Source organism: Ramlibacter sp. PS3R-8, assembly GCF_037572435.1.
In the GTDB taxonomy this organism is placed as follows: Bacteria; Pseudomonadota; Gammaproteobacteria; order Burkholderiales; family Burkholderiaceae_C; genus Ramlibacter.
This window is the reverse complement of record NZ_JBBHGT010000001.1, coordinates 1,303,136-1,666,126: the sequence shown is the minus strand read 5'-3', so window position 1 is coordinate 1,666,126 and position 362,991 is coordinate 1,303,136. Positions and strand designations below refer to the sequence as shown.

Annotated in this window: 368 protein-coding genes, 7 tRNA genes and 1 pseudogene (1 of these 376 running past the window's edge); 165 read left to right on the top strand and 211 right to left on the bottom strand. The window is 68.4% G+C overall.

Annotated features, from left to right (window positions below; genetic code table 11):
* Positions 1-70: 70 nt before the first annotated feature.
* Positions 71-1,639: an urea ABC transporter permease subunit UrtB gene (gene urtB / locus WG902_RS07945; RefSeq protein WP_340059404.1), complete on the bottom strand. Its 1,569-nt coding sequence runs from the start codon at positions 1,637-1,639 to the stop codon at positions 71-73.
* Positions 1,640-1,749: 110 nt separating this feature from the next.
* Positions 1,750-3,024, bottom strand: coding sequence for an urea ABC transporter substrate-binding protein (urtA, locus tag WG902_RS07940; RefSeq protein WP_340059403.1), 1,275 nt, complete (start codon positions 3,022-3,024; stop codon positions 1,750-1,752).
* A 192-nt stretch (positions 3,025-3,216) separates the two neighbouring features.
* Between urtA and WG902_RS07935 the strand changes: the two genes are divergently transcribed.
* Positions 3,217-3,825, top strand: coding sequence for a hemerythrin domain-containing protein (locus WG902_RS07935; protein WP_340059402.1), 609 nt, complete (start codon positions 3,217-3,219; stop codon positions 3,823-3,825).
* 244 nt (positions 3,826-4,069) lie between these two features.
* Here the strand turns inward: WG902_RS07935 and WG902_RS07930 are convergent, their stop codons facing one another.
* Both WG902_RS07930 and WG902_RS07925 read right to left on the bottom strand, forming a co-directional pair.
* The gene (locus tag WG902_RS07930; RefSeq protein WP_340059401.1) at positions 4,070-4,360 is read right to left on the bottom strand and encodes a hypothetical protein; all 291 of its coding nucleotides are present in this window, start codon (positions 4,358-4,360) and stop codon (positions 4,070-4,072) included.
* Positions 4,357-5,301 (bottom strand): LysR family transcriptional regulator, encoded by a 945-nt coding sequence (locus WG902_RS07925; protein ID WP_340059400.1) that lies wholly within the window; start codon positions 5,299-5,301, stop codon positions 4,357-4,359. Before WG902_RS07925 ends, WG902_RS07930 begins: the two co-directional genes overlap by 4 nt.
* Before the next feature lie 117 nt (positions 5,302-5,418).
* Here WG902_RS07925 and WG902_RS07920 point away from each other — a divergent pair, with 117 nt between their 5' ends.
* Together WG902_RS07920 and WG902_RS07915 are read left to right on the top strand one after the other, a co-directional pair.
* Positions 5,419-6,402, top strand: coding sequence for a Bug family tripartite tricarboxylate transporter substrate binding protein (locus tag WG902_RS07920; RefSeq protein WP_340059399.1), 984 nt, complete (start codon positions 5,419-5,421; stop codon positions 6,400-6,402).
* Positions 6,399-7,400, top strand: a complete 1,002-nt coding sequence (locus tag WG902_RS07915; protein WP_340059398.1) for a 4-hydroxythreonine-4-phosphate dehydrogenase PdxA — start codon at positions 6,399-6,401, stop codon at positions 7,398-7,400. The genes WG902_RS07920 and WG902_RS07915 overlap by 4 nt, the downstream gene beginning before the upstream one ends.
* Before the next feature lie 7 nt (positions 7,401-7,407).
* Here the strand turns inward: WG902_RS07915 and WG902_RS07910 are convergent, their stop codons facing one another.
* The 3 genes from WG902_RS07910 to WG902_RS07900 all read right to left on the bottom strand — a co-directional run bounded on the left by WG902_RS07910 (position 7,408) and on the right by WG902_RS07900 (position 13,202).
* On the bottom strand, positions 7,408-10,809 hold the full coding sequence (locus WG902_RS07910; RefSeq protein ID WP_340059397.1) for a DUF748 domain-containing protein: 3,402 nt from the start codon (positions 10,807-10,809) through the stop codon (positions 7,408-7,410).
* A gap of 22 nt (positions 10,810-10,831) precedes the next feature.
* Positions 10,832-11,734 carry a mechanosensitive ion channel family protein gene (locus WG902_RS07905; protein ID WP_340059396.1) on the bottom strand — a complete coding sequence of 301 codons (903 nt, stop codon included), beginning with the start codon at positions 11,732-11,734 and terminating at the stop codon, positions 10,832-10,834.
* 187 nt (positions 11,735-11,921) lie between these two features.
* Entirely contained in the window at positions 11,922-13,202 is a 1,281-nt protein-coding gene (locus WG902_RS07900; RefSeq protein ID WP_340059395.1) for a methyl-accepting chemotaxis protein, read from the bottom strand.
* A 156-nt stretch (positions 13,203-13,358) separates the two neighbouring features.
* Between WG902_RS07900 and WG902_RS07895 the strand changes: the two genes are divergently transcribed.
* From WG902_RS07895 to WG902_RS07860, 8 genes are all read left to right on the top strand, one after another.
* Positions 13,359-16,010 carry a LuxR C-terminal-related transcriptional regulator gene (locus tag WG902_RS07895; protein WP_340059394.1) on the top strand — a complete coding sequence of 884 codons (2,652 nt, stop codon included), beginning with the start codon at positions 13,359-13,361 and terminating at the stop codon, positions 16,008-16,010.
* Positions 16,011-16,161: 151 nt separating this feature from the next.
* Positions 16,162-17,010, top strand: a complete 849-nt coding sequence (locus WG902_RS07890) for a TauD/TfdA dioxygenase family protein (RefSeq protein WP_340059461.1) — start codon at positions 16,162-16,164, stop codon at positions 17,008-17,010.
* A 26-nt stretch (positions 17,011-17,036) separates the two neighbouring features.
* Positions 17,037-18,095 carry a 3-keto-5-aminohexanoate cleavage protein gene (locus tag WG902_RS07885; RefSeq protein WP_340059393.1) on the top strand — a complete coding sequence of 353 codons (1,059 nt, stop codon included), beginning with the start codon at positions 17,037-17,039 and terminating at the stop codon, positions 18,093-18,095.
* 1 nt (position 18,096) lies between these two features.
* On the top strand, positions 18,097-18,696 hold the full coding sequence (locus WG902_RS07880) for an RBBP9/YdeN family alpha/beta hydrolase (RefSeq protein WP_340059392.1): 600 nt from the start codon (positions 18,097-18,099) through the stop codon (positions 18,694-18,696).
* Between the two features lie 15 nt (positions 18,697-18,711).
* Positions 18,712-19,683 carry a quinone oxidoreductase family protein gene (locus WG902_RS07875; RefSeq protein WP_340059391.1) on the top strand — a complete coding sequence of 324 codons (972 nt, stop codon included), beginning with the start codon at positions 18,712-18,714 and terminating at the stop codon, positions 19,681-19,683.
* Entirely contained in the window at positions 19,680-20,996 is a 1,317-nt protein-coding gene (locus WG902_RS07870; protein ID WP_340059390.1) for an MFS transporter, read from the top strand. Before WG902_RS07875 ends, WG902_RS07870 begins: the two co-directional genes overlap by 4 nt.
* Before the next feature lie 16 nt (positions 20,997-21,012).
* Positions 21,013-22,641, top strand: coding sequence for a 3-(methylthio)propionyl-CoA ligase (locus WG902_RS07865; protein WP_340059389.1), 1,629 nt, complete (start codon positions 21,013-21,015; stop codon positions 22,639-22,641).
* A 97-nt stretch (positions 22,642-22,738) separates the two neighbouring features.
* A complete protein-coding gene (locus tag WG902_RS07860; RefSeq protein WP_340059388.1) occupies positions 22,739-23,719 on the top strand; it encodes a Bug family tripartite tricarboxylate transporter substrate binding protein in 981 nt (326 codons plus the stop codon).
* Positions 23,720-23,863: 144 nt separating this feature from the next.
* Here the strand turns inward: WG902_RS07860 and WG902_RS07855 are convergent, their stop codons facing one another.
* From WG902_RS07855 to WG902_RS07825, 7 genes are all read right to left on the bottom strand, one after another.
* A complete protein-coding gene (locus WG902_RS07855) occupies positions 23,864-26,251 on the bottom strand; it encodes an efflux RND transporter permease subunit (RefSeq protein ID WP_340059387.1) in 2,388 nt (795 codons plus the stop codon).
* Between the two features lie 24 nt (positions 26,252-26,275).
* A complete protein-coding gene (locus tag WG902_RS07850; RefSeq protein WP_340059386.1) occupies positions 26,276-27,241 on the bottom strand; it encodes a WD40/YVTN/BNR-like repeat-containing protein in 966 nt (321 codons plus the stop codon).
* A 23-nt stretch (positions 27,242-27,264) separates the two neighbouring features.
* Positions 27,265-28,614: a DUF1329 domain-containing protein gene (locus WG902_RS07845; RefSeq protein WP_340059385.1), complete on the bottom strand. Its 1,350-nt coding sequence runs from the start codon at positions 28,612-28,614 to the stop codon at positions 27,265-27,267.
* Positions 28,615-28,625: 11 nt separating this feature from the next.
* Positions 28,626-30,314, bottom strand: a complete 1,689-nt coding sequence (locus WG902_RS07840) for a DUF1302 domain-containing protein (RefSeq protein WP_340059384.1) — start codon at positions 30,312-30,314, stop codon at positions 28,626-28,628.
* Positions 30,315-30,709: 395 nt separating this feature from the next.
* Positions 30,710-30,898: a hypothetical protein gene (locus tag WG902_RS07835; RefSeq protein ID WP_340059383.1), complete on the bottom strand. Its 189-nt coding sequence runs from the start codon at positions 30,896-30,898 to the stop codon at positions 30,710-30,712.
* A gap of 101 nt (positions 30,899-30,999) precedes the next feature.
* Positions 31,000-31,947 carry a response regulator gene (locus tag WG902_RS07830; protein ID WP_340059382.1) on the bottom strand — a complete coding sequence of 316 codons (948 nt, stop codon included), beginning with the start codon at positions 31,945-31,947 and terminating at the stop codon, positions 31,000-31,002.
* Positions 31,944-35,402: a hybrid sensor histidine kinase/response regulator gene (locus WG902_RS07825; RefSeq protein ID WP_340059381.1), complete on the bottom strand. Its 3,459-nt coding sequence runs from the start codon at positions 35,400-35,402 to the stop codon at positions 31,944-31,946. The genes WG902_RS07830 and WG902_RS07825 overlap by 4 nt, the downstream gene beginning before the upstream one ends.
* A gap of 42 nt (positions 35,403-35,444) precedes the next feature.
* Between WG902_RS07825 and WG902_RS07820 the strand changes: the two genes are divergently transcribed.
* From WG902_RS07820 to WG902_RS07785, 8 genes and pseudogenes are all read left to right on the top strand, one after another.
* Complete coding sequence (locus tag WG902_RS07820; protein ID WP_332826838.1) at positions 35,445-35,747, top strand: urease subunit gamma; 303 nt, start codon at positions 35,445-35,447, stop codon at positions 35,745-35,747.
* Positions 35,748-35,764: 17 nt separating this feature from the next.
* Entirely contained in the window at positions 35,765-35,938 is a 174-nt protein-coding gene (locus WG902_RS07815; RefSeq protein WP_340059380.1) for a hypothetical protein, read from the top strand.
* 2 nt (positions 35,939-35,940) lie between these two features.
* A complete protein-coding gene (locus tag WG902_RS07810) occupies positions 35,941-36,249 on the top strand; it encodes an urease subunit beta (RefSeq protein WP_340059379.1) in 309 nt (102 codons plus the stop codon).
* Positions 36,249-37,967, top strand: coding sequence for an urease subunit alpha (gene ureC / locus WG902_RS07805; protein ID WP_340059378.1), 1,719 nt, complete (start codon positions 36,249-36,251; stop codon positions 37,965-37,967). The genes WG902_RS07810 and ureC overlap by 1 nt, the downstream gene beginning before the upstream one ends.
* A gap of 107 nt (positions 37,968-38,074) precedes the next feature.
* Positions 38,075-38,575, top strand: a pseudogene (ureE, locus tag WG902_RS07800) (urease accessory protein UreE); the annotation flags it as partial.
* The gene (locus tag WG902_RS07795) at positions 38,520-39,275 is read left to right on the top strand and encodes an urease accessory protein UreF (protein ID WP_340059376.1); all 756 of its coding nucleotides are present in this window, start codon (positions 38,520-38,522) and stop codon (positions 39,273-39,275) included. The pseudogene ureE and the gene WG902_RS07795, both read left to right, overlap by 56 nt.
* A gap of 64 nt (positions 39,276-39,339) precedes the next feature.
* Positions 39,340-39,984, top strand: coding sequence for an urease accessory protein UreG (gene ureG / locus WG902_RS07790; protein ID WP_340059460.1), 645 nt, complete (start codon positions 39,340-39,342; stop codon positions 39,982-39,984).
* Positions 39,985-40,071: 87 nt separating this feature from the next.
* On the top strand, positions 40,072-40,425 hold the full coding sequence (locus tag WG902_RS07785) for a hypothetical protein (protein WP_340059375.1): 354 nt from the start codon (positions 40,072-40,074) through the stop codon (positions 40,423-40,425).
* Between the two features lie 15 nt (positions 40,426-40,440).
* Here the strand turns inward: WG902_RS07785 and WG902_RS07780 are convergent, their stop codons facing one another.
* From WG902_RS07780 to WG902_RS07770, 3 genes are all read right to left on the bottom strand, one after another.
* Positions 40,441-41,580, bottom strand: coding sequence for a PAS domain-containing sensor histidine kinase (locus WG902_RS07780; RefSeq protein ID WP_340059374.1), 1,140 nt, complete (start codon positions 41,578-41,580; stop codon positions 40,441-40,443).
* Positions 41,581-41,582: 2 nt separating this feature from the next.
* Complete coding sequence (locus WG902_RS07775; RefSeq protein ID WP_340059373.1) at positions 41,583-42,377, bottom strand: alpha/beta fold hydrolase; 795 nt, start codon at positions 42,375-42,377, stop codon at positions 41,583-41,585.
* Positions 42,378-42,482: 105 nt separating this feature from the next.
* Positions 42,483-42,572, bottom strand: a tRNA-Ser gene (locus WG902_RS07770).
* A 97-nt stretch (positions 42,573-42,669) separates the two neighbouring features.
* On the opposite strand from WG902_RS07770, the gene WG902_RS07765 reads away from it, so the two are divergent.
* The gene (locus WG902_RS07765) at positions 42,670-43,659 is read left to right on the top strand and encodes a Bug family tripartite tricarboxylate transporter substrate binding protein (protein ID WP_340059372.1); all 990 of its coding nucleotides are present in this window, start codon (positions 42,670-42,672) and stop codon (positions 43,657-43,659) included.
* A 4-nt stretch (positions 43,660-43,663) separates the two neighbouring features.
* On the opposite strand, the gene WG902_RS07760 is transcribed toward WG902_RS07765, so the two are convergent.
* From WG902_RS07760 to WG902_RS07735, 6 genes are all read right to left on the bottom strand, one after another.
* Positions 43,664-44,578 (bottom strand): NAD(P)-dependent oxidoreductase, encoded by a 915-nt coding sequence (locus WG902_RS07760; RefSeq protein ID WP_340059371.1) that lies wholly within the window; start codon positions 44,576-44,578, stop codon positions 43,664-43,666.
* A gap of 202 nt (positions 44,579-44,780) precedes the next feature.
* Positions 44,781-46,043 carry a radical SAM family heme chaperone HemW gene (hemW, locus tag WG902_RS07755; protein ID WP_340059370.1) on the bottom strand — a complete coding sequence of 421 codons (1,263 nt, stop codon included), beginning with the start codon at positions 46,041-46,043 and terminating at the stop codon, positions 44,781-44,783.
* Entirely contained in the window at positions 46,040-46,642 is a 603-nt protein-coding gene (gene rdgB / locus WG902_RS07750) for an RdgB/HAM1 family non-canonical purine NTP pyrophosphatase (RefSeq protein WP_340059459.1), read from the bottom strand. The genes hemW and rdgB overlap by 4 nt, the downstream gene beginning before the upstream one ends.
* A complete protein-coding gene (gene rph / locus WG902_RS07745) occupies positions 46,642-47,364 on the bottom strand; it encodes a ribonuclease PH (protein WP_340059369.1) in 723 nt (240 codons plus the stop codon). Before rph ends, rdgB begins: the two co-directional genes overlap by 1 nt.
* A 70-nt stretch (positions 47,365-47,434) precedes the next feature.
* Complete coding sequence (locus WG902_RS07740; RefSeq protein ID WP_340059368.1) at positions 47,435-48,337, bottom strand: PP2C family protein-serine/threonine phosphatase; 903 nt, start codon at positions 48,335-48,337, stop codon at positions 47,435-47,437.
* A complete protein-coding gene (locus WG902_RS07735) occupies positions 48,334-49,341 on the bottom strand; it encodes a serine/threonine protein kinase (protein WP_332824511.1) in 1,008 nt (335 codons plus the stop codon). Before WG902_RS07735 ends, WG902_RS07740 begins: the two co-directional genes overlap by 4 nt.
* Before the next feature lie 80 nt (positions 49,342-49,421).
* Between WG902_RS07735 and WG902_RS07730 the strand changes: the two genes are divergently transcribed.
* From WG902_RS07730 to WG902_RS07715, 4 genes are all read left to right on the top strand, one after another.
* Complete coding sequence (locus WG902_RS07730) at positions 49,422-50,354, top strand: YicC/YloC family endoribonuclease (protein ID WP_340059367.1); 933 nt, start codon at positions 49,422-49,424, stop codon at positions 50,352-50,354.
* A gap of 16 nt (positions 50,355-50,370) precedes the next feature.
* The gene (gene gmk / locus WG902_RS07725; RefSeq protein WP_340059366.1) at positions 50,371-50,988 is read left to right on the top strand and encodes a guanylate kinase; all 618 of its coding nucleotides are present in this window, start codon (positions 50,371-50,373) and stop codon (positions 50,986-50,988) included.
* Positions 50,989-51,007: 19 nt separating this feature from the next.
* Positions 51,008-51,211, top strand: coding sequence for a DNA-directed RNA polymerase subunit omega (gene rpoZ / locus WG902_RS07720; protein ID WP_077592946.1), 204 nt, complete (start codon positions 51,008-51,010; stop codon positions 51,209-51,211).
* A gap of 121 nt (positions 51,212-51,332) precedes the next feature.
* Positions 51,333-53,597: a RelA/SpoT family protein gene (locus WG902_RS07715; RefSeq protein WP_340059365.1), complete on the top strand. Its 2,265-nt coding sequence runs from the start codon at positions 51,333-51,335 to the stop codon at positions 53,595-53,597.
* 16 nt (positions 53,598-53,613) lie between these two features.
* On the opposite strand, the gene WG902_RS07710 is transcribed toward WG902_RS07715, so the two are convergent.
* Both WG902_RS07710 and greB read right to left on the bottom strand, forming a co-directional pair.
* On the bottom strand, positions 53,614-55,716 hold the full coding sequence (locus WG902_RS07710; RefSeq protein WP_340059364.1) for a nidogen-like domain-containing protein: 2,103 nt from the start codon (positions 55,714-55,716) through the stop codon (positions 53,614-53,616).
* 191 nt (positions 55,717-55,907) lie between these two features.
* On the bottom strand, positions 55,908-56,477 hold the full coding sequence (gene greB / locus WG902_RS07705) for a transcription elongation factor GreB (RefSeq protein ID WP_340059363.1): 570 nt from the start codon (positions 56,475-56,477) through the stop codon (positions 55,908-55,910).
* Between the two features lie 120 nt (positions 56,478-56,597).
* Here greB and WG902_RS07700 point away from each other — a divergent pair, with 120 nt between their 5' ends.
* Positions 56,598-56,900 (top strand): hypothetical protein, encoded by a 303-nt coding sequence (locus WG902_RS07700; protein ID WP_340059362.1) that lies wholly within the window; start codon positions 56,598-56,600, stop codon positions 56,898-56,900.
* A 68-nt stretch (positions 56,901-56,968) separates the two neighbouring features.
* Here the strand turns inward: WG902_RS07700 and WG902_RS07695 are convergent, their stop codons facing one another.
* Together WG902_RS07695 and WG902_RS07690 are read right to left on the bottom strand one after the other, a co-directional pair.
* On the bottom strand, positions 56,969-58,681 hold the full coding sequence (locus tag WG902_RS07695; protein WP_340059361.1) for a hybrid sensor histidine kinase/response regulator: 1,713 nt from the start codon (positions 58,679-58,681) through the stop codon (positions 56,969-56,971).
* Positions 58,671-59,300, bottom strand: a complete 630-nt coding sequence (locus WG902_RS07690) for a response regulator transcription factor (RefSeq protein WP_340059360.1) — start codon at positions 59,298-59,300, stop codon at positions 58,671-58,673. Before WG902_RS07690 ends, WG902_RS07695 begins: the two co-directional genes overlap by 11 nt.
* Before the next feature lie 163 nt (positions 59,301-59,463).
* On the opposite strand from WG902_RS07690, the gene WG902_RS07685 reads away from it, so the two are divergent.
* From WG902_RS07685 to WG902_RS07675, 3 genes are all read left to right on the top strand, one after another.
* Positions 59,464-60,426 carry a CAP domain-containing protein gene (locus WG902_RS07685; RefSeq protein ID WP_340059359.1) on the top strand — a complete coding sequence of 321 codons (963 nt, stop codon included), beginning with the start codon at positions 59,464-59,466 and terminating at the stop codon, positions 60,424-60,426.
* Between the two features lie 2 nt (positions 60,427-60,428).
* Complete coding sequence (locus WG902_RS07680; protein ID WP_340059358.1) at positions 60,429-61,541, top strand: DNA topoisomerase IB; 1,113 nt, start codon at positions 60,429-60,431, stop codon at positions 61,539-61,541.
* A 111-nt stretch (positions 61,542-61,652) separates the two neighbouring features.
* A complete protein-coding gene (locus WG902_RS07675) occupies positions 61,653-61,976 on the top strand; it encodes a hypothetical protein (RefSeq protein WP_340059357.1) in 324 nt (107 codons plus the stop codon).
* 16 nt (positions 61,977-61,992) lie between these two features.
* Here WG902_RS07675 and WG902_RS07670 read toward each other — a convergent pair whose 3' ends face one another.
* Together WG902_RS07670 and WG902_RS07665 are read right to left on the bottom strand one after the other, a co-directional pair.
* A complete protein-coding gene (locus tag WG902_RS07670) occupies positions 61,993-62,985 on the bottom strand; it encodes a hypothetical protein (RefSeq protein WP_340059356.1) in 993 nt (330 codons plus the stop codon).
* 67 nt (positions 62,986-63,052) lie between these two features.
* Positions 63,053-63,250, bottom strand: a complete 198-nt coding sequence (locus tag WG902_RS07665; RefSeq protein WP_340059355.1) for a hypothetical protein — start codon at positions 63,248-63,250, stop codon at positions 63,053-63,055.
* A 209-nt stretch (positions 63,251-63,459) separates the two neighbouring features.
* Here WG902_RS07665 and WG902_RS07660 point away from each other — a divergent pair, with 209 nt between their 5' ends.
* Both WG902_RS07660 and WG902_RS07655 read left to right on the top strand, forming a co-directional pair.
* Positions 63,460-63,657 carry a ribbon-helix-helix protein, CopG family gene (locus WG902_RS07660; RefSeq protein ID WP_340059354.1) on the top strand — a complete coding sequence of 66 codons (198 nt, stop codon included), beginning with the start codon at positions 63,460-63,462 and terminating at the stop codon, positions 63,655-63,657.
* A 33-nt stretch (positions 63,658-63,690) separates the two neighbouring features.
* Complete coding sequence (locus WG902_RS07655) at positions 63,691-63,867, top strand: CopG family transcriptional regulator (protein WP_340059353.1); 177 nt, start codon at positions 63,691-63,693, stop codon at positions 63,865-63,867.
* Positions 63,868-63,928: 61 nt separating this feature from the next.
* On the opposite strand, the gene WG902_RS07650 is transcribed toward WG902_RS07655, so the two are convergent.
* A tRNA-Arg gene (locus tag WG902_RS07650) sits at positions 63,929-64,005 on the bottom strand.
* 171 nt (positions 64,006-64,176) lie between these two features.
* On the opposite strand from WG902_RS07650, the gene WG902_RS07645 reads away from it, so the two are divergent.
* From WG902_RS07645 to WG902_RS07635, 3 genes are all read left to right on the top strand, one after another.
* Positions 64,177-65,775, top strand: coding sequence for a M10 family metallopeptidase (locus WG902_RS07645; RefSeq protein WP_340059352.1), 1,599 nt, complete (start codon positions 64,177-64,179; stop codon positions 65,773-65,775).
* Positions 65,776-65,871: 96 nt separating this feature from the next.
* Positions 65,872-66,255: a response regulator gene (locus WG902_RS07640; RefSeq protein ID WP_340059351.1), complete on the top strand. Its 384-nt coding sequence runs from the start codon at positions 65,872-65,874 to the stop codon at positions 66,253-66,255.
* A 140-nt stretch (positions 66,256-66,395) separates the two neighbouring features.
* Complete coding sequence (locus WG902_RS07635) at positions 66,396-66,758, top strand: response regulator (protein WP_340059350.1); 363 nt, start codon at positions 66,396-66,398, stop codon at positions 66,756-66,758.
* Between the two features lie 36 nt (positions 66,759-66,794).
* Here the strand turns inward: WG902_RS07635 and WG902_RS07630 are convergent, their stop codons facing one another.
* The 4 genes from WG902_RS07630 to hrcA form a co-directional block, all read right to left on the bottom strand.
* On the bottom strand, positions 66,795-67,169 hold the full coding sequence (locus WG902_RS07630) for a response regulator (protein WP_340059349.1): 375 nt from the start codon (positions 67,167-67,169) through the stop codon (positions 66,795-66,797).
* A 428-nt stretch (positions 67,170-67,597) separates the two neighbouring features.
* Positions 67,598-67,674 (bottom strand) — tRNA-Ile (locus WG902_RS07625).
* A 95-nt stretch (positions 67,675-67,769) separates the two neighbouring features.
* Positions 67,770-68,774 (bottom strand): calcium-binding protein, encoded by a 1,005-nt coding sequence (locus WG902_RS07620; RefSeq protein ID WP_340059348.1) that lies wholly within the window; start codon positions 68,772-68,774, stop codon positions 67,770-67,772.
* Between the two features lie 255 nt (positions 68,775-69,029).
* Positions 69,030-70,034, bottom strand: coding sequence for a heat-inducible transcriptional repressor HrcA (hrcA, locus tag WG902_RS07615; protein WP_340059347.1), 1,005 nt, complete (start codon positions 70,032-70,034; stop codon positions 69,030-69,032).
* Positions 70,035-70,081: 47 nt separating this feature from the next.
* On the opposite strand from hrcA, the gene WG902_RS07610 reads away from it, so the two are divergent.
* From WG902_RS07610 to rapZ, 3 genes are read left to right on the top strand one after another with little or no spacing between them, the layout of a single operon-like run.
* Positions 70,082-70,978, top strand: a complete 897-nt coding sequence (locus tag WG902_RS07610; protein WP_340059346.1) for an NAD kinase — start codon at positions 70,082-70,084, stop codon at positions 70,976-70,978.
* Positions 70,975-72,639, top strand: coding sequence for a DNA repair protein RecN (gene recN, locus WG902_RS07605; RefSeq protein WP_340059345.1), 1,665 nt, complete (start codon positions 70,975-70,977; stop codon positions 72,637-72,639). The genes WG902_RS07610 and recN overlap by 4 nt, the downstream gene beginning before the upstream one ends.
* Positions 72,636-73,514, top strand: a complete 879-nt coding sequence (gene rapZ, locus WG902_RS07600) for an RNase adapter RapZ (protein WP_340059344.1) — start codon at positions 72,636-72,638, stop codon at positions 73,512-73,514. The genes recN and rapZ overlap by 4 nt, the downstream gene beginning before the upstream one ends.
* A gap of 226 nt (positions 73,515-73,740) precedes the next feature.
* On the opposite strand, the gene mutY is transcribed toward rapZ, so the two are convergent.
* The 3 genes from mutY to mutM are packed head-to-tail and all read right to left on the bottom strand — an operon-like array spanning position 73,741 to position 77,610.
* Positions 73,741-74,781: an A/G-specific adenine glycosylase gene (gene mutY / locus WG902_RS07595; protein ID WP_340059343.1), complete on the bottom strand. Its 1,041-nt coding sequence runs from the start codon at positions 74,779-74,781 to the stop codon at positions 73,741-73,743.
* Positions 74,778-76,745, bottom strand: coding sequence for a dynamin family protein (locus WG902_RS07590; protein WP_340059342.1), 1,968 nt, complete (start codon positions 76,743-76,745; stop codon positions 74,778-74,780). The genes mutY and WG902_RS07590 overlap by 4 nt, the downstream gene beginning before the upstream one ends.
* A 49-nt stretch (positions 76,746-76,794) precedes the next feature.
* Entirely contained in the window at positions 76,795-77,610 is an 816-nt protein-coding gene (gene mutM / locus WG902_RS07585; RefSeq protein ID WP_340059341.1) for a bifunctional DNA-formamidopyrimidine glycosylase/DNA-(apurinic or apyrimidinic site) lyase, read from the bottom strand.
* 31 nt (positions 77,611-77,641) lie between these two features.
* On the opposite strand from mutM, the gene WG902_RS07580 reads away from it, so the two are divergent.
* From WG902_RS07580 to WG902_RS07545, 8 genes are all read left to right on the top strand, one after another.
* Positions 77,642-79,408, top strand: coding sequence for a tetratricopeptide repeat protein (locus tag WG902_RS07580; protein WP_340059340.1), 1,767 nt, complete (start codon positions 77,642-77,644; stop codon positions 79,406-79,408).
* The gene (locus WG902_RS07575; protein WP_340059339.1) at positions 79,405-79,908 is read left to right on the top strand and encodes an outer membrane lipoprotein LolB; all 504 of its coding nucleotides are present in this window, start codon (positions 79,405-79,407) and stop codon (positions 79,906-79,908) included. The genes WG902_RS07580 and WG902_RS07575 overlap by 4 nt, the downstream gene beginning before the upstream one ends.
* Before the next feature lie 10 nt (positions 79,909-79,918).
* A complete protein-coding gene (gene ispE, locus WG902_RS07570) occupies positions 79,919-80,779 on the top strand; it encodes a 4-(cytidine 5'-diphospho)-2-C-methyl-D-erythritol kinase (protein WP_340059338.1) in 861 nt (286 codons plus the stop codon).
* 32 nt (positions 80,780-80,811) lie between these two features.
* Positions 80,812-80,888 (top strand) — tRNA-Gln (locus WG902_RS07565).
* Positions 80,889-80,973: 85 nt separating this feature from the next.
* Positions 80,974-81,951: a ribose-phosphate pyrophosphokinase gene (locus WG902_RS07560; RefSeq protein WP_340059337.1), complete on the top strand. Its 978-nt coding sequence runs from the start codon at positions 80,974-80,976 to the stop codon at positions 81,949-81,951.
* 80 nt (positions 81,952-82,031) lie between these two features.
* Positions 82,032-82,760 carry a 50S ribosomal protein L25/general stress protein Ctc gene (locus WG902_RS07555; protein ID WP_340059336.1) on the top strand — a complete coding sequence of 243 codons (729 nt, stop codon included), beginning with the start codon at positions 82,032-82,034 and terminating at the stop codon, positions 82,758-82,760.
* Between the two features lie 149 nt (positions 82,761-82,909).
* Positions 82,910-83,521 carry an aminoacyl-tRNA hydrolase gene (pth, locus tag WG902_RS07550; protein WP_340059335.1) on the top strand — a complete coding sequence of 204 codons (612 nt, stop codon included), beginning with the start codon at positions 82,910-82,912 and terminating at the stop codon, positions 83,519-83,521.
* 17 nt (positions 83,522-83,538) lie between these two features.
* The gene (locus WG902_RS07545; RefSeq protein ID WP_340059334.1) at positions 83,539-83,901 is read left to right on the top strand and encodes a hypothetical protein; all 363 of its coding nucleotides are present in this window, start codon (positions 83,539-83,541) and stop codon (positions 83,899-83,901) included.
* A 31-nt stretch (positions 83,902-83,932) separates the two neighbouring features.
* Here WG902_RS07545 and WG902_RS07540 read toward each other — a convergent pair whose 3' ends face one another.
* Positions 83,933-84,226 (bottom strand): YfhL family 4Fe-4S dicluster ferredoxin, encoded by a 294-nt coding sequence (locus WG902_RS07540; RefSeq protein WP_340059333.1) that lies wholly within the window; start codon positions 84,224-84,226, stop codon positions 83,933-83,935.
* Between the two features lie 45 nt (positions 84,227-84,271).
* Here WG902_RS07540 and WG902_RS07535 point away from each other — a divergent pair, with 45 nt between their 5' ends.
* The 7 genes from WG902_RS07535 to WG902_RS07505 are packed head-to-tail and all read left to right on the top strand — an operon-like array spanning position 84,272 to position 92,229.
* A complete protein-coding gene (locus tag WG902_RS07535; RefSeq protein WP_340059332.1) occupies positions 84,272-85,225 on the top strand; it encodes an ABC transporter permease in 954 nt (317 codons plus the stop codon).
* Entirely contained in the window at positions 85,222-86,097 is an 876-nt protein-coding gene (locus WG902_RS07530; protein WP_340059331.1) for an ABC transporter permease, read from the top strand. Before WG902_RS07535 ends, WG902_RS07530 begins: the two co-directional genes overlap by 4 nt.
* Positions 86,097-87,125: an ABC transporter ATP-binding protein gene (locus WG902_RS07525; RefSeq protein ID WP_340059330.1), complete on the top strand. Its 1,029-nt coding sequence runs from the start codon at positions 86,097-86,099 to the stop codon at positions 87,123-87,125. The genes WG902_RS07530 and WG902_RS07525 overlap by 1 nt, the downstream gene beginning before the upstream one ends.
* Complete coding sequence (locus tag WG902_RS07520) at positions 87,122-87,934, top strand: ABC transporter ATP-binding protein (RefSeq protein WP_340059329.1); 813 nt, start codon at positions 87,122-87,124, stop codon at positions 87,932-87,934. Before WG902_RS07525 ends, WG902_RS07520 begins: the two co-directional genes overlap by 4 nt.
* A gap of 54 nt (positions 87,935-87,988) precedes the next feature.
* Complete coding sequence (locus WG902_RS07515; RefSeq protein WP_340059328.1) at positions 87,989-89,485, top strand: ABC transporter substrate-binding protein; 1,497 nt, start codon at positions 87,989-87,991, stop codon at positions 89,483-89,485.
* Positions 89,486-89,489: 4 nt separating this feature from the next.
* The gene (locus WG902_RS07510; RefSeq protein ID WP_340059327.1) at positions 89,490-90,914 is read left to right on the top strand and encodes an amidase; all 1,425 of its coding nucleotides are present in this window, start codon (positions 89,490-89,492) and stop codon (positions 90,912-90,914) included.
* The gene (locus tag WG902_RS07505; RefSeq protein WP_340059326.1) at positions 90,904-92,229 is read left to right on the top strand and encodes a tetratricopeptide repeat protein; all 1,326 of its coding nucleotides are present in this window, start codon (positions 90,904-90,906) and stop codon (positions 92,227-92,229) included. Before WG902_RS07510 ends, WG902_RS07505 begins: the two co-directional genes overlap by 11 nt.
* Here the strand turns inward: WG902_RS07505 and WG902_RS07500 are convergent.
* The gene (locus tag WG902_RS07500) at positions 92,196-92,858 is read right to left on the bottom strand and encodes a histidine phosphatase family protein (RefSeq protein WP_340059325.1); all 663 of its coding nucleotides are present in this window, start codon (positions 92,856-92,858) and stop codon (positions 92,196-92,198) included. The two genes, WG902_RS07505 and WG902_RS07500, sit on opposite strands and share 34 nt — an antisense overlap.
* Before the next feature lie 86 nt (positions 92,859-92,944).
* Between WG902_RS07500 and WG902_RS07495 the strand changes: the two genes are divergently transcribed.
* Complete coding sequence (locus WG902_RS07495; protein WP_340059324.1) at positions 92,945-93,664, top strand: alpha/beta fold hydrolase; 720 nt, start codon at positions 92,945-92,947, stop codon at positions 93,662-93,664.
* A 117-nt stretch (positions 93,665-93,781) separates the two neighbouring features.
* On the opposite strand, the gene coaD is transcribed toward WG902_RS07495, so the two are convergent.
* The 4 genes from coaD to WG902_RS07475 form a co-directional block, all read right to left on the bottom strand.
* A complete protein-coding gene (coaD, locus tag WG902_RS07490; RefSeq protein WP_340059323.1) occupies positions 93,782-94,282 on the bottom strand; it encodes a pantetheine-phosphate adenylyltransferase in 501 nt (166 codons plus the stop codon).
* Positions 94,283-94,331: 49 nt separating this feature from the next.
* Positions 94,332-94,919, bottom strand: a complete 588-nt coding sequence (rsmD, locus tag WG902_RS07485) for a 16S rRNA (guanine(966)-N(2))-methyltransferase RsmD (protein WP_340059322.1) — start codon at positions 94,917-94,919, stop codon at positions 94,332-94,334.
* Between the two features lie 503 nt (positions 94,920-95,422).
* Positions 95,423-96,775: a M16 family metallopeptidase gene (locus WG902_RS07480; RefSeq protein WP_340059321.1), complete on the bottom strand. Its 1,353-nt coding sequence runs from the start codon at positions 96,773-96,775 to the stop codon at positions 95,423-95,425.
* Between the two features lie 11 nt (positions 96,776-96,786).
* Positions 96,787-98,205: a M16 family metallopeptidase gene (locus tag WG902_RS07475; RefSeq protein ID WP_340059320.1), complete on the bottom strand. Its 1,419-nt coding sequence runs from the start codon at positions 98,203-98,205 to the stop codon at positions 96,787-96,789.
* Positions 98,206-98,234: 29 nt separating this feature from the next.
* On the opposite strand from WG902_RS07475, the gene ftsY reads away from it, so the two are divergent.
* A complete protein-coding gene (gene ftsY / locus WG902_RS07470; RefSeq protein ID WP_340059319.1) occupies positions 98,235-99,368 on the top strand; it encodes a signal recognition particle-docking protein FtsY in 1,134 nt (377 codons plus the stop codon).
* A gap of 151 nt (positions 99,369-99,519) precedes the next feature.
* On the opposite strand, the gene cutA is transcribed toward ftsY, so the two are convergent.
* Positions 99,520-99,822 carry a divalent-cation tolerance protein CutA gene (gene cutA / locus WG902_RS07465; protein ID WP_340059318.1) on the bottom strand — a complete coding sequence of 101 codons (303 nt, stop codon included), beginning with the start codon at positions 99,820-99,822 and terminating at the stop codon, positions 99,520-99,522.
* Positions 99,823-99,903: 81 nt separating this feature from the next.
* Here cutA and WG902_RS07460 point away from each other — a divergent pair, with 81 nt between their 5' ends.
* The 3 genes from WG902_RS07460 to WG902_RS07450 all read left to right on the top strand — a co-directional run bounded on the left by WG902_RS07460 (position 99,904) and on the right by WG902_RS07450 (position 103,312).
* Positions 99,904-100,371 carry an Mpo1 family 2-hydroxy fatty acid dioxygenase gene (locus WG902_RS07460; RefSeq protein WP_340059317.1) on the top strand — a complete coding sequence of 156 codons (468 nt, stop codon included), beginning with the start codon at positions 99,904-99,906 and terminating at the stop codon, positions 100,369-100,371.
* A 139-nt stretch (positions 100,372-100,510) separates the two neighbouring features.
* The gene (gene rpoH, locus WG902_RS07455) at positions 100,511-101,446 is read left to right on the top strand and encodes an RNA polymerase sigma factor RpoH (protein WP_340059316.1); all 936 of its coding nucleotides are present in this window, start codon (positions 100,511-100,513) and stop codon (positions 101,444-101,446) included.
* Between the two features lie 141 nt (positions 101,447-101,587).
* Complete coding sequence (locus tag WG902_RS07450; RefSeq protein WP_340059315.1) at positions 101,588-103,312, top strand: sensor domain-containing diguanylate cyclase; 1,725 nt, start codon at positions 101,588-101,590, stop codon at positions 103,310-103,312.
* A gap of 349 nt (positions 103,313-103,661) precedes the next feature.
* Here WG902_RS07450 and WG902_RS07445 read toward each other — a convergent pair whose 3' ends face one another.
* The 5 genes from WG902_RS07445 to WG902_RS07425 are packed head-to-tail and all read right to left on the bottom strand — an operon-like array spanning position 103,662 to position 107,654.
* Positions 103,662-104,243 carry an SCO family protein gene (locus WG902_RS07445; RefSeq protein WP_340059314.1) on the bottom strand — a complete coding sequence of 194 codons (582 nt, stop codon included), beginning with the start codon at positions 104,241-104,243 and terminating at the stop codon, positions 103,662-103,664.
* Positions 104,244-104,250: 7 nt separating this feature from the next.
* Entirely contained in the window at positions 104,251-105,126 is an 876-nt protein-coding gene (cyoE, locus tag WG902_RS07440; protein ID WP_340059313.1) for a heme o synthase, read from the bottom strand.
* Positions 105,123-106,268 (bottom strand): COX15/CtaA family protein, encoded by a 1,146-nt coding sequence (locus WG902_RS07435; protein WP_340059312.1) that lies wholly within the window; start codon positions 106,266-106,268, stop codon positions 105,123-105,125. Before WG902_RS07435 ends, cyoE begins: the two co-directional genes overlap by 4 nt.
* Positions 106,268-106,987: a hypothetical protein gene (locus WG902_RS07430; protein ID WP_340059311.1), complete on the bottom strand. Its 720-nt coding sequence runs from the start codon at positions 106,985-106,987 to the stop codon at positions 106,268-106,270. Before WG902_RS07430 ends, WG902_RS07435 begins: the two co-directional genes overlap by 1 nt.
* Positions 106,938-107,654, bottom strand: a complete 717-nt coding sequence (locus tag WG902_RS07425; RefSeq protein WP_340059310.1) for an SURF1 family protein — start codon at positions 107,652-107,654, stop codon at positions 106,938-106,940. Before WG902_RS07425 ends, WG902_RS07430 begins: the two co-directional genes overlap by 50 nt.
* Positions 107,655-107,684: 30 nt before the next feature.
* Here WG902_RS07425 and WG902_RS07420 point away from each other — a divergent pair, with 30 nt between their 5' ends.
* Positions 107,685-107,903, top strand: a complete 219-nt coding sequence (locus WG902_RS07420) for a twin transmembrane helix small protein (RefSeq protein WP_340059309.1) — start codon at positions 107,685-107,687, stop codon at positions 107,901-107,903.
* Between the two features lie 154 nt (positions 107,904-108,057).
* On the opposite strand, the gene WG902_RS07415 is transcribed toward WG902_RS07420, so the two are convergent.
* The 8 genes from WG902_RS07415 to WG902_RS07380 all read right to left on the bottom strand — a co-directional run bounded on the left by WG902_RS07415 (position 108,058) and on the right by WG902_RS07380 (position 114,274).
* Entirely contained in the window at positions 108,058-108,939 is an 882-nt protein-coding gene (locus WG902_RS07415) for a cytochrome c oxidase subunit 3 (RefSeq protein ID WP_340059308.1), read from the bottom strand.
* Positions 108,940-108,980: 41 nt separating this feature from the next.
* A complete protein-coding gene (locus tag WG902_RS07410; protein ID WP_340059307.1) occupies positions 108,981-109,157 on the bottom strand; it encodes a DUF2970 domain-containing protein in 177 nt (58 codons plus the stop codon).
* Positions 109,154-109,741, bottom strand: a complete 588-nt coding sequence (locus tag WG902_RS07405; RefSeq protein WP_340059306.1) for a cytochrome c oxidase assembly protein — start codon at positions 109,739-109,741, stop codon at positions 109,154-109,156. Before WG902_RS07405 ends, WG902_RS07410 begins: the two co-directional genes overlap by 4 nt.
* Positions 109,742-109,743: 2 nt before the next feature.
* Positions 109,744-109,857, bottom strand: coding sequence for a cytochrome oxidase small assembly protein (locus WG902_RS07400; protein ID WP_340059305.1), 114 nt, complete (start codon positions 109,855-109,857; stop codon positions 109,744-109,746).
* A gap of 5 nt (positions 109,858-109,862) precedes the next feature.
* Positions 109,863-111,542: a cytochrome c oxidase subunit I gene (ctaD, locus tag WG902_RS07395; protein WP_340059304.1), complete on the bottom strand. Its 1,680-nt coding sequence runs from the start codon at positions 111,540-111,542 to the stop codon at positions 109,863-109,865.
* A gap of 29 nt (positions 111,543-111,571) precedes the next feature.
* Positions 111,572-112,735: a cytochrome c oxidase subunit II gene (gene coxB / locus WG902_RS07390; protein ID WP_340059303.1), complete on the bottom strand. Its 1,164-nt coding sequence runs from the start codon at positions 112,733-112,735 to the stop codon at positions 111,572-111,574.
* Between the two features lie 51 nt (positions 112,736-112,786).
* Positions 112,787-113,263 (bottom strand): DUF2244 domain-containing protein, encoded by a 477-nt coding sequence (locus WG902_RS07385; protein WP_340059302.1) that lies wholly within the window; start codon positions 113,261-113,263, stop codon positions 112,787-112,789.
* Positions 113,264-113,356: 93 nt separating this feature from the next.
* Positions 113,357-114,274, bottom strand: coding sequence for a biotin synthase (locus WG902_RS07380; protein WP_340059301.1), 918 nt, complete (start codon positions 114,272-114,274; stop codon positions 113,357-113,359).
* Positions 114,275-114,300: 26 nt separating this feature from the next.
* Between WG902_RS07380 and WG902_RS07375 the strand changes: the two genes are divergently transcribed.
* Both WG902_RS07375 and trmL read left to right on the top strand, forming a co-directional pair.
* A complete protein-coding gene (locus WG902_RS07375; protein WP_340059300.1) occupies positions 114,301-115,005 on the top strand; it encodes a ComF family protein in 705 nt (234 codons plus the stop codon).
* Between the two features lie 28 nt (positions 115,006-115,033).
* Entirely contained in the window at positions 115,034-115,504 is a 471-nt protein-coding gene (gene trmL, locus WG902_RS07370) for a tRNA (uridine(34)/cytosine(34)/5-carboxymethylaminomethyluridine(34)-2'-O)-methyltransferase TrmL (RefSeq protein WP_340059299.1), read from the top strand.
* A 188-nt stretch (positions 115,505-115,692) separates the two neighbouring features.
* Here the strand turns inward: trmL and WG902_RS07365 are convergent, their stop codons facing one another.
* Together WG902_RS07365 and WG902_RS07360 are read right to left on the bottom strand one after the other, a co-directional pair.
* The gene (locus tag WG902_RS07365) at positions 115,693-116,145 is read right to left on the bottom strand and encodes a MaoC family dehydratase (protein ID WP_340059298.1); all 453 of its coding nucleotides are present in this window, start codon (positions 116,143-116,145) and stop codon (positions 115,693-115,695) included.
* A 15-nt stretch (positions 116,146-116,160) separates the two neighbouring features.
* A complete protein-coding gene (locus WG902_RS07360; protein ID WP_340059297.1) occupies positions 116,161-116,778 on the bottom strand; it encodes a ParA family protein in 618 nt (205 codons plus the stop codon).
* Between the two features lie 58 nt (positions 116,779-116,836).
* Here WG902_RS07360 and kefF point away from each other — a divergent pair, with 58 nt between their 5' ends.
* From kefF to WG902_RS07345, 3 genes are all read left to right on the top strand, one after another.
* Entirely contained in the window at positions 116,837-117,472 is a 636-nt protein-coding gene (kefF, locus tag WG902_RS07355; RefSeq protein WP_340059296.1) for a glutathione-regulated potassium-efflux system oxidoreductase KefF, read from the top strand.
* Positions 117,472-119,307: a glutathione-regulated potassium-efflux system protein KefC gene (kefC, locus tag WG902_RS07350; protein WP_340059295.1), complete on the top strand. Its 1,836-nt coding sequence runs from the start codon at positions 117,472-117,474 to the stop codon at positions 119,305-119,307. The genes kefF and kefC overlap by 1 nt, the downstream gene beginning before the upstream one ends.
* A gap of 108 nt (positions 119,308-119,415) precedes the next feature.
* Positions 119,416-119,631 (top strand): hypothetical protein, encoded by a 216-nt coding sequence (locus WG902_RS07345; protein ID WP_340059294.1) that lies wholly within the window; start codon positions 119,416-119,418, stop codon positions 119,629-119,631.
* 16 nt (positions 119,632-119,647) lie between these two features.
* Here WG902_RS07345 and WG902_RS07340 read toward each other — a convergent pair whose 3' ends face one another.
* Positions 119,648-120,430, bottom strand: coding sequence for a metallophosphoesterase family protein (locus WG902_RS07340; RefSeq protein WP_340059293.1), 783 nt, complete (start codon positions 120,428-120,430; stop codon positions 119,648-119,650).
* A 149-nt stretch (positions 120,431-120,579) separates the two neighbouring features.
* Between WG902_RS07340 and WG902_RS07335 the strand changes: the two genes are divergently transcribed.
* Genes WG902_RS07335 through WG902_RS07325 form a run of 3 tightly spaced genes read left to right on the top strand, consistent with a single transcriptional unit; the run spans position 120,580 to position 122,360 of the window.
* Positions 120,580-121,449, top strand: coding sequence for a nucleotidyltransferase (locus WG902_RS07335; RefSeq protein WP_340059292.1), 870 nt, complete (start codon positions 120,580-120,582; stop codon positions 121,447-121,449).
* A 7-nt stretch (positions 121,450-121,456) separates the two neighbouring features.
* Positions 121,457-122,116 (top strand): NUDIX hydrolase, encoded by a 660-nt coding sequence (locus tag WG902_RS07330; protein ID WP_340059291.1) that lies wholly within the window; start codon positions 121,457-121,459, stop codon positions 122,114-122,116.
* Between the two features lie 52 nt (positions 122,117-122,168).
* A complete protein-coding gene (locus tag WG902_RS07325) occupies positions 122,169-122,360 on the top strand; it encodes a hypothetical protein (RefSeq protein ID WP_340059290.1) in 192 nt (63 codons plus the stop codon).
* A 1-nt stretch (position 122,361) separates the two neighbouring features.
* Here the strand turns inward: WG902_RS07325 and WG902_RS07320 are convergent, their stop codons facing one another.
* Genes WG902_RS07320 through WG902_RS07265 form a run of 12 tightly spaced genes read right to left on the bottom strand, consistent with a single transcriptional unit; the run spans position 122,362 to position 133,698 of the window.
* Positions 122,362-123,126 (bottom strand): sulfite exporter TauE/SafE family protein, encoded by a 765-nt coding sequence (locus tag WG902_RS07320; protein ID WP_340059289.1) that lies wholly within the window; start codon positions 123,124-123,126, stop codon positions 122,362-122,364.
* Between the two features lie 19 nt (positions 123,127-123,145).
* Positions 123,146-123,688, bottom strand: a complete 543-nt coding sequence (locus WG902_RS07315) for an NADPH-dependent FMN reductase (protein ID WP_340059288.1) — start codon at positions 123,686-123,688, stop codon at positions 123,146-123,148.
* Between the two features lie 29 nt (positions 123,689-123,717).
* Positions 123,718-124,683: a Bug family tripartite tricarboxylate transporter substrate binding protein gene (locus tag WG902_RS07310; protein WP_340059287.1), complete on the bottom strand. Its 966-nt coding sequence runs from the start codon at positions 124,681-124,683 to the stop codon at positions 123,718-123,720.
* 2 nt (positions 124,684-124,685) lie between these two features.
* On the bottom strand, positions 124,686-125,303 hold the full coding sequence (locus WG902_RS07305) for a nuclear transport factor 2 family protein (RefSeq protein WP_340059286.1): 618 nt from the start codon (positions 125,301-125,303) through the stop codon (positions 124,686-124,688).
* Positions 125,300-126,016, bottom strand: coding sequence for an ABC transporter ATP-binding protein (locus WG902_RS07300; protein ID WP_340059285.1), 717 nt, complete (start codon positions 126,014-126,016; stop codon positions 125,300-125,302). Before WG902_RS07300 ends, WG902_RS07305 begins: the two co-directional genes overlap by 4 nt.
* A complete protein-coding gene (locus WG902_RS07295) occupies positions 126,009-127,787 on the bottom strand; it encodes a branched-chain amino acid ABC transporter ATP-binding protein/permease (protein WP_340059284.1) in 1,779 nt (592 codons plus the stop codon). Before WG902_RS07295 ends, WG902_RS07300 begins: the two co-directional genes overlap by 8 nt.
* Positions 127,784-128,644, bottom strand: coding sequence for a branched-chain amino acid ABC transporter permease (locus WG902_RS07290; RefSeq protein ID WP_340059283.1), 861 nt, complete (start codon positions 128,642-128,644; stop codon positions 127,784-127,786). Before WG902_RS07290 ends, WG902_RS07295 begins: the two co-directional genes overlap by 4 nt.
* 13 nt (positions 128,645-128,657) lie before the next feature.
* The gene (locus tag WG902_RS07285; protein ID WP_340059282.1) at positions 128,658-129,863 is read right to left on the bottom strand and encodes an amino acid ABC transporter substrate-binding protein; all 1,206 of its coding nucleotides are present in this window, start codon (positions 129,861-129,863) and stop codon (positions 128,658-128,660) included.
* A 28-nt stretch (positions 129,864-129,891) separates the two neighbouring features.
* On the bottom strand, positions 129,892-130,863 hold the full coding sequence (locus tag WG902_RS07280; protein ID WP_340059281.1) for a Bug family tripartite tricarboxylate transporter substrate binding protein: 972 nt from the start codon (positions 130,861-130,863) through the stop codon (positions 129,892-129,894).
* Positions 130,860-132,023, bottom strand: coding sequence for a CaiB/BaiF CoA transferase family protein (locus WG902_RS07275; protein ID WP_340059280.1), 1,164 nt, complete (start codon positions 132,021-132,023; stop codon positions 130,860-130,862). Before WG902_RS07275 ends, WG902_RS07280 begins: the two co-directional genes overlap by 4 nt.
* Complete coding sequence (locus WG902_RS07270) at positions 132,020-132,820, bottom strand: citryl-CoA lyase (RefSeq protein ID WP_340059279.1); 801 nt, start codon at positions 132,818-132,820, stop codon at positions 132,020-132,022. The genes WG902_RS07275 and WG902_RS07270 overlap by 4 nt, the downstream gene beginning before the upstream one ends.
* The gene (locus WG902_RS07265; RefSeq protein ID WP_340059278.1) at positions 132,817-133,698 is read right to left on the bottom strand and encodes a dioxygenase family protein; all 882 of its coding nucleotides are present in this window, start codon (positions 133,696-133,698) and stop codon (positions 132,817-132,819) included. The genes WG902_RS07270 and WG902_RS07265 overlap by 4 nt, the downstream gene beginning before the upstream one ends.
* Positions 133,699-133,854: 156 nt before the next feature.
* On the opposite strand from WG902_RS07265, the gene WG902_RS07260 reads away from it, so the two are divergent.
* The 6 genes from WG902_RS07260 to WG902_RS07235 all read left to right on the top strand — a co-directional run bounded on the left by WG902_RS07260 (position 133,855) and on the right by WG902_RS07235 (position 139,671).
* The gene (locus WG902_RS07260) at positions 133,855-134,739 is read left to right on the top strand and encodes a LysR substrate-binding domain-containing protein (protein WP_340059277.1); all 885 of its coding nucleotides are present in this window, start codon (positions 133,855-133,857) and stop codon (positions 134,737-134,739) included.
* A 136-nt stretch (positions 134,740-134,875) separates the two neighbouring features.
* Positions 134,876-135,985 (top strand): sensor histidine kinase, encoded by a 1,110-nt coding sequence (locus tag WG902_RS07255; RefSeq protein WP_340059276.1) that lies wholly within the window; start codon positions 134,876-134,878, stop codon positions 135,983-135,985.
* 10 nt (positions 135,986-135,995) lie between these two features.
* Positions 135,996-137,075, top strand: a complete 1,080-nt coding sequence (locus WG902_RS07250) for a sensor histidine kinase (RefSeq protein WP_340059275.1) — start codon at positions 135,996-135,998, stop codon at positions 137,073-137,075.
* On the top strand, positions 137,062-137,835 hold the full coding sequence (locus tag WG902_RS07245; protein ID WP_340059274.1) for a LytR/AlgR family response regulator transcription factor: 774 nt from the start codon (positions 137,062-137,064) through the stop codon (positions 137,833-137,835). Before WG902_RS07250 ends, WG902_RS07245 begins: the two co-directional genes overlap by 14 nt.
* A 22-nt stretch (positions 137,836-137,857) precedes the next feature.
* Entirely contained in the window at positions 137,858-138,277 is a 420-nt protein-coding gene (locus WG902_RS07240) for a hypothetical protein (RefSeq protein ID WP_340059273.1), read from the top strand.
* A 146-nt stretch (positions 138,278-138,423) separates the two neighbouring features.
* A complete protein-coding gene (locus WG902_RS07235; RefSeq protein WP_340059272.1) occupies positions 138,424-139,671 on the top strand; it encodes a vanadium-dependent haloperoxidase in 1,248 nt (415 codons plus the stop codon).
* Between the two features lie 2 nt (positions 139,672-139,673).
* Here the strand turns inward: WG902_RS07235 and WG902_RS07230 are convergent, their stop codons facing one another.
* On the bottom strand, positions 139,674-140,789 hold the full coding sequence (locus WG902_RS07230) for an NADH:flavin oxidoreductase/NADH oxidase (protein WP_340059271.1): 1,116 nt from the start codon (positions 140,787-140,789) through the stop codon (positions 139,674-139,676).
* Positions 140,790-140,856: 67 nt separating this feature from the next.
* Positions 140,857-141,183 (bottom strand): hypothetical protein, encoded by a 327-nt coding sequence (locus WG902_RS07225; protein WP_340059270.1) that lies wholly within the window; start codon positions 141,181-141,183, stop codon positions 140,857-140,859.
* A 156-nt stretch (positions 141,184-141,339) separates the two neighbouring features.
* On the opposite strand from WG902_RS07225, the gene WG902_RS07220 reads away from it, so the two are divergent.
* The gene (locus WG902_RS07220) at positions 141,340-142,284 is read left to right on the top strand and encodes a hypothetical protein (protein ID WP_340059269.1); all 945 of its coding nucleotides are present in this window, start codon (positions 141,340-141,342) and stop codon (positions 142,282-142,284) included.
* A gap of 105 nt (positions 142,285-142,389) precedes the next feature.
* The gene (locus tag WG902_RS07215; protein ID WP_340059268.1) at positions 142,390-142,611 is read left to right on the top strand and encodes a hypothetical protein; all 222 of its coding nucleotides are present in this window, start codon (positions 142,390-142,392) and stop codon (positions 142,609-142,611) included.
* Positions 142,612-142,626: 15 nt separating this feature from the next.
* Here WG902_RS07215 and WG902_RS07210 read toward each other — a convergent pair whose 3' ends face one another.
* On the bottom strand, positions 142,627-143,325 hold the full coding sequence (locus tag WG902_RS07210) for a GntR family transcriptional regulator (RefSeq protein ID WP_340059267.1): 699 nt from the start codon (positions 143,323-143,325) through the stop codon (positions 142,627-142,629).
* 99 nt (positions 143,326-143,424) lie between these two features.
* Between WG902_RS07210 and WG902_RS07205 the strand changes: the two genes are divergently transcribed.
* The 4 genes from WG902_RS07205 to WG902_RS07190 are packed head-to-tail and all read left to right on the top strand — an operon-like array spanning position 143,425 to position 147,852.
* Positions 143,425-144,822 (top strand): NAD(P)H-dependent oxidoreductase, encoded by a 1,398-nt coding sequence (locus tag WG902_RS07205; protein WP_340059266.1) that lies wholly within the window; start codon positions 143,425-143,427, stop codon positions 144,820-144,822.
* Positions 144,823-144,845: 23 nt separating this feature from the next.
* On the top strand, positions 144,846-145,847 hold the full coding sequence (locus WG902_RS07200) for a tripartite tricarboxylate transporter substrate binding protein (RefSeq protein WP_340059265.1): 1,002 nt from the start codon (positions 144,846-144,848) through the stop codon (positions 145,845-145,847).
* Positions 145,848-145,851: 4 nt separating this feature from the next.
* Entirely contained in the window at positions 145,852-146,328 is a 477-nt protein-coding gene (locus WG902_RS07195) for a tripartite tricarboxylate transporter TctB family protein (RefSeq protein WP_340059264.1), read from the top strand.
* A gap of 18 nt (positions 146,329-146,346) precedes the next feature.
* The gene (locus WG902_RS07190) at positions 146,347-147,852 is read left to right on the top strand and encodes a tripartite tricarboxylate transporter permease (RefSeq protein ID WP_445263670.1); all 1,506 of its coding nucleotides are present in this window, start codon (positions 146,347-146,349) and stop codon (positions 147,850-147,852) included.
* Here WG902_RS07190 and WG902_RS07185 read toward each other — a convergent pair.
* Both WG902_RS07185 and WG902_RS07180 read right to left on the bottom strand, forming a co-directional pair.
* Positions 147,806-149,092 carry a DEAD/DEAH box helicase gene (locus tag WG902_RS07185; protein WP_340059262.1) on the bottom strand — a complete coding sequence of 429 codons (1,287 nt, stop codon included), beginning with the start codon at positions 149,090-149,092 and terminating at the stop codon, positions 147,806-147,808. The two genes, WG902_RS07190 and WG902_RS07185, sit on opposite strands and share 47 nt — an antisense overlap.
* Before the next feature lie 55 nt (positions 149,093-149,147).
* Positions 149,148-149,375 carry a hypothetical protein gene (locus WG902_RS07180; RefSeq protein ID WP_340059261.1) on the bottom strand — a complete coding sequence of 76 codons (228 nt, stop codon included), beginning with the start codon at positions 149,373-149,375 and terminating at the stop codon, positions 149,148-149,150.
* 57 nt (positions 149,376-149,432) lie between these two features.
* Between WG902_RS07180 and WG902_RS07175 the strand changes: the two genes are divergently transcribed.
* Together WG902_RS07175 and WG902_RS07170 are read left to right on the top strand one after the other, a co-directional pair.
* Positions 149,433-149,750 (top strand): hypothetical protein, encoded by a 318-nt coding sequence (locus tag WG902_RS07175; protein ID WP_340059260.1) that lies wholly within the window; start codon positions 149,433-149,435, stop codon positions 149,748-149,750.
* Positions 149,747-150,259 carry a nucleoside 2-deoxyribosyltransferase gene (locus WG902_RS07170; protein ID WP_340059259.1) on the top strand — a complete coding sequence of 171 codons (513 nt, stop codon included), beginning with the start codon at positions 149,747-149,749 and terminating at the stop codon, positions 150,257-150,259. Before WG902_RS07175 ends, WG902_RS07170 begins: the two co-directional genes overlap by 4 nt.
* Here the strand turns inward: WG902_RS07170 and WG902_RS07165 are convergent.
* The 7 genes from WG902_RS07165 to WG902_RS07135 all read right to left on the bottom strand — a co-directional run bounded on the left by WG902_RS07165 (position 150,256) and on the right by WG902_RS07135 (position 156,351).
* A complete protein-coding gene (locus WG902_RS07165) occupies positions 150,256-150,672 on the bottom strand; it encodes a hypothetical protein (RefSeq protein ID WP_340059258.1) in 417 nt (138 codons plus the stop codon). The genes WG902_RS07170 and WG902_RS07165 overlap by 4 nt on opposite strands.
* A gap of 80 nt (positions 150,673-150,752) precedes the next feature.
* Positions 150,753-151,991: a cyclopropane-fatty-acyl-phospholipid synthase family protein gene (locus WG902_RS07160; protein WP_340059257.1), complete on the bottom strand. Its 1,239-nt coding sequence runs from the start codon at positions 151,989-151,991 to the stop codon at positions 150,753-150,755.
* The gene (locus WG902_RS07155; RefSeq protein ID WP_340059256.1) at positions 151,988-152,794 is read right to left on the bottom strand and encodes a DUF1365 domain-containing protein; all 807 of its coding nucleotides are present in this window, start codon (positions 152,792-152,794) and stop codon (positions 151,988-151,990) included. Before WG902_RS07155 ends, WG902_RS07160 begins: the two co-directional genes overlap by 4 nt.
* A complete protein-coding gene (locus tag WG902_RS07150) occupies positions 152,791-154,164 on the bottom strand; it encodes an NAD(P)/FAD-dependent oxidoreductase (protein ID WP_340059255.1) in 1,374 nt (457 codons plus the stop codon). The genes WG902_RS07155 and WG902_RS07150 overlap by 4 nt, the downstream gene beginning before the upstream one ends.
* Before the next feature lie 24 nt (positions 154,165-154,188).
* A complete protein-coding gene (locus tag WG902_RS07145) occupies positions 154,189-154,602 on the bottom strand; it encodes a DUF2177 family protein (RefSeq protein ID WP_340059254.1) in 414 nt (137 codons plus the stop codon).
* Positions 154,599-155,384, bottom strand: coding sequence for a DUF1295 domain-containing protein (locus WG902_RS07140; RefSeq protein ID WP_340059253.1), 786 nt, complete (start codon positions 155,382-155,384; stop codon positions 154,599-154,601). The genes WG902_RS07145 and WG902_RS07140 overlap by 4 nt, the downstream gene beginning before the upstream one ends.
* Before the next feature lie 61 nt (positions 155,385-155,445).
* Positions 155,446-156,351, bottom strand: a complete 906-nt coding sequence (locus WG902_RS07135) for a LysR family transcriptional regulator (RefSeq protein WP_340059252.1) — start codon at positions 156,349-156,351, stop codon at positions 155,446-155,448.
* A gap of 91 nt (positions 156,352-156,442) precedes the next feature.
* On the opposite strand from WG902_RS07135, the gene WG902_RS07130 reads away from it, so the two are divergent.
* From WG902_RS07130 to WG902_RS07120, 3 genes are read left to right on the top strand one after another with little or no spacing between them, the layout of a single operon-like run.
* Positions 156,443-157,258, top strand: a complete 816-nt coding sequence (locus tag WG902_RS07130) for a DODA-type extradiol aromatic ring-opening family dioxygenase (protein ID WP_340059251.1) — start codon at positions 156,443-156,445, stop codon at positions 157,256-157,258.
* Positions 157,251-157,874 carry an esterase gene (ypfH, locus tag WG902_RS07125; protein ID WP_340059250.1) on the top strand — a complete coding sequence of 208 codons (624 nt, stop codon included), beginning with the start codon at positions 157,251-157,253 and terminating at the stop codon, positions 157,872-157,874. The genes WG902_RS07130 and ypfH overlap by 8 nt, the downstream gene beginning before the upstream one ends.
* 12 nt (positions 157,875-157,886) lie before the next feature.
* Complete coding sequence (locus WG902_RS07120; RefSeq protein ID WP_340059249.1) at positions 157,887-158,318, top strand: hypothetical protein; 432 nt, start codon at positions 157,887-157,889, stop codon at positions 158,316-158,318.
* 2 nt (positions 158,319-158,320) lie between these two features.
* Here WG902_RS07120 and WG902_RS07115 read toward each other — a convergent pair whose 3' ends face one another.
* Positions 158,321-158,737 (bottom strand): VOC family protein, encoded by a 417-nt coding sequence (locus tag WG902_RS07115; RefSeq protein ID WP_340059458.1) that lies wholly within the window; start codon positions 158,735-158,737, stop codon positions 158,321-158,323.
* Positions 158,738-158,873: 136 nt separating this feature from the next.
* Between WG902_RS07115 and WG902_RS07110 the strand changes: the two genes are divergently transcribed.
* The 3 genes from WG902_RS07110 to WG902_RS07100 are packed head-to-tail and all read left to right on the top strand — an operon-like array spanning position 158,874 to position 160,980.
* A complete protein-coding gene (locus WG902_RS07110) occupies positions 158,874-159,770 on the top strand; it encodes an SPFH domain-containing protein (protein ID WP_340059248.1) in 897 nt (298 codons plus the stop codon).
* Positions 159,771-159,796: 26 nt separating this feature from the next.
* The gene (locus tag WG902_RS07105; protein WP_340059247.1) at positions 159,797-159,988 is read left to right on the top strand and encodes a hypothetical protein; all 192 of its coding nucleotides are present in this window, start codon (positions 159,797-159,799) and stop codon (positions 159,986-159,988) included.
* Positions 159,985-160,980 (top strand): serine hydrolase domain-containing protein, encoded by a 996-nt coding sequence (locus WG902_RS07100; RefSeq protein WP_340059246.1) that lies wholly within the window; start codon positions 159,985-159,987, stop codon positions 160,978-160,980. The genes WG902_RS07105 and WG902_RS07100 overlap by 4 nt, the downstream gene beginning before the upstream one ends.
* A 94-nt stretch (positions 160,981-161,074) precedes the next feature.
* Here WG902_RS07100 and WG902_RS07095 read toward each other — a convergent pair whose 3' ends face one another.
* Complete coding sequence (locus tag WG902_RS07095) at positions 161,075-162,415, bottom strand: amidohydrolase family protein (RefSeq protein ID WP_340059245.1); 1,341 nt, start codon at positions 162,413-162,415, stop codon at positions 161,075-161,077.
* A 1-nt stretch (position 162,416) separates the two neighbouring features.
* A complete protein-coding gene (locus WG902_RS07090) occupies positions 162,417-162,725 on the bottom strand; it encodes a Dabb family protein (RefSeq protein WP_340059244.1) in 309 nt (102 codons plus the stop codon).
* A 262-nt stretch (positions 162,726-162,987) separates the two neighbouring features.
* On the opposite strand from WG902_RS07090, the gene WG902_RS07085 reads away from it, so the two are divergent.
* The 6 genes from WG902_RS07085 to WG902_RS07060 all read left to right on the top strand — a co-directional run bounded on the left by WG902_RS07085 (position 162,988) and on the right by WG902_RS07060 (position 169,006).
* Complete coding sequence (locus WG902_RS07085; RefSeq protein WP_340059243.1) at positions 162,988-163,914, top strand: LysR family transcriptional regulator; 927 nt, start codon at positions 162,988-162,990, stop codon at positions 163,912-163,914.
* Entirely contained in the window at positions 163,890-165,554 is a 1,665-nt protein-coding gene (locus tag WG902_RS07080; protein WP_340059242.1) for an FAD-dependent oxidoreductase, read from the top strand. The genes WG902_RS07085 and WG902_RS07080 overlap by 25 nt, the downstream gene beginning before the upstream one ends.
* 35 nt (positions 165,555-165,589) lie before the next feature.
* Positions 165,590-165,805, top strand: coding sequence for a hypothetical protein (locus WG902_RS07075; RefSeq protein WP_340059241.1), 216 nt, complete (start codon positions 165,590-165,592; stop codon positions 165,803-165,805).
* 3 nt (positions 165,806-165,808) lie between these two features.
* Positions 165,809-167,062 carry a TIGR03862 family flavoprotein gene (locus WG902_RS07070; RefSeq protein ID WP_340059240.1) on the top strand — a complete coding sequence of 418 codons (1,254 nt, stop codon included), beginning with the start codon at positions 165,809-165,811 and terminating at the stop codon, positions 167,060-167,062.
* A gap of 42 nt (positions 167,063-167,104) precedes the next feature.
* Positions 167,105-167,272, top strand: a complete 168-nt coding sequence (locus tag WG902_RS07065; RefSeq protein ID WP_340059239.1) for a hypothetical protein — start codon at positions 167,105-167,107, stop codon at positions 167,270-167,272.
* A 69-nt stretch (positions 167,273-167,341) separates the two neighbouring features.
* Entirely contained in the window at positions 167,342-169,006 is a 1,665-nt protein-coding gene (locus WG902_RS07060) for an NAD(P)/FAD-dependent oxidoreductase (protein ID WP_340059238.1), read from the top strand.
* A 107-nt stretch (positions 169,007-169,113) separates the two neighbouring features.
* Here the strand turns inward: WG902_RS07060 and WG902_RS07055 are convergent, their stop codons facing one another.
* The 13 genes from WG902_RS07055 to WG902_RS06995 all read right to left on the bottom strand — a co-directional run bounded on the left by WG902_RS07055 (position 169,114) and on the right by WG902_RS06995 (position 183,429).
* Entirely contained in the window at positions 169,114-170,268 is a 1,155-nt protein-coding gene (locus WG902_RS07055; RefSeq protein WP_340059237.1) for an SGNH/GDSL hydrolase family protein, read from the bottom strand.
* Positions 170,269-170,346: 78 nt separating this feature from the next.
* Positions 170,347-171,417, bottom strand: a complete 1,071-nt coding sequence (locus WG902_RS07050; RefSeq protein WP_340059236.1) for a maleylacetate reductase — start codon at positions 171,415-171,417, stop codon at positions 170,347-170,349.
* Between the two features lie 6 nt (positions 171,418-171,423).
* The gene (locus WG902_RS07045; protein WP_340059235.1) at positions 171,424-172,383 is read right to left on the bottom strand and encodes a Bug family tripartite tricarboxylate transporter substrate binding protein; all 960 of its coding nucleotides are present in this window, start codon (positions 172,381-172,383) and stop codon (positions 171,424-171,426) included.
* Between the two features lie 44 nt (positions 172,384-172,427).
* A complete protein-coding gene (locus WG902_RS07040) occupies positions 172,428-173,567 on the bottom strand; it encodes an NAD(P)-dependent oxidoreductase (protein ID WP_340059457.1) in 1,140 nt (379 codons plus the stop codon).
* Positions 173,453-174,454 carry a Bug family tripartite tricarboxylate transporter substrate binding protein gene (locus WG902_RS07035; RefSeq protein WP_340059234.1) on the bottom strand — a complete coding sequence of 334 codons (1,002 nt, stop codon included), beginning with the start codon at positions 174,452-174,454 and terminating at the stop codon, positions 173,453-173,455. Before WG902_RS07035 ends, WG902_RS07040 begins: the two co-directional genes overlap by 115 nt.
* Positions 174,455-174,494: 40 nt before the next feature.
* Positions 174,495-175,277, bottom strand: a complete 783-nt coding sequence (locus tag WG902_RS07030; RefSeq protein ID WP_340059233.1) for an enoyl-CoA hydratase/isomerase family protein — start codon at positions 175,275-175,277, stop codon at positions 174,495-174,497.
* Positions 175,270-176,199, bottom strand: a complete 930-nt coding sequence (locus WG902_RS07025) for a VOC family protein (RefSeq protein WP_340059232.1) — start codon at positions 176,197-176,199, stop codon at positions 175,270-175,272. The genes WG902_RS07030 and WG902_RS07025 overlap by 8 nt, the downstream gene beginning before the upstream one ends.
* 8 nt (positions 176,200-176,207) lie before the next feature.
* Positions 176,208-177,431 carry a CaiB/BaiF CoA transferase family protein gene (locus tag WG902_RS07020; protein WP_340059231.1) on the bottom strand — a complete coding sequence of 408 codons (1,224 nt, stop codon included), beginning with the start codon at positions 177,429-177,431 and terminating at the stop codon, positions 176,208-176,210.
* Between the two features lie 8 nt (positions 177,432-177,439).
* Positions 177,440-178,144: a GntR family transcriptional regulator gene (locus WG902_RS07015; protein WP_340059230.1), complete on the bottom strand. Its 705-nt coding sequence runs from the start codon at positions 178,142-178,144 to the stop codon at positions 177,440-177,442.
* 95 nt (positions 178,145-178,239) lie between these two features.
* Entirely contained in the window at positions 178,240-179,445 is a 1,206-nt protein-coding gene (gene pcaF, locus WG902_RS07010) for a 3-oxoadipyl-CoA thiolase (protein ID WP_340059229.1), read from the bottom strand.
* The gene (locus tag WG902_RS07005) at positions 179,442-180,392 is read right to left on the bottom strand and encodes a dihydrodipicolinate synthase family protein (protein ID WP_340059228.1); all 951 of its coding nucleotides are present in this window, start codon (positions 180,390-180,392) and stop codon (positions 179,442-179,444) included. The genes pcaF and WG902_RS07005 overlap by 4 nt, the downstream gene beginning before the upstream one ends.
* 37 nt (positions 180,393-180,429) lie before the next feature.
* Positions 180,430-182,463 carry a TRAP transporter permease gene (locus WG902_RS07000; protein WP_340059227.1) on the bottom strand — a complete coding sequence of 678 codons (2,034 nt, stop codon included), beginning with the start codon at positions 182,461-182,463 and terminating at the stop codon, positions 180,430-180,432.
* 6 nt (positions 182,464-182,469) lie between these two features.
* Positions 182,470-183,429 (bottom strand): TAXI family TRAP transporter solute-binding subunit, encoded by a 960-nt coding sequence (locus tag WG902_RS06995; RefSeq protein WP_340059226.1) that lies wholly within the window; start codon positions 183,427-183,429, stop codon positions 182,470-182,472.
* A gap of 138 nt (positions 183,430-183,567) precedes the next feature.
* Between WG902_RS06995 and WG902_RS06990 the strand changes: the two genes are divergently transcribed.
* The gene (locus WG902_RS06990) at positions 183,568-183,999 is read left to right on the top strand and encodes a DUF1841 family protein (RefSeq protein ID WP_340059225.1); all 432 of its coding nucleotides are present in this window, start codon (positions 183,568-183,570) and stop codon (positions 183,997-183,999) included.
* A 68-nt stretch (positions 184,000-184,067) separates the two neighbouring features.
* Here WG902_RS06990 and WG902_RS06985 read toward each other — a convergent pair whose 3' ends face one another.
* A complete protein-coding gene (locus WG902_RS06985) occupies positions 184,068-184,790 on the bottom strand; it encodes a c-type cytochrome (RefSeq protein WP_340059224.1) in 723 nt (240 codons plus the stop codon).
* 94 nt (positions 184,791-184,884) lie between these two features.
* Here WG902_RS06985 and WG902_RS06980 point away from each other — a divergent pair, with 94 nt between their 5' ends.
* Genes WG902_RS06980 through WG902_RS06965 form a run of 4 tightly spaced genes read left to right on the top strand, consistent with a single transcriptional unit; the run spans position 184,885 to position 188,475 of the window.
* Complete coding sequence (locus WG902_RS06980; RefSeq protein ID WP_340059223.1) at positions 184,885-185,727, top strand: AAA family ATPase; 843 nt, start codon at positions 184,885-184,887, stop codon at positions 185,725-185,727.
* A 4-nt stretch (positions 185,728-185,731) separates the two neighbouring features.
* A complete protein-coding gene (locus WG902_RS06975) occupies positions 185,732-186,673 on the top strand; it encodes a hypothetical protein (RefSeq protein ID WP_340059222.1) in 942 nt (313 codons plus the stop codon).
* A gap of 6 nt (positions 186,674-186,679) precedes the next feature.
* Positions 186,680-187,273 (top strand): GNAT family N-acetyltransferase, encoded by a 594-nt coding sequence (locus WG902_RS06970; protein WP_340059221.1) that lies wholly within the window; start codon positions 186,680-186,682, stop codon positions 187,271-187,273.
* 11 nt (positions 187,274-187,284) lie between these two features.
* On the top strand, positions 187,285-188,475 hold the full coding sequence (locus tag WG902_RS06965; protein WP_340059220.1) for a vWA domain-containing protein: 1,191 nt from the start codon (positions 187,285-187,287) through the stop codon (positions 188,473-188,475).
* Between the two features lie 54 nt (positions 188,476-188,529).
* On the opposite strand, the gene WG902_RS06960 is transcribed toward WG902_RS06965, so the two are convergent.
* Entirely contained in the window at positions 188,530-189,858 is a 1,329-nt protein-coding gene (locus tag WG902_RS06960) for a type II toxin-antitoxin system HipA family toxin (RefSeq protein WP_340059219.1), read from the bottom strand.
* Positions 189,855-190,328, bottom strand: a complete 474-nt coding sequence (locus WG902_RS06955; protein WP_340059218.1) for a helix-turn-helix domain-containing protein — start codon at positions 190,326-190,328, stop codon at positions 189,855-189,857. Before WG902_RS06955 ends, WG902_RS06960 begins: the two co-directional genes overlap by 4 nt.
* Positions 190,329-190,642: 314 nt before the next feature.
* Here WG902_RS06955 and WG902_RS06950 point away from each other — a divergent pair, with 314 nt between their 5' ends.
* From WG902_RS06950 to WG902_RS06940, 3 genes are all read left to right on the top strand, one after another.
* Complete coding sequence (locus WG902_RS06950) at positions 190,643-191,368, top strand: tetratricopeptide repeat protein (RefSeq protein WP_340059217.1); 726 nt, start codon at positions 190,643-190,645, stop codon at positions 191,366-191,368.
* A 102-nt stretch (positions 191,369-191,470) separates the two neighbouring features.
* Positions 191,471-193,537 carry a hypothetical protein gene (locus tag WG902_RS06945; protein WP_340059216.1) on the top strand — a complete coding sequence of 689 codons (2,067 nt, stop codon included), beginning with the start codon at positions 191,471-191,473 and terminating at the stop codon, positions 193,535-193,537.
* A 119-nt stretch (positions 193,538-193,656) separates the two neighbouring features.
* Positions 193,657-195,936 carry a calcium-binding protein gene (locus WG902_RS06940; protein WP_340059215.1) on the top strand — a complete coding sequence of 760 codons (2,280 nt, stop codon included), beginning with the start codon at positions 193,657-193,659 and terminating at the stop codon, positions 195,934-195,936.
* An 11-nt stretch (positions 195,937-195,947) separates the two neighbouring features.
* Here the strand turns inward: WG902_RS06940 and WG902_RS06935 are convergent.
* A tRNA-Arg gene (locus WG902_RS06935) sits at positions 195,948-196,022 on the bottom strand.
* Positions 196,023-196,129: 107 nt separating this feature from the next.
* Here WG902_RS06935 and WG902_RS06930 point away from each other — a divergent pair.
* The 6 genes from WG902_RS06930 to WG902_RS06905 are packed head-to-tail and all read left to right on the top strand — an operon-like array spanning position 196,130 to position 202,321.
* On the top strand, positions 196,130-196,846 hold the full coding sequence (locus tag WG902_RS06930; protein WP_340059214.1) for a DUF1028 domain-containing protein: 717 nt from the start codon (positions 196,130-196,132) through the stop codon (positions 196,844-196,846).
* Positions 196,846-197,856 (top strand): ABC transporter ATP-binding protein, encoded by a 1,011-nt coding sequence (locus WG902_RS06925; RefSeq protein ID WP_340059213.1) that lies wholly within the window; start codon positions 196,846-196,848, stop codon positions 197,854-197,856. Before WG902_RS06930 ends, WG902_RS06925 begins: the two co-directional genes overlap by 1 nt.
* Positions 197,853-198,935: an ABC transporter ATP-binding protein gene (locus WG902_RS06920; protein WP_340059212.1), complete on the top strand. Its 1,083-nt coding sequence runs from the start codon at positions 197,853-197,855 to the stop codon at positions 198,933-198,935. The genes WG902_RS06925 and WG902_RS06920 overlap by 4 nt, the downstream gene beginning before the upstream one ends.
* Positions 198,936-198,958: 23 nt before the next feature.
* The gene (locus WG902_RS06915) at positions 198,959-200,479 is read left to right on the top strand and encodes an ABC transporter substrate-binding protein (RefSeq protein WP_340059211.1); all 1,521 of its coding nucleotides are present in this window, start codon (positions 198,959-198,961) and stop codon (positions 200,477-200,479) included.
* 13 nt (positions 200,480-200,492) lie between these two features.
* Positions 200,493-201,434, top strand: coding sequence for an ABC transporter permease (locus WG902_RS06910; protein ID WP_340059210.1), 942 nt, complete (start codon positions 200,493-200,495; stop codon positions 201,432-201,434).
* The gene (locus WG902_RS06905) at positions 201,434-202,321 is read left to right on the top strand and encodes an ABC transporter permease (protein ID WP_445263660.1); all 888 of its coding nucleotides are present in this window, start codon (positions 201,434-201,436) and stop codon (positions 202,319-202,321) included. Before WG902_RS06910 ends, WG902_RS06905 begins: the two co-directional genes overlap by 1 nt.
* 135 nt (positions 202,322-202,456) lie before the next feature.
* Here the strand turns inward: WG902_RS06905 and WG902_RS06900 are convergent, their stop codons facing one another.
* Both WG902_RS06900 and WG902_RS06895 read right to left on the bottom strand, forming a co-directional pair.
* The gene (locus WG902_RS06900; protein ID WP_340059209.1) at positions 202,457-203,959 is read right to left on the bottom strand and encodes a tripartite tricarboxylate transporter permease; all 1,503 of its coding nucleotides are present in this window, start codon (positions 203,957-203,959) and stop codon (positions 202,457-202,459) included.
* 13 nt (positions 203,960-203,972) lie between these two features.
* On the bottom strand, positions 203,973-204,431 hold the full coding sequence (locus WG902_RS06895) for a tripartite tricarboxylate transporter TctB family protein (RefSeq protein WP_340059455.1): 459 nt from the start codon (positions 204,429-204,431) through the stop codon (positions 203,973-203,975).
* Between the two features lie 147 nt (positions 204,432-204,578).
* Here WG902_RS06895 and WG902_RS06890 point away from each other — a divergent pair, with 147 nt between their 5' ends.
* Complete coding sequence (locus WG902_RS06890; protein WP_340059208.1) at positions 204,579-204,998, top strand: MarR family winged helix-turn-helix transcriptional regulator; 420 nt, start codon at positions 204,579-204,581, stop codon at positions 204,996-204,998.
* 12 nt (positions 204,999-205,010) lie between these two features.
* On the opposite strand, the gene WG902_RS06885 is transcribed toward WG902_RS06890, so the two are convergent.
* Complete coding sequence (locus WG902_RS06885) at positions 205,011-205,319, bottom strand: NIPSNAP family protein (protein WP_340059207.1); 309 nt, start codon at positions 205,317-205,319, stop codon at positions 205,011-205,013.
* A 107-nt stretch (positions 205,320-205,426) separates the two neighbouring features.
* On the opposite strand from WG902_RS06885, the gene WG902_RS06880 reads away from it, so the two are divergent.
* Positions 205,427-206,167 (top strand): ArsR/SmtB family transcription factor, encoded by a 741-nt coding sequence (locus WG902_RS06880; RefSeq protein ID WP_340059206.1) that lies wholly within the window; start codon positions 205,427-205,429, stop codon positions 206,165-206,167.
* Positions 206,168-206,259: 92 nt separating this feature from the next.
* Here the strand turns inward: WG902_RS06880 and WG902_RS06875 are convergent, their stop codons facing one another.
* A complete protein-coding gene (locus WG902_RS06875; RefSeq protein WP_340059205.1) occupies positions 206,260-206,868 on the bottom strand; it encodes a c-type cytochrome in 609 nt (202 codons plus the stop codon).
* Positions 206,858-208,090 carry a PQQ-dependent sugar dehydrogenase gene (locus tag WG902_RS06870; RefSeq protein WP_340059204.1) on the bottom strand — a complete coding sequence of 411 codons (1,233 nt, stop codon included), beginning with the start codon at positions 208,088-208,090 and terminating at the stop codon, positions 206,858-206,860. Before WG902_RS06870 ends, WG902_RS06875 begins: the two co-directional genes overlap by 11 nt.
* A gap of 287 nt (positions 208,091-208,377) precedes the next feature.
* On the opposite strand from WG902_RS06870, the gene WG902_RS06865 reads away from it, so the two are divergent.
* Positions 208,378-208,605, top strand: coding sequence for a hypothetical protein (locus WG902_RS06865; protein WP_340059203.1), 228 nt, complete (start codon positions 208,378-208,380; stop codon positions 208,603-208,605).
* A 3-nt stretch (positions 208,606-208,608) separates the two neighbouring features.
* Here the strand turns inward: WG902_RS06865 and WG902_RS06860 are convergent, their stop codons facing one another.
* A complete protein-coding gene (locus tag WG902_RS06860; protein WP_340059202.1) occupies positions 208,609-210,225 on the bottom strand; it encodes an ABC transporter permease in 1,617 nt (538 codons plus the stop codon).
* A 67-nt stretch (positions 210,226-210,292) separates the two neighbouring features.
* Between WG902_RS06860 and WG902_RS06855 the strand changes: the two genes are divergently transcribed.
* Complete coding sequence (locus tag WG902_RS06855) at positions 210,293-211,399, top strand: ABC transporter ATP-binding protein (RefSeq protein ID WP_340059201.1); 1,107 nt, start codon at positions 210,293-210,295, stop codon at positions 211,397-211,399.
* A 6-nt stretch (positions 211,400-211,405) separates the two neighbouring features.
* Here WG902_RS06855 and WG902_RS06850 read toward each other — a convergent pair whose 3' ends face one another.
* From WG902_RS06850 to WG902_RS06820, 7 genes are all read right to left on the bottom strand, one after another.
* Positions 211,406-213,262 carry a calcium-binding protein gene (locus WG902_RS06850; protein WP_340059200.1) on the bottom strand — a complete coding sequence of 619 codons (1,857 nt, stop codon included), beginning with the start codon at positions 213,260-213,262 and terminating at the stop codon, positions 211,406-211,408.
* A gap of 47 nt (positions 213,263-213,309) precedes the next feature.
* Positions 213,310-214,065, bottom strand: a complete 756-nt coding sequence (locus tag WG902_RS06845) for a lysophospholipid acyltransferase family protein (protein ID WP_340059199.1) — start codon at positions 214,063-214,065, stop codon at positions 213,310-213,312.
* Positions 214,062-215,366: a dihydroorotase gene (locus tag WG902_RS06840; RefSeq protein WP_340059198.1), complete on the bottom strand. Its 1,305-nt coding sequence runs from the start codon at positions 215,364-215,366 to the stop codon at positions 214,062-214,064. Before WG902_RS06840 ends, WG902_RS06845 begins: the two co-directional genes overlap by 4 nt.
* Positions 215,363-216,334 (bottom strand): aspartate carbamoyltransferase catalytic subunit, encoded by a 972-nt coding sequence (locus WG902_RS06835; protein ID WP_340059197.1) that lies wholly within the window; start codon positions 216,332-216,334, stop codon positions 215,363-215,365. The genes WG902_RS06840 and WG902_RS06835 overlap by 4 nt, the downstream gene beginning before the upstream one ends.
* A gap of 8 nt (positions 216,335-216,342) precedes the next feature.
* Positions 216,343-216,867, bottom strand: a complete 525-nt coding sequence (pyrR, locus tag WG902_RS06830) for a bifunctional pyr operon transcriptional regulator/uracil phosphoribosyltransferase PyrR (RefSeq protein ID WP_340059196.1) — start codon at positions 216,865-216,867, stop codon at positions 216,343-216,345.
* Positions 216,868-217,017: 150 nt separating this feature from the next.
* Positions 217,018-217,437 (bottom strand): Holliday junction resolvase RuvX, encoded by a 420-nt coding sequence (gene ruvX / locus WG902_RS06825; RefSeq protein ID WP_340059195.1) that lies wholly within the window; start codon positions 217,435-217,437, stop codon positions 217,018-217,020.
* Positions 217,430-218,029: a YqgE/AlgH family protein gene (locus tag WG902_RS06820; RefSeq protein ID WP_340059194.1), complete on the bottom strand. Its 600-nt coding sequence runs from the start codon at positions 218,027-218,029 to the stop codon at positions 217,430-217,432. The genes ruvX and WG902_RS06820 overlap by 8 nt, the downstream gene beginning before the upstream one ends.
* 19 nt (positions 218,030-218,048) lie before the next feature.
* On the opposite strand from WG902_RS06820, the gene WG902_RS06815 reads away from it, so the two are divergent.
* Positions 218,049-219,503 (top strand): cryptochrome/photolyase family protein, encoded by a 1,455-nt coding sequence (locus WG902_RS06815; protein ID WP_340059193.1) that lies wholly within the window; start codon positions 218,049-218,051, stop codon positions 219,501-219,503.
* Positions 219,504-219,677: 174 nt separating this feature from the next.
* On the opposite strand, the gene WG902_RS06810 is transcribed toward WG902_RS06815, so the two are convergent.
* Genes WG902_RS06810 through WG902_RS06785 form a run of 6 tightly spaced genes read right to left on the bottom strand, consistent with a single transcriptional unit; the run spans position 219,678 to position 229,490 of the window.
* Complete coding sequence (locus tag WG902_RS06810; RefSeq protein WP_340059192.1) at positions 219,678-225,659, bottom strand: hybrid sensor histidine kinase/response regulator; 5,982 nt, start codon at positions 225,657-225,659, stop codon at positions 219,678-219,680.
* 15 nt (positions 225,660-225,674) lie between these two features.
* A complete protein-coding gene (locus tag WG902_RS06805; RefSeq protein WP_340059191.1) occupies positions 225,675-227,930 on the bottom strand; it encodes a methyl-accepting chemotaxis protein in 2,256 nt (751 codons plus the stop codon).
* Between the two features lie 20 nt (positions 227,931-227,950).
* Positions 227,951-228,481: a chemotaxis protein CheW gene (locus WG902_RS06800; RefSeq protein ID WP_340059190.1), complete on the bottom strand. Its 531-nt coding sequence runs from the start codon at positions 228,479-228,481 to the stop codon at positions 227,951-227,953.
* 26 nt (positions 228,482-228,507) lie between these two features.
* On the bottom strand, positions 228,508-228,873 hold the full coding sequence (locus WG902_RS06795; protein WP_332826578.1) for a response regulator transcription factor: 366 nt from the start codon (positions 228,871-228,873) through the stop codon (positions 228,508-228,510).
* A 15-nt stretch (positions 228,874-228,888) separates the two neighbouring features.
* The gene (locus WG902_RS06790) at positions 228,889-229,311 is read right to left on the bottom strand and encodes a response regulator (RefSeq protein WP_445263659.1); all 423 of its coding nucleotides are present in this window, start codon (positions 229,309-229,311) and stop codon (positions 228,889-228,891) included.
* 26 nt (positions 229,312-229,337) lie between these two features.
* Positions 229,338-229,490: a rubredoxin gene (locus WG902_RS06785; RefSeq protein ID WP_445263658.1), complete on the bottom strand. Its 153-nt coding sequence runs from the start codon at positions 229,488-229,490 to the stop codon at positions 229,338-229,340.
* A gap of 114 nt (positions 229,491-229,604) precedes the next feature.
* Here WG902_RS06785 and thiD point away from each other — a divergent pair, with 114 nt between their 5' ends.
* The gene (thiD, locus tag WG902_RS06780; protein ID WP_340059187.1) at positions 229,605-230,525 is read left to right on the top strand and encodes a bifunctional hydroxymethylpyrimidine kinase/phosphomethylpyrimidine kinase; all 921 of its coding nucleotides are present in this window, start codon (positions 229,605-229,607) and stop codon (positions 230,523-230,525) included.
* The gene (gene hemL / locus WG902_RS06775) at positions 230,509-231,813 is read left to right on the top strand and encodes a glutamate-1-semialdehyde 2,1-aminomutase (RefSeq protein ID WP_340059186.1); all 1,305 of its coding nucleotides are present in this window, start codon (positions 230,509-230,511) and stop codon (positions 231,811-231,813) included. The genes thiD and hemL overlap by 17 nt, the downstream gene beginning before the upstream one ends.
* Positions 231,814-231,964: 151 nt before the next feature.
* On the opposite strand, the gene purH is transcribed toward hemL, so the two are convergent.
* The 3 genes from purH to dusB are packed head-to-tail and all read right to left on the bottom strand — an operon-like array spanning position 231,965 to position 234,871.
* Entirely contained in the window at positions 231,965-233,536 is a 1,572-nt protein-coding gene (gene purH, locus WG902_RS06770; protein ID WP_340059185.1) for a bifunctional phosphoribosylaminoimidazolecarboxamide formyltransferase/IMP cyclohydrolase, read from the bottom strand.
* A 59-nt stretch (positions 233,537-233,595) separates the two neighbouring features.
* Positions 233,596-233,832 carry a Fis family transcriptional regulator gene (locus tag WG902_RS06765; RefSeq protein WP_171561248.1) on the bottom strand — a complete coding sequence of 79 codons (237 nt, stop codon included), beginning with the start codon at positions 233,830-233,832 and terminating at the stop codon, positions 233,596-233,598.
* Positions 233,825-234,871, bottom strand: coding sequence for a tRNA dihydrouridine synthase DusB (gene dusB / locus WG902_RS06760; RefSeq protein WP_340059184.1), 1,047 nt, complete (start codon positions 234,869-234,871; stop codon positions 233,825-233,827). The genes WG902_RS06765 and dusB overlap by 8 nt, the downstream gene beginning before the upstream one ends.
* Before the next feature lie 131 nt (positions 234,872-235,002).
* Between dusB and WG902_RS06755 the strand changes: the two genes are divergently transcribed.
* Complete coding sequence (locus WG902_RS06755) at positions 235,003-235,473, top strand: YqaA family protein (protein ID WP_340059183.1); 471 nt, start codon at positions 235,003-235,005, stop codon at positions 235,471-235,473.
* A 41-nt stretch (positions 235,474-235,514) separates the two neighbouring features.
* On the opposite strand, the gene ychF is transcribed toward WG902_RS06755, so the two are convergent.
* A complete protein-coding gene (gene ychF / locus WG902_RS06750; protein ID WP_340059182.1) occupies positions 235,515-236,606 on the bottom strand; it encodes a redox-regulated ATPase YchF in 1,092 nt (363 codons plus the stop codon).
* 31 nt (positions 236,607-236,637) lie between these two features.
* On the opposite strand from ychF, the gene WG902_RS06745 reads away from it, so the two are divergent.
* The gene (locus WG902_RS06745; RefSeq protein ID WP_340059181.1) at positions 236,638-238,470 is read left to right on the top strand and encodes a 7TM diverse intracellular signaling domain-containing protein; all 1,833 of its coding nucleotides are present in this window, start codon (positions 236,638-236,640) and stop codon (positions 238,468-238,470) included.
* An 86-nt stretch (positions 238,471-238,556) separates the two neighbouring features.
* Here WG902_RS06745 and WG902_RS06740 read toward each other — a convergent pair whose 3' ends face one another.
* Positions 238,557-239,420 (bottom strand): MOSC domain-containing protein, encoded by an 864-nt coding sequence (locus WG902_RS06740; RefSeq protein WP_340059180.1) that lies wholly within the window; start codon positions 239,418-239,420, stop codon positions 238,557-238,559.
* 65 nt (positions 239,421-239,485) lie between these two features.
* Here WG902_RS06740 and WG902_RS06735 point away from each other — a divergent pair, with 65 nt between their 5' ends.
* The 4 genes from WG902_RS06735 to WG902_RS06720 are packed head-to-tail and all read left to right on the top strand — an operon-like array spanning position 239,486 to position 244,210.
* Complete coding sequence (locus tag WG902_RS06735) at positions 239,486-240,613, top strand: FAD-dependent monooxygenase (RefSeq protein ID WP_340059179.1); 1,128 nt, start codon at positions 239,486-239,488, stop codon at positions 240,611-240,613.
* Positions 240,610-241,386, top strand: a complete 777-nt coding sequence (locus WG902_RS06730) for a DsbC family protein (RefSeq protein WP_340059178.1) — start codon at positions 240,610-240,612, stop codon at positions 241,384-241,386. The genes WG902_RS06735 and WG902_RS06730 overlap by 4 nt, the downstream gene beginning before the upstream one ends.
* A complete protein-coding gene (locus WG902_RS06725; RefSeq protein ID WP_340059177.1) occupies positions 241,383-243,137 on the top strand; it encodes a M61 family metallopeptidase in 1,755 nt (584 codons plus the stop codon). The genes WG902_RS06730 and WG902_RS06725 overlap by 4 nt, the downstream gene beginning before the upstream one ends.
* A complete protein-coding gene (locus tag WG902_RS06720; protein WP_340059176.1) occupies positions 243,116-244,210 on the top strand; it encodes a DUF3108 domain-containing protein in 1,095 nt (364 codons plus the stop codon). The genes WG902_RS06725 and WG902_RS06720 overlap by 22 nt, the downstream gene beginning before the upstream one ends.
* Before the next feature lie 58 nt (positions 244,211-244,268).
* On the opposite strand, the gene paaK is transcribed toward WG902_RS06720, so the two are convergent.
* From paaK to WG902_RS06705, 3 genes are read right to left on the bottom strand one after another with little or no spacing between them, the layout of a single operon-like run.
* Complete coding sequence (gene paaK, locus WG902_RS06715; RefSeq protein WP_340059175.1) at positions 244,269-245,564, bottom strand: phenylacetate--CoA ligase PaaK; 1,296 nt, start codon at positions 245,562-245,564, stop codon at positions 244,269-244,271.
* Positions 245,561-246,001 (bottom strand): hydroxyphenylacetyl-CoA thioesterase PaaI, encoded by a 441-nt coding sequence (paaI, locus tag WG902_RS06710; protein ID WP_445263657.1) that lies wholly within the window; start codon positions 245,999-246,001, stop codon positions 245,561-245,563. The genes paaK and paaI overlap by 4 nt, the downstream gene beginning before the upstream one ends.
* Positions 246,001-246,804 (bottom strand): enoyl-CoA hydratase-related protein, encoded by an 804-nt coding sequence (locus tag WG902_RS06705; protein ID WP_340059174.1) that lies wholly within the window; start codon positions 246,802-246,804, stop codon positions 246,001-246,003. The genes paaI and WG902_RS06705 overlap by 1 nt, the downstream gene beginning before the upstream one ends.
* A 93-nt stretch (positions 246,805-246,897) precedes the next feature.
* Between WG902_RS06705 and WG902_RS06700 the strand changes: the two genes are divergently transcribed.
* From WG902_RS06700 to WG902_RS06675, 6 genes are all read left to right on the top strand, one after another.
* The gene (locus WG902_RS06700; RefSeq protein WP_340059173.1) at positions 246,898-247,677 is read left to right on the top strand and encodes an enoyl-CoA hydratase; all 780 of its coding nucleotides are present in this window, start codon (positions 246,898-246,900) and stop codon (positions 247,675-247,677) included.
* A gap of 32 nt (positions 247,678-247,709) precedes the next feature.
* Positions 247,710-247,786, top strand: a tRNA-Met gene (locus WG902_RS06695).
* Positions 247,787-247,881: 95 nt separating this feature from the next.
* Positions 247,882-248,274 (top strand): fluoride efflux transporter CrcB, encoded by a 393-nt coding sequence (crcB, locus tag WG902_RS06690; protein WP_340059172.1) that lies wholly within the window; start codon positions 247,882-247,884, stop codon positions 248,272-248,274.
* A gap of 173 nt (positions 248,275-248,447) precedes the next feature.
* The gene (locus WG902_RS06685; protein WP_340059171.1) at positions 248,448-249,230 is read left to right on the top strand and encodes a class II aldolase/adducin family protein; all 783 of its coding nucleotides are present in this window, start codon (positions 248,448-248,450) and stop codon (positions 249,228-249,230) included.
* Positions 249,231-249,253: 23 nt separating this feature from the next.
* On the top strand, positions 249,254-250,228 hold the full coding sequence (locus WG902_RS06680; RefSeq protein WP_340059170.1) for a Bug family tripartite tricarboxylate transporter substrate binding protein: 975 nt from the start codon (positions 249,254-249,256) through the stop codon (positions 250,226-250,228).
* A 23-nt stretch (positions 250,229-250,251) separates the two neighbouring features.
* Positions 250,252-251,226: a D-2-hydroxyacid dehydrogenase gene (locus WG902_RS06675; RefSeq protein ID WP_445263669.1), complete on the top strand. Its 975-nt coding sequence runs from the start codon at positions 250,252-250,254 to the stop codon at positions 251,224-251,226.
* Between the two features lie 9 nt (positions 251,227-251,235).
* Here WG902_RS06675 and WG902_RS06670 read toward each other — a convergent pair whose 3' ends face one another.
* Entirely contained in the window at positions 251,236-252,072 is an 837-nt protein-coding gene (locus tag WG902_RS06670) for a transporter substrate-binding domain-containing protein (RefSeq protein ID WP_340059168.1), read from the bottom strand.
* A gap of 41 nt (positions 252,073-252,113) precedes the next feature.
* Between WG902_RS06670 and WG902_RS06665 the strand changes: the two genes are divergently transcribed.
* From WG902_RS06665 to miaB, 3 genes are all read left to right on the top strand, one after another.
* Entirely contained in the window at positions 252,114-253,007 is an 894-nt protein-coding gene (locus WG902_RS06665) for a dienelactone hydrolase family protein (protein ID WP_340059167.1), read from the top strand.
* Positions 253,008-253,109: 102 nt separating this feature from the next.
* Positions 253,110-253,559, top strand: coding sequence for a hypothetical protein (locus tag WG902_RS06660; RefSeq protein WP_340059166.1), 450 nt, complete (start codon positions 253,110-253,112; stop codon positions 253,557-253,559).
* 8 nt (positions 253,560-253,567) lie between these two features.
* Positions 253,568-254,905 carry a tRNA (N6-isopentenyl adenosine(37)-C2)-methylthiotransferase MiaB gene (gene miaB, locus WG902_RS06655; RefSeq protein ID WP_340059165.1) on the top strand — a complete coding sequence of 446 codons (1,338 nt, stop codon included), beginning with the start codon at positions 253,568-253,570 and terminating at the stop codon, positions 254,903-254,905.
* 134 nt (positions 254,906-255,039) lie between these two features.
* Here miaB and WG902_RS06650 read toward each other — a convergent pair whose 3' ends face one another.
* The 3 genes from WG902_RS06650 to ffh all read right to left on the bottom strand — a co-directional run bounded on the left by WG902_RS06650 (position 255,040) and on the right by ffh (position 258,756).
* Complete coding sequence (locus tag WG902_RS06650; protein ID WP_340059164.1) at positions 255,040-255,999, bottom strand: tripartite tricarboxylate transporter substrate-binding protein; 960 nt, start codon at positions 255,997-255,999, stop codon at positions 255,040-255,042.
* Positions 256,000-256,013: 14 nt separating this feature from the next.
* Positions 256,014-257,204 carry a M20 aminoacylase family protein gene (locus WG902_RS06645; RefSeq protein ID WP_340059163.1) on the bottom strand — a complete coding sequence of 397 codons (1,191 nt, stop codon included), beginning with the start codon at positions 257,202-257,204 and terminating at the stop codon, positions 256,014-256,016.
* A gap of 178 nt (positions 257,205-257,382) precedes the next feature.
* Positions 257,383-258,756 carry a signal recognition particle protein gene (ffh, locus tag WG902_RS06640; protein WP_340059162.1) on the bottom strand — a complete coding sequence of 458 codons (1,374 nt, stop codon included), beginning with the start codon at positions 258,754-258,756 and terminating at the stop codon, positions 257,383-257,385.
* Between the two features lie 81 nt (positions 258,757-258,837).
* Between ffh and WG902_RS06635 the strand changes: the two genes are divergently transcribed.
* From WG902_RS06635 to WG902_RS06595, 9 genes are all read left to right on the top strand, one after another.
* Positions 258,838-259,635 carry a cytochrome C assembly family protein gene (locus WG902_RS06635; RefSeq protein WP_340059161.1) on the top strand — a complete coding sequence of 266 codons (798 nt, stop codon included), beginning with the start codon at positions 258,838-258,840 and terminating at the stop codon, positions 259,633-259,635.
* Positions 259,632-259,865, top strand: a complete 234-nt coding sequence (locus tag WG902_RS06630) for a PP0621 family protein (protein ID WP_340059160.1) — start codon at positions 259,632-259,634, stop codon at positions 259,863-259,865. The genes WG902_RS06635 and WG902_RS06630 overlap by 4 nt, the downstream gene beginning before the upstream one ends.
* Positions 259,866-259,870: 5 nt before the next feature.
* Complete coding sequence (locus tag WG902_RS06625; RefSeq protein ID WP_340059159.1) at positions 259,871-261,580, top strand: sensor histidine kinase; 1,710 nt, start codon at positions 259,871-259,873, stop codon at positions 261,578-261,580.
* On the top strand, positions 261,580-263,055 hold the full coding sequence (locus WG902_RS06620; protein WP_340059158.1) for a sigma-54-dependent transcriptional regulator: 1,476 nt from the start codon (positions 261,580-261,582) through the stop codon (positions 263,053-263,055). Before WG902_RS06625 ends, WG902_RS06620 begins: the two co-directional genes overlap by 1 nt.
* Positions 263,033-263,632, top strand: coding sequence for a 1,6-anhydro-N-acetylmuramyl-L-alanine amidase AmpD (gene ampD / locus WG902_RS06615; RefSeq protein WP_340059157.1), 600 nt, complete (start codon positions 263,033-263,035; stop codon positions 263,630-263,632). The genes WG902_RS06620 and ampD overlap by 23 nt, the downstream gene beginning before the upstream one ends.
* A 287-nt stretch (positions 263,633-263,919) precedes the next feature.
* Positions 263,920-266,859, top strand: coding sequence for a ribonucleoside-diphosphate reductase subunit alpha (locus WG902_RS06610; RefSeq protein ID WP_340059156.1), 2,940 nt, complete (start codon positions 263,920-263,922; stop codon positions 266,857-266,859).
* Between the two features lie 148 nt (positions 266,860-267,007).
* Complete coding sequence (locus tag WG902_RS06605) at positions 267,008-268,222, top strand: ribonucleotide-diphosphate reductase subunit beta (RefSeq protein ID WP_340059155.1); 1,215 nt, start codon at positions 267,008-267,010, stop codon at positions 268,220-268,222.
* 186 nt (positions 268,223-268,408) lie between these two features.
* The gene (locus WG902_RS06600) at positions 268,409-268,909 is read left to right on the top strand and encodes a histone H1-like DNA-binding protein (RefSeq protein WP_340059154.1); all 501 of its coding nucleotides are present in this window, start codon (positions 268,409-268,411) and stop codon (positions 268,907-268,909) included.
* Between the two features lie 70 nt (positions 268,910-268,979).
* A complete protein-coding gene (locus WG902_RS06595) occupies positions 268,980-269,588 on the top strand; it encodes an alpha-ketoglutarate-dependent dioxygenase AlkB (RefSeq protein WP_340059153.1) in 609 nt (202 codons plus the stop codon).
* On the opposite strand, the gene WG902_RS06590 is transcribed toward WG902_RS06595, so the two are convergent.
* From WG902_RS06590 to WG902_RS06580, 3 genes are read right to left on the bottom strand one after another with little or no spacing between them, the layout of a single operon-like run.
* The gene (locus WG902_RS06590) at positions 269,533-270,267 is read right to left on the bottom strand and encodes a hypothetical protein (protein WP_340059152.1); all 735 of its coding nucleotides are present in this window, start codon (positions 270,265-270,267) and stop codon (positions 269,533-269,535) included. The two genes, WG902_RS06595 and WG902_RS06590, sit on opposite strands and share 56 nt — an antisense overlap.
* Positions 270,264-271,307, bottom strand: coding sequence for an MlaD family protein (locus tag WG902_RS06585; protein ID WP_340059151.1), 1,044 nt, complete (start codon positions 271,305-271,307; stop codon positions 270,264-270,266). The genes WG902_RS06590 and WG902_RS06585 overlap by 4 nt, the downstream gene beginning before the upstream one ends.
* Positions 271,308-271,309: 2 nt before the next feature.
* A complete protein-coding gene (locus WG902_RS06580; protein WP_340059150.1) occupies positions 271,310-272,110 on the bottom strand; it encodes an MlaE family ABC transporter permease in 801 nt (266 codons plus the stop codon).
* A gap of 89 nt (positions 272,111-272,199) precedes the next feature.
* Between WG902_RS06580 and gorA the strand changes: the two genes are divergently transcribed.
* Complete coding sequence (gorA, locus tag WG902_RS06575; RefSeq protein ID WP_340059149.1) at positions 272,200-273,579, top strand: glutathione-disulfide reductase; 1,380 nt, start codon at positions 272,200-272,202, stop codon at positions 273,577-273,579.
* Positions 273,580-273,673: 94 nt separating this feature from the next.
* On the top strand, positions 273,674-275,599 hold the full coding sequence (locus tag WG902_RS06570; protein WP_340059148.1) for a hypothetical protein: 1,926 nt from the start codon (positions 273,674-273,676) through the stop codon (positions 275,597-275,599).
* Positions 275,600-275,623: 24 nt separating this feature from the next.
* Here WG902_RS06570 and WG902_RS06565 read toward each other — a convergent pair whose 3' ends face one another.
* Positions 275,624-275,884, bottom strand: coding sequence for a hypothetical protein (locus WG902_RS06565; protein WP_340059147.1), 261 nt, complete (start codon positions 275,882-275,884; stop codon positions 275,624-275,626).
* Between the two features lie 170 nt (positions 275,885-276,054).
* Here WG902_RS06565 and WG902_RS06560 point away from each other — a divergent pair, with 170 nt between their 5' ends.
* Positions 276,055-277,548 carry an AMP nucleosidase gene (locus WG902_RS06560; RefSeq protein WP_340059146.1) on the top strand — a complete coding sequence of 498 codons (1,494 nt, stop codon included), beginning with the start codon at positions 276,055-276,057 and terminating at the stop codon, positions 277,546-277,548.
* Between the two features lie 11 nt (positions 277,549-277,559).
* Here WG902_RS06560 and WG902_RS06555 read toward each other — a convergent pair whose 3' ends face one another.
* Together WG902_RS06555 and asd are read right to left on the bottom strand one after the other, a co-directional pair.
* Positions 277,560-277,904, bottom strand: a complete 345-nt coding sequence (locus tag WG902_RS06555; RefSeq protein WP_340059145.1) for a hypothetical protein — start codon at positions 277,902-277,904, stop codon at positions 277,560-277,562.
* Between the two features lie 102 nt (positions 277,905-278,006).
* Positions 278,007-278,837 (bottom strand): archaetidylserine decarboxylase, encoded by an 831-nt coding sequence (gene asd, locus WG902_RS06550; protein ID WP_340059453.1) that lies wholly within the window; start codon positions 278,835-278,837, stop codon positions 278,007-278,009.
* A 122-nt stretch (positions 278,838-278,959) separates the two neighbouring features.
* Here asd and WG902_RS06545 point away from each other — a divergent pair, with 122 nt between their 5' ends.
* Genes WG902_RS06545 through WG902_RS06530 form a run of 4 tightly spaced genes read left to right on the top strand, consistent with a single transcriptional unit; the run spans position 278,960 to position 282,523 of the window.
* Positions 278,960-279,886: an ATP-binding cassette domain-containing protein gene (locus tag WG902_RS06545; RefSeq protein WP_340059144.1), complete on the top strand. Its 927-nt coding sequence runs from the start codon at positions 278,960-278,962 to the stop codon at positions 279,884-279,886.
* A 5-nt stretch (positions 279,887-279,891) separates the two neighbouring features.
* The gene (locus WG902_RS06540; RefSeq protein ID WP_340059143.1) at positions 279,892-280,689 is read left to right on the top strand and encodes an ABC transporter permease; all 798 of its coding nucleotides are present in this window, start codon (positions 279,892-279,894) and stop codon (positions 280,687-280,689) included.
* Positions 280,690-280,694: 5 nt separating this feature from the next.
* Positions 280,695-281,180: a hypothetical protein gene (locus WG902_RS06535; protein WP_340059142.1), complete on the top strand. Its 486-nt coding sequence runs from the start codon at positions 280,695-280,697 to the stop codon at positions 281,178-281,180.
* Positions 281,177-282,523, top strand: coding sequence for a GAF domain-containing protein (locus tag WG902_RS06530; protein ID WP_340059141.1), 1,347 nt, complete (start codon positions 281,177-281,179; stop codon positions 282,521-282,523). Before WG902_RS06535 ends, WG902_RS06530 begins: the two co-directional genes overlap by 4 nt.
* A gap of 543 nt (positions 282,524-283,066) precedes the next feature.
* Here WG902_RS06530 and WG902_RS06525 read toward each other — a convergent pair.
* Both WG902_RS06525 and WG902_RS06520 read right to left on the bottom strand, forming a co-directional pair.
* Entirely contained in the window at positions 283,067-283,801 is a 735-nt protein-coding gene (locus WG902_RS06525; RefSeq protein WP_340059140.1) for a hemerythrin domain-containing protein, read from the bottom strand.
* Between the two features lie 106 nt (positions 283,802-283,907).
* Positions 283,908-285,566, bottom strand: coding sequence for a GMC family oxidoreductase (locus tag WG902_RS06520; protein ID WP_340059139.1), 1,659 nt, complete (start codon positions 285,564-285,566; stop codon positions 283,908-283,910).
* Between the two features lie 74 nt (positions 285,567-285,640).
* On the opposite strand from WG902_RS06520, the gene WG902_RS06515 reads away from it, so the two are divergent.
* The 4 genes from WG902_RS06515 to WG902_RS06500 all read left to right on the top strand — a co-directional run bounded on the left by WG902_RS06515 (position 285,641) and on the right by WG902_RS06500 (position 288,519).
* Positions 285,641-286,450 (top strand): crotonase/enoyl-CoA hydratase family protein, encoded by an 810-nt coding sequence (locus WG902_RS06515; RefSeq protein WP_340059138.1) that lies wholly within the window; start codon positions 285,641-285,643, stop codon positions 286,448-286,450.
* A 127-nt stretch (positions 286,451-286,577) separates the two neighbouring features.
* On the top strand, positions 286,578-287,027 hold the full coding sequence (locus tag WG902_RS06510) for a MarR family winged helix-turn-helix transcriptional regulator (RefSeq protein WP_340059137.1): 450 nt from the start codon (positions 286,578-286,580) through the stop codon (positions 287,025-287,027).
* Positions 287,028-287,072: 45 nt separating this feature from the next.
* Positions 287,073-287,489 carry an organic hydroperoxide resistance protein gene (locus WG902_RS06505; RefSeq protein ID WP_340059136.1) on the top strand — a complete coding sequence of 139 codons (417 nt, stop codon included), beginning with the start codon at positions 287,073-287,075 and terminating at the stop codon, positions 287,487-287,489.
* 22 nt (positions 287,490-287,511) lie between these two features.
* A complete protein-coding gene (locus tag WG902_RS06500) occupies positions 287,512-288,519 on the top strand; it encodes a serine/threonine protein kinase (protein WP_340059135.1) in 1,008 nt (335 codons plus the stop codon).
* Here the strand turns inward: WG902_RS06500 and WG902_RS06495 are convergent.
* On the bottom strand, positions 288,516-289,391 hold the full coding sequence (locus WG902_RS06495; RefSeq protein ID WP_340059134.1) for a fumarylacetoacetate hydrolase family protein: 876 nt from the start codon (positions 289,389-289,391) through the stop codon (positions 288,516-288,518). The two genes, WG902_RS06500 and WG902_RS06495, sit on opposite strands and share 4 nt — an antisense overlap.
* Positions 289,392-289,465: 74 nt before the next feature.
* Between WG902_RS06495 and WG902_RS06490 the strand changes: the two genes are divergently transcribed.
* Genes WG902_RS06490 through WG902_RS06480 form a run of 3 tightly spaced genes read left to right on the top strand, consistent with a single transcriptional unit; the run spans position 289,466 to position 292,121 of the window.
* Positions 289,466-290,431: a tripartite tricarboxylate transporter substrate binding protein gene (locus tag WG902_RS06490; RefSeq protein WP_340059133.1), complete on the top strand. Its 966-nt coding sequence runs from the start codon at positions 289,466-289,468 to the stop codon at positions 290,429-290,431.
* Between the two features lie 14 nt (positions 290,432-290,445).
* On the top strand, positions 290,446-291,426 hold the full coding sequence (locus WG902_RS06485; RefSeq protein WP_340059132.1) for a Bug family tripartite tricarboxylate transporter substrate binding protein: 981 nt from the start codon (positions 290,446-290,448) through the stop codon (positions 291,424-291,426).
* Positions 291,426-292,121, top strand: coding sequence for a molybdate ABC transporter substrate-binding protein (locus tag WG902_RS06480; protein WP_340059131.1), 696 nt, complete (start codon positions 291,426-291,428; stop codon positions 292,119-292,121). Before WG902_RS06485 ends, WG902_RS06480 begins: the two co-directional genes overlap by 1 nt.
* A 98-nt stretch (positions 292,122-292,219) precedes the next feature.
* Here WG902_RS06480 and htpG read toward each other — a convergent pair whose 3' ends face one another.
* Positions 292,220-294,130 (bottom strand): molecular chaperone HtpG, encoded by a 1,911-nt coding sequence (gene htpG / locus WG902_RS06475; protein ID WP_340059130.1) that lies wholly within the window; start codon positions 294,128-294,130, stop codon positions 292,220-292,222.
* A gap of 160 nt (positions 294,131-294,290) precedes the next feature.
* On the opposite strand from htpG, the gene WG902_RS06470 reads away from it, so the two are divergent.
* On the top strand, positions 294,291-294,482 hold the full coding sequence (locus WG902_RS06470; RefSeq protein ID WP_340059129.1) for a hypothetical protein: 192 nt from the start codon (positions 294,291-294,293) through the stop codon (positions 294,480-294,482).
* A 70-nt stretch (positions 294,483-294,552) separates the two neighbouring features.
* On the opposite strand, the gene WG902_RS06465 is transcribed toward WG902_RS06470, so the two are convergent.
* The 3 genes from WG902_RS06465 to WG902_RS06455 form a co-directional block, all read right to left on the bottom strand.
* Positions 294,553-294,843 carry a DUF4148 domain-containing protein gene (locus WG902_RS06465; protein ID WP_340059128.1) on the bottom strand — a complete coding sequence of 97 codons (291 nt, stop codon included), beginning with the start codon at positions 294,841-294,843 and terminating at the stop codon, positions 294,553-294,555.
* A gap of 145 nt (positions 294,844-294,988) precedes the next feature.
* A complete protein-coding gene (locus WG902_RS06460; RefSeq protein WP_340059127.1) occupies positions 294,989-296,344 on the bottom strand; it encodes a sensor histidine kinase in 1,356 nt (451 codons plus the stop codon).
* Positions 296,341-297,024 (bottom strand): response regulator transcription factor, encoded by a 684-nt coding sequence (locus WG902_RS06455; RefSeq protein ID WP_340059452.1) that lies wholly within the window; start codon positions 297,022-297,024, stop codon positions 296,341-296,343. The genes WG902_RS06460 and WG902_RS06455 overlap by 4 nt, the downstream gene beginning before the upstream one ends.
* Positions 297,025-297,370: 346 nt before the next feature.
* On the opposite strand from WG902_RS06455, the gene WG902_RS06450 reads away from it, so the two are divergent.
* From WG902_RS06450 to WG902_RS06430, 5 genes are all read left to right on the top strand, one after another.
* Positions 297,371-297,844: a spore coat protein U domain-containing protein gene (locus WG902_RS06450; protein ID WP_340059126.1), complete on the top strand. Its 474-nt coding sequence runs from the start codon at positions 297,371-297,373 to the stop codon at positions 297,842-297,844.
* A gap of 70 nt (positions 297,845-297,914) precedes the next feature.
* Positions 297,915-298,424, top strand: coding sequence for a spore coat protein U domain-containing protein (locus tag WG902_RS06445; RefSeq protein WP_340059125.1), 510 nt, complete (start codon positions 297,915-297,917; stop codon positions 298,422-298,424).
* Positions 298,425-298,455: 31 nt separating this feature from the next.
* Positions 298,456-299,205, top strand: coding sequence for a fimbrial biogenesis chaperone (locus tag WG902_RS06440; protein ID WP_340059124.1), 750 nt, complete (start codon positions 298,456-298,458; stop codon positions 299,203-299,205).
* Positions 299,180-301,645 (top strand): fimbria/pilus outer membrane usher protein, encoded by a 2,466-nt coding sequence (locus tag WG902_RS06435; protein ID WP_340059123.1) that lies wholly within the window; start codon positions 299,180-299,182, stop codon positions 301,643-301,645. The genes WG902_RS06440 and WG902_RS06435 overlap by 26 nt, the downstream gene beginning before the upstream one ends.
* The gene (locus WG902_RS06430) at positions 301,638-302,117 is read left to right on the top strand and encodes a Csu type fimbrial protein (protein ID WP_340059122.1); all 480 of its coding nucleotides are present in this window, start codon (positions 301,638-301,640) and stop codon (positions 302,115-302,117) included. The genes WG902_RS06435 and WG902_RS06430 overlap by 8 nt, the downstream gene beginning before the upstream one ends.
* A gap of 33 nt (positions 302,118-302,150) precedes the next feature.
* Here WG902_RS06430 and WG902_RS06425 read toward each other — a convergent pair whose 3' ends face one another.
* The 55 genes from WG902_RS06425 to WG902_RS06155 form a co-directional block, all read right to left on the bottom strand.
* Positions 302,151-302,525, bottom strand: coding sequence for a DUF805 domain-containing protein (locus tag WG902_RS06425; protein WP_340059121.1), 375 nt, complete (start codon positions 302,523-302,525; stop codon positions 302,151-302,153).
* A 61-nt stretch (positions 302,526-302,586) separates the two neighbouring features.
* On the bottom strand, positions 302,587-303,735 hold the full coding sequence (locus WG902_RS06420) for a tetratricopeptide repeat protein (protein ID WP_340059120.1): 1,149 nt from the start codon (positions 303,733-303,735) through the stop codon (positions 302,587-302,589).
* A gap of 14 nt (positions 303,736-303,749) precedes the next feature.
* A complete protein-coding gene (locus tag WG902_RS06415; RefSeq protein WP_340059119.1) occupies positions 303,750-304,511 on the bottom strand; it encodes a sigma-70 family RNA polymerase sigma factor in 762 nt (253 codons plus the stop codon).
* Positions 304,512-304,518: 7 nt separating this feature from the next.
* Positions 304,519-305,238 carry a flagellar type III secretion system pore protein FliP gene (gene fliP / locus WG902_RS06410; protein WP_340059118.1) on the bottom strand — a complete coding sequence of 240 codons (720 nt, stop codon included), beginning with the start codon at positions 305,236-305,238 and terminating at the stop codon, positions 304,519-304,521.
* Entirely contained in the window at positions 305,235-305,450 is a 216-nt protein-coding gene (locus WG902_RS06405; RefSeq protein ID WP_340059117.1) for a flagellar biosynthetic protein FliO, read from the bottom strand. Before WG902_RS06405 ends, fliP begins: the two co-directional genes overlap by 4 nt.
* Positions 305,451-305,478: 28 nt before the next feature.
* Positions 305,479-305,835 carry a FliM/FliN family flagellar motor switch protein gene (locus WG902_RS06400; protein ID WP_340059116.1) on the bottom strand — a complete coding sequence of 119 codons (357 nt, stop codon included), beginning with the start codon at positions 305,833-305,835 and terminating at the stop codon, positions 305,479-305,481.
* Between the two features lie 20 nt (positions 305,836-305,855).
* Entirely contained in the window at positions 305,856-306,602 is a 747-nt protein-coding gene (locus WG902_RS06395) for a hypothetical protein (RefSeq protein WP_340059115.1), read from the bottom strand.
* On the bottom strand, positions 306,599-307,774 hold the full coding sequence (locus WG902_RS06390) for a flagellar hook protein FlgE (RefSeq protein ID WP_340059114.1): 1,176 nt from the start codon (positions 307,772-307,774) through the stop codon (positions 306,599-306,601). Before WG902_RS06390 ends, WG902_RS06395 begins: the two co-directional genes overlap by 4 nt.
* A 14-nt stretch (positions 307,775-307,788) precedes the next feature.
* A complete protein-coding gene (locus tag WG902_RS06385; RefSeq protein WP_340059113.1) occupies positions 307,789-308,190 on the bottom strand; it encodes a flagellar hook assembly protein FlgD in 402 nt (133 codons plus the stop codon).
* Entirely contained in the window at positions 308,187-308,897 is a 711-nt protein-coding gene (locus tag WG902_RS06380) for a hypothetical protein (RefSeq protein ID WP_340059112.1), read from the bottom strand. The genes WG902_RS06385 and WG902_RS06380 overlap by 4 nt, the downstream gene beginning before the upstream one ends.
* The gene (locus WG902_RS06375) at positions 308,894-309,373 is read right to left on the bottom strand and encodes a hypothetical protein (RefSeq protein ID WP_340059111.1); all 480 of its coding nucleotides are present in this window, start codon (positions 309,371-309,373) and stop codon (positions 308,894-308,896) included. The genes WG902_RS06380 and WG902_RS06375 overlap by 4 nt, the downstream gene beginning before the upstream one ends.
* Complete coding sequence (locus WG902_RS06370) at positions 309,370-310,692, bottom strand: FliI/YscN family ATPase (protein ID WP_340059451.1); 1,323 nt, start codon at positions 310,690-310,692, stop codon at positions 309,370-309,372. The genes WG902_RS06375 and WG902_RS06370 overlap by 4 nt, the downstream gene beginning before the upstream one ends.
* 5 nt (positions 310,693-310,697) lie before the next feature.
* Positions 310,698-311,423 (bottom strand): FliH/SctL family protein, encoded by a 726-nt coding sequence (locus tag WG902_RS06365; RefSeq protein WP_340059110.1) that lies wholly within the window; start codon positions 311,421-311,423, stop codon positions 310,698-310,700.
* Positions 311,423-311,959: a hypothetical protein gene (locus tag WG902_RS06360; RefSeq protein ID WP_340059109.1), complete on the bottom strand. Its 537-nt coding sequence runs from the start codon at positions 311,957-311,959 to the stop codon at positions 311,423-311,425. Before WG902_RS06360 ends, WG902_RS06365 begins: the two co-directional genes overlap by 1 nt.
* On the bottom strand, positions 311,956-313,389 hold the full coding sequence (gene fliF / locus WG902_RS06355) for a flagellar basal-body MS-ring/collar protein FliF (RefSeq protein WP_340059108.1): 1,434 nt from the start codon (positions 313,387-313,389) through the stop codon (positions 311,956-311,958). Before fliF ends, WG902_RS06360 begins: the two co-directional genes overlap by 4 nt.
* Before the next feature lie 9 nt (positions 313,390-313,398).
* Complete coding sequence (gene fliE / locus WG902_RS06350) at positions 313,399-313,710, bottom strand: flagellar hook-basal body complex protein FliE (protein WP_340059107.1); 312 nt, start codon at positions 313,708-313,710, stop codon at positions 313,399-313,401.
* Positions 313,707-314,132, bottom strand: coding sequence for a flagellar basal body rod protein FlgC (gene flgC, locus WG902_RS06345; RefSeq protein ID WP_340059106.1), 426 nt, complete (start codon positions 314,130-314,132; stop codon positions 313,707-313,709). Before flgC ends, fliE begins: the two co-directional genes overlap by 4 nt.
* Before the next feature lie 2 nt (positions 314,133-314,134).
* Positions 314,135-314,518, bottom strand: coding sequence for a flagellar basal body rod protein FlgB (locus WG902_RS06340; protein WP_340059105.1), 384 nt, complete (start codon positions 314,516-314,518; stop codon positions 314,135-314,137).
* Positions 314,519-314,532: 14 nt separating this feature from the next.
* Positions 314,533-315,573 carry a flagellar basal body P-ring protein FlgI gene (locus WG902_RS06335; RefSeq protein ID WP_340059104.1) on the bottom strand — a complete coding sequence of 347 codons (1,041 nt, stop codon included), beginning with the start codon at positions 315,571-315,573 and terminating at the stop codon, positions 314,533-314,535.
* A 79-nt stretch (positions 315,574-315,652) separates the two neighbouring features.
* Positions 315,653-316,225, bottom strand: coding sequence for a flagellar basal body L-ring protein FlgH (locus WG902_RS06330; protein WP_340059103.1), 573 nt, complete (start codon positions 316,223-316,225; stop codon positions 315,653-315,655).
* The gene (locus WG902_RS06325; protein ID WP_340059102.1) at positions 316,222-317,061 is read right to left on the bottom strand and encodes a hypothetical protein; all 840 of its coding nucleotides are present in this window, start codon (positions 317,059-317,061) and stop codon (positions 316,222-316,224) included. The genes WG902_RS06330 and WG902_RS06325 overlap by 4 nt, the downstream gene beginning before the upstream one ends.
* Positions 317,062-317,069: 8 nt before the next feature.
* Positions 317,070-317,855, bottom strand: a complete 786-nt coding sequence (gene flgG / locus WG902_RS06320) for a flagellar basal-body rod protein FlgG (RefSeq protein WP_340059101.1) — start codon at positions 317,853-317,855, stop codon at positions 317,070-317,072.
* 36 nt (positions 317,856-317,891) lie between these two features.
* Entirely contained in the window at positions 317,892-318,647 is a 756-nt protein-coding gene (locus tag WG902_RS06315; RefSeq protein WP_340059100.1) for a flagellar hook-basal body protein, read from the bottom strand.
* Complete coding sequence (locus WG902_RS06310; RefSeq protein ID WP_340059099.1) at positions 318,644-320,704, bottom strand: flagellar biosynthesis protein FlhA; 2,061 nt, start codon at positions 320,702-320,704, stop codon at positions 318,644-318,646. The genes WG902_RS06315 and WG902_RS06310 overlap by 4 nt, the downstream gene beginning before the upstream one ends.
* On the bottom strand, positions 320,701-321,783 hold the full coding sequence (locus WG902_RS06305; RefSeq protein ID WP_340059098.1) for an EscU/YscU/HrcU family type III secretion system export apparatus switch protein: 1,083 nt from the start codon (positions 321,781-321,783) through the stop codon (positions 320,701-320,703). The genes WG902_RS06310 and WG902_RS06305 overlap by 4 nt, the downstream gene beginning before the upstream one ends.
* A complete protein-coding gene (locus WG902_RS06300) occupies positions 321,783-322,574 on the bottom strand; it encodes a flagellar biosynthetic protein FliR (RefSeq protein WP_340059097.1) in 792 nt (263 codons plus the stop codon). Before WG902_RS06300 ends, WG902_RS06305 begins: the two co-directional genes overlap by 1 nt.
* 9 nt (positions 322,575-322,583) lie before the next feature.
* Positions 322,584-322,850, bottom strand: a complete 267-nt coding sequence (locus tag WG902_RS06295) for a flagellar biosynthetic protein FliQ (protein ID WP_340059096.1) — start codon at positions 322,848-322,850, stop codon at positions 322,584-322,586.
* Positions 322,851-323,055: 205 nt separating this feature from the next.
* A tRNA-Met gene (locus tag WG902_RS06290) sits at positions 323,056-323,132 on the bottom strand.
* 19 nt (positions 323,133-323,151) lie between these two features.
* Entirely contained in the window at positions 323,152-323,553 is a 402-nt protein-coding gene (rplQ, locus tag WG902_RS06285) for a 50S ribosomal protein L17 (protein WP_340059095.1), read from the bottom strand.
* Between the two features lie 69 nt (positions 323,554-323,622).
* Positions 323,623-324,612, bottom strand: a complete 990-nt coding sequence (locus WG902_RS06280; RefSeq protein WP_340059094.1) for a DNA-directed RNA polymerase subunit alpha — start codon at positions 324,610-324,612, stop codon at positions 323,623-323,625.
* Positions 324,613-324,740: 128 nt separating this feature from the next.
* The gene (rpsD, locus tag WG902_RS06275) at positions 324,741-325,364 is read right to left on the bottom strand and encodes a 30S ribosomal protein S4 (protein ID WP_340059093.1); all 624 of its coding nucleotides are present in this window, start codon (positions 325,362-325,364) and stop codon (positions 324,741-324,743) included.
* 88 nt (positions 325,365-325,452) lie between these two features.
* A complete protein-coding gene (gene rpsK, locus WG902_RS06270; RefSeq protein WP_330907323.1) occupies positions 325,453-325,857 on the bottom strand; it encodes a 30S ribosomal protein S11 in 405 nt (134 codons plus the stop codon).
* 21 nt (positions 325,858-325,878) lie between these two features.
* Positions 325,879-326,244, bottom strand: coding sequence for a 30S ribosomal protein S13 (gene rpsM / locus WG902_RS06265; RefSeq protein WP_340059092.1), 366 nt, complete (start codon positions 326,242-326,244; stop codon positions 325,879-325,881).
* 12 nt (positions 326,245-326,256) lie between these two features.
* Positions 326,257-326,370, bottom strand: coding sequence for a 50S ribosomal protein L36 (rpmJ, locus tag WG902_RS06260; RefSeq protein WP_027101758.1), 114 nt, complete (start codon positions 326,368-326,370; stop codon positions 326,257-326,259).
* A gap of 82 nt (positions 326,371-326,452) precedes the next feature.
* Positions 326,453-327,769, bottom strand: a complete 1,317-nt coding sequence (gene secY / locus WG902_RS06255; protein WP_340059091.1) for a preprotein translocase subunit SecY — start codon at positions 327,767-327,769, stop codon at positions 326,453-326,455.
* 17 nt (positions 327,770-327,786) lie between these two features.
* Positions 327,787-328,218: a 50S ribosomal protein L15 gene (gene rplO / locus WG902_RS06250; RefSeq protein WP_340059090.1), complete on the bottom strand. Its 432-nt coding sequence runs from the start codon at positions 328,216-328,218 to the stop codon at positions 327,787-327,789.
* Complete coding sequence (gene rpmD / locus WG902_RS06245; protein WP_340059089.1) at positions 328,219-328,407, bottom strand: 50S ribosomal protein L30; 189 nt, start codon at positions 328,405-328,407, stop codon at positions 328,219-328,221.
* A gap of 11 nt (positions 328,408-328,418) precedes the next feature.
* Positions 328,419-328,940: a 30S ribosomal protein S5 gene (gene rpsE / locus WG902_RS06240; protein WP_340059088.1), complete on the bottom strand. Its 522-nt coding sequence runs from the start codon at positions 328,938-328,940 to the stop codon at positions 328,419-328,421.
* A gap of 18 nt (positions 328,941-328,958) precedes the next feature.
* Positions 328,959-329,324, bottom strand: coding sequence for a 50S ribosomal protein L18 (gene rplR, locus WG902_RS06235; protein ID WP_340059087.1), 366 nt, complete (start codon positions 329,322-329,324; stop codon positions 328,959-328,961).
* Positions 329,325-329,335: 11 nt separating this feature from the next.
* On the bottom strand, positions 329,336-329,869 hold the full coding sequence (gene rplF, locus WG902_RS06230; protein WP_340059086.1) for a 50S ribosomal protein L6: 534 nt from the start codon (positions 329,867-329,869) through the stop codon (positions 329,336-329,338).
* A gap of 16 nt (positions 329,870-329,885) precedes the next feature.
* A complete protein-coding gene (gene rpsH, locus WG902_RS06225; RefSeq protein WP_340059085.1) occupies positions 329,886-330,281 on the bottom strand; it encodes a 30S ribosomal protein S8 in 396 nt (131 codons plus the stop codon).
* Positions 330,282-330,301: 20 nt separating this feature from the next.
* Entirely contained in the window at positions 330,302-330,607 is a 306-nt protein-coding gene (rpsN, locus tag WG902_RS06220) for a 30S ribosomal protein S14 (RefSeq protein WP_340059084.1), read from the bottom strand.
* 9 nt (positions 330,608-330,616) lie between these two features.
* A complete protein-coding gene (gene rplE / locus WG902_RS06215; protein WP_340059083.1) occupies positions 330,617-331,156 on the bottom strand; it encodes a 50S ribosomal protein L5 in 540 nt (179 codons plus the stop codon).
* A 1-nt stretch (position 331,157) separates the two neighbouring features.
* Complete coding sequence (gene rplX / locus WG902_RS06210; protein ID WP_340059082.1) at positions 331,158-331,475, bottom strand: 50S ribosomal protein L24; 318 nt, start codon at positions 331,473-331,475, stop codon at positions 331,158-331,160.
* 11 nt (positions 331,476-331,486) lie between these two features.
* Positions 331,487-331,855, bottom strand: a complete 369-nt coding sequence (rplN, locus tag WG902_RS06205) for a 50S ribosomal protein L14 (RefSeq protein WP_340059081.1) — start codon at positions 331,853-331,855, stop codon at positions 331,487-331,489.
* Between the two features lie 266 nt (positions 331,856-332,121).
* Entirely contained in the window at positions 332,122-333,723 is a 1,602-nt protein-coding gene (locus tag WG902_RS06200; protein WP_340059080.1) for a glycerol-3-phosphate dehydrogenase/oxidase, read from the bottom strand.
* Positions 333,720-335,234 carry a glycerol kinase GlpK gene (gene glpK / locus WG902_RS06195; protein WP_340059079.1) on the bottom strand — a complete coding sequence of 505 codons (1,515 nt, stop codon included), beginning with the start codon at positions 335,232-335,234 and terminating at the stop codon, positions 333,720-333,722. The genes WG902_RS06200 and glpK overlap by 4 nt, the downstream gene beginning before the upstream one ends.
* A gap of 52 nt (positions 335,235-335,286) precedes the next feature.
* Complete coding sequence (locus WG902_RS06190; RefSeq protein WP_340059078.1) at positions 335,287-336,282, bottom strand: Bug family tripartite tricarboxylate transporter substrate binding protein; 996 nt, start codon at positions 336,280-336,282, stop codon at positions 335,287-335,289.
* Positions 336,279-337,004 (bottom strand): phosphoglycolate phosphatase, encoded by a 726-nt coding sequence (gph, locus tag WG902_RS06185; RefSeq protein ID WP_340059077.1) that lies wholly within the window; start codon positions 337,002-337,004, stop codon positions 336,279-336,281. Before gph ends, WG902_RS06190 begins: the two co-directional genes overlap by 4 nt.
* A 5-nt stretch (positions 337,005-337,009) precedes the next feature.
* A complete protein-coding gene (locus WG902_RS06180) occupies positions 337,010-337,861 on the bottom strand; it encodes a formylglycine-generating enzyme family protein (protein WP_340059076.1) in 852 nt (283 codons plus the stop codon).
* Positions 337,862-337,986: 125 nt separating this feature from the next.
* The gene (locus WG902_RS06175) at positions 337,987-339,603 is read right to left on the bottom strand and encodes an arylsulfatase (protein WP_340059075.1); all 1,617 of its coding nucleotides are present in this window, start codon (positions 339,601-339,603) and stop codon (positions 337,987-337,989) included.
* Between the two features lie 22 nt (positions 339,604-339,625).
* Complete coding sequence (locus WG902_RS06170) at positions 339,626-340,684, bottom strand: ABC transporter ATP-binding protein (protein WP_340059074.1); 1,059 nt, start codon at positions 340,682-340,684, stop codon at positions 339,626-339,628.
* Positions 340,681-341,520: a carbohydrate ABC transporter permease gene (locus WG902_RS06165; RefSeq protein WP_340059073.1), complete on the bottom strand. Its 840-nt coding sequence runs from the start codon at positions 341,518-341,520 to the stop codon at positions 340,681-340,683. The genes WG902_RS06170 and WG902_RS06165 overlap by 4 nt, the downstream gene beginning before the upstream one ends.
* A complete protein-coding gene (locus WG902_RS06160) occupies positions 341,517-342,422 on the bottom strand; it encodes a carbohydrate ABC transporter permease (protein WP_340059072.1) in 906 nt (301 codons plus the stop codon). The genes WG902_RS06165 and WG902_RS06160 overlap by 4 nt, the downstream gene beginning before the upstream one ends.
* 7 nt (positions 342,423-342,429) lie before the next feature.
* The gene (locus WG902_RS06155; RefSeq protein WP_340059071.1) at positions 342,430-343,833 is read right to left on the bottom strand and encodes an extracellular solute-binding protein; all 1,404 of its coding nucleotides are present in this window, start codon (positions 343,831-343,833) and stop codon (positions 342,430-342,432) included.
* Positions 343,834-344,018: 185 nt separating this feature from the next.
* On the opposite strand from WG902_RS06155, the gene WG902_RS06150 reads away from it, so the two are divergent.
* From WG902_RS06150 to proC, 3 genes are read left to right on the top strand one after another with little or no spacing between them, the layout of a single operon-like run.
* A complete protein-coding gene (locus tag WG902_RS06150) occupies positions 344,019-345,035 on the top strand; it encodes a LacI family DNA-binding transcriptional regulator (RefSeq protein WP_340059070.1) in 1,017 nt (338 codons plus the stop codon).
* A gap of 51 nt (positions 345,036-345,086) precedes the next feature.
* The gene (locus WG902_RS06145) at positions 345,087-346,229 is read left to right on the top strand and encodes an esterase-like activity of phytase family protein (RefSeq protein WP_340059069.1); all 1,143 of its coding nucleotides are present in this window, start codon (positions 345,087-345,089) and stop codon (positions 346,227-346,229) included.
* On the top strand, positions 346,226-347,038 hold the full coding sequence (gene proC, locus WG902_RS06140; protein WP_340059068.1) for a pyrroline-5-carboxylate reductase: 813 nt from the start codon (positions 346,226-346,228) through the stop codon (positions 347,036-347,038). The genes WG902_RS06145 and proC overlap by 4 nt, the downstream gene beginning before the upstream one ends.
* 94 nt (positions 347,039-347,132) lie before the next feature.
* Here the strand turns inward: proC and ubiA are convergent, their stop codons facing one another.
* The 4 genes from ubiA to recG are packed head-to-tail and all read right to left on the bottom strand — an operon-like array spanning position 347,133 to position 351,985.
* Positions 347,133-347,987 (bottom strand): 4-hydroxybenzoate octaprenyltransferase, encoded by an 855-nt coding sequence (gene ubiA / locus WG902_RS06135; protein WP_340059067.1) that lies wholly within the window; start codon positions 347,985-347,987, stop codon positions 347,133-347,135.
* The gene (locus WG902_RS06130; RefSeq protein ID WP_340059066.1) at positions 347,984-348,925 is read right to left on the bottom strand and encodes a Dyp-type peroxidase; all 942 of its coding nucleotides are present in this window, start codon (positions 348,923-348,925) and stop codon (positions 347,984-347,986) included. The genes ubiA and WG902_RS06130 overlap by 4 nt, the downstream gene beginning before the upstream one ends.
* A complete protein-coding gene (locus tag WG902_RS06125; protein WP_340059065.1) occupies positions 348,922-349,875 on the bottom strand; it encodes a LysR substrate-binding domain-containing protein in 954 nt (317 codons plus the stop codon). The genes WG902_RS06130 and WG902_RS06125 overlap by 4 nt, the downstream gene beginning before the upstream one ends.
* Positions 349,876-349,921: 46 nt before the next feature.
* Entirely contained in the window at positions 349,922-351,985 is a 2,064-nt protein-coding gene (gene recG, locus WG902_RS06120; protein ID WP_340059064.1) for an ATP-dependent DNA helicase RecG, read from the bottom strand.
* Positions 351,986-352,035: 50 nt separating this feature from the next.
* On the opposite strand from recG, the gene queA reads away from it, so the two are divergent.
* Together queA and tgt are read left to right on the top strand one after the other, a co-directional pair.
* On the top strand, positions 352,036-353,064 hold the full coding sequence (queA, locus tag WG902_RS06115; protein WP_340059063.1) for a tRNA preQ1(34) S-adenosylmethionine ribosyltransferase-isomerase QueA: 1,029 nt from the start codon (positions 352,036-352,038) through the stop codon (positions 353,062-353,064).
* Positions 353,065-353,071: 7 nt separating this feature from the next.
* Complete coding sequence (gene tgt / locus WG902_RS06110) at positions 353,072-354,232, top strand: tRNA guanosine(34) transglycosylase Tgt (protein WP_340059062.1); 1,161 nt, start codon at positions 353,072-353,074, stop codon at positions 354,230-354,232.
* Positions 354,233-354,264: 32 nt separating this feature from the next.
* Here tgt and WG902_RS06105 read toward each other — a convergent pair whose 3' ends face one another.
* From WG902_RS06105 to WG902_RS06095, 3 genes are all read right to left on the bottom strand, one after another.
* Positions 354,265-355,512, bottom strand: a complete 1,248-nt coding sequence (locus tag WG902_RS06105) for an FIST signal transduction protein (RefSeq protein ID WP_340059061.1) — start codon at positions 355,510-355,512, stop codon at positions 354,265-354,267.
* A 15-nt stretch (positions 355,513-355,527) separates the two neighbouring features.
* A complete protein-coding gene (locus WG902_RS06100; RefSeq protein WP_340059060.1) occupies positions 355,528-356,199 on the bottom strand; it encodes a PhaM family polyhydroxyalkanoate granule multifunctional regulatory protein in 672 nt (223 codons plus the stop codon).
* A gap of 71 nt (positions 356,200-356,270) precedes the next feature.
* Positions 356,271-356,720, bottom strand: coding sequence for a copper chaperone PCu(A)C (locus tag WG902_RS06095; protein WP_340059059.1), 450 nt, complete (start codon positions 356,718-356,720; stop codon positions 356,271-356,273).
* A 124-nt stretch (positions 356,721-356,844) separates the two neighbouring features.
* On the opposite strand from WG902_RS06095, the gene otsB reads away from it, so the two are divergent.
* From otsB to WG902_RS06075, 4 genes are all read left to right on the top strand, one after another.
* Positions 356,845-357,606, top strand: a complete 762-nt coding sequence (gene otsB / locus WG902_RS06090; RefSeq protein WP_340059058.1) for a trehalose-phosphatase — start codon at positions 356,845-356,847, stop codon at positions 357,604-357,606.
* Complete coding sequence (locus WG902_RS06085; RefSeq protein ID WP_340059057.1) at positions 357,603-359,390, top strand: glycoside hydrolase family 15 protein; 1,788 nt, start codon at positions 357,603-357,605, stop codon at positions 359,388-359,390. The genes otsB and WG902_RS06085 overlap by 4 nt, the downstream gene beginning before the upstream one ends.
* Before the next feature lie 10 nt (positions 359,391-359,400).
* Positions 359,401-360,804 (top strand): alpha,alpha-trehalose-phosphate synthase (UDP-forming), encoded by a 1,404-nt coding sequence (gene otsA, locus WG902_RS06080; protein WP_340059056.1) that lies wholly within the window; start codon positions 359,401-359,403, stop codon positions 360,802-360,804.
* Between the two features lie 226 nt (positions 360,805-361,030).
* Positions 361,031-361,540, top strand: a complete 510-nt coding sequence (locus WG902_RS06075; protein ID WP_340059450.1) for a fasciclin domain-containing protein — start codon at positions 361,031-361,033, stop codon at positions 361,538-361,540.
* Between the two features lie 37 nt (positions 361,541-361,577).
* On the opposite strand, the gene WG902_RS06070 is transcribed toward WG902_RS06075, so the two are convergent.
* Positions 361,578-362,991, bottom strand: partial view of an OPT/YSL family transporter gene (locus WG902_RS06070; protein ID WP_340059055.1) — the 3' portion only. The gene runs 308 nt beyond the window's last position; the window shows 1,414 of its 1,722 coding nt (coding positions 309-1,722); its start codon lies beyond the right edge, outside the window — the gene reads right to left on this strand; it ends in the stop codon at positions 361,578-361,580.

Sequence of the window (362,991 nt, the reverse complement as noted above, 5' to 3'; positions counted from 1 at the left end):
CCGCTCGCCGAAGCGCCCCCACCCGGCCCTCCCCCAGGGGGGGAGGGTTCCAGAACATCGAGCACCGCACTCATGCCTCCGCACTCCGTCCCTTGACCGCGAACAACCCTTGCGGCCGTTTCTGGATGAAGATCACGATCAGCACCAGCACCGCGATCTTGGCCAGCACCGCGCCGGCCCAGCCCTCGATGAACTTGTTCAACACGCCCAGCCCCAGCGCTGCATACACCGTACCGGCCAGTTGCCCGACACCCCCGAGCACGACGACCATGAAGGCATCGACGATGTAGGCTTGGCCGAGATCGGGGCCGACGTTGCCGATCTGGCTCAAGGCGCAGCCGGCCAGGCCCGCGATCCCCGAGCCGAGGGCGAAGGCATAGGTGTCCACCCGCGCCGTGTTCACCCCCATGCAGGAAGCGATGGGCCGGTTCTGCGTCACGCCGCGCACGAACAGGCCGAGCCGCGTGCGCGAGATGAGGAAGGCCATGCCGAGCAGGACCGCGAAGGCGAAGCCGACGATCACGATGCGGTTCCAGGGCAGCTGCAGGTTGCCCGTGATGGCCAGGCCGCCGCTCATCCAGCTGGGGTTTTCCACGCCGACGTTCTGCGCGCCGAACACCGTGCGCACCAGCTGCATGAGCATCAGGCTGATGCCCCACGTGGCCAGCAGCGTTTCCAGCGGGCGGCCGTAGAGGAAGCGGATGACGCCGCGCTCCAGCACCGCGCCCATCAACGCCGATGCCCCGAAGGCCACCGGCACCGCCGCCACCAGGTACCAGTCGAAGGCGCCGGGCAGGTATTTCTGGAACAGGCCCTGCACCACGTAGGTGGCATAGGCGCCGATCATCATCAGCTCGCCGTGCGCCATGTTGATCACGCCCATCAGCCCGTAGGTGATGGCCAGGCCGAGGGCCACCAGCAACAGGATGGAGCCCAGGCTGATGCCGGAGAACACCGCTGCGGCGCGCTCGCCCCACACCAGCGAGGACTCCATGCTGCGGATCGACCCTTGCAGCGCCGCCTTCACATCGGCGTCGGCTTCGTCCTTCAGCCGCTGCAGCAGCAGGCTGCGCGTCGCCGGGCTGCGCGCGGTGGACAGCAGTTGCGCGGCCTCGAGCCTTCGGGACTTGTCGGAGCTGCTCAGGAGCGCCGCCGCGCGCACCAGCCCGAGTTGTTCCTTGATGGCCGCGTCCTGTTCGGAGGCGTAGGCCTTCTCGATCAGCGGCAGCTTGGATTCGTCGGGGTCTTTCTGCAACTCGGCGACCGCCGAGGCGCGCAGCTTGTCGTCCTTCGAGAACAGCTTCAGCGCGGACAAAGCCGAATCGAGCTCCCCGCGCATCCTGTTGTTGTTGACCACGTCCTCGGCGTCCGCCGGCACCGCCAGCTCCGCTCCGGTGACCGGGTCGCTGCCCTTGTCGTTGCGCACGACGAAGACCTTGCCGCCCGCCGTCTTGACGGCATCGTCGGCCAGCGCCTGGATGAAAGCCGCCGTCTTGTCGTCCGCGGCCGCAACGGCCTTGTTGAGCGCTTCGATGCGGGCGTCGGATTCGCCGACGGCCATGGCGGACGCTTCGGCGGCCGTCAGCGCGTGGGCGCTCGATGCGGCGAGCGAAAGAAGCAGGATGAGAATTCGGAGCATGAGGGTCCCAAGGCTCCCTCTCCCCGCCGGGGAGAGGGCTGGGGTGAGGGGCGCACCGCAGAGCGCCCCCACCCCGACCCTCCCCCGCAGGGGGAGGGAGGAAGACAGGATCAGAGCTTGGTCTTGCCGTCCGGCTCGTCCTTCTTCTTGTCGTTGCCGTCGATGTACGGTGACCAGGGCTTGGCCTTCACCGGCCCGGGGGTCTTCCACACCACGTTGAACTGGCCGTCGGCCTTGACCTCACCGATGAACACCGGCTTGTGCAGGTGGTGGTTCTTCATGTCCATCGTGGCGGTGAAGCCGGACGGCGCCTTGAAGGTCTGGCCGGCCATGGCGGCGATGACCTTGTCGGTGTCGGTGGACTTGGCCTTCTCCACGGCCTGGGCCCACATGTGCACGCCGATGTAGGTGGCTTCCATCGGGTCGTTGGTCAGCGGCTTGTCCTTGTGGCCGGCGATGTTCTTGGCCTTGGCGTAGGTGCCCCACTTCTTGGTGAACTCGGTGTTCGTCGGGTTCTTGACGGACATGAAGTAGTTCCAGGCGGCGAGGTGGCCCACCAGCGGCTTGGTATCGACGCCGCGCAGTTCCTCTTCACCCACCGAGAAGGCCACAACCGGCACGTCCTTGGCCTTCAGGCCGGCGTTGCCCAGCTCCTTGTAGAAAGGCACGTTGGAGTCACCGTTGATCGTGGAGATCACCGCGGTCTTCTTGCCTTCGCCGGAGAACTTCTTCACCTTGGCGATGATGGTCTGGTAGTCGCTGTGGCCGAAGGGGGTGTACTCCTCCATGATGTCGGCCTCGGCGACACCCTTGGACTTGAGGAAGGCGCGCAGGATCTTGTTGGTGGTGCGCGGGTACACATAGTCGGTGCCCAGCAGGACGAAGCGCTTGGCGCCGCCGCCTTCCTTGGACATCAGGTATTCGACGGCGGGGATGGCCTGCTGGTTGGGCGCGGCGCCGGTGTAGAACACGTTCTTGGACAGCTCTTCACCCTCGTACTGCACGGGGTAGAACAGCAGGCCGTTGAGTTCCTCGACGACCGGCAGCACCGACTTGCGGCTGACCGACGTCCAGCAGCCGAAGATCACGGAAACCTTGTCCTGCGTGAGCAGCTGCTTGGTCTTCTCGGCGAACAGCGGCCAGTTGGAGGCCGGGTCGACGACGACCGGCTCGAGCTTCTTGCCCAGCACACCGCCCTTGGCGTTGATCTCGTCGATGGCCATCAGGACCGTGTCCTTGAGGACCGTCTCCGAGATGGCCATGGTGCCGGACAGGCTGTGCAGCACGCCGACCTTGATGGTGTTGGACTGCGCGAAGGCAGGGAAGCCGGCGCCAGCCAGCGCGACGGCCGCGGTGAGGGCCTTGAGGGTGAATCGACGTTGCATGTGTGCTCCAGAAGTGCGCGAAGAGATGACGCAGGGCCATGCTAGGGATGAGCGGATGGCAGGTCTGTACGACACATGGCGTACGGCCGGGCGCTTCGCCCGACTACGGGGCCCGCAGGCGCCGTCCGACAGTCAACCTCCGCCCGGCCGGGCTCAATCTCCCCATTGCATTGCCAAGCAAGAGGCGCCCCCATGTCCCTGTTGTCGCAGCTGTCTCCCAGCATCACCAACCAGATCCGGCTGGACCATACGCACGTGCTGAGCGCCTTCCACCAGTACGAGGTGAGTTCGCCGCCGCGGCTGAAGAAAGGGCTGGCGGACCAGGTCTGCCTGGCGATCGAGATCCACACGCAGCTGGAAGACGAGATCTTCTATCCCGCCCTGCGCGTGGTGGCCGACACCGACATCCTGCGCAAGAGCACGCCCGAGCACGACGAGATGCGCGGGCTGATCTCGCGCCTGCGCAACATGCCCGTGGGCGACCCCGCCTTCGACGACACTTTCTTCTCGCTGATGCGGCATGTGATGCACCACGTGGCCGACGAAGAAACGCAACTGCTGCCGGCCGCCGAGCGCCTGCTGCCGAACAAACTGGCTGACCTGGGCGCGCAGATGACGCGCCGCCGGCTGGAACTGGCCGGCCCGCGCACGCCGGAACTGGCCAGCAGCATGGCCCGGTCGCTGAGCGCCGGCAGCATCGTCGCTGCCGGCAGCGCGCTGCTCGCCGGTGCGCAGCTGCTCACGCGCCACCGCTACGGCGACCGCCTGGCCGCCGCGCGCAGCCGCTTCTCGCGGCCCTGAAGATGGCCTGGGAAGGCGGGGTCGCTGCGCGAACCCGCCCTACGAAGAACGCTCAGGTAGGGCGGGTTCGCGCCACCGACCCCGCCATGATGCACGCTCAGGTAGGGCGGGTTCGCGCCACCGACCCCGCCATGATGCACGCTCCGGTAGGGCGGGTTCGCGCCACCGACCCCGCCATGATGCACGCTCCGGTAGGGCGGGTTCGCGCAGCGACCCCGCCATGATGCCCAGGTCTCCGCTCTCTTCAGTCCTTGGGCTGTTCGCCCGACGGCCGTCCGAGCGGAAGCGCCGGATCGATGCGCCTCTTGTAGTGCGCGTACCCCGCGGCCGGATCCGCCACCCCCGCATGCCCCACCGACTGCGGCAACTCCGACTGGATCGCCACATGGCTGATCCCCTCGCCTTGCCGTCGCCGCGCACGCAACTGCTCTGCGAACTGCAGCCCGGCCCCCAATGCGTCCTCCGCGAACTCCGCATGCCGCGCTTGCGCCGGCGCCTGCGCGCTCTCGCGTTCGAGCCAATACACCACGATCATGGCGTCGATGCTACCCCGCTGCGCAACGCCTGCGCGAAACCCTGCGCGGCGGGCGTGAGCTCGCGGTGGCGGCGGGTGATGAGGTGGATCGACGGCACCCGCAGCGGCAGCTCCAGCGGCACGACCTGCAGCACCCCGAGCCGCGCATAGTGCGCAGCCAGTGACGCCGGCATGATCGCGGCCATGTCGCTGGCTTCGAGCAGCACCGTCGTCGCTACGGTCGATGCGGTCTCGGTGATGTCCAGGCGCGAATGCAGCCCGGCCTCGCGCAACGCCGACTCGAAGCGGCTGCGCTGCGGGGAGCCCGGTGGCTGCAGCACCCACGGCCAGTGCGCCAGGTCTTCCAGGGTCACCCCGGCCTGGGACAGCAGCGGGTGGCCGGTGCGCACGACGGCCACCTGGGGTTCGGCAAGCAAGGGCTCGATGTCGAGCTCGTCATCGCTGTGGCGCTCGGTCGGGCGGCCAAGCACGAGGTCCACCTCGCCGCGCTCCAGCAGCGCGATCATGACGTCGCTGGTCTCCACCAGCAACGACACCGCCACGCGCGGGTGCTGCCGCTTGAATTCCGCCAGCGCCGGCGCCAGCAACTGCGGCAGCGCACCGGGCACGGTGCCCAGGCGAAGGCGGCCGCGCAACCCCGAGCGCAGCGCCGCAACCTGTTCGCGCGCGAAGCCGAAGTCGACCAGCGCCTGCCGCGCGTAGCGCACCAGCACCTCGCCGCTTGGCGTGGGCTCCATGCCGCGCGCCAGCCGCGTGAACAGGCGCGCACCCATCGCCTCCTCCACCTGCTGCAGCAGCTTGGTCGCCGCGGGCTGGCTCATGCCCAGGCCGGCAGCAGCGCGGCCGAGGTTGTTCTCCCGGCCCAATGCCTCCAGCAGAAGCAGCTGGCGGGTGCGCAGCCTCAGCAGCAATGCCGCATCGGAGATGGGGGTCTTGGCCATTGGAAGATATATTCGAATGAATATGGATTATTCCGGGAATTTCATTTGCCGGGAATGGCTGGAGCTCTTACCCTGCGAGCCAAGCGCCGGCGCCGATCGGCGCGCAGGAGACATCCCATGACGCACCCCACCCGCCGCGCCGCTGCCCTGGCAGCGCTCGCCCTCTGCCTTGCCGCCGGCACCCCGGCCTTCGCGCAAGCCTGGCCCGACAAGCCACTGCGCATCATGGTGGGCGCGTCGCCGGGCGGCGGCACCGACATCCTGGCGCGCATGCTGGCCGAGAAACTGGCCACCGACCTGAAGCAGTCCGTGGTCGTCGAAAACCGTCCCGGCGCCTCCAACACCATCGCCGCGGAAATCACGGCCAAGGCGACCCCGGACGGCACCACCTTGTTGCTGGCCACGAACACGGCCCAGGCGATCGCACCGCACCTGCTGAAGCTGAAGTTCGACCCGCTGAAGGACCTGCAGCCGATCGGCCTGGTCGCCGTGATGCCGAACGTGCTGGTGGTGTCCGCCGCGTCTCCCTACAAGACGGTGAAGGACCTCACCACCGCCATGGCGCAGAACCCGGGCGCGATGAAGTACGCATCGTCCGGCATCGGCAGCACGCAGCACATCGCCGGCGAGGCGTTCTCGCTGGCCACCGGGACGAAGTCCATCCACATCCCCTACAAGGGCAGCGCGCAGGCGCACGTGGACATCATCGGCGGCGACGTCACCATGATGTTCGACTCCACGTCGTCGGCCATGGGCCAGATCAAGGGCGGCAAGTTCCGCGCGCTCGCGGTGATGGCGGACCGCCGCTCCCCCGAGATCCCCGACGTGCCGACCATGTCGGAACTCGGGATCAGGGGCGTGGACGTCACCACCTGGTACGGCCTGTACGTCACCGCGGGCACGCCCAAGCCGGTGGTCGACACGCTCACCGCGGAAATCACCCGGATCCTGAAAATGCCGGACGTGCAGGCGCGCATCAAGGGCATGGGCGGTGACGTCGGTTCCCTGGTGTCCGTGCAGTTCGCCGAAATGAACCGGCTGGAGTTCGAGCGCTTCGGCAAGCTGGTGAAGGACGCCAACATCAAGGCGGAGGGTCAATGAGCACCCCGCAAAAACCCCGCCTCGCCGTGCTGCTCGGCGACCCCGCGGGTGTCGGCCCCGAGATGGGCGTCAAGCTGCTGGCGCGGGCGCCGAACCGTGAAGCCGCGGACATCCTGCTGGTGGCGCCGGCGTCGGTGCTGGCCGGCGGCGAGACCCTGGCCGGCAGCCGGCTGGACGTGTTGCGCATCCAGCCCGGCGAGCCGCTGCGCTTCGAGCCCGGCCGCATCACGCACCTGCTGCAGCCGGAGCCCGCCAGCGGCGCCGCGCGCATGGGCGAGTGCAGCGAAGCCGCGGGCCAGGCCGCGCTGCAGGCGCTGACCGCCGCCACGCTGCTGGCACGCGAGGGCAAGGTGCAGGGCATCGTCTTCGCGCCGCTGAACAAGCATTCGCTGCGCATGGCGGGCATGCAGGAGGAAGACGAGCTGCGCTACATGCAAGGCCTCTTCGACGTCAACACCTTCACCTGCGAATTCAACATCACCGACCAGCTGTGGACCTCGCGCGTCACGTCGCACGTGCCGTTGAAGGACGTGGCCGCGCTGATCACCGAGGCTGCCGTGGCCGATGCGGTGCACATCATCGACGCGGCCCTGCGCCGCTCCGGCATCGCGCGGCCGCGCATCGCGGTGTCGGGCCTGAACCCGCACGCGGGCGACGGCGGCTCCATCGGCAGCGAGGAGATCGAGATCATCGCCCCGGCCGTCGAGCGCCTGCGTCGCGACGGCCTCGATGCGAGCGGTCCGTGGTCGCCCGACACCGTGTTCATCGCGGCGCGCCGCGGCGACTTCGACGCGGTGGTCTCGATGTACCACGACCAGGGCCAGATCGCGATGAAGCTGATGGGGTTCGAGCGCGGCGTCACGCTGCACGGCGGCCTGCCGGTTCCCGTGGCGACATCGGCCAGCGGCAGCGCCTTCGACATCGCCGGCAAGGGCATCGCGCGCATCGAGGGACTGCAGCACGCCTTCGACCTGTGCGTGCGGATCGCGTCGACCTGAACCTGGGTCAGCGGACGTCGAGGGCCAGCTTCACCGGCACCTGCCCCTTCGGCTCCGTTTCGAGTTTCTCCGGGGCGCCCGCGGTGACACGCGTCGCCTCGACCCCGGCGTCCTTCAGCGCGCTGGCCACCCCTTCGGCCCGCCGGCTGGCCAGCGCGACGACGGCCTCGGCGGGCAGCGGCTGCGCCTCGTTGAGCCGCTGCAGCAAGTCCTGGTAGAAAGCCGCCGCGTCCGGCACCTGCGGTTCGCCCTGCAGCAACTGGCCCACCCGCCGCCACGCCGGCACCATCTGCTTGGCCGACTTGCCGGCAGCCGCGTCGGCGCCTGACGAGGTGGGCGCCGCACTCTCGGCCGCGCGCCTGCGCTCGTCCAGCGCGGGCTCGCCGAAGCGGGCGACATAGAGCTGGCGCAGCGCCTTGCGCACGTCGGCGTCGCTGAAATCCACCGGCGGCGGTTCCTCGCCGGGCGCCAGCGCAATGCCGGCGCCGCCCGCCACCTCCATGCGCACCGCGCGCACCTTGAGCGCCGCGGGATCGGCCGTCTCGCCATATGGCGCCGCAACCGACACCACCAGCTGCGGCTTCTTCGCCAGCAGCTGCGCCACCTGCTGGATCTTCTCGCGCTCGGGCGGCGCCAGCCGGTCGCTGCCCGGGTCGAAGTGGATCGCTTCCATCGTTTCGCCGTTGACGCCCAACAGCGCCCCCAGCGCGCGGAACGGCGCCGTGACGATCTTGGCCAGCAAGGCGCCGATCGCCTTCCACACCAGGGCGGCGTAGCTGAATTGCGGGTCGTCGAGGTCGCCGCTGACCGGCAGCGCGATGTCGATGCGGCCCTGATCGTCCTTCAGGATCGCGATCGCCAGCTGCAGCGGCAGCTTCAACGCGTCGGGGCCGTCGACGCGCTCGCCGAGCGTGAGGCGGTCGATGACGATCTGGTTCTCGCCCTGCAGCCGGCGGTCGCGCAGCTTGTACTGCAGGTCCAGCGAGATCTTGCCCTCGGCCACCTTGTAGCCCGCGAATTTCGTCGAGTAGGGCGAGGCCGGCACCATGTCCACGTTCTTGAAGACGACGTTGAGGTCGGTGTTCTGCGCCGGCGCGAACACGTTGAGGTCGCCGCGGGCGCGCATCGCGCCGAATTCGTCGACCCGCCCATCGAGTTCGACCTGCGTGCGCGCCGCCGCTTCGGTCGACAGCCCCGTGACCACGCCATTGAGCTCGTGGATGCGCGCGGCGAATTGCGGCAGCAGGCTGAGGTCGGCGAAATCCAGCCGGGCGTTCTGCACGTGCAGCCGCCGCACGCGCACCGGGAACGGCGTGCCGGCGTCCGCGGCCGCCTGCGCCGCCTGCGCCGGCTTCGGCGCGGCAACCAGCAGGCGCGCGGCGTGCAGGCTGCGGTCCGGCTCGATCACCATCCGGGCGTCGAGCCCGCTCACGTGCAGGTCGGGGATGTCGACGAGGTCCGGGCCGAGGCTCGCGGTGACCCGGTCCGCACCCAGCCTCTTCCACGAAGCGAACGTGGCGCCCTCATCGTCCTGCAGGAGCAATCCCGCCACTTCGAAGGAGCCGAGGTAGCGCAGCCGCGCCGGCTCCGGTCCTGCGGCGCCGGCGCTGATGCGGCCCTGCGCGGAAACACTGCCCTGCGCCAGCTTCAGCTTGACGTACTTGCGCAGCAGCGGCTGCAGCGGCGCCAGCGCCAGCTGCGCGACCCGCACCTCGGCCTGCACGGCCCCCGTGTCCGGCACCACGCTGCCGCGCGCGGCGAGCAAGCCGCTCTCGTCGACCCGGGCGCCAGCCTCGAAGCGCAGGGGACGCCGGGTGTCGCTGCTGGCGTCGGTGAGGGTGGCTGCAGCACCGTGCACGCGCAGCTTCATTCCGGTGGCTTCGTCCTCGACCTCGGCGGCCAGCTCGCTCAGCTCGACGCGCTGGATCGCCGCGCTCCACGGCGGCTCGACCGCGGCAGCCGCCTGCGGCGCGCCGGCCCCCGGCAGCAGGTCGGCGAGGTTGATCCGCCCTTGCGCGTCGCGCCGCACCCGCACGGCAGCGCCGCGCGCATGCAGCCGCGCGAAGCTGGCCTTGCGCGCACCGAGGTCGACGCTGCCGCCATCGACTCCCAGCTCGGCGAGCGTGAAGGGCGTCAGCTCGCCTTGCGACAGCGTCACGTCGGCCAGTGCCACGGAGGCGTCCTCCACCTGCATCTGCAGGTCGGACCCCGACAGCTGCGCCGCGAGCCGCAACTGCACCCGCAGCTTGCCGGCGGCGGCACGCAGCGGCGGCTGCACCGTCTCGTCCTGCACGCTGAGAGTCTGCTCATCGACCACCAGTCGCCGGAGCGCGAACGTCCAGGGCTGCGGCACCGCGTTCGCCGGCGGCGCAGCAGGCTGCGATGGCCCGCTCGCGGCCAGCAGCAGGCTGCCCAGGTCCAGTTGCCCTTGCGCATCGCGCAGCACGGCCATGCGGCCGCCGGTGCCGCGCAACTCGCCGACGCTCACCTCGCGCGCGGGCCAGGCGGCGTCGATGTCGGTCGCCTCCAGTTCCGTGAGCGTGGCGAAGGCGTCGGCCCCGCCTTCGCGGCCCAGCGCGACCTCCTTGAGCCCCAGCCGTGCGTCGATCAGCGCCGCTTCCCACTTTCCCCCGGCGTAGGCAAAGCGGTAGGGCAAGGTGGCCGAAAGCCGACCCGCCGCCATCCGGGCGCGCGTATAAGGCTTGAAGTAGCCGGCCATTTCCGGCAGCGACAGGCCGTCCAGCGTCAGCTTGCCGTGGCCGCGCAGCGGATTGAGCGAGGTCTGCCCCTGCCATTCCAGCGCGCCGCCGCGCTTGGTGCGCGCGCTGAAGCGCAAGTTGTCGGTTTCCCCCGGCAGGGTGCTGAGATGGTCCAGCGTGATGTCGATGGGGGCCAGCAGGTTGTCGTACCCGGCCTGCCGGTCCTGGAACAGCACCTGCCCGCGTTCCAGCGTCACGCGGGCGATCTGCAGGCGCGGCGGCGGGGCATCCGGCTCCGGCGGCCAGCGGCGGCTCACCGCCTCGAGCAGTTCGGCGACGTTGAAGCGGCCGTCCGGCGCGATGTCCAGCGTGGCGCGCGGCCCGGCCAGCCGCACTTCGCCGAAGGTCCAGGCGCGCTGCGCGATCGAGCGCCATTCCATCTGCACCGTGAGAGCGTCCACCGCGAACAGCGGCTGGCCACCGGCTTCGGCGAATCCCAGCTTGCCGGTCTCCAGGCGCAGGGTGAAAGGATTGAAGCGCACCTCCTGCACCGAGGCTTGGCGACCCAGTTCTTCGGCGACGAACCGCGGCAGCTGGCGCTCGATGGCGAACGGCAGGGCCCAGAAGCCGACCGCGGCGTAGGCCGCCAGCAAAAGCACCGCGACCGCGAGCCAGCGCGTGAAGGGCGAGCGACGGAGAACGTGGCGCAAGGCCGCTCCAGGGCCGCGCCGCTCAGGGCAGCGGCCTCGTCACCTTGATGGGCTCGAACGCCGCACCTGGGGCCGACGCGGGCATCGCCGTGACCGGCACCGTCGCCGATTCCTGGGTGTAGATGCGCAGCGGCCGCGTCGCAACCGGGAAGCCGGCGGCGCCCAGCGTGTCGGCAATCACCTTGTTGCTGTCGCAGAAGACCTGCCAGTAATGGGCGTTGTGGCATGACGGCCGCACCGCCAGTCTGGGCCCGAATTCGTTGAACTCCAGGATCGCGACGTCGACCGTGGGCGTCGTGCAGATGTTGTCCACCCGGGACACCGCGGCCTTGAGCAGGGCCATGGCCCTGTTCACGTCGGCGCCTGCCGCCACCTGCGCCACCAGGTCCACGCGCCGGTAAGGATTGGCGACGTAGTTGCGGATGTCGCTGCCTATCACCTTGGTGTTGCCGACCACGGTGCGCACGTTGTCGGGCGTGTTGATCGTGGTGCCGAACAACCCCAGCTCGACCACGGTGCCTTCGGTGCCGCCGATCGAGACGTAGTCGCCGACCTGGTAGGGCCGCAGCATCAGCAGGAACACGCCCGAGGCGAAATTGCCGAGCAGGCCGCTCCAGGCCGCGCCGATCGCCACGCCGACACCGGCCACCAGCGCCGCGAAGGAAGCGGTCTCGACACCGAAGTAGCCGAGGATGGCCACCACCAGGATGACGTTGAGGGCCACCGCCAGGAAGCTGGCGACATAGCGCTGCACGGTCGCATCGACCTGCTGCCGCCCCATGGCGGCGCCGATCAGGTGGGTGGCCCTGCCGATCAGCCAGCGTCCGGCGACGAACACCGCCACGGCGCCCAGCACCTTGAAGCCGAACGCCAGCAGGATGGGCTGCGCCTGGTCCCACCAGCCGACGACCTGGTTCGTGTCCATGGCCCACTCCTGCGCGCGAACGCCAAAAAAACCACCATAGGCAAACCGGACCGCTTGCGCAAGTTGGCCCGAAGTCCCATTGCGCGGGACCTCCGGGCGGCGCAGGGGCGCGCCAGTCGGGGCCCCCTGGGCGGCGGGCATGCGCCCGCGACTCCTCGCGGCGGGTGGACAAGGGGTTCATCCCGGCCTACGCAAGCTGCAGCCTGCCTGGTAGTACCGGCGCCGCTTCTTCCTGGCCCAGCCGAAACCGCCCCACCGCATCCCGCAGCCCCTGCGCCTGCTCGCGCATCGCCTCCATCGCCGCGGCGGCTTCTTCCACCAGTGCGGCGTTCTGCTGCACCACCTGGTCCATCTGCGCGACCGCCGTGTTCACCTGCGAGATGCCGACGCTCTGCTCCGTGCTTGCTGCGGCGATCTCCGCTACCAGCGCATGGACCTGGCGCACCGACTCCACGATCTCCCCCATGGCCGCGCCTGCGTCGGCCACCAGGCGCGCCCCGCCGTCCACCTGGGCCACTGAGCTCGCGATCAATTGCTTGATCTCGCCGGAGGCATGCGCGCTGCGTTCCGACAGCGTGCGCACTTCGGCCGCCACGACCGCGAAGCCGCGGCCATGCTCGCCCGCACGCGCCGCCTCGACGGCCGCATTGAGTGCCAGGATGTTGGTCTGGAAGGCGATGCCGTCGATCACGCCGGTGATCTCCGCGATGCGGACCGAGGATTCCGAGATGCGGCCCATCGTGCTCACCACCTCGGTGACGATGCTGCCGCCGCGACCGGCCAGCGTGGCCGCCTCGCCCGCGAGCTCGCTCGCGCGCAGCGCATTGTCGGCGTTCAACGCCACCGTGGATGTCAGTTCCTCCATCTGGCTGGCGGTTTCCTCCAGCGCCGCGGCCTGCTCCTCGGTGCGCTGCGACAGGTCCGCATGGCCCTGGGAGACCTGGCCGCTGCTGTGGGCGACGACATCGGCCCGCTCGGCGACCTCGCGCACCAGCGCGCGCAGATGCGCAGTCATCGCGGCGGTGGCCTGCATCAGGCGCGCGGTTTCGTTCTTGCCGAACACCCGCACGTCGCCGCTCAAGTCGCCGTCGGCAATGCGCATGGCGTGCTGGATCACCTCGCGCAGCGGCGCGCGCACGCTCGCCACCAGCAGCCTGGCGCACAGGGCGGAAGCGAGCAGCGCAAAGCCGAGCAGCCCAACTTGCAGCAGCGCCGCGCTGCGCAGTTCGGCGGCATCGACCGCCAGCAAGCGCGCTTCTCCCGCGCGCACCTGCCGCTGCAGGTCTTCGATCGAGCCGAAAGCCTCCTGGCGGTCGACCAGCTGCCGGATGGCCGCGAGGTGCTCCGCGCCACGCTGTTGTGCCGCGTGCAACTGCCACCCTCCGAGCGCAGCGACCGTACCCATCCAGGCGAGGAGGAGGGCGACGAGCAACCACAGGCGGGTGGCGATGCCGAGTTTGGAAATCATGAAGTCTCCGGACGCCGGTCACGGCGGGTCTCCAGGCCGCGACGCGGCCCGTTCAGTGCAGCAAGCGTAGGCGGTGGGCCTGCGCCCGCGCCTCCCCGCGGCGGGGGGGACGGGGACTGGTTGGAGCTACCATAGCTACTCATCCTGGGAGACCCCGTGTCCTCCTCCCGCGCCCCGGCCACCAGCGACCTGCTGCTGAAAGTCACGCCCCCCCGGGTGCCGCGCGATGCCATCGTCCGGGCCGTGCTGGTGGGCCCCGGGCGGGACGTGCGCGACCACCCGGTGGTGCTGGTGCAGGCACCGGCGGGCTTTGGCAAGACCTTGCTGCTGGCGCAATGGCGGCGCGAGCACCTCGCGCACGGCGCCGCGGTGGCGTGGCTGCTGGCGCAGCCCGAAGACGACCCCGCTCGCCTGGTGCAGGCACTGGCGCTGGCGGTCCGCGTGGGCGCCGGCCGGCCCACCTTCGGGCACGCGCTGCTCCAGGCGGGGGGCCCCGCCGGGCTCGAAGGAGCCACCGCGTGGCTGGCGGAAGTCGCGCAGAGCGCCTTGAACCTCGTGCTCATGGTGGACGAGGCCGACCGCCTGGCGCCGGCCGCGCGCGACGCGCTGGCCTACCTGCTGCGCAACGCGCCCCCCAACCTGCGCTGCATCGTGGCGGCGCGCACCGACGTCCACCTGGGCCTCGAGGACCTGGTGGCCTACAGCCAGTGCGTGGTGGTCGGCACGGCGCAGGTGCGCTTCACGCTGGAGGAAACGATCCAGCTGGCGCGCAACCGCTTCGGTGCGGAGGTCGACACCGAAGCGGCGCGCGTGCACGAGCTCACGGAGGGATGGCCGCTCGGCGTGCAACTGGCCCTGTCCGTCGCCCCCTCCGGCGTGCGCGCGCAGCTGCCGCGGCCGCGTCTGCAGGGCACGGCCCTGCGTTCGCAGCTGCTCGACTACCTGCTCGGCAACCTGGCGCCGGCGGACCTCGACTTCCTCACGCGCGTCTCGGTCGCCGACCCCTTGCACCCGGCGTTGTGCGCCGCGCTGGTGCCGCAGGAGGATGCCGCCCAGCGCCTGGCTCGCCTGCAAAGCGACACGCCCGTGTTCGTCGCCGCGGAACACTCCGACTGGGTGCGCCTGCATTCGCTGGCCGGCGAGGCCCTGCGCGAGCGGCTGCAGGCCTTCCCCGCCAAGGAGGTTCGCGAGCTGCACGCCCGGGCCACGGACTGGCTGGCGGCCCAGGGCCTGCTGGAAGCGGCCGCGCAACACGCGCTCGCCTCCGGCCAGGAGCAGCAGGCTTACGCGCTGGCCGAGCGCAGCCTCTACGAGCTGATGCTGGTCCAGGGCCGGCAGTCGACGGTGCTGGACTGGGTGCGGCGCCTGCCGCCGCAGGAGCTGGAAAACCGCCCGCGCCTGTTGCTCGCCGCGGCCTGGTGCCTGGCGGTCAGCGAGCGGCACGAGGAGGCCAGCCGCCTGGTCGCGCGGCTGCTCGAACAGCCCGGCGCCGATGCCGGCCTGCGCTGGGAATGCGCGCTGATCCTGGGCGGCGCCGCCATGTTCGCTGACGACCCCGACCACTTCGTGGCGCTGCACGAGCCGTGGCCGCAGGCGCCGGCGGACGCCGACCCGCGCCTGCGGCAGATCCACGCGAACCGCTCGGCCCTGCGCGCGCTGCTCCAGGGCGAGCCGGCGCTCTCGCGGCTGCTGTTGCAGCAGTACGGCGCGCGCGCCGAAGGCAACCCGTCGCATTTCCTCGACCGCTGGGGCGACCTGGCCACTTCCCTGAGCTACCTGTGGGAGGGGCAGGTCCGTCTCGCCGAGCAGCTGCTGCGGCCCGCGCTGGCCGGCGCCGACGGCGACCTGGGCCGGCGCAGCCCGCTGGCGGCGATGCTGGCGGCCCTGCTGGCTGCCGCGCTGTGGGAGAGCGATCAGCCTGCGGAGGTGCAGGCGCTGCTGGCGAACCGCATGGACGTGCTGGAGCGCAGCGCCATCGCCGACTGCCTGATGCTCGGCTACCGCGCCCTCGCGCGCATGGCATCGGCCAGCGGCAACGAGCCACGCGCGCTGGAACTGCTGGGCGCGCTCGACGCCGTCGGCATCGCGCGGCGGCTGCCCCGCCTGCGCGTGGCCAGCCTGTCCGAACAGGTGCGGCTGCACGCCCGCGAGTACCGCGCCGAAACGTGCCGCGAGCTGTGCCGTCAGATCGACGCGTTGCTGGCGGATCCCCACATCCCCAGCGGCCCCCTGTGGCAGCGCGGCGTGACCGGCATGCGCCTGCTGGCCCACGGCCATGCCGCGATCGCCGCGCAGGACTGGCGCGCCGCGGTCCAGCCACTCGCCGAAGCGGAGGCGATCGCGTTGCAGACCCGGCAGGCTCGCATTCGCATCGAGGCCCTGGGCCTGCGCGCCTGGGCGCTGGACCGGTGCGGCGAGCGCGCCCGCGGCCTCGTGCGCGAGGCCGTGAGCCTGGCGCAGGCTGGCGGTCTGCAACGGGTGTTCGCCGACGCCCACCCCGACCTGGGGGCCTGGTTGCGGGACATGGAGCCGTCCGCGCCGGCCAGGCCAGCGGCGCTGCCTGTGGCCGGCGGGCCGGCGATTCAGCCACGGGCCAGCCCGAGCATGGCCCTCACGCCCAAGGAGCGCGAGGTGCTGGAACTGCTCGCCCGCAACCTTTCGAACAAGGAGATCGGGCTGGCCATGCAGGTGGGCGAGGAAACCATCAAGTGGCACATGAAGAACCTGTTCGCCAAGCTCGACGCCGGCACCCGCAAGCAGGTGGTCTCGCGCTCCCGCATCCTCGGCCTGCTGGCTGACACCTCCTGACACCTCCTGACGCCCCCCTCTGCAAAGGGGGTACGCCACGCCCGTCCAGTGCTTAGCCTTCGGTCATTCCGAAGGAGAAGCCACGATGCTCACCGCCCAGGAGACCAGCCGCGCCGCGGCTCCCGCCCTCGTATCCCAGCTGACGCGCTCGATCCGCGTCGAGCCGCTGACCTGCGCCATCGGCGCGGAGCTCGGCAATGTCGACCTGGGGGCCGCGTCGCGCGACCCCGTGCTCGTTGCCGAGATCCGGGCGCTGCTGCTGCAGCACAAGGTCGTGTTCTTCCGCGACCAGGAGATCACCCGCGCCGAGCACGTGGCCTTTGCCCGGCACTTCGGCGAGCTGGAGGACCACCCGGTCGCCGGCAGCGACCCGGACCATCCGGGCCTGGTGCGCATCTACAAGTCGCCCGAGCAGCCCAACGACCGCTACGAGAACGCCTGGCACACCGACGCCACCTGGCGTGAGAAGCCGCCGTTCGGTTGCGTCCTGCGCTGCGTGGAATGCCCGCCGGTCGGCGGCGACACCATGTGGGCCAACATGGCGCTTGCCTACGAGCGGCTGCCGCAGCAGGTGAAGGACCTGATCGCGCCGCTGCGCGCGCGCCACAGCATCGAAGCCAGCTTCGGCGCCGCGATGGCCGCGGAGAAGCGGCTGGCGCTGCACGCACAGTTCCCCGATGCCGAACACCCGGTGGTGCGCACGCATCCGGAAACCGGCGAGAAGATCCTGTTCGTCAACGCGTTCACGACGCACTTCACGAATTACCACACGCCGGCCAACGTCCGTTACGGCCAGGACCACACGCACGGCAGCTCCGACCTGCTGCGCTACCTGGTCGACCAGGCGGCGATCCCCGAGTACCAGGTGCGGTTCCGCTGGAAGCGCAACAGCGTGGCCATGTGGGACAACCGCTCCACCCAGCACTACGCGGTGATGGATTACCCGCCCTGCCACCGAAAGATGGAACGCGCCGGGATCGTCGGCGACGCCACCTACTGACCACTTCCCATACCCAGGACCCCGACATGAACTTCCTCGACGGCTCGCTCTTCCCCGAGAACCAGGACAAGCTGGTCATCACCGCCGCGCCCTACGGACCCGAATGGATGCCCTCCGACTTTCCGGAGGACATCCCGGTCAGCATGGAAGCGCAGGTGCAGAAGGCAGTGGACTGCTACAACGCCGGCGCCTCGGTGCTCCACCTGCACGTGCGCGAACTGGACGGCACGGGCTCCAAGCGCCTGTCCAAGTTCAACGAGCTGATCGCCGGCGTGCGCAAGGCCGTGCCGCAGATGGTGATCCAGGTCGGCGGCTCGATCTCCTTCGCGCCGGAATCCGAGGGCGCGGCCGCGAAATGGCTGTCCGACGACACGCGCCACATGCTGGCCGACCTCGATCCGAAGCCGGACCAGGTGACGGTGACGGTGAACACCTCGCAGATGAACGTTATCGAGCAGATGGACGTCGAGGACATCGCGGGCACCACGCTGGCGGAGCCGGCCGGCTTCCGCGCCTACTCCAACATGGTCGTGCCCTCGACGCCGAGCTTCTTCGAGGAGCACATCCGGCGCCTGTCGAAGGCCGGCATCCAGAGCGCCTTCCAGTTCTACAACATCAACAGCTACGAGACCGTGGAGCGCCTGATCCGCCGCGGTATCTACAAGGGCCCGCTGGTGTGCAACTGGGTCGCCATCGGCGGCGGCATGGACCAGCCGACGATCTACAGCCTGGCCAACTTCCTGCGCGCCATCCCCGACGGCACCATGCTGACGGTGGAAAGCAGCATGCGCAACGTGCTGCCCATCAACATGATGGGCATCGCCATGGGCCTGCACGTGCGCTGCGGCATCGAGGACAACCTCTGGAACCAGTCGCGCACGGAGAAGGCCAGCACCGTCAAGCAGATCGAGCAGATGGTGCGCGTGTCGCGCGAGTTCGGCCGCGAGATCGCGGACGGCAAGGAGGCGCGCCGGATCTGCAAGATCGGCGTCTTCTACGAGACGGTGGAAGAGACGCTGGCGGCGAACGGCTTCGCGCCCAACGCCAAGGGGCGCCAGCAGGGTTATCTGCGCAAGGCAGCGTGAGATGGCGGCTGCCGCCGACCTGCCCACGGTGCTGGTCGTGCCGGGCCTGCGCGACCACGTCGCGCAGCACTGGCAGACCCTGCTGGCGCAGCAGCTGCCGCGCGTGCTGTCGGTGCCGCCCATGGGCCGCGAGCAGCTGGATTGCCGCGACCGCGTGGCGGCGATCGAGCGCGTCGCGCAGCAGGCGACCGACCCCGTGATCGTGGTCGCCCACAGTGGCGGCTGCATCATGGTGGCGCACTGGGCGCAACGCACGCGATGCAAGGTCCGCGGCGCGCTGCTGGCCACGCCGCCGGACTTCGAGAAGCCGATGCCCGAGGGCTACCCCACGATCGAGGCGTTGCGCGATGGCGGCTGGCTGCCGGTGCCGCGCCGCACCCTGCCCTTTCCCAGCATCGTCGCGGCGAGCCGCACCGACCCCCTGGGCAGTTTCCTGCGCATCAGCGCGCTGGCGCGCGACTGGGGCAGCGACCTGGCGGACCTCGGCGACGCCGGCCATCTGAACCCCGCGTCGGGCTTCGGCCCCTGGCCGCTCGCCCACACCTTCATCGAGCAACTCGCGCGGACCGATCCGGCCCGCTCCGGCAGCGCTCGCCACTGACAGAGAGACAGACCCATGACACACGCAATCCGTTTCCACGCAACCGGCGGCCCCGAGGTCATGCGCCTCGAACAGACCGAGGTCGGCGCACCCGGCCCGGGCCAGGCGCGCGTGCGCCACAGCTATGTCGCCGTCAACTTCATCGACGTCTATTTCCGCACCGGCCGCTACCCGCTGGCGCTTCCCAACGGCATCGGTTCCGACGCGGTCGGCGTGGTGGAAGCCGTCGGCGCCGGCGTGGTCGACGTCAAACCCGGCGACCGCGTGGGCTACCTGCTCGGCCCCCAGGGCGCGTATGCGGACGTGCGCCTCATGCCGGCCGAGTTCCTCATCCCGCTGCCGGACGGCGTGAGCGACAGCACCGCGGCCACGCTGATGATGAAGGGCATGACGGCGCAGTACCTGTTCCGCCAGGTGGTCCCGCTCCAGGGTGGCGAGACCATCCTGTACCACGCGGCCGCCGGCGGCGTGGGCCTGGTCGCATGCCAATGGGCCAAGGCGCTGGGCGTGCGCATGATCGGCACCGTCAGCACCGACGAGAAGGCCGCCATCGCCAAGGCCGCCGGCTGCGCCGAGGTGATCGTGACGTCGCGCGAGGACATCGCCAAGCGCGTGCGCGAACTCACCGACGGCAAGGGCGTGCCCGTGGTCTACGACTCGGTGGGCAAGGACACGCTGATGGCCTCGCTGGACAGCCTGCAGCCGCGCGGGCACCTGGTGAGCAACGGCACCAGCTCGGGCCCGGTGGTGATCGACACCACGCTGCTGGCGGTGAAGGGTTCCATCTGGGTGACCCGGCCCGCGATGATCCACTACGCCACGCCGCGCGCCCACATGCTGGACATGGCCAGGGAGCTGTTCGACCTGGTGCTGGCGGGCAAGATCAGGAGCGAGCCGAGCCAGAGCTACGCGCTCGCCGATGCGGCCGAGGCCCACCGGGCGCTCGAATCGCGCCGCACGACCGGCGCAACGGTGCTGGTGCCATGAGCTCCGCTGCTGCGACGCTCGAGGCGCGGCCGGTCGCGGACGACGCGTACCTGTTCGGCCGGCGGGCGGCCTGGTTCGCCTACGCCATGACGCTGGCGCTCATGGTGATGGACTATGTGGACCGCCAGGTCATCGTCTCGCTGTTCCCGTACATGAAGACGGCATGGGGCCTGAGCGACACGCAGCTCGGCGCGCTGGTTTCCGTCGTCTCCGTGACCGTGGCGCTTGGCGCGCTGCCGGTGGCCCTGTTCGCCGACCGCGCCAGCCGCGTGAAGAGCATCGTCACCATGGCGATGGTCTGGAGCGTCGCCTGCATCTCGTGCATGTTCACCCGCGGCTTCGGCCAGCTGCTGGCTGCGCGTGCAGCGGTGGGGCTGGGAGAAGCCGGCTACGGCTCGGTGGGGGCGGCGCTGATCGCCAGCCACTTCCCGGCACGCATGCGCGGCGCCCTGCTGGCCGGCTTCTTCGCCTGTGCGTCGGTCGGCTCGGTGCTCGGCGTGATGCTGGGCGGGCTGATCGCGGCGCGCTGGGGCTGGCAGGCCGCCTTCGGCTTGGTCGGCGTGCCGGGCCTGCTGCTGGCCCTGCTGTACCTGAAAGTGCGCGACTACCGCACCGTCGCCCTCACGCCCACGCTGGACACGGCGACGCGGTCGGTCGGCGGGGTGCTGCGCCACGTGGGCAAGGCCCTCAGCCGCTCGCCCACCATGCTGTTCGTCTGCATCGGCGGCGCGGCGCAGCTGATCGTCGTCTCGGCCGTGTGGTCCTGGCTGCCCAGCTTCCTCAACCGCGTGCATGGCGTGGAGCCGGACAGCGCCGGCCTGCGCGCAGCACTGATCGTGCTGTGCGGCGCCATCGGCAGCGTGGCCTGGGGCGCCCTGGTGGACCGCGCCGGCGCGCGCCGGCCGCGCAACAAGCTGCTGGTGCTGGCGGCGCTCTGCCTCGTGTCGATGGTGCTGCTGGCGCTGGCCTTCGGGTTGCCTGCCCTGGGCTGGGCGCTCTCGCACCCGGCGCAGTTCGGCCTGATCGCCGCCGGCGGCTTCGTCATGACCTGCTCCGTCGGCCCGGTGTCGGCGGTGGTGATCGACGTGATCCATCCCGGCGTGCGGGCCACCGGCGCCGCGGTGCTGGCCCTGTTCCAGAACCTGTTCGGCCTGGCCATCGGGCCGGTGATCGCAGGCGCGCTGTCGGACGCCTGGGGGTTGCCGCTGGCACTGGCGGCGATGCCGATCTTCTCCATCCTCGCCGCCGCTGCCTTCGTGCGTGCGGCCCGCACCTACGAAGCCGACGCCGCCCGCGCCTGCGCAGCACCCTGAACCCAAGGACCACGCCATGAACGGATCCATGATGCAGCAGCCGCTGCTGATCTCCTCCCTCCTCGTCCACGCCGAGCGGCATCACGGCGAGCAGGAAATCGTGTCGCGCCGCGTCGAGGGCGACATCCACCGCACCACCTACCGCGAGCTGGCCGCCCGTTCGCGCCGCATGGCCAACGCGCTGGCGCGGCTGGGCGTGCGCAGGGGCGACCGGGTGGCCACGCTGGCCTGGAACGGCTACCGCCACCTGGAGCTGTACTACGCGGTGTCGGGCTCGGGCGCGGTGCTGCACACGCTCAACCCGCGCCTGCACCCCGACCAGGTGGTATGGATCGCGGACCACGCCGAAGACCAGGTGCTGTTCTTCGACCTGAGCTTCCTGCCGCTGATCGAAGCGGTGGCCGATCGCGTGAAGACGATCAAGGCGTTCGTCGCGATGACGGATCGCACGCGCATGCCGGCGAGCACCGCCATCCCCAACCTCCTTTGCTACGAGGACCTGGTGGCGGGGCAGTCCGATGTGTTCGACTGGCCGACCTTCGACGAGAACACCGCCAGTTCGCTGTGCTACACGTCCGGCACCACCGGCAACCCCAAGGGCGCTCTGTACAGCCATCGCTCGACGATGCTGCACACCTTCGCCAGCGCACTGCCCGACGCGCTGAACATCTCGGCCAAGGAGACGATCCTGCCGGTGGTGCCGATGTTCCACGTCAACGCCTGGGGCCTGCCGTACGCCGCCTGCATGACCGGTGCCAAGCTGGTGTTCCCCGGGCCCTTCCTCGATGGCAAGAGCCTGCACGAGCTGTTCGAGTCCGAAGGCGTGACCGTCTCGGCGGGCGTGCCCACCGTGTGGCAGGGCCTGCTCGCCCACGTGGAGGCGAGCAACGCCAGCTTCAGCACCATGCGGCGCACGATCATCGGCGGCTCGGCCTGCCCGCCGGCGATGATGCGCGCCTTCCAGGAGCGCTACGACGTGCAGGTGCTGCACGCCTGGGGCATGACCGAGCTGAGCCCGCTGGGCACCGCCTGCGTGCTCAAGCCGCACCAGCAACGCCTGGCGTCCGGGCAGCGCCTGGCCATCCAGGCCAAGCAGGGCCGCGCCGTCTTCGGCGTCGACCTGAAGATCGTCGGCGACGACGGCCAGGAGCTGCCGCACGACGGCAAGGCCTCCGGCGAGCTGCTGGTGCGCGGCCCGTGGGTGATCCGCGAGTACTTCAAGGGCGAGGGCGGCGATCCGCTGGTCGATGGCTGGTTTCCCACCGGCGACGTCGCCACGATCGACGCCGACGGCTTCATGCAGATCACCGACCGCAGCAAGGACGTGATCAAGTCCGGCGGCGAGTGGATCGGCTCCATCGACCTGGAGAACATCGCCATGGCCCACCCGGGCGTGGCGATGGCCGCCTGCATCGCCGCGAAGCACCCGAAGTGGGACGAGCGGCCCTTGCTGGTGGTGGTCAGGAAGCCGAACGCCGAACTCAGCCGCGGCGACCTGCTCCAGTTCTACGAAGGCAAGATCGCGAAATGGTGGACGCCCGACGACGTGGTGTTCGTCGAAGGCATCCCGCTGGGCGCCACCGGCAAGATGCAGAAGAACAAGCTGCGCGAGCAGTTCCGCGACCATAGCCTGCCGGGCGCCTGAAGTGGAACTCGCCGATGCCGGGAGAGACCCTGTTCCTGGCAATGCTCACGCTGGCGCCCTTGCGCTGGCTTCCCTGAAAGCTCACTATTTCCAAGCCATGAAGCATCTTCCATTGTCGCGGCGGCAACTGCTCGCCGCAGGCCTCGCCTCCCTGGCCCCGGCATACGGTCTCGCGCAGGCGTGGCCGGCGCGCCCGGTGCGCCTGGTGGTCGCCGGCCCGGCCGGCGCCAATGCCGACATCGTCGCGCGCCTGGTGGCCGAGCCGCTGTCGCGCGAACTCGGTCAACCGGTCATCGTGGACAACAAGCCGGGCGCCGCCGGCGCCATCGCCATCGCCGACCTGCTGCAAGCGCCACGCGACGGCCACACCCTGCTCATCGGCGTCAATGCGCTCGTGAGCGAGATCCCTCACATCGTGAAGTTGCGCTGGGACATGGCCAAGGAGATCCGGCCCCTCGCCGAACTGGCGCGCGGCGGGCTAGTGCTGGTGGCGAACCCCGCTGTGCCCGCCAAGGACCTGAAGGAGCTGGTGGCGTATGCGAAGGCCAATCCGGGCAAGCTGAATTACGCGTCGTACAGTCCCGGCACCCTGTCGCACGTGCTGGGGCTGCTGTTGAACCGGGCCGCCGGGATCCAGCTCACGCACGTCGGCTACAAGGGATCCACGCCGGCACTCGCCGACGTCATGGGCAACCACGTGCCCTTGATGTTCGATGGCGTGGGAACCTCGCTGCCGCTGATCCGGTCGGGAAAGCTCAAGGCCTATGCCGTGAGCACGCCCAAGCGGCTGCCCCAGCTGCCCGATGTGCCGACTTTCAGTGAATTGGAGTACCCCCAGCTGGACGCACTGGCCTGGATGGGCCTGTGGTCCACGCCGGAGGTGCCCGCAGCCGTGCAGGCACGCGTGCGCGAGGCCACGCTCAAGGTGCTGGGGGATGCCGCGGTGCGGGCTCGCCTGCTGGACACCGGCTTCGAGCCGGGCCTGCCGCGCACCACCGACGACATGACGCGCGGCCTCAAGGCCGATTACGACCGCGTGGGCGGCGTGCTGCAGTCGATCGGCTTCAAGCCGGAGTGAGGGCGGCGCGAGGGCTGCTGCCCTCTTCCTCCCTCTCCCTCTGGGAGAGGGCCGGGGTGAGGGCACGCGCGCTGATGCGTCATCGTCAGTAGCCGCCAGCACCCCCACCCCAACCCTCCCCCAGGGGGGAGGGACTCTTGAACGTCAGCCCTTGCGCAACAACACGCTCGACAGCGCCGGAATCAACACCACGGCCCCCACCATGTTCCACAGGAACATGAACGCCAGCAGGATGCCCATGTCGGCCTGGAACTTGATGGGCGAGAAGGCCCAGGTCAACACGCCGGCCGCGAGCGTCACGCCGACCAGCACCACCACCCGCCCCGTGAAAGCCAGCGCCTGCTTGTAGGCCTCGGCCAGGGGAACACCCTGGCGCTGCAGCGCGAGCTGCAAGGTCAGGAGGTAGAGCGCGTAGTCGACGCCGATGCCCACGCCCAGCGCGACGACGGGCAGGGTCGCGACCTTGACGCCGATGCCGAGCGCCACCATCAGCGCCTCGCACAGCACCGAGGTGATCACCAGCGGCACCACCGCCACCACCACCGCGCGCCAGCTGCGGAAAGTGATGAAGCAAAGCAGGATCACTGCGGCATAGACCAGCAGCAGCATCTGCACCCACGCCTTGCGCACCACGATGTTGGTGGCGGCCTCGATGCCGGCGCTGCCGGCGGCGAGCAGGAACGCGCGGTCCTTGGCCGAGTGCTCGTTCGCGAAAGCTTCGGCGCTCGCCACCACGCGGTCCAGCGTCTCGGCGCGGTGGTCCGAGAGGTACGCGATCACCGGCATCACCGAACAGTCGGTGTTGAACAGGTCGGGGTTGTTCACGCTGGCCTGCTGCGCGCCGTAGTTCAGCACGTCCTGGTTGCGCGCGATCGTCAGCCACTTGGGGCTGCCCTCGTTGCTGCCCGCCGTGATCTGGCGCACGGCATTGGTCAGCGCCACGGTGGCCTGCACGCCCGGCACCTGCTGCAGGCTCCAGGCGAGGCGGTCCGCCTCCACCAGGGTCTGGTATTGCAGGCAGCCCTCCTTGGGCGTCTTCACGATGACGGCGAACGTATCGCTCGACAGGCTGTAGTGCGCGGTGGTGTACGTGCTGTCCTTGTTGTAGCGCGAGTCGGCGCGCAGCTCCGGCGCGCCCGCATCCAGGTCGCCGATCTTCAGCCGCGTGCTCGCCGCATAACCCAGCACCGTCAGCGCCGCCGCCACCAGGATCGCCGCCAGCGCCCAGCGCCGCTCGGTGAAACGTTCGATCACCTCGAAGCTGCGGTGCAGCACGCCACCGTCCTCGGTGGCGAGGCTGCGCTCGGCGGCTGCGCGGCCCACGCCCACGTACGACAGCAGCACCGGCAGCAGGATCAGGTTGGTGAAGATCAGGACGGCGACGCCCATGCTGGCGGCCAGCGCCAGTTCACGGATCACGGGGATGTCGATCACCATCAGCACGCCGAAGCCGACCGCGTCGGCCAGCAGCGCGGTAAGCCCCGCGAGGAACAGCCGGCGGAAGGTGAACCGCGCGGCCACCAGCTTGTCTGCTCCGCGGCCGATGTCCTGCATGATCCCGTTCATCTTCTGCGCGCCGTGGCTGACGCCGATGGCGAACACCAGGAAGGGCACGAGGATGGAGTACGGATCCAGCTCGAAGCCGAGCGCGGCCACGAGCCCCAGTTGCCAGACCACCGCCGCCAGCGAGCAGGCGATGACCAGGGCGGTGCTGCGCACGCAGCGCGTGTAGCCGAAGATGATCACGGCCGCGATCAGGGCCGCGAGCAGGAAATACAACGAGACCTGCACCAGGCCGTCGATCAGGTCCCCCACCAGCTTGGCGAAACCCGTGACGTGCAGGCGCACCGGCGCCTGTTCGCCCATCGCTTCATAGCGGGCGCGGATCCTCTCGATCGACTGCGACAGCGCGCGGTAGTCCAGGCGATTGGCGCCCGACGGATCCTGGTCCAGCAGCGGCAGCACGATCATGCTGGACTTGAAATCGTCGCCCACCAGGCTGCCCACCAGGTTGGCGCGCGCGATGTTGCCACGCAACTGGCCGGTGGCGGCCGGCGAGCCGTCGTAGTTGTCCGGCATCACCGGGCCGCCACGGAAGCCCTCTTCGGTCACTTCGGTCCAGCGCACGCCGGGCGCCCACAGCGACTTCACCCAGGCGCGGTCGACGCCGGGCGTGACGAACAGTTCGTCGTGGATCTTCTTCAACGCTTCCAGGTACTTCGCGTCGTAGACGGTCCCGTTCGGGTTCTCCACCACGATGCGCAGCGAGTTGCCCAGGCCCCGCAGCTCGCCCCGGTTGTCCAGGTAGTTCTGGATGTACGGATGCCCGCGCGGGATCATCTTGTCGAAGCTCGCGTTGAGCGTCAGGCGCGCCGCCGCGATGGCGCCGAGCACCAGCGTGAGCAGCAGGCAGACCACCAGCACCACGCGGCGGTTGTTGAAGACCAGCCGCTCGAGGCCCGAGCCGGACTGGGAGTCGAAGGCGGCGCCGGCGGGGAGCGCCGTGTCCGCGGTGAGGGCGGAGGCATGCATGGCAGGTCCGGGTGATGGGGGGGGTCAGGGCAGCGGCTGCGCCAGCACGCCGCGGGGTCCGGCAACGAGCACGCGGCCGGGTGCGGTGCCCAGCACCGCCGCTGCGGGGAAAGGCCGCTCGAGCGCGACGGCGGAGAATTTCGCCCCGTCGTCGGAGCTGACGAACAGGTGGCCGGCCTGGCTGGCCAGCAGGATGCGGCCGCCGTCCACGGCGCTGGCGGTGATGCCGACCTGGACGTTGGTGGCCACGGGCTGCCAGTTCGCGCCGCCGTCGCTGCTGCGCAGCACGTTGCCGCGCAGGCCGTGCACCAGCACTGCGCTCGCCGTGCCGGTCACGCCGAACAGCGTGCCCTGGTAGGGCAGCGCCACGGCGACGAAGCGGCCGCTGGCCCGGTCCATTTTCAGCAGCAGGCCTTGCTCACCGGCGATCCACAGGTCGTCGCCGACCGGGCGCACCGCATACAGGTGCAACTTCTTCGGGTTGTCGGCCAGCTGCGTCGCTCCCCAGCTGGCGCCGCCATCGCGGGTTTCCAGCAAGGTGCCGAAGGCGCCGACCGCGTAGCCGTGACGGTCGTCGCGGAACCAGACGTCCAGCAGCGGCACGTCGGCGGCATCGGGGCGGCCGTCGCGCTGCCGCGTCCAGCTCTTGCCGGCGTCGGCGGTGTGCAGCACCACGCCGTCGTGGCCCACGGCCCAGCCTTTGGCCGGCGTGGGAAAGTGCACCGCCACCAGGTCGGAACTGGCCGGCACGCTGGCCTGCTGCCAGTCCTGGCCGGCGTTGTCAGACCAGAGGATGTGGCCACGCTGGCCCACCGCGACGATGCGGCCGCCGGCGCGCGCCAGGCCGTTGAGGAGGCCGCGGGCCGCGAGCGGGCTGCGCACGGCGGGCGTGTCGAGCACGTCGGTCCAGCCCGGCGCCGCGCCGGAGTCCGCCACGGCCGCCAGCGCGATGCCGGCGGCCAAGGCCATCAGGAAGTGGCGCGCGTTCACCGCGGCACCCTGGCCTCGCGGCCTCAGCGGATGCCGGCGCCGGCGAGGGCGTCAGCGGTCCACTCGCGCTCGGACAGCGCCTTGGTGTGGCGCATGCCGCCGGTCTCCGCGGTGAAGCCCGTGACGGAGTACACGCGGGACACCAGGTCGTAGTGGCCGAACATGTCGGTGTAGGGCGCGGGCAGGTCGTAGCTCGGGGCCATGTAGGCGAAGCCGGTGCGCCACAGCTGGCCGCGCGCGTCGTACGCGTCGCTGGCGAGCGCCGCCCAGGAGTCCTCGTCCAGGTAGAAGGTGCGCTTGCTGTAGACGTGGCGCTTGCCTTCCTTCAACGTGGCCTCGACCACCCACACGCGGTGCAGTTCCCAGCGGACCAGGTCCGGATTCAGGTGGTTGGGCTTGAACAGGTCGTCCTGCCTGGCCTGGTACACCGCCTGGTAGGCGTTGTAGGGCACCAGCATCTCCTTCTTGCCGGCCAGCTTGAAGTCGAAGCGGTCCATGGAGCCGTTGAAGATGAAGGTGTCATCGAAGGTCGTGGCGCCCGCCGTGCCGGGGTTCGGCGTGTCATGCGAGAGGTCGGGAGCGACCTTGACACGGCGCTGGCCGGGCAGGTAGGCCCAGGCGCGCCGGTCCTTGGTGCCGATGTCCAGCGGATCCACCAGCAGCAGCGCCTCGCCGGCGCGGCGCGCCGGGCCCGTGTACGTGAGCTTCAGGCGCCAGTAGGTCTCGGCGCTGGTCTTGGCGTTGTCCCAGAACGGGTACTCCTGCACGCTGTTGCCCTCGGTCGCGAGGGTGGCGCGGCCGCTCGCGTCCACGTTGATGTTGCGGTACTTGGCCTCGTAGGCGGGGCCGTTGAAGCGCACCAGGTGGTTCCACATCGCCTCGTTGCCCGTCTTCGGGATGGGGAAGGGGAAGCCTGCGTGCGCGCCCTCGATGGAACGGCCTTCGTTGAGCGTCTTCGCCTTGACGGCGTTCTTCACCGTGTTGTCGGTGACGTATTTGGGGAACGCGACGCTGCGCTGCGTCGGGTACACGTCCATCCGGAAGGTGGGGTGTTTCTGCAGCAGCGCCTTGGCGCCCTCGGTCAGTTGGGCGGCGTGCTGCGCCATGTTCCTGGCGTCGACCGAGAACTTTGGCTTGTCGCTGGCGAAGGGGTTCGGGCGGATGCCGTCGCCGGACTTGTAGCCGGCGGGCAGCGTCGTCACGCCGCCGGTGTAAGCGGGGATGGTGCCGTCCTTGTTGCCGGCCTTCTCCGCGCCGACCGGCGTGAGGGTGGTGCCGAGGGCCTTGGCCTCGTCGGCGGAGACGGCGGCGTGGGCAGCGAAGGCGCCGGTGGCGGCGAGCAGCGCGGCGGCGATGCGATGGTGCAATTGCATGATCGGTCTCCTTAGAACGTCGTGCGGAAGGTGACGCTGATGAAGCCCCGGTCCTTCAGGTAGGTGGTGAGGCCGTTGGTGGACGTGACGGCGGTGCCGTTGTCCTTGTAGCGGCCGACGTAGTCGATGTACTTCAGGTCGAAGCGGTATTTCTGCTGCACATCGGCCGCCAGGCCGATGCTGTAGTTGCCCAGCCCCTCGTTGCCGCCGAAGACGGTCGCCGAGTTGCCGTACAGGCCCACGGCATAGGCCATGGGCGCGGAGAGGTCCACGCCGGGAACCACCTGGTACCAGGTGGGCGTGAACGCGAAACTGGCGCCAACGTAGTCCTTGGTCGCGCAGCCGTCCCACTTGTCCCTGCCGATGCAAGGGGCGAAGCCCTCGGCGTTGAACAGGTTGGCGCCGCTGCGCACCTTGCTCCAGTGCGACCACTGCGCTTCGGCGGCCCAGCTGGCCGAGTCGAACAGGACGGTCTTGGGCACGGTGCCGACCAGGTTGGTCAGCGCGTGCCAGGTGTCGCCGCGCGGCCCCTGGGTCTCGCCCTGTGCCGGGCGCCCCGGCGCGACGCCGAACACCTGCGCGCTCAGCGGCGTGTTGCGCCTGTAGGAGACCTCGGAGCCGAAGCTCAGGCCCGCGATGTTCTTGGCGAAGCTGATGCCGTACAGGTCGATCTTGTCGGCATAGACCATGTTGTATTCGCTGCTGGCGGGACCTACGGCGGTGAGCAGCACCTGCGGCAGCTTGTCGGCGAAGCGGCGGTAGTAGAAGCCCATCGAGCCGTCGAGGAACTTCGGGCTCCAGCGCGCGGACAGGCCGAACTCGCCGTGCTGGCTGGGCTCGGCGGCCGTGCCCCGACGGGCGAAGCCGAGGGTGGGGGAGATGAACTGGCGATCGGGTCCGTTGAAGGCGAAGTCCACCGGCCCCAGGTAGGTGCCGCCTTCGGGATAGCGCGCCGCTTCCCACTGCAGCAGGTACTGGCCCGCGACGGACAGCTCCTCGGTCAGCTGGGCCTGGGCGGAGAGCTGGTTCAGGGGACGGAACAGCTCCTTGGCCTCGGTGCCGGGCGTGGCGAAGCCCTTCTGCAGGTCCAGCGGGTTCTGCGCATAGGCGATCGAGTGCATGTGGGAGCCCAGGAACAGCGACTCGCCCCAGTACAACGTGTGGCGGCCGGCCCTGGCCTGCACCGGCACCTCGCCCGCGTTGAAGCCGGTGAAGGCGAAGGCGTCGAGGATCTCGCCCGAAGGACCGTGGTAGAAGCGCTTGGTGTAGCCGCTGTACTGGTTGTTCTCGTAGCTCGGGATCGCGTTGAACGGCGGGTTGGGATTGCCCCGGCTGGAGCTGCCGTAGGCGTCGTCGAACCAGCCCGCCCCGCTGAGGCGGAAGCCGTGCCGCTTCTTCCAGACCACGTCCAGCTCGGACAGCAGGTCGATGCGCTTGGCGACGGCGTCGCCCTTGTCGAAGCTGTACGTGCCTTCGTCGGCCAGCGCGGAGTTGCCGATGCGCGCGTCCCGTTCCTCCACCCGCTGGCCGTAATTCAGGCGCACCGTGTTGTCCCAGCGTACGCTGAGGTCGGGGTTGCCGGTGTCCACTTCGAAAGCGTCCGCGGCGCCGCAGGCGAGCAGCACGCCGGCGGCGATGGCGGTGAGGGAAAGGCTGCGCAGCGCCCCGTTGGCTTGCGGCACCTGGCTGGATCGGGTCACGTGGTCTCCTGAGGATGGGTGGGAAGCACCGGGCCGCGCATCGGCGCGGCATGGCTCAGGGGCCGCATTGTTCCGAGCAGGCAGGTCGGCATCCCCCCTCTTGTGCGGGGGGGGTGGGGGTGGGGTGCGGCGGAGACTAGGGTTTCACCTGACCCAGAGGGTGTGGCACGCATGCCCCTCACCCCATCCCTCTCCCCAGAGGGGAGAGGGAGGAAAGCGCTAACCCTCGAACTGCGGGTGCACCTGCCGGATGCGGTTCATGGCCATGCCGGCCGCGGCGGTGCCTGATCGGGCCTCACGTTTCGTAGGCGGCGGTGAGCCCGAAGGCGAACCCCGGCGAAGACTTGACTCTTCTGCGTCTTGCGTCACCCCGGTCTACGGAAGGTGACCGGGATTCACCCCGCCAGGTTGCGGAAGATGTGCCGCAGCAAGTCCACCCCGAAGCCCTTGCCCGAGCTTTCCCGCGTGAGCGCCTGCATGTCCTTGTAGCCCTTGTGCGCGATGACGGCGAGGATGCCCGCCAAGCACAGGATCGCGACGACCTGCGCGATGGACTTGAAGAGATCCCGGGGCGGCTTGGACATGCAATCCGCAGTTTCGCAGAACGCTGCTCCAGGCGGGTGAGGTGGTGCCGCGCACGCCCCTCACCCCAGCCCTCTCCCCAGAGGGGAGAGGGAGGAAAGCGCTAACCCTCGAACTGCGGATGCACCTGCCGGATGCGGTTCATGGCCATGCCGGCCGCGGCGGTGCGGGTCTCCACGCCCAGCTTGGCGAACACGCGCTCCAGGTGCTTCTTCACGGTCCCCGGGCTGGCGCCCAGGATGTCGGCGATGTCGCGGTTGATCTTGCCCTTGACCACCCAGTACAGCACCTCCGCCTCGCGCGCGGTCAGCTTGAAGGCCAGGCTCATGGACTCGATGATCGCGGCGTCCGACACCTCGCGCATCACGATCAGCCAGTCGTCGTCGCCGGTCTGCTGGTGCAGCCGGATCGACAAGCGCCGCGCGCCGATCTCCGCGCACAGCCGCGGGGGCTCGATCTGCCTTTCGGCCTCCGCGAGATGGCGCCGCAGCCAGGCCAGGATGGCCGCGGGCGTCTCCGGCGCGCTGGTGCCGTAGTAGGTTTCCAGCAGCTGGCGCGCCAGCGGTGTCTGCCACAGCAGGCGGCCGTCGCTGGCGCGCACCGCGATGCTGGCGTAACCGAAGGCATCGAGCGCATTGCGCGTCTGCCGCGCCTGCCGCGCGCTTTGCAGGTGCACGCCCATGCGGGCCAGCACTTCCTTGGGCTTGATCGGCTTGGTGACATAGTCCACGCCGCCGGCCTCCAGCGCCGCGACGAGGTGCTCGGTCTCGGTCAAGCCCGTCATGAAGATGATCGGGATGTTCGCCGTGGCGGCCTGGCTCTTGAGGCGCTTGGCCACCTCGAAGCCGTCCATGCCGGGCATCATCGCGTCCAGCAGCACGATGTCCGGCAGCGCCTGCGCCGCGCGCTGCAACGCCGCCTCGCCGCTGGTGGCCACCAGCACGGTGTAGCCGGATTCGTCGAGCGCATCGTGCAGCACCGACAGGTTGTCGGGGACGTCGTCCACCACCAGCACGACGTCGCTTTCGGAGCGGTCCAGCAGCGGCTTCATCGCGGGGCTCCTTCGAGATCGGGCAGGGCCCGCGCGAGCGCGCGGCCGATCGCCTCGAACTGGAACTGGCGCGCCAGCTCGCGCATGGCGGCCGTGAACGCCGCGCACTCCGGCTGCTCCGCGTCGATCGCATCGAGCTGGTTGAGGATGCCGCGGTAGTAACCGAGTTGCACCGCCTGCTGCAAGGGCGCCAGCCATTCCGCGCGCGGCCAGCACCAGGCGCCGGGCGCGACCGCCACGGGCGCCGGCTCCGCCGCTTCCTGCAGCCAGCGCAGCCCGAGCTGCCGCTCCAGCCAGTCCAGCAATTCGGTATGCCGTACCGGCTTGACGATGAAGTCCTCCGGGCGGATGCCGGCGTCGTTGTCCAGCGCCTTGTCGAATGCGTTGGCCGAGACCACCGCGAACCTGGCCTGCACGCCTTCCATGCGGCGCGCGCGGCGGATCGTTTCCCAGCCGTCGATGCCGGGCATCGCCAGGTCCACCAGCATCGCATCGGGCCGCAAGCCGGCAGCCAGCAGGTCCAGCGCGTCGTGGCCACTGGCCGCGGTGCGCAGCTCGAAGCCCAGCGGCTCCAGCACGGCGACCAGCAACTCGCGGTCCGCTTCCTCGTTGTCCACCACCAGCACCTTGCGGCGTGGACCGGCATAGCCGCGCCGCGCGGGCTGCGGCGCAGGCGCAGGCGCGACGGCCGTGTGCACCTCCGGCACGAACAGCCGCACGCGGAAGACGGAGCCCGCGCCCGGCGTGCTGGTGGCGCCGAGCTCGCCTCCCATCAGGTCGGTCAGCATCTTGGCGATGGTCAGGCCCAGCCCCGCGCCCGGCGCCGAGTGGCTGGCGCTGTTGCCGCGCGCGAACGGCTCGAAGATCTGCGCCAACTCCTCCTGGCGCAGGCCCGGCCCGGTGTCCTCGACTTCGACCACGGCCATCTCGCGCGCGTGCCGCACGCGAAACACCACCTGGCCCTGGCTGGTGAACTTGATCGCGTTGCCCAGCAGGTTGATCAGGATCTGGCGCACCCGCTTTTCGTCGGCTCGCACCACCTCCGGCAGCGTCCCCTGGGCCTCGAAGCGGAACGCCAGGCCCTTGGCCGCCGCCTGCAGCTCGAACAGGCTGGCGATCTCGTGCACGAAGTCGGCAAAGCGCATCGGCTTGGCCTGCAGCGTGAGCTTGCCGGATTCGATGCGGGCGATGTCCAGCGTGCCTTCGATCAGCTGCAGCAGGTGCTCGCCGCCGCGCTTGATGACGTGCACGGCGTGCTTGCGATGCGACGGGATCGCGGCGTCCTCGCCCATCAGCTGCGCATAGCCCAGGATGCTGTTCAGGGGCGTGCGCAGTTCATGGCTGATGGCGCTGATGTAGCGGCTCTTCGCGTGGTTGGCCTGCTCCGCGGAGTGGCGCGCCTGTTCGGCGGCCTGCTTGGCCTGCTGCAGCGCGTCGTCGGTCTGCCGGTGCGACTCGATCTCGCGCATCAGCAGGTGCGTCTGGCGATTCGATTCCTCCTGCGCCACCTGCCGGCTTTTGTGCGCGAGCACCAGCCACCACGCCACGATGCCCGCCACCAGCAGCAGCGCGAAGTAGGCCTTGACGAAGGTGGCGCGCAGCGCCTGCAGCGCCGCCGGCTCGGCCGCCACGGGCTCCTGGTGGTAAAGCAGACCGAGCAGCGCGGCAAGCAACGGCGCGACCACCAGCATCAACAGCAGGAAATGTCCGAGTCCCGTATCGAGGTAAGGCCAGATGCGCCGCGGCAGCAGCGCCCGCAACGCGCCCGACCATTGCGCCGACAGGCTCGCGTGCGGCTTGCACAGGTCGCCGCAGCGTGCATCCAGCGTGCAGCACAGCGAACAGATCGGGCCCTGGTAGGCCGGGCAGTGCGCCATGTCCGGGCCTTCGTAGTCGCGCTCGCAGATCACGCAGCGCTTTTCCCCCTGCCCGAGGTAGGCGCCCTGCGGCTCGCGTGCGATGTAGTAGCGGCCCCGGGTGGCCCAGGCGATCAGCGGCGCGGTCACGAACGCCACGCCCATCGCAATGACCGCCGAGAACGCCTGCGCCGTCGGGCCGAACACGCCGAGGTAGGCCGTGATGGACAGCGTGGACGCCAGGGCCATGGCGCCCACGCCCACCGGGTTGATGTCGTACAGGCAGGCGCGCTTGAACTCGATTCCCTTGGGCGACAGGCCCAGCGGCTTGTTCACCACCAGGTCCGCCACCACGGCCATCATCCACGCGATCGCGATGTTGGAGTACAGGCCCAGCACGTCGCCGAGCGCCTGGAACACGTCCATCTCCATCAGCATGAAGGCGATGAGCGTGTTGAACACCACCCAGACCACGCGGCCGGGGTGGCTGTGGGTGATGCGCGAAAAGAAGTTGGACCACGCCAGCGAGCCCGCATAGGCATTGGTGACGTTGATCTTCAACTGAGAGACCACCACGAAGAACGCCGTCGCCGCCACCGCCATGCCGTAGTGGGGGAACACGTACTCGTAGGCGGCCAGGTACATCTGGTTCGGGTCGACCGCGCGGTCCAGCGGCACCATGTGCTGGATCGCCAGGTAGGCGAGCAGCGCGCCGCCCAGCATCTTGAGCACGCCGAGGATCACCCAGCCCGGGCCGCCGGCCAGGACCGCGAACCACCAGGACCGCCGGTTGCCGGCGGTTTTCTCGGGCATGAAGCGCAGGTAGTCGGCCTGTTCGCCCATCTGGGTGATGAGGGCGATGCCGACGGTGAGCGCGGCCCCAAACAAGTGCAGGTTGAAGCCGGATCCGTTCGATTTCTCACCGGCGTAGTGCGTAATGCCGGAGAACGCACCAGGATCGCGCAGCAGCACGTAGACAAAAGGCACCACGAGCATCACCAGCCAGATCGGCTGCGTCCACACCTGCAGCCGGCTGATCGCGGAAATGCCGTGGGTGACGAGGGGGATCACGACCAGCGCGCAGACCAGGTAGCCCCAGGCGGGCGGGATGCCCAGGGCCAGGTCCAATGCGTACGCCATCACTGCCGCCTCGAGCGCGAAGAAGATGAAGGTGAAGGACGCGTAGATCAGCGAGGTGAGCGTGGAGCCGATGTAGCCGAAGCCGGCGCCGCGCGTCAGCAGGTCCATGTCCACGCCGTAGCGGGCGGCGTAGATGCTGATCGGCAGGCCGGCCAGGAAGATGATCAGCCCCGTGGCCAGGATGGCCCAAAACGCATTGAGGAAGCCGTACTGCACCAGCAGCGTGGCGCCCACTGCCTCCAGGATCAGGAACGACGCGGCGCCGAATGCGGTGTTGGCCACCCGCCAGGTGGACCACTTGCGAAAGCGCTGCGGGGTGTAGCGCAGCGCGTAGTCCTCCATCGTCTCGCTGGCGACCCAGGTGTTGTAGTCGCGGCGCACCTTCACCACACGCTGCGGCGCCTCGGGGAGGTCCGCGGGGAGGATCGGGATGGTGCGGCTCACGCGGCTACGGTGCATCTTTCGTGCCGGGCACGGGTGTTGCAATAAGATTCCCCGACCATGGAACTGACGCCGCGTGAAAAAGACAAGCTCCTGCTGTTCACGGCCGCCCTGCTGGCGGAGCGGCGCAAGGCGCGGGGGCTGAAGCTCAATTACCCCGAGGCGATGGCGCTGATCTCCGCCGCGGTGATGGAAGGTGCGCGCGACGGCAAGTCGGTGGCCCAGCTCATGAGCGAAGGCCGCGCGGTGCTCACCCGCGCCGACGTGATGGACGGCATCGCCGAAATGATCCCGGAAATCCAGGTCGAAGCCACCTTCCCCGACGGCACCAAGCTCGTGACCGTGCATCAACCGATCGTCTGAACCCGAGGAAGAACCCGATGTCCTTGCCGCGCTCCTTCACCGCCCTCCTGCTGCTGGCTTCGGGAGCGGTCCACGCGCACCCCGGCCATGGCATCCCGCAGGAATGGCATTGGCACGCGAGCGATACCCTCGGCTTCGTGGTCGTGGCGGCGCTGGCGGCGCTGGCGATCTGGCTGTCCCGCAGGGGATGAGCATGCCGATCCCCGGCGAGCTGATCACCGATGCGGGCGACCACGCGCTCAACCCCGGCCGCCGCACCGTCACGCTGGTCGTGCAGAACGGCGCCGACCGGCCGATCCAGGTGGGCTCGCACTATCACTTCGCCGAGACCAACGGCGCGCTGCAGTTCGACCGCGCCGCGGCGCGCGGCATGCGCCTGAACATCGCTTCGGGCACGGCGGTGCGTTTCGAGCCGGGACAGCAACGCACGGTGGAGCTGGTCGACTTCGCCGGTGACCGCAAGGTGTACGGTTTCCGCGGCCTCGTGCAGGGAAGACTCTGATGGCCACCATCCCGCGCCGCGCCTATGCGGAGATGTTCGGCCCCACCACCGGCGACCGCGTGCGGCTGGCCGACACCGAGCTGGTGATCGAAGTCGAGGACGACTACACGCTGCGTGCGGGCGGCTACGGCGAGGAAGTCAAGTTCGGCGGCGGCAAGACCATCCGTGACGGCATGGCGCAGTCGCAACGCACCAACGCGCAGGGCGCGATGGATACGGTGCTCACCAACGCGGTGATCATCGATCACTGGGGCATCGTCAAGGCCGACATCGGCTTGAAGGACGGCCGCATCGCGGCGATCGGCAAGGCCGGCAACCCGGACACCCAGCCGGGTGTGGACATCGTCATCGGGCCTGGCACCGAGATCATCAGCTGCGAAGGCTCGATCGTCACCGCCGGCGGCATCGACAGCCACATCCACTTCATCTGCCCGCAGCAGATCGAGGAGGCGCTCGCCTCCGGCGTCACCACCATGATGGGTGGCGGCACCGGTCCGGCCACCGGAACCTTTGCGACCACCTGCACGCCCGGCCCGTGGAACATCGAGCGGATGCTGCAGGCAGCGGACGCCTTCCCGATGAACCTGGGCTTCCTGGGCAAGGGCAACGCGAGCCTGCCGGAGGCGCTGCGCGAGCAGGTGGACGCCGGCGTCATCGGCCTGAAGCTGCACGAAGACTGGGGCACCACGCCGTCGGCCATCAGCAACTGCCTGGACGTGGCCGATGCGATGGAGGTCCAGGTGGCCATCCACTCGGACACGCTCAACGAATCCGGCTTCGTGGAGAACACGATCGCCGCGACCAAAGCCCGCGGCCTGTGCGCCTTCCACACGGAGGGCGCCGGCGGCGGCCATGCGCCCGACATCCTGCGCGTGGTGGGCGAGGCGAACTTCCTGCCGTCTTCCACCAACCCGACGATGCCGTACACGGTGAACACGCTCGACGAACACGTCGACATGCTGATGGTGTGCCATCACCTCGACGCCGGCATCCCCGAGGACCTGGCCTTTGCCGAAAGTCGCATCCGCAAGGAAACCATCGCGGCGGAGGACATCCTGCACGACCTGGGCGCCATCAGCATGATGTCCAGCGACTCGCAGGCCATGGGGCGCGTGGGCGAGGTGATCCTGCGCACCTGGCAGGCGGCGCACAAGATGAAGGTGCAGCGCGGCAAGCTGCCGGGCGACAGCGAGCGCCACGACAACTTCCGTGCCAGGCGCTACATCGCCAAGTACACGATCAATCCCGCCATCGCCCACGGCATCAGCCACGAGGTGGGCAGCATCGAGCCCGGCAAGTGGGCGGACCTGGTGGTATGGAAGCCGGCCTTCTTCGGCGTCAAGCCGGCGCTCATCCTGAAAGGCGGGTTCATCGCGATGGCCGCGATGGGGGACCCGAACGCGTCGATCCCCACGCCGCAGCCGGTGCATTACCGGCCGATGTTCGGCAGCTTCGGCGGCGCGGTGCACAAGGGCTCGATCACCTTCCTGTCGCAGTCGGGGCTGAAGGCGGGCGTGCATGAACGCTACGGCCTGCACAAGAACGTGAGTGCAGTGAAGGATGTGCGCCGCGTGCGCAAGCAGCACATGGTGCACAACGACTACCTTCCCAGCATGGAGATCGACGCGCAGACGTATGCGGTGCGAGCGGATGGGGTGTTGCTCACTTGCGAACCGGCCAAGGTGCTGCCGATGGCGCAGAGGTATTTCCTGTTCTAGATTGCGTGTCGGGGTCGCTGCGCGAACCCGACCTACGAGAAAGGGTGGATCGAATCGAACATGAACCCGTAGGTCGGGTTCGCAACGCGACCCCGACAACACTCACGATGCTCACCGCCACCAAACTCCTCCCCCAGGGCCACGGCCTCGCCGCTGTCCTGCTCCAACGCGCCGCCACCGTGGAACTCGACTGGGACGTACGGCAGAAAAGCCGCTTCGACGCCATCGATTCGCAAGGCCGCGCGCTCGGCGTGTTTCTGGCGCGCGGCACGGTGGTGCGGGGTGGCGACGTGCTGGTGGCGGAAGACGGCTCGATGGTGCGCGTGATCGCCTCCCCGCAGCCGGTGCTCGTGATCACCCCGTGCAGCGAACACGGCACCCCGTTCGACCTGGTGCGCGCCGCCTACCACCTGGGCAACCGCCACGTTCCGATCGAGCTGAAGCCGGACCACCTGAAGATCGAGCCGGACCACGTGCTGGCCGACATGCTGCGTGCCATGCACTTGATCGTCAAGCCGGCGGATGCGGCCTTCGAGCCGGAATCCGGCGCCTATGGATCGCACGGCGGGCATGCGCATGGACACGATGGACACGACCACCACAATCACTGATGCGACGCTGCTGCGGCTGATCTGGCTGGCCTCGCCCGCGCTGCCGGTCGGGGGCTTCTCGTATTCGGAGGGACTGGAAGCCGCGGTCGAAGCGGGGCTGGTGCACGACGAGACGAGTGCGGGCGACTGGCTGGTGGACCAGCTGCATGTCGCGCTGGCGCGGTCCGACCTTGCCGTGGTCGCGGCCGTGGCCGCGAATCCCGGCCGTGCAGATGCGCTGGACGCGTGGGTCCGACAGACGCGGGAGACGAGCGAGTTGCGATTGCAGACCGAGCAGATGGGAAGGTCACTGGGAGAGTGGGAGAAGTCGCTCAGGAATGCCGGGGTGCCTTCGGCAACCCGGCCTACCGGATGGCAATCCCCCGTAGGCCGGGTTGCCGAAGGCACCCCGGCGTTGCCGGCCTCCTACCCCGTTGCATTCGCGCTGGCAGCCGCAAGCAGCGGCGCCTCCCCGCGCCACATCGCCCTCACCTTCGCCTTCGGCTGGGCCGAGAACATGACGCAGTCCGCCATCAAGTCCGTGCCGCTCGGCCAGGGCTCGGGGCAGCGCATGCTGGCGCGGCTGGCAGCCGACATTCCCGCAGCCGTCGATGCAGCATGCGCGCTGCAGGACGATGAACGACAAGCGTTCGCCCCCATGCTGGCGATCCTCTCCGCGCAGCACGAAACCCAGTACTCCCGATTGTTCCGATCATGACCCGCCCCGCACGGCCGCCCGAAGGGGCACCAACCGCAGGGCTCCGCCCGGAGGTTGCCCTGTGATTCTGCTGCACCACATTCCCCACCGCACGAAGAAGCTGCCGCCGCTGCGCGTGGGCATCGGCGGGCCGGTCGGCTCCGGCAAGACGACGCTTCTCGAAATGCTGTGCAAGTCGATGCGCGACCGCTACGACCTGGTCGCCATCACCAACGACATCTACACCAAGGAAGACCAGCGCCTGCTGACGGTCAGCGGCGCGCTGGCGGCCGAGCGCATCATGGGCGTGGAAACCGGCGGCTGCCCGCACACGGCGATCCGCGAGGACGCCTCGATCAACCTCGAAGCCATCGACCGCATGCTCGGGGACTTCCCGGACGCCGACATCGTGTTCATCGAATCCGGCGGCGACAACCTCGCCGCCACCTTCAGCCCCGAGCTGTCGGACCTCACGATCTACGTGATCGACGTAGCGGCGGGCGAGAAGATCCCCCGCAAGGGCGGGCCCGGCATCACCAAGAGCGACTTGTTCGTGATCAACAAGACCGACCTGGCGCCCTACGTCGGCGCCGACCTGGGCGTGATGGAAGCGGACACCCGGCGGATGCGCAAGGACAAGCCCTTCGTCATGACCAACCTCAAGACGCTCGCGGGGCTGGGCGACGTGGTGCGGTTCATCGAGCGCAAGGGGATGCTCGCTCAAGCGTGAAGATCAGCTCGAGGTAGTCAGCAGATGTAACGTGAACGGGCGGTTGTCCTACACGGATGCGCTCCCGTCGCGCTTACTTTTCCTGCGATGGAAATCCTGCACGAACCGCCCCCGGGCTTCGACCGCATCGTCAAGGCCTATGCCATGGCCCGGCACCTGCCCTTTACCCACAAGCTGGACCTGCAGGTCGGCCTGTCCCGCGGTGGCACCCTGTTCGCCACGGGACGACTGGACGGCTACCGGCAGGTGGCGATGTTCTCGGAGCACCTGCGCGACCTGGGATGGCACGAGCACCTCCTGGGCAGCGAGGCCGACATGCATGGCTGCGACCTGCTGTTCTCGCACCCCGACGACCACGGGGACCGCCGCATCGAGGATCCGTCCTTCATCCGGCGCGCGCCGGTGCAGTTGTGGGGAGAGCAGCAGCCGTCGGCGGCCTGAGCGCGTCCCCTGCGATCAGTTCCGCGGCAATTCCAGGATGAAGGTGGTGCCCGCCTGCGCGGTGGACTCCGCGCGGACCGTTCCGCCGTGCGCGCGCAGGATGGCCGCCACGATGTAGAGCCCCAGGCCGACGCCCTGGCTGCCCGCATCCGCGCCCCGCACCATCGGCTCGAACAGGCGCGGCAGCACGTCAGGCGGGATCGGCGTTCCGTCGTTGTGCACCGAGATGCGAAAACCGCCTTGCGTCGACTCTGTCCGCACCGTGATCGGCCGTTCCGGGTCGCCGTGACTCACCGCGTTGGACACCAGGTTGCCCAAGGCCTGCGTGATGCGGTCGGCGTCGGCCACGCAGCTTTCGTGGCCCAGGCGCTCGTGCCGCAAGATGGCCGCCGGATAGGCGACCGCCAGTTCCGCCACGCTGTCGGCCACCGCCTGGTGCAAGTCGACGTCGCTGGCGCGCGTGCTGATGCCGCCTCCGAGCCGTGCTTGCGTGAAATCGAGCAGGTCGCCTATCAGGTGCCTCACACGCACCACCGCGCGGCCCACCCGGGCCAACGCGGCGCGCTGCTGCGCGTCCAGGTTGCCGCGCTCCAGCAGCACCGTGCTCATGTGGATCACGGACAGCGGGTTGCGGATGTCGTGGCTGACCACGCCGACCAGCTGCTCGGCGAACTGTGCACGGTCCTCGGCCTCCGCGCGGGTGGCCACCAGGTCGCGCTGGTCCTGCGCATGGCGATCGGCCAGCTCCTCCAGGCGCCGGCGCTGCAGCAGCAGCTCCTGCTCGTACTTGTGCCGATCCTCTGCGATGAAAAAGCTGATGTGCACCAACATGCGATCGTCGCCGGCGACCTCGGTCATGTTCACCATCGTCGGCAGCACGGTCCCCCGCCCATCCTTCATCTGCAGCTTTACCTCCGTCACGGAGTGCTGGATCCGCAGCAGGGGCTGCAGGTGGGTGTGGTGGAAGATGCGGCCGCCCATGGTGAGCAGGTCCTGGAAGCGCATGGAGCCCACGAGGGCCTCGCGTTCGTGGCGCAGCCACCGGCAGGCGGTCCCGTTGGCCGCGAGCAGCCGGCCGTCCGCATCCGCCACGAGCAGCCCGCAGGGAGCCGCGTCGTACAAGGCGGCCGCCCCGGGCAGCAGGGGCGTGTCCATCACTACAGGCCGGCCAGGAATTGCTCCATGGCCGCGGCGCTGGCGCTCGGGGCGCTCAGGTGCGGGCAGTGGCCCACGTTCTCGATCACCCGCAACGTGCAGTTGGGCAGCGTGCGCTTCATGTACTCGCCCACCGCCATGGGGGCGATGATGTCCTCGCTGCATTGCAGGACGAGCGTCGGCGCCTTCAGCCGCGGGAGGTCCGCGCGGTGGTCGGACAGGAAGGTCACGCGGGCGAACTGCTTGGCGATCTCGGGGTCGGTGCGGCAGAAGCTGTTGGTCAGTTCCACCCCCAGCTCCGGCGCGTCGGGGGCGCCCATGATGGCGGGGGCCATGGTGCTGGACCAGCCCAGGTAATTGCTCTCGAGCGTCTCGAGCAGCGACTCGATGTCGCCACGCTCGAATCCGCCGGTGTAATCGCCGTCGTTGATGTAGCAGGGGGATGGGCCCACCATGACCTGCGCGAGGAACTGGTCCGGGCACTTCAGGTTGGCCAGCATGCCGATCATCGCGCTGACCGAATGGCCCACGAAGACCACCGGAGCGGTGGTGACTTCGTCCAGCACCTCGCAGACGTCGTCGGCGTAGCCCTGCAGCGTCGAATATTTCTGCTTGTCGTAGGCGGACAGGTCCGAGTGGCCCGCGCCCACCAGGTCCAGCAGGATCACCTGGTGGCGCTCCGCGAAATAAGGTGCGAGCCGTCGCCACATGGACTGGTCACAGCCGAAGCCGTGCACGAAGACCATGGGCGGGCCTTCGCCCTGGACGTGGACATTGTTTCTCTGGAGTGCAGACATGTCGCGCGATTGTGTCTGGTCTACCCCGAATCGCCTGTAGGAGCAGGCTGACTTTGCAGAACAGACTGACGTCCGGCGAAAGCCGTGGGCAGCCAAGCAAGGGGTTGGCGGAAGCGGTGAGATTCGAACTCACGGATGTCTTGCGACATCGCCGGTTTTCAAGACCGGTGCATTCAACCGCTCTGCCACGCTTCCGGGTGCGGCGATTCTATGCTGCGCCTCAGGGAATCTTCTCTCTGCCGGTATGCCACCGCGCATCTACGATGCTCCGCACACTCGAGGAGACCCCCCAATGCAGTTCAAACCATTCCGTCGCATCACGGCCGCCGTGCTCGCGACGCTCGGCGTCATCGCCGCCGCCCCGGGGGCGCATGCGCAGGCCTACCCCTCCAAACCGATCCGGATGATCGTGCCCTTCCCGGCGGGCGGCACCACCGACATCGTCGCGCGACTCGTCGCGCAACGCATGTCCGAAAGCATGGGCCAGCCGGTGACCGTGGACAACCGTGCCGGTGCCGGCGGTGCGATCGGCGCGGACGCGCTCGCGAAGGCCGCACCGGACGGCTACACGATCATGATGCACAACCTGACCTTCCCTCTGTCGTCGGTGGCGCAGACGCTTGCCAAGCGCTCGCCCTTCGATGCGGACAAGGATTTCGCCGGTGTCTCCATCGCCGTGTATGTGCCCTTCGTGCTGACCGCGGCGCCCAGCGTTCCGGCCAAGGACCTGAAGGAGCTGGCCACCCTGCTGCGCGGCAATTCCAACCTGAAGTACAACTATGGTTCCACCGGTCCCGGTTCCACGGTGCACGTGCTCGGCGAGGCTTTCAAGCGAGAGGCCAAGGTGGACATGGAGCACATCGCCTTCAAGGGCGCGGCGCCGCTGAAGCAGGAGATGCTGGCCGGCCGCATCGAGGTGGGCGGCGACCAGCTGTCGTCCTCGCTGGCGGAGATCAAGGCCGGCAGCCTGAAGGCGCTGGCGACCACCGCTTCACGGCGCATGGCCGTGCTGCCCGACGTGCCGACGGTGCGCGAACTCGGCTTCCCCAACCTGGAGCTGGAAGGCTGGAACGGCATCTTCGCTCCCGCGAAAACGCCCAAGGACATCATCGACCGCCTGAACCGCGAAGTGATTGCAGCGGTGAAGCATCCCGAGGTCTCCAAGCGGCTGGTCGAACTGGGCGCCGAACCGGTCGGCTCGACGCCGGCCGAACAGGAAGCGATCCTGCGCCGGCAGATGGACCAGTTCCGCCCGGTGATCCGGGACATGAAGCTGGAGTGACCCGTCACTGCGACGGGCGAGGATCGGCCTGGTTCTTCCCGCCTGCCGCCAGCCACCACACGGGCAACTGCGAACAGTCCGCGCCGTCGAGGCCCTCCTTGGCGGCGCGGTCGAAGTTCTTCAGCGTCTCCACGGTCAGCGGCAGTTGCCGGCCGTGGCTGCGCGCCTCTTCGACCATCGCCCGCACGTCCTTGCGCATCGTGGCCAGGTCCACCGTCACGGCGGGCGGCTTCTCGCCGGACAGCGCCTGCGCGATCATTCCGCCGCGCACCTTGAGCATGTTGGGACCGCCCGACGAGTCGGACAGGATGTCGATCACGCGCTGCGGATCCAGCCCGAGCGGCTGCACCAGCGACAGCGCTTCGCCCAGTGTCTGCCAGTACACCATCAGCGGCAGGTTGACGGCGAGCTTCATGGTCTCGCCGGCCCCGTGCGGGCCGACGTGCTCGACGCGCTTGCAAAGCTGGTCCAGCAGCGGGCGCGCCCGCGCCACGTCATCGGCGGCGCCGCCGACGAAGGCGATCAGCTTGCCCTCCTTGGCCGGGCCGACGCTGCCGCCGACCGGCGACTCCAGGTAGGCCGCGCCCACCTCCGCAGCCCTGCGACCCATCTCCTGCTGCTTGGCAGGAGCGACCGTGCTCATCTCGAGAAACAATTTGCCGGTGACCGGTGCGGAGAACAGGCCGTCGGGGCCCGAGTACACCGCATCGAGCGCCTGCTCGTTGGTCAGCAGCGAGATGACGACTTCGGATCGCTGCGCCAGCGCGCGCGGCGATTCCGCCCACGCGATGCCGTCCTTCAGCAGCGGCTGCGCCTTGTCGGGCGAGCGATTCCAGACGGCCACCTCGTGTCCGAGGGAAGCGAGGCGGCGGGCGATGGTGGCGCCCATCTTGCCGGTGCCGGCGATGCCGATGCGCATGGAAAACTCCTGGTGGTTTGAAGCATGCTAACGCGGGTTCGGCGTGGCCGAATCAGGGGAACGCCGGGGTGCGCTTCGCGCAACCCGGCCTACGAGGGCCGCACTCCCGTAGGCCGGGTTGCGCGAAGCGCACCCCGGCATCAGGCGAGGAACAGCGACTGCAGCACTCCGTAGGCCGGGTTGCGCGAAGCGCACCCCGGCATCAGGTGAGGAACAGCGACTGCAAATCGGACAGGAAATCGAAGCCGCGCTCCGTCGGCTTCACGTGCAACAGGTCGCGCTCGATGAGCCCCTTGGCCTGCGCTTGCTGCAGCGCCGGCTCGATGGTGCTCAGGGGCAAGCCCGTGCGGGCGACGTAATCCTGCAGCAGGAAGCCATCCTTCAGCCGCAGCGCATTGAGCATGAACTCGAACGGCAACTCCGCGCGCGCCACTTCCTCGTCCTGCGCGATCGCCTGGCCGCGCAAGGCGTTCTCCATGTACAGCTTCGGTTCGCGATAGCGCACCTGGCGCACCACACGGTGCGGGAAGCTGATCTTGCCGTGCGCGCCCGCGCCGATGCCCAGGTAGTCGCCGAACTGCCAGTAGTTGAAGTTGTGCCAGCAGCGGTGCCCCGGCTTGGCGTATGCGGACACCTCGTAGCGCTCCATCCCGGTGGCGGCGGTCATCTCGGTGATGCGATCGAGCATGGCGTAAGCCATGTCGTCCGCCGGCGTGACGGGCGGGAACTTGGCGAAGTAGGTGTTGGGCTCGATCGTCAGGTGGTAGATCGACAGGTGCGGCGGCATCAGCGACATCGCCTGCGTCACGTCGGCCTCCAGCTGCTCCAGCGTCTGGCCGGGCAACGCGTACATCAGGTCGAGGTTGAACGTGTCGAAGGACGCCGCGGCCTCTTCCACCGCGGCGATCGCCTGCCGGCTGTCATGCACGCGCCCCAGCGCGCGCAGGTGCGCGTCGTTGAAGCTCTGCACGCCGACGGACAGCCGCGTGACGCCGGCGGAGCGGAAGGCCTTGAACCGGTCCTTCTCGAAGGTGCCGGGGTTCGCCTCCAGCGTGATCTCGCAATCCGGCACCAGCTGCAGGCGCGCGCGCACCGCCGACAGCAGGCGCTCGATCGCCTGCGGCGAGAACAGACTGGGCGTGCCGCCGCCGATGAAGATGCTGTGCACCTGGCGGCCCCACACCAGCGGCAGCGCGCCCTCCAGGTCGGCGACCAGCGCGTCGATGTAGCGCGCCTCCGGCATTGCGGACGGATTCCATTCGGCGCCGGGCCGCCCCAAGCCGAATGCGCCCCCTTGGGGGGCCGACGCCGCAGGCGTCTTGGGGGGAGCAATCTCATGCGAGTTGAAGTCGCAGTACGGGCACTTTTTCAGGCACCAGGGCAGGTGCACGTACAGCGACAGCGGCGGCAAGGCCGCCAGCTGCAGCGTGCCCGGCCGCATGTAGTGCTGGATGTCTGCCGTCATAGCCAGCGTTCGCGGATCAGCTCCACCATCTGGCGCGCGGCCTGGCCGCGATGGCTGTGCGCGTTCTTCACGTCCGCGGGCAGCTCGGCGAACGTCCTGTCGAAGCGCTCGATGTACATCACCGGGTCGAAGCCGAAACCGTTGTTGCCCCTCGGCTGCCGCGCGATCTCGCCGACCACGCGCCCCACCGCGATCAGCGGCTCCGGATCATCGGGCGTGCGCACGGCCACCAGGGTGCTGACCAGCGCGGCCCGGCGCTGGCTGATGCCGCGCATCTGCTCCAGCAGCGCCTTGACGTTGTTGTCGTCGCCCTTGGGATAGCCGAACTGCGTCGCATAGTGGGCGGTGTGCACTCCGGGACGGCCGCCGAACGCATCCACGCACAGCCCCGCGTCGTCGGCGATCGCCGGCAGGCCGGTGTGCTGCGCGGCATTGCGCGCCTTGACCAGCGCGTTCTCCACGAAGGTGCCGAACGGCTCCTCCGCCTCCGGCACGCCGAGCTCGCCCTGCCGCACCAGGCTCAGCCGCAGCGGCGCGAACATCGCCCGCAATTCCGCCAGCTTGCCGGCATTGTTGGAGGCGAGCACGAGGCGGTCCATCACGCAGCCAGCGCCTTGCGCTGCATCTCGACGAGCTCGCCGATGCCCTTCTCGGCCAGCCGCAGCAGTTCGTCCATTTCCGCGCGCGTGAAGGCGGCGCCCTCGGCGGTGCCCTGCACCTCCACGTAATGGCCGGCGCCGGTCATCACCACGTTCATGTCGGTGTCGCAGGCGACGTCTTCCACGTATTCCAGGTCCAGCAGCGGCGTGCCGTCGACGATGCCCACCGAGATGGCCGCCACCGGGCCGAGCACCGGCGTTGCGGTGATCTTGCCGGCGGCCAGGAGCTTATTCACCGCATCCTGCGCCGCGACGAAAGCGCCGGTGATGGCGGCCGTGCGCGTGCCGCCGTCGGCCTGCAGCACGTCGCAGTCGAGGGTGATGGTGCGCTCGCCCAGCTTCTTGAGGTCGAACACCGCGCGCAGCGACCGGCCGATGAGCCGCTGGATCTCCTGCGTGCGCCCGCTCTGCTTGCCGCGCGCTGCCTCGCGGTCGCCGCGGGTGTGCGTGGCGCGGGGCAGCATGCCGTATTCGGCGGTCACCCAGCCTTCGCCGCTGCCCCGCTTGTGCGGAGGAACCTTTTCCTCCACGGAGGCGGTGCACAGCACGCGGGTGGCGCCGAACTCGATCAGCACCGAACCTTCGGCATGGATGGTGAAGCCGCGGGTGATGCGCACGGGACGCAGCTGGTCGGCGGTACGGCCGGCACGTTGGAAGGGCATAGGGACTCGAAGGCTTGGGAAGGGCGTGATTTTGCACCCAGCGCCCAAGCCTCGGCCCCGACCCCCTGTGTTAGCCCTTCTTGGCCGCGGACCGCCGGATCGCCTCGTTGATCTCGGCGATGGAGCGCTCGATGGCGGCGTCGTCCAGGTCATCCACCAGCGTGTCCAGCACGCCGGCCTGGATGGTGGAGGCGAACACGCCGTCGCTGATGCTGTCGGTGGAAATGCCGCGGGTGGACTCGAAGGTGTCCGGCGTCTCCCACTCCAGGGCGATCACCGTCACGTTGTCCGATTGCTCGCCGCCGTTGCGCAGCGCGCCTTCGACGAGGTCGGGCACGGCCTCGGCCACCGGCTTGGTGCTGAGCTCGCGCACGATGTCGATGTCTTCCAGGCTGCCCCACAGGCCGTCGGAGCACAGCAGGATCTTGTCGCCCTGCTGCAGCTGCACCGGCCCGGTCACGTCGAACACGGGCTTGGTGGGCGAGCCGAGGCAGGTGAACAGGATGTTGCGGTTGATCCGGTCCATGCGGATCACGCCGGCGTTCTGCTGCTCCAGGTACGAGTGGTCACGCGTGCGCGTGAGCAGCTCGCTGCCGCGCACGACATACAGCCGCGAGTCGCCGCAATGCACCCAGGTGGCGTGCTGGCCTTGCACGATGGCCGCCACCAGCGTGGTGCGCGGCGTGTCGAGCATGCCCTTTTCACTGGCGTAGCGGATGATCTGGTGGTGCGCGGCCATCAGCGCCGCGGAGAGGAATTCGGTCACGTCCTGGACGACGGGCCTTGCTTCCTTCTGGTACAGGGCCGAGATGGTTTGCAGCGCCAGCTGCGCGGCGACTTCGCCTTCCGGATGGCCGCCCATGCCGTCGGCCAGCAGGAACAGGCCCGACTCGCGCGTGTAGCAATAGCCCATGCGGTCTTCGTTCTTCTCGCGGCCGCCTTTTCGGCTGACCTGGAAAACGGAGAACTTCACTTGGCTTTCGCCCCGAAACCGGTCGCCTTCTTCATGTTCTTCTTGGTGTCCGTGACCATGTTGTCGAACTGGAGCCGCATCTTCTCACCGACCGACAACTTGGTATAGCGCCGTTCGCCCTCCCGGCTCAGCTCCTTCTGCAGGGCAAACACCGATTGCGGGCGCGACAGGGGGTCGAGGGACATGCACCATTCGACCACCTCGATCAGGTTGTCCGAATACACCCCGCGCAGCCGTGACAGCGCCAGGGCGAGGCGGTCCTTTTCCAGCCGCTGCGGCGCGTCGTTGGGCGGGTAGCCCTGCATGCAGGCATAGATGCACGCGCCGATGGCGTAGATGTCGGTCCACGGGCCCATCGAGGAGTCGCGCCGGTACATCTCCGGGGCGGCGAAGCCGGGCGTGTACATCGGGCGGATGAAGTTGCCCTCCTTGGACAGCACTTCGCGGGCGGCGCCGAAATCGATCATCACGGCGCGGTTGTCGTCGGTGATGAAGATGTTGGCCGGCTTGATGTCCAGGTGCAGCATCTTGTGCTGGTGCACGATGCGCAAGCCCCGCAGGATCTCGTCGAACAGCGAGCGGATGGTGGATTCGCGAAAGACCTTCTGCTTCTTCAGCTCGCGCGCGGTGATGATGAAGTCCTGCAGGGTGGCGCCCTCCAGGTAGTTCATCACCATGTACACCGTCTCGTTCTCGCGGAAGAAGTTCAGCACGCTCACCACGGAGGAGTGCGAGATCTGCGCGAGGGAGCGGCCTTCTTCGAAGAAGCTCTTGAGGCCGAGGCGGTAGAGGGAAAGCTTTTCCGGCGCGACCTGCGGCAGCAGCTCCCCGGGTGGCCGCGTGGCCAGCGAGGAAGGCAGGTATTCCTTGATGGCGATCTGCTGGCCCTCGTTGTCCACCGCGAGGTAGACGACGCCGAAACCACCCGCTGAAAGCTTGCGCACGACCCGGTAACCACCGATCACGGTGTCCGGCGGCAAGGGGGCGGGTTTGACCTTTGACATAATTTGAAGAATGTTCGGGCCTGCCGAAGCCCCGTGCGTTCCTCGAAATCCCCCGCAACGAACTTCAAAGATCCCTCTGCATGGCAGTTTACAGCATGACCGGTTACGCCTCGGCGCAACTCAGCCCCGGAACGTCACCGGCCAGCAACGATGGCGGCAAGACTGCAACACATCCCGGCGCCGGGATGCGTCTCGGTCTGGAAATACGCTCGGTCAACAGCCGCTTCCTGGACCTTTCGTTCCGTCTGGGGGAGGAATTGCGCGCCCACGAGCCCGCCCTGCGCGAGCTGATCTCCTCGCGCGTCAAGCGCGGGAAGGTCGAAGTGCGCGCGGGTGTCGAAGGCGCCGGCGCGGAGGTGGTGCGCGAGCCCGGCATGCCCATGCTGCAGCGGCTGGCCGCGGTGCAGGACGTGGTGCGAACCTGGATGCCGGACGCCCCCGCCTTGTCCGTGGCGGAGATCCTGCGACTGTCCGCGGCGGAAAGCACCGGCGACGTCGACTGGGGCGAAGGCCTCATGAAGCTGGCCGGCCAGGCGCTCGGCGAACTGGTGGCGGCGCGCGAACGCGAAGGCGCCCGCCTGGTCAAGATGCTCCTGGGGCACCTGGAGCAACTGCGCACGCTGGCCGGACAGGCCCGCCCGCTGGTGCCGCAACTGGTGGAGCAGCAGCGCCAGCGTTTCCTGGAACGCTGGAAAGAGGCGATGGCCTTGTCCGAAGGCGCCGTGGCGCACGACGCCGCGCAGGACCGCGCCTTGACCGAGGCCACGTCCTTCGCGATCCGCATCGACGTGGCGGAGGAGCTCACGCGGCTGGCAGCGCACCTGGACGAGATCGAGCGCCTGATCAAGAAGGGCGGCGAGGTCGGCAAGCGGCTGGACTTCCTGATCCAGGAACTGCATCGCGAAGCGAACACCCTGGGCTCGAAATCGGCCCTGCTCGAACTCACGCGCATCTCGGTGGACATGAAAGTCCTGATCGAGCAGATGCGCGAACAGGTTCAAAACCTGGAATGAGTCTTTAGAATCCGCCATGGACTACCCAGGCAACCTGTTCGTCGTGGCGGCTCCCAGCGGGGCGGGCAAGTCCAGCCTCGTGAATGCCCTGCGCGAGCTGGACTCGCACGTGCAGCCCTCCGTTTCGCACACGACGCGGCCGCCGCGCGGCCAGGAAAAGCACGGGCGCGAATATTTCTTCGTGTCCGCCGGCGAGTTCGACCAGATGGTGCTGGGCGACGCCTTCGTGGAGTGGGCCAACGTCCATGGCCACCGCTACGGAACCTCGAAGAAGGCGATCGAGGACCGCATCGCGCACGGCGCCGACGTCATCCTGGAAATCGACTGGCAGGGCGCCCTGCAGATCAAGCGCATCTTCACCAACGCGGTGCTGATCTTCATCCTGCCTCCCAGCTGGGAGGAACTGCGGCTGCGGCTCGAGCGGCGCGGCGAGGACGCCCCCGAGGTGATCGAAACCCGGCTGCGAAACGCGGAGGCCGAACTGTCGCAGGCAAAGGAATTCGACTTCGTTATAATCAACGAGTTATTTGAGCGAGCGCTTTTTGACCTGAAAGCGATCGTCCACGCCCAGCGGCTCAAGTATGTGTCCCAGCGCCGCGCCCGAGCGGCCACCTTCCGAGCCCTCGGCATCTAGACACCCTCCCGGAGAATTCATGGCCCGCATCACCGTCGAAGACTGCCTCGAAAAAATCCCGAACCGCTTCCAGCTGGTTCTGGCCGCGACCTATCGCGCCCGCATGCTGAGCCAGGGCCACGCGCCCAAGATCGAGAGCAAGAACAAGCCCGGCGTCACCGCCTTGCGCGAGATTGCCGAAGGCAAGATCGGGCTCGAAATGCTGAAGAAGGTGCCCGGCTAAGCGAAGCGTGCCGGCATCCCCGCGCAGGCGGGGATCCAGAAGATCTCGGAAAGGCACCCCCTCGGGGTGCCTTTTTCACTTGTGGCGCCGCGCGGCCGGAGCAGCGCGCTACATTAAGGCCATGAGTGCGGTGCTCCCACCGGTTTCGGGCAGCGGCAAGCGGCCCAGCAGTCCGATCCGTCCCAGCCCTGCCGCGGCCAATGCCGCCGCGGCCAGCTTTGCCGCGCTGACCGCCCGCCTCGACTATCTCGACCCTGCGGAAGTCGAAGCCGTCCGCAAGGCCTACCGCTTCGCCGACGAGGCCCACCTGGGCCAGATGCGCGCCAGCGGCGAACCCTACATCACCCACCCCATCGCGGTGGCCGCGCAATGCGCCGAGTGGAAGCTCGACGCCCAGGCGCTGATGGCCGCGCTGCTGCACGACGCCATCGAGGACTGCGGCGTCACCAAGGCGCAGCTGATCGAGCGCTTCGGCGCGGCCGTTGCCGAACTCGTGGACGGGCTGACCAAGCTGGACAAGCTGCAGTTCAACACCCGCGAGGAGAACCAGGCCGAGTCCTTCCGCAAGATGCTGCTGGCCATGGCGCGCGACGTGCGCGTGATCCTGGTCAAGCTGGCCGACCGCACCCACAACATGCGCACGCTGGAAGACGTGCCGCGCGAGAAGTGGGCGCGCATCTCCTCGGAAACGCTGGACATCTATGCGCCCATCGCGCACCGGCTGGGCCTGAACACCACCTACCGGGAGCTGCAGGAGCTGGCCTTCAAGTACCTCAAGCCGTGGCGCTATGCGGTGCTGTCCCGGGCGGTCTCGAAGGCCCGCAGCCGCCGGCGCGACCTGATCCAGCGGGTGCATCGCGACGTCGAGGCCGGCTTCGAGGCGGCGGCCCTGAAGGTGCGCATCGCCGGCCGCGAGAAGACGCTGTTCTCCATCTACAAGAAGATGGACGAGAAGCACCTGAGCTTCGCCCAGGTCACCGACATCTACGGCTTTCGCATCGTCGTGCCGACGGTGACGGACTGCTACACGGCGATGGGCCTGCTGCACCAGCTGTACAAACCGGTGCCGGGCCGTTTCAAGGACCACATCGCCATCCCCAAGATCAACGGCTACCAGTCGCTGCACACCACGCTGGTGGGGCCCTCGGGCGTGAACGTGGAATTCCAGCTGCGCACCGAGGCGATGCATTTGGTGGCCGAGTCCGGCGTGGCGGCGCACTGGCTGTACAAGGCGAGCGCGCCGCAGGAAGAGAACACCGAGCGCCTGGGCACCAAGTGGCTGCAGTCGCTGCTGGACATCCAGAACGAGACGCGCGACGCCGCGGAGTTCTGGGACCACGTGAAGATCGACCTGTTCCCGGACGCCGTCTATGTCTTCACGCCCAAGAGCCAGATCCTGGCACTGCCGCGCGGGGCCACCGTCGTGGACTTCGCCTACGCGATCCACAGCGACGTGGGCGACCACACGGTGGCTGCGCGCATCAACGGCGCCCAGGTGCCGCTGCGCACCGAGCTGAAGAACGGCGACGTGGTGGAGGTCGTCACCGCGCCGGTGTCGACGCCGAACCCGGCGTGGCTGGGGTTCGTGCGCACCGGCCGCGCCCGCTCCAAGATCCGCCATCACCTGAAGACGCTGGCGCACGCGGAGTCACAGCAGCTCGGCGAGAAGCTGCTGGCGCAGGCGCTGCGGGCCGAGGGCATGGACAAGCTGCCGCCGGACGACGAGACCTACCATGGGCTGTGGGAAAAGCTGTTGCGGTTCACCGGCAACAAGAGCCAGGCGGAACTGCTCACCGACCTGGGCCTGGGCAAGCGCATCGCCAGCATCGTGGCCAAGCGGCTGATGACGCTGCTGGGCGAGATGGGGGAGAAGCCGGACGCGTTGCTCCTGAGCCGCGAGCGCTTCACGGCGCACGAAAGCGTTTCCCAGGGCGGCCTCACGCTCGATGGCAGCGAGAACGCCTCGGTGCAGTTCGCCAGTTGTTGCCGACCGGTCCCGGGGGATCCGATCCTCGGCTACCTTGGCCGCGGCGAGGGGCTGGTGGTGCATTCCGTCGACTGCACGGTCGCCAAGCGCCTGCAGCACAAGGATGCGGAGCGCTTCATCGGCGTCGAATGGTCGGACGAGCCGGTGCGCGCTTTCGAGACCGGCGTGCTGGTCACCGTGGAAAATGGCAAGGGCGCGCTGGCCCGCGTCGCCGCGGCGCTGGCCAACGCCGAAGCGGACATCACGCACGTGGACATGGACGACGAGCGCGCGCAGGACGCCACGGACCTGCGCTTCGTGGTGTCGGTGCGCGACCGAGCGCACCTGGAGTCGGTGCTGCGCAACCTGAAGCGCACGCAGTCGGTGATGAACGCGCGGCGCATCCGCCCGGGCACGTAGCCCGGGCTCCCCTTGTTTACAGCACCAGGTCGGCGGCCGACAGCGCGCCGATGCCGGTGAGCGCGATCGCGAACTCGGCGTCCGCATCCGCATCGGTGCTGCCGTACAGGACGCCGCCCTGCACCCGAAGCTGGCCGGACGCGTTGGTGGCGCTGAAGGCGGCGCCGGCGATGAAAGTGAAGGCCTGGTTGCCGGCCACGCTCGCCTTGGCGTCGATGAGCGAGAGGTCGACCAGGTCCTGCCCGCGCACGAAGTCGCTGATCACGTCGGCCGCCGCGCTGGTCGCGCCGGTGTCGCGCGACGCGGTGAAGCGGAAGACGTCGTCGCCTGCGCCGCCGGTGAGGGCGTCGCGGCCGATGCCGCCGACAAGCGTGTCGCTGCCCGCGCCACCGGACAGGATGTCCGCGCCCGAGCCCCCATCGAGCAGGTTGTCGCCGGTGCTGCCAGACAGCCGGTCGTTGCGCGCGGAGCCGATGAGGTTCTCGAACCCGCTGATCCGGTCCGTGCCGGAGCCGCCGGTGGCCTGCGCCGTGGTGACCGCGAGGCTGACCTTCACGCCGGCGGTGCCGGCGATGCCGAATTCATAGGACAGGGTGTCGATGCCGCCGCCGGCCGCGATGACGTTGTTGCCGATGCCGGCGTAGATCGTGTTGCCCAGCGAATTGCCGGTCATGCTGGCCGCGCCCGTGGCCAGGATCACCCCATTCTCGACGTTGGCGCCGAGCGTGTACGCTGCCAGCGAGCTGTACACCAGGTCGCGTCCACCGGCTGCGCCGGCGGTGCTTTCGGTGACGACGTCCGACGTGTTGTCGACGAAATAGGTGTCGCTGCCATTGCCGCCGATCATGGTGTCGGCGCCGAGGCCGCCGTTCAGGACGTTGGCGCCGGCGGTGCCCGTCAGGCGGTCGCCGTAGTTGGTACCGATCACGTTCTCGATGTGGAGCAGCGTGTCGTAGCCCTGCCCATAGATGTATTGCGCCGTCTCCAGGTTCAGGTCGACGGTGATGTTGGACTGTGCGAGCGAATAGTCGACCGTGTCGATGCCGCCCTTGCCGTCGAGCGTGTTGTTGGCGGAGTTGCCTGCCAGCACGTTGTCCAGGGTGTTGCCGGTGCCGTTGATGGCGGTCGTGCCGGTCAGCTGCAGGTTCTCGACGTTCGCGCCGAGCGTGTAGGTGCTGCTGGACAACACCGTGTCGTTGCCCTCGCGCGCGAGTTCCACCACCACGTCGATGCCATCGGTGGAGTAGGTGTCGTCCCCTGCGCCGCCCAGCAGGCGGTCGACCCCGGCGTTGCCGATCAGGTAGTCGTTGCCGGCCAGGCCGCTGATGGTGTCGTTGCCGCCGGCGCCCGCCAGCAGGTCGTCGGTTGCGGTGCCGCGCATGCGCTCGCCCGCGGCGGTGCCGCTGCGCACGCTGAACTTGTAGTAGCCGTCCACGCCGGTGTTGCCCGGCAGGTCTTCCAGCGACAGCATGCCGCCCTGGTCGCCCGACTGCGGCAGCTCGTACCAGGAGGCGCCGTCGCCCGTGGAGTAGCCGCCGCGCGCGATCGTGCCGCCGAGGCCGCCCGAACCGCCGCTCGCACCGCCGGTGGTCCAGTCGATGTTCTCGTAGCGGAAGATGATGTCGAAGTTGCCGCCGCCCTGGCCGACGATCTGCAGCTGGAACGCATTGAGCTTGTCGGTCTGGTAGGAGTAATAGCCGACGTCGTCCCAGGTCACCGTCAGCGTTCCGTTGCCGGCGGAATTGATGTCGTACCAGACGAGGTCGGAACCCCGCGACGTGCCGCCCGGCGTGGGGGTCACCTGGTTCGGCGCCGCGGAGCCGGTGCCCGAGAGGCGCGTGTCGACGTCGGCGAAGAAGGGGGCGATGATGGCGTAGCCGCCGTTGGCCAGCGCGAACGGCGTGAACGTGCCCAGGCCGCCGGAGTTGGTGTCGGACAGCGTGATGTTGCCGTTGTTGTTGACCGAGACGTAGCTGTAGTTCGTGCCGAAGAAGTTCAGCCCCGCGGAGCCGAAGATCGTGCGCAGGTCGATGCCGGTGGTGTAGTAGTCGTCGTTGCGGGGAACGAAGTTCTCGCCGAAGCCCGCGGCTCCGCCGAGGTTGTTGACCAGGTTTGCCATGCTTTGTCCGAAGTTGTCAGCCGCCCAACGCGCCTGAAGGGCGAAACGATGCCAAACGGGCATGGGACGGTCTATCCCCCGAAAGGGGGAACAAATGGTTGCAATTGGCGGCGGGGTGGCAGACGCGCAACACTTCCGCGAGGGAGCCCCTCACCCGGACTTGTGCATCCCCACATGCAGGGCCAGCTCCCTCACCGCGATTCCTCCTGCCTGGGGTAGGCCACCGCCAACACTTCCACGTCCTTGCCTCCGCCAGGCGTCACGAGTTTGACGACGTCCCCGACCCGCGCCTTCAGCAGCGCCCGCGCGATCGGCGCGATCCAGCTCACCTGGCCTTGCGCGCTGTCCGCCTCGTCGATGCCCAGGATGGTGACCGTGCGCTCGGCGCCGGTGTCCTCTTCCGCATAGGTGACGGTGGCGCCGAAGAACACCTGGTCGCGGCCGTGGTGCAGCGACGGGTCCGTCACCTCCGCGATCTCCAGCCGCTTGGTCAGGAAGCGGATGCGGCGGTCGATCTCGCGCAGCCGCTTCTTGCCATAGATGTAGTCACCGTTCTCGGAGCGGTCGCCGTTCCTCGCGGCCCAGTGCACCACCTCCACCACTTTCGGCCGCTCTTCGTCGATCAACTGCAGCAGCTCGGTGCGCAGCCGCGCATAGCCTTGCGGGGTGATGTAGTTCTTGCCGCCGGCGGGCACGGACGGCAGCTCGCCGACGTCATCGTCTTCGTCGGTGTCGGTCTCGCGCGTGAACGCCTTGCTCATGGGACCGAGCATAGCGAGTGGGCCGGCGGCCGGGGCGGCCGTCCTACAGGGGGACAGGCAGGCGTCCGTATGGCCGAGCCTGCGCGGCGACGCACGATGGCCGGGTCCGAGGAGACGCCCTTGACCGCCACACTGACTTTCCCTCCTGTCGTCAACCCGACCGCCGAAGAAGCGTACTGGCGGCATGCGTACCGGACCGAGCCGTACTACCGAACCGAGTTCACGTACGAGGATTACGGTCCGGCCTATCGCGTGGGCTACACCGGGCCCGTGCGCCGCAGCGGCGAATTCGAAAGCCTGGAAGGCGAATTGAAGAACGACTTCGACCAGGTGCGGGGCCGTTCGCGCCTGCGCTGGGAAGAAGCGCGCGAGGCCGCCCGCGCCGCGTGGCGGCGGGCCCAGCGCAACGAACATCCGCAGTGATCCACGGGCTTACTTGACTACCCTCCGCGCTACGCGCTGCGGGATTCGCCTTGGGGCGGCCCCGCGGCTCATGCATCCGCCGCCTTGAACAAGGCCAGCGTCCGCCGCAAGTCACGCGGGCTGACCGGCTTTTCCAGCACGGGCAGGCCGCTTTCGGCAAGCTGGTCCAGCACCTGCGGGTCCGACTCCCCCGTCACCATCACCACGCCCATGCCGGGATGCCGGTCGCGCACACCTTCCACCAGGTCCAGCCCGTTGCGGCCCCCATCCAAACGGTAGTCGACCACCGCGACGTCCAGCGGCCCAAGCCCGGCGACGACCTCGTCCAGCACGTCGCCGCGCCCGCAGGTCGCGACGCGGCAGCCCCACTGCACCAGCAAGGCGCGCGTGGCATGCAGCACCGTGGCGTCGTCATCGATCACCAGCACCGCCAGGCCCGACACGTCTTCTTCATCTGCGCTCCCATGGCCTGGCAGCGCGGGCGTGGCCTCCTCCAGCAGCGCCGAGCCTTGCGGGATGTGCACGGAGATAGCGGCGCCGGACTGCGTTTGCGCATCGGTGAAGTCGATCACGACGCGGCAGCCCAGGCGATCCACCAGGCGCCGCACGATCGACAGGCCCAGCCCCAGGCCGGGCGGCCCCGTCTCGTTGCCACGATAGAACTCGTCGAACACGCGGGAGCGGCTTTCCAGCGGGATGCCCGGGCCGTTGTCGCTGACGGTGATCACCACTTCGTCCCCGCGCCGCTCCACGGCCAAACGCACCATGCCGTCGCCGCCATGCTTCATGGCGTTGTCCAGCAGGTTGCGCAGCACGCGCTCCAGCAGGACGGGATCCGTCAAGGCGGTGGCCGCTTCCACCTGGCACTCCCAGCGCCGTCCGGAGGCGACGCACAGCGTGCGGTACTCGCTGTCCAGTTGCGCGACGAGCCCGTCCAGCTTGAACGAAACGGGGTGCATGCGCACCGCGCCGCTGTCGATGCGCGACAGGTCCAGGATCGCCGAGAACAGCTTGTTCAACCCCTCGACGGCGGCGGTGAGCGCTTCGTTCGCACTGCGCACGTCGGCCGGGTCACGGGCCCGCGCCAGCACGCCGCCCAGGTAGCTGATGGCGTGCAGCGGCTGTCGCAGGTCGTGGCTGGCGGCCATGATGAAGCGCGTCTTGGCCTCGTTGGCGGCGGACAACTGGCGCACCAGCGCGTCGTTCTCGGCGCGGATGGCCATCCCCTCCACGATCCGTCGGGTGAAGTTGTGGGAGAACGCCCGCAATACCACCATGTAGAGCACCATCGCGACTGCCGTGTAGCGGGCCCCGGGCATCTCCGTGCGGGCCCAGCCCACCGCGAGCCCGCCCAGCACGAGCAGCAGGTAGACGGTGAAGAGGCGGGGCGTCAGGCCCAGCGAGGCCATCGCCGCACAGCACCAGAGGCACAGGAACACCGTCACCACCATACGCAGCTCCAGGGTCATGCCGGGAAAGGCGATGGCAGGCAGCGAGCCGATGGTGAATGCCAGCACCACGGTGGAGAGCGTGAAGTCCTTGTTCGCCTGCGCAGGCCCGCCGGGCTCACCCAGACGCGTCACCGCCCGCCGCAGCACCCACCCGCGCAACACCAGGATGGACACCATCAGCACGGCCCAGGCGGCGGCCGCAACCGCCCCCGTTCCCAGGGCGGCGGCCAGTGCCAGCACCAGCGTCGCCGAGATGCCTATGTACGACGCGGAGATGCTCTGCTCGAGCGCGAACGAGAGGCGTTCCTGTTCGTGCTGCTCAGGCGCCAAAGGGGATTCCCCGGCGATGTGCCTCCAGCACGACCTGCGCGCGCGAGCTCACGTTGAGTGCGCGGAACACCGCGACCGTGTGGCTCTTGACGGTGCCGTCCGAAATGCCGAGCGCGCGCGCGATCTGCTTGGCCGACATGCCGCGCAGCAGGCACTGCAGCACTTCACGCTGGCGGGCAGAAAGCGCAAGGTCTTCCAGGCCCTTGCGGCCGTTCCACTCGCGGACATAAGGGGCAGGCAACGCGGTGCGATGCGCCGCCGCCGCGCGCAAGGCCTCGGCCAGCACGGGCTCCGACGCCGTCTTGAACAGGTAGCTGGTGGCGCCGGCCTGCAGCGCCTCGGTCACGCGTTCCGGGTTTTCGTCGGCCGAGAAGACCATCACGGGCACGTTCGGCCTCAGCTGCTTGACCTCCGCCAGCACATCCAGGCCAGAGCGGCCGGGCAACTGCAGGTCGAGCGTGATGAAGTCGTAATGCTGGTCCTGCGACAGCAGCGCCAGCAGTTCCTCGGCGCTGGCGCACTCGGTGACGTCGCAGCCGCCGGGCATGCCTTCGCAGGCGAGCAGTCTCAGGGCGGTTCGAATCGCGGGGTGGTCGTCGCAGATCAAGAGTCGGAACATGACCTGTACAGCCCTGACATAAAACTTAGAACGCTATTGTGGTGACTGTGAAGGCCGGCACGGTCTACCCCATTTGGGGGACCCCGCGGCACCCGACGATCCGCCTGGAACCGCCGGCAACGTCCTACGCCATGTGTCGAGCCACTGCGCATACGCTCGGCCGGTGGATTTCAACCTGGTCGATTTGCTGCTCCTGCTCCTCGTGCTGGTCGGCGCCGCAACCGGCTGGGCGCGCGGCTTCCTGTTCTCCGCGCTGGACCTGCTGACGCTGGCGGCCGGCCTCGCGGCCGCGTTCCTGGGTTACCGGGAGGCCAGCGGCTGGATCGCGAAGCTGGCGCCTTCGTTCGGCATCTGGATCGCGCCGCTGGCTTTCGTGGGTATCTTCGTGCTGGTCCACCAGGTCCTGGGGGTGGTCGTGCTGCAGCTGGCGGCGCGCCTGCCGCGCGGCGTGCACCGGCACCTGGTCAACCGCTTCTTCGGGCTGCTCCCGGGCAGCGTGAACGGAGCAGTCCACGCCGTGATCGCCGCGGTGCTGCTGCTGACGCTGCCGCTGGGTGCGCGCATCGGCACCTGGGCGCAAGACAGCGCGCTGGCCCCGCGCCTTGCGGCGCCGGCCGAATGGGTGGAGGTGCGGCTCGCGCCGGTCTTCCACCCGGTGGTGCAGCGCACGCTGCAGGCGTTGACCGTGCAGCCGGAAACGCGTGAGCGCCTGGCCCTGGACTTCCGCGTGACGACGGCGCCGGCGCGGCCGGAACTGGAAAGCCGGATGCTGGAACTCGTGAATGCGGAGCGCCGCGCCGCAGGCCTGAAGCCGGTGCGGGCGGACAGCGAGCTCGTCCAGGTGGCGCGCGCGCACAGCCAGGACATGCTGGCACGCAGCTACTTCGCCCATGTTTCGCCCGAAGGCAAGGATCTGGGCAATCGCCTGCAGCAGGCGCGCGTGACGTACCTGTCGGCCGGCGAGAACCTGGCGCTGGCGCCCACGCTGCACAGTGCGCACACCGGGCTGATGCGCTCGCCCGGCCACCGGGCCAACATCCTGCGGCCCCAGTTCGGCCGGCTGGGCATCGGCATCCTCGACGCGGGCAAGCACGGGCTGATGGTGACGCAGGCGTTTCGCAACTGACCATGAAAGACGCCGAAGCCCTGGCCGCGATCCCTGCCGACCCGCGTGAGGCCGCGGAGTCTGCCGGGCTCGTGTACGTGAGCGACGACGAGCGCGGCATCCGGCGCGAGCGCAAGGGCGACGGCTTTGCGTATTTCAAGGCGAACGGAGCCGCCGTCGAGGACGAGGCGACGCTCGAACGCATCCGCAAGCTGGCCATCCCGCCCGCCTACGAGGAGGTGTGGATCTGCGCCAAGGCCAACGGGCACCTGCAGGCGACCGGGCGCGACGCGCGCGGGCGCAAGCAGTACCGCTACCACCCGCAGTTCCGCGAAGTGCGCGAGAGCACGAAGTACGAGCACATGATGGCGTTCGCGCGGGCGCTGCCCGCCATCCGCGCGCGCCTGGCCGAACACATGGCCTTGCGCGGGCTGCCGCGCGAGAAGGTCCTGGCCACCGTGGTGCACTTGCTGGAGACCACCCTCATCCGCGTGGGCAACGACGACTACGCGCGCGAGAACAAGAGCTACGGCTTGACCACGCTGCGCAACCCGCACGTCAAGGTGGATGGCGCGGAGCTGCGCTTCCAGTTCAAGGGCAAGAGCGGCAAGACCTGGCGGCTGCAAGTGAAGGACCGCCGCATCGCGAAGATCGTGCGGGCCTGCCAGGAGCTGCCGGGCCAACGCCTGTTCCAGTACCTCGACGAGCAAGGGGAGCCGCGCGAGGTGACCTCCGCCGACGTGAATGCGTACCTGAAGGAGATCACCGGCGCCGACATCACGGCCAAGGACTTCCGTACCTGGGCCGGCACGGTGATGGCGGCCCTGGCCTTGCGCGAGTTCGAGGCTTTCGACACCAAGGCCGCCCAGAAGAAGAACCTGAAAGCGGCGATCGAACGCGTGTCGTCCCGCCTGGGCAACACGCCCACCATCTGCCGCAAGTGCTATGTCCACCCCGAGGTGCTCAACGCCTACGTGGAGGGCAACCTGCTGCTGGAGATCAAGGAGCGCGTGGAAGGGGAACTGCGGGAGGACCTCGCGCGCCTGAAGCCGGAGGAAGCCGCGGTGCTGGCCATGCTGGAGGCCAGGCTCGCACGCACGTTGGAGGGTTCGCTGCGGGATTCGCTGAAGGTGTAGGTACGCGTCCACACCGGCGACGGCAGTATTCCACGAAGGCGAGCCCATTTAGCGCCGGCTCGGTGACATGCCGGGGGTGTTGCCCTAAGGTCGTCGAAACATCGGGACACCATGGACGACCGCGCCCTCGACGAACTGGAGCAACAGCTGATCACCTCGCTGCGGGTGCTCGGCGTGCTGTTCGGCACGCGCAGTGCGGAGCATGCCGAGTGGGCCCGCAGCGCGATGCCGGCCGACGCCGTGGAACACTACCTCCAGGCCTGGAGGGAAGGCCGGCGGCGCAACTGGAAGGACCTGCAGCGCATGGGGCAACGCATTCGCAAGGTCTCCGGCGACGAAGGGCTGGCCTGGCAGTCACGCCTGGCGCAACTGGAGCTCCTGAGCGGCACGCAGGTGGCCGACATCATGCCGACCACGCGGTCCGGAGTGCTCTAGGCACGCTCCCCCGGGTTCAGGGCAGGTCCAGCGGGATGGGAAGCGTGCGCTTGCCACCGTCCGCGGCCGACGCGCCGGCTCCCGCGCTTTGCGGAAGCAGCATCTGGCGCAAATCGCCCGGCGCCACGCCTTCCGCCGCGCGACCCGTGCCCCTGCTGGCGCGCGCGGGGTCGGTGGTGATGCTGCCGGCGTGATACAGCACCGACAGCGCGGTGGCAAGCACCTCCTTGCGCAGGCCGATAGCTTGTTGCAGCCGCTTGAAATTCTGCGGCTCCGAGGCCAGCTCCGACAGGATCTGGTAATGCGTATTGGTCAGGTGCCGCGGCGACACGCGCGGAATGGCGCGGAAGTACAGCTTGGCGCTGCGGTAGCGGCGCGGCAGGAGGTCGGTCTCGACCCGGCTGACGTACACCCACAGCACCTCGGCATAGGTGGTCGTGAAGAAGCTGGAAGGGACGTCGCCGGCCGCGGCCGGCAGCCCCTTCCACGTCGATTCCTGCACGTGCTGCGGCGTCAGCGTGAGGTCGATGCCGATCGGGCCGCCCACGTTGACGACCGCCACCAGCTTGCCGCCGCGCACCACGTGGTACGTCTCCGATGTCATTTCGTGAAGGCGTTCGGCGATCTGCGCCGCCAGCGCCAATTGCATCACCAGGGGCTGCAGCACCGTTTCGGCGCGGCGCAGGACCTTGTCGACGCTTGCCGGCGAACTGCTGTCGAAGGTGACCGGCGGCCGGATGCGCTCGTCGGCGATGGGCGTGGTGAAGGCGGTGGGGCGCACCAGGTGCTTCAGGTCCAGCAATACTTCCGGCTGCGACCCGTGGCCGGCCACCCGCACGAGGTCGTGGCTCACCATCCCGACACTCTCGCCGTTGACCCACAGGGCATCGGCCTCCTCGATGCCGGACACCTCCCACTTGAGCAGCGCCGATCGATTGCGAAGCAGCGCCGCCAGGGAATCCTCCACCGAGAAGCCCATCAATCCCATGCGCAGCCGGGGAGTCGTCATTGCCGGTGATTCTGGGGCGTTTGCCACCAGCCCGACACTGGTATCCCCCAAATACCACGCTCCATGTCTACTTGGAGGACTGGACGCCGCCCGGCCCCGCGCGCCTGAGCTCGTCCTCGAGGCGCACACGGGTGGCTGTGGTCAGTTCGATCATCTGCAGCGCCGCTGCAAGGTCGCCGGCGGAGGCCTCGCGCCTGCGCGCCTCGGCGGCCAGCGCCCAGGCGTCGTCCTCGGCCGCCCGCGCCTGTTGGACCAGTTCCCGCAACAACTCAGCCGATCTCGCTCGCCCTGCGCCATCCATGGGCCGCGATGATAATCAGATGTGTGCTCATCCACTGGGTAACTTTTCACGCGCGGCGCACCTGATTATGTCGGACGGCTCCCGAACATTGTCATATTATGATCATGTTCCATTGCCGGATGAGGCTGCAAGACACCCGACGTGGAACCCATCCAATCGCCCCACCGTCCGCCATGCCCAAAGATCACGCTCGCCTGACGGTGCTCCTGGCGGCCGATCGGAAGGCTGCGTTCGAAGAACTGTGCAAGACCTTGGGAACCAATCCGTCCGAGGTTGTACGCACGCTCATCTCGCAGTACCTGGCGGGTGACAAACCCGAGCCTCCGATGATTATTTCCAGGACAGCAGAGCCATCCAAGCGCAGGAAGTGATTACACTCCGGTTAACATCGGAAGCAGCTAATGATGGAGCTCAAAACCGCCAGGCTCACGGTCTTGATCGACCCGACCAGCAAGAAAGCCTTCGAGGCGGCATGCAACGAGGCGGACATGACCCCGTCGCAAGTGGTGCGCCGCCTGATCCGGGAATTCATGGAGGCCAGGACGCCCACCGGCCGGCCGCGCGCGTTGCGCAAGAAGTAGCGTCGCACAAGGAAAAAGGGCCTGGAGATTGCTCTCCAGGCCCTTGGTCCAACTGACGTTTTGGTGCGGCTGGCAGGATTCGAACCCACGACCCCTTGGTTCGTAGCCAAGTACTCTATCCAACTGAGCTACAGCCGCGAAGCCTCGAATTATAGCAGCACCGAAAGAGCCGCCTTTCCGCGGCGCTGTGCTACCTCCGGTCACGAAACCAGAGGTGTCGCCCGTGGATCATTCCTCGAAGCAGCGGTTCGACTGGTCCTACGCGCTTGTCAGACAGGGCCGTGACAACCACAATCGCCGGCTGATCGAATGCTCGCCGAGCCGGAGTCCATGCCTACCGTTACCACTGACGCCCTCAACGGCCTTCTTTATATCAACAACGGTCTCGACGTGGCGCGGTGGAACTACATCGACGCAGTTGGTACGCCTATATCCAATCCGGGCGGCATCGGCAACGGTGTGTCCCTCACATACAGCTTTCTGGCCACCGCGCCTGCCTACGCGCCTGACGTTGAAGCTAATACTTTCGGCATCATGGATGCGGCAATGAAGTCCGGTGCGCGCGCGGCACTTGCGCACATCGCGGAACTCGCCGATATCAACTTCACCCCGGAGTCTGCCCAGCGGGGCCAGCTCACCTTTGCCACGTGTTACCAGGAATATTCCAGCGCCTGGGCCTACACGCCGTTCTACGACGTTGCGGTGTCCGCGGGCCAGATCACTGCAGTCACGGAAGACCCGCTCGCCGGCAGCGTGTGGGTGAACAACGATATTCCCTGGTTGGCCAGCGACTGGCGGCCTGGCGCTTTCGGTTACTCCACGCTGCTGCATGAAATCGGACATGCACTGGGGCTGAAGCACCCGTTCCAAGAATTCGATGAACTCGGCAATCCGATTCCTGTTGACTATGTGCTACGGGACGACATCGACAACGAGGCCCATACTGTCATGTCATACACCGAGGCTCCGCGCACGTTGCTGATCGTGGACGTGACCGCCAAGGCAACGGGGGGCTATAGGTGGTCCTACGACGGTCTGTCGCCCAGCACGATGATGATGCTAGACATCGAGGCGCTTCAGCACCTGTACGGCGCCAACACGACCACCCGCGACGGCAGGGACGTGTACGAGTGGGACACCAACGAGGTCATGCTGGAAACCATCTGGGATGGCGGCGGCGTTGATACGCTCGACTGCAGCAACCAGACCCTGGTTTGCAGGATCAACCTGGGCGACGGTGAGTTCAGCTCCATCGGCCTGCGCAGGACCGATGCCGAAATCAAGCTGGGGATGGGCCTGCCCGCGGACTTCAACCTGGAAAGGGTGAGCTCCCTTGACCGGGCCGCCCTTTACAACGGTGAGGACAACTTGGGCATCGCCAAGGGCGCGACCATCGAGAACGCGACGGGCGGCTCCCTCAGCGACATCATCATCGGCAACGAGGTGGCCAACCGGCTCCTCGGCGGCCTTGGCAACGACAAGCTGTCCGGAGCATTGGGCAACGACAGGTTGGATGGTGGCAATGGCGCTGACGAGCTCTATGGCCAGGGCGGCAATGACGTGCTGGTGGGCAGCGCGGGCGCCGACGACATGGACGGTGGAACCGGCAGAGACGTCTTCGTCTACAACCGGTTGACCGACACGGGCAGCAGGCTTGCCACCGCGGACGTGATCACGGGCTTCGTTTCGGGCGCGGACCGCATCGACCTGCGGACGCTGGACGCAGACGCGACGCTGGCCGGCAACCAGGCCTTCACTTTCATCGGTGTGGACGCATTCGATGGCGCCGGCCAGGTGCGCTTCGAAGGCGGCGTGCTGTATGCCAGCACAAACACGGACAGCACCGCGGAGCTCGTCATCGAGCTGGCCGGCGTATCGACGTTCACCGCGGCGGACTTGATGCTGTAAGCACCGCAGTAAGAGGTGTTCTGAGCTGAAAAACGCCGAGCCTGCCGCGCGACAAATCGCGGCAGACTTCTGCGACGTACGAGAAAGACGAGGGCGATGGCCTGGCGCGTGTTCCTGGTCGAGGATCTCCGGAGCATGCATGTGCTGCTGGCCGACCTGTTCGCCACCATCGGCAGCATCGAGATCGTGGACGCTTGCACGACCGAAGCCGAAGCGAGACTCTGGCTCGACGAGCACCCCGGAGCGTGGGACCTGGCGATCATCGACCTGGTGCTTGCCCAGGGCTCTGGCATGGGCCTGGTCGCCCACGCGCGGCGCACGGGCGGGCCCGGCGCCAAGGTGGTGGTGTTCAGCGGCTACGCATCGCCAGGCATTCGTGCGCACTGCCTTGCACTCGGCGCCGACGCGGTGTTCGAGAAGACCGAGACCAGGCAATTCATCAGTTGGCTGAGCCTGGAGGCCCGCGGCGCTGGCCACTGATACACCCTCGACCGCGAACCCTGCTGCAGCGCTGCGGAGTGGTTTGGAACAAATGCGCCAGCCACGAGGCCCAAGGTCGAGCATGGCGCACATATGATGTGCGTCCACGAGGCTGCGCTTCACTTCGCGCAGGAAGCGCTTTGGCAAACGTATTCGTCGTTGAAGACTCCCAGCCGATGATCGAGCTGCTTCAAGAGCTGCTTGCGAACGTTGGAGGTTTCGATGTCGTAGGGTCCTGCAGCACGGAGGCTGAAGCAAAGCTCTGGCTGGAAGAAAACCCCGGGGCGTGGGACATCGCAGTGCTCGACCTCGTGCTGGCGCAAGGATCAGGAATCGGGCTATCCGCCCACGCGAAGCGAACACACCCGGCGGGCAAGCCCGTCGTGTTCAGCAGCTACGCCTCTCCAGGAATCCGGGCGCATTGCCTGAAGCTGGGCGCTGACGCCGTGTTCGACAAGAACGAGTCCCCGGCATTCCTCGACTGGCTCGCGGCCAACCGATGACGGCCACGCCATCGCCAAGGAACCGCGATCGAGCGCCTACGGCTTGGAGGCAAGAGCCTTCATGAACTCGATGAACTCCGGCAGCTGCGATTTCTGGAAGGCCCCCAGGGCGCCGAATTTCATGCATCTTTCGGCCACGGACTGACTCACGAAGTCGCTCAGGACGACAACCTTCCCGGCGTGGTACTTCTGGCAGTGAACCAGCACTTCGATGCCCGAGCCAGGCTTCAACATGAGATCGACGACTGCCACGTCCCAGTGGTTTGCGTCGTCGAACAGCCAGGCGAGGGCGGCTTTCTGGGACTGCGCGACGCCGACCACTTCAAAGCGGCCGGTATCTTCCAACAGGATGGTGAGCGACCGAGTGATTGCCTCGGAGTCATCCACCAGGAAGACTTTTTTTCTTTTCATTGGCCTTCAAAGTCGGAGAGAGCAAGCAGCCCGCTCCGATGTTTCTTTCAGTCAGCGGCCTTCTGGATTTGCGCCAGTCCGTCCACTCTGGACGCTGGGTCGGTCAGGATCTGTCTTGACAGGTGTTCTTGCTGCTGAGTCATCCTGGCGAACGCGCTGGACGCACCCTGCCCCCAGCCGCCTGCCGGCTGTTGCTGCGGCTGTTCCGTCTCTTCCGGACGGGCGGGTGGACCAGTTATGTCGGGCTGCATCGGCACTTCTTCCACGGGGTTTGCCCGCTCGCGCACATCGTATGTGCGCGGCCTGAAATTGGTTGTAGGTGCAGGCCGGCGGCGGCGTGGGCTTCGTCCTACGCGCAGGCCGTGGATGCGAGCGCGCGCAGCTGGACGCTTGCGCCTGGAAACTGAGCGGAGAGAGCAGTGTCGCGTTGGTAGGCCGTGCTGGGCTCGAACCAGCGACCAAGGGATTATGAGTCCCCTGCTCTGACCAACTGAGCTAACGGCCCGCCGGTCGCGATTCTAGGACGTCGCAGCGTCGGTGACGGGCGGGCATGAAAAAGGGCGGCCCCGGCAGGAACCGCCCTTGCACCCTACGGGCGGATCAAAGCACCAGGTCGGTCGCGGAGAGTTCGGTCACGCCGACCACCTGGATGACGAACTCGGCGTCCGCATCCGCGTCGGTGCTCCCGGACAGGTAGCCGATGCCGGCGGCGGCGTCGAACGTGTAGCGCAGCTCGGCGGCCGCGTCGGTACCGCTGAAGTCGGCGGCACCGATGAAGGTGAAGCCGTCGTCCTCGAGCGTATCCGCCATGGCGTCGATGCCGGAGAGGTCGATGAGATCCTCGCCCACCACGAAATCGCCGATCACGTCGGTGGCTGCAGGGTCGGTGGACATGTCCGTCGCGGCGTCGAAGTCGAACGTGTCGTTGCCGGCGCCACCTTCCAGCATGTCGTTGCCGGCCCCGCCCTCCAGACTGTCATTGCCGTCGGCGCCGAGCAGGGTGTCGTTGCCGCCGAGGCCGTCCAGCATGTTGTTGCCGCTGTCGCCACCCAGCCAGTCGTCGTTCGCGGACCCGACCAGGTTCTCGAAGTTGTGGACCTTGTCGCGGCCGGAACCGCCGGTGTCGCGCACCGCGGGCGACGCCAGATTGACCCGCACGCCAGCATCGCCGCTGACCCCGAACTCGAACGAGACCGTGTCGGTGCCAGCGCCGCCATTCATGACGTTGTTGCCCACGCCGGCATAGATCACGTTGTCCAGCGCGTTGCCGTTCATGTGCGCCCTTTCCGTGGACATGATCCGGCCGATCTCCACGTTGGCATCGAGCTTGAACGAGCGGGCGTAGCTCAGGACGGTGTCGATGCCCGCATCCGCCTCCTCCAGGATGCGGTCGCCGGTCTGGTGCGCGACGTAGGTGTCGTCGCCGGCGCCGCCGCGCATCACGTCGACGTGCGCGCCGCCATCGAGGTAGTCGTTGCCGTCGCCGCCGAACAGGCTGTCGCGGCCGCTGCCGCCGACCAGGGTGTCGTCGCCGGTGCCGCCGTTGATCCAGTTGTCGTGGCGGTCGCCGAAGATGGACTGACCGCGTTTGGTGCGTAAAGCCATGTGCTCCCTTTCGTTGTCAAAGACTTGGACGGAGTGAAATTTAGAAGGATCTGCGGCATTGCAGGCGTGGAATCCCACGGCCGCGCAGGTAGCCCCTTTGTCGGTGCGTAACGGGCGGCGATGCCGCACCTGCGCGCGGGGGGCGGCCACCGCGAGTTGCCCTCTGCGGACGCAGCGCGGCGGCTTGTTTACCTGTTGTGACCATCCGGCACCGGCGCCTTCGCGCGGATGACGGACCCTCCGCCGGGATGACCGCTATTTGTGGCTTAGCGCATTGCTCACCAGCTTCGACGTGATGTCGACGATCTGGATCATCCGGTCATAGGCCATCCGCGTGGGACCGATCACACCGAGCGTTCCTACCACTTGTCCGTCCACCACGTAGGGCGCGCTCACGACGGACAGCTCCTCGAAGGGCACGATGTGGCTTTCGCCGCCGATGAAGATGCGCACGCCCTCGGCCTGGCTGGACACGTCCAGCAGCCGCATCAGTTGCGTCTTCTGCTCGAACAGCTCGAACGCATGGCGCAGGTGCGTCATGTCGCCGGCGAAGTCGCTCACGGACAGCAGGTTGCGCTCACCGGAGATGACCACCTCGTCCTGGTCCTGCTTCATGGCCTCGGAGCTCACGTCCACGGCCGTCTGCATCAGCACCACGATCTCGGCCTGCAGCTGCTCCACCTCGCCCTTCAGGCGCTCGCGCACCTCCTCCATGGCCATGCCGGCGTAGTGCGCGTTCAGGTAGTTGGCGGCTTCGGCCAGCTGCGACTGCGTGTAGTCGGCGGCCGTGTGCACCACGCGGTTCTGCACATCGCCGTCCGGTGAAACGATGATGACCAGGATGCGTCGCTCGGACAGCCGGAGGAATTCGATGTGGCGGAACACGGAGCTGCGTCGCGGCGCCACCACGACGCCGACGAATTGCGACAGGGTGGACAGCATGTGCGCCGCATTGGCTATCACCTTCTGCGGCTGGTCCGCCGGCAGCGAAGGCGTGGCGAAATCGCCCTGCTTGGCCGTGAGCATGGTGTCCACGAACAGGCGGTAGCCGCGCGCGGTAGGGATGCGGCCGGCGGAGGTGTGCGGGCTGGCCACCAGCCCCAGCTCCTCCAGGTCGGACATCACGTTGCGGATCGTGGCGGGCGAAAGCTCCAGCCCGGAGGCCCGCGACAGGGTGCGCGAGCCTATGGGTTGCCCCTCGGCGATGTAGCGCTCGATCAGGGCTTTGAGCAACAGCTTGGCGCGGTCGTCGAGCTTCATGGAACGGGGCGGGGACTGCGCGTCAATTTTAATGATGTAATTTGCCGATGAATCCCATCTTCCGGCAGGTCGCCCTGATCGGCAAGTACCACGCCGCGCTTGCACCGCCGCTGGCGGCCTCCATGCGCGCCGGATTGGAAGACATCGCGCAGTTCCTGGGCTCCCAAGGCTGCGAGGTGGTGGTGGAGCGCGAAACCGCCAGTGTCGCCGGTTTGAACAGCCATCCGACCGCGGACGTCGCCACCATCGGAAAAGAATGCGACCTGGGACTGGTGGTCGGCGGCGACGGCACGATGCTGGGCATCGGCCGGCAGCTCGCCCGCTACGGCGTGCCCCTGATCGGCATCAACCAGGGGCGGCTGGGCTTCATCACCGACATCCCGCTGGACAAGTACCGCACGGTGCTGCCGCCCATGCTGGCCGGGCAGTTCGAGGAAGACCATCGCACCCTGATCCACGCACAGGTGATGCGCGATGGCGCGGCCGTCTTCGAAGCCCTGGCAATGAACGACGTGGTGGTGAACCGCGGCGCGACCTCCGGCATGGTGGAACTGAGGGTGGAGGTGGACGGCCATTTCGTGGCCAACCAGCGCGCCGACGGCCTGATCGTGGCCACGCCCACCGGCTCCACCGCCTATTCGCTGTCGGCGGGCGGGCCGCTGCTGCACCCGTCCACGCCGGGCTGGGTGCTGGTGCCGATCGCGCCGCATACGCTGTCCAACCGGCCGATCGTGCTGCCGGACGGCGTGGAAATCACCATCGAGCTGGTCTCCGGCCGCGGCGCCAGCGCCAATTTCGACATGCAGTCACTTGCGTCACTGTTGCACGGTGACAGGATCACCGTGCGCCGCTCGGAGTACACGGTACGATTCCTCCATCCCAAGGGGTGGACCTATTTCGACACCCTGCGCAAGAAACTGCACTGGAACGAAGCCGGTTCATGAGCCTCAAGCGCATCGCCCTGCGTGATTTCGTGATCGTCCGCGAGCTGGAGCTCGACCTGGCCGACGGCTTTTCCGTGCTCACGGGGGAAACCGGCGCCGGCAAGTCGATCCTGGTCGACGCGCTGCAGCTCGCCCTGGGGGCGCGCGCCGAATCCACCGTCGTTCGCGAGGGCGCCGCCCGCACCGAGATCAGCGCCGAATTCGACCTGCCGCCTGCGCTGCTGCCATGGCTGCAGGAAGCCGGCTTCGACAGCACCGACAGCCTGCTGCTGCGCCGGACGATCGACAGCCAGGGCAAGAGCCGCGCCTGGATCAACGGCGGCACCGCCACCGCCGCGCAATTGCGCGAACTGGGCGAGCAGCTGGTCGACATCCACGGCCAGCACGCCTGGCAGAGCCTCACCCGGCCGGCCTCCGTGCGCACCTTGCTGGACGGCTATGCGGGCGTGGACACCGGCAAGCTGCAGCAATTGTGGCAGCGCTGGCGTGCCGCGCAGAAGATGCTGGCCGATGCCCGCTCGGCGCAGGACTCCCTGCAGCGCGAGCGCGAGCGGCTCGCCTGGCAGATCGGGGAAGTCGAGAAGCTGGCGCCCGGCGCCGACGAGTGGGACGACCTGAACGCCAGCCACACGCGACTTTCGCATGCGCAGGCCTTGATTGATGCGGCGCAGGCGGCGCAGGAATTGCTGGATGGGGACGACGGCGGCGCACGCCGTGGCCTGTCGCAAGCGCTGGACCAGTTGCGCGGGCAGGAACACCTGGAGCCCCAGTTCCGCGACGTGGCGGAGGTGCTGGCCTCCAGTCTCGCGCAGGCGGAGGACGCGGCGCATTCGCTGCAGGCCTACCTGCGCAAGACCGACCTCGACCCGCAGCGCCTGGCGCAACTGGACGAGCGCATGGGCAGCTGGATGTCGCTGGCCCGCCGCTACAAGCGCACGCCGGCCGAACTGCCTGGCCTGCTGGCTGCGTGGAAGGAAGAACTCGCCCGGCTCGATGCCGCCGCCGACCTGGCGGCGCTGGAGGCCACCGAGAAGAAGGATGCCGAAGCCTTCCAGGCCGAAGCGCGTTTGCTGTCGAAGGCACGCGCCAAGGCGGCGCCGCAGTTGTCCAGGGCCGTGACCACGGCGATGCAGGGCCTGGGCATGCAGGGCGGCCGCTTCGAAGTGGCGCTGGAGACATCGGAAGCGCCCAGCGCCTTCGGGCTCGAAGACGTCGCCTTCCTGGTGGCAGGGCACGCAGGCAGCACGCCGCGCCCGGTGGGCAAGGTGGCGTCCGGTGGCGAGCTGTCGCGCATCGCCCTGGCCATCGCGGTCACCACCAGCCGCCTCGGCGAAGCGCAGACGCTGATCTTCGACGAAGTCGATTCGGGCGTCGGCGGCGCGGTGGCGGAAACGGTGGGCCGCCTGATGAAGCAGCTCGGGCGCGATCGGCAGGTGCTGGCCGTCACCCACTTGCCGCAGGTGGCCGCGTGCGCCGACCACCACCTGGTGGTGGCCAAGCAAAGCGCGGGAAAGGGCGTGGCCAGCACCGTGGCCGCCGTCGACGGCGAGAAGCGGGTGGCGGAGATCGCCCGGATGCTCGGGGGCGAGCGCCTGTCCGGCACCACCCTCGCCCACGCCAAGGAAATGCTGGGCGACGCCGCCGCGGCACCCGGACCATGAACGCGCCGCTGGAACTCATCCTGATCACCGGCATGTCGGGCTCCGGCAAGTCGGTGGCGCTGCGCGCGCTGGAAGACGCAGGCTACTTCTGCGTCGACAACCTGCCGCCCGAGCTGCTGATGTCTTTCGTGGACCTGGAGCAGGGACGCGGGCAGCGGCGCGTTGCCATCGCGATGGACGTGCGCAGCGCGACCTCGCTGCCGCAGGTGCCCGCGCATTTGCGCGAACTGGCGCAGCGCGGCGTGGCCGTACGGCCGCTGTTCCTGGACGCCACCACGGATACGCTGGTACGCCGGTTTTCCGAGACGCGGCGGCGCCACCCCTTGTCCAGGTCACTGTCCGAGGCGGGCGCCGACCAGCATCGCGCGGTGGTCGAGGCGATCGAGCTGGAGCGCGAGCTGCTGGCCGACCTGCGCGAGCACGCCCACGTCATCGACAGCAGCGTGCTGCGCGCCTCGCAGTTGCAGGACTACGTGAAGTCGCTGCTGTCGACGCCGCACGCGCACCTGACGCTGGTGTTCGAGTCCTTCGCGTTCAAGCGCGGCATCCCGGTGGATGCGGACTACATCTTCGACGTCCGCATGCTGCCGAACCCGCATTACGAGCCGGAGCTGCGCGACCTGACCGGCCTCGATGCGCCGGTGGCGGCCTTCCTGCAGGCCAATGCGGAGGTCGACGAGATGTACGCGGACATCGCGGCTTTCCTGGAGCACTGGTTGGAGCCGCTGGCGCGCAACCATCGCAGTTACGTGACGGTGGGCATCGGCTGCACGGGTGGGCAGCACCGGTCGGTGTATCTCGTCGAGAAGCTGGCCGAGGAGTTCGGGTTGCGGTGGACGACGTTGAAGCGGCACCGGGAGTTGAGCGGGCGGTAATGGCGGGGTGCGCTCCGCGCAACCCGCCCTACGCGAACGACGTGTCGTGCCGTGCCGTGCCGTGCCGTGCCGTGCCGTGCCGTGCCGCGTCGTGCCGTGTCGTGCCGCGTCGTGCCGTGCCGTGCCGTGTCGTGCCGTGTCGTGCCGTGCCGTGTCGTGCCGTGTCGTGCCGTGTCGTGCCGTGTCGTGCCGTAGGTCGAGTTGCGGCGCAGCCGCACCCCGACATTCAAACGCGCTCCAACAATCTTCGCACCGGCGCCGGCAACCCCAACCGCGCCCAATCCCCCGCCCCGAACCACGCACCCTCGCCCGCGTTCCACCCCGTCGGCAACACCGCCCGCACCGGATGCAAATGCAAATCCTTGTGCGTGAGCACATGCACGAAGGGCTCCACGTCGCGTAGTTCCCCCCGCGACGACCCCGGCAGCGCCTCCTCCAGCGCGTCCCGGCTGCCGAACACCGGCAGGCAATACAGCCCCGCCCACACACCCGGCGTCGGGCGCTTTTGCAGCCACACCGAGCCGTCGCCGTCCTGCGCATGCAGCAGCCAGAGCGACTCCGCGCTGCGTTTGAGTTTGCGCGTCTTGACCGGATACGCCTCGGGCCGGCCTTCGGCCGCGGCAGCGCACTGCGGCTGCACCGGGCAGATCAGGCAGGACGGATTGCGCGGCAGGCACACCGTGGCGCCGATGTCCATCAGGCCCTGCGTGTAGCGCGGCATGTTCTCCTGCAACTCACGCGCGGGCAGCAGCGCGCGCGCGTGGTCCCACAGCACCCGCTCGTTCGCTCCCGACGACAGGTCATCGCCAAAAGCCAGCACCCGCGTGAGCACCCGCTTGACGTTGCCGTCGAGGATGGCCGCGCGCTCGCCGAAGCAGAAGGAGGAAATCGCCGCGGCGGTGGATCGCCCGATGCCGGGCAGCGTCTGCAGCACCGCGGCCGTGCGCGGAAAGCTGCCGCCGTGCACCTGCACGACTTGCTGCGCGCAGGCGTGCAGGTTGCGCGCGCGGCTGTAATAGCCCAGGCCGCTCCAGAGCGCCAGCACGTCGTCGAGCGACGCAGCCGCCAGCGCCTGCACGTCGGGACAGCGGGCGAGGAAACGATCGTAGTAGCCCAGCACCGCCGCCACCTGCGTCTGCTGCAGCATGATTTCCGACAGCCACACGCGATAGGGGTCGCGCGTGTTCTGCCAGGGGAGGGAGTTGCGGCCGTGCGTCCGCTGCCAGCGAACCACCCGGCCGGCAAAGCCAGCCGGCAAGCCTTTCATGCCGTCTTCAGCACCTGCTGTTCCACCGGCTCGGCGTCAGGCATCGAAGGGATGCTGGTGAGGTGCGCCGTCAGTTCGGCCAGCTTCGCATCGAGCGTGTCGAGCGCGGCTTCCTGCGAGTCGATTTCGGCGATGCGGTCGTCCAGGCCGCTCGCGGCCTGCTGGATGCGCTCGATGGCTTCCAGCCGGCGCCCGAAGTTGCGGCGGCGCTCCCGCAGTTGCGCGTCCAATTGCGCGGCGGCGGACTTGTTCCACAGCTCCACCTCGCCCAGCGCCGACTCGTAGATCACGCGCAGTCGCGTGGCCAGCGCGCGCACCAGGCGGTCGGCGAATTCCGGTTGCGCCAGCTTCAGGGCGTTGCTCACGCCCAGGTACTGGTTGTGGCTGCGCTCCACCAGGTCGAGGTCGCGCTCGTAACGCGCCAGGTCGGGCTCGCGCGGGGCCTGCAGCGCGAAGCCGTATTCCGCATTGAGCTGCCGGAAGGTGCCGGTCAGCATCGTCTGGATTTCCTGGCTGACCTTTTCGGCGCGGCGCAGGCCTTCGCGCAGGCGGTCGAAGGTGCGGGCGTAGGCCTTGCGCACGCCCAGCTTCAGGCCCGGCTGGCGCAGCGCCGTGGTCAGCTCCGTCATCTCCACCTTCATGGTGGCGGTGCCGAGCAGGTCGAACACTTCGCGCAGCAGCTTCAGGTGCACCGAGCGCACCGCATGGATCTTGGCGCCGCTGGCGTCGAAGTCGGCTTGTTCCTGCTCGATGCGCGCGCGCATGTGCTTGATGACGGAGGTGTTCTTGCCTCGCAGGCCCTTGAGCTCCACCATCTGCTCGGCCAGGTCGCGGCGGCGGATGCCGATCACGCGACCGGACTCCACTTTCAGCTCGTGGATGTTGGTGGCGACGGACGAGCGCAGGATCTTCTGCCGCTGGCCGAGCACCCCATGCGCCAGCGCCTGCTCCAGCGCCGGCAGCCGGCTGGCCTGCAGCAGGTCGGCGTTGTTGTTGACCTTGGCGACCAGGCCCTTCTGGCCGGACACCGGGATCACCTGGTCCTGCCGCAGCCCGAGGATTTCCGCCGTGATTGCGCGCTGCCGCTCGATCTGCGCGTGCACCTGGGCCGGCGTGGACAGCGCGTCCCACATCGTGTCGATCTTGTTCAGGACGACCAGGCGCGAATCGGAGTCCTTGTCCTCGGTGATCAGGTGCTCGCGCCAGATCGCGAGGTCCGACTTGGTCACGCCGGTGTCGGCGGCCAGGATGAAGACCACCGCATGCGCCTGCGGGATCAGGTTGACCGTCAGCTCGGGCTCGGCGCCGATGGCGTTCAGGCCCGGCGTGTCCAGGATCACCAGCCCCTGCTTGAGCAGCGGGTGGGCGATGTTGATCAGGGCGTGGCGCCACTTGGGCACTTCCACCAGGCCGTCCGGGCCAACCATCGGGTTGTCTTCGGGCGTGTCCTCGTGCCAGAAGCCCAGGGCCTTGGCCTGGTCGACGGTGACCCGGATCACCTCGGAGACCTTCTCGAAAGCCTGCGCCAGCTGCGCCGGGTCGTTCACGTCCAGGTCCACGCGCAGCCACTTCTCCGGCACCATGCGCCATTCCATCAGAGGCTGCGGATGCAGGCGGCTTTCGATGGGGAGCAGGCGCAGGCAGGGCGGCACTTCGGCGTCGTAGCCCAGCTCCGTGGGGCACATCGTGGTGCGCCCCGCGCTGGCCGGCATGATGCGGCGCTTGTAGCCGGCGAAGAAGATCGCGTTGATCAGCTCGGACTTGCCGCGCGAGAACTCGGCGACGAAGGCCACCATGACCTTGTCCGAGCGCATCTGGCCTTCCAGCCGGCGCAGCCGCTCTTCGACGGCGCTATCCAGCAGGTCGTGGTCCTTCAGCCATTCGGACAACAGCTTCAGGCGCAGGGCGAACTCCCGCCGCCAGGCGCCGTGCTGGTCAAACTGCTCGTTGAAGGATGTGGCCACTGCGTCCCCGTGCTCTGTTTTTGACTATAGCATCGGAGGCGTTTTTAGCTCAGCGCTTCTGGCACACCGTGCAGTAATACGTTGCACGTTGGCCCTGCCGGATCATCCGGATGGGTGATCCGCACACCCGGCAAGGCTCGCCCTTGCGGTCGTAGACCATCGCTTCCAGCTGGAAGTAGCCGGATTCGCCCTGGGCGTTGGAGAAATCCCGCAAGGTGCTGCCCCCCTTGGCCACGGCCCGCGCCAGCACTTCGCGGATGGCCGCATGCAGGCGCAGCGACCGGGGCTTGCTGATGCGCGCAGCCGACAGCGTGGGCCGGATGCCGGCCAGGAACAGCGCCTCCGATGCATAGATGTTGCCGACCCCCACCACCACGTCGCCGGCCAGCAGCACCTGCTTGATCGGGGCCTTGCGCTTTTTCAGCGCCGCGTGGAAAGCGTCCGCGTCAAACTCGCCGCCGAGGGGCTCGACGCCCAGGCCGCCGAGCAACTTGAGCGCTTGCGGCGCCGATTCGCTGTCGCAATACACCACCGCGCCAAAGCGGCGCGGGTCGTTCAGCCGCAGCACGCCCTGGCTGGTGACAAGGTCGAAGTGATCGTGCAGGGCCGCCTCGGGCATCGCCGCGTCGAAGCGCAGGCTGCCGGACATGCCCAGGTGCAGCAAGAGCACCCCTTGGTCCAGGTCCAGCAGCAGGTACTTGCCGCGGCGGCGTACGCCCTGCACCGTGCGACCGGCCAGCGCCTGCGGGTCCAGCCCCAGCGGCCAGCGCAATGCCTTGCCCATGCGCGCAGACTGGATGCGCGCGCCGGCTATCCGGTCGGCGAAACTCAGGCGCGTAACCTCGACTTCCGGCAGTTCAGGCATAGGGCGAAAAGCTTCGGATTATGATGGTTCGATGATGCGTTTTCCCCTGTCGCCGCTGGGCGCTGCTGCCTTGTCCTGCGCCCTGCTCACGACCGCCTGCGCGCAGCCGTCCCGTGCCCCGGCCCCCGCTCCTCGTGCCCCTGCCGCCTCCCCTGCAGCGCCCACGGACAGCGGACTCGACGCCGCGCTGTTCTACCAACTGCTGCTCGGCGAGCTGAACGCTCGCGGTGAAGAGCCGTCCACCGGTTTTGCGCTGGTGCTCGATGCAGCGCGCAAGGCCAACGACCCCGCCCTTTACCAGCGCGCGGTGGAGCTCGCGTTCCAGGCGCGCAACGGCGACGCCGGCTTGCAGGCCGCGCGCGCCTGGAAGCAGGCCTTCCCGCAGTCGCGCGACGCCAATCGCTTCGTCCTGCAGATCCTGGTGGCGTTGAACCGCATCGCGGAGACGGCCGAGCCGCTGAAGACTGAACTCGCGCTCGCCGGCGCGGGCGACCGCGCCTCGGTCATTGCCGGCCTGCCACGCAACTTCGCGCGCGCGACGGACAAGAAGCTCGCCGCCACCGTCGTCGAACAAGCCCTGGCTCCCTACCTGAACGATCCGAACACCGGCGCTGCCGCCTGGAGCGCCATCGGCCGGATGCGCCTGGCCGCCGGCAACACCGCCGGCGCCCTGGATGCAGCGCGCCGCGGCCATGCCATGAACGCGCGTGCCGAGGGGCCCGCCTTGCTGGCGCTGGAGCTGATGGACCCCAAGCAGCCGGAAGCGGAAGTCCTGGTGCGCAAGTACCTGGACGGCCAGCCGCTGCCCGAAATCCGCATGGGATACGCCCGCGCGCTGCTCGACGTCCAGCGGCACGCGGAAACCCTGGCGCAGCTCCAGATCATCACGCGGGAGCGGCCCGAATTCGCCGAGGCCTGGCTGGTGCAGGGCAGCCTGCTGGTGCAGGACAACCACCTGCCGGCGGCCGAAGCGGCATTGCAGACTTACCTGAAGCTGATGCAGGACGCGCCGCAATCCGAGGAGCGCAGCCGCGGCACGGCGCAAGCCTTCCTGTCGCTGTCGCAGATTGCGGAGCGGCGGCGCGACTTCGTGCAGGCCAACGCGTGGCTCGATCGCATCGACAACTCGCAGGACCTGCTGTCGGCGCAGAACCGCCGCGCCTCCATCCTGGCACGCCAGGGCAAGCTGGACGAGGGGCGCAAGCTGCTGCGTTCGCTGCCGGAGCGCACGCCCGCCGACGCCCGCATGAAGGTCATGGCGGAGGTGCAGCTGTTGCGCGACAACAAGCAGTACCAGCCTGCCTACGACTTGCTCGCGCAGGCCATCGCCAAGGACCCGGCGGACACCGACCTGCTGTACGACCAGGCGATGCTGGCCGAAAAGATGGGCCGGTTCGACGACATGGAAAAGCTGTTGCGCCAGCTGATGGCCAGCAAGCCCGACTACCACCACGCGTACAACGCGCTCGGGTTCTCGCTGGCCGAGCGCAGCGTGCGCCTGCCCGAGGCGCGCCAGCTGATCCAGAAGGCGCTGGAGTTCGCCCCCGGCGACCCCTTCATCCGCGACAGCCTGGCCTGGGTGGAATTCCGCATGGGCAACAACGCCGAGGCGCTGCGCATCCTGCGTGCGGCCTATAAGGAGCGGCCCGATCCCGAGATCGCCGCCCACCTGGGCGAGGTGCTGTGGACGCTGGGCCAGCGCGACCAGGCGCAGGCGATCTGGCGCGAAGGGATGATGCTCAACGCCGAGAACGAAACGCTGGTGGAGACGCTGCAGCGGCTGAAAGTCCAGCCGTGACGCAGCAGGCGCGTTCGCGCATGGCGCGCTGGCTGCTGGCGGCGTTCGCCGCTTTGCTGCTCGCGGCGTGCGCAGCGCCTCCGCGCGCCCCCGCGTCGCCCGGTGTGCAGGTCTGGACCGGGCGGCTGGCGCTCACCGTCGAAGGGCAGGCGAGCCAATCGTTTTCTGCCGGCTTCGAACTCAAGGGTGCGCCCGACAACGGCGACCTCACCTTGTACAACCCCATCGGAGGAACCCTGGCGGTGCTCGCATGGTCCCCGGGAACGGCGACCCTGCGCGCCGGCGGAACCCAACGGCAGTTTGCATCGCTGGAGGCGCTGGCGCGGGAAGCCACGGGTGCACCGCTGCCGGTGGCGGCGCTGTTCGACTGGCTGGCCGGCAAGCCGACACCCGTCGAAGGCTGGGAGGCGGACGTGGCGCAGGTAGCGGAAGGCCGCTTGCGCGCCCGCCGCACCGCGCCGCCGCCGGCGGCCGACCTGCGCGTGGTGTTCGAGCGCTGAGTTCGCCGCGATGCGCTCGCTGCACGACGTGGCCGCACCGGCCAAACTGAACCTGTTCCTGCAGGTCACCGGCCGCCGCGCCGACGGCTACCACCTCCTGCAGTCGGCGTTCGTCCTGGTCGACTGGCACGACACCCTGCATTTCGAGCGCCGCGCCGGCGGCAAGCTCAGCCGCGAAGACCTGGGCGCCGCGTTGCCCGCGGAAGACCTGGTGTTGCGGGCCGCGCGCGCCTTGCAGCAGCAGGCCGGCTGCCCGGAAGGCGCGCACATCGCCATCGAAAAGCGGCTGCCGTCCGAAGCCGGCCTGGGCGGCGGATCGTCCGACGCCGCGAGCTGCCTGCTGGCCCTGAACCGGCTGTGGTCGCTCGGACTGCCCCTGGCGGCGCTGGAGCAGATCGGGCTGCAGCTGGGCGCCGACGTCCCCTTCTTCCTGCGCGGCCGCAACGCCTGGGTGGAAGGCGTGGGCGAGCGCATCACGCCCGTCGACCTGCCCGCCGCGAGGTTCGCGGTGGTGAAGCCGCCGCGCGGGCTGGCCACCAGGGACATCTTCGGGAGCCCGGCCCTGAAACGCGACAGCGACAGTGCTACAATCTCGGGCTTTGCTGCAAACCCCTGGGGCTTCGGTCACAACGACCTGGAGCCTGTGGCCCGGCAGCTTTGTCCTGAGGTGGGCGAAGCGATCGAATGGCTGGGTTCGCAGGGCTTGAAGGCCCGCATGACGGGCTCCGGCAGCGCGGTTTTTGCGTGGTTGCCGCCAGGCACCGTTTTGGCGCAGGCGCCAGGCCACTGGGTCCGATCGGGCTGGGTGGTGCGGGAATGCAGCAAGATGGATGTTCACCCCCTGGTGGGATGGGCGTCCAGCGACGATTAGGTTTGACGCTGTTCGCAGCGGCAGACCCGTGTAGGGGAGTCGCCAAGTTGGTTAAGGCACTGGATTTTGATTCCAGCATGCGAGGGTTCGAGTCCTTCCTCCCCTGCCAAACAGCCGTTTGATGTTGCCGGACAGTTCACGCCGAGCGTGCGCTGTCCTCAACGGATTGAAGGTCACAACCGTCCCGTTTCGTCATGCAGGCTGCTCCTACATCCGACTTCATGGTGTTCACCGGCAATGCCAATCCGGCATTGGCGGAAGAGATCGCCGGCCACCTGGGCATTGCGCTCGGCGCGGCCTCGGTCAGCCGTTTTTCGGACGGCGAAGTCACGGTGGAGATCAACACCAACGTGCGGGCGCGGGACGTCTTCGTGGTGCAGTCCACCTGCGCGCCGACCAACGAAAACCTGATGGAACTGCTGATCATGGTCGACGCGCTCAAGCGCGCCTCGGCCGAGCGGATCACGGCGGTGATCCCCTACTTCGGCTACGCCCGCCAGGACCGCCGCCCGCGCTCCACGCGCGTGCCGATCTCGGCCAAGGTCGTGGCCAACCTGCTGGAAACGGTGGGCGTGCAGCGCGTGCTCACGATGGACCTGCACGCCGACCAGATCCAGGGCTTCTTCGACATCCCGGTGGACAACATCTACGCGTCCCCGGTGCTGCTGGGCGACCTGCGGCAAAAGAACTACGACGACCTGATCGTCGTGTCGCCGGACGTCGGCGGCGTGGTGCGCGCGCGCGCGCTGGCCAAGCAGCTGAACACCGACCTCGCCATCATCGACAAGCGCCGGCCCAAGGCCAATGTGTCGGAAGTGATGCACGTCATCGGCGAGATCGACGGCCGCAACTGCGTGATCATGGACGACATGATCGACACCGCCGGCACGCTGGTGAAGGCGGCCGAGGTGCTGAAGGAACGGGGCGCCAAGAAGGTGTACGCGTATTGCACGCACCCGATCTTCTCGGGCCCGGCCATCGACCGGCTGTCCAAGGGCGGCGCCCTGGACGAAGTGGTCGTGACCAACACCATCCCGCTGTCGGCTGCGGCGCATTCCTGCGCCAACATCCGCCAGCTTTCCGTCGGCCCCCTGATCGCTGAGACCATCCAGCGCATCGCCAAGGGCGAGTCGGTGATGAGCCTCTTCTCGGACCAGGTCAACCTGTTCTGAGGAAACCGTGGGTCCCCTGACCGGGACCTTTTTTGCAATGGGATCGCACTGGTCGCGGTCGGTCCCCGATAGGAGTGAACATGAAATTCGTCGCTTTCGAGCGCAAGTCGGAAGGTACGGGTGCGAGCCGCCGTCTCCGCAACGTCGGCAAGACCCCGGGCATCGTCTATGGCGGCACGGGCCAGCCGCAGCTGATCGAACTCGATCACAACGCCCTGTGGCACGCCCTGAAGAAGGAAGCGTTCCACTCGTCCATCCTCGAGATGGACCTGGGCGGCGCCACCAACAAGGTGCTGCTGCGTGACGTGCAATACCACCCGTTCCGCCAGCAGGTGCAGCACGTGGACTTCCAGCGCGTGGACGCCAACACTCGCCTGCACATGAAGGTGCCGCTGCACTTCAAGGGCTCCGAGGAGTCGGAGGCCGTGAAGGTCGACCACTGCCTGGTCAACCCGGTCGTCAACGACCTGGACATCTCCTGCCTGCCCGCCGACCTGCCCGAGTTCATCGAGGTCGACCTGTCCGGCCTGAAGAAGGGCACGTCCCTGCACCTGGCCGACATCACCCTGCCCAAGGGCGTGAAGGCCGTCACCCACGGCAAGCCGAACCCGGTGCTGGTGTCCGTGGTGACGTCCGCTGCCGAAGAGTCTGCCGCGGATGCGGCGCCCGATGCGGCTGCCGCTGCTCCGGCGGCCGACGCCAAGGCGGCTCCGGCTGCCAAGGGTGGCAAGGACGCCAAGGATGCGAAGGCGGCCCCCGCTGCCAAGGCGGCGCCGGCTGCCAAGGCCCCTGCTGCCAAGAAGAAGTAACGTGCGTGGCCGCGGCGTGCCGCGGCCAGCCACGTCATCCCCGCGCAGGCGGGGACCCGGAGAAGCCCGCGCAAGCGGGCTTTTTTCATTCCTCCTGGTGACAATAGTCCCCTTCGGCGCAGCGCCGCCATCCACTACCGTCCGAAATCATGATCAAGCTGTTCGTCGGCCTGGGCAACCCGGGCCCCGAGTACGAGGCGACCCGCCACAACGCCGGCTTCTGGTGGGTGGACGAACTCGCCCGCGACCTGAAGGTGACCCTGGCGCACGACCGCGGCTACCACGGCCTGGTGGCCCGCGCCAATGTGCACGGGCAGGTGGTGTGGCTGCTGCAGCCGCTGACCTTCATGAACGTCTCCGGCAAGGCGGTCGCCGCGCTGGCGCGCTTCTACAAGATCCAGCCCGAAGAGATCCTGGTCGCCCACGACGAACTCGACATCGTTCCCGGCCAGGCCAAGCTCAAGTTCGGTGGCAGCCATGCCGGCCACAACGGGCTGCGCGACATCCACGCGCAGCTGGGCACGGGCGACTACTGGCGGCTGCGCATCGGCATCGGCCATCCCGGCGTGAAGTCGGAAGTGACCAACTGGGTGCTGAAAAAGCCGCTGGCCGAGCAGCGCACCGCCATCGACGAATGCATCGATCGCACGCTGAAGGCCGTGCCCGCCATGCTGGCCGGCGAAATGGAAAAGGCGACGCTGATCGCCCACACGCACAAGCCACCGCGGCCGAAGCCGCCGCGCCCCGACGACACGCCCTGAGCGGGCAAGGAGGAGCCATGCGCCACCGGGACTGGATCGTTGCCGCCGCGTTCAGCGTTGCGACAACAGCGATAGCGGCGCCGGCGATCCATCGCTGCGGGAACACCTACAGTCCGCAGCCCTGCGAAGGCGGCGGCACGGTCGGCGCGCCGCACCTGCCCACCAGGGAAGAAGCCGCCCGGGCCGCGCAGGCCGCCAAGGTGGATGCGCAGCGGGCCGACGCACTGGAGAAGGCGCGCCTCGCGCGGGAGAAGAACGCACCGAAGGCGATCGTGATGGGGCCGAAGCAGTCTGCGTCGGCGGCGAAGGCGAAGCCGACGCCGCCGTTGCGGAAGCCGGAGACTTTCACGGCGAAGGGGCCGGCCGCAGCCAAGCGTTGACGTTGGCGGGGTGCGCTTCGCGCAACCCGCCCTACGGCGACCCGTAGGGCGGGTTCGCGTCAGCGACCCCGCCACCCTCGGCCTGCACCAGCCGCCGGTACTTCTGCCACAGCGTCTCGCGGCTTTCCACGCGCTCGGGGTCGACCGGAATGCAGGCCACGGGGCAGACCTGCACGCACTGCGGCTCCTCGAAGTGGCCGACACACTCGGTGCACTTGTCGGGGTGGATCTGGTAGATCTCCGGGCCCAGGAAGATCGCCTCGTTCGGGCATTCCGGCTCGCAGACATCGCAGTTGATGCACTCGTCGGTAATCATCAATGCCATGTGGGGACGGGCTCCTGGTACGGTTCTGGCATTATCCCCGGCTGCATGAGTTTGTTCCTCTTCAAGCGGCTTATCACCCTCATCGCGACGCTGGTTGGCACCTCCGTGGTGGTGTTCCTGGTGCTGGAGATCCTGCCCGGAAACGCCGCCCAGATCCTGATGGGGCCCGATGCCTCGCCGGAGGCCGTCGCGACCCTGGCGCAGAAGCTCGGCCTGGACCGGCCGGCCGCCGGCCGCTACTGGGAATGGGTCACCGGCATGCTGCACGGCGACCTGGGGCTGAGCTACGCGTACAGCAGCCCCGTGAGCGAACTGGTCCTGGAGCGGATGACGCTGACGGTGCCACTGGCCTTGATGGCCATGACGCTGACCACCGTGCTCGCCTTGGCCGCCGGAATCTACGCCGCGGCGCGCCACAACAAGGCGGGCGACGTCGGCATCATGGGGCTGACCCAGGTCGGCATCGCCATCCCCAATTTCTGGTTCGCCATCCTGCTGATCCTGCTGTTCTCGGTGCAGCTGAAATGGTTGTCGGCCGGAGGCTTCCCGGGCTGGGAGGACGAAGGCATCCTGGGCGGATTGCGGGCCCTGTTGCTGCCCGCGCTGTCGCTGGCGGTGGTCCAGGCGGCCATCCTGGCGCGCATCACGCGGTCCGCGGTGCTGGAGGTGCTGCGCGAGGACTTCGTGCGGACCGCGCGCGCCAAAGGCGTGTCGCAGCGAGCCACGCTGTGGGGACACGTGTTGCGCAACGCGATGATCCCCGTGATCACGGTCATGGGCTTGCAGTTCGCCGAATTGCTGGCCGGCACGATCGTGGTGGAAACGGTCTTCTCCCTCCCCGGGGTGGGGCGCCTGATCTTCCAATCCATCCTCAATCGCGACGTGATCGTGGTGCGCAACTGCGTGATGCTGCTGGCCACGATGGTGGTGCTGGTGAATTTCGTGGTGGACGTGCTGTATGCGGCCATCGATCCGCGCGTGAAGGCGAGCGACATATGAGTGCGGTGCTGAACACACCCATCGTGCCGCTGCGCGGCCCCGGGTTCTGGCAACGGGCGCGCCGCAACCCCAGCTTCATGATCGGCCTGGTCCTGAGCGTGTTGCTGCTGCTCGCTGCCGGCCTGTCTTTCGTCTGGACCCCGCACGACCCCTACGACATCGACATGGGCCTGAAGCTGCGCGCACCGGACGCAAGGTACTGGCTGGGCACGGACCCCTTCGGGCGCGACATCGCCTCGCTGCTGCTGGTGGGCGCGCGCGCCTCCATCGCGGTGGGCGTGATCGCGGTCAGCATCGGCCTGCTGATCGGCACGGCGCTGGGGCTGCTGGCCTCGGCCAAGCGGGGTTGGGTCGAGGAAGTCGTCATGCGTGGCTCCGACTTCGGCTTCGCATTTCCCGCGATCCTCTCCGCCATCATGCTCACCGCCGTGTTCGGCCCTGGCATGGTCAACGCGATCATCGCGATCGGCATCTACAACATCCCCACCTTCGCCCGCATCACGCGTGCGTCCGCCAATTCGATCTGGGGCCGCGACTTCGTGCTGGCCGCGCGCGCCTGCGGCAAGGGCAGCTTCGCCATCACGGTCGAACACGTGCTGCCGAACATCCTGTCGGTGCTGATCGTGCAGGCCACCATCCGCTTCGCGATCGCCATCCTGGCCGAAGCGGCGCTGTCGTACCTGGGCCTGGGCACCCAGCCACCCCAGCCTTCGTGGGGCCGCATGCTGAGCGAAGCACAGACCCTGATGTTCCAGGCCCCCATGCTGTCCGTGTTCCCCGGCGTCGCGATCGTCCTCGCCGTGCTGGGACTCAATCTCGTGGGCGACGGCCTGCGCGACCTGTTCGACCCGCGCCTGGCGAGGAAACGCTGATGGCGCTGCTGGAAGTCGCCGACCTGTCGGTGGAACTGCAAACCCACCGCGGACCGGCCTACGCCGTGCGCGATGTCTCCTTCACCCTCGAACGCGGCGAATCGCTCGGGCTGATCGGCGAATCCGGCTCCGGCAAGTCGATCACCGCGATGGCGCTGATGGGGCTGCTGCCGGAGAACGCGCGCGTCACGGGCAGCATCCGCTTCGAAGGCCAGGAGCTGGTGGGCAAGCCGGAGCGCGACATGTGCGAGCTGCGCGGCGACCGCATCGGCATGATCTTCCAGGAGCCGATGACGGCGCTGAACCCGGTGCACGCAATCGGCGACCAGGTGGCGGAGCCGCTGCGGCTGCACCGCGGCGTCTCGCGCGCCGATGCGCGCAAGCAGGCCATCGCCCTGCTGGACCGCGTCGGCATCCCGGACGCGGCACGCCGCATCGACGCCTACCCGCACCAGTTCTCCGGCGGCCAGCGGCAGCGCATCACCATCGCGATGGCGCTGGCCTGCGGCCCCGACCTGCTGATCGCCGATGAACCCACGACCGCGCTGGACGTGACGATCCAGCAGCAGATCCTGGACCTGATCCGGGAACTCGTTGCCGAGCGCGGGATGGCGCTGATGCTGATCTCGCACGACCTGGGCGTGATCGCGCAGAACGTGCGGCGGATGATGGTGATGTACGGCGGCAGCGTGGTCGAGAGCGGCCATACCGCCGCGGTGTTCGCCAACCGCATGCATCCCTACACGCTGGGCCTGTTCGGTGCGCGGCCGGGGTTGCGGCATGTCAAGGGGCAGCGGCTGGTGACCATCCCCGGCACGGTGCCCGAACTGGTGGACCTGCCCAAGGGCTGCCCGTTCGCCGGCCGCTGCCGCTTCACGATCCCCGAATGCAATGCGGGGCTGCCGCCACCGATCGAGGTGGCGCCGGGGCATCGGGCGAGGTGCATCCGGCTGGATGTGGTGGCGGCGGAGCGCGCTGCCCTCACCCCGGCCCTCTCCCGGGGGGAGAGGGAGGAAGACAAGGCATGAGCCCGCCGCTGCTTCAAGTCGAAAACCTCGTGCGCCACTACACATTGCCGCGCGAGAAGCTGCTGCAGCCGGCCGGCAAGGTGCATGCGCTCAACGGCGTGAGCTTCACCATCGAGGCCGGCCGCAGCCTGGGCATCGTCGGCGAGTCGGGTTCCGGCAAGTCCACGCTGGCCCGGCTGGTCATGGCGCTGGACGCGCCCACCTCCGGCACCGTCCACATGCTGGGGCGGGACCTCCATACGCTGCCGCGCGAGGACCTGCGGCGCGCCCGTCGCGACTTCCAGATGGTGTTCCAGGACCCGTACGGATCGCTGGATCCGCGCCAGGCGGTGCGGCGCATCGTCGCCGAGCCGCTGTCGGCACAAGGCGACGTGAGCCGCGACGAGCAGCACGACCGGGCCCGCGAAGTGATCGAGGCGGTCGGCCTGCGGCCCAACGACCTGGACAAGTACCCGCACGAATTCTCCGGCGGCCAGCGCCAGCGCATCGCCATCGCCCGCGCCCTCATCACCCGGCCGCGCCTGATCGTCGCCGACGAACCGGTGAGCGCGCTCGACGTTTCCGTGCAGGCGCAGGTGCTCAACCTGATGCAGGACCTGCAGGCCCAGTTCGGCATCACGTACATGCTGATCAGCCACGACCTCGGCGTGGTGCACCACCTGTGCGACGACGTCGCGGTGCTCTGGCAAGGCCGCATCGTCGAACAGGGCCCGCCCGAGCGCCTGTTCGAATCCGCGCAGCACCCGTACACCCGCGCCCTGCTGGCCGCCGTGCCGCGGGCGGAGCCGCCCCCCGGTCTCCCCTCTTGATTCCCCGCACCCTAACCCCTAGCCTCTAGCCTCTATCTCCCGGAGTCCCACACCATGATCCAACGCCGCACCGTCCTCTCGCACACCGCCTCCCTCGCCGCGCTCGCCACCCTGCCCGCCGGCGTGCTGGCCCAGGGACGCAAGGACTCGATCGTGCTCGCGATGGCCCTGGAACCCACGCCGGGGCTGGACCCCACCGGCGGCGCGGCATCCTCCATCGCCGAAGTCACGCTGTACAACATCTACGAAACGCTGACCAAGATCAACCCGGACGGCAGCGTGACGCCGCTGCTGGCCGAGAGCTGGGAGGTCTCGCCCGACCTCACGACGTACACGTTCAAGCTGCGCAAGGGCATCAAGTTCCACAACGGCGAGCCGCTGACCGCGCAGACCGTGAAGTTCGCCTTCGACCGCGCGGGCGGCGAGAAGAGCACCAACAAGGACAAGCGCACCTTCGCCGCCCTCACCACGCAGGCCGTAGACGAGAGCACGGTCGTGATCCTCACCAAGGAAATCGATCCGGACTTCCCCTTCCTCATGGGACAGGCCACGGCCGTGATCGTGGAGCCCAAGAGCGCCGAGAGCAACATGACCAAGCCGGTGGGCACCGGCCCCTACACCCTGGAAAACTGGGTGAAGGGTTCGTCCATCACGCTGCGCAAGTGGCCGGGCTACCGCAATGCGGCCGCCATCAAGCTCAATCGCGCCACCTTCCGCTTCATCGCGGACCCGGCCGCGCAGGTCGCCGCACTCCTGGCCGGCGACGTGGACGCGTTCCCGCGCGTCACGCCGCGCAGCGTGGAGCAGTTCAAGGGCAACGGCCGCTTCCAGGTGGTGGCCTCCGGCTCGCGCGCCAAGACCATCCTGGCGATCAATAACAAGCGCAAGCCGTTCGACGACGTGCGCGTGCGGCGCGCGATCAACATGGCCATCGACCGCAAGGCGGTGATCCAGGGCGCCGGCGACGGTTACGGCGTGCCCATCGGCAGCTACTACCCGCCCAGCGCGCCCGGCTACGTGGACTTCAACACCGCCAATGCCTACAACGTGGACAGCGCCAAGGCCTTGCTGCGCGAAGCCGGCGTCACCGGCCCGCTGGAAGTGACGATCACGCTGCCGCCGCCGCCGTATGCGCGCCAGGGCGGCGAAGTCGTGGCCTCGATGCTGTCCAAGGTCGGCATCACCGCCAAGCTGCAGAACGTGGAATGGGCGCAGTGGCTGTCCAACACCTATGGCGGCGGGCACAACTACGACATGACGATCATTTCGCATGTCGAGCCGTTCGACCTGGGCAACTTCTCCCGGCCCGGCTATTACTGGGGCTACGAGTCGCCCAAGTTCAACGAGATGTACACGAAGTACAAGACCACTGCCAACGCCGCCGAACGCAAGAAGCTGCTGGCCGACATCCAGAAGCTGATCTCCGAAGACGCGCCCATGGCGTTCCTGTACCAGCCGCAGTGGGTGACGGTGGCCAACAAGAACGTGAAGGGCCTGTGGCGGGACATGCCGATCTTCGTGAACGACCTGTCGTCGCTGGGCTGGGCCTGACCCCATGGCGGAGGCACTGCACGAGCTCTCCGCCCCCGCGCTGGTCGAGCTGTACCGCCGGCGGGAGGTCTCGCCGGTGGAAGTCGCCCGCAGCGTGCTGGGGCACGTGGAGCGCTGGGAGTACTACCTGCAGGCGCTCTACCTGCTGCGCCCCGACCTGGTGATGGACCAGGCGCGCGCCAGCGAGGCGCGCTGGCGCAAGGGCAAGCCGCTCGGCCTGATCGACGGCGTGCCGGTCACCATCAAGGACAACATCGCCACGCAGGGTGATCCGACGCCGCTGGGAACCGCTGCGGTCGAACTGGTCCCTGCGAGCGCGGACGCGCCGCCCGCCGCGCGGGTGCGCGAGCACGGCGGCGTGGTGCTGGCCAAGACCACGATGCCCGACTACGGCATGCTGTCCTCCGGCCTCTCCAGCTTCCACAAGCTGGCGCGCAACCCGTGGGACCGCTCCAGGACGCCGGGTGGCTCGAGTGCCGGCGCCGGCGCGGCGGCCGCGGCAGGCTACGGGCCGCTGCACATCGGCACCGACATCGGCGGCTCGCTGCGCCTGCCCGCCGGCTGGTGCGGCATCTTCACGCTCAAGCCCAGCCTGGGCCGCGTGCCGATCGATCCGCCCTACATGGGACGCGCTGCCGGACCCATGACGCGCACGGTGGCCGATGCCGCGCTGTTCATGCAGGTGCTGTCGGGCGCCGACGAGCGCGACAGCATGAACCTGCCGCCGCAGGACATCGCGTGGGGCAGCTTCGACGCCGGCGTCGAGCGGCTGCGGGGCCTGCGCATCGGGTTGCTGCTGGACGCCGGTTGCGGCCTGCCCGTGGAGAGGGAAGTGCGCGCGGCCATCGAGCGCGCCGGCGCCCTGTTCGAGCGCGCGGGCGCGGTCGTCGCGCCGATGAAGCCGTTCATGACGCAAGGGATGCTGGACGGGCTGGACCACTTCTGGCGCATGCGCTCGCACGTGGACATGAAGATGCTGCCCGCCGCCACCAGGGCGCGCGTGCTGCCGTATATCCGCAAGTGGGCGGACAGCGCGGCCGGCATGTCCGGCGAGGAGGTGTTCCGCGCCTTCCACCAGTTCCACCTGACGCGCGTGACCACCATCAACGCGTGCCGCGCGTTCGACTACGTCATCTCGCCGGTGTCCCCGGTGCCCGCATTCGCGGCGGAACTGCCTTCGCCCACCAACGATCCGCTGCGGCCGCTGGAGCACATCGGCTTCACCGTTCCGTTCAACATGTCGGAGCAACCCGCTGCATCGATCAACTGCGGCTACACCGCCACGGGCCTGCCCATCGGCCTGCAGATCGCGGGCAAGCGCTTCGACGACCTCGGCGTACTGCAGGTGGCACGCGCCTTCGAGCTGATTCGCGAGGCGCAGCGGCCGTGGCCGCAACCGCCTTCCGAAGCCATCCACCATGTCGACTGATGCGCTCGGCAACACCGTCACGCTGCAGCACGCGGCAAGCCTCGGGTCGCTGAACGCGTTCGTCGAAGGCTTCATCGCCAGTGAGGCGCGGGCAGTGGACATCCTGCAGGCGCAGCAGGACCCGAGCCCCATCGTCCAGGCGTACTGCGCGGCCTTGCACATGTTCGCGGAAAGCCTCGATGCGGCGGCGAATGCACGGCCGTTCCTCGAGCGCGCGCAGGCCGGCTCGACCGGCGTCACGGAGCGTGAGCAGCGATTCATCGCCGCGGTGGCGGCATGGGTGGACGGCGACGTGCCGCGTTCCATCGCGTTGCTGGAAGAGCAGGCGCGCCTGTTCCCGCGCGACCTGGTGTCACTGAAGCTCGCGCAATACCACCTGTTCAATCGCGGCGACGCGACGGGCATGCTGCGCGTGGCCCTGCACGCCGCGTCCGCGGCCGCCGACGTGCCGTACCTGCATGGCATGCTGGCCTTTGCCTGGGAGCAGTGCCACTTCCTCGACCAGGCCGAAGAATGCGCGCGCCGCGCCATCGCGATGCGCCGCAAGGAGCCGTGGGCCCACCACGCGCTGGCGCACGTGATGCTGACGCAGGGCCGCCTTTCCGAAGGCCGCGCCTTCCTGCACGAGGTGAGCCCCACGTGGACCGGCCTGAACTCGTTCATGGTCACGCACAACTGGTGGCACCAGGCGCTGTTCGCGCTGGACCTGGACCACGGCGACGAAGTGCTGGCCATCTACGACCGCCACGTCTGGGCGGAGGTCAAGGAGTACAGCCAGGACCAGGTGAATGCGGTGTCGCTGCTGGCGCGCATGGAACTGGCGGGCATGGACGTCGGCGACCGCTGGAGCGACCTGGGCGACCACCTCTCCCGCCGGGCGCACGACCACGTGCTGCCGTTCCTCGACCTGCAGTATCTCTACGGGCTGGCACGAGCGGGTCGCGTGGAGGAAGCACGCGGGTGGCTGGCCAGCATCGAGCGGCACGCCATGACCGTGCCGCCGGACGACGCGGTGACCTGGCGTCGCGTTGGCGTGCCGGTCGCACGCGGATTGCTCGCGCATGCGACGGGCGACTTCAAGACGGCGGTCGAGGCACTGGGCCATGCCTTGCCGCGGATGGTGGAGATCGGCGGCAGCCACGCGCAACGCGACCTGTTCTCCCAGATCCACCTGGATGCGATGCTGAGGAGCGGCCACGCGAGCGGCGCGCAGAACATCCTGCAGCCCCTGGTCAACGCGCAACCGGAATCGAAACGCCTGCAGCGGCAGGCGCGCAAGCTCTATGCGTCGCTCGGCTTGAGCAACTTCTGCTGATCGTAGACAGGCTGCGGCGGCAGGTCCGCCAGGTGGCGCGTGTCCGCCCAATCCAGGATGTCGATGCCGTCGTCGCGCACGCGGATGCGGTTGAAGCCCGCGTTCGGGATGTCGCTCTGTCGCGGACCGTTCAGGCCGAGCGATCGCGCGGTGCGGTAGATCATGTCCAGAACGCCGCCGTGCGTGACCACCACCACGCGCTGCTTGCGATGCTTCACGACCACCCGTTGCACCGCCTCCATCACGCGCGCATGGAAGGCGCGGGTGGATTCGCCGTCGGGCATCGCAAAATCTTCCTCGAACCGCAACCAGCCCGCCCACGCCTCGGGGTGGTCGCGCTGGATGTCGTCCACGCGCATGCCGTCGACGCGACCGAAGCTCTGTTCCCGCAGGCCGCTCTCGGGCACGGGCTGCAGCGCCAGTTCCCCGGCGATCGGTTCGGCCGTCTGGCGCGCCCGCAGCAGGTCGCTGACGTACACCGCATCCGCCTTCTGGCCGGCCATGCGCGCGGCCAGGCGGCGGGCCTGCTCCAGGCCGATGGCGTTGAGGGCGACGTTCACGTGCCCCTGGAAGCGCAGTTCCCGGTTCATGTCGGTTTCGCCGTGGCGGATCAGCACCAGTTCGGTCATATCGCGTCCTGCATGCATCCATTATCCGGGGCGCCCTCCCGATGCAGAATGCACCGAATGGCCGAAGCGTCGCTTTTTGCACACCGATGACCCGATTGATCCTCCTTCCCGGGCTGGCCAGCAACGAAGCCCTGTGGCGCGCGCAGCGCGAGGCCCTGGCGCCGTGGTCGCCCCACGTCACGGACGTGCACACGCGCGAGGACAGCATCCCCGCGATGGCCGCAGCGCTGCTGCGCGAGCACGCCGGGCCGCTGGTGCTTTGCGGCGCCTCGATGGGCGGGATGATTGCCATGGAAGCTGCGCGGCAGGCGCCCGAACGCATCGCCGGCCTGGCCCTGCTGGGCACCGACGCGCGGCCCGACTCACCGATGATGATCGCGTTGCGGACCAACGCGATCACGACCTTTGCGCAGGGACGCGTGCGCGAGGTGATCGAGCCGAACATCGCCTTCGCGTTCCACCCGGACCATGCGCAGGCGCTGGCGGGCAGTTACCTGGACTTCGTGCTCGCAGCCGGCGCCGACCAGTTGATCCGTCAGAACCGCGCCGTGATCGCGCGGCCCGATGCGCGGGTGCACTTGCCGCAGGTGCGTCATCCCGTGCTGGTGATGTGCGGCGACACCGACCAGCTGACGCCGCCGGAGCGGTCGCAGGAGATTGCGGCCTTGATACCGCAGGCGCGGCTGGTGATGGTGCCGCGTTGCGGGCACATGCTGACGATGGAGCGGCCGGACGTGGTGAACGCGGTGCTGGTGGAGTGGCTCTCCACCGTCATTCCCGCAGTCCAGGACTCCCCGCCTCGTTGATGGCGGGGTCGCTTCGCGAACCCGCCCTACGGGGAGGCGGGAAACGACCCCATGCGCGGCCGGAAGGCGGGACTCCGTAGGGCGGGTTCGCGAAGCGACCCCGCCATGCGCGCCCGGCTACTCCCGCCCCAGGCTTTTCACCTTCTCGATCAGCCGCTGCTGCACGCTCGCCGAGACGAACTGGTGGACCTCGCCGCCCAGGACGGCGATTTCGCGCACGAAGGTGCTGCTGATGAACTGGTACTTGTCGCTCGGGGTCAGGAACACGGTTTCCACCTCCGGCATCAGGTGGCGGTTCATGCCGGCCAGCTGGAATTCGTAGTCGAAGTCGGTGACGGCCCGCACGCCGCGCACCATCGCCTTGCCGCCGCGCGCCACGACGAAGTCGCGCACCAGCCCCGAGAAACCCTCCACGGTCACCTGCGGATAGTCCTTCAAGGCATCGCGCGCCATCTCGATGCGCTCCTGCAGCGTGAACAGCGACTTCTTGTGGTGACCCGCGGCGACCGCCACGATCAGGCGGCCGAACAACTGGCTGGCCCGATGCACCACGTCCTCGTGGCCCAGCGTCATGGGATCGAAAGTGCCGGGGTAGACGGCGATCACGTCGCTGGCCATGGAAGTCTCCTCATCGCCCGGGGGCGGACGGGCCGGTTGTTGCGCCGCATTATGCAATGCGCCGTAACAGGTGCCCGTGGACCATGCCGGCCTTCATGTGGCGCACCACTTCCAGCCCGTGCCGCGCCAGCGCATCGCCTTGCCACGCGGCCGGCGCCTCGAGATAGATCACGCCTTCGGGCGCCAGTGGCCTGCAAGCTGCCGCCAACGCCTTGTCGAACAGGTCGGCATCGAAAGGCGGATCCAGGAACACCAGGTCCACGCTCGCTGGCGGCAAGCCGGCCAGCACGCTCAGCGCGTTGCCTCGCTGCACCCGCACGCCGCCGGCATCCAGCTTCTGGATCACGGCGCGCAGCTGGTCGACCAGCGCACCTTCGCTCTCCACCAGCAGCACGTCGGTCGCCCCGCGCGAAGCGGCTTCGAGCCCCAGCGCGCCGGTGCCCGCGAAAGCATCGACCACGCGCCAGCCCGCAAGGTCGTGCCCCAGCCAGTTGAACAAGGTTTCGCGCACCCGGTCAGGGGTCGGCCGCAGGCCGGGCCGGTCCGCCACGTCCAGCTTCGTTCGCTTCCAGATGCCGCCGATGATGCGGACCTGGTGGGGGAGGGAGCGGCGGGCGGGCGAGGTGGGGCGCGGCATCCGGCGAGCTTACCCGCGCCCGCTTTCCCCGCTGGCGAGGCTACTCGGTCGGCGGCTTGGGAGGAGCTTCCGACACCAGGACCGCCGCCTTCAGCGCTGCCAGCCAAACCGCCCATAGCGATGGGTTGTGCCCTGCCTGGCCCGGGATACGCCCTTCGAGCATCTCCCAGGCACTCGACTCGGCGAAATAGGCTTTGTCACGGGCGTTGAGGGGAGGTGGCGTAGGCATAGTCCTACAGTAACCATTTGTTCAAAGCTCGTCCGTGCGCTGCCGCACACAAGCGGCGGATCGTCAGTAAAGTCGAAAGGATCCGCCGGGCGGCAGGCACGCCGGGAAAAAAAGGGGCACGGCGTTGAAACCGTGCCCCCGACTCTCTACTCCCTGTGTTGAATGCCTGGCGTCAAGGCCAGCGTGACAGCACATGTCCATTGTTCAGGGCCGGCGCGCGGATTGCACGCCGCACCCTGTCAGGATTGACAGGGTGGCATCCGTTTGGGTGAGGTCACTGTCGGACGGGCGCCACGGCGCCGCCCACGACCACCGTCACCATCCGGTCCGGCTGCAGCTTGCGAGCCATGGCAGCCTTGACGTCCGCCGCCGTGACACGCTCGATCTGCTGCGTCCACGTGTCCAGGTAGTTCAGCGGCAGGTCGTGCCAGGCGATGTTGGACAGGTTGTCCAGCAGCTTGCGGTTGCTGTCGATGCGCAGGGCGAAGCCGCCGATGAGGAAGTCCTTGGCGGCCTTGAGCTCCTCCGCTGTCGGCCCCTCCGCGACGAAGCTGCGCACGACGTCGCGCGACACCTGCACCGCCTGCGCGGCTTGGTCGGGCCGCGTCTGCAGGCCCAGGGTGAAGGCGCCGGCGTGCAGGCCCGGGTTGAAGTAGCTGTAGACGCTGTAGCTCAGGCCCCGCTTTTGCCGCACCTCGTTGGACAGGCGCGAGACGAAGCCGCCGCCGCCCAGGATGTAGTTGCCCACCATCAGCGCGAAGAAGTCGGGGTCGCTGCGCTTGTACCCGGGCTGGCCGATCAGGACATGCGCCTGGGCCGAGGCAAACGGGATGTTGCGTTCCGCGGAGGCGGCGAGCGCGGCGATCTCCGGCACCGGGGGCAAGGGCTGGCACGTCGCCGCCGGCAGCCGGGACAGCAGCGTCGTGGCAAGCTGGTCCGCCTGCGCCCGGTTGACGGCGCCCACGATGCTCACCTTGGCGCGGCACGGCTGCACGACGCGATAGAAGTTGCGCATGTCCTGCACGGTGATGCGCGCCAAGGATTCCTCGGTGGTTTCGAACCCGTACGGATGGCCGCTGTACACGGCCTGGATGAAGGCGCGATTGGCGATCGTGCCGGGTCGCGTGTTCGCTTCGCGGATCGCGGCCGCAATGCGCTGGCGTTCACGCTGCCACACCGCGTCCGGAAACACGGGCTCACCCAGCTGGCGCGCGCCCAGCGCGGCCGCTTTCGCGAGCAGGTCCGGATAGGTCAGCGAACGGAACGTGAAACTCATGCGGTCGCTGCCGGCGCCGCCGCCGAAGGAAGCGCCGAGGTCGGCCCACGCCTCACTGAGCTGGTTCTCGTCCAGCGCCGGTTGGCCGTTGCGGGCTTCGATGCCCTTGGACGTCATGTCCGCGGTGATCGAAGCCAGCCCCGCCTTGTCGGCCGGATCGCGGCGGTCGCCGGCGTCGAAGTCGATCTGCACGTCCACCATCGGCAGGCTCGGGCTTTCGACCAGCCACACCTGCGCGCCCGAGGGCTGCTGCCATTTCTGGATCGGCAAGGCGGCGGCCGCAGGGCCGGCGACGGCCAGGGCGACGAGGGCGGGAAGGGCGCAGCGCGCCAGCAGGGAAATCATGCGCATGGCGGTGGTCCTTAGTGGCGGGTCTGCACGGCGGGCTGGCGCGGCTTGCGGTTCGGGTCCACCGGCAGTGGCCGCAGGATGCCCACGGACAACTGGTCGTCGCCGAAGTAGCGGGCGGCCACCGACTTCACCTGGTCGGCCGTCACTTCGCCCAGGCGCTGCATCAGCAGCTCACCCGCGTTCAGCGGCAGCCCGAGCAGCCAGGCGTTGCCCAGTTCACGCGCCTGGCTCATCACCGAATCCAGCTTGTAGATCTCGCCGGCGATCCAGCGCGTCTTCACGCGCTGCAGTTCGGCCTCGGTCACGCCATCACGCGCCACGCGCGCCACCTCCGCGCGCAGCGCCGCTTCCACCTGTTCCGGCGTCTTGCCCTTGGCCGGTACGCCCGCCAGCGTGAACAGTTGCGGGCCGCGGCCCCACAGGCCGTTGCTGGCATCCACGGCGTCGGCGACGCGGTCGGCGGCTTGCGTGAGCGCGCGGCCGAGGCGTGCGCCTTCGTAGCCATCGAGCACCGCGGACAGCACCGTCAGCGCAAGCGCATCGGTGTTCTCCGGCGTGCGCTCGAAGCTGCGCATCTGCGGCACCTTGAACGCGAGACCGATGTAGGCCTGGTCCGCCGGCGCCTTGAACTCCATGCGGCGGATGCCGGCCTGCTCGGTTTCCTCGCGCGGCTTGCGCGGCGGCACGGCGCGCGCCGGGATGCTGCCGTAGTATTTTTCGACCAGCTGCCGGACCTGCTGGGGATCGACATCGCCGGCCACGACGACCGCCGCATTGGCCGGCACGTACCACTTGCGGAAGAACTCGCGCGCATCGTCGGGCGTCAGCGACTCCAGGTCGCTCATCCAGCCCACCACGGGCCGGCGGTAGGGCGAGGTCTGGAACACGACGCCGCTCAGCTGCTCGTACATCTGCGCGCGCGGGTTGTCGTCGGTGCGCGAGCGGCGCTCCTCCTTGACCACTTCGAGCTCGCGCTTGAACTCGTCGTCGGCCCACTTGTTGTTGGCGAAGCGGTCGGCCTCCAGCCGGATCACCTCCTCCAGCCCGCCGGCCGGGATCTGCTGGAAGTAGCCGGTCTGGTCGCGCGTGGTGAAGGCGTTCTCGCGGCCGCCGAGCGCCGCCACCTTGCGGGAAAACTCGCCCGGCGTGGTGGTCGGCGTGCCCTTGAACATCATGTGTTCCAGGACGTGGGCGACGCCGGTGGTGCCATCCACTTCGTCCATCGCACCGACGCGCACGTACAGCATGTGCACCGCGGTCGGTGCGCGGCGATCCGGCTTGACGATCAGCGTCAGGCCGTTGGCCAGCTGGAACTGCTGCGGCTTTTCCTGGTTGGGCGCGGGGCCGGTGATCTGGGCCTGGGCGGGGGTGAAAAGGATCGCCAGGGATGAGGTGAGGGCAAGGAGGAAAGACCGGAAGTGCTGTTTCATAGAATCGTGTGATTCTAGAAACTCCCCTGATGTTCAGCTTCTTCCGGAAAAAACCTCCGGCACCCCCTCCTCCCGCCCCCGCCACCGCACCCGCGGCCGTGGTCGAACCCGCATCCAGCCCAGCCGTGCCGGCCGCAGCCGCGCCGGCCCCAGCCCCGGCCCCCGCGCCTGCCGCCAGCCCCGCTCCGCCAGCCCGGGGCGGGTTGATCGGCAGCGCACTGGTGGCGCCGCTGGAGATCCCCACCGCCCCGGCGATCCCGCCGGAGCGCCAGGGTTGGATGGACCGCCTTTCGGCCGGCCTGCGCAAGACCGGCTCCAGCATCTCGCAGGTGTTCACCGGCGCGCAGATCGACGACGCGCTGTACGACGAGCTGGAGACCGCGCTGCTGCTCGCCGACACCGGCGTGGGCGCGACCGAGTACCTGCTCGACGAGGTCAAGCGCAAGGTGGCGGCCTCGGGCGCCACGCGCCCGGTGCAGGCCAAGAACATCCTGGTCGATGCATTGACCACCTTGCTGCGGCCGCTGGAGCGGCAGCTCACGATCGGCGAGCACCAGCCCACCGTGATCATGGTCGCGGGCGTCAATGGCGCCGGCAAGACCACCTCGATCGGCAAGCTCACCAAGCACCTCGCCGACTCCGGCGAGACGGTGCTGCTGGCCGCCGCGGACACCTTCCGTGCCGCCGCGCGCGAGCAGCTTGCGGTCTGGGCCGACCGCAACAAGGTGGAGATCGTCAGCCAGGAAGGTGGCGACCCGGCGGCCGTGAGCTTCGACGCGGTGACTGCGGGCAAGGCACGCCGCAAGGGCGTGGTGATCGTCGACACGGCGGGGCGGCTGCCGACGCAACTGCACCTGATGGAGGAGCTGCGCAAGATCAAGCGGGTGGTCGCCAAGGCGGAGCCGAGCGCCCCGCACGAGGTGCTGCTGGTGATCGACGGCAACACCGGCCAGAACGCCTTGCAGCAGGTGAAGGCCTTCGACGGCGTGCTGCAGCTCACGGGCCTGATCGTCACCAAACTGGATGGCACCGCCAAGGGCGGGGTGCTGGCCGCCATCGCGCAGGAAAAGCCGGTGCCGGTGTATTTCATCGGCGTGGGCGAGAAGCTGGAGGACCTGGAGACGTTCAGCGCGCGGGAATTTGCGCTGGCGCTGCTGTCGTAGCAGGGACGCCGGGGTCGCCTCCGGCGAACCCGGCCTACGGCAGTTGCATTCGTTCGCAGGCCGGGTTGCGCTCGTTCGTACCGGGCTGCGCTCGTTCGTACACCGGGCTGCGCTCGTTCGTAGGCCGGGTTGCGCGAAGCGCACCCCGGCGTCACCGGACCTCCACCTCCCCCAGCACCCAGTCGAAGTACGCTGGACTCGCCCGCATCTTCACCACCAGGAACTGCGGCACTTCGTAAGGGTGCAGTTCGGTGAACAAGGCCTGCAGCGCGGCCTCGCACCGCGGCAGGGTCTTGATCACCAGCCGCGCCTCGGTGTCCTCGCAAAGCTGCCCCTCCCAGCGGTAGAAGGATTGCAGCCCCTCTTCCACCTGCACGCACGCCGCCAGCCGCCGCTCCACGATGACGCGGGCCAGCGTATCCGCGTCGCGGCGCGACCCGACCGTCGTGGTCACGCTCAGAATGTCCGCTTCTTTACAGTCTTCCATGGCCGCCGGCTCCCAGAATGGGCGCATTGTCCGTCGCAGGAGCCCCGCATGCCCCCCACCCTGGCCGAAGCCACCGGCCCCTCCCCGGCCACCCGCAAGGTGGACCAGCTGCTCGCCCACTACGGCGAGAGCCACCGCCATCCCACCAACGAGCGGATCCACTTCGTCGCCATCCCGCTGATCATGCTCAGCCTGCTCGGGCTGCTGTTCGCGGCGCATCCGTGGGCGGCCTATGCCTTCGCCGCGGCCAGCATGGTCTATTACGCGCGGCTGTCGATCGTGTTCCTGCTGGCGATGGCGGCGCTGTCCCTGCTGGGCCTGGCGCTCGTCCACGCCATGGGTGAGCACGTACTCATCATCTCCGCGGCGATCTTCGTCGGCGCCTGGATCGCCCAGTTCGTCGGCCACAAGCTCGAGGGCAAGAAGCCCAGCTTCTTCGAAGACTTGCAATACCTCTGGGTCGGCCCCATCTTCGTGCTGAGCAAGCTGTTCCTGAAGCTCGGGATCCGCTGGTAGACGGCGACCCGAGGGCGGCTCGCCCCCCGCTCAGCAGGCGTTACCGACTCCGGGTCGGCACCCACGCCTACGGAACCCTTTGCTTAGCAGTCCCTCTAACAGAGTGCTAATATTTACCGAGCAAAAGGAGTTCCGGTCTATGTCCTCACTTGTTGGAGCCTCTGGTACCACGGCTTTGGCGGTCGCCAACCCCTGGGCCGTCGTTCCGTCGCTGGGCAACCTGGACGCGTACATCTCGGCGGTCAACCGGCTGCCGATGCTGACCCTCCAGGAAGAGCAGGAGTTCGCCCGTAAGCTGAAGGACGACAACGACCTCGAAGCTGCGGGGAAGCTCGTCCTGTCGCACCTGCGCCTGGTGGTTTCCGTTTCCCGCAAGTACCTGGGCTACGGCCTGCCGCACGGCGACCTGATCCAGGAAGGCAACATCGGCCTGATGAAGGCGGTCAAGCGCTTCGACCCGGACCAGGGCGTTCGCCTGGTGAGCTACGCGCTGCACTGGATTCGCGCGGAGATCCACGAATACATCCTGAAGAACTGGCGCATGGTGAAGGTCGCGACGACCAAGTCCCAGCGCAAGCTGTTCTTCAACCTGCGTTCCATGAAGCAGGGGTTCAAGGACGACGCCGATGCCCAGACGCACCGCGACACGCTGAGCGACGCCCAGATCGAGACGATGGCGCGCGAGCTGAACGTCAAGCGCGAGGAAGTCACCGAGATGGAAACGCGCATGTCGGGCGGCGACGTGATGCTCGACCCGGGCCCGGCCGACGACGGCGAAGAGGGCTTCGGTCCCATCGCCTACCTGGCCGACGCCAGCCACGAGCCGACCGCCCAACTGGAAAGCCGCCAGCGCGACGCCATGGCCACCTCCGGCATCGCCTCCGCGCTGGAGCAGCTCGATGCGCGCAGCCGCCGCATCGTGGAGGAGCGCTGGCTGAAGGTCAACGACGACGGCTCCGGCGGCATGACGCTGCACGAGCTGGCGGCCGACTACGGCGTTTCCGCCGAGCGCATCCGCCAGATCGAGGTGGCCGCGATGAAGAAGATGAAGAAGGCGCTCGCCGCTTACGCGTAAGAGACCGCCTCCGATCGAAAGCCCGGTTCCGCCGGGCTTTTTTTTGTTGTATCGGCGCGCTAAGCGGGCTGCTGGGGCCGCTTGAAGGTGCCGCCTCCCCTGTCGCGCTGGGACAATGCATCCCATATGAGGAGGAGTGTCTTGCGCGCCGTTGGCGCGGTCTTGCTGTGGCTGGTGTCTTCCTGGGGTTGCGTGTACGCCGCCGGGAACGGGGAAGCCGTCGCGCCCGCCCAGCCCCCCACCATCGTGCTTGGCGGGGACGCCTCGGTCAGCCTGAACCGGCAGAGCGTCTACTGGGCGGATGCGCTGGGCCAGCGCCTGATCGACCAGGTGGAGGCGGGCGCCAACGCGGTGCCGTGGCGGTTGCGCACGCGAGACCAGCAAAGCTGGCCGGCCGGCGGCTCCCTGTGGGTGATGTTCGAGGCCACGGTGCCGCGCGGCGAGCGCTGGTACCTGGAGACTGGCGCCGCCATCCACGACAACCTGCAGTTCTTCCACCGCGACCGCTCCGGCGCCTGGGTGGTGCAGCAAGCCGGCACCGACATGCCGTCGGCGATCTGGTCCGTTCCCGGGCGGCTGCCCACCTTCCAGCTCGCCTCCGACGATCCCGCCCCGATCCGCTACTGGCTGCGCGTGGACGACGCGCAGACGGAATTCGTGTCGCCCTTGCGGCTGGTGCGGTCCGACAAGCTTCGCTCGCAGCGCGAGGCGGAGCAGTTCCTGTTCGGCGCGTACTTCGGACTGGCGCTGCTGGTGTTCTGCGCATCCTTCGCCCATGGCGTGACCTACCGCGACAAGGCGTTCCTCGCCTTCGCGCTCTACATCGTGCTGCTGGCCTCCGGCCAGTTGGGGCGGGCCGGCGTCGGCGCTCAGCACTTCTGGCCCGAGTGGCTGGCATGGAACGGCACGCTGCTGTCGCTGTGGCCCGGCGCCGCCATGGCCGCCGGCCTCTGGTTCGTCAAGGTCGTGACCGATCCGGCACGCCTGTCACGCCGGCTGGACCTGGGCGTGTGGGCGCTCATCGCCGCGCTGCTCGCGGCTACCGCGTTGCACCTGGTGCTTCGCGGCCACAACAGCCTGAACCTCGTCGTCGCACTGACCGGGCTGGCCCTCGTGGCAGTGCTGTGCATGGTGGTGTGGGGCTGGAATGAAGGCCGGGAACGGCACCTCGCGCTGGTCGCGCTCGGCTTCGCGCCACTGGTGTTGCTGGCGCTCTTTCCGCTGGCGCGCACCTTCGGGCTGCTGCCGCCCAGCCTGCTGACGCGCTACGGCCTGTTCTTCGGCGCCGCGCTGCAACTGCCGATCCTGTATTACGCGCTGAACATCCGCCTGATGGCGCGTCGCGAGGGCGAACTGCGCGCCAGCGCCCTGTCCCGCAGCGACGCCCTGACGGGCCTGCCGCACCTGCAGGCGCTGGTGGAGCGCCTGGACACCAGCCTGGCCCATGCGCGCGGCCAGAAACAGCAGCTGGGCCTGATGGCCGTGCGCATCTCCAACCTGGACGCCATCGCGGAAGAATTCGGTGCCGAATATGCGGAGCGGGCCCTGGTGGTCGCCGCTTCGCACCTGCGGCGGGTGATCGTCGACTTCGACATGGCCGCGCGCGTCGGCGAGCGCGAGTTCGCGCTGCTGCTGGAAGCACCGGTGACGCCGCAGCTGGCCACGTCGCGCGCGCAGCAGGTGGTGGCCAGCGGCTTGCGCCAGGTGGAGGCGTTGCCGGCCGCGCTGACCCTGAAGTTCCACGTGGCCGTCGCCCTGCTGCCCGAGCCGCAGCTCGATGGGGCCGCCAGCCTGCGCTGGGTGATGGAAGGCCTGGACCAGTTGACGCCCGACACGCGCAAGCTGATCCGGCCGCTCAACTTCTAGCGCTGCCGGGGTCCGCTGCGCGGAACCCGGCCTACGATGTGCGGGCGTCCAATCGCAACCCCCGGTCCCGGCATGCGCGCTCCCCATCGCATCCCCCGGCCCCTGCATGCGCGCTCCCTATCGCATCCCCCGGCCCCGGCATGCGCGCGCCCCATCGCATCCCCCGGCCCCGGGCATGCGCGCGCCCAATCGCATCCTCCGGCCCCGGCATGCGCGCTCCCAATCGCATCCTCCGGCCTCGGCCTGCGCGCTCCCAATCGCATCCTCCGGCCTCGGCCTGCGCGCTCCCCATCGCAACTCCCGGCCCCGTAGGCCGGGTTCGGCGACAAGCCGACCCCGGCATCGTGCCTCACCCCTTGAGCAGCAACTTCAAGTCGTCCGCCAGCGCCTGCGCGCCGCCGCCATAGCGGCTGTACAGCCGCAGCCGGCCCTGCGGGTCGTAGATATAGCTGGCCGCCGAATGCTCCATCGTGTAGCCGCCGCCCTTCAAGTCCGCCTTCTTGTAGAACACCTTGAAGTCCTTGGCGACGGCGGCGGTCTGCTCCGGCGATCCGCGCAGGGCGACGAAGTCATTGCCGAAGTTCGCCACATAGGCTTTGAGCATTTCGGGCTTGTCGCGCTCGGGGTCCACCGTGACGAGCACGCCGACCACCTTGTCGCCGTCGGGGCCCAGCAGCTTCTTCGCCTGCGCGATCTCGCCCAGGGTCGTCGGACAGACATCCGGACACTGGGTGAAACCGAAGAACACGACCACCGCCTTGCCCTTGAAGTCCTGGATGCCGCGCATGCGGCCCTCCACGTCGGGCAACGGGAAATCCTTCGCATAGTCGGCGCCCGTGATGTCGACGGCCTTGAACTGCGGCTTGTTTTCGGCGCAGCCGGCGGCCAGGACGGCGGCGGAGCCCGCGAGGAGGAAGGAGCGGCGCTGCATGACGGCCTCAGAAGATGTAGTGGTCCACCAGCAATGCCGCGAACAACACGCTGAGGTGGATCAGCGAGAAGCGGAAAGTCTTGCGCGCCAGCGCATCGGAGTACTCGCGCCAGAGGCGAAAGCCGTACCAGGTGAAGCCGGCGCTCAGGCCGAGCGCCACCGCCAGGTACAACCACGAACTCATGCCGTACGCGAACGGCATCAGGCAGGCCGCGAACAGCACCAGCGTGTACAGCAGGATCTGCAGCCGGGTGAACTCGTTGCCGTGCGTCACGGGCAGCATCGGCAGGCCGGACTTGCGATAGTCCTCCACCCGGTACAACGCCAGCGCCCAGAAGTGCGGCGGCGTCCACAGGAAGATGATCAGGAAGAGGATCAGCGCCTCCGGGCCGACGTCGCCGCGCAGCGCCGCCCAGCCCAGCACCGGCGGCATGGCGCCCGAGGCGCCGCCGATCACGATGTTCTGCGGCGTCAGCGGTTTCAGGATCACGGTGTAGATCACCGCATAGCCGATGAAGGTGCCGAGCGTCAGCCACATGGTCAGCGGGTTGACCCATGCGTACAGGATCCACGACCCGATCGCGCACAGCACGGCAGCGAACAACAGCGTCTGCGTGTCGCTCAGGTCGCCCGTCGCCGTGGCGCGCCACGCGGTGCGGCGCATCTTCGCGTCGATGCCCTTCTCCACGATGCAGTTGAACGCGGCTGCCGCACCGGCCACCAGCCAGATGCCGGCGCAGGCCACCAGCGCGAGGCGCACTTCGTCCAGCCCCGGCAGGCCCGGCACGGCCAGCACCATGCCGATGAGCGCGCAGAACACGATCAGCTGCACGACGCGTGGCTTGGTGAGCTGGTAGAACTGGCGCACGACATTCAGGTTCATGCGGACACCTCGCGCGCGCGCACGGCGCTGGTGGCCTGCTCCTTAGCGGCGCGGCTCTCGCGCAGCGCCCACGTCAGGACGACCACGAGCGCCGCGGCACCGCCCGTGTGCGAAACGGCCGCCACCAGCGGCCAGCCCAGCACGACGTTCGACAAGCCGCTGGCGAACTGCCACAGCGCCAGCGCCGCGACGGCGCGGCTCGCCCAGTGCAGGGGGCCGCCGCGCAGCCGCCAGGCGAGCACCGCCAGCACGGCGAAGAGCACATAGGCCGCCAGCCGGTGCGCGTAGTGGATCGCAGTGAGCGCGGCGAACGCGATGTGCTCGCCGGCACCGGTCATGCCGAGATGCCGCCACAGCTCGAAGCCCTGGCGGAAGTCCATCGCGGGCCACCACTGCCCCTGGCACATGGGGAAGCTGCTGCACGCCAGCACCGCATAGTTGGTGCTGACCCATCCGCCCAGCGCCACCTGCACCCACAACAGCGCGTACGCTGCAAGCAGCCAGCGGCGCGCGCCGGCGGGAACCCGCATCGGGCCACTGCCACGCTGGGCCTGGCGGTACGCCACCGCCTGCATCGCCAGCAACGCGAGCAGCACCATGCCGCCGAGCAAGTGGAGCGTGACGATGGCCGGAAACAGCTTCATCGTCACCGTGAGCGCCCCGAACGCGCCTTGCACGCAGACCCAGGCCAGCGTGAGCGCCGGCCACGCCGGGTGCACCGGCAAGCCGCGCTTGCGTTGCAGCCACGTGGCGACGGCCAGCGTCGTGATCAGCACGCCGACGCCGGTGGCGAGGTAGCGGTGCAGCATCTCGACCCACGCCTTGCCCTGCGTCACCGGACCGGTCGGCATGCGCGCCTCCTCGGCGCGGATCTCCTGCAGCGCACCGACCGGGCTGGCGTTGCCGTAGCAACCCGGCCAGTCCGGGCAGCCGAGGCCGGAATCGGTGAGCCGGGTGAAAGCGCCGAACAGCACCAGGTCGAACGTCAGGAACAGCGTCAGCAAGGTCAGCGCGGCCAGCCGCTGCGCCGGCGCCGCCTGGCGCTGGCGCAGCCATACCCAGGCCAGCGGCCCGCTGGCGATGGCCAGGCCCAGAAGCGCCAGCCGCAACGCCGGCGCCAGGTCGTAGAGCGAAGCGTCCATCAGCCGCCGCGCCCGGGCTTGTCCCAGCCCGCCGACGCGCGCATCAGCCGCTCCAGGTCCTTGCGGACTTTCGCGGCCGTGGCCGCGTCCTGCGTGGCGGGGAACCGCATCATCCAGTGGCCCAGCGGGTCCACCACGTACAGGTGATCGGCCAGTTGCCGGTCGCGTGCCGGGGTGAGCCAGCCAGCCAGCTGCGCCGGATCGACGCGCAGCACCGTGCCCTGTTGCAGCGCGGGCTTCAGGTCGTCGCGCACCGGCGCGGAATCGGGGATCAGCCAGACGCGGTCCAGCCGCTCCTTGTCGCGGCCCAGGCCCTCGCGCAGCTGGCGCTGGTAATAGAGATGCTTTTCGCACGCGGCGTCGCAGGCGCCGCCGGCCACGCTCACCAGCAGCCACTGGCCCTGCAGGGCAGGCAGGGCGACACGCTGGCCATCCAGCGTCGTGCCGGTGATGGACGGAATCGGCCGTTGCGGATCCACCAGCTCGCCGAAGTTGCGGCGGCCCTCGGGACGGACCACGTAATACATGAAGTAGGACGCCAGCACGGGTGCGGCGCACACCAGGGCGACCACCAGCATCTTCCAGCGGCCGGTGCGGGTGCGCTGCTCGTCGGCCATCGCGGCTTCCTGCGGCGCCGGCAGCGAATGCACGGTCAGGCCGAGGGGCTGGTCAAGGTTGCCGGGCACGGCGGCGGGGGAGGACGAGTTGGAACCAGACATAGAGGATGGCGATCAGGGCGGAGAGGGCCCACCACTGGAAGGCGTAGCCGTAGTTCTTTTCGGCGCCGCTGCCCGCCTGCGGCCACTGCCGCAACAGGCCTTCGGAGCCGGGGCCGGCCTGCTGCACGGACAGTTCGAGCAGTGGCAGGGCCGTTTCCGCGCGGAACCGCGCCAGGTCCAGATTCTGCCGGATCGGCCCGGCCTCCTGCGCGTCGAAGGCGTATAGCTTGGCGGGCGGCGGGGCCAAGCGGCCGCGCACCTCCACCCGGCTGGTCGGGGTTTGCACCGGCGGCAGTTGCTCCCGCCTGGTGAAGTTGCGTGGCGCCCAGCCGCGCTGCACCAGGATGACGGCCTCGCTCCCCTCGATGCGCAGCGGCGTGACGACATAGAAGCCGGGGACCGCATTCATCTGCCGGTTGTCGAGGAAGACCGTGCGCTCGGCGATCCAGCTGCCGCGGATGACGACCGGCCGGTGCAGCAGCGCTGGATCCACGCCGCGCGCGGCCACCAGTTCAGGGATCGTGACCGGAGCCGAACCGGCGCGAGCAGTCATCGCATCATGCAGCGCGGTGCGCTGCTGGCCGCGGCCCCACTGCCACGTTCCCAGGCTCGCGGTCACGCCGATGCCAACGACGGCAGCGATGGCGATCGCGATGCGTTTCAGCATGCGGACGCGTCGCCGCCGATAATCGAAGGCATGACATACCTGGTGGTGCTGGGCTTCCTGGCCATCGTCGCAAGCCTCGGTTCGGCGCTGTACTTCATGATGAGGGACGGGCAGGACGGCAAGGCGAAGACGAGCAACATGGCGCGCGCGCTGGCGTTCCGCGTCGGCTTTTCGATCCTGCTGTTCGTGTGCATCCTGCTCGCCTGGAAGTTCGGCTATATCCAGCCGACCGGCATACCGTTGAGATAGTTCCCGTCGCCATGGACAAGGGCCGCTCGCGCGGCCCTTTCTCTTGTGTGTCGGGGTTCGCTGCCGCGAAACCCGACCTACGGACATCGCGATTGGCGGACGGAAACCCCACCCCCGTAGGCCGGGTTCGGCGCAGCCGACCCCGGCGTCCCGGTCAGAGCCAGTACACCAGCGTGTATAGGAACAGCCAGACCACGTCCACGAAGTGCCAGTACCACGCGGCGCCTTCGAAGCCGAAGTGACGGTCGGCGGTGAAGTGGCCGTTCATCAGGCGCAGGGTGATGAACAACAGCATCAGCATGCCGATGATCACGTGGAAGCCGTGGAAGCCGGTGAGCATGAAGAACGTGGAACCGTAGGCGCCCGAGCTGAGCTTCAGGTTCATGCCGGTGTAGGCGTGGTAGTACTCGTAGCCCTGGACGAGCGCGAAAGCCAGGCCGAGCAGCACGGTGACCCACATCCACAGCACGGTGGTGCCGCGATGGCCGGCGCGCAGCGCGTGGTGGGCGATGGTCAGCGTCACGCCGGAGGTCAGCAGCAGCGCCGTGTTGATCGTCGGCAGCCAGAACGGCGTCATCACCTGGAACGGCTCGATGATGCCGGCCGGCGACGCCGTGGTGCCCGGGGCGATGCTGGGCCACACCGCCTTGAAGTCGGGCCACAGGATGGCATTGTCGATGCCGCCCAACGCCGGCACGGAATGCGCGCGCATCCACCACAGGGCGGTGAAGAAGGCGCCGAAGAACATCACCTCCGAGAAGATGAACCAGCTCATGCTCCAGCGGAACGAGAGGTCGATCTTGCGGCTGTACTGGCCGCTTTCGCTTTCGCGGGCGGCGTCGCGGAACCACTGGAACAGCACCCAGAACAGCCACAGCATCCCGAACAGCACCAGGTACTTGCCCCAGTCCGCGTCGTTGATCCAGTTGGCCGCGCCAAAGATGATGAACAGCAGGCCGAACGACGCGAACGCCGGGTGGCGCGACGGCTGGGGAACGTAGTAGGGGGACGGGGTCCCCGTTGCGCTAGAGCTCATCTTGACTCCTGATCCTCTGTCTTCTTCGATTCAAATTCTTCTCAAACGACCCAGTTCACCAGGGCGACCAGGCCCGCGATGAAGCCGGCCACCAGCGCCAGCGCCACGCCGATCACGGCCAGGGGGCTCAGCTTGCCCAGGTCTTCCTCGTAGCCGCTGCGCTTGCGGACGCCGAAGAAGGCCCAGAGAACGGCCTTGAACGTGTGCAGCACGTTCACCCCCCTGCTCCCTGCACCGGCGCCTGCGCCGTCGGCGCGGGCGGCGTCTTGCTGCCGACCTCGAAGAACGTGTACGACAGCGTGATGGTGGTCACGTCCTTCGGCAGTTTCGGGTCGATCACGAAAGCGACGGGCCACTGCTTCTTCTCGCCAGGCTCCAGCGTGTACTGGTTGAAGCAGAAGCATTCGAGCTTGTTGAAGTGCGCCGCCGCATTGCGCGGCGCGTAGCTCGGGATCGCCTGTGCGGCCATCCTGTGCGTCTGCACGTTCTGGAACTCGTACATCACCGTCGCCAGCTGGCCCGGGTGCACCTGCAGCGAAGCCTGCGCGGGCTTGAACAGCCAGGGCCCGCGCGCGTTGGCGTCGAATTCCACCGTGATCGTGCGGCTCGTGTCCACCTGGGAATTGGCCGCGGCGGTGGAGCCGCCGGGCACCTGCTTTTCGCCCAGCGCCAGGATGTTGATGCCGGTCAGCTCGCAGATGTGCTTGTAGATCGGGATGAGGGCGTAGCCGAAGAGGAACATGCCGCCTGCGACCACGGCAAGCTTGCGCATCATCTTCAGGTTTTCGCCCCGGATCGCCATCTTCATTTTCCCAGCAGCAGCATCTTGCCGAGGAAACCCACGAAGAAGACGAGTGCCACCGACGCCAGGATCAGCGCCAGGCGGAGGTTCTTCTTGCGGCGGTCGTCGTCGGCCATGGTGCTCAGCGCACGCCTGCCGGGTTCTCCGGCTGCACGCGCGCGTCCAGCACGCGGGTGGCCGTCGGGTCCAGGCGCGGAGGCGTCTCGAAGGTGTGGAAGGGCGCCGGCGACGGCACTTCCCATTCCAGGCCTTCGGCACCCTTGCCGTCCGGATCGTTCCACGGGCGCTGCGGCGCTTTCGCGCCCTGGCCCCGCATGCAGGGCAGCACGACGAAGACGAAGAAGTACACCTGCGCCAGGCCGAAGGCGAACGCGCCCACAGAGGCCACCGCGTTGAAGTCGGCGAACTGCATCGGGTAGTCGGCATAGCGGCGCGGCATGCCGGCCAGGCCCAGGAAGTGCATCGGGAAGAACGTGACGTTGAAGGCGATCATCGTCCACCAGAAGTGGATCTTGCCGCGCGACTCGTTGTACATCACGCCCGTCCACTTCGGGATCCAGTAGTACACGCCGGCGAACATGGCGAACAGCGAGCCGGCGACCAGCACATAGTGGAAGTGGGCCACCACGTAGTAGGTGTCCTGCAGCAGCAGGTCGATCGGCGCCATGGCCAGGATCAGGCCGGTGAATCCGCCGATCGTGAACACGAAGATGAAGCCCACCGCGAACAGCATCGGCGTCTCGAACGTCATCGAGCCCTGCCACATGGTCGCGATCCAGTTGAAGATCTTCACGGCCGTGGGCACCGCGATCAGCATGGTGGCGTACATGAAGAACAGCTGGCCCGTCACCGGCATGCCGGTGGTGAACATGTGGTGCGCCCAGACGATGAACGACAGGATCGCGATCGAGCTGGTGGCATAGACCATCGATGCATAGCCGAACAGGCGCTTGCGCGAGAACGCGGGCACGACCTGGCTGACGATGCCGAAGGCCGGCAGGATCATGATGTAGACCTCGGGGTGGCCGAAGAACCAGAAGATGTGCTGGTACAGGACCGGGTCGCCGCCGCCGCCGGGATTGAAGAACGTCGTGCCGAAGTGGCGGTCGGTCAGCGTCATCGTGATCGCCCCGGCCAGCACGGGCATCACGGCGATCAGCAGGTAGGCGGTGATCAGCCACGTCCAGCTGAACATGGGCATCTTCATCAGCGTCATGCCGGGGGCGCGCATGTTGAGGATGGTCACGATGATGTTGATCGAGCCCATGATCGACGAGGCGCCGAGGATGTGCATCGCGAAGATGCCGGCGTCCATCGACGGGCCCATCTGCAGCGTCAGCGGCGCGTACAGCGTCCAGCCGGCGGCGGGGGCGCCGCCCGGCATGAAGAACGAACCCACCAGCAGGATGCCCGCGGGCACCATCAGCCAGAAGCTGAAGTTGTTCATGCGCGCGAAAGCCATGTCCGGCGCACCGATCTGCAGCGGGATCATCCAGTTCGCGAAGCCCACGAAGGCCGGCATGATGGCGCCGAACACCATGATCAGGCCGTGCATGGTGGTGAGCTGGTTGAACAGCTCGGGGTTGACCAGCTGCAGGCCGGGCTGGAACAGCTCGGCGCGGATCAGCATGGCCAATAGGCCGCCGAACATCAGCATGAAGAAGGCCCACAGCAGGTACAGCGTGCCGATGTCCTTGTGGTTGGTCGCATAGACCCACCGGCGCCAGCCCGTCGGGGCGTGGTCGTGGTGGTCGTCATGGCCGTGGGCAGCGTGGCCGTGCGGATCGAGAACTGCGCTCATGAATGGTTTCCTCTATTCCTTCGGCCGGGTCACTTGCCGCGCTGGGCCAGCACTTCGGACGGCTGCACCAGCTGGCCGGTCTTGTTGGTCCAGTTGTTCTTGGTGTAGCTGATGACGGCGGCGATGTCGGTGTCGGACAGCTGCTTCCAGGCGGGCATCGCGCCCCTTCCGTTGAGCACGACGTGGATTTCCTTGGTCTTGTCGGCGTCCAGCACGACCGGGGAGGCCACCAGCGCCTTGATCGGGCCGGCCCCCATGCCGCTGGCCTGGTGGCAGGCGGCGCAATTGGCGGCGTAGACCTTCTCGCCGCGGGCGATGATGTCGGTGAGCTGCCAGACCTTGGCGGGGTCGTCCTGCTTCGCGGCGGCCAGCTTCTTCTGGTCGCCGGACCATTTGACGAACTCGTCCTGGCTGACCACCTTCACGTGGATCGGCATGTACGCGTGTTCCTTGCCGCACAGCTCGTAGCACTGGCCGTAGAAGTCGCCCGTCTTCTCGCTGCGGAACCAGGTGTCGCGCACGAAGCCGGGGATGGCGTCCTGCTTCACGCCGAATGCGGGGATGCCCCAGGCGTGGATGACGTCGTTGGCCGTGGTGATGATGCGGACCTTCTTGTTGACGGGCACCACCAGCGGGTTGTCCACTTTCAACAGGTAGTCGGTCGGCACGTCGGCGCCCTGGGCGCCGGCGTTGGAGATCTCGCGGTGGGTGCTGTCCAGCGTGGACAGGAAGCTCACGCCCTGCGCGTCGCCGGTCAGGTAGTCGTAGCCCCACTTCCACTGGTAGCCGGTCGCCTTGATCGTCACGTCCGCGTTGCTGGTGTCCTTGCTGGCGACCAGCACCTTGGTGGCCGGCAGGGCCATGGCGATGACGATCACGAACGGGATGATCGTCCAGATGACTTCCACCGTCACCGACTCGTGGAAATTGGCCGGCTTGTGGCCCTTGGACTTGCGGTGCTTCCAGATGGAATAGAACATCACCGAGAACACCAGGATGAAGATCACGATGCAGGTGATCAGCATGAACCAGTGCAGCCAGGAAATCTCGACGGCGATGCGCGTGGCCGCCGAGTGCAGGTTGAGCTGCCGCACGGCCGGGCCGCCCGGCAGGTCCTGAATCGCCGCCTGGACCGGCGCGGCCAGCACGCCGGCGAGCGAGAGCAGCGCCGCGATCTTGGAAATACTCTTCATCGTTTTCAGCCTCAAGCCTTCAAAAAACCGTCTCGCGGGCGTGCCGCCCGTTCATGCCTCACGCAGCGCCCGGCGGATTTCCCGCGCCAGCTCGGGCCGCAACTCCGGCCGCACATAGCGCCCCACGATCATCCGCCGTCCCTGGCCGGACAGCTCGATCAGCGACCGGTCGTCCGCCCCAGGTTCGACCCGGACCCAGTCGCGGTTGAATTCCGCCCGCTCCAGCCGCCCGGCGCGTTCCCGCTCCACGACCAGCCGCTGCCCCTGCAGGAGGATGTGCTCGCCGTCGGCCGCATGCCGTGCGTAGGCAACGAAGGCGGCGCCGACGGCCGCCAACTCGAGCCACGCGAAGGGAAGGATCAATACCGCACCCTGGAACCAGAAAACCGCCCCGATCCCGAGCGTCACCACGCAAAGCGAGGCATACAGCCAGCCCAGCTGGGCCGGCGTCACCGAGCAGTTGCGCCTCAGGAACCAGTGAATGGCCTGACCCTGGACGGTGGCGAAACGGAATACGAGGTTGGGCACGGGCGACGCACGTCAATCAACCGCGCATTGTAAGCGAGGCCGGATGTGCCACTTCGAACCCGGATGCGTGTCGGGTGCACCGCCGGGGCGGCTTCAGGCCCGGCCGCGATCGGCGTGCAACATCGTGCGCATGTCGTCGAGCGACACGGCGCTGCGTTCCCCCACCCTGGCGCGCGGCAGCGGCTTGAGTGCATGGCCGTAGATGACCTCGAACGTGAGCCCCAGCTTGCCATCGGCTCCGCGCATGTGCTGGTCCAGCGCGGCTTCGAGCCGCCGCGGCCAGCCGCGGCCGCGCAAGCCGGAAAAACGGGCCGGATGCAGGTTGGCGCCGAGCTCGCGCAGCTCCTCCAGCAGCCGGGCCGGCGTGTCGAAGGACAGGCGGATGCGCTCCATGTCCATCACCGGCTCGGCAAATCCACCCTGGACCAGCATGTCGCCCCAGTCGTGCATGTCGGTGAATTCGTGCGCCGGCGGCGGCCAGCCCATGGCGGCATAGGCTCCCCTCAGCTCGCGCAGGGTGTCCGGCCCCAGGCAGGAAAACATCAGGAAACCATCCACCGCCAGGGCCTCGTGCCACTGGCGCAGCAGCACTTGCGGATCCGCCGCCATGTGCAGTTGCATGTTGGCCCAGAGCATCTGCGCCGAACCGGAGGGTACGGGGCCGAATTCGGTGCCGCCGCCGCGACCCTGGCCCAAGGGGGCCGGGAGGTGGCGCCACCACGGCGGCGACAGCTGGTCGCGGGCCATGGCCATGCGCTCCGGCTGCGGCTCCACCACGTGCACCCGCGCTTGCGGGTAGCGCTTGCGCACCAGGGCGTGCGACCGCAGCCCTCCCCGCACCGGCTCCCAGTCGGCCCAGGCCTGCGGATCGCGCTTGATCCACTGCAGCCGGTCGGCCATGCGCCGGCCCACTTCCTCGTGCAGCCAGGGGCTGGCCGCGGGGGCGCACGCCTGCCAGCGCGCGGCCGCAGCGGGCGCGATGGTGGGGGGTCGATCGGAGGATGTGCTCACGGGGGCTGCGAAGTATATTGACCCGGATGCGCGCCGCCTGGCTGCCCCGCTGGCTGACGACTCCGCCGAGCCGCTGCGCGGTGTGCGGGGCCTGGCCGGCCAGCGCGCTTTGCGCCGGCTGCGCCACCGTCTTCGCGCGGCCGCAGCATCGCTGCCGGTTGTGCGCGCTGCCCCTCACCGGCGCCGCCCCGGTGTGCGGCGCCTGCCTGCGCGAACCCCCGCCGCTCGACGCCTGCCTTGCCGCCGTGCCGTATGCCTATCCCTGGTCCAGCCTGGTCGCGCGCTTCAAGTTCAGCGGCGAGCCGGGCTGGGCCGGGGCGCTGGCCGGGCGCATGGCGCTCGTCCCGGGCGCGGCGGAAGAAATCGCGCGGGCCGACCTCGTGCTGCCCATGCCGCTGGCGCCACGCCGCCTGGCCGAGCGCGGCTTCAACCAGGCCCTCCTGCTCGCGCACAATCTGGCGCCGGCGCGCACGCAAGCGCATCTCCTGCTGCGCCTGCGGGAGACGGGTTCGCAGGCCACCCTCGAGCGCAAGGCGCGCAGCCTGAACGTGCGCCATGCCTTCGGCGTCGATCCGCTTCGGGCCGCGGAAGTCGCCGGGCGCTGCGTGCTGCTGGTGGACGACGTCATGACCAGCGGTGCGTCGCTCCATTCGGCCGCGCAGGCCGTGCGGCAAGCCGGCGCGCTGCGGGTCAGCGCCCTCGTGCTGGCCCGCACCGACGAGCCGCACTAGTTCGCGCACATGCCGCGACAATCGCCGCATGTTCCATATCGTCCTGGTGGCTCCCGAGATCCCGCCGAACACGGGCAACGTGATCCGGCTGGCGGCCAATACCGGCTGCACGCTGCACCTGGTCGAGCCGCTCGGCTTTTCGATGGACGACAAGCACATGCGCCGTGCGGGCCTGGACTATCACGAGTACGCGGAGGTGCGAAAGCACGCCGATTGGGGCGCACTGCTGGCGTCGCAACAACCGGATGCGGCGCGCCTGTTCGCGCTGAGCACGCGCGGAACGCGGCGCACCCATGACGTCGCGTTCCTGCCGGGCGACTGGCTCGTCTTCGGTTCGGAGACCAGCGGCCTGCCGGCCGCCATCCTGGACACCATCGCTCCGGCGCAGCGCTTGCGCCTGCCGATGCGCGCGGGCCAGCGCAGCCTCAACCTGTCGAACGCCGTGGCCGTGACGGTGTTCGAGGCCTGGCGACAGAACGGGTTCAACGAGGCTGGCTGAACGCTGCCTCACCCCGCGCGACACAAGCAATACTCCGTTGCACCGTGCTGTGTTTGAAACATCGCGCGGCTGCCGCATCTGCCCCTTGACCTGTCCTCATCCCGGGACAGGCCAAGCAACCCGAGACTCCTTTGATGCCCGCCTCGCGCGGGCTTTTTTTTGCCTGCGCGTTGGTGAACCGATCCGGCTCAGGCGTAGCGCCGGGAAACCGTCTCGGCGATGCAGGCCGGCTTGTCGCTGCCCTCGCGCTCGACGCGGGCCAGCCAGGTGAGCTGGACGCCGTCATCGGGCACCGGGTCGCAGGCCTGCAGCGCCAGGCGCGCGCGCAGGCGGCTGCCCACGGGCACCGGAGAGGTGAAGCGGACCTTGTTCAGGCCGTAGTTGATCGACAGCCGGCTCGGCATGTGGATGGCGGAGTCGAAGAAGGTCGGTATCAGCGACAGGGTGAGGAAGCCGTGCGCGATGGGGGCGCCGAATGGGCCGGCCTTCGCGCGCTCCACGTCGACGTGGATCCACTGGTGGTCGCCGGTGGCGTCGGCGAAGCGGTTCACGCGCTCCTGCGTGATCTCGATCCAGTCGCTGACCGCGACCTCCTGGCCGACCAGCGACCGCAATTCCTCGAGGGTGGCGATGGTTCTCATCGCCGCAATGCTACGTCAGGCGTCGAGCCACTTGCAGATTCCCTGCCACTGTTCCAGGTCCTTCTCCACCTTGCCCCGCGCAACGTCGAACAGCGTCAACCCGCGCGCGGCGAGGTGCACGTAGTTCTGCGTCGGCCGCAGGAATCCCAGCACCGGCAGGCCCAGGCTGTCGACGAACTCCTGCAGCTTGTCCGCCGCGATGGTGCGGCTGTCCACCCGCATGCCGACGATGCCCACCTGGATGCGGCCGGCCTTGCGCAGCTGCGCCAGCTCGTCCAGGAAAGCGCGGGTGGCGAACATGTCGAAGATGCTCGGCTGCAGCGGCACCACCACCTTGCCCGCCGAGTGCATGGCCTCCTGCAGCATCTTGCCGTGGATGCCGGCGGGCGTGTCCAGCACGACGTGCGTGGTGCCCCTGGGCGGTTTGGCGATCTGGCCTTCGCCGACTTCCCAGCTGCTGATCGGACGCGCCTCGGGTGGCCGCAGCCGCAGCCAGAGCCGGGAGGACTGCTGGCGGTCGGCGTCGCCCAGCATCACGCTGTGGCCGCGGCTGGCGTAGTAGCCCGCGATGTTGGTGGCGACGGTGGATTTACCGACTCCGCCCTTGGGGTTTGCTACAACGACGACCGGCATCATCGGCCTCCTGCGTGGCGCGGCCCGGACGGGACCGCTTTGCGCTATGTTACCGGGCATGGATGAGTTCGCAAAACCGCCGGCCGACGTCTATGTGCTGGCCGCCCACCCCGACTGGCGCGAATCGCGGGTGAATCGACAGCTGATGGCAGTGGCCGGCTCCCTGCCAGGGGTGAAGGTGCAGGACCTGTACGGCCGCTATCCCGACTACGACATCGACGTGCCGGCCGAACAGGCGAATGCCCAGGCGGCGCAGCTGCTCGTGCTGCTGCACCCGATCCAGTGGTATTCGATGCCGCCGCTGATGAAGCTGTGGCTGGACGAAGTGCTGCGCTACGGGTGGGCCTACGGACGCGGCGGCACCGCGCTGCAGGGCAAGGACGTCTGGCTGGTGGCCACCACCGGCGGGCCCGAATCCTCGTACCACCCGCAGGGCTACAACCGCTACTTCTTCGATGCCTTCCTGCCGCCTTACGAGCAGACGGCCACGCTGTGCGGCATGCGCTTCCTGCCGCCGCTGCTGTTGCATGGCGCACACCGCGCCACGCCCCCGGAGCTGCAGGCGCACGTCGAGGTCTTCCGGCAACGGCTTTCCAGCTATCCCGACTGGCCTGAGATCGCGGAACTGGGCGCCTGCCCGATCGTCGACGTTCCCTCGACGGACCGGCCCTTGCCCAACGAGGCAGCGGGCTGATGGAACACGCGCCCGCCTGGCTGACCAACAGCCTGATCTACCTGGCCGCCGCCGTGATCGCGGTGCCCGTGTCGCGCGCCCTCGGCCTTGGCGCCATCCTCGGCTACCTGGCCGCGGGCATCGCCATCGGACCCTGGGGCCTGAAGCTCGTGCCCAACGTCCAGGACGTCCTGCATTTCGCCGAGTTCGGCGTGGTGCTGATGCTGTTCCTGGTGGGCCTCGAACTGGAGCCGCGCCGGCTGTGGAACCTGCGGCGGCCGATCTTCGGCTGGGGCAGCGTCCAGCTGTTCGGATCCGCGGCGTTGATGACGGGCATCGGGGTGGCGTGCGGCGTGGACTGGCGCATCGCGCTCGTCGCATCGCTCGCGCTGGCGGACTCGTCCACCGCGACCGGCCTGCGTGCGATGGCCGACCGCAACCTGATGCCCACCATGTCCGGAAGCAGCACGCTGAGCGTGCTGTTGCTGCAGGACGTGGCAGCGATCCCGGTGCTGGCCCTGTTGCCGCTGCTGGTTGTCGCGGGGGCAAGCTCCAACGGCGGCGGCTGGCTGGCCGGCGCCAAGGCGGTCGGCGTGATCGCCGCCATCGTCCTCGGCGGCCGGCTGCTGCTGCGACCCGCACTGCGCTGGATCGCCCGCAGCGAATCGCCGGAGATCTTCACCGCCGCCGCGCTGCTGATGGTGGTGGCGACCGCTTTCCTGATGCACTCGGTGGGCCTGTCGATGGCACTCGGCGCCTTCCTGGCCGGCGTGCTGCTGGCGGAGAGCGAGTACCGGCGCGAACTCGAAACCGACATCGAGCCCTTCAAGGGCCTGTTGCTCGGCCTGTTCTTCATCGCCATCGGCATGACCATCGACTTCGCCGTCGTCATGAGGCAGCCGATGCTGGTCGCGGCCATCGTGCTCGGTTTCCTGGCCGCCAAGGTCCTGGTGCTGTGGCTGATGACGCGCCTGATGCCGATCCCCAAGGCAGAACGCCCGGTGTTCATCGTCGTGCTGGCACAAGGCGGCGAAGTGGGGTTCGTCGTGCTGCAGACGGCCCTGGGTGCCCGCCTGCTGGACGGGCCGACGTCGTCGCTGCTGGTGGCGGCCATCACGCTGTCCATGCTGCTCACGCCGCTGATGATGCTGGTGGCGGACCGATGGAGCGCGCGGCTCGCGGCCGGCACCGCGCGCACCCTCGACGAACTCAGCGAGCCGCAGAGCGCGCCGGTCATCATCGCGGGCTTCGGCCGCTACGGTCAGATCATCGGCCGGCTGCTGAACGCACAGGGCGTGGCGGCGACGGTGCTGGACCACGACGTGGACATGGTGGAGGCCGCGCGCGCCTTCGGCTACAAGGTTCATTACGGCGATGCGAGCCGGCTGGACCTGCTGCGCACGGCCGGCGCGCAGTCGGCCCGCGTGCTGGTCGTCGCCGTGGACGACAAGGAGCAGTCGCTGCGCATCGTCGACCTGGCGCGCGAGCACTTCCCCCACCTCGAACTGGTGGCCCGCGCCCGCGACGTGACGCACTGGAACCAGCTGCGCGACCGCGGCGTGATGCGGGTGGAACGCGAGCTGTTCGAGTCCAGCCTGCGCAGCGGCCGCACCGTGCTCGAGGTGCTGGGCTCGCCGCCGCACGAGGCGCGTCGCCAGGCGATGCGCTTTCGCCGCCACAACCTGGCGCTGTTCGAGCAGATGCATCCGCACTACAAGGACCGCCGGCGCCTGATCGCCGTGGTCAAGGAGGGGCGGCAGCAGCTGGAGGAGCAGATGGCGCGCGAGCGCCAGGAGGCGGCCGAGCGCAGCCGCAAGGGCGAGGAGCGGACGCCGGGCTGGGATTCCGAACGTTAGTCACAGTATTCACGCGCGCTTTGCAATGCTCGTCAGCGCGCCGGCGCCATGGGCCGTTGTGGGAGGAAGGCCGCGTCAACCTGCGGCCGCAGTCCGACGGAGGTCCGCATGAACGCAGCACGGCATGGCGAAATCGGGGGGTTCCGGCTTTGTTTCCGGTCCCTCTTCGACAGCGGGCGCGGCTATGCGTTCCCTTGCGACGACCAGGGCCATGTCGATATCGACGGCCTCACCGAGCAGTCCCGCAACAACTACTTCTACGCCCGCGCCATGGTGGGCCGCGAGCTGGCGGCGCCCGCGGTGGAGTCGGCCGGCCCGCATTGAGCGCGCAGGCCCGGGCTCAGGTCGCCGTCGCCGCGACGGCGCCGGCCGCCTCTTCCTGCGCCTCGCGCGGCAACTCGAACAGGCGGAAGGGCGGCTGGTCCGGTCGCGAGCGTTGCAGCAGCGGCTTGGCCACGTTGTAGACCGGCACGCCGTTGATGGTCCTGCCTTCCAGCGCGCCGCGGTGGGCGTGCCCGTGGAAGATGGCATCGACCGGATAACGCAGCAATGGCTCCTCCAGCCGGCTGCTGCCCAGAAAAGGGAAGATCTCCAGCGGCTCGCCGGCCAGGGTGGCGGCGATCGGCGCGTAGTGCAGCAGCGCGATCTTGCGCGGCGTGCGCAGCTTGGCCAGGGCGGCCTCCAGCTTCATCGCTTCCTGCTGCGCCTCTTTCACGAACAGCTTGATCACCGGCTCGCCCCAGGCACCCAGCGAGCCGCGGCCGAAGCCGCCGGCAAAGCCCTTGGCGCCGGCGATGCCCACCCCCTCGATCTCGCAAGCCTCGCCATCGAGCACGCGCACGCCGGCGTGCTTGAGGATGTCCGTGACGATTTCCGGCGTGCCGGATTCGTAGTCGTGATTGCCCAGCACCGCGACGATGGGCTTGTTCACCACCGACAGTTCCTCGGCCAGCACCCGCGCTTCTTCCGCCGTGCCGTAGTCGGTGAGGTCGCCGCAAAGCAGCAGCGCGTCGGCGGCGTTGCAGGCCTGGGCGAAGAAGGCACGCAGCGTGCCGGCATGGTCCTTGGTGACGTGGATGTCGCCGACGACGGCGAATCGCACGGTGGAGGGGGAAGCTGGCATGGGTGAAAGTTTCCGGATGAGACGCCATCGTGCCGCGAGGACCATTTGGCGACTGTAGGCGGATGCTGACGCTGCGTGAGGTTCGTTCTCGCCGTCACTCAGGTTCCCGGCCGGGAGGCGCCCTGCCCGACGATTGTTACCTTGCACTGATGTCTTCCACCATGCCCCTGGCGCCGTCCCTCGAGGACGAGGTCGCACCGGACACCGCAGCCTTCTACCGCCGCGCGCTGCGCGTGCTGGTGGATGCCGGCGTGCCGTTCCTGGTTGGCGGCGCGTTCGCGCACGCCTGCTTCACCGGCATCCGGCGATCCACCAAGGACCTGGACCTGTTCATTCGCCGCGGCGACCTGGACCGGGTCCAGGCCTTGATGGCCGAAGAAGGCTGGCGCCCCGAGTTGACCTACCCTCACTGGCTGGCCAAGGTGTACGCCGGCGAAGACTTCATCGACCTGATCTTCAACTCGGGCAACGGCCTCACGCCGGTGGACGACCGCTGGTTCGTGGACAACGCCGAAGCCGACATCCTGGGCGTGCCGGTGCGCATCGCCAACCTGGAAGACGGCATGCTGTCCAAGGCCTTCATCATGGAGCGCGAGCGCTACGACGGCGCCGACATCGCCCACCTGCTGCAGGCCAATGCCGAACGCATCGACTGGCCGCGGGTGCTGGAAGGCTTCGGGCCGCACTGGCGCGTGCTGCTCGCGCACCTGTCCCTGTTCGGCTACATCTATCCGGGCGAGCGCCATCGCATCCCCCAGTGGGTCATGCAGTCCCTGCTGGACCGGATGGCGGCGGAAATTGCGCGCCCCCCGGTCCAGGACCCGCATGTCTGCGCGGGCACGCTGCTCTCGCGCGAGCAGTACCTGCACGACGTGGAGCAGCTCGGCTACGTGGACGGCCGGCTGACGCCGGTGAGCACCATGACGCCGGAAGATGTCGCGACGTGGACCGAAGCCATCCCTTCGCGGCAGGCGGAAGCGCCAGCGCATGCCGCCACCCTGGAGGGCGTGCCCCGATAATCCGGCGATGCTGCTCGACGCGAACCTGCGGGCCCGGATCCAGTCAAGGCTGGACGCATGGGACGTGCGCCGCGCTCCCCATGGGCCCGAGCGAACAGCGGCGGTGGCGTTGACGTTGATCGAGGAAGGCCTGGGCGCCGAGGTGCCAGGCTTGGCCAAGCCGCCAGGCTGGAGCACATCGGCGGCGGTGCTGCTCACGCGCCGCGCGCAAACTTTGAACAACCATGCGGGCCAGTGGGCGCTGCCCGGCGGCCGCATCGACGAAGACGAGAGTCCGCTGCAGGCGGCGCTGCGCGAACTGGACGAGGAGGTCGGGCTGCGCCTGGCGGAGTCCGACCTGCTGGGCGCGCTGGACGACTACGTCACCCGCTCCGGCTTCGTCATCACGCCCCTGGTGTTCTGGGGCGGCGAGGCGAGGACCCTGGTCGCGAATGAAGAGGAAGTGGCCAGCGTGCACCGGATCGCGTTGGCGGAATTCATGCGGGCCGACGCGCCGCTGCTCGAGCCTTCCGAGGACGCCGGCCGCCAGATCCTGCGCATGCCCGTCGGCGACGCATGGATCGCGGCGCCCACGGCCGCGCTGCTCTACCAGTTCCGCGAGATCTGCATCGCCGGCCGCCCGACCCGCGTCGACCATTTCGATCAGCCGCTCTTCGCGCGACGCTGACGCGGGAGTTGGCGCACGGGCGCAGTTTGGGTACGATTCCGTCCATTGCGCCATGGAAGATCGCATTCGCTGCCTGGATCCGGAGGTCCGGCCTCCCGAGTACCGCGTCCCCCGGGGCCGCAGTGGCGTCGGCTCGGAGACGGCGCTGGAAACCCTGTTGAGCGACATGGAGCGCATTCGCCGCGCCAAGGAAGCCTACGGCGAACCCGTCGAACAGCAGCAACACTTGCAGTTCCGCTTCTGACCTAGCGTCCGGCCAGGAAGCCGTCCCACACCAGCTTGGAGCCGGTGAGGAACATTCCGGCGTAGACGAGGCGGTAGAAGACGTGCGGCTGGATGTGGCGCGCCAGTTTCATGCCCAGGAACACCCCGACCGGCGCGAAGGGCAGCAGCGCCACGGACGTTGCCATGTTGCGCAGGTCCAGCAGCCCGAGCCAGCCGTACGGGATCCACTTGGCCATGTTGATCGCGGTGAAGAACACGCCCATCGTCGCCGCAAAGGTCACCGGCGCCATGCGCAGCGGCAGCACGTAGGCGTTCACCGGCGGTCCGCCTGCATGCGCGACGAAACTGGTGAAGCCGCTGGCGGTGGTCAACAGCGCTCCCAGCCATTTCGGCGGCGGCGGGCTGTCGGGTCGCGGCGGGAAGAGCAGGCGCTGGGCGAGGAACACCAGCGTGACGGCACCCACGATGCCGGCCACCAGGCGTGCATCGAGCAGCTTGAAGGAAAGGGTGCCGATGACGGTACCGACCAGGCCGAACGGGACCAGGAAGCGAAGCAGCTTCGTGTCCCACTTTCCCCGGTAGGCGGCCAGGCCCATCATGTCCATGACGAACAGGATGGGCATCAGGATGGCGGCGGCCCGCGGCACGGTGACCGAGAGGGCCATCAGGGGCACGGCGAGGGAGCCGAAGCCGGAACCGAAGCCGCTTTTGCTGATGCCCAGCAGCAGGACGGCGGGGATGGCGGCAGCGTAGAACTGCCAGTCGGTGATGAGGGGGAAGGTCAAGCGACGATTGTCGCTTGGTCTACTTCAACCGGTTCTTCAGCGCCTGCAGCGACACCAGCAAGTCCGCGATGAATTTCGCCGTGGGCTCGTCGGTCAGTTCGCCTTGCGCGTTGAACTTGGTCTGCGCGTTGCCGATGAAGACCTCCGGCTTGTTGACGGTGAAGGTGTTCATGTAGACCAGGATCTTGCGCAGGTCGTACTGGCCGCGCGCGGTGCCCAGGGGGCCGCCGCTGGCGCCCATGATCGCGACCGGCTTGCCGTCGAACGGCGGCTCGGGCGGGCGCGACATCCAGTCCAGCGTGTTCTTCAGCACGCCCGGAACGGAGAAGTTGTACTCGGGCGAAACCAGCAGCAGGGCGTCGGCCGCGCGGACCTGCGCCTTCAGCGCGGCGACGGCAGCCGGCTCGCCGGCGGCGCGCACGTCGTCGTTGTAGAACGGGATGGCGGAGATGTCGGCGACCTCGATCGTCATGCCTTGCGGCGCCAGCTTCTGCGCGGCGCGCAGCGCCATGGCGTTGAACGATGCCTTGCGCAGGCTGCCGCAGATGGCGAGAACTTTCATGTCTTCTTTCTTGAGGATGTACGTTTCACTCACTCGGCGCGGATGCCGAGCGTCCTGACCAGCTTCGACCAATGGTCGACGTCGCGCCGCACCACGGCACGCGCATCGTCGCCGATCAGCGCCATCGGCTTGCCGCCGCCCTTGAGCAGCGCTTCGTGCACGTCGGGCATGGCGGCCACCTTGGCGAAATCCGTGCGCAGTTTCTGCAACACCTCGGGCGGCGTCTTCGCGGGCGCGAACAGGCCGAACCACGACTCGAGTTCCAGTTGGGCCGCGCCGCTTTCCAGCACCGTGGGCACTTGCGGATGCATGGAATTGCGCGCCGAACCGGACACCGCGAGCGCCTTGGCGTTGCCGGCGTCCACCTGTACGCGTGCAGTGGGCGACAGGTCGAAGAACAGGTCGACCCGGCCGCCCAGCAAGTCCTGGTAGGCCGGCTGCGCGCCGCGGTACGGCACATGCGCGACTTCCACGTTCGCGAGGTGCCAGAGCGCCGCGGCCAGCACGTGCTGTCCGGAGCCGACACCGGCGGACGCGTAGGTCAGCTTGCCCGGGTTGGCCTTCGCATGGGCCAGCACTTCGGTCAGGTTGCGCAACGGCAGGTCCTTGCGCGCCACCAGCGTGTAGCTGTAGCCGACCAGCAGGCCGACGGGCTCGAAGTCCTTCAGGCTGTCATACGGCAGGTTGGGATAGAGGCCGGGGTTGAGCGCGAGGTTCGAGACCGACCCGACCAGCAGCGTGTAGCCGTCGGCCGGCGCCTTCGCGGCGGCATCGGTGCCCACCAGCGTGCCGGACCCGGTCCGGTTCTCCACCACGAAACTCTGCCCGGTCACCTTGCCCATGCGGTCGGCGATGAGGCGGCCCACGGTGTCGAAGCCGCCGCCGGGAGGCTGCGGCACGATGATGCGAACCGGCTTGGTGGGATAGCCCTGCGCCTGCGCGAGCGGCACCGCGCAGGCGAGCGCGAATGCAGCGAGGATGTGGCGGCGGTTCATCTTCAGCGCTCCAGCACGCCACCGGCGAGCCAGCGCTCGCCGCGTCGGTAGAGTTCCTGCACCACCGGCCCCTTGAGCATCGGCATGTCCATCTTGACCTTGTAGCCGATGCGCGTCTGGATGTACGCCAGGTGGCGGTAGCCCTCCGGCATCGTGGCCAGGAATTCGGTGTCCAGCTTGAGCTGCGCGGTGGGATCGACGGGGTCGATGCGGTCCTTCTCGTAGATCGGCTGGCGGTGCAGCACCTTCCACTGGCCGTCGTGCTTCGTGATGAAGTCGTAGAAGCGCCCGGTGCACACCACGTCGCACAGCACCGGCCCATCGGCGCCTTCGACCATGCCGCGTTGCGAGATGGTCATCTTGGTCTGCGCGATGGCGCGGTCGCCCTGCACCTCGATGGCGGAGCCGCCCAGGAAGTGCAGGATGCTCACGCCCTTGTTCCAGCCCTCCTGCGTCACGCGGATGAAATCGCGGAAGGGACCCTGGAACCAGGTGGCCATCATCACGCCGTCCGGGTGCCACACGGTGGCGAAGCGCTCCCAGTCGCCGGCGTCGCGCCACACGGCCCAGCGCTCCACCAGCTCGCGCACGAGCAGTTTGTCGGTCATGTCGTCAGTCATTCATGCGTCTCCAGACCCAGGTAAGCCTTGCGGATCTCCGGCCGGTTGACCAGGTCGCTGGCCAGCCCGTCGGCGACGATACGCCCTTCCTCCATCACGTAGGCCCGGCGCGCCAGCGCCATGGCCATCGAAACGTTCTGCTCCACCAGGAGCACCGAGGTGCCGCCCGCGTTGATCTCCTGGATGGCCTTGAACATGTGCTGCACGATCAGGGGTGCCAGCCCGAGCGAAGGTTCGTCCAACAGTAGCAATTGCGGCCGGCTCATCAGCGCGCGGCCGATGGCCACCATCTGCTGCTGGCCGCCGGACAGGGCGCCCGCCGGGCTGCGCAACTTCTCCTGGAGCACGGGAAACAGGGCCAGCACCTTGTCCATCGACTCCGCGCGATGCGCTTTCGCCTCCGGCAGGTAGCTGCCCAGCTCGAGGTTGTCGCGCACGCTCATGCCGGTGAAGAGGCGCCGGCCTTCCGGCACCACCGCGATGCCCGCCGCGCAGAAACGGTGGCTGGCCAGCTGCGTGATGTCCCGCCCGTCGAACGACAGCCGCCCGCCGCGTGCGCGGTGCAGCCCGGCGATGACATTGATCAGCGTGCTCTTGCCGGCGCCGTTCGGCCCGACGACGCAGACCAGTTCGCCGCGGTCGACGCGGATGGAGACGTCCCACAGCGCCGGCGCGGCGCCGTAGTTCACCTGCAGCTTGGCGACTTCAAGCATGGGCCGGCTTTCCGAGGTACGCGGTGACCACTTCCTCGTCCTTCATCACGTCCGATGCCAGGCCTTGCGCGATCAGCTTGCCGTGGTTCAGCACGACGATGCGATCGGTCAGCGCCATCACCGCGCGCATCACGTGCTCGACGAACACGATGGTCGAGCCCTGGTCGCGGATGCGGCGGATCAGTTCGATCGCCTCGTTGATCTCGCCCGGCGTCAGGCCGGACAACACCTCGTCCAGCAGCACCAGCCGCGGCCGCGCCGCCAGCGCGCGCGCCAGTTCCAGGAACTTGCGCTGGTGCAGGTTCAGGTCTTCCGGCAACGCGTTGGCGCGCGCCTGCAGGCCGGTGAACTCGAGCCACTTCCAGGCCTCGCGCGCGGCGTCCTTCTCGTTCAAGGCGGCGCCGCCGAACATCGCCACCATCGACACGTTCTGCAGCACCGTCATGTGCGCGAAAGGCCGGGGAATCTGGTACGTCCGCGCGATGCCCGCGCGCGCCATGCGGTGCGCCGGCACGCCCGTCAGGTTCCTGCCATCGAAAATGACTTCACCGGCCGTCATCGGGTAATGCCCGCTCACGACGTTGATGAAGGTGGACTTGCCCGAGCCGTTGGGCCCGAGCAAGCCGAGGATTTCGCCCTGGCGGACCTGCAGCGTCACGTTGTCGAGCGCCTGCACGCCCTTGAAGGCTTTCGACAGGCCACGCACTTCGAGCAGCGGGGCGGCGGACGTTGCTCGCAAAAGCCCCTCTCCCGTCTGCGGGAGAGGGGTTGGGGTGAGGGCCTGCGCACGCGCAGGGGTGAGGGCCTCGTCGCGCGCACCAACCTCCTTTTCCACCCTCTTCCTCTTACCGAAAACCCGCCCCAGGATCCCTTCCGGCAGGAACAGGATCACCAGCACCAGGATGGCCCCGACCGCGGCGCGCCCCGCCACCGCGGAGTCGCCCGCGGTGAAGAAATACAGCAACCCGGTGATCGCCGTCGCGCCCACCGCCGGCCCGGCCCAGTGCCGCGTTCCGCCCAGCACGCTCATGAGCACCACCGTCAGCGGCACCGTGATGTTGAAGGTTTCGCCAGCCGTCACGTAAGAGACGAACAGCGCGTGGATGCCGCCGGCCAGTCCCGCCAGGGCGCAGGACAGGGCGAACGCCGCCAGCTTGTAGCGGAAGGTCGGCACGCCCATCACTTCCGCCACGTCCTCGTCGTCGTGGATCGCGAACAGGCCGATGCCCAGCTTGGACGCATACACGACGTAGGAGGCTGCCATCGTCAGCACGGCCGACGCCAGCATCAGCAGGTAGAGCGACGACGACGGCGAAGGCGCGAGCTTGGGCACCTGCACCGCATTGAGGTAGATCCCCGGTCCTCCGTCGATCGGCGTGTTCAGGATGATGGTCGCCACGACGAAGGTCACCGCCAGCGTGAGCAGCGCGAACAGTTCGCCGCGCACCGCCTTGACGCGGAACACCACGAAGCCGATGAACAGTCCCAGCAGCGCCGGCAGCAATGCCGCGAACGGCAGGGTGGCGAGGAAGGGCCAGTTCGCCTTGCCGGAGAGCACCGCCGTGGTGTACATCCCCACGCCGAAGAACGCGCCATGCCCGAAGGAGAAATAGCCGGAGTAACCCGACAGGATGTTCCACGACACGGCCAGCACCACCCAGTGGAACACCAGGTAGAGGATGGATTCGTAGAAGGACGGAAGACCGAGCCAGGGCAGCGTGGCCAACCCCGCACCGGCCAACCCGATGCCCAGCAACGCGCGGTTCTTCATCCCAGTTTCCCGGGGCGGAACAGCAGCATCAGGATCAGCAGCGAGAACGAGACGATCGGCGCCCAGGACGGGGAGGCGACGGCCATCGTGACCGCTTCGCTCACCCCGATGATCACGCCGGCCACCAGTGGTCCCAGCGCGCTGCCCAGCCCGCCCAGCATCACGGCCGCGAACACCACGCCGACCCACGCGAAGATCTGCGACGGCGTCAGCGTGAACGTCAGCGCCAGGCACACACCTGCCACCCCGGCCAGCGCCGCGCAGCCGCCGGCGAGCACCAGTTCCAGCGTGCGCGAATTGATGCCGAACGCCGCCGCGATGGGCCCGTCTTCCGCCATCGCCCGCAAGGCCTTGCCCAGGTCGGTGTAGCGCATGCCGGCCCACACCGCCAGCGAAATGGCCAGCGCCAGCACCAGCGTCAGCAGCTCCGGAATCGGCACGTACAGCTTGCCGATGGTGAACTTCATCGCGTTGTAGCTCGATTCCAGCTTGCGGTAGTCCGCGGTCCACACTGCCTGGATGCCAGCCTCGATCACCACCGTGATGCCGAAGGTGACCAGCAGCGAGTTGAAGGGCGTGATCCGGAACCGCGACAGCACCCACTGCATCGCCACGCCGATCACGAAGAACACCGGCGGCACCAGCACCAGCGCGAACAGCGGGTCCATATGCCACACCGTCGCCATCTGGTAGCTGAGGTAGCCGCCGAGGAAGACCAGGCCGAAGTGCGACAGGTTGATCTGCCGCAACAGGCCCCAGGTCAGCCCCAGCCCCAGCCCGATCAACCCGTACAGCGCCCCGATGAAGATGCCGGACAGGATCGCCTGCGCCAGCAGGTTGAAGCTGGGGAGCGTCATCGAGCCCGCGCCCTCACTTCATCTGCAGCGTGGCGCCCGGAGCGGCAAAGGACTGCGGCCAGATCACTTTCCACTGGCCGCCCTGCACCTGCTTGATCTTCATCAGGTCGTCGCCGTAGTTGCCCGGGCCGTCGAAGCGCAGCCGCCCCTGGATGGTGTCGATCTTGTTCTTGCGCAGGAAGTCGGCGATCTTCTTGTCGTCGAAGCTGTTGGCGCCGCGCACGCCCGCCTCCAGGATCTGCCACGCGGAGTACGACGCGGCGGCCTGCACCTCGACGTGCGTGTCCGGCAGGCCGGCCGCCGCGGCGCGCTCGTTGAAGACCTTCACGAACTGCGCGGCCGTGCCTTCGTTGATGAAGGGCACGTGTTCCTCGAAGATCGTCACGGCCAGCGCGTTGGCGCCCTCCGGCGACTTGGTCATGGGACCGGGCGCGGGATAGAGGTGGAAGTGCAGCGGCGGCACGTAATCGATCTTTTTCATCGCCTCCAGCAGCATGTTGCCTTCCAGGCCGATGTCGCCCATCCAGACCAGGTCGGGGTTGGCGTCCTTCACCCGCGCGGCGATCGGGCCGAAATCGCGGTTGCCGAAGTCCCATTCCAGGAACAGCACCTCCTTCAGCCCGCGCTTCTTGGCCACCTCGCGGCCGCCGAGCGACATGAAGTGGATGGAGGGGAACTTGCTGGTGACGATGGCGATCGTCTTGGGCGGCTTCTTCGACTGCGCGAGCATGTCGAACAGCGAGTTGGACACCGTGTTCTGCGGGTCCGGGCCGAGGGACCAGGCCGGGAACTGCATCTCGTACTTGGCCATCGAGGGGATGCCGAACGTGTGGTGCACCAGCACCTTGTTGTAGCGCTGGGCGACGCCCATGGCGGAGAGGATGGCGCCGGTCGCATACGGCCCCATCAGCAGGTCCACCTTGTCGCTGGTCACCAGCTGCTCGTACAGGGTGCGCGCCAGGTCGGGCTTGGACTGGTCGTCCTTCACGATCCACTGCACCTGCCGGCCCAGCAGGCCGCCGCGCTTGTTCAACTGCTCGACGTAGATCTCGCCCACCAGCTTGTGGGTGAGCGCGGTGGCGGACAGCGGGCCGGTGAGGGCCAGCGTGCTGCCGATGCGCACCGGCTGGCCGGCGGGCGCCTGCGCCAGCACGGGGAGCGCAAGCGCGGCCCCGGCGGCGCCGGTGGCGGAAAGGATGCGGCGGCGGGTGAAGGTCATGGCTTGTCTCCTGGTCGTTGGTCTGCTGTCAATCCACTTGCGCGCCCGAGCGCTTGACGAGCTCGGACCACTTGGCGATTTCGGTGCGGTTGAAGGTGGCGAGCTCATCCGGCTTGAGCAGCGGTACTTCCAGGCCCTGGGCGGCGAGCTTGGCTTTCACCTCGGGATTCGCCACGGCCTGCGCCACCGCGTCGCGCAGCCTGGCGAGCACCGGCGCAGGGGTGGCCGCGGGCGCGTACAGCATGAACCAGGCGACCAGGTCGAACTCGCCGAAGCCCTGCTCGGTGACGGTGGGAACGTCCGGCGCGGCGGCGGTACGCTTCGCGCTGGAAACGCCCAGCGCCCGCAGCTTGCCGCCCTTCACGTGCGGCATGACGGCGGCCGGGTGGTAGAACATGAACTGGACCTGGCCGGCCATCACGTCCGACATCGCCAGCCCGCCTTCCTTGTACGGCACGTGCACCATCTCGCCGCCGAGGCGCGCCTTCAGCAGCTCGCCAGCCAGGTGGCCGGAGGTGCCGTTGCCGGCCGAGGCGAAGCTCACGCCGCCGGACTTCGCCGCGGCAGCCTGCAGGTCCTTCAGCGACTTCAGCGGCGAGTTCGCGGCCACCACCAGCAGCGTCGGCGTGTAGCCGGCAAAGCCGATCGGCGCGAAGTCCTTCTGCGCGTCGTACGGCATCTTGCGGTACAGGCCGGGGTTGATGGCATGCGTGCCGACCGTGCCCATGACGATGGTGTAGCCGTCGGCCGGCGCCTTGGCGACGAAGTCGCTGCCGATGTTGCCGCCGGCGCCCGCCTTGTTTTCCACCACCACCGCCTGCCCGAGCGGCTTGGCCATGGCCTCGGCGAACACGCGCGCGATGATGTCGGTGGTGGTGCCCGGGCCGAACGGCACGATCATGCGCAGCGGCCGGGTCGGAAATTCCTGGGCGGCGCCGGACAGCGGCACGGTGAGTGCGAAGCCGGCCAGCGCGGCCAGCGCGATACGGCGCGTGTTCACTTGCTTGTCTCCTTGACGGGCGTGCCGCGCGGCTTCCAGCCGTGCGCCAGTTCCTCGTTGTGCTCACCCAGCACCGGCGGCGCCGTCACTTCCAGCGGCCGCTGGCCGTCGAACGAGACGGGCGAGCGGACGGTGCGGAAGGTGCCGACCACGGGATGCTCGGTCTCCACGAACAACTGCAGGTGCCGGGCCTGGGCATCTTCGGGCACTTCGGCCGTGGTGTACATCGGGGAATGCGGCACGTCGTTGGCGTCCAGGCGGCGGCACCACTCGGCGCGGTCGCGCGCGGCGAAGATCGGCTGCATCACCTCGATCAGCGTCTCCTGGTTGGCGATGCGGGCCTGCCGGCTGGCGAAGCGCTCGTCCTGGAACAGGTCGGGCTTTTCCATCGCGTTGGCCAGGCCCTGCCAGAACTTCTCCGGTGACGACATGTGCAGCGCGAGCCACTTGGCGTCCTTGCAGGCGAACACGTACGACTGCGACACGCTCGGGCGGCTGAAAGGCCCCATCACCTCGTTGGCGGAGAACAGGTGCTGGAACGCATCGAGGTTGAAGTGCGTCATCGCCTCGAACATCGACAGTTCCACCGTGCGGGCCACGCCGGTGCGCTCGCGCTCGTACAGCGCGCCGAGGATGCCGTAGGCGGCGTAGAAGCCGGTGACGAGATCCGCGATGGCGGGGCCGGTGACCCGCGGGCTGGCCGGGTTGACCAGCAGCCCGAGGAAGGCGCTGGCGGCTTGCGCCACGCTGTCGTAGGCCGGGCGATGCGCGGCCGGCCCGCTGCTGCCGAAGCCGCTGATGCCGCAGTAGACCAGCCGCGGATTGATGCCGCGCAGGCGGTCGACGCCGCAGCCTATCGTTTCGGCGAAGCCGGGGCGGAAGTTCTGGATGTAGACATCGGCGTCCTTGACCAGCGTGTCGAATTTCTCCAGGTCCGCCGCCTGCTTGGTGTTGAGCGTGACGCTGCGCTTGTTGCGATTGACCGTCTGGTAATGCGGCGAGTACAGGCCGCCCTTGAAGGCGCGGAAGGGATCGCCGGTGCCGGGCAGCTCCACCTTCACGACGTCGGCGCCCAGGTCCGCCAGCAGCATCGATGCGGCGGGGCCGGTGATGAAGGTGCCGTGCTCCAGCACCCGCACGCCGTCGAGGACCTTGATCACTTGCCACCCTCCGTCGGCAGGTCGCCCGTGTATTCGAACTCGCGCGTGGCCTGGTAGGACAGTGCGAAGCCGATCGGGTCGCTCAGTTCCTCGTTCAGGTGCGCGATCAGGCTGGCCGTGCGCGCCAGCATCGGGACGCCGCGCAGGGCCGCCACCGGGAAGCCGACGCCAAGCAACACCGCGGGGATCGCGCCGGAGACGTTCAGCTTGAGGTCCTTGCCGATGACTTCCGGGATCACCGCTTCCACCGCCTTGGCGATCTCGACGAAACGCTGGCCGCCGCCGGCGCGCTGCGACACGGCGAACAGGGCGTCGACGCGGGGGTCGCGCCGCTTGTGCTCCGGGTGGCCATAGCCCGCGATGGCCTGCTTGCGCTCGCGCCGGCCGGCAACGACGGCCTTGGCCGCTGCCCGCAGGTCGCCGGTCTTCTTCGACTCTTCCTCGATCTCGACGTACAGGCGACCCGCCGTTTCGGATGCGCCGAGGATCACGGAGCCGGAGCCGAGCAGCCCCGCGGCCACGGCGCCCTGCATCGCGTCGGGCGCCGCCGCCATCGTCATGCGCGCGGCCTGGACGCTCGGGACCAGCCCGTGCTCGGCGATCGCCACCAGCGTCGCGTTGAGCACCTGGCTGGCCGCCGCGTCGGGCTTGCGCCCCGTCAACAGCAGGAAGAAGTAGTCGCCGAAGTTCACCTGCCCGATCAGGTCGCGCGCCAGGTCGTGGCCCCGCACGACGATGGTGTCTTCGTTGGACGTGCAGATCGCGGAGCGCGGCTGCGTGGCCTTGCCGATTTTCATGCGGAGGGCACCAGCCGGAAGTCGTACTTCGCCGTGTAGTACGGCTGCTTCATCTCGCGCCCGTCCGGCGCCTTGCCTGGCGGGTGCTTGGGGAAGTCGACGATCAGGCTGTTGCGCACGCCGAAGACCGCATCCGAATCCAGGTACGGGCTGTCATTGACGAAGATGTGCGTGATCAATCGCTCGTGCCCGGGCGCGTTGAGCATCATGTGCATGTGGCCCGGCCGGTTGAGGTGGCGGCCCATCTTCGCCAGCATGGCGCCGACCGGCCCGTCGCCGGGCACGGGGTAGAAGGTCGGCTTGATCGACCAGAAGCGGTAGTTGCCGTCCTTGTCGGTGCGGAACTGGGCGCGCAGGCTCATGCTGTCGCCCTTCTGCATGTCGTAGAAGCCCTCGTCGTCGCCCGACCAGACGTCCAGTTCGCAATGGGCGACGGGCTTGCCGAAGGTGTCGGTGACCCGCCCGTGGTACAGGGTCGGCTCGCCGTGGCCCGCGCCGATGTCGTCGCCCAGTTCCTTCTTCGGCGCGCCCGGCCAGAAGAACGGGCCTTGCACCGTCGCCTCGGTCGGCTTTTCGCCGGGCTTGTCTTTCAGCGCCTTGGCGCCGCGCGCCTGCTCCAGCGCAACGACCAGCATCGACATGCCCAGCGTGTCCGACAGCAGGATGAACTCCTGCCGCCTCTCGTCGCACTTCTGGCCGGTGGCGGTGAGGAACTGGATGCCGGCCATCCATTCGTCCGGCGTCAGGTCCACCTCGCGGGCGAAGGCATGCGCGTGCTTGACCAGCGCCGTCATGATCAGCTTGAACCGCGCGTCCTTGCAGTCCCCCATGCGGTCGATCACCGCCTGCGCGAAATCGCTCACTTCGAGTTGGGCCATGGCTTGTCTCCTTGGATTCCGTCATCCCCGCGAAGGCGGGGACCCAGGGCTTTCCTGTAGTCCGGCCGAGTCTAGGCATGGCCATCCCCGCATGAAAGTGATGAATTTCGACCGTTATGATCGATGCCATCGATCGCAATACGGGCGAACCCGCACATGGAACTGCGCCACCTCCGCTACTTCGACGCCATCGCCGAAACCCTGAATTTCACCCGGGCGGCGGAGCGCCTGCACGTCACCCAGTCGACGCTGTCGCACCAGATCAAGCAGCTGGAGGATGAGCTCGGCACGCCCTTGTTCGACCGCAGCGGCAAGCAGGTCCGCATGACGGAGGCCGGCGAGATCCTGCGCAGCCACATGACGCCCGCGCTGGAGCAGATCGACCTGGGGCTGCAGGCGCTGCGCGCGCCGGCCGAGGCGGTGATGGGAAGCATCCGCCTGGGCACCACCTCCAGCTTCAACACCCGCATGGTCCCCCAGTGCGTGGCGACGCTCCTGAACCACTATCCAAGCGTGCAGGTCAACGTGGAGGAACTCGCGGCCGGCCGGATCCTGCAGCGGCTGCGCTCCGGGCACCTGGACATCGCGGTCTCCTATCCGCCCGGCGACGGCGGGGACCTGTGGTTCGAGCCCCTGTACAACGAGGAATTGCGGCTGGTGGTGGGCGTCAACCATCCGCTGGCGCGGCGCCGGCGGGTGCGCATGGTCGAACTGCACAACGTCCGCATGGTGTTGCTGCCCGCGCAGTTCCTCACCCGCAAGCTGCTGGACGACTGCTTCCTGGCGGCCCGGGCGAAGCCGCTGGTGATTGCGCAGCTCAACTCGGTGGCGCCGATGATCGAGCTGATCCGGCAGACCGACCTGGCCGGCATCATCACCGAGACGGCGGTGTCGCAGTCGGCGGACCTGCGCGTGATTCCGCTGGAGGACCCGACGCCGATCCGTACGCCCGGGCTGCTGTGGCAGAAGGGCGCAACGCGCTCCCCGGTGCTCAAGCACTTCGCGGAGATCATCCGCAGGGCGGCGGGGACGGCGGCCTAGGAGGCTGCGCGTCAGAGCGGCGCGTTCGTCCGCGCCTGGCGGCGTCCATCGGCCGCCAGCCGCATCCGTCGCAATGGCTGGCGCACGCCAGCGCCCCGGGCGCAGAATGCGGTCACTTCCCCCCACAGGGCGTTCGATGCTCGGCACACTGCGGCTTGCGTTCCAGCCTGGCGACCGCGCTTATGGCGTCCGCGTCCTGCACGCGCTTGACGCCCGCCGGGCCGGCGCCGCCGGGTTGACCGCCTTGCTGCTCTCGCTGGGCGCGCTCGTCAGTCCGGCCTTGCTGGACTTTTTCAGCCCGGCCGAAATCGCGCTCGCCTGGCTCGAACACTTCGCCGAACTGGCCGTGCTGGCAGCGGGCCTGCTGCTGGTGTACACGCTGCTCGACGAAGCACTGCCCGTCGCGATGCCGATGCGGCTGGCGCTGCTGTGCGTGCTGCTGTTCGCGTCGGCCACCGGGTTCGCCCTGCTGCTCTATGCCTATTACGCGCATGGTTTCGGCCACCTCCCGCCGCCGCTGCGGCTGCTCTCGGACGCCTTGCACTGGGGCTTGCCGGCGGTCTTCCTGGTCGTCATCGCGGACCTGCACCGCCGCTCGCTGCGCGCCGATTCCGCCACCCACGGCGCCAACCTGGCACGCGTGCAGCAGGGCCAGGGCGACGCGGAACAGCGGCTCGCCCTGCTGCAGGCGCAGATCGAGCCGCACTTCCTGTTCAACATGCTGGGCAACGTGCGGCGGCTGTACCGCACCCGGCCGCAGGAAGGCGCAGAGGCCATCGACAGCCTGATGCGCTACCTGCGCACGGCGATGCCGCAGGTGCGCAACGCGACCGGATCGCTGGGCGACGAGCTGGAACTGGTGCGCGCCTTCCTGGAGCTGTACCGCATCCGCATGGGCGCGCGGCTGGCCTTCGAGATCGATGCCGACGCGTCGCTGCTCGCGCTGGCATTCCCGCCGATGCTCGCCATGACGCTGGTGGAAAACGCCATCCGCCACGGGGTCGAACCGGCCGGCGGCGGACTCGTGCGCGTGACGGCCCGGCGCACGCGTGAGGCGCTGCAGGTCGAGGTGGCCGATGACGGCGTGGGCTTCGGCGGCGCGGCCAGCAGCGGCACCGGGGTGGGGCTCGTCAACGTGCGGCGGCAGCTTGCCGCGCGCCATGGCGGGCGCGCCCGCCTGACGCTGTCGGCAAGCCGGCCGCGAGGCGCGACTGCGTGCATCGAGCTTCCCCTCGAGACGGGCTGAAAGCACCCGCATGCGTGCACTCTCCGCCCCGGTGCTGCCACTCTCCGACGCCAGCGAGAACCTCTGGCGCGGCACCCCGGCCCGCGGCGCCGTGGCAATGGCCGGCTTGCTCGCCATCGCCGCGCCGCTGAGGTTCTTCATCGGGGCGCTGAGCGTGATGCAGCAGCCCTCTGTCCCCGACATGGTGGAACTGGCCGCGTGGTGGCTGCTGTATGCGGCGGTCTTCTGGCTGGCCCTGCTGGCCGCCGGCCATGCCGGCGCCCGCCTCGTGGCGGGGTTGGACCGGATCGCCCGCGCCGCGTTGTGGCTGGCATTGGCTTGCGCCTGCGCGGCCGCGGCCAACCTCGCGGCAGCGGGGCGCAGCCGCATCCTCATCGAGCAAGGCGTGGTGCAGGGCGCCCTTCCGATGCACCTGTACGGCTTTGCGCTCTCGTTCACGCTGGCGATCCTGTACTTCGCGCTCCTGCGGCGCAGCCGCTTGCACGAGGAAGCCGCAACCCGTCTCGCCGCAGCCCAGGCCGCGCAGCGCGAGGCGCGGCGCCGCCGGGTGCAGATCGACCTGCAGGCGGTGCAGGCGCGCATCGATCCGTCGCTGCTGTTCGGCATGCTCGATGCGGTGCGCCAGGCGTACGCCTGCGACCCGCCGCGCGCGGAACGCCTGCTGGACGAACTGATCGCCTTCCTGCGTGCCTCGCTTCCGCGCCTGCCCAGCGACACCTCCAGCGTTCCGCGCGAAGCCGAGCTCGCACGCGCTTACGCGCAGCTGCTGTCGCTGGCCCAGGCGGCGACCTGGGGCATGAGCGTGGACGTGTCCGAGCCAGCGCGGCATGCGCGCTTTCCCCCCGGCGCGCTGTTGCCGCTGGTGGACGACGCGCTGCGCTCGCGCGGTGGGCCCTGCACATTGCAGGCGACCTGCAAGGGCGGCGTCTGCCGCGTGACGCTCGGCTTGCCGGCGCGTCCGTCCGAGACCACCATCGCGCGCGTGCGGTCGCTGCTGCACGAAATCGACGGCTCGGCCGCCGGCCTGTCCGTCACCACCGAGGCCGGCGCGGCCCAGGTCGAGATGTGGGTGCCCCATGAAAGCTCTTGAGACCGCCCACCGGGCGCCGACGGCGGTGCTCGCCGAGGACGAGCCGCTGCTGGCCGACGAGCTGGCCGAACTGCTGCGCACGCTCTGGCCGCAACTGCAGATCGTCGCCCGGGCCGCCGACGGCGTTGCGGCGCTGCATGCCATCGAGGAGCACCAGCCCGACCTCGTGTTCCTGGACATCCAGATGCCCCTGTTGACCGGGCTGGAAGTCGCCCGGCGCATCGCCGGCGCCTGCCACGTGGTCTTCATCACGTCGTACGACTCGCACGCGCTGGAGGCGTTCGAGGCGGGCGCCATCGATTACGTGCTCAAGCCGCCGAGTGCCGACCGCTTGCTGACCACGCTGCGCCGGGTGCAGGAGCGGCTGCTGCAGCCCGCCGCCGACCTGCGCGGCGCGTTGTCGCGCGTCGGTGCGGCGCCCTCCCTGCCGCGTCCTTTCCTGCAATGGATCAATGCATCGCGAGGCGCGGCCGTTCGGCTGATCACGGTAGAGGAGATCCTGTACTTCAAGTCCGACCAGAAGTTCACGCTCGTGGTCACCGCCGACTCGGAGGCGCTGATTCGCAAGACCATCCGCGAACTCGGGGATGAACTGGATCCGGCGATGTTCTGGCAGGTCCATCGCTCCACCATCGTCAACCTGTATGCGATCGACAGCGTCATCCGCGACGAGCGCGGCAACCTGAGCCTGCGCCTGAAGAACCGCGCCGAGTCGCTGGCCGTGAGCGAAGCGCACACCCACCTGTTCCGCCAGATGTGAAACCCCACCGCAGGAGAGTCCCATGGCCGATGAAGACTGCAAGGAATCCCGCGCATTGAGCCGGCGCCAGGCCGTGGCGCTGCTCGCCGCCTTTGGCGTGGGCGAGGAGGCCATGGCGCAGGACGCGGTCACCACCGACCCGCGCAGCTTCCGCGTGGTGGTCGACAACGCCAGCGTCAGGGTGCTGGAGTACAAGAGCCGGCCCGGCCTGGGCGTGTGCGGGCAGGGCCTGCACTACCACCCGGCGCACGTGACGGTGTCGCTGACGGGCGCGAAGTTGAAGAAAACCGAGAACGGCAAGGTGAGCCTGGTGGACGTGCCGCCCGGCCACGTGTTCTTCGCCGACGCGGAAACGCACGCCGCGGAGGTGATCGGCGGCTCCGGCACGCGCACCTACATCGTGGAGTTGAAGGGCAAGGACTGGAAGCCGAGCACCGGCTGATCCCGCGGCGCCGGCGTTCGTCCGCGCCGGGCCGCAGCGACGGATCGATTCGCCGCATCCGTCGCACCTGGCTTCGCTTGCTGCTGCGTGCTGCCTACATTGGCCGTGAGTCCCCGCCACGTCCCAGCAACGCCGAAGGAAACGCCATGTCACCAGCTCGCACGCCCCTGCTTTCCAGCCTGCTCCTTGCAGCCCTCCTGCCCGCCACGCCGGCCGCGCTCGCCGACGCGGTGGCCGACTGGAACGAAAAGGCCGTGAGCGCGGTGTACGCCGCGGGCATGAGCCCGGACCTGCAATCGCGCAACCTGGCCATCGTCCACATCGCCGTCTTCGAGGCGGTCAATTCGATCGAGCCCCGCTACACCCCCTATCGCGCGCGCCTGCCGGCCGAGCCTGGCACGCTGCCGGAAGCCGCGGTTGCCGCCGCGGCGCACGCCACGCTGCAAAAGCTGCTGCCGACGCAGGCCAAGGACCTGGACGCTTTCCTGCAGGCCGCGCTGGCGCGTATGCCGGACAGCCCCGGCAAGGCCAGTGGCATCCGCCTGGGCGAGCGCGCTGCCGCATCGATCCTGGCCGAACGCGAGCAGGACGGCTCCAACGCACCCATCACGTACCGCCCGTTCACGCTGCCGGGCAAATACGTGCCGACGCTGTTCCCGGCTTCCTCCACCTGGAGCGCGGTGCGGCCGTTCGTGCTGAAGTCCGGCGACCAGTTCCGGCCGCCGGCGCCCTACGCGCTGACCAGCCCGCAATGGGCCGCCGACTTCAACGAAGTCAAGCGGATGGGCGCCAAGACCGGGTCCGCCCGCACGCCGGAGCAGAACGACATCGCCCGCTTCTGGCAGCTCACCGGGGCGGCCACGTACAACCCCGTGACGCGCCACGTCGTCGCCGTCAGGAACCTCGACCTGCTGGACAGCGCACGCCTGTTCGCACTGTCGGCCATTGCCACCGCGGACACGGCGATCACGATCTTCGATGCCAAGTACGCGCACAACTTCTGGCGCCCCGTCACGGCCATCCGCAATGCCGACATCGACGGCAACGACGCCACGGCGATCGACCCGAACTGGGAACCGATGATCAACACGCCGATGCATCCCGAGTACCCGTGCGCCCACTGCACCTTCCAGTCCGCCGCCGCGGGCGTGCTGCAGACGTTGTACGGAGACGTGGTGCCGAAGTTCACCCTCACCAGCACGGCGGCGCCGGGCGTGACGCGCTCCTTCGAACGCCTGTCCGACTACGTGACCGAGGTCGTCAATGGCCGCATCTACGAAGGCGTGCACTACCGCACCTCCGGCGAAGTGGGCGCCGCGCTGGGACGCAAGGTGGCCGAGGAAGTGGTGAAGACCCGGCTGCAGCCGCTGCAATCGTCGGCGGCCGCGCGTTAGCGTCAGCGCTGCCCGAACGTCATGCCGTCGAACAGGTCCTTGTATTGCCGCGGCTGCGAGCGCCAGTACTGCCGGGGCGCGGACACATGGGCACCGAGTTCGGCCGCGGCATGCCAGGGCCAGCGCGGGTCATAGAGCATGGCGCGCGCCAGGGACACGGCGTCGGCCTCGCCATTGGCGATGATGGCCTCGGCCTGCCGCGCTTCGGTGATCAGGCCCACGGCCAGTGTCGGCAGGCCGACTTCTGCCTTCACGCGCTGTGCGTACGGCACCTGGTAGCCGGGGCCGAGCTTGATGGCCTGCTGGGGCGAAACGCCGCCCGTGGTGACGTGGATGGCCGCGCAGCCGCGCGCCTCGAGCGCTTGCGACAACGCCACGGTCCCTTCGATGTCCCAGCCGCCGGGCACCCAGTCGGTGGCCGAAATGCGCGCCCAGACCGGGCGGTCGGCCGGGAACGCCGCGCGCACCGCGTCGAACACCTCGATCGGAAAGCGCATCCGGTTCTCGCGGCTGCCACCGTAGTCGTCGTCGCGGTGGTTGGCCAGCGGCGAGAGGAACTGGTGCAGCAGGTAGCCATGCGCCATGTGGATCTCGATGCCGTCGAAGCCCAGCCGCGCAGCGCGCCGCGCCGCCGCCGCGAAGTCGTCGCGCACCTTGTCCATGCCGGCGCGGTCCAGCGCCAGCGGCGCGTCCTCGCTTGCGGAGTGCGGCACGGCGCTGGGGGCCAGCGTCTTCCACCCGTTCGGCTCGTGCGGACGAATCTGCGCGCCGCCGTCCCACGGCGCGTGGCTCGATCCCTTGCGGCCTGCGTGCGCCAGCTGCACCGCCAGGCCGATGGGCGAGTGCTTGCGAACCGCCTGCATGACGTGTCCCAGTGCGGACTCGTTCGCGTCCGTGTAAAGACCCAGGTCGCCCGGCGAAATGCGGCCTTCGGGCGAGACGGCCGTGGCTTCGACGATCAGCAGGCCGGCGCCGGACAACGCGAGGCTGCCCAGGTGGATCATGTGCCAGTCCGTGGCCGAGCCCTCCTCGGCGGAGTACTGGCACATCGGCGCGATGACGATGCGGTTGTCAAGGCGCAGCGCGCCGATGGAGAAAGGCTCGAAGAGGCGGCTCATCCCCGCAGGCTACCGCATGGCCGGCAAGGCGTGCCGCAAGCCGCTGTCGGCGGCCTGACGGATGAGGCTACATGCCGTGTTCGCAACCGCCGGCGGACGCCTTCGCCGTGTCCGATGCGCTCGGAATGCCGTCGTCGGCAGGCAGCGCGCTGCGCTCCAGCGCCGCCGTCGGCAGGACGGACGAACGCGCGGCGACAGGGACTGCAGAGGCGGCCTCGCGGACCTGCACGCTGGGCTCGGGGGGCCTCGGCGCGTCCAGCGCGGCGAGCGCCAGCCCGCCGATCAGGGCGGCAGTCACGGCGCCGGCCCAGCGGGCCCGCGGATCGACCCGCGTCGGCGTAGATGAGCCTGCTTCGGCCACGGAGGCCGGGTGTTCACGAACGAGATGGCACATGGCGCGCTCCTTCACTCGGATCGCTTCCAGTATGAACCTCCGGGGCCGCGCGGCCCGTGATTTTTCGTGCTGCCCCGCGCCTATTTGTAAGCGCGTTGAACTCGCCAGCGTAGGACGCCTCCGACCTTCACAACGCCTTCGTGGAGCCAAAGCCAGATGTGGAAATCGCTTGCCGCTGTCCTCCTGCCCGCCGCCGTGTTCGCATCGGGCCTGGCCAAGGCAGACCGCCCGGATGAGTTCACGCAGGGCATGGAGACGATGTGGGAAGCGATGTGGCATCAGAGCGGCATGCCCACCCGCCTGGTCCGCTGGGAGCAGGACATCAAGGTGCGCATCACCGGCGTGAACCTGGTCACGCACAAGCAGCACACGCTCGATGCCTTGCGCACGGTCGCGGCCGAGGCGGGCGTCCAGGTCATCGACGTCAGCGATGCGGCTGACGCACAAGAGCAGGCCAACCTCAGCATCGACATCACGCCGAACTCCGATCTCAGCGAGAACCAGCCGTGCGAGACCCGGCTGGACTACCAGACGGAGGACCGCATCGAGGCGGTCTCCATGCAGATGCGTGACAGCGACGCCGCCCGCTGCATCTACCATGAGGCGATGCACGTCATGGGTGTGCGCGGCCATCCCGAGGGCAACACGGTGCTGAGCTACTTCACCGGCCACGTCGAGGGCCTGCAGCCCCTGGACAAGGCGATGCTGCACGCCTGGTACTCGCCGCAAGTGCGGGGCGGCATGACGCCCTTCGAAGTGATGCCGGCGCTGGCCGACGAGCTGGTCAGGATCCTGCCCGACCGCGAGCAGGCGCTGCAATCGCGCGACCGCTTCTTTACACGGACCATCCAGCAGATGCACGCCTTTGCCGAGGGCGAAGGCGACGTGCCCCAGATCGTCAAGCGCTGCGGCAAGGCCACGGCCGAAGGCATCCGGCTGGGCCGCAGGGAGATGAGCTACTTCCTGTCCGTCGCCTATGCGCAGGGGGCGACGGTGGCAAAGGATGCCGCGCAGGCGAAGCACTGGATGCAGCGTGCCGCCAACCTGGGCAGTGGCACTGCCGCGGCCACCACTGCAGAGCCAGCGGCCAGCCGCGGCTGACGCAGCGCACCATCCCACGGGTGGCTGTCAAGCCCCGGCAAGAATTTCATGCGGGTTCTCGCCGGGAAATGCACGGCGAGCGCAGGTTTGAGGGACACTCGCTGCATGGCAAAGAAACACGCATTCACCGCAGCAGAAAACGAAGAAATCGTTACCCTGATCATCGAAGACGCGGCGGACCTCACGCCCAAGGAGCTCGAGCAGGAGCGCCTGGCGAAAATGGAAGAACTGAAGAAACTCAGCTGGATGGCCCATAGCGCCGAGCAACTGGCCGGGCGCATCCCGACCTCGGTGTTCGCGATGGGCGACCTCGTCACGGCCGGCTGATCGCCGGCGGCCGCATCACGCGGCGCGCAACAACGCACCCTTCACTTCGACGCCGCGGCTTTCCAGCACGCGACGCGAAACCGCCCAGCCGCGCCGGTGGTGCTGCCGCAGGATCTCGCGCAGCATCGCACCAGCGCGGTCGCGCAGCGCATCCAGGATGGCCTCGTGCTCGCGCACCGCGTGCGCCCACCGTTCGTTCTGCTGGTTTCCGGCATAGCGGTAGCGGCGGATGCGCGCGCATTCGGCGGCATAGATCCTGGACAGCACCGGGTTGCCGGCGGCCTCGACGATGTGCTGGTGGATCGCCTGGTTCAGGTGAAAGTACTGCATCAGGTCGCCTTCCCGATGCGCCGCGGCCATGCGCGCGTGCAGTTCCTCGATGGCCGCGATCTCCGGATCGGTAATGCGCTCGCACGCAGGCTCCGCCGCGAGCGTCTCCAGGCCGATCAGCACCTCGATCGCCGCCTCCACTTCCTCGATGGACATCGCCGTCACCACCGCGCCGCGGTTGGGCTCGATCTTCACCAGCCCCTCGGCCTCCAGGATCTTGAAGGCCTCGCGCAGCGGCGTGCGCGACATGCCGGCGAGCTGGTCGGCCACCAGCCGCTCGGTGATGCGCTGACCCGGCGCAAGCGCTCCCGAGACGATCAGCTCGCGCAGGCGGCGGGCCGCCACGACGGTGCGGGTGCCGCGGTCTTCCGGAGTCGAATGCATGGCGCGTATTTTCGTGTGCATGCAATCAATGTCAATACGCAAGCTTCTGGGGGTATTTACGGAGGTTGATGCGACCGATTGCATGCAAACTTAGCTTCAATGAACCATGAGACCCATTACGCGGCCGCGACACGCCCGGTCGAGACCTGCGTGGTCGGCAGCGGCGGCTTCGGCCGCAGCTTCCTGGCGCAGGCGCTGCGCATCCCCCTGATCCATGCCCGCGTCGCTGTCGACCGCGAGGCCGACATCGCTGCCGCCGCTCTTCGATCGATCGGCCTCGACGAGAGCCGCATCGCCGTTTGCAATACCGCCGCACAAGCCACTGCCGCCTGGGAGCGCGGGCAGCACATTGCCGCCGCTGACGTGACCGTCGTGCTCGGGCTGCCGCTGGACCTGCTGATCGAGGCCACGGGGCATCCGGAGGCAGGAGCGCGGCACGCGCGGCTGGCGATCGAGGCCGGCCTGCACGTGGCGCTGGCGTCCAAGGAAGTCGACAGCGTGATCGGTTCGGAACTGGCCCGCCTGGCGCAAGGCAGGGGCAAGGTGGTGACGCCCGTCGACGGCGACCAGCCCGCGCTGCTGATCGGCCTGGTGACCTGGGCGCGCACGCTGGGCCTGCAGGTCGTGGCAGCGGGCAAGTCGAGCGAATACGACTTCGTGTTCGACCAGGACGCCGGCACCATCGACAGCAACGGCGAGCGCATCCCCGTGTCCGGCTTCGACAAGCTGTGGACCCTGGGTGGCGGCAACGCCGGCACGCTGGCACGCGCGCGTGCGCAGGCCTGCGCCGCATTGCCGCAGCGCGCCGTGCCCGACCTGTGCGAGTTGCTGGTGGTCGCCAACTCCACCGGCCTGGTGCCGGATCGCCCCACGCTGCACGCGCCCATCGCCCGGATCACCGAGGTGCCGACCTTCTTCGCGCGGGAGGGCGACGGCGGCCTGCTCGCAAGCTCGGGTTCGCTGGATGTCTTCCACTGCCTGCGCGCGCCCGACGAGGTCAGCCTCGCCGGAGGCGTTTTCGTGGTCGTGCGTTGCGATGACGAGGAGACCTGGCGCCTTTTGGCCGGCAAGGGCCACATCATGAGTCGCGACAACCGCCACGCGATGCTGCCGATCCCGCGTCACCTGCTCGGGCTGGAGGCGGCGACGAGCGTGCTGGATGCGGTGCTTCACGGCCGCTCCAGCGGCGCGCAACAGCCGCGCCCCGTGCTCGACCTGGTGCCGCGCGCCACGCGCACGCTGAAGGCCGGTGGGCTGCTGGAGATGGGGGGCCATCACCACACCATCGACGGCACCACGGCCGAACTGCTGCCTGCCGCCGCGCTGGGCCCGGGCGTGCCCGTGCCCTTCTACCTGGCCGCCAACCGCCGCCTGGTGCGCGACGTCGCCGCGGGCCAGCCGGTGTGCTTCGACGACATCGAGATCGAGACCGATTCGGAACTGCTCGCGCTGCGCCGATCGCAGGACGCCCATTTCTTCCCGGCCACCGCGGCCTGATCACACGACCCACAGGAGACACCATGCAGACCCTCACCCTCACGCGCATCGCCGCGGTCGCCATCGCCGCCTGCGCGCTGCCAGCCATCGCTGCCGAATGGAAGCCGTCGCGGCCGGTCGAATTCATCGTCACGGCGTCGCCGGGCGGCGGCACCGACCAGTTCGCGCGCGTGGTGCAATCGATCGTGCAGAAGTACAAGCTGATGCCCGTGCCGGCGGTGGTCAGCAACAAGGGCGGCGGCGCCGGCACCGAAGGCCTGATCGCGGCCAAGGCAGCCAAGGGCGACCCGCACAAGCTGGTGTTCTCCACCAACCTGGCTTACCTGATGCCGATGATCACCAAGGTGGGCTACTCCATCGACGACGTGACGCCGCTGGCCGTGATGGCGGCCGACGAATTCATCCTGTGGTCCTATGCGGACGGCCCGTACAAGAGCGCCAAGGACCTGATCGCGGCGGCGCGCGCCAAGAACGGCGGCTTCAAGATGGGCGGCTCCCAGTCCAAGGACACCGACCACATCCTGACGCGGCAGATCGAGAAGGCGACGGGGGTCACCATGACCTATGTGCCCTTCAAGTCGGGCGGCGAGGTGGCGGTGCAGCTGGCCGGCGGCCACGTCGAGGCCAACACCAACAACCCGTCGGAGAACGTGTCGCATTGGCGCGCCGGCAAGGTGCGCCCCCTGTGCGTGTTCGCCAAGCAGCGGCTGCCGCTGAAGGACAAGATCGCGGGCGACATGAGCTGGGCCGACATTCCCACCTGCAAGGAACAGGGCATCGCCGTGGACGAGTTCCGCATGCCGCGTACCGTGTGGGCCATGGGCGACATCACGCCGGAGCAGACGGAGTACTACCGCAAGCTGCTGGCGCAGGTGCGCGAAAAGCCGGAGTTCAAGGACTGGCTGCGCAACGGCATGCAGACCGACCTGTTCATCACCGGCGCGGACCTGGCGCGCTACATCGCCAACGACAAGACCGCCAACAAGGTGCAGTTCAGCCAGGACGGCTGGCTGCTGAAGGACTGATCGCATGGCCCTGGCCCGCCGTACGCTCGAAATCGGCACGGCCGCCGCGCTGGCCCTGTTCGCGTCGGCGGTGATCGCCAGCAGCCTGCAGTTGCAAAACGGCTGGGGCCCCACGGGGCCGCAGGCCGGCTACGTGCCGCTGCGCCTGGGCGGGCTGCTGCTGCTGGTGAGCCTTGGGCTGCTCGTACAGGCAGCGCGCGCGCCCGGCGGGGGCGAGCCTTTTGCCACGCGCGAGCAACTGGCGCGCAGCCTGTCGCTGTTCGTGCCGACGGTGGCCATGGCCATCGGCATGACCTGGCTCGGCGTGTATTTGACGGGCGCCGTCTTCCTGGCGTACATGGCGCGCCGCCACGGCGGCATGCGCCTGGGCCGCGCCATCGCCATCGGGGCCGGCGCCACCGTGGTGTTCTTCCTGATCTTCGAGCTGTGGTTCAGCGTCCCGCTGGCCAAGGGTCCGCTCGAGCACTGGCTCGGGTTGTAAGCGCACCGCCCCGCCATGCTGGACCAACTGAACCTTCTCGCCGGCGGCTTCCAGACCGCCTTCAGCGTCTACCACGTGTCGCTGATGGTGGCTGGGGTGCTGCTCGGCATCCTGGTGGGCGTGCTGCCCGGGCTGGGTGCGCCCAACGGCGTCACGCTGCTGCTGCCGTTGACGTTCACGATGCCGCCGGTGGCCGCGATCATCCTGCTGTCGTCGATGTACTGGGGCGCGCTGTTCGGCGGCTCCACCACGTCGATCCTGTTCAACATCCCGGGCGAGCCTTCGTCGGTGGCCACCACTTTCGACGGCCACCCGATGGCGCGCAAGGGCGACGCGGCGCATGCGCTGGCCATCGCGTTCCTGTCGGCCGGCTTCGGCGCCCTGGCCGGCGTGATCGTGGTCACGCTGGTGGCCAACGCCATCGCGGAGTTCGCGCTGAAGTTCAGCCCGGCCGAATACTTCGCGGTCTATTTCCTCACCTTCTGCAGCTATGCGGGCATGAGCGGCGGGAAGCCGCTGAAAACCATCGCGGCGCTGCTGGTCGGCTTGATCCTCGCCGGTGTCGGCACGGACACGGTGTCGGGCGAAATGCGGCTGGCCTTCGGCACCGACATCCTGGTCGGCGGGATCTCCTTCCTCGCGGCCGTGGTGGGCCTGTTCGGAATCGGCGAACTGCTGGTGACGGTGGAGGAAGGTCTGGCGTTCAAGGGCCTGCACGCCCGCATGAGCTGGCGCACCGTGTGGCATGCCGCCAAGGAGATGCCGCGCTACGGCTGGACGCTGCTGCGCTCCACGGCGATCGGCTGCTGGATGGGCATCACGCCCGGCGGACCGACCGCGGCCTCCTTCATGTCCTATGGCATCGCCAAGCGTTTCTCCAGGCGCAGCGAGCATTTCGGCCAGGGCGAGCCGGAGGGCGTGGTGGCTCCCGAGACGGCCGACCACTCGGCCGGCGTTTCCGCGCTGCTGCCGATGCTGGCCCTGGGCGTGCCCGGCTCGGCGACCGCGGCGGTGATGATGGGCGGCCTGATGATCTGGGGCCTGCAGCCGGGACCGATGCTGTTCATCGAGCAGAAGGACTTCGTGTGGGGCCTGATCGCCTCCATGTACATGGCCAACGTGGTGGCCATCGTGCTGGTGCTGGCCACCATCCCGCTGTTCGCGGCGATCCTGAGGGCGCCGTTCGCCATCATCGGCCCGCTGATCGTGGTGGTCTGCCTGATCGGCGCCTACACCATCGGCGGCAAGATGTTCGACGTCTACCTGGCGCTGGTCTTCGGCGTGGTGGGCTACGTGTTCAAGAAGCTCGACTACCCGATCGCGCCGCTGATCCTGGCGATGGTGCTGGGCGACAAGACGGAAGACGCCTTCCGCCAGTCGATGCTGCTGTCCGATGGTTCGCTGCGCATCTTCTACGCCAACGGCCTGGTCGGCACCTTGATGTCGGCGGCACTACTGCTGCTGGCCTGGAGCTTCCTCAGTCCCCTGTGGAGGAAGCGGGTCCCGGCGGCCGGGGCGGCCTGAGGCCGGCCGCTGCTTCGGCGGCACGCAACTTGTCCTTCTTGCTCGGGCGTTTGCCCTTGACGCCACCGGTGCCGGCGGCTGCTTCCGGCATGGCCACCGGTTCGAAGCCCGCCACCTGTTCGCGCTCGACGCGCATGCCGTGCCGCTTTTCGATCAGGCGGAAATGCGGCTCCGTCGCCGCACTGACGAAGCTGACGGCCACGCCGCTGGCGCCCGCGCGCCCAGTGCGGCCGATGCGGTGCACGTAATCGTCGGCCGAGCGCGGCAGGTCGTAGTTCACCACCACCTGCAGGCCGGGGATGTCGATGCCGCGGGCAGCCAGGTCGGTGGTCACCAGGACTTCGAGGGCGCCGCTCTTGAAGTCGCGCAGCACGGCCGTGCGGCCGCCCTGGCTCATCTCGCCATGCAGCGCTGCTGCACCGACACCGCGGTCCGACAGCTTGCGCGCGACATGCTCGGTGGCGTGGCGCGTGGCCACGAACACCAGCACGCTGCGCCAGCCGGCCTGCTGCACCAGGTGCCGCAGCAATTCCGTGCGGCGCGGCGCATCGACGGCGATCGTGCGCTGCGCGATGGCGGGTTCCGCGCGTTCTTCTGCCGTCGCCTCGACCCGCGCGGCGTCGTGCAGCAGCGCGTCGGCCAGCGCCTGCACGCCGGGCGGGAAGGTGGCGGAGAACAGCAGGTTCTGGCGGCGTGCCGGCAATGCGCCCAGGACCCGGTCGCGCTCCTCGGCGAAGCCCAGGTCCAGCAGCCGGTCCGCTTCATCGAGCACCAGCGCTTCCACCGTGTCCAGCCGCAGCGCGTTGCGCTCCATCAGGTCCAGCAGCCGCCCCGGGGTGGCGACCACCACGTCGGCCCCACCGCGCAGGTTCATCATCTGCGGGTTCACCGAGACGCCGCCGAACAGCACCGCCACCTTCAGCGGCCGATGCAAGGGTTCGCCGAGCTGCCGGAACGCCTCGCCGATCTGCGCGGCCAGTTCGCGCGTCGGCACCAGCACGAGCACGCGCACCCGGCGAAACGCGTGCTGCCGCCCCGCCACCAACCGCTGCAGCAGCGGCAGCGCGTAGGCGGCGGTCTTGCCGGATCCGGTGGGGGCCAGCCCCAGCAGGTCCTGCCCCTGCAGCAAGGGCGGGATCGCCTGCACCTGGATCGGGGTCGGCACGCTGAAGCCCGCTTTCCGGCACGCACCTGCCAGCTCGGCGGAGAGCCCGAGCGACTCGAACGTCGCATCAGTCATTGGGCTACCCTCCGCGCTACGCGCTGCGGGATTCGCCTTGGGGCGGCCCGGCGGCTCATGGCGAGCGATGCAGCCGGGGTGCGGACAGCGCCTGCAGGCTTTCGGTGATGGCGACGTCCACGTCGCGCCACCTGCCGGCCAGCCCGGCTGCGGCGAGCGCCTTCTCCAGCGCCTTGAGCTCGCGCACGCCGGGGGCGACCTTGATCTGCGCGATGGCGGCCGCCGGGTTGCCGGCGCGCAGCAGCGCGACGACCTTGCCGGGCCAGGGGGAGGGAGATGCCAAGTCGATGTTCCTTCGTGGGGCTGAGAAGCGATTGTCCTTGGTATCCTGCCGCACCGCATGCCGCCGAACTCCATGGACGAAACCAACCAGATCGAACCCCCGCCGTCCTTCGTCGCACTGTTCGCCTCGCCCTCGGGCCACAAGCTGCTGGAACCCATGTCCACCGTGCGGCAGCGCTACGAACTGTGCGAAGACCTGGCCCAGGCGTTGACGGAGCAGGCCTCGGTCCATCTCTTCAAGTCCGGCGGCAGCGAGCGGGAGGTGCTGGAGAAGATGGAGCTCGCACTGACGACGCAGGAGTCACCGATCACGGCCCGGGAAGCGAAGTGGGTCGTGACGCGGCTCGCGGAGCTGTCGGGTTGGGATCCGGCGTGACGCAGCCCCGCGTCTATCTCGCCGGTCCCGACGTGTTCCGGCCGGACGCCGCCGATCACGGCCGCAAGCTGGTGGCACTGTGCGCAGCGTATGGCTTCACCGGCGTGTTCCCGCTCGAACCGGCACTGCCGCCCGGCCTGTCGCCGCCCGCGCTGGCCGCGCACATCTACCGTGCGAACGTCGCGCACATCGACGCGTGCGATGCGGTCGCCGCCAATCTCGACTTCTTTCGCGGTGCCGAGCCCGACAGCGGCACCTGCTTCGAAGTGGGCTATGCGGTGGCACGCGGCAAGCCGGTGGTCGGCTACGTGCCGGACCCGGGCACTTTCGCGCAACGCATCCGCCAGCGGCATCCGCACGCCGTCGGCGAGGGCCTGGTCGATGCGAACGGTTGGCAGCTGGAAGAGTTCGGCTTGCCGCTCAACCTGATGCTGGGCGTGCCCTGCCGCGTGGTCGTCGGCGACCTGCGCGCCGCTCTGGAGCTGCTGCGCGCGCAGCTGCAGGGCTAAAGCCGTCCGCCGGCGCGCGCGGCTTCGCACACCGCGTCGTAGGTCCAACCCAGTTCCTCGCCTTCGACGGGCCGCACCGGTCCCGGAACGCTGGACATGAAGACCGGCGCGCCCGCCCCGTCGTACGCATGCGTGGCGAGCGCGCGCATCGTGCGGTGGCCGCAGTCGAACTCGGTTCGCACGGCGGTCCGGTTGATGCGCACCGGGCCGATACGATGGGCCATCAGTTCAGGCGCTCCCGCGGGCCGGCCCCACCAGCGCACCCATACCGTGGCACGCGTGCGCTCCAGGTGCAACGAGTCCAGGTCGACGGCGACTTCGGGTGCGCCCGGCACCGCCGTCCATGCAGCGGCCGCCGCGCCGGCGCACGCGGATGCCATTGCCACTGCGAACACGACCTCGCGGAACTTCATCGCTCACCACGGAAGCGGAGGAACCTTCATCCTATTCCCCTTCGCGGCTTCACGGTCTTGCACTGCAGCATGCAACGCCGTCACGCGTGCGCGAGGCGGTAGAGACCCACGTCGATGCGGCCACTGCGGAAACCGGCTTCGCAATAGCAGAGGTAGTACTCCCAGAGGCGGCGGAAGCCGTCGTCGAAGCCGAGCGCGGCAATCGCTGGCCAGTTCGCGAGGAAGCGCTGTCGCCAGTCCACCAGGGTCTGGGCATAGCTCGAACCGAAATGCAGGTCTTCGTCCAGCTGCAGGCCGGCGGCCTTCGCGTGCTCGCGCAGGGCCTTGCGGGTGGGCAACATGCCGCCGGGAAAGATGAAGCGCTGGATGAAGTCGGCCCCGCGGCGGTAGTCGTCGAACCACGGCTGGCCGATCGTGATGACCTGGAGGACGGCCTGGCCGTCCGCCGCCAGCCGTTGGCGCAGCACGTCGAAGTAGGCCGGCCAGTACTTCTCGCCCACGGCCTCCAGCATCTCGATGGAGACGATGCGGTCGTAAGTGCCCGCCACGTCGCGGTAGTCCTGCAGCCGCAAGTCCACCCGGGCTGCGATGCCCAGCCGCCGGGCCTGCGCTTGCGCGTGCGCCAGTTGCTCGCTCGACAGCGTCACGCCGGTGACGTGCGCGCCGTGGCGCTGCGCCACGGCCGCAGCCAGCGCGCCCCAGCCGCAGCCGATCTCCAGCACCCGCGCGCCACGCGGGGTGTCCAGCAGGCGCACGATCGCATCCAGCCGCAGTTCCTGCGCATCCTCCAGCGTCTCGCGGCCGGTGGGATAGAGCGCGCTGGAATACAGCATGCTGGCGTCCAGCCACTGCGCATAGAAAGCGTTGCCCAGGTCGTAATGGAACGAGATGTTCTGCCGGCTGCCGCGCCGGGTGTTGGCGTGCGCCAGGTGCAGCAGGCGCGACAGCACGCGCCACGGCGCGGAGCCTTGCAACGCGCCGTTCCATGCGGCCTCGTTCGCGCTTCCGAGCATCAGCAGCGCGGTGAGGTCCGGGCTGGACCAGTCGCCGTCGCGGTAGGAAGTGGCCAGGCCGATGTCGCCTTGCAGCAGCAGCCGCCAAAGCGGCCGCCAGCGGTGCAGCCGCAGCGTGGCGTCGGGGCCGGCCTGGCTGCCGCGGGCATGCAGGCGCTCGCCGCCGGGCAGCTCGATGCACAGCGTGCCGCTGCGCAGGCGCTGGAGCAGGCGGCCGACGACGGCGCGCAGCGGCTGGCGCCAGGAGGGCGAGAGGCGCAGCGCGGGTGCGAGGTCCTGGACGGGCGTGTCGGTGCGGGCGTTCATGGTCGGGGGTCGGAAGGGGCGACGGTCAGGGATTCGACGGCCGGCGGTGGCCGGCGCACGAAGGGAACGCGCTTGCGCCAGAGCAGCAGCGCCTCCCAGTGGATGGCGACGATCACCTTGAGGGTGAGCAGGGGGTAGAACAGCAGCGCGCGCAACAGGGCCGCATCGGTCAACGGGAAGCGGCGCGCACCGTGCGTGGCCAGCAGCAGCGGACCGCCTTCATCGTGCACGTCGACACCGATGGACAGGCGCCCGCCGTCGGCATCGCCTGGCGGCCGCATGCGAAAGGCGTATTCGGCCTCCATGCCGATGAAGGGCGAGACGTGCATGCGCTTGGCGCAGCGCTGCGCGATCTGTCCGCCCGCCCGCGCCTCGCGCGCCTGCTCCGTGCTGACGGCCAGCAGGTAGCGGTGGCGCTCGCCGAAGGTGCTGTTCACCTCGTACACGATCGCCTGCAGCTGGCCGTCGGGCCGGTCGCAGAAGTAGACGCTCAACGGATTGAAGGCATAGCCCAGGATGCGAGGCATGGTGTGCAGGCGGATGCGGCCACCCGCCTGCAGGCCCGCCGTGGCCAGCCAGCGATCGACCTGGTCGCGCAGGCGCGGCGCACTGCCGTCGCCGTGGTCCGCCTCGCGAAAGCTCAAGACGTTGCCGCGATTGACGGAGAGCAGGCGCAGGCCGCCGTGCAGCGCGTCGAGCTCGTCCAGGTCCAGCAGCAACGAGAACAGGCCATAGCGAAGCCGGTGCGCACGCGGGCGCAGCCGCTGGTGCACCACGTGCCCGCGATACAGGCCGGAATTCATGCCGGAACGGCCGCAGGGTCCGCCTGCGGCTGCAGGTGGATGCGACCGGACTCGTCGGCCACCGTCCACGGCCGCCGCACCTGCCCCAGCGCCTCGGCAACGGCCAGTCCCGCCTGCAGGCCGTCTTCATGGAAGCCCGAGCCGAAGTACGCGCCGCAGAACCAGGTGCGTTGGCGCCCCTGCAACGCCCACAGCCTGCGCTGGGCGCGCAAGGCCGCAGCGTCGAACAGCGGATGCTCGTAGATCTCCGTGCGCACCAGGTGCCGGGGCTCCGGCGGCCGCAGCGGGTTCAGCGTCAGGAACAGCGGGTTGTCCTGCGGGATGCCTTGCAGCCGGTTCATCCAGTACGTCACGCAAGGCGGCTGGTCCGTCCCTGTGCGGTCGGCCAGGTAATTCCAGCTGGCCCACACGCTGCGCCGCACGGGCATCAGCGCCGGGTCGCGATGCAGCACGGCGTGGTTGCGGCTGTAGCCGAAGGCGCCGAGCAATCGGCGCTCGTCGTCATGGGCGTCGGGCAGCAGGCGCAGCGCCTCGTCGGCGTGCGTGGCCACCACCACCTGGTCGAACCGCTCGAGGTGCCAGCCGGCGCGCGTGCGCAGCGCCACGCCGTCGGCGCCGCGCCGGATTTCCAGCACGCCGTGGTCCAGGTGCAGGCGATCCGCGAAAGGCGCGCAAAGGCGCCGCACGTATTCGCGGCTGCCGCCGTCCACCGTGCGCCAGACCGGCCGGCCGCTGACCTGCAGCAGGCGGTGGTTCTGGCAAAAGCGCAGGAACGCCTCGGTCGGATAGTCGGCCACCCGGCCCGGCGAGGCCGACCAGATCGCGGCGGCCATCGGCAGCAGGTGGTCGTCGCGGAAGGCGTCGCTGTAGCCGCGGCTGGCCAGGTATTCACCCAGCGGCTGCAGGCCGGCGGCCGCGCCGTCGCCAGGCGCTTCGCGGTAGAAGCGCGCCAGGTCGCGCAGCATCGCCCAGAAGCGCGGGCGCAGCAGGTTGCGCTTTTGCGCGAACAGGCCGCGCAGGTCGGTGCCCGCATATTCGAGTGCGCCGCCGTCCAGGCTGACCGCGAAGGACATGTCGGACGCCTTGGTGGGCACCTCCAGGTGGCGGAACAGCGCGGTGAGGTTGGGATACGCCGGCTCGTTGTAGACGATGAAGCCGGTGTCCACCGGCACGCTGCCCCCCGGGCCCGGCGCATCGACAGTGTGGCTGTGGCCGCCGCTGCGGGCGTCCGCTTCGAACACGCTCACCTCGTGCCGCTGCGACAGCAGCCAGGCACACGACAGGCCGGAGATCCCGGAGCCGACGACGGCTATGCGCGGGGGACGGGAGTCAGGGGGACGCGAGGGGGCCATGCCACCCTTACGCAGCATCGCGCGGATTGGATGTGCCGGCGTTCAGCCTTTGCCGAAATGCAGCACCACGGCGGCGGCCGCCCATGCGGCCAGGCCCGTGGCCACGGTGCCCCAGGCGAGGTCGGCCAGGGTGACCGACCAGGGCCAGCCGCGCAGCGTCGCCTGGTTGGTCAGGTCGTAAGTTGCGTAGGCGACGAACCCCAACGCCAGGCCGCGCAGCAACGCACCCGTGGCGCTGCCCGAAGCCACGGCGGGGGCGACCGCGAAGCCCACGATGCCGGCGACGTACACGAAATAAAAGGCGGCGGCCGGCCCCAGGGCGAACTTGTCCGCCATGAGGCTGCCCAGCGCGGGCCGATACAGCCGGTCGGCCATGGAGGTCAGCCACACGGCGTCGAGCCCCAGGAAGGCGAGCGCGGTCACGGCATAGGCGGCGGCGAATTGCAGGAAGGTCATGGTTTGCGGGGTCGTGGGATGAAGGAGCTGGTGCGGCGCACGTAGTCGGCGTAGCCGGGGCGGCGGCCTGCGATTTCCCGCTCCAGCAGGCTGACGCCCGACACCTTGAGCAGCAGCACCGTCATCAGCAGGGGCGAGGCCAGCGACCACGCGGCGGAAATGCCACCGCCGGCGACGGCCATGCAGGCCAGGCCCCACCAGACGCAAGCCTCGCCGAAATAATTGGGATGGCGCGACCAGCGCCAGACGCCGTGCTGCAGCACCTGGCCGCGGTTGGCCGGGTCCTTGCGAAAGCGCGCCAGTTGCGCGTCGGCAATGGCTTCGAAGACGATGCCGAACAGGGCCAGCGTGGCACCGAGCAGGTCCCAGATGCCGAAGCCGCGCGGATGGCCGGCGCCGGCCAGCAGCGGCCAGGACACCACCCAGGCCAGCACCGCCTGGAGGAGGAACACCGTGAACAGGCTGCGCACCGCGAACCGAGGACCATGCTCCTGGCGCATCGCGGCGTACCGCCGGTCCTCGCCATGGCCCCGGTTGCGCCAGGTGATGTGCGCGGTCAGCCGCACGGCCCACACGGCGAGCAGCGCGAACATCCAGGTCGCCCGATCGGCCACGGACCAGCCCGATGCCAGTTGCCAGGCGTACACCCCTGCGGGCGCCGCCACCAGCAGGGCCCACGCCCGGTCGGCCAGGCTCGCGTCGCGCAGCGGCAGGCTGGCGATCCACACGGCCACGGCCAATGCGATCGCCGGGACCAGTCCGAGGAGGGCAATGCCGGGCATGCAGGCGGTACGCAGCCGCCGGCGCAACGGATTCACCCTGCAGCGGCTTGGCGGCGGGCGCTCAGCCGGGCGTCCCCCATGGCGGGTCGGCAAACCGGTCGGAGAGAAACTCCACCAGCGCGCGCACTTTCGGAAGAACGAACTTGCGCGTGGGGTACAGCGCGTAGATGCCGAACTCCGTGGATCGGTACTGCGGCAAGACCTCGACCAGTTCGCCCGACGCCAGTTCGCGTGCGACGAGGAAGGTCGGCTGGAGCTGGATCCCCGCGCCGCCGATGCACGCTGCCGTGCATGTGTCGCCGTTGTTGCTCCACATGCGCGGGCGCACCTTGACGCTCACCGGTCCGTCCGGCCCGGTGAACTGCCACTGGTCACCCACCGCAAGCAGGCTGTAGCCGATGATGTCGTGCTGCGCGATCTCAGAGGGCTCTCGCGGGGCACCACGCCGCTGCAGGTACGAGGGCGCCGCGCAAAGCACCGCACGGGTGGATGCGAGCTTGCGCGACACCAGCGTGGAATCCGGCAGCCGCGCGATCCGCACGGCCAGGTCGAATCCTTCTTCCACCAGGTCGATCACCCGATCCGCCAGTTGCACGTCGAGCGCGACCCGTGGATGCGCCTGCATGAATTCGCTCCACAGCGGCGCCAGATGACGGATGCCGAAGCTGACCGGAACGCTCAGCTTGAGCAGGCCGCTCGCCGTGCCGCTGCGGGTGGAGAGCTCGGCCTCGGAGGCCTCGATGCTCGCCAGGATCTCCCGGCTGCGCGCCAGGAACACTTCGCCCTCCGAAGTCAGGGAGAGCTTGCGGGTCGTGCGGTGCATCAAGCGCACGCCCAGCCGTTGCTCCAGGTCCGACACGTGGCGCGATACCGCCGCCTTGGACATGCCCAGCCCATCGGCCGCCGCGACGAAGCTGCCAGCCTCGGCCACGGCAGCGAAGACGCGCATTTCCTGGTACTTGTCCATTGTTCCGATTTTCTGAACAACCTAACTCATTGCCCATACTTTATCTCTTCGCCATCGGCCAATACAGTGGATGCAGTTCAAAGGAGCAACCATGTCCAATCTGCCCTCCCTCTTCGTTTCCCACGGTGCACCGACCTTCGCCATCGAACCCGGTCTCGCCGGCGCCCAGTTGCGCGCGCTGGGCCGTGCACTGGACAAGCCCCAGGCCATCGTCGTCGTTTCGCCGCACTGGATGACGCGCGGCGTGGAGATCGCGGCCTCGGACCGCCCGGAAACGATCCACGACTTCGGCGGTTTTCCGCGCGCGCTGTACAGCCTGCAGTACCCGGCGCCCGGATCCCCGAGCCTCGCCGCCCGCGTGCAGCAAGTGCTGCGCGCCAGCGGCATCCCATCGTCGCTGGACTCGCAGCGTGGCCTGGACCATGGCGCCTGGGTACCTCTGATGCACATGTTCCCGGAGGCCGACGTGCCCGTGGTGCAGGTGTCGCTGCCGTTCGATACCGACGAAGGTAAGGCCTTCGCGCTGGGCCGCGCCCTGGCGCCGCTGGCGCAGGAGGGTGTGCTGGTCGTCGGCTCGGGCAGCCTCACGCACAACCTGTACGAGTTCCGCTCCGGCGATGTGCTGGAGGCCGCCTATGCGCGCGAATTCTCCGAGTGGATCCGGCGCGCCGTGCAGGACGGCGACACGCAGCGGCTGGTGCAGGCCCTCCGGCTCGCGCCGCACGCCGCCCGCGCACACCCGACCACCGATCACTTCCTGCCCTTGCTGGTGGCCGCAGGCGCGGCATCGACGGTGACGCCGGCGACCGTCATGGATGGCGGCATCCGCCATGGAATGCTGGCGATGGAGTCCTACCTCTTCGGCGAACGCGTCGACCTGCTTGTGGAGGAAGCCGACCATGCATGAAGCTGCCCTCGTGATCGCGCGCCCCCAAGGCGCAAGGCAGCTCGTCCTGCTGTTCCACGGCGTCGGTTCGTCGGCGGCGAACCTGGCGCCGGTCGGCCGGGCGATTGCCGATGCGCGGCCGCAGGCCATGGTCGTCAGCATCGATGCGCCGCACCCTTCGACGCTGGGAAGCGGTCGCGAGTGGTTCTCGGTGGTGGGCATCACCGAGCAGGATCGGCCGCAGCGCATTGCGCAAGCGATGCCACTGTTCCTGGACGCGGTGAGCCATTGGCAACGAACCAGCGGCATCGGCCCCGACGCCACCACGCTGGTGGGCTTCTCGCAAGGCGCGATCCTCTCGCTCGAGGCGACGCAGGTGGACGCCCCTGTGATCCCCGCCGCGCGCGTCATCGCATTGGCGGGCCGCTTCGCGCAACCGGTGCGGCGCGCGCCCGCCGGGCTGCGCTTGCACCTGATCCACGGCCAGCAGGACGCCGTGGTGCCGGTCGCCGCCTCCGTGGCCGCTGCACGCGAGCTGCAGGCGCTCGACGGTCAGGTGACGCTGGACCTGATCCCGGGCCTGGGACACGGCATCGACGCCCGCGCGCTGGCGCTGGCGATTGCCTATCTCGATTGAAGCGGGAACACCATGTCCATCCAGCTGCGCATCGGTGAAGGGGCCTACTCCCTTGCCGAAGGTGACGACGACTTCGCCATCCTGGACGGTGGTCCCGGCGGCTTGCTGTCCTCGACGCGTCCGGTCGACGAGGCGGGACTGGAAACCGCGATCGAACGCGCGGAGGACTGGCTGATGCCGCGCGCCGCTCGCCTGCGGGACGGCGTGCTCGAGGTCAGCGATGCAACGGGCACGCTTCGATCAGGCATGCACGACGTGCTCTCGGTCACCAGCCTCGCCTGGAGTACCGATGACGTGGAAAGCTTCTTCCTCCAGCTCGTCGACATGGCGACGGGACGCGTGCCCGCGGCCAAGCTGGCGGGGCGGCAGCACTTCGTCGCCCACGTGCTGCTGCTGCGGGAGCTGGCCCACCACGGGGCACTGTCACGGATCCGGCTGGCCTGAACTTACTTGGCGAACAGGCGCGAGATGTCGGAGAAAGCCTTGATCTCGATGGCGTTGCCCGAGGGATCCAGGAAGAACATGGTCGCCTGCTCGCCGGGCTCGCCCTTGAAGCGGATGTAGGGCTCGATCACGAACTCCGTGCCGGCGGCACGCAACTTCTTAGCCAGGTCTTCCCAGTCCGCCATCGGCAGCACGATGCCGAAGTGACGCACGGGCACGCCATGGCCGTCCACGGCATTGCGCTGCGAGGCGCCAGATTCAGAGGGCGCCAGGTGCGCGACGATCTGGTGGCCGTAGAAATTGAAATCGATCCACTCGTCGCTGCTGCGCCCTTCCGGGCAGCCCATCGTCTGGCCATAGAAGCGGCGGGCCTGCGCGAGGTCGTGCACGGGAAAGGCGAGGTGGAAAGGCGAGAGCATCGCCGGATTGGAAAGGGGGGCTTGCACGGCTGGCCTCTGGAAGTTGCGTCGCAGACCGCAATGGTAAGGGACGAACGGTCGCTTGACGCTCACATCGCCTGGTATTAAAGTGATATCACTTTCCCAGGAGACGCCCATGAACGTTCCCCCAGCCATGCCGCCGCGCCGGATCACGCGGGAGGTGCCATATCACTCTGGAAATGGCTACTGGACGACGGCGGCCGCCGCGGTGCTCGTCGCCGCCGGTGCGGCGGTGTTCGCGCGCCGGCTGGCACCCTGGCCCGTCGGCGTGGCGCTGCTCCTGGCGGGCGGCGCGCTGCTGGCCGGGCTGTACATGCTGCAGCCGAACGAGGCGGTCATCCTGACGCTGTTCGGCAAATACCAGGGCACCGATCGCACCGAAGGCCTGCGCTGGCGCAATCCGCTGCAAAGCGGCGCCAGGATCTCGCTGCGCGCGCGCAACCTGAACACGGCGCCGCTGAAGGTGAACGACAAGCGCGGCAATCCGGTGGAGATCGGCGCCGCGGTGGTCTGGCGCGTGCACGACACGGCGCAGGCGGTGTTCGACATCGACGATTACACGCGCTTCGTGAGCGTGCAGGCCGAGGCCGCGATCCGGCACCTTGCGACCCAGTACGCCTATGACACCGGCGAGGACCTGGCGGTGGACGAAACCACGCTGCGCGCCGGACTCGACACCGTCGCCAACGCGCTGAAGGACGAACTGAACCTGCGCTTCACCAGCGCCGGCGTCGAAGTGCTCGACGCCAAGCTCACGCACCTGGCGTATGCGCCGGAGATCGCGCACGTCATGCTGCGCCGGCAGCAGGCCACCGCGATCGTCAGTGCGCGCCACCAGATCGTCGCGGGCGCGGTGGGCATGGTGGAAGCCGCGCTCAAGGGCCTGTCGGAACGCAACCTCGTCGTCCTGGACGACGAACGCAAGGCGGCGATGGTGTCCAACCTGCTGGTCGTGCTCTGCTCCGACCACGACGCCCAGCCCGTCATCAACACCGGCACGCTCTACACGTAGCCGGCGCAACCCGGCGTACCGACCTGATGGCCAGCCCCGGAAAGAAGAACTTTCCGCTGCGCATCGATCCCGCGCTGTGGGCGGAGGTCGAGCGGCTGGCCGCGCAGGAACTGCGCAGCGCCAACGGGCAGGTGGAATTCCTGCTGCGCGAGGCGCTGGCCCGCCGGGGGCGCCTGCCGCCATCCATCGACCCGAGCAAGAAGGACAAGACCAGATGAAAACGTTCCGCGCCCTGTTCCTGGGCCTCGCATTGCTGTCACCCTTGGTGCAGGCACAGTTGCTTGCGAGCACGCCCGTGCAGAAAGCCCAGGATGCGCAAGCGTTCGAGGCCATCGGCCCGCTGCTCACCGAGCGCCTGACAGACATCCAGAGCCTGGTGGTAGTGCTCCGCGGCCGCGTCGCCTACGAGTTCTACCGTGACGGCAAGCCGGACACGCTGCGCAACGTGCAGTCGGTGGAGAAGAGCGCGATCTCCGCCTTGTACGGCATCGCTCTCGCGCAGGGACGCATCACCAGCCTCGACCAGCCGGTGGTGGAACTGATGCCGGAGTGGCGCAGCCTGAACGCCGATCCACGCGCGGCATCAATCACCTTGCGTCACTTGCTCACCTTCACCGCCGGCTTCGAGGTGAACGATCCGCGCGGCATCACGGGACGCACGATGCCGCCCGCGACGGCCTGGGGGCGGCCGCTGGTTGCGGCACCGGGCGAGCGTTTCGCGTACGACAACCCCGTCATCGGGATCCTGGTCGCCATTCTCGAAAAGGTCACGGGAATGCCGGCACAGGACTACGCGCGCCAGCATCTCGTGGCGCCGCTCGGCATGGCTGACTTCTCCTATGACCGCGGCCTGAACATGCGCACGCTGGACATGGCGAAGCTGGGACTGCTGTTCCTGCAGGACGGCCGGTGGGAGGGCAAGCCATTGCTTCCCGCGGCGTATGCACAGGCGTCGACCAACGCGCAGAACCAGGGTGGGTCGCCGGTCAACCTGCCGTATGGCCAGCTGTGGTGGGTGGCGTCGCCGGCCACCTTCATGGCCAGCGGTTATGCCGGCCAGATGATCTGGGTGCACCGGCCGACCCAGGCCGTGGTGGCCGTCACGTCCACCGTTTCGCAGGACAGCCAACAACGGGGACACGCGGTGCAGCTGGTGCGGAACGGCTTGTATGCGGCGATCGAGGGACGGGTGAAGATGGAGGCTCGCTGAGGAGCACCTGGCAGCACCCGGCAGCACCGGGGTTCGGCTGCGCGCTCACCGCCGGCCTACGCACTCACCGCCGGCCTACGCGCTTACCGCCCGCCTACGAAACCAAGCCTATCGCGCGGGTGATTTTCTCGCCCGATGCGCGCAGCTTCTGCAAGTCGGCGGACAGGTCCCCGGCCAGCAACTTGCCGGCGCGCTTCTTCCACTTGCCGGCCACCATCACGCTGTCGATGTTGGCCAGCGACGCCTGCAGGACGACGCTGCTCACCGGGTCGTGCACCGGCTGCATGTTGAGGTCGCTGGCGCGGATCACGACCAGGTCGGCCTGCTTGCCGGCGGCCAGCGATCCGATGCGGTCCTGCTGCTGCAGCATGCGCGCGCCCTCGATCGTCACCCACGACAGGGCCTCACGCGTCGTGATGGTGGACGTCGGCGGGATGGTGCCGTGCGCCTCGCGGTACGCCACGTTGTCCAGGCTGCGCTGGATGCCCAGCGCCACGCGTGCCTGCGTCAGCATGTCGCCCGACAGCACGCTTTCGAGGTCGACGCCGAGCGACGGCGCCCGGCCGAACTGCCGCAGCCGGCCGGTGAGCGGATGTCCGTGTCCTTGCGACATTTCGCTCTCCGCCGCCGCCGAAAAGCTCATGCCCAGGTCGCAGAAGCGCTTGAGTTGTTCATCGGACAACGCGTGGCCGTGGACGATGTTGATGTTGGGCCCCAGCAGGCCCTCGGCCTCCAGCCGCTCCCAGCCGTCGGGCGTGCGGGCCGCGCCGCCGCCCTGGTGCAGCGAGGCGATGAGTCCCAGCTCGCGCGCCATGCGGAAGTCGTGCATCGCGACCTCCAGCGTGGAATAGTGCGGGCCCAGCACCGCCGCCTGGATCGACAGCAGCGCGTGGCCCTGGTGCGCCTTGAGCAGGCGCTCGACCTCGCCGCGTGGATGCGGCACCTCCCAGAACGGAATCTGGCCGGGCTTCGGGTCCGGCTTGGGCGTGCCGTGGAAGAACGCTGCGCGGATACCGGTGGACAGCAGGCCCTCGATGGCCGCGTCGTTGTGCTCCGGCGTCGGGTTGTTGTGGCACCAGTCGGCCAGCGTGGTCGTGCCGCAGTTCAGCTGGTTGAGCGCACCCATGCGCGTGGCGATGAAGAGGTCCTGCGCGCCGAACGCGGTGGCCAGGCCCGCGTGCATCTTCTTGAAGTATTCCAGCAGTGTCCAGTTGGCCGCCACGCCGCGCAGCGCCGTCTGCCAGGTGTGCATGTGGGCGTTGACGAGGCCCGGGATGACGATGCAGCCGGTCGCATCCACGACGTCCGCGCCGGCCGCGGGGATCGCCGGTGAAACCTCGACGATGCGGTCGCCGTCCACCAGGATGTCGCCTTGCCGCAGGTCGCCTTGCTTGTCCATCGTGATCACGGCAGCGCCGCGGATGAGGGTGGCCATGTCAGTCCTTCGCTGCGATGTAGTCGACCTGGTGCCGGGCCGTGCGCATGTCACCGATTTCCGCCTTCACGCGCAGGTGTTCGGGATGCGTTGCATATGCGTCGAGCGCGGCCTGGGACTCGAAGTCGCTCACCAGCACGACGTCGCAGGCGTAGTCCACGCCGCTGGAATCCGCCCCCACCTCCAGGTGCAGCAAGCCCGGAACGCGGCCGCGCAGGCTGTGGAAGCTGGCCTTCAGGCGCTCGATGTTGGCGAGCTGTTCGTCGCGGCTCGCGCCGCGCACGTTCCACATGACGATGTGACGGATCATTCGGTCTTCGGCATCACAACGCGCAAAGGGCTGTCGAGGCTTTCCGCGACGATGCGCTGCGCAAGGCAGCGACGGCGAGGCAGGCGGATGTCCGGAAGCAGGTTGCGCATGGGAACACTCTAGGACCCGGCTGCCATTTCAGGAAGCACCGTGCGGCAAATGAGTTTTCCGTTGCGTGGAGAAGTGACGGGCGGCTGGCGTCGGCCCGAAGGGCGGGCGGCGCTGCGCACCCCGCCATAATCGGCCCAGGAGACACAACACCTTGGATCGCTGGACCGAGATGGCGCTGTTCGTGCAGGTGGCCGAGACGGGCAGCCTCAGCCGCGCGGCCGAGGAACTCGGGCTGTCCAACGCCGCGGCCAGCCGGCACCTGTCGGCGCTCGAAGAGCGGCTGGGCGCGCGGCTGGTCGAACGCAACACCCGGCGCCTCTACCTCACCGAGCCGGGACAGGAGTTCCTGCGCCGCAGCAAGGCCATCCTGGCGGACCTGCATGACGCCGAGTCGGCGGTCAACGCCACCACGCTCAATCCTGCCGGCACGCTGCGCATCACCGCCTCGTTGTCGTTCTCCCTGCAGCACATCGCGCCCCTGCTGCCGGAGTACACGCGACGCTATCCCAACGTGACGGTGCACGTGGAGACCGCCAACCGCTACCTGGACCTGATCGACAACAACATCGACGTTGCCATCCGCACGCGCGAGTTCGAGCCCGATTCCAACATCACCATCCGGCGCCTGGCCGAGACGCGGCGCATCCTGGCCGCCTCGCCGGGCTACCTGGGCCGCGCAGGCATGCCGCGCGACCTGGACGACCTGGCGCGGCACGCGCTGCTGCTCTACACGCACGCCAACAACCCGCACGAACTGCGCTTCACGCGCGATGGCGAGACGGGATCCCTGGCGATCAAGGGCCTGCTGGAGTCGAACGACGGCCAGGTGCTCCGCGCCGCCGCGCTGGAAGGCCTGGGCATCCTGGTGCAGCCCACCTACATCCTCTACGACGACATCGCGGCCGGCCGCCTGGTGCCGGTGCTGGACGCATGGGACCTGCCGCGGCTGACGGTGAACCTCGCCTACCCGAGCCGCAAGCACCTGAGCGCCAAGGTCCGCACCTTCATCGATTTCATCGCTGAACACTTCGACCGCATGGAGTACGAACGCAAGTGGACGACCCGCTTCGGCCATTGACGACCGACGTGCTCATCGCCGGCGGCGGCCCCTGCGGGTTGATGCTGGCCATCGAGCTCGGCCGCCGCGGCATCCGCACGCTGCTGGTGGATGCCAAGCCGGGCACGGCGACGAACGCGCAGGCCAACGCCACGCAGGCGCGCACCATGGAGCACTTCCGCCGGCTCGGCTTCGCCGACGCGGTCCGGGCGCAGGGTCTGCCGCCGGACCATCCGACCGACATCGCCTACTTCACGCGCTTCACGGCGTGGGAACTCGCCCGGCTGTCGCTGCCGACCGCAGCCGAAGCGGTGCGCAACGTGCGCGGCATGGGCGGCTCCTGGAGCGCGGCGGAATTGCCGCATCGCGTGTCGCAGAAGTTCGTCGAGGCGATCCTGCGCGAGCAGGCGCAGGCCCATGCGTGCAACGACGTGCGGTATGGGTGGAGGATGGTGGAGTTCCAGGACGAAGGAACGCATGTGGACGCGGTGGTGCAGGCGGTGGACGGCGGCGAGCCGCAACGCGTGCGCGCCCGCTTCCTCGTCGGCGCCGACGGCGGCCGCAGCATGGTGCGGCACGCGCTCGGCATCGGCTGGGGTGGAGGCACCGGCGTGCGGCGCGACTTCATGGGCGGCCAGATGTTCGCTGCCTACGTGCGCGCGCCCGGCTTCTACGCCGTGTTCCCGCATGGCCGCGCCTGGATGTACGTGGCGGTGAATGCGCAACGGCGGGCCTTCATGGCTTCGATCGACGGGCGCAGCGAATTCGCCTTTCACGCCGCCGTGCGCGAGGGCGAGAACGCCGATGCATGGACAGCAGCCGACGCGCGCCGCCTGTTCGCGCACGCGGCGGGCGCGGAGATCCCGATCGAGGTCCTGTCCTGCGGCACCTGGACCGCCGGCCATTCGCTGGTGGCGCAGTCGTTCCAGCGGGGCAATGTGTTCATCGCCGGTGACGCGGCGCACCTGTTCACCCCCACCGGCGGCCTCGGCTACAACACCGGCGTGGAGGATGCAGTGAACCTGGGCTGGAAGCTGGCCGCGGTGCTGCGCGGCGCAGGCGGGCCCACGCTGCTGGAAAGCTACGGCATCGAGCGCAAGCCGCTGGCCGAACGCAACACGGCGTACGCGCGCCGCTTCGCGGATTCCGTGGGGCTGTTCGCCGCCGAGCCGGCGCTGGAGGAAGATGGCGCGGCCGGCGAAGCGGCGCGCAGCGCAGCCGCCGCGTATCTCGACGCGCACGTCCGGCTGGAATTCAACATCCCCGGCGTTACCTTCGGCGGCCGCTATGACGGCTCGCCCGTCATCGTTGGCGACGGCACGCAGCCGCCGCCGGACTCCGCCAACACCTACTTGCCGACGGCCTGCCCGGGCGGCCGGCCGCCCCATGCGTGGCTGGACGACGGCCGCTCGCTGTTCGACACCTTCCATTCCGAATGGACGCTGCTGGCGCTCGGTCCGCAGCCGCCGGACACGCGCGCGTTCGAAGCTGCTGCCGCGTCGCTGGGCCTGGACCTGTGTGTCGTGCGCCACGCCGCGCCTTCGCTGCGCGAACTTTACGAAGCTCCGCTGGCGCTGGTCCGCCCCGACCAGATCGTGGCCTGGCGGGGCCGGGATGCGAGCCTTGCGGGCGAGGTGCTGCGGCAGGCCAGCGGCCGGTGAAACCCGGCAGCCGCCGCGTCGGCGAGAATCGGGGCATGAAGACCGAGTACATGGACAGCCAAGGCGCCGGCCCGACCTACGCCATCGAAGCCGACCGGCACGGCAACTACACGATCCGCCTCGAAGGCAAGGTGGTCAAGCGCGTCAGCGCCCTCGCCAGCTACGTGGGCAAGCCGCGCTGGGGCAGCAGGAAGCTGGAAGAAGACGCGATCCGGGACGCGCAGCAAGCCATCGAAGGCTTCCGCGCGTAGCGGATGCCCGTCGCGGTCATCGGCGGCGGGCCTGCCGGCTTGATGGCTGCCGAGGTGCTGTCAGGGCACGGCCTCGCCGTCGACGTGTTCGACGCCATGCCTTCCGTGGGCCGCAAGTTCCTGCTGGCCGGTCGCGGCGGATTGAACCTGACGCATTCCGAACCGACCGACGCGCTGCTGCGGCGCTTCGGCGAGCGCAGCGAAGCATTGCGGGATGCAGTGCTGGCGTTCGACGGCAACGCGGTGCGCGAATGGGCCGCAGGACTGGGCATCGAGACCTTCGTCGGCACCTCCGGCCGTGTGTTCCCGAAAGACATGAAGGCCGCGCCCTTGCTGCGCGCCTGGCTGCATCGGCTGCGCGAGGCGGGCGTGCGCTTCCATGCCAGGCACCGCTGGACCGGCTGGACCGGGGACGGCGCCTTGCGCTTCACCACGCCGGCCGGCGAGACGATGGAACGCTTCGATGCGACGGTGCTTGCCCTCGGTGGCGCCAGCTGGAAGCGGTTGGGCTCCGACGGCGCGTGGGCGCCCTGGCTGCAGGCGCGCGGCGTGGAGGTCGCGCCGCTGCGGCCGTCGAACTGCGGTTTCGACGTCGCGCCCACCGCACCGGGCCGCAGCGGCTGGAGCGATCACTTGCGGCAGCGCTTCGCCGGCCAGCCCGTCAAGCCAGCGGCGGCGCGCCACGCGGACGACAGCGGCCGCCAGCAAGGCGAATTCGTGCTGACCGACACCGGCGTCGAAGGCAGCCTGGTCTACGCCTTCAGCGCCCGCCTGCGCGAGGAAATCGCCGCGCACGGCCAGGCCACCTGGCTGGTCGACCTGTTGCCGCAGCACACGCAGGAGCAAGTGCTGGCGGAAGTCTCGCGGCCGCGCGGGCCGCGCAGCCTGTCGACCCATCTCAAGAGCCGCCTGGGCATCCAGGGCTTGAAGATGGCGCTGCTCCACGAGCTGCTCGCGCGCGAACAGCTCGAGGACGCCCGGGCGCTGGCGCTGGCGCTCAAGCGCCTGCCCCTGGTGCTCGCGCGCCCCCGCCCGATCGACGAAGCGATCAGCACCGCAGGCGGTGTGACGTTCGCGGCCCTGGACCACCGCTACATGCTGCGCGCGGCACCCGGTGTCTTCGCCGCCGGCGAGATGCTGGACTGGGAGGCGCCCACCGGCGGGTACCTGCTGACGGCCAGCCTTGCCACCGGGCGGGCGGCCGCAATCGGGGTCTTGGAGTGGCTGGCTGGGCATGAAACCGCGCGTGAGGGATAATCGAGGGTTCCACCTTCCACTTACAAATTGCACGGAGCCTCCATGGGCAACAAGATCGTCACCGAAGCGGACCGCCGCGCCACCCCCCGGGCACCCGCCCCGAAGGGCGTCACCCAGACCGCCGGCCACGGCCAGAAGGTCAGCCTGGAGCGTGGCAAGCACACGCGCAGCAAGAAGAACCCCGGCAAGCGCCCGCACAAGGGCGGCTGAGCCAGGGCTGACCGCGAATCGCCGCCCCAGGGCGGCGTTTTGCATTGAGGCCCCCGGAAACCGCGCGCCATGCTGAGACTGACGGAACTGCGCCTGCCGCTGGACCACGCGGAGGACGCATTGCGCCCGGCCATCGTGCGCAAGCTGGGCATCGCCGACGCCGACCTGCTGTCCTTCACCGTCTACAAGCGCGCCTACGACGCCCGCAAGAAGGCGGCCATCGTCCTGACCTACTCGGTGGACGTGCAAGTGCGTGACGAGCCGGCAGTGCTGGCCGCAAAACACGGCGACCCGCACGTGCGGCCGGCGCCGGACATGCAGTACCGCTTCGTCGGCCATGCGCCGGCGGACTTCCACGCGCAGGGCCGGCCGCGGCCGCTGGTGGTGGGCTTCGGTCCGTGCGGCATCTTCGCGGCCCTGGTGCTGGCGCAGATGGGGCTGCGGCCGATCGTGCTGGAGCGGGGCAAGCAGGTGCGCGAGCGCACCCAGGACACCTGGGGCCTGTGGCGCAAGGGGGTGCTGGACCCGCAGTCCAACGTGCAGTTCGGCGAAGGCGGCGCCGGCACCTTCAGCGACGGCAAGCTGTGGAGCCAGATCAGCGATCCGCGCCACCTGACGCGCAAGGTGCTGGACGAGTTCGTGAAAGCCGGCGCCCCGGAAGAGATCCTCTTCGTCAGCAAGCCCCACATCGGCACCTTCCGGCTGGTCGGCGTGGTGGAGAAAATGCGCGCGGAAATCGAGGCGCTGGGCGGCGAGGTCCGTTTCGGCCAGCAGGTCACCGACGTGCTGCTCGAGCCGCAGGGGGAGGCCCATGCCATGCGCGGCGTGACGCTGGCGTCCGGCGAGCAACTGCGCGCGGACCATGTCGTGCTGGCGCTGGGCCACAGCGCGCGGGACACTTTCCGGATGCTGCACGAGCGCGGCGTCTCCATGGAGGCGAAGCCGTTCTCCGTGGGCTTTCGCATCGAGCATCCGCAGGGGGTGATCGATCGCGCGCGCTTCGGGCCGAATGCGGGCAACGCGATCCTGGGCGCCGCCGATTACAAGCTGGTGCACCACGCGAAGAACGGGCGCAGTGTCTACAGCTTCTGCATGTGTCCCGGCGGCACGGTGGTGGCCGCGACTTCGGAGCCGGAGCGCGTGGTCACCAACGGGATGAGCCAGTACTCGCGCAACGAACGCAACGCGAATGCCGGCATCGTGGTCGGCATTTCGCCGCAGGACTACCGGCAGGACGGCCGGTCCGAGGGGCCGGTGAATCCGCTCGACGGCATGGCCTTCCAGCGCATCTGGGAGTCCCGTGCCTACGCATTGGGCGGCGGCGGCTACGTCGCGCCGGGCCAGCTGGTCGGCGATTTCGTCAAGCGCCAGCCAAGCTCTGCGCTGGGCAGCGTGCAGCCGTCGTACAAGCCCGGCGTGCGGATGACGGACCTGGCGCAGCCGGGCGCCGAGAGCCTGCCGGTGTATGTGCTGGATGCGATCCGGGAGGCGCTGCCCGCGTTCGAGCGGCAGATCGCGGGCTTCTCGATGCCGGACGCGGTGCTGACCGGCGTGGAGACGCGCACGTCGTCACCGCTGCGCATCACGCGCAACCGCGCGCACGAGAGCCTGAACGTGCGCGGGTTGTACCCGGCCGGAGAAGGGGCCGGCTACGCGGGCGGGATCATGTCCGCCGGCGTCGACGGCATTGAGGTGGCCGAGTCGGTGGCGCGGGCGATGCTCGGCGTTTCGTGATTCGCGTTGCCGGGGTGCCCTGCGGGCAACCCGGCCTACGGGCGACCCGGCCTGCGACCGCTTCCCCGTAGGCCGGGTTTCGCGCAGCGAACCCCGGCGTCAAGCCGTTACAGCCAACCCTCTTTCTCGAGCGCCCGCAACACAGTATCCGCCAGCAGGCGATGGCCCAGCGGCGTCGGATGGAAGCCGTCGGAGAACGCATAGGTCTGCCACCAGCCCGCCGCAGCGCCGGCCGGGCGGTTGGCCTCCAGGGCGGTGGTCGTGCACAGGCGCACGTCGTTGATGCCCGCCACGGTGCAGGCCGAGTCCCTGACGTTCGTCACGCCGTACTTGGCCGGGTTGTTCACTTCGTCGGTGAAGTCGGCATTGAAGTCGACCAGCACGATGCGCGTGTCGCTGCGGAGGTTGTTGGACAGCCGGGTGTTGAAGCTGCCGATCCACTGGCGGATCACCGCCTGCAGCTGCGCCGCTGCCTGGCCGCCGGCCGTGCCGCCGCCGTTGGCTTGCGAGACCTGGGCCAGCACCGCCTGGAAGCGCGGTGTCAGGGTGATGTCGGGCATGTTCAGCACTGCGACGTGGACGGCGCCCTTGGCAATCACGTTGGTATTGATCGCATTGGCGAACGTGTCCGCCAGGTTGGTCATGTACCGGCTGCCGGCAACCACGGCGCCGTCCGGCTGTGCGAGCATCGCGTCCAGCGTGACGCGGTCGACCTGCTGCAGCAGGAAAGCCTCGTAGACCGCGGCACCGGCCGCGTCCGTGGCGCCGAGGAACGCAGTCACCAGGTCCGCCGCGTCGTTGCCGCCGCCGTCGACCACCACCAGGTCCTTGGGACCATAGTTGCCGACCACGCTGGCGGCCGTCGCCAGCTGGAATGGAATGGAAAACGGACTGGCGGCGCCGCCCTGCGCAGCTGTATTGACGATGCGGCCGCCGCCGACGGCGTAGTTGGTGCAGCCGGCCTGCGCGTTCTGCACGAAGGTCGTGCCGTTGTAGGCGAAGTAATTGCACTGCGCGTTGACGTCGAACTCCTGCGCCACCAGTTCCGTGAAGATGGGGAAGCCGGCCGCGGGCGCCGCCGAGTTCTGCACGGTGAACTTGTATCCGAAGGTGCCCGCGTCGGCCAGGCTGTCACCCGCCACGACCACACGGGTGACCTCGATGCGGTCGTCGAAGAAATTGCTGCCGCCGCCACATGCCGTGATCAGCGCTGCTGCCAGCGATGCAAGCGCGGCGAGGTGGAGTCTCCGGGTGTATTTCATGAGGGTCCCTGCAAAAAAGAACGAACGTTCGCCTGGAACCTCAAGCATAGCGCGCCAGCGTTTTCCGTTCCTCAGGATTTACAACATCAGGCCCCCCGGCCGGTTCCCTTCGTACGCGTCCTGCAACAACTGCCGGATGGCAGCGCGCTCCAGCGGGCGCGGATTCGGATACTGGTTCTGCATCGCGATGTCGCAGGCACGATCGAGGTCCGCCGCCTGCATGCCGATGTCGCGCAACGCCACCGGCGCCCCGTTGTTCCGCGCCAGGTCGAACACGGACTGCGCGGCGCTGCCGCCTGCGAGCGCCCGGGCGATCCGCGCCATGGCCTGCGGCGCGGCGCTGGCGTTGTACGCCAGCGCATGCGGCAGGACGATGGTGTGCGTTTCCGCGTGAGGCAGATTGAAGCTGCCGCCCAGGGTATGGCACAGCTTGTGGTGCAGCGCCATGCCTACGTTGCCCAGCACCACCCCGCACAACCAGGCGCCGTACAACGCCTCGCTGCGCGCCCCGACGTCCGCCGCGTCCGCCCGGATCGCGGGCAAGGCGCGGCCCAGCGCGGCGATGCCCTCCTGCGCCATCAAGTCCATGATCGGATTGGCGTCCACCGAATACAGCCCCTCGGCGGCGTGGGCGATGGCGTTGATGCCGCTGGTGACGGACAGGCCCACGGGCAGGCTCAGCGTGAGCTCGGGGTCGTAGATCACGGTTCGCGGCAGCACCCGGGCGTCGCGGCCGGTCTTCTTCATCCCGCCTTCGGTGATGCCGTAGATCGGCGTCATCTCGCTGCCCGCGTACGTGGTGGGGATGGCGAGGATCGGCAGGCCCGAATCGAGGGCGATGGCCTTGCCGAGGCCGGTGGTGGAGCCGCCGCCCACGGCGACCGCGCAATCGGCACCCAGCTTGCGTGCGACCTCGCGCGCTTGCCTCGCCGTTTCGATCGGCACGTGCATCACGGCGCGGGCGAAGATGCCGGCGGCCCGGTCGCCGAGCATCTGCGCGATGCGCTCGGCCGAGCCGCGCTGCTCCGGCGTGGACAGGACCAGCGCACGACGCGCCCCGAGCGCCTCGATTTCCTTTCCGAGTTGCGCGATCGAGCCCGGGCCGAACACCACGCGGCCGGGCTGGCCGTTGTAGACGAACCCCCTCATCTCACCTCATTGCGCCTTGAGGTTCGCGGTCTTCGCGATCAGGGCAGCCGACTCCATCTCCGTGCGGATGAAGGCATTGAAGGCGGCGGGCTCCAGGGTGAAGGGCTCGGCTCCGAGCTTCGCCATCCGCTCCTTCACGTCGGGCGTCGCCAGCGCCTTCACCACTTCCTCGTTCAGGCGCCTGACCACGGCGGCCGGCGTGGCGGACGGCACGATCATGCCGACCCACAGCATGTAGTCGGATCCGGGCACGCCCGCCTCCACCGTCGTCGGCACGTTGGGCAGGCTCGGCGAACGCTGCGCCGGGCTGACGGCCAGCGCCTGCAACCTGCCATCCTTGATCAGCGGCAGCGCGGCCGCCAACGGCGCGAAGCACCAGTCGTTGCGGCCGCCGATCACGTCCGTCATCGCCTCCGGCGTGCCCTTGAACGGGACGTGCTGCACGTCGATGCCGGCCTTCAGCTTGAACTTCTCGGCATTCATGTGCGTCGCGCTGCCGGTGCCGGCGGACGCGTAGTTCATCTGGCCCGGCTTGGCCTTCGCCGCCGCCAGCATGTCGCCCAGGGTTTTCCAGCCGCGCTCGGGCGACACCACCAGCACGTTGGGCACCGCTGCCAGCGGCGTGACGCCGCTCAGGTCCTTGAGCGTGTCGTACGGCAGGCTGGGATAGATCGCGGGGTTGAGGACGTGGCCGGACGAAACGATGAGCACGGTGTAGCCATCCGGTTCGCTCTTGGCGACCTGCCCCGCGCCGATGGTGCCGCCGGCGCCGGGACGGTTCTCGATGATGACCGGCTGCCCGAGTCCCTTGCTCATGGCCTCGGAGACCGTGCGGGCCATGATGTCCGTGATGCTGCCGGCCGTGAAGGGCACGATCAGCTTCACGGGCTTGCTCGGCCACGCGGATTGTGCAAGGGCGCCGCCGGCGATCAGCGTGGCGGCAACGACGGTGAGGATGCGTTTCATGTCTTGTCTCCTGTTGGCATGCTGGGCGGAACCGCTGCGACCTGTCAGGACTGCAAGCCGTCGTTGACTTCGACGTTCTCGGGCTTGAGCTCCAGGCCCGCATCGCGCGCGGTCTCCTGCAGCAGCACGGCGAAGTCGATGTGGTCGTGGCCGCGGCCCACCATGCGGGCGACGGATTCACGCGTGGCCGCGGCGGCGGGCATGGCCACGCCGTAGGCCTTGGCGGCGCCCATGCCGAGGTCCATGTCCTTGAGCAGGAGCTTGGGCGTGAAGGTCACCTGGTCGAAGGTGAGGTTGGTCAGCGTCGGCGACTTGTAGCGCGTGTACATGGAGCCGAGGACCGAGTCGTTGATGCTCTCCAGGAACAGGTGGCGCGGGATGCCGGCCTTTTCGGCCAGCACCGTGATTTCGCACAGGTTCTGGATGACGACGCCGAACATGGTGTTGTGGGCGATCTTCCAGATGCGGGCGAGCTCGCCCTCGCCCACCCACATGGCCTTGCGGCCCATCGCGGCCAGGTAGGGGTGCGCCTTATCGTACAGCGTGCGCGGTCCCGACGCGACGATCAGGAGCTTGCCGGCCTTGGCCACCTTGGCGTTGCCGGAGACGGGCGCGCAGAGGTAGGCGACGCCCATCGCTTCGAGCCGTGTGCGGATTTCCGCGGAGCCTTCCTGCGAGATCGAGGAGCTGTCCACCACCACCCGCGGCTTCTGCGCGCCGGTGACCAGGCCGCCCTCGCCGAACAGCACCTCCTTCAGGTCGTCCGTGGTGGAAACCATCGTGAAGACCACCTCGCAGGCGGCCAGGTCCGTCTTGTGCGCGGCGATCGCGGCGCCGTATTCGGCCAGCGGATCGGCCTTGCTGCGCGTGCGGTTCCACACGCTGACGCCGTGGCCGGCCTTCAGCAGGCGCTTGACCATCGCCTCGCCCATGCGGCCCAGGCCGATCCATCCAATCCCGTTTGCCATCGCCTTCGTCTCCTCTGTCGCCTTGGCGCAGTGTCTTGCGCCCGCTGGCCGCTGGCAAGTGTGGCGCCGGAATTCAGTTTCCCGCGCCTTGGAAGGTCGGGCTACTCCGCCTTCACCCCGCGCTCCTTGACGACCTTGGTGTAGCGCTTGATGTCTTCGGCAACGATCTTGTCCAGCTCTTCGCCGGTGCCGGGCTGGAGGCGGCCAGCCTGGGATTCGACGCGCTCACGCACCGCGGGCTGCTTCAGCGCCTCCAGCATGGCGTCGTTCAGGGCCTTCACGATGTGCGGCGGCGTGGCGCGGGGCACGAAGATGCCCATCCACGAATCCATGTCGTAGCCGGGGAAGCCGCTCTCGGCGATGGTGGGCACGTTGGGCAGCAGCGGCGAGCGCTCCGCCGAGGTGAGCGCGATCGCCTTGAGCTTGCCCGACTTGATGTGCGGCAACAGGCCGGTGAGCGTGGACAGGATGTAGGGCACCTGGCCGCCGATCACGTCGGTGATGGCCGGGCCCGCGCCCTTGTAGGGGACGTGGGTGAACTCCGTGCCGGAAATCAGCTCCAGGTAAGCCGCGGCGAAGTGGCCCGGCGAGCCGGTGCCGCCATTGGCATACACGCGCTGCTTCGGGTCGGCCTTGCCACCCAGCTGCAGGAACTCCTGGATCGTGTTCGCCTTGGCCTGCGGGTGCGCGGCGAAGGCCTGCGGCAGGCTGCCGATCAGCGTGACCCCACGGAAATCGCGTTCGGTGTCATAGGGCAGCTTGGGGTACAGCGCCTGGTTGATCGAGTGGTTGTTCAAGGTGAAGAGCACCGTGTAACCATCCGGTGCCGCCTTGGCCACGTGGTCCGCCGCGAGCGTTCCGCCGGCGCCGGCGCGGTTCTCGACGATCACCGTCTGCTTGAGCACCTCTCCCATGCGCGTGTTCAGCGCGCGCGCGATGGCATCGGTGCCGCCGCCAGGTGCGAAACCGACAATGAGGCGGACCGGTCCCTTGGTGGGAAAGTCCTGTGCGAAGGCACCGGCCCCGCAGGCCAGCCCCGCCACCACGAACGCCGCACAGGCCGTGCGCCGCAGCACACCGGCCGCCTTGATCTTCGATTCCATGGGCTTGTCTCCTTTGGGATGTTGAACAGCTGCGGAAAGCCTAGCGACCGCGGAATTGCGGCGCCCTCTTCTCCGCGAACGCCTTTTCCGCTTCCCTGTGGTCTTCGGTGAACCACAAGCGGCTGAATGCTTCCCGGGCGCCGGCGCGGGCGGCCGGATCGCCCGAGGCGCCGTCGCGCAGGACGTCCTTGATCGCGGCAAGCGAGAGCGGCGCCACTTCGGCAACGGTGTCCGCCAGCGCCAGCGCGGCGGTCAGGGCCTGCCCATCGGGCGCGACCTCGTCGACCAGCCCCTGCGCAAGCGCTTCCCGGGCATTGATGCGCAGGCCGGAGAACAGCAGCAGCGCGGCGCGGGAGCGACCCACGGTGCGCACCAGGCGCTGCGCGCCGTCCCAGCCCGGGATCAGCCCCAGCCGCGACTGCGGAAAACCGATCTGCGCCGACTCCTGTGCGACCCGCAGGTCGCAGGCGAGCGACAGCTCCGCGCCGCCGCCCACCGCATACCCGTTGATGGCGGCGATCACCGCGCAAGGCAGGCGCTCGAGCCTGTCGCACACCTCGCGCATCAGGCCGAACACCCGCTCCAGCTCCGCGGCCGACTCGAGCTTGGCGTAGGCCTTGACGTCGCCGCCGGTGCAGAAGAAGCGCTCGCCGCTACCGGTGATGACGATGGCGCGCAGGCTCGCATCGCCCTCGCACTGGTCCAGTTGCTCCAGCAGCGCCTGGGCCAGGTGGCGATCGATCGCGTTGCCGGCGTCGGGCCGGTTCAGCCGCAGCACCAAGGTGGCGCCGCGCCGCTCGGCGAGCAGGATCGCATCAGGCATCGCGCTGCACCAGGTGCATCAGGATGCCGCCGGTGGCGTGGGGATGCGCGAAGCCGATCCGCGCGCGACGCGAGCCGGGCCGGCCGCGCGTGTCGATCATCGGCAGGCCCGCGCGCGCCATGCCGGCCAGCGTGGCATCGATGTCCTTGGCCTTCAGCGCCATGTGATGCAGGCCGCGGCCGCGCGACTGGACGAAGCGCGTGATCGCGCCCTGGTCCTGCTTGGTGCTGCCCGAGCGCCCGTGTTCGACCTGCGCGCCGTCATCGGGGTCGAAGTTGGCCAGGAACTCCAGCTCGCAGTCGCCCACCGTGATGAAGGCCACGCGCAGCCCGCCCACCGGCTGCGGCGGGCGGTTGTGATAGACGACGCCGTACTTGTCGGAGGTGAAGCTCTCCACCGCCATGCTCACTTCCATGTCGGTCTGGCGGCTTTCCACTTCGAAGCCGAGCTTGCGCGAGAAGACGCGCTCGTCTTCCGCAACGTCGGCGCTGGCGACCCCCAGGTGGTCGATGCGCTCGATCACCTCGCCGGCCTGGCGGGGCAGGTCCAGGCCGTCGGTGAGGCGCACGCGCACGCCGACGGTGGCCTGCCGGTCCAGCGCGACGGTCTTGCGGCCGCCGAGCCCCGGGTTCGCGCCCGCGGCGGCGATGCCCACCTCGGCGGCATGCCGCACCGCCCGCTCGACGTCGTCGACGCCCAGCGCGATGTGGTGCACGCCCGGCGTGGCGTCGCCGTCGATCATCGGATGCCCGAGGGGGAACACCGCGAGCGCGCTGCGGCCGAGCGCGAAGACCGGCACGGCGGTGCCGGCCGCATCGAGAAGATCGGTGCGCGGCAGCTTCAGGTGTTGCTGCAACACCAGGGCCGTGGCGGCGGGGTCTTTCGAGGCCAGCGCCACGTAGGCGATTTGCGATGCGAGCATTGGGGGTCCTATTTCTTTTCTGACTGGATCGTGCCGCTTGCTTCCAGCGCGGCGATGCGGTCCTGGCCGAGGCCGAAGCCGGCCAGCACTTCGTGGGTGTCCGCGCCCAGCACGGGCGGCGCGGTGCGCACGGAATTGCCGCGCAGCGCGTCCATCAGGATGGGATTGGCGATCAGGCGCAGCAGGCCCAGCGTGGGATGCTCCACTTCCTGCACCAGGCCGGTCTGCCGCACGTGCTGGTCCTCGAACACCTGGTCCATCGTGAAGATCGGGCCGGCGGGCAGGCCCAGCGCGATCAGCTTCTCGGCCCAATGCATCTTGCCGGCGGCGGCGAATTTTTCATTGAGGCGCGCCTTCACCTGCTCGCGGTTGCGGCTGCGGCCGGTGTTGTCGCGGTATTCGGGGTGCGCAATCCAGTCTTCGATCCCGAGCAGGCGGCAAAGGCGCGCCCACATGTCGTCACTGGTGGCCGCCATGTTGAAGGGGCCGTCCTGGGCCTGGAACACGCCGTAGGGACAGATCACCGGATGGTCGTTGCCGGCCACGCCGGGCGTTTCGCCCAGGCTCAGGTGGCGCTGGCCCTGCACGGTGAGCATGCCGATCAGGCCCGCCAGCAGCGAGGTCTCCACCAGTTGCCCCTTGCCGGAGGCTTGCCGCGCGATCACGGCACCGAGCACCCCCATGGCGCCCCACATGCCGCCGACCACGTCGCCGATCGGGATGCCCACGCGCGTGGGCCCGGTCTCGCGCTGGCCCGTCAGGCTCATCAGGCCCGACATGCCTTGCGCGATCTGGTCCACCGCGGGCCAGGCGCCGTAGGGTCCGGTGCTGCCGAAGCCGGTGATGGAAGCGAAGATCAGGCGCGGGTTGTCGCGGGCCAGGGTGGCGTAGTCCAGGCCCATCTCGCCCATGGCTCCGGGCTTGAAGTTCTCGACCACGATGTCGACCTGCCGCGCCATCTCGCGCAGCAACGCGAGGCCCGCAGGATCGCGGAAGTTCACCACCATGCTTTTCTTGTTGCGGTGGATGCTCAGGTAATAGACGCTGACGCCGTCCTGGAACGGGCCCCAGCCGCGGATCATCTCGCCTCCGGGCGCGGGCTCGACCTTGATCACCTCGGCGCCGAGGTCCGCGAGGATCATGGCGCAGTAGGGCCCGGCCAGCGCGCGGGAGAGGTCGAGCACGCGCAGTCCCGCCAGCGGGAGCGCGTTGGTCTGTGGGTCTTGTTGCATTCGGTCCTTCAGACCGCCACGGCGCGGGCCGGCTTCGGCTGCGCCTTCCGATAGCGCAGCACCAGTGCCTCGATGTGGCTCTCGGCGAGCGCGGCCGCGGCCACCGGGTCGCGCCCCGCGATCGCCTTGAGCACGCCGGCATGTTCCTCGTTGGAGCGCTTGGGGGATTCGGCCACGGCGGCCAGCACCATCTGGTAACGGCGGAACCGCACCTTGATCTGCGCGTACGCCCGCGCCAGGGTCCGGTTGCCCGCAGCATCCACCAGCAGGTCGTGGAACGCGGCGCTGGCACGGTAGTAGGTGACGGTGTCCTCGTCGCGGATCGCGACGGTCATCCGCGCGACCAGTTGCTCCAGTTGCGAAAGCTGGTCGGCGGAGGCCCGCCAGGCGGCAAGCGCCGCGGCCCTCGACTCGAGCATGGCGCGGACCTCGAACAGTTCTTCCAGCTCCTCCTGCGAGGTGCCGCTGACTTCCGCGCCGCGATGCGGCGACAGCGTGACGAGGCCTTCCGAACTGAGGATGCGGAACGCTTCGCGCAAAGGGACGCGGCTGACCTGCAGGGTGGTCGCCAGCTCCTGCTCCACTAGCCGGCGGCCCGGCGGCAGCGCGCCGTTGGCGATCTCTTCACGCAGGTGGTCAGCCAGCAGTTCGGGCAGCAAGGCCGCCTTGCGGAACGCGGCGGGAGCGGAAAGGCCGGAGGGTGTCGACGCCATGTCGACACTTTAGACTTTTATACAATCCTACAAACTAGGGAAAACGCCAGCACCTCCGCCCCGCCCGCCCCGGGACGGAGAGGGAGCAAGTCACGTCACACCCGCTCGAGGATCACAGCGATGCCCTGCCCCACGCCGATGCACATCGTGCACAGGGCGTAGCGCCCGCCGCTGCGATGCAGCTGGTTGACGGCGGTCGTGGCCAACCGCGCTCCCGAAGAACCGAGGGGATGGCCCAGCGCGATGGCGCCGCCGTTGGGGTTGACGCGCGGGTCGTCGTCCCGCAATCCCAGCATGCGCAGCACCGCCAGGCCCTGCGCGGCGAACGCCTCGTTGAGCTCGATCACGTCGATCTGCTCCAGCTTGATGCCGGTGAGCGCCAGCACCTTCTGCGTCGCCGGCGCGGGGCCGATGCCCATCACGCGCGGCGGCACGCCGGCCGTGGCCAGGCCGACCACGCGGGCGCGCGGCGTCAGGCCGTTGCGCGCGGCGGTGGCTTCGTCGGCCAGCAGCAGCGCGCAGGAGCCATCGTTCACGCCGCTGGCATTGCCGGCGGTCACGGTGCCGTCCGGCCGCACCACGCCCTTGAGCTTGGCCAGCGACTCCAGCGAGGTCTCGCGCGGATGCTCGTCCTTGCTGACGACGATCGCCTCGCCCTTCTTCTGCGGGATCGTCACCGGCGTGATCTCGGCGTCGAAGAAGCCGGACTTCTGCGCCGCCACCGCCTTGAGTTGCGAGGCCAGCGCCATGCGGTCCTGCGCTTCGCGCCCGATCTTGTACTCGGTGGCCACGTTCTCCGCGGTCTCGGGCATGGAGTCCACGCCGTACATCTCCTTCATCAGCTTGTTGACGAAACGCCAGCCGATGGTGGTGTCGTACACCGCGTTGGTCCGGGAGAACGCGCTGTCGGCCTTGGGCATGACGAAGGGCGCGCGGCTCATGCTCTCCACGCCGCCGGCGATCATCAGCGTGGCTTCGCCTGACTTGATCGCCCGCGCGGCCGTCCCCACCGCGTCCAGGCCGGAACCGCACAACCGGTTGATCGTGGCGCCGGGCACGTCGATGGGCAGGCCGGCCAGCAGCGAGGCCATGTGCGCGACGTTGCGGTTGTCCTCGCCCGCCTGGTTGGCGCAGCCGTACAGAACGTCGGTCACCGCCTGCCAATCCACCTTGGGATTGCGCGCCATCAGGGCCTTCAGCGGGATGGCGCCGAGGTCGTCGGTCCGGATGGAGGACAGGGCGCCGCCGTAGCGGCCGAAGGGTGTGCGTACTGCGTCGCAGATGAATGCTTGCTTGGTCATGTTCTTTCTCCTTGGGCCAGCTCGCGCAGCCGTTGGTCCTGGCGTTTGACCAGGAAGGCGATGTCGTCGACATCCTGCGGCGACAACCTGGGGCCGGGCTTGCGGATGAAGGCGGAGGCGATGACGCCGCGCTGCTGGAACAGGAGCTTGCGCACGGCCAGGCCGATGCCGGCCTGCTGCTCATACCGCGCCAGCGGCAGGTAGGCATCGAACAAGTCGTGGGCGCGTCCGCGATCGCCGCGTGCGTGCGCCGCCACCACGTCGACCATCATCTCGGGATAGGCGAAGCCGGTCATGGCGCCGTCAGCGCCGCGCGTCATCTCCTCCGGCAGGAACAGGCCGCCGCCGTTGCCGGTGAGGATGGACACCCGCTTGACGTCGCCCTTGTCGCTGGCCGCGCGGATGGCGGACAGCTTGGCGAGGCCGGGCCAGTCCTCGTGCTTGAGCATCACGCAGGTGGGCGAGTTCTTCAGGATGCGCAGGATGACGGACGTCGACATCTGCACGGTGGTGGACACCGGGTGGTCCTGCAGCACCCAGGGCACCTGCGGTCCCAGCGTCTCGTTGACCATGTCGAAGTACTGCACGATCTGGTCGTCGGTGCGCACGCTGGGCGGCGGTGCGACCATGACGCCGGATGCGCCGAGCTCCATCACCGACTGCGTCAGTTCCTTCATGGCGGCGAAGCCGGGCGCCGAGGCGCCCACCACCACCGGCACCTTGCCGCCGACGCGCGCCAGCACTTGCCGCACGAAGGCGCGCGACTCCTCCATGGTGAGCTTGGTCGCCTCGCCCATGATGCCGAGCACGGTGAGGCCGGTCACGCCCTTCTCGAGGCAGAAGTCCACCATGCGGTCGGTGCTGGCCAGGTCCAGCGCGCCGCCGTCCGTGAACGGCGTGACGGTGATGAGGTAGACGCCCTTGGCGGATGCGTCGAGTTGATTCATGGCGGACTCCGTTTCGTCGTCCCCGCGAAGGGTATTGTTACGCAGGCACGGGCCTTGGCCTGAGCACCTGCATGGCCAACGCGGCCACCACCAACGCGATGCCCACGAGGTCGGCCATCCACGCCGGATAGGCCAGCAGGAATCCAGCGACCAGCAGGAGTGCGCGTTCGATCCAGTTCGTCTTGCGCAACGCCCAGCCCTGGAATCCGGCTGCCAGCGCCGCGATGCCGAGGGCGGCGGTGAAGGTGACCTCCGCGATCGACCACCAGTTGGCGTTGGCCAGCGCCTTGGTCGAGCCCATCAGCAGCAGGCCCTGCCCGCTGGGGTCGAGCACGAACACGAAGGGCAGCAGGAACGCCGGCACCGTGTACTTCCAGCACTGCAGCGTGGTCTTGTACGGGTCGCCGCCGGTGATGGCCGCGGCTGCGAAGGGCGACAGCGCCGTCGGTGGCGACACCTCCGACAGCACCGCGTAATAGAAGATGAACATGTGCGCGGCGAAGTCCGGCACGCCCAGCTTCATCAGCGCCGGCGCCGCGATCACCGCGCAGATGATGTACGAGGCCGTCACCGGCACCGCCAGCCCGACGATCCACACCACCAGCGCGGTGAAGATCGCGGTGAGCAGCAAGTTGCCGCCGGCGTAGTCGATCACGATCGAGCTGAACTTCAGGCCCAGGCCGGTGAGCGTGACGACGCCCACGATGATGCCGGCGCCGGCGCAGGTGGCCGCCACGTTCAGCACGCCGACCGATCCACCTTCCATCGCCTTGAGCAGCGGCGCGCCGCGGAGCTTGCGCCAGAAACCGCCGCCGGAGAACAGGTCGTAGGGGATCAGCGAGGTGTCGCGCCGCAGCAGGCTGGTGCCCAGCGACACCAGCGTGGCGTAGAACACCGACATCACCGGCGAGAAGCCCAACATCATGAAGGCCACGATGGAGACCAGCGAGAGGAAGTGGAACCAGTACTTGCGCGTCAGGTTCCAGACCGAATCGACCTTCTCGAAGACGGCTTCGTGCATGCCGTACTTGCGCGCATCGATCTCCACCATCAGGAACAGCGCGAAGTAGAACAGCACCGTCGGGATGACGGCCATCAGCAGCACGTCGAGGTACGAGATCTTCAGGAACTCCGCGATCAGGAAGGCCGCGGCGCCCAGCACGGGCGGCGAGATGATGGCGCCCAGCCCGCCGGCGGCGAGCAGGCCGCCCGCCGCGTTCTTTTCGTAGCCCACCTTCTGCAGCATCGGGTACGCCACGGACCCGAGCGTGACCGTGGTCGCCACGCCGGAGCCGGAGGGCCCGCCGAGCAAGAAGGACGCGAGCACCACGGTGCGGCCGGCGCCCGTCGGTTTGCCGCCCATGGCGGAGAACGAGAAGTCGAGATAGAACTTGCCGGCGCCCGAATACTGCAGGAAGGCGCCGAAGATGGTGAACAGGATGATGAGCGAGGACGATACGTCCAGCGCCACGCCGAAGATCCCCTCCAGCGTCATGTACATCACGCCGACCAGGCGGCCCACCTCGTAGCCCTTGTGCGTCCAGGGCGAGGGCAGCCAGGGCCCCGCCAGCGCGTAGCCGAGGAAGGCCAGGCAGATCACCGGCATGATCCAGCCGGACGTGCGCCGCATCGCCTCCAGCACCAGCACGATCAGCGCGATGCCGAAGAAGATGTCCCACGGCAGCGGCGTCGTGTTGCGGTCGGTGAGGTCGTCGCCGCCCACGAGCAGGTACCAGGTGACGGCGATCGCCAGACCAGCGGCCAGCCAGTCCCACCACATGATGCGGTGGCGAAAGCGCCGGGCCACCGGGAACACCAGGAAGCACAGGAAGAGGACGAACGCCAGGTGCACGGCGCGCAGGGTCTGCGCCTGCACGATCGCGTACGCGGAGTACAGGTGGTACACGGACATGCCCACGGCCGCCAGCATGACGAAGGTGCCGAGCCAGCCTTTCAGCTTGTTGGCGGCGCCCTCCTCCTGTTCGATGTACGACTCGGCCTTCTGCAGCGCCGCCGCGTCGATCTGGGCGCTCAGCTCGGCCCGTTCGGCCGGATGGTCATTGCCGCTCATTGGGCATCAGTTCAGCTTGATGCCCTTTTCCGCGAAGTACTTGACGGCGCCGGGGTGGAAGGGGATCGGCGTGGCTTCCTTCTTCTGGTTCTCCAGCTTGAAGTTGATCGCTTCCTTGTGCACCGCCACCAGGTCGTCCTTCTTCTCGAAGATGGTCTTGACGATGTTGTACGCCGTCTTGTCGTCCATGTTCTGGTGCGCCACCAGGATGTTCATGACGGTGGCCTGCTTGTTGTCGGCGTCCATGCCCTTGTAGACGTCTTTGCCGATCGTGTCCTGCACGTACAGGTTGCCGTACTTCTTGTTCATGGCGGCCACCACTTCGGAGTGGTCGATCATCTTGAGCTTGGTGCCGGGCGTGTTGGCCAGGTCGGACACCGCGGCGGTGGGCAGGCCGCCGACCCAGAAGAACGCGTCGATCTTGCCGTCCTTCAATGCATTGACGGACTCGGCGACGCCCAGGCGCTCGCGCTTGAGGTCCTTGTCCTTGTCCATGCCGGCCGCCTCGATGATGCGGAAGGCCATCACCTCGGTGGCGCTGCCGGGCGAGCCGGTGGAGACGCGCTTGCCCTTCAGGTCCGCCAGCTTGGCGACGCCCTTGCCCTCGATGCTGACCACGTGCATGCGGTTCGGGTACAGCACGGCCAGCGTGCGCACCGGGACCTTGTTGCCCTTGAACTTGTCCTCGCCCTCGTACGCGTCGAGCGCGGCGTCGGTCATGCTGAACGCGACGTAGGGCTTGCCGGTGCCGACGAGCTTGAGGTTGTCGACCGAGCCGCCGGTGACTTCGGCGGTGGCCGACATGCCGGGCACGTACTTCGACAGGGCCGCGGCCAGGCCGCCGCCCATGGGGTAGTACACCCCGCCGGTGCCGCCGGTGGCGATGGAGATGTTCTGGGCGTGCGCCGCGACGGCGAGGCCGAGCGAGGCGATCAAGCCGAGCAGGAGGGTCTTGGTGGACTTCATGGATTTGTCTCCGGAATGGAAAAGCGGTCGGGGCATGCCGGCCGCGGGTCGCTCATTCTGGCAGTGCGGGGGGCGCAGTCGTCTGCGGGCTTTCCAGCATCCCGGCAGCGCCGCGCAGCAGCGTGCTAACCTTTGCGCATGTTCAATCCGTCCCAGGACGAGGTGCGCCGTTTCTTCTGTGGCGTGCACGACAAGGCGCGGTCCGGGCAGATGCTCGACGCCCTGGAAACGCTGGCCAGCGAGTGGCTCAAGGAGCACCGGGAGTACGACCCGGACCTGGCCGATGCGCAAGCCGCGGTGGCCCGTGTATATGACGGTTCGGGCGGCACGGCCAATCCCTTCCTCCACCTGTCCATGCACCTGTCGATCAGCGAGCAGTGCTCCATCGACCAGCCGCGCGGCATCCGCCAGGCCGTCGAGCTGCTGGCGGCTCGACGCAGTTCGCTCCACGACGCGCACCATGAGGCGATGGAGTGCCTGGGACAGATGCTGTGGGAGAGCCAGCGCTCCGGGCGGCCGCCAGATGGGCAGGCGTACGTGGAGTGCGTGCAGCGGCGCGCCACGATGTAAATGGAAACGGCCCCAAAGGGCCGTTTCCACCGAAGTCCAAGGCCTCGCCAGAGGCCTTGTTTTGTCCGTCAATGCGAGTGGAACCGCGGCTCCGGCACGGTCTGCATCTCGCTGTCCAGCGAGCCCACGTAGTTCGCCAGCGCCTTCAGTTCGGCGTTGGAGAACTGCTTGGCGATCGCGCCCATCACGCCGTTGTTGCGGCCGGAAGTCGTGTTGTTTTCGGTCTTGTACGCCTTCAGCGCCACGAACAGGTATTCGGAATACTGGCCGGCGATCTTCGGATAGCTCGGGTCGATCGGCTTGGACATGTTCGCGCCGTGGCAGGAGGCGCAGGCCGCCTTCTGCAGCAGGGCGGCGACTTGCGCGCTCGGCTCGCGGCTGGGCTTCTCGGGGGCGGCCTTGCGGCTTTCGCGGCCGAGGTTCTCGTAGTACGCGGAAATGTCGGCCACGTCCTTGTCCGTCAGCGTCTCGGCGATGCTGCGCATCGTCGGGTGCTTGCGGTCCCCCGCCTTGTACGCGTTCAGGGCCGCGGCAATGTACTTGGCGCTCTGGCCGGCGATCTTGGGCACCCGGTAGACCTCCGGGAAGCTCGACTTGTAGCCCACGATGCCGTGGCAGCCGACGCACATGGCCACCTTGGCTTCGAGCGACTTCGGGCTGGTCGGGCCGGCGGCCGGCGTGGCGGGCGCCACGTTGGTGGCCTGGGCCGGCGCGGTGGCGGGCTGGGCCCACGCCAGGCTGGTCGCGCAAGCGACAGAGACGGCGAAAAGCGTGTTCAACAACTTGTTCATTTTGCGCGCACAATCTGACGAGGTCAGTTTCTTTCGATCAACCTGCGATTATATGGGGCGCCCCCGGGCCCCCCATTTCCGCACCCCCACCCCCATGAAGTTCCAAGGCTCCCAGAACTACGTCGCCACGCAGGACCTGATGCTCGCGGTGAACGCCGCCATCACCCTCCAACGCCCGCTGCTGGTCAAGGGCGAACCCGGCACCGGCAAGACCATGCTGGCCGAAGAGGTGGCGCAGGCACTCGGCATGCCGCTGCTGCAGTGGCACATCAAGTCGACCACCAAGGCGCAGCAGGGCCTGTACGAATACGACGCGGTGAGCCGCCTGCGCGACTCGCAGCTCGGCGACGAGAAGGTCCGGGACATCCACAACTACATCGTCAAGGGCGTGTTGTGGCAGGCCTTCACCACCGACCAGCCCGTGGCATTGCTGATCGACGAGATCGACAAGGCCGACATCGAATTCCCCAACGACCTGCTGCGCGAGCTGGACCGCATGGAGTTCTATGTCTACGAGACGCGCGAGCTGGTCAAGGCGCGGCACCGCCCGCTGGTGTTCATCACCTCGAACAACGAGAAGGAACTGCCGGACGCCTTCCTGCGCCGCTGCTTCTTCCACTACATCAAGTTTCCCGACGCCGACACGATGCACAGGATCGTGGACGTGCACTTCCCGGGCCTCAAGAAGGAGCTGCTGACCGCGGCGATGAAGACCTTCTACGACGTGCGCAACCTGCCGGGCCTGAAGAAGAAGCCCAGCACGTCGGAGCTGCTGGACTGGCTCAAGCTGCTGGTGGCCGAGGACATCCCGGTCGAGGCGTTGCAAAGCAAGGACGACAAGGTCGCCGTGCCGCCGCTGGTGGGCGCCCTGCTGAAGAACGAACAGGACGTGACCCTGTTCGAGAAGCTCGTCTTCATGCAGCGGCACAACCGCTGAAGCCATGAAGGGCCCGGCGCGCCTGCTGCTCCCTGCCGCCTTGCTGGCGGCCATCGGCGCGCATGCGCAAGTCCCCCCGCCGGCGCCTGCCGCTTCGGCGCCGGCGCCTGCTGCCTCGGCGCCGTCGTCCGAACTGCGCCAGCTCTGCGCCGCCCTGCCCGAGACGCCCACCGACGGCCGCGGCCTCGCGCAGCGGGCGCAATGCGTCCTCACCGGCATCACGCCCAGCACCCGGCGCTTTGCCGAAGCCCGCGAACTGGCTGCCAAGGCCATGGAGCAGGGCGAGCCCACCGGCGGCTTCGCGCTCTACCTGGCGTTCGCCAACGACCCGGCCAACATGTACCGCCGCGACGGCAAGGCCGACCTCGAGGCCTATCGCAAGCTCGGCGAGCGGCCCCTGTCGGATCGGGCCGAACAGGTGGCCGCCATCGAAGGGCTGGCGTTCGCGGCGGGAAAGAACCACCCCGGCGCCGGCGTGCTGCTGGCGAGCTATTTCTACGAGACCGTCGCGCCGCAGAACGTGATGCGGGTGCGCGCCATGACAGGGCTGCTGCTGCGCAACGGCGCGCGCAATGCGCCCCTGGAAAAGATGCAGCGCGAAGCCGCCGTGATAGAGAAGACCGCGCCCGCGACCAAGGCGTCCGTGCGCTCCTTCCTGGACGCCTACCTGCCCGCGACCACCGCGGCCTTGCAAGGCCATGCGGTGCAGACCGCGGGCACCTGCGACAAGGCCACGCTCAAGTCCGTCAGCGCGTCCGACATCCGCAACGCCGAATACCTGCCGCTGACCGGCAAGATGGTCGAGAAGACCTACCTGGTCAAGGGCGAGTGGATGGAGTTCTGGACCTTCGACGCCTGCGGCGAGGACGTCCCCGTGAAAGTCGGCTTCATCGCCGACGGCTGGGGCGGCGCTGGCATCACGGCGGCGCACAACAAGGGACAGTGAGCGGCCATGCACAAGCCCGAGCCCGTGACCCTCTCGTGCGCAGCCCTCCGGCTGGAGCCCATGACCGCCGGCCACGTCGCCGGTCTCGAGGCTGCGGCGCGCGACGGCGAACTGTGGAACCTGCGCGTGACCTCGGTGCCGGCGCCCGGCGAGACGGCTGCCTATGTGGCTGCCGCCCTGAAAGGCCAGGCCGACGGCCACATGCTGCCCTTCGTCGTCATCGAGGCGGGCAGCGGCCGCGTGATAGGCTCCAGCCGCTACCACGACATCGTGCCGGCGGTGGAACGGCTGGAGATCGGCTACACCTGGTACGGCCGCAGCTGGCAGCGCACCCACGTCAACACCACCGCCAAGCTGCTGCTGATGCAGCATGCCTTCGAGACGCTCAGCGCGAAACTGGTGGGCTGGCGCACCGACAACTTCAACCACGCGAGCCAGCGCGCCATCGAGCGGCTGGGCGCGCGCAAGGACGGAGTGCTGCGCCACCACGCGCTGCGGCGCGACGGCACGGTGCGCGACACGGTGATGTACAGCCTGGCGGCCGGCGAATGGCCGGAGGTGAAGGCGCAGCTGCAGTACCAGCTGGCGCGTGAACGCTGAGGAGAAAAGCGATGCTGATCGACTTCTTCTATACCCTGCGCAGCGCCAAGCTGCCCGTGTCCGTCAAGGAGTACCTGACGCTGGTGGAGGCGCTGCAAAAGGGTGTGGTCGGCCCGCACAGCGAAGATGCCTGGAGCGTCGACGATTTCTATTACCTCGCGCGCACCGCGCTGGTGAAGGACGAGAAGCACTACGACAAGTTCGACCGCGCCTTCGCGGCCTACTTCAAGGGCGTGGAGCTGGTGGCGGACTTCACCAAGGACATCCCGCTGGAGTGGCTGCGCAAGAACCTCGAGCTCGATCTTTCGCCGGAAGAGAAAGCCAAGATCGAGGCGATGGGCTGGGACGAGCTGATGGAAACGCTGAAGAAGCGTTTCGAGGAGCAGAAGGACCGGCACGAGGGCGGCAGCAAGATGATCGGCACCGGCGGCACCTCGCCGTTCGGCGCCTATGGCTTCAACCCGCAGGGCATCCGCATCGGCCAGGACAAGGGCCGCAACAAGAGCGCGGTGAAGGTGTGGGACCAGCGCGCCTACAAGGACTACGACGACACCCAGGAGCTGGGCACGCGCAACATCAAGATAGCGCTGCGGAGGCTGCGCAAGTTCGCGCGCGAAGGCGCGGCGGAAGAGCTGGACCTGGACGACACCATCAAGTCCACCGCGGCCAATGCCGGCTGGCTGGACATCAAGATGGTTCCCGAGCGCCACAACAACGTGAAGGTGCTGCTGCTGATGGACGTGGGCGGCACGATGGACGAACACATCCACCGCGTCGAGGAGATGTTCTCGGCTGCCAAGGCGGAGTTCAAACACCTGGAGTTCTACTACTTCCACAATTGCGTGTACGACTTCATGTGGAAGAACAACCGGCGGCGCTTCAGCGAGAAGTTTCCGACCTGGGACATCATCCGCAAGTACAACAAGGACTACAAGCTGATCTTCGTGGGCGACGCGACCATGAGCCCGTACGAGATCCTCCAGCCGGGCGGCAGCGTCGAATACAACAACGAGGAAGCGGGCGCCGAATGGATGCAGCGCCTGACCAACGCATTCCCCAAGTTCGTCTGGATCAATCCCGAGCCGCAGGGCGTCTGGCAGTATCGCCAGAGCATCAGCGTGATGCAGCAGCTGGTGAACCACCGGATGTACCCGCTGACGATCAAGGGGCTCGAAGAGGCGATGCGGCTGCTGGTGAAGTAAGCAGCGGTCGCCGGTATGACTCGCTGCCGTTATGGTGCTGGATCCGGGCTCCCCTCAGCGAAACGTCTTTGCTCTCTCCAGCACACGGCTCGTGACCTTGTCCCAGATAGGCTGCGGAAATCCAGCCGGCAAACGCTTGGACAACCGCTCAACTGCGTCAGGCACGCTTGCTGCCAAGGCAAACATCTGCCCAGCTAAATCCTTAATGCCCGCCTGGTTGGCCGCGACGATCCAGTCCTCCACCCCAATGTCATCCAGTTTGCGGAGGGTCCTTCGCGCCCGCAATGGGATCGCCAGCTTCATGACCTTCTGCTTCATCTGGTTTGGCCCATCGCCGGCGATGGGCCATAGAGAAATTACGTCATACAAGGGTGTCATTGCATAAACGTCACCCGATTTCAAGAAAATCGAAAAGTTTTTCCCGTGTGCATCTGTGTTGCCGAGAATCCAAAAGCACATTTGTGCAAGCAAGAATGTTGCGACGTCCTTTGATGCTTCCGCACTGGCGCTCAACACCTGCATGACCGACTGCATCGTTGGCCCGGTAGTGCGCCCTTTACCATCGGTGTGTTCGTACTTTTGAGTTGGCGGCAGCCCCAAGGCCTGGCAGAGGTCCTCTTGAGGAAGTCTGATGATCCAGTCCGTTCCGGCTTTCGTCTTTGACCACTCCCTATCGAACCGTTCGACGGCAAGAACGGTTTTTGAACCGAAGGTTAGGATTTCCGAGTTTGCAGCGGGCAAGCCCAGCTCCTGCAGCAAGTTCAGGCATAACCATTCGTTCTGGACTGAATGCGTCATGTCCGCCTGCTGGTTGGCGACCAACCCCAACGGCAACTTCATGATGTGGGTTGTTGGGGTGGCTCCCTGCGGCCTGCACCATTGATCGCCTATCTTCAGCAGTGCGGTTTTCTCCTGCGCTCCTGCGATGGAGATACGCCAACTGTCTTCGTCCAAATCGCCAGCGCCGGCGAGCTGAGGCATGGTAGCCAGGATGAGGTGTCGTTCGACCTGTGTGTCATCAAGCGCCTCATACTCCACTCGATCGAAGCCCTCGGGCGGTCGTTCCGGGGGCATCAGTTGAATTGCACCCACGCAATCACGACCGATTGCGGTGAGCAGATCGATCGCTCCGATACTGGCGGCCTTGAATCTGCCGCGAACCCGTTCACGGATCCTATCGTCGTCGGGCAGCAAATTCTCAAAATAGCTGCTGACTTTGTCTCCTTTAATCGTCCGATCCGCGGTGAAAGGTAGCGATAGAGACAATGGGCGTCGGCGCGGTGATTCGATCCACGCCTGCTCGTACTCGAGGGTATGCACGCCTCGTGTCACGGTCCAAGTGGCGACGCGCTCGCCATTCATCCATACCCACAGAATGCTCACCAAGACCCCTTGTTCTTGGGAAGCTTCATGGTGAAGCTTGTGACTTTGTTAGGCGGTGGCTTGACGGAGGGTGCTGTCTTCAGGGAACTGTTGCGCCTCACTCCCTCAGTAGCGCGCGTTGGTTCACGCGGTTGCCTGAGTGTTTCACCGGATCTCCCGTTTTCGATATGACGATGCGCTTTGTCAGAGACGGGAGAGAATCTCTTGGTTTTGGACACGCCTGCCTCCTCCTTGAGAGGTCGCGCACGGATCAGCATGTCTGCTCCCAGGGCATTCAGCAGCCGCAGGAGTTGGTCAAGAGTTAGCGAACCTGGCCGCGCTTCCATGACCGCTACTCGCGCCTGACTCAAACCTAACAGCTGGCCGAGTTCAGCTTGCGTCAAACCTCTCAGCTTGCGCAGAGATTTCAGTTGGTCCACCAGTTGAGTGCCTAAGAGTACCCTGAGGTCGGGCGTCAATTTATCGCTCATATGTTATAGTCCGCAAATATAACGCATCTATTTTTTTACGCAAGCAATTTTGGCGGCTTATGTATAGTCTAAGTGTTATTTATTCTGATCATAATGTATGCATTGTATTTGTAGCGGAGGAGGACCGGGGCGAGACGGATCAATCCCGAGCCGCAAGGCGTCTGGCAGTACCGCCAGAGCATCATCAAGGGGCTCGAAGAGGCGATGCGGCTGCTGGTGAAGTAAAGGCGCGCGCTCCTACCGCCCTTGCCTCGGCCGGCCGACAGCCGCGCCAGCCGCCAAGCGCATCATTGGGACCCTTCCGGGAGACACCCATGAAAAGAATCCAGACCATCCTCGCCGTCCTGTTGCTGGGCCTGACGAGCCTGGGCGCGCAAGCGCAGCGCGCCGACGACCTTGCCGTGGACGGGCGGACATCGGCGCAGGAGCAACGCCAGCAGCGCGGCGCCCGCGCCGGCGGCCCGACCCTGCGCGATGTCAACCAGGCCGCGCGCGGCGGCGACATCGCCAAGGCCCGCACGATGATCGACGAGATCGTGCAGCGGCAGCCCGACAATGCGCGCGCCCACTTCGTGAAGGCCCAGCTTGCCGCCCGCGACCGGGACGTCGCGACCGCGCGCACCGAACTGCAGACCGCGGAGAGGCTGGCCCCCGGGCTGCCGTTCGCGCGCGAGGAAGCCGTGACCAAGCTGCGTACGCGCATGGAGCGGATGGAAGCGCGCGAGGCGCGGGGTGGCCAGCAGCGGGCCGGGCGCAATGCGCGTGACCGCAACACCACGCGGCCGGGCGAAGCACCAACGCAAGGTCCGGCTTCCACCGCCAACGATGCTACGGCCAACACGACCACTGCCGGCAACACGAGTCCCCCGCCGGTAGAGACCCGGCCGGCCGGCGAAGACACCCGCAACATGGGCGCACCGGCGCCGGCGGGCACGGCCGACAAGGGGAGCAACTCGCTGGTCATGGGCGCGCTGATCGGCGGCGGGATCGTCGCGGTGCTGGCAGTCCTGCTGTTCCGCCGTCGACGCACGACCGCCTAGTCATCGGCGACGTTTCGCGTTGTAAGAAGCGCGAGTGCGTGCAAACGGCAGAGCCTGCATGGCGGGCGGTGCCCTTCCAATGCGACGCTGGGCGCCGGGTGGGTGTCCGCATCCATCGAGGAGCCGCTGATGACCGTGACGGTGAACTACACCTTCGGTGTGCAGGAGGGCCTGTCCCCGCCCTTCCTCTCGGAGCATGCCGATGCGGCGTCCATTGCGAACGGTGGCATCGCCGTCGTCGGCGACCGCACCGCAACCAACAGCTCGATGTCCCTGTTCCAGGCCGATGGGGACCCCTCCGCCTCGGGCATCGCCATCGCAGGCACGCAGTCCGCCGTGGCGGAACTGAGCAACGGCCGCATGGTGGTGGCCTCGGACCGGGGCCAGCAGGTCTACTACACGATCACGCGTAGCGACGGCGCGGTGAGCGTGCCGTCCACCGCCTCGGACGCGGCTTTCGAGGACGTCTCGAACGTCGACGTCGCGGGCCTTGCGGGCGGCGGCTTCGTGGTGGTGTCCCAGGCCCTCATCGGCGGCACCGACAACGACATCCGCATGACCGTCCGCACGAACACCGGCAGCCTGGTGACGTTCGCCACCCTCGACGTGTCGACGGAGAACGACCAGAACCCCAGTGTCGCCGCGCTGGCCGACGGCGGCTTCGCCGTCGCCTGGCACCGGCGCCTGTCCGGCGGCGGCGAGGAACTCTGGTATGCCGTGTACGAGTCCAACGGCGACGCGCGCTTGGTGCCGACGCGGCTGGACAACGAAGGCAACGTCAACCGCAACGCCACCGTGGCGGCCATGGACGGCGGGGGCTTTGCCATCGCCTACGAGGACACCGGCTGGAGCGGCAATACCGACATCGACATCACGCTCGCCCGCTTCACGGCCGCGGGAAGCCTGATCGACTGGAGCGACATCTCCCAGAACAACGTCAACGACACCGACCCGTCGATGACGGTGCTGTCCAACGGGATGATCGCGGTAGGGGCCACGCTGGACAACGGGGCCACGCCCACCAACGTGCGCTGGACGCTGGTCGACCCGGACACCGGCACGAAGCTGGGCACATCCGGCGCCGGGTCGTCCGGAAACTACGAACGCTCCACGTCGGTCGCAGCCATGCTCGACGGGCGCATGGCTGCCTTCTTCACCGACAACGACGCCGGCGACGTCGAGGGCGAGATCCTGCAGGCGAAGCGGATTTCCGTCGGGGACGCGTCCGACGACGTGATCATCGGCGACGACCTTTTCGATGACATGCAGGGCGCGGGCGGCGCGGACACCCTCATCGGCGGCCTCAACGGCGACTACCTCAAGGGCGGTGGCGGCGGCGACACCTTCGAGTTCCATGCCCGCGACATCGTGGGCGATACGGTGGCCGGCGGGGCCGGCAGCGACCGGCTGTTCTTCACCGCCAATGGCAACGCGTCCGGCGCGGTGCTGACCTCCATCGAGGAGATCGAGTTCTTCAGCCCCACGTCCGCCCCCCTCACCGTGACGATCGGCGCCTCGCAGGTCGGCGCGGGCCTGGACGCGGGCCTGATCGTCGATGGCGACCTGGCCGGCTCCGCCACCACGCTGCGCATCGTCATGGGCAGCGACACCGACGTGAGCCTGGCCGGCTTCACCTTCCAGGACTTCGACACCGGTGGCAGCGAGAACGACCGGATCGTCATCGTCGGCGACGCCGATGCCGAGGACATCGCCGGCTCGTCCCTGCGTGACGATATCGCCGGCGGTGGCGGCAGCGACCGCGTCAATGGCCGCGGCGGGAACGACATGCTGGGCGGCGGCGGCGGCGACGACGTGCTGGCCGGCGGTACCGGCACCGATACGCTGGCCGGCGGCACGGGTGCCGATCGCTTCGACTTCAATGCTTCCTCGGACAGCTTGGCGGGTCCGGGCAGGGACGTCATCAGCGATTTCGTGGGCAACGGCAGCCTCGCCGGTGATCGGGTCGACCTCTCCACGCTCGACGCCAACGTGCTGGCCGCGGGCAACCAGTCGTTCACTTTCATTGGCAACGCCGCCTTCAGCGGCGCGGGCCAGGCGCGCTATGCGGGCGGCGTGCTGTCGCTGAACATGGATGGCGACGTGGCCGCCGAGATGCAGGTGGCACTGACGGGCGCGCCGGCGCTGGTCGCGGACGACCTGGTGCTCTGAAACGCGCGGACCCGGCGCAAGTGCGCCAATCTGTAAGCCGTGTGTGCGAATGAAAAGAGCCGGGGGTCGCAGCCTGGCTCTGCTGTTCAATGGCGCTCCACCCTTCGCTGGAGAGTCCCTTGGCAGCTCTTTCCGTCACCTACTCGTTCGCCTTCGAGGCGGACCTCAACCCGATTGGAACCGGAAACGCCGACGCTGCCAGCCTGGACGGCGGAGGCGTCGCCGTGGTTGGCGATGACGGCGCGCACATCTACGAGGCCTTCTTCTCGGCCGACGGGGAGGAGACAGGCGACGGATCGTTCCTCGGCAGCACGGGTGGCTCGGCATCGCAACTGAGCAACGGCAACGTGGTCATCGGCGGGTCGTTCAACGGGATTGACGGCGGCCAGGCGTCTTTCGATATCGTCAGCGCGACCGGCGAGTCCGTCCTCGGCGTGACGCCCATCGATGCCATGTTCAGCTCGGTCTCCGGTGTCGACGTCACGGCCCTGGCCGAGGGCGGCTTCGTGCTCGCGATGCAGGTATCGGTGGGCGGCAACAACAACGTCCGCGTCAACATCCGCGACAACGATGGCGGACCGGTCATGAGTTTCGCCGTCGACTCCAGCGTCGCCAACGACCAGGCCCCCAGCGTCGCGGCCCTGGCCGATGGCGGCTTCGCGATCGCCTGGCACCGCATCGACGGCCTCGCCAGCGAGGTGTGGTACGCCGTCTACGAGGCCAACGGCACGGAACGCAAGCTGCCGACCCTGCTGGACGACGTCGGCGGCAACCTGAACCCCAGCGTCGTGGCCCTGCAGGACGGCGGCTTCGCCATCGCTTACGAGGACACCGGGTGGAGCGACACGGGCGACACCGACATCACCCTCGCGCTTTTCGACGCCGCCGGCACGCGCGGCGGCTGGACCGACATCTCCCAGAACGACTTCAACGACACCGCGCCTTCCACGACCCTGCTCTCCAACGGGATGATCTTCGTCGGAAATACCAACGCGGAGTTCGGTTTCGACCCGAGGTGGACCTTGGTCGACCCGGCCAACGGCGAGCGCCTGGCCACGGGCGACAATGGCTACACCTTCGTCTCCGACACCCAGACGAGCGTGGCCGGGATGCTGGACGGCCAGGTGGCCACGTTCTTCACGAAGGGACCGACGACGCCCGACATCATCGGGCAGGTGCTCCAGGTCCGGCGTCACACGAGCGGCGACACCTTTGCGGACGACTTCATCGTCGGTGACGGGCTCGTCGACTACGTCACCGGCGGCGGCGGCAACGACACCATCCGCGGCGGCGGCAACGCGGACTATCTGGAAGGATCGGCGGGCAACGACACTTTCGTTTTTCTCGCGGGTGAGATGGCGGGCGATACCATCAAGGGAGACGAGGATTTCGACCGCATCCTGCTCGCGGGCAGCGCCAACCTCGGCGCTGCAACCATCGAAAGCATCGAGGAAATCGAGTTCGAATCCCCGTCCCCTTACGCGGCGATCGCCACCATTCATGCCGCTCAAGTCGGCGCCGGTCTCGCGGCCAACCTGGTCATCGACGGGACGGAGCCGTTCGTGGACCCGATGGACCCCGATGCGGTGGACCCCGGAGACACTCTCCGCGTGACGATGGGAGACGCGGCCGCCGTCGACCTTTCCGGTTTCGTCTTCTTCGACTTCCACACCTCCGGCGCCGGGCTCGACCGGGTCCAGATCCTGGGAGACGACGATAACGAAACCATCACAGGCTCGGCACAGGCCGACACGGTGCTGGCGGCCGGCGGACGCGACGTGTTGAAGGGCGGCGGCGGCATCGACACGCTGCGCGGTGGACTGGGGAACGACACCTATGTGGTGAACGCGGCCGGCGAGGCGCGGGAAGCCGCGGGCGAAGGAGTGGACATGGTACGGTCCCTCATCGCCTACACGCTGGGCGCGAACATCGAGAACCTGCAGTTGCTGGGGACGGGCGACGTCGCCGGAACAGGCAACGTCCAGAGGAACAAGCTCACCGGCAACAGCGGCGCCAACGCACTCGATGGCGGCCTGGAGAACGACTGGCTGAAGGGGGGTGCGGGTTCGGACACGCTCATCGGAGGGGACGGCCGCGACCGCTTCGACTACGACAGCACCGCCGACAGCGCCCCGCGCCTGTCCGACGTCATCTCCGACTTCGCCGGCAACGGCAACCGCGCTGGCGACCTCATCGACCTGTCCACCATCGACGCCAACGCGCTGGTCGCCGGCAACCAGGTCTTCGTCTTCATTGGCAGTGCAACGTTCACCGGGGCGGGCCAGGTGCGCTACGTCAACGGGGTGCTGGTGGCCAGCACCGATGGCGACGTGCAGGCCGAACTGCGTATCGAGTTGACCGGCAGCCCGCCGCTGGTGGCGGCCGACCTGGTGCTCTGAGCACGCGCCGCTGGCGCCCCCGGCAGGAATCGAACCTGCATCTAGCGCTTAGGAGGCGCTCGTTCTATCCATTGAACTACGGCGGCGAGGGCGCCATTATGGCGTGCGCCGGCGTGCTGGTTTGCCCGCTTGGTGCGGAACCTGCTTTCCCCCAGAATCGCCCTCTCTTGGGGCAACAGCGGAGGCAGGTGGCATGACGTGGTCGATTCTGGCGCGCGATGAAGCAGGACGCTTCGGCGTCGCCATCGCCAGCCGCTTCTTCGCCGTCGGCGCCTTGTGCGTGCATACCCGCCGGGGCGTGGGCGCACTGTCGACGCAAGCCCTGATGAACCCGCTGTACGGGCCGAAAGGCATGGCGCTGCTGGCGGAAGGCCATTCGCCGCAGCAGGTGGTCCATCTGCTGACCTCCGTGGACGCCGGCCGGGACCAGCGCCAGCTGCATGTGCTGCCGGCGCACGGCCGCGCTGCCGCGTGGACGGGCACCGCGTGCATCGATTGGTGCGGCCACCGCACCGAAGAGGACTTCAGCGTCGCCGGCAACATGCTGGCCGGCCCCGCTGTGCTGCAGGCCACCGCGGATGCGTACGAGAAAGCCAGAGGCCTCGACCTGGCCGAAAGGCTGCTCGCGGCGATGGCCGCCGGCGAGGCCGCGGGCGGCGACAAGCGCGGCAAGCAGTCGGCCGCGCTGCGCATCCACGCCGACGAGGACCACCCGCAGCTCGACATTCGCGTGGACGACCACGAGGAGCCGATGCGCGAGCTGGAGCGCCTGTACCGCAAGAGCCTGGAGCGCTTCCAGCCCTTCATGGCCTGCCTGGCCAGCCGCAACGACCCGGTGGGCCTGACGGATCGCGACGCGATCGAGGCGCACATCGCGCGCTTCCACCAGCAACGCGGGGGCGCCCACTGATGGCCGTGCTGGAAGTGCGCGGACTGCGCACGGAGTTCGCCACCGATGACGGCAGCTTTCCGGCGGTCGACGGCGTCAGCTTCTCGGTCGAGGCCGGCAAGACGCTGGCCATCGTCGGCGAGTCCGGCTGCGGCAAGAGCGTGACGGCCCTGTCCATCATGGGGCTGGTGCCCGACCCGCCCGGGCGCGTGACGGCCGGCTCCATCCGCTTCGAAGGCCGCGAGCTGGTGGGCGCCCCGACGCGCGAGCTGCTGGACTTGCGCGGCAATGGCATGGCGATGATCTTCCAGGAGCCGATGACGTCGCTGAATCCGGCCTTCACCATCGGCGACCAGATCGTCGAGGGGCTGCAGCGCCATCGCAAGCTGTCGCGCGCCGATGCCGAGGCGCGCGCCCTGCAGGTGCTGCGCCAGGTGCGCATTCCCGCGCCCGAGCAGCGCTTCCACGACTACCCGCACAAGCTGTCGGGCGGCATGCGCCAGCGCGCGATGATCGCCATGGCGCTGGCCTGCGAGCCGCGGCTGCTGATCGCCGACGAGCCCACCACCGCGCTGGACGTCACCATCCAGGCGCAGATCCTGGAGCTGATGCGCACGCTGCGGCAGGAAACCGGCACCGCGGTGATCCTGATCACGCACGACCTCGGCGTGGTCGCCGAAGTCGCGGACGAAGTGGCGGTGATGTATTCCGGCCGCATCGTCGAGAGGGCCAGCGTGCGCGCCATCTTCGACGAGCCGCAGCATCCCTATACCGTCGGCCTGCTCGGCTCGATCCCGCGGCTGGATGTGGTGCGCGCCCGCCTCGCCTCGATCGAAGGCCAGGTGCCCAACCCCCTGCGCCGTCCCGCCGGCTGCAACTTCGCCGATCGCTGCCCGTTCGCGATCGCGCGCTGCAGTGCCGAGTCACCGCCGCTGGCCGAAGTGGGAAGCGGCCATCTGTCCGCCTGCTGGCGCGCGCCGCTCGACCCGGACGTGCTGGTGCCGCACCTGCCGGAGGCCGTGGCCGCATGATCGAAACCGAACCCCTGGTCGCGGCCGCTGGCCTGGTCAAGCACTTCCCGGTGCGCCGAGGCCTGTTCGGCCGCGTGAGCGGGCTGGTGCGCGCCGTCGACGGCGTGGACGTGCGCATCGCTGCCGGCGAAACGCTGGGCGTGGTCGGCGAGTCGGGCTGCGGCAAGTCGACGCTGGGGCGCATGGTGCTGCGGCTGATCGAGCCCACCGCCGGCAGCATCGTCTTCGACGGGCAGGACATCGGCACGCTCGGCGCCGGCGCATTGCGGGCCCAGCGGCGCGCCATGCAGATCATCTTCCAGGATCCGTATTCGTCGCTCAACCCGCGCATGACCGTGGGGCAGACGCTGGCGGAGCCGCTGCGGCTGCACGGCCTGCACCGCGGACGCGAAGGCGAACGCGTGACGGAGCTGCTGCACACGGTCGGCCTGGCGCCGGAACATGCGCTGCGCTACCCGCACGAATTCTCCGGCGGCCAGCGCCAGCGCATCGGCATCGCGCGCGCGCTGGCGGTGGAGCCGAAGCTGATCGTCTGCGACGAAGCCGTCTCCGCGCTGGACGTCTCGGTGCAGGCGCAGGTGGTGAACCTGCTGCAGGACCTGCAACGCCGCTTCGGCCTGGCCTACATCTTCATCGCGCACGACCTCGCGGTGGTCAAGCACATCGCCACGCGCGTGGCCGTCATGTACCTGGGTCGCATCGTCGAGACCGCGGACAAGGAGGCGCTGTTCGCCAATCCCCGCCATCCGTACACACAGGCCCTGCTGGCGGCCATCCCTCGGCCAGAGCCCTCGGCACGGCGCGAAAGGCCCGTGCTCGGCGGCGACGTGCCCAGCCCGCTGAATCCGCCGCCGGGTTGCCACTTCCACACCCGCTGCCCGCACGCGCAGCCGGTCTGCTCGCAAACAGCGCCGCTGCTCGAAGGGACGGGCGACGGCCACTTCGCCGCCTGCCACTTCTGGCGCGAGATCCAGTCCCATGCCGCCACGGAGCAGCCGATCGCTTTTGCGCCGGCGCGCCGCAGGCTGGAGCGGCTGCAGTCCGCCTTCGTCGCCTCCGATCCCGTGCCCACGCCCTGATTCATCACTTCCAGGAGAGCCCCATGCCTTCCCTCACCCGTACCATCCTGCGGCCGCTGCTCGCGCTGGCCTTGAGCGCTGCGACGCTCGCAGCCTCGGCGCAAACGCTGCGCATCGGCCTGGCCGAAGATCCGGACGCGCTCGACCCGACGCTGGCGCGCACCTTCGTCGGCCGGCTGGTGTTCGCCGGCCTGTGCGACAAGCTGTTCGACATCGACGAAAAGCTGGCCATCGTGCCGCAGCTCGCCACCGGCTACCAGTGGTCGGCCGACAGCAAGGCGCTGACGATCAAGCTGCGCACCGACGTGACCTTCCACGACGGCGAGAAGTTCGATGCCGCCGCGGTGAAGTTCAACATCGAACGGCACAAGAACATGGCCGGCTCCAACCGGCGCGGCGAGCTCGCTCCGGTGACCAGCGTGGACGTGGTGGATGCGTCCACCGTGCGGCTGAACCTCGCCGCCCCCTTCTCGCCCCTGCTGGCGCAATTGACGGACCGCGCCGGGATGATGGTTTCGCCCAAGGCGGCGCAGGCCGCCGGCGAACGCTTCGGCGCCGCACCGGTGTGCTCCGGCCCGTTCCGCTTCGTCGAGCGCGTGGCGCAGGACCGCATCGTGCTGGAGCGCTATGCGAACTACTGGAACAAGGCCGCCGTCCATTTCGACCGCGTGGTGTACACGCCGATCCCGGACGCCACCGTGCGGCTGGCGAACCTGCGCTCCGGACAGCTCGACTTCATCGAGCGGGCCGCGCCGAGCGACATGGAAAAGATCATCAACGAGAAGAAGCTGAAGACCTCGCGCATCACCGAGATCGGCTACCAGGGCATCACCATCAACATCGGCAAGAGCGACAAGGCCAAGGCCAACCCGCTCGGGCGCGATGCCCGCGTGCGCGAGGCCTTCGAGCTGTCGCTCGACCGGCAGGGCCTGGTCCAGGTGGTCATGGACAACGAAGCCATCGTCGGCAACCAGTGGGTCGCCCCGAGCAACACCAACTTCGCCAGGAACGTGGCCATCCCCAAGCGCGACATCAACCGCGCCAAGGCACTGCTCAAGGAAGCAGGCGTCACCAACCCCAGCTTCACGCTGGTGACGCCCACCACCTCGGATGCGCAGCGCATCGCGCTGGTGGTGCAGGCGATGTCGCGCGAGGCCGGCTTCGACGTCAAGATCCAGGCGGCGGAATTCGCGACCTCGCTGAACATGGCGGACAAGGGCGACTTCGAGGCCTACGTGCTGGCGTGGAGCGGCCGCCCGGACCCGGACGGCAACCTGTACAGCTTCCACGCCTGCAAGCAGCCCCTGAACTATTCGGGCTACTGCGACGCCGAGACCGACGCACTGATCAAGCAGTCGCGCGAAACCCTGGACCCGGCACAGCGCAAGAAGTTGTTCGAGCAGGTCGCCGCGCGCGTGCTGAAGGAGCGCCCCATCGTCTACCTGTACCACCGCAAGTGGCTGTGGGTGTACTCGCCCAAGCTGACGGGCGTGCGCGAGATTCCCGACGGCCTGCTGCGGCTGACCGGCCTGAAGATGTCCTGAGCCGGGCGGCCGGATGTTCGACTTCCTCGTCAAGCGCATCGCCCAGCTGGTGCCCACGCTGGTGCTGGTGTCGATGCTGATCTTCGGGTTGCAGCAACTGCTGCCCGGGGACCCGGCCAAGATCCTGGCGGGCGAGGAACAGGACCCCACCGTCGTGGAGTACCTGCGCAAGAAGATGCACCTCGACGAGCCCCTGCCGGTGCGCTACGCCTACTGGATGGGCGGCGTGCTCAAGGGTGACCTCGGCGAGTCGATCCGCAACCAGCAGCCAGTGCTGGAGCTGATCGTGCAGAAGCTGCCGGTCACGCTGCAACTGGCGGCCATGGCGATGACCATCGCGCTGCTGATCGGCATCCCCGCGGGCATCGTGGCGGCGGTCGGCCGTGGCACGGCCTGGGACTGGTTCGCCAACGTGTTCTCGCTATGGGGGCTGTCCACGCCCAACTTCTGGCTGGGCATCCTGCTGATCCTGCTGTTCTCGGTGAACCTGGGATGGCTGCCCGCGTCGGGTTACGTGAGCCCGTTCGAGGATCTCGGCGCCAACCTGAAGTCGCTGATCATGCCCGCCTTCGTCCTGGGCAACGCCATCGCCGCCGTGCTGATGCGGCACACGCGCAGCGCCATGCTGCAGGTGCTGTCCGCCGACTACGTGCGCACCGCCCGCGCGAAAGGCCTCGATGAGCGCACCGTGGTGCTGAAGCACGCGCTGCGCAACGCGCTCACGCCGATCATCACCCTGGGCGCACTGGAGTTCGGCACCTTGCTGTCCGGCGCCGTGCTGACCGAGCAGGTCTTCACCATCCCCGGTTTCGGCAAGCTGATCGTCGATGCGGTGTTCAACCGGGACTATTCCGTGGTGCAGGGCGTGGTGCTGGTCACGGCGACCACGTACATGCTGCTGAACCTGCTGGCCGACGTCGCTTACTGCGCGGTCAATCCGCGACTGAGGCACTGATGGCGGCCGTTCTCCCGTCGCTGCCCGCAACCGCCACGATGCCCGCTCCCGCCGGCCCGTGGCGGCGCGCCGGCCGCCGCCTGCTGCGGCGCCGTGTCGCCATGCTCGGCCTGGTGGTGGTGGTCGGCTTCATCCTGATGGCGGTGTTCGCGCCATGGATCGCGCCGTACGACCCCATCGCGACGAGCTGGGGCGCGATCCGCAAGGCGCCGTCGGCGCAATACTGGTTCGGCACCGACGAGATCGGGCGCGACGTGCTGTCGCGCGTCATCTGGGGCACGCGCGCCTCGCTGCTGGCCGGCGTCGTGTCGGTCTCCATCTCGCTGCTGATCGGCGTGCCGATCGGGCTGGCCGCCGGCTTCCTGGGCGGCTGGGTGGACGCGATCATCTCGCGCATCACCGACGCGTTCCTGGCGTGCCCGTTCCTGATCCTGGCCATCGCGCTGGCCGCGTTCCTGGGCCCGAGCCTCACCAACGCGATGGTCGCCATCGGGGTCTCCGCGGCGCCGATCTTCGTGCGCCTCACGCGCGGCCAGGTGCTGAGCGTGAAGGTGGAAGATTACGTGGAAGCCGCGCGCGCCGTCGGCAACTCGCCGGTGCGCATCGCGCTGCGCCACATCCTGCCGAACATCACCGCGCCGCTGATGGTGCAGTCCACTCTCGCGATCGCCGCTGCCGTGATCGCCGAGGCCAGCCTGTCCTTCCTGGGGCTCGGCCAGCAGCCGCCGGCGCCGAGCTGGGGCAGCATGCTGAACACCGCCAAGAACTTCATCGACAACGCGCCCTGGATGGCCATCTGGCCGGGGGTGTCGATCTTCCTGCTGGTGCTGTCGTTCAACCTGCTGGGCGACGGGCTGCGGGACGCGCTGGATCCGCGGCAGCGGTGACTGGTCTGGGTGTCGGGGTGCGGCTTCGCGCGCAACCCGACCTACGAGGCAGGGATCCGCCGCACGCTATCGCGAACTCGAGGTTGTCCGTAGGTCGGGTTGCGCGCAGCGCACCCCGACATCGCGCAACCCCACCTACGCCTCCTGGAACGCCACTTCGCGGGTCTTCCTGATCGCCGGCAGCGCCACCACCAGCACCATCAACACCGTGGCCACCAGCAGCCCCGCCGACAGGGGCCGCGTCACGAGCGTCGAAAAATCGCCGCGCGACAGCAGCAAGGCCCGGCGCAGGTTCTCCTCCATCATCGGGCCGAGCACGAAACCCAGCAGCAGGGGGGCCGGCTCCATGCCGCAGCGCGCGAAGATATAGCCAGCCACGCCGAACAGCACCGTGATGAACACGTCGAAGGTGTTGTTGTTGATCGAGTAGACGCCGATGCAGCAGAACACCAGGATGGCCGGATACAGGAAGCGGTAGGGCACCTTGAGAAGCTTCACCCACAGGCCGATCAGCGGCAGGTTGAGGATGATCAGCATGGCGTTGCCCAGCCACATGCTGGCGATGAGCCCCCAGAACAGCTCGGGGTTGCTGGTCATCACCTGCGGCCCCGGCTGGATGTTGTGGATGGTCATGGCGCCCACCATCAGCGCCATCACCACGTTGGAGGGAATGCCCAGCGTCAGCAGCGGGACGAACGAGGTCTGGGCGCCGGCATTGTTGGCGGCTTCGGGGCCGGCCACGCCTTCGATGGCGCCACGGCCGAATTCCTCCGGCCGCTTCGAGATCTTCTTCTCGAGCGTGTAGGCCGCGAAGGACGAGAGCGTGGCGCCACCGCCGGGCAGCATGCCCAGCACCGTGCCGAGCGCCGTGCCACGCGCCGCGGCGGGCAGCATCCGGCGAAAGTCCTCCATCGTCGGGAACAGGCTGGTCACCTTGTTGGTGAAGGTCTCGCGATGTTCGCGCTGCTCCACGTTGACGATGATCTCCGCGAAGCCGAACAGTCCCATCGCCACGGCCACGAAGTTCACCCCGTCGGTGAGTTCGGGGATGCCGAACGAGTAGCGCGCCACGCCGGAATTGACGTCCGTGCCGACCAGGCCCAGGACCAGACCGAGCAGGATCATGCCGATGGCCTTGATCAGCGAGCCGGACGCCAGCACCACGGCGCCGACCAGGCCCAGCACCATCAGGGAGAAATATTCCGCGGGGCCGAACTTGAATGCCAGCTCGGACATCGGCACGGCGAAGGCGGCGAGCACGAGCGTCGCCACGCAGCCGGCGAGGAAGGAGCTCAGGCCCGCCGTGGCCAGCGCGGTGCCGGCCCGGCCGTTGCGCGCCATCTGGTAGCCATCGATGGCCGTGACCACGGACGAGGACTCGCCCGGCAAGTTGACCAGGATGGCAGTGGTGGACCCGCCGTACTGCGCACCGTAGTAGATGCCGGACAGCATGATCAGCGCGGCCACCGGTGGCAGCGTGTAGGTGATCGGCAGCAGCATCGCGATGGTGGTGGAGGGGCCGAGGCCCGGCAGCACACCGATCAGCGTGCCGAGCAGGCAGCCGAGAAAGCAATAGGCCAGGTTCTGCAGGCTCAGCGCAGTCTCGAAGCCGAGGGCCAGGTGGGAGATCAGTTCCATGTTCGTTTGCTCCTCAACCCAGGAAGGTGGGCCACAGCGGGATCTGCAGGCTGATGCCCTTGATGAAGGCGCCGACGCTGAAGGCGACCAGCACCGCGGCATTGACCAGAGTGCCGCGCCAGGAGAACTCGTGGCTGGCCCGGCTGGACACCAGGACCAGCACCACCAGCGACAACACCAGGCCGGCCCAGTTCAGCAGCAGGCCGAACAGCACGACCGCGCCGAGGATCCAGAGCATGGCGCCGAACTCGAGCCGCTTGACCTTGTCGACCGCGGCGTGCGCGCGCAGGCCGCCGGCGACGGTGGCCATGCCCACCGCCGCGAGCAGGACGCCCACCCAGAACGGGAACCAGCCGGGTCCCATGCGGGCGGCATCGCCGAGCTTGTAGTTGAGCGCGCCAAGGCTGAAGGCCGCGCCCGCGAGCACGTAGATCAGCCCGGCCGCGACATCCTTCTGGTTGCGGATCGCCAATTTCATCGCATCTTGTCTCCGTATCGGTATGCCGCTTTTATATCACGACATGACCTAAATACATCACGCCGTGACCTACTCAGCCGGGAGCCGGGCGGGTGTAGAGTCCGCCGGGACGCCCACATGCGGGCGGCGGGATCGGGAAAGATGGAATCGAGGAAATTGCGGCCCCTGGACAAGGCGGCCCTGGAGCGGCAGTCGGAGTTCCGCTACCAGCTGCGGCGCTTCCTGCGTTTCGGCGAGGAGGCTTCGCGCGCGGCCGGCGTCACCGCCGTGCAGCACCACCTGATGCTGCATACCCAGGCTTTTCCCGGGCGCGAGTGGGCCAGCTTCGGGGAGCTGGCCGAGCGCCTGCAGATCCAGCCGCACGGCGTGGTGGCTTTGGTGACGCGCTGCGAGGAGGCCGGCCTGGTGCGCCGCCAGGCCAACGCGGCCGACGGCCGCATGGTCGAAGTGCACCTGACGGCCAAGGGCCGGCGCTGCGTGGCGCAGGTCGCGGCCCAGCACCGCGCGCAACTCGGCGAGCTCGCGGCGGTGATCGAGGCGGCACGCGCGAGCGGCGGCTAGCGGCGTTCGCGCTCAGCCTTCCACCGCCTCGCAAAACGTCCGCTCCTCCCGCAGGATGAAGCGCTGCCGCTGCGCCAGCGCAAAATTGTCGCGCCCTTCGGGATCGGCGCGCAAGCGCGTGCGATAGGCCTCGTACGCCGCCAGGCTGTCGAAGCCGATCAGGCCCCACGCGATGTCGTTCGTGCCTTCGGACGGCAGGAAGTAGCCCAGCAGCCGGCCGCCGCAGCGTGGAATGATGCGGCCCCAGTTTTCCGCATACGCGCGGAAGGCGTCGCGCTGGAAGGGATCGATCTGGTAGCGGATGAAGCAGGTGATGGGCATGGCCGTCCCGGTGTGCAATGGAAGCAGCCATGGTGGGGCGTGGCAGGCCCCGGAAGGTTCGCTGCCGGACGAAGCGTCGCTGCCGCTGCTGGTGCACACTTGCCGCGATGAACTCCAACGCGCTCGCCCGCATCGCCTCGCTGGTCGGCGAGCCGGCGCGTGCGGCCATGCTGATGGCCTTGATGGACGGGCGTTCGCTGACGGCCCGCGAGCTCGCGGATGCCGCGCGCATCGCACCGCCCACGGCGAGCCGCCATCTCGGCCTGCTGGTGGAGGCCGGCCTGCTGCACGTCAGCCCGCAAGGCCGCCACCGCTACCACCGGCTGGCGTCGGCCGAAGTAGCCCGCGTGCTCGAAGGCATCCTGCAACTGGGCGTGGCCGCGGCGCCGCCGCTGCCTGTGGCCACCGGGCCGCGCGACGCCACGATGCGCTTTGCGCGCACCTGCTACGACCATCTCGCCGGCCGACTCGCGGTGGGCATCGTCGACCGGCTGGTGGAGCAACGCGCGCTCGTCATCGACGACGACACCGCGCAACTGACCTCGCGCGCGCAGGCCGCGTTGCAGGGCCTCGGCTTCGACGCGGGCACCGCGGCATCCACCGACCGGCGTCCTCCATGCCGCCCCTGCCTGGACTGGGGCGAGCGGCGCATGCACCTGGCCGGCCGCGTCGGCGTGCTCCTGTGCAAGCACTGCCTACAGCAGGGCTGGTTGTTGCAGCACCCGAAGTCCCGCGCCTTGACCTTGGCACCGTCGGGTGCGATTGCGTTTCGCAACTGGTTCGGTGTCGAGCGCTGGACCGCGTTGACGGATGCGCCGGCACGGTCTCGCTTCCCCCGAACCGGATAGGCCGGCGTCGCGGCTTCCCGTCCCGTTGCCGTGACGCTGCTGCCGCCACTGCGGGCGCTGCGACAGCAGCGGCCTGCGCGGAAAGAAGTTCGCTACCGGTGGTGCGCCAGGAAATGCGCCATGTCCGCCAGCTCGTCGTCCTTGAATCCGTACAGCGAGGCCGCCATGATCGTGTCGCGCCCCGGCCCCGGGTGGTCGCGAAACTGCTTGAGCGATTGCAGCAGGAACTCCTCGTGCTGGCCGGCCAGCCGCGGGATCTGCGCGCGACCGGAGAAGTCGGGCAGGTGGCAGCTGCCGCACAAGCCGCGTGCGGCCAGCGCCTGCCCGCGCTGGTAGACCTGTTGATTGGCCGGCCCCTTGGCGGTCGATACCGGCTTCTGCGCCGCGAAGAACCGAGACAGCTGCACGATCTCGGCATCCGTCACGCCTTCGAGCAAGCCCTTCATCGCCGGCACGTCGCGCAGCCCCTCGCGGATCAGCACCAGCTGGTTCTCGATGAAGACCTGCGGTTGCCCCGCGATCGAGGGCATGGCCGGGATCTGCGAGTTGCCTTGCGGACCGTGGCAGGCCATGCAGGCCGCCGCGCGCGGCGGCTCCTGCACCGCGGACGAGGCGGGGACTTGCGACTGCGACTGGGCCAGGTGACCGGCAAGCAGCAGGGCGGCGGCCAGGCCGCAGCCCCGCAGTGCCTTACGCGCCATAGGAGATGCGGTAGATGGCGCCCATCTGCTCGTCGGACACCAGCAGCGAACCATCGGGCATCTGCAGCATGTAGACCGGCCGGCCCCAGAACGTGTCCTTCGAAGCGTCGAGGAAGCCCGTGAGGAACGGCGTGACGCGTGCGTTGGCGCCATTGGCGTCGGTGCGCACCGCGACGACGTCGTAGCCGAACTTCTGCGTCCGGTTCCACGAGCCCTTGCGCGCCACCAGCAGCGTGTTGCGGTACTCGGCGGGGAACATGGTGCCGGTGTAGAAGTGCACGCCCATCGCCGCCGCGTGCGGGCCCATGGTGGTCACCGGCATGACGACGCCGTCACAGGCGCGCTCGCGGCGGATGTCGCGGTCGGGGATGCCGTTGGCATGGCAGTACGGGAAGCCGAAGTTCTGCCCTTCGCGGCTCATGCGATTGAGCTCGTCTTCCGGTGCGTTGTCGCCCATCCAGTCGCGGCCGTGGTCGCTGAACCAGAGCTCGCGCGTGACGGGGTGCCAGTCGAAGCCCTGCGTGTTGCGCACGCCGCGCGCCACCACCTGCATGTTGGAGCCGTCGGCGTCGTAGCGGCGAATCTGTGCGTAGGGCTCGCCGGGAATGCAGATATTGCACGGCGCACCGAAGGGAACGTACAGCTTGCCATCGGGACCGAAGCGGATGTACTTCCAGTTGTGGTGCTGTTCGGGCGGCAAGGCGAACTTCGCGGTCAGGTCCACCGGCTGGGCGGCGGCGTTGCGGTCGATGCCGTCATAGCGCAGCACCTTGTCGATCGCCGCGACATAGAGGGCGCCGTTGTGATACGCCACTGCGGGCTGGTTCAGCTTGTCGACGAGCACGCGGCTGGTGCGCTGGCCGCCACTGTCCGTGATCTCGTACACGCGGCCGATGCCGCGCGTGCCGACATAGATGCGGCCGCTTTCGGTCCGCGCCATGGCTCGCACTCCGGGCATCCCGCTGGCCCACAGTTCCACCTTGAAGCCGGGCGGCACCTTCAGCGCGCTCACCGGGATCTCCCCGGCGGGCACCGCGGTCAACCGGCCGGCGTGGGGCGCGAGCGTGGAGGTCGCCAGGTCCTGCGGCCGCCCCTGCTGCCAGGCCGGCGCGCTGGGCGGCAGCATCGCGGCTGTCGGGGACACCGTCGGCGGGGGCGGCGGGTTCTGCGCGCAGCCCGCGACGAACAGCAAGACGGCAACCGCGAACAGTGTTTTTTTCATGTCTCTCTCCTGGGTGGACAGGGCGGCATCCTAAGTGGCGCGAGCGCTGCCGGCGGGGCGGGTTTTCCCCCCACTTGCGCGCGACGCCCGGTCTCCGACAGCAGATGCGGCGTTCTCCTACAGACGCCAGCCGCGATGCGATGGAGGTGCTGCATCGCACCATTGCGGAACGTTACAAAGGTGACTGAGCCCTTGCAATGCGCGTCACGTAGATTTCACGGCTCCGTCCTAGGATGGCCCGAAGCAGCAACGAGAGACCGCTTCCGCACAACCAGGAAAGGCACGACATGACGTCCGCCGATTACCGTATCGAAAGCAGCCATCCCATCGCCGGCAGGTTCTGGCCGCAGGCCGGCTCCCTGCATTTCGCCGTGAGCGACCGCGCGCTCGCTGTCAGCCTGGCAGCCAAGAGCTTTTCGCGCGACAGCGAGATCCGCGTGGTGCACGTGCCCACCGGAGAGGTCGTCTTCCGCAAGCCCGCGCAGCAGGACGGGGAGCCCAGCGACGAGGCCTGAGCATCACCGGCGAAGCGTCTTCGAGCGCAAGGTGCGGCTGAGCAGGATCACCGGCACCAGGCCCACCAGCACCAGCGCGAGCGAGGGCAGCGCCGCCTCGCCCAGTCGCTCGTCGCGCGCCAGCTGGTAGGCCACCACGGCAAGCGTGTCGCTGTCGAAAGGCCGCAGCACCAGCGTGGCCGGCAGCTCCTTCATCACGTCCACGAACACCAGCAGCCCGGCGGCCGCGGCGGAGCGCTTGAGCAGCGGCCAGTGCACCCGCGCCAGCACCGCCGGCCCACGCGCTCCCAGCATGCGGGCGGTGTCGTCCAGGCTGGCGGGAATGCGCGCGTAGCCGCTCTGCACCGATTGCAGGGCGACCGACACGAAGCGCACCAGGTACGCCCACACGATGCCGAGGATGGTGGCCGTCATCCAGTAGCCCACGCCGCTGGACGGCCACTTCTGCTGCAGCCAGCCCACCGGCAGCAGCAAGCCGACCACCAGCACGGTGCCGGGCACCGCATAGCCCAGGCCGGCAAGCTGCGCGACGCCGCGCGTCACGCCGCCGGGCGAACGGCGCAAGCGATAGGCCAGCAGCACTGCCGTCGCCACGGCGAGCGCAGCGCTGATGGCGCCCAGGCGCAAGCTGTTCCACGACCACTGCAGGAAGCGGTCCCAAGGCAGCACCGACCAGTCGGCGGCCAGCGGACGCAGCATGAAGGCCACGGGCAGCACGAACCCCAGGAGCACCGGCAACCCGCACACGGCCCAGGCGATGGCCGCGCCCCCCGCGCGCAATGGCACCGGTTGCGCTTCGGCGCCGCCGCGCGCATTGCCGCCGGAAAAGCGCAGGCGCTTCTGGGCGCGCATCTCCAGCCCGAGCAGCAACCCCACGACCAGCAGCAGCAGGGTCGCCAGTTGCGCGGCCGCGATGCGGTTGTCCATCGCCAGCCAGGCCTTGTAGATCCCGGTGCTGAAGGTCTGGATGCCGAAGTAGCTGGCCACGCCGAAGTCCGCCAGCGTCTCCATCAAGGCGAGGGCCACGCCGGCGGTGATGGCCGGGCGGGCGAGCGGGAGGGCGACGCTGCGGATGCGGCGTGACAGCGGCGCGCCGAGCAGGCGCGCGGCCTCCATCAACTGCGCCGCGCGTTCGGCCAGCGCCGCGCGCACCAGCAGGTACACGTACGGGTACAGCGAAAACACGAAGACCGCGACCGCGCCGGACACGCTGCGCACTTCGGGCAACACGCGCCCCTGCAGCCCGAACTCGGCGCGCAGCCAGGACTGCAACGGGCCGCTGAACTGCAGGAAATCCGTGTACGCGTAGGCGACGACATAGGCCGGCATCGCCAACGGCAGCAACAGCGCCCATTCGAAGACCCGGCGGCCGCGGAAGTCGAACAAGGTGACCGCCGCAGCGCCGGCCGTGCCGACCAGCGCCGCCCCCGCACCCACCGCCAGGCACAGGACCAGGCTGGTCAAGGCGTAGTCGGGCAGCACCGTGGCAGCCATCTCGCCCAGGATCTGGCTGCTGGCCGCGTTCCACGAGAACCAGGACCCGAGCACGGCCAGCACCGGCAGCAGCAGCAGGCCGGCGATCAGCAGCAGGGGAAGGTCCTTCAACGGGCGCGGAGACATGGGCGGCCCGGAGGGCGATTGCGTTTCGTCAAGTGAATGAGAATTGTATGCATTTAGAATCAGCCGCATGCACCTCGAGCTTCGGCAGTTGCGTGTCCACTACCCGGGACGGCCGCGTCCCGCCGTGGATGGCGTGTCGCTGGGGATGAAGGCAGGAGACATCGGGGTGCTGATCGGCCCCTCGGGCTGCGGCAAGACGACCCTGCTGCGCGCCGTGGCCGGTCTCGAGCCGGCGCAGTCCGGCGAGATCCTGGTGTCCGGCCAGCGGGTGGAAGGCCCGGGTGTCCACGTGCCCCCGGAGCGCCGGCAAGTCGGCATGGTGTTCCAGGACTATGCCCTGTTCCCGCACCTCGACGTCGCGGGCAACGTGGGTTTCGGCCTCGGGCGCGCCGTGTCGGGCGCCGACCGCCGCGCACGCGTGGCCGAGGTGCTGGCGCTGGTGGGCCTGGGCGGCACCGAAAAGCGAATGCCGCACGAGCTTTCGGGCGGGCAGCAGCAGCGCGTCGCGCTGGCCCGCGCGCTGGCGCCACGCCCCCAGTTGCTGCTGCTCGACGAGCCCTTCTCCAACCTGGACGTCGACCTGCGCGAGCGGCTGGCGCACGAGATCCGCGGCATCCTGAAGGAGGCCAAGGCCACCGCGCTGTTCGTCACGCACGACCAGCTGGAGGCGTTTGCCATCGGCGACGTCATCGGCGTGATGCACGAAGGCGAATTGCACCAGTGGGACGACGCATACACGCTCTACCACCGGCCGGCGACGCGCTTCGTCGCCGATTTCATCGGCCACGGGGTGTTCGCGCCGGCGACGCTCAAGCGCGTGGGCACGCAGGTGGTGGTGCACACCGCGCTCGGTGCGCTGACCGACGGGGCGGAGTGCCCGCTGCCGGCGGCCTTCCGCTACGGCCAGTGCGAGGTGCTGCTGCGCGCCGACGACATCATCCATGACGACGACGCGCCGGTGAAGGCGGAGATCGTGCGCAAGTCGTTCCGCGGCTCGGAGTTCCTCTACACGCTGCGCCTGGCCACCGGCGAGACCGTGCTGGCCCACGTGCCGAGCCACCACGACCACAAGATCGGGGAGTGGATCGGCATCCGTGCGCAGGTGGACCACGTCGTCACCTTCCAGCGCGAAGGCGGGGCGGCGGCGCCGCCGATGGCGTCGTTCCCGGTGTAGCCGGCTTCAGAGGAGCAGGTCGGCGGCGACCAGGACGCTGCCACTGATCCGGATCGTGAATTCCGCGTTGGCGTCGGCATCGGTGCTGCCGGACAGCATCAGGCCCGTCGGAATGACGGTGAGACGCAACTGTCCCGTGGCGTCTGCGGAAAAAGCCGCCGAGCCGATGAAGGTGAACGACTGGTTGTTGACGGTGATGGCATCCGCATCGATCTCGGAAAGGTCCACGCGATCGACGCCGGACACGAAGTCCAGGATGCGGTCCGACTCGGGCAGCTGGAAAAAACGGAAAACGTCCGCCTGGGCGCCGCCGGACAGGGTGTCCCTGCCGATCCCGCCGTCCAGCGTGTCCCTTCCGCCCAGGCCTGACAACGTGTTGGCGCCGTCGTTGCCCTGCAGCAAGTTGGCAAGGGCATTGCCGGTGCCTGAAAGATCGCCGGGAGCCTCCGGGGTGACCGCGTTCAGCATGAGGTCCTCGAGGCCGGTCCCGAGCACGTAGCTGGTCGAGGAGAGCACCTGGTCACGGCCGCCGGCAACGTCGGCCACTTCGATGATCGTGTCGCCCGCGTTGTCCACGCAATACACGTCATCGCCCGCGCCGCCGCGGAAGGTGTCTGCCCCTTCCTTGCCATCCAGGAAATTGCCTGTCGCGTTGCCGGTCAGCACATTGGCCAGTTCGTTGCCGTTGCCGAAGAACGCATCGCCCACCAGCTTCAGGTTCTCGACGAAGGCGCCGAGCGTATAGCCTCTGTTGCTGATCACGAGGTCCGTGCCGCCGGCGGTGGCGGCCGACTCGACGACGACGTCTGCATCGCTGTCCACGCGGTAGGTGTCGCTGCCTTCCCCGCCGCGCATCGTGTCGGCGCCTTCCTTGCCATCGATGACGTTCGCGCCCCGGTTGCCCACCAGGTTGTTGGCGAGCGCGTTGCCCGTGATGTCGAAGTCGGCCGTGCCCGAAGGCGCGCGCTGCGTCACGGTGATGCCATTGCCTGCGAGGTCGGCGACAGCCAGCGCGGCCGCCACGCCCGCGGCCCAGTCTTCCGCCGCCGACAGGTTGTACGTGATGCCGCCCATGGACAGCGTGCCGTCCTTGTTCAACAGCGCGGCGATCGCGGCGCTGTCGGTGGCGCTGAGCGAGAGCACGATCCTGGTGGGCGACGTGATGTCGACGTTCGCGGTGTCGGTCAAGGTGTAGCTGCCATCCTGGCCGGTCAACGTCAGCTTGTTGGCGATCACGTCGTTGTCCGCGCCGGCCTTGTCCGCGAACCCGGTGCCCGTCAGGACCAGCCGGCCCGTGGCCGTGTCGTAGGTCACCGACGAGATGTGCGGGGTCCACATGTCGGCCACGGTGCCGCCGTCTATCGCTCCCAGGGCGTATGCGACCGTGTCGGCATCGGCGGTCACGCCGCTCAGGGCGTACTTGGCAAGCGCGACGCTGCCGTTCTTTTCGCCGTAGTACTGCGCAACGGCCACGCGGTTGTTCAGCAGTTGCTTCGATTCGATGGCGTCCGGATCCGAACCGCTGTAGTTGACGACGCTGGCGATCATCTCGGTGATGACGCTGCCCGGCGTGGCCCCGGCCGCGTTCAACTTGGCGGTCCAGAAAGAGAGGTGTTCGGCCGATGGGGGGTCACGCAGCACCTTGCGGTAGAAGGCGTCGACGATTTCCGTGTTGGTGAAGAACGAGGGGTAGATGCCTCGCGCAGCGTCGGTCGCGTACATCGTGTTCGCGATCTGCGTGAGCGACTGGCCCTGGTCGCGCAAGTTGGTCCAGAAGCCCAGGCCCTCGCCGTCCGCGGCCCGCCCGAACAGACCCACGTACAGCCGGCTCACCTCCGTGCGCATTTGAACGGTAATCGCCATGAAGCCCCCATCTGCCGCGCGAACGCGAAACCGCGGATGCTAAACGGTTACTGCTGAGCTTCAGCGACCTCTTGTCGGAGGCGCTGCAAGGTCCCGCGCAAGTCGTTCGCCCAGGTGCGCCGGTCGCGGCCCGCCGCGTGCTGGACATCGCCGAAGCGGACCTGGGCGATGAAAGGCGGGCCCGCGAGCGTGCGCCAGAGCGAACCGAGCAGCGTGTCGTCGCCCAGGTAGAGCGGCCCGTCGCTGTCACCGCCGGTTTCCCGATCGATGAACCGCAAGGCGACCGGTTGCACCGGCGCATCGATGGAGATCGCCGCCTGGATCAGGTTGCCGTGGAACGGGAGCAGCTCGCGTCCGTCGCCCGTGGTCCCTTCGGGGAACACCGCGACGACCTCGCCGGCCGCCAGGCTCTCGCGCATGTGGTGCACCACCCGCATGGCGTCGCGCCGCTTCTCGCGCTCGATGTACAGCGTGCCGCCGCCGGTGGCGAGTGTTCCAAGCAAGGGCCAGTGCTTCACGTCCGACTTCGACACGAAGCGGCAATAGCGCGCCGCATGCATCGCCAGGATGTCCAGCCAGGAGATGTGGTTGGCCACCAGCAGCACCGGCCCGTGCAGCGGCGGCGTGCCCTGCACCTGCAGCGGGATGCCCAGGATCTGGAGCATGTGGTGCGACCAGGCCTGCACGGTCGCTTCCCTGCGCTGTTGCGGCCAGCGCGGGAACAGCACGGTGATGGTGAACCAGCCGCCGATGGCGTGCAGCAGGGCGCGCCACAGGCGCCACACCACCTGCAGGAGCTTCACGACGCTTCGCGGGATTCGAATGCCACCTGGCCGCCGACGATCGTGTAGCGCACCACCCCCGGCAGCGCATGGCCGGCGAAAGGCGTGTGCCGGCCCTGGCTGCGCAGGCGCTCCGGCGTCACCGTCCATTCCGCGCTGGCGTCGAAGATGCAGACATCCGCGACGCCGCCGTCGACCAGTTGGCCGGCACTGGCCTGCAGTGTGCCGAGCGCGCTGCCCAGCACGCGGGCCGGCTCGTGCGTGAGCACGCCGAGCGCGCGCACCAGGCCGATCCCGCTTTCCTGGCCCCAACGCAGCGCCAGCCCCAGCAGCAGCTCCAGCCCGGTGGCGCCGGGCTCCGCTTCGGCGAACGGCAAGGTCTTGGCGTCTTCGTCCACCGGCGTGTGGTCGGACACGAGTGCGTCGATGGTGCCGTCGGCCAGTGCTTCGCGCAGCGCGTCGCGGTCTCGCTGCTGGCGCAGCGGCGGGTTCAGCCGCATGCGGCTGTCGAAGTAGCCGATGTCCACATCCGTGAGGTGCAGCGAGTTGATGCTGACGTCGCAGGTGACATCCAGGCCCTCTTCCTTGGCCTGCCGCACCAGCGCCACGCCGGCCGCGCTGCTCAGGCGGCACAGGTGCACCCGCGCGCGCGTGGCGCGCACCAGTTCGAGGATCGTGTGCAATGCGATGGTCTCGGCTGCGACCGGCACGCCGGACAGGCCCAGGCGCGTGGCCAGCGGGCCGCTCGCCGCCACGCCCTTGCCCAGGTGCACCTCCTGCGGACGCAGCCACACGGCGTAGCCGAAGGTGGATGCGTACTGCAGCGCGCGGTGCAGCACCTGCGTGTTCGGCAAGGGCACCTCGGCCTGGCTGAAACCGACGCAGCCGGATTCGGTCAGTTCCGCCATCTCGGTCAGCACTTCGCCGGCCAGGTTGCGCGTCAACGCGCCCAGCGGGTACACGCGCGCCTGGTGCAGCTTTTCCGCGCGGAACTTCAGCATGTCCACCAGGCCCGGCTCGTCGAGGACCGGTTCGGTGTCGGGCGGGCATACCAGGCTGGTGACACCGCCCGCCACGGCCGCCGCCATCTCGCTTTCCAGCATGCCTTCGTGTTCGTGCCCCGGCTCGCGCAGCCGCGCGGCCAGGTCGATCAGCCCCGGCGCGACGATGCAGCCGCGCGCGTCGATTGTGCGGTTGGGGCTGAAGCCGGCGGGCGCCTGGCCGACGCCGATGATGCGGCCGGCGGCCAACGCCACGTCGCAGATCTCGTCGAAGTTGCGCGACGGGTCGATGACGCGGCCGTTGCGGATCAGGATTTTCATGCGGCGCCTCCGACATGGCCGGCCACGATGCCCATCACCGCCATGCGCACCGCGATGCCGAAGGTCACCTGCGGCAGGATCACGCTCTGCTTGCCGTCCACCACCGAGGAGTCGATCTCGACGCCGCGGTTGATCGGCCCCGGGTGCATGACGATCGCATCCGGCTTGGCCAGTGCCAGCCGCTCGGGTGTCAGGCCGAAGCGCTTGAAGAATTCCTGCGACGACGGCAGCAGCGCACCGCTCATGCGCTCGTTCTGCAGCCGCAGCATGATCACCACGTCGCAGCCCTTCAGCCCTTCTTCCAGCGTGTGGCAGACGCGCACGCCCATCTGCGCCATGTCGGCGGGCACCAGCGTCCTGGGTCCGACCACGCGCACTTCGGCGCAGCCGAGCGTGGTGAGCGCATGGATGTCGGAACGCGCCACGCGCGAGTGCAGCACGTCGCCGACGATGGCCACCGTGAGGTTGGAGAAGTCCTTCTTGTAGTGCCGGATCGTGTACACGTCCAGCAAGCCCTGCGTCGGGTGCGCGTGGCGGCCGTCGCCGGCGTTGACCACGTGCACGTGCGGCGCGACGTGCTGTGCGATCAGGTACGGCGCACCCGACTCGCTGTGCCGCACCACGAAGATGTCCGCCGCCATCGCCGACAGGTTGGCGATGGTGTCCAGCAGCGATTCGCCCTTCGACGCCGACGAGCGCGCGATGTCCAGGTTGATGACGTCCGCCGACAGCCGCGTGGCAGCGATCTCGAAGGTGGTGCGCGTGCGCGTGCTGTTCTCGAAGAACAGGTTGAACACGCTCTTGCCGCGCAGCAGCGGCACCTTCTTGACTTCGCGGTCGCTCACGCTCACGAAGTTGGACGCCGTGTCGAGGATGTGCGTGAGGATGTCTTTCGGCAGGCCCTCGATGGAGAGCAGGTGGACCAGCTCGCCGTTCTTGTTCAGTTGGGGATTTCGCTTGTAGAGCATGGTGTTCGTCAGCTCGCGCCTTCGACCTGGAAGCTGAAGCGGCCGTCGGCGCCGCGCGCCAGCGCCAGCACCTGGTCGGCCGGCAAGGCCATGCGCGCGGCGGCGTAGTCGGCCTGGATCGGCAGCTCGCGGCCGCCGCGGTCCACCAGCACCGCGAGCATCACCCCCGCCGGGCGACCGTAGTCGAACAGTTCGTTGAGGACGGCGCGGATGGTGCGGCCGGTGTAGAGCACGTCGTCGAGCAGCAGGATGTGCGCGCCATTGACGTCGAAGTCCAGGCGCGTCTGCGCCGTGGCCGCGAGGCCGCGCCGCGCGAAGTCGTCGCGGTGCATCGCCGACGAGGCCACGCCAGGCTGCTCCTGCAACCCCAGGTCCTGCGTCAGGCGTTCGGCGAGCCAGACCCCGCCGGAAGTGACGCCCACGAGGCGCGTGTCCGGACGTCGCAGCGTCTTGACTCCGCTCAACAGCTCGCGGTACAGGGCCTCGGCGTCGAGGAACAGCGCGCCGGGTTGGGAGGAGTGGTTATTGGCCATGGGAAAAATCGGGAACCGAACAACCGGACGCAGAAGGCGCAGAAGTCACGCAGAAGTCGCGGAAGGAACATCCAAGAAGTTTCTTTGGCTTCTTTTGCGCCTTCTGCGTAACTTCTGCGCCTTCTGCGTCCGGCTGTTCGTATGGGTTGTTCAAGGCAACGCCCTCAGGAATTGTTCCAGGATGACGCAGGCCGCACCCGCGTCCGGATCGCGCGCCCCGGACGACAGCGCCTCGGTGGTGCTGTAGCGCTCGTCCACCTCGTACACCGGCTTGCCGCAGCGGCCGCGCAGCTGGCGGGCGAACTTGCGCGCGCGCGCCGTATTGTCGTGGCTGGCGCCGTCGGGATGGAACGGCACCCCCACCACCAGCGCGTCCGGCTGCCACTCGCGCACCCGCTGCTCCGCCTGCTCCAGGCGCGCGTCGGCCGCTTCGGCCCGGATGGTCGCCTGGGCGGTGGCGGTGCGCAGCATGCGGTTGCCCACGGCGACGCCGGTGCGCCTGGCGCCGAAATCGAATGCGAGAAAGGTCTGGAACTGCGCTGGAACGTCGGGCGGCGCGGGCTCAGGCATGCCCCGCGCCCGGAGAAAGCATCCACAACTGCAGCCCCAGCAACAGCAGCGCCTTGTCGTAGCGCTCCTCGATGGGCGTGTCGAAGATGACGGCCGGATCGGCATTCACCGTCAGCCAGCTGTTCTCGGCCAGCTCGGACTCCAGCTGCCCCTCGCCCCACGCGGAATAGCCCAGCGTGACCAGCACCTTGCGCGGCCCGGAGCCGGTGGCGATGGCCTCCAGCACGTCCTTGGAGGTGGTCATCTCCAGGCCACCCGGGATGGTCATGGTGGAGGCGTAGACCGATTCGCTCGCATCCTGGCCCTCGGCGTGCACCGCCTCGTGCAGGACGAAGCCGCGCTCCGTCTGCACCGGCCCGCCCTGCAGCACCGGCGTGCGCGCCAGTTCCTCGCGGCCCAGCGGCAGGTCGACCTTCTCGAACAGGTTGCGCAGGTTGATGTCGGTCGGCTTGTTGATCACCAGGCCCAGCGCGCCGCGCGGGCTGTGTTCGCACAGGTACACCACGGTCCGGGCGAACGACGCATCCTCCAGCCCCGGCATGGCAATCAGGAAATGGTGCGTCAGGTTGATCGAATCGTCCGCGGTCGGCATGGGTTAGATTTTAGGCGGTATGGAGACTCCCTACGGTTCCGTGTTGATGTGGTTCCGCCGCGACTTGCGCCTGGCCGACAACGCGGCGTTGTTCCACGCCCTCAAGGCTGCCCCGCAGGTGCACTGCACCTTTGTCTTCGACACGGCCATCCTGGACGCCCTGCCGCGCCAGGATCGCAGGGTGGAGTTCATCCGGGAGTCGGCAGCCGAACTGGACGACGCGCTGCGGCAAGCGGGCAGCGCCGGTGCCGGACTGGTGGCCCTGCACGGCGATGCGGCCCGGGAGGTGCCCGCGTTGGCCGCGCGACTGGGCGTGCAAGCCGTCTTCGCCAACCACGACGACGAACCGCAGGCCATGGAACGCGACGCCCGAGTGCGGGACCGCCTGTCCGCGGCAGGCATCGCCTTCCACACCTCCAAGGACCACGTGGTGTTCGAGCGCGAGGAAGTGCTCACCCAGGCCGGCACGCCCTACTCGGTGTTCACGCCTTACAGCCGGGCGTGGCTGGCCAAGCTGGACAGCTTCTACCTGCGGGCCTATCCGGTCGAACGGTATGCGACGCGGCTGGCAGCGCGCCCGCAGGAACTGCGGCGGCCCGTGCCCACGCTGGAAGATCTCGGGTTCCGGCCGACCAACCTGCGGAAGCTGCCCCTTCCCACCGGCGCGGCAGGCGGCCGGACCCTGGTCGAAGATTTCACGGCGCGCATCGACCGCTACGACGAACTGCGCGACCTGCCGGCGCTCAAGGGACCGAGCTACCTGGGGGTGCACCTGCGCTTCGGCACCGTGTCGATCCGCCAGCTGGCGGCACTGGCCCATGAGCGGCAAAGCAGCGGCGCCGGGACGTGGCTGAAGGAGCTGGCCTGGCGCGACTTCTACTTCCAGGTGCTTGCCAACTTCCCGCAGGTGGGGCAGGGGCGCAGCTTCAAGGCCGACTACGACCGCATCGCGTGGGAGGATGGCCCCGACGCGCAGTCGCTGTTCGCGGCATGGTGCGAGGGCCGCACCGGCTACCCGCTGGTGGACGCCGCGATGGCGCAGATCAACCAGACCGGCTACATGCACAACCGGCTGCGCATGGTCACGGCCAGCTTCCTGTGCAAGGACCTGGGCATCGACTGGCGCTGGGGCGAGCGTTATTTCGCCGAAAAACTGAACGACTACGAGTTCGCGTCCAACAACGGCGGCTGGCAATGGGCCAGCTCCTCCGGCTGTGACGCGCAACCCTATTTCCGCATCTTCAATCCGGTCAGCCAGGGCGAGCGGTTCGACGCGGACGGCAAGTTCACCCTGCGCTACTTGCCGCAGCTGGCGAAGTTGCCCAGGAAAGTGCTGCATGCGCCGTGGACGGCGAGGCCGGTGGACCTGGAGGCGGCGGGGGTCGTGCTGGGGAAGGACTACCCGACGCCGATCGTGGACCATGCGCAGGCGCGAGAGGCGACGCTGCGGCGGTACGCGGTGGTCCGGTCGTGATGGACCTGTAGGCCGGCGGTGAGCGCGCGCAGCGCCGAACCCCGGTATCGGGCGCATCACCGGGGTTCGGCTTCGCGCTCACGCCGGCCTACGAAGTCACCGCCGGCCTAAGTCACCGCCGGCCACCCAAAGCAGAAGCGCCCCGAAGGGCGCTTCTGCAAATGCACGAACCGGTCAGGCAGTCACCGCGCTCACGCAGTAATGCTTCACCAGGCTCAGCAACTCCTCTTCCGAGTACGGCTTGCCGAGATAGTGGTTCACGCCCAGTTCCTTGGCGTGCTCGCGATGCTTTTCGGCAATGCGCGACGTGATCATCACGATCGGCAGGTGCGCCAGGCGCGCGTCGCCGCGGATGTTGCGGGCCAGGTCGAAGCCGTCCATGCGGGGCATCTCGATGTCCGACAGCACCACCGACGGCAGCTCGTCGGCCAGCCGCTCCAGCGCCTGCAGGCCGTCGGCGGCGAGCGCCACGCGGTAGCCTTCGCGCGCCAGCAGGCGCTGGGTGACGCGGCGCACCGTGATCGAGTCGTCCACCACCAGCACCAGCGGCACGGCGGGCACCGCGGCCATCACCTGCGCGGCGGGACGCGCCGGCTGGCCGGCCTGCTCCAGCACGTCGGGCTGCGCATGGTCGGCGCTGAGCTGACGCGCCTGCACGCCGTACACCTGCGTCAGCGCGACCGGGTTGTAGATCAGGACCACGGCGCCGGATGCCAGCACGGTCATGCCGGCCAGGCCGGGCAGCCGGGCCAGCTGCGGCCCGAGGTTCTTCACCACCACTTCCTGGTTGCCCAGCACTTCGTCCACGTGCAGCACCACGCGCTGGGCGGCGGAGCGGAACACCACGAGCGGCACCGTCTTGCCTTGCGGCTCGTTGCTGCGCGCGGAGGACTGCAGCAGCGCACCCGACCAGAAAAAGGGCAACGGCTCACCGGCGAATTCGAAAGTGCCGGCGTTGTAGGCCTGCTGCACTTCCTTCTGGCTGGCGCGGCGCACCAGTTCCACCAGGTTGGCGGGCACACCGAAGGCGAACTTGCCGGAGCGGATCATCACCACCTGCGTCACCGCGGTGGTCAGGGGCAGCACCAGCTTGAATGCGGAACCGTGGCCGGCCTGCGTGGTCGTTTCGATGCGGCCGCCGAGCGCGTTGACCTCGGCGCGGACCACGTCCATGCCGATGCCGCGCCCGGACAACTCGGTGATCTGCTGCGCGGTGGAGAAACCGGGCATGAAGATCAGGTTGGCGGCGTCGGCGTCCGACAGCTGCTGGTCCGGCCGGATCAGGCCCTGCTGCAGCGCCTTTTCGCGGATGCGCAGGATGTCGAGGCCGGCGCCGTCGTCCTGGAATTCCACCGAGACGTCGTTGCCTTCCTGCTTGACCACGATGCGGATCTGGCCGGAAGCATCCTTGCCGGCCGCACTGCGGCGCTCGGGCATCTCGATGCCGTGGGCCACGCAGTTGCGCAGCAGGTGCTCGAAGGCCGGCGTCATGCGGTCCAGCACGCCGCGGTCCATCTCGATGGTTCCGCCCAGGATGTCCAGCTTGACCTGCTTGCCGGTTTCCTTGGCCGCCAGCCGCACCACGCGGTACATGCGGTCGGAGATGCCGTCGAACTCCACCATGCGCGTTCGCAGCAGGTCGCGCTGCAGCTCGCGCGTCTGGCGGGCCTGCGCGATCAGGTCGTCTTCGGTCGCTTCCACCACGCGGTGGATGTTGCGCTGCACGGTGGCGACGTCGTTCACCGACTCGGCCATCAGGCGCGTCAGTTCCTGCACGCGCGTGAAGCGGTCGAACTCCAGCGGGTCGAAGCCGGCGGCGGTGTCCTTGGCCTGCGCCATGCGGGACTGCATCTGCGACTCCGCCTGGACCTCGATTTCGCGCAGCTGGCCGCGCAGGCGGTCCAGGTTGCCGGTGAGGTCGCCGAGCGAGCCGCGCAGCTGGCGCAGCTCGGCCTCCAGCCGCGAGCGGGTGATCATCACTTCGCCGGCCTGGTTCACCAGCCGGTCGAGCAGCTGCGAGCGCACGCGCACCGCCTGGTTGGCGGCCTGGCGCGAGGGCGCCACGGACGTGGCGGCAGGCATTGCCACGGCGGTGCGCGTGACCGTCGGCTGTGCGGCGCTTGCCGGCACGGCCGGTTGCGCGACCGGTGCGTCAGCCGCCTTGGCGACGGGCGCGTCAGCCTTGGCGACGGGCGCGGGCTGCTCCTCGATGGGCTCATGCCGCGGCGCGGATGGCGCTCGAAGCGGTGCGCCCACCGTCGGCTCCGCCGGGGCAAAGCCGCCGGTGGCGCGCAGGGTGTCGAAGCGCGCCTGCATGGTGTCGAAGCGCTGCAGCAGCGCCTCGATGTCGGCCGAGGCGATGTTGTCGTGGCCCAGATATTCGACTTCGGACTCCAGGCGGTGCGACAGCTCGCCGAGCTGCAGCGCGCCGGCCAGGCGGGCGCTGCCCTTGAGCGTGTGCAGCGCGCGCAGCACGACGTCGCGCGGCTCGCGGTGATCCGGGTGCGCGGCCCAGGCGCGCAGGGCGCTGCCCAGTTGCGGCATCAGTTCGGCCGCCTCTTCCTCGAAGATCGGGAACAGGTCCTGGTCGATCGCGTCGACGACGTCGATCTCTTCTTCTTCCTGCACCCTGGCGACCGGCGCCTTGTTGATGCTGACCGTCAGCGCGGCGGGCTGCGCCACGGGCCCGGAAGCGACCACCGGGGCCGGCGCCGGCGCCGGCGCGGGAGCGGGGCGGCGGGCAGGGGGCGGCGACTCGAGCAGGCCGAATCCAGAGCTGCGCTCCGGCGGCGGGGACTCGGTGCGGGGCTCGCCCTCGGCATCTTTCAACACCTGCAGCGCCTCCAGCAGGCGCGGCTCCGGGTCCTTCAGGAAACCGGCGGCGAACTGGTGCAGCAGGCGCCGCACTTCTTCCGCCCCTTCGGTGAAGGTGCGCGCGTGGTCGGGCGTGCCGCAGGCCAGCGACTGCGTGTGCTGCAGCGCGCCCTCGAGGGCGCGAGCGATCTCCGACAGCGCGTGAAAGCCGACCGTCGCCGAACTGCCGGCCAGCGCGTGCGCCCAGCCGACGGTGGAGTCCGGAACGCGCTGGTTCATCTCCAGCGTCCACTCGCTGATCTCGGTGGCCAGGCGGCGGGACCATTCGTCCGCCTCGTTCAGGTAGACGTTGTAGAGCGGGATGCCGATGCGCAGGCTACCGATCACCTTCACCTGCTCGTCGCGCGACAGCGCCGCGGCATCGAGGTCCGCTTCGGCTTGCGTCGGCGGCGCGGCGGGCGGCCAGTCGAACGAGAAGTCGGCGGCGCCGGAGGCGGCAGCGGTGGTCACCGGGCCCGTCACGGCCGACAGGCTGGAGAAGTCGATGCCCTCGATCTCGATCGCGGTTTCGATCGGCGGCTTCGGCAATTCCGCCTTCGGCAGGATGGCCGTGGTCGCCAGTTCGGGCAGCTCGCCGAAGTCCGCGAATTCGGGCGGCAACTCGTCGGCGCTCAATTCGGCCGGTTGCGTCGCGGCGGCGCGCTCGAGGTTCTCTTCGGCGCCAGGAAAGTCCAGCTCGAAGGAAGGCAGTTGCGCCGCAGGCGCGGCGGCGAGGGAGGCCGGTTCCGTCGGCGCCGTGTCGAGGTCGAAACTCAGGTCGAACGCGGGCAGGTCCGGGGCCGGGGGCGTGGCTTGCGCGGCGGGGCCGGCAGATGGCCCCGTGTCGTGCAACGCGAGCAGCGTGGAAACGATCGCGGCATCCTGCGGCGGGGTTTCGGCCGGGAGATCGAGCGCCTGCAGCTGTGCGCGCGAGGAGATCGTGGCTTCGGCCTCCGGCATCTGGATGGACACCAGCCGGGACTCGGTGCGCAGCGCGTCGGCGGCGGTGCGGAAGGCAGCCGGCCTCCAGGCTGCGTCGTCACGCGCGTCGATGTCCTCGATCCAGCGTCCGAAGCCCTTGAGCGCCTGCGTGGACAACGCCCGCAGGTCGTCGGTGGCCTCCTTCTGGTCGGCCAGCCAGGTGTTGAGCACCTGCTCCAGCGACCACGCGGCCTCGCCGAACTCGTTGAGGCCGACCATGCGCGAGCTGCCCTTGAGCGTGTGGAACGCGCGGCGCAAGGTCGTCAGGTCCGCCAGGTTGCCCGGCTCCTGGGCCAGCGCTTCGAGCGCCGCCAGGCCGTTGACGACCACTTCGCGGGCTTCTTCCAGGAAGATGTCGCGCAGTTCCTCTTCGCCGTCGTCGTCCTCTTCGGCCTTGACGGACGCGGAACTCGCCGCCGGGGCCGGAACAGCCGCCACCTTGGGCGCCGCGGCCACCGCGGGTTGAAGCGGCGCGACCGGCGCGGGTGCGGCGGCCGGAGCGGCCACGGGTGCGAAGTCCAGCGGCGCTTCCGCTGGCAGCACGCTCGGTGCGGCATGCAAATCCGGCACGCGGCCCATCAGCGGGCGCAGCTCGCCCTGGTCGTCGTCCCACACGAACAGCTTCTTTGCCAGCGAAGGCTGGTAGTTCAGCATGTCGATCAGGAAGCCGAGCGCGCCCAGGTTGGCGCCGAGCTTGTCGAAAGTGCCGGCAGCGCGCGCCTTCTCCTCGTCGATCTCGGTGACGATGATGTTCTCGACCGAATCGCGCATGCGCATGACGGCGTGCGATGCCTGGTCCAGGCCCAGCACCGACAGCACGCCGCGCATCTGCGCCAGGAAGTTCGGCGCTTCGCGCAGCGGGCCCTTTTCGGCGGGGTTGCGGAAGAACTGGTCGAGCAGCTTCTCCAGCTCGTTGAGCGTGCCGCGCAGTTCGCCCACCACGCTTCCCATCGTCTGCTTGTCGCTGACGCGGCGGTACAGGTCCTCGACCCAGTGCTCCAGCGGCTCGGGCTGGCCACCCTGCACCACCTTCTTCAGGCGGTCGGCCAGGCGAGCGGTGCGCTGCGCAAGTTCGGCGTCGTTGGGATCCAGGTCCTGGAACGCGGCTTCCAGGTACAGCACCGCGGTGGCGACTTCCATCGCCAGTTCGGCGCTGGGTGCGCGGGTCGAGCGGCTGACGGCCTCGACGGCAGACAGCAGCGCCTGCGCCAGCGGCGCGCTGGCCGGATACAGCTTGACCAGCGTGTCGCAGACCGAGGTGAACTGGTCCACCACGCTCTTGATCTTGTGCGTGTCGCCGCCGGACAGCGCCGACCAGGTTTCCTTGGCCGTGCCGATGCGCTTGCGCAGCTGGGCCAGCAGCACCGGGTCGAAGCGGCCGAACGGGCTGGTGGCGTAGTCCACCGGCCGGGTGGCGGTGAGGAAGTAGCCTTCGCGCACTGCGGCCAGCGCCGGGGCGTCGGCGGGCTGCGCAGGCATCGCCTGCGCGCAGAAGAACACGAGGTCCTGCGCCAGGCGGTCGGACACGCCGGTGTCGCCCTTGGCGAGCGACGCGTACTGCAGCAGCACGCGCGATGCGGCCCGCTTGACGAACAGGTCGGCCGGCAGCAGCCCGAGGCCGATGGCGTCGAAGTAGCCGGCGGCAATCTTCCAGAAGATCTTCGGCTGGCGCGCGGTCTGCGCCGCGGCCAGGCCGAGGCACACCTGCACCAGGTCACGGCCGGCGGCAGGGTCGGCCGTCTTGACGATGCGCAGCACCCCCTGGTCCATGCGCGAGCGCGTTGCCGCGTCGTAGTGCAGCGGTTGCGCGGCAGCCGGGGTGGGAAAGTCGTGCCAGCGCCAGTCGATGCCCCACAGGTCGGCCGGGTGGATCCGGTCGGCGCCGCACACTTCCTGCACGTCCTTGTACTGCACGAACAGCGACAGCGGCGAGACGGCCTTGCCGCCCAGCAGCGCTTCCAGGTATTCGGTCAAGGCGAAGCCGGCGCGCTCGACCTTGCCGGCGGCCGCCTCCGTGCACAGCTCGGGACGCTCGATGAACTTCTGCGCCGCGCCTTCCATGATGCGCAGCATGTGCGCCGGCGCCGCCAGGCCCACCATCTCCAGCGCGCCGACGGCCTGGTGCATGTGCTGGCGCGCGATGCGCAGCTGCCCCGCGTCGACCGACGCCATGTCCTCGCCGCGCGCCTGGGCGGCGTCGCGCACGAAGCGGCGCAGCGCGGACGAAGCGGACTCCAGGGACTTGCGAAGCTCGTCCAGCACCCAGGCCAATGGGCCCAGGTCGTTGTTCGCGAGATCCTGCTCTTGGGCTGCTGCTTGCATAGGACTGGTTGCGGCTTACGCGATCTTGAACCGCGAAACCGACTGGCGCAGTTCTTCCGCCATCCGGGTCAGTTCACGCACCTGCTGGGCGGTGGAGCGCGTGCCCTCACCCGTCTGCTCCGTCACCGCGAAGATGTGCTGGATGTTGCCGGCCACCACGTTGGCGGACTCGGCTTCACGGGACGCCGAGGAGGCGATCTGCTCGATCAGCTCGGCGAGACGGCGCGACACCTGGTCGATCTCGGTCAGCGCGGTACCCGCGTTGTCGGACAGCTTGGCCCCTTCCACCACGCCCTGCGTCGAGCGTTCCATGGCGGCCACGGCGTCCTGCGTGTCGGTCTGAATGGCCTTCACCAGCGCCGAGATCTGGCGCGTGGCGTCCGCGGAGCGTTCGGCCAGCCGCTGCACTTCTTCGGCAACCACCGAGAAGCCGCGACCGGCTTCACCGGCCGACGCGGCCTGGATGGCGGCGTTCAGGGCCAGCACGTTGGTCTGTTCGGTAATGTCGGAAATCAGTTCGGTGATTTCGCCGATCTCCTGGGACGACTCGCCCAGCCGCTTGATGCGCTTGGAGGTTTCCTGGATCTGGTCGCGGATGCCGTTCATGCCGCCGATGGCGTTCTGCACCGCCTGCAGGCCGGTTTCCGCGGCGCGCAGCGACTGGCGCGCCACCTGGGCCGATTCCTGCGCCTGGCCGGACACGGTGTTGATGCGGCCCGCCATGTCGAGCACCGACTGGCCGGTTTCGCGGATCTCGCGCAGCTGCTCGGTGGACGCGGCCAGCAGCTCGGTGGAGGTGGATTCCACCTGCGCGGTCGTGGCCGCCACCTTGGTGGCCGTGGCCTGCACGTTGCCCACCAGCTGGCGCAGTTCTTCCACCGTGTAGTTCACCGAGTCGGCGATGGCGCCGGTGATGTCCTCGGTCACCGTGGCTTCCTGCGTCAGGTCGCCCTCGGCCACCGACTGCAGTTCGTTCATGAGGCGAAGAATGGCGGCCTGGTTGGCGTCGTTCACGCGCTTGGCTTCCTGCTCCTGGCGCTCCGCTTCCTGGCGCATCGATTCCGAGCGCTGCTGGCGGTTGCGGCTGTCCTGCAGCTGCACGTAGGCCAGGCCGAAGGCGCAGGCGACGGCGAAGGCGGCGGCGATGATCAGCGCGGCCAGCGGCCCGGCGCCCAGGCCGGTCTGCGCGGACAGCTTGCCCTGCAGGTCTTCCAGGTTGCGGCGCAGCGACTCGCTGTCGGCAATGATCGAGGCCTGCGCTTCACGCGCGGACACCAGGCCCTGCAGGTTGCCCAGGATGGCGCCGGCCTGCGTGCGGGTCTGTTCGTACAGCGCCAGCAGCGCACCCAGGCGCTCGCGGGTCTGTTCGTCCTTGGAGCCGGCCAGCCGCAGCTCCGGGCTGCCTTCCAGCAGGCCCTGCGAGATCTCCTTGAAGGAGTTCAGGTCCTTGCCGAGCAGGAACACGGCTTCGGGCGACACGCCTTCCATCGTCAGGAACTCGTTGGCGGACTTGCCGATGCGCTGCGTCAGCATCACCAGCTGGCCGGCGGCGGAGATCTCGGCCGGGTTGGCGTTCTGCTGCAGCTTGAGCGACGACACCGTCTCGGCGATTTCCAGCAGGTCGGACGACTGGCGGTTGATGGTGCGCAGCGCGGTGCCCACCTGCGTCAGGATCTTCTGCTGGCTCAGGACCGTCTTGGCGTTCTTCTCGGCGCGCTCCATCAGCGGCACCACCTTGGCCAGGTCGGGCTGCAGTTGCTCGGACACGGGCGACAGGCGCAGCTCGGCGTCGCCTTCCTTCAGGCCGCGCACCGTGCGGGCCAGCACGTCGGAGGATTCCTTGACGTCGGGGAAGGCCTGCGGGCTGCCGATCAGGGCCTGCGACACCGACTTGGCCAGGCGCTGCGACTGCATCAGCGAGTTACCGGTACCCGCCACCTGCAAGGCGACCGTGTCGGCCTGCCGCACCGCGAAGATCGCCACGCCGCCCAGCACGAACAGCGAGGCGGCCAGCAGGACGAACAGGATGCGCTGGTGGGTGGCGGTGGTGCGGCGGCCGAACAGCGGAACGCTGATCAGTTCCGCCTGGTCGACTTCCTCGGTGATCGAGTCGTCGTCGAGGCCCTCGGCGCCGGCGTTGCCCTGCGTGCTGCCGGCTTCGATGGAGGCGGTGTGGCCGTCGTTGCCCAGGCTCAGGTCCTGGGTGACGGAGGGATCGACGTCCTCCGGCTGGTTCTTGCCGAACAGGTTTTTCAATGAAAGAGCGGACATGATGCAGGCCTTCGGAAAGACTAAGCGCTGATGCTGAGGAATTGCGGTTGTTGCGAGAGCGTCTGCAGGTTGATTTCCTGCCAGTGCGCGCCGCTCGCATCGGTGTAGCCGCTGCCGAAATAGTCGGGCGAGCCTTCCGGCGCCGCACCGGAGGCGATGAAGGCGTCGGTGTTGCGCAGGCCGGCGAGCCGGTCGATGAGCAGGGCGCAATTCACTTCGAGGAGTGCGTTGAGCGCCACCAGGCGCGACTCCGCGCGGCTGGCATCGGAGCGCTGGGCCGGAGGCTGGCCGCTGACATAGCTGGCGAGGTCGATCACGCCGTAGAGACCGCCGCGCAGGTTGGACACGCCCAGGAACCAGCTCTGGGTATAGGGCACGGCCTGCGTGGCGGCGTAGGGGAAGATCTCGCCCGCCTGGGTGAGGGGGAAGAGGTAGTTGCGCCCGGCCGCCTCGACGGCGAGCCAGCCGGCCTGCACGCCTTGCGTGCGGGCGGTCTGCAGCCGGCTGGCCAGCCGGCTCTGGAGCTCACGGAGGGCTTCGCGGTTGGCCATGGTCGGGTACTGCTAGACCGCCGCCTTCAACCCAGGGCCTTGATCTTGGCCATGAGTTCGTCGGCGTCCACCGGTTTGGTGATGTAGTCGCGCGCGCCCTGGCGCATGCCCCAGACCCGGTCGGTTTCCTGGTTCTTGCTCGTGCACATGATGATCGGCACGTCGGCGAACTTGGGGTCGCGGGTGATGGCACGGGTGAGCTGGAAGCCGTTCTGGCCGGGCATCACGACGTCCATCAGGATCAGGTCGGGCTTTTCCTCGCCGAGACGCTTGAAGGCGTCGTCGGCGCTTTCGGCCGTCTTCACGGCGAACCCCTTCTTCTGCAGCAGATCCGTCATGAACATCAGTTCCGTCTTCGAATCGTCCACAACGAGCACTTTGCGGATGGCCATGGCATCTCCTCCTTGTTATTTGGCGGTACCGAACTGCTGCACCGTCTGCAGCAGCTGGTCCTTCGTGAACGGCTTGGTCAGGTAGTCCTGCGAGCCGACCATGCGGCCGCGCGCCTTGTCGAACACGCCGTCCTTGGAGGACAGCATGACGACCGGAACGGACGAGAACCTGGCGTTGCGCTTGATGATGGCGCAGGTCTGGTAGCCATCGAGCCGCGGCATGAGGATGTCGCAGAAGATCAGGTTGGGCTGGTAGTCGTTGACCTTGGACAAGGCATCGAAGCCGTCCTCGGCAAGCATCACCTCGTGCCCACCCTGTTTCAGGAAGATCTCCGCGCTGCGCCGGATGGTGTTGCTGTCATCGATCACCAGCACCTTCAGTCCTGTGGTGCTCACTTGATGCCGCTCCTCATTTTGTAACTTCGGAAGGTGCGGCATCCCTCTTCATCCCAACGCCGCACGAATCAGATCTGGACCATCTCGAAGTCCTCCTTGCGCGCACCGCATTCGGGGCAGGTCCAGTTCATCGGCACCTGCTCCCACGGGGTTCCGGGGGCGATGCCGTGTTCGGGAGCACCGGCGGATTCGTCATAAATCCACCCGCAAATCAGACACATCCAGGTTTTGCTATCAATCACAGCTTAAGGGGGGTTGGAATAGAATGCAACGGATTCTATAGAGGCCAGTTTCCTAGGCTCCCACTGGAGCGAGGCAGGCGATTCGAACGGCCCATGACTAATTCCACACCTATCCAGACCAGGCCATCGGAGCCCGATGGCGAGGATGCAGGACCGGCCTGCGTGATGGTGTTCAACGCCAACGATCCGAGCGGCGCGGGTGGTCTCGCAGCCGACGTGACCGCGATCGCATCGGTCGGCGCGCATCCGCTGCCGGTGGTGACCGGCGCATACGTGCGCGACACTGGAGAAGTGTTCGACCATTTCGCCTTCGACGAGGACGCCGTCGCAGAGCAGGCGCGCACCATCCTCGAGGACGTGGCGGTGCAGGTGATCAAGGTCGGTTTCGTCGGCAGCCCGGAGATCCTGAGCACCATCGCGGAGATCGCCGCGGACTATCCCGACGTGCCCGTCATCTCGTACATGCCGGCGCTTTCCTGGTGGGACGAAGGCCCTGCGGACATCTACGAAGATGCCTTCCGCGAGCTGATGTTGCCGCAGACAACCGTGTTGGTTGGAAACCACAGCACGTTGTGGCGCTGGCTGTTGCCGGATTGGAACAGTGAGCGCAGTCCGACCGCCCGCGACATCGCCAAGGCGGCCTCGGAGATGGGCGTCCCGTACACGCTGGTCACCGGCGTGCCGCTGCCCGACCAGTTCGTCGAGAACGTGCTCGCCACGCCGCAGACGGTGCTGGCCAGCGAGAAGTTCGAGCGGTTCGACGCCGTGTTCTCCGGCGCCGGCGACACGCTGTCGGCCGCGCTCGCCGCCCTGGTGGCCGGTGGCTCCGACCTGCCCGCGGCCGCCAGCGAAGCGCTCGCCTATCTCGATCGCTGCCTCGATGGCGGCTTCCGGCCGGGCATGGGCCACGTCGTGCCCGACCGCCTCTTCTGGGCGCAGGCCGATGCGGAAGGCGACGAGCCCGGCCCCGACGTCCCCGGTTTCGACTTTCCCGCGCATGACACCAAGCACTGATCGCAACCAGCAGTTGTTCGACCGCGCCAAGGCGCTGATCCCCGGCGGCGTGAATTCGCCGGTGCGCGCTTTCCGCGCCGTCGGCGGCACCCCGCGCTTCGTGCAGCGCGCGCAAGGCGCGTACTTCTGGGACGCCAACGGACAGCGCCACATCGATTACATCGGTTCCTGGGGTCCCATGATCCTGGGCCACGGCCACCCGCGCGTGCTGGAGGCGGTGCAGCGGGCCGCGCAGGACGGCTTTTCGTTCGGCGCGCCGACCGAGCGGGAAGTGGAGCTTGCCGAGGAGATCGTGCGGCACCTGCCGTCGGTCGAGATGGTGCGGCTGGTGAGCTCCGGCACGGAAGCGGCGATGAGCGCGATCCGCCTGGCGCGCGGCGCCACGAACCGCAGCCGCATCATCAAGTTCGAAGGGTGCTACCACGGGCATGCCGATGCGCTGCTGGTGAAGGCCGGCTCCGGCCTGGCTACCTTCGGCCACCCCACCAGTGCCGGCGTGCCGCCGGAGGTGGTGCAGCACACGCTGGTCCTGGAATACAACAACGTCGCGCAACTGGAAGAAGCTTTCACCCGCCATGGCAAGGACCTGGCCTGCCTGATCATCGAGCCGATCGCCGGCAACATGAACTTCGTGCGGGCCAGCCTGCCCTTCATGCAGCGTTGCCGCGAGCTGTGCACCCAGCATGGCGCGCTGCTGGTGTTCGACGAGGTGATGACGGGTTTTCGCGTTGCGCTGGGCAGTGCGCAGTCCGTCTATGCCAGGGCGCTGCCCGGTTTTGCGCCCGACATCACGGTGCTGGGCAAGGTGATCGGCGGCGGCATGCCGCTGGCGGCCTTCGGCGGCTCGCGCGCGCTGATGGAGAACCTGGCGCCGCTCGGCCCGGTGTACCAGGCCGGCACCTTGTCAGGCAACCCGATCGCCACGGCCTGCGGGCTGGCGACGCTGCAGGAGATCGCGCGGCCGGGGTTCTTCGAGGCGCTGGCGCAGAAGACACGCATGCTGGTGGAAGGCCTGACGTCCGCCGCGGCCGGGGCCGGCCTGCCCTTCGCCGGCGATTGCGAAGGCGGCATGTTCGGCTTCTTCCTGCTGTCCCGCCTGCCGCAGAACTATGCGGCGGTGATGAAGAGCGACACGGCCAAGTTCGCCAAGCTGTTCCACGGCCTGCTGGACCGCGGCGTGTACATCGCGCCGGCGCTGTATGAGGCGGGCTTCGTGAGTTCGGCGCACAGCGATGAGGACATCGCGGAGACCATCAGCATCGCTCGCGAAGTCTTCCGCGCTCTATAGCCAAACCAAACAACCGGACGCAGAAGGCGCAGAAGTTACGCAGAAGACGCAAAAGGGAAACCAATTCTTATTGGCTGTTCTTCTGCGATTTCTGCGTAACTTCTGCGCCTTCTGCGTCCGGATGTTGGTTGTAGCGGTCGAGCGCCCGCGCTCAATGGCGGAAGTGCCGCACCCCGGTGAACACCATGGCGATGCCGCGCTCGTTCGCGGCGTCGATCACTTCCTGGTCGCGCATCGACCCGCCCGGCTGAACGACGCAGGTCGCGCCCGCATCCACCACCACGTCCAGGCCATCGCGGAACGGGAAGAACGCGTCGCTCGCGACGACCGTGCCTTGCAGCGACAGCTTGGCGTGCTGCGCCTTGATGCTGGCGATGCGCGCCGAGTCCAGCCGTGACATCTGCCCCGCACCGACACCCATCGTCATGCCGTCCTTGCAGAACACGATGGCGTTGGACTTCACGTACTTGGCCACCTTCCAGGCGAACAGCAGGTCCTGCAGCTCCAGCGGGGACGGCTGCTTCTTCGTCACCACCTTCAACTCGGCCAGCGTGATCTCGCGGTTGTCCGCCGTCTGCATCAGCAGGCCGGAGCCCACGCGCTTGACGTCCATCAGGTTGCGGCCGTTGTCCCAGTCGCGGCTGCCGCCCGGCGGCAAGGCGATCTTGAGCAGCCGCACATTGGCCTTGCCGGCAAACACCGCCAGCGCCTCGGCGCTGAAGTCGGGCGCCATCAGCACCTCCACGAACTGCCTGGCCACCGCGTGGGCGGCAGGGCCATCCAGCGGGCGGTTGAAGGCGATGATGCCGCCGAAGGCGGAAGTCGGATCGGTCTTGAACGCCTTCTCGTAGGCTTGCAGGGGATCCTGGCCCAGGGCCACGCCGCACGGGTTGGCGTGCTTGACGATCACGCACGCGGGGCCGTCGAAGCCCTTGACGCATTCCCAGGCGGCGTCCGCATCGGCGATGTTGTTGTACGAGAGCTCCTTGCCCTGCACCTGCTGCGCCATCACCAGGGAACCCGGCGCCGGGTACAGGTCCCGATAGAACGCGGCCTGCTGGTGCGGGTTCTCGCCGTAGCGCAGGTCCTGCAGCTTGACGAACCGGCCGTTGGCCTGCGCCGGGAACTCCGAGCGCGAGCCGTCTTCCTGCAGCGCCGACAGGTAGTCGCTGATCGCGGCGTCGTAATTGCTGATGCGATTGAACGCCGCCACCGACAGCTTGAACTTCGTCGGCTGCGACACCTGGCCGGCCGACTGCAGTTCGCCGAGCACCTGCGCGTACTGCGAGGCGTCGGTCAGCACCGCCACGTCCTTCCAGTTCTTCGCGCCGCTGCGCACCATGGCCGGGCCGCCGATGTCGATGTTCTCGATGGCGTCTTCCAGCGTGCAGCCCGCCTTGGCGACGGTCTGCTCGAAGGGATAGAGGTTCACCACCAGGATGTCGATCGTGTCGATGCCGTGACGCTGGAGCGCCGCGACGTGCTCCGGCAGGTCGCGGCGCGCCAGCAGGCCTCCGTGCACCTTGGGATGCAGCGTCTTCACGCGCCCGTCCAGCATCTCCGGAAAGCCCGTGAGCTCGGCGACTTCCGTCACCGGCAGGCCGGCGTCGGCCAGCAGCTTGGCGGTGCCTCCGGTGGAGAGCAGGCGCACGCCGAAGCCGTGCAGGGCCTTCGCCAGTTCGACGATGCCGGTCTTGTCGGAGACGGAAAGCAAGGCATTCATAGTGTTGGGGACAGTGCAGCGCGGCCGCTGGCCGCTTCTGGCCAGTCCCGCAAAGTCATTTACTTGAGGAGCTTGTGTTCGATGAGCTTCTTGCGCAAGGTATTGCGATTCAAGCCAAGCCACTCGGCGGCGCGCGACTGGTTGTTCTCGGCCTTGGCCATCACGATCTCCAGCAGCGGCTTTTCGACCACCTTCACCAGCATCTCGTACATCCCGTCCGGCTCGGTGCCCCGCAAGTCGCGGAAGTACCCCTCCAGGCTGGCACGCACGCATTCTTCGATATGTTTTTTACTCATGCGCGATCTCTGCGAATTCTTCTTCCTGCCTCGCGTCCCCGGCCACCGGCAGGCGGTCCATGCGCGCACCCAGCGCATCGAAGAAGCGCACGACGGCCGCCAGCTGGCCCGCGCTGTCCTCGATGGCGTTCATCTCCGCGCGGAACGCTTCCCCTCCCGGAAGCGAACGCACGTACCAGCCGATGTGCTTGCGAGCACTGCGCACCCCGGTGAATTCCCCGTACAGGCCGTAGTGATCCTGCAGGTGCTCGACCAGCGCGCGCTGGACCTCGGCCACCAGGGGCGCCGCAAGTTCCGTCCCCGTGGCAAGGAAGTGCACGATCTCGCGAAAGATCCACGGCCGGCCCTGGGCCGCACGCCCGATCATCACCGCATCCGCGCCGGTGGCCGCGAGCACCTCGCGCGCCCTGCGCGGCGAGCGGATATCGCCGTTCGCCACGACGGGAATGCGCACCGCCGCCTTCACCGCCGCGACGGTTTCGTATTCCGCCTCGCCGCGGTAGCCCTGCTCGCGGGTGCGGCCGTGCACCGTCAGCAGACGGATGCCGATGTCCTCGAAGGCGCGTGCCAGCACGAGCGCGTTGCGGTTCTCGCGCGACCACCCCGTGCGCATCTTCAGCGTGACGGGAACACCGTGCGGCTCGCAGGCCCGGACCACCGCCTGCGCGATCGCGACGGCCAGCGGCTCGTCCTGCATCAGCGCCGAGCCGGCCCACTTGTTGCACACCTTCTTGGCCGGGCAGCCCATGTTGATGTCGATGATCTGCGCGCCGCGGTCGACGTTGTACGCGGCGGCCTCGGCCATCATCTGCGCGTCGGTGCCGGCGATCTGCACGGCCACCGGACCCGGCTCGCCTTCGTGGTCGGCGCGGCGCGAGGTCTTCAGCGTGTTCCACAGCTCGCGGCGCGACGTCACCATCTCGCTGACCGCGTAGCCGGCGCCGAACGAGCGGCACAGTTGCCGGAACGGCCGGTCCGTCACTCCCGCCATCGGCGCCACGAACACGTTGTTCGCGAGGATGTAGGGGCCGATGTGCATGGGAAGGGGGGAAATGGCATTGCCGAAAAAAGAGGCACGATTGTAGGCCCGCGGCATTTCAGCCATTGAAATGCGCGGTTGCGTATGCGCCTACAGGTTTGCGGGGCTTGACTGCCTTACCATCCGCGCGGATGCAAGACTGGATCGAACCGTTGCTGGCGCTGCTGGCCTTACCGCGCTACGGACTCAGCACGCTCTTCGTCGCCGCATTCATTTCCGCCACGCTGGTGCCCATCGGTTCGGAGCCGGCGTTGTTCGGCCTGCTCATGCTCAGTCCCGAACTGTTCTGGCCGGCGATTGCGGTGGCCACGCTCGGCAACACGCTGGGCGGCATGGTGGACTGGTGGCTGGGCTATGGCGCGCACCAGGTCGCGGACAAGTACCACAAGTCGCGCATGCACCTGAAGGCGCTCGACTACCTGCAGCGGCTGGGCCCGAAGGCCTGCCTGCTGGCGTGGCTGCCGATCGTGGGCGACCCACTCTGCGCGGTGGCCGGGTGGCTGCGCATGCCGTTCTGGCCGTGCGCCGGCTACATGCTGATCGGGAAGTTCCTGCGGTACCTGTGCATGACCACGGTGCTGCTGTGGGTGTGGCCGCAGTGAGGGCTTGATCGCCGGGGTTCGGCTGCGCGCTCACCGCCGACCTACACGTTGAACAGGAAGTTCATCACGTCGCCATCCTTGACGACGTACTCCTTGCCTTCGCTGCGCATCTTGCCGGCGTCCTTGGCGCCCTGCTCGCCCTTGTACGCAATGAAGTCGTCGTAGGCGATGGTCTGCGCGCGGATGAAGCCGCGTTCGAAGTCGGTGTGGATCACGCCCGCGGCTTGCGGGCCGGTGGCGCCGATGCGCACCGTCCAGGCGCGCACTTCCTTCTCGCCCGCCGTGAAGTAGGTTTGCAGTCCCAGCAGCTTGAAGGCCGCGCGGATCAGGCGATTCAGGCCCGGCTCGTCCTGGCCGATCTCGGCCAGGAAGTCGTGCTTGTCGGCGTCGTCCATCTCGGCGATCTCCGACTCCATCTTCGCGCAGATCACCACCACCGGCGCCTTCTGCGTCTCGGCATACGCGCGCAAGCGGTCCAGGTGGGGGTTGTTCTCGAAGCCGGTCTCGTCGACGTTGCCCACGAACATCGCCGGCTTGGCCGTGATCAGGCACAGGGGCTTGACCAGCTCCTTCTCGTCGTCGCTCAGTGCCAGGCCGCGCACCGGGCGCCCTTCGTTCAGCGCCGCCTGCACCTTGGGCAGCAACTGCATGTACTTGGCCGCCTCCTTGTCGCCGGCGCGCGCCACCTTGCCGTAGCGATGGACGGCCTTCTCCACCGTGCCGAGGTCCGCCAGGCACAGCTCGGTCTGGATCACCTCGATGTCCGACACCGGGTCCACCTTGCCGGCCACGTGCACGACGTTGGCATCCTCGAAGCAGCGCACCACGTTCACGATCGCATCCGTCTCGCGGATGTGGGCCAGGAACTGGTTGCCCAGGCCCTCGCCCTTGCTGGCCCCGGCCACCAGCCCGGCAATATCGACAAACTCGACAATGGCTGGCACGATTCGCTCAGGCTTGACGATGTCGGCGAGGGCCGTGAGGCGTGGATCGGGCAGTTCCACCACCCCGACGTTCGGCTCGATGGTGCAGAAAGGATAGTTTTCAGCGGCAATCCCTGCCTTGGTCAACGCATTGAACAAGGTGGATTTGCCGACGTTGGGCAGACCCACGATCCCGCACTTCAAACTCATGTCAGTTCCTGCAAACGAAGCCGGAAAGTGTATGCGATGGCCCGCCGCAGGGCTGTGGGCTGCCGCTGGCTTGCTGGTGCTGACCTGCCTGGCGCCACTGGCGCACGCCCAGCCCGTACCCGCGGCGCCCCAGCTGCTGACCGACGCGCTCGGCAGCCTGGACTCCGCCCGCATCGCCACCGCCTGGCTGGACCCCCAGGGCAACGCCGGCATCGAGCAGGCCGTGCAGGCGGCTGCCGCCTTCCAGCACGCCCGGGCGGGAACGATGCACCAGCTCGGCCCGGATGCCGCACTCTGGATGCACTTGCGGCTGCAGCGCCCGCCGGGCGAGCGCCAGGCCTGGCTGCTGAAGTTCCCGATGCCGACGCTGGACCACGTCACGGTGTTTCAGCAGGCGCCCCAGGGCTGGACGGCGGAAACGGCGGGCGACACGATCGCGGTGGCCCGCTGGCCCGAACGCGGCCGCTACGCCTTTTTCCGGCTCGAGCTGCCGCCGGGCCAGGCCCGGGACGTGTACGTGCGCATCCAGCACGAAGCGGGGGCCGACTTTCCGGCGCTGCTGGCCACCGCTTCCGCGCACAACGAGCAGGTGCAGCTCGAATACCTGGTGCTCGGCGCCGTGTTCGGCGCGATGCTGCTGCTGATCGTCGCCTGCGCCGCGCGCAGCTGGGTGTACCGCGACCCCGTGTTCGGCTGGTACGGCGTGTATGCGCTGCTCACCAGCCTGGCCGTGGCGTCCTTCACGGGCGTCGCTCCGCACCTGCTGTGGCCGGGCTTCGGCGCGCTGCGCGACGCGCCCACCCCGATGCTGGCCTGCGCGGCCGTCGGTGCGGGGATGCTGTTCGTGCGCACCACCCTGGGCCTGCGGCGGCGCCTGCCGGTGCAGGATGCCGCTGCCCGCGCGATCGGCATCGCGGGGCTGCTGCTCGCCTTGACCCCCGCGCTGTTGCCCAAGTCCATCCACCTGCCACTGGTGGGCGTCTACATGACGGCGGCCAGCGTGACGGCCGTGCTGTTCGCCGCCGCCGCATGGGGACGCGGCGACACCGTCGGCCGCTACGTGCTGGCCGCGCAGCTGCCGATGGTGGTTGCCGTCGTTGCCACCGTGGTCCGGGCCCTGGGCTGGGCCGACGTCCCGTTCGTTTCGCAGTACCTGGTGGTGCTGGGGCTCGCGGTCGAAGTGCCGCTCATGCTGGTGGCGCTGTTCATCCGGGCGCGCGACCGCCATAGCGCCGAGGTCCGCGAGCAGGCCCTGTCCACGCAGGACGCGCTCACCGGGCTGCTGGCGCCGCACCTGTTCCAGGACAGGCTGCGGCAGGTGGTGGCGCGCCATCGCCGCGACGGCGAGAGCGCGGCCATCGTCTACATCGACCTGGTGAACCACGCACGCATCCGCGAAACCTTCGGCGGCGCCGCGGCGGAGCAGAGCCTGCTGCGCAGCGTGATCAAGCTGCGGCGCCTGCTGCGCGACGTGGACACGGTCAGCCGCGTCGGCGAGGCCCGCTTCGGCGTCATCCTCGAAGGCGCATCGTCGCGCGCTTCGGTCACCGAGCGCGCAGCGCGCCTGATCGCCGCCGGGTTGATGCCGCTGCCCGGGCTGAAGCCGGACGTGACGCTGCAATTCCACATCGCGGCGCTGCTGCTGAACGAACGTGCGCTGGAGGCCGACGAGGTGCAGGCGGCGCTCTCGGCGCAGCTGGCCCGCATGTCGCCGCGCACCCGCAGGCCGATCCGCTTCATCGCGCCCGAGCAACAGACGTCCGACCCGCCGGCGGATTCGTCGATCTTCGCGCGCGACCTCGACCCCGGAGGCGACCCCGTCACCAGCGCCCGCAGCCAGCCGGGCCTGACCGCGGTCGGGTAGGCGGGAGGTATGCGTAGGCCGGCGGTTCGCGGTAGGCCGGCGGTGAGCCCGCAGGCGAACCCCGGTGACCGGGGCCGCGCGGCCTCCTATTCGAAGCTGTAGTTCCCCGTCGCCGCCTGCCCCACCCGCAGCGTGCGGTCCACGCCCTCCATCGCGATGACGTTCATGCCGAAAGCCACGGCGCCCTTCAGGCGCTCGCTGCGACGGTAGCCTTGCAGCGTGTCGGTGATGATCGGGTTCGCCTGGGCCGTGGCGGGATCGATGTTGGGAATCGGGCAGCGCGCGCAAGGCTTCACCGGGCGCAGCACGATCGGGCCGTCTCCGGTGGCGATGCGCAGCAGCCCGATGCGGTCCTCGTCGTGCGCTTCCACGCCCTCGATCACGATGTTGGGGCGAAACCTCTCCATGCCGACAGCCTCGTGGCCCTTGGCCGCCAGCTTGGCGTTCAACAGGTCCAGGGAGGCCGTGCTCGCCAGCAGCAGCGGATAGGCGTCGCTGAACTGGTTGGGCGCCTCGACGCCTCCCGTCCAGTCCAGGCTGGCCAGGCGGCGGCCCTCGGGGTCGAATCGCACCAGGCGCACGCGCTGGCCCAGGAAATCGGAAAACCACTGCGACGCGACCGCGCCCATGTCGAAGGCCGCCACTTCGTCGTCCCAGACGCGCACGCGCACCGCCTCTTCGACGGTGTCGATCGCCAGGTGCAGTGCCAGCATGCCCGGCGCCCGCAGCACCACCTCGTTGAACTTGAACTGGGGCCGGATCAGCGCCATGCGCGGCAGCTCGCGCTGGGTGATGAACTCACCGGCGTGGTCCACCACCATCCAGGCGCGGTCCAGGTCCAGGCCGGTCTCGGTCAACAGGGCTTCCTGCACTTCGATACCGGCGCAGGATTTCACCGGATAGATGAACAGGCGGGCGATGCGGGCGGTGAGGTCGGATTCTTGGCTCATGGGGGTGGGTCAGGTGGCAACAGGCGCTGACCCCCCGGATTGTGCCCCGCTCCTACAATCCCTCCATGTCCGCCCCTCTCGACGTATGCATCCGCGGTGCCGGCATCGTGGGCCGCACGCTGGCCTTGCTGCTGGCGCGGGACCGGCTGCGCGTCGGGCTGGTGGAAGGGCCGCCGCCGGCCGATGCGCGCGCGGACGTGCGCGCCTACGCGCTCAACGCTGCCTCCCGCGACCTGTTGCTGCGCCTGCGCGCCTGGCCGGAGGAGCAGCACGCCACGCCGGTGCAGGCCATGGACGTGCGCGGCGACGAGGGCGGCCGGGTGCGCTTCGGCGCCGTGGACGAGCGCGCGCCGGCGCTGGCGTGGATCGTCGAGGTCGAGCCCCTGCTGGCCCGCCTGGCCGAGGCCGTCCGCTTCCAGCCCCAGGTGGAACTGCTGTCGGCACCCCGCGCTGCGGCATTGACGGTGGTGTGCGAGGGTCGGCGCAGCGCGACGCGCGACGAATTCGGCGTGCAGTTCCAGGTGACCTCCTATCCGCAACGCGCCATCGCCGCGCGGCTGGACTGTGAAAAACCGCATGGCGGCGTTGCGTACCAGTGGTTCGACGACGGCCACGTGCTGGCCTTGCTCCCGCTCGGCGGCCCTGCCGGGAACTCGGTGGCGCTGGTGTGGTCCGTCCAGGAGGCGCGCGCCGACGAATTGCTGGCGCTCGGGCCGCCGGAGTTCCAGGCCCGCCTGCAATCCGCCTGCCACGACCAGCTGGGGCGGATGACGCTGACCACCGATCGCGTGGGGTGGCCGCTGCAACGGGCGCAGGCCGACCGCTGGTGCGGCGCCGGCTGGGTGCTGGCCGGCGACGCCGCGCACAATGTCCATCCGCTGGCGGGCCAGGGGCTGAACCTCGGGCTGGCGGATGCCGAGATGCTCGCGCAGGTGCTGCACGAGCGGGAATACTGGCGCAGCCTGGGCGACGAAAAGCTCCTGCGGCGCTATGAACGGGCGCGCAAGGCGGACGTGCTGGCGATAGGCTGGACCACCGACGGGCTGCAGCAGCTCTTCGCCCAGCCCGCCGAGCCGTGGAGCGCGCTGCGCAACTGGGGCATGCGCGGTTTCGACCGCAGCGGGCCATTGAAACACTGGGTGGTGCGGCAGGCCATGGGGCAGGCGCGCCAGCCGAGAACGGGAAGAACATGAAAGCGATCCGCTTCGGGCTGGCTGCGGCCCTGATGGTGCTGGGCCTGGCGGCCGGTGCCCAGCAAAAGAACACGGCCCCCACCGCCGCCAATGCCGGCGCGCAGGTTCCGGCCGCCATCGACGCGCAACTGCGCCGCACCCTGGAGCAGCGCCTGCCCAACATCGGCAAGGTCGACGAGGTCTCCCGTACTCCATGGCCGGGCATGTACGAGGTGCGCGTCGGCAGCGACCTGTTCTATTCGGACGCCGAGGGCAACTACCTGATGATCAACGGCAACCTGCTGGACGTGCGCAACAAGCGCAACCTGACCGAGGAGCGCACCGAGAAGCTGCTGGCGATCGACTTCGAGCAGTTGCCGCTGAAGGACGCCTTCGTCATGGTGCGCGGCAACGGCAAGCGCAAGCTCGCCGTGTTCGAGGATCCGAACTGCGGCTACTGCAAGCGCTTCGAGCGCGACCTGCAGAAGGTGGACAACGTCACCGTCTACCTGTTCCTGTACCCCATCCTCGGGCCCGACTCCACCGAGAAGTCGCGCGGGCACTGGTGCTCCAAGGACAAGCAGAAGTCGTGGCAGGACTGGATGCTGAAGAACGAGGCTCCCGCCAAGGCCGATGCCTCCTGCGACGCGTCCGCGATCGCGCGCAACGTGGAATTCGGCAAGAAGCACAAGATCACCGGCACGCCCACGCTGATCTTCGCCGACGGTTCGCGCGTGCCCGGCGCCATCGCCGCGCCCGAGATCGAGAAGCTGCTGGTGGCCGCCAGCAAGTGACCGCATCGCGTCTTGCCGGCCCGCACTACCGGGTCGAAGCGGCGGATCCCTCCGCCCACCTCTACCAGGTCACGCTGACCATCCCGCAGCCGCAGTCGGCGCAGCGCGTGTCGCTGCCGGCGTGGATCCCCGGCAGCTACATGGTGCGCGAATTCGCGCGCCACCTGCAGAAGCTCACCGCCCGCCAGGACGGCCGGCCGGTGGCGGTGCACCAGAAGGACAAGGCGACGTGGCAGGTGGAGTGCGTGCCCTCCAGTCCGCTGGTGCTGACGTACGAGGTGTACGCCTTCGACAATTCGGTGCGCACCGCGTGGCTGGATGCGCAGCGCGGCTTCTTCAACGGCACCAGCCTGTGCCTGCGGGTCCATGGCCAGGCCCAGGAGCCGCACGAGCTGGAGCTGGTCGCGCCGCGCGACTACCCGCACTGGGAGGCCGCCACCGGGCTGGAGCCGCTGAAGACCGGCAAGCGCGGCTTCGGCACCTACCTGGCCGCCGACTACGACGAGCTGGTGGACTGCCCGGTGGAGCTGGGTCCCTTCTTCAGCGCCGAATTCCGCGCCGGCGGCGTGCCGCACCGCGTGGTGATCGCGGGCGCCGCGCCGTCCTTCGACAGCGACCGGATCGTGGCCGACATGCAGAAGATCTGCGAAGCGCAGGTGCGCTTCTGGCATGACCGCAAGCGCCCGCCGTTCAAGAGCTACCTGTTCATGCTGAATGTCGTGGACGACGGCTACGGCGGCCTCGAGCACGGCAATTCGACGGCCCTGATCGCCTCGCGCCGCGACCTGCCCCGCGTGGGCGAAACCCGGGCCTCGGACGGCTATGTCACGCTGCTGGGCCTCATCAGCCACGAGTACTTCCACACCTGGAACGTCAAGCGCCTGCGGCCGGCGGAGTTCGCGCACTTCGACTACAGCGGGGAGAACTACACGCAGCTGCTCTGGTTCTTCGAGGGCTTCACCAGCTACTACGACGACCTGCTGCTGCGGCGCTGCGGCCTGATCGACGATGCCACCTACCTGAAGCTGCTCACCAAGACCGCCAACCAGGTGTTGCAGACGCCCGGACGCGAGGTGCAGTCGGTGGCGCAGGCGAGCTTCGACGCCTGGGTCAAGTACTACCGGCAGGACGAAAACTCCGCCAACGCCACGGTGAGCTACTACACCAAGGGTGCGTTGGTGGCGCTCTGCTTCGACCTGCTGCTGCGGCAGGAAGGCCATACCGATCTCGACCAGGTGATGCGTGCGCTCTGGACCCGCTGCAAGGGCGGGCCGATGGCGGAGGCGGACTTCGCGGCGGTGCTCAAGGAGCTGGGCGGACGCGCCTTCACGCGCGAGCTGGCGGGCTGGGTGCACGGCACGCGCGAGCTGCCCATGAAGGACCTGCTGGAGGCCCATGGCATCTCCGTGATGGAAGAGCCGGCGCAGCTGCAGCAGCGGCTGGGCGTGCGCGTCACCGAGAGCCAGGGCGTCATCCTCAAGAACGTGCTGCGCGGCGGCGCCGCCGAGCAGGCGGGCTTTGCGGCGAACGACGAATGGGTCGGCGTGGAAGTGGCCGGCGCGGCCTGGCGCCTGGCCAAGCTGGACGACCTGCTGCTGTACGCGGGCGCGCATCGCAAGGTGACGGCGATCGTGTCGCGCGACCGCCGCCTGCTGCGGCTGGACCTGGCCCTGCCCGCCGGCGTCACGACATGGCGGCTCGTGCTGCGCGACGCCGCACGGGCACAGACGTGGCTCGGTCCGCAAGGCTGAAGCTGGCACTGCTGGGGGCCGCGGTCGGTCTCGGCCACCTCGTTGCACTGGAATGGCTCGGTCGCCAGGCCGACGCGCTGTCTGCCTTGCGGGCCATGGCCCCGCCGATGTTGACGCGGCTGCTGCAGCCGGTGAAGCCGCCGCCGGTGGCGAGCGTGGCGCAAGCGCCTGCCGCGCCACGGCGAACGCGGGCCGCCGTGCCGCCGACGCCGCCCGCGTCTTCCCCTGCGCCGAACAATGAGGAGGTACCGCCACCGCAGCCTCAGGCCGCCGCGGTGCAGGAAGCGGAGCCTGCCAGCGAACCCGTCGTGGCGCAGGCGGAGGCGGCGAACGAACCCGTCGTGGCCCAGGCGGAGCCGGCGAGCGACCCCGTCGTGGCGCAGGCGGAGCCGGCGAGCGAACCTGCATCGTCTGCCGTGCCGCCAGCGGCCTCGCTGGACCACTGGCCAGTCGACACCCGCCTCAGCTACGACGTCACCGGCCATTGGCGCGGGCCGCTCTATGGCAATGCGCGCGTGTTGTGGCAGCGCGCGGATGGCAAGTACCAGGTGCGCCTGGACATCGACCTGGGCCTGGTTTCGCAAGTGCTCACCAGCCAGGGGGAGGTGACGCCGCAGGGGCTGCTGCCGCAGGTGTACGAGGAGCAGCGCCCCGGCAAGCGCCGCATCGCGCGCATCGGCGAGCAGGTGGTCACGCTGGAGAACGGCCGCACGTTGCCGCGGCCGGACGGCGTGCAGGACACGGCAAGCCAGTTCGTCGAGCTGTCGCAGCGCTTCGCCACCGGGCAGGACATGCTGGAAGTGGGCCGCACGGTGTCCGTGTGGCTGGCGCGCCCGGGCGGCGTGGACCACTGGACGTACGACATCGTCGAAAAGGAGATGCTGCGGCTGCCGCGCATCGGCGAGGTCGAGGCCTTCCGGCTGGTGCCGCGCCCGATCGACAAGCCGCGCGGCAACTTCACCGCGGAGATGTGGTTCGCGCCCAGCCTGCAGTACCTGCCGGTGCGCATCCGCGTCAACATGGGGACCGAGGCGTGGATCGACTTGATGGTGGAGAAGATCGAGCAGCGCTAGCGATGGCGGGGTCGCTGCGCGAACCCGCCCTACGGGGTGCCGATGATCGCGCCAACGATCACAGCCGCCGCTGGTCCACCACCCGCTTGGCCTTGCCCATGCTGCGCTCGATGCCGCCGGCCGGGCGCAGCTCGATGCGCGCGCTGGTGCCGACGTACACCTTGATCTCGTGGGCCAGCCGGTCCGCGGCGGCCTGCACGTCGCCGTGGTCGTGCGACAGGCCGGCGCCCGCCTCCACCGCCACCGTCAGGCAGTCCAGCGGCCCCTCGCGGGTGAGGATGCACAGGTAGTGCGGCGCCAGCATCGGCTGCTTGAGGATCAGCTCCTCGATCTGCGTCGGGAACACGTTCACGCCGCGCACGATCATCATGTCGTCGCTGCGGCCGGTGATCTTTTCCATGCGCCGCATGGTTCGCGCGGTGCCGGGCAGCAGCCGCGTGAGGTCGCGCGTGCGGTAGCGGATGATCGGCAACGCCTCCTTGGTGAGGCTGGTGAACACCAGTTCGCCGAACTCGCCGTCGGCCACCGGCTGGCCGGTCTCGGGATCGACGATCTCGGGATAGAAGTGGTCCTCCCAGACCGTCGGGCCGTCCTTGGTTTCGACGCACTCGTTGGCCACACCGGGACCCATCACCTCCGACAGGCCATAGATGTCGACGGCCTCGATGTCCAGCCGCTGCTGGATGCTGGCGCGCATGTCGTTGGTCCAGGGCTCGGCGCCGAAGATGCCCAGGCGCAGGCTGCTCTTGCGCGGATCGAGCCCCTGCCGCTCGAATTCATCGGCGATGGCCAGCATGTAGCTGGGCGTCACCATGATGATGTCGGGCCGGAAGTCGTGGATCAACTGCACCTGGCGCTCGGTCTGGCCGCCGCCGAAGGGCACCACGGTCAGGCCCAGCTTCTCGGCGCCGTAGTGCGCTCCCAGCCCGCCGGTGAACAGGCCGTAGCCGTAGCTCACGTGCACCATCTCGCCCGGCCGGGCACCGGCGGCGCGGATGCTGCGCGCCATCACGGTCGACCAGGTCTCGACGTCGTTCCTCGTGTAGCCCACGACCGTGGGCTTGCCGGTGGTTCCGCTGGATGCGTGGATGCGCACGCACTGCTCGCGCGGCACCGCGAACATGCCGAAGGGATAGGCGTCGCGCAGGTCCGACTTGGTGGTGAACGGGAACTTGCGCAGGTCCGCCAGGCTCGCGCAGTCGTCGGGATGCACGCCGGCGGCGTCGAACTTGCGGCGGTAGACGGGCGAGTTGGCATACGCATGCTGCAGCGTCGCCTGCAGCCGCTTGAACTGCAGCGCGCGCAGCTCGTCGACGCTGGCCTTCTCGATGGGCTCGAGCGGAAAAGCCTTCATGACTCCTCCGGGATCACCGTGCCCTGGATGCTGGCGCTCTTGCCGCGGAACACCGCCACGACCTCATCGCGCTGGTTGCGCACCGTCATGTCGTAGATGCCGTGGCGGCCCTGCAGCACCTGCTCCAGGCCCTCGCAGGTGAGCACGTCGTCCAGGTGCGCCGGCTTCAGGAATTCGATGCTGCAGCCCGCCGCCACCGTCACCTTGTTGCGGCTGTTGCAGGCGTAGGCGAAGGTGGAGTCGGCCAGCGTGAAGATCAGCCCGCCGTGGCAGATGCGATGGCCATTGAGCATGGGTGCGCGCACCGCCATGCGCATCACGGCGCGGCCCGGCTCGCAGGCCAGCAGCTCGATCTGCATGAAATCACGGACGGCGGGGTCGACCGCGTACATGGCCTCGCCCACCTTCGTCGCGAGTTCGGCGGGGGACAGCGCCATCACTCCCCCTTGAACTTCGGTGCGCGTTTTTCGCGGAATGCCATGACGCCTTCGATGTAGTCGTGAGTCTTGCCCAGCGCGGACTGCGTGTCGCGTTCCAGGTCCAGTTGCTGGTCCAGGTCGTTCGAGGCGGCCGCGCGCAGCAGCTTGCGCGTCTGCACCAGGGCGGTGGTGGGCATGGTGGCCAGCCGTTGCGCCAGCTTCACGGCGGCCTCGACGACGTCCTGCCCTTCGGCGGCGACGTCCCAGATCATTCCCCACTCCTTGGCGTCCTGCGCCGACACCTTGTCGCCCAGCATCGCGCAGCCCATGGCGCGGGCAAGCCCCAGTTTCTTGATCAGGTACCAGCTGCCGCCGGCGTCCGGCACCAGGCCGATCTTGCCGAAGGCCTGGATGAAGGAGGCGTTCGATGCGGCGACGGCGAGATCGCAGGTCATGGCCAGCGATGCCCCCGCGCCGGCCGCGACGCCGTTGACGGCGGCGACGGTGGGCACTCGCAGCGACACCAGCTTGCGCACGGTGGGATTGAATGCCTGGTCGATCACCGGCCCGGGGTCGGCGCGCTTGACCAGGTCCGGGCCCGGCGCGAAGTCGAACTCGGCGAGATCCGCGCCGGCGCAGAAGCCGCGGCCCGCCCCGGTGATCACCACCGCACGGATGGATTGGTCGGCGTTGACGCGGTCGAGGATGTCCCACAGGTCCTGGTGCATCCGGCGCGTGAAACTGTTGAGCGCCTGCGGGCGGTTCAGCGTGACGATGCCGACGCCGGCGCGGGTTTCGTACAGGACGGTGGCTTCGCTCATGGTGGCTCCTTGCGAGCGAATCTATCACCGGCCGCGCGCGGCCGCGAAGCATGGTTTCCCTTGGGTATAGTTGGCCGCATCGCAGGAGATGACATGGCTTACGAACTGATCGAAGTGCGCACCGAAGCGGGCAAGGTGGGCATCGTCACGCTGAACCGGCAAAAGCAGCTGAACGCGTTGAACGAGCAGCTGATGGACGAGCTGGGCGCCGCGTTGAAAGCCTTCGACGGCGACGACGCGATCGGCTGCATCATCGTGACCGGCAGCGAAAAGGCCTTCGCCGCCGGCGCCGACATCGGCGCCATGGCGACCTACGGCTTCGCCGATGTCTACAAGGGCGACTTCATCACGCGCAACTGGGAGACGATCCGCTCCGTGCGCAAGCCGGTGATCGCCGCGGTGAGCGGTTTCTGCCTGGGCGGCGGCTGCGAGCTGGCCATGTCGTGCGACTTCATCATCGCGGCGGAGAACGCCAGGTTCGGCCAGCCCGAGATCAAGCTGGGGATCATCCCGGGCGCCGGCGGCACGCAGCGGCTGCCGCGCGCGGTGGGCAAGGCCAAGGCGATGGACCTGGTCCTCACCGGCCGCATGATGGATGCGGCGGAGGCGGAGCGTGCCGGCCTCGTCAGCCGGGTGGTGTCGCTGGACAAGATGATGGATGAAGCGCTCGCTGCCGCGCTGGTGATCTGCGACTACTCGCGCATCGCGGTGATGGCGGCCAAGGAGTCCGTGAACCGCGCCTTCGAAAGCAGCCTGTCCGACGGCGTCATGTTCGAGCGCCGGATCTTCCACGCCCTGTTCGCCACCACGGACCAGAAGGAAGGCATGGACGCCTTCGTCACCAAGCGCAAGGCGCAGTTCAAGCACCAGTAGGACCCCGCGGATTGGCTATAATCGAGGGCTCAGGCGCTTTAGCTCAGCCGGTTAGAGCGACGGAATCATAATCCGCAGGTCCGGGGTTCGAATCCCTGAAGCGCCACCAGACAGCCGAAACCCGCACCAGCCCCGCTGCTGCGGGTTTTCTCCTTCTGCGGCCACGCAGTGCATGGGGCGGCCGGGCGCCGCGGAAAGGCAGGCATGACTCTCCCGGTTCTCGCGATCGCGGCCGGCGCTTCGCTGGGTGCCTTGCTGCGCTGGCAGCTCGGTCGCTGGCTCAATGCGCTCGCTCCCTCCATCCCGCCCGGCACGCTGGCCGCCAACCTCGTCGGCGGGTATCTCATCGGCGTCGCCCTCGCGTTCTTTGCCCAGCATCCGGGCCTGTCCCCGGAGTGGCGGCTGTTCGTCATCACCGGGTTCCTCGGAGGGCTGACCACCTTTTCCACGTTTTCGGCCGAAGTCGTCGACAACATCATGCAAGGACAGCTTGCGAGCGCACTTGCCGTCATCGCACTCCACCTGGCGGGCAGCCTGACCCTGACCGCACTCGGCATCGCGACGGTCAGCGGCTTGCGCAGGGCGTCCGGAGCTTGAGGAGGGGCGCGCGCTGCGCGCGCAGGCCACCGATTCGGCGCGAAAACGACGGCAGGCCCATCAAGTAGCCGTGCCCCCGGGTCATCACGATCGGTGATGACCCTCTCATGGAAGCAGCTGTTGCCTCCGGGCGATCGACCTTATAGTGTCCCGCGACGCGACAGGAGGTCCGGATGACACAAGGTGTGCTGCAATTTCCATCCATGAAAGACCGCTGCTCCCCCGAGGAGTGGCAGGCCCGCATCGACCTGGCGGCCTGCTACCGGCTGGTGGACCTCTACGGCATGTCCGACATGATGGCCAACCACATCTCGGTGCGCGTTCCCGGCGAGGAAACCTTCCTGATCAACCCGTACGGGATGATGTACGAAGAGATCACCGCCTCCTGCCTGATCAAGGTGGACCTGGCGGGCAACGTCCTGTCCAAACCCGATTTCGGCACGCTCGGCTACGGCATCAACAAGGCCGGCTACGTGATCCACAGCGCGGTGCACGAGGCCCGGCCCGAGGTCGGCTGCGTGATCCACACCCACAGCTGGGCGTCGATGGCGGTTTCCGCGCTCGACTGCGGGCTGCTGCCCATCACGCAGACCGCGATGCGCTTCCTGAAGATCGGATACCACGAGTACGAAGGCGTGGTGCTGAACGACAACGAGAAGGAGTCCCTGGTGCGCGACCTGGGCCAGGGCGAGGCCGTGATCCTGCGCAACCACGGCGCGCTGGTGGTCGGGCGCACCGCGGGGGAGACTTTCAACTGGACGCACCGTCTCGAGTTGGCGTGCCGCTCGCAGATCGCCGCCATGTCGTGCAACACCAAGCTGCGCGCCGTGCCGCAGCACGTGATGGAAGAAACCTGGAACAACTACCAGCCGGGAACACGACGCCCCTACGGACTGATGGAGTGGCCCGCGTTGCTGCGCAAGCTGGACCGGCTGGATCCCAGCTACCGGACCTGATAACCCAAGACAAGGAAACAAGAATGCAATTCCCCTTCCGCACCGGCAGGCGCGCCGTGCTGGCCGCCGCGGTGGTCGTGGCGCTGCCCGGCGCATGGGCGCAGGCCGACTATCCCGCCAAGCCCGTGAAGGTGATCGTCGCCTTCACCGCCGGCGGCACCACGGACATCCTCACCCGCGCCGTCAGCCAGAAGCTCACCGAGCGGCTCAAGCAAACCTTCGTGGTCGACAACAAGCCCGGCGCCGGCGGCAACCTGGGCACCGAGCTGGCCGCGCGGTCGGCGCCGGATGGCTACACGCTGATCGTCAACTCGGTGGGTCCCATCGCAGTCAACCCGACGCTCTACAAGAAGCTGGCCGTCAATCCGCTGACCGAACTGGTGCCCGTGGTGCAGATCGCGGACGTGCCCAACGTGCTGGTGGTGCACCCGTCGGTGCCGGCCAAGACCGTCGACGAGCTGGTCGCTTACGCCAAGGCCAACCCGGGCAAGTTGAATTACGGTTCGACCGGCATCGGCACCTCCTCCCATCTCTCGGGCTTCATGCTCGCCAAGCGCACCGGGGCCGACTACACGCACATTCCTTACAAGGGCGCCGAGGCGCTGAAGGACCTGCTGGCCGGGCGCGTCCAGTTCATGTTCGCGACGATCCCGTCGGTGATCCAGCACATCCACTCCGGCGGACTGCGGGCGGTGGCCGTGACCAGCGCGGCGCGCTCCCGCTCCATGCCCAGCGTGCCGACGGTGATCGAGAGCGGTTATCCCGGCTTCGAGGCCGGGTCGTGGTTCGGCTTCTTCGTGCCCAAGGGGACGCCGGAGCCGGTGATCGCGGCGCTGAACAAGGCGGTCAACGAGTCGCTGCCTTCGCTGCAGGAGCAACTGGTGCGCGAGGGCGCGGACCCCGTCGGCGGCTCGCCGCAGCAGTTCGGCCAGTTCGTCCAGAAGGAATTCGAGAAGTGGCGCGTGATCGTGCGCGAATCGGGAGCGACGGCGGATTGAACGCAACGCCGCTGCGCATCCTGATGTCGGGGCGAGCGGCCGCGCAGCTGGCCGAGCCGGTGCAGCGCGTGCTCGGGAACCGGGCGCACGCGTTGATCGCGCCCGACGATCCGCAAGCGGCATGGGCGGACGTGGCGTTCGTGTCGCGCGACGTCACCGGCGCCTCCACCAAGCATCGCGTCCTGCCGCCGACGCAGCAGATGTACGACGCCTTGCTGCGAGCCGAGCGACTGCAGTGGGTGCACATCCACAGCGCGGGCGCTGACCGGCCCGTGTACGTGGCGCTGCAGGAACGCGGCGTGCCGATCGCCACGTCTTCCGGCGCCAACGCACCCGTCGTCGCGCAGTCGGCGCTGCTCGGCCTGCTGGCGCTGGCGCGCCACTGGCCGCTGCTGCTGGCGGCGCAGCGGCGGCACGAATGGGCGCCCCTCATCACCAGCGGCCTGCCACGCGACCTGCACGGCCAGACGGCGGTGGTGGTCGGCTGGGGACCCGTGGGCCGCGAGATCGGTCGCTTGCTGCAGGCCATCGGCCTGTCGCTGATCGTCGTGCGCCGCACCGCGGCGGCGCCCAGGCCCGGCATGCGCACCGTCTGCGACACTGAATTGCACGAAGTGTTGCCCCGCGCGGACTGGCTGGTCTTGGCCTGTCCGCTGACGCAGCGTACCGAAGGCCTGGTGGGTGCGCGCGAGCTGGCGCTGCTGCCGTCGCACTGCGGCATCGTCAACGTCGCGCGGGGTGAAGTGATCGTGCAGGAAGCGCTGGTCGAAGCCCTCCGCGGCCGCCGCATCGCCGGCGCCTACCTCGACGTGTTCGCGTACGAGCCGCTGCCGGCGGACTCGCCGTTGTGGGACCTGCCGAACGTGATCCTGACGCCGCACAGCGCCGGTTTCTCGGACGGCAACGCGGAGCGCGTGGCGCGCATGTTCCTCGACAACCTCGGCCGCTGGTCCCGCGGCGAGGCGCTTGCGAACCTCGCACGGCCCGTGGCCTCCTGAGCGCGGGAGTCAGCGTGCCGGTTCGGCCGTGCCCCGCAGGCCCGCCCGCCGCACCGCCCGGTCCAGTTCGCCGTTGCGTTGCACGTCCTGCGTGAAGTCGCGCAGGAACGGCAGGCCGGCTTCGCGTCCCTTCGGGATGCCCGGTGCAAGGTGTTCGGTGCCCCAGCGGCCTTCGAGCAGGCGGGAGCCCGGCAACTTGTCCGCCATCTCGAACAGGATCGCCTTGTTGGTGGCAAAGCCGTCGATCTCTCCGGCCTGCAGCGCAGCGCGCGCCACGTCCAGCGAGGGATAGCTGCGCACGGCGGCCTGCTTCAGCTGGTTGCCCAGCACGCGCTCGGAGGAGCTGCCTTGGCTGACGCCGACGCTCACCCCGGGCGTATCCAGCCGCGTGATGGCCGGGATGCGTGACGCCGGCGTCACCAGCACGCCGAGCTCCAGGTCCACCAGGGTGGGCGCGAAGTCGACGAGCCGCGCGCGTTCGGCGGTGGCGTTGGTGATCAGGAAGTCCGCCTCGCCACGCTGGACCGCGGTGAGCGACTCGGCCAGCCGGGGGAACACGACGATGCGCGCCGGCACGCCGAGCCGGCTGGCCAGCGAGCGGCCCAGGTCCACCGACACACCGCGCATGTTCTCCGGCGCCGCCTGCTCCACCAGCGACGTGGGGCTGCCCGGATAGACCGCCACCCGCAGCGTGCCGGTGGGCGCGAGCACGCGGACGACCTCCGCGGGCGCGGGCGGGGCGGCCGGCCGCACCGGCACGGCGCAGCCGGCCAGCGCTGTCGTGGCGACGAGCGCGGCAAGCAGTGCGCGGCGACGCAGGACGGGGGCAGCAAGCATGGTTTTCATGCGCCGATTATCATCGCCGCCACCCATTTCACGGAGCCGCGATGCCGCCTCGCCTGACCGCCCAGGACTTCGACCAGGAACTGCTGATCCTCTTCGATGCCTACGTGCACGGAGCGGTCGACCGGCGCGGCTTCCTGGGCCAGGCCCAGCGTTTCGCCAAGGCGGGCGTCACGGCCGCCGGCCTGCTGGCCGCGCTCAGCCCCAATTTCGCGGCGGGCCAGCAGGTCAAGCCGGACGACGCACGCCTGCGGGCCGAAAACGTGACGGTGCCTTCGCCCACCGGCCACGGCAGCATCAAGGGCTACCTGGTGCGCCCCGCATCCGCCGGCGCCACGCGACTGCCGACCGTGCTGGTGATCCACGAAAACCGCGGCCTCAACCCGCACATCGAAGACATCGCGCGGCGCCTGGCGCTCGACGGCTTCATGGCCTTCGCGCCCGACGCGTTGACGCCGGTGGGCGGCTACCCGGGCGACGAGGACAAGGCGCGCACCGCGTTCGCGACGCTGGACCAGGTCAAGACACGCCAGGACTTCCTGGCCGCCGCGGCATGGCTGCGCGCCCGCAAAGACGGCAACGGCAAGATGGGCGCGGTGGGCTTCTGCTACGGCGGCGGCATGGCGCACTGGCTGGCGACGCAACTGCCCGACCTGAACGCCTCCGTGCCCTTCTACGGCAACTCCCCAGCCCCGGAAGACGCGGCCAAGGTGCGCTCGCCCCTGCTCGTGCACCTGGCCGGCGTGGACGAGCGCATCAACGCGGCGTGGCCGGCTTACGAGGCTGCGTTGAAGGCGGCCGGCACGAAGTACGCGGTGCATCAGTACGCGGGCACCCAGCACGGCTTCAACAACGACACCACGCCGCGCTACGACGCCGCGGCCGCGCAACAGGCCTGGTCCCGCACCGTCGGCTTCTTCCGGACGAACCTGGCTTGAAACGGCCCTCGGCTAAAATGGGCGGATAACAACGCCCCGCGTTGACACCCAAGGCACTGTCCCGCACAGTGCCTTTGTCATTGCAGCCTCTGGATCTACACCATGAACCGCTGGACCCGTTTCCTGATCGCCGCCCTCGCCTGGGCCGCCGCCGGCGCCTTTGCGCAGCAACCGCCGCCACCGCTGTCGCCCGGCCAGCCCACGCTGAGGCGGGAGGCGCCGCGCGACGTCAAGCCCGCCATCATCACCGTGAGCGCCACCCCGCCGATCATCGCGGTGGACGGCGTTCCTGACCGGCTCTCGCCCGGCGCGCGCATCCGTGATCGCAACAACATGCTCATGCTGACCGGCCAGGTGGCCGGCAAGACGCTGTACACGGTGTACAAGCGCGACGCGTCCGGCATGGTGCACGAGGTGTGGCTGCTGAACCAGGAAGAGTACGCCAAGGTGGGCGGCAACTCGTATGGGGACGGCCAGGGGTACCTGCGCTTCTACGAGCTGCTCAACCTGGTCTGGGCCAACCGCCACCTCATCAGCCCGCTCATCCCGTGAACAACCCCATGAAAAAGGTCTACATCAAGACCTTCGGCTGCCAGATGAACGAGTACGACTCGGACAAGATGGCGGACGTGATGAAGGCGGCGGAGGGCTACGAGCCCACGCAGGATCCGGAGCAGGCCGACCTGATCCTCTTCAACACCTGCTCGGTGCGCGAGAAGGCGCAGGAGAAGGTGTTCTCCGATCTCGGGCGCGTCAAGCACCTCAAGAGCAAGGGCGTGCTGATCGGGGTGGGCGGCTGCGTCGCCAGCCAGGAAGGCGCGGCCATCATCGCCCGCGCCCCGTACGTCGACGTGGTGTTCGGCCCGCAGACGCTCCACCGGCTGCCCGAGCTGCTGGCGGCGCGCCAGCGCCAGCAGCGCCCGCAGGTGGACATCAGCTTCCCCGAAATCGAGAAGTTCGACCACCTGCCGCCGGCGCGGGTGGATGGCGCCGCCGCCTTCGTCTCCATCATGGAAGGCTGCTCCAAGTACTGCAGCTACTGCGTGGTGCCCTATACACGCGGCGAGGAAGTGTCGCGCCCGTTCGACGACGTGCTGGTCGAGGTCGCCGGGCTGGCCGACCAGGGCGTCAAGGAAGTGACGCTGCTCGGGCAGAACGTCAACGCGTACCGCGGGAAGATGAGCAACACGGCCGACATCGCCGACTTCGCGTTGCTGATCGAGTACGTGGCCGAGATTCCCGGCATCGAGCGCATCCGGTACACCACCAGCCACCCGAACGAATTCACGCAGCGCCTCATCGACGTCTATGCCAGGGTTCCGAAGCTGGTGAGCCACCTGCACCTGCCGGTGCAGCACGGCAGCGACCGCATCCTGATGGCCATGAAGCGTGGCTACACCGTCATGGAATACAAGAGCATCATCCGCAAGCTGCGTGCCGTGCGGCCGCAGTTGTCGCTCTCCACCGATTTCATCGTCGGCTTTCCGGGGGAGACGGAAGAGGACTTCGCGAAGATGATGAAGCTGGTGGCGGACGTCGGCTATGACGCCAGCTTCTCGTTCATCTTCAGCCCGCGCCCGGGCACGCCCGCGGCCACGCTGCACGACGAAACGCCCCACGAGGTGAAGCTCAAGCGCCTGCAGCACCTGCAGGCCGTGCTGGAAGAGAACGTGCGACGCATCAGCGCCAGCCGCCTCGGCACCGTGCAGCGCATCCTGGTCGAAGGCCGGTCCCGCAAGGATGCGAACGAGTTGATGGGGCGCACCGAGTGCAACCGCATCGTCAACTTCCCCGGGCCGGCGCGCCTGGTCGGCCAGATGGTGGATGTGACGATCACCGAGGCGCTGCCGCACTCGCTGCGGGCGGAAGTGGCGGTCTCCGAGACCTTGGCGGCCTGAGAAGCGCGAACGGGCAACCGGACGCAGAAGGCGCAGAAACTACGCAGAAGACGCAAAAGAAACCGATCCAGGTTTTGGATGTCCTTTTGCGGCTTCTGCGTAACTTTTGCGCCTTCTGCGTCCGGCTGTTGGGTTTACTCGATGCGCGCGCCGCTGGCCTTCACCAGCACGCCGGCCGACTCGTAGTCCGCCCGCAGCAGCTTCTGGAATTCGTCGACCGACATCGTGCCGGGTTCCACGCCGACATTGGCCAGGCGTTCCTGCACCGCCGGCATCGCCAGCACTTTCTGCATCGCCGCGTTGATCTTCTCGGCCTCCGCACGCGGCAGCGACGCGGGCGCGAGAACGCCGATCCAGGAATCGAACTTGTACCCGGGCACGCCGGCCTCGGCCACCGTCGGCAGTTCCGGCATGAACTTGGAGCGCTGCGCGCCCGTGTACGCCAGGATCTTCATGCGCGAATCGTTCTTGAATCCCATCACGCCGATCAGAGACGACGTCACGCCGTGCACGCGGCCGGCCAGCACCTCGTTGACCGCATCGCCGGTCGACTTCATCGGCACGTGCTGCATGTCCAGGCCCGCACGGGCCAGGAAATAGGCCATGCCCAGGTGGGTGGCGCTGCCGTTGCCGGCGGAGCCGTAGTTCAGCTTGCCGGGCTGCGACTTCACCAGCTTCACGTAATCCGCCAGCGAATTCACGCCGATGTTTCCGGGCGCGGCGATCACGTAGCCCGTGGTGCCGACGTAGGCCACGCCGACGAAGTCCTTGATCGGGTCGTACGGCAGCTTGCTGTACAGGTGCCCCGCCAGCGTGTGGCTGGCGGCGGCCAGCACCAGCGTGTTGTTGTCGGTGGCCTTGGCCGCGGCGCCCGTGCCGACGGTGCCGCCGGCGCCCGCCCGGTTCTCGACGATCACCGAGGCGCCGAGAACCTGCCCCAGTTCGGCGTTGAAGGTGCGCGCGATGGTGTCCTGCACCGCGCCGGGGCCGAACGGCACGACGATCTTGATCACGCGCTGCGCGAACGCCGGCGTGGCCGTGGCGGCGGCGAGGACCAGCGCGACGGCGGCGCTGCGGAAATGGGTCAACTGCATGGATGCTCCTAGGTTCAGGCTTGCGCCAGCCACTTTTGCGCCAACCGCACGAAGTAACTGGCGCCGATGGGAATGATCTCGTCGTTGAAGTCGAACGAGGTGTTGTGGATGATGCAAGGACCGGGCCCGTGGTCCGGCATCCGGTGGCCGCCGTCGCCGTTGCCGATGAAGGCGTAGCAACCGGGACGCACGCGCAGCATGTGCGCGAAATCCTCGGCCGCCAGCACCGCCGGGAACTCGTCGTCCACGTGCTCGGCGCCCACCACTTCGCGCATCACCTGCGCGGCGAAGCGCGCTTCGCGCTCGTGGTTCACCACCGGCGGGGAGGCGCGGCGGAATGCGATCTCCGCGCGGCAACCGTGCGCAGCCGCGATGCCGTCGGCCAGGCGCCGCAGGCCGCTTTCGATCTTGTCGGTGGCCTCGACCGAGAAGGTGCGCACCGTGCCGCCGACCCATGCTTCGTCGGGGATCACGTTGGGCGCACCGGAGCCCTGGATCTGGGTCACCGCGAGCAGTGCCCGCTGGGTGGAGGGGATGACCTTGGCCACCAGGGTCTGCAGTTGCTGGCCGAGGTCGATGGCGGCCGCCACGGGGTCGATGCCCGTATGCGGCTGCGATGCGTGGGTGCCGCGGCCATGCAGCGTGACTTTCCAGGTATTGCTGGAAGCCATCAGGGCGCCCTGGTTGAGCGCAAACGAGCCCGTCGGAACCGAGAAGTTGTGCAGCGCGAAGATGGCCTCGCAGGGGAAGCGGTCGAACAGTCCTTCCTGCACCATCTTCAGCGCGCCGGCCTTGCCCATCTCCTCGGCCGGCTGGAAGATGAAGTGGACCGTGCCGTCGAAGTCGCGTGCCTTCGACAGGTGCCAGGCGGCGGCCAGCAGCATGGTCGTGTGGCCGTCGTGCCCGCAGGCGTGCATGCGGCCGTCGTGCTGCGAGCGGTGCGCGAAGTGGTTTTCTTCCTGCAGCGGCAGCGCGTCGAGGTCTGCCCGCAGGCCGATGGAGCGCTTGCCGTTGCCGCAGCGCAGGACACCGACCACGCCGGTGCCGGCGATGCCGGTGTGCGTCTCGATGCCCCACTCGCGCAGGAGGTCGGCGACGATCTTCGAAGTGCGGTGCTCCTCGAAGCCGAGTTCAGGATGCGCGTGGATGTCGCGCCGCAGCGCGCGAAAGCGCGAGATGTCGGCGAAGCTGTCGACGAGGTTCAAGTTGGGCACTCCGGAATAGAGGGTCAGTATAGGAAGGATTTGAATGCGGACAGCCGGACGCAGAAGGCGCAGAAGTTACGCAGAAGACGCAGAAAAAACCAAGAAAAGGTTTTGGATTCCTTTTGCGACTTCTGCGTAACTTCTGCGCCTTCTGCGTCCGCTGTTCGGCTGTCCGCTTTCAGAACGGCATCTTGGGCATCCCGCCCTTGCCGCCGCCCCCCAGCCGCTTCATGAGCTTCATCATGCCGCCGCCCTTCATCTTCTTCATCATCGTCTGCATCTGCTCGAACTCGTTGAGCAGCCGGTTCACTTCCTGCACCTGAACGCCCGCGCCGGCGGCGATGCGGCGCTTGCGGGTGGCCTTGATGATGTCGGGCTTGCGGCGCTCCAGCTTGGTCATGCTGGAGATGATCCCTTCCTTGCGGCGGATGTCGCGCTCGGCCTTGCCCATGTCCACCTGGCCGGCCTTGGCCTGCATCTGCGCGGGCATCTTGTCCATCAGGTTCTGCAGGCCGCCCATCTGCTTCATCTGCTGCAACTGCATCAGGAAGTCGTTCAGGTCGAAGCCCTCGCCGCTCTTCACCTTGGCGGCCAGCTTCTGCGCCGACTCCATGTTCACGCCGGCCTGCACCTGCTCGACCAGCGCCACGATGTCGCCCATGCCGAGGATGCGGCCGGCATGGCGCTCGGCATCGAACACCTCGAGGCCGTCGATCTTCTCGCTGACCCCGGCGAACTTGATCGGCGCGCCGGTGATCTGCCGCACCGACAAGGCGGCGCCGCCGCGTGAATCGCCATCCAGCTTGGTCAGCACGATGCCCGTGAGCGGCAGCGCCTCCTTGAACGCCTTGGCGGTGTTCACCGCGTCCTGGCCCTGCATCGCGTCCACCACGAACAGCGTCTCCACCGGGTTCAGGATGGCGTGCAGCTCCTTGATTTCGCGCATCAGCACTTCGTCGATGGCCAGCCGGCCGGCGGTGTCGACCAGCAGCACGTCGAAGTACTGCTTGCGCGCATGGTCCAGCGCGGCGCGCGCGATGTCCGCCGGCTTCTGGTCCGGCGAACTGGGAAACCACTCGGCGCCGGCCTGCTTCGTCACGGTCTTCAGCTGCTCGATGGCGGCGGGCCGGTAGACGTCGCCGGACACCGTGAGCACCTTCTTCTTGCGCTTTTCGATCAGGTGCTTGGCCAGCTTCGCGGTGGTCGTGGTCTTGCCGGCGCCCTGCAGGCCGGCCATCAGGATCACCGCCGGCGGCTGCGCCGCCAGGTTGATGTCGCTGATGCCGGCGCCCATGGTGGCCACCAGTTCGCGGTGGACGATGCCCACCAGCGCCTGCCCGGGGTTGAGCGAGCCCACCACCTCCTGGCCCAGCGCCTTCTCCTTGACCCGCGCGATGAAGTCGCGCACCACCGGCAGCGCGACGTCCGCCTCCAGCAGCGCCATGCGCACCTCGCGCAGCATCTCCTGCACGTTGTCTTCGGTGATGCGGGCCTGGCCCCGCATCTGCTTGACCAGGCGGGACAGTTTGTCGGAAAGGGCGGAGGTGGCCATGGGCTGGAGTGAGTGGGGGTTGCGCCACACGCTCCGTGGGAACGCGAGGAAGGGCAGGATGCCAGGGGATAAACTCGTCCCATGATTTTATCCAGTGCGTCGCCGGCGGGGGTGGCGCTGACGTTGGCGGCCGCGGTCGCCTACGCAGTGCCCGCCGCCGGTGCGTCGCGGCTGAGCGAGCACGCCGCCCGCCTGGCCCTGGTGGCGGCCTGGGTGCTGCACGGCTGCGTCCTCGCCTGGGGCCTGGTGGGGGACGCGCCGCGCTTCGGCTTCGCGCCCGCGGTGTCGGTGACCGCCTGGCTCGTGCTGACCGTGTACACGGTCGAAACCAAGGTCTTTCCGGAACTGCGCGGCCGCTGGGCGCTGGCCGGCCTGGGCGCGGCCGCCGTGGTGCTGGCGTTCATCTTCCCCGGCACGCCGCTGCACACCACCGCCTCGCCATTGCTCCCCCTGCACTGGGCGCTGGGTATCGCTTCGTACGGCCTGTTCGCCGCGGCGGTGGTGCACGCATGGCTGATGCAGCGGGTGGAACACACCATGCGCCACGCGCGGGAACCGCAGGCCGGCCTGCCGCTGCTGACGCTGGAGCGCCTGACCTTCCGCTTCGCCACCGCCGGTTTCGTGCTGCTCACCGCCACGCTGCTGGCGGGCCTGTTCTTTTCCGAAGTGCTGTATGGACGCAGCTGGCGCTGGGACCACAAGACGGTGTTCTCGGTGCTGTCGTGGCTGGTGTTCGCGCTGCTGCTGCTGGGCCGGGCCCGCTTCGGCTGGCGCGGACGCAAGGCGGTGCGCGTGATCTACATCGGCTCGCTGCTGCTGCTGCTGGCGTACGTGGGATCGCGCTTCGTCATCGAGGTGATCCTGAGGCGCCCGGCATGAAATACGTGGTGCTGCTGGCCGTGCTGGTCATCGCCTACATGGTGTGGCGCAGCAACCGCATCGAGCGCCGCGGGCCGCCACCGGGGGCGCCCGGCGCGGCGAACGCAACCCCGCAGGAAATGATCGCGTGTCCGGTCTGCGGCCTGCACCTGCCGCGCGCCGACGCCGTCACCGACGCCAAGGGCCTGGCGTACTGCAGCCAGGAACACCGCCTGCTGGCCGGCGACTGATCCCCATGGCCACCGACACCACCGGCTTCTCGCAGTCCACCTGGACCTGGGATACGCCCATGCCGGTGCAGGCGTCGGAGGCCTCGGCCTTCCACCGGCTCTGGCTCGGTTTCATGCTCGCGCGCGCCGGCATCGCGCTGGTGCTGCTGGTGTTGCTGGGCGGGATGATGGCGCTCGGCCTGGCTCCCTTCAGTCCGTGGCTGCTGGTGCTGTGCGCCACCTACCTGGTCGCCTCGCTCGCGGTGCGCATGTTCACGCGGCCGGCGCCGCCAGGGCGCACGTTCGATCCGCAGTGGGTCTCCACCATCGGCATCGACCTGCTGGCGTTTTCCACCCTGCACTTCCTGCAGGCGGCGGGCCTGAACTACTCGCCGCTGTTCGCGCTGCCGGTGCTTACCGCATCGGTGCTCGGCTCCACCCTGCTGGCGATGGGCACGGCCGCCGCCGTGACCATCCTGATGCTGGCCGACGCGTGGCTGCAGGCGCTGGAGTTCGCCGACCACACCTCGCGCATGGTGCAGGCGGGGCTGGCCGGCGGCGGCTATTTCGTGGTCGCCCTGCTGGCCAACCAGCTGGCCATGCGGCTGGCACGCGAGGAACAGGCCGCGCGGCTCAGCCTGTCGGCCGCCCGCACGCAGGCGCACGTGAACGAAGTGGTGATCGAAACCCTGGCCGACGGCGTGCTGGTGGTGGGGCCCGACTGGCGGCTGCACGCGGCCAACCCGTCGGCGCGGATGCTGCTCGGCTGGCAGGCGCGCGAGGCGCCCGCGTCGCTGGCGCTGGTGTCGCGTCCCGGCTGGAAGCCGCTGGCCGCACTGGCCCAGCGCACCTTCTCCGAGGGCGAGCCGCAGACCGCGGAGCTGGCGCTGGAGCTGCGGCCCGGCGAGCGCCTGCACCTGCGTGTGCGCACCCGCCTGACGCCGCCGCAGGACCCGCTGATCGATTCGCTGTGCGTGATGTTCATGCAGGACCTGCGCGAGGCGGAGGCGCAGGTGCGCACGGAGAAGCTGGCGGCCATGGGCCGCATGTCGGCCGCCGTCGCCCACGAGATCCGCAATCCGCTGGCCGCCATCGCGCAGGCCAACTCGCTGCTCGCCGAGCAGCTCGCGGATGCGGAGCAGCAGCAGCTCAGCGCGCTGGTGCGCAAGAACACGCAGCGCCTGTCGCAGATCGTCGACGAAATCCTGAACCTCGCGCGGGTGCAGGAGCCCACCACCGACTGGCTGGAACTGGACCAGGCCGTCGCCGCCGTGGCCCAGGAATGGCAAAGGTCCGCGCAGGCGGGCGGGCGCCTGCAGTTGCTGCAGCGGGCCGGCACCGCGTGGGCCGCCTTCGACGGCGAACACCTGCGCCGGGTGCTGGTGAACCTGCTGGACAACGCGCTGCGCTATGCCTCCATGGCGCCCGGCGCCATCCTGGTGGCCACGTCGCTGGACGGCCACCAGTCGCGCGTGCAGGTCTGGAGCGACGGTGCGCCGCTCGACCCGGGCGTGCAGCGCCACCTGTTCGAACCGTTCTTCTCCTCGGAAAGCCGCTCCAGCGGCCTGGGCCTGTACATCTGCCGCGAGTTGTGCGACCGCCACGGAGCGGCGATCGCGTACGCGCGCGGGCCGGCGCCGGACGGCAGTGGCCGCGACGGGAATGCCTTTACCGTGGCTTTCCGCACGCGCGCCAGCGTGATGCCCGCCTTCCCCTTTGACACAATACGCGCCTGATGGCTTCCACCACCGCCACCCCGGCCCACGTCCTCGTCGTCGATGACGAACCAGACCTGCGAACGCTCTACGAGCTGACGCTGCTGCGCGAGGGCTACCGCGTGGACGCGGCCGGGACGCTGGAGGAAGCCTGGCAGCTGCTTGGCCAGGCGAAGTTCGACGCGGTGATCACCGACATGCGGCTGCCCGACGGCCTCGGCCTCGAGCTGCTGCAGCGCATGAGCGCGCAGCAGCGCAGCGAACGCTGCGTGGTGATGACGGCGTATGGATCCGCCGAAAACGCCGTCGAGGCGCTCAAGGCCGGCGCCTTCGACTACCTGACCAAGCCGGTGGACCTCAAGCAGTTCCGCAGCGTGGTTGCCTCCGCCATCCTGGAGACGGCCGCCGGCGACAAGCCGCGGCCCTCCACCGGCCCGCTGCGCACGGCCACGGCGAGCGCCGAGCGCGGCACCGGCAGCGGGGCGTTGCAGCGGCTGGTCGGCGAATCGGCGCCCATGCGCAACGTCAAGGAGCGCGTGGCCAAGGTGTCGCGCAGCATGGCGCCGGTGCTGGTGCGCGGCGAATCCGGCACCGGCAAGGAGCTCGTGGCGCGTGCGATCCATGCGTGCAGCCACCGTGCCGACGGGCCCTTCGTGGCCGTCAATTGCAGCGCGATCCCCGAGACGCTGCTGGAAGCGGAATTCTTCGGCGCCCGCAAGGGCTCCTACACCGGCGCGGCCGCGGACCGTGAGGGCTATTTCCAGGCGGCGCGCAAGGGCACGCTGTTCCTGGACGAAATCGGCGACCTGCCGCTGGCCATGCAGTCCAAGCTGCTGCGGGCGATCCAGGAAAGGCAGGTGCGGTCGCTGGGCTCCACGCAGGAGGAGGAAGTGGACGTGCGCATCGTCAGCGCGACGCACCGCGACCTGGCCGGCGACGTGCAGGCGGGCCGCTTCCGCCAGGACCTGTTCTACCGGCTCAACGTGATCGACATCGTGGTGCCGCCGCTGCGCGAGCGCCGCGAAGACCTGCCGATGCTGTGCGAGGCCCTGCTGGCGCGCATCGCGCAGGAAGCCGGCGTCGCGGCCCCGGTGCTGTCGCCGGCGGTGCTGTCGCAATTGCAGGCCCACCCGCTCACCGGCAACGTGCGCGAGCTGGAAAACCTGCTGCACCGCGCCCTGGCGCTGAGCGACGGCACCGAATTGCAGGTCGACTTCGCGCCTTCCGCGGCCACCGCGTTGAGCGGCGAACCGGCTGCCGCGGCAGAGCCCGCAGCGCCGGCGACCGCGGCCCTGCTGCCGTCGGACCTGCAGGCCCACCTGGACCAGCAGGAGCGCGAGATCCTGGTGAAGGCGCTGCGCGAAACCAATTTCAACCGCACCGCCGCGGCCCAGCGCCTGGGCCTGAGCCTGCGCCAGATCCGCTATCGCATCGCACGGCTGGCGATCGCCACGCCCGGCAGCGAAGAGGCCGATGAGCAGCCCGCGAGCCCCTGACGGCGGCGCGCTCCTGTGGGACGCGGGCTGGTACCGCTTTGCGCGCAGGCTGGATTCTCCGAATTTCGGCTCCCGCCCGGCCGGCGCCAGGATCGACCTGGTCGTCGTCCATTCCATCAGCCTGCCGCCCGGCGTGTATGGCGGCGACGAGGTCCAGCGCCTGTTCACCAACACGCTGAACTGGGACGCGCACCCTTACTTCAAGGGCATCGAGGGCATGCAGGTGTCCGCGCATTTCTACATCCGGCGCGATGGCGCGCTGTGGCAATTCGTCAGCTGCGACGACCGCGCCTGGCACGCGGGCCCGTCCTCCTGGCGGGGCCGCGGCAACTGCAACGACGACTCGGTCGGCATCGAGCTCGAAGGGCTGGAAGGCGAGCCATTCGAGCCGCAACAGTACGAAGCGCTCGCCAGCGTGTGCGCCGCAGCCGCGCAGCACTACCCGATCCAGCACGTCGCCGGCCACGAACACATCGCGCCCGGACGCAAGAACGACCCCGGCGCGGGCTTCGACTGGCCGCGCTTGCGGCGCAACCTCGGCTGGCCGGCCGGCTGGTTTCCACAAGGAAGTTGCTGACCGGCAACGGGCCGCACGCGAGCAACAAGTGTGAGTGGATGCGCGTTGCACGCGCAAATCGTGCGGCAGGCCGCACCAAGCCTTGCGGCGGATGAGCACTGCCGCGCGCAGCGCGCAGTCACAGCCACTGCACAAGCTATCCACAGGCTTACGCACTCCCAGACCCGTGACAACCACTACCTATAGTGCTTGTCACGCCCTCAGCCACTAGATATAGTGGCTCGCACACCGGTGGGCCGCTAAACTCGCGACCCACGCAAGAACCACCGCAGCACCGAGGAACGCCTATGCAACCTGCCCTCTCCACCCCGTCTTCTTCCGTCATCGGCGCCGGCAACGCCACCGCGCCGGCCGCCACCGGCCAGTCCGCCGCCAACCCCCTTGCCCAATACCAGATCATCCGCCGCAACGGCGCGGTGGTGCCGTTCGAGCCCAACAAGGTTGCGATCGCGATGATGAAAGCCTTCCTGGCCGTGCATGGCACCCAGGGCGCCGCTTCCGCCAGCGTGCGCGAGCAGGTCGACCAGTTGACGCAATCCGTCGTGCGCGCGCTCGTGCGTTCGCGCCCGGGCGGCGGCACCTTCCACATCGAGGACGTGCAGGACGCCGCGGAGCTGGGCCTCATGCGCAGCGGCCACCATGAAGTCGCCCGCGCCTACGTGCTGTACCGCGAGCGCCGCGCCCAGGAGCGCGCCAAGCAGGCGCAGCAGGAAGCGCCGGCCGCGCCGCAATTCCACGTGCTGGACCAGGGCCAGCGCGTGCCGCTGGACGTCGAAGGCCTCAAGGCGCTGATCCTGGCGTCGTGCGACGGCCTGGGCGCCGACGTCAAGCCGGACCCGATCTACGCCGAGACCCAGCGCAACCTGTATGACGGCGTGCCGCTCGACGAGGTCTACAAGGCCTCCATCCTGGCCGCCCGCACGCTGATCGAGAAAGAACCCGACTACACCTTCGTCACGGCCCGCCTGCTGCTGCACACGATCTTCAAGGAAGTGGTCGGCCGCGAAGTGGCGCCCGCCGAGCGCGCCGAGGCGTACGCGGACAACTTCCCGCTGTTCATCAAGAAGGGCGTGGAAAACGAGCTGCTCGACGAAAGGCTGCTGCAGTTCGACCTGAAGAAGCTGGCCGGGGCGATCAAGGCCGACCGCGACCTGAAGTTCGACTACCTGGGCCTGCAGACCCTGTACGACCGCTACTTCCTGCACGTGCGCAAGAGCCGCATCGAGCTGCCGCAGTCGTTCTTCATGCGCGTGGCCATGGGCCTGTCGCTCAACGAGATCGACCGCGAAGCCCGCGCCGTCGAGTTCTACGAAGTGCTGTCCAGCTTCGACTTCATGTCCTCGACGCCGACGCTGTTCAACGCCGGTTCGCTGCGCTCGCAGCTGTCCTCCTGCTACCTGACCACCGTGCCGGACGACCTGGACGGCATCTACGAGTCGATCAAGGAAAACGCGCTGCTGTCCAAGTTCGCCGGCGGCCTGGGCAACGACTGGACCCGCGTGCGCGCGCTGGGCTCCCACATCAAGGGCACCAACGGCGAGTCGCAAGGCGTCGTGCCGTTCCTGAAGGTGGTGAACGACACCGCCGTGGCGGTGAACCAGGGCGGCAAGCGCAAGGGCGCCGTCTGCGCCTACCTGGAAACCTGGCACCTCGACGTGGAAGAGTTCTTCGAGCTGCGCAAGAACACCGGCGACGACCGCCGCCGCACCCACGACATGAACACGGCCAACTGGATCCCGGACCTGTTCATGCGCCGGGTCATGGAAAAGGGCGAGTGGACGCTGTTTTCGCCTTCCAACGTGCCCGACCTGCACGACAAGTTCGGCAAGGACTTCGAGAAGGCCTACCTGGCCTACGAGGAGAAGGCCAGGCGCGGCGAGATCAAGCCGAGCAAGACCATTCCGGCCAGCGACCTGTGGCGCAAGATGCTCTCGATGCTGTTCGAGACCGGCCACCCCTGGATCACGTTCAAGGACGCCTGCAATGTCCGCTCGCCGCAGCAGCACGCCGGCGTGGTGCATTCCTCCAACCTGTGCACCGAGATCACGCTGAACACCAGCGACACCGAGACGGCGGTCTGCAACCTGGGCTCCGTGAACCTGCTGCAGCACCTGAAGGACGGCAAGGTCGACAGCGACAAGCTGAAGAAGACGATCACCACGGCGATGCGCATGCTCGACAACGTGATCGACATCAACTACTACGCCGTCAAGAAGGCGCGCGACTCCAACATGCGCCATCGCCCGGTGGGCCTGGGCGTCATGGGCTTCCAGGACGCGCTGTACGAACTGCGCATTCCCTACGCCAGCAAGGAGGCCATCCAGTTCGCCGACGAGTCGATGGAGGCCGTCTGCTACCACGCCTACTGGGCCTCCACCGAGCTGGCCCGCGAGCGCGGCAAGTACTCCAGCTACAAGGGCTCGCTGTGGGACAAGGGCATCCTGCCGCTCGACTCGCTGAACCTGCTGGCCGACGCCCGCGGCGAGCAGTATGTCGACGTCGACCGCTCCACCACCCTGGACTGGGACGCCCTCCGCAAGAAGATCGCCGCCGACGGCATGCGCAACAGCAACTGTGTGGCCATCGCCCCGACGGCGACCATCTCCAACATCATCGGCGTGGACGCCTCGATCGAGCCGTGCTTCGGCAACCTCTCGGTCAAGTCCAACCTGTCCGGCGAATTCACGGTGATCAACCACTACCTGGTGCGCGACTTGAAGCGCCTGGGCCTGTGGGACGACGTGATGGTCATGGACCTGAAGCACTTCGACGGGTCCCTGCGGCCGATCGACCGGGTGCCGCAGGACGTCAAGGCGCTGTACGCCACCGCGTTCGAGGTCGAGCCGGTGTGGCTGGTGGAGGCCGCGGCCCGCCGGCAGAAGTGGATCGACCAGGCGCAGTCGCTCAATATCTATATGGCGGGTGCCTCCGGCAAGAAGCTGGACGAGACGTACAAGCTGGCCTGGCTGCGCGGATTGAAGACCACCTACTACCTGCGCACCACCAGCGCGACGCAGGCCGAGAAGTCCACGGTGCAGAGCGGACGCCTGAATGCGGTGAGCAACGGCAATGGCAGCCACGGCGGCCACGGCGCGCTGAGCGCGATGGAGGCGGCAGCCGCCGCCGCGCGCGCGCAGATCGAAGCGGCGACCGCGCCGGGCGCGACGCCGGCGACCGACATCAAATTCTGCGGCGTCGACGATCCGACATGCGAGGCGTGCCAGTAAACACGCGCACGGCACACGCGAAATGAAAGAGGTAGCGGCGTTCTCCGACAGAACGCCGATGCAATCAAGCAACAAAATGCGAGGCGGATGTGAACGGACACTTTGATTTGCACATCCGCGCTCGCATAATCCGAGCACTGGAACACCTATGTTGACCTGGGACGACGAAGTCACGCCCACACCGTCAAAGCCTTCTGCGAGCGGTTTGCTTTCGAACCGCGAGGCGAGCCATTCACCTCTCGCGCAGGCACCTTCCGCTTTTCCCCAACCGGCACTGCGCATGCTCGATGACGGCGCCATTGCCGCGCACGTCGCGCCAGCCGCCGTTGCGGCGGCACCCGTGGCGCGCCGCGTCCAGGCGGCCGACAAGCGCATCATCAACGGCCACACCGACGTCAACCAGCTCGTCCCCTTCAAGTACAAGTGGGCCTGGGAGAAGTACCTGGCCACCTGCGCCAACCACTGGATGCCGCAGGAAGTGAACATGAACCGCGACATCGCCCTGTGGAAGGACCCGAACGGGCTGACCGAGGACGAGCGCCGCATCATCAAGCGCAACCTCGGCTTCTTCGTCACCGCCGACTCGCTGGCCGCCAACAACATCGTGCTGGGCACCTACCGCCACATCACGGCGCCCGAAGCCCGCCAGTTCCTGCTGCGCCAGGCCTTCGAAGAGGCGATCCACACCCACGCCTACCAGTACATCGTGGAATCGCTGGGCCTGGACGAGGCCGAGATCTTCAACGCGTACAACGAAGTCCAGTCGATCCGCGACAAGGACCAGTTCCTGATCCCCTTCATCGAGGCGATCATGGATCCCAACTTCCGCACCGGGACGCCGGAGACCGACCAGACGCTCCTGAAGAGCCTGATCGTCTTCGCCTGCCTGATGGAAGGCCTGTTCTTCTACGTCGGCTTCACCCAGATCCTGGCGCTGGGCCGGCAGAACAAGATGACCGGGGCTGCCGAGCAGTACCAGTACATCCTGCGTGACGAGTCGATGCACTGCAACTTCGGCATCGACCTGATCAACACCATCAAGCTCGAGAACCCGCACCTCTGGACCTCCGAATTCAAGTCGGAGATCAAGGCGCTGTTCCACCAGGCCGTCGAGCTCGAGTACCGCTATGCCGAGGACACCATGCCGCGTGGCGTGCTCGGCATGAATGCATCCATGTTCAAGGGCTACCTGCGCTACATCGCCAACCGGCGGGCCACGCAGATCGGCCTGGAAGCGCTTTTCCCGAACGAGGAAAACCCCTTCCCCTGGATGAGCGAAATGATTGACCTGAAGAAAGAGCGCAATTTCTTCGAAACCCGCGTGATCGAGTATCAGACGGGTGGCGCGCTTTCCTGGGATTGAAACGGCAACTGCGAGTGAGTTTGGATTAGCCCGCACGCACCACGGCACGAAGATGCCGGGGCGTGATGGGTGATGGTGTTCGTGAGGCTGGGCTGCGTGCCCAACCCTGCGGATCGCTTCGCGCTACCAACAATGCGCGGAGTGCTTGATTGGTTGATTTGATCAACTTCAACAGGAGATAGAGAAATGGCAACTGCGAAGAAATCGGCCGCGCGTAAATCGCCGGCGAAGAAGGCTGCGAAGAAGACGACCGCCAGGAAGTCCACGGCGAAGCGTCCGGCAGCGAAGAAGTCGGCGGCGAAGCGCCCGGCAGCCAAGAAGTCGGCCGCCAAGCGTCCGGCGGCGAAGCGTCCGGCAGCGAAGAAGTCGGCAGCGAAGCGCCCGGCAGCCAAGAAGGCTGCAGCGAAGCGCCCGGCGGCGAAGAAGTCGGCGAAGAAGACCACGGCCAAGAAGTCGGCCGCGAAGAAGTCGACCGCCAAGCGCGCAACTGCGAAGAAGAGCACGGCCAAGAAGGCGGCGAAAAAGGCGCCTGCGAAAAAGGCTGCGAAAGCGCCTGCTGCGAAAAAGGCTGCCAGAAAAGCTCCCGCTGCGAAGGCGGCTTCCGCCTCCGCCCCGGCTGCTCCTGCGGCTCAGACCACTCTGAACCCGCAGGCCGCCTGGCCTTTCCCGACGGCCGCCAAGCCCTGAGCTTGAACCGTTCGAAAACCCGCGACTTCGGTCGCGGGTTTTTTCATTTCGGGGGCGCGATACTTCGCAGATGTCCCAGCCCGATCTCTTCGGCGCTCCAGGGCCGCAACTTCCGGACGGCATGCGCTACCAGGAGGACTTCCTCTCCCATGAGGAGGAAGCCGCACTGATCGCGATCATCGAGCAGCTGCCGCTCGCCAACATGAAGTACCAGCAATACGAGGCGTTGCGCCGCGTCGTGAGCTATGGCGGCCAGTACGACTTCAGCGCGCAACGGCTGAACGAGGCAGAGCCGCTGCCGGCCTGGCTCGATCCGCTGCGGGCGCGCGCCGGTGCGTGGGCCGGCCTCGCGCCGCAAGCCTTCACGCAGGCCCTGGTGGCGCAATACCAGCCCGGCACCCCCCTCGGCTGGCACCGCGACGTGCCGGACTTCGAGGACATCGTCGGCATCTCGCTGGGCAACGATGCGGTCATGCGCTTGCGCCCGTATCCCCACTTGAAGGGGCGGCGCGAGGGCGCGCTGAAGATGACGCTGCCGCCCCGCTCCATCTACCTGCTGCGCGGCCCGGCGCGCTGGGGCTGGCAGCACGCGGTTTCGCCCACCAAGGCCTTGCGCTATTCCATCACCTTGCGGACGGCACGGTCGCCGTCGGCACCGTTGCCGGCACGGACCCCGTAGGCCGGGTTGGCGCAGCCACCCCGGCCGCATCCTCGGCCAGTTGCATCCGCCGCCGCAGCCGCGCCGCCTCCTCCACCGCCCCCGCCTGCTCGGCCCGCATCGCCTGCGCCCCGAGCCAGGCCATGACGGCGCGGCGCCAGCCCTGCCCGGACGCCGTGTCCGCCGCAGCCTGCAGCACCCCCGGGTCCGCCTTGCCCGAGCGCATCAGCACGCCGGCGGCGATGAGACGCGAGAGCGGGCTCTGGATGCCCTCGAGCGCAGCGGCGCCGCCCTGCCCGCCGCCGATGCCGCGGTATTCCTCCGGCAGCAGCTTCGCCCGCGACGGGTCCAGGCGGCCCTCCAGGAAATCCGCATACGCCCGCTCGGCCTCCGGCGCATCGGCACGCAGTGCTTCGAACGCGACGCAGGGCGCGAAATCCAGGGTGGCGACCTGCATCGCACAGCGCGTGAGCTCCGCGCGCGCCACGAGTCCGGGCTGCGCCGTGCTCGCCACCTCGCTGCGCAGGCGGGTGAATTCGGCGGCGGCATCCCGGTCGCGACCGGAGAGGTACGCACGCGCATAACGGTCCTGCGCGCCATCGGCATTCACCAGCCAGTCCGGCTGGCGCGGCTGGTTGCCGCATGCGGCCAGCAGGACGGCCAGCACCAGCACCAGCACCAGCGGCGGCACGCGGATCACGGAAGTTCCACCTTGCGCTCCTTGGCGAACGGGAACTTGCGGTTCAGGTCGTTGATCAGGTCCTCGATCTTGCGCAGGTTCACCTCGACATCGCTGCGCAGGCTGCCCAGGTCCTCGGTCGCAACGCGCACGTTGCCGGCTGCGCCCTGCGCCTCGGTCAGCACGGCATCCAACTTCCGCAGGCTGCCGCGCGCGTCGCCGAGCACCGAGCGCAAGTCCTGCAAGGTGGCCTGGGCATCGTCGGTGACGCCGCCGCGAGCGAACAAGCGGCTGTCCGCATTGTCGACCAGGGTGCCGCCCTTGCTTGCCAGCGTCTGGATCTGCGCCATCGCGGTGTTGGCGCGTTCCACCGCGGCCACCAGCTTGCGCGCGTCCTCCTCGTTGCCGAAGATCGCGGTCAGCGCACCGCCGCGGCGGCTCTGGAGCTTTTCGGTGAAGACCTGCAGGTTGGCCATCGACCGGTTGAACTCGGAGCTCTCCGCGGTGATCTGCCCCAGGTTGTCGAGCACGTCCTTGGCGGCGCCGATCACCCGGCCGATCTCCTCGTTGAAGTCGCCGCGCAGCACCGGCCGTTGCGCGCCGGCCGGCAACGGCGGATCGGACAGCACGCCGCTGTAGGCGCGCAGTTGCGACGGCCCCAGGATCGGCTTGACCAGCGTGAACACGCTGGAGGTGCGCAGCCACTGCGCATCCTCGCGGGTGACGGCGATCTCGATCATCACGTTGCCCATGGCGCCGAGCGACACGCGCTGGACGGTGCCGATGGGGAAGCCCGAGAAGGTGAGATCCATGCCGGCCGCCACGCCTTCGGCGTTGTCGGTCACCAGCACCAGGGTCTGCTTCGGGTCGAAGTAGCCGCGCGCGCGCGCCAGGAACAGCGCCGCGGCGAGGATGAGGGCGATGGTGAAGCCGAACAGCAGCGCCGCCTTCAGCTCCAGGTTCTTCACCGGCACGTTCTTGCCGGCCGGCTCCGATCGCTGCGCCCGCCGCTCGCGCTGCGGCGCCGCGGCCGCCGGCGGGGATTCGGGATCGTCAGCCATGCTCAAAGGTAGTTCGCCATCAGCGCCAGCGCTTCCAGCACCAGCAGCACGGCGAACATGCGCACGAGGCCCTGCAGCGCCGCGCTTTCGCGGGAGCCGTCATCCTCGATGTTGTAGAGGCCCGAGGCCATGGGGATGGTGGCCACCGCCATGGCGAAGAACGCCACCTTCAGCATGAAGATGAACGTGAACAGCGGATCGAACACGCGCCCCGCCATGTGGACATAGCTGTCCAGGGCGGCGGAGGTGAACCCGTAGACCGCCGGATACGCCAGCACGCCCGCCACGATGCAGCTCAGGGCCGTGAGGGTGATGCTGCAGAAGACGCCGGCGATCAGCCGCGGCAGCACCTCGACGGCGATCGGGTCCAGCCGCCGGCGGTGCAGTTCGCGGAAGTGCCCGCCGCTGCGCATCTCCACCAGCGCCGCGCCGCTGGGGATCGTGCAGCGCAAGGAGACGAACAGCGCGGCGGTGAGCGGGATCAGTTCGACCACCAACACCCGGATCACCATCTCCAGCGCATATTCGGACAAACCGTAGCGCGATGAAGTGACGACGACGATGCGCGTGATGATCAGCGTGAACAGCGCACTGAGCACGGTGAACCAGCCGAGGATGGGCGCCGTGTCGAGGTACACGTGGCGGGCCAGGTTGTACCGCGTCTCGGGCCCGTAGCTGTGCGGCGACAGGGCGCGCACCATCATCGCCGCACCAAAGAACGTGATGCGCGCCCAGGCGGCGGCCCAGCGCACCGGCGCCAGGCTGGTGCGGCCCACCCTGCGGTACCACGTGGTCAAGACCATGGCGCCGATGGTAATGGCCGGTGCGCGGCACGGCCGTAAGGCAGCGCCTACAGTCGAGCCATGCGGCCACGGCCGCGAAGGAAAACCTGATGAGCGAATTCGATTGCGATCTCTTCGTGGTCGGCGGCGGCAGCGGCGGCGTGCGCGCCGCGCGCATGGCCGCGCAGCGCGGCGCCCGCGTGGTGCTGGCCGAAGCGGCCGCCCTGGGTGGAACGTGCGTCAACGTCGGCTGCATCCCGAAGAAACTCTATAGCTACGCCGCGCACTTCGCCGACGACTTCCGCGATGCGGCGGGATTCGGCTGGGAGGTGGGCACGCCCCGCTTCGACTGGCACAAGCTCAAGGCGAACCGCGCGCGCGAGATCGCGCGCCTCAACACGGTGTATGCCGGTCTTCTCGACGGGGCGGGGGTGGAAGTGGTGCGTGGCTGGGCCACCCTGGCGGACGCCCACACGGTGCAGGTGCAGACCACCGGCGGCGTGCAGCGCTGGCGCGCGGCGCACATCCTGCTGGCCACCGGCGGCACGCCGACGGTGCCTGACTTTGCGGGCCGCGAATGCGTGCTTACCTCCGACAACATGTTCGACCTGGAGCCGTTCCCCCGGCGCCTGGCGGTGGTGGGCGGCGGCTACATCGCATGCGAGTTCGCGTCGATCTTTCGCGGGCTCGGAGCGCAAGTGACGCAGATCTATCGCGGCGAGCAAGTGCTGCGCGGCTTCGACCACGACATCCGGGCCTTCTTCGCGCAGGAAACGCGCAAGCACGGCGTCGACCTGCGCGTGCACACCGAAGTGAGTGCGATCGCCAGGCGGGCGGACGGCCTGCACCTCGACCTGGGCAAGGGCGGCACGCTGGTTGCCGACGCCGTGCTGTACGCGACCGGCCGGGTGCCCAATGCCAGCGGCCTGGGGCTGGAAGGCGTCGGCGTGCGGCAAGGCAACACCGGCGCCATCCAAGTCGACGAACGGTTTCGCACCTCGGTGCCCTCCATCCTGGCCGTGGGAGACGTCACCGCTCGGCTGCAACTCACGCCCGTGGCGCTGGCCGAAGCCATGGTGGTGGTGGACCAGCTGTTCGGCAGCGGCCAGCGCAGCATGGCCTACGAGCTGGTGCCGACGGCTGTCTTCACGCACCCCAACATCGGGACCGTCGGCTTGAACGAAGCCGAGGCGCGCGCCCGGCACGGCGCGGTGCGCATCTTCCGCTCCGAATTCAAATCGTTGAAGCACACCCTCAGCGGCAACAGTGAGCGCACGCTGATGAAGCTGGTGGTCGACGTCGCCACCGACCGCGTGGTCGGTCTGCACATGGTCGGCCCGGAGGCCGGCGAGATCGTGCAGGGCTTTGCGGTCGCGCTCAAGGCCGGCGCGACCAAAGCAGTGTTCGACGCGACCATCGGCATCCATCCGACCGCTGCCGAGGAGTTCGTCACGATGCGGGAGGCGGTCGCGGACCAGACGGCTTCGTGAAAAGTTTCACGCGGAAGCCGAAAAGTCGGACGGATTCCGGGGGCTTTACACGGTGGACGCGTACCGATTGGCTGGCTCAGGCGTTCAATAGCGCATGGACGCGCAGCATGTGACTCCCACCGGCAGGAAAGGCCCTGGCCAGTGGACCTCGATCGTGGCAGCACTGGCGCTGGCGTTCGGCGTCGCGTCCTCGTGGGGCCAGGTGGTTTCCGTGCCGGCCGCGCACCTCAACCACGCCGAAGGATCGGTCGCGTATGCGCCGCAGGGCGACACCGAGTGGCAGGACGTGCAGCCCCGGCGCGTGCTCAAGCGTGGAGACCGCCTCTGGACCGACCGTGGCTCGCGTGCCGAGCTGCAGGCCGGCGGCCACGCACTGCGCATGGACAGCCAGACCCAGCTGATCCTGGAGAACGTGGTCGAGAACGCCACCCAGTTGAGCCTGACCCAGGGCAGCCTGGTGTTTTCCGTCACCCGCATGCAGCCGGGCGACAGCTTCGAAATCGGCACCCCGAACCTTGCCTTCCGCGCCCGCGCGGTCGGTGAGTACCGCATCGACGTCGACAGCAAGCAAAAGGTGACGCGCGTCGCCGTTCTCTCGGGGGCTGGCGTCGTGTACGGTGAAAAGGGCGAGGCGATGGAAGTGCGCAACGGCCAGCGCGCGATCTTCCGCGAGCGCAGCCTGGCCCGCGGCCCGCAGGCCGCCTTCGCCGCGACCGATGACTTCGACCGCTGGGCCGGCGCCCGCCGCCGCGGCGAGCCGACCGTGACCATGCCCAGCGTGGCGCACTCGGCCCCGGCGGCCCCTCCTGCCACGACGCTGGTCAACAAGGGTCGCGACATCATCATTTCGGGTCCTGCCGCATCGCTGCCCGGCTCCAGGTTGACCGCGGCCGCACCGGCAGCGACGACCGCCGCGGCACCCTCGACTGCCGTCGTGGCCAAGCCCGCGGCAGCAGTTCCGGCGACGGTCGCCGGGCCGCTGGCGCGCGCCAAGATGCCGTCCGAACAAGTCGCCGCGGTGACGCCTGCGGCCCCGGCACCCGCGCCGCAGGTGCCCACGGCCAAGGCGCAGTCCATTCCCAACGTGTTGATGGGATCGTCGGTCCCCCCGGCTGCGACGATGCGCGTGACGGCACCGGGCACGTCAGCCCAGGCAGCGCAAGCGGATGCCGCGCGCGCCGCGGCCGAAGCCCGCGCCAAGGCCGAAGCGCAGGCCGAAGCGCAAGCCGAGGCGGCCGCCCGCGCCCAGGCCGCCGCGTCGGAAAAGCAGGCGAAAGCGGCCCAGGCAGCCCAGGCCCGTGCCGCCCGCGAACAGCAGGAGCAAAAGCGGCTGGCGCAAAAACGCGCCGAGGAAGAACACGAGCGCATCGAACAGAGGGCGGCCGCCCGTGCCGAGCAGCAGCGGCGTGCCGTCGCCGTTGCAACGGACGCCAGGCGTGCGGAAGAACGCCGCCGTGCCGTGGCCGACAAGCAGGCCGAAGAGGACAGGCGCAACGCGCTGGCCAAGCGCGAGGCCGACCAGAAACAGGACCAGAAGCGCATGGCTGCAGCCAAGCGCGACGAAGAGCGCCGGATCGCCGCGGCCGCTGCGGCCGCCGTGCGCAAGGCAGCCGACGAAAAGCGGCTGGCACAGGCCCGCAAGGCCGAAGAAGAAAAGCGCGTGGCGCAAGCGCGCAAGGACGAGGAAAGACGCATCGCGCAGGCGCGCAAGGCCGAAGAAACCCGGTTGGCCGACGCTCGCCGCCAGCAACTGGCGCGGCTGCAGGAGCAGGCCGGACGCGAAGAGCAATCGGTGCAGGCGCGGCGCGCGCAGCAGGCGCGCGAGGCGGAAGAAAAGCGCCGGCGCGACCAGCAGGCTCGCCCGGAGCCACCGCGTGAAGAGGAATCGCGCCAGCAACGCGCGCAGGCCGCCGAAGAGGCGCGTCGTGAACTTGAGCGCCGGGAAGAAGTCTGGCTGCGGCAGCAACAGGTGCCGGCGCGGCCGCCGCCGCTGGGAATCCCGATCCGCCGCGTCAGCTGACGCGGGGCGGCAGGCGCGCTGGCGTCAGTTGACGCGGCGCGTGTAGGTGCGGGTCACCGGAGCTTGCTTGTCTTCTTCCGGCGGCAGGTAGATGGTGGTGCGGTCGATCTTGGCATCGAAGGCGGCGATCTCGGCGCTGGCGCAACGAATGACGGCGCGGTCAAGCGGGTGGCACTGGCGTTGGCTCAGTTTGCCCAGTTCTTCGGAACTGTCGATATGGGCCCTGACTTGCGCCGGGTCGACCATCAGTGCGAAAGGATTGGCTGCCACCAGTTGTGTCGTCATGTTCTTGGACCCCTTGATTGCTCTTGTGAGCCTTCGTTTTCGATGTCCTGAACTTTCGTCGGCACAGGCAAGATGTAACGTCATCTGCTGCCGTTACACCTTGTAGGACAGGTTCGCACCGCCGGCCGGGCTGAAAAGGGCTTGCGTCGGGTCGGCGGCACAATAGGCGGATGCCCTTCATGCCGCCCTTCATCGCGCCCACTTTCCACACCGACGCCGAGAGCGCGCTGGCGCAGGTGCAGGCGATCTACGCGCAGCAGATCCAGCACCTGCGCGAGGCCATGCAGCGCTTCGTGGCGGGCGAATCGCTGCCCGGGCGGGTGCGGGGCTGCTACCCCTTCGTGCGCATCCACACCGACAGCGTGATCCCGCAGGCGCAGCTGGAAAACTCCGGCGTGAGCTACGGCTTCGTGGCCAGCACGGGCCGCTACGAAACGACCCTCACGCGGCCCGACCTGTACGCCAACTACTACCTGGAGCAGTTCCGGCTGCTGCTGCAAAACCATGGCCTGCCGCTGGAGGTGGGGACCAGCAGCGAGCCGATGCCCGTCCACTTCTCGTTTGCGGAGAACGACCACATCGAGGGCAACCTGCCACCGGCGCGCCGCGCGATGATGCGCGACATGTTCGACCTGCCGGATCTCGGCACCATGGACGACGGCATCGCCAACGGCACGCTGCGCTTCGAGCCGGGCCAGCCGCACCCGCTGTCGCTGTTCACCGCCTCACGCGTGGACTACTCGCTGCACCGCATGCGGCACTACACGGGCAGCACGCCCGACTGGTTCCAGAATTTCGTGCTGTTCACGAACTACCAGTTCTACATCGACGAATTCGTGAAGCTCGGTCACGAGGAGATGAACCGCCCCGACAGCGAGTACATCGCCTTCGTGGAGCCCGGCAACGTGGTGACCCGCCGCGTCGGGCTTGCGCCCGAGCCCGTGGACGGCCGGGGCGCGCCGCCGCCGCGGCTGCCGCAGATGCCCGCCTACCACCTGATCCGGCCCGGCCGCGACGGCATCACGATGGTGAACATCGGCGTCGGCCCGTCGAACGCGAAGAACATCACCGACCACGTGGCGGTGCTGCGCCCGCATGCATGGATGATGCTCGGCCACTGCGCGGGGCTGCGCAACAGCCAGCAGCTGGGAGACTATGTCCTGGCACACGGCTACGTGCGCGAGGACCACGTTCTCGACGAGGAATTGCCCCTGTGGGTGCCGATCCCCGCGCTGGCCGAGATCCAGCTGGCGCTGGAACAGGCCGTGGCCGATGTCACGCAATGCAAGGGCGCAGACCTCAAGCGGATCATGCGCACCGGCACCGTCGCCAGCACCGACAACCGCAACTGGGAATTGCTGCCCGGCAACGAGCCGCAACGCCGCTTTTCGCAGAGCCGGGCCGTTGCCCTGGACATGGAAAGCGCCACGATCGCGGCCAACGGCTTCCGCTTTCGCGTGCCCTACGGCACGCTGCTGTGCGTCAGCGACAAGCCGCTGCACGGCGAGATCAAGCTGCCGGGGATGGCCAACACCTTCTACCGCGAGCGCGTCGACCAGCACCTGCGCATCGGCATGCGGGCCATCGAGATCCTGCGTTCGCAAGGGCCGCAACGGCTGCACAGCCGCAAGCTGCGCAGCTTCGACGAAGTGGCGTTCCAGTAGGAACGCGCCGCTCACATCTTCGAAGTCGGAACGGGCGCGGTGTCGGAAGGCGCGACGTCGCGGACGCGGGAGCGCCGGAAGGGCGTGGCGCGGCCCAGCACCAGCAGCACCAGGATGCCCGAGACCATGCCGATCGACACGGCGTACCCGGCCGCAACCAGGTATTGCTGCCCGTCGCTGGTGAACATGTAGAGGCTGGTCAACGCGGCGACCAGCATGGTGAGCGCCGCCATGAAAAACGCCAGCACGTCACCCAGCACCACTTTCGTTCCGCAATGCGAACAGGTGGAGATGTCGTGGAAGAACAGGGTGCGGACCTTCAGCCGGTGGCTGCATTTGGGACAGCGGTAGTTCATGGGCGCGCTCCAGGCAAGACCGGGAAAGTACACCGCCTGCGCAGGGTCCGCAAGCACCGCCCGGCCCCGCGCCGCGGGGGGTGCCGGCCACGGCCGGGCTGCCTAGAGCGCCGCCTCGCTCTCGATCACCGTTGCCATCGCCTCGCCCAGCCGCACCGGTTTCGTCGCCGCCCAGTCCGGCGTGAAGGTCAGCACGTTCTGCGGGAACAGCAGGATCACGGTGGAGCCAAGCAGGAAGCGCCCCATTTCGGCGCCCTTGGCCAGCGCGATCTGCTGGTCGTCGTAGCGCCATTCGCGCGGCTCGCGCGTGCGCGGCGGATTGACGGTGCCGTGCCATACGGTGGCCATGCTGCCGACGATGGTGGCGCCGACCAGCACCATCACCATCGGCCCGTGCGCGCAGTCGAACTCGCAGACCACCCGTTCGTTGCGCGCGAACAGGCTGGGCACGTGACGGGCCGTCAGCGGGTTGACCGAGAACAGGTCGCCGGGGATGTAGATCATCCGCTTCAGGCGCCCATCACAGGGCATGTGGATGCGGTGATAGTCCTTGGGCGCCAGGTAGAGCGTGGCGAAGTGGCCGTGGTCGAACCGGTGCGCCAGGGACTGGTCGCCACCCACCAGCGCCCGGGTGGAGTAGCTGTGGCCCTTGGCCTGGAAAATCTGGTCGTGCTCGATCGGCCCGAACTGGCTGATGGCCGCGTCCACCGGGCACACGAACGGCGCCACGGCGATCGGACGGGCGCCCTCGCGCAGCGCCCGGGTGAAGAAGTCGTTGAAGGTGGCGTAGCTCTCGATGCGGGGGTCCGCCGCTTCGCTCATGTCGACCTGGTACTTCGCCACGAACCTGCGCACGATGGCGCGCGTGATGCCCCCCATCCGGGCTCCCGCCACCAGGCCCCCGAACTGCGTGAGCAACTTCTTGGGCAACATGTATTGCTGCGTGATGGGCAGGGGTGGGAACAAGCGCGGTCCTCTCGGGAAAACGAAAATTCTACGGCGGCGATGGCCCGGCAGGCGGACCCGGCCGCGGTGCGACACAATAGCCGCCGTCCATGCCCGAGTCCCTTTTCGACGCCACCCACCTCACCAAGCGCTACGGCACGACCACGGTCGTCGACGATCTCTCCTTCCACATCGACCCGGGCGAGTGCCTGGGCGTCATCGGCCCGAACGGCGCCGGCAAGACCACCACCATCCGGATGTGCCTGGGGCTGACGGAGCCCGAAGAGGGCGAGATCCGGGCCCTGGGCCTGTCGATGCCGCGCGATGAGCGCGCGATCAAGGCGCAGCTCGGCGTGGTCAGCCAGTTCGATTCTCTCGACCCCGACTTCAGCTGCACCGAGAACCTGCTGGTGTACGGGCGCTATTTCGGCATCCCTGAAGCAACCATCCGCGGGCGCATCCCGTCACTGCTGGAATTCGCCGCGCTGTCGCACAAGGCGCAGGCGCGGCCGGGCGAACTGTCCGGCGGAATGCGCCGGCGCCTGTCATTGGCCCGGGCGCTGGTGAACGATCCGCGCCTGCTGCTGCTGGACGAGCCCACCACGGGCCTGGACCCGCAGGCACGTCACCTGATGTGGGAGCGGCTGCAGGTCCTGCTGCAGCAAGGCAAGGCCATCCTGCTGACGACGCACTTCATGGACGAGGCCGAGCGCCTGTGCCACCGCCTGCTGGTGCTGGACCACGGCCGCAAGATCGCCGAAGGCCGCCCGCGCGACCTGATCGCCGAACACCTGGAGCCGGACGTGGTGGAGGCGTACGGCAACGGCGCCGTGGAGCTGATGGCCAGTCCCTTGCGCAGCCTGGCGGCGCGCACCGAACTCAGTGGCGAGACGGTGTTCTTCTACACGCAGGATGCCCGCCCGCTGATCGAGGCGCTGGGACGCGAGCACCCGAAACTGCGTACGCTGCACCGGCCGGCGAACCTGGAGGACCTGTTCCTCAAGCTGACCGGCCGCCAGATCCGGGAGGACGGCTAGTGTCCATGCATCGCTCTCCCTTTCGCGCACCGCGCCTGACCTCGCGCTGGTGGCCCGTGTTCTTGCGCAACATGCTGGTATGGCGCAAGCTCGCCATCCCCAGCCTGATCGGCAACATCGCGGAGCCGCTGATCTGGCTGGTGGCCTTCGGCTATGGAATGGGCGCGCTGGTCGGGGAGCTGCGCGTGGGCGGCACCGCGGTGCCCTACATCGTCTTCCTGGCGAGCGGCTCGATCTGCATGAGCGCGATGAACGCCGCCAGCTTCGAGGCGCTCTACTCGGCTTTCTCGCGGATGCACGTGCAGAAGACCTGGGACGGGATCATGAACGCGCCGGTCAGCCTGGACGACATCGTGCTGGCTGAAATGCTGTGGGCCGCATTCAAGGCCATCTTCACCGTCACCGCCATCCTGCTGGTGATGCTGGTGCTGGGGATCGTGCACAGCCCGAAGGTGCTGGTGGCGTGGCCGGTGCTGCTGGCCGCGGGCATCACCTTTTCCTGCATCGCGTTGATCTTCAATGCGCTGGCCAAGGGCTACGACTTCTTCACCTACTACTTCACGCTGTTCCTCACGCCGATGATGTTCCTGTCGGGCGTGTTCTTCCCGCGCGAGCAGCTGCCGCTGGCGGTGCGCGTGGTGTCGGACTGGCTGCCGCTGACCAGCGCGGTGGAGCTGGTGCGGCCGCTGTTCCTGGACCAGTGGCCGGCCGATGCCGCGCGCCACCTGCTGGTGCTGGCCGGCTACGCCGTGGTCTCGTTCTGGCTGGCCCTGGCGTTCACGCGGCGCCGCTTCGCGGCGTAAGCACGATGGCCGCCACGCTGCCCGCCGACCTGGTCGCCATCATGGCGCGAGGCGTCTCCGTGATCGTCGCTTCGCGCGATGCGAAGCTGCGCCCCAGCATCATGCGGGCCGTCGGCAGCCGGGTGGAGGCGAACGGCCAGGACATCACCGTGTACCTGTCGCGCGGCAGCTCGCGCCAGCTGCTGCAGGACATCGCCTCCACCGGCCAGCTGGCGGTGGTGTTCAGCGAGCCGTCCACGCACCGCACGGTGCAGCTGAAGGCGTCGCGCGCGGAGATCCGCAACGCCGTCGATGCGGACGTGCCGGTGCTGGCGGCGTACCTGAAGTCGATGGAACACGAGATCCAGCAGGTCGGCTTCGCACCGCCGCTGACCCGCGCGATGCTGGCGCACCGGCTGGAGGACGTGGTGGCGGTGCGCTTCACTCCCGAACAGGCCTTCGACCAGACGCCGGGCCCGCGCGCCGGCGCGCCATTGGGGAGCGGGCGGTGACCGGCCAGGGGCTGCAGGACATCCGCGCCTGCTTCGAGGGCATGGTCCCGGCGAACGTCGCCACCTGCGGCGCCGACGGCGTGCCGAACGTGGCGTACATCTCGCAGGTGTTCTATGCCGACGAGAGGCACGTGGCGCTGTCATTCCAGTTCTTCAACAAGACGCGTCAGAACATCCTGGCCAACCCGTTCGCCACGGCGCTGGTGCTGCACCCGCACACCGCCCAGTTCCACCGCCTGCACATCCGTTATCTCCGCACCGAGACCGAAGGCCCGTTGTTCGAGGGCATGAAGGCGCAACTGGCGGGCATCGCCTCGCACAGCGGGATGCAGGGCGTGTTCCGCCTGCTCGGCTCCGACGTGTACGAAGTGCTCGAGGTCGAGTCGCTGGAGGGAGCGCCGCTGCCCTCCCCGCCGCCGCGTGCCGGCCTGCTGGGCGGCGTGCGGCGTGCCAGCGAGCGGCTGGGGCGCTGCGGCAGCCTCGACGAGGCGCTCAATGCGGTGCTGGGCAGCCTGAACGACTTCCTCGGCATCCAGCACGCGATGGTGTTGATGCTGGACCCGGCCGCGCGGCGGCTGTACACGGTGGCGAGCTGCGGCTACGCGACCTCCGGCGTCGGCTCCGAGATCGGCCTGGGCCAGGGCGTGATCGGCGTGGCCGCGCGCGAGCGCACCCCGGTGCGCATCGGCCACGTGACCAGCGCTGCGCTTTACAGCCAGGCGATGCGCAGCAGCTTCAACGCCAACATCCCGGACTACGAGCCCACGCTCGACATTCCTTATCCCGGGCTGGCGCAACCCCACAGCCAGCTGGCGGTGCCGATCCAGAACGGCGGCCGCATGCTGGGCGTGCTGTTCGTCGAAAGCACGCAGCAGCTGCAGTTCAGCTGGGAAGACGAGGATGCGCTGGTGGCGATCGCCGGCCACCTCGGTGCGGCCATCGAGCTGCTGCAGTCCCATGCCGAGGCCGCCGACGCCACGGCGGCCCCCCCGGCGCCGACCCGACCCGCGCCCGCCGCGCTGCCACCGTTGCAGGTGAAGCACTTCGCCGCCAACGACAGCATCTTCCTCGGCGACGCGTACCTGATCAAGGGCGTGGCCGGCGCCATCCTGTGGAAGCTGCTGCGCGACCATCGGCAATTGGGACGCACGGAGTTCAGCAACCGCGAGCTGCGGCTGGACCCGGCATTGCGCCTGCCCGACATCAGCGACAACCTCGAGGCGCGCCTGTTGCTGCTGCAGCGGCGGCTGGCGGAGCAGGCGGGGGCGTTGCGGATCGAGAAGACGGGGCGGGGGCGGTTCCGTCTGGTCGTGGACCGGCCCGTGGAACTGGTGGAGTCGTAACGTCGGGGTGCGCTGCGCGCAACCCGACCTACGCGGTGACCGCGGCGTTCATCGAAATCCGGGCACCACGCGCCCGTACGCGGTGACCGCGGCGTTCATCGACATCCGGGCACCACGCGCCCGAACGCGGTGACCGCGGCGTTCATCGACATCCGGGCACCACACGCCCGTACGCGGTGACCGCGGCGTTCATCGACATCCCGGCACAACGCGCCCGTACGCGGTGACCCGCGGCGTTCATCGACATCCGGGCACCACGCGCCCGTACGCGGTGACCGCGGCGTTCATCGACATCCGGGCACCACGCGCCCGTACGCGGTGACCGCGGCGTTCATCGACATCCGGGCACCACGCGCCCGTACGCGGTGACCCGCGGCGTTCATCGACATCCGGGCACCACGCGCCCGTACGCGGTGACCCGCGGCATTCATCGACATCCGGGCACCACGCGCCCGAGCGCGGTGACCCGCGGCGTTCATCGAAATCCCGGAGTCACATGCCCGTAGGTCGGGTTCGGCGGCGCCGACCCCGACACCCGCCTCATCAACCGGCCACCAACCCCGGCACCGAAGCGATCCCCAGCGCCCCCGTCAACTTGCTCCACTCCCTGGTGGTCAGCAGCGGCTGCACCAGGTCCAGCACCGCCTGGAACGCGGGCGCCGGCGCCTTGGCGCGCATGTCGGCCAACAGGTGGAAGCGGTCCTGCGGATTCTGGAACGGCACCAGCCAGCGGGCGATGGCCATCATCTCCTGCGGCGGGATCGATGCCACCAGGGCGTCGTGGATCGCGACGAGTTCGGCGTCCGTGTAGCGGGCCCACAGCACCGCGTTGTGCGCGGTCTCTTCCACGCGCATGTGCTCGAAGTTTTCGGCGATGAACAGCGCCAGCTCGCTGTAGAGGCGGGAAGCGGCACCTGCGCGGGTGTGCGGCGCGGCGGCGCGCAGCACGACCACCAGGTCGGACAGCCGCGCGATGTGCTTCTCGTGGTCTTCGTGCTCGTGGCCGATGGCCGCGCTGGCGCCCGGCGCGCGCGCCTCGATGGCGGCGTGGACGAAGTCGTTCTCGTGCCGCAGGTGCCCGGCGCAGACGGCCAGCAGTTCCAGCACCCGGCCGCTGGCCTGGGCGACCTCGCTATCGTCGAGCGGGTCCATGCGGCCGACGGCCAGCAGGGTATCGGCCATGAAGGCGCGCAGCGCCTTGTGGATGCCGGAGTACATGTCGAAGCGGGGCGCCTCGACGGCGGCGACGGACTCAAGTTCGCGGGAGGTGATCTGCATGGTCTTCTTTCGCTGTGGATGACGGCAAGGGCGCCGTGGAAAGAAGTCTAGGAACGCGGCCCGCTACGCGTTCTGAAGAAACTCTTAAGCAAACCTTCAGTAAACCTTAAGCGGCCACGGCCTCGGCGGATGCGTGAACTGCGTCACGGGGCGCACGGGCCGACGCCTTGACCAGGTCGGCCGCTTTCTCGCCGATCATGATCACCGGCGCGTTGGTGTTGCCGCTGATGATCGTCGGCATCACCGAAGCATCCACCACGCGCAGGCCCTCGATGCCGTGCACGCGCAGTTGCGCATCGACCACGTCGTTGGGCCCGCTGCCCATGCGGCAGGTGCCCACCGGGTGGTAGATGGTGTCCGCGTGGCCGCGGATGAAGGCTTCGATGGCCGCCTCGTCGCGGGCGCCGGCGGAAGCCGCGAGCTCGCGGCCGCGCATGCCCGCCAGCGCAGGCTGCTGCAGGATGTGGCGCATGGCCTGGAAGCCGCGCACCAGCCGGCGCACGTCATCCGGCTCGGCCAGGAAATTCGGGTCGATCAGCGGGGCGGCCAGCGGGTCCGCGCTGGCCAGCGTCACGCTGCCGCGGCTCTTGGGTTGCAGCAGGCAGACATGGCACGAATAGCCGTGGCCGAACACCGTCTTGCGGCCATGGTCAACCAGCTTGCCGATCACGAAATGCAGCTGCAGGTCGGGCGCGGGCTGGTCGGGCGAGCTGCGGATGAAGCCGCCCGCCTCCGCGAAATTGGTGGTGAGCAGGCCGCGGCGATGCCGGCGCCATTCGAGAATGCCCTTGAACGCGTTGACCAGTCCTCGCGGCGACAAGCCGAACAGATCGGTGAGGTGCGGCGCGTCGACCACCTGCACCACGTCGACATGGTCGTGCAGGTTGCGGCCGACCCCCGGCAGGTCGTGCACCACCGGGATGCCATGGCGCTGCAGTTCCTGCGCCGGGCCGATGCCGGAGAGCATCAGCAGCTGCGGTGACAGCAAGGCGCCGGCGCTCAGGATCACTTCACGCCGCGCGCGGAGTTCGCGATCCTTTCCGTCCAGGCGATACGCGACGCCCACGGCGCGCCTGGCTTGCAGCAGCACGCGCGTGGCGTGCGCGCCGGTGACGACATGCAGGTTGGGGCGCTGCCGGTTGGGCACGAGATAGGCCTTGGCAGCGCTGAAGCGTTCGCCATTCTTGTGCGTCACCTGGTACAGGCCGACGCCTTCCTGCGAGATGCCGTTGAAGTCTCGGTTCTCCAAGTAGCCCGCCTGCTTGCCGGCCTCCACGAAGACGGAGCCGAACCGGTGCGGGCTGCGCAAGTCCATGACGTTGAGCGGCCCGCCGGTGGCATGGAATGCGTCGGCGCCTCGCTCGTTGTGTTCCGCGCGCCGGAAGTACGGCAGCACGTCGTTCCAGCCCCAGCCCGCATTGCCTTCGGCCGCCCAGCGGTCGTAGTCCGCGCGCTGCCCGCGCAGGTAGATCATCGCGTTGACCGAGCTCGAGCCGCCCAGCACCTTGCCGCGCGGCTGGTAGCCGCGGCGGCCGTTCAAGCCGACCTGCGGCACGGTCTGGAAACCCCAGTTCGCCTGGCCGTTCCTCGCCAGCAGGGCCAGCCCTGCCGGGCAGTGGATGAGGACACTGCTGTCCGGCGGCCCCGCCTCCAGCAGCGCGACCTGCACCGAAGGGTCTTCGCTCAGGCGCGCCGCCAGCACGCAGCCGGCGGAGCCGCCACCGACGATCAGGTAGTCCACCGTGGCTGGAAGGGAAGCGGTCATGCAGGGTCTCCTCTACCGTGGAGTCTAGGCACAAGGGCGCGCGCCGGATCGGAGTGGCTGCTCTAATGCGGCTCATGGAAAACGCCATGCCGCCCGCCGAGGGCACCATCACCACCGAGCGCCGCGGAGCGCTGCTCCTGGTCGGCATCAACCGGCCGGCCAAGCGCAATGGTTTCACGCCGCGCATGTTCCGCGAGCTCGGCGAAGCCTACACCCTGCTGGACGACGACGCGAGCCTGCGCGTCGGCGTGCTGTTCGCGCACGGCGACCACTTCACCGCGGGGCTGGACCTGCCGACGATCGCGCCGGCCATGCAGCGCGGCGAGAAGCTGTGGCCGCAGGATGCGGTGGAGCCGCTGAACCTGGGCACGCCCGGGTACCGGCGCCGCACCAAGCCGATGGTGGTGGCGGTGCAGGGCATCACCTTCACCCTGGGCATCGAGCTGATGCTCGCCGCCGACATCGTGGTGGCGGCGGACGACTGCCGCTTCTCGCAGCTGGAGGTCAAGCGCGGGATCATGGCGACCGGCGGCGCCACGCTGCGGATGGCGGAGCGCGCCGGCCTGGGCAACGCCATGCTGCACCTGCTGACCGGTGACGAGTTCTGCGCGGCCGAGGCGCTGCGCCTGAACTTCGTGCAGAAGGTGGTGCCGGCAGGCCAGCAGCTTCAGGAGGCCATCCGCATCGCGGAGACGATCGCGGCGCAGGCGCCGCTGGCGGTGGTCGCCACGCGGTTGAATGCGTTGGCGGCCGTGGAACGGGGGCCGCTGGAGGCCATGGCGGAGTTCGTGCCGGTGCAGCAGCGGCTGTCGCGCACGGAGGACGCGGCGGAGGGCGTAAGGTCGTTCGTGGAGAAGCGGGCGGCGCGGTTCACGGGGAAGTGACGTGGGCGGCGGGGTCGCTGGCGCGAACCCGCCCTACAGGGCCCGTCGGCAGGGCGGGTTCGCGAAGCGACCCCGCCATTCACCTCATCAAATTGCACGCAATTCAATTTGGAGCTACAATTCCGCCATGCCATCCCGCCGCCACACTGCCGACGAAGCCCTGCTGCTCGACCACCAGCTCTGCTTCGCCCTGTATTCGGCGTCGCTGGCGATGACCAAGCTGTACAAGCCGCTGCTCGACGAGCTCGGCCTCACCTACCCGCAGTACCTGGCGATGCTGGTGCTGTGGGAGGGCGACGGCCTCATGGTGTCCGAACTCGGGCAGCGCCTCTTCCTCGACTCCGGCACGCTGACGCCGCTGCTCAAGCGGCTGGAAGGCGCCGGGCTGGTGAGCCGCATGCGCGACGTCGCCGATGAGCGCCGCGTGCATGTGCATCTCACGCCTGCCGGCCGCAAGCTGAAGGCCCGCGCCGCGAAAGTGCCGGCCTGCGTGCTGGCCGCCAGCCAATGCTCCATTCCCGAGTTGCTCCAGCTCACCGCGCAAGTGCGCGGCCTGCGCGAGCGGCTCGCCGCCTGACCCCTCCCCCCTCGCTTCACCCGAAGCATCCACCAGGAAACCACCATGACCACCTCCCTCGACAAAGTCCTGTACACGGCCAAGACCCATGCCACCGGCGGGCGCGACGGCCAGGGCCGATCGGACGACGGACGCATCGAAGTGAAGCTCTCGCCCCCCGGACAAGGCACCGGCACCAACCCGGAGCAATTGTTCGGCGTCGGCTACTCCGCCTGCTTCCTGGGCGCGATGAAGGCCGTGGCGCCCAAGCTGAAGGCCACCGTGCCCGCGGACACATCGATCGCCGCTGAAGTCGACCTCGGCCCGACCTCGCTGGGCTACGGCATTTCGGTGCGCCTGAACATCAGCCTGCCGGGCATGGAGCGGGCCGCCGCCGAACAGCTGGTCGCCGAAGCGCACAAGGTCTGCCCCTACTCCAACGCAACCCGCAACAACATCGACGTCAAGATCCAGGTGGTGTGAGCGATGGCGGCGACAATGCCGCATGACTGCAGATGCCCGCCACCCATATGAAACGCTCACGCCCGACGTCGTGCTCGATGCACTGGCGTCGGTGGGGCTCTACGGTGACGGGCGGCTGCTCGGCCTGAGTTCCTACGAGAACCGGGTCTACCAGATCCACCTCGAAGATCCGTTCGAAGGCGCGGGCATCGTCGTTGCCAAGTTCTACCGCCCCGCGCGCTGGAGCGAAGCGCAGATCCTGGAAGAGCACGTCTTTGCCGCGGAGCTGCTGCAAGCCGAGGTGCCGGCGGTGGCGCCACTGGCCCCGGCGGGCGCAACGCTGCACGAGTACGCTGGCTTCCTTTTCAGCGTTTCACCACGGCGCGGGGGCCGCGCGCCCGAACTCGACGATGGCGAAGTGCTGGAATGGATCGGTCGCTATCTCGCCCGCCTGCACGTCGTCGGCGCGCGCAAGCCGTTCGAGACGCGCCCCGCGCTGGACATCGCGAGTTTTGGCGAGGAGCCACGGGACTGGCTGCTCGGCAACAACGCGGTCCCGCTGGACGTTCAGGGCGACTGGCAGCGCAAGTGCGAGCTCGCACTTGCACAAATTCGCACCGCGTTCGCGTCGGCCGAGGAAGCCGGTGTCCGCTCGCTGCGGCTGCATGGCGACTGCCATCCGGGCAACATCCTCTGGACACCCGACGCGGGCCCGCACTTCGTCGACCTCGACGACGCGCGCACCGGCCCGGCCGTGCAGGACCTGTGGATGCTGGTGTCGGGGGAACGGGCGCAACGCCAGCGGCAACTCGGTGCATTGGTCGATGGCTACGAACAGATGCGCGAGTTCGATCGCACGGAGCTGGCGTTGATCGAACCGCTGAGGACGCTGCGGCTCATCCACTACAGCGCGTGGCTCGCGCGTCGCTGGGATGATCCCGCCTTCCCCCGCGCCTTCCCGTGGTTCGGGAGTTCCGACTACTGGAAGGGGCAGGTGCTGATGCTGGAAGAGCAGATGGAGGCGATGGAAGAGCCTCCGGTCATCGTTTAACGGAATGCGTTCTCGATCGTGCCGATTCCTGCGATCTCGATGCGCACGACGTCGCCACGCACCAGGTACTTCGGCGGCTTGTAGCCGATGCCCACACCGGCCGGCGTGCCGGTGGCGATGAGATCGCCCGGGTACAGCGTGATGCCGGCCGAGATGCATTCGATCAGCGTCGGGATGTCGAAGATGAAGTCCTTGGTGTTGGCGTCCTGGCGCAGCTCGCCGTTCACCCAGCACTTCACGTCGGTGTTCTGTCCGTCCACCTCGTCGGCGCTCACGAGCCACGGGCCCATCGGGCAGAAGGTGTCGAAGGACTTGCCCAGCAGCCACTGCGAGTGCTTGCCTTGCCAGTCGCGCGCCGTCACGTCATTGATGATGGTGTAGCCCCATACGTGCTTCATCGCGTCCGCGGCCTTGATGCCCTTGCCGCCCTTGCCGATGACCACCGTGAGCTCCGCCTCGTAGTCGATGGCAGTGGAGACTTCGGCGGGGAACAGGATGGGATCGGTCGGACCCGTCACCGATTCCGGCACCTTGGAAAAGATGATCGGCGCAGACGGAATGTCGCCGCCGGACTTGGCGCTGGAGTCGAAGCCGCTGCCGGCGAATTCCTTCGCATGCGCGAAGTAGTTCTTGCCGACGCAGAAGACATTGCGGCGCGGCCGCGGAATCGGCGCCGTGAGTTTCACCTGGTCGATGGCGATGGCCTTGCCGACCGCGGGAAGCGCGCGGCCGGCGGCCTGCGCCTCGACGATCGGCAGCGCGCCGAGCGCAAGCTCGGCCGCAGACAACTGGAAGGGCTCGACCTGGCGGCCATCGGCCGAAACGCGACCGACGCCGGGCTGGCCGTTGAGGATGTACGCAGCAACTCTCATGGGGAAAACTCTCTTTCACGCCGACCTTGGCGCTCTATAGCATGCTAACAAAACGAGTCCAAGGAGTGACCCCGATGATGCGCCGCTTTCTCATCGCCGCGGGCCTTTGCGCAGCGGCCGGCCTTGCCGCTGCGCAAGGCGCCTACCCCACCAAGCCGATCACGATGATCGTGCCCTTCCCGCCCGGCGGCCTGGCCGATGTCGTGGGCCGGCCCGTGGCCGAGTCGATGGGCAAGGAGCTCGGACAGCCCGTCGTGATCGAGAACAAGGGCGGGGCCGGTGGCGGCATCGGCATGGCCCAGGCTTCCAAGGCCGCCGCCGACGGCTACACGATCCTGATGGCGCTGTCTTCGTACAGCGTGCTGCCCGAAGCGGACACCTTGCTCGGCCGGCCGCAGATGTATGCCTTCAATTCGCTGCGGCCGATCGCCCGCTTCACCGCCGACCCGACGGTGCTGGCGGTGCGCGCGGACGCACCGTGGAAGACGGTGAAGGATTTCGTCGAGGACGCGCGCAAGCGCCCGGGCGCACTGAACTTCGGATCCTCCGGCAACTACGGCACGATGCATGTGCCCATGGAGATCCTCAAGCAGGTGGCCGGCGTGCGCATGACGCACATCCCGTATACGGGCGCGGGCCCGGCTGTCGTTGCGCTGCTCGGCGGCCAGGTCGACGCACTGTCCACGGGCCCGGCGACCGTGCTGCAGCACGTCAAGGCAGGCAAGATCCGCGTGCTGGGCCACTGGGGCAACGGCAAGCTCGAGTCGATGCCGGACGTGCCTTCGCTCAAGCAGGCGGGCTACAACGCCGAATACGCGCAGTGGTCCGGGCTGTTCGTGCCGGCCGGCACGCCGGACGCCGTGGTGCAGCGCCTGCGCGCCGCCGCACGCCACGCCGCCAACGACCCCAAGGTGAAGGAAGTGATCCTCGGCGCCGGCAGCCCGGTGCTCTACCAGGACACGCCCGATTTCGAGAAGTACGTGCAGGCCGACGTGCAGCGCATGTCGGACGTCGTCAAGAAGATCGGCAAAGTCGAATGACACGGAACCCCGCCATGAAACGCCAGACCCTCCTGCGCTGGCTTGCCGCCGGCGCCTGTGCAGCCGGAATGCTGCAGGCCCTTCCCGCCGCTGCCCAGAACTGGCCGACCCGCCCGATCCGCATCGTCGTGCCGTTCGCCGCCGGCGGCTCGGCCGACGTGTACGCGCGATTCCTGGCGCAGCGCCTGCCCGACCAGCTGGGACAACCGGTGGTGGTGGAAAACCGTCCCGGCGCGGGAGCCGTCATCGGCACCGACACGGTGGCCAAGGCTCCGGCCGACGGGTACACGCTGCTGCTGATGTCGAACACGCACACGGTGAACGAAACGCTGGTGCCGAACAAGCCGTACCACCTGACACGCGACTTCGTCGCGGTGGCGCCGATCAACTACGCGGACCTGGTCTTCGTGGCCCATCCCTCGGTGGCTGCGAACAACGTGCGCGACCTCGTCAAGCTCGGCAAGGAGCGGCCCGGCAAGCTGAACTACGCGTCGTCGGGCACCGGCACGCCGTACCACATGGCCGGCGAGCTGTTCAAGGCGATGTCGGGCGTGTACCTGGTGCACATCCCGTACAAGGGCAGCTCCGGCGCGCGCACCGACGTGATCGGCGGCCAGGTCGACCTGATGTTCGACGCGGTCACGACGATGGTGGAACAGGTGAAGGCCGGCAAGGTCAAGGCCATCGCGACCACCGGCAAGCAGCGGTCCGCCGTGCTGCCCGACGTGCCGACGGTGCACGAGTCGGGCGTGGCGAACTACGAGGCGACGATCTGGCTCGGCGTGCTGGCGCCCAAGGGCACGCCGCCGGCCGTGGTGTCGCGCCTGAACGAAGCGATCACGAAAATCACCAGCCAGCCCGACGTGCAGCAGGGCTGGGCCCGGCAGGGCGCCACGGCGATGGTGATGAACCCCACTGCGTTCGAGAAGTACCTCCAGGACGACATCGCCAAGTGGGAGAAACTGATCAAGTCCGCCAACATCAAGCCCGAGTGATGGCAAAGAACCTGGACATCCTCAGCGGCGGTGCGGCGCAGGGCCTGGTCGCCCGCGTGCAGGCGGCCTTCGAGCAGCAGCATGGGGTGCGCATCGCCGGCACGTTCGGAGCGGTGGGGATGATGAAGGACAAATTGGTGGCCGGTGCGCCGTGCGACCTGCTGATCCTGAGCGACGCGCTGATCAGGGGCCTGGTGGCCGAAGGCCGCGCCGATGCCACCACCGTGCGCGCCCTAGGCGGGGTGAAAACGGGTGTGGCCCTGAAGCAGGGCCGCAGCGCCGTCACGATCCGCGATGTCGACGACCTGAAGGCGCTGCTGCAATCGGCGCCGGCGATCTATTTCCCGGACCCGCTCAAGGCCACCGCAGGCATCCACTTCATGAAGGTGCTGCATGCGCTGGGACTGGCAGGCGATGCCGCCCGGCTGCGCACCTATCCCAACGGTGCGATGGCCATGGCCGCCCTGGCGCAGGCGCCCGAAGCGGATGCAGTGGGCAGCACGCAGGTGACGGAAATCCTGATCACGCAGGGCGTGCAGCTGACGGGGCTGCTGCCCGCGCCGCACGACTTGACGACCGTCTACACCGCTGCCGTGGCCAAGGGCGCGCGCGAGCCGGAGCTCGCACGCGCACTGATCGCTGCGCTGTCCGCACCGGAGGCGGCGCAGGTGCGGCGCGAGTGCGGGTTCGACTAGCCATCACCGGGGTTCGGCTGCGCGCTCACCGCCGGCCTACGGGTCGGCTGCGCGCATTCCCGTAGGTCGGTGGTGCGCGCGAAGGCGCACCCCGACGCTCAAGCTAGCAACGCGTTGACCCGCTTCACATAGGCTGCCGGGTCTTCCGGCAGCCCGCCTTCGGCCAGCAGCGCCTGGTCGAACAGGATGTGCGCCAGGTCATGGAAGTTCGGCGACGACGCGAGCTTTTGCACCAGCGGATGGCTGGCATTCACTTCCAGCACCGGCTTGGCGTCGGGCGCCTTCTGGCCGGCTTGCTTCAAGAGCCGCGCAAGCTGCAGGCTCACGCCGCCTTCCGTCACCACCAGGCACGCGGGTGAATCGACCAGCCGCGTGGTGACGCGCACGTCCTGCGCCTTGTCCTTCAGCGCTTCCTTCAGGCGCGCGAGCACGGGCTTGAAGGTCTCCGCCGCTTCTTCGGCCGCTTTCTTCTCGTCCTCGTCCTGCAATTTGCCCAGGTCCACCTGGCCCTTGGCCACGGATTGCAGCGGCGTGCCGTCGAACTCCTGCAGGTAGTTCAGCGCCCACTCGTCCACGCGGTCCGTCATGAACAACACCTCGAGGCCCTTCTTGCGGAAGATTTCCAGCTGCGGGCTGTTCGCCGCTGCGGCCTGGGTGTCGCCGGTGATGTAGTAGATGGCCTCCTGGCCCTCCTTCATGCGGGCCTTGTAGTCGGCCAGCGAGACGCTTGCGGCGTCGCTGGTCGTCGAGGCAAAGCGCAGCAACTTCGCAATGCGTTCGCGATGGGTGAAATCCTCGCCCAGCCCTTCCTTGAGCACGGCGCCGAACTCACCGTGGAAGGTGGCGAACTTCGCCTTGTCCTCGTCGCTCGCGCCTTCTTCCTTTTCCGCCTTGGCCAGGTCCTCGAGCATCGACAGCACGCGGCGGGTGTTGCCTTCGCGGATGGCCTTCACATCGCGGCTTTCCTGCAGCAGCTCCCGGCTGACGTTCAGCGGCAGGTCGGCGGAGTCGACGACGCCCTTGACGAAGCGCAGGTACGAAGGCAGCAGCGCTTCGGCGTCGTCCATGATGAACACGCGCTTGACGTACAGCTTCACGCCTGCGGCCTTCTCGCGGTTCCACAGGTCGAAGGGCGCGTGCGCGGGGATGTAGAGCAGCTGCGTGTACTCGGTGCTGCCTTCCACGCGGTTGTGGCTCCAGGCAAGCGGATCCTCGTAGTCGTGGCTGACGGCCTTGTAGAACTCCTTGTATTGCTCGGGCGTCACGTCCTTTTTCGCGCGTGCCCACAGGGCCGTCGCCTGGTTGACGGTCTCCCACTCCTCGGAGAGCACATGGTCGCCCGGCTGGCCGTCGGCGCCATCCTTCCATTCCTCCTTGCGCATCAGGATCGGCAGCGAGATGTGGTCGGAGTAGCGGCCGATGATCGACTTGAGCTTCCAGGTGGACAGGTAGTCGAGCGCATCGTCGCGCAGGTGCAGCGTGACGCTGGTGCCGCGCTGCGGCAGGGTGACCGCCTCCACCTCGAAGTCGCCGGCGCCGCCGCTCACCCAGCGCACGCCCTCCTCGGGTGGAAGCCCGGCACGCCGCGATTCGACCGTGATGCGGTCGGCCACGATGAACCCCGAGTAGAAACCGACGCCGAACTGGCCGATCAGCTGGGCGTCGGCCTTCTGGTCGCCGGACAGCCGGTTCATGAATTCGCGCGTGCCGCTCTTGGCAATGGTGCCGAGGTTGTCGATCGCCTCCTGCCGCGACAGACCGACGCCATTGTCGGAAATCGTGAGGGTGCGCGCCTCCTTGTCGAAGCTCACGCGCACTTCGAGGTTGGGTGCGTCCTCGTACAGCGACGGGTCGTTCAACGCCTCGAAGCGCAGCTTGTCGCAGGCGTCGGAGGCGTTCGAGATCAATTCGCGAAGGAAGATCTCCTTGTTGGAATACAGCGAGTGGGTGACGAGGTGCAGCAGCTGCGCGACCTCGGCCTGGAAGGAGAGCGTCTGTTTCTGGGCCATGGTGTTGTTTCTTGCGCGAGCACGAGCTGAGGGCAGCGCGTGAACTTTTCAAGGTCGGTGATGCTAGCGCACCCCTTGCGTGAACTATTCGACGTTTCCTGCCGAGTTAGCTTGCTCGGGGTTGCCAAGGGCATGCAACGAATGGTTACAGTGCAATCCTATGAGGATCGAGCTGCCTTCCACCACCTGGGCCGATTCCGCGCATCGCGCGGAGGACGACGCGCATACGCTGACCGTGGCGCCGCTGCTTGCGCCGCATTGGCCGGGCGACACCTGGACGAACGACACGGCAGCCACCCTGCATACCCAGGTCAGCACCGACGCGCCGGTCACGCTGACACTGACGCTCTGAGCTGACCGCCTGCGCCAAGGAAAAGGGCCGCATCACTGCGGCCCTTCTTGCTTCTCTCAGGAACCGTGGGTCAGAAGCTCGACTCACCCGACGGGATCTTGCCCAGGCGCAGCGCCTGGACGGCTTCGTCACGCACCGCCTTCACGTCCAGCGTGGACTTGGGCAGCGCCGCGACCCGCGAGCCTGCCGGCTCGAGGCTGCGGGTGGCCGGCACGGTCGCCGCTTCGGCCATGACTTCGGCGCGGGTGCGGTTGCCTTCGAACTTCAGGGCGAACTGGGAAGCGTCGGCTTCGTCGGCACGGGCAGCACCCGTGGCGGCGGCGGCGATGGCGAGCGTGGCGAGCAGGAACTTGGCATTCATGATGGGACCTTTTCAGTGAGTGGCGAGGAGTCGGATTCAGCGGTCGGTGCGGAGTCCTCTGTTCCCTGCATCAACCGTGATCTCACTGTAGGTGCCGCTCTTTAGGCGAGCCTTAGCGCTTTCTTAGCCGCGCGTGAGCGGCGCATCAGGCCGGTTCGATGCGCGCGATGAGGCCGCTGCGGTCCTGCCGATTGCGCAGCGTCAACAGCAAGCCGCAGCGTTGCGCCGCGGCTTGCGCGATGGACAGGCCCAGCCCGCTGCCGTTGCTGCCGTTGCCCGGCACGCGGAAGAACCGGTCGAACACGCGGGGCAGCAGCTCCTGGGGGATGCCCGGGCCCGTGTCCACCACTTCGACCGCCATGCGCCCGCCGTCCTGCAGCAGCCGCACGTCCACCACGCCGCCTTCCGGCGTGTAGCGCAACGCGTTCTCGATCAGGTTGTCGAGCAGGCTGCGCAGGTCGGCCTGCGCGCAATGCAGCGTGAGCGCACCCGCTGCCGGCGCCGTCGGCGTCGCCACGATGCCCAGGTCGATGTTGCGCTGGTCGGCCAGGCCGATCAGCGTGTTGATGCTTTCGCGCAGCTGCGACTGCAGGTCGACGATCGCGGGACCGTCGGCGCCGGCCGCCTCCTGCCGCGACAGGCGCAGCAGCTGGTCGACCAGCCGTTGCGCGCGGCGCACGCCGGATTCGAGTTGCGCGAACCGGTCCGCGGACGCCTGGCAGTTCACGTCCTGGCGCATGTTCTCCACCTGCAGGCCGATCGCCGCAATGGGCGTGCGCAGTTCGTGTGCGGCATCCTGGACGAAGCGGCGCTGCGTGGCGAAGGCGTCGCGCAGCCGCCGCAGCAAGCTGTTGAACGAGGCCACCAGCGGCTCGATCTCCTTGGGCACGTGGGCCACCGAAAGCTCGGAAATGTGGTGCTCGTCCTGCTGCGCCGCCTGCCGACCGATGTCCTGCAGCGCACGCGACATGGCGCGCGCCACGCCCCATAGCGCGAGCCCGCACAGCGGCAGCAGCAGCAGCAACGGCGCTACCGCCGCGCCCGCCCGCTCCGCGGCCAGCTTGGCGCGGAAGTGTTCGCTTTGCAGCACCTGCACGTTGGCGTTGCCGCCGGCATCGGCCCGCAGGGTGTAGACGCGCCAGCTGCGTCCATCCTGCCGCACCTCGTGGAAGCCGGCACCGGGCTGCAGCGGCACGCGCACCTCGGGCCACGACGTGACCTGCAGCGTGCCCTGGGTGTCGAAGGTCTGCACGACGTACGCGCCCCGCTTCTCCACGCGCTCCGCGTTCAGCGGCGTCGGCTGGATGGTGCGGTTGTCGCCCAGCGCGGTGGCCAGCTGCTGCATCTGTTCGTCCATGAAGGTGCCGACCATCGTGGCGTAGCTCCAGTAGGAGGCGACCGCGCTGAGCGCGCCGACCAGCAGGAACAGCGGCAGCAGCCACAGCATCAGCGCCCGGCGAATCGAGCACATCGGGCCGTTCGGGAACACGTGCCACTTCATGGCGCGCCTCCGGTGATGGCCGCACCGCCGGCGACGCGCCAGCCCAGCCCCCGCACGTTGCGGATCGCGTCGATTCCCAGCTTGCGACGCATGCCGTGGATCAGGACGTCCACCGCATTGCTGCTCACTTCCTCGCCCCAGCCGTAGATGCGGTTCTCCAGCTGTTCGCGCGAAAGGATGGCGCCCGGGCGTTCCAGCAGCGCGTGCAGCAGCGCGAATTCGCGCGCGGAAAGCTGCGAGCGGTCGCCCTGCACGAGCACCTCGCGGGTGGTCAGGTCCAACTGCACGCTGTCGTTGCCGATGACCGAATGCGCGCTGCCGTCACGCCGCCGGATGATCGCGCGCATGCGGGCGACGAGCTCGCGCATCTCGTAGGGCTTGAGCAGGTAGTCGTCAGCGCCGAGGTCCAGGCCGGCGACGCGATCGTCCAGGCCGTCGCGTGCGGTGAGCACCAGCACCGGCGTGCGGTCACCGCCCGTGCGCGCGTGGCGCAGCACCTCCACGCCGTCGCGCTTGGGCAGGCCGAGGTCCAACAGGACGCAGGCGTAGTCGCCATCGGACCAGGCGCTCTGGGCCAGCAGGCCGTCCTTGACCCAGTCGACGGACCAGCCTTGGCCGGCCAGCGCTTCGCGCAGGCTGTGCCCGATCATTTCGTCGTCTTCCACCAGCAGCACCCGCATGTTGGCCTCTCGTTCACCTTCCAATGCCGTCACCACGGACGATTCGCCGCTGCCAGAAGCGTAGTCCAGAAGACTTAGGCCGACGTGAGCAACAGGCGCCGTTCGATTTACAGAAACATACAACTTCCGTTCGTCGCCGGTGGTTTACCGTCAATCTTCTAACATTTGCTTACTAACGCCCTGGGCCCGCCGCAGTGTGGCAAATTCAACAAGTCCGCCCGTCTATCCTTGGAGATGCCTGACACGGTGGGTTGCGGATGAGGCAACGTGGCCCTACAGTTCATTCACCGCAGCTTAGGCATTCGGCTTAAGCACACATAGCGACACAACGTTAGGAGAAACCCGAATGAACACTTCCATCCGCGCCATCGCCGCCGCCGCCGTTGCACTGGCTGCCTCCACCACTTTCGCCGCCAGCGACACCGCCACCCTGAACGTGACGGCCAGCGTTGCCGCCGTCTGCAAGCTGACGCTGTCCGGCCCCATGGCCTTCGGCGCGCTGGACCCCACCTCGACCGCTGACGCGACCGCCACCGTGACGGCCAGCTACAAGTGCACCAAGGGCACCCCGGTCACCAGCTTCACCGTGAACGGCGTTACCACGGGCACGTACGCCGGCACGATGACGGGCGCCGGCACCACCCCCGACTCCATCGCCTACGCGATCGCCTGGACCAATCCGACCGCTTACACCGGCCTGGGCCTGGGCGCCGTCACCGCCAAGACGGTGAGCCTGGGTGGCACGATCCTGAACGCGAACTTCGTCAACGTGAAGCCCGACACGTACTCCGGTTCCGTCGGCGTCGCCGTCAACTACTAAGCCCCGGTCGCTCCGCTCGCGCCGCCCCGTCAACGGGGCGCGTGGGCGCGTGCGCCTGTGCCACGAGTAAATGACGATGCGCAAGTGTCCATCAACCAGATTGCCGTTGCCGGGGTTGCTTGCAGCCGCCCTGCTTCTCGGCAGCGGCTTGTCGGCACAGGCGGGAACCAGCAGCGGCACCCTGGCGGTGACGGCAACCGTGCTGTCCAAGAACAACTGCAGGTTCGCCACGTCCAGCCTGAACGTTCCCTTCGGCACGATCGATCCCGGCCTCACGTCGAATGCGACGGTGACGGTGACCAGCACCTTCAGGTGCGTCGGCAGCGCGGCGACGGCCGCCTACCTGATCTCCGTGGACGATGGCCTGTGGGCCACCGGCACCAATGCGCGCCGGATGCGCCATGCCACGACCACGACTGAATTCATGCCCTATGCACTGTCGGTCTCGCCGACGACGGGCACCGTTGCTAAGAACGTCGACGAAACGTTCACCATCATCGGCACGGTGTTGCCCGTGGACTACCAGAATCGTCTTTCAGGGGCCTATTCGGATACAGTCGTGCTCACGCTGACGCCTTGAAGTCCCGCGTCGGCGCAAGGAAGCCGCTGCCATGATGTCCATCCGCCCTGCCAGCCGGCGCCTTGCGCACGCTGCCGGCCTCCTGCTGGCCGCCTGCGCTGCCGGCCCCGCGATCGCGTCCGATTTTTCCGTGTCGCCCGTGCGGGTGGAATTGCGCCAGGGCGCCCTGAGCGAAACCATCACCGTGATGAACCATGCGGCCGGGCGTCTGCGGGTGTCCGTGAAACTCATGGAGTGGACGCAGGACGAGCAGGGCAACGACATCTACAAGGAGTCGGGCGACATCGTCTATTTCCCGCGCCAGCTGGAGGTGGAGGCCGAAGGCCGCCGCCTGGTGCGCGTCGGGGCCAAGGCGCCCGCCGGAACGACCGAGCGAACCTACCGGGTGTTCATCGAGGAGCAGCCGGAGCCGTCGGCGGACGGGCGCAACGCGCAGATCGCCGTCTACTTCCGCTTCGGCGTGCCCATCTTCCTGCCACCCGCCGTGCCGCGCATGCAAGCCGATGTCGGCGAGCCGAGCATGGACAAAGGCAAGCTGTCGCTGCAGGTGCGCAACGGCGGCAACCAGCACTTTCGCGTGATTCGGCTCGTCGTCGACGACGGCGCGGGCCACCAGCAGGAAATCGCAGGCTGGTATTCGCTGGCGGGTACGCAGAAGACCTACACCCTGGACATTCCCGCCGACGTCTGCCGCCGGGCGAAGACTCTGAACGTCACCGTCGAAGGAGAAGGCGTGCGCGCCGATCGCAAGCTCGATGTCGATCCCGCGCGCTGCCTCTGAGCGTCCTTCCGGCGGCCACCGGCCGCGGCCAGCCATTCCGTTCCCGCCTGCCGCCGCGCGGCGCGGCACCAGCGCCGCCGCCTGCCTGGTGGCCATCGCCCTAGGCTGCGGCGCGGCGCCCGCCGCGCAGGCCCAGTCGCGGCCGCCGGCCGCGCAAGGCGACGCCGCGCAGCCCGAGCACGCCATCCTGACCCTGCGCACCAACGGTGTGGAACGCGGCGAGTTCACCGTGCTGCGGATTGCGGACGGCGATTTCTGGATCGCCGCTGCGGACCTGCCCAAGCTGCAGATCGCGCCGCGCGAGCAGGCCCTGCGCCAACATGGCGGCGAGACCTGGTACTCCGCCCGCCGCCTGGGGGCCACGTCGGTGCGCTTTGATGAAGGGGACCTGCGGCTGGTGATCGACTTCCGCGCCGACGCGCTGGCCGGCACGCAGGTCGACCTGTCGAACCAGCCCCCTCCGGTGCCCGTCTCGGATGCGGTGAACAGCCTGGTCCTCAGCTACCGCCTGGGCGTGGAAAAACCGTCCGTTGGACCCACGCAGGTGGCGGCCGACACGGACCTGAACGTCCGGGTGGCAGGCATCCTGCTGCGCCAGGAGATGCGGTTCGACTCGGCGCCGGACCGCAAGCGGGCGACGCGCGGCGCGACCCAGGCGATCTGGGACGACCGCAAGAACGCGCGCCGCTACATCGCCGGCGACGTGGTGTCGAGCGCGGGCCCCTATGGCAGCACGATCACCGGGGCCGGGGCGATGGTGGCCAAGGTCTACGACCTGGCGCCGGACCTGGTGCGCCAGCCGACCGCCAACATCCACGCCAGCACGACGCTGCCCGCGGACGTGGAGGTGCAGGTCGACGGCACCACCATCTACCGGGGCCGTGTCGGGCCGGGGCCGATCAGCCTGGACAACCTGCTTCTCAGCGGCGGCACCCGCACCGTGCGCGTGGTGGTGACGGACACCTCTGGCCGCCAGCAGATCATCGAACAGCCCTTCCTCTTCGCCGATACGGTTCTGGCGAAGGGCTTCCACGAGTACAACTACTTCGCCGGCAAGCGCTCGGACATCACGGAGACCAACACCTTCGTCTACCGCGAAAGCGCGTGGCAGGCCTATCACCGCTATGGCGTCAGCGACGATGTGACAGTGTCGGCCGGGGGTGAAGGCAACTCGAATTTCTACAACCTCGGGGCCGGCATCACGCTGCGCAGCGACCGCGCGGGGCTGCTGGCCCTGGACCTGATGCGCAACACGGGCCGGGCCGCCGACAGCGGCGCGTCGGGTTGGTCGGTGCGCTACACCTACCAGGCACCCTTGGGGTCCCTGGTGCTCGGGCGGCGCGAATTCGGCGAGCGGTTCCACAGCTTTGCCAGCGCGCTGGACAATCCCTTTCCGCGCCGCGAGACACGCGTGGGCGTGGCAACGAGCCTGGGGAACCTGAATCTTTCCGCCGACCTGGTGCGCACCGTCAGGGCGTTGGCGACGCAGGACAACCGCTTCGTGCGCGTGTCCACCAATCTCTCGCGCAACCTCAGTGTCTTCGCCGAATACCAGACGACCCGCATCAACGGGTTCAACGGAACAGCCTTCAACATCTACCTTCGCGCCGACCTGGAAAACGACCGCTGGGTCAGCACCTCCGTCCAGACCCAGGCGGGTGGCAGGCGCGACTTCGAGGTGCAGGCCGGCCAGCAACTGCCGGCGGGTGAGGGCTTCGGCTATCGGGTGGGGGCCACCACGAGCTCCGGCAGCGCCGAGTCGTCAACGCGGTCGTCGTTCGTGGCCGCGGACTGGAACTTGCGGCCGGCCAGCGTGAGCATGTTCGCGCAGTCGCCGCTGGGGGGACACGGCGGAACCTATGTGCTGGGACAGGTTTCCGGCGCGCTGGTGGCGCTGGACGGATACTGGGGCATGACGCGGCAGGTCACCGATGGCTTCGCCCTGGTGAAACTGGGCGTGCCCCAGGAGAATGTGGAGATCCTCCTGAACAACCAGCCGCAGGGCCGTACCGATCCCCTGGGCCGGCTCTTCCTGCCACAGGTGGGCTCTTTCGGGCGCCAGGACATCACCATCAACGACAAGGAGCTGGGCATGCAGTACACGATGACCGAACGCAAGCGCACCATTGCACCCAGCTACCGCAGCGGCACCGTCGTCGACTTCGGCGTGCGCAAGGTCAACGCGGTGGCCGGCATGGCCTGGCAAATGGTCGCAGGCGCGCGCAAGCCGATCGCCTCCCGCGCCTGGACGATGGCGGGCGACGCGGGCTCGGTGAACATCGAAACCGGCTCCGCCGGGGACTTCTACCTGGAAAATGCGGAGCCGGGCGTGTACACCGGAACCCTGCGGATCCAGGATCGCTCCTACGTCTGCCGCATGACGGTTCCCGCTTTCCCGGAACCGGTGCACGAACTGAAGGAAGGCCTTGCCTGTGAGTAGGTTGCTGCTGCTGCTGATGCTGTGCCTGGCGCCACTGGCGGCGCCGGCGGCCGTCACCTGCCGGCTGGTCTCCGGCGGCAGCCTGGGATTCGGTTCGTACGACTTCTTCTCGCCTGCGCCGAACGACAGCTTGGCCAACGTGACGGTCAGCTGCAGCCGCGACGGCGGCCCGCAGAACAACACGCTGCTGATGCGCGTGGACCAGGGCTTGAACGGAGCGTCGGTGAACGCGCGGCGGCTCAGGCACACGGGAGGCAGCGGCGACACGCTGGCCTACGGCCTTTACCGGGACGTCGGCCGTACCAACGCGTGGGGCACCACGGACAGCGTCGACACGCTATCGGTGAACCTGTCCATCTCGAACAACAGCACGGCGTTGGCCACGTTCATCATCTACGGGCGCATTCCCGCCGGGCAGGATGTCAGCGCCGGCACCTACCGGGACACGGTAGGTGTGACGCTGATCTATTGAGCAGCGGACGGCACGCGCCGCCCGCGCTGGCGCTCAGACGGCGCCGGGCGGCACCGCGGTGACGTCGCCCGCGACGGCGGGGCCGTCGCCATACACATTGGACGTGGTGCTGGGCTGCACCAGCCAGTAGATCATGATGGCCCAGCCGATCAGCGGGATCAGCCACACCAACTGGAACCAGCCGCTCTTGCCCGTGTCGTGCAGGCGGCGCGCGCCGACGGCCAGCGAGGGCAGCAGCAACGCGAGGTTGGCCAGCAGGCCAAGCATGTCCAGGCCCAACACATTGAACACGACGGCAACCCCGACGCACAGCAGGAAGAACCACCAGTATTCCGAGCGGCCCGCACGCCCGTTGAAGTCGACGTACTTGTCCCGCAGGCAGCGGATGACGGCTGTCTTGAAGTCCATGAAACCTCTCCTCGTTAGTGCGCCGCCATCATACGAAAGTGCGCTGTGAACGCAAGCTTCTTCAGTCCGGGGAGGGCGGCAGGCTGTCGCTCAGGCGGCCGCCGAAGAAACCAGGGCGGTCCAGGAGGCGGTCGGCGAGCGCCCGGATCGACCTGGCGTCGCCCAAGGCGTCGCTGCCCAGGGCACGCACGTACCCCGCAGTGACGCTGCGGCTGTCGAGGCGTTCGGCCACGCGCAGGTAATGCCCGGATTCCGCCGCGCGTCCTTCCAGCAAAAGCACCAGGGCCATCGCCGCATGGCTTTCGCCGAAGTTGCGATCGAGCGCAAGGGCCCGCTCGAATGCGGGACGGGCGGCTGCCAGGTCCTGCAGCAGCAGGCACGCCCAGCCAAGCGCATGCCATGTGCCGATGTGGCCAGGCAGCGTGTGGATGGCGCGTTCGAGGTGTTGTCGCGCCCCCGCGATGTCGCCAGACTGCAAGTTCGCGAGACCGAGTGCCGACCACGTGCGGCCGTCGCGTGGATTGGCTTGCAGCGCCCGCTGCAGCAAGCCCGCCGCCTGGTCCGTTTGCCGGCGCGCCAGCGCCACGTAGGCCGCGGCAACGAAAGCCTCGGCCGTCGGCTGGGGATCGGCGAGGGCTGCCTCGGCGAGCGCAGTGGCCGCCGGAAAGCGCTCGAGATCGATCGCGAGCAGGGCGGCCACGCCCATCGCCCGGCACTGGAGCCGTCGGCTCGCCTGCTGCTGTTCGACCCACTGCCAGGCTTCGGACAGCAGCCCCAGGTGGTGCATGGCGCGCAGCCAGAGGGCCTGCAAGCGCCCGAGCATGTCGGGCTCGATCGCGGGCTCTGCGAGCGCGGTCGCCACGACATCGCGGCAAGCGGCGTGCTGGCCGGCGCACAAATGCACCAGCGCGATGTCATGCAATAGCGCCGCGTGATTGCCGGCGGCGGCCTGCACGCGCGCCAGTACTGCCAGGGCCTCGTCCCACTGGCAGCGCGCCATGGCGACGTGCGCGCGCCGATGCAGCCAGGCAGCCGGTTCCAGGTGGTGCGCCTCGGCGGCCTCGATCGCCTGCAGCGCGGCTTCGTGCTCGCCGGCGGACAGCGCCGCGTCGCACACTTCCGCGAGCAGGTGGGCGTTGGCGGGGTCCTGCGCCAGATAGCCCTGCAATTGCCGCAGCCGGTTGGCGCGCGAGGCCGGAGTCGGTTCCATGGCTTGTGTTTCTCCTAGCAAGACAGATCCCAGTCGGTCGCCGCGCCGAGCATCTTGCGAATGTGCAGCAGGGCCTGTTTGTGGATCTGCGAGATGCGCCCCTTCGTCAACTGCAGGTCGGCGGCTATGCGTTCGAAGGGAACATCCTGCAGGTAATGACTTTTCAGCACGGTGCGCTCCTGTGCCGGCAGCCGGTTGACGGCACGCAGAAGCCTCTCGCGCAACTGCTTGAGCTGCACGCCTTCGTAGAAGTGTGCGGTGCCCGCCGCACCCGGCAATTCGACCATCGCGGTGCCTTCGAGCATCCAGCATACCGCCAGGCCCACGCCCAGCTCCGCCACGAATCGCATCAGCTGCTCCGCAGTCTGCGGCGCGCCGCTCGCCCCCGCCGTTTGCGCGAGCGCGCCGTCGCGCACGTCCTGCAGCCGCTCCACCCTCAGGCGCTGCCGCACGGCGATCTGCTGCTGCTTTTCGGTGAGTTTTTCCAGGCCATTGAGGATGGCTCCGTGCATGCGGCGCGCGGCGAACGTGCGGAACTGCACTCCGCGCGCGGGATCGAATCGCTCCATGGCTTCCAGCAGCCCGACGCAGGCCAGCTGCTGATAGTCACCGAACTCGATTTCATCGTGGAAGCGCTTGGAGAAGTAGGACGCCGCGACAATTTTCGCGTACGGCATGTGGAGTCCCAGCAGGCGCTCACGGGCCTGCACGTCACCCGCGCCGCGCAACTGCCGCCACAGCAGCCCTTCGTCCTCCGAATGCGTCGCGTGCTCCACGCCACCCTCAGTGGAAGGAACCCACCAGCGCCTTCAGGATCAGCGACCAGCCGTCGACGAGGACGAACATGAGCACCTTGAGCGGGAGGGCCACGGTTGTGGGAGGCATCATCATCATGCCCAGCGACATCAGGACCGAGGAGACGACGAGATCGATGAGGAGAAAGGGCAGGAAAACGAGAAAGCCGATCTGGAACGCGGCGCGAAGTTCCGACAGCATGAATGCGGGGATCAGCTGCAAGGTGCCAATGTCCTGCATGCCCTGCGGTGGGCTGGCTCGCGACAGTTCCACGACCAGCGCCAGGTCCTGTTCGCGCGTCTGCCGCACCATGAATTCGCGCAACGGCGCCAGTCCCTTGGCGTAAGCGTCTTCCATGCCGAGGGCACCGCTCATGAACGGCTGGAAAGCGTGGTCATTCAAGTTCGTCAGCACCGGCGACATGGTGAACAAGGTGAAGAACAGCGCCAGCCCGATCAGCACGGGATTGGGAGGTGTCTCCGGCATCCCGATGGCATGCCGCAGCATGGAAAGCACAATGATGATGCGCAGGAAGGAAGTGACGCAGACCAGCAGCGCCGGCAACACGGCGAGCACGCTCAGTCCCAGCACGACGCGGACGGCCTGGGCCGTGTCAGCCGCACCGCGTTCCGCCGAAGCGGCGGCGGCTTGCGGACAGGCGACCACCAGGGCCGCCAGCAGGACCAAGACAAGGCAGCCGGATTTCATGGAAGTTCCTGGGCGCCGCCCTTGCGCTGCGACAGGACGGTCACTTGCTGTGCGGTGCAAGCCAGCAGGAATTCCTCGCCGTGCCACTGCACCACATGAACACTCGCTTGGGGCGTCAGCGCCACGCTGGCCACCCGGGCGGGAACGCCGCGCGTGTCCCGCGGCAGGTGCTTGACCATCGATGCAAGGGCGCCGGTGCTCCGTTGGAGCAACGAGCGCAGGCGCGCGGCGGTTGCCAACTTACAAGCCCAGTGGCAAGGGGAGCTCAGTGATGCGCACCGCGAAGGACCCGTCGACTGCCATCAGCTCGCCTCGGGCCACCACTCGTCCGTCGAGCACCAGGTCGACGGGGTCTTCGATCGTGCGTTCCAAGCGCAGCACTTCCCGCTCACGCGCCGCAAGCAATTCGCCCAGGGTCATGGCCACCGTCCCCACGCGGACCTGCAATTGCACCTTCACGGAATGCAGGGGGTGGATGCCCTGGACCAGCACGGCGCCGCCCGGCGTGGCGCCGTCAGCGTCCTCGAGCTCCAGAGGCTGGGCGCTGAGGGCCGACGCGGCACCGGCGTTCATGAACGATTCGATCATCTGGCTCATGGATTCAACTCCTGTGGACATCAAGCGGACGTAGCAACCAGTTCGACTGCCCGGCAAGCGCCACTGCGTGCGAGGTAGCCATCGAACACCGCGCGACCGCTGGCATCCCGCATGCAGAGCGGTTGGTCCAACGGATGCGGCAAGCGAACCACGTCACCGATTCGCAGCCGCTGGAGCATGGCGAGGTCCAGGTCGCAGTCTGTGAGCCGCGCCTCCACGCGCGTGGGGCAGCGGCTTGCCGACTCCAGGAGCGGGGCCAGCGGGGGCAGCGCGGAGCGGCGCGGACGAACCGGATCCGATGACCGACGCAACGCGTGCGGTACGCAAGTTGCATCGATCAGGAAGCGGGAGTTGCAAGGGAGCGTCGCCACGACAGCCCCGGACCACTTGCCTCGCGGTAAACCCACTTCAAAGGACGCGCCCCGATCCAGCCCGAGCGCCGTTGCCACGCGCCGGCAAGCATCCTGCCTGCAGGCTGTTGCGGCCCCCTGAACGAAGGGCGAGGAGCCGGCGTCGGAACCGAAGAGCAATTGCAGTTCGGCCTGCGCAGCAGGCGACCAGTGCACCCACGCGCCCGCGGCTGCGCCGGTGTCAAGCGGCTGCCATGGCTCGGGACCGACCTCCTCGGCCGCCACGCAGCAAACCCGTGCATCACGAGGCAGGGGGAGTCCCCAAGCCTGGCGCCAGAGAGTCAGTGATTCATGCAACACCGCGCTGACTCCAGAGAGCTCGGCGTCGCGCCAGGCATGCAGCTTGACGAGTTTCACTTGTGCTTCATCCCGAACAGCTCCTGCAACATGTCGTTCGCCGTCGAAATCACTTGCGACGAGGCCTGGTAGCCGCGTTGCATGACCACCAGGCTGCTGAACTCTCGTGACAGGTCCACGTTGGAGATTTCGAGCATCCCCGCGCGAAGGGGCCCGAACCCCGCATCGCCGGCACTGCCGACCGTCCAGGGAATGCCGCTTGCCTCGCGGAACTCGCCTCCGCCTAGTGCCTCGACCGCGTCCAGGCTTTCGAAGCGTCCGAGTGCCAGCCGCGAACCCTTGACTGTCTGGCCATTGCTGTAAGTCGCGACCAGCGTGCCGGCGGCGTCGAACGTCACCTTGGTCAGGCTGCCCGGCGCATAGCCGTCCTGCGACGTCATCGCGAGCGTGGAGAGGTTGCCGGAAGCGAACGATGTCACGTCGGCGCTCAAGTCCAGCGTGAGGGACTGCGCCGTGCCGCCTGCGGGCGCATAGGAGAACGTCAACTTGCTGGTGGCAGGCGTCGGCTCGCCATCCACGAAGACAACCTGGGACGTGCCCACCAGGGTTGCACCGTCGAACACCTCGACTTTCCAGCTGCCGGCAGCCGTTGCGTTGGTGTTGGTGAACTTCACGGAAAGCGCGTGCTCCTGTCCCGACGCATCGAACACCTTCACCGGGCTGACCGTTTGCTCCGTACCGGTGCTCGACAAGTTGCCGGTCAACCGGGCCAGGGAAGTTGCCTTGCCCGGTGAGACCCGCACTCCATCGAGTGTGATCTCCACGCTACGTCCCGCGCTGTCGAGCCCCATCACCTTGCTGCCGTCGATGCGGCTGACGAGCACCCCCTCCCCGTCGAAGCCGAACTGGCCCGCGCGCGTGTAGCGTCTCTGTCCTTGATCGTCTTTCAGGACGAACAGGCCCTCGCCGTCCACGGCGAGATCGAAGTCGTTGCCGGTTTGCCGCAAGTCGCCCTGGCTGAAGTCCAGACGGGTCCCGGCGGTGTCGAGGCCGTATCCGAGCTGCGTGGTGCGCCCGCCAGAGTTGGAGTTCGAATAGAAAAGGTCCGTGAACTGGAGGGTCGAACTCTTGTAGCCGGGCGTGTTGAGGTTCGCGGTGTTGTTGGCGATCGTGCGGAGCCCTTGCTGGTAGCCAAGGAGGCCGGAGACGCCGATGTTGATGGAATCGAGCATGTGTTCTCCTGGGGTTAGCGGACTGAGAGGATCTGGTTCAGGGCGATGTCCTGCAGGACGCTGCCGTCGGGCAGCCGGACAGAGAGCAACGGCGCATCGCCTTGCAGCAACAGCGCCGTGACGACGCCCGCGCTCTGGCCCGACGCCGTCGCCACGTCGACCGTGCGCCCGACCAGTCCCACGGACTGCAGCGCAGCCTGGTTCTCGATGAGCTGCTGCACCTTGTCGTTCAAGCGCTGCGATTGTTCGAGCGACGTGAACTGCGCCATCTGCGCCATGAAAGCCTGGTTGTCCATGAGCTTCAGGGGATCCTGGTAGGTCAGCTGGGTCAGCAGGATCTTCATGAAATCCTGCAGGCCCAGCGACGCATTGGAGCCCGGCGTGGCGGCTGCGGGCGGGACGGGGCCGATGTTCATCGTGATGTCTCCAGGGGTGAGGACGCTCGCGAGCCGGTCGCATACAGGGTTCGCCCGTTGCAGACCACCACGGCCAATGGCGCCAGGTTGGCGTGCTCTGAACGACGCAGCTCCGCAAGGATCGCCGCGGCGCGTGCGGACACGGCAGCCGCGTCGCCATCCGCGCCGATCCAGACGTGCAGGCCGTCGTCGGCGCATTCAACGTGCAGCCGCAGCGTGTCACTCTCCAGCGGCGACTCGCGGGGAACCGCCGGCGTGCGATGCGGCGTTTCCTGCTCGGTTGGTGCGAGACTGGCTGCGAGCCTGCAACCACTTGCGACCGCGGGTTGCGGGGAATGGATACCGGACGGCTCGTTCGGCGTGATGGAAAAGCTCTGGGCCGCTGGTGTGAGCGAAGCAACGGGAATCACACCGGTGCGCTCCACCGCTGACGACTGCCGGGCGACCAGCGCAACGCAAGGGTGCATCACCGCGAAGGAAGCAGCAGGGACCACGTCCATGCCGCGAGCGTCGACAGTTCCTCCAGGCCAACCGCCCGCGTGCTCCTGGGAAAGTCCCGGCCAGGGCGTGGCATGCAACCAGGCACAGGCCTGCGCGCGGCGCCACTCGCGGTTCCACTCCTGCGCATGCGACGCCAAGCCGTTGTGGGCCAGCGCCTGGCGGGCAGGTCCTCCTTCCATACCGACCGCAAGGAAGAATGGATTCATCCCTTGCTCCTGCCCTGCGTGCGCGCAAGCCAATCGAGGTCGGCCTCCCGGCTCTGCCGCCTGGCGGCCAGCGCAACGTGGGCGCGCAGCTCCTGGTCCTGCAGGCGCTGTACGACGGCCAGCTTGCGATCCCGCTCGACACATTCGTTCAACGCATCGCTCACCTTGCGCTCGGCCATTCGCGCCGACGTCTCGCGGACGCTGCGTTGCTGCGCAAGATGCATGAGATGAAACAGTGCGTGGCGGTGCGTGCGCGCATCGAGCGTGCCTGACAGGGCCGCGGCAGCCGCGGCGGCAGCAACCGCCTCGCGCTCCTGCAGCGCAAGCACCTCTTCTGCCAACGCGACGGCCTCGATCTTCCTCGCCCCGAGCGAACTCCTGGCGGCTTGCAGCTGCGCATCCAGCATCTTCTGCAGCGGTGCGAGGCAGGACCGGAACAATCGAATATCGACCCCGCGCGGCATGCGTGCATTCATGACGTCCTCCCCGGCTTGAGCAGCTGCGAGAGCTGCCGCATGGCCTCGTCGCGCGGCGTGCCCCCGGCATCCTGCCGCAGCCATTTGGACAGCGCGGACTCCAGCGCCAGTGCGGCATCCAGTTCTGGATTGCTCCCCTTCACATAGGCGCCGAGTTCCACCAGTTGCCGATTGCGATCAAGCACGGAGAGGTGGCGCAAGGCTTGCACGGCCAGCGCCCGCTGCGGTGCGTCGACCAGGTCTGACATGACGCGGCTGGCACTGCGCAGGACATCGATGGCGGGATAGTGGCCTTGCTGCGCCAGGTCGCGAGATAGCACCACGTGCCCGTCGAGGATGGCGCGCAGGTTGTCGGCGATCGGCTCATTGAGGTCGTCACCCTCCACCAGGACCGTGAACAACGCAGTCACCGAACCCCCGGAAGGCGAGGTGCCGCATCGCTCGCAGATCTGCGGCAGCTCCGCGAACACCGATGGTGTATAGCCTCTCGCCGTCGCAGGCTCGCCCGCCGCCAATCCGACCTCGCGCCGCGCCATTGCCAGGCGGGTGATGGAGTCCATCGTCAGCAACACCGACTGGCCTCTTTCCGCGAAGTAGCGGGAAATCGCCACTGCGGCGTGGGCTGCACGGATGCGGCAAAGCGCCGGCTGCTCCGAGGTCGCAACGAGCACCACGGAACGCGCGAGTCCTTCGGGGCCGAGCTGGTCTTCGACGAACTCCCGGACCTCCCGTCCCCGCTCGCCGATCATTGCGACGACGTTGATGTCCGCCTGGGCTTGCCGCGCGATGGCCCCGAGCAGGCTGCTCTTGCCGACGCCGCTGCCGGCGAAGATGCCGACCCGCTGCCCGGCGCCGAGCGTAAGCAGGCCGTCGATGGCGCGAATGCCGGTCTCAAGAATCCGCGCGATGCGCGGGCGCTGCATCGGACTTGCCGCAGCGGGGTAGAGGGTGCACCGTCCCGGGGGCGCGGGCGGCGGCAGCCCGTCGAGCGGGTCGCCGAACCCGTCGATGACTCGGCCGAGGAGTTGAGGACCGACGCGCACTTCCGCCTTGCGGCCGAGCGCGACCACCCGCGCACCGGCGCCCATGCCTCGCAGCGGCTCGTACGGCATCAGGAGCACCCGGGTCCCCTCGACGCCCACCACCTCCGCACGCAAGGGCGCGATGTTGCCGTCATCGCGGGCGAACACGTGGCACATCTCACCGAGCTCCGACCGGGGCCCCTCTGCTTCGATGGCCAGTCCCTGCATCCGGCGTACCCAGCCGATGCGTTGTCCGAACTCGCTTTTGCGCAGGAAAGATTGGTAGTGGTCCGTCATGGCGTTCACGGCGTTCCTCCCGCACCGGCGCTGGCTTGCTCCGCGCGCGCCTCACGGGCCATCAGCAGGGCTGCCTTGCACCCCGCCAGCAGGGTTTCCAACCTCGCATCCAGTCCTCCCGAGCCGGATTCGAGGATGCTGCCGCCCAGTGCGACCTCGGGATCGCCGCGCCAGGCAATGGACTGGCCAGGTGCGCCGGCGACTCCTGCCCGATCCAGCAGTGCCGCATCGGCAGGATGCACGCGCAGCAGCAGTCGCGGCGCGTCACCCGCCGCGGCCATCGCCTGGACAAGTGCTGCGCGCACGCTTTCGGGATGGAACGCCACCTCGCCGACGATCCGGCAGATGGCCTGGTAGCACAGGGCGATGAGGTCGTCTTCCACCAGCGAGGACGCCTGCGCCCACATTCCGTCCCATGACCGCGCAAGGGCCAGCAGCCTGGCTCTCTCCTCCACCAGTGCCGCAGTTGCGCTGGTCACGGCGCGCGTGGCCGCCTCACCCGCTTGCCGCTGCGCTTCTTCCTGGCCGATCCGCAAACCCTCCTCATGGCCACTGGCCAAGCCTTCCGCCCGACCCTGCCGCACACCTTCGGCGAAGCCGGCGCTCGCTGCATCCCGCAACGTCTGCTCCGCCCTCGCGCCTGCATCGCCATGGTCAGCGACGACGGGCGCGCGGCGCAGCCGCAGCGGCACCGCATCGACCGGCATCCCGCGGAACACGGCGTCGTCCATCAGCCGTTCTCCCGGCGGAAGATCCGCCATGTCCATCGGCGCAGCAGGTCCCACGGCGAGGACGCGGCATCGACAACGAGCTGGCGCCGGGCTTCAGCGATGACCAGTCTTTCGAGCTCCGGCGCCCGCGAGAGGCTGGCCGCCAGGGTCTCCAGCGAACTCCGATCGCCTCGCGGCAACGTGCGCAGCAGTGGCGCGCGCCAGTCCGGGCGGGCTGCGATCAACCTCGCCGACACCTGCGGCGGCTGCAAACGGAGCCACCGCGCCAGCGAACGAGCGGAGCCCGCCGACAACGCGCTCTCCTGCGCGGAATCGGCTGCGGCCGCGGCGACTGGCGGCTGCGGCAGTGTTGCGTCCCGCAGCAAGGCGGGGTCTGGGGGAATGCCGATGGCTTCCAGCTCGGCGAGCAACGGCTGCAACAGGCTGCGATGGGCGGAGGGTAGCTCGCTCAGCAGCCAGTCCCGATCGACAGGGGACATCGCATGGACGGCCAATGCCGCGCGGCGTTGCGCTAGTGGGTGCGTCGTCACGTTCATCGCCCTGCCCCAGCTTCCGGCTGCACTCCGTCGGCGAGGGCCGGCGAGGATTCGAGCATCCACGACTGCACCTGCGCCAATGTGGCGCGGCGCTCGCGCTCCGTGAGCTGTCGCACCCTGGTGCGGGCCGAAGACCGTTGGCGCCAGGCAAGCGCGGCGGCCGCAAGTCCGGCGAAGGCCAGCAGCCCTGGCATCCAGGCCGGGAAGGTCGCCGGAGCCCCTGTCGCAGAAGGCGCTTCCGCCACGAAGCCGGGTGGGGCCGGTTGCTGCGCCACGCTCACGGCAGCAACGGCCTGCACGACGACGGTGTCGCCGCGTTCGACCGATGCACCGACGGCGGCGGCCACCAGCTTGTGAACCTCCGCTCGCTGCTGCTCCCCGAGCGGCTGGCGTACCAGTGCGACGACGTGGATGCGGCGGATCGCTCCCGCCTGGCTGACGACGTGCTCGGTCCTGCGCCCGGCCTGGTATTCCACGTCGCGCTGCATGCTGTTGCCACGCCCAGCGCGGGCGTCGGTGGCGCGCGCGTCCGGCGTGCCGTTGTCGCGCGCCGACTCGCGCTCGCGGACCAGCACGCCCGCGGGAACGCCACCTGCCCTCGGGTCGGAAGCGGGAACCACGTCCTCGGTTGTCACCCGCACGTGGTCCATGTTGAGCGTGACGTCGACGCTGGCAAGAGCCTGCCCAGGCCCGAACGCCTGGTCGAGCACTGCAGTTGCCTTGCGGGAAAGATAGTTCTCGGTTTCGCGCTTCCACTCCAGCCTTGCGCTGCCGCCGGCGTCCGACTCGGCATCCGAAGATCGGCTCAATGCAACGCCGTGCTGGTCGACGATGGTCACTTCGCCGGCGATCAGCCCAGGGACGGCCGCCGCGACCAGGCGCTGGATCCCGCTCACCTGTTCGCCCCGCAGCGCCTGGCCGGCACGCACGGTGAGCGTGAGCGCAGCCTTCGGACGCGCGGCGTTCTGCTTGAACAGTCCTTGTTCAGGCAGCGCCAGGTGAACCCGGGCATCGCGGATCTCGGGAAAGGACAGGATCGTGCGTGTCAACTCACCCTGGAGCGCGCGTTGGTAATTGATCTTCTGCGCGAAATCGGTCACGCCGAAATCCGTGTTGTTGAACAGCTCCAGGCCGACCGTACCATGCAAGGGAAGATCGCGCCCCATCAGCTTCATGCGCAGCGTATGCACCTCGGCGCGGTCCACCATCACCGTGGCCCCTGCATCCGCAAGCACATAAGTGGCCTTCAACTTGTCCAGCTCTGCCGCCATCACGGCTGCGTCCTGCGGGCGCAAATCCGAGAACAGCACGGCGTAGTCCACTCGCAACGTCCACCAGGCCGCGGCCGCGAGGCTCACCACTGCGGCCAGGAATCCCGCCAGCAGGATCCGCCTGGCTTGCAGGTTCAACGTCATCCACCACGCTTTCATCGGCGGCTCCTAGATCTGCATGCGCATGACATCCTGGTACGCCTCCAGGACGCGATTGCGGACTTGCAAGGCGAACTGCAGCGCGATGCGGCTTTCCTCCAGGCGCACCATCACCTCGTGCAGGTTGGCCACTTCGCCCACGGCCAGGCGCTGCAGATCTCCCTGCACTGCCAGCAATTGGCCGTTCAGTTCCTGCAGGCCCCCGCTGACGCGCGCGGAGAAGCTCGGTCCGGCGGAGACCTCGGCAGCGGATGGCCGACCGACGGAGAGAGGGCCCACCTCGTCGTGGGCGCCGACGCCTTGCAATGCTTCGATGTTCATGATCCGCGCCCGATCTCCAGCGTCTTGAGGGCCAGCGAACGGGTGGTGTTCATGGCGGCAACGTTGGCCTCGTAGGACCGCATTGCGCCCATCAGGGTGACCATCTCCGTCGCCGGATCGACCGGCGCGTACGCAACGAAGCCCTTCGCGTCCGCATGCGGGTGACCGGGTTCATGGACCATCCGTGGCGCCGTCAGCAAAGGCTCCACCGTCACCGCCGGCATGGCCCCCGAGGCCAGGCCATCCGACACCAGGGCGCCGAAATGCGTGAGGCGTGCCACGACGCGCATCGGCTGGAATCCGCTGGCCCCAGGTGCCCGCACCGTGTTCGCGTTCGCGAGATTCACGGCCGAGACGTCCACGCGCGTGCGCTCCACATGCATGCCCGATGCACTGATGGCAAACGCCTGAAGGTAGTCCATGCCTATTTCCTCCCGTCGGCTGCGGCAAGTGCCAGGATCGAGAGGTGCCGCGACAGGCCCTGGAGCAAGGCCTGGAAGTGCACGGAGTTACTGGCCAGTTCCGCCATCTCCGCATCCAGCTGGACGCGGGTTGCGACGCCGGCAGCGTCCAGCAGCGGCTCCAGCCGGCCCCGCAAGGCGGAAATCTGGGATGGCTCGAGCGACCCGCGTTCCAGCAGCGTCCCCCTGGCCTCCTCGAGTGTTGCGTCGAAGCCCAGGCGCAAGGGGACGTACCCTTCGGTGCCGGCATTCGCGATGTTGGACGCAACCGCTGCCTGGCGCGAGGCTCCGGCGGTCAGCGCGGACGACAGCGCCGCCGTCGTGATTGCCTCGATGTTCCATGCCATGGACCTTGCTCCTGTCACTGGACCACCAGCTCGCCATGCAGGGCCCCGGCCGCCTTGATGGCACGGAGAATGGAAATGATGTCCCGCGTGCTGGTCTTCATGCGGGCCAGGGACTGCACGAGGTCGGACACCGTTCCGGCTGCTGCCAGATAGGCAACGCCCGTCGTCTCCTCCACTTCGACCTGCGTGTTGGTGACGATGGCGGTGTTGACGCCCCTCCCGGCGACGCCGAGGTAAGCAGGTTGCGAGGCACTGTTCTGGCTGGCGATCGAGATCTTCAGGTCCCCGTGGGACACCGCGACACGCGAGATGCGCACGTCGCCCCCTGTCACCACCGTCCCCGTTCGTTCGTTGATCACGACGCGCGCGCGACGGTCCGGCTGGACCGAGACGTTTTCAAGCCGCGAGAGGAACGCGACCGTCTCCTGGCGCAACTCCGCGGGAACCTCGATATCGATGCCGGACGCGTCCCGCGCGCGGGCGATACCGGGCGCCACTTGCGCATGGATGGCCGCAACGATGCGCGTGGCGGTGGTGTAGTCCGGCTCGTTGAGCACGAACGTCACCTGCGAGGGCGCGACCTGGACGCCCCCCATGCCGACTTCGACCGTTGCGCCGTTCGGGATCGCCCCTGCAGTGGGGTGGTTCTTTTGCACCACGTTGCCATTCGCGTCATAGCGGTGGCCCCCGATGGAAAGCGCCCCTTGTGCCAGCGCGTAGACCTTGCCGTTCGGTGCCCGCAACGCAGTCAGCAACAGGTTCCCACCCAGCAGGCTGCGCGCGTCGCCGCTGGAAGCGACGGTGACGTCGAGCGTGTCTCCTTCGCGTGCGAATGCCGGCAGGGCGGCACTGACCATGACCACCGCCACGTTGCGGCTGTTCACCTGCTCGGGCGGCACGCTCAGGCTGAACTGGGACAGCACGTTCGACAGCGCCTGCCGGGTGGCCCGGTTCGCCGCCGAGTCGCCCGTTCCGGCGAGCCCCGTGACGATTCCGGTGCCGACCAGGATGTTGTCCCGCCACCCTTGCACCTTGCCCAATTCCTTCACGCGCATGGGAGCCTCCCTGCCGGTACAGGGCCAAGCCAGGGAAAAGGACAGCAAAGCGATCAGCAGGTGGCGCACGGCAACCATGTCAGAACCCCACGATGTCCAGCAACTGGCGCCACCACGCCCGCCTGCTGCGATCGGTGACGTCGCCTGCGCCAACGTAGGTGATCCGGGCATCCGCGATGCGCGTGGACTGCACCACGTTGCCGTCGGTGATGTCCACCGGCCGGACGACGCCTTCGAGCCGGACCTTCTGCGACTCGTCGTTGACGGTCAGGTCCTGGGTCCCGGCAATGCGCAACTGGCCTCCCGGCAAGACCTCCTGCACCACGACCGTCAACGTCGTAAGCAGGCGGCTTGCCCTTTGCGTGGCGCCGCCGCCATCGAACTCGCTGCCCACGCCCAGGGCGAGTTGCGAACTGCGGCTGCCATAGAGCGCTTCGGCGTGGAGCCGATTGGTTCGTCGCGTTCCGGTGTCCGCGCTTGCGCTGGCGCTCGTGTTCTCGTAGACCTGGACGGTGAGCACGTCGCCCGCACGGAAGGCTTTGTTGTCCGCGGTCAGGCCGCGCCAGGCGTCTTCGCGAAACAGGCTTTGTGCAGCAGCTCCTTGCAGAACGGCGCCAAGCAGGCAGGCCAGCAGGAAGAGGAGCGCCTTCATGGCGCCAACTCCAGTTGGCCGCGACCGACCACTTTCGCGAACAGGATCCCGCTCGCATTGCTCGATGTGCGAACACGAACCCGCTGGCCCACCCGGCCATCCTGCAGGACTTCCACGCGGCTCTCCAGTGACACCGCGCCGGAGGTCGTCCGCAACGCTGCCCACTCGCCACGCGACACCGCGGACGCATCCACGGGCGGCTCATCCTGTCCTGTCGCTGCGCGACCGCTGGCGACCGGCGCGGCCTGTTCCCGGCGCGCGGGGACGCCGGCGATCTCCACCGTGACAGGGTAGCTGCGGATGAAGCGGTCGTTGACCCACACATCCACCCACACGAGCACGCGATTGCGCAGCAATTCACCCGAATCAACGGGTCGGGGCATCAATCGCACGGCCCCGTCCGGCATCTCCACGTCGCGCACGGGAGTACGCACCCGCAGTTCCGCGTGTTGTCCGGATGCAGACATCCCACGCCGGACACTCTCCATCGCGGCGTGTGCGATCTCATCCCCTCTCAGTTGGCGTGACGTCCGGATGACCCTTGCTGCGTCGGCGCCTCCCCAGCGCAAGGTCTCTGCGGCAAGACCCGTGGAGCGGCGTACCCAGTCCGCGAGCGTCTCCCTGTGCACGAGGGCCGACTCGCCTGGCTGGGGTGCCTGGCCGACCTGCAGGTTGACGAGCCTGCGAACCAGCGAGAGGTCGCCGGAGTGCAGTCGGACGATATCTCCCAGCATCACCTGGCCATCGGACACCCGTGCCTGCGGCAACAGCTCCAGGTCGGCGCGAAGAGCTTCCGCCGCGGCAGGGGCAGCAGCAAGCACCACCAGCAGGAGCAAGGGCCTGATCATCGCCGCAACCCGTTGATCAGCCCGAGCATCTCGTCAGCGGCCTGGACCACTTTCACGCTGGCTTCATAGGCGCGCTGTGCCACCATCAAGCCCACCATTTCGTCGACCAAGCGCACGTTGGAGCCCTCCAGCATGCCTTGCACGATGCTGCCCATGCCGTCTTCGCCCGCCCTGCCCGCGATCGGCTCGCCGGACGCCTCGGTCGAGCGGTATACATTTCCACCAACCGACAGCAGTCCCTGGGCGTTCGTGAAGCGAACCAGCTCGATCTGGCCCACGTCCACGGGATTCGCCTGGTTGGGCACGCGTGCCTGGACCCGCCCGGTGGACGAAACGATCAGCGCCTCTGCGTTGCCGGGGACGGAAACGGACGGCTTCAGCGGGACGCCGGCAAGCGTCGCCAGCTGGCCGTCGGCATTGACCTTCAGCGTGCCGGCGCGAGTGAAAGCCCGGCTGCCGTCCGGCAGCGTGAGCTCCAGGAAGCCATCGCCGACGATCGCGAAATCCATCGGCGAATCGGTCTTCTTCAGGTCTCCCGCATCGAACACCTTGGCGCTCGAGGACAGCTGGACGCCGGCGCCAATGGCAGTGAGGGCAGCCGTGTCCTCCAGGGGCGCGCCTTGCTGTCCGGCGGCTGCACCTGTCACCACGAGCTCAGAAAAGCTGACGCGGTTCTTCTTGAAAGCCGGCGTATTGACGTTGGCGAGATTGTTCGCGATCGCGTCCACGTTGGCCTGCTGCGCCTGCATGCCGGTGGCGCCGATGTACAGGGCATCAAACATGGCGCGCCTCCCTGTCCAGATCCTGAATGGACTGCATCACGATCCCTCCCCGAGTTTGCGAATGCTGGTGGCCAGCATGTCGTCGTATCCGATCGCCACCTTCTGCATCGTCTCCATGTGGCGCATCGTCTCCATCAGGCGCACCATTTCGTGCATGTGGGACACATTGGAGTTCTCCAGGAAACCTTGTTGCACCTGGAGCAAGCTTTCGGGGACGGCGGCCGCATCGCCCCCGATGCGGAAGCGGCCGTCGCCCGCGCGATCCATGGGGGCGCCTCCCTCGAACTGGACCACCTTGAGCTGCGCCACGGCTTGCGCGCGGCCCGCGCCCGCCGGTGCTGCAGGGTCGAAGATGCGACCGGAGGCGTCGATCACCGCCTGCCCGGCCGGCATCTGGATCTCCCCCGCGGTTCCCATCACGGGGTGCCCCTGCTGTGTGACCAGGCGCCCACGCGCATCGACGCGAAAGTTTCCTTGGCGGGTGTATGTGGCACCCTGGTCGGAGGCGACCTCGAACCATCCGGGGCCGCCCACGGCGAGATCGAGCGATTGCCCCGTGGCTTTCAAGGTGCCGGGGCGCGGGTCGAAATGCACGGAGAGTGGCGCGGGTTCGGCTGTGCCGACGGCGCCCACCGCGGCTGCAGCACCCATGCGCGCGGCGAACGGCATGGCGGCCACGATCTCCCGCTTGTAGCCCGTGGTGCTCGCATTCGTGATGTTCATGCCGATGCGTTCCAGGCGCGATACGTCCGACTGCATGCTGCCCAGGACGAGGGAGAGGATTTCGTTCATGCGGATGCCCCCGCGACACCGACAGTCGCAAACGACTTCAGTTCGATCACCTGCGGAATTTCCGCCATGGACAGCACCCTCAAGTGGGGCAACCCCCGCTCGGACAGCGTGCGCAGGTGACGGCGCAGTTCAGGTGCGCACAGCAAGACCGGCAGGAGATTGCTCTTCATCATCTTTTCCGCGTGCTGCATGAGCTGCAGCAGGAATCTCTCGAGCAGCTTCGGCTCGATCACGAATCCACCGCTCGTACCGTCGCGTCGGGCAGCCTCCAGGTTCTGCAGTAAGCGGCTCTCGATGGTCGGGTCCAAGGTCAGCACGTGCAGCGTCGGGGAGCCGCCGGCAAGGCTCTGGCAGATCGCATGGCCCAGACGCTGGCGCACGGCTTCGGTGAGCTGCGCGGTGTCTTTCGTGATGCGAGCCGCGTCGGCCAGCGTCTCCAGGATGGCCTCCACATGCCGGATCGAAACCTTTTCGCGCAGAAGGTTCTGCAGCACCTTCTGCACATCGCCCACCGACAGCAGCACCGGAATCAATTCCTCGACCAGAGCCGGCTGCGACTGCCGCAGGCGGGCCAGCACCTTGTCCGTCTCTTGCCGCGTGAGCAGTCGCGGTGACTCCCGCCGCAGCACCTCGGTAAGGTGCGTCATGAACACCGTCTCGGCGTCGACGAGAGTGTAGTTCGCCTGGAGCGCCTGCTCGCGGTGCTCGGGAGCGATCCAGAGTGCAGGCAGTCCGTAAGTGGGATCGCGCGTGGGCTCCCCCGCAACGGAACGAACGTCGCCGCGAGGGTGAATGGCGAGCAAGTATCCGTCCCGTGCTTCGCCACGCGCGGCCAAGGCTCCGTCCACGTGGATCTCATACGCGTCGGCCGCCAGCCTGCTCGTCCCGCGGAACCGGATCGCGGGCAAGACGAGTCCGAATTCCTGCGCATGCTGCTTGCGCAAGGCCGCGATGCGATCCTGGAAAGCGCTTTCCACTCCGGCGGCCAAGCCCGGCCAAGGACTGCCGACGTGCACTTCCACCGGGTCCACCGGAGCGAGCACATCACTTTCTGGGGATGCCGTCGTTGCGGCAGGCGGGGTGTCGGTGCTGCCCGCGCTCCGGTGAATCCGGTGGGCCACATACGCGGCCAGTGCTGCTGCGCCCATGAGCAGCAACGTCGGCAACGCCGGGATGCCCGGCAGGCAGAGCAAGCCGCCCAGCGCTGCAACCACCAGCACCAACGTCTTCGGGAAGGCCGTCACCTGGCGCAGCGCTTCCTGGCTCAAGTTTCCATCTGACGCGGACCGGGTCACGATGATGCCGGTGCCCACGGCGATGATCAACGCCGGGACCTGGGTCACGATGCCGTCCCCTATGGTGAGCAGCGTGTAGGTTTGCAGGGCCTGCGCCCAAGGCATCTTGTGCTGCAAAACACCGATCACCAAACCGCCGATGATGTTGATCAACAGGATCAGGATCCCGGCGATGGCGTCACCCTTCACAAACTTGCTAGCGCCGTCCATCGCGCCGTAAAATCCCGCCTCTTTTTCCAGGTTCTTGCGCCGGCGCTGCGCCTCCGCCTGGTCAATGAACCCCATGTTCAGGTCCGCATCGATGCTCATTTGCTGGCCGGGCATGCTGTCCAGAGTAAAGCGCGCGGCCACCTCTGACACTCTCTGGGCCCCGTTCGTGACCACCACGTACTGAACGACGATCAGGATCAAGAAAACGATCAGGCCCACGACATAATTTCCGGCAACCACATACGAGCCGATCGCACCGATCACGCGTCCTGCATCGCCTTCCGACAGGATCAGACGCGTTGCGGCCACGTTCAAGGAAAGCCGGAACAGGGTCGCCACGAGAAGCAGCGAGGGAAACGTCGAGAACTCGACGGGCCGCGTCATGAAAAATGTCAGGAGCAAAATCAGGAATGCAAAGCTGAAATTGGCCAGGACGAGAAAGTCCAGCAAGGGTTTGGGAATGGGGACGAAGAGCACCACCAGCACGCCCAGCACGGCGAGCACCAGCACCACGTCGGAATGCTTTCCCAGCAACAGTTGCATCTTGTTCATGCAACCACCCCTGCCTGCCGCCGCTCGCGCATCGCAAACACCCACACGATGATCCGCGCCACCTCCACGTGAAAGTATCCCGGCAGCGACTCCTGCAACGCCGCTTCGTGAAACAGCCGGCGCGCCAGCGGCGGGTTCTGGACCACCACCACGCGGTGGCGCGCCGCGATCTCGCGCATGACGGCTGCGAGCTGTCCCGCTCCCTTGGCGACGACACGGGGGGCATCCATCTCTCCATGCACGTAGCGAAGCGCCACCGCGTAGTGGGTGGGATTGGTGAGCACCACGTCGGCCGTTCGCGTGTTGCTCAGCGCCATGCTGCGCTTGAGCATCTCCCGCCGCAACTCCCGCAGTCGGCTGCGAATGCGCGGATCGCCCTCGCGGTTCTTGTGCTCCTCCTTCAACTCGCGGCGGCTCATCCGCATGCGGCGGCCGAACTCCGCGCGCGTGTAGGCCAGGTCGATGAGGGCCAGCACGGCCAGCGCGATGACCAGCTTGGTGCCGAGGGCGCCGGCGTCTTCCACCAGCAACTGGAGGAAAGGTCCCGGTTCCAATCCCTGGATGCGGTGAAATTGCGGCAACAGGGCTCGCAAGGCGAACCATGCGGTCAGTCCCAGCACCAGCATCTTGATGCACGCACGCGCCAGCTCGAACAGGCTGCGCATCGAGAAGATCCGCTTGAAGCCGGTCGCGGGGTGGATGCGGCTCATGTCGATCGCAAGCGGCTCCATCGACAGGACCACGCCGGTCTGTCCGACGGTGGCGGCGATGGCGGCAGCCATCACGAGGATGAACAGGGGCAGGAGGAAGGCGATGCCCCCGCTCACCATCTGCGAGACCAGCTGCCAGGGCGCACGCTGCGCCGCATCTGCCTGCGCGATGGCGACGAACAGGCTGCGGCACAGGCCGACCAGTTCGCGCATCGCGGCGACGCCATGCCAGCAGAGATAGATGACGGCCACGGTCAACACGGCGGCGGCCACCACTTCGGTGCTGCGTGCCGTTTGCCCCCGGTCCCGCGCTTTCTCCAGCTTGAACGGGGTCGCTGCTTCGTTGCGGTCCAGGTCCTGCTCGGACATCAGCGTGTCCCTCCGGTGGACAGCCATGCACTCCAGGCCTGGAAGATGCCTGCATACAGCCGTCCCGCGGGCGCACCCAGGGCGGCCGCCCAGACGCTCAGGGCAAGCAGCCCGCCGATGATCTTCACCGGGATTCCCAGGACCAGCATGTTCAGTTGCGGCAAGTTGCGGGAGACCACTCCCAGTGCGAACTCGAGCAGCAGCAAGCTCAGGACGACGGGTGCGGCGAGCGCGAAACCCAGGCCGAACAGCACGGCAGCCTGTCGCGTCAATGGCTCCGCCGCAGCGGCTGCGGACCACCCGCCACCGATGGGCATGCGCTCGACGCTGAAAGCGATGCCACGCAGCAGCGCGTGATGGCCGTTCACCGCGAAGAAGAACACCACAGCGAACAAGCCGATCGCGGAGGAGAGGATGGGCAGTTGCGTGCGCGTGAGGGGATCGAACACCTGCGCCACGCCAAAGCCGATCTGGATGTCCGCCAGCCTGCCTGCCAGTGCGAAGCCGGCGAACGCCATCAGAACCCCCAGCCCCAGCGTGGCCCCGATCGCGGCTTCCTGCAAGGCGGCGCGCACAAGATCACCCACGTTCGTGGGCACCGCGGTCATCTGCTGCGCGAACGGCAGTGCAATGACGCAAGCAAGGCCGAGCGTGATCAGCAGCCGGGCCACCGTCGGTACCGGAATCGCGTACAACACCGGCGTGAGGAGCAGCAGCGCGGCGATGCGTGTCGCCAGCAGCAGCACGCCTGCGATCCAGGGTTCCCCGAGCGATGCTGCGATGTCGGCCATGGCTGCAGCTCAGACGAGCATGGGGATCTGCGACCACAGGCCCACCGCAAACCGGCACAGTGTGCGCAGCATCCAGGGTCCGAACGCGATGATTGCCGCGCCGGCGACCAGGAGCTTCGGAACGAAGCTCAATGACATTTCCTGAATTTGCGTGACTGCCTGCAGGATGCTGATCACCAATCCCGCGAGCATCGTCAAGCCGAGCACCGGCAGGCTCACCAGGAGTCCTGTCCAGAAAAGGTCCGCCGTCAACTTCAGCGCCAGGTCGCCGTGCACCGCACACTCCCGCTAGACATCGAGCGTGGATCGTGCCCGCCGGTCGCCGCCTGGTTCAGTGCGAGATGTCACATGGCCTCGTCACATTGGGCCATCGTTCAAATGAAGGGAGCGCCGCGTGCGTTCAGCCTGGAAACAGGCTGGACGCAAAAACAAAAAAGCCCACCGAAGTGGGCTTTCTGTCTGAGCGTTTCCGCTGAGTGTTTGGTTGCGCGGGCAAGATTTGAACTTGCGACCTTTGGGTTATGAGCCCAACGAGCTACCAGGCTGCTCCACCGCGCGTCAGAGGGAGAAGTATAGCTTATTCAGCGGCCGCTTGCTCGTTGCCGGCAGCTTCGGTGGGCTCGGGACGGTCCACCAGTTCCACCAGCGCCATCGGCGCGTTGTCGCCGACGCGGAAGCCCATCTTCAGGATGCGGGTGTAGCCACCCGGGCGCGCCTTGTAGCGCGGGCCGAGTTCGTTGAACAGCTTGGCCACGATGTCGCGGCTGCGCAGGCGGTCGAAGGCCAGGCGCTTGTTCGACAACGTCGGCTCCTTGGCCAGCGTGATCATCGGCTCGACGACGCGACGCAGTTCCTTGGCCTTGGGCACCGTGGTCTTGATGGCTTCGTGCTCGAGCAGCGAGACCATCATGTTGCGCAGCATGGCGAGGCGGTGCTCGCTGGTGCGATTGAGTTTGCGGAGTCCGTGTCCGTGACGCATGGTGTGTTCCTTTCCTTATCTTGAAAGGCAGCCGTGTCAGGTACTGCCAGTTCACCATTGATTGATTGATTAACGCTTGTCCAGGCCGGCAGGCGGCCAGCTTTCCAGCTTCATGCCCAAGGTCAGGCCGCGCGAGGCGAGCACTTCCTTGATTTCGTTGAGCGACTTGCGACCCAGGTTGGGGGTCTTCAGCAGCTCGTTCTCGGTGCGCTGGATCAGGTCGCCGATGTAATAGATGTTCTCGGCCTTCAGGCAGTTCGCGGAACGCACCGTCAGTTCGAGTTCGTCCACCGGGCGCAGCAGGATCGGGTCGAACTGCTGCGAGCTGCGCTGCACCGGCGCGTCGAACGCGGCCAGCTCCGAGCCTTCCAGCTGCGCGAACACGGCAAGCTGTTCCACCAGGATCTTGGCGGAGGCGCGCACTGCGTCCTCCGCGGTGATCGCACCGTTGGTCTCGATCTCCATCACCAGCTTGTCCAGGTCGGTGCGCTGCTCCACACGGGCGCTTTCGACCGTGTAGCTCACGCGGCGCACCGGCGAGAACGACGCATCCAGGACGATGCGGCCAATCGACTTGGTCGGCTCGTCGCCGTAGCGGCGCATCGTGCCGGGCACGTAGCCGCGGCCCTTCTCCACCTTGATCTGCATGTCGATCTTGCCGCCTTGCGACAGCGTGGCGATCACGTGATCCGGGTTGATGATCTCGACGTCGTGCGGCGTCTGGATGTCGGCGGCGGTGACGATGCCCTCGCCGTCCTTGCGCAGCGACAGGGTGACTTCGTCGCGGTTGTGGAGCTTGAACACCACGCCCTTGAGGTTCAGAAGGATGCCCACCACGTCTTCCTGCACACCGTCGATCGACGAATACTCGTGCAGGACACCGGCGATGGTCACCTCCGTCGCCGAGTACCCCACCATCGACGAGAGCAGGACGCGGCGCAGCGCGTTGCCGAGCGTGTGGCCGTAGCCGCGCTCGAAAGGCTCCAGGGTCACCTTGGCGCGGTTGACGCCAAGCTGTTCCACGTTGATGGATTTGGGTTTCAGCAGGTTGGTTTGCATGCAGGACTTCCTCTCAATACCCCCGGCTCGTTACACCGGTAAGGCTGTGAAGCCCCCGTACGCGATGCACGCACGGGGGCCGAAAAAACTTCAAGTGCGAGGCTCGGGCAGGAGCCTCGCCGGTACTCTTAACGCGAGTACAACTCCACGATCAAGGCTTCCTTGATGTCCGCGCCGAACTCGTCACGGTCCGGCACCTTCTTGAAGGTGCCTTCGGCCTTTTCGACGTTCACTTCGATCCAGGCGGGCAGGCCGACCTGGGTGGCCAGTTGCAGGGCCTCGACGACGCGGTTCTGCTTCTTGGACTTGTCGCGCACGGCGATCACGTCGCCGGCCTTGACCAGGTACGACGGGATGTTCAACGGCTTGCCGTTCACCGTGATGGCCTTGTGGCTCACCAGCTGGCGCGCTTCGGCGCGGGTGGAGCCGAAGCCCATGCGGTACACGACGTTGTCCAGCCGCGTTTCCAGCAGGAACATCAGGTTCGCGCCGGTGTTGCCCTTGCGGCGGTCCGCTTCCTCGAAGTAGCGGCGGAACTGCTTTTCCAGGATGCCGTACATCCGCTTGACCTTCTGCTTCTCGCGCAGCTGCAGGCCGTAGTCGGACGTGCGCTGGCCGGAAGTGCGGCCGTGCTGGCCCGGCTTGGAGTCGAACTTCGACTTGTCGCTGATGGCGCGGCGCGCGCTCTTCAGGAACAGGTCGGTGCCTTCACGGCGGGAGAGTTTGGCCTTGGGGCCGAGGTAACGTGCCACTTTTGATTTCCTTCAATGACTGCTGCGGCCAATTGCCGCAGGAGCTGGCAGCGCATGCGCCGCCAGCGGTGGGCTTCTTCGCGAAGCGTTAAATGCGGCGGCGCTTTTGCGGGCGGCAGCCGTTGTGCGGAACCGGCGTGACGTCCGAGATCGAGTTGATCCGGATGCCCAGCGCGGCAAGCGCACGCACCGAGGACTCGCGACCCGGGCCGGGGCCGCGGATTTCGACGTCCAGGTTCTTGATCCCCTGTTCCATGGCGGCGCGGCCGGCCACTTCGGACGCGACCTGCGCGGCGAACGGCGTCGACTTGCGCGAGCCCTTGAAGCCCTGGCCGCCGGAGGAGGCCCAGCTCAAGGCATTGCCCTGGCGGTCGGTGATCGTGATGATCGTGTTGTTGAAGGAGGCATGCACGTGGCAGACACCGTCCGACACGTTCTTGCGAACCTTCTTGCGCACGCGCTGCGCGGCATTGTTGGCAGGAGCCTTGGCCATGTTTTTCTCTCTATTCCGGTTTTACTTCTTCAGCGCCTGTGCGGCCTTGCGCGGTCCCTTGCGGGTGCGGGCATTGGTGCGCGTGCGCTGGCCGCGCATGGGCAGGCCGCGGCGATGGCGGAAGCCGCGGTAGCAGCCGATGTCCATCAAACGCTTGATGTTCATCGTGGTTTCGCGGCGCAGGTCACCCTCGATGGTGAACTGGGCGATCTGGTCGCGGATCTTTTCCAGGTCGGAATCGGTGAGATCCTTGACCTTCTTGGAATAGGCGATACCGGTCGCTTCGCAGATCTTGCGGGCGCGGGTGCGGCCGATGCCGAAGATCGCCGTCAGGCCGATCTCGGCGTGTTGGTGCGGCGGGATGTTGATGCCAGCAATACGTGCCATGTCTTTTCCTAATTACCCTTGACGCTGCTTGTGCCGCGGATCGGTGCAAATCACACGGACCACGTTCTTGCGGCGGATGATCTTGCAGTTGCGGCAGATCTTCTTGACGGAAGCCGAAACTCTCATGTTCTTTCTCCTAAATCTCTCAATCAGAGGTGCCCGAGCAACGCGCTATGCGCTTTGGGTCCGGCACCTGGTAACAAAGCCGTCACGTGCCCGGCGAAGTCTTGAAGTTGGCCTTCTTGAGCAGCGATTCGTACTGCTGGCTCATCAGGTAGTTCTGCACCTGCGCCATGAAGTCCATCGTGACCACCACGATGATCAACAGGGACGTCCCACCGAAGTAGAAGGGCACGTTGTATTTCAGGATCAGGAACTCGGGCAGCAGGCAGACGAAGGTGATGTAGATCGCCCCCGCCAGCGTCAGCCGCGCCAGGATCTTGTCGATGTACCGCGCGGTCTGCTCGCCCGGGCGGATGCCGGGGACGAACGCGCCGCTCTTCTTCAGGTTGTCCGCGGTCTCCCGGCTGTTGAACACCAGGGCCGTATAGAAGAAGCAGAAGAACACGATCGCGGCGGCATACAGCATCACGTAGATCGGCTGTCCCGGGCTCAGCGTGCCGGCCAGGTCCTTCAGCCACCGCATGCTTTCACCGGTCGAGAACCAGCTGACCACCGTGGCAGGCAGCAGGATGATCGACGAGGCGAAGATCGGCGGGATCACGCCGGCCATGTTCAGCTTCAGCGGCAGGTGCGACGACTGGCCGCCGTAGACCTTGTTGCCCACCTGGCGGCGCGCGTAGTTGACCAGGATCTTGCGCTGGCCGCGTTCCACGAACACCACGAAGAAGGTCACCAGGGCCACCGTCAGCACGATGAAGATCGCAATCAGCGGTCCCATCGCACCGGTGCGCACCAGTTCCAGCAGCCCGCCGATCGCGCTGGGCAGACCCGCCGCGATGCCGGCGAAGATCAGGATCGAGATCCCGTTGCCGAGGCCACGCTCGGTGATCTGCTCGCCCAGCCACATCAGGAACATCGTGCCGGCCGTCAGGCTGACCACCGCGGTCATGCGGAAGCCGAAGCCCGGGTTCATCACCAGGCCGGCGGAGCCTTCCAGCGCCATGGCGATGCCGAGCGACTGGAACAGGGCCAGTCCCAGCGTGCCGTAGCGCGTGTACTGCGTGATCTTGCGCCGGCCGGCCTCGCCCTCTTTCTTGAGCTGCTCGAACGTGGGAAGCACGTACGTGAGCAACTGCATGATGATGGAGGCCGAGATGTACGGCATGATCCCCAGCGCGAACACCGTGAACCGGCTCAGCGCGCCACCCGAGAACATGTTGAACAGGCTCAGGATGCCGCCGGCCTGGCCCTTGAACAGCTGCGCGAGCTGGTCCGGGTTGATGCCGGGAACGGGGATGTGCGCCCCGATGCGGTAAACCACCAGGGCGAGCAGCAGGAAGACGAGCCGGCGACGGAGGTCGCCGAACTTGCCGGTCTTCGCGATCTGGGCTGCAGTTGCCACGTGTGCTTGCGCTTTCTTCAGTTCAGGGAGCCGCCGGCTGCCTCGATGGCAGCCTTGGCACCCGCGGTCGCGCCGATGCCCGTCAGCTTGACGGCGCGCTTGAGTTCACCCGACTTGATGATCTTCACGTTCTTCACGATCTGACCCACCAGCTTGGCTTGCTTGAGCGCGAGCAGGTCGACTTCGGCAGCGCCCAGCAACTCGAGCTGACCCAGCGTCACTTCGCCGTTGAACTTGAGGTTGTGCGACTTGAAGCCACGCTTGGGCAGGCGCCGCTGCAGCGGCATCTGGCCGCCTTCGAAACCGACCTTGTGGTAGCCGCCCGCACGGGACTTCTGTCCCTTGTGGCCGCGACCCGCGGTCTTGCCCAGGCCGGAGCCGATGCCGCGGCCGACGCGGCGACGCGCCTTCTTGGAGCCGTCAGCCGGCTTGATGGTATTCAGTTCCATTTAGAGCACCCTCACCAGGTAGGCGATCTTGTTGATCATGCCGCGCACCGCCGGGGTGTCCTGCAGTTCGCTCACCGAGTTCAGCTTGCGCAGGCCCAGGCCGCGGACGGTCGCGCGATGCGACTCCTTGGTGCCGATGGGGCTGCGGACCAGCTGCACCTTCACGGTGTTTTGCTGTTGGTTGGCCATTGCGTATTTCCTTAGGCGGCGAAGATGTCTTCGATCGACTTGCCGCGCTTGTTCGCCACTTGACCCGGGGTCGTGGCGTTCTTCAGCGCGTCGAAGGTCGCGCGGACCATGTTGTAGGGGTTGGTCGAACCGTGGCTCTTGGCCACGATGTCGGTGATGCCCATCACTTCGAACACGGCGCGCATCGGGCCGCCGGCGATGATGCCGGTTCCCTTGGGAGCGGGAGCCATCATCACGCGCGCGGCACCCCAGTGGCCGAACACGCTGTGGTGGATGGTGCCGTTCTTCAGCGTCACGGTGGTCATGTTGCGACGCGCTTCTTCCATCGCCTTGGACACGGCGAGCGGCACTTCTTTCGACTTGCCCTTGCCCATCCCGACCTTGCCGTTGCCGTCGCCCACCACGGTGAGCGCGGCGAAACCGAGGATCCGGCCGCCCTTCACCACCTTGGTGACGCGGTTCACCGCGATCATCTTTTCGCGCAGGCCGTCTTCCGGACCGTCACCCTGCGTCTTCGCTTGGATCTTTGCCATATCGAGTTTCCGTGTCCGTTAGAACTGCAGGCCGGCTTCGCGGGCCGCTTCAGCCAGCGCCTTGACGCGGCCGTGGTAGGCAAAACCGGCGCGGTCGAAGGCGACGCGGTCGATGCCGGCGGCCTTCGCCTTTTCGGCGATGAGCTTGCCGATCTGCTGCGCGGCAGCGACCGTGGCGCCCTTGCCCGAGCCGCCGAGTTCCTTGCGGATGTCGGCCTGGGTGGTGGAGGCCGTGGCCAGCACCTTGGAGCCGTCGTCGGAGATCAGGCTCGCGTAGATGTGCAGGTTGGTGCGGTTCACCGTCAAGCGGGCCACACCTTGCGTCGCAATGCGGATGCGGGTCTGGCGCGACCTGCGCAGACGCTGCTCTTTCTTGGTCAACATCATGTGGCTCCTTACTTCTTCTTGGTCTCTTTGATCGTGATCTTTTCGTCCGCGTAGCGGATGCCCTTGCCCTTGTAGGGCTCAGGCGGACGAACAGCCCGGATCTCGGCGGCCAGTTGGCCCACGCGCTGGCGGTCGGCGCCCTTGACCACGATTTCCGTCGGGGTCGGGGTGGCCACCGTGATGCCCGCGGGCATTTCGATGTTCACGGGGTGCGAGTAGCCCACCGTGAGGTTCAGCTTGGCGCCCTGGGCGGCGGCCTTGTAGCCCACGCCGACCAGCGACAGCTTCTTCTCGAAGCCCTTGGTCACGCCGTTGACCATGTTGTTCACCAGCTGGCGCATGGTGCCGCTCATGGCGTTGGCTTCGCGTGAATCGTTGGCGGCGATGAAGGTCAGCTTGCCGTCTTCATTCGTCACCTTGACCAGGGGGTTCAGGGCCTGCGACAGGTTGCCGCCCTTGCCCTTGACGCTGATCTGGTCTTCCTTGATCGCCACGTCGACGCCCTGGGGGACGGTGACCGGCATTTTTCCGACTCGGGACATTTTTCTTATCCTTCCCTTAGGCGACGTAGCACAGCACTTCGCCACCGACACCGGTAGCGCGCGCCTTGCGGTCCGTCATCACGCCCTTGGGCGTGGTCACGATCGCCACGCCCAGGCCGTTCATGACCTGGGGGATGGCGGCGCTAGCCTTGTAGACGCGCAGGCCGGGACGGCTCACGCGCTCGATACGCTCGATCACCGGACGGCCGGCGTAGTACTTGAGGTCGATCACGAGTTCGGACTTGCCGTTCTCGGTCTTGACCTGGAAGCCGTCGATGTAACCCTCGTCCTTCAGCACCTGGGCGATCGCGACCTTCACCTTGGAGGACGGGATGCTCACGTTGGCCTTGGAGACCATCTGCGCGTTACGGATACGCGTCAGCAGGTCGGAGATGGGATCACTCATGCTCATATCTAGATCTCCTGCCTGGCTTACCAGCTGGCCTTGGTGATGCCGGGAATGTTGCCTTCGAAGGCAAGTTCGCGGATCTTGTGGCGGGCCAGTCCGAACTGGCGGAACGTGCCGCGCGGGCGGCCGGTCAGCTCGCAACGGGCGCGCTGGCGGGTGGGGTTGGCGTTGCGCGGGAGCTTTTGCAGGGCCAGTCGGGCCTGCATGCGCTCTTCGTCGCTCTTCTTCGCGTCGTTGGACAGGGTCTTCAGTTCCGCGTACTTCTTCGCGAACTGGGCGACCAGCTTCTCGCGCTTGAGTTCGCGCTGGATCAAGGCAGTTTTAGCCACGTCGTACCTTCAGTTCTTGAACGGGAATTTGAAGCCGGCGAGCAGCGCCTTGGCTTCCTCGTCGGTCTTCGCCGTGGTGGTGATCGAGATGTTCAGGCCGCGCAGCGCGTCGACCTTGTCGTACTCGATTTCCGGGAAGATGATCTGTTCCTTGACGCCGATGTTGTAGTTGCCGCGGCCGTCGAAGGCCCGGCCGCTGACACCACGGAAGTCACGCACGCGCGGCAGGGCCACGGTGACGAAACGATCCAGGAATTCGTACATGCGCGCCCCGCGCAGCGTGACCATCGTGCCGATGGCCTGGCCTTCGCGGATCTTGAAGCCGGCGATGGCCTTCTTGGCCTTGGTCACCACGGGCTTCTGGCCGGAGATCTTGGTGAGGTCGCCCACGGCGTTTTCCATCACCTTCTTGTCCGCCACCGCTTCGCTCACGCCCATGTTCAGCGTGATCTTGGTGATGCGCGGCACCTGCATCGGCGACTTGTAGCCGAACTTGGCGGTCAGCTCGGGAGCGACCTTCTCGCGATAGTGTTCTTGCAGACGGGTCATGTCAGGCCACCTTGATTTCTTCGCCGGACGACTTGAAGACGCGCTTGCGCGAGTCGCCGTCGACCTTGATGCCCACCCGGTCAGCCTTGCCGGTGGCGGAATTGAAGATCGCCACGTTGGACTGGTGGATCGGCATGGACTTTTCCACGATGCCGCCGGTGGCGCCCTTCATGGGGTTGGGCTTGGTGTGCTTCTTCACCATGTTGATGCCTTCGATGACGAGATGCTCGTCATCCTTGCGCAGCACCACGCGGCCGCGCTTGCCCTTGTCCTTGCCGGCCAGGACGATGACTTCGTCACCCTTGCGGATCTTGTTCATTGGCGGGTTCCTTACAGGACTTCCGGGGCCAGCGACACGATCTTCATGAACTTCTCGGTGCGCAGTTCGCGCGTGACCGGTCCGAAGATGCGGGTGCCGATGGGCTCCAGCTTGTTGTTGAGCAGCACGGCGGCATTGCCGTCGAACTTGATGAGGGAGCCGTCGCTGCGGCGGATCCCCTTGGCGGTGCGGACGACCACAGCGCTGTAGATCTCGCCCTTCTTGACGCGACCCCGCGGAGCGGCTTCCTTGATGCTGACCTTGATGACGTCGCCGACGCTGGCGTAGCGGCGCTTGGAGCCGCCGAGCACCTTGATGCACAGGACGGACTTCGCGCCGGTGTTGTCGGCGACTTCGAGCCGAGATTCTGTCTGGATCATTTCAGTTGTTCCCAACTTGTCCCGAACGCACCCTGAAGGACAATCCATCAGGACATCGGGGCAGTCTTGGTCCCGTCGTCACCGCAGGCACGCGCCTGAAGCTCCGAATGGGTAGAGAGATCGCCTCCAAAAAGGCGAGCCCGCGATTATGGCAGATATGCGGCGTTTGTCAAACGGGTCCTACATTCCGGCGTCGGGGTTCGCGCTCGCGCGGCTCACCGCCGACCTACGCCGACCTACGCCGACCTACGCCGACCTACGCCGACCTACGCCGGCATCCGCAGGTAGCTGGCCGCCAGATCGCGGAACGCCGCGGCCTGCGGATCGACCCCCGTTTCGGCCTGGAGCAGCGCCCCGACCTCGGCGGCAAGCTGGGCCGCCAGCGCCGCGTCCGTGAACAGCAGCCGCAGCCGCCGGCCCAGCACGTCCTCGACCGTGCGGGCATATTCATGGCGTGCGGCGAAGCGGACCATCGCCGCGGTCAAGCCGCCGCCGAGGTGCCGGTCGCTGCCACGCAGGGAGGCCACTTCCGCCGCTTCTGTTCCGTACAAATGCAGGCCCGGCGGCGCACTGATCGACGTGGCGAGGGCTCCGGTGGACGGCGCCCCCACCAGGGGCAAGTTGGCGGTCACTCCGGCTGGACGCCTTGCCACCAGCCGGGCTTCGAAGCATTTCTCCAGCACATCCTCGGCCATCGCGCGGTACGTCGTCCACTTGCCGCCGGTCACCGTGACCAGCCCGCTGCGGCTGACCAGGACGGTGTGCTCGCGGCTGATCGCCTTGGTCGGCTCACCGTCGTCGCCGCCCGGCTTGACCAGCGGCCGCAGGCCGACCCACAGGCTGCGGATGTCCTCGCGCCGCGGCGCGCGCACCAGGTAGCGGGCCGACTCGCCCAGGATGAAATCCAGTTCCTCGCGGAACGGCCGCGGTTCGCGCGGCGAGTCGCCGCGCGGCGTGTCGGTGGTCCCCAGGATGAGCTTGCCCATCCAGGGCACCCCGAACAGCACGCGCCCGTCCGCCGTCTTGGGCACCATCAGGGCGTGGGAACCGGGGAGGAATTCGCGGTCGACCACCGCGTGGACGCCCTGGCTGGGAGCGACGATCGGCCGCACGGTGCGTTTCAGCGCCTCGGCATCCTGCCGCCGCAGTTCGTCCACCCACACACCCGTGGCGTTCACGACGCAGGTCGCTCGAACGGCATATTCACGTCCGGTCTCGGTGTCACGGCATGCCAGCCCGCTGAGCTTACCGTCCCTGTAAGTGAGCGTCGTCACCGGACAGTAATTGACCAGCAGCGCGCCATGCGCCGCGGCCGTGCGGGCCAGCGCCAGCGCCAGGCGCGCATCGTCGAACTGCCCGTCCCAGTACTTCACCCCGCCCTTCAATCCCTGCGGCAAGGCAGTGGGCAGGCAAGCCAGCGTCTGCCGGCGGCTGAGGAACTCGGTGCGGCCCAGCCCGGCGGAGCCCGCCAGCGCGTCGTACATCTTCAGGCCGACGCCGTAGAACGGCGTCTCCCACACTTTGTACGAGGGCATCACGAAGGCCAGCGGCTGCGCCAGGTGCGGCGCATTCTTCAGCAGCGTGGTGCGCTCCTGCAAGGCCTCGCGCACCAGGGCGACGTTGCCCTGCGCCAGGTAGCGCACGCCACCGTGAACCAGCTTGGTCGCGCGCGAGGACGTCCCCTTGGCGAAGTCGTGCGATTCGAGCAGCAGCACGCGCAGGCCGCGCGCCGCCGCGTCCACCGCAACGCCCAGGCCGGTGGCCCCTCCGCCCACCACGACCAGGTCCCAGGTTCCGTCCTGCGCCAGCCGCGCCAACAGGTCTTCACGCCGCGTCGGCGCGGCGCCTTGGTTCGAAGTAGTGGTCAAGGCCGGGCCCAGCCCTTGGCGCGCTCTACCGCCTCGCGCCAACGTCCGAGCTTGGCGGTGCGCTCGCTCTCGCCCATGTGCGGCTCGAAGCGGCGGTCCACCTGCCACTGCGCGGAGATCTCCTGGGCGTCCTGCCAGAAGCCCGTGGCCAGGCCCGCCAGGTAGGCGGCGCCCAGCGCGGTCGTCTCGGTCACGCGCGGGCGCACCACCGGCACCCCCAGGAAATCGGCCTGCATCTGCATCAACAGATTGTTGCGCGAAGCCCCGCCGTCCACGCGCAGTTCGCGCAGCGGGATGCGGGCGTCGCGTGACATGGCGCCGAAGACGTCGGCCGACTGCAAGGCCACGGCTTCCAGTGCGGCGCGTGCGATGTGGGCCCGCGTGGTCCCGCGCGTCATGCCCACCATGGTGCCGCGCGCATAGCCGTCCCAGTCCGGCGTCCCAAGGCCCGCGAACGCCGGCACGAGGTAGACGTCGCCCGTGTCGTCCACCTGCGCGGCCAGCGACTCCACCTCGGCGGCCGACTTGATCACCTGCAGGCCGTCACGCAGCCACTGCACCGTGGCGCCGGCCATGAAGACGCTGCCTTCCAGGCAGTAGGCGGTGCCATGCGGGCCCGCTGCGCCCTGCCAACCCACCGTCGTCAACAGCCGGTTGCGGCTGGCCACCGGCTGCGCGCCCGTGTTCATCAGCATGAAGCAGCCGGTTCCGTACGTGTTCTTCGCCATGCCCGGTGCAAAGCAGGCCTGGCCGAAGGTGGCGGCCTGCTGGTCGCCGGCGATGCCGGCGATCGGCAGGGCGGCGCCAAACACCGAGGATTCACTCTCCGCGACCACGCCGCTGGAAGGCACGACGTCCGGCAGCACGGCGCGCGGGACGCGCAGCAGCGCCAGCATTTCGTCGTCCCAGTCCTGCGTGTGCAGGTTGAACAGCATGGTGCGCGACGCATTGCTGGCGTCCGTCACGTGCACGCGCCCCGCGGTCAGGTTCCAGACCAGCCAGCTGTCGATGGTGCCGAAAGCCAGCTCGCCCGCCTGCGCACGGCCCCGCGCCCCGGGCACGTTGTCCAGCAACCATTCGAGCTTGGTGCCCGAGAAATAGGCGTCGACCACGAGCCCGGTCCTCTGCTGGATGCGCGCCGCGTGGCCCTGCGCGCGCAGCTGGTCGCACCGCGCGGCGGTGCGCCGGTCCTGCCACACGATGGCGTTGGCGACCGGCTGGCCGGTCGCGCGGTCCCACAGCAGGGTCGTTTCGCGCTGATTGGTGATGCCAATGCCGGCGATGTCGCGGGCACGGGCAGCGCCGCTGACTTTCTCCAGGGCGTCCAGCGCTTCCAGCGCCACCGCGTGCTGCGTCGCCCAGATCTCGCGGGCGTCGTGTTCCACCCAACCGGGCTGGGGAAAGATCTGCTGGAACTCGCGCTGGGCGACGGCCACCACCTGGCCCTTGCGGTCGAAAACGATGGCCCGCGAGCTGGTCGTCCCCTGGTCGAGGGCGAGGATGTATTTCATGGGGCGGCAGCGTACCGCATGCGGACGGCGCCGCCCAACCCGGGCTGACGGCTCATGTCGCCTCCAGCTTGATGCCGCCCGTGCGCATGACCGCGCCCCATTTGTCGATCTCCGCGGTGACGATGCGCCGCATGGCCGCGGCGCCGGCGGGCCGGGGTTCGAGCGCGCGCTCCTCCAGCATCCTGGTGACCGCGGGACTGGCGACGGCGACGGTGATCACCTGGCTCAGGCGCTCCAGCACCGGGGCGGGCGTGGCGGCGGGTGCGAACACGCCGACCCATTGGCCGGCTTCGTAGCCGGCGACGCCCGCCTCCGCGACCGTGGGCACGTCGGGCAGCGCGGCCAGGCGCTGCGAGCCCGTCACCGCCAGCGGCCGCAGCGCGCCGCCCTTGGCCTGCCCGATGGAAGACGGCGCGGTAGCGAACATCACGCTGAGGCGGCCGGCCATGAGGTCTGCCGCGGGCCGCGTGCGGCTGTAGGGGACGTGAAGCATCCGGATGCCGGCGGCTTGACAGAACAGCTCGGAGAACAGGTGCGCCGGGCTGCCGACGCCCTGCGTGCCATAGGTCAGGTCGCCGGGCTTCGCCTTGGCGGCCGCCACCAGGTCGGCCAGCGTCTGGTACGGGGACGCCGGCTGGACCAGCACGATCGAGCGCGTATCGGCCACCAGCGCGACCGGGGCGAGGTCGCGCTGCAAGTCGTACGGCGTCTTGCGTGCGCCCGCCACGTCGATCGCGAGCGAACTGGTCCCGATCAGCAGGGTGTGGCCATCGGGCGTCGCCTTGGCCACCTGGTCGGCGCCGATGGTGCCGGCGGCGCCCGGCATGTTCTCCACGACGCCGGCTTGCCCGAGCGCCGCCTGCAACGCCTCGGCGACGACCCGGCCGACAATGTCGACCGAACCTCCGGCCGACCAGGGGACGATGATGCGCAAGGGCCGGCTCGGGAAGTTTTGGGCACCGACCCAGCTCGCGCTGCCGGCAGCCAGTGAAGCCGTTGCGGCGCGCAGCAAGGTGCGGCGGGTGAGGAATGCGGGGCGGTCACTCATGCGCGATTCTCCTGTGGCGGGAAACTGGCGTGGCCGGCCCGAGGGCCGAAGAGTTCGTTGAGATCGTCCAGGGCCGCATCGCAATCGACCTGGTCGACCGGCACTCCATGGTTGTAGCCGTAGCGCATCAGGGCCACGGGACAGCCCGCGGCACGCGCCGCGATCGAATCGTTGGTCGAATCCCCGACCATCAGCGTGCGCGACGGGACGACCCCGAGACGATCGCAGGTGACCAGCAACGGCATCGGGTCCGGCTTCATGCGCGGGTGGCTGTCGCCGGCGCTGACGACAGGGAAGCGGCCGTCCAGCCCCATCGCCTGCAGCAGCGGCCGGGCAAAAGCCATCGGCTTGTTGGTCACGCAGGCCAGCTGCACGCCACCGGCATGCAAGCGCTCCAACGCCTCGTGCACCCCGGCGTACACCTCGCTGTGGCGCCCGTTCACGGCGACGTAGTGGCGCCAGTAGATCGGCTTGGCACGCGGGAACATTTCCGCGGCGTGCTGTTCCCCGACCACGCGCGCCAGCACGGTGTGAACGAGATGGTCCACTCCCTTGCCGAGCAGGGGAGCGACTTCGCTTGCATCGATGGCGGGAAGTTCCAGGTCGTCCATCAGCGCGCCCAGCGCCACGGCGAAGTCGCCCAGCGAATGCACCAGCGTGCCATCCAGGTCGAACAGCGCGGCGTCGATGGCAACGGTTCGATCGCGAAGCACGAGATCCATGGCCATCAGTCGTTGAAGGCTGCCGCGGCGACGCGAAAGCCGACATTGCTGGCGCTGCTGCCAGGCGTGTTGGCGCCGCGCGCCGCCACGCGATAGCGGTTGCAGTAGGACGCGTGGCACAGGAAGGAGCCGCCGCGCATCGACTTGCGTCCGGTGGCGCGCTGCTGCAGAGGATCCCTCCCCGCCGTTTCCGCGTGGTACGTGGGACTGAACCAGTCCGCGCACCACTCCCAGGCGTTGCCGGCCATGTTGAACAGGCCCCATCCGTTCGGCCACAGGCTTTTCGCGGGCATCGTGCCGGGTTGCCAGCCGGCGGCCGGCTGCGCGGGGAAGTTACCTTGCCAGATGTTGCAGCGGCGCTCGCCTTCGGGCTCGAGCTCATCCCCCCAGGGATAGCGCTGGCCCGCAAGGCCGCCGCGCGCCGCGTACTCCCATTCCGCTTCCGTCGGCAGGCGCGCGCCGGCCCAGGCGCAGTACGCTGCGGCGTCGTTCCACGACACGTGCACCACTGGATGGTCGAGCCGATCGTGGATGTCCGAGCCTGCGCCCCATGGCCGCTGCCAGCAGGCGCCTTCCACCGGCAACCACCAGGGCAGCTCGCGCGACACCTGCCGGATGGCCCGGCGCCGTTCCTCGTCCACTTGCAGATAGAACACGAAGGAAGAACCGGCCTGCTCCGCTTCGGTGATGTAGCGGGTGGCACGCACGAAGTCGCGGAACTGCGCGTTGGTGACCGCGGTCGGTGCGATGGCGAAGGCGGTCAGTTCTACTTCGCGTGCCGGGCCTTCGCCGTCCTCGGCGAAGCCTTCGGCGGAGTCCGTGCCCATGGTGAACGTGCCGCCCGGAATTTGCACCATCGCAGGCTGGTGGTGAGCAACGCGAACCCCCGCTTGCGGCGGTGAGCTGGGGTTCCTGGCGTCCCCCCAGACTACGGGCGCCGCTGCGGGAACCGCAGCCCCACCGGCCGGAACGCAGCAAGACTTCACTCGTCTTCCCAGAACGCCTTCGTCACGCCCTGGCTGCGCATGAGCGCCACCACCTTGTCGCGCGGCAGCACGCCGCAGCGTTTCGCCCAGGCCTCGTATTGCTTCTTCATGTCGGCGACGCGATCGGGATACGTCGACGCCAGGTCACGCGTCTCGGTGCGGTCCGCTTCCATGTCGTACAGCTCCCAGGACTTCGGATACTCGCGCACCAGCTTCCATTTGCCGATGCGCACGGCCGCGTTGCCTTCGTGCTCCCAGAACATCGGCGGGCGGTCCCCGGCGTCGGCCGCGAACGACTGCTTGAGCGAATGGCCTTCCAGCGGCAGGATGCCGCGGCCGTCCAGGTTGGCCGGATAGGCCGCGCCGGTCACGTCGCAGATCGTCGCCATGATGTCCGGCAGGTAGCCCGGGGTGTGGCGGATCTCGCCGCGCTGCCGGATGCCCTGCGGCCAGTGGAAGATGAGCGGGGTGGAGATCCCGCCTTCGTGGATCCAGTGCTTGTACAGGCGGAACGGCGTGTTCGACAGGTTCGCCCACGCCTGGCCGTAGCTCTGGTAGGTGTCTTCCGGGCCCGGGGCGATGTCGGGGTTGTTGCCGAAGCGGACCACCGCGCCGTCGCGCGTGTGCGAGCGCGCGATCATCAGCTTGTTCACCAGTTCGTCGATGGTGACGTTCTCCGGGATGTCCTCGGCACAGGCGCCGTTGTCGGCCAGGAAGATCACGAGCGTGTTCTCCAGTTCCCCTGTCTCCTCGAGTGCGCGCAGGATGCGGCCAATGCCCTGGTCCATGCGGTCGATCTGCGCCGCGTACACCTCCATGCAGTTCGCGAGCCACGCCTTGTGCTCGGTGTCGGTCCATGCCGGCTGGCTCGGATCGCGACCGGTCAGCTTCCACTGCGCGTCCAGGATGCCGGATGAAACCAGCCGCTCCAGCCGCTGCTCGCGCAGCTGGTCCCAGCCGGCGTCGAAACGGCCCTTGTACCTGGCGATGTCTTCCGGGTGGGCGTGCAACGGCCAGTGCGGCGCGGTGTAGGCGACGTACTCGAAGAAGGGCTTGTCCGCGTGGTCTGCCTTGTGCCGGCGGACGAACTTCACCGCTTCGTCGCTGATCGCGTCGGTGTAGAAGAACCCAGGCTTGCGCGCCTCGTGTTCGGCGTTCTCGTTGCGCCGCGTCAGCGTGTTGGGGTCGTAGAAGCTCCCCGCGCCGATGATGGTGCCGAAGAAGTCGTCGAAGCCGCGCTGCATCGGCCACGAATCGGTGGGCTGCTTCAGGTTGCTCGACACGTGCCACTTGCCACTGAGGTAGCTGCGGTAGCCGGCGGGCTTGAGCACTTCGGCGATGGTGGCGCAGCGCTGGTTCAGGTTGCCCGCATAGCCCTCCGGGCCCGAGTCGTAGGTCAGGATGCCGATGCCCGTCTGGTGCGGGTGCAGTCCGGTCAGCAGCGACGCACGCGACGGGCTGCAGCGCGCGGTGTTGTAGAACTGCGAGAAGCGCAGCCCGTTGGCGGCCAGGCGATCGAGGTTCGGGGTCTCGACTTCGCCGCCGTAGCAGCCGATGTCCGAGTAGCCCATGTCGTCGTTGAGGATCAGCAGGATGTTGGGTCGCTTTTGCATGGCGGGGTCCTTCGTCAGGGTTTCAGTTCAGGCGCACGCCGCTGGCGCGGTCGAACAAGTGGGCGGCGCCGGCGTCGAAGCTCAGGTGCGTGTGCTCGCCTTCGCGCAGCCGGGTCTGGCCGTCGGCCTTCAGGCGCAGGCGCTGGCCGGCGCCGGCCAGGTCGACGATGGCGTGGTCGCCCAGCTCCTCGATGTATTCGACGCGCGCTGGCGTGCCGGTGCCGCCGGACCGCAGCTCGCCGGGCCGCACCCCGAGCATGACCTCGCGCGGCTGCAGAGTGGTCGCGCCGACCGGGTGGGCCACGCCGTCGATCACCGCCACGTCGCTGCGCCAGATGGCCGGCACCAGGTTCATCGGCGGCGTCCCGATGAAGCCGGCCACCGACACCTGCGCGGGCCGGTTATAGATGGCGCGCGGCGTGGCGACTTGCACGATGCGGCCGTCCATGAACACGGCCACGCGATCGGCCAGCGTCATGGCCTCTTCCTGGTCGTGGGTCACATACACCGTCGTCACGCCGAGTGCGCGCTGCAACTGTTTCAACTCCAGGCGTGTCTCCAGCCGGAGCTTGGCATCCAGGTTGGACAGCGGCTCGTCCAGCAGGAACAGGCGCGGTTGCCGCACGATGGCGCGCGCCAGGGCGACACGCTGCTGCTGGCCGCCGGAAAGCTGGCCGGGCCGCCGCTGCAACAGGTGGGCGATGCTCACGCGTGCCGCCGCATCCTGCACCGCCTGGGCGATCGCGTCGCGCGCCGTGCCCACCATCTTCAGGGGAAAGCCGATGTTCTCCGCCACCGTCATGTGCGGGTACAGCGCATAGCTCTGGAACACCATCGCAACGTCGCGCGCACCCGGCTCCGTGTGGGTCACGTCCACGCCATCCATCAGCACCAGGCCGGCGCTGACGGACTCGAGCCCCGCCATGATGCGCAGCGTCGTCGTCTTGCCGGAGCCGGACGGGCCCAGCAGCACGAAGAATTCGCCGGCGCGGATCTCGAGATCGACGCCATGCAGCACGGTCGTCTCGCCATGCTTTTTCACGACGCCCTGCAGGCGAACGTTTCCTGTTTTCTCTGTCATCGCCGGCCCCCTCCCTTGACCGCTCCCACCGTCAGGCCCTTGACGATGTGGCGCTGCGCCAGCAGGCCGACCAGGATGACCGGGGCCATCGCCACCATCGCCCCCGCCGCCAGCCGCGCCCATTGCGTCTGTTCCACCGAGATGAAATTGAACATGGCGACCGTGACCGGCCGCACCTTGTTGCCGCCGAGGACGACGGCGAACATGAACTCGTTCCAGGCATTGAGGAACACGAACACCGTGGTGACCGCGATGCCGCCGCGCACCTGCGGCAGGATCACGTACCAGAGCGCCCGCAGCCGCCCGGCGCGATCGAGCAGCGCGGCCTCCTCCATCTCGTACGGCACGTCCTCGAAGTACGACACCAGCAGCCAGATTGCGAACGGCAGCGAGAAGGTGAGGTAGATCACCACCAGGCCGCCGTAGGTGTCCAGAGCGCCGATGCGCTGCAGCACCAGGTAGTACGGGATGATCAGGCCCACCGGCGGCAGCATCTGCGTGGCGAGCACATAGAAACCACTGGCTTTCCTGGCCGGGTAGCGCAGGCGCGCCAGCGCGTACGCGGCGGGAATGGCGAACAACATGGTGAGCAGCGTCGCGCTGAAGCTCACCACCACGCTCGACCACAGGTTCGGCAGGATCGTGGAGCTGCCGAACAGCACCTCGCGGTAGTTGGCCAGCGTCGGCGCAAACACCAGCGTCGGCGGATAGGCCAGCACGTCGCGCTCGGTCTTGAACGAGGTGAGCAGCGCCCAGAGCACCGGGAACGCCCACATCGACACGATCAGGCCGGCGACGGCGAACAGGGCAACGTTGCGCGGTAATGACCGATTCATGCCACTGCCTTGCGCCGCCGGAACAGCAGCCAGGAAACGAACAGGGTGATGACCAGCAGCACCATCGCCAGCGCCGAGCCATAGCCGATGTTCAGTTCGGTGAACGAAGTGCGGTACGCATACAGGTTCAGGATCTCGGTCGAGGTGCCGGGCCCACCCCCAGTGGCCGCGAAGATCGCGGCGAATGCCGACAACGCCGTCATGGTGCGCAGGATGACCACCATCACCACCGCGGGACGGATCAACGGCAGCGTGATGTAGCGAAAGCGTTGCCATGCGCTCGCCCGGTCCAGTCGCGCTGCTTCGTAGACATCGGGCGGCAGTGTCGCCAGCGTGGCGAGCAGCACCAGGAAGGCGAAGGGCGTCCATTGCCAGGTATGGATGGCGATCACCGAGATCAGCGCCAGCTGCGGATCGCCCAGCCAGTTGTGGCTGCCCAGCCCGAGCGCGCGCGTCACGACGTCGACCAGGCCGAAATCCGGCGCCAGCACCAGCGTGCGCCAGAACAGGCCGACCACCACCGGCGCCAGCACGATGGGCAGGATCGCGGCGACGCGCAGCAGCCCCTGCCCGCGCGGGATCTGCAACACCAGCAGCGCCAGCGACAGCCCGATGATCACTTGCAGGATGACGGTGGAAGCCGTGTACACGGCGGTGAGCCACAGCGAGTTCCAGAAGCGTGGATCGCCTCCCATCTTCGTGTAGTTCTCCAGCCCCGCGAAGCCGGACAGCCAGGGCATGCTGAGGTCCAGCTTCTGCAGGCTGTTCCAGCCCAGGAACACGAGCGGCGCGGTGGTGGTGAGGAGCAGCAGCAGGAACGCCGGCGCGAACAGGGCCAGCGCAAACCGCCGCTCCTGCCGCTCCAGCGTGCCCGCCACGCCGGCGGGCGTGGCCAGGGTCATCGCGTGGTCAGCCCTTCATGATCTGGGCGATGCGCGCCTGCGCTTCGTCCAGGGCTTCCTTCGGCTTCTTCTGCCCGACCAGCGCCGACTGGATCGCGGTGGCCATGGTCTCGCCGACCGCGGGCCACTGCGGCACGCGCGGGCGCCATTCGACGTCGGTGTCCTGCTCCAGGGATTCCAGTGCCGCGGGAATGAAGTTGTCGCCGGCGTCCTTCATGGCCGCCGCGAATTCCGGCGACTTCCACAGCGACACGCGGTTCAGGCCCGAACGCTTGGCCGGGCCGTCGAACTTCCAGGAGGTGCGGGCCTGCGTTTCCGCGGATGCGGCCCAGCTGATGAACAGCCACGTCGCCTTCTTCTGCCTTTCGGTCAGCGCCGCGTTGATGGGGAAGCCCCAGTTCCAGATCGACGTGACGCGCTTGCCGTTGGGGCCCTTGGGCCAGCGGGCATAGGCGACCTTGCCCACCACCTTCGACTTCTCCGGATTGGTGATCACCGCGGCGGAGGAGTGCGCGTCCAGGTACGTGGCGACCGTACCTTGCGAGAAGGCGTCGGCGATGTCCGGCCAGTTCCAGTTGCGCACGGCAGGCGGCGCGTATTGCGTGAGCGTCGAGACGTACCACTCCAGCGCCTTCACCGCTTCCGGGCTGTTGACCGTGAGCGTCTTGTTCTGGAACCAGTCGCCGCCGAAGCCGCGGAACAGCGACGGGTAGATGTACATGTTCTGGCCCGCGCCGGAAAAGCCGCGCATCGCCAGGCCGTAGGTGCGATTGGCCGGATCGTTCAGCGCCTTCGCGTTGGACACCAGCTGGTCATAGGTGTCGGCGGGCTTCAAACCCTTGGCGGCATACAGGTCCTTGCGATAGACCTGCACCGTCACTTCACCGTCGTACGGGATGCCGTAAGGCTTGCCGTCCACGGAGTCCGCATCACGCCAGGCCTTCAGGATGTCCGCGTAGTTGAACCAGGCCGGGTCGGTGAGCGACGCGTCGTTGAGGTACTTGTCCAGCGGCTCGACCCACTTGTTGGAGACGTACAGAGGGTAGTACATCGGGTCCGCGGCATGCGTGGCATACGTGGCCGTCTTCGACGACAGGTCCAGCATCGCCTTCTGGCGGATCTGCCCCGGCGGCACCTTTTCGGCGCGCACCTTGATGCCGGTCAGCGCCTCGAACTGCGGCAGCAGCGAAATCAGGTTCTCGAAATAGCTGGCCGGGATGACCGCCACGGAGATGGACTCGCCCTCCACCTGCTTCCAGTTGATCTTCGCGCGGGTGTACGGCGCGAGGTCGGGGGCGCCCTGCGCGAGCGCCTGGCCGACCCAGCCCGTTCCGACCGTGCCGACCGCACCGAGGGCGGCGGCCTGGCCGAGGAAGCGGCGGCGCGGGTTGGTGGGGGAGTGTTTCTTCATTGCAGCGGTCTCCTTGGAGGTAGGGAACGGATGGCGCTCGCCATGCAATCGATTACATGGGCAAGTCTAGCGTCCGGGATGGGTCCTGTCATTGTGTCCGGACTCGGGGATTTCCCCATGGATCGAGTTTTCATTTGCATATGGGATGCGGTAGATTCGTGCAATCGATTTCATGGCGGGGCGCGATGGAGCAGAAAGGGCGTTCGGGAGCGAAGGACGTGGCGTTGCTGGCGCGCGTGTCGACGGCCACCGTGTCGCGCGTGCTGAACAACTCTCAGCAGGTGGATCCCGCCACGCGCGAACGTGTGCTCGCGGCCGCCGCGAAGCTGCGCTACGTGCCCCACGGCGCCGCCCGCACCTTGCGCAGCCATCGCAGCAAGATGGTCGGCGCCATCGTGCCCTCGTTCGACTACGCGCTGTACGCCCGCACGACAAGCGCCCTGCAGCAGCGGCTGGACGAACGCGGCTACGCGCTGGTGCTCGCGGAGCACCACTACGACCTGGGCACCGAAACGCGCATCGCCGGCCAGCTGGTCGAGCGCGGCGTGGATGCCTTCGTGCTGGTGGGGCTGGACCATGAACAAGGCCTGTTCTCGCTGCTGGAGGACTACGGCCGGCCCTACGTGCTGACCTGGGGCGTGGATCAGCTGCACCGGCACCCGAGCATCGGCTTCGACAATCGCGCGGCCACGTTCGAGGCGGCGCGGCACCTCCTGGCCCTGGGCCATCGCCGCATCGGCTTGCTGAGCGCGCCGGTTCTCGGCAACGACCGCGCACGGGCCCGCGGCGACGGCCTTCGCGCGGCGCTGGCAGCACAGGGCCTGGCGCTGGATGAGGGGTGCATCGCCTACGCGCCGATCTCGCTGGCGGCGGCCGAGGCGGCGATGGCGCGCCTGCTGGCACTGCCGCAGCGACCCACCGCGGTGGTCGCGACGAACGATGTCTTCGCGGTCGGCGCGATGATGGCGTGCCGCAAGGCGGGCGTCCGCATTCCGGAGCAGATGTCCATCACGGGCGTGGACAACACGGATCTCGGAGCGACGCAGACACCCGGCTTGACCAGCGTCGCGACGCCGGTCACCGAGATCGGCCGGGCGGCGGCGGACCAGCTGATCGCGCGCCTGGAGGGACGGGCGTGCGATGCGTTCCAGGCCTATCCGGTGCAACTGGTGCAGCGGGGCAGCACGGCACCGCCCGGCTGAGGCCGCCGCCGTTGCGGGGCGGCGCGCGCGGTGCGACTAGACTGCGCGCTCATGCCGATCGCAACCCCTTTCACCCAACGGCGCGCCTTCCTGCGCGCTTGCGGCGCAGTGCCCGCAGCGGCGCTGGTCGGCTGCGCCACGCCAGGCAAGACCGCGCCGCAACGCCTGCGCCTGCTCGGCGAATCCACGCTGCCGTACAGGATGAACTTCCAGGGCACGACCGTCGGCGGCCTCTCCGGGCTGGACCACGATCCCTCGACGGGCATGTGGGTCGCGCTTTGCGACGATCGGTCCGAGCTGCAGCCGGCGCGCTTCTACACGCTGGACGTGACGCTCGCCGGGCGCAACATCGCAGTGGAGGTGCGTGGCGTCACGACGTTGCGCACGGCCGCCGGCCAGCCGTTCCCGCGCCGCCAGCTCGGAGGTGAAGTGGTCGACCCGGAGGCCATCCGCCTGCTGCCGCACGGTGCCGGGTTGCTCTGGACGAGCGAGGGCGACCATCGCGCCAACCAGTCGCCGACCTTGCGGCACGCGCGGCTCGACGGTTCGCAGGTGCGCGAGTTCGAGGTCCCCGCGCATTTGCAGTTCGCAACGACGCCGGGCGCCGGCGCGCGCGACAACAACACCTTCGAAGGCCTGGCGCTCACTCCCGATGCTCGCACCGCATGGGTCGCCATGGAGGCAGCACTGCACCAGGACGGCCCGGAGCCGGGCGTGGGGCGGCCCGGCGGGCCCTGCCGCATCACGGCGTTCGATGTCGCCAGCGGGCGCGCAGTGCGGCAGATCGCGTACCTGCCCGACGCGGTGCCGCGCGCACCCCTGTTGCCGGGTGGCTTCAGCGACAACGGCGTGAGCGAGATCCTGATGCTCGACGCCCAACGCATGCTGGTGCTGGAACGCTCGTTCAGCATGGGCGTGGGCATGTCGCTGCGGCTGTACGAGATCGACACGAGCGCTGCCAGTGACACGCTGTCGGTGCAGCGGCTCATGGCCGGCGGCTACCGGCCGGCCGCCAAGCAGCTGGTCGCGGATTTCGACAGCCTCGGCCTGTCGCGCCTGGACAATACCGAAGGCATGTGCTGGGGACCGCGGCTGCCCAACGGCCGCCGCACGCTGGTGTGCGTGAGCGACGACAACTTCAACCCGCTGCAGGTCACGCAGTTCGCGGCATTCGAATACCTGGAGTCCGAATGAGCTCTCGCATCGCATTCATCGGCGGCGGCAACATGGCCGGCGCCATCATCGGGGGACTGGTCCGCAAGGGCCAGGCGCCGTCGCAGATCGACGTCGTGGAACCGTTTGCCGAAGCGCGCGCGCGGCTGCAGCAGCAGTTCGGCGTCACCGCACTGGAGCAGGCCGGCGCTGCACTGGCGAAGGCGGACCTCGTGGTGTGGGCGGTCAAGCCGCAGACTTTCAAGGACGCGGCCGCACAGGCGCGCGCGCATGTGGACAAGGCGCTGCACCTCAGCGTGGCGGCAGGCATCCGGTCCGACAGCATGGCGGCGTGGCTCGGCACCGAGCGCATCGTGCGCTCCATGCCCAACACCCCGGCGCTGGTCGGCAAGGGGATGACCGCGCTGTTCGCGCGTGCCGCTGTCAGCGCGCCTGACAAGCAGCAGGCGGAGCAGGTCATTGCCACGACCGGCGAGTACCTGTGGGTGCGCGCCGAAGAGCAGCTCGATGCCGTGACAGCGCTATCGGGGTCAGGACCCGCCTACGTGTTCTATTTCCTGGAGGCCATGACGCAGGCGGGCGCCGAAATGGGCCTCGATGCGGAGCAGGCGCGGCGGCTCGCCGTCGGCACCTTCGCGGGCGCCTCGGAGCTCGCGCGCGCATCGAGCGAGCCCTTGCAGGTGCTGCGCGAGCGGGTCACGTCCAAGGGCGGCACGACGTATGCGGCGCTGACCTCCCTCGAACAGGATGGCGTGAAAGCCGCGTTCGTGAAGGCGCTGCATGCGGCCCGCCAGCGGGCGGAAGAACTGGGCGACGAGTTCGGCAAGTGACGCCGGGATGCGACCGGCCGCCACGGGCCGTGAATCGATTGCACCGTGGTGCGAGCGCCCCGTAGGTCGGGTTGCCGAAGGCACCCCGACACGCTCACGCGAGGTACCCGACCACCGTGCCCGCAAACAACGTGAACCCGAACCAGTGATTGACGCGGAAAGCGCGAAAGCAGCCGTCGCGCGACCGGTCGCGAATCAGCGTGTAGTGCCAGATGGCCTGGGCCGCCGCGACCGCGGCCGTCAGCAGGATCACGACGGTGGGGATGCGCCCTGCCAGGCACAGCCCCCACACCACGATGGCGCCCGCATAGCAAAGCATCACCACCGCCACATCCGCCCGCCCCAGCGTGATGGCCGAGGTCTTGATGCCGATGCGCAAGTCGTCGTCGCGATCCACCATCGCGTACTCGGTGTCGTAAGCCAGCACCCAGAACAGGTTGCCGAGCAGCAGCACCCAGGCCAGCAGCGGTACCCGGCCCTGCACCGCGGCGAATGCCATCGGGATGCCGAAGCTGAAGGCCACACCCAGCACCGCCTGCGGCATTGCGACGTAGCGCTTGGCATAGGGATACGCAATCGCGATCGCCAACGCCGCGAACGACCACGCGACGGCGACCGCGTTGGTGGTGAGCACCAGGCAGAACGCCAGCAGCGCCAGCACGGCCCCGAGCACCAGCGCCTCGCGCACCGACACGGCGCCGGTGGTCACCGGCCGCTGCGAGGTCCGCTTCACGTGCCGGTCGAACTCGCGGTCGGCGACGTCGTTGACGCAGCAGCCGGCACTGCGCATCAGGATCGTGCCGAGCGTGAACACCGCGATCAGGTGCCAGCCGGGAAAGCCGCCGCGCGCGATCCACAGTGCGGCCAGCGACGGCCACAGCAGCAGCAGCCAGCCCGCGGGCCGGTCCCAGCGGACCAGGTCGAGGTAGAGCCCGGCCTTGCCCTTCACGTCACGCCGAGGCCCAGCTTGCGCAGGTCCAGCCGGCCCTCGCGCATCGGCGGGCACCAGAAGTAGGCGCCGTTGACCGGCTTGGAAATCTTGAACATCGCATCGACGATGCCGTCGTCATGCCCCGCCATGCGCCGCATCTGCTGCTCGTAGGCCTGGTGCGACCGGCCGAAGGCCACGAACATCAGGCCGGCTTGCATGCCCGCCATCCACGGCATGGAGCGGCGCAGCAGGAACGCCTCCGGGTCGAAGCTCTCCTGCGCGGTGCGCTTCACATGCGCGGTCTCGGGCGCATCTTCGATCTCCTCGTTGTCCGAGAGTCGGCGGCCGAAGGCGTGGTCCTTGTCGGCGTCGCCGAGCGCTTCGAAGGCGTCGAGGTCGTGCACCCATTGCTGCACGGCGACGTAGCTCGAGCCGTCGAGGCCGTCGCCGAGGCCTTGCGCAAAAGCGGCTTCCTCGGCCTTCTCGCCGGTCGGGTTCTCCGTGCCATCCTCGAAGCCGGTGAGGTCGTGGCCGTGGCCGCCCTCCTGCCAGGCATGGCGGAAGCCGTCCAGCGCATGCCGCACGGTGAAGGCCGGCGCCAGGGCCTTCTGCACCTTGCGCGTGACGTGCAGCAGGTCGCCGAGATCGGAGCCCCGCATCCAGCACCACAGCGTGCCCGGCGTCGACGGCACCTTGACGCCTTCGCGCGAGAAATCGGGGAACTCGTGCAGGTGCGGGATCTCCGCGCCGAGGGCCTTCACCAGCGAGGGGCCGAGGCCGAGCACGACGTCGCTGCCGTCGACCAGCGGCGTCAGGCGCGTCAGCGCGTCCTTGATGGCCGCGGCATCGGCGCCCGCGGTGAGGGTGAACGAAACGAAGCGGGCCACGGCCGGCACGCCTTCGAAGATCCCCGGCTGGTACAGCTTGTCGTGGGGGGTGGAACCGGGCTCTCTCATGACAGTCTTTTCACGCCCGGCAATTCGCAGGCATAGATGGAATTGCGCAACGCGGCGATGGCCTCGTAGCGCGTGAAACTGCGGCGCCACGCCAGCACCACGCGGCGGCTGGGCGGATCGCCCTCGAAAGGGATGTACTTGACGAAGGCCTGGTCCTCGCCGCGCCGCTTGGGGCGCGTCGAGAAGGCCTCCTTGGGCACCGACAGGCGCGGCACGAGCGTCACGCCCATGCCGGCGGCCACCATGTGCTTGATCGTTTCCAGCGAGGAGCCCTCGAAGCTCTTGCGAATGCCTTCGGCGTCGCTGGAGAAGCGCGCGAACTCGGGGCACACCTCCAGCACATGGTCGCGAAAGCAGTGGCCCGTTCCCAGCAGCAGCATGGTTTCCTTCTTCAGCTCCTCCGCCTTGATGGTCTTGAGCGCAGAGAAGGCGTGCGTGCTCGGGACCGCGGTCAGGAAGGGCTCGTCATAGAGCGGCGCGATCGCCAGGCCCGTGTCGGGAAAGGGCTCGGCCATGATGGCGCAGTCGATCTCTCCGGTGCGCAGCATCTCCAGCAGCTTGACGGTGAAGTTCTCCTGCAGCATCAGCGGCATCTGCGGGGTGAGGGCGATGGATTGGCGCACCAGGTCCGGCAGCAGGTAGGGCCCGATGGTGTAGATCACGCCCAGCCGCAGCGGGCCGGCCAGCGGGTCCTTGCCGCGCTTGGCGATCTCCTTGATGGCCGCGGCCTGCTCCAGCACGCTCTGCGCCTGCCGCACGATCTCCTCGCCCAGGGGCGTGACCGTCACCTCGTTGGCGCTGCGCTCGAACAGCTTGACCTCGAGCTCGTCCTCCAGCTTCTTGATGGCGACCGACAAGGTCGGCTGCGACACGAAGCAGGCCTCCGCGGCGCGGCCGAAATGCTTCTCGCGGGCGACCGCAACGATGTACTTGAGCTCGGTGAGCGTCATCTTCTGGTTCTGGTGGGCATCCCGGAGTCTGCCCCAAACGCCGGCTTCAGGCCTTGAGGTACTCCGATTTTCCACCCAACCAGCGGGCGACGTGGCGCGCCGCGAGTCCCGGGTGGCGGTCCAGCATGAGCGGCGCCACCGCGCGCGCCCATTCCAGCAGGTCCGCGTCGGTGGCCAGGTCAGCGAAGCGCAGCAGCGGCGCGCCGGACTGCCGCGCGCCCAGGAATTCGCCCGGGCCCCGGATTTCCAGGTCGCGGCGAGCAATCTCGAAGCCGTCGTTGGTCTCGGCCATCGCCTTCAGGCGGGCGCGTGCCGTTTCGCCGAGCCGGCCGGCGTCGCCCGTCGAATAGAGAAGGACGCACGCCGAGGCGGCCGCACCGCGTCCGACCCGCCCGCGCAACTGGTGCAGCTGCGACAGGCCGAAGCGCTCGGCGTGCTCGATGACCATCAGGGAAGCGTTGGGCACGTCCACGCCGACCTCGATGACCGTGGTGGACACCAGCACCCCCATCTGCCCGCCGGTGAAGAGCGCCATGACGGCCTTCTTCTCCGCCACCGGCATGCGCGAGTGCAGCAGGCCGACCAGCACGCCGGGCAGGGCGGCGCCCAGCTGTTCATGCGTTGCCGTCGCGTTGGTCAGATCCAGCGTCTCGCTCTCCTCGATCAGCGGACACACCCAGTACACCTGCCGGCCCTCGGCCAGCTGGCCGCGGATGCGCTCGACCACCTCGTCCCGGCGGCTGTCGGCGATCAGCTTGGTCACCACGGGCGTGCGTCCCGGCGGCAGTTCGTCGATGGTGGAGACATCGAGATCGGCGTAGTAGCTCATCGCCAGCGTGCGCGGGATCGGCGTGGCCGACATCATCAACATGTGGGGCTCGCCGCCCTCGGGTGTCTTTCCCCGCAAAGCCAACCTCTGTTCCACGCCGAAGCGATGCTGTTCATCGATCACGGCCAGCCCCAGCTTGCGGAACTGCACCTGCTCCTGGATCACGGCGTGCGTGCCGACCACCAGCGCCGCCTCGCCGCTGGCGACCAGTTGCTGCATCTCGCCGCGTTCCTTCTTGCGCTGGCTGCCGGTCAGCCATGCCACCCGCAGGCCCTTGGGCGACAACAACGGCTCCAGCCAGCCGACCAGCTTGCGGAAATGCTGCTCCGCCAGGATTTCCGTGGGCGCCATCAACGCGCATTGCCAGCCCGAGTCGATGGCGATGGCGGCTGCCAGCGCCGCCACGATCGTCTTGCCGGAGCCCACGTCACCCTGCAGCAGGCGCTGCATCGGTCGACCGCGCGCCAGGCTGGCGGCAATTTCCCCGGAGACCCTTTGCTGCGCACCCGTCAGCTGGAAAGGCAGTGCCGCGAGGAACTGCTCGTGCAGCCCACCCTTGCGCGCCTTCAATGGCGGCGCCTGCAACGCGTCGTGTTCGCGCCGGCTTTCCGCCTGCGACAACTGCTGCGCAAGCAGCTCCTCCGCCTTCAGCCGCAGCCAGGCCGGATGGGAGCGGTCCTCCAGCGCCGCCAGCGACACTTCGGGGGTCGGGTGATGAAGGAACTGCAAGGCCTGGCGCAGGCTCCACGCCGTCGCCTTGCCGGGCGCGGGCGGCGCATCGGGCGGCACCGTCTCCGCCAGGTCTGCCCGCTCCAGTCCGCCGGCCACCGCCTTGCGCAGATAGGCTTGCGGCAGGACCGCCACCGTCGGATACACCGGCGTCAGCGCCTCGGGCAGTTCGCCCCCTGCCGGCCGATAGGTGGGATGCACCATGTGCCAGCCGGCAAAGCCGCCCTTCAACTCGCCGCGGATGCGCAGGCGCACGCCGGCAGTCAACGCCTTCTGCTGCGAGGGATAGAAGCTGAAGAAGCGCAGCACGCAGGTGTCGGTGCCGTCGTCCACCGTCACGACCAGCTGGCGGCGCGGCCGGTACTGCACCTGGCAGTCCGTGACGGTGGCCTCGATCTGCGCCGTGTCGCCCTCGCGCGCGTCGCGCAGCTTGACGATGCGCGTTTCGTCCTCGTAGCGCAGCGGGATGTGCAGCGCCAGGTCGATGTCGCGACCCAGCCCGAGCTTTCGCAAGGCTTTCTGGGGTTCCGACAGCGCCTTGGTTCCGGCCATGGGACAATTCTGCCTTCTTCATCGGTACGGGCCTGTCCAGCCCTCGACGCATGCGCCACTTCACCCTGGGCGATTTCGATTTCGCCCTGCCTCCCGAACTGATCGCCCAGCACCCGGCCGCCGAACGCAGCGCCTCGCGCCTGCTGGATGGCACCGGAGCTGTTGCTGTGGATCGCACTTTCCGCGACCTGCCTTCGCTGCTGCAACCGGGTGACCTGATGGTGTTCAACGACACCCGGGTCGTCAACGCGCGCCTGTTCGGCGAGAAGCCCACGGGCGGCAAGCTGGAATTGCTGGTGGAACGGGTGGTGGGCGAGCGCGAAGTCGTCGCGCACATGAAGGTGAGCAAGAAGCCGCTCGTGGGCACAGAGCTGTCGATGGACGGCGGCTTCACCGCCACGCTGCTCGGTCGCTGGCCGGACGAGGACGGCCCCCTGTTCCGATTCGCCTTCAGCGACGACCCCTATGCGCTGATGGAACAACACGGCCACGTGCCGCTGCCGCCCTACATCACGCACGCCGACACGGCGGAGGACGCGCACCGCTACCAGACCGTGTTCGCCAAGAATCCCGGCGCGGTCGCCGCACCGACGGCGGCGCTGCATTTCGACCAGGACTTGCTCGACGCGCTCGAGGCGCGTGGCGTGCAGCGCGCCAGCGTCACGCTGCACGTCGGCGCCGGGACCTTCCAGCCGGTCAAGACCGAAGACATCGCACAGCACCGCATGCACAGCGAGTGGTACGAGGTGCCGCCGGCCACGCAGCAGGCGATAGCCGACTTGCGCGCACGCGGCGGCCGCCTCGTCGCGGTCGGCACGACCACCGTGCGGACGCTGGAGTCCTGGGCCCGAAACGGCCAGGCCAGCGGCGACACCGACATCTTCATCACGCCCGGCTTCGCCTTTCGCGAAGTCGACGTCCTCGTCACCAACTTCCACCTGCCGAAGTCCACGCTGCTGATGCTGGTGAGCGCCTTCACGGGCTACGAGCGCATGATGCAGCTCTATCGCCACGCCATCGAGGCGCGCTACCGCTTCTTCAGCTACGGCGACGCCATGCTGCTCGCCCGCCAGCCCTGAGATCCCGATGCTCCAGTTCGACCTCCTGAAAACCGAAGGGCTGGCCCGCCGCGGCCGCCTGACCCTGAACCATGGCGTCGTCGAGACGCCGATCTTCATGCCCGTGGGCACCTACGGCACCGTCAAGGGCGTGATGCCGCGCTCGCTGGAGGAGATGGGCGCGCAGATCATCCTGGGCAACACCTTCCACCTGTGGATGCGCCCCGGCCTCGACGTGCTCCAGCAGTTCGGCGGACTGCATCGCTTCGAGCAATGGAACAAGCCGATCCTCACCGACTCGGGCGGCTTCCAGGTGTGGAGCCTGGGCGAGATGCGCAAGATCAGCGAGGAAGGAGTCAAGTTCGCGTCGCCCGTCAACGGTGACAAGCTGTTCCTGACGCCGGAAACCTCGATGCAGATCCAGACGACGCTCAACTCCGACATCGTCATGCAGTTCGACGAGTGCACGCCGTACGACACCAAGGGCCACATCACGACCGAAGCCGAGGCTCGCTTCTCGATGGAGCTGTCGCGCCGCTGGGCGCTGCGCTGCAAGGACGAATTCGCGCGGCTGGAGAATCCCAACGCATTGTTCGGCATCGTGCAGGGCGGCATGTTCGAGAACCTGCGCGAGGATTCGCTGGCGGCCCTGGTGGAGATGGACTTCCCCGGCTATGCGGTCGGCGGTGTCAGCGTCGGCGAGCCCAAGCAGGAGATGCTGCGCATCATGGCGCACACCCCGCACCTGCTGCCCGCGCACAAGCCGCGCTACCTGATGGGCGTGGGCACGCCCGAGGACCTGGTGGAAGGCGTCATGCAAGGCGTCGACATGTTCGACTGCGTGATGCCGACCCGCAACGCCCGCAACGGCCACCTGTTCACGCGCTTTGGCGACCTGAAGATCCGCAACGCGAAGCACCGCAGCGACGAGCGCCCGCTGGACGAAACCTGCACTTGCTACACCTGCGCGGGCTTCCGGCGCGACGACGGCACGGTGGGCGGCGGCTTCTCCCGCGCCTACCTGCACCACCTCGACCGCTGCGGCGAGATGCTGGGCCCGATGCTGGCGACCATCCACAACCTGCATTACTACCTGAACCTGATGCGCGAGGTGCGGGCTGCGCTCGACGCCGGCACCTTTGCCGACTTCGCGCGCGCGTTCAGGCAGGACCGGACACGAGGCGTTTGACACCGGGGTTCGCCGGCGGGCTCACCGCCGGCCTACCGGAAGACCGTGAGCACCCCGGTGTAGCCATAGAGGTGGCTGCGCGCGATCTCCCCGCCCGCGAAGAACCCCACCAGCGGCACATCACCCAGCGCCCGGCGCACGATCTGCAGCTCCGCGCTGGGCCCGCCGAAGTGCGGCCCACCGCGGCCGGAGCAGCTGACATACACGGCGCCCGCGATCGGCGCGGTGGCAGCGGGGCCCGAGACCGGGTCCGGGGCGGCCAGCATCGTGGCCAGCGCCAGCGGCAGTTCTTCGGGCTCCAGTTCCTCGCGGATCTCCGAGCAGATGCGCACCAGGTCCATCCGCGCGGTCTCCACGTCGCGGCGGCAGAAGGCCAGGCCCATTCCTTCGTCCACCTTGTCCGCGATCGCCACGCCCCTGCGGCGAGGGTCCAGCCCGATGATGTGGCGCACGACCACGTCGGTGCCGAAGTGCCCGGTGCGATGGACCACATCCTCCGTCGCCTGGGTCAGTCCGACCAGCGTCGCGCGCAGGACGGCCATCGCTTCCTGCGGCTGCTGCAGCGTGATCTCCAGGTCGTCCAGCAGCACGTCGAGCGCCGGCTTGCCATCGAGTTCCACCACCAGGTTGCCGTCGGCGCCGGTGATCCGCCGTGCCGCGCCGATCGGCTGGCACCCCTGGGTCACGCGCGAAACGATCTGCACGCCTTCGCCGAAGGCAACGCCGGACAGGCCCCCGCGAAAGACGCCGCTGGCCTTGCCGTGGCCTTGCAGGTTGCCATTGCCGCCGACGGCGAACTGCACGACGTCGCTGCGGCTGGAGGCCAGGCCGCCGAACAGGTAACCCGTGGCCGTGCGATCGGCCATCTCCGCGATGAGTTCGGCGACGTCCGGGGTGCCGGCGTCGGCGTGCACGAGCGCGGTGTGCGGCGTGAAAGTGGATGTGAGCGGCGCGACGCCCGAGAACACGCGGTACTGATCCGGCGGCACCGCGCACAGCATGACAGCGAGCGCGGGCTCGTCGAAGTATTCGACGTTCGAGGCAGCGATGCCGACGCCCACGGTTCCCGACCAGTCCGTGACCTCCGGCAGTTCGGCGCTCAAGTGGTCCAGGATCTCCCGGGCCTGGCTCGCGTAGTGGTCGGTGATGTACAGCAGTCCCAGCGTGGGGTGGTTCGCATGGCCCGGCAGCACCAGCTGGGCGCGCAGTTGCGCCAGCACCAGTCCGGCGGCCATCTGCCACTGCGGATGCGTGGCATGGCCATAGGGAAAGAGGGCCATGGACGAACCTGCGCGCTACGAGCCCGAGCGCGCCTTGCGCGGCGCGCTCTTCTTCGCTGGCTTTTTCTTCACGCCCTTCACCGCTGTTCCACCGGCGACGCTCGCGGCCATGTTCCGCGCCGTGTCCATCGCAGACTGCGGCGTCACATCCTTCATGGTGTTGGCGGCGATTTCCTGGAACTGGCTCGTCAGCGCTCCCCACCACTGCATCGGGTCGACCGCGCCGGCGGCACCGGCCGCCGCGCCGGGGCCTGCTTTCGTCACCGGCTGCGTGGACTCCGGCGCCGCCTTGCGCACCGCCGCGCCTGCGGTTGCAGCCCCGGCGTCCGCGGCTGCACCAGCCTTGCGCGCGCCGCCGGCCGTGGTCTCCGCAGTCTTGAGCTTCAGCGCATTGGCGACTTCGCCCATGTTGAAGTTCATGCCTTGCAGGGTGGACAGCGTCATCTTCTGCACTTCCAGCGCCTGGATGGTGGCGCCGAGCGCCTTGCCGTTCTGGTCCAGCCAGAAATGCACGGCTTTCAGTTCGGAAATCCGCTTCTCCAGTTCCTCGACGTTCAGCGTGGGCGCCACCCAGCTGGAGAGTTGCGGCATCTGCGGAACGCCCTGCGATGCGCCCTTGGCGATGTTCTGCAGGAAGTCGAAGCCGGGGACGAAACGGCCGAAGCCGAAGGCATTGTTGTCGCTCATGGCGTGCCGCTCCTCACGTTGTCTCGTGCGGACAGCTTACCCCAAGACGTGCGCTCGCGGCGCGCCCCCGCTCAGTGGCCGTGGCCGCCGGGCGCGGCCAGTGCGACCGGCACGGTGACGTCCTGCGTGCGCTCCGCGCCCTTCGCGTCGCGAAAGCGCAAGGTCATCCGGATGCTGCCGCCGGCGCGGAATGGCGCCTTCAGGTCCATCAGCATGAAGTGGTATCCATTGGGGGCGAAGAGCAGCGGTGCACCCGGCTTCAGCGGCAGCGCGTCGACGGCGCGCATCTTCATGATGTCGCCCTCCATCTTCATCTGGTGGATTTCGACGATGCCGGCGGCCGGCGTCGCGGCCCCCAGCAGCGTGAGCGGCTCGGAGGCAGTGAGCGTCATGTACGCGCCGGTGGAGTCCTGGCCTTGCACGGTGGAGCGCGCCCATGCCCGTTCCACCTTGGCGGGGGCGGGCTGCGCAACGGCAGGCAGGGCAACCGAGAACACGAGGGCGGCGAGCAGGGATTTCATGCGCCGATTATCCCTGCCCGGTCGAGCCGCCGGATTTTCCCGTGCGCCTGTCGGAGGCTTCCTACAGCGGCCGGCGGTCAGGAGGTCTGGCGGGTCCGCTCGGCGTTTGGTACGGTCTGGCCGCATGACGCTCGTGGAGATCCTGTATCCGTCCTGCGCACTGTTCCTGGATTTCGACGGCACGATGGTGGACATCGCACCGCAGCCGAACGCCGTGGAAGTGCCCGGCCCCCTGATCGCGGTACTGCAGGAATTGAAGGACTACCTGCAGGGCGCGGTGGCCGTGATTTCCGGCCGGCCGATCGCCCAGCTCGATGCATTCCTGCAGCCGCTGGAACTCGCGATCGCCGGGGTGCACGGCACCGAGCGCCGCGACGCGCATGGCGAGATGCACCTGCTGAACACCCACCCCCTCGACCAGGTCGAAGCCGCTGCCCAGGCGCTGGCCCTGGCCCACGCCGGGTTGCTGGTCGAGAACAAGCGAGGCTCCATCGCGCTGCACTATCGGCAGCGGCCGGACCTGGAGGATCTCTGCGTTGCTACGATGCAGGACGCGGTCAGCACATCGCCGGGACTCACCCTGTTGCGCGGCAAGATGGTGGTGGAGGCCAAGCCGGGTGGCGCCAGCAAGGGACGCGCGATCGAGGATTTCCTGCGCGAGCCGCCCTTTGCCGGCCGCACGCCGGTCTTCATCGGCGACGACATCACCGACGAAGTCGGCTTCTCCACGGTGCAGCGGCTCGGCGGCATCGGGGTGAAAGTGGGCGAGGGGCCCAGCGTCGCCTGGCGCCGCATCGCCGACCCGACGGCCCTGCGCCGCGACCTGGAGGCGGCGATCGCCTCCCGCCCCCGCCAAGAACGATTGAACGAACGAACGAAACCATGACCACTCCCAATTCGCTGCAGCTCGGCATGATCGGCAACTGCGCCTACAGCGCGCTGATCGACCGCGAAGCCCGCCTCATGTGGTGCTGCCTGCCCCGCTTCGACGGCGACCCGGTCTTCAACGCCCTGCTGGACCCCAGCGAGAACGGCAGCCTCTGGGCCTTCGAGCTGGAAGACTTCGAGCGCAGCGAGCAGGAATACGAGCCCAACACCGCGGTGCTGCGCACGCGCCTGTACGACAAGCGCGGCCAGGGCATCGAGGTCACCGATTTCGCGCCGCGCTTCTGGAGCCGCGGCCGCACCTTCCGCCCGCTCACGCTGGTGCGCCGGGTGAAGGTGCTGCAGGGGTCGCCGCGCATGAAGGTCAAGCTGCGCCCGCGCTTCGACTGGGGCCGCACCAAGCCGCAGGTGACGCAGGGCAGCACGCACATCCGCTACATGGGTCCGAGCATGACCCTGCGCATCAACTGCGACGCGCCGATCTCGTACATCCTGTCGGAGACCGCGTTCGTGGTCGACCGGCCCATGAACTTCATCATGGGTCCGGACGAGACGCTGGCCAGCGGCATCGAGGACACCGCGCGGCTGTTCGAGCAGGAGACGGTGGGCTACTGGCGGCAATGGACCCGCGCGCTGGCGCTGCCGCTGGAGTGGCAGGAAGCCGTCATCCGCGCGGCGATCACGCTGAAGCTGTCGCTGTTCGAGGACACCGGCGCGATCGTCGCCGCCATGACCACCAGCATTCCCGAGGCGCCCGGCAGCGGCCGCAACTGGGACTACCGGTATTGCTGGTTGCGCGATGCCTTCTTCGTGGTGCGCGCGCTCAACTCGATCTCCGAAGTGGCGACGATGGAGGAATACCTGCGCTGGTTGATGAACGTGGTGATCCGTTCCGGCGGCGGCCACATCCAGCCGCTGTACGGCATCGGCCAGGAGGAACAGCTGCCGGAGATGATCCTGGATCACCTGCCCGGTTACCGCGGCATGGGCCCGGTGCGCGTGGGCAACCAGGCGCAGGAGCACTTCCAGCACGACGTGTACGGCAACATCCTGCTGGGTGCGGCGCAGGCCTTCCACGACCACCGGCTGTTCCGGCGCGCGACGCGCGCGGAGTTCGCGCACCTCGAAGCGGTGGGCGAACAGGCCTTTCGGGTCTATGACAAGCCGGACGCCGGCATGTGGGAGCTGCGCACGCGCGCGCGCATCCACACCTCATCCGCGCTCATGAGCTGGGCGGCTTGCGACCGGTTGGCCAAGGTCGCCGCGGCCCTGGGCCTGCCGGAGCGCATCCGCTACTGGCGCGAGCGCGCCGACACCATCCGCGCGCGCATCCTCACGGAGTCGTGGAGCGAGGAGCGCCAGGCTTTCGCCGAAAGCTTCGGCGGGCGCGACCTCGACGCCAGCGCGCTGCTGATGGCCGAAGTGAACATGATCGACCCGAACGATGCGCGCTTCGTCGCCACCGTCGATGCGCTGGAGAAGTCGCTCTGCGACGGACCCTACATGCGGCGCTACGAGGCCGCCGACGACTTCGGCAAGCCGGAGACCGCATTCAACATCTGCACCTTCTGGCGCATCGATGCGCTCGCCCGCATCGGCCGCAAGGCGCAGGCGCGCGAGATCTTCGAGGTGATGCTCAAAAGCCGCAACCACCTGGGGCTGCTGTCCGAGGACACACACCCCGTGACCGGCGAGATGTGGGGCAACTTCCCGCAGACGTATTCGATGGTGGGCACGATCAACGCCGCGGTGCGCCTGTCGGCGCCGTGGGACACGGTCATCTGAGGGAAGTCTGTTGGGCCGCCTCGTCGTCGTCTCCAACCGCATCGCCGACCCGCGCAAGACGGCGGCCGGCGGCCTCGCGGTTGCCCTGGCGGACGTGCTGAACGCCACCGGCGGGCTCTGGTTCGGCTGGAGCGGAAAGGTCGTGGATGCCACGGACGAGGACGAGGTCCACGTGCAGCAGGCGGGCCCGGTGAAGCTGGCCACGGTGGACCTCTCGCAGGCCGACTACGACTCGTTCTACCTCGGTTACTCCAACGGCGTGCTCTGGCCGGTGTTCCATTACCGGCTGGACCTGGCCGATTTCGATGCCGGCTACATCGGCGGCTACCGGCGGGTGAACCAGCTGTTCGCGCGCAAGCTGCTGCCCTTCCTGCAGCCCGACGACATCATCTGGGTGCACGACTACCACCTGATCCCGCTGGCCGCCGAACTGCGCGCCCTCGGTTGCCGGCAGCGCATCGGTTTTTTCCTGCACATCCCGCTGCCGCCGCCGCTGATCCTGGCGGCCATTCCCGGGCACGACTGGCTGGTGCGCGCGCTGTTCGCGTACGACCTGGTCGGCTTCCAGAGCAAGGCGGACCTGAACCACTTCGCCGGCTATGTGGAGACCGAAGCGCACGCGCAGCCGGTGGAGGCGGGCCGCTGGCGCGCCTTCGGCCGCACCGTGCACGCCGGTGCGTTCCCGATCGGGATCGACGTCGAGGAATTCACGGAGCTCACCAACGCGCGTGAAGCGATGGACATGTACGAGCGCATGAAGAACGAGTACTCGCGCCGCAAGCTGCTGGTGGGCGTGGACCGGCTCGACTACTCAAAGGGCCTGCCGCAGCGCATGCGCGCCTTTCGCGAGCTGCTGGCGCGCAATCCCGAAACCCGCAAGAGCGCCACGCTGATCCAGATCGCATCGCCGAGCCGCGAGAACGTCAGCGCCTACACCGACATCCTGCACGAGCTCGAGGCGCTGTGCGGCTCCATCAACGGCAACTTCGGCGAGCTGGACTGGATGCCGGTGCGCTACATGCACCGCAACGTCGCGCGAGCCCGCCTGCCGGGCCTGTATCGCGCGGCGCGGGTGGCGCTGGTCACCCCGCTGCGCGATGGAATGAACCTGGTGGCCAAGGAGTTCCTCGCTGCGCAGGACCCGGCGGACCCCGGCGTGCTGGTGCTCTCGCGCTTTGCCGGCGCCGCGGAGCAATTGAGGGAAGCGCTGCTGGTCAACCCGTATGACAGCGAGAGCACGGCCGCGGCGATCCTGCTCGCCCTGCAGATGCCCGTGGAGGAACGGCGCACGCGCCATGCGTCGATGATGGAGTCGCTGCGGCGCTACGACGTGCACTGGTGGTGCGATGCGTTCCTGGCGGCGCTGGCCGATGCGCGGGCCGAGGAGAAGGGTCCGTCGTGGCTGCGCCTGTAACGACCTGACACCAATCCGCTTGAATCCAGCGGCGGGCTGGGGGCGTATTCAAGCGGCGAGCCAGCCATCTTGCCGGCTCCGCTAGATCCCCTCAGGAGATTCCCAGATGCAACGTCACCTCATCGCGGCTTGCGCCGCTTCCCTGCTTGCGGTCGCTGCCAGCGGCGCTTTCGCCGACGGCTATGGCCGCGGCCAGCCCACCGGCACCAATCCCGCAGCCAATGGCATGACCCATGTCATGGGCAACACCGGCGGCACCAAGATGGTCGGCGGCGCCGCCATGTTCCCCAGCAAGGACATCGTCGACAACGCGGTCAATTCGAAGGACCACACAACGCTGGTCGCCGCCGTCAAGGCCGCCGGCCTGGTGGACACGCTCAAGAGCCCCGGTCCCTTCACCGTGTTCGCTCCCACCAACAACGCGTTCGCCATGCTGCCCGCCGGCACTGTGGACACGCTGCTGAAGCCCGAGAACAAGGGCACGCTGACGCAAGTCCTGACCTACCACGTGGTGCCGGGTCGCGTCGACGCAGCGACGCTGGTGTCGCAGATCAAGGCCGGCGGCGGCAAGGCGACGCTGAAGACGGCCAGCGGCGGCACGCTCACCGCCAGCATGCGCGGCAACGACGTGCTGATCGTGGACGCCAAGGGCAACGGTGCCGTGGTGACCATCGCCGACGTGTACCAGTCCAACGGCGTGATCCACGTCGTGGACAAGGTGCTGTTGCCGGGTTGATGGGTCACCGGGGTTCGCGTGCCGGCGAACCGCCGGCCTACAGGACCGCAGCGACGAGGCCGGTGATGCCGATGGCCAATGCGGCGATCGCATCACCTGCGATCAGGCCCCCGCCGAACAGCGAGGTGCCGCTCATGTCGGGCGGCATCTCACCGTTTTTTTCCTTCGCGCGTGACTCGATGAGACTGGCGGCCACGCCGCCGGCCCCGAGCCACAGCGACGTCGGCAGGTTGACGAAGCCGCCGAACGACACCGCATACGGCGACGGCAGCAGGATGGCGTCGACCACGAAGCTGCGCGGGCGCAGCCGCTTGCGCAACATCTCGATGAGCAAACCGATCCCCACGCCGACCAGGATCGCGACGCGCTGATACGGCTTGTCGTCGGTCAGGCTGCGCAGCACGCCCACGAACTTGTACGTCATCGCGGAGCTCCACTCCGCCGGTTGCTGGCCGGCCTTCATCACCGTCTGGTCCTGCATCAACACCGGGTAGGCCGCCATGAAGACGCGCGCGAACACCACGGCGAGCACGGCGCCCACCAGGATACCCAGGACCTGGTAGCGAAACTGCAGCACCCGCGGGGTGCCGAGACGCCAGCCGGTGGAGCGGTCCTGCTGCATGTCGCAGGCGACGCTGGTGGACACCAGCAGGATGGCGCCGGCCATGAGGCCGACGCCGGGATCGGCGAGTCCCATCAAGGCCATCACCACCACCGACACCACGAAGGCCGACGAGATCGGGTTGGAGTCGCTGATTCCGACCGAGATGCCGTTGACCAGCGCGAACAGGAAGACCAGCGCGATGGCGGCGAGCAGGAAGGCCAGCGGCTGCGCCAGCAGCAGGTGGCCCGTCGCCACCGTCGCCGCGGCCCAGGCGATGACCCACGCCACCAGGCGGCCGCGATGGACGCGGCGCCAGTCATCCGCAGGTGGTGGGCTCTGCGCTGCTCTGGCCCGCGCCCCGGGCAGCGCCCGCCAGAAGATCAGCGCCAGGTCGACCGCTGCCGCTCCCATGATCATGCCCAGGGCGATCAGGAAGGTAATCTTGCGAAACGGGTCGCCCGGCTCCAGCCAGCCGATCGCCACGAACATCGGCGTCAGTGCCCAGGAAAGCAGGCCGCCCACGACGGCGGCGACGCCGATCCGCGCGCCCACCACCATGCCGGCGCCGAAGGTGGACGCGGAGAATTCGATCGCACCCAGCCAGCCGATGCGCCCGGCCGCCAGCCCGGTCAACAGTCCCGCGGCAGCGCCGCCTCCGAGCTTGCCGACGGATCGCCGCAGCAGCACCCGATCGGTCAGCGCGCGCAGGATGTTGGCAACAGCCAGGCCCGACGGGAAGGTGAGCTGCAGCTTGTCCACCAGCACGGGCGTGTACAGCATGCCGACGCCGACACCGAACATGCCGATGCAGGCGAAGTACACGACCAGCTGCCACGCGGGCGGCTGC

What these genes read in the sequence shown, in the direction of transcription:
- urtB (WP_340059404.1), bottom strand. Translation starts at nt 1,639, where the DNA reads ATGCTCCGAATTCTCATCCTGCTTCTTTCGCTCGCCGCATCGAGCGCC.
- urtA (WP_340059403.1), bottom strand. Translation starts at nt 3,024, where the DNA reads ATGCAACGTCGATTCACCCTCAAGGCCCTCACCGCGGCCGTCGCGCTG.
- WG902_RS07935 (WP_340059402.1), top strand. Translation starts at nt 3,217, where the DNA reads ATGTCCCTGTTGTCGCAGCTGTCTCCCAGCATCACCAACCAGATCCGG.
- WG902_RS07930 (WP_340059401.1), bottom strand. Translation starts at nt 4,360, where the DNA reads ATGATCGTGGTGTATTGGCTCGAACGCGAGAGCGCGCAGGCGCCGGCG.
- WG902_RS07925 (WP_340059400.1), bottom strand. Translation starts at nt 5,301, where the DNA reads ATGGCCAAGACCCCCATCTCCGATGCGGCATTGCTGCTGAGGCTGCGC.
- WG902_RS07920 (WP_340059399.1), top strand. Translation starts at nt 5,419, where the DNA reads ATGACGCACCCCACCCGCCGCGCCGCTGCCCTGGCAGCGCTCGCCCTC.
- WG902_RS07915 (WP_340059398.1), top strand. Translation starts at nt 6,399, where the DNA reads ATGAGCACCCCGCAAAAACCCCGCCTCGCCGTGCTGCTCGGCGACCCC.
- WG902_RS07905 (WP_340059396.1), bottom strand. Translation starts at nt 11,734, where the DNA reads ATGGACACGAACCAGGTCGTCGGCTGGTGGGACCAGGCGCAGCCCATC.
- WG902_RS07900 (WP_340059395.1), bottom strand. Translation starts at nt 13,202, where the DNA reads ATGATTTCCAAACTCGGCATCGCCACCCGCCTGTGGTTGCTCGTCGCC.
- WG902_RS07885 (WP_340059393.1), top strand. Translation starts at nt 17,037, where the DNA reads ATGAACTTCCTCGACGGCTCGCTCTTCCCCGAGAACCAGGACAAGCTG.
- WG902_RS07880 (WP_340059392.1), top strand. Translation starts at nt 18,097, where the DNA reads ATGGCGGCTGCCGCCGACCTGCCCACGGTGCTGGTCGTGCCGGGCCTG.
- WG902_RS07875 (WP_340059391.1), top strand. Translation starts at nt 18,712, where the DNA reads ATGACACACGCAATCCGTTTCCACGCAACCGGCGGCCCCGAGGTCATG.
- WG902_RS07870 (WP_340059390.1), top strand. Translation starts at nt 19,680, where the DNA reads ATGAGCTCCGCTGCTGCGACGCTCGAGGCGCGGCCGGTCGCGGACGAC.
- WG902_RS07865 (WP_340059389.1), top strand. Translation starts at nt 21,013, where the DNA reads ATGAACGGATCCATGATGCAGCAGCCGCTGCTGATCTCCTCCCTCCTC.
- WG902_RS07860 (WP_340059388.1), top strand. Translation starts at nt 22,739, where the DNA reads ATGAAGCATCTTCCATTGTCGCGGCGGCAACTGCTCGCCGCAGGCCTC.
- WG902_RS07855 (WP_340059387.1), bottom strand. Translation starts at nt 26,251, where the DNA reads ATGCATGCCTCCGCCCTCACCGCGGACACGGCGCTCCCCGCCGGCGCC.
- WG902_RS07845 (WP_340059385.1), bottom strand. Translation starts at nt 28,614, where the DNA reads ATGCAATTGCACCATCGCATCGCCGCCGCGCTGCTCGCCGCCACCGGC.
- WG902_RS07835 (WP_340059383.1), bottom strand. Translation starts at nt 30,898, where the DNA reads ATGTCCAAGCCGCCCCGGGATCTCTTCAAGTCCATCGCGCAGGTCGTC.
- WG902_RS07830 (WP_340059382.1), bottom strand. Translation starts at nt 31,947, where the DNA reads ATGAAGCCGCTGCTGGACCGCTCCGAAAGCGACGTCGTGCTGGTGGTG.
- WG902_RS07825 (WP_340059381.1), bottom strand. Translation starts at nt 35,402, where the DNA reads ATGCACCGTAGCCGCGTGAGCCGCACCATCCCGATCCTCCCCGCGGAC.
- WG902_RS07820 (WP_332826838.1), top strand. Translation starts at nt 35,445, where the DNA reads ATGGAACTGACGCCGCGTGAAAAAGACAAGCTCCTGCTGTTCACGGCC.
- WG902_RS07815 (WP_340059380.1), top strand. Translation starts at nt 35,765, where the DNA reads ATGTCCTTGCCGCGCTCCTTCACCGCCCTCCTGCTGCTGGCTTCGGGA.
- WG902_RS07810 (WP_340059379.1), top strand. Translation starts at nt 35,941, where the DNA reads ATGCCGATCCCCGGCGAGCTGATCACCGATGCGGGCGACCACGCGCTC.
- ureC (WP_340059378.1), top strand. Translation starts at nt 36,249, where the DNA reads ATGGCCACCATCCCGCGCCGCGCCTATGCGGAGATGTTCGGCCCCACC.
- WG902_RS07795 (WP_340059376.1), top strand. Translation starts at nt 38,520, where the DNA reads ATGGATCGCACGGCGGGCATGCGCATGGACACGATGGACACGACCACC.
- WG902_RS07785 (WP_340059375.1), top strand. Translation starts at nt 40,072, where the DNA reads ATGGAAATCCTGCACGAACCGCCCCCGGGCTTCGACCGCATCGTCAAG.
- WG902_RS07780 (WP_340059374.1), bottom strand. Translation starts at nt 41,580, where the DNA reads ATGGACACGCCCCTGCTGCCCGGGGCGGCCGCCTTGTACGACGCGGCT.
- WG902_RS07775 (WP_340059373.1), bottom strand. Translation starts at nt 42,377, where the DNA reads ATGTCTGCACTCCAGAGAAACAATGTCCACGTCCAGGGCGAAGGCCCG.
- WG902_RS07765 (WP_340059372.1), top strand. Translation starts at nt 42,670, where the DNA reads ATGCAGTTCAAACCATTCCGTCGCATCACGGCCGCCGTGCTCGCGACG.
- WG902_RS07760 (WP_340059371.1), bottom strand. Translation starts at nt 44,578, where the DNA reads ATGCGCATCGGCATCGCCGGCACCGGCAAGATGGGCGCCACCATCGCC.
- hemW (WP_340059370.1), bottom strand. Translation starts at nt 46,043, where the DNA reads ATGACGGCAGACATCCAGCACTACATGCGGCCGGGCACGCTGCAGCTG.
- rdgB (WP_340059459.1), bottom strand. Translation starts at nt 46,642, where the DNA reads ATGGACCGCCTCGTGCTCGCCTCCAACAATGCCGGCAAGCTGGCGGAA.
- rph (WP_340059369.1), bottom strand. Translation starts at nt 47,364, where the DNA reads ATGCCCTTCCAACGTGCCGGCCGTACCGCCGACCAGCTGCGTCCCGTG.
- WG902_RS07735 (WP_332824511.1), bottom strand. Translation starts at nt 49,341, where the DNA reads ATGTCAAAGGTCAAACCCGCCCCCTTGCCGCCGGACACCGTGATCGGT.
- WG902_RS07730 (WP_340059367.1), top strand. Translation starts at nt 49,422, where the DNA reads ATGGCAGTTTACAGCATGACCGGTTACGCCTCGGCGCAACTCAGCCCC.
- gmk (WP_340059366.1), top strand. Translation starts at nt 50,371, where the DNA reads ATGGACTACCCAGGCAACCTGTTCGTCGTGGCGGCTCCCAGCGGGGCG.
- rpoZ (WP_077592946.1), top strand. Translation starts at nt 51,008, where the DNA reads ATGGCCCGCATCACCGTCGAAGACTGCCTCGAAAAAATCCCGAACCGC.
- WG902_RS07715 (WP_340059365.1), top strand. Translation starts at nt 51,333, where the DNA reads ATGAGTGCGGTGCTCCCACCGGTTTCGGGCAGCGGCAAGCGGCCCAGC.
- WG902_RS07710 (WP_340059364.1), bottom strand. Translation starts at nt 55,716, where the DNA reads ATGGCAAACCTGGTCAACAACCTCGGCGGAGCCGCGGGCTTCGGCGAG.
- greB (WP_340059363.1), bottom strand. Translation starts at nt 56,477, where the DNA reads ATGAGCAAGGCGTTCACGCGCGAGACCGACACCGACGAAGACGATGAC.
- WG902_RS07690 (WP_340059360.1), bottom strand. Translation starts at nt 59,300, where the DNA reads ATGTTCCGACTCTTGATCTGCGACGACCACCCCGCGATTCGAACCGCC.
- WG902_RS07680 (WP_340059358.1), top strand. Translation starts at nt 60,429, where the DNA reads ATGAAAGACGCCGAAGCCCTGGCCGCGATCCCTGCCGACCCGCGTGAG.
- WG902_RS07675 (WP_340059357.1), top strand. Translation starts at nt 61,653, where the DNA reads ATGGACGACCGCGCCCTCGACGAACTGGAGCAACAGCTGATCACCTCG.
- WG902_RS07670 (WP_340059356.1), bottom strand. Translation starts at nt 62,985, where the DNA reads ATGACGACTCCCCGGCTGCGCATGGGATTGATGGGCTTCTCGGTGGAG.
- WG902_RS07660 (WP_340059354.1), top strand. Translation starts at nt 63,460, where the DNA reads ATGCCCAAAGATCACGCTCGCCTGACGGTGCTCCTGGCGGCCGATCGG.
- WG902_RS07655 (WP_340059353.1), top strand. Translation starts at nt 63,691, where the DNA reads ATGGAGCTCAAAACCGCCAGGCTCACGGTCTTGATCGACCCGACCAGC.
- WG902_RS07645 (WP_340059352.1), top strand. Translation starts at nt 64,177, where the DNA reads ATGCTCGCCGAGCCGGAGTCCATGCCTACCGTTACCACTGACGCCCTC.
- WG902_RS07640 (WP_340059351.1), top strand. Translation starts at nt 65,872, where the DNA reads ATGGCCTGGCGCGTGTTCCTGGTCGAGGATCTCCGGAGCATGCATGTG.
- WG902_RS07630 (WP_340059349.1), bottom strand. Translation starts at nt 67,169, where the DNA reads ATGAAAAGAAAAAAAGTCTTCCTGGTGGATGACTCCGAGGCAATCACT.
- WG902_RS07620 (WP_340059348.1), bottom strand. Translation starts at nt 68,774, where the DNA reads ATGGCTTTACGCACCAAACGCGGTCAGTCCATCTTCGGCGACCGCCAC.
- hrcA (WP_340059347.1), bottom strand. Translation starts at nt 70,034, where the DNA reads ATGAAGCTCGACGACCGCGCCAAGCTGTTGCTCAAAGCCCTGATCGAG.
- WG902_RS07610 (WP_340059346.1), top strand. Translation starts at nt 70,082, where the DNA reads ATGAATCCCATCTTCCGGCAGGTCGCCCTGATCGGCAAGTACCACGCC.
- recN (WP_340059345.1), top strand. Translation starts at nt 70,975, where the DNA reads ATGAGCCTCAAGCGCATCGCCCTGCGTGATTTCGTGATCGTCCGCGAG.
- rapZ (WP_340059344.1), top strand. Translation starts at nt 72,636, where the DNA reads ATGAACGCGCCGCTGGAACTCATCCTGATCACCGGCATGTCGGGCTCC.
- mutY (WP_340059343.1), bottom strand. Translation starts at nt 74,781, where the DNA reads ATGAAAGGCTTGCCGGCTGGCTTTGCCGGCCGGGTGGTTCGCTGGCAG.
- mutM (WP_340059341.1), bottom strand. Translation starts at nt 77,610, where the DNA reads ATGCCTGAACTGCCGGAAGTCGAGGTTACGCGCCTGAGTTTCGCCGAC.
- WG902_RS07580 (WP_340059340.1), top strand. Translation starts at nt 77,642, where the DNA reads ATGATGCGTTTTCCCCTGTCGCCGCTGGGCGCTGCTGCCTTGTCCTGC.
- ispE (WP_340059338.1), top strand. Translation starts at nt 79,919, where the DNA reads ATGCGCTCGCTGCACGACGTGGCCGCACCGGCCAAACTGAACCTGTTC.
- WG902_RS07560 (WP_340059337.1), top strand. Translation starts at nt 80,974, where the DNA reads ATGCAGGCTGCTCCTACATCCGACTTCATGGTGTTCACCGGCAATGCC.
- WG902_RS07555 (WP_340059336.1), top strand. Translation starts at nt 82,032, where the DNA reads ATGAAATTCGTCGCTTTCGAGCGCAAGTCGGAAGGTACGGGTGCGAGC.
- pth (WP_340059335.1), top strand. Translation starts at nt 82,910, where the DNA reads ATGATCAAGCTGTTCGTCGGCCTGGGCAACCCGGGCCCCGAGTACGAG.
- WG902_RS07545 (WP_340059334.1), top strand. Translation starts at nt 83,539, where the DNA reads ATGCGCCACCGGGACTGGATCGTTGCCGCCGCGTTCAGCGTTGCGACA.
- WG902_RS07540 (WP_340059333.1), bottom strand. Translation starts at nt 84,226, where the DNA reads ATGGCATTGATGATTACCGACGAGTGCATCAACTGCGATGTCTGCGAG.
- WG902_RS07535 (WP_340059332.1), top strand. Translation starts at nt 84,272, where the DNA reads ATGAGTTTGTTCCTCTTCAAGCGGCTTATCACCCTCATCGCGACGCTG.
- WG902_RS07530 (WP_340059331.1), top strand. Translation starts at nt 85,222, where the DNA reads ATGAGTGCGGTGCTGAACACACCCATCGTGCCGCTGCGCGGCCCCGGG.
- WG902_RS07525 (WP_340059330.1), top strand. Translation starts at nt 86,097, where the DNA reads ATGGCGCTGCTGGAAGTCGCCGACCTGTCGGTGGAACTGCAAACCCAC.
- WG902_RS07520 (WP_340059329.1), top strand. Translation starts at nt 87,122, where the DNA reads ATGAGCCCGCCGCTGCTTCAAGTCGAAAACCTCGTGCGCCACTACACA.
- WG902_RS07515 (WP_340059328.1), top strand. Translation starts at nt 87,989, where the DNA reads ATGATCCAACGCCGCACCGTCCTCTCGCACACCGCCTCCCTCGCCGCG.
- WG902_RS07510 (WP_340059327.1), top strand. Translation starts at nt 89,490, where the DNA reads ATGGCGGAGGCACTGCACGAGCTCTCCGCCCCCGCGCTGGTCGAGCTG.
- WG902_RS07505 (WP_340059326.1), top strand. Translation starts at nt 90,904, where the DNA reads ATGTCGACTGATGCGCTCGGCAACACCGTCACGCTGCAGCACGCGGCA.
- WG902_RS07500 (WP_340059325.1), bottom strand. Translation starts at nt 92,858, where the DNA reads ATGACCGAACTGGTGCTGATCCGCCACGGCGAAACCGACATGAACCGG.
- WG902_RS07495 (WP_340059324.1), top strand. Translation starts at nt 92,945, where the DNA reads ATGACCCGATTGATCCTCCTTCCCGGGCTGGCCAGCAACGAAGCCCTG.
- coaD (WP_340059323.1), bottom strand. Translation starts at nt 94,282, where the DNA reads ATGGCCAGCGACGTGATCGCCGTCTACCCCGGCACTTTCGATCCCATG.
- rsmD (WP_340059322.1), bottom strand. Translation starts at nt 94,919, where the DNA reads ATGCCGCGCCCCACCTCGCCCGCCCGCCGCTCCCTCCCCCACCAGGTC.
- WG902_RS07480 (WP_340059321.1), bottom strand. Translation starts at nt 96,775, where the DNA reads ATGCGCATGATTTCCCTGCTGGCGCGCTGCGCCCTTCCCGCCCTCGTC.
- WG902_RS07475 (WP_340059320.1), bottom strand. Translation starts at nt 98,205, where the DNA reads ATGAAACAGCACTTCCGGTCTTTCCTCCTTGCCCTCACCTCATCCCTG.
- ftsY (WP_340059319.1), top strand. Translation starts at nt 98,235, where the DNA reads ATGTTCAGCTTCTTCCGGAAAAAACCTCCGGCACCCCCTCCTCCCGCC.
- WG902_RS07460 (WP_340059317.1), top strand. Translation starts at nt 99,904, where the DNA reads ATGCCCCCCACCCTGGCCGAAGCCACCGGCCCCTCCCCGGCCACCCGC.
- rpoH (WP_340059316.1), top strand. Translation starts at nt 100,511, where the DNA reads ATGTCCTCACTTGTTGGAGCCTCTGGTACCACGGCTTTGGCGGTCGCC.
- WG902_RS07445 (WP_340059314.1), bottom strand. Translation starts at nt 104,243, where the DNA reads ATGCAGCGCCGCTCCTTCCTCCTCGCGGGCTCCGCCGCCGTCCTGGCC.
- cyoE (WP_340059313.1), bottom strand. Translation starts at nt 105,126, where the DNA reads ATGAACCTGAATGTCGTGCGCCAGTTCTACCAGCTCACCAAGCCACGC.
- WG902_RS07435 (WP_340059312.1), bottom strand. Translation starts at nt 106,268, where the DNA reads ATGGACGCTTCGCTCTACGACCTGGCGCCGGCGTTGCGGCTGGCGCTT.
- WG902_RS07430 (WP_340059311.1), bottom strand. Translation starts at nt 106,987, where the DNA reads ATGTCTGGTTCCAACTCGTCCTCCCCCGCCGCCGTGCCCGGCAACCTT.
- WG902_RS07425 (WP_340059310.1), bottom strand. Translation starts at nt 107,654, where the DNA reads ATGCTGAAACGCATCGCGATCGCCATCGCTGCCGTCGTTGGCATCGGC.
- WG902_RS07420 (WP_340059309.1), top strand. Translation starts at nt 107,685, where the DNA reads ATGACATACCTGGTGGTGCTGGGCTTCCTGGCCATCGTCGCAAGCCTC.
- WG902_RS07415 (WP_340059308.1), bottom strand. Translation starts at nt 108,939, where the DNA reads ATGAGCTCTAGCGCAACGGGGACCCCGTCCCCCTACTACGTTCCCCAG.
- WG902_RS07405 (WP_340059306.1), bottom strand. Translation starts at nt 109,741, where the DNA reads ATGGCGATCCGGGGCGAAAACCTGAAGATGATGCGCAAGCTTGCCGTG.
- WG902_RS07400 (WP_340059305.1), bottom strand. Translation starts at nt 109,857, where the DNA reads ATGGCCGACGACGACCGCCGCAAGAAGAACCTCCGCCTGGCGCTGATC.
- ctaD (WP_340059304.1), bottom strand. Translation starts at nt 111,542, where the DNA reads ATGAGCGCAGTTCTCGATCCGCACGGCCACGCTGCCCACGGCCATGAC.
- coxB (WP_340059303.1), bottom strand. Translation starts at nt 112,735, where the DNA reads ATGAAGAGTATTTCCAAGATCGCGGCGCTGCTCTCGCTCGCCGGCGTG.
- WG902_RS07375 (WP_340059300.1), top strand. Translation starts at nt 114,301, where the DNA reads ATGCGCGCCGCCTGGCTGCCCCGCTGGCTGACGACTCCGCCGAGCCGC.
- trmL (WP_340059299.1), top strand. Translation starts at nt 115,034, where the DNA reads ATGTTCCATATCGTCCTGGTGGCTCCCGAGATCCCGCCGAACACGGGC.
- WG902_RS07365 (WP_340059298.1), bottom strand. Translation starts at nt 116,145, where the DNA reads ATGAGAACCATCGCCACCCTCGAGGAATTGCGGTCGCTGGTCGGCCAG.
- WG902_RS07360 (WP_340059297.1), bottom strand. Translation starts at nt 116,778, where the DNA reads ATGCCGGTCGTCGTTGTAGCAAACCCCAAGGGCGGAGTCGGTAAATCC.
- kefF (WP_340059296.1), top strand. Translation starts at nt 116,837, where the DNA reads ATGGATGAGTTCGCAAAACCGCCGGCCGACGTCTATGTGCTGGCCGCC.
- kefC (WP_340059295.1), top strand. Translation starts at nt 117,472, where the DNA reads ATGGAACACGCGCCCGCCTGGCTGACCAACAGCCTGATCTACCTGGCC.
- WG902_RS07345 (WP_340059294.1), top strand. Translation starts at nt 119,416, where the DNA reads ATGAACGCAGCACGGCATGGCGAAATCGGGGGGTTCCGGCTTTGTTTC.
- WG902_RS07340 (WP_340059293.1), bottom strand. Translation starts at nt 120,430, where the DNA reads ATGCCAGCTTCCCCCTCCACCGTGCGATTCGCCGTCGTCGGCGACATC.
- WG902_RS07335 (WP_340059292.1), top strand. Translation starts at nt 120,580, where the DNA reads ATGTCTTCCACCATGCCCCTGGCGCCGTCCCTCGAGGACGAGGTCGCA.
- WG902_RS07330 (WP_340059291.1), top strand. Translation starts at nt 121,457, where the DNA reads ATGCTGCTCGACGCGAACCTGCGGGCCCGGATCCAGTCAAGGCTGGAC.
- WG902_RS07325 (WP_340059290.1), top strand. Translation starts at nt 122,169, where the DNA reads ATGGAAGATCGCATTCGCTGCCTGGATCCGGAGGTCCGGCCTCCCGAG.
- WG902_RS07315 (WP_340059288.1), bottom strand. Translation starts at nt 123,688, where the DNA reads ATGAAAGTTCTCGCCATCTGCGGCAGCCTGCGCAAGGCATCGTTCAAC.
- WG902_RS07310 (WP_340059287.1), bottom strand. Translation starts at nt 124,683, where the DNA reads ATGAACCGCCGCCACATCCTCGCTGCATTCGCGCTCGCCTGCGCGGTG.
- WG902_RS07305 (WP_340059286.1), bottom strand. Translation starts at nt 125,303, where the DNA reads ATGACTGACGACATGACCGACAAACTGCTCGTGCGCGAGCTGGTGGAG.
- WG902_RS07300 (WP_340059285.1), bottom strand. Translation starts at nt 126,016, where the DNA reads ATGCTTGAAGTCGCCAAGCTGCAGGTGAACTACGGCGCCGCGCCGGCG.
- WG902_RS07295 (WP_340059284.1), bottom strand. Translation starts at nt 127,787, where the DNA reads ATGAAGAACCGCGCGTTGCTGGGCATCGGGTTGGCCGGTGCGGGGTTG.
- WG902_RS07290 (WP_340059283.1), bottom strand. Translation starts at nt 128,644, where the DNA reads ATGACGCTCCCCAGCTTCAACCTGCTGGCGCAGGCGATCCTGTCCGGC.
- WG902_RS07285 (WP_340059282.1), bottom strand. Translation starts at nt 129,863, where the DNA reads ATGACCTTCACCCGCCGCCGCATCCTTTCCGCCACCGGCGCCGCCGGG.
- WG902_RS07270 (WP_340059279.1), bottom strand. Translation starts at nt 132,820, where the DNA reads ATGAAAATCGGCAAGGCCACGCAGCCGCGCTCCGCGATCTGCACGTCC.
- WG902_RS07265 (WP_340059278.1), bottom strand. Translation starts at nt 133,698, where the DNA reads ATGGCCCAACTCGAAGTGAGCGATTTCGCGCAGGCGGTGATCGACCGC.
- WG902_RS07260 (WP_340059277.1), top strand. Translation starts at nt 133,855, where the DNA reads ATGGAACTGCGCCACCTCCGCTACTTCGACGCCATCGCCGAAACCCTG.
- WG902_RS07255 (WP_340059276.1), top strand. Translation starts at nt 134,876, where the DNA reads ATGCTCGGCACACTGCGGCTTGCGTTCCAGCCTGGCGACCGCGCTTAT.
- WG902_RS07250 (WP_340059275.1), top strand. Translation starts at nt 135,996, where the DNA reads ATGCGTGCACTCTCCGCCCCGGTGCTGCCACTCTCCGACGCCAGCGAG.
- WG902_RS07245 (WP_340059274.1), top strand. Translation starts at nt 137,062, where the DNA reads ATGAAAGCTCTTGAGACCGCCCACCGGGCGCCGACGGCGGTGCTCGCC.
- WG902_RS07240 (WP_340059273.1), top strand. Translation starts at nt 137,858, where the DNA reads ATGGCCGATGAAGACTGCAAGGAATCCCGCGCATTGAGCCGGCGCCAG.
- WG902_RS07235 (WP_340059272.1), top strand. Translation starts at nt 138,424, where the DNA reads ATGTCACCAGCTCGCACGCCCCTGCTTTCCAGCCTGCTCCTTGCAGCC.
- WG902_RS07230 (WP_340059271.1), bottom strand. Translation starts at nt 140,789, where the DNA reads ATGAGCCGCCTCTTCGAGCCTTTCTCCATCGGCGCGCTGCGCCTTGAC.
- WG902_RS07225 (WP_340059270.1), bottom strand. Translation starts at nt 141,183, where the DNA reads ATGTGCCATCTCGTTCGTGAACACCCGGCCTCCGTGGCCGAAGCAGGC.
- WG902_RS07220 (WP_340059269.1), top strand. Translation starts at nt 141,340, where the DNA reads ATGTGGAAATCGCTTGCCGCTGTCCTCCTGCCCGCCGCCGTGTTCGCA.
- WG902_RS07215 (WP_340059268.1), top strand. Translation starts at nt 142,390, where the DNA reads ATGGCAAAGAAACACGCATTCACCGCAGCAGAAAACGAAGAAATCGTT.
- WG902_RS07210 (WP_340059267.1), bottom strand. Translation starts at nt 143,325, where the DNA reads ATGCATTCGACTCCGGAAGACCGCGGCACCCGCACCGTCGTGGCGGCC.
- WG902_RS07205 (WP_340059266.1), top strand. Translation starts at nt 143,425, where the DNA reads ATGAACCATGAGACCCATTACGCGGCCGCGACACGCCCGGTCGAGACC.
- WG902_RS07200 (WP_340059265.1), top strand. Translation starts at nt 144,846, where the DNA reads ATGCAGACCCTCACCCTCACGCGCATCGCCGCGGTCGCCATCGCCGCC.
- WG902_RS07195 (WP_340059264.1), top strand. Translation starts at nt 145,852, where the DNA reads ATGGCCCTGGCCCGCCGTACGCTCGAAATCGGCACGGCCGCCGCGCTG.
- WG902_RS07185 (WP_340059262.1), bottom strand. Translation starts at nt 149,092, where the DNA reads ATGACTGATGCGACGTTCGAGTCGCTCGGGCTCTCCGCCGAGCTGGCA.
- WG902_RS07175 (WP_340059260.1), top strand. Translation starts at nt 149,433, where the DNA reads ATGCCGCCGAACTCCATGGACGAAACCAACCAGATCGAACCCCCGCCG.
- WG902_RS07165 (WP_340059258.1), bottom strand. Translation starts at nt 150,672, where the DNA reads ATGAAGTTCCGCGAGGTCGTGTTCGCAGTGGCAATGGCATCCGCGTGC.
- WG902_RS07160 (WP_340059257.1), bottom strand. Translation starts at nt 151,991, where the DNA reads ATGAACGCCCGCACCGACACGCCCGTCCAGGACCTCGCACCCGCGCTG.
- WG902_RS07155 (WP_340059256.1), bottom strand. Translation starts at nt 152,794, where the DNA reads ATGAATTCCGGCCTGTATCGCGGGCACGTGGTGCACCAGCGGCTGCGC.
- WG902_RS07150 (WP_340059255.1), bottom strand. Translation starts at nt 154,164, where the DNA reads ATGCTGCGTAAGGGTGGCATGGCCCCCTCGCGTCCCCCTGACTCCCGT.
- WG902_RS07145 (WP_340059254.1), bottom strand. Translation starts at nt 154,602, where the DNA reads ATGACCTTCCTGCAATTCGCCGCCGCCTATGCCGTGACCGCGCTCGCC.
- WG902_RS07140 (WP_340059253.1), bottom strand. Translation starts at nt 155,384, where the DNA reads ATGCCCGGCATTGCCCTCCTCGGACTGGTCCCGGCGATCGCATTGGCC.
- WG902_RS07135 (WP_340059252.1), bottom strand. Translation starts at nt 156,351, where the DNA reads ATGGACAAGTACCAGGAAATGCGCGTCTTCGCTGCCGTGGCCGAGGCT.
- WG902_RS07130 (WP_340059251.1), top strand. Translation starts at nt 156,443, where the DNA reads ATGTCCAATCTGCCCTCCCTCTTCGTTTCCCACGGTGCACCGACCTTC.
- ypfH (WP_340059250.1), top strand. Translation starts at nt 157,251, where the DNA reads ATGCATGAAGCTGCCCTCGTGATCGCGCGCCCCCAAGGCGCAAGGCAG.
- WG902_RS07120 (WP_340059249.1), top strand. Translation starts at nt 157,887, where the DNA reads ATGTCCATCCAGCTGCGCATCGGTGAAGGGGCCTACTCCCTTGCCGAA.
- WG902_RS07115 (WP_340059458.1), bottom strand. Translation starts at nt 158,737, where the DNA reads ATGCTCTCGCCTTTCCACCTCGCCTTTCCCGTGCACGACCTCGCGCAG.
- WG902_RS07110 (WP_340059248.1), top strand. Translation starts at nt 158,874, where the DNA reads ATGAACGTTCCCCCAGCCATGCCGCCGCGCCGGATCACGCGGGAGGTG.
- WG902_RS07105 (WP_340059247.1), top strand. Translation starts at nt 159,797, where the DNA reads ATGGCCAGCCCCGGAAAGAAGAACTTTCCGCTGCGCATCGATCCCGCG.
- WG902_RS07100 (WP_340059246.1), top strand. Translation starts at nt 159,985, where the DNA reads ATGAAAACGTTCCGCGCCCTGTTCCTGGGCCTCGCATTGCTGTCACCC.
- WG902_RS07095 (WP_340059245.1), bottom strand. Translation starts at nt 162,415, where the DNA reads ATGGCCACCCTCATCCGCGGCGCTGCCGTGATCACGATGGACAAGCAA.
- WG902_RS07090 (WP_340059244.1), bottom strand. Translation starts at nt 162,725, where the DNA reads ATGATCCGTCACATCGTCATGTGGAACGTGCGCGGCGCGAGCCGCGAC.
- WG902_RS07075 (WP_340059241.1), top strand. Translation starts at nt 165,590, where the DNA reads ATGAAGACCGAGTACATGGACAGCCAAGGCGCCGGCCCGACCTACGCC.
- WG902_RS07070 (WP_340059240.1), top strand. Translation starts at nt 165,809, where the DNA reads ATGCCCGTCGCGGTCATCGGCGGCGGGCCTGCCGGCTTGATGGCTGCC.
- WG902_RS07065 (WP_340059239.1), top strand. Translation starts at nt 167,105, where the DNA reads ATGGGCAACAAGATCGTCACCGAAGCGGACCGCCGCGCCACCCCCCGG.
- WG902_RS07060 (WP_340059238.1), top strand. Translation starts at nt 167,342, where the DNA reads ATGCTGAGACTGACGGAACTGCGCCTGCCGCTGGACCACGCGGAGGAC.
- WG902_RS07055 (WP_340059237.1), bottom strand. Translation starts at nt 170,268, where the DNA reads ATGAAATACACCCGGAGACTCCACCTCGCCGCGCTTGCATCGCTGGCA.
- WG902_RS07050 (WP_340059236.1), bottom strand. Translation starts at nt 171,417, where the DNA reads ATGAGGGGGTTCGTCTACAACGGCCAGCCCGGCCGCGTGGTGTTCGGC.
- WG902_RS07045 (WP_340059235.1), bottom strand. Translation starts at nt 172,383, where the DNA reads ATGAAACGCATCCTCACCGTCGTTGCCGCCACGCTGATCGCCGGCGGC.
- WG902_RS07035 (WP_340059234.1), bottom strand. Translation starts at nt 174,454, where the DNA reads ATGGAATCGAAGATCAAGGCGGCCGGTGTGCTGCGGCGCACGGCCTGT.
- WG902_RS07030 (WP_340059233.1), bottom strand. Translation starts at nt 175,277, where the DNA reads ATGCCTGATGCGATCCTGCTCGCCGAGCGGCGCGGCGCCACCTTGGTG.
- WG902_RS07025 (WP_340059232.1), bottom strand. Translation starts at nt 176,199, where the DNA reads ATGCTCGCATCGCAAATCGCCTACGTGGCGCTGGCCTCGAAAGACCCC.
- WG902_RS07020 (WP_340059231.1), bottom strand. Translation starts at nt 177,431, where the DNA reads ATGCAACAAGACCCACAGACCAACGCGCTCCCGCTGGCGGGACTGCGC.
- WG902_RS07015 (WP_340059230.1), bottom strand. Translation starts at nt 178,144, where the DNA reads ATGGCGTCGACACCCTCCGGCCTTTCCGCTCCCGCCGCGTTCCGCAAG.
- pcaF (WP_340059229.1), bottom strand. Translation starts at nt 179,445, where the DNA reads ATGACCAAGCAAGCATTCATCTGCGACGCAGTACGCACACCCTTCGGC.
- WG902_RS07005 (WP_340059228.1), bottom strand. Translation starts at nt 180,392, where the DNA reads ATGAATCAACTCGACGCATCCGCCAAGGGCGTCTACCTCATCACCGTC.
- WG902_RS07000 (WP_340059227.1), bottom strand. Translation starts at nt 182,463, where the DNA reads ATGAGCGGCAATGACCATCCGGCCGAACGGGCCGAGCTGAGCGCCCAG.
- WG902_RS06995 (WP_340059226.1), bottom strand. Translation starts at nt 183,429, where the DNA reads ATGAAGTCCACCAAGACCCTCCTGCTCGGCTTGATCGCCTCGCTCGGC.
- WG902_RS06990 (WP_340059225.1), top strand. Translation starts at nt 183,568, where the DNA reads ATGTTCAATCCGTCCCAGGACGAGGTGCGCCGTTTCTTCTGTGGCGTG.
- WG902_RS06985 (WP_340059224.1), bottom strand. Translation starts at nt 184,790, where the DNA reads ATGAACAAGTTGTTGAACACGCTTTTCGCCGTCTCTGTCGCTTGCGCG.
- WG902_RS06980 (WP_340059223.1), top strand. Translation starts at nt 184,885, where the DNA reads ATGAAGTTCCAAGGCTCCCAGAACTACGTCGCCACGCAGGACCTGATG.
- WG902_RS06975 (WP_340059222.1), top strand. Translation starts at nt 185,732, where the DNA reads ATGAAGGGCCCGGCGCGCCTGCTGCTCCCTGCCGCCTTGCTGGCGGCC.
- WG902_RS06970 (WP_340059221.1), top strand. Translation starts at nt 186,680, where the DNA reads ATGCACAAGCCCGAGCCCGTGACCCTCTCGTGCGCAGCCCTCCGGCTG.
- WG902_RS06965 (WP_340059220.1), top strand. Translation starts at nt 187,285, where the DNA reads ATGCTGATCGACTTCTTCTATACCCTGCGCAGCGCCAAGCTGCCCGTG.
- WG902_RS06955 (WP_340059218.1), bottom strand. Translation starts at nt 190,328, where the DNA reads ATGAGCGATAAATTGACGCCCGACCTCAGGGTACTCTTAGGCACTCAA.
- WG902_RS06950 (WP_340059217.1), top strand. Translation starts at nt 190,643, where the DNA reads ATGAAAAGAATCCAGACCATCCTCGCCGTCCTGTTGCTGGGCCTGACG.
- WG902_RS06930 (WP_340059214.1), top strand. Translation starts at nt 196,130, where the DNA reads ATGACGTGGTCGATTCTGGCGCGCGATGAAGCAGGACGCTTCGGCGTC.
- WG902_RS06925 (WP_340059213.1), top strand. Translation starts at nt 196,846, where the DNA reads ATGGCCGTGCTGGAAGTGCGCGGACTGCGCACGGAGTTCGCCACCGAT.
- WG902_RS06920 (WP_340059212.1), top strand. Translation starts at nt 197,853, where the DNA reads ATGATCGAAACCGAACCCCTGGTCGCGGCCGCTGGCCTGGTCAAGCAC.
- WG902_RS06915 (WP_340059211.1), top strand. Translation starts at nt 198,959, where the DNA reads ATGCCTTCCCTCACCCGTACCATCCTGCGGCCGCTGCTCGCGCTGGCC.
- WG902_RS06910 (WP_340059210.1), top strand. Translation starts at nt 200,493, where the DNA reads ATGTTCGACTTCCTCGTCAAGCGCATCGCCCAGCTGGTGCCCACGCTG.
- WG902_RS06905 (WP_445263660.1), top strand. Translation starts at nt 201,434, where the DNA reads ATGGCGGCCGTTCTCCCGTCGCTGCCCGCAACCGCCACGATGCCCGCT.
- WG902_RS06900 (WP_340059209.1), bottom strand. Translation starts at nt 203,959, where the DNA reads ATGGAACTGATCTCCCACCTGGCCCTCGGCTTCGAGACTGCGCTGAGC.
- WG902_RS06890 (WP_340059208.1), top strand. Translation starts at nt 204,579, where the DNA reads ATGGAATCGAGGAAATTGCGGCCCCTGGACAAGGCGGCCCTGGAGCGG.
- WG902_RS06885 (WP_340059207.1), bottom strand. Translation starts at nt 205,319, where the DNA reads ATGCCCATCACCTGCTTCATCCGCTACCAGATCGATCCCTTCCAGCGC.
- WG902_RS06880 (WP_340059206.1), top strand. Translation starts at nt 205,427, where the DNA reads ATGAACTCCAACGCGCTCGCCCGCATCGCCTCGCTGGTCGGCGAGCCG.
- WG902_RS06875 (WP_340059205.1), bottom strand. Translation starts at nt 206,868, where the DNA reads ATGGCGCGTAAGGCACTGCGGGGCTGCGGCCTGGCCGCCGCCCTGCTG.
- WG902_RS06870 (WP_340059204.1), bottom strand. Translation starts at nt 208,090, where the DNA reads ATGAAAAAAACACTGTTCGCGGTTGCCGTCTTGCTGTTCGTCGCGGGC.
- WG902_RS06865 (WP_340059203.1), top strand. Translation starts at nt 208,378, where the DNA reads ATGACGTCCGCCGATTACCGTATCGAAAGCAGCCATCCCATCGCCGGC.
- WG902_RS06860 (WP_340059202.1), bottom strand. Translation starts at nt 210,225, where the DNA reads ATGTCTCCGCGCCCGTTGAAGGACCTTCCCCTGCTGCTGATCGCCGGC.
- WG902_RS06855 (WP_340059201.1), top strand. Translation starts at nt 210,293, where the DNA reads ATGCACCTCGAGCTTCGGCAGTTGCGTGTCCACTACCCGGGACGGCCG.
- WG902_RS06850 (WP_340059200.1), bottom strand. Translation starts at nt 213,262, where the DNA reads ATGGCGATTACCGTTCAAATGCGCACGGAGGTGAGCCGGCTGTACGTG.
- WG902_RS06840 (WP_340059198.1), bottom strand. Translation starts at nt 215,366, where the DNA reads ATGAAAATCCTGATCCGCAACGGCCGCGTCATCGACCCGTCGCGCAAC.
- WG902_RS06835 (WP_340059197.1), bottom strand. Translation starts at nt 216,334, where the DNA reads ATGCTCTACAAGCGAAATCCCCAACTGAACAAGAACGGCGAGCTGGTC.
- pyrR (WP_340059196.1), bottom strand. Translation starts at nt 216,867, where the DNA reads ATGGCCAATAACCACTCCTCCCAACCCGGCGCGCTGTTCCTCGACGCC.
- ruvX (WP_340059195.1), bottom strand. Translation starts at nt 217,437, where the DNA reads ATGCCTGAGCCCGCGCCGCCCGACGTTCCAGCGCAGTTCCAGACCTTT.
- WG902_RS06820 (WP_340059194.1), bottom strand. Translation starts at nt 218,029, where the DNA reads ATGCCGACCGCGGACGATTCGATCAACCTGACGCACCATTTCCTGATT.
- WG902_RS06815 (WP_340059193.1), top strand. Translation starts at nt 218,049, where the DNA reads ATGGAGACTCCCTACGGTTCCGTGTTGATGTGGTTCCGCCGCGACTTG.
- WG902_RS06810 (WP_340059192.1), bottom strand. Translation starts at nt 225,659, where the DNA reads ATGCAAGCAGCAGCCCAAGAGCAGGATCTCGCGAACAACGACCTGGGC.
- WG902_RS06805 (WP_340059191.1), bottom strand. Translation starts at nt 227,930, where the DNA reads ATGTCCGCTCTTTCATTGAAAAACCTGTTCGGCAAGAACCAGCCGGAG.
- WG902_RS06800 (WP_340059190.1), bottom strand. Translation starts at nt 228,481, where the DNA reads ATGGCCAACCGCGAAGCCCTCCGTGAGCTCCAGAGCCGGCTGGCCAGC.
- WG902_RS06795 (WP_332826578.1), bottom strand. Translation starts at nt 228,873, where the DNA reads ATGGCCATCCGCAAAGTGCTCGTTGTGGACGATTCGAAGACGGAACTG.
- WG902_RS06790 (WP_445263659.1), bottom strand. Translation starts at nt 229,311, where the DNA reads ATGCCGCACCTTCCGAAGTTACAAAATGAGGAGCGGCATCAAGTGAGC.
- WG902_RS06785 (WP_445263658.1), bottom strand. Translation starts at nt 229,490, where the DNA reads ATGTGTCTGATTTGCGGGTGGATTTATGACGAATCCGCCGGTGCTCCC.
- thiD (WP_340059187.1), top strand. Translation starts at nt 229,605, where the DNA reads ATGACTAATTCCACACCTATCCAGACCAGGCCATCGGAGCCCGATGGC.
- hemL (WP_340059186.1), top strand. Translation starts at nt 230,509, where the DNA reads ATGACACCAAGCACTGATCGCAACCAGCAGTTGTTCGACCGCGCCAAG.
- purH (WP_340059185.1), bottom strand. Translation starts at nt 233,536, where the DNA reads ATGAATGCCTTGCTTTCCGTCTCCGACAAGACCGGCATCGTCGAACTG.
- WG902_RS06765 (WP_171561248.1), bottom strand. Translation starts at nt 233,832, where the DNA reads ATGAGTAAAAAACATATCGAAGAATGCGTGCGTGCCAGCCTGGAGGGG.
- dusB (WP_340059184.1), bottom strand. Translation starts at nt 234,871, where the DNA reads ATGCACATCGGCCCCTACATCCTCGCGAACAACGTGTTCGTGGCGCCG.
- WG902_RS06755 (WP_340059183.1), top strand. Translation starts at nt 235,003, where the DNA reads ATGCAAGACTGGATCGAACCGTTGCTGGCGCTGCTGGCCTTACCGCGC.
- ychF (WP_340059182.1), bottom strand. Translation starts at nt 236,606, where the DNA reads ATGAGTTTGAAGTGCGGGATCGTGGGTCTGCCCAACGTCGGCAAATCC.
- WG902_RS06745 (WP_340059181.1), top strand. Translation starts at nt 236,638, where the DNA reads ATGCGATGGCCCGCCGCAGGGCTGTGGGCTGCCGCTGGCTTGCTGGTG.
- WG902_RS06740 (WP_340059180.1), bottom strand. Translation starts at nt 239,420, where the DNA reads ATGAGCCAAGAATCCGACCTCACCGCCCGCATCGCCCGCCTGTTCATC.
- WG902_RS06735 (WP_340059179.1), top strand. Translation starts at nt 239,486, where the DNA reads ATGTCCGCCCCTCTCGACGTATGCATCCGCGGTGCCGGCATCGTGGGC.
- WG902_RS06730 (WP_340059178.1), top strand. Translation starts at nt 240,610, where the DNA reads ATGAAAGCGATCCGCTTCGGGCTGGCTGCGGCCCTGATGGTGCTGGGC.
- paaK (WP_340059175.1), bottom strand. Translation starts at nt 245,564, where the DNA reads ATGAAGGCTTTTCCGCTCGAGCCCATCGAGAAGGCCAGCGTCGACGAG.
- paaI (WP_445263657.1), bottom strand. Translation starts at nt 246,001, where the DNA reads ATGGCGCTGTCCCCCGCCGAACTCGCGACGAAGGTGGGCGAGGCCATG.
- WG902_RS06705 (WP_340059174.1), bottom strand. Translation starts at nt 246,804, where the DNA reads ATGAGCGAAGCCACCGTCCTGTACGAAACCCGCGCCGGCGTCGGCATC.
- WG902_RS06700 (WP_340059173.1), top strand. Translation starts at nt 246,898, where the DNA reads ATGGCTTACGAACTGATCGAAGTGCGCACCGAAGCGGGCAAGGTGGGC.
- crcB (WP_340059172.1), top strand. Translation starts at nt 247,882, where the DNA reads ATGACTCTCCCGGTTCTCGCGATCGCGGCCGGCGCTTCGCTGGGTGCC.
- WG902_RS06685 (WP_340059171.1), top strand. Translation starts at nt 248,448, where the DNA reads ATGACACAAGGTGTGCTGCAATTTCCATCCATGAAAGACCGCTGCTCC.
- WG902_RS06680 (WP_340059170.1), top strand. Translation starts at nt 249,254, where the DNA reads ATGCAATTCCCCTTCCGCACCGGCAGGCGCGCCGTGCTGGCCGCCGCG.
- WG902_RS06675 (WP_445263669.1), top strand. Translation starts at nt 250,252, where the DNA reads ATGTCGGGGCGAGCGGCCGCGCAGCTGGCCGAGCCGGTGCAGCGCGTG.
- WG902_RS06670 (WP_340059168.1), bottom strand. Translation starts at nt 252,072, where the DNA reads ATGAAAACCATGCTTGCTGCCCCCGTCCTGCGTCGCCGCGCACTGCTT.
- WG902_RS06665 (WP_340059167.1), top strand. Translation starts at nt 252,114, where the DNA reads ATGCCGCCTCGCCTGACCGCCCAGGACTTCGACCAGGAACTGCTGATC.
- WG902_RS06660 (WP_340059166.1), top strand. Translation starts at nt 253,110, where the DNA reads ATGAACCGCTGGACCCGTTTCCTGATCGCCGCCCTCGCCTGGGCCGCC.
- miaB (WP_340059165.1), top strand. Translation starts at nt 253,568, where the DNA reads ATGAAAAAGGTCTACATCAAGACCTTCGGCTGCCAGATGAACGAGTAC.
- WG902_RS06650 (WP_340059164.1), bottom strand. Translation starts at nt 255,999, where the DNA reads ATGCAGTTGACCCATTTCCGCAGCGCCGCCGTCGCGCTGGTCCTCGCC.
- ffh (WP_340059162.1), bottom strand. Translation starts at nt 258,756, where the DNA reads ATGGCCACCTCCGCCCTTTCCGACAAACTGTCCCGCCTGGTCAAGCAG.
- WG902_RS06635 (WP_340059161.1), top strand. Translation starts at nt 258,838, where the DNA reads ATGATTTTATCCAGTGCGTCGCCGGCGGGGGTGGCGCTGACGTTGGCG.
- WG902_RS06630 (WP_340059160.1), top strand. Translation starts at nt 259,632, where the DNA reads ATGAAATACGTGGTGCTGCTGGCCGTGCTGGTCATCGCCTACATGGTG.
- WG902_RS06625 (WP_340059159.1), top strand. Translation starts at nt 259,871, where the DNA reads ATGGCCACCGACACCACCGGCTTCTCGCAGTCCACCTGGACCTGGGAT.
- WG902_RS06620 (WP_340059158.1), top strand. Translation starts at nt 261,580, where the DNA reads ATGGCTTCCACCACCGCCACCCCGGCCCACGTCCTCGTCGTCGATGAC.
- ampD (WP_340059157.1), top strand. Translation starts at nt 263,033, where the DNA reads ATGAGCAGCCCGCGAGCCCCTGACGGCGGCGCGCTCCTGTGGGACGCG.
- WG902_RS06610 (WP_340059156.1), top strand. Translation starts at nt 263,920, where the DNA reads ATGCAACCTGCCCTCTCCACCCCGTCTTCTTCCGTCATCGGCGCCGGC.
- WG902_RS06605 (WP_340059155.1), top strand. Translation starts at nt 267,008, where the DNA reads ATGTTGACCTGGGACGACGAAGTCACGCCCACACCGTCAAAGCCTTCT.
- WG902_RS06600 (WP_340059154.1), top strand. Translation starts at nt 268,409, where the DNA reads ATGGCAACTGCGAAGAAATCGGCCGCGCGTAAATCGCCGGCGAAGAAG.
- WG902_RS06595 (WP_340059153.1), top strand. Translation starts at nt 268,980, where the DNA reads ATGTCCCAGCCCGATCTCTTCGGCGCTCCAGGGCCGCAACTTCCGGAC.
- WG902_RS06585 (WP_340059151.1), bottom strand. Translation starts at nt 271,307, where the DNA reads ATGGCTGACGATCCCGAATCCCCGCCGGCGGCCGCGGCGCCGCAGCGC.
- WG902_RS06580 (WP_340059150.1), bottom strand. Translation starts at nt 272,110, where the DNA reads ATGGTCTTGACCACGTGGTACCGCAGGGTGGGCCGCACCAGCCTGGCG.
- gorA (WP_340059149.1), top strand. Translation starts at nt 272,200, where the DNA reads ATGAGCGAATTCGATTGCGATCTCTTCGTGGTCGGCGGCGGCAGCGGC.
- WG902_RS06570 (WP_340059148.1), top strand. Translation starts at nt 273,674, where the DNA reads ATGGACGCGCAGCATGTGACTCCCACCGGCAGGAAAGGCCCTGGCCAG.
- WG902_RS06565 (WP_340059147.1), bottom strand. Translation starts at nt 275,884, where the DNA reads ATGACGACACAACTGGTGGCAGCCAATCCTTTCGCACTGATGGTCGAC.
- WG902_RS06560 (WP_340059146.1), top strand. Translation starts at nt 276,055, where the DNA reads ATGCCCTTCATGCCGCCCTTCATCGCGCCCACTTTCCACACCGACGCC.
- WG902_RS06555 (WP_340059145.1), bottom strand. Translation starts at nt 277,904, where the DNA reads ATGAACTACCGCTGTCCCAAATGCAGCCACCGGCTGAAGGTCCGCACC.
- asd (WP_340059453.1), bottom strand. Translation starts at nt 278,837, where the DNA reads ATGTTGCCCAAGAAGTTGCTCACGCAGTTCGGGGGCCTGGTGGCGGGA.
- WG902_RS06545 (WP_340059144.1), top strand. Translation starts at nt 278,960, where the DNA reads ATGCCCGAGTCCCTTTTCGACGCCACCCACCTCACCAAGCGCTACGGC.
- WG902_RS06540 (WP_340059143.1), top strand. Translation starts at nt 279,892, where the DNA reads ATGCATCGCTCTCCCTTTCGCGCACCGCGCCTGACCTCGCGCTGGTGG.
- WG902_RS06535 (WP_340059142.1), top strand. Translation starts at nt 280,695, where the DNA reads ATGGCCGCCACGCTGCCCGCCGACCTGGTCGCCATCATGGCGCGAGGC.
- WG902_RS06525 (WP_340059140.1), bottom strand. Translation starts at nt 283,801, where the DNA reads ATGCAGATCACCTCCCGCGAACTTGAGTCCGTCGCCGCCGTCGAGGCG.
- WG902_RS06520 (WP_340059139.1), bottom strand. Translation starts at nt 285,566, where the DNA reads ATGACCGCTTCCCTTCCAGCCACGGTGGACTACCTGATCGTCGGTGGC.
- WG902_RS06515 (WP_340059138.1), top strand. Translation starts at nt 285,641, where the DNA reads ATGGAAAACGCCATGCCGCCCGCCGAGGGCACCATCACCACCGAGCGC.
- WG902_RS06510 (WP_340059137.1), top strand. Translation starts at nt 286,578, where the DNA reads ATGCCATCCCGCCGCCACACTGCCGACGAAGCCCTGCTGCTCGACCAC.
- WG902_RS06505 (WP_340059136.1), top strand. Translation starts at nt 287,073, where the DNA reads ATGACCACCTCCCTCGACAAAGTCCTGTACACGGCCAAGACCCATGCC.
- WG902_RS06500 (WP_340059135.1), top strand. Translation starts at nt 287,512, where the DNA reads ATGACTGCAGATGCCCGCCACCCATATGAAACGCTCACGCCCGACGTC.
- WG902_RS06495 (WP_340059134.1), bottom strand. Translation starts at nt 289,391, where the DNA reads ATGAGAGTTGCTGCGTACATCCTCAACGGCCAGCCCGGCGTCGGTCGC.
- WG902_RS06490 (WP_340059133.1), top strand. Translation starts at nt 289,466, where the DNA reads ATGATGCGCCGCTTTCTCATCGCCGCGGGCCTTTGCGCAGCGGCCGGC.
- WG902_RS06485 (WP_340059132.1), top strand. Translation starts at nt 290,446, where the DNA reads ATGAAACGCCAGACCCTCCTGCGCTGGCTTGCCGCCGGCGCCTGTGCA.
- WG902_RS06480 (WP_340059131.1), top strand. Translation starts at nt 291,426, where the DNA reads ATGGCAAAGAACCTGGACATCCTCAGCGGCGGTGCGGCGCAGGGCCTG.
- htpG (WP_340059130.1), bottom strand. Translation starts at nt 294,130, where the DNA reads ATGGCCCAGAAACAGACGCTCTCCTTCCAGGCCGAGGTCGCGCAGCTG.
- WG902_RS06470 (WP_340059129.1), top strand. Translation starts at nt 294,291, where the DNA reads ATGAGGATCGAGCTGCCTTCCACCACCTGGGCCGATTCCGCGCATCGC.
- WG902_RS06465 (WP_340059128.1), bottom strand. Translation starts at nt 294,843, where the DNA reads ATGAATGCCAAGTTCCTGCTCGCCACGCTCGCCATCGCCGCCGCCGCC.
- WG902_RS06460 (WP_340059127.1), bottom strand. Translation starts at nt 296,344, where the DNA reads ATGAAGTGGCACGTGTTCCCGAACGGCCCGATGTGCTCGATTCGCCGG.
- WG902_RS06455 (WP_340059452.1), bottom strand. Translation starts at nt 297,024, where the DNA reads ATGCGGGTGCTGCTGGTGGAAGACGACGAAATGATCGGGCACAGCCTG.
- WG902_RS06450 (WP_340059126.1), top strand. Translation starts at nt 297,371, where the DNA reads ATGAACACTTCCATCCGCGCCATCGCCGCCGCCGCCGTTGCACTGGCT.
- WG902_RS06445 (WP_340059125.1), top strand. Translation starts at nt 297,915, where the DNA reads ATGACGATGCGCAAGTGTCCATCAACCAGATTGCCGTTGCCGGGGTTG.
- WG902_RS06440 (WP_340059124.1), top strand. Translation starts at nt 298,456, where the DNA reads ATGATGTCCATCCGCCCTGCCAGCCGGCGCCTTGCGCACGCTGCCGGC.
- WG902_RS06435 (WP_340059123.1), top strand. Translation starts at nt 299,180, where the DNA reads ATGTCGATCCCGCGCGCTGCCTCTGAGCGTCCTTCCGGCGGCCACCGG.
- WG902_RS06425 (WP_340059121.1), bottom strand. Translation starts at nt 302,525, where the DNA reads ATGGACTTCAAGACAGCCGTCATCCGCTGCCTGCGGGACAAGTACGTC.
- WG902_RS06420 (WP_340059120.1), bottom strand. Translation starts at nt 303,735, where the DNA reads ATGGAACCGACTCCGGCCTCGCGCGCCAACCGGCTGCGGCAATTGCAG.
- fliP (WP_340059118.1), bottom strand. Translation starts at nt 305,238, where the DNA reads ATGAAATCCGGCTGCCTTGTCTTGGTCCTGCTGGCGGCCCTGGTGGTC.
- WG902_RS06400 (WP_340059116.1), bottom strand. Translation starts at nt 305,835, where the DNA reads ATGAGCCAGATGATCGAATCGTTCATGAACGCCGGTGCCGCGTCGGCC.
- WG902_RS06390 (WP_340059114.1), bottom strand. Translation starts at nt 307,774, where the DNA reads ATGCTCGATTCCATCAACATCGGCGTCTCCGGCCTCCTTGGCTACCAG.
- WG902_RS06385 (WP_340059113.1), bottom strand. Translation starts at nt 308,190, where the DNA reads ATGAACATCGGCCCCGTCCCGCCCGCAGCCGCCACGCCGGGCTCCAAT.
- WG902_RS06380 (WP_340059112.1), bottom strand. Translation starts at nt 308,897, where the DNA reads ATGAATCCATTCTTCCTTGCGGTCGGTATGGAAGGAGGACCTGCCCGC.
- WG902_RS06375 (WP_340059111.1), bottom strand. Translation starts at nt 309,373, where the DNA reads ATGAATGCACGCATGCCGCGCGGGGTCGATATTCGATTGTTCCGGTCC.
- WG902_RS06370 (WP_340059451.1), bottom strand. Translation starts at nt 310,692, where the DNA reads ATGACGGACCACTACCAATCTTTCCTGCGCAAAAGCGAGTTCGGACAA.
- WG902_RS06365 (WP_340059110.1), bottom strand. Translation starts at nt 311,423, where the DNA reads ATGGACGACGCCGTGTTCCGCGGGATGCCGGTCGATGCGGTGCCGCTG.
- WG902_RS06360 (WP_340059109.1), bottom strand. Translation starts at nt 311,959, where the DNA reads ATGAACGTGACGACGCACCCACTAGCGCAACGCCGCGCGGCATTGGCC.
- fliF (WP_340059108.1), bottom strand. Translation starts at nt 313,389, where the DNA reads ATGAAAGCGTGGTGGATGACGTTGAACCTGCAAGCCAGGCGGATCCTG.
- fliE (WP_340059107.1), bottom strand. Translation starts at nt 313,710, where the DNA reads ATGAACATCGAAGCATTGCAAGGCGTCGGCGCCCACGACGAGGTGGGC.
- flgC (WP_340059106.1), bottom strand. Translation starts at nt 314,132, where the DNA reads ATGGACTACCTTCAGGCGTTTGCCATCAGTGCATCGGGCATGCATGTG.
- WG902_RS06340 (WP_340059105.1), bottom strand. Translation starts at nt 314,518, where the DNA reads ATGGCATGGAACATCGAGGCAATCACGACGGCGGCGCTGTCGTCCGCG.
- WG902_RS06335 (WP_340059104.1), bottom strand. Translation starts at nt 315,573, where the DNA reads ATGCGCGTGAAGGAATTGGGCAAGGTGCAAGGGTGGCGGGACAACATC.
- WG902_RS06330 (WP_340059103.1), bottom strand. Translation starts at nt 316,225, where the DNA reads ATGAAGGCGCTCCTCTTCCTGCTGGCCTGCCTGCTTGGCGCCGTTCTG.
- flgG (WP_340059101.1), bottom strand. Translation starts at nt 317,855, where the DNA reads ATGTTTGATGCCCTGTACATCGGCGCCACCGGCATGCAGGCGCAGCAG.
- WG902_RS06315 (WP_340059100.1), bottom strand. Translation starts at nt 318,647, where the DNA reads ATGAACGAAATCCTCTCCCTCGTCCTGGGCAGCATGCAGTCGGACGTA.
- WG902_RS06310 (WP_340059099.1), bottom strand. Translation starts at nt 320,704, where the DNA reads ATGAACAAGATGCAACTGTTGCTGGGAAAGCATTCCGACGTGGTGCTG.
- WG902_RS06305 (WP_340059098.1), bottom strand. Translation starts at nt 321,783, where the DNA reads ATGTCCGAGCAGGACCTGGACCGCAACGAAGCAGCGACCCCGTTCAAG.
- WG902_RS06300 (WP_340059097.1), bottom strand. Translation starts at nt 322,574, where the DNA reads ATGGCCGACATCGCAGCATCGCTCGGGGAACCCTGGATCGCAGGCGTG.
- rplQ (WP_340059095.1), bottom strand. Translation starts at nt 323,553, where the DNA reads ATGCGTCACGGACACGGACTCCGCAAACTCAATCGCACCAGCGAGCAC.
- WG902_RS06280 (WP_340059094.1), bottom strand. Translation starts at nt 324,612, where the DNA reads ATGCAAACCAACCTGCTGAAACCCAAATCCATCAACGTGGAACAGCTT.
- rpsK (WP_330907323.1), bottom strand. Translation starts at nt 325,857, where the DNA reads ATGGCCAAGGCTCCTGCCAACAATGCCGCGCAGCGCGTGCGCAAGAAG.
- rpsM (WP_340059092.1), bottom strand. Translation starts at nt 326,244, where the DNA reads ATGGCACGTATTGCTGGCATCAACATCCCGCCGCACCAACACGCCGAG.
- rpmJ (WP_027101758.1), bottom strand. Translation starts at nt 326,370, where the DNA reads ATGAGAGTTTCGGCTTCCGTCAAGAAGATCTGCCGCAACTGCAAGATC.
- rplO (WP_340059090.1), bottom strand. Translation starts at nt 328,218, where the DNA reads ATGGAACTGAATACCATCAAGCCGGCTGACGGCTCCAAGAAGGCGCGT.
- rpmD (WP_340059089.1), bottom strand. Translation starts at nt 328,407, where the DNA reads ATGGCCAACCAACAGCAAAACACCGTGAAGGTGCAGCTGGTCCGCAGC.
- rpsE (WP_340059088.1), bottom strand. Translation starts at nt 328,940, where the DNA reads ATGGCAAAGATCCAAGCGAAGACGCAGGGTGACGGTCCGGAAGACGGC.
- rplR (WP_340059087.1), bottom strand. Translation starts at nt 329,324, where the DNA reads ATGTTGACCAAGAAAGAGCAGCGTCTGCGCAGGTCGCGCCAGACCCGC.
- rplF (WP_340059086.1), bottom strand. Translation starts at nt 329,869, where the DNA reads ATGTCCCGAGTCGGAAAAATGCCGGTCACCGTCCCCCAGGGCGTCGAC.
- rpsH (WP_340059085.1), bottom strand. Translation starts at nt 330,281, where the DNA reads ATGAGCATGAGTGATCCCATCTCCGACCTGCTGACGCGTATCCGTAAC.
- rplE (WP_340059083.1), bottom strand. Translation starts at nt 331,156, where the DNA reads ATGACCCGTCTGCAAGAACACTATCGCGAGAAGGTCGCTCCCGAGCTG.
- rplX (WP_340059082.1), bottom strand. Translation starts at nt 331,475, where the DNA reads ATGAACAAGATCCGCAAGGGTGACGAAGTCATCGTCCTGGCCGGCAAG.
- rplN (WP_340059081.1), bottom strand. Translation starts at nt 331,855, where the DNA reads ATGATCCAGACAGAATCTCGGCTCGAAGTCGCCGACAACACCGGCGCG.
- glpK (WP_340059079.1), bottom strand. Translation starts at nt 335,234, where the DNA reads ATGAAATACATCCTCGCCCTCGACCAGGGGACGACCAGCTCGCGGGCC.
- WG902_RS06190 (WP_340059078.1), bottom strand. Translation starts at nt 336,282, where the DNA reads ATGAGTGACCGCCCCGCATTCCTCACCCGCCGCACCTTGCTGCGCGCC.
- gph (WP_340059077.1), bottom strand. Translation starts at nt 337,004, where the DNA reads ATGGATCTCGTGCTTCGCGATCGAACCGTTGCCATCGACGCCGCGCTG.
- WG902_RS06180 (WP_340059076.1), bottom strand. Translation starts at nt 337,861, where the DNA reads ATGGTGCAAATTCCGGGCGGCACGTTCACCATGGGCACGGACTCCGCC.
- WG902_RS06175 (WP_340059075.1), bottom strand. Translation starts at nt 339,603, where the DNA reads ATGCAAAAGCGACCCAACATCCTGCTGATCCTCAACGACGACATGGGC.
- WG902_RS06170 (WP_340059074.1), bottom strand. Translation starts at nt 340,684, where the DNA reads ATGACAGAGAAAACAGGAAACGTTCGCCTGCAGGGCGTCGTGAAAAAG.
- WG902_RS06165 (WP_340059073.1), bottom strand. Translation starts at nt 341,520, where the DNA reads ATGAATCGGTCATTACCGCGCAACGTTGCCCTGTTCGCCGTCGCCGGC.
- WG902_RS06160 (WP_340059072.1), bottom strand. Translation starts at nt 342,422, where the DNA reads ATGACCCTGGCCACGCCCGCCGGCGTGGCGGGCACGCTGGAGCGGCAG.
- WG902_RS06155 (WP_340059071.1), bottom strand. Translation starts at nt 343,833, where the DNA reads ATGAAGAAACACTCCCCCACCAACCCGCGCCGCCGCTTCCTCGGCCAG.
- WG902_RS06150 (WP_340059070.1), top strand. Translation starts at nt 344,019, where the DNA reads ATGGAGCAGAAAGGGCGTTCGGGAGCGAAGGACGTGGCGTTGCTGGCG.
- WG902_RS06145 (WP_340059069.1), top strand. Translation starts at nt 345,087, where the DNA reads ATGCCGATCGCAACCCCTTTCACCCAACGGCGCGCCTTCCTGCGCGCT.
- proC (WP_340059068.1), top strand. Translation starts at nt 346,226, where the DNA reads ATGAGCTCTCGCATCGCATTCATCGGCGGCGGCAACATGGCCGGCGCC.
- WG902_RS06130 (WP_340059066.1), bottom strand. Translation starts at nt 348,925, where the DNA reads ATGAGAGAGCCCGGTTCCACCCCCCACGACAAGCTGTACCAGCCGGGG.
- WG902_RS06125 (WP_340059065.1), bottom strand. Translation starts at nt 349,875, where the DNA reads ATGACGCTCACCGAGCTCAAGTACATCGTTGCGGTCGCCCGCGAGAAG.
- recG (WP_340059064.1), bottom strand. Translation starts at nt 351,985, where the DNA reads ATGGCCGGAACCAAGGCGCTGTCGGAACCCCAGAAAGCCTTGCGAAAG.
- queA (WP_340059063.1), top strand. Translation starts at nt 352,036, where the DNA reads ATGCGCCACTTCACCCTGGGCGATTTCGATTTCGCCCTGCCTCCCGAA.
- tgt (WP_340059062.1), top strand. Translation starts at nt 353,072, where the DNA reads ATGCTCCAGTTCGACCTCCTGAAAACCGAAGGGCTGGCCCGCCGCGGC.
- WG902_RS06105 (WP_340059061.1), bottom strand. Translation starts at nt 355,512, where the DNA reads ATGGCCCTCTTTCCCTATGGCCATGCCACGCATCCGCAGTGGCAGATG.
- WG902_RS06100 (WP_340059060.1), bottom strand. Translation starts at nt 356,199, where the DNA reads ATGAGCGACAACAATGCCTTCGGCTTCGGCCGTTTCGTCCCCGGCTTC.
- WG902_RS06095 (WP_340059059.1), bottom strand. Translation starts at nt 356,720, where the DNA reads ATGAAATCCCTGCTCGCCGCCCTCGTGTTCTCGGTTGCCCTGCCTGCC.
- otsB (WP_340059058.1), top strand. Translation starts at nt 356,845, where the DNA reads ATGACGCTCGTGGAGATCCTGTATCCGTCCTGCGCACTGTTCCTGGAT.
- WG902_RS06085 (WP_340059057.1), top strand. Translation starts at nt 357,603, where the DNA reads ATGACCACTCCCAATTCGCTGCAGCTCGGCATGATCGGCAACTGCGCC.
- WG902_RS06075 (WP_340059450.1), top strand. Translation starts at nt 361,031, where the DNA reads ATGACCCATGTCATGGGCAACACCGGCGGCACCAAGATGGTCGGCGGC.